The sequence below is a fragment of the Sphingomonas canaveralia genome, assembly GCF_047238125.1.
Taxonomy (GTDB): Bacteria; Pseudomonadota; Alphaproteobacteria; order Sphingomonadales; family Sphingomonadaceae; genus JBDFMH01.
Genome location: NZ_JBDFMH010000001.1, coordinates 2,196,799 through 2,643,445 on the forward strand (window position 1 = coordinate 2,196,799; position 446,647 = coordinate 2,643,445).

Here is a 446,647-nt window from a genome sequence, read left to right on the forward strand (position 1 = left end):
CGGCTGCCGCGCAACCCTAAGCCTGGCTGCACAGGCTGCGCGCGCTGGCATTGTGACCGCGACGATCACCGGCACGTTCGCGGGCCAGTCCGATGCCTCAATCCCGGCTGCCGCGATCGGTGCCGCGCATGCTGCGCCGACTCTCAACATGGGTGCCGGCGGCATCAACCCCGCCTTCCTCGTCAACCGCGCCGGGCTGCCGATCAGCAGCTTCACGATCGACGACAGCGGCGCGATCGAAAGCCCCGAGGATCCGAACACGCCTTATGGTTTCGGCAGTGGCGTGATCGGCCAGCGATCGCCGCAGCTGACGATGGATCCGCTGAAGACCACGATCGCCACGCGCGATGCGCTGGCGCAGCTGTCGGCCGGCTCGATCTTCCCGGCCGGCGTCCGGTTCGGGTCGGTGGTCGGCAACCGAATCGGGATCGTGCTGCCGCAGGCGACACCTGCGAGCCTGGAGGCTGGCACGCGCGGGGCGCTGCGTTCCGAAAACCAGACGCTGCGCGCGTTGAACCCCGGCCGCGACAGCTTGGGCCGCGACGGTGACTGGACGCTGTGCTTCTATTGAGGTGGCCATGATCCCGACCGATACGAAGACCCCGCACCGTTGGACGCCATCATGGCTGGCGGGTCGGCCGAATGCGCCGGTGTTCCTGTTCCGCGGCGCGTCCGTCGTTGAGCGCGAGACGCTCGAAGCCGAGCTCGATGCGATGGGGGCCGGCGTCGTCTATGACTTCCAACTGGCCAACGCGTTCAATGAGGGAGTGGCACAGCTGCTGGGCGATGATGCGGACGGTATCGCCCAGCTCAAGGACATCCGCGCGGCGGCGGACAGCGAGGGGCGCACGGCGCTGTCCGTGCCCGATCGCGCCACGCTCGATGGGGCCGAGGCCGTGCTGACTGAACATTGGCCGCCCTATGCGGCCCTTGTCCGGCGATCGTCGCGCCGTCACGCGCTGCAGCCGGTGCTGGCGTTTCAGCGCTGGTGCGTGGGCTGGGAGAATGTGCCGCACGCGTCCGGCGAAGGCGAAGCCGTCCATGCCCGCGGGTTCGATGGCCATGTCAGCGAGGCCGCGCTGAAGTCCATCGACCCGATGATGTTGCGCATCGCGGGCTCGGAGGCATGGCAGCTGCAGCAGGGCGCTGGTGCCCAGGCAAAAAACTCCGAGGCGGGCTCGAATGCCGACGGCGACCCGCCGATTTCCAGTTCGGCGAAGGATGGGGTGGCTGGCTGATCGGCGACGATCGCTGGGAAGAAAACCCGCTGACCGCCGTGCCGCGGTTCGTGCTGACCGTGGTGGACCTTTGGCTTTCCTGCCGGCGCTCGGCGCGAATGTTCGGCGGTGCGTCACTGCCCTGCGCGGGCGGTGTCGTCGATCAGCCAGCGGCTCTGATGGATGCGTTTGTTCTGCTGGATAGCTTCGTGGAGACGAAGGCATGATCTTCGCTAGTCGGGGATTACGCCATGCATCAAAAGGTCTGTCCACTGCGCCTCGTCTAAGACGCAGATACCATTCGCTTTGGCCTTTTTTATCTTGGCTGGGCTGACATTCTCGATGCCCACTACGAGATAGCGCGTGCGGCTCGTAATCTGCGCAGAAACGTAATAGCCTCCGAGTTTTGCCGTTTCCGTCATCTCAGATCGGCCGACCTGAAACTGGCCAGTGAAGCAGACCCCGGGGCCGTCTCCTTGGGGTGTGTCAGCAACGGGAGGCGGATCGGGGCGGCGACGGTAAGATTGCATGGGCAATCCGCGCCAGCGCTTGTCCCTTCGCCAGGTGCCTTTCCAGTGGTTCGGGACCGGTAGGCATCCGCCAAAAAGGTCACATGCCAAATCCGCATACTCGTTGTCGGACCGGTGGACCATCGCCCGCTCGCCCGACAGGACGGCGTCGATATGCGAGCAGAAATACTCGTCCGGGGGTAGGCAGTCGCATTCGATCAGCCGCCTGGACCACGTGATCTGTAGAAGATGCCAAAGCTCGTCATCGGATTTCGATCGAACTCTGACGATGAAAACCGCAGGGCACCGAGCGTCGCTAGTTTCCATAACCACCCCCGCGATTTGCCAGTGAGGCTATGTGGTCGCTGATCGAGAGTCGAGAGCGCCAAAAAGGATGACCCTGCCATGATCGATCTTGGCGTCGACCTGGAGCAGCTGCGGCGCGATCAGGATCGGGAAGCTCGCCGCATCCTCGGCGCGAGCGCGGGGGCCGTGCGGGACGCGACGAAGGCGCTGGAGCGGAAGCTCGAAGAGAAGACGCGCCAAGCCGTGCCCGGCAAGCTTTGGCGCGCCTGGGCTTCCAAGGCGTTTCCGCGACAGGGGATCGCCAAGGAGCCGGTCGGCAGCATCTTTGTGAAGGGCGGCGCGCGGTCGCAGGGCGCGATGGATTTCTTCACCCGCCCGGGTCGCATCAAGGGGCGGGCCGGCGGCGGCGTTGCAATCCCGACCGCAGCTGCAGGCCCGCGCGGCCGAGCGCGGCTGCTGACGCCGCGGGAGTGGGAAGCCCGCACCGGTGTGGAGCTACGGTTTGTTCCAGGCCGACGAGGCGGGAAAGCGCGCCTCGTGGCCGAAGGAACGACCAACGGACGGAGCGGCGTGTTCCGCCCGATCACGCGGGCGCGCACGCGGGCCGACGATCGGCGCGGGTTTCAGCGTGGCGTGCAGACGGTGACGATCTTCGTGATTATGCCGTTCGTCGATTTCGCGAATAAGTTCTCAATTGAGCCGATCGTGCGAGGAGCGCAGGCGGATATGGTTCGGGACTTCGAGCGGCGGGCGGCAACCGCGGGTCAAGGCTGACGAGTGGAGCGACGCATTATTCGTCGGTGCCCTATCGCGGCCACGGTGTAGGGTATCACGGCGAACCCTACCCCAATAGCTGCGAGAGCGCCTTGAGCCGGCGCGGCTTCCGAAAGAGCTAGGGCAGCGTAGATAAAAAATGCGCCAATGAGCGCGCCGAGAACGGCGACGCCTTCAATCAAGCTCTGAATGCCTTCGCGCATGCCACCCCCGATAGATGCAGCTCGCTAAACTGAACGAGGAGGCGTGCCTTGGCAACAATCGACATTGTGGCACGCCTCAAGCTTGCAGGGGAGCAGTTCTCGCGCGAGTTCCGGGACCGAATGGACCGCGTGGAGCGTGAGGCTCGATCCGCTGGCACTCGCGTCCGCAACGCGTTTGGCAGCGCCACCGCCAAAGGCGGAGCCGTGATCGCAGGTCTTGGGGCTCTCGGCCTCGGATCGGCAATTAAAGAGGGCCTTGATTACGCGTCCTCGCTCGGTGAGGTTTCGGCACAGCTGGGCGTCACCACGCGCGATCTTCAGATCTACCGCTATGCCGCGACGCAGACCGGCGTCGAGCAAGAAGCGATGGATAAAAGTCTGGCGAAGCTGACCCAGACACTTGGCAAGGCGGCGCTCGGCGTCAAGCAGCCCAGCGCGCTGTTCAAAGCTCTCGGTATCGACATCAAGGATGCCGCCGGAAACACCAAGACCGCTGGCGAGATTTTGCCTGAGATTGCCGAGGCGATCTCCAAGATCGCGGATCCAGCACGCAGGGCCGCGATCGAAGTGGGGCTGTTCGGTAAATCAGGGCAGACCTTGGCTCCGCTTTTGGAAGGGGGGCGCGCCGGTGTTCAGCAACTAGCTGATGCAGCAGAGCGTCTCGGCCTTGTGCTATCCGACGAGCAAATCGCGAAGGCAGACGAAACCGCTGACAAGCTGGCTGAACTTCAGACCGTCTTGAAAGCAAATATTGCGGCAACAGTCGCCGACAACACCGGCGCGATACTTGCGCTATCCAATGCGCTTGCCTCTGTGGTCGTGAACGCAGGGCGCGGAATCGAAGCGCTCACCAACTTCAAGAACATCCTAGCCTATAGAACTGGCGGAGCCGGTTCAGCACAGGCGGCCGTGTCGCTCACCCGGAGTCAGTCCGGCCGTAATTCGCTCTTGAACGAACTGGATGCTGCTCTCGCGCAAAATGTGGCTGATCGTTCGCGCAATCGCGGTGATCGCCAAAGCTATCTGGGCGGACTGATCCAGGTAACGAGTAAGGCTGATGAGGCTGCCAAGCGGAAGCTGGACGAGCAATTCCGCGATCTCAACCGTCGACGGAACGCCGTTCTGAAGATCGACGCCCGAGCTAAGGCGCAGACACCGACGCGCACCGCTCCAGCCACTGTGGTCGATCTCAGCGATCTCAAAGGCGGGGGCGGAAAAAGCAAGGGTGGCAGCGGTGGCCAGTCCGAAGCGGAGAAGCTGCGCAAAGAATATGAGCGCATCACCGAGCGTCTGACCGAACAGGTTCAGCAGGGTGAAGCTGCCGCCCGCGTCGACGAGATGCGCGCGCAGGGCTTGTCCTATCTCGCCGATCGCGAGGAGGCGATTGCGGGCATCCGGTCGCAATTCAACGATCTGGCCGGCAAGACTGCAGAGCAGGTCGCGCGCCAATATAATGTTACGGTCGAGCAGGCCGCGAAGGATCTGGAACTGCTCGGCATCCTGGAGCAGCAGGCTGCGGCGCGCGCCAGTGGCGAGCGCGCCTCCCGCGACGAGGCCGAGATCACCACTCGATTGAATGGCGAGTTCTATCGATCCATTGAGGATCGCCAAGCCGCAGAAGAGAAGCTGGATCAAATCAAGCGCGATGCTGCGGACGAGCGTGCCGCGCGTGAGCGCGAACAGATTGACGAGCTGGCCTACTTCTACCGTGACGCTTTCGACGGCGGCAGCGGCGGCATCTGGGACACATTCGAAGATCTCGGCAAGGATGCGATCGCCCGGATCGCGGCGCAATACACTGTCCTGCTGCTGGCCAAGCAGAAGGCCAGCTTCTCGGAAGTCGCGAAGTCGGCGCTTGCCAACAATCCGCTCGGCAACTTGATCGGGGCTATCGGTGGCGGCGCAAAGAAGGGTGCCAGCGCCGCGAACGCCGTCGGAACCGCCGCTAGTGCTGCTGGCGCTGCCGGGGCAGCCGGCGCGGCTGGAGCGGGGGCGGCCGGTGCTGCCGGTGCCGCTGGCGCGGCGGGAGCCGCTGGTGCCTTGGGTAGCGCCACTGCAGCGCTGTCAGCGGCGGCACCCTATCTGGCGATCGCCGCGATCGCGCTGCCGGTGATCGGCAAGCTGTTCGCCAGCACCAAGCGTGCCTCGGCGACGATCGGGTTCGGCGGCGATGGGCTGGGCGTGATCAGCACGGCCGGCAACAGCGCATCCTACAAGCAGCAGGTGTCGCAATCCGGCGGCGGCATCGTCGATTCGATCAATTCGATCGCCGAACGCCTGGGCGCGACGGTTTCCAGCACCGGCAAGGTTTCGATCGGTCTGCGCGACGGCAAGTATCGGGTCGATCCGACCGGCGGCGGCAACACGAAAACGAAGAAGGGCGCGATCGACTTCGGCAAGGATGAAGAGGCTGCGGTCCGCTTCGCGATCGCAGACCTGCTGAAGGATGGAGTGCTGGCCGGCATCTCGGATGCTTCGCAGAAGCTGCTGCGCTCCGGTGGCGAGCTGGAAAAGCAGATTGAGAAGGCTGGCCGGATCGAGAGCATCCCGAAGCTGCTGAAGGCGCAGCTGGATCCGCTGGGCGCGGCGATCGACGATCTGAATACCGACTTCGCGAAGACGGTCGCCGCGCTGAAAGAAGGCGGCGCCACTGCCACGCAGATGGCCGACGCGCAGAAGCTCTACAATCTGCAGCTGGAAAAGGTGAAATCCGAGACGCCCAAGGCCTCCGCCTCGCTCGCCGAGTTCCTGAAAGAGATCGGCTACGGATCGTCGTCGCCCTTCTCGCTGCGCGACCAGATCGCCACCAGCGAAGCGGCGTTGCGGCCCTATCTGGAGGCGATCGGCAGCGGGCGCGCGATAGACCAGGGCAAGTATCTGGCCGAGGCGCAGCGGTTCCTGGATTTGCAGCGGGAAGCCAACGGATCGACCGAAGCGTTCTTTGCCGCACAGAAGACCATCGCCGATGCCACCGCGCGAGCGATTTCCACGATCGACAATGCGGTGCCGATCGGCGGGGCAGTCGCTGACCCATTCATCGAAAAGACGGCGGCCAACACCCAGACTACGAACGAGATGCTGCAGGAAACGAACACGGCCCTGGCGCAGGTCAAGAACCTGTTGTCCCAGATTGCCGCAGGCGGTGGCGGGGATTTCAGCCGGTTCATCACGGCGCAGCGCGGACTTTAGACCATGCCAGCACAGACAGCCGATATCGGCCTCGCCATTCGCGAGGCCGCCGCAGAGCCATGGTCGAACGCCGCCGTGCTGGCGCGCTATCCGAACGCGCGTGACGGCGCCGCCGCGCCTGCGGAGGGTTTCTTCGACGCCACTTCCGACGCCGCCACCGCGGTCGCACAACGCGGCGTGCTGATCGGCACCGAACGGCGGCGGTTCAATGTGGCCGTGGCTGACCTGCTCTGGGTCGATCCTGCCACCGGGATTCCAACGGTGACACTGGTCGACGCGGAGAATGCGGTCAACGGCGCGCACCTGGTCACCCGCCTCGCGCTCAATCTGGAAACCGGCGTGACGGAACTGGACCTGTTCGGATGAGCAACGCGCTGATCGTCAAGCCGCTCGCCGGCATTGCCACGGCCTCGGCCACCTCGCTCGGCACCGCCGCCAATGTGCTGAACGACTATGCCGGCGTGATCTGGCGTTCGCCAACCGGAACCGACTTCCACCTGCGCATCGACTTCGGCGCCGACGTGGCGTTCGACACGGTGATGCTGTTCGGGCTGATCGGTCCGCCGACCGACGCCTTGCTCGACATCAAGATTGCGACTGCGGCGCAGGGCTTCTTCACCGGGGCATTCTACACCGCGCCGCAAATGTCGGTCTGGGCCGGCACCGTTCGACAGGCGAATGGCCTAGGCGTGACGCTGTGGCAGGCGCCAGCGGGCGCGCCGACCGTCGCACGCTATCTGCAGATCCGCGTGATCAACCTTGCCGGGTCCTATGTGCAGGTTGCGCGGGCGGTGGTCGGCAAGCGACTGGCGCTGGCACGCAATTATTCGGTCGGCGGCGCTTTCGGCGTGCGCGATCTCGGCACCACTGATTTCGGCGTCCTCGGCACGCTCCTGCGTCGCCGTGGCGCCAAGCTGCGGTCGATCGGCATCAATTTCGAGTATGTCTTTCGCGACGAAGCGGAAGCTCAGGTGCAGCCGCTGATCGAGTTGGCTGGCGCAAGCGAGCCGATCGCCCTGGTGACCGATCCCGATCCGCATGCCAATCGCGAGCGCCGGGCCTATTTCGGGCCGCTGGTGAGCGACCTCGGCACTGTGCAGCGCGTGCCTAATGGCTTTGGCTGGGCCGCATCGGTGGTCGACCTCTTCCCGGTGATGCCGGCATGACGATGGCGATCGCGATCCAGATCGACGGCTATGATCCGTCGGCCGGTGCGGCGGTTACGCTGCGGGCCTGTTCGGCCAATCACCCCGATGTCTGCCATATGGACGGGCAGACCTGGTGGCCGGTAATCGCGACCGCGCCGACGCTGGCCTATGATCTGTTCGACGGGGCCTTCACGGGCGGGATCGAGACTCCCGGCAGCAGCTTCACCATGGCGATCGAGCCTTGGACGAACTTCGGCCGCTATCAGCTGTCAGATGCCCGGGTGCGGCTGTGGACCGGCGAGATCGGTGCTGCCTGGGCCAGCTGGACGCTGCGGTTCGACGGACGCACGACCGGGCAACCGTCGATCAGCGGCGGCATTGCGACGCTGCCGATCGCCGTCGACGACCGCTGGCTCGATAAGCCGCTGCTGGCCACCTATGCCGGCACTGGCGGTGCCGAGGGCGTGGCCGGGCTGAAGGGCACGGCGAAGCCGCTCGCACTGGGCGCGCCGCGCTATGCACCAGGCACGCTGATCGACCCGACCAACAGCATCCTGCAGCTGTCAGCCTATGGCCTGATCGAGGATGTCGAGGTGGCGCTGGAGCGGCTGGTGCGGTTCGGGGCCTCGGCCGGCGACTATGCCAGCTATGCCGCGCTCGCCGCCGCCACGGTGCCGGCCGGCCGCTGGGCGACTGCCAAGGCTGTCGGCATGGTCCGCCACGGCGCCCCGCCGACCGGCAAGCTGAGCTACCTGATGCGCGGCGATCGCGCGGGCGCGGGTGGCTGGGTCAGGTTGCCCGGTGCGCTGATCCGGCGCGTGGCCGAGATCGCAGGCGAAGCGGGCCGGCTGGATCTGACTTCGCTGGCAGCGCTCGATGCCGCGCGGCCCTGGCCGCTGTCGATCTATCTGGACGCCCAGACCACGCCGCGCGAGCTGATCCAGCGGATCGCCGCCAGCGTCAACGCGGTCGCCGGCACCAGCTGGCTGGGCAAGCTGTTCGCGGTGCCGGTGGCGATCGGCACGCCCAGCGTGACGCTGCGCAGCGATGGCGCAGCGCTGCCGCCGGTTGGCGCGGTCGCGCAGGCCGAGGTGAGCCCGCCATGGTGGCGGCTGTCGCTACAGGCGGCGCGAACTTGGGCGGTGCACAGCCTGGACGAGATCGCGTTCAATGCGCAGCTGATCGACCTCGGCGCTTATTCGGCGGCCACGACCTACCGCGAAGGCAATATGGTCCAGCAGGCCGGCTCGAGCTGGGTCTATATCAACCCCACGCCATCGGCCGGCAACTCGCCGCCGACGCTGCCGACCGAGAGCAACGCCTACTGGAAGGTGATCGCGCGGGCCGGTTCGGACGGAAGCTCGTCCTATACGCCGCTGCTCAGCAACGAGACGCACGTCCTGCCGGCCGATGCCGACGGTGACGTGCTGAGCTATGACGGGGCCTATACCGACTTCATCGTGTTCGCGGGCGGCACCGATGTCACTGCCAGCTTCGCGCTGTCGGTGGTCAGCAATCCGCAAGGTCTGGCGGTCGGGATCGCTGGCAACACCGCGACGGTGACCGGTGGGCTCGATGCCGGCGAGCCGAACGCGACCGTGCTGCTTCGTATGACGGGGTCGGGCAGCTATGCCGGCGTCACGCTGGAGCGGCAATTTTCGCTGGTGAAGAGCCGGGCAGGCGCGGACGGGGAAAGCCCGCCGCTGATCAGGATCACCGCGACGCCGCAGATCGCGCGCTACAGCGGGGCCGGCGCGTTCGTGGCCGGGCAGAGCATCACCTTCAAGGCAGCAGCGACCAACGCTGTCGGCGTGCCGGTCTTCCGCCTGATCAACAGCGACGGCACCGAAGTCTATTCGAACACCGCGGCTGGCTATGCCGCCGACGTGCCGGCGCACTGGTCGTCGCCGAACCCTGAGACGCTGGTACTCAGCGCGACAGGCCTGCCGGTCACCGTCTCGACGCATGGCGGGCCGAACGGCCGCTTCACGATGCGCGCGACGATCGCCAGCGCGCCGGACATCTTCGACGAGGTGTCGGTCCAGAAGGTGCAGGACGGCGCGGCCGGCGCGAGCGCATTCACGCTGGTGGCAACGCCGGGGAACAACGTCACCCCAAACAGCGCGATCAAGGCCGATGAATCGACCTCGGGCGGGTGGTCACGGATCGCGACGACAGCCGAAGCCTTCACCGGGGGCGCGATTTGCTCGTTCATGACCAATGCCGCAACGATCGGCGAGATTGTGGTCGGGTTCGACGACGGCGATGGCGGCTCCTATTTCGACGTGCGCTATTCCTGGCTGTGCAACAATTTCGGCACGCCGAACTGCCATGTCTTCAGCGAAGGCGTTGTGATCGCCTCGATGCCGATGGCGGGGACCGATCGGCTGTCGATCGACTATGACGGCGCGGGCAAGGTCGTATGGCGGCAGAACGGTATCGCGCGCCATACTGCGACGGTCGCGCCGGATCAGATGCTGTTCCTGGCGGTGCATGCGGTGGCGGTCGGCAACGTCGCCAGCGGTATCACCTTCGCGGCGCGCGGCGCGAGCGGCGCGGATGGCCTGGACGGGAATGACGGCCTGCCCGGCGCGGACGGCACCTCGTCCTATGTCCATATTGCCTATGCCAACAGCGCGGATGGCAGCATCGATTTCACCACCGGCGCGCCCGGCTCGCGTTCGTACATCGGCACCGCGGTCGACACGAACCCGGCCGACCCGACCGCCTATGGGGCCTATACCTGGTCGAAATATCGCGGCGACGACGGCGCGCCGGGCACCGATGGCCTGCCGGGCGCGCCAGGTGCCGATGGCACGCCGCGCTATATCTGGATCGCCTATGCGAACAGCGCGGACGGGTCGGTCGACTTCACCACCGGCGCGCCTGGCGGCCGGACCTATATCGGCGTCGCGCCGAACAAGACCACGGCCACAGAGGGCACGACGCCGAGCGACTATGGCTGGTCGCTGATCAAGGGGGCGGATGGATCGCCCGGCGCACCAGGTTCGCCTGGTGCTCCTGGCGCGCCTGGCACCGATGGCCTGTCCGCACCGGGCCTCTCGGCGATCGTCGTGAACGCCTACAATGATGGGACCCTGAAACCCGGCGCGCTGGCGAACGCGACCGGCACGATGCGGGTGTATCTGGGCACGACCGAGGTGACCGGCAGCTGCAGCTTCAGCGTAGTCAACGTCAACGGCTGCACGGTTTCGATCGGCGGCGGCGGGACTTATAGCGTGACCGGCCTATCGGCGCTCGATGCGAAGGCGGTGCTGCGCGCGACCTATGGCGGCACCGTGATCGATCGCGAGCTGTCGGTCAGCAAGGCGATCCAGGGCAGCGGCGCCTATCAACAGACGCAGGCGCTGAGCGGCACAGTGACCTCGGCCAGCTATGGCGGCGCACTCACCGGCGGCATCACCGGCGCGCCAACGTCCGATCCGATGGGCGTGATCGTGACCGCCAGCGTCAATTATTCGATCGCCAGCGGATCGCAGGGGCTGACCGCCAAGATCCAGTATCGGATCAACGGCGGCACCTGGACCGATCTATCCGGTTCCGAAGCCAGCGGTATTCCTGCGCTGGTCGGCGAGCCGTCGTCGGTCAACCTGTCCGGATCGATCAGCGACACGACGCTCGCCAACAATGATCTGGTCGATGTCCGGGTGCTGGCGCGGAAGACCGGCGCGACCGGTGGCAACATCACAATCACCGCCGGCTCGATCATCTCCATCGCATGGCAGGCGGGCATATGAGCTGGCGCATCCTCTATGATCCAGCCACCGGTGCGGAACTGGAGCGGACCGAGACGCCCGTCGACCAGATCAACCTGGCAGGGCGTGCCGTGCGCGAGATCGGCAATGTCGCGGATTGGCATATGGTGAAGTGGGACGCTTCCGCCCGCCAGCTCGTGGATGATCTCAGCACGCTGGAGGGTGAGCTGCTCAATGCGATCGATGCCGCCGCCGCCATGTCCCGTCGACGGTGGCTGACGATGGTGCCTGGCCAGGCTGATGCCTATCGCGAGAAGATGATCGACGTTGCTAGCCTCAACGGGCTTGCTGGCACGACCGCGCTTATCCTGGCGGCGCTGGGGGCGATGACCGCGGCCCAACAGAAAGCGCGCTGGCCGTTCCTGTGGGCCGAGAAGGAGGCGCGGGGGCTGACGACGCTGGTGCAGGCGCGCGACGCGATCATGGCGGCGGCCGATGCAAGCCGCGTCGGTCGTGCAGAAATCGAGCGGGCGCGTCGCGCCGGCAAGATCGCAGTTCGCGCGGCGACGACCGCTGCGGGAAAGCAGGCCGCTGCGGCGGCGGTGACCTGGCCGAGCTGATCGGCCACAAACAGGAGACGACCATGCGTAAATTGATGACCGGCCTCGCCATCGCGGCGGGGTTGCTGGCGGCTGCATGCGGCGACGATGTCGACCGGGAGCCGATCGATGGCAACGCGATGGTGATCTGCGACGAGGATGGCACACCATGCCGCGGCGACGTGCCTGCGCCGGCTGAGGCGGGGCGCTAGGCGTGACCCCGTTCTGGCTCCTGAACGTGGCCGTGTGGTCAGCCGTGCTGATCTACATGGCGCCAGGCGCTTGGGCTGCGGCAGTTGGCAGCAAGACGCGTCGGGGAGACCCGATGCGCCTTGCCTGCCTCGCCACCGCGCTGGTGATGCTGGGCTTCGTGCTGCGCTGGCTACTGGCCCCCGACAGCGATCTGCTCTGGAAGGCGCTCTACATCCTGTGTGCGCTAGACGGGGTCTATATCCTGACGCTGGGCCGCGCCTATGGCCGAGGCCCTCGTGTCGGTTAGCGGGGCGGCGGTGCAGGCCGCGATCCCCGTTGCCACCGGCTTCACCTGGACGACCGCCGCGGTCGGCCTGCTGAACCTGCTGGTCGGCGGCGTGCTGGTCGCGATCATCCGCAGCCGGCCGGCGCTCAAGAAGATCGCCAACGAACGTGAAGCCAATCTGTTGAGTGAGCGTGCGGAAGAGATGCGTGAAATGCGAGAGCGGATGGCCAAGCTCGAAGCCCAGATGGCGGCCAAGGATGCGCAGCATGATGCCGAGCGCGCATCCGACAGGCATCGCATCAACAACCTCAGCCAGTGCCTCGACATGTTGCTGGGCCTGATCGAACAGGATCCGAAAAAGGCTGCCGCCGCCGCCGCGCGCGTGAAAGCGATGCGTGAGAAGCAGATGGAAGCTGAGGCATTGGAGAAGGCTGCCATCCATGCCGCCGCCATTGCCGCAACCGGAGTAGCGGCGGAATGACCGGACCCGGCTGGCCCACCGAGCGGGGCTGGTATGCGGTCGCGCTGTTCGTGCAGACCGGTGCGATCCTGGCGATGATCGCTGCCTTCCCCGAACTGCGGCAGGACGAGTTCTTCAAGTCGCTGGCGACCGCGATCGTCGTGACCGGGTGGATCGGCTTCGCAGTCGGCATGCGGGACAATGCGGCCGAGCGGCGGCAGACGGGCGAAGCGGTCGCTGCGGTGCATGAGATGGCGAAGAGCCTGCCGAATGCGCCGCAGCCGGATGTGACGCTGCAGCCGGGCGAGACGGCGCAGGCCGCCTCGCCACCGTCGACCGCTCAGGACAGCTGATTTTCCCGGCCAACTGCTGCTATGGTGCCGTCTCGTAGACGGCGCTCAATCGGGCCGGCTTCCCGCCAGCGCGCTGCTCATATTCGCGCGCCAACGCCTCATGCGCATTCCGGACTGCCGCGTCTGTCGCCAGGGCTGCGCGTTCGCGCTCCTGCGCCGCCCGCCGGCGGTAATAGGTCGAATCGTTGTCCATCGCTGAACCACACCTTTCTCCCCACGATTGGAAAAATAGCGCAGCTAGAGACGTGTGCAATTAATCGCGATCAAGCGCGTGATGAGCCGTTTCGGCTGCGGGATGACTTACTGAGGAACCGCCCCGCCGTCAGGGTTCCTGGGGAGGATAGTCGACGGGGCGGCCGACGCGTGTCGCCGCGTCTGCTTTGACACCTCAGGAAGTGCCGCTGCGCGCTGATCGTAGCGCGGTCGAAACGTCCAGAAAAGCGGAGAAAAATATGACGAAGGTTATCGAACCGGCGTGGCTGGCGTTCGCCCGCACGCTGGTCGGCACCCGAGAGATCCCGGGCCGCACGCATAACAACAGGCTGATCGACTTCCTGAACACGGCCGCCCGCTACAATGGCGTGCGCTGGGTCGATGACGAGATGGCCTGGTGCGGCGGCTGGGTCGCGGCGGTGCTGCTCGCTAGCGGCATCCAGCCGGTGAAGCTGGCAGCGCGCGCGAAGAGCTGGGCCGAGTTCGGCGTCCGGCTTCTGCCCGATCGGCTGGCACCCGGCGCGATCCTCGTGTTCGGCCGCGACGGTGGCGGGCATGTCGGGTTCTATCTCGGCGAGGATGCCACGCACTACCATGTGCTGGGCGGCAATCAGTCTGACATGGTCCGCATTTCTCGGATCGCAAAGAACCGGCTGATCGCCTCGCGCTGGCCGAAAGGTGTGCCGGTGCTGGGCGGCCCGGTGAAGATGAGCGCAAGCGGTGCGCCAGTGACGAGCAACGAGCGGTGATCGCCTCGCCCACCGCGCTGATCGGGGGCGGCCTGCTGGTGCTGGCGGCGCTCGGCGTTGCCTACTGGCAGGGGCGCGTCGATGGCGGGAACGCGGTCAGCGCCAAAGTCGTGAAGTCGCTCGAACGTGCCGAGAAAGCCCGCCAGCGCATCGCCACCGCGGTCGATGATGTCGCCAGCCGACATGCCGCCGCGGGCATCGCGCAGACCACCGAGACAAGGGAGATCTACCGTGAGACGATCCGGATCGTGGACCGCCCCGTGTATCGCAATCAGTGCGCCGATGCTGATGGCGTTCAGCTGCTCGACCGTGCCCGCGCCAACGCCAACCGTGGGCTTGCCGGCAGCGCTGATGGCGGAGCCGCCCTTGCTGCCGGCGATGCCGCGCAACGCTGACGGCACGCTATCCGGCGCGCAGTGCCTGGTCGGCGGGCTCGATCTCTATTCGACCGCCGGTTTGATCCGCCTGCAGCTTCTGGCACTGCAGGCGGCCGAGCGGGCGCGGCGCTGACCGGATTATTATCTCAGGCGGCGCGACAAGCTTGCCGCGGACTCGTCCAGTTGCGCGCGATTGTTGCCGTGCTCAGCAATCAGTTGTCGAGCCTGTTCGGCGCTGATTCCATGTTTCTGGGCGAAGTTGTTTACTTCGTAATCCTCGCTACCGGAAACGGTCGCGCGATCGCGGGCACCTACATTGCTCTTGTCATCGGACATGGCGTGTCTCCTGGTTGAGACCGCCAAAACGACTCACTGGTCAAATGGACTCATCGCCAAGCGCCGCGGTGTGCTCGTAGTGATCGCGTGCCGCGCGCATGATGTCGGCCGCCTCGCGCCACACCCGACGAAGCCGCTCGACCTCGTCGGGGTCCAAGCGCTCGCGCGCCTCCTTGCCGGCTTTCTCGATAGCATACAGCGCCAGCCCGAAATAACGGTTGATCATCTCTAGCGCCGCCAGCCGATCTGCGTCGCGCTCCGCGATCGGCTCGCTGTAATCGTCCTCCTCGATTTTAGCGGGGGCAGTCAAAAACACGATCCCACTGATTGGGTCACGTGTGGCCTCGTCTGCCTCAACGGCATCCTGGAAGGCCAGCAGGCTGGAGCCACGCCAGGGACCGAGCGGGCGGCCGAACGTTGTCGCGCGATAGCGGGTCATGCCGGAACAGGCAGTCGCTCAATCTTTTCGCGATAGGCCGCCCGCTTGTCGCGTTCCTTCTCCAGATCGTAGGCGTGCTGGTAAGCGATCAGCAGGTCGGCGACGGCATCGTTCATAAGCGCGCCCAGCTTGTAGGCCAGATCGCGCGATACGTCATACTTGCCGGTCAGCACGCCGTGGAAGCCAGCGCGATCGACGCCGATCCGGCGCGCGGTCTCGGCAACGCTCAAGCCAAACTCCGGCAGCAGCGTGTCACGAATGAACCCGCCCGGATGCTGGGTCAGGGGCGGCACGGCGTTGACGATCATGTCGGCCACCTTCTCGATCTTGTATTCTGCGGTGTCGCGCTTGGACATAGTTGTCACTCCTCTACCCTAGCAGGTGTAGGGCGGCGCTCAACAGATAGCAAGTGAAAAGTTGAGCATCGCTCTACAGAGCGGGGCGGGTTTCCCGCCCGCGCCCGGATCAGTGATAATCTTCGTAGTCCAGCAGGGCGGCGGTTTGCGCTTCAATGTCGACAATGAAGGTCAGGCGATAGTTGCGGGTGACGGTCAGGCTCCAAGTGCCCCGGCGATCCCCTGTCAGTTCGTGGGCTTTCCATGAGGGCACCGCGTTCAGTTCGGCGGGGTTCGTCATGACCCGGATCGCAATTAGCATCTGCTGGACCTTGCCGAATTGCAGGGCGTCGAAGCCCTTGACCGAGGTCAGCGTGTCGTCCTCGACCATCGCCTTAACCCGCTTGTCCCGAACCGAAATGATCTGCATGTCCGCCTCCGTCGCCGTTGAGTGATACTCTACAGCAAGCGCGGTCCTATGCAAGAGAAATGTTGAGCGTTGCTCTACATAATTGTCATCGTGTAGAGAGCCGGACGTAATTGCGGGCTAGACGATCCGATCGACAGACTAGGTCAACCTGCGTTTGAGGATGTCGCTTGTTCGAAAGTAAGGATTACGTCTTCGTTCACGAGAAAATGCGCGGCCCCGAACCGACCATTTGCGCTCGATATGGACCCGCGTGCTGAAAGATCCGAACCCTCGAAGCTCAACGCGCCCTGACGCGACCAGTTGTTCGATAATGGCTTCGAAAAATAGGTCGACAATGCGTCTCACGTCTTTCTTCGAGAGGCCTGGGTTCTCAAGCGCCAAGCGCGCCACGAGCTCAGAATGTGTCATTTGCCCCTCGGCTGGGTGAAGCGTGGACGGTCCCGCAATTTAAGCGCTCCTAACATCGCGACTTCCTGGAGTGAACCGGAGCGAATTTCCGAAGACACGTCCGCCGGCCACTGGAAGATATTCCAGTGAAGGCCGAGCGGGGGTGCCGGGCTGCAACCCGGCAACCAGCGGGGGGGATAATCCCGCTACTAGCGGCCGGCCAGCCGCATCGCCCCGCACCTGCGCAACAGGCGGGGCCTTCCTGAAGGCAAATCCCACATGGAGTCGAGTCTAGTTCCTGTCCGGCCCGTTCGGCCGGCAGCCGCCTACCTTGGCGGCAAGCGCGTCCTGTCCAGCCGCCTTGTCCGCATGATCGATGCGATCGACCACAAGACCTACGTCGAGCCGTTCGTCGGCATGGGCGGGGTGTTCCTGCGCCGCACGCGCCAGCCGTCGCTGGAGGTGATCAACGACCTGTCCCGCGACGTGGCCACGCTCTACCGCGTGCTGCAGCGCCACTATCAGGCGTTCTTTGACATGCTGAAGTGGCAGCTGGCGGGCCGCGCCGAGTTCGGCCGGCTGATGTCCACGAATCCCGAAACGCTGACCGACCTGGAGCGCGCGGCCCGGTTCCTCTATCTCCAGCGGCTGGCGTTCGGCGGCAAGGTCGAGGGCCGCACGTTCGGCATAAGCCGCGATCTGCCGGCGCGCTTCAACCCGGCGCGGATGGAGGAGACGCTTGCTGATCTGCACGATCGGCTGGCCGGCGTCGTGATCGAATGCCTGCCCTATGCCGAGGTGATCCGGCGCTATGATGGGCCAAACACCCTGTTCTATCTCGACCCGCCCTATTGGGGGAACGAGGCCGACTATGGGCCGGGCACCTTCGCGCGCGAGGACTTTGAGCGGCTGGCCGACCAGCTCGCGCAGATCCGCGGCCGGTTCATCCTGTCGATCAACGCGACCGATGGCGCGCGGGAGGTTTTCGGCCGCTTCGCGATCGAGGAGGTGGATTGCACCTACACGATCTCGCGCGGGAATGGGGCGAAGGTGCGGGAGCTAATCGTTAGCGGGGTTTACGATACAGGCAATTCGGGCTTTAACGACGCCCAGACGCTGCATCAGGGGGGCGGGGTTGGTCGATGACGACGACGATCGAACTCAGCATCGCCGGCCGGGGCGAGAATGATGCTCCGCGGTTGGACGATCTTATTGGGCAGCTCCAGGACTTTTTCAGCATGGTGAACGGGGTGGCCGCGTCCATTGCCGGCGACGACATTCAGCGTTTCGACTGGCAGGTCATCGGGTTAAGCAAAAATAGCCCAGCCCGCATAGTGGTCGAGGCAGTCCCAACACCGGGACACGCAGAAGGTCCAGAGCTTGCTGCTGCCGCGCGCAATGCCACGATGGTGGGCCTATATGAGTTAGCGGTGAGCTCTGACCGTCCTGTCTATTTCTCCGACAATGTGATCGAGGCCGCCGACCGATTTGCGCGGCGACTGTTTCGCGGTTTGGCCGAAACGAGGATTGAGGGTGGCAATCTCACGGCGCTGCGAATGGCGCCGACAGAAGCGTCTCGGGCGATTAATAACATTACGCTTATCACAGAGCGCGCCCCGGTCAGCACTTACCGCGAGCTTGGTAGCGTGGAGGGCTACATTCAGAACGTGGGCACCGATGGCTATGGGCGCCCCTATATCATCGTGAAGTCTCGCGTCAGCGGCGCTGATGCTCGCTGTTTTCTGTCCGGCGACGCATTGCGGCAGCTCGAAAGCACGCCCGTAGCAGAAGTGGTTTGGCGACAACGCCGGGTCACTGCACGGGGGCTGTTGCGATATCGTTCGCCCGGCAGATTGAGCAGCGCTGAAATAGACGAACTGGTTTTCGAAGACAGTCGGCAGCGCCTGCCGCAACTGAGGGATATTATTGATCTGAACTTCACCGGCGGTGCGAGCTCGTCCGAATACCTGGAGAGGGTTCGCAGTGGTGAAGCCTAAGCGCCTCGCATGGGACTCATGCGCTTGGATCGCGACCATCATTCAGGAAAAATCGCCGCTGGCTGACGGGGGCGTCGAAGATCGAGCAAAGCTTTGCAATCACGTAATTGAACTCGCGGCAGCCAAAAAGGTTGAGATCGCCACTTCCGGCTTATCTCTCACCGAAGTATGCCGCGGAGTAGCCAACGATGATCATGATGCGATGGTTGATTTCTTCCGGAACGAATACATCGTTGTGGTGCCCGTCGATCATTACGTCGGCACCATCGGAAGGAAGCTGATGCTATCCGGTTATGCAGGGCTCAAGCCCCCTGATGCTATTCATCTCGCGTCGGCTTTGGCTTGTTCGGCCACCGAATTTCACACCTTCGACGCCAAGCTATTGAAGCTCGACGGCAAGATCCCCCGGCTTGACACGGGCTATCTGCATATCTGCAAACCAACCTCTCCGCCGCCGACACTGTTCTAGCCCCGCAGCGCCCCCACTGCCGTCCGCGCCAGCTGCCGCATGATGTCCTGCCAATAGCCGGCCTGCTCCCACGGCCAGTCGTCCAGCGTGCCGTGCCGCCGACTTTCCCATAGCTCGATCGCGACATGCTCGATCAGCGCGTCGTGGTCGTTCGCGGTGCAGAGGCGGCAGCGGTGGCCGGCGGGTATGTCCCGCCCGGCTATCGGGAGGCCGGGCGGGACTGTAACGACCCGAGCGTCACGTGGGGTGAGCTCCCGTCCTTCATAGCTAATAGCCGTTAACGCTGAGTTACCGTCAGGCACGGGCGGCGTGGTATTCGTTGATTGGCGGCGCGCAGTCCGCGATCCAAGCCCGCTCGGCATCGTCCAGCATCTCGAACATGTCGGGCTCGGCACCCATCGACTGAAGCCGGGTGCGGACGGTCTCGGGGTCGGCATACCGCGGCAGTGCGCGATCGGCCTTCGCCGCCTTCGCCAGATCCGAATACCATGCCTTCGCGTCGGTCTGGTTTACCAGCCAAGTGCTGAAGGCCTCGCCTGCCGTCTCATATCGGGCATCCATGATCCTGATCCCTGCTTGCCGACTCACTTCGAATCCATATATCTGTTCCCGCTCTGTTCTACAATCGGAGCGGCCGGGATGAGCTTGAGCGGGTTCAACATCGGGGTGGTTGGCGGCAGCCATCGCAACGCAGACGGCGCGCATCGCCAAGCAGAGATCGCGCGGTGCGTGCCAGGTGAAGTCATCTTCCTGCGCCGGGAGCCCAGCAATCCTTTCGACCCGGCGGCCGTGGCCGTCTTCAGCTGCCGGAACGTGCAGGTCGGCTATATCTCGCGAGAGCGCTGCGGCTGGATCGGATCGAAGATCGATCGCGGCTACAAGGTGAAGGCTTGCGTCGAGCGGATCAATTTCCGGGATCTTCCCGGTGAACTGCTAAAGCTGGTGATCGTGGTGACGATGGATGGCGAGGAGCCGGTGGCTGGCAGGGGCGTCATCGCCGACCGTCTGCCTCGGCCGCGGCCGGCGCTTATAGTCAAGCATGCGCACCCGAAATCTGGGACCGCATTGGGACCGCAAATCGGGTGAGATTTGCGGTCTCAAGCTGGGTTTCGCGTCAGTTTGTCGCGGAATCTCGCTTGCGGACCGTGATCCAAGTGCAATCGCACTGCAGAGGTCAGGGGTTCGATTCCCCTCAGCTCCACCAGCCCCGCACCGTTTCCCGACCTTAGCAATCAGCCGATCGCGTTCCAGGCGAGTGCGATCTCGGCGATGATCGTGCGCGCCTGATCGGCCGGCTCCGGCGTACGCGTGCTGGCGGCGTCGTTCAGCAGCCGGCGGGTCTCGCGATAGACGCGCGACAGCGCCGCCGTCATATCCGGCGCGGCATTCGCATCGAGGCTGCTTTCGAGCGCGGAGATGATGTTCAGCGCACGCGGATGCGCGGCGGCGGCGTGGACGTTCCCGCCCTGGCGCAGCGTGGTGCGCACCAGCCCGATCGCGTTCAGCAGCTCTTCGTAGAGGATACCGATCAACCGATGCGGCGAGGCGGCCTCGATCCGGCTGGAGAGGTCGATCGTGCGATAGGCGGCGCCGGCGCCGGCCTGGGGGCGGACTGTGGTGTACATGATGCGCTACTCAGTTGCTCTTCGTCCACAGGGCGATCTGCTGTTCGAGATAGCTCTGGGTGGCCTTGATCGCGGTCATCCGCGATTCCATCGCGGTGAAATTCTTGGTCAGCAGCGCCTCATAGGCATCGCTGCGCAGTTCCAGATCGGCCTTGGCATCGGCGATCGACTTGGTTTCCTTGTCGAACGTGGCCTGGGCCGTGGTCAGCGCGCCGCTCCGCCCGCGCAAGCCGTCGCGGATCGACTGCAGCGCGCCGCCCAGGCCGAGATCGATGCTGATCGTGGCGCTGGTGATCGCGCCTTCCGGCCGCAGCACCAGCCCGGCCGCCGCAGATGAGGCATTCGCGCGCAGCAGTGCCCCGATCGGGGTGGCGGCGATGCCGTCGATCATGCCAGATGCCGGCGTCTCGCCGACCTTGGGGGTGACGTTGGTCACGGTGTAAGTGCCGGGCTTCGCCTTGCCATAGGCGGAATGGATCACGAGCAGCGGATTGTCGCTGCGCTGGGTGGGATTGAACAGAGCCTCTACCCCGTCCGGATCGGCTGCCAGCGCGGCCTGCAGCCGGTTGGTGTCGAGCCGCAGCGATCCGTCGCGATTGGTGGCGACGCCGATCTCGGCCAGCGTCTTCATGCCAGCCGCCCCTTCGACCAGCGCCATCGTCGGGATCTTGGAGAGCTGGCGCCGCATGTCGCGGATCGCGCTGTCGCCGCGCAGCGCGCCACCGCCGGTGCCGTCGCTGGCGCCGGACGCGGTCGCCTCGTCCAGGATGGTCTCGAGTTCGTTATAGGCCGCCACGAAATCGCCGAGCGCTTGCGTGATCGCCTCGGTCGGCCGCTGCGATCCCATCGTGACGACGGTGCCGGGGGCGGCCTTGGTCAGATCGATCTGCATACCGGGCACGAGATCGGCGATGCTGTTGGTGGCGCGCGCCACATCCACCCCGTCGAGCTTCAGCAGCGCATCCTGCGCAGGCAAGCGCTGGGTCATGCTGGCGGTGGTAAAGCGACCGAGCGCGTCGGGATCGCCTGCGGTAAGCTCGGCAGTGAAGGCCTGGGCGGCCCCGCTCCTGCCCTTCAGCACGAGCTGCGCACCGCCGACGCCGCTGACGACGCTGGCGGTGATGCCGGTGCCGGAACTGTTGATCGCCTGGGCCAGTCCGCTCAAGCTGTTATTGCTGCCGTCGATGACGACTTCGATCGCCGGGCCGCCGCCGACCGAGAAGGAAAGCGTGCCTTCACCCACCGGCGTGGCGGCGGTGGCGAGCGCAGTCGAGACCATCGATTGCGCTTGAGCGAGCTGAGTGACTTCGATCTCGGCGGAGAAATTCCCGAGCCGCGATCCCGGCAGTGCCTTGGCGCTCAGGATGCTGGAATTGGAAACGGTCGGCTGGCTGAACAGGCTGCCCCCCGCGATCAGCGAGGACAGCGCGGTGGCGAAACTGTCGATCGCGCCCGAGGCGGTGCCCAGCGCGGAAATCTTGGCGGCGTTGGTCTCGGTCCGCCGGGCGATCAGCGCATCCTTGCCCGCGCGCTGCGCCGCGGCCAGATCGCTGACCAGCTTGCCTGTATCGATGCCCGATCCGATGCCCAGGCTTGCCGCGATCGAGGTTACCATGTGCTGCCCTTCGCCATCCCTTCCGTTAACGGCGCAAAGGAGAAGGGTTTAAGGCCTTAGCGGGCGCCCTTCGGTATCGAAACGCGCATCGGGCGGCACTTCGACATCGGGCTGCACGGGATCGGCGTCGAGCGAGCGATCGAGGTTGAAGACGAACGCCAGCACGGTCGCGACCGCGAGGTACAGATCCTCGCGGATCAGCTGGCCGGTGCGGGCGGTGTAATAGAGCGCGCGGGTCAGTTCGGGATAGCGCAGGATCGGCACGGCATGCTCGTCGGCCAGCTCGCGGATCGCCTCGGCGGTGGCGTCCACGCCGCGCGCCACCACCGTCGGTGCGGCGTCGGTGTCGGGACGGTAGCGCAGCGCCACGGCGAAATGCTCGGGATTGACCAGCACCACGCTCGCCTCGGCGATCGCGGCACGGGCGGAGGCGCGCAGCACATCATGCTGGCGGCGGCGGATCTGCGCCTTCAGCTCGGGGTTGCCTTCGGTCTGCTTGTGTTCGTCGCGCACTTCCTGCTTGGTCATGCGCAGCCGCTGCATCCGCTGGACCAGCTGGGCGGGTACGTCGATCAGCGCGATGCCGGCCAGCCCCAGCGCCATGATCAGCACCGCAGCCAGGAAGATATCGCCGACCGCGCCGATCGCCGCGCCGATATCGCGCGAGCCGAGCGAGACCAGTTCATCCGCGCGGCTCATCAACAGCCACACGCCGATCGTGCCCAGCACCGCGACCTTGGCCATCGCCTTGACCAGTTCGACCAGCCCGGCCGCGCCAAAGATCCGCTTCATGCCGGACATCGGGTTGATCTTGCTGGCCTTGAACGCGAACGCTCCTGCCCGGAAGCCGAGCGAGCCGAGCAGCGCGGGCCCCGCGACGGCGGCGAAGATTGTCAGCGCGAACAGGGATGCCAGCGGCAGCGCGATCCCGGTGATCAAATCGCGCGCCACGGTGGCAGGATCGAACGTCTCGATCGCGCCGACATCGAAACTCAGCGCCTCGCGCATCATGTCGGCCAGCGCGCCGATCATCCAGGGGCCGGCCAGCGCGAACCAGGCCGCACCCGCGATGACGACCAGCGCAGTCGCCAGATCGCGGGATTGCAGGATATCGCCCTGTTTCGCGGCATCCTGCCGCTTCTTGGCGGTAGGATCCTCGGTCTTCTGGTCGTTGTCCGGCGTGTCGGCCACGGGCGCCTCCGCCGATCAGTTCAGCGCCAGGCCGCGCGCGAAGGCAAGCCCCGCCTGCAGGCTCTGCACGATGCCGTCCGCTAGAACCGGGGTCGCGATCGCCAGCAGCACGACGCCGGCCATCAGCGTGGCGGGCAGGCCGACCGCGAACAGATTCAGCGCCGGGGCGGACCGCGCCAGCATCGCCATCACCAGTTGCACCAGGATCAGCGCGAAGCCCACCGGCAGCGCGATCGCGAGCCCGGCGGCGAACAGCTGGCCGCCGAACAGCACCAGCCCCCAAATCGGCTGTGCGCCCAACATCTCACCGCCGGGCGGCAGCGCGCGATAGCTTTCGAAGATGATCGTGGCGAGCAGCAGGTGGCCGCCCATCGCCAGGAACAGGAAGGTGCCGAGCACGGTCAGCAACTGTCCGATCGCGCCGGAAGACTGATCGGTGGCAGGATCGATCATGCTGGCGAAGCCTAGCCCCATCGCGTTGGCGATCGTCTCGCCCGCCACCAGCGCGGCCGAGAATCCGATCTGCACCGCGAAGCCGATCGCGAGCCCGGCCAGCACCTCGCCCGCGACCAGCATCACGCCCGCGATGGTGGCGATGCCGCCCTCCGGCAGCGCGAACGGGGTCGCGGCCATCGCCGGGATGCCGATCGCCAGACTGATGATCAGCCGCACCTGCAGCGGCACCGCAGGCGCGCCGAAGATCGGGGCGGCCAGAAAGGCGGCGCCCGGTCGGATCATCGCGATCAGCCAGATCCACAGCTGCGCTTCGAGCCCGGCAAACCCGGCGGGCATTACCGCAGCTGGTCCGCGCGGCCGCGCATCAGCGCACAAGATCGGGGATGCGGGCGAACATCTCGCGCGTGAAATCGGCCAGCAGGATCAGGATCGACCCGCCGAAAATGGCGAGCGCGATACCGACGATGATCAGCTTCGGCACGAAGCTCAACGTCTGCTCGTTGATCGAGGTTGCGGCCTGGATCATGCCCAGCACCAGCCCCGCGACCAGCGCGGGCACCAGGATCGGCGTGGTGGCCAGCGCCAGGATCCACAGCGCCTGTTGCGCCACGCCGACGAAATAATCCTGGTCCATCGCTAACCGCCAGAGAAGGACGCGGCGAGGCTGCCCATCGTCAGCGCCCAGCCATCGACGAGCACGAACAGCAGCAGCTTGAACGGCATCGACACGATCGAGGGCGACAGCATCACCATGCCGAGCGCCATCAGCGTCGAGGCGACGACGAGATCGATGATCAGGAACGGCAGGAAGATCAGGAAACCGATCTGGAATGCGGTCTTCAGTTCGGAGGTCACGAACGCGGGCAGCAGGATCGAGAAGGGCACTTCGCGCTGGTTGCGGAAGCCGGGCACGTTGGCGAGATCGGCGAACAGCTTCAGGTCGGTCTGCCGGGTCTGGCGGATCATGAAGCCGTGCAGCACGTCGCCACCGCGCTGGATGGCATCCTCGATCCCGATCTGGCCGGCGCCATAGGGGGTGTATGCGGTGCGGTTGATTTCGTCGATCGCGGGCCGCATCACGAAGATCGACAGGAACAGCGCCAGCCCCACCAGTACCTGGTTGGGCGGCGTCTGCTGCAAGCCCAGCGCCTGGCGCAGGATCGACAGCACGATGATGATGCGGGTGAAGCTGGTCATCATCAGCACCAGCGACGGCAGTACCGTCAACAGGCTCATCAGGACCAGGATCTGCAGGCTCAGCGACAGCGGCCGGCCATCGCCGGACACGGTGTTGAGCGCCCGATCGATCGCGCCGGTCTGCGTGGCCTGCGCGAAGGCGGGGGTGGCGAGGAGGAAGACGACGAGGAGGAGGATCGGCAGCCCGACCCACTTCGTTATTCCCGCGCAGGCGGGAATCCACTTTGCGGCTTGGCGTGCGGTCATGGATCCGCCACTCACTCCGGCACCAAGAACAGCGGTGGATTCCCGCCCTCGCGGGAATGACGGGACCATGGGTAGCGCCACCCCCTCAGCCATTGAGGTCGAACTCGGCGACCGGTGCCTCGGTCTCGCTGATCAGCGTCACCTGCCCACGCGCGACCGCGACCAACAGATGCTTGCCGCCGAATTCGATCACCGCCAGCCGCCCGGTCGCACCCAGCGGCACGCCGTCCACGATCTTCACGGCGCGCGGGCCGCGCTTGACGACCATGCCCGGCTGCACCCGGCGCCACAGCCAGATCGAAGCGAAGGCGAGCCCCGCCACCAGCGGGACGAGGATCAGCAGCTTTAGGATATAGGCGGTCATCACCCGCGCCGCTCGATCCCGGCCAGCCGGGTATCGGGCGCGACGACATCGACGATGCGCACCCCGAACCGGCCGTTGACGGTCACCACCTCGCCGCGTGCGACCAGCGTGCCGTTGACGAGGATGTCGAGCAGCTCGTTCGCCTGGCGATCAAGCTCGACGACGCTGCCCTCGGCCAGGCCCAGCAGCTCCGACAGGCGCAGCGAGGTCGATCCGACCTCGACCGACAGCCGCAGCGGGATATCGGCAAGCAGGTGGAAGTTGCGGCCCGACAGGCTGGACGGCGGCGCGGCCGGCACCTCGTCTTCGAACTCGCTCACGCTCCCCCTCCGATCTTCTCGATAACCATGGCGGCGCGTCCCTCGCGCTCACCGATCGTGCCCTGTGCCAGCTTGCGCCCGGCCACCGCCAGCGGCACCAGCGGCGCCAGCGTGATCGGGATGATGTCACCCGGCTTCAGCGCCAGCAACTGCGATACCGACAGCTCGGGCCGCGCCAGCACGCTGCGCACCGGCATCCTGACTTCGGCCAGCGCATCGGCCAGCCGTTCGCGCCATTCGGTATCGGGCGGGCCGGCATCGTCCTGCACGCGCGCCGCCAACATGCTTTCCACCGGCCGCAGCGACGCCATCGGATAGACGATGCTGATCGTCGACGGCAGCGCCGCGCCGGGCGCGATCGCAAGCCGGTGGACGACTACCGTCTCCTCGGGCCGCACCAGCGAGGCATAGGCGGCGTTGGTCTCGCGCCCGGCCAGCTGCAACGTCAGCGGCATCACCTCGGCCCAGCCTTCCTGCAGCTTCTCGGCGATCTGGTCGGCCAGCCGCGTCGCCAGCCGCTCCTCCGTCGCGGTGAATTCGCCCCGGCTCGCCGCCGAACCGCGCCCGCCATAAAAGCTGTCCACCAGCCGCGACACGAACGCCGGGTCGATCACCACCATCAGGCTGCCCTTCAGGGGGCGCATCCGATAGAGATTGAGCGAGATGAACGCGGGCAGCGCCGATCGGAACGCCTCGAACCGCATCGTCGTCGGCGGCTCCGCAGTCACCTGCGCCTTGGCATGCGCCAGCGGTTCGATCAGCAGGCGCACCTGGCGCGCCAGCCTGTCACCCAGCCGCTCGAGCCCGCCCAGCCGCACACCCTGCCGGGCGGCGGTGTCGCCGAAGACGTGCGGGCGCACGTCGCCTTCAGGCGACGACTGGCTCACGCGCGCGGTCTTCAACGCATCACCCTCCACATCCGGCATGGTTAACGGGTTCATTGGACGATGAAGCTCGTGAAATAAACGTCGTCGATGCCGCCGAAGCCTTCTTTCTCGCGCAGAACCTCGTTCACGGCCTGGGTGAGGTGCTTCTGCAACGCCTTCTTGCCCTCTGGCGTGGTGATCGCGACCGGGTCCTCGTCGCCCAGCGTCATCAGGATCGCGGATCGCACCGGCATCTCGTGCTTCTTCAGATTGTCGATCACGCGACTGTCGTAAAAGGTCGAGACGCCGAGCGCCACCTGCACCAGCGCATCCGAATCACGCAGGTTCGCGGTGAAATTCTGCTCGATCGGGTAATAGGTCGCCTCATAGCGATCGCCGCCCGCCATGCCGGGCGTCGGCCGGCCATGCCCGGCTGCCGCCTCGTCACCGCCTTCGGCCGATTCGCCATGGCCGCCCTCGCCTTCGGCCGCCTTCTCCTCCTTGCCGTCCTTTTCGGCGGCGGTCGGATCCTCGGCGCCCTTGGGCACCAGCTGCGGCTTGTTCGGATCGACGGCGTGGCTGGGGCCGTCGCTGCCGCCGATCATGCCGCTGCCCGATGCCCACAGGCCGGCGCCGACACCGCCGCCCAACAGCACGACGGCGCCGATCACGGGGATCAACAGCTTCTTGAACTTGCCCGGCTTCTTCACCGGCTTGTCGGCATCGTCGCTCACGGTCGGGTTTCCTTATGCGAATCGGTCGCTGGGGGTGGCGGCCGTCGCGGGTCCGCCGGTTGGGGTGATCTCAGGCCTGAACTGGGTTGCCGGCGCGGCGCGCTGCCAGGCCGGTTGCTGGTGACGGCCGCCGTCATGCTGCTGGCCGAGATCGACATGCGTCTCGGCGATCCGCAGTCCTTGCGCGCGGGCTTCCTGCACCAGCCTGGGCTGGGCATCGGCCAGGATCTGGCGGCTTTCCTCACTGTCGCTGGTCAGCCGGATCGCGGTGCCACGATCGGACTGCTGCAGCTCGACCCCGATCGCGCCCAGCGTATCGGGCGTGACCGCGAACGACAGCTTCGCGCCGGGCGTGGCGGCGCGCACGATATCGCGGGCCAGCGCATCCAGCGACTGCGCGTCCTGCTCGGCCGAAAGCCGGTGCGCGAGCACCTGATCGGCGGTGTCGGGCAGTGCCACTGCGTCCACATCGGCCGGCCGATCTTGCTGGGCCGCCGTCGCCGCGGCGACGGTGACGAGCGTGGCGAACGCGGCACGCTCGCCGCTCGCTGGCAGCGACGGGAGGGTATCGGCGTCGGCTTCGGGACCGGCCCGGGCGGCGTCGTGATCGATCGCCGAGGGCTCGACTGCGCGACGCGCCGGCGCTTCGATCCGCGACGCCCGGGCGACCACGACAGGCGCGGCGGCCTGATCGACGACCGGCAGAAGCACGACGACGGGGATCGGGATCGCGGGGGTTGTGGACTGGGCTTCGGGCGCGGCGGTGGGGGCATCGTGCGCGTCCCTCGCCACTTCTGCGTCGAGCACCTCGTCGACGACCGGCGGCTGCGCCGCGCCTGACTCATCGAGCGGGCTCCCAAAAAATTCGGGGGAGACGGGCTTAGTGGTCCCGATCGCGGCGACAGGCTGCGACGGAACTTCCGCCGGTGCCTGATCGGCCGGTTCGGGGGGCAGGTTCGGATCGTCCGACAGCGGGGCCGTCGCGAAAGGCGCGGCAGCCGCAGGCGGCATCGTCACCGGTGCCACCGCTGGCTCAGCAGCTTCGAGCGGCACGGGTGCCGGAGCCAATCGAACGGGCGAAGCCCTCACCTGCACGGCCGGCACGGCAATCGTCTTCGGAGCGGCCGGGTCGGTCGCCGGGTTTTCGGCGGTCGCGACCGGCGGCACTGTCGGCTGTGGCAAACCGACCAGCGCGACCGGAACCTTGCGTGGGGTCGGCCCGGCGCGACCGGGTGCTGCTGCGGCAACGGCCGTCGTCTTCATGACCGCCTTCGCCGGGGGCTGCTCGTCGGACAAGATGGCCGGGAGACCGACCTCGGGTTCCGGCTCGAGGCTTGCCAGCAACGCCTTGGCCTGATCCGCAGGCGCGGCCACGGGCGGCGGCGGCGCGGCGTCCACCGTTCGCGGCGCGTCGACACGTGGCGTGGGGATCGCGATCATCATCGCGGCGAAATCGATCACTGGCGGCGGGCCGAAGCTCGTCGCCGCAAGTGGCGCGGCCGGCGCGACCGTTTGAAAGCTGGTCGGGATCATGCGTCGCGCTCCGTGTTCGGGGTACGCGGACGCGGCAGCGCGGCGCGCTTCGCTTCCGCCTTCGCCTCGGCGGCACGGACTGCGCGCGCACCCAGCCGCTCGGCGCTTTCCTGCCGGATGCGGGCCGCGATCCGCAGGGCCGCCTGCTGTTCGGCACTGGCGCGCGCCCCCACGATGCTGTCGGTCAATCCGTCGCGCACCTGCGCGAGCCGGCCGATCATCTCGGCCCCGCTCGACAGATGCTGGCCAGTGCCGTGGCCGACTGCAGGCGTCATCTGCGCGCTCAGCAGCGCCAGCCGCCGCTCGGTCGATTCCAGCTGCTCGACCCGCGCTTCGGCGCGCGCCGCCTCGGCGCTGGCCAGGATATGCTGGATACTGCGCACACGCGCGATCCGCTGGCGGCGGGCGACGAGGCCGGTCATGATCCGAACCTGCCGATCAGCGCCGCAGTCGCGGTATCGGCATCGACCTGTTCGGATGCCGGTTGGACGATGAAGTCCATGAGTTCGCCATGGCGCGCGATCGCGGCGTCGATGCTTGCATCGCTGCCTTCGCGATAGGCGCCCATCAGGATCAGGTCGCGATTTTCTTCATAGCCGGACCACAGCCGGCGGAAGCAGGCCGCGGCGCGGGCATGATCGGGGCCGACGATGTCGCTCATCACGCGGCTGAGCGAGCGGCCGACATCGATCGCGGGGAACACCGCCTTTTCCGCCATCGATCGGCTGAGCACGATATGCCCGTCCACAATCGCGCGCGCGGCATCCACGATCGGATCGTCGGTGTCGTCGCCATCGGCCAGTACGGTGTAGAGAGCGGTGATCGATCCGCCGGTGCGCGCATCGGCGCCGGCGCGTTCCACCAGCCGCGGGATCAGCCCCAGGGCGGACGGCGGATAGCCCTTGGTCGTCGGCGGCTCACCCAGCGCCAAGCCGATCTCGCGCTGCGCATGGGCGACACGGGTCAGGCTGTCGATCAGCAGCAGCACGCGCAGCCCCTGCTCGCGGAAATGTTCGGCGATCGCGGTCGCGCGCATCGCGGCACGCAGCCGCAACACCGGCGGATGATCGGCCGGCACCGCGACCACGACGCTCTTCCTGCGGACCGGTCCGGACAGCTTGGTAGCCAGAAAGTCGGCGACTTCGCGGCTGCGCTCCCCGATCAGGCCGACCACGATCACATCGGCATCGGCGCCGGCGATCATCTGGCCCATCAGCACCGATTTGCCGACGCCCGATCCCGCCACGATCGCGATCCGCTGGCCCACGCCCGCGGTGAGCAGCGCATTGACTGCGCGCACACCCATGTCGAACGGCTCGGTCACCCGCGCACGGTGCAGCGGGTTGCCGCGCACGCCCGCGATCGGCCATTTCTGGTGAGTGCCGATCGGCCCCATCCCATCGAGCGGTGCGCCCAGCGCATCGACCACGCGGCCGAGCAGCGCATCGCCCACATCGGCCCACCCGCCCGAGCGATCGGGCTCGACCCGCGCGCCGCGGCTGTGCGGCGCATCGCTGTCGAGCGCCATCAGCAGCGTGCGGTCGCCACGGAACCCCACCACCTCGGCACGCGCCGCATGGCCGTTGGCGTCGATCACGCGCACGCCCGCCCCTACCGGCAGGCTGAGCCCGGTCGCCTCCAGCATCAACCCATCATAGGCGATCAGCTTGCCGACGCGGCGCGGGGCCACATCGGCGATGTCGAGCGCGGCCAGCATGGCGCGCGCGTTGTCGGCCAGCGCAGTCGTCATCGCGGTGCCCCCAGCCGATCGAGCGCGGCACCCAGCTTTTCCAGCGCGACATCGGGGCCGGCCTCGATCCAGCCGTCATTGGTCTCCAGCAGCGCAGTGCCGGGCGCCAGCAGCGGATCGCCGACCAGTTCCACCGGTAGCCGGGCATCGGCCAGCCGCGCGACATCGTCGGGGTGCAGCCGCATCCGGCCGGGCACGCTGGCTTCGGCGATCAGGCCGGCCACCTGCTCGGCGCGGCGCAGCAGCATCGTCTCGTCGATCGCGACTTCGCCGATCGCCTGGCGCACCAGCCGGCTCACCGTTTCCGACAGCAGCAGCGCCAGATCGCGCGATGGTTCGGGCTTCAGCACGGTCAGCGATTCGGCCAGGATCGCGAGCGAAGCGCGCTCGGCTTCCAGTTCCACCTGCGCGGTGCGCAACCCCTCGTCGAAGCCAGCGGCGAACGCGGTCGCCTCGATCTCGGCGGGGTCGATCACCGTCGCCGGCGCGGCCGGCTCGGCCGGCTGCACCTCGGCCGGAAGCTGCAAGCGCGCGGACAGCGGCACGAAACCGGCCGCAGCATGCGCCGCCGCGTTCGGGAAAAGGGCCATCGGCTCGATCCGTCGCGGCTCAAACATAATCGTCGCCCTTGCCGCCCAGCATGATCGTGCCGGCTTCGGCCAGGCGGCGCGCGGTCGCCAGGATCTCGCGCTGGGCGTCCTGCACCTCGGCCAGGCGCATCGGCCCGCGATCGTTCATCTCGTCCTGGATCGAGGAAGCGGCACGGCTCGACATGCAGCCGAACATCCGGTTGCGCAGCCGTTCGTCGGCGCCCTTCAGCGCCACGATCAGCACTTCGTTGTCCACCGTGCGCAGCAACGCGCCCAGGCTCTTCTCGTCCAGCTCCATCAGATTGTCGAAGACGAACATCTCCTCCTCGACCGAGCGGGCGAGCGCCTTGTCCATCTTGCCCAGCGTGCGCAGGATGCGCTGGTCGGTGCCGGTACGCGTGTTGTTGATGATCTTCGCTGCCTCGGCCGCGCCGCCGCGACTGGAAACCGCGCCCGATGTCTTGCGCGCCACCTGGCGCAGCAGGATCCGCTCGAGATCCTCCAGCGCCTCGGCCGGAACCGGCCCGAGCGTCGCGATCCGGTAGACGATGTCACCCTGCAGATCCGGATCCAGCAGTTGCAGCACATCGGCCGCGATCGGCGGATCGAGATGCGCCAGCACAAGCGCCGCCACCTGCGCATGTTCATGCTCGATCAGCGCCGCGATCGCCTGCGGATCCATCCACTTGAGCGAGTCGAGCGTGGAAATACGGGTGGCCGGCGTAATCCGGGCGAGCACGCCTTCGGCACGCTCCGCACCCAGCGCGCGTTCCATGACGCCGCGGATTTGGGCATCGCCGTTGAAGCCGATCGTGGTGCGTTCGCGGGCGCGGGACAGGAACAGGTCCAGCACGCCGTTCACCTGGCGCTCGGACACGTCGGTGACGCCGAACATCGCGCCGCCCAGCTGCTGCACCTCGTCCGGATCGAGCCGCGACAGCACTTCGGCGGCCTCGGCTTCCTCGAGCAGCATCAGCAGGATCGCGGCCGCTTCGCCGCCCTGCGGCACGGGAGCGGTGGCGGTGGCGACGTCAGCCATTCTGGTCCTCACTGGTCTTCATGTCGGACCGGATCAGATCGCGCACGACGAGCGCGGCGCGGGCCGGGTCCTGGCGGACGAAATTGCGGATCAGCTGGGCACGCGCCTCATAGCTGTGTGCGCCCTCGATCATGTCGAGCGTCACCATCGGCGCGCCATCGTTGGAGATCGGGCTCGCGGCCACTGCGGCGGCCATCTCCTGCCCGATCTGCTGGCGCTGGGCAGTGGTGACGGCGGCCTTCTCGGCCTTGGCGGCCTTGGCCTTGCCCAGCAGCGGGCGCGCCACCCCGAACACGATCAGCGCGGCAACCAGCAGCGCGGACAGGTTGCGCGCCACCATGCCGACCCAGGAAGCCTCGTACCACGGAGTCTCCTCGACCATCTCGGTCGCGAAAGCGCGGGCGGAAACGGCGATCAGATCGCCACGCTGCTGATCGAAGCCGACCGCGCCCTTCACCAGTGCCTCCAGCGCGGCGATCTCGGCCTTGCCACGCGGCTTGCCGTCGGGGTTCTTCAGCGCGACGGCCACCGACAGCCGCCGCACGGTGCCGACCGGGTTGCGCGTGACGGAGACTTCGCGGCCAAGCTCGAACGTGCGGTTGAAGGTTTCGGAGGTGCGATCCGCCGGCACGGTGCCAGGCGTGGCCGTACCGGCCGTGCCGGCCGCAGCCGCGGTGGCGGGGGCCGCCCCCGGGGCGCCGGCCGGCGGCGTCGCCGGCGGTGCGGCGGGGTTGTTGGCGGTGACCGTGGAGGCGCCCGGCGCGCTGTTCGACAGATAGCCCGGAATGCCCATCGCGGCCTGGCCCGGCAATTCCTTCGCCCAGCCGCCCTGTTCGGCGCGGACGACCGCGGTATCCTTCGGGAAGCTCTCGCGCGTCGCCTGGGTCTCGGTGAAATCCAGATCGGCGTGCACTTCCGCGGTGAAGTTGCCCGCGCCGACCAGCGGGGTCAGCAGCTTGGTCACGGCTTCCTGGTAGCGCTGCTCGATCTGCTGCTGCAGCTCGACCTGGCGGCTGGCGGCCTGCGCCGCGGGATCGCCGCCGCCGGACGACAGCAACCGGCCAGATTGGTCGACGATCGAGACATTGTCGGCATTCATACCCGGCACCGATGCGGCGACGAGCTGCGCGATCGCGCGGGTCTGGGTTTCGGAAAGGGTGCGTCCGCCGCGCAGCTTCAGCATCACCGACGCCGCCGGTGCGGACCGATCGCGCAGGAACACGCTGGGCTGTTCCACCGCCAGATGCACGCGGGCGCTTTCAACCGAATCGATCGTCTCGATCGTGCGCGCCAGATCCATCTCGGATGCGCCGCGCAGCCGCTCGCCTTCCACCGCGCGGCTGGCGCCCATCGGCATCGAATCGAGCATGCTGGACGCGCTCGGCGCGCCCTTGGGCAGGCCGGCCTGCGCCAGCAGCATCCGCGCCTGATGGAAATCGTCTTCGCCAACCGAGAGCGCACCGGTGCCGCTGTCGATCTCGTAATCGATCCCTGCGCCCTTCAGCGTATCGACCATCGCGGCCTTGTCGCCATCGTCCAGGCCGGAGAACAGGTCGCGCTGCGGCGGGCTGGCGAGCGTCGCCCACGCCAGCGCGGCCGCCCCCAGCACACCCACCAGCATCGCGGCCGGCAGGCTCTTGGCGACGGCGGGCTGCGCCATCACGCCACGGGCGCGTTCCAGCAGCGATCCCATGCCGGGGCCGGCGGCAAGCCGCGGCCCGGTCGTGGCGAGGGCGGTTCCGCCCGGAGAGGCAATGATCTCGCTCATGTCAGACCGGCATGCTCATGATATCCTTGTAGGCGGCCAGCAGCTTGTTCCTGACCTGCAGCGTCGCCTGGAAGCCGACCGACGCCTGCTCGCGCGACAGCATCACCTGCGCGATGTCAGTGATCTCGCCGCGCTCGAACGCGACCGACTTGGCCGACGCATCGGCCTGCAGCGCGTTCACCTGATCGAGCGCGCCCTTCAGCGTGCTCGTGAAATCGGCCGGGCCCGCCTGCGGGCTGCCGGCGGGCGCGATGCCGGGGGCGGCGCCGGGGGTGCCGGCGGCCTTCTGCAGCGCTTCGTTCTTCTGCAGGATGGCACTGCGCATCGCCATCAGGCTGGATGTGTCGATCCGGGTCATCGCTCAGTCCCTCAGGCGGCTTCGCGCATGTCGGCGAGCCGATAGCGCAGCGTGCGTTCGCTGATGCCCAGCCGCTGGGCAGCGCGGATTCGGCTGCCGCCGGTGGCGACCAGCGCCTCGCGGATCGCCTGCGCCTGCAGCGCACGAGTCACTTCGGCCAGCCGCGCCGGGCCGGTGGCCAGCGTCGCCACCGGGGTCGCGATCTCGATCGTATCGGCCTGCAACTGCGGCTGGCGCACGGGCGCAATCGCAGGGCCGTCGATCGCCAGATCCCCGGCCTCGATGCGATCGCCTTCGCGCAGCAGCAGCGCGCGCTGAATGACATTCTCCAGCTCGCGGACATTGCCCGGCCAGTCGTGCGCCATCAGCTTGTCCAGCGCCGCGGCGGTCGGCCATGGCAGGGCCTGACCCGCCGGCAGGTGGCGCAGCAGCAGCGCGGCGGTGATCGCGCGCACGTCCTGGCGGCGCTCGCGCAGCGGCTTCAGCGTCAGCGGCATCACGTTGAGCCGCCAGTATAGATCGGCGCGGAAGCGCCCGGCGGCGACTTCGCCGGCAAGATCCTTGTTGGCCGCCGCGACGATGCGGATATCGACCGGTACCGCGCGGGTGGCGCCCACCGGCAGCACTTCGCGTTCCTGGATCGCGCGCAGCAGCTTGGCCTGCAGCGCGATCGGCAGTTCGGCGACTTCGTCCAGGAACAGCGTACCACCCTCGGCGGCGCGGAACAGCCCCTCGCCCGCCGCGCCGGCACCGGTGAAGCTGCCCTTCTGGTGGCCGAACAGCATCGCTTCCAGCATCGTTTCCGGCAGCGCCGCGCAGTTGACGGCCACGAACGGCTTGTCGGCGCGGGCGGACCCGGCGTGGAGGAAGCGCGCGAGTCCTTCCTTGCCAGTGCCAGTCTCGCCCAGGATCAACGCGGTCGCATCGGACGCAGCGATCCGCTCCGCCAGCCGCAGGAAGGTGGCGCTCTCGGGCTCGCCGCAGGCCGGGCGATGCCGAGGGCGAACGAGCTCGGCAGCCAGGGCATGCGCGAACGGCATGTCGGCGAAATCGTAGCGCAGCAGAGCTGGCCGGCCCGGGCGCCCGGCCGTCAGGCTGGCGGCACCGTCGGCGCGTTCGACCAGGATGTCGCCGTGCTGGGCGAGTCCGGCTTCGGCGATGTCGAGCAGACGGCGGCTGTCGCGGCCGGAAACTCCCGTCGGGTCGATCCGGCCGGCGGGCAGTCCGGCCCCGGCCAGCCAGGCGCACAGCGTGGGATGCGCGACGGCGGCAGCTTCGCTCAGGCCAACGAACATTCCCGAATTCCCCTGACTGATCTTCCGCGGGATACGCGCGCTTGCGCCCGTGTTCCGTTGAATCCGATTTACGGCTGAATTGGTTAACGGCCTGTAAAGCGAACCTGCCCGCCGGCCGGGGTCGACATTCCGGGCTTAAGCGCCGCGCCGACCGGTCGTTACCCGGTTCGTGGCTGCCGGCTCCTTCTCGCCGGGCCGGCCAGCAAACTGAGCGGGAAAGGAATTTTCGATGACCGTGATCAACTCCAATTCGTCGGCGCTGCGCGCCCAGAACGCTTCGCGCATGGCCGACATGGGCCTGGCAACCGCGATGGAGCGCCTGTCGACCGGCAAGCGCATCAATTCCGCGAAGGACGACGCCGCCGGCCTCGCCATCGCCTCGTCGATGACCTCGCAGATCCGCGGCATGAACCAGGGCATCCGCAACGCCAATGACGGCATCTCGATGGCGCAGACCGCCGAAGGCGCGCTGTCGGAAGTCAACAACATGTTCCAGCGCGTCCGCGAACTGTCGGTTCAGGCCGCCAGCGGCACCTATGGCACCGACGACATGGTCAACATCCAGGCCGAAATCACCGAGCTGACCAGCCAGGTGACCGACGTGCTGACCAACACCAAGTTCAACAACGTCGCGCTGTTCGATGCGTCGGCCGGCACCGCCGGTGTCGTCACCATCCAGGTCGGCGCTTCGATCGACGACACGGTCGATCTCGATCTGGGTGACGTGCTCGGCGATGCCGATATCACCGCCGCCATCGCCATCGACGTGACCACCGACTCGAGCAACGCCAACCTGACGCTGGTCGATGATGCGCTGAAGGCGCTGAACACGCAGCGCGCCAGCCTCGGTGCCGCGCAGAGCCGCCTGGAATCGGCCGTCAACGTGCAGACCTCGAACGCGACCAGCCTGAGCGATGCGCGCAGCCGCATCGAGGACACCGACTTCTCGGCCGAGACCACTGCGCTCGCCAAGTCGCAGATCCTGAGCCAGGCTTCGACCGCGATGCTGGCCCAGGCCAACCAGAGCCAGCAGGGCGTGCTGAGCCTGCTGCGCTAAGCGCCACTTCAGTAAGAGTAGCGTATTCGACAGCCCCCGGCGCGGCCTTCCGCGTCGGGGGTTTTCGCGTGCGCCGCGTGCGCGGCATCGTCCTAATCGGATCGGCTATGGTCCTGCCGCGCGGCCTGATCGACAAGGGCGGCTGAGGAGATCAGCCATGCTCGCACCCATCGACGCCGGCGGCAGCACTCGCGTCGGCTATGTTCCCCCCGCCCCGCCCGCCCCCGATCCCGCACGGATCGAGCGCGACTATCAGGTCGCCGACGACAGGGTGATCGAATGGAGCCCCAGCCTGTTCGGGCTGATCCCGCTCGGCGGGCTGGGCGGCAGCCGCACCATCACCGCGACCGAGGGCCGGTTGCTTGACAACCTCACCCGCGACCGCGGTTTCCTGGGCCTGAAGGAATTCAAGGACATTGCCGACCAGGCCTTTTCGGTATCGGAATCGCGCGTGCCGCCGCCCGGTGACATTCCCGCGCACGCGCAGCGCCAGATCGATGCGCTGCCGCCGGCCGAGCGCGATCTCGCCGCGCGCAGCTATGCCAAGAATGACGGCCACACCGATGCCTTCCGCCACGCATACTGGAACGCGCGTATGACTGCCGAGTTCGGACCGGAATGGACGGCGCAATTCGCGACCGCGCATGAAGGGCTGCCCGGCAACGGCGCGGTCAGGGAAGCGATGGACCTTTATAACAATGAAGTCGGCCGGCAGATCGCGATCGACAATCCCGATGCCTCGCCCGACGAGCTGGCCGATCTCGTGCAGCAGGCGCTGAACGACGGCCAGCTGGTGGTGGTGGCCCCCGGCGGCCATCTCGCGCCCAGCGATCAGGTGGCGCGCGGCGATCATGGCATGGCGGATCCCCGCCCGGCCGATGGGGTGATCGGCACGCCGAAGGGCGATGCCAGCGCCAACGGATCATGATGGCCGGCCGCGCGACTGCGATCCTCGCGGCGCTGCTGGTCGGCCTGGCGGCATGCGGAGGAACGGGAATGGCGTTCGACAAGGCGGCCTGGGCGGCCGAGCGCGGCAATTATGACGGTGAGAACCGGCGCGGCGCGATGGTCAGCGATCTCGACGAGGCCGGCATCGTGCCCGGCGCCAGCCGCGATCAGGTGCGCGCGCTGCTCGGCGATCCGGATTCGCACGGGCCGGAAGCTGATATCTGGTATCTCGGCCGCAGCGCCACCGGGCCGACGTTCGAGAACTACCGGGTCGATTATGACCCGGCCGGCCGCGTCAAGGCGGCTACGGTGCGGCGGGGCTGAACGCCCCGCTGCCTCGGCGCGACCGCACGCGCAACGTCACTGCGACACGATCGCCGACCACGATTCCAAGCGTTCGCCGCACATGATCCTTCAACGGCAATAGGTAGCCACCATCGCGCGGGAAAAGAGATGTGGCGAAGGACTGGCCACCCGCCTCTGCCTCGACCGGCACCGCCCCCCAGCCGTAGCTCGCCTCGCGGGCTGCATGGCGCACCTCGCCGACCAGGGCTTCGGGTATGGCGGCAAAGTGGAAGGGCGATGGCCCCCGCCATTCGATCACCACGGCATCGAAGCGGATCGCGTCGTCCAAGTCCGGGCCCGTCGGTTGAACCCGGCTGGGCCGGTCAGTCGCGATCCTTCAGCATCGCACGCAGCTTGTCGAGCGCGGACTTCTTGATCTGGCAGACGCGCGCATTGGTCACGCTCAGCACCTGCCCGATCTCCTCCAGGTTCAGCTCCTCGACGAAATAGAGCTGCAGCACCATCGCCTCGCGCTCGGGCAGCGTCGCGATCGCGGCCGCGAGATTGCCCTGCAGCGCATCGCGATCCAGCCGTTCTTCGGGCGCTTCGGCCACGTCGGCGAACCACATCGACTGGTCCGAATAGACTTCGTCGAGCGATTCCTGGCGGACCGCCTCCGTCTCGTCGATCATCTGGCGGAAGACGGCGGGCGCCAGCCCCATCTCGGCGGCCAGCTCGGCTTCGCTGGCGGGCCGGCCGAGCCGCGCCTCCAGCGCCTTGCGTGCCGCCTGAATGGTGCGGCGTCGCTCCATCGCGCCGCGCGCTATCGTCGCATGGCGGCGGAGATGATCGATCATGGCGCCGCGGATCCGCATCGTGGCATAGGTGGCAAAGGCGTGGCCGCGATCCTCGTAACTGGCCGCCGCCTGCACCAGGGCGACCATGCCGATCTGGATCAGGTCCTCGATCTCGATCGCGGACGAGACCCGGCCGTGGACATGCCAGGCGATCTTGCGGACCAGGCCCATATGCGCTTCCGCCAGACGCGCCTGTTCGGGCTTGCGGGTGGGGGTGCGGCCATAGGTGTCCGCGGAAACCTCGGTGAACATTGGCTGGGGTCCATCTGGCATCACTGATATTCCGGTTCGCGGGCCAGCGCGGGCGATGCGGCGCCGCCGACGACGGCGACCACCTCGACCGGCTTGCCGTCGGGGATCTCGAGGAAGGACATTACCGGCATCTCCGGCAGGTGCGGCTTCAGCAGACGGGCGAGCGCGCGGCGCGCCAGCGGCGAGGTCACCAGCGCGAAACGCCGCGCTTCGCCCATCAGCGGCTGGGCCGCGCCCGTCACGGCAGCCACGATGCGCTGCGCCAGCGCGGGCTCGAACGGGTGCTGGGCGCCCGGCCCGGTGCGGATCGCCTGCGCCAGCAGCCCTTCGAGCCCGGCGTCGAGCGTGATCACCGGCAGCGTCTCCTTCACCGGCACCAGGCCCTGCACGATGATCGCGCCGATCCGCTCGCGCACACCTTCAACCAGGCGGGCGGCATCCGGCTCCTCGCGGGCGGCATCGATGATCGCTTCCGCGATCCGGCGGAAATCCTTGAGCGACACGCGCTCTGCCAGCAGCGACCGGCACAGCGCGGCCAGCCCCGCCAGCGACAGCGGCTGCGGCACCAGGCCCGCGGCCAATTGCGGCGCGATGTCCTTGAGGGCGTCGAGCAGTTTCTGCGCTTCGTCGAGACCGAACAGGTCGTGCGCATTCTCGGTGATCAGATGGTTCAGGTGAGTGGCGACCACCGTCGCCGGATCCACCACGGTATAGCCCGCGATCACGGCTTCGGAGCGGCGATCGGCCGGAATCCACAGCGCGTCGAGCCCGAAGCTTGGATCCTTGGCGGGGCGGCCCTCGATCGGCATCAGGATTTCGCCGCTGTCCAGCGCCAGCAGATCTTCCGGCCATACCTCGTCCTCGCCGAGCACGACGCCACCGACCGCGATCCGGTACTGGTTCGGCGCCAGGGCAAGATTGTCGCGCACGCGCACCAGCGGCACCACGAAGCCGAGTTCGCGGCTCAGCTGACGGCGAATGCCGGTGATGCGCGCCATCAGCGGCGATCCCTTGCGCTCGTCGACCAGCCCAATCAGCGCATAGCCGAGCTCGAGGCTGATCGCGGCGCCGTCCGAAACCTCGTCCCAGCCGATCTGCGCGGGCGGCGCGGTCGCGGTCTCGATCACATCGGGCGTGTCGGCGACCACCTTGGCGGAAGCGCGCAGTCGCCAGGCGACATAGCCGGACAGCGCAGCGGCAGGCGCGATCACCAGGAAAGGCATGCCCGGCACCAGCGCCAGCACGCCCAGGATGCCGGCCACCGGCGTCCAGGCGCGCGACGAGGCGAACTGGCCGCTGATCTGGTGCGACAGGTCGAGCGGGGAGGAAACGCGGGTCACGATTGCTGCCGCCGCGATCGACAGCAGCAGCGCCGGCACCTGCGCCACCAGCGCATCGCCGATCGCCAGGATGATGTAGGTCTGCGCGGCCTCGCCGATCGACAGGTTGTGGCTAACCACGCCCAGCACCAGCCCGCCCAGGATGTTCACGATCAGGATCAGCACGCCGGCGACGGCATCACCCTTCACGAATTTCGACGCACCATCCATCGATCCGTAGAAATCGGCCTCGGTCGCCACCTCCTGCCGCCGGGCCTTCGCTTCGTCCGGGGTCAACAGGCCGGCATTCAGATCGGCGTCGATCGCCATCTGCTTGCCCGGCAGCGCATCCAGCGTGAACCGGGCCGACACTTCTGACACGCGGCCGGCACCCTTGGTGATCACGACCAGGTTGATGATCATCAGGATCGCGAACACGAACAGGCCGACCGCATAGTCGCCGCCGATCAGGAAATTGCCGAACGCCTCGATCACATGGCCGGCGGCATCGGGCCCTTCATGGCCATCGACCAGCACGACGCGCGTGGACGCGACATTGAGCGCCAGCCGCAGCAGCGTCGCGAACAACAGCACCGTGGGGAAGGCCGAGAAATCGAGCGGTTTGGCGGCGTTGAGTGCCACCATCAGCACCGCCAGGCTGATCATGATGTTGAAGATGAAGCCGACATCCAGCAGCGCGGACGGCACCGGGATCACCATCAGGCCGACCAGCGCGAGCGTCGCGACCGGCAGCACGGCGCCGCGCGCCGCATCCGCCCACATCGTCTTCTTCAAGGCTGTCGTCGCCACGCTGTACCGTCTCCGAACGAGGTTCGGCTCGATCACAGCAATTAGCGTGCCAAAAACGGGAGCGGATCAGCGTCCGCGATAACCCCGCGCGCCATAGGCGATCGCGGGCTGCAGCTGCGGCGCACCGCCGCGGGCGGCCAGCGCCTGATCCAGGCGGCGGCGGGCCTGGTGCGAAAGAAAGTTGATCCGCGCGGCAGCCGCCTCGGCCAGCGCCAGCGCGCGCTTCAGCGTATCGGCAAGTTCGGGGGTCTCGCGCCAGCCGCCGGCGGCGGCCACGATGCGCATGGTTTCGGCAAGGCGGTGGGAAGCGGCGTCGATCGCAGGGGCGGCATCGCCGTCCAGAGCGACGATCAACGCGGCCTCGTCTTCGATCAGGCGCTCTGCGAGCGCCCGGCTCATGCCTTGGGCCCGGGCGGCAGATCTGCGGCGATCATCGCCTTGGCGATCGCGCCGGGCTCGGCCTTGTAGCTGCCGTTGGCGATCGCATCCTTCAGCCCTTCGATCCGGGCATGATCCACGATCGGTCCCCATGCGGCGAGATCCGCCGCCGGGTTCGGCACCTTGCCGGCCGCCGCCGCCTGCGAAATGGCACCTGTGCGGCTGACCGGAGAGGTCCCGCGCACTGCCATCCGCGCGTCGATCGCGCTCGTTGCTACCGGTTTCAGACCATCAACCATGGCCAAGTCCCTCACGCTATCGGATGCCAACCCTTTGGCATGTCACACCCGATAACGGCAAAGCGCGCAATCAATTAAGCGCTGCGACGCGCACTTCGCCGGGGCCAACCACCTCGGCCAGGATGATCGGGGTTTTTCCGTCTGTTTTCACACGGATACGCTCTCCGGGGGCGCCATCGGCCTGGGCCGTGCCCTGGGTGCTGACCGAAAATCCGCGCGCGCGCGCCGTGATCTCGACCTGCTCGCCGCGCCGCACGACCGGCACCTGCCGGACGATTTCTGCCGGGGCGGCAACTTCCTGCCGGACCAGCGGCACGCGGATCCGCCAGCCGATCGCCGCGCACCGCACTGCCACTGCGCCCATTGCCGGCGGCTCGACGCTCAGCGGCTGCGGACAGGCGGCAAGTTTCAGCCGGCGGTCGATCGGTGCTGCCGGGCCGCCGGGTTCGCCGATGCCTGCGCCCAGCGCCGCCGTCACCTGCACCTCGATCGCATCGAGATCTTGGAACGGCGTGGCCGCGGCCGGAACGGCGGCAAGCAGCAGGGCGGGGGCCGAAAGGCGGATCATCACATGTCTCCGAATGACTGTCGCACCGCACACAGCAAGAAGCGGGCCATCCGCCTGCCGGTCAGCGGATCGTCATCAGGTCGATCGTCTGGGGATCGGTGCCGGGCGCCAGGATGATGCCGATCCGGTCTTCCGACAGGCCACCGCTGCGCAACGCGCGCGCGACGGCGCCGGTGCGGGCGGCGGCCAGTTCCCAGCCGTCCAGCCGCGCCGATCCGGGTGTCGTGCCCCGGCTGACGAGGCTGACCCGGCCCTTGCCCGCCCGCTTGCCGGCCGCTGCCAGCACCGCGCGCGCCTTGGGCCGCAGCACCGCCTCCCCCGGTTCGAACAGTTGCGCCGCCGCGAAACTTTGCGACGCGCCTTCGGCTTCCTCCCCGAACGAATCGCGCAGGCTTGCGCTGACCCGCGCGGGATCGGCGCCGGTGGCATAGAGCGTCACGAAGAAGCCGAGGAGGACGAGGCAGAGATCGGCGAAGCTTAGGATCCAGCGCGGCGTCGCGTGGCCGGTCATGGCACTGCCTTCAGCCGCTGGCCGCGGGTCTGGAAGGCCTGAAGCGGATCGAGTTCGGCATGGGCGAGCGTGGCGAGCCGGTCGATCGCGGCCTGCTGCCAGCCCAGCTCCAGCGTCGACAGCCGTTCCAGCCGCGCCGCGATCGGCCCGGCCAGCGCACCGCCCACGACCACGCCATAGAGCGTGGTCAGCATCGCCAGCGCCATCGCCGGGCCGATCGTGCCGGGATCCTCCATCGCCGCGAACATCTGGACGAGACCGGTGATCGTGCCGATCATTCCCATTGCGGGTGCCGTATCGGCGATCGTGCGCCAGAAGCCGATCGCGCCTTCGTGTCGGGCGCGGCGCGCGGCGATCTCGCCATCGCCCCACGCCACGAATTCGTCTGCAGTGCGCGCGTCCGAGAGGTGGACCGCAGCCTGCTTCAGGAAGCGGCCCGCCGTGTCGATCCGATCCGCGCAGGCGATCGTCTTGATGCCAGCCACCGCCTCGATCCGGCGCACCGCTGCAGCCGCGACGATTGCATCGAGATCGGGCTTGGCGGTCAGCATCGCCTTCAGCGCGACAAAGGCACGGCCGATATCGGCTGTCGTCGATCGGATCGCGGCGATTGCCAGGCTGCCGCCGCAGACGATCGCCAGCGCGAGCGGATCCAGGAAGCGCGCCACATCGGCGATATCGGTCATGCGCGTCCCCCAATTCCGGCCGGCAACGATCTGCCGGCCGCCCGGCAAGATCTTGCCGGCAAAAGCTCCCGGCCCCGGGTTTTCGCCGATCCGGGGCAATTTCCGTGAATTGGCACGGCGGTTGCATCGGTGTTCGGGAAGCGATGGGCAGGCCGACGACCGGTGTGCCGTCTGCCTGATGAAACGGCCGCGAGGCCGGGTGTTTAAGCGGGAGACGATCGATGGCGATCGGAGAACAGCTGTTCGGGGTACATGGCGCGGCGCTTGCGATCCGCAGCCAGCGGCTCGGCCTGCTCGCGTCCAACATCGCGAATGCGGCCACGCCGAACTACAAGGCGAAGGACCTCGATTTCACCAAGGCGCTGGATGCGGCCACGAAGGGACTGTCCACCGACAGCGCGGTCGAAGGCGCGACCGGATATCGCATCCCGAACGAGACGTCGCTCGACGGCAACACGGTCGAGCTTTCGACCGAACAGACCAAGTTCGCGGAGAATGCGGTGCAGTATCGCACCACCCTCTCCTTCCTCGAAGGCCGCATCGCCACGGTGATGCAGGCATTGCGCGGGGAGTAAGCGATCATGGCCGCTCCCATGTCCGCCTTCGATATCGCGGGTCGCGCAATGTCCGCCCAGCTGGTGCGGCTCAACACGACCGCGTCGAACCTGGCCAATGCCGGGTCGGTCGCGTCCAGCAAGGAAGGCGCGTTCCGCGCGCTGAAGCCGATCTTTTCGTCGGTCGCCGATGGCGCCGGCAACGCCACCGTCAAGGTCGATCAGGTCGTCGCGGCCCCGATCGAGCCGACCAAGCGCCACGATCCAAACCATCCGATGGCCGACAAGAATGGCGATGTCTGGCTGGCCGGGGTCGATAGCGCCGCCGAGATGATCGAGATGCTGGAGACCGCGCGCCAGTATCAGAACAACGTGCAGGTCATGCAGACCGCAAAGACGCTCACTCTGGATACGCTGAGGCTCGGCAAATGACGACCGTCTCCAATAGCAGCGATGCGCTGGCCCTGCCGGCGACTTCGGTCACGAAGAATGAAGGGCTGGATCAGGCCGCGTTCCTGAAGCTGATGACCACCCAGTTGAAGACTCAGGATCCGTTCGATCCGGTCGACAACACCCAGATGGTCGCGCAGATGGCGCAGTTCTCAAGCGTCGCTGGCATCGCCGAGATGAACGCGAGCCTGAAGGCGATCGCAGCCAGCGTCGCGGATTCGCGGGTCGGCGATGCCGCCAGCTGGATCGGCCGCGCCGCGCTGGTGCCTTCGGATATCACAATGGCGGATGCCGATGGCGGCTTCGCGGGCGAACTCACGCTGCCGGCCGCGGCCAGCGACGTGTCGCTCAGCCTGGTCGATGCCAATGGCGTCGTCGTCCACAGCGAAGCGCTCGGCGCGCAGCCCGCGGGCAGCCTGGCGTTCCGCTGGGACGGCAAGGCCGCCGACGGATCCCAGGTCGCCGGTCCGTTGCGCGTCGTCACTTCGGCCAAGGATGCCGCCGGCGCTGCGGTCACCCCCACCGTTGCCACCTGGGCGGCGGTCACCGGCGTCCAGTCCCCCGCCGGCGGTGCTTCCGCCCGGCTCGTCACCCCGATCGGCACGTTCGCGCCGGCCGATGCCCAGCGGCTCGGCTGACGCCACCCCTTTCCAGCAGGAGTAAGCTTCAATGTCCTTCTACACCTCGCTCTCCGGTCTCAAGGCCGCCCAGACCGACCTGTCGGTGACGTCGAACAACGTCGCCAACGTCGGCTCGATCGGCTTCAAGAAGAGCCGCGCCGAATTCGGCGACATCTTCTCGGCCGCGCCGCTCCAGTCGGGCAACATCGCCGGCCAGGGCACGCGCCTGAAGACGATCGCCCAGCAGTTCACCCAGGGCGGCTTCCAGACCTCGGACCGCACGCTCGACATGGCGCTCTCGGGCCAGGGCTTCTTCGTCACCAAGAGCGACGTCGACGGCGGTTCGATCTCCTTCTCGCGCAACGGCGCATTTGGACTCGACAAGCAGCGCTACGTGACTGACACGAGCGGCAATTATCTCCAGGTGCTGCCGGTCGATACCTCGGGCAACATCACGGCCATGGGGCTGACCGCCACCCGCAACCTACAGGTGCCGCAGACCTCTGGCGAGGCGCGCGCGACCGGGCGGATCGATCTGGCGGTCACGCTGCCGGCCGATGCCACGCTACCCCGCGCGAACCCGGTCTACGGCTCGACCAATCCCTACGAGTTCGATCGCTTCGATCCGAACAGCTATAATTATTCGACCGCGACCACAGTTTACGACACGACCGGCAAGTCGCTGCCCGCAACCATCTACTACACCCGCACAACGGCGCCGGATGCCACGTCCAGCAGCAGCAGCTGGGATGCCCGCATCTTCGTGGGCGGCACCCAGCTCGGCTCCGGCGCGGTGCCGCTGCAGTTCGACGCCGCCGGTAACCTGACCTCGCCCAGCAGCACCACCTTCGATCCAATCACCCCGGCGGGTGCCGCGGCACCGCTCGCGCTGACGGTCGATTTCGGCACGCAGACCAAGCAGCAGGCATCGCCGTTCACGCTGAAGGCCTTCACCCAGGACGGCTATGCCGCCGGCGAGCTCGACAATATCTCGGTCGGCACCGACGGTCTGGTCACCGCCACCTTCTCGAACGGCGATACTCAGGCGCTGGGCAAGCTGGCGATCGCCAACTTCGCCAATCCCAACGGGCTACGCCAGCTGGGCGACACGCGCTGGGGCATCACCGGGGATTCGGGCGAGGCCGTGATCGGCACGCCCGGCGAGAATGGTCTCGGCAACGTTCAGTCCGGCGCGCTCGAGCAGGCGAATGTCGATATCACCGAGGAACTGGTCGCGCTGATCCAGGCGCAGCGCAACTTCCAGGCCAATGCCAAGGCGATCGATACCGCCAACCAGATGACCCAGATCGCGGTCAACCTGCAGAACTGATGCAGGGCAAGGCGCGGAGATAATCCATGGATCGCTTCAGCTACAGCTCCTTGTCCGCGATGCGCGGCGCGATGGCGCGGCAGACCGCGACGGCGAACAACCTCGCCAACGCCAATACGCCGGGCTTCCGTGCCGACATGGCGGCGCAGCAGGCGCTGTGGCTGCGCGGTTCGGGGCTGAACGCCCGCGTCCAGGCATCCGAGGAAGTGAAATCGGCCGACATGGCCGGCGGCACCATCAACGCCACCGGCAAGCCACTGGACGTCGCGCTCGAACGCGATGCCCTGCTGACAGTACAGGCCGACGACGGCGAGGAAGCCTATACCCGCCGCGGCGATCTGGCGACGACCGACACCGGCCTGCTCGTCAATGGCGATGGCACGCCGGTGATCGGCGAGAACGGCCCGATCACGATCCCGCCGGCCGATCGCATCGACATCGCCAATGACGGCGCGATCCGCATCACCCCGCTGGGCGGCGATCCGGATGCCGAGCTTGTCCAGGTCGATCGGCTGAAACTCGTCTCGCCGGCCGGATCGAAGGTCGACAAGGGCCTCGACGGGCTGTTCCGCGTGAACGGCGGCGGCGCGCTGCCGGCCGACCCAGAAGCGCGGCTGCGCAGCGGCAGCCTGGAACAATCGAACGTGAATACGAGCCAGGCGCTGGTCGAGATGATCGAGGCGAGCCGGGCCTGGGAGACGCAGGTCAAGCTGCTCTCGCAGGCGCGCGAGATCGACGTTTCCGCCACCGAGCTGATGCGGCTCGACAACTGATCTCCACGGAGTAGCAGACCATGACCAGTGCAGCCCTCCACGTCGCCCGCACCGGGCTCGATGCGCAGTCCGCCCGGATGCGCGTGATCGCGAACAACCTCGCGAACGTGAACACCACCGGCTTCAAGCGCGACCGCGCCAATTTCGAGACGCTCGCCTATCAGGCGATGACCGCGCCGGGGGCCCCGTCCGCGGGCGAAAACCGCTATGCCACCGGCACCACGCTCGGCTCGGGCGTGCAGGTGGCGGGCACCGCGCGGATCGATACCCAGGGCACGCTGCAGACTACCGGCAACGCGCTCGACATGGCGATCGAGGGCGGCGGTTATTTCCAGGTGCAGACGCCCGACGGCAAGACCGCCTATACCCGCGCCGGCGATTTCAGCATGACTGCCGAAGGCAAGATCGTGACGACCGACGGCATGCCGCTGATCCCCGAGATCACCGTTCCAGAAGGCGCGCAGAAGATCACGATCGGCACCGACGGCACCGTCTCCGCCACGCTGCAAGGAGAGGCCGAACCGACCCAGCTCGGCAAGATCGAACTGGCCCGCTTCGTCAATCCGGCAGGGCTGGAGGCGCTGGGCAATAATCTGTTGGGCGAGACCGCCGCATCGGGAGCCCCCCAGGTCGGCGAGGCCGGCACCGAGGGCCGCGGCGCGCTGCGCCAGGGCAGCCTCGAAGGCTCCAACGTCAACATCGTGGAAGAACTGGTCGACATGATCGAGACCCAGCGCGCCTATGAAGTGAATTCCAAGATGATCTCGGCGACCGACGAGATGCTGCAATATGTCAACCAGCAGTTCTGATCCGATGCGCGTCCTGGCCCTTCTCGCTGCCGCCGCGCTGGTCGCGTCGCCCGTGCACGCCCTGCCCTTCCTCAAGAAGAAGGGTCCGTCCGAGTTCGCGCCCACGCTGGCGGAACCCACCCCGCCGCCGGTGCGCGCGAACGGTGCCATCTTCCAGGCCGCCAACGGCTATGCGCCGCTTACGTCCGGCGCGCGCGCCGCGATGGTCGGCGATATCCTCACGATCGCGCTGGTCGAACGCACGCTGGCGGTGAAATCCGCCACCCAGACATCGGGTCGTGAAGGCGAGATCGGGCTCAGCCCGCCCGTCACCGGCCCGCTCGGCTTCTTTTCGAGCAGCGACATTAATGCCGGCGGTAACTCGTCGTTTACCGGCAGGGGGCAAGCCACCCAGTCGAACACGCTGCAAGGCGAGATCACGGTGACGGTGGCGCAGGTCTATCCGAACGGGACGATGCTGGTGAAGGGCGAAAAGATGGTGCGGTTAAACCGTGGCGATGAACAGATCCGCTTCGCGGGGCTGGTGCGCGCGGTCGATATCGCGGCAGACAATCGCGTCGCCTCCACCCGCGTCGCCGATGCCCGCATCACCTATACCGGCACCGGTGAAGTCGCGCGCGCCAGCAAGCAGGGCTGGCTGCAGCGCTTCTTCAACGTCATCAGCCCGTTCTGAGGATCAGCCAATGTTCCGCTTCCTCACCGCCCTGCTCGCCATCGCGCTGCTGCCCACGCCGGCATCGGCCGAGCGCATCAAGGATCTCGGCACGTTCGAAGGCGTCCGCGCCAACCAGCTGACCGGCTACGGCATCGTGGTCGGCCTGGCCGGCACCGGTGACGACAGCCTGGAATATTCGACGCAAGGCATGAAGGGCGTCGCCGAACGTTTCGGCCTGTCGCTGCCGCCCGGCATCAATCCGGCGCTGAAGAACGCGGCGGCGGTGATGATCACCGCCGAATTGCCGGCGTTCGCCAAGCCCGGCCAGCGCCTGGATATCACTGTTTCCGCACTGGGCAAGGCCAAGTCGTTGCGCGGCGGCACGCTGTTGATGGCGCCGCTTAAGGGCGCCGACAACCAGATCTACGCGATGGCCCAAGGCTCGCTCGCCGTCGGCGGGCTGGGCGCGGATGGCGCCAGCGGCACCAAGGTGATCGTCAACGTGCCGTCCGCCGGGCGCATTCCCGGCGGGGCCACGGTCGAGCGCGCGGTCGATGCCGGCTTTGCCGACACCCCGTTCGTGACCTTCAACCTGCAGGAGGCCGATCTCACCACCGCGCAGCGCATCGCCGCCGCCATCCTGATGAACGCGCCCACTACCCGCGCGCGCGCCACCGATGCGGTCTCCGTCGTGATCGAGGCGCCGCCGGGCGCGGAATCGCGCGCGATGCTGATGAGCATGATCGAAAATCTTCCGGTCGATCCCGCTGCGGCATCCGCCAAGGTGATCGTCAACGCACGCACCGGCACGATCGTGATCAACGGCGCTGTCCGCATCAAGCCGGCCGCCGTCACCCATGGCAAGCTGACCGTGCAGGTCGATGAACAGCCGCAGGTCTCGCAGCCGCGCCCGTTCAGCCAGGGCCAGACCGCGGTGACCCCGCAGAGCAACATCACTGTCACCGAAACCCGCAACCCGATGTTCGAAGTCCAGGAGACTGCGAACCTGGCCGATATCGTCAAAGCAGTGAACGCGATCGGCGCGACGCCTGCCGATCTGGTCGCGATCCTGGAGGCCTTGAAGCAGGCGGGTGCCATGAAGGCGGAGTTGATCGTCCTGTGACCCAGCCAATCGTCGCCACGCCCGCCACCGGCACCGGCCTGACCGCCCAGCCGACGCGCGCCGATCTGAAGCAGGCCGCCCGCCAGTTCGAGGCGATCTTCCTGCGTCAGATGATCGGATCGATGCGCCAGGCGAACCTTGGCGATGATCTGTTCGGCAGCGATGCCGCCAACCAGTTTCGCGACATGCAGGACGCACGAATGGCGGACCAGATGGTGGAAAAGGGCGGCTTCGGCATCGCCCAGCTGCTTGAGCGCCAGTTCGGCGCGACGCTGCCGCCGGAGGCCGTGGCGCCCACGGCCAAGGCTGAAGGAGAAGCCCAGTGAGCGACCTGCTCGGCATCGGCGCATCGGGCGTCAGCACCTATCGCAGCGCGCTCGGCGTGATCGGCGAGAATGTCGTCAATGCCGACACCAAGGGCTATGTCCGCCGCGACATCGCAACCGCGCAGTCGACTGCCGCCACCTCCACCAACCCCTTCTACCGCAACGGCGTGGCTGCCGGCGGCGGGGTCCGCGCGACCGGGCTTGTGCGCGGCACCGATGCGTTTCGCGTCGCCGACAGCCGGCTGACCGCGGCCGATGCGGCGCGCGCCGAATTGCGGCTGCGCTGGCTGGAACAGGCCGAAGGCGCGCTGCCCGATGGCGACGACGGCATTGCCGCCAAACTGTCCGGGGTGTTCGCCGCCGGCAGCGCGCTGGCGACCGATCCGGGCGGCAACCTGCCGCGCGAACGCTTCCTCTCCTCGATCGACGATGCCGCCACCGCGATCCGCAGCGCCGCCGAGGGGCTTGGCCGGGTCAGCGACGGCATCGCTACCGAAGCCGGCGGTCTGGTCGATCAGGTCAATTCCGCGCTCGCCGGGCTCGACAAGATCAACAATGCGTTGCGCCGCGCAGCGCCGGGCTCGACCGCGCAGGCGCAGCTGATGGACGAGCGCGACCGCATGGTCGATGGCCTCGCCGAAGCGATCGGCATTACCACCAGCTTCGATGCCCGCGGCGCGGTCACCGTCGGCGTCGCCGGCAGCTCAACCCAGCTGCTCGGCCCAAACGGCCCGGCGCTGGTCGGCCTCGCAGTCGCGACCGATGGCCGGATCGCGCTGTCGGCTTCGCGCGCGGGCCAGGATGAAGTCGTCCAGCCGACCGGGGGCACGCTGGCCGGCCTGGTCGAAAGCGCATCCGCCGTCAGCGGGCGTCGCCGCCAGCTCGACAGCGCGGCCGAAGCCTTTGCCACCCAGCTCAACCAGTGGCAGGCCAACGGCACCACGCCCGCCGGCACTGCCGGCACCCCGCTGCTCTCGATCGCGGGCGGCGCGGCCTCGCTCACGCTCGCCACCATGGCGATCGGCGATGTCGCCGCCGCATCGGCCGATGCCGAGAACGGCAACGCACTGGCGCTGACCGATCTGCGCGGCAGCAACGGCGCCGAAGCCCGCGTCGCCAGCATCATTTCGGGCCATGCCCAGATGGTCGCCGCCACCCGCGCCGAAGCCAGCGCCGCCGGCGCGCGCCGCGATTCGTCCGCCGCCGCGCGCGACGAGATCTCCGGCGTCGACCTCGACCGCGAGGCGGCAGAGCTCATCCGTTTCCAGCAGGCCTATGACGGGTCGGCGCGCGTCATCCAGGTCGCGCGCGAGACGCTCCAGTCCATCCTGCAGCTGTTCTGAGGACAAGGCCGATGATCGGTTCCACCCACGCCCGCATGACCGCCGAGGTCAATCGCCAGTCCAAGCTGAGCGCAGAGATTTCGCGCGCGCAGGCGCAGGTTTCCAGCGGGCTCAGGATCGGGAAGCCGTCCGACGATCCCACCGGTTCGGCGCGCGTCTCGCAGATCCGCCGCGACCAGGCCGATCTCGCCCAATGGACCCGCAATCTCGAAGTCGGCGCGGGCGTCGCCGGCCGTGTCGATACCGTGCTGGAAGGCGTGTCGACCCAGGTTGATCGTGCGCGCGAGCTGATCATCCAGGGCCGCTCGGGCACCTATTCGGCTGCCGATCGCGCGATCATGGCGGCCGAGTTGCGCGGCATCGCCGAGGATATCGCTTCGCAGGCGCGCACCACCGATGCCAATGGCCGGCCGCTGTTCCCTGCCGACGAGCCGCTGAAGCTGCCGATCGGAAGCGGCCTCGCGCTGCCCGCCACCGTCTCCCGCGATGCCGCGTTCGGCGATCTCGAAGTGCAGATCGCCGCCGCTGCGGACGCGCTGGAGATCGAGGATGGCGTGACCCGTCAAGCTGCCACCGGCACCGCGCTCGATCGGTTGGCCCAAGCCGGCGACACGCTGACCGCGGTCCGTTCCGAACAGGGGCTGCGCGCCGCGCGATTCGATGCAGCGCTCGAACGCCACGCCGCCGCCACGATCGACGCCAAGGTGGAGCGCGGCGCGATCGAGGGCACCGACCTGGCCGAGACCGTCGCCTATATCCAGCAGACGCTGCTCACGCTGCAGGCCTCGCAGACCACCTTCGCCCGGATCTCCGCGCAGACGCTGTTCGATATCCTCGGCTGATCTTCTTCCGTCATCCTGGCCAACGCCGGGATCCAGAGCGGCAGGCGGCAGCGCTTGTGGCCCCGGATCCCGGCGTCCGCCGGGATGACGTGTTTTCGGGGATCCGCCTGCAGATCGGCCACGATTGCCGGTCCAAATTCGCCCGCGCGAACCGGTTGGTAAGCTTATCGCTCTATCCACCATATCCAGACGGCGATCGCGCACGCGCCCGTCGCCGACCTTCGTAAAGGTCACGGCGAATCGGCCGTTAATGATGTGGGGCGCCCCATCCGGGGCCAGTAGTGGAGCGTCGACAAAGCAATGTTCGCAGCAATCGGCCTCGTCGTCCTCCTCGCCATGGTCTTCGGCGGCTTCGTCATCACCGGGGGCGATCTCGGCCCCGTGCTGCATGCCGTGCCGCACGAGATGCTGATCATCGGCGGCGCCGCGCTCGGCGCCACGCTGGCCGGCAATTCGATGAAGGAGCTCAAGCAGCTCGGCGGCGGCGTCGCCAAGGTCTTCAAGGGCCCGCGCTACAACAAGAAGGATTATCTCGACGTCATCTTCCTCGTCAGCACGCTGATGAAGAAGCTGCGCTCGGAAGGCCCGGTCGCCCTGGAGCCGCATATCGAGGATCCGAAGGCGTCTGCGATCTTCGCCGAATATCCCAAGCTGCTCAAGGATCCGACGCTGATCCACCTGATCGCCGATACGTTGCGGCTGGTGGTCGTCTCGTCGGGCACGCTCGATCCGATGGCGGTCGAGGATGTCATGGACAACAGCCTGAAGACCCATCACCACGATGCCATCCGCCCGGCGGATATGCTGCAGAACATGGCCGATGCGCTGCCCGCGCTGGGCATCGTCGCGGCCGTGCTGGGCGTGGTCAAGACGATGGGCTCGATCGACAAGCCGCCGACCATCCTGGGCGGCATGATCGGCTCGGCGCTGGTCGGCACCTTCCTGGGCGTGCTGCTGGCCTACGGCATCGTCGGCCCGTTCGCCAACCGCGCCCGCCAGGTGATCGAAAGCGACGCCGCCATCTATCATGTCGTCAAGCAGATCATCGTCGCGTCGCTGCACGGCCACCCGCTGCCGCTGGTGATCGAAGCCGCGCGCTCGGGCATCAGCCACGGCTACCAGCCGGCCTTTGCCGACGTGTTCGACGGCATGCGCGGTCGCTGATCCGATGGCGACCGCTGCGGCCAAGGGGCGCGGGCGCAACGAGCCCGAAGTCCGCCCGATCATCATCAAGAAGATCATCGCCGAAGGGCATGGCGGCCACCATGGTGGCGCCTGGAAGGTGGCCTATGCCGATTTCGTGACGGCGATGATGGCGTTTTTCCTGCTGCTCTGGATCCTGGGCGCCACCACCGAAAAGCAGCGCAAGGGCATCGCCGATTATTTCACGCCAACCCTGGTCGAGATGCGTCAGAAATCGGCCGGCGCCAACGGCCCGTTCGGCGGCGATTCGATCACCGCGAAGGACAATTACCCGCATCGCAAGGGCGAGACCGGCACCAAATCGCTGACCATCCCGCGCGATGCCACCGGTGGTCCCAAGGAAGGTGCCGAAACGCGCCGCAACCGCGATCGCACCCGGTTCAAGGCCATGCGCAAGGCGATCGAGCAGAAGATCGCATCCGACAAGCGGCTGGAACGGCTGAAGAAATCGGTGCGCTTCCTGGAAACACGCGATGGCCTGCGGATCGATCTGGTCGAACAGGCCGATTTCTCGATGTTTGCGCTCGGCACCGATCGCATCCTGCCCGAGGCGCGCGATCTGCTGCGCACCGTCGCCATCGTGGTCCGTGAAGCCAGCAACGACGTGATCGTGACCGGTCATACCGATGCGCTGCCCTATGCCGCCGGCCGCACCGTGAACAACTGGACGCTGTCCAGCGCGCGGGCCGAGGCGACTCGCAAAGTGCTGGCCGATTCCGGCGTCGGCGGCCGCCGCTTCTCGCGGATCGAAGGCGTCGCCGACCGCGAACCCTATGTCCCCGCCGACCGCTACGACCCCCGCAATCGCCGCATGTCGATCACCCTCGCCTGGAGCAAGGCGATCGACCCGGCCGGCGATGCAGCCGAGGCGCAGGCAGCGCGCGATGAAGAGGGCCGGCCAGGGCGGAGCTGATCGGGAACCGCACCTGAACGCCCAAGATTCACGATGCGGGTGCCCCTTCATACCAGCCGCGGCTGCGCTTCACGATCGCGACCACGGACAGCATCACCGGTACTTCGACCAGCACCCCGACGACGGTGGCAAGCGCCGCGCCCGACTTGAGCCCGAAAAGCGAGATCGCCGCCGCGACAGCCAGTTCGAAGAAGTTCGAGGCCCCGATCAGCGCCGCCGGCGCCGCGACACACCAAGCCACGCCGAGCCGGCGCGACAGCCAGTAGGCAATGCCGGCGTTCAGATAGACCTGGATCAGGATCGGCACGGCGATCAGCGCGATCACCAAGGGTTGCGCCATGATCCGCTCGCCTTGAAAGCCGAACAGCAGAATCAGCGTTGCCAACAGCGCAACCAGCGACGCTGGCCCTAGTCTGGCGAGCAGGTGGTCGAGCGCGGGCTGTCCTCCTGATGCCAGCAGCGCCCGACGCAGCATTTGGGCAAGGATCACCGGCATCACGATGTAAAGCCCGACCGACAGCACAAGCGTTTCCCACGGCACTGTGACCGAAGCCACGCCCAGGAGGAGCGCCACCAGCGGCGCGAACAGGAACAGCATCAGCAGGTCGTTCAGCGCCACCTGGCTGAGGGTATAGGTCGGCTCGCCCCCGCACAGGTTCGACCAGACAAACACCATCGCCGTGCAGGGCGCTGCGGCAAGCAGGATCAGGCCGGCGATGTAGGATTGGATTTCGCCTGCCGGCAACAGGGGCGCGAACAGCCAGCCAAGAAAGATCGTCCCGAGCGCAGCCATCGAGAACGGCTTGACCGCCCAATTCACAAACAGCGTGACGCCCACCCCCTTCCAATGCTGACGAACCGAGCCGAGCGCGCCGAAATCGATCTTCAGCAGCATCGGCTCGATCATCAGCCAGATCAGCGCGGCGACCACGAGGTTGACGCGCGCCACCTCGGCCGAAGCGATCGCGGCAAACAGGCCGGGCATCGCCTGCCCCAGCGCGATGCCGGCCACGATGCACAACGCGACCCATATCGATAGATAGCGCTCGAAAATGCCCATCAGCGCACCCGCTGGCCGCCACTATCGATGACCTGCTCGCCATCTTCTTTGGCGAAGGCGCCGTGCTGCGGTGCGGGCAGAAGATCCAGCACCGCCTCCGAGGGCCGGCACAGCTTGACGCCCAGCTGGGTGACCACGAGCGGCCGGTTGATCAGCACCGGATACGCCATCATCGCATCGATCAGCGCATCGTCTGAGAGGGTCTCGTCACCGAGGCCAAGCTCCTCGAAGGGCGTGCCCTTTGCGCGCAGCAACGCGCGAGGGGCGATGCGCGCGCGATCGAGCAGCTGCACCAGCAGCGCCCGGGACGGCGGGGTCTTCAGATACTCTATGACGTGCGGCTCGATCCCGGCATTACGGATCATGGCGAGCGCGTTGCGCGACGTGCCGCACTCGGGATTATGATAGATGATGACGTCGGTGGCCATGCCGGCTCCGTTCAGCAGCAGGTGAGTTCGGCAAGAAGCGGCTCACACAGTTCGGCGCGACCATCGCAGCAGTCCCTGACGAGAAAGGTCATCAGCGCCACCAGCGACGCGACGTTCGCACGCTGGATCTGCTGTCGCCCGCGCTTCTCTGCGGTAACGAGACCGGCCTTTGCCATGACGGCCAGGTGCGTCGAAAATGTGCTCTGGCTGAGGCCGCTGGCGTCCACCAGAGTGCCGGTCGGCAGTCCTCCGGGCTCGTGGCGGATCAACAACCGGAAGGCGGCAAGCCGCGTTGGGTGCGCAAGCGCCGAAAGCGCGGAGATTGCCGATTCATTATCCACGCATCGGGTTTAGCCGATCGTTCCAGCTTAACAAGATACATCGGGATTACACGATGGGATTCGTATCATCGGATCGTTTGCCCACAAACCAGGCAGTCGCCACGATAGGCTCCTTATTGAATTGGGCGCGGCTGTTCTGCGCGAGTACTCAGCCCTGTCCTACAGCGTCCAGGCGGGTTAAAGAGAACCTAGTTCTTTCCCATATCCGGTGCACTACCGCTCCTGCGCTAGCAGGCGCGGTGGCACGGGGCGCCCTGTGCCGGCCGCAATCTCGGCGGCTCGCCTGCGCGATACCCTCGCACAATCGCTGCTTTCGCTGCTTTCGGGTGATTAGCCCAGCGAGCCCAGCACCATCATATAGGCCAGCCGCGCCTCGTTCGGCGATGGGCGCAGGATGTTCAGCTCGCGGCGGCGCGCATCGGCCTCGCGCATCAGCGCGAGCGGGGACTGGTCGCTGCCGTCGGTGAGCAACCCGGCGAGATCGACGTCGAGCTTGGGGGTCGCCTTGCCCGGCGGCTCGCGGGTCAGCGGTTCGCGGCCGTCCGCCATCAGCATGCCCGGCAGGTCGGTCCCGTCCGGTCGGGCCGGCACGATCGCGGGGGAGAAGGCTGGCGCCGCCTCGACCGGGCCGTCCACCTTCTTCGCCATCAGCCGATAGACCTGGCCGAGCGTCCGGGCGCTGCCATCGCGCGTATAGAAGATCGACCGGTTGGCCGCGGCCTCGCGCGGGAACAGCGCGGCGGCGCTGGCATCCGGGTTGGCATCGGCCGCCTTCAGGAAGCGCTTGGCGCCCGCCAGCCCCAGGAAGTGCGCGAAGTACAGGTCGCCCGAACTGGCGGTGCGGCCCAGCGCGGCGGACAGGCCATCGGCATTGTCGGAGGCGAATTCGCCCGCCATCAGCGATGCCGCATCGGCATCGGTGCGCAGCCCGAACACCGCCTGGCGCAGCGCGGGATCGCGCACCGTCCAGCGGCTGCCGCTGCGCTCGATCGCGTCGGATGCCCAGCCATAGCCATGCTTGGCGCCGTGCTGCTTCAACACGCCCAACCAGCTCTGGTCGATGAACTGGTACAGGCCGGAGGCGGACGAGGTCGTCGCCTTCGCGGTCGGGTTCAGGCCGCTCTCGCTTTTCGCCTGGCGCAGCAGATAGCCGAAATCAACGCCCGTCCGGCTGGCCGCGCGCGCGATCGAGCGGGTGACCGCTTCCTTGCGATCGGCGATGTTGACCGACTGGATCGACATTTCAGGTCCGGCACCTTCTGGTTCATCTTCCCCGATGCGCCGAATTGCTTAACAGCCGGTTAGCCACGATCGCATCGCCGCGGTTGACGCATCCGCAACCTTGGCCGAGTGAAACGGCCGCCATGACAGACAGCAGCCCCGCCCGCCCTCCCGTCCTCGTCACCGGTGGCGCCGGCTATATCGGCAGCCACGCCGTGCTGGCGCTGCTCGATGCCGGGTGGGACGTGACCGTGCTCGACAATCTGGTGACGGGTTTCCGCTGGGCGGTCGATCCGCGCGCCGCCTTCGTCGAGGGTGCGGTCGAGGATATCGATCGGGTGACCGCGCTGATCGCCGAACGCGGGATTGGCGCGATCATCCATTTCGCGGGATCGGTGGTGGTGCCCGAATCGGTCAGCGATCCGCTCAAATATTATCGCAACAACACTGCCGCCAGCCGCAGCCTGATCGAGGCGGCGGTGGCCGGCGGGGTCCGCCATTTCATCTTTTCGTCGACCGCGGCCACCTATGGCATCCCGGATGCGGTGCCGGTGGCGGAAGAGGCGCCGAAGCGGCCGATCAACCCCTATGGCATGTCGAAGCTGATGACCGAGACGATGCTGGCCGATGTCGCCGCCGCGCATCCGATCAACTATTGCGCACTGCGCTATTTCAACGTCGCCGGCGCCGATCCCCAGGGCCGTTCCGGCCAGTCGACCGCAGGCGCCACCCACCTGATCAAGATCGCAGCCGAGGCGGCGACGGGCAAACGCGGCCATGTCTCGGTGTTCGGCACCGATTATGCGACCGCGGACGGCACCGGCGTGCGCGACTATATCCATGTCAGCGACTTGGCCGATGCGCATGTCCACGCATTGGAAGCGCTGATCGCGTCGCCACGCGAAAGCCTGACGCTGAACTGCGGCTATGGCCGCGGCTATTCGGTGCTGGAAGTGCTCGACGCGGTCGATCGCGCCACCAACGCCATGATCGTGCGGCGGATGGAACCGCGCCGCGCCGGTGATCCGGATGCGCTGGTGGCGGATAATCGCGCGATCCTGGCGCGATTGCCCTGGCGCCCGCGCCATGCCGATCTCGATCGGATCGTGGCCGATGCGCTCGCCTGGGAACGCGCGCTCAGCGATCGGGCATAAGCGGCAGGCCCGCGGCGCGCTTCGCCTGGATCGCTGCGATCACAGGCCGCATCGCCTCCGCCCGCTTGCCCCAGCGCGGATGGGTGCCGTCGCTGATCGGAGTCCGCGTCCGCCGGCCGATCCGATCGGCGAAGCGAAGCGCGGCGTGCGGATCATAGCCTGCCCGCGCCATCAGCCATAGCGCGAGGGCATCCACCTCATATTCCGCCGCGCGCAGCTTCGCCCCATTGCCGCCGAGTCCGGCGAACAGCCCGCGCGAGACGCCCGCCGCATCCAGCCGCGCCCGATCGCGGGCGATGATGTGTGCCAGTTCGTGCGCGACCGCGAACGCGATCTCGTCATCGTCGGCCGCCAGATCGACCAACCCGGCATTCAGCGAGATCAGCGTGCCCCCCTTGGACGCACCGATCGATCGCGATGCGACGACCTGGATCCGTGCGGCGCAGCCGGCGTCGGCGATCAGCGTGAAGCGCAGCGGTTGACTGCCGCGCATAACGTCGAGCGCCACCGGCCCACGGGCGAGCGCCGCATCCAGTTGGGCCTGTGCAGCGGCTACGCCATCGAAACTGGGGTCCTTGCCATCGGGCACGCTGGCGGCCGGGATACCGCCGATCGCAGTAATGGCATCGTCCGCCCGCAAGCCCGCCCGTTCCGCTGGCCCGCCGGCCACCACCGCTGCGATCGACGGACCCGCGCCGAACCCGAACAATGCCCGCGCCTCGGGTCGGATCGCCGCGCCATATTGGCCGGCGGTATGCATTACGAGCCCTGGTTGCACGCCGCTGTCCCCGCACAGCGCCGCACCGGCGGTGAACAAGCGATAGCCGACGGTCGCGACCGTTCGATCCTGTGCCCGCAGCGACTCGAGCATGGCGCGTTCGTCTGCGTCAGCCTGCGCGGGGGACGCGGCTGCCAGCCATGCGACGGCAAGCAATCCTGTCCGCAAAACAACTTGCGCCCGCATCCGCCCGTCGCGATATGGGATGCGGCACCGCACCATAGGGTTGCGGTCTAGCGCGATCAGCGCTTTTGTCGAGTTGTCGGACGAGTAAGATGAGCCGAGGACCGGAGTCGAGCTTTGAATAGCGAAGCGAGTGCGCTCCGTGCCCATATGCTGGTCGACACCGAGGGCGCCCCACTTGGGCTGCCGCGGTCCAAGGAAAGCCTGCGTCTCCAGTTCTACATCGGACTGGCGCTATGCGATGCGTTGATGATCGCGCTCGGTACGCTGGCCGCCGATCTGATCCGGAACGGCGGCCCGCTGTTCGGGCCCACCGGGCTCAACGTGGTCGCGGTCCTGGTGCCGATTTACTTGGCCGCCGCCTTCAACAGTCGGGCCTATGCGATCGAAGTGCTGGTCGATCTCGCGGTCGGCATCAAGCGGGCGCTGCTGGCGTTCGCGGTGGCATGTGGCGCCATTCTGCTCGTCGCCTTCTACCTGAAGGCCTCTTCCGACTTTTCACGGATCATGTTCGGGATCGTGATGCTGCTGGGGGGCGGCCTGCTCGCCATGGGGCGGGCCGCGATGGGGAGGCTGGCACGCAAGCTGTTCGCGGGCTCCCCGCTCACCGAGGTCGTCATCACCGACGGCGTGCAATCGACCCGCGGTGGCGACTGGCTGATCGATGCGCGGGTGGCGGGGCTGCATCCGCGGCTTGATGACCCTTTGCTGCTCGATCGCCTGGGCAAGCTGCTGAAGAATGCGGACCGCGTGGTGGTGGCCTGTCCGCCCGAGCGTCGAGAGGCCTGGGCGGTGGCGCTCAAGGGCGCCGATGTCGATGGCGAAGTGCTGCTGCCCGAGCTCGATCATCTCGGCACGTTGGGCATGGGCGACTGGCACGGGCAGAAGACCATGATCGTCTCGGCAGGTCCGCTGACGATCGAGGAACGCGTCACCAAGCGTCTGCTCGATCTCGCGGTGGCCGGCACGCTGATGCTGGTGCTAGCACCGCTGATGCTGGCGGTGGCGATCGTGATCAAGATCGATAGCCGCGGCCCCGTGCTGTTCCGCCAGGCGCGGATCGGACGCGGCAACCGCCATTTCTCCATGCTGAAGTTTCGATCGATGCGGACCGAGGCGACCGACCAGAAGGGTGAGCGCTCGGCCGATCGCAACGATGATCGGGTCACGCGGATCGGCCGACTGATCCGCGCGACGAGCATCGATGAATTGCCCCAATTCCTGAACGTGCTGGTCGGCGACATGTCGATCGTGGGGCCCCGCCCGCATGCGATGGCATCGACAGCGGAAGACGCATTGTTCTGGGAAGTGGACCAGCGCTACTGGCACCGACACGCGATCAAGCCCGGCATGACCGGCCTCGCCCAGATCCGCGGGTTCCGCGGCGCCACGCTGCGGCGCGCCGATCTCGTCAACCGCCTGCAGGCCGATCTCGAATATCTTTCCGGCTGGACGATCTGGCGCGACGTGTCGATCATCCTCGCCACGTTCCGGGTGCTCATCCACAAGAATGCGTTTTGATCGACACACTTAGATTGCGGTTCGGCGACAGGGCGGCTAGCGACCGGGCATGGAGATGTTCCTGCTCCTTGCGGCCGTCGTCGCGCTACCGCTTGCCGCCTTCGTCGCATCGCGCATGATGCGCGCCCGCCATCGGCGCGCCGAGAAGCGCCGCCATCATCGCAACCGCTATCAGATCGGCATCCCGCGCGAGGACACGCCCCCGGAGTGACGCTCAGCGCCGAACGCGGCGTTGTTCGAGCAGCCAGCGATAGAGCGCGGGATCGTCGTAGGTCGGCGTCCAGCCGTCATGCCCGGTGGCGGGATAGATGGTCAGTCGCGGCTTGCCCCCGCAGGCGCGGATCGCCTCCACCATCGCAAAGCTTCCCACGGGCGGCACCACATCATCGGCGTCACCATGAAAGGCCCAGACCGGCAGGTCGCGCAACGCGCAGGCCTGCGCGGGATCGCCGCGACCGCTGACCGGCGCGATCGCCGCGAACAGGTCGGGGGCCGACGCCGCCCAACGCCAGGTGGCATGCCCCCCGCGGCTGAGCCCGGTCAGGTAGATGCGATCTGCATCGACTCGCCAGCGCCGGCGAACCGCGGCCAACAGCGCGTCGAGCTTCGCGACATCCCAGTCCGCATCGGCGGCCAGCAGCGGCGAGACGAGTAGAAACGGAAAGCCGGGATGGTCTGCCACGATCTTCGGCGGGCCATGGACGCGGACCTTGTCGATATCCTCGCCGCGCTCGCCCGATCCGTGCAGGAAGATGATCAGCGGCCAGCGTTGCGACCTGGCCGCAGCATAGCCGCGCGGCACGAACAGCTGGTAGCGATAGCCGCCCTTGCCCGCAGCGGGCTGCGGTGCCTGGCTGCCTTCGGGCGGCGGTGCTGCGCCCACCAGCAAGAGCGCCATCAGCAGGATCGACATCCGCTTCACTGCCGCAACACCTCCACGTGGATCGGCCGCCCCGTGGCCGGGATCGCCAGCCCCGCCACGCCAAAACGCGCCGCCTTGCCGTCGATCAAGGCTCGGCCCGGTGTCCCACCGAGCGGCCAGGGCAGCAGGAAGCCGCCGGGCGGCCGCGCAGTGCCGCCGATATCGACGATCAGCCGCCGGGCGTCTGCACGAATGGCCAGGTCCAGCTTGCCCTCCGCCGTCGCCAGGCCGGCGATGCCGGATCCCGCCCCGTCCAGATAATCGGGGGCCAGCCCGGCGGCCAGCACCAGCGCGCGATCATCGGGCCGTTCATAGGCGAACATGTCCAGCGCGGCGCGGATATAGTCGGACGAGATCCAGGCATGCGGCATATCACCGATGAAACGGATCTCGCGCGGATCGCGGCCGACCACTTCCGCCCAGCCGTTCCATGCACCAGGCCGGCGGTCGCCGAAAAAACCGTCCAGCAGCGGCTGAACGCGATCCCGCCATCCCAGCCGCACAAAGCTCGAGACATTCCTCAGTTCGTAGGGCGTATAATCCTTCCAGGCGGCGGTGCCCGCCCGCCGGGCCCGTTCCTTGGCCCAATAGAGCTCGAACGTATTCGCCAGCAGCGCAGGATCGAGCCGCGCCTGTTCGCCCGCAGGATCGAGCGCCATCGTCGTGGAGGTGGCGTCATGATCGCCGAGGCTGGTCGCGCCGGGGATATAATCGATCTTCCAATGCACCGCAGCAGCGGCGATCGCAGCGTGGATATCGCGCTGGAACGCATCGCGCTGTTCGGCATAGCGGTCGGCGCCCGCATCGCCCGTCTCCGCGGCCAGGAAGGCCATGTCCTTGTAACCGCGCAGCGCCCAGAAATCGTCCCACAGGCTGTATTGGGGCTTCGCCGAATAGCCTTCGTGGCTGATCGAGGGCGGCATCAGCCCGTAGAGCATCCGCCGGCCGGCCGCGAGATTGGCCGCGGTGCGCTCCGACTGGCGAAGTCCTTCCATATAGGCGTGCGCCGCGACCAGCTTCGGCCAGAACTCGGCGATCAGCGCCTTGTCACCTGTGTAGCGATAGATCTGGGTGACGAGGTAGATGAACTGCCCGTGGCTGTCATTCTCGGGCACCGGATCGGCCCCGCGCCGATCGACGCAGCACGGCACCTTGCCGTTGGCGAACAGATAGGGCGCGAACCAGCGCGCATAGGCGATCGCGTCTTCGGTCCGGCCGAGCCGCAGCAGGCCATCGGCGATCATCGCGCCGTCACGGATCCAGCTGCGATCATAGCTGCGCGTGCCGGGCTTCAGGATCGCGCCTTCGCGGCTCATCAAGATATGCGCCAGCGACGTCCGCACGGTATCGGCCAGGTGTTGGTGACGCGGCGGGACGCGGATCGTGACCGCATCGAGCTTCGCGCGCCACTCCGCTGCGACCGCCGCGTGCGCCGCCGCCACATCCGCCGACGGCGCCTCTGCCTGCGGCTGCCCCGCGAACGGCAGAATGACCGGCACCATGCGGCTCTCGCCGGCGGCCAGATCGAGATCATAGGCCATCACCGCCGAACCAAGCCCGGTCGGATCATCGATCGCGCGTGCCGTTGTCGGCCCGATCGCCGCGGCCAGCGCGCCACCTGCATCGAACCCGGCCAGCGCCAGCCCCGTTGGCCGATCGATTGGCACCAGCCGGCGCACCACGGCGGCATCGCCTGCGATCGCCGGCGGCGTGGTGACCGACAGGGCGCTGCCGTCCCAGCGCAGTGCGGAGATCGGGCTGACCCCGCCGCGCTGGCCCAGGAACTGGGCGGGGTGATTCACCTGGAGCGGACGGACGGCCAGCAAAAGCCGCAACCGGCGCGGCACAGCAGCGCGATTGGTGACGCGGTATCGCGCGATCATCCGGTTTCGTTCGGCGAAGAGGCTCGTGTCCAGCTGCCAGTCCGGCCCGTCCCAAACCACGTGCGGGATCGGCAGATAATCCTGCTCGAGCGATTGGCGCGGCCGGACATCCGCCCAGGATATGCGCCTGCCGTCGATCTCGATGAACGGCTCGATCGAATAGCCGCCCTTGCCCGTCTCGATCGCGCCATCCTCGCCGATCAGGCCGCTGTCGGGGCCACCATCGGGGCCGACCAGCGTCCAGTAGCTCTGCTCACCCGAAAAGCCGCGCGGCCAGGTACCGCGCGGCGCCTCCGCCGCGATCGATCGAACGAAGTCGTTCGGGGTCGCCGCCCATGCCAGCGGCTTGATCGCCACTTCGGCCAGCCGCGCCGGTTGATCGGGCATGATCCGCAGCCAGCGCGTCGCGGTTTCGGGCAAGGCGATCGGATCGCGGCCGCCATTGCCGTCGCTTACGGTCCGCAGCAGTCGCCAGGTCCGCCCGTCATCCGAAGCCTCGATACGATAGGCCGGTGCCGGCCTCGTCCAGTCGAGCACAAGTCCGCCGAATTCACGCACGCCTCCGAAGTCGATCGTGGCAGGCTGTCCGCCGTTGGCCGTCCAGAAAGTCTGCGGATCGCCATCGATGATCGCCGGTGCGCTGGCGCGCGGGGCCGGCAGCGCTGCGGCCGGCGGACGCGGGGTCAGGCGCAGCGAGTCGATTTCGACATGCCCCGACCCGCCATCGCGCCCGCGCACCACGACCAGCTCGATCGCGGCGGCACGCGTCAGCGGCGCATCGGCGACCGGGCCCCAGGCGAATGAAAGCTTGCGGCGCGGGATCCGCACCGTTTGCCATTCGGCGGTGGGGCGGACATTGGTCTGCGGATACCACCAGACGGTATCGCCGCTCGCATCGACCAGCTTGAATTGGAGATCGTTGACGCCACCCCGCCCGCGCATCCGGAAACTGATTTCGTAATCGGCCGGAAACGTGATCGGCAGCGAACGCCGCGCATAGGCATAGCCGGAGACCTGGCCGAAATCATAATCGAGCCGAAGCGCCCTGCCTTTGTCCCCCAGTGCCAGCCCGATCCGCGCTACGACCCCATCGGAGGCACGTGCCGACCACGGCGCAGCATTCTCGAACCCGTCGAGCAGGATGGGCGCGGGCGCGGCGGCGGCCAGCAGCCAGGCGGCCAGCAGGCTCATCCCAGCCAGCCGCCGGTGAAGCCAGCGCGCTGCAGGCCGCGGCGGATGATCGGCGATCGCCGCATCGTGCGCCACACCAAATCGTCGCGATGGTTTGCGATCATCGCCAGGATCGGGCCTTGATCGATGCCGATATGATCCTCCGCCACCCAACCGTGCCGACCATCGACGCGGCCGCGGTTCAACGGCACGTCGGCATAGGCGAAACTGGGGTTGAAGCTGTCGATGAAGCCGTAGCGGCCCCAGATCCGTGCGCCATGATCACGCTGCAGGGCGGCCGCGCAGGGGATCACGATCTCCGGGGCGAACGGCAATGAAGCGATCGCCGCGGTCGGCGCGATGGTGCCATCATCGAACCCGTCCGGAAAATCGATCTGGCCGCGTGCGGAATAGCCGCGATAGAAGCGGTCGACGCCGTTCAGCGGCAAGGTCGCGTCAGCCGGCCCGTCACACGCCGTCAGCCCCCAAACATCCTCCGAATAGCCCGACCAGCCGAGTGGATTGGCGATCGCATAGGCGCGCTGCGCATAAGTGGCGCGGCGGCTGTTCTCGAAATAGTCGAACCCCGCCTCGCGCATCGCGGTATCGCGGATGCCTCGGAAATCGATCCAGACATGGCTGTACTGGTGGCCGAAATGTGGTGCGAACGCCAGATGCCGGGTCGCGCCCTCGCCCCGCCATGAACTGGGATAGCTGCGGGTCCATCCTGCCCAGGCGGCGGGTTCCAGCGCATGGGTCGGACTGGCGAGCGCCAGCACGTACAGCAGCATGGCCTCGTTATAGCCATACCAATCCTTGGCGATGAACCCGATCTCGGGCAGCCAGCCCATCGATACCAGCGGCGGTCGGGTAACCGCCCAGCGCCAGTCGATCCTCGCGTAGAGCCGGTCGGCCAGATCGCGGATCTCGGCTTCGCCCGGATCTTCGGCGTCGAACCAGGCGGCCGCGAACAGCACGCCGCCCATCAGCAGCGTGGTATCGATCGTCGAAAGCTCGCAATCCCGAAACCGCGTTCCCGTATCCATCCCCAGGAAATGATAGAAGAAGCCCTTGTGGCCGATCGTGCCGGTCGGATCGGGGCCCTGCTTGCCTGCCCAGAAGAAGCGCAGCGTGGCCAGCGTGCGATCGCGTGCCGCCGCCCGCGTAATCCAGCCGCGCGTCACGCCGACCGGAAGCGCCGTCAGCGCGAAACCAACCGCGGCGATGCTGCAGAAGCTGGGCGAGGGCCAGCGATCCGGCGCCAGCCCCGTCCTGGGATCGGTGGTATCCCAGAAATAGCGGAAGGTTCGTTCCTCGATCGCATCGAACAGCGGCGGCAGCCGGGTAGAGCCGGCGGTGGCGAGCGGAGCGCGGGCACAGCCGGCGGCAAGCAGTCCGCCGGCGGCCGAGCCGGCGAGGAATTCGCGGCGCCTGATCATGAGTACGCATACCAATCAGAAAAAGACGGGACCGCCTGGGGGAGCGGTCCCGCAGAGGGGGGTCAGAAGCGGTATGATGCGCGGAACTGTACGCGGCGCGGCAGGGTCAGCAGGTCGCGCCCGATCCGTGCGGGCAGCAGCGGATCGGTGGCATTGGTGAAGTCGTCGAAACCGCTATAGTTCTTGTTGTTGAAGGCGTTGAACAGATCGACTGCCAGGCCGATCTTGTGCGTGTCGAACAACTCGATCTCCTTCTCCAGCGTGAAGTTGACCTCGCAATAGGCGAACAGGCCGATGCAGTTCTTCTCCGGATAGGCGGATCGGATCTCGCGCAGATTGACGCTGGACCCGGCCGTCTCGTCGTTCACGCGGAAGGCCTGGCCGCTGCCGAGCGTGCTGAGCGTGGAGAAGCGGAAGCCGAACGGCAGATCCACGATGCCCGACAGGACCAGGCGATGCCGTTCGTCGCCTGCCCGCGGCCGCCAGCCATAGGCATCGGGCGTGATCTTATCGAGGCTGAACAGATCGTTGCCGTTCTGCTCCCCCTTCGACAGCGTGTAGGCGATATTGACGCCCCAGCCCGACGCCTCGGTGTAGTTCTTGTCGAGCGTGAAGAAGAGCGCCTTGTAACGCGTCTTGAGCCCGTCGACGCCGATCAACACGTTGGCGAAGCCGTTGGCGCGCGGCACACTGGTGTCGCAACATTCGCCGGCCGCGTTGCGGGTGGCGAACAGATAGGTGTAGCCGTCGTTACCACGGATGTAGGTGCCGGTGACGGACGCCTGGAAAATGCCGATCTTCTGACGCACGCCAAGGCTGAACTGATCGGTCTTCGGCGGCTTGGCATCATTCTTCACCGCGAACAGCTCGGGCAGCCCGGTCTGCGCGGTCGCGCGCAGCTCGAGCAGGCCTTCGCGGGTCAGATAGCGATCATTCCAGACAACGGTCGGATTGCCGTCGCGCGGCTGACCATCGCGCGAGAAGTAGAAGGTGCCGGTGGCGTATTGCAGCCTGAACTGCTCATCGAGCGTGTTGTTGAAGACATTGCGGTCGTAATAGCGGCCATAACCGCCGAACAGCACCGTGCTCTCGTCACCGAAGAAATCGTATGAGAAGCCCAGGCGCGGCTGGAACGCCTTCTTGAACGGCGGCCGGTTGCTGCCGTCGGTGATATAGTCGGCAGGATCGAAATAATCGGTGCGCGGCAGGCCGAGCAGCGTGGTCACCGCCGCCGGCGGCGTCACATAATCATTGTTGAACAGGTTACTTTCGAAATCCCAGCGCAGGCCGAGGTTCAGCTCCAGCTTCTCGGTGATCTCCCAATCATCCTGGATATACATGCCGAGCTGGCTGTTGGACGCCTTGATCCGCGGATCGCCGATGCCCAGCCGCGCTTCGGCCGGGAAGCTGAAATCGAGATCATTGCCGGGATCGGCATCGTTGCGCGTATCGTTGCGGAATGTGTAGCGCGGCTGCACGAAGAAGCTCTTCGTGAAATCATAGTCCTGCACCGAATAGCGCAGGCCGGCCTTGACGACGTGGCGGCCCGCCGCCTCGATATCATCCAACGTCACGTCATTGCGCAGCACGATGCTCTGCTGGCTGATGCGCTGCGTCGAATCCTTGCCGCCGAAGGTAATCACCCCGGCATATTCGAAGGTCGGATCGTCCGGGTTCAGCGACGTGGGGTTGAATACATAATCGAGCAGGCTGGCCGAGAACTCGTTGGTCCAGCCATCCCCGCGATAGGTGTGCTTCAGCAGCCAGGTATCGACCGTGTTCTTCTTGTTCTCCGCCGCGGTCCGCGCGGTCTGGCCGCCGAAGCCCTAGATGTCGGTCTCGATCCGCTTGTTGTAGCTCAGATCGAAGGTCTGCGCGTCATCCGGCGTGAAGGTCAGCTTGCCGAAATACAGGTCGGCGCGGAACGGACTGACGAACGATCCCTCGAACTGGCCGAACGCGGCGATATTCTCCGGCGTGCGGTTGCCCAGCTCGACGTTGAACGCACGATCCTGGTCGTTGCCTTCATACGCGCCGAAGAAGAACAGCTTGTCCTTGATGATGGGCCCGCCCAGCGACACGCCATATTGCTTGCGTTCGAAAACGGGCTCGGGCCGGCCGGCGCGCTTGTCGAGGATGCTTTTGGCCGACAGGCTTCGGTCGGTATAGGCGCCGAACGCCTCGCCGTGGAATTCGTTGGTGCCCGATTTGGTGATCGCAGTCACGATCGCGGCCGAGGCTTGCTCATATTCGGCCTTGTAGTTCTGGGTCAGCACCCGGAACTCCTGCACGGCCAGCTGGCCGAACGGGTTGCCACGCGAATCCTGCTGGCCGGCGATACCGCCGTCGAGGACGTTGTTCTTCAGGCTGACGCCGTCGATGAACACATTCACCCCCGCCCGCGTCGACGCGCCGGACTGGATGCCCTTGTTCGTCTCGCTATCGATATACTGCACGCCCGGGGCGAGCGCGGCGAACGACAGGAAGTTGCGGTCGGTTTGCGGCAGCGAGCGGATCTGTTGCTGACTGATGTTGGTGGCCACTTCGGACGTGCGGCTTTCGACCAGAGTGCCTGCCGTCACCACGATCTCGTCGCCGTTGCTCTCGGTCGCGGGGCCAGGCGCAACGGTCTCGGCGGATGCGGCCGCCAACGTCAGGTTAAGCGTACCGACCCGCCCGACGGCGACCGTGGCGCGCGTCGCGACCGCTTCGCCCCCGGCGCTGGCCTCGAAACGATATTCGCCCGGAACCAGACCGCTGAAGCTGAAATTGCCCGCTGCATCGGCAGTCGTGGTCAGCCGGCGATTGGTGCCGGTGCTGGTCGCGGTCACGGTGGCGCCTGCCGCTGGCTGGCCCGCGGCTGTCGTCACGCGCCCGCGGACCGCCGATGTCGTGGTCTGGGCCGCGCTCGGCGCCACCGCCACGATGCCGCCCGCCAGCATCGTGGCACAGGCAAGCGCTGCGCGGATCGCTCCAATCTTGGTGTTGGTCATGCTTCTTCCCCTTTTGAAACGGATCCCGTGTCCCGGCGGCTGGTGGTGCCGCGGATGACGAGTTCGGGCGTGACGATCTCGACAGCGCCGCTTTCCGGTCGCGCGTCGATCGCGTCGGCCAATCGCGCCACCGCGCGCTCGCCAAGCGCAGCGACATCGATGCGCATCGTGGTCAGCGCCGGCGTCACGTAACGGGCGATCGGCACGTCATCGAAGCCGGCCACGGCGATCCGGTCCGGAACGTGGATGCCATGTTCCCGCAGCGCCATCAGGCAACCCAGTGCCATCATGTCATTGGCGGCGAAGATCGCATCGATCTCGTCCAGCCGCGGCAGCAGCGCGGCGACGGCATCGGCCCCCGCCTGATCGGTGAAGTCGCCCGCGATCATGAGCGGCGCGCGCGTGATGCCGGCTGCCTTCAAGGCGGCGTTGAACCCTTCGATCCGCTGTTCGGCGTCGGCATTGCCACGCGGCCCGGCCAGGTGCGCGATCCGCGTCCGGCCGATCGCCAGCAGATGGGCGACCATCGCTTCCGCGCCGGCGCGATTGTCGACACGGATCACGCCGCGTCCCTGGGTATCCCCTGCCGTATTGATCAGGATCGCCGGCAGCGCACCGCCGCCGCCGGCCAGGATTGCCGCGGTATCGAGGTGGGGAGCCATCACCACCAGCCCGTCGACCCGGCCGCGCATCGCGCGCAATGCTGCGATCGCCTGGTCGGGATCGGCATGCATGTTCGACAGCAACAGGTTGAAGCCAAGTCGGCTCGCCTGCCGATCCATGCCGCGCACCAGTTCGGAAAAGAATTCGCCGTGCAGATCAGGCAGCACCACGCCGATCGCATGCGCGCGCTTGATGCTGAGGCTGCGGGCGCCGGCATGGGGAACATAGCCCAGCGCATCGGCTGCGGCACGGACGCGATCCGCCGTGGCGGCGCGCACGTTGGCCATCCCGTTCAACGCGCGCGAGGCCGACGCCACCGACACGTCGGCCATACGGGCGACATCTCTGATCGTGGCGTGCGCCATGCCTGTCGTCACATCCTCCACCCGCCTGCACCTTGTCCCGATGCTGGGCGCTCGCGAAACGTCCGACTCGTCGGACAGCGTTGTCAGTTTTCTGATGTAACCGGTTCCATCGGCGGCTAACAAGATCGAAAGTGTGATTCGCCGGATCGGGCCGGCGACCGTCGCATTGTCGCAACAGTGCCGACCGGTGGTCGTACGCTGGGGAGGATGGGATGACCGATCGGGGATTGAGCCGGCGCAGCGCGCTGATCGCGGCGGCGGCCACCGTCGCCTGGGCCAGATCACCGCTGCATGCGCTGGTGCAAATCGGATCCACCGCGGCGACACCGCCCTTCATCGATGCCCTGATCCAGCGCATGACCGTCGAGGAAAAGGCAGGTCAGCTGACGCTGATGGCCGCAGCCTGGGCGGGATCGGCCGCGACCGCGCTGAACCCCCCGTCTGCCGGTGCGACGTTCGAACAACAGCTTGCCGAAACCCGGGCGGGGCGCCTGACCGGCGTGTTCAACGGGAACGGCGCGGAAATGGCGAAGCGGATGCAGACTGAAGCGGTCGATCGGTCGCGGCTCAAGATCCCGTTGATCTTCGCGGCCGATATCATCCACGGCCATCGCACCGTCTTCCCGATGCCGCTGGCCGAGGCGGCAAGCTTCGATCCGGGGCTGGCCGAACGCACCGCCCGCGCCGCCGCCACCGAGGCGGCCGCCGCCGGCATCGACTGGACCTTCGCACCGATGGTGGACATCGCGCGCGATCAGCGCTGGGGCCGTGGTGTCGAGGGTGCGGGGGAGGATGTGCTGATCGGCCGCCTGTTCGCTGCGGCGCGCGTCAAGGGCTTCCAGGGCCGGCGGCTGACCGACGACGATGCCGTGCTGGCCTGCGCCAAGCATTTCGCCGCCTATGGCGCGGCCGAGGGCGGGCTGGACTATAACACCGTCGACATTTCCGAGCGGACACTGCGCGAAGTCTATTTCCCGCCGTTCCAGGCCGCATTCGATGCCGGCGCGCTTTCCACCATGGCCGCCTTCAACGAGCTGTCCGGGATCCCCGCGACTGCCAATCCCTGGCTGATGACGCAGGTCCTGCATGACGAGTGGCGCTTCGGCGGTCTCGTGGTGTCCGACTATACCGGCGATGAGGAATTGATCGCCCACGGCTATGCCGCCGATGCCCGGGAAGCCACGAAGCTGGCCTTCATGGCCGGGGTCGACATGTCGATGCAGAGCGGCTTCTACATCCGCCACCTGCCCGATCTGGTCGCCAAGGGCGAGGTGCCGATGTCGCGGCTGGACGAGGCTGTGCGCCGTGTGCTCGCCGTCAAGGCGCGGCTTGGCCTGTTCGACGATCCGTTCCGCCGCATCTCTCCACCTCGCGAAAAGGCGCGCGTGCGCACCCGCGCCAATCTCGATCTGGCGCGCGACGCCGCCCGCCGCTCGATCGTGCTGCTTCGAAACGAAGGCGATCTGCTGCCGTTGTCGCGCAGCCGCCGCCGGATCGCGCTGATCGGTCCGTTCGGCGCCGGCCAGCATGATCTGATCGGCCCTTGGAATGTCTATGGCGACGACGTGCAGGCGATCGATCTGGCAACCGGCCTGCGCGAGGCGATGGCCGATCCGGCCCTGCTGAGCGTCACCGAAGGCAGCGGCATCGACGCACCACTGCCGGGCGGGGTCGAGGCCGCCGTCTCCGCCGCCAGCGCTGCCGACGTGGTGCTGCTGGCGATCGGCGAGAGCCAGAAAATGTCCGGCGAAGCCCAGTCGGTCACATCCTGCGTGATCCCGCCGGCGCAGCAGGCGCTGGCCGATGCGGTTGCCGCGACCGGGAAGCCGGTGGTGGTGCTGCTCAAGAACGGGCGCGGTCTGGCACTGGAAGGCGGCGTGCTGGCCGCACCGGCGATCCTCGTCACCTGGTTCCTCGGCAGCGAGGGCGGCCGGGCGATCGCCGATATCCTGTTCGGCACGCATGCCCCGGCCGGCCGGCTGCCGATCAGCTTCCCGATCGAGGGCGGGCAGCAGCCCTATCACTATGATCATAAGCCCACCGGCCGCCCCAATCCGCCGGGGGCTCTGCAGGATTACAAGGCGCGCTATCGAACCGCCCCCAATGCCGCGCGCTTCGCGTTCGGCCATGGACTGACCTATGGGCGGATCGACTATGCCGATCTGGATACTGCAGGCGGCAAGCTGACTTGGGCCGGCGATATCGCGATCAGCGCGCTCGTCACCAATCGCGGCCGGCGCACGGCAGACGAAGTGGTGCAGCTCTACATCCGCGACCGTGCTGCCAGCATCACGCGCCCGGTGCGGCAGTTGAAGGCGTTCAAGGTCGTGCGGCTGGCGCCGGGCGCCTCGCAACGCATCCGTTTCACGCTGAACCGCGGCGATCTCGGTTTCATCGGCGTGGACAACCGGCCCACGGTCGAGCCCGGGCGGTTCGATGTCTGGATCGCGCCGTCGGCGGCCGACGGGCTGCAGGGCGGGTTCGAGCTGCTTGCGGGCTAGCCGCGATCCACCTGCCGCTGGCCGAGCGCGACAGCGATCGACGAGGCGACCAGCGCGACCGGCGGCACGAGCAGCATGATCGCATCCATCCGCGCCAGTACCACAGGCGGCTGCGCGATATTGGCGACATAGCCGGCGGCATCATACAGCAGCCCGAATAGGGCCGCGCCGATGCCCAACGCCAGTTTCTGGACCAGCGCCGCCAGGCCCACTGCCGTCGCATCGCTGCGCACGCCGGTCGTACGCGCGGTGCGATCGATGGAGTCGGGCAGCAGCGTCCAGAAGCCGATGTTCAGTGCCACCAAGGCCGCCTGCGTGATCATGAGGATCGCCAGCCCGCCGGCACCCCCGTGGAGGCCGATCGCCCAGCTGCCCAGCATCGACGCGATGGCGATCGCCACGCCGAGATGCCATAGCCGATCCGCCCCCTGGCGACTTGCGATCGCCATCCACAGCGGCGCAGTCAGCGCGCCGGCAATGCCCATCGCGGCCAGGGCCGGTCCGGCCGCTTCCGCATCGCCCAGCCGATATTTGAAATGATAGAGGATCGACTTCGTGAACATCGCCGCCGCCAGCGTCATGCCGACCGTCGCGGCCAGCAACCAGGCATAGCTGCGCGATCTCATCAGTGTCGCCGCCGTTTCGCGCCAGTTGCGCGCCACCGTCGCCTCCGGCGGGATGGTTTCCCGGCAGCGCGCTGCGACCAGCAGCAGCAGTAGCGTCGCGACGACGGCGGACAGACCGGCCGGCACCATCCACCCCGCCGGTCCGCCACCGCCCAGCCCGACCAGCGGCTGCGTCGTGAGCGCGACCGCGACGGCGGCGAGCGTGCCGAACATCATCCGCAGGCCGCCGATCCGGGCACGATCGCCGCCGTCGCCGGTCACGCGAACCGTCATCGCCGCGTAGAGGATGTTGAGTGCGCCGTAGAGCGTGCGGAACAGCAGGTGCACTGCAAGCACGGCCGCCGCGCCGACTGTTCCGATCGGCGTGAACAGCAAAAATGCCGACACGCCGAGCGGGATCGCACCTGCGACTAGGAGCGGTGCAAAGCCGCGCCGCCCGATCCGGCTGTGATCGGCCGCCATGCCTATTCCGAAATCGACGATCCCGTCCCATACCGATCCGATCAGGAAGATCAGCCCCGCGCTTGCCGCCGGTAATCCCAGCGCATCAGTGTAGAAGAACAGGAGGTAGAGGCTGACTGCCTGCCAGTAGAGGTTGAAGGCGAAATCGCCGCTCGCAAACAGGATCGCGCCCCGCCAGCCGATCGACCCCGGCGGCCGACCCGCACTCATCGCCATCACGGTACCGCCTCAAACGCGAAAGGGGCGACATCCTTTCGGATGCCACCCCCTCGCATAGTCGGATCCGGATCGATCAGAAGGCCGCGTAAGCCTCGTTGCCGACGAACCCCATCTTCTCGACGTTCGCACGCTTGGTGACGGCGAGCACCTCATCCACCACCACATAGCGAGCGTTCGGATCGGGCTGCAGGTGCAGCTCGGGAATCGGGTTCATCGTCTGCGTCTGGTCCAGATACTGGCGCAGCACGACCAGGTTTACCGGCGCGCCGTTCCAGAACACCGTACCGGCCGGATCGATCGTGACCTTGTTCTTGACCGGATCGATCGGCGGCGGCGTCTGGTTGTTGGGATCGTCCACCGGCAGATCCAGCTTCACCGCATGGGTCTGGATCGGGATGGTGATGATGAACATGATCAGCAGCACCAGCATGACGTCGATCAGCGGCGTCGTGTTGATGTCCATCATCGGTTCGCCTTCAGCGGCGGCGGCTGCCATTGCCATGCTGGTTACTCCTTACAGACGCGCGTTGACGGTGCCGGCCGGCGGCTCCGAGATGAAGCCCACGCGGGCGAAGCCGGCGCGCTGCATCGTGAAGATCGCGCCACCGATGCAGCGATAGGGGGTATTCACGTCGCCGCGGATATGCGCCTCGGGCAGTTCGAGCCCGGCCGCGGTCGGTCCGCCCTGCTTGTCGATCTCGGCCTTCAGCTTGACGACCGCGCGATCGAGCAGTTCCTGCGCGCTGACCAGCGTCTGACCCCAATAGACTTCGCACTTGCCATCCGTCGCCTTGACCGAGAGCGAGACATTCTCGGGCTTGGTGGTGGTCGGCTCGAACACGATCTTGGGCAGATTGACGGGCACGGTCTGGATGACGACGGGCACCGTGATGAGGAAGATGATGAGGAGCACCAGCATGACGTCGACGAGCGGCGTCGTGTTGATGTCCGACATCGGGGCGTCGGATTCGGCGGGTCCCGCACTCATTGCCATGGATTGGCGTCCTATCCTTCAATCGTTCCGGCAGCCGCTGTTGCGGGCACCGATGTCGGGGGCCGCCGGGCGGATCGCGCCGCCCGGCTGCCGACCCGATCAGGCCTTGGTGGTCGTCACCGGCTTCGGCGCAGGCGCGGCGGTCGCGGCGCGCGCGGCAGCGATCTGCGGCTTCACCTGGCCACCCGACACCATGTAGCCGTGCAGGTCGGTCGAGAAGGCCGACAGCTGCTCGGCGACGACCTTGTTGCGGCGGATCAGCCAGTTGTAGCCGAGCACCGCGGGCACCGCCACGGCGAGACCCAGAGCGGTCATGATCAGCGCCTCACCGACCGGACCGGCGACCGCGTCGATCGACGCCTGGCCGGCCGCGCCGATCTTGATGAGCGCGCGATAGATGCCGATCACGGTGCCGAACAGGCCGACGAACGGCGCGGTCGAACCGACCGTCGCGAGCACGGCGAGACCGTTCGACAGCTTGGAGTTGATCGCGGCCTGCGAACGGCCGAGCGAGCCCAGCAGCCAGTCATGCGCCTCGATCGGATCGGTCAGGCGGGTATGTTCGTCCTGGGCGCGCAGGCCGTCGTCGACGAGCTGGCGGTAGGCCGAGTTCTTCTCGAGCTTGTTGGCGCCGTCACGCAGGCTGGGCGTTCCCCAGAAGCTGGTGCGCACGCGCTTGGCCTGGTTCAGGATCTTCTGCTGCTCGAACAGCTTGGTGAACATGATGTACCAGGACGCGGCCGACATGATCACGAGGATGATGAAGGTCGCCCAGGCGATCGTGCCGCCCTGCTCGAGCGCCGCCATCAGGCCATAGGGATTTTCGCCACCAGCGGGCGCTGCGGGGGTAGCCATAGTCTCGTCTTCCTCTTCAAGTCCGATGTGTCTTGTTGCGGCGGACCGGGCGATGCGGCGCCCGGCCTGCCAGATCGATCACCGATCCGGGATTTCCCACCGGACGCGCCGGCTGGAGCTCGAGCGGATGGGGTTACCATTCTCGTCCTTGGCCGGCGTGTAGCGGCCGCGGCGGATCAGCAGCCGGCAGGTCGCCTCGTCGAGCGCGGGATGACCGCTTGAAGACGTCACCCGGCAATTCTCGATACGGCCCGCTTCGTTGATGTCCCACGCGACGGCGACCGTGCCCGCTTCCTCGTTGCGGATCGAGCTCGGCGGATAGTCGTCAGACGTCACCCACTGCGCCGGGTTGCCCCGGGCACCGGCCGCCTGCGAGATGCGCGGCGGCGCGGGCGGCGGCGGCGGCGCCGGCGGCGCAGTCGGCGTGATCACGGGCGGGGGCGCCACGCGCACCGTCTGGATCGGCGGCGCCATCACGACCGGCGCCTGCACGATCGGCGGCGGTGCCACCATCGGCGGCGGCTCGACCGGCTGATCCGGCGGCGGCGGCGGCGGCAGCTCTTCCGGGGGTGGTGGTTCCTCGACCACGTCGAACGTCTTCAGATCGGCAGCGACCTTCTTGACGACGTTGAACGCGAGGCCGGTGATGAATGCATAGCCCAGCAGAGCGTGGAGGAGCGCCACAAGGGCGATCGCCACGATCTTGCGTGTGCTTATCGGGGCTTGATCAGCGTAGGCCATTAAACAGCGCCACTCCCTCCAATCCAATAACACGGAACGCGCGGCCGACTGGCGCAGGGCTGGTCGAAGCGTCCCGGGTCCGTCCGCGGGTGCACCCGCTGTATCGAACGTTCGAGTCTCTATCGCGACAGTTTCCCCGGCGCAAACGCTTTGTAAACGCCTTGAAACGGCCATTCCCCGCGTGGCACAGTCGATCGGCCGGCGCCGCCGGCACGCCTAATGAGGCTGACTCGCCATCTCGGCGACCGGAGAACCCATGCGATTCCACGGATTTCAGGCAGCGCTGCTTGTTTTTGCAGCCCCCGCCCCCACCGCCCTTCCGGCGCAGCCCGCCCCACTGCCGGGTGCCGCTGCCCCCTATCAAATCGGCTATGCCGATCTCGTCGACCTCGCGATTGCTGCGCCGATCGTCGCCGCCGGCGAGATTCGCGGCGCCGAGCGGCTGAAGGGCGAGGCGGTCGCGTCGCTACCGGCGGGTCAGGCGCGATTCTATGCCACCGCCGACATATTGACGTTGATCCGCGGCGCACAGGGCTTGCCTCCGCGAGTCAGCTTCCTGGTTGATCGGCCGCTCGATGCACGGGGGCGCGCCCCGAAACTGCGCAAGCAACGCGTGATCCTGCTGGCTCGCCCCGTCGCCGGTAGGCCCGCCGATATTCAGCTGGCCGGGCCGCGCGCCATGCTGGATTGGACGCCAGAGACCGAGCAGCGGCTGCGCGCCATCGTGACCGCGCTGGTTTCGGCAGATGCGCCGCCCGTCATCACCGGCGTTGGCGGCGCATTCCATGTGCGGGGGTCACTGCCGGGCGAAAGCGAAACGCAGATCTTCCTGACGACTGCCGATTCCCGCCCGGTCAGCCTGAGCATCCTGCGACGCCCTGGCGAGCAGCCGCGCTGGGCGGTAGCGCTTGCCGAGATGGTGGACGAAGCCGCCGGGCCACCGGCGCGCGACACGCTGCTCTGGTACCGGCTCGCCTGCGCGCTACCGGCCGAATTGCCAGCCACAAGTATCGCCGAGCTCGAACCCGCGGCGGCGGATGCGGCACGTGCGGATTACCGGGTCGTGATCGATGGGCTGGGACCATGCGGCCGCAGCAAATAAGCGTCGCTCAGAAACTGGAAAGCTCGACCCCGACGCCGGCGCAGTCCGGATAGATGTCGGGCTTGCGGGTGGAAACGCGCAGCCCCGTTACGCCGGCGCGCGCGGCGATCAGGTCATAGATCTCGCGCGCCAGTGTCTCCTGCAGATTGTAGCGCCGGCCCGCCGCCATGCGGCTGATCTCGGTACGCAGGAAGTCATAATTCCAGGCGGCGGCGGCGCTGTCCTCGCTGGCGAAGGCGGCAGCCGATACCCAGACATCGACCGACACCAGCAGCCGCTGTGGATTGCCGACCTCATGGTCGTGGAACCCGATATCCACCGGCAGGTCATAATCGGTCAGGAAGATACGGAAACTCTTCGGCGCAAGCGCCGCCGGCACCAGGCCGTCGATCTTGGGGGTGGTCATGGCGTGTCCAGAAATTGCACGTCGCGCGACAGGCCCAGGAAGCGCTTGCCGGCATCGAGGGTGATCGTCTGGCCGGTGATCGTCGGCGTGGCCAGCAGAAAATCGAGCGCGGCGACGATCTGATCGACTTCGACTCCGCGACCGAGCGCGTTGAGCGCGTGAACCTGCTCGAAATTATCGCGGCTCTGCGGCCCGGAGACCAGCGTGATTGCCGGCGCGATCCCGCAGACGCGGATCCCGTGGCCGGCCAGCGCCCGCGCCGCCAGTTCCGTCACCCCCGCCAGCCCCATCTTGGAAATGGTGTAGCTGAAGAAATCGGCATCGGGCTGGGCCAGCTTGGCATCCAGCAGGTTCACGACCAGTCCACCGGCTCCCGCAGGCACGACGCGGGCGAACGCCTGGATCAGTTGGGCCGGCGCGCGCAGGTTTACTGCGATATGCGCATTCCAGCCCGCGACATCGAAGTCGTCGAGCGAATCATGTTCGAAGCGCGACGCGTTGTTCACCAGCAGGCCGGGCGGCGGCAGATCGGCGGCGGCGGCCATGATGCGGCGCGCGGCGTCCGGCTCGGCCAGGTCGGCGCGCACCACGCGGGCATGCCCGATCTCGGCCGCCAGCGCATCCGCCGCTTCGGTCGATCGGTTGCAGTGGAGCAGCAGCGTCCAGCCGCGCGCAGCCAATGCGCGCGCGATCACGCATCCGATCCGCCGTGCGGCCCCGGTCACGATCGCGGTGCGGGGCGATCCGAATTCGGCATTCATGCCTGCCGGGCTAGCGCAGCGGACGATGGAATGAAATGCGCGCACCTGCCCAAATTTCGGGCAGATGACGGCGGCAAGGCGCGAATGTTGCGTTTGCAGCAACGATACCTGTCTTTTCCACAGGCTTCCCCCCAACGCTGGGGATAACTGCCGGCGCTTGGCGCGCTGCCCTGTGATCGCTACAGGCGCACCCCCGCCATGCCGGAGTGACCGATCATAGCTGTCCGCCTCGCCTCCCTTTCGGAAGCCGACCCCGATGCGATCGAAGCACTGCTCGATGCCGCGTTCGGCACCGATCGGCGATCGCGGACCGCCTACCGCCTGCGCGAGGGAGCACGGCCGATCGACGACCTGTCGCTGGCGGCGTTCGATGGCGCCGTGCTGGCCGGCGTTCTGCAGAGCTGGCCGATTGCACTCTTGGCCGGGCAGGATCGGCATCCGCTGGTGCTGGTCGGCCCGGTCGCGGTTGCGCCCGATCGGCAGCTTGGTGGTCTCGGCCGGCAGATGATGGCCGCGATGCTGGCGCGTGCCGATGCCGATCGAGTGCCGCTGATGCTGGTCGGTGACCCTGAATATTATGGCCAATTCTTCGGCTTCCGGGCGGCCGCCGCCACCGGCTGGCAGATGCCCGGCCCGGTCGAGCAGCGGCGCGTGCTCGCCCGCCTGCCCGAAGGCATGACACTGCCGGCCGACGGCTGCCTCGTGGCGCGCACCCCGGCCATTGCGGGGGCCGGGCACAGGCAATAGGGCTGCGCCATGCCGACGCGTGACCGCCCCGCCGACCTTGCCGGATTGAGCCTTGCCGAGATCGCGGCCCTGGCCGCCGCCGACAAGCTGCCGCCCGTTGACAAGTGGAACCCCGCGCACTGTGGCGACAGCGAGATGCGGATCGCGCGCGACGGCACCTGGTATCACCAGGGCAGCCCGATCGGCCGGCCGGCGATGGTCCAGCTCTTCTCCACCATCCTGCGGCGCGAGCCCGACGGCGGCTTCGTTCTGGTAACGCCCGTCGAGAAGCTCGACATCACGGTGGAGGATGCGCCGTTCGTGGCGGTCGAGGTGAAGAGCGAAGGCGAAGGCCGGGATCGGCGGCTGGCGTTCCGCCTCAACACCGGCGAGCTCGTCGTCGCCGGCCCCGAAAATCCACTGCGATTCGAGCCCCGCGACGATGGCCCCCATCCCTATCTCGCGGTGCGCGCCGGCCTCAATGCGCTGATCGTGCGCAGCGTCTATTACGAGCTTGTCGCGCTGGCGCTGGCCGATGGCAGCGAGCCGCCCGCTTTGTGGAGCGACGGCGCCCGCTTCGCGCTGGGCCCAGCATGACCTTGGCCGAACGACTGCGCGGAGAATTGCAGGCCGGTCTCGCTCGGGACGTTACGCTGCTGACCGGCGACGGCACCGCCGACGACAAGGCAGCGGCCGCGGTGCTTGTGGCCGTGACCGATCGCCCGCGGCCAGGCGTGCTGCTGACCGTCCGGACCGAGACGATGCGCGCGCATGCCGGGCAGGTGGCGTTCCCCGGTGGTCGGCTGGATCCTGGCGAGGACGCAGTCGCGGCCGCCCTGCGCGAGGCGGAGGAGGAGATCGGCCTGCCGCGCGACGTGCCGATCGTGGTCGGCACCGGCGACCCGTTCCACACCTTCACCGGGTTCAGCATCACGCCGGTGCTGGCGGTGGTGCCGCCCGATCTGCCGCTGTCACCCAACGCCGCCGAAGTCGCCGACTGGTTCGAGGCCCCGCTCGATCATGTACTGGACCGGCAACAGGCCGTGCGCCACGAGATCATCTATGAGGGACGTCCACGCCAATATTACGAAATCATGTGGGCCGGTTACCGCATCTGGGGTGTCACCGCGGCGCTGATCCTGAACCTGGCACAGCGGCTGGGGCGATGACGCGGTTGCCCGCAGCGGCTTGGCGCGACCGGGCCGGCCTGTCGACCCTGCTCGACGCTCTTGGCGCCGCGGCCGGCGCGACCCGGTTCGTGGGTGGCGCGGTCCGCGATACGCTGCTGGGGCTGCCCGTCAGCGATGTCGATCTTGCGACGCGGCTGCTGCCGGATGATGTGCTGCGGCGGGTGAAGGCGATCGGGGTCACCGCCGTGCCAACGGGCATTGCCCATGGCACGGTGACGGCAGTGCTGCCCGGCGGCGCAGTGGAAGTGACGACGCTGCGGCGCGATGTCGCGACAGACGGCCGCCACGCGACCGTCGCCTTCACCGATGATTGGCAAGCGGATGCCGCCCGCCGCGATTTCACGATCAACGCGCTGTCCGCCGATCCCGCAAGCGGCGCGGTCTTCGACTATTTCGGCGGGCTGGACGATCTGGCGGCGCGCACCGTGCGCTTCATCGGCGATCCGCGCGATCGCATCGCCGAGGATCATCTGCGGATCCTGCGCTTCTTCCGATTCCATGCCCGGTTCGGCCGCGGTGATCCGGAGCCGGCCGGGCTCGCGGCCTGCGCGGAGCGCGCGAATGACCTGATGGCGCTTTCGCGTGAACGAATCGCCGATGAACTGCTGAAGCTGCTGGCACTGCCCGATCCGACATCGACCGTGCGGCTGATGCATCACTATGGCCTGTTCGCACCGATCCTGCCCGAGATCGAACCGGCCGGGATCGATCGGCTGGGGCGGCTGATCGCTGCCGAGACGGCAGCCTGCGCCATCCCGGACCCGGTCCGTCGGCTGGCGGCCTTGCTCCCCGACGATCCCGACCGCGCCGAACGCACGGTCGCCCGGCTGAAACAGTCGCGCGTGCGCCAGCGCCGCGTGCGACAGGCGGCGACGCCGATCATGCCGGATGAGTCGATCGATGCGATCGCCTATGCGCGCGGTGCGGATGCCGCGATCGATCGGCTGCTGATCGAAGGACGTAGCGAACAGGCACAGGCGCTGGCCGGCTGGCAGCGCCCGCAGCTGCCGTTATCCGGCGGGGCGCTGATCGCTGCCGGCCTGGCGCCCGGGCCGATCGTCGCGGCGACGCTGCAGGCGATCGAGCGACGTTGGGTGGCGGAAGCCTTCCCGGATGGGGAACGGTTCGCCGCGATCGTCGCAGACGCGCTCGATCAGGCGCGCTCGGCCCAATAGGCGAAGGCGGCATCCGCATCGAGCGGCCGGGCATAATGATAACCCTGCCCCGCCGAACAGCCGAGCGCCGCCAGCGTCTGCGCCAGTTCGACCGTCTCGATACCCTCGGCCACGGTGCGCATGCCGAGCGCATGGGCCAAGCTGAGTACCGCGCGCACGATCGCCACCGAATCGCGATCGCCCAGCATCGGCGTCACGAAGCTGCGATCGATCTTCAGGATGTCGATCGGCAGCTTCTGCAGATAGGCCAGGCTCGAATAGCCGGTTCCGAAATCATCCATCGCGATGCTGGCGTCGAGCTGCTTGAGCGAATGAAGCACCGCGGTCGCACGCGCCGGATCGCGAATGATCGCGCTTTCGGTCACTTCCAGCGTCAACCGGCTGCCGGCGATGCCGTGCCGTTGCAGCGCGTTGCCGATCATCCGGCCGACATCGTCGCGGGCGAGTTGGATCGCGGAGATGTTGACACCGACTGCCGGCAGCAGCGTGCCGGCGCGCGCATCCCAATCGGCAAGTGTCGCCAGCGCCTTGTCGATCGCCCAGCGGCCGAGCGGCAGGATCAGCCCCGATTCTTCGGCGACCGGAATGAATTCAACGGGCGAGATCGCCCCGCGATGCGGATGGCGCCAGCGGGCCAATGCCTCGAAGCTCTGGATCGTGCCGGTCTCCAGATCGATCAGCGGCTGCCACGCCAGCGTCAGCTGGTCGTTTTCGATCGCCCGGCGCAGTTCGGTCTCGAGGCTGAACCGGCGGCGCGCGGCGCTCACTTCGCCCGGCTTGTATGTCTCGACCTCGCCCGAAAGCTTGGCGCGTTTCATCGCGACCTGCGCGTTGCGCACCATATCGTCGGGGACCGAGACGAGCGCGTTCATCGTCGCGATGCCGATCGAACAGTCGATCCGCACCTCATGTTCGGACAGCCGGAACGGCGCGCTCATCACGGTCTGCACGCGAGCGGCCGCTACCTGGGCGTCGCTGTCCTGGACGGTGCCGAGCAGGATCGCGAATTCGTCGCCACCAAGTCGCGCCAGCACGTCGTCGCCACGCAGCGCCCCCATCATGCGGCGCGCGACGGTGATGATCAGCTCGTCACCAACGATCCCGCCCATGCATTCGTTGACGCGGCGGAACCTGTTGAGATCGATCACCAACACCGCGAAGCTCGATCCGGCATCCATGCGCCGTTCGACCGCTTCGGCAAAGGCGGTGCGATTGGCCAGCCCGGTCAGGCTGTCGTGCATCGTCTCGGCACGCAGCGACCGCTGGCTTTCGATCTCGGCGGTGCGATCGACCAAGGACACCAGCCCGCGCGGCGCATCGTTCAGCCGCTCGATCCGGGCCATCCGCACGAAATAATGGCGCGCACCGATATGGTCGCCGTCGCGCCAGTCGAATTCATCGGTGCGGTCGCTGCTAGACAGGAAGCGGGTCAAGGGTCCGGCGAGGCCGGGTCGTTCGATCAAGCGATTCTGCGGATGATCGAGATCGGCGAACGAGGCGTTGTGGTCCGCGACTTCCAGCGCGCCATCGAAGGTGACCACCGCCGCCGCGATCGGCAGCGCATCGAGATAAGCCTGGCGGACTTCGGAGACGCGTTGCTCGACCGCCGGCTCTCGCACGGATGCGCCGCCCGCATCGAACGGTTCTGGCGACAGAATCTGTGAGCCCGCCTTCATCAAGGTCGGCTTAGGGCGACAGGGTTAAGACAGGGTTAGTCCTGTCGGGGATCCGCCATTTCGAACCGGTTGCTCCGCGGGAATCCGACCGGCGGCATCCGCCCCGCTGCACCCCGCGCCGCGCGCCATGCGGTCAGGTCCGCCTCGGTCCGCGTGCGGCCGCTGTCGCCGCCCATCGCCCAGCTGAGCCCATCGGCAAAGCGGAACGCGATCGCATCGCTCAGCCCGCCATCGCGATAGCGCTGCAGCTGCACCCCCGATCCGCGCGTCATTTCCGGCAGCTCGTCGAGCGGAAATACGACCAGTTTCCGATTGTCGCCGATCACGCCGACATAGTCCGATTCGGATGCGACTGGCGCGACCCGCTTCAGCCGCGCGCCGGGCCGCAGGTTCACGACTTGGCGGCCCTTGCGCGTCTCGGCAGTCACTTCCGCAGCGCGCGCGATGAAGCCGCGGCCATCGCTCGTCGCCAGCAGCAGCCGGCGATCGCCGGCCGCGAACAGCGCGATCGGGGCGGCATCGCCCTCGATATCGACCATCGATTTCACCGGCTCGCCGAACCCGCGGCCGCCCGGCAGCCGATCCGCGGCCAGCGTGTAGAAGCGCCCGCTATCCACCACCAGCAGCAGCTTGTCGGTCGTCTGCGCGTGAAACGCAAAGGCCGGGCCGTCGCCTTCCTTGAACTTCAGCGCATCCGCTTGGTCCAGCGCGACATGTCCTTTCATCGCCCGGATCCAGCCGCGATTGGACATGATGACGGTGATCGGCTCGCGCTCGATCATCGCTTCCAGCGGGATCTCGCGCGCCAGCGCAGCCTCGGCCACGGTCGTGCGGCGACGGCCGATCGCGGTCTCGGGCGCATAGCGTTCGCGCAGTTTGGCCAGATCGCGCTTCATTCGCGTGCGCTGACGAGCGGGACTGTCGATCAGCTCGGCCAGCCCCTTGCGTTCCTTGTCCAGCGCGTCGCGCTCACGGCGCAGTTCCATCTCCTCAAGCTTGCGCAGCGACCGCAGCCGCATGTTGAGGATTGCCTCCGCCTGCCGATCCGACAGCTGGAATTCGTCCATCAGCAGCGGCTTGGGCTCGTCATGCTCGCGGATGATCTGGATCACTCGATCCAGGTTCAAATAGGCGATGATATAGCCGTCGAGCAGTTCGATCCGGTCGTCGATCTTGGCCAGCCGGTGCCGCGATCGCCGCACGAGTACCTCGAACTGATGCTCCAGCCAGGCGGACAGCGCCTGCTTGAGCCCCATCACCCGGGGCGTACGCTCGGCATCAAGCACGTTCAGATTCAGCGGGATTTTCACTTCGAGATCGGTCAGCCGGAACAGGCTGTCACGCAGCATTGCCTGATCCACAGTGCGGCTGCGCGGTTCGATCACGATGCGGATCTCGGCATCCGATTCGTCGCGGACGTCGGCCAGGATCGGCAGCTTCTTCTCCGATACCAGCGCCGCGATCTGTTCGATCAGCTTGCCCTTGGGCACCTGGAACGGGATCTCGGTGACGACCAGCACCCAGCCGCCGCCCTTCTCGCGCTCCTCGCCGATGCGCGCACGCACGCGGAAACTGCCGCGGCCTGTGGCATAAGCCTCTTGGATCGCTGCCGGACTGTCCACGATCAGCCCGCCAGTCGGCAGATCGGGGCCCTGCACATGCTCCAGCAGCATCGCCGTATCGGCTTCCGGCCGGTCGATCAGCAGCGTTGCCGCATCGATCAGCTCGGCGGCATTGTGCGGCGGGATCGATGTCGCCATGCCGACCGCGATTCCGCTCGCACCGTTGGCCAGCAGGTTCGGGAACAGCCCGGGGAAAATCTCGGGCTCTTCCTCCTCGCCATTATAGGTCGGGCGGTAATCGACCGTGCCTTCGTCCAGCCCGGCCATCAGGTCGGCCGCGGTCGCCGTCAGCCGCGCTTCGGTGTAGCGATAGGCGGCGGCGTTATCGCCATCGATATTGCCAAAATTGCCCTGCCCATCGACCAGCGGGTAACGCAGCGAGAAATCCTGCGCGAGCCGGACCATCGCATCATAGACCGACTGGTCGCCATGCGGATGATATTTGCCGATCGTATCGCCAACGACGCGCGCGCATTTCTTGTAAGCCGCTGCCGGATCCAGCCGCAGCAGCCGCATCGCCCACAGCAGCCGCCGATGCACCGGCTTCAGCCCGTCGCGCACATCGGGCAGCGAACGCGCGGTGATCGTCGACAGCGCATAGACAAGATAGCGCTGCGACAGCGCATCGTCGAACGGCGCGTCGTTGATCGGCGGAGAGGCGGGTTCGGCAGCCATGGCCGGCGATTAGCCGAGCGCAGGGGAAAGGGGAACCGGGCTGGACGTCCCATCTTTTCTACCATAGCCATCGAGAAACGGACAAGGGACAAGCGATGCATCGGACAGTGGGTTTCGTGATCGCAAGCCTGTTGCTCAGTGGATGCAGTGCCGAGCATCAGTCGGAAGACGCCGTGCAGTCCGGGGGGCCGAATGTCGCCGTCACGGCGGCACCCGGCGTCGCCTTCAACTATGCCTATCGCTTCGCGATCGAGGCGCGCCGCATCGCCGCCATGCAGGAGATGCATGCCGCGGCCTGCGAAGCGCTTGGCATTCAGCGTTGCCGTATAACAGCGCTCCGTTTTTCGCAGCCCGATGATCATAACGTGTCTGGCGAACTCACGCTGGCACTGGCACCTTCGTTGGCGCGGCGCTTCGGTCGAAATGCTGTTGCTGTTGTCGAACGCGGTGGCGGCCGAATGGTCAGCACCGAAATCGGCGGCACCGATACCGCGCCCGAGACGCAGGCAGCCGAACGCACCGCGTCATCGGTGCGCGCCGAATTGGCCGCGGCTGAACGGCTGCTCGCGTCGAGCCGGGGCAGCGACTCCGAGCGCGGCGCGCGTGTCGCCCAGGTCGAACGATTGCGTGCCGATCTGCGTGAAATCAGCGCGGCCAACGGGACCAGGCAGGCATCGCTAGCTACGACGCCGGTGACGCTGACCTATTTCGCAGGCGACGCCACCGGCCTTGCGCAGATCAGCGATGCGTTGCGACGGGGTGGCAGTAACATCCTCACCGCAACCGCCCAGATCCTCTACATTCTGATCTCGCTCGGACCGTGGATTGTCGCGCTGATGGCACTTGCTTGGACTTGGCGGCGGATTCGCCGCCGCTTCTTTCCGGACACCGCCCTAGTCGACTGAAGCGTTTCCTTACTCCACAGCTAGAAAAACTAGGCTCGCTTTCTCAACCGATACGGTGGACAAACACCCCTACAAGGCTCGGGGGACAATCGATGACGCGCATCTCGAAGACATGGCTGCTGGCGGGTGCCGGGCTGGCCGGGCTGGCGGCTCCGCTGAACGCACAGACCGTGCCGGCCGAGGAAACTGCGGCTGCGGCAGACAGCGCCGCAACGACCGCGGCCGATGCGTTCACCCCCGGCGCCAGCGATATCGTCGTCACCGCGCGACGGCGGCAGGAGAATGTACAGGATGTACCGTTGGCGATCTCGGTCGTCAGCGGCCAGACGCTGGAAGCGCAGGGCACCTACAATATCAATCGCCTCACCCAGCTCCAGCCGACACTGCAATTCTATTCGACCAACCCACGCAACACCTTCATCAACATCCGTGGCATCGGCGCGCCGTTCGGCCTGACCAACGACGGGTTCGAGCAGGGCGTCGGCATCTATATCGATCAGGTCTATTACAACCGGATCGCATCGGCGACGCTCGATTTCGTCGATGTCGAACGGATCGAGGTGCTGCGCGGCCCGCAAGGCACGCTGTATGGCAAGAACACCACCGCCGGTGCAATCAACATCACCACCCGCGCACCAAGCTTCGATTTCGAGGGACGCGCGGAAGTCTCGCTCGGTAATTACGGCTTCAAGCAAGGCAAGGCATCGGTATCCGGCCCGCTGACCGACACGCTGGCCGCGCGCATCAGCGTGTCGAACACCGATCGGCGCGGGACGATCTACAATGTTGCCACCGATCAGCATGTCAATTCGCAGGATAATCTTGGTGTCCGCGGCACCCTGCTCTGGAAGCCTGCCGAAGGGCTGAACGTCACGCTTTCCGGCGACTATAATCTACAGAACCCGATCTGCTGCGTGCAGATCTATGCGCGGGTCGGAACCACGCAGCGGGCGCGCAACCGGCAATATGCCGCCCTGCTGTCACGCTTTCCCGATTTCGTGAGGCAGTATCCCAACAACGGCGTGCCGAGCACCGATCCGTTCGATCGGTTGACGAACCTGGATGCCGATATTGCCGCTCGCAACGAACATGGCGGCGCATCCGCGCGGATCGAATGGGATCTGGGGCCGGGCACGCTGACCTCGGTCAGCGCCTGGCGCTACTGGGATTGGGGCCCGAAGAACGATCGCGATTTCACGGGCTTGCCGATCTACACCAAGGTCAACAACCCGACGAAGCAGAAGCAGTACACCCAGGAATTCCGCTACAATTACGAAGGTGACGCGATCAATTTCGTGATCGGCGCATTCGCCTTCCACCAGAAGATCCGCACCAGCGGCATCCAGGAAACGGGCACCGCGGCCAGCGCCTGGCTGCTCAATCCCACCAGCGCCTTGTCCAACAATCCGGCGGTGCTGAACGGCGTCCTCGCGGAGAACGACATCCGGCTCGACAACACCAGCCTGGCCGCATTCGGGAAACTGAACTGGAAGGTCACGGATCGTCTCACGATCTCGCCCGGCATCCGGATCAATTACGACAAGAAGGACGGCTTCTACAACTCGGTCGTCACGGGGACGGCTTCCAACGGCACCCGCCAGATCGTCAGCAACGATCCCGCCAGCCCATCCTACAATGACCCTTGGACGGCCGCGCAGCGCGGCGTGCAGGCGTCGCAATTCTTCGAGGTGCCGTACAGCGACTGGAACCTGTCCTACGATCTCAATCTCGCCTACGAGATCACGCAGGATATCAACGCCTATGCGACCTATGCACGATCGTTCAAGACGGGCGGCGTCAACCTGAACGGCGTACCCAGCCAGGCGAACGGGCTACCCCAGCTCGACGTCGCGGTCATCAAGCCGGAGAAGGTCAATCATTTCGAAGTCGGTTTGAAGACACAGTTCTGGGATCGGCGCGCGACGCTGAACCTGGCCGGCTTCTGGACCGAGATCGACGATTTCCAGGCCAGCGTGATCAGCAACGTCAGCGGCAGCAACGTGCTGCGCGGCTATCTGGCCAATGCCGACAAGGTGCGCGTGCGCGGCATCGAAGCCGACTTCGCAATCCGGCCGAGCGAGCGGTTCAGTGGTTATCTGAGCGGCGCATACACCGATCATGAATTCAAGCGGTTCACCAACGCGCCGTGCCCTCCGGAACTGGCCGGCGGCGGCACCGGAACGCCACCGGGGCCGCCAGCCACCCCGGGCGCCAACAGCCCCGCCAACTGCGACATTTCCGGTCAGTGGCTGCCGGGCGTGTCGAAATGGGCATTCTCGTGGGGGACCGAATATAATTTGCCGGGCTCGCTGCTGGGTCGCGATGGGCAGGCCTATGTCGGTTACGACGCAAATTATCGCTCGAAATTCTCCTCGAACGCGTCGCGCTCGATCTACACCGATATCTCGGGCTACTCGGTTCACAATTTCCGCGTCGGGTTCCGGACGGACGACTTCGATATCTTCGGCTGGGTACGCAATGCGTTCAGGGAGGACTATTTCGAGTCGCTTGCAGTCACGCCGGGCAATACCGGCCTGATCAGCGCGCAGCTGCCGGATCCGCGGACCTGGGGCGGCACGATCAAGTTCAGCTTCTAGCGACTGCCATGCCGGTCGCGATCGGTTTGGGCCACGCCGAACCGATCGCGATCCGCCTCAGCCCGCAATCGAGAGATCGGCCGGCGGCACGCCATAATAGTTGGCGACACGATCGGCATAGGCCTGGTTGAACTCGGGCGCGTTGTTCGACCAACTCGGCCCGCCTTCCAGCAGGCGGCGGTCGATCGTCACGACATAATTGTCGTCGACGTGATTGTACGACAGCAGCTGGAACGGCAGCGGATAGAAGCTGCGGTTCATGCCGAGGAAGCCGCCGATACTGAGCACCGCATAGGTCGCCTGACCGGTCCGCTTGTTGATCATCAGCGTATGGATCGATCCCAGCGCATCGCCGTCGCGCGTCACCGTCTTGATCGCATCGACCTTGTTCGATGCCACCAGCAGCGAGGTGGGTTCGGTCACGGTGCTATCATGGTCGGACATGCAAAGTTCCTCGATCTTCATGGTCGCGGACTGAACCGCCCGCGACCGGCCGGGTTCCGTTACGCCATCGCATCCAGATCGGCGGCCAACTCGGCCGTCAGCCATTCGGCAAAGCGGCGGATCTTCGGCACCCGCCGGCGATGTTCGGCGCAGACCAGCCAATAGCCGAATCCGCGCGACGAAACCTGCGCGAATGGCCGCACTAGCCGCCCTTCCGCCAGGTCGTTCCGCCAGAACAGCGGCGTCAGCATTGCCACCCCCTGCCCGGCGATTGCGGCATGGCCTTCATTGGCCTGCGATTCGAGCCGCAAGCCGCGCCGGATCGCACCATCCGCCACGTCGACCCCAACCTCGCGCAGCCAGTGGGGCCACCAAGGGTCGTCGGGACCGATCAACGGCAGATGCAGCAGATCGGCAGGCGCCAGCGTGCCGCCCTGCCGCGCCAGGAAGGTCGGGCTGCACATCGGCGTGAAATCGGCGCGGAACAGCAGTTCGGCCGATACGCCCGGCCAGCCGCCGCGCCCGCTGCGGATGGCGACGTCGATCTCGTCGCGGGCGAAATCGACGAGCGCGTCGCTGGTCGCCAGTCGCACGGCCAGATCGGGATAGGCCATCTGGAAGCCGCCCAGCCGCCACGCCAGCCAGGTGTTGGCGAAGGTCTGCGACGTCGAGAGCGCGAGCGTGCCTTCGTCCTCGGCCCGCAGCCCCGCGAAAGCGGCATCGATCCCGTCGAAGGCGGCGGTCAGTTGGGTGGCGGCACGGCGCCCCGCCTCGGTCAGCACCACACGCCGCTGCTCGCGCCGAAACAGCGCCAGCCCGAGCCGGGATTCGAGCAGCTTGATCTGATAGCTGACCGCAGCCTGGGTCATCCCCAGCTCGTCCGCCGCCACCGTAAAATTCTGGTGGCGCGCAGCCGCTTCGAAGGCACGAACGGCAGCAAGAGGCGGCAGGCGTCGCATGACGCTTTCATAAGGCCCGCTTGTGATCTCGGTCCATCCTTTCGTTGGCGGCGAGATCGGATCGGGCGCATTTCGGGTGGGTCAGACTGGAAGGAGGCTCTCATGATCGATCATCAGGAAGTGCGCGCCTGGGCGGATCATCGTACCGAGACCGCGACGGCGCTGGTCATGCTTTTCACCGCCGGCTGGGCCGGGTTCGAACGGCTCGTCGCCCTGCAATATGCACGCCCGCGCATCCGCTCGGTTCCGCGCTGCCCCGGGCAGGGTTGACGGCGGGTCCGGCCGCCGCGGGTCTGATTGCCCTTGGTCGGCCACTCCTGTATAGCCACTCCTCGCACGCCCCGGCCCGCGACGCCCCTTTCAGGGAGCGTTCCGCCGGGGCGAGCCATTTTTCAGCCCTGCGAGGGAAAAGAACCGCCCATGTCCCGTCGCCGCCAGATCTACGAAGGCAAAGCCAAGATCCTGTACGAGGGCCCCGAGCCGGGCACGCTGATCCAGTATTTCAAGGACGACGCGACGGCGTTCAATGCCCAGAAAAAGGGCACGATCAGCGGCAAAGGCGTCCTGAACAACCGCATTTCCGAGCATGTCTTCACGCTGCTCGGCCATATCGGCGTGCCGACGCACTTCATCCGCCGCCTGAACATGCGCGAGCAACTGATCCGCCAGGTCGAGATCGTGCCGATCGAGGTCGTCGTGCGCAACGTCGCCGCGGGCAGCCTCACCAAGCGGCTGGGGATCGAGGAAGGCACCCAGCTGCCCCGCACGATCATCGAATATTATTACAAGGACGATGCGCTGGGCGATCCGATGGTGGCCGACGAGCATATCGCCTGCTTCGGCTGGGCCAGCCAGGAAGAAATGCACGACATCGCCGACATGGCGATCCGCGTGAATGACTTTCTTTGCGGGCTGTTCGCGGCGATCGGCATCCGCCTGGTCGACTTCAAGCTGGAATTCGGGCGGATCTGGGACAACGACTATAGCCGCATCATCCTGGCGGACGAGATCAGCCCCGACGGCTGTCGTCTGTGGGACATGGCGACCGGCGAGAAGCTGGATAAGGATCGTTTCCGCCAGGATCTCGGTGGCGAAGTCGAGGCCTATCAGGAGATCGCACGGCGGCTCGGGCTGCTTCCGGAAGGGGCTGACACCACCGTTCTCGACCTCGAGAAGCATCGCAAAAATCGCGGCAAATAGGGCGATCGGCCGCCTTTTTGTTGCGACGCACAAATTTTCTTGAAACCGTAACTTGCGCGGGCCATTGTAAGGCGATGCAAGCGAACCAGATCCTGCTCGAGGCAATCGCACTGCGGAAATGTGTCGCGGCGCGCTACAACCGGGGCACCGTGCGGCTGGCCCCGCATATCCTCTACACCCGGCATGATGAACTCTATGTCGATGCGGTCACAGTGGAACGCGACGGCAAGCCCCCGCGCGAGGTGAAGCTGGGCTCGTTCAAGCTGACCGGGCTGACCGAGCTTGAACTGGCCAACCAGCATTTCCAGCCAGCGCCGGTGTTCGATCCCAAGGCGGAGCGGTACGAAGGCTCCGCGCTGTTCGCGGTCGAGGCCTGACGCGCCTGCGCGCGGGCGTCTTGCCCTGCGCGCCTTGCTGGATCATAGCGACCGCGCAGTTCAGCCCGAGGATATCGGCTCCATGAAGACCCGCATCTTTGTCACGCTCAAGGGCGGTGTGCTCGACCCGCAGGGCAAGGCGATCCACCATGCGCTGGAAGGCCTCGGCTTCTCGGGCGTCAACGATGTCCGGCAGGGCAAGCTGATCGAGCTCGATCTGGCCGACAACGTCAGCGAGGCGGATATCGATGCGATGTGCCGCAAACTGCTCGCCAACACGGTGATCGAAAATTACCGGATCGAGCGGGCGGGCTGAGCATCATGAAGAGTGCGGTCATCGTCTTCCCGGGATCGAATTGCGACCGCGATCTCGCGGTGGCGCTGCGCGATACGACCGGGCAGGCGCCAGCGATGGTGTGGCACCGTGAAACCGAACTGCCCGATGGCATCGGCCTGATCGCGGTCCCCGGCGGCTTTTCCTACGGCGATTATCTGCGTTCCGGCGCGATGGCGGCGCGCTCGCCCGTGATGCGGGCGGTGGTCGCAGCTGCGGAGCGCGGGGTCGCAGTACTGGGGGTCTGCAACGGTTTCCAGATCCTGACCGAGGCTGGCCTGCTGCCGGGCGCGCTGATGCGCAACGCCGGGCTGGATTTCGTGTGCCGCGAAGTCTCGTTGACGGTGTCCAGCACGCATTCGCCATTCACCCGCGGCTATGCCGCTGGCGAGGCGATCCGTGTTCCGGTGGCGCATCATGACGGCAACTACACTGCAGATCCCGAGACGCTCGACCGGCTGGAGGGCGAGGGCCGGATCGCGTTCCGTTATGGGGAACCCGTCAACGGCAGTGCACGCGATATTGCCGGTATCCTGAACGATGCTGGCAACGTGCTCGGGCTGATGCCGCATCCGGAGCGGATGATCGAACGAGCGCACGGCAGAGACGATGGCCGCCGGCTCTTTTCAGGACTGGTCGAAGCGATCGCCTGATCGCGCTTGACGCGCGCGTTATTTCGCGCTCATTCTTGTGCATCGCAGCATGGCGGTCCGGGGGTGCCCCGAGGGATCGAGAGGTTGTCCTGAAGCTTAGCTCGGCCACAGGGGGTCGGGCGGCGCAACTGGGGACCGTGACGATGATCCTGACCATGATCGCGCTGATGATCGCGCCCGCCGAAGCCACCGAAAGCTATGCCGCCACCACGCCGTTGCCGACATCGGCCAGCACGCCGGCGCGCGCCGCCGCGCCGAACGAGAACGAGAATGGCGAGATCTGCCGCCGCCGGATGGTCGTGGGGACGGGTCTGATCGGCGGCCTCAAGCAGAAGAAAATCTGCAAGACTGCCGAGGAATGGGCCGAACTCGGCAAGCGCGGCCAATAGCCATCAAGCCGTTCCGCGCTGATCAGATCCGCGCGCGGAACGGCGTGAAATCGGTGTCGGCGTCGAAGATGTCGATGCCTTCACGCCGCTTCAGGAAGCCGACCACACCATAGGTGACGGGGGTGAGCAGCGCTTCCCACGTCACTTTCAGCGCCCATTGCGTGACCATCACCCGCAGCACCAGTTCGGGCGTCCAGCCGGCCGCGCCCCAGAAGGCGAGTGGGTAGAAGATCAGGCTGTCCACACCCTGGCCGACGATCGTGGATCCGATCGTGCGCGTCCACAGCATCCGCCCGCCGGTCCACAGCTTCATCCGGGCCAGCACATAGCTATTGGCGAATTCCCCCGCCCAAAACGCCAGGATCGATGCGAACACGATCCGCGGGACCTGCCCGAACACCTGTTCGTAGGCCGGCTGCCCGCCCCAGCCTTCCGCCGGCGGCAGCTTCACGACGACCCACGCCATGAACGCCATGAACAGCAGCGCGGTGGTTCCGGCCCAGATGCAGCGCCGCGCGCGCGCATAGCCATAGACTTCGGTCAGCACGTCGCCGATCACATAGCCGATCGGGAAGAACAGGATGCCCGCGCCGAATGGCCACGCCCCGATCAACGGCAGGTCCACCGTCGCCACCTTGCCGGCGCCCAGTACGTTCGACAGCAACAGGATGGTGACGAAGGCGGCCATCACGAAATCGAAATAGCGCAGCGGCGCGCTTCCCAGCGCGTCCGCAGCGATCCCGCGCGTGCCATCGTCCCCCGGCCCCATCACGTCATCCTATCGTGGTTCCGCCGCCACGCAATCCGCGCTAGGCAGTCCGCGGGCGCCCGTAGCTCAGCTGGATAGAGCACGAGACTTCTAATCTTGAGGCCGCAGGTTCGAACCCTGCCGGGCGCACCAATCAGATGAAGGGTGGCACCATGGTCGATCGACGGAGCGGGACGGCAAGGGCTGCGCGATGAGCCGGCTGGGCGGACATGCCGAACGCCACCTGATCGCGCGGATCGGCTGGTTGCGCGCCGCGGTGCTCGGCGCCGACGATGGCATCGTTTCGACCGCCAGCCTGATCATTGGCGTGGCCGCCGCGGCTGGCCGGCCCTCCGATAGTCTGATTGCGGGCAGCGCGGGGCTGGTGGCGGGCGCTATGTCGATGGCGGCAGGCGAATATGTCTCGGTCAGTTCGCAGGCCGACACCGAACGCGCCGACATCGCGCGCGAGCGACGCGAACTGGCGACGGATCCCGAAGGCGAGGTGCGCGAGCTCGCCGGCCTCTATGAAGCGCGCGGTGTCTCGCCCGATACCGCGGCGGCGGTTGCTCGTCAGCTGATGGCGACAGATGCGTTGGGCGCCCATGCACGCGACGAGCTCGGTATCGCTCCGCATGGCAGCGCCCGGCCGATCCAGGCGGCGCTCGCGTCCGCCGCCAGCTTCACTGTCGGCGCTGCGCTGCCGCTGGCCATCGTGGTCATCGCGCCGGGATCGGCGCTGATGCCGACGATCGCCATCGCCTCGCTGCTGCTGCTTGCGCTGCTCGGCGCGATCGGCGCCGGCGTTGGCGGCGCACCGATCGGCCGGGCAGCCGTTCGGGTCACGGTCTGGGGCACGATCGCGATGGTGGCGACCGCCCTGATCGGCCGGCTGGTCGGCGCGGTCGTCTGACTTTCAGTCCAGCCGTGCGACCAGCGCGCGCGCCTGCTTCAGATGCGGCGCATCGATCATGCGCCCGTCGAGCATCAGCGCACCTGCCCCGGGGCTGGCCGCGAAAGCGGCGATCACTGCGCGCGCCTGCGCGATCGCCGTTTCGCTCGGCGTGAAGGCGGCGTTGATCGGCGCGATCTGCGCGGGATGGATCGCCATCATGCCGGTGAAGCCGTCGCGCGCCGCCCGCGCCGCATAGGCCGCCAGGCCGTCCAGATCGCGGATCGCGGGAAAGACCGTCTCGATCGGCGGCACTCCGGCCGCGGCGGCGGCGAACAAGGTCAGCGATCGCGCCAGCTGGTAAGGCGCGGTCAGCATCCCATCGGCATCACGCGAGGAGACTGCGCCGATCGCCGCCGGCAGGTCCTCGGCCCCCCACGTCAGCCCGGTCAGGCGCGCACCCAAAGCCGGATAGTCGCCCAGCCTGAACATCGCCAGCGGCGTCTCGGTCGCGATCGGCAGGATCGGCAGGCCGGCCGCCCCGCCCTCCGCCAGCAGCGCGTCCAGCGCCGCGATCGACGGCGCGCCTTCGGCCTTGGGCAGCACGATCCCGTCCGGCCGGCCCGGCAGCACCGCGGCGAGATCCGGCTCCGCCAGCCCCCCATCGAGCGGGTTGATACGAACGAAGATCTCCACGCCGCGCCGATCACTGGCCAGGAACGCCGCCACCGCCTGCCGCGCCGCCGGCTTGGCCGCAGGCGCGACCGCATCCTCCAGGTCGAGGATCAGCGCGTCCGCGCCCAGCCCCAGCGCCTTCTCCATCCGCTCGGGCCGGTCACCCGGCACGAACAGCAGCGATCTCAGCCTCACGCCCCGGGACCCCGCCGCATTAGCGCACTGCGCAGGCAGCGGCAGACGAGTTCATCGCGCTGGTTGAACAGCTCGTGCGCGAAGGTGACGATGCCGGCATCGCTGCGCGACCCCGATGCGCGCACCGCGATCACCTCGGTCTCGGATCGCAGCGTATCGCCGATGAACACGGGCCGCGGCATCACGACCTTGTCGTAACCAAGATTGGCGATCAGCGTGCCCAGCGTCGTCTCCGCCACCGACAGCCCGACCATCAGCGCGAAGGTGAAAGTGCCATTGACGAGGATCCGTCCGAATTCGGTCGCGCCGGCATATTCGGCGTCGAGATGCAGCGGCTGCGGATTATGGGTGAGCGCGGAAATGAGCAGATTGTCGGTCTCGGTCACAGTCCGCCGGATGGGATGCACGATCCGATCGCCGACCGCCCATTGCTCGAAAGTCCGTCCCGTCACGCTGATCTCCCGGCTACGCGCGATCCGGCTACCCGATTCCGCCAGGCCGCGAAACCGCCCGGGGCGGGATCGGTACATGCGAGATAGGGAAAATGGTGCCATAAGAGGACCCAAAGAAGAAGTGCAAGTCTTTTAGAAAAAGCACCTTTCCTGTGGAGCCGACACAAAGGGCCCCCAAAAGGGCCCCCAGAGAAATTTGTGCCCCTGCCTTTTAAGGCTGTAACCGCCGCCGGTATGCCGCTGGCGACTGCTCCGGATACCGAATGCGGACTGGTCTATATCAAGCCAATCCGACGACCTCGTCAACGGCGATAGGGGGAATCTCAGCACACCCTGCGCGGCGGGGCCGCAGGCTAAAGCACTGAGCTGCTTGCCAAATACCTGTTAAACACCGCTTCACATTTAGTTAGACGGGGTTATACATAGCTAAGCTATTAATGTGCCGTCGTCTTTGCAACCTCGGACGAACAACAACCCATTTTCCTACATCCTGTTGCGCTGCTAGGACGCTACCGCCTTGCGATGCGCGACCACGCTCCAGCCGATTGTTGGAGCATGGAATGTCAATTGACCGAGCTGAGACTGCAGAACGTTGGGCCCTGCGGGTTGACGATGCCTGCCGGCTAACCGGATTGGGCCGGATGACGGTCTACGGACTTGTGAAGCCGGGCAGGCTCCGCAGCGTAAAGGTAGGCCGCGCCCGCCTGATCGATCGGGCGAGCTTGTGAATGCTGTTAGAGAGCTAACTGACGACAGCCCATGGGATCGTGAACCGCTAAACGGTGAAGTTTGCCCCATCGAAGTTGTCCGCTGCTGGGAGGTAGGCGGAGCGACCGCTTCCGGGCGCGCGTGAAGGTTGTAAGCGGCCGTTCGTTCAGCCGAAACCTAGCGGCAGCTATGCGCCCCCAATATCGACCATTGCTGATCCGTAATAGCGCTCCCGAAAGCGGTCATTTTTTGGTTCAGCTGGGTATTGCTCAAGGAGGCGTGATAAATGGATCAGGCGCTGTGCGGGTGCGGCCGCAGGTAACGCCACGCGATCCCGAAAATCACACTTGCTGCTTCTCGCGCCTCAATTACAACGCGTTGAAGGGGGCGTAATCAATGCCGGATCAGCTAGACAAACTCCGCTTCAGGCCCCGCGCGCGGATCATCAGGACCATCGGCGACCAGCTGATCAGCGGCCCCGAAGCCGCGGTCATTGAACTGGTCAAAAACGCTTACGATGCCGACGCATCTGAGGTTTCGATCCGATTCGTTCCACCACTCACAGCGCGGCGCGGGATGATCGTGGTTCAGGACGACGGACACGGCATGCGACTCGAAGACATCCAAGAAAAATGGATGGAGCCGGCCACGACTTCCAAACTGACCAGCCGTCGTTCGCCGGGCAAGGGCCGGCTAATGATGGGGTCAAAGGGGATCGGCCGCTTCGCTGCCGCCAAGCTCGGGGCGAGGATGGGGCTCTACTCGATCAGCGGTAAGAAAGGGGCGCGCAAAGAGGTTCTGATACCGGACCTCGACTGGTCTTTGTTCTCGGCTGACGCCTATCTCGACGCGATCGCCATCGACTATTCCGTTCGCGACACGACTTCAGGCACCGGCACGCTGATCGAAATTAGCGAACTCAACGAAGCTTGGTCCAGCGAAAAGCTTGCTCGTCTTCATCTCGAACTGCGCAGGCTCGTATCGCCGTTTAGTGCTGATGACAGCGCGGGCAATTTCAGCATTTTTCTAGACCTGTCGGCGATCACTCAAGCCAACAGTGGCTTTGACGGGGCCGCAGTCTTCTCGGCGACCGAAGCCGTCGTTCCGTTAAACTCGTCTGCCAAGCCGTGGCAGGTTTTGCCCGTCCCAATCCTGACGGCATCGGACTATCAGGTGCGGGGAAATTTTGACGACCAGGGTGAGTTTATCGGCACATTTGCAAATCGCCGGGCCGGCACCGCCGCCCAAGCGATAACGCTCAGGGTGCCGGCAAAGGAGGACGAAGAACCCTGCGGCGCTGTCGGCATCGAGCTTTTCATCTTCGATCGCGAAGCGGACGCTGTGCGCGCGAGCCTCAAGCAGGCGGGCCTCGGCGAACTCAACGCCGCAAAAGCGCGGGGAATTCTCGACAGCATAGCGGGAGTCGCAATCTTCCGGCAGGGCTTTCGCGTCCGCCCATACGGTGATCCTGAAAACGACTGGCTTACGCTCGATACCCGGCGCGTGCAGGATCCATCTCTGAGGATCGGTCACAATCAGATCGCCGGATACATCAGCGTTGCCTCCCCGGAAGACAGCGATCTGATCGAGCGGAGTAGCCGCGAAGGATTCGAACAGAACGCTGCATTCAAGCGATTGCGGCGTCTCGTCGTGACGCTGCTGGCCGAGGTCGTCGAGCCAAAGCGACAACTGTTCCGGGAAAACGCCGGCATCGCGAGGCGCCGTTCGACCTCATTCGAGGACGTTCGCAAGGTCGCAGAATTCAGCCAGATTCGCCGGCTGCTCAACAAGCTGGAGCCCGGCAAACGCGCGGAGGCGGAGCAGGTGATCTCCCGTCAGGAGGCGCAACTGACCGAGAGAATCGACGCACTCGAAGAGCGCCAGCGATTGCTCGAAGCGAAGTCGTCACTTGGTGCAATCGTGGGCGAGATTCTGCACGAGGGGGGACCTGCTGCGCGTTACGTCGCGGAGGCGTCCGGCCTGCTGCATAGCCAGTTCAAGCTCGTCTTAGCAAAGAACGGGCCGCGGTACGAAGAGGCGATTGCCAGCTACGAAAAACGTCTGCCGCTGATCGCCGAACGTGGCGAGCGTCTGTCGTCACTGTTCGTAAGCTTGCGCCCGCTTGCAGGCGGGAAGCGGGGAGACCCCGAGGAGTTCAATCCGGTCAACGTTATAAACAGTTCCAAGGCGCTCTTCGAAAGCCATCATGTCCCCGTCGATGTCGAGAACGCCGATCGCGTCAGCGCAGTCTTTGGATACCGCGACGATCTCGGTACCGCGCTGGTCAACCTCATCGGCAATGCGATCCACTGGCTCGAACAATCCCAGACACCTGATCCGAAGGTCACCGTTTCGCTGCATCGGCGGCAGGGTTCGGTATCGATCATGATCACGGATAACGGACCTGGTATTCCCGCCGAGTTCGCCGAAGCGATCTTTGACGTCGGATTCACGCTAAAGGATGCCGGAACCGGTCTCGGCCTCAACATCGCCCGCGAGACGCTCGCCCGGTCCGATGCATCGCTCTTCTATCATCTGGATTACCCGCACGGGGCTCGCTTCGAGATCCAATTTCCAGCCAAGGATACGTAATGGGGGAACGGCACATCCTGTTCGTCGAAGACGATCCGGGCATCATCGATCTCATGGAAATGGCGGTGGGTCGCTGGAACGCTGAGAAACCCGACCGAGAGTTTCGGCTAGAAATCTGCGAAACCGCGGACGACGCCCGCGGAAGGCTCGAGCGTGTCCGGTACGACTTCGCCCTCTTCGATCTGAGATTACCGGATAAAGCGAAGGGAAAATCGACCGAACCGAGAGGTAACGAGCTGGCGGTGACGGCCCTCGATACCTGCGGTATCCCGGTCGCGATCATGAGCGGCAATCCCAACGATCTGGATCAGCGCCTGCGCAAGTCGAAGATGGTGCAGGTTTTCAACAAGGGCGACAAGTCTGCCTATGACGACGCGGTTGGGTGGTTCAGCACATTCTGGGAGATGGCGGGTGTCGTTGCGGCGGCGCGCAAACGAATTCGGAAGGCATCTGCCGAGATATTCGCAGGCCGACTATGGCCGCACTGGAAAGACTTTGCCGGGCTCGATCTCGAGACTGGCGACGGACCGTCGCTAACGGATATCGTGACTAGGCAATACGCCGGCCACGTCGCCGAGATGCTGGGCAATGATGGTCCGGACGCGATTAAGTGGCATCCGTTCGAAACTTACGTAATGCCATCGCTCTGGGATCATCGCGCACATACCGGCGACATCTTCGAGTTCGACAACGATCTGTGGATCGTACTGACACCAGCGTGCGACATGGCCAATGGCAACGTCAGCCGCGTTCTGCTCGCACGCTGTCTTCGCGGTGAACAGGATTGGGAGGGTCAGATCGCCAAGCTTTCGGTGGACGCGACGGCGGAGAAGGCCGGTAAATACTTCCGCAAGCTGACGAATCAGCAGCAGCCGCCAGGCATTTCAAAGCACTTTCTTTCCCCGCTGCCCGGCACGAGCGAACCGCTGCTCGTCGACTTCGCAGACATCGACACCCGCCCCTTCATCGAGCTGGCGGCGTCGCTCGGCAACCGAAAGGCATCGCTCGCGGCGCCGTTCCTTCAGAATCTCACGCAACGGTTTGGCACCTACGCAAGCCGCGTCGGTCAGCCGGACATTGACGTGATGTTCTACAAGCCGAAGCCGAATGCGGGCTCTTAGCAGAACGGTAGCAAGCGGGCGTCGTTGGGCTTTGATGGATGGCCGAAATTGGACCGCGACACGCCTGGATCAGCTCACACGCATTAGAACAGAAATAGAACTTGCAGATGATCTGGCGCAGTGTAAGCTGGGATCAATCACGACGTCGTGTCAAAAATAGTCCCAGAGGTGACATGCTGCGAAACGAGTTTTCGACCCTGCGCACGCAGGCCGGATTGTCCGTCGAGGAACTGGCGCTGATGACGGGCTACAGCGCTCGACAGGTGTATCGTTGGGAATGCGGGGACGGCAAGCCGCGCATGGCTGCAATAAATCTCCTCCGCTCGATGGCAGCCGCGGCAACGACCCGAACGCCGGCTCGCGGCCACTTCACTTTCATCGATCTGTTCGCGGGAATTGGCGGTCTGAGGAAAGCTTTCGATGCGGTGGGCGGTCATTGCGTTTTCACATCGGAGTGGAACAAGTTTGCGCAGCAAACCTATGCGGCCAATTTCCGCGACAACCGCCCGGTCGAGGGCGACATCACCAAGATTAACACCGCAGACATTCCCGACCACGATGTGCTGGTGGCGGGCTTCCCTTGCCAGCCCTTTTCGATCGCGGGCGTTTCCAAGAAGAATTCACTCGGTCGTAATCACGGTTTCGCCTGCGAGGCGCAGGGTACGCTGTTCTTCGATGTCGCTCGCATTCTGAAGGACAAGCATCCGGCGGCTTTCATGCTTGAAAACGTCAAGAACCTGACCAGCCACGACAGGGGCCGCACCTTTCAGGTGATCCTAAAGACGCTGACCGAGGAACTGGGCTACCAAGTGTGGCATAAGGTGATCGACGCCGGGCACTTCCTGCCGCAGCATCGCGAGCGGATCGTTATCGTTGGATTCCGCGACGACGTGCCGTTCTCATGGAACGCGCTCCGGTTGCCGCCGAAGGGCCAAGTCCGCTTGGGCGAGATCCTCCACCCCGAAAACGGCTCGGAGGTCCCGGAAGCGCCTTACACGCTCGGCGACAAGGCGATCGTTAACGGCAAGTACACGCTCACCGACAAGCTTTGGCAGTATTTGCAGGACTATGCCGCCAAGCACAAAGCTGCCGGCAACGGCTTTGGGTTTGGACTCGTCACGGGCGACGACATCGCGCGGACGCTGTCGGCCAGATATTTCAAGGACGGTTCGGAAATCCTCGTCAACCGCGGCGCGCGAATGAACCCGCGCCGGTTGACGCCGCGGGAGTGCGCGCGGCTGATGGGCTATCCCGACGACTTCCGCATTCCGGTATCCGACACCCAAGCTTACAAGCAGTTCGGGAATTCGGTCGCGGTGCCGGTATTCGAGGCGGTCGCGAAGCTCATGGTGCCGCATTTGCCGACTGCGCTGACCGGAGAAGATCAGCGCGAAGCCGCCTGATTTGGCAGACGTTCACGACGCGGTCACGCGAAGCCGCAACATGGCGGCAATCCGTAGCGGCAACACGAAACCGGAAATGCAGGTCCGGCGTGCGATTCACGCGATGGGCCTGCGCTATCGTCTGCACGCTGCCGACCTGCCCGGCCGCCCCGATCTGGTGCTGCCGCGCTGGCGCGCAGTAATCTTTATTAACGGCTGCTTCTGGCACCGGCACGACTGCCATCTTTTCAAGTGGCCCGCGACCCGGCACGAGTTTTGGCAGGAGAAGATCGGGCGCAATGTCGCCAACGATGCGAAGGCCGTAGCGGCGTTAAGCTCTGCCGGCTGGCGCATCGCGACAGTCTGGGAGTGCGGCCTAAAGGGGCGAACGAAGCCGGATTTCTCCGAATCTATACAGCGGCTGGTCGCATGGATACGCTCCGACGAGCCGTCACTGACGATCCGCGGGAGCTGAGATTGATCGCATCGCTTGAACAGCTGCTCGATCTTATGCGTCATCACGGCGCGACCCGCATCTATGCGAAGCGTCTGGCGTCGAACGACAATTCCAAGCAGCAGGTCTATCTCGGCGGCGGCTTCGCCGCGCTGAATATTATCCCTCACGGTGAGATCATCATCGACACGAGCGAACGCGCCGGTTCCAAACAGGACCGGCCGAAGGCGTTCGTGAATCTCTACTGGATCGACGCGAGCGGCCGTTACCCGGCACCGGGCGCCAACCTCATCCTCTATCCTGACTATCCGGAGGTCCGGCTGTCCGGCTTCCTACGCGGTTGCCAGGCCGCGCCAAACGCGATCATGACGGTCCGACGAGAAGGGCGGGTGCTGGTGCTTGGCATGACGCCGGAGGGTGACGTTCTGGCGCACGCGCTGGCGGCTGACAGCCCGGTCGCGGCGGAGCTGCTCGCGCATCCGTGGAATACGGTCGGCGTGTTTCTCGAATTGCCGCTTAGCCTCACGCAGGACGATCCCAAAACCGTTCTGCTGCGCGAGCTGCGCCGCATCTGGCGGCTGCAATGGATCGCATCGCAAAAGCTGGCGGCGGACGGTACCAAGATGCCTTACACGGCGCGTAACGGCGGCGGCTACACGCTGGAGGCAGAGCTCGGGATCACGCCTAACGGGTACGCCGAGCCCGATTTTATGGGCTGGGAGGTCAAGCAATACGGCGTCAGAGATTTCATCCGGTTCCGGCCCAAATCACCGGTTACACTGATGACGCCCGAGCCGACCGGGGGCATCTATAAATCAGCGGGCGTGCTAGCGTTCATGAGGCGGTTTGGGTATCCCGACCAGAGCGGCACGCCGGACCGCTTCAACTTCGGTGGTCGGTACGATTGTCAGACCGGACAGCACCATCTGACCGGGTTGCGCATGAACCTCGCCGGCTACGATGTTACGACCAGCAAGATCACCGATATTGAAGGCGGCCTCGCGTTGCTGACAGCGGCAGACGAAGTGGCGGCGTCGTGGTCGTTCAAGGGATTAATGTCACATTGGAACCGCAAGCATGCCCAAGCCGCCTATGTGCCCTCACTGTTCCGCACCCCACCGCCCGAATACAGCTACGGTGCCCATGTGCTCCTGTGCGAAAAGACTGATTTCCTGCTGTTCCTGAAAGGATTCGCAGCAGGCCACGTCTACTATGACCCGGCCGTCAAAATCGAAGGTGCATCAACGCTCGCTCCGGCCATCAAGCGGCGAAGTCAGTTCCGCGTCGCGCATTCCGACCTGACATGGCTTTACGGACGGCATGAATGCGCGTCGCTCGACGTTTCATAGACTGATTTCGGAGCCCGGCATCTCTGCGCCTCAGGCTCGGGCATTCGTAGCATCATCGGATGACCGCTTTGGGGGCGCTAGTTAGCGATCCCGAGCGAGCGGGTATGGGTCAAAAGCGGACGTACAGGCTTACCTTAGGCAGCGTGTGTCATGCGGGAGCGCAGCATCGCCAGAAGCGCGTCCGTACCAGGTTCTGCACCATTGGCATGCTTCCGGCCGGCGCCGCGCACAAGCTCGGCTTGCCGATGGCCCGGAACCGCACCGTAGCTGGTGAAAGTCGTCAGCACATCGGCATGGCCCAGATTCTGCGAAATCGCCTTCAGCTCTTCGGCTGAAAGGTTCGCCGCCATGAAGTGACGAACCAGCATGTCGCGGAAGCTGTGCGGGTTGAAGTAGGGCAGACCCGCCAGCGCGAAGGCGCGGCGGAATGCCTCGCGCACCGGTTCGCTCGTGCTCCAGCCATGCGCGTGAAGGCCTGTGGGAGCGAAGCCCCCCGCCGGATCAAGCGCAATGGCGGTGGCCGGGAACAGCGCACCGCCTAGCCCGCGCGTCACATCGGCACTCAGCGCGGTGTGCCAGTCGGTGACGATGCCCAGCGCCCGCTCGCTCACCGGCATGAAGTAGGTGCGAAACGTCTTCGCGAACTTGGTCCGCACCGTTCGCGCGTCCTGATCTACATAGCCGCCCGCTAGGTCGACGTGAAACAGACAAAGCGACGTCAGGGCGGTGACCCGCGTCCCCGTCAGCATGGTGAAGGCGATCAGCGCCCGGTCGCGACGCTGCACGATCGTGTCGGCGGGCATGAGGGAAAGGACGTGCTCGACCTGTTCGAGCGTCGGCACCGCCTTATCTCGCCGGGCCCGCGCCACCGCCACGTCCTTGTCGCTCAGGTTGAAGTAGTCCGCATCGGCATAGGCGATGTGCGACTTGAAGCCGGGCAGGTGCGCCAGCCAGAAGAAGAAGGCGCGCAGGTCGCGGAGCGTGGACAACATGGTCGCCTTGCTCAGCCGCTCCCCCGTCCGCGCATTCACTGCCTCCGCCAACCGCCGCTTGAAGGCGACCGCCTGTTCGCGGTGGAAGCGCCGGAACTCCTTGCGACCGGTCGACTCCTCGAAGCGCGCGAGCGACTTTGCAACCGCGTCGATCGTCGCCTCGTCGCGGCCCCTCGCCTCCTTCAGATAGCGATAGTAATCGCGCTTCACCCGCTCATTTGCGGCGTTGTGCTACGTCATGTCATCGCCTGCCTTTCCAAGTCACAGTTCAGGGAGCGCGAGGGGCTGCTCTTTAGGCGTGGCAGTGCTTGCGCGATTTGGACGTCGCAGCCGGGCAGGATGGTCGTAAGCGAAGCCTTGGCGGCCCGGCGATGCATAACGGTTTCGCAGGTGGCGCAGATCGCACGGACGTTGCCGCCAGTGGCGTTGATAGGAATGTAATCGACCATGCCCAGAGCCGGCGGCCGGGGCACGCGGCATTTCAAGCAATAGAGCGTGCCCGGCGGACAAGGCGACTTCCGGCTGGCGCTACGTTCCGACAGAAACGCGCGGATGGCGACGCCGTGGAATAGGACCGGCCGGCGGCCATCGAGCGGTTTCAGCCCATCGCGCTGCCAATGACGCACCGTGTTCTTGTGCACGCCCAAACGCGCCGCCAGCTCTGCCACGTCATAGGTGCGGTTGAGCTTGACGGTGTTCGGGCCAGCCCGCCGCAGGGCCATGGCGACCACCCTAACCCTGCGAAGCGATCAGCCGGCGCACCGACTCCGCCTTCACCAGCCGCCGCCGACCCAGCTTGAACGCTTCCAACCGGCCATCGGCGATCATCGCGTAAACGGTTGTGCGACCAAGGCCCAACGCCCGGACCGTGTCACTAATCGAAATCGCCAACTGTTCCATATGGCTGCACTCCAGTCGCCGGCGGGTGCCAGCGAACACGGCGATGCACTTGCCGGGAGAGAGTTTGGATCACGGCCGGAAAGGAGCGAAAACGGGCGGGAACTACAGCTCCAGCTTGTTGGCAAGTCGGCGCGCTCTGGCGCGAACAGTGCTCGACGCGGCATCGTGCCCGTTTGCCGTGATCCATTCCGCCATCGCCCGTTCGACGTCCGCTTGTGTTTTGGGGTGCAAGGTGCCGTCGTAAAGCTGCGCTGCGATAGAGGCCCACATATCGTCCCAGAACTCAGCCGGCGGACGACCGCCGACCCGCCCTTTCGGCGAGGGACGCTGATTGTCCGGCGGCTCTGCTTCTGCTTCGAAATCGTAGCGCTCGACTTCCAAGCGCTGTTCGACCTCGTCCTTGATCTTTTGCAGCTCGCGTTGGCCTATATCGGAAGTCGCCGACGATGCGCCTTGCAGCCTAAGCCCGGAGGATGTCCGAACGACCTCCTTAAGCTCGTCCTCACAAGCGCGAAGCCAGCGCCGCATCCCGCTCGCCACTTCCTCAAAGGCCGCTGGCGTCCGCGACACCCCGGCCGCTTTAGAGATTAGCTCCGTAAGTAGCAGGTTGGTCGCACGCTGCATTTCGGCCACGGCGACCACAATCGTGCTTCCGGACGCTAAGCGCCCCGCTTTCGAATGACTGGCATAGACCCGTTGCAGCGCCAGCGCCAAAACCGACCGGCTACTAGTAGATGACAAAGCTATGATCCGGCCGATTTGCTCGCGCTGGCGCTCGTTCATCCGCCCATGTTCGCGGACGTACGATCGCCTGTCGAGCCTTATACCGTGACGGTGAACGGCAGAACGGTGGCTCCATCCCGTAGCGTGTCGAGCTTGTCGCTCCACCATTGCGCCATCCGGACACGCTCGTCCCAATGGGCTCCGCGATGGTAAGCCGCCCGTACCTGATCGCTATCCCGATGAGCCAGCGCCCGCTCGATTGCGTCAGGGTGCCATTTTCCCGACTCGTTCAAAAGCGTGCTCGCCATCGCGCGGAAGCCGTGGGCCGTCATTTCGTCGGCACCGAAGCCCATGCGACGGAGCGCGGCGGTTGCCGTGTTCTCCGACAATGGCCGATCGCGTTTGCCCATGGCCGGGAACACTAGCCGTCCGCCGCCGGTCAACCCGCGCAGCTCGCCAAGGATCGTGAGCGCCTGACGGGATAGCGGGACAACATGCTCGCGCCGCTTCTTCATCCGCGCCGCCGGTATGCGCCAGACGTTCGCCTCCAGATAGAACTCGCTCCACTCCGCTTGGCGAAGCTCGCCGGGCCGGACAAAGACGTGGGGAGAAAGCGCCAGCGCCAGCCGCGTGACCGGCTGGCCGGAGTAACCGTCAATGGCTCGCAGCAACTCGCCGATCCGCTTGGGATCGACAATCGCGGACAGGTTCTTTGGCTTGGGCGACGCAACCGCACCAAGCAACAGCCCGGCCGGATCGGCCTTGGCACGGGCGGTGGCGACGGCATAGCGGAACACGCGACTGGCGAACGCGCGGGTCCGGCGTGCTGTCTCCAGATTACCTTGCGCTTCCTGCTTCTTCAGGACGGCGAGCAGTTCGTGCGGCTCCACCTGATCGACCGGACGGTGGCCGATCGCCGATTGCAGCCACTCACGCGCCCAGTGAAGCTTCGCAATCGTTGTAGGCGCGCGCCCCTCGCGTTCAGTCTTGTTGACATACTCCAGAGCCACGGCCCCAAACGTCGTTCCCGCCGCCAGCTTGGCCGCAACCCGCTCTCGCCGCTTCGCTGCCGCCGGATCGTCGCCCGCGCCAGCCTTAGTGCGTGCCTCATCCCGCGCCTTACGGGCCGCTCCCAGCGTCACATCGGTATATTTGCCAAGCGCCAGCTTCCTCTCGACGCCATGCGCGCGGTACTTCAACCGCCAAAGCTTACCACCTGCCTTGGTGACCAACAGATAGAGCCCGCCGCCGTCCGCAAGCTTGTAGTCCCGCTCCTTCGGCTTTGCCGCCCGGATCGCCGTATCGGTAAGCGCCATGTCAGGCCCTCCAGAAAGGGCCCCCAAAAAGGCCCCCGTTTCGGCCCGGCTGTCGGCGAACGAAGGTGAACGCCAGCAACCATGCCACTGGCGAAAGTGTCAGAAAACCTAGGGTTTGTCGACCTGTGGCGGCCACCCGCGAACAGGTAAATGGTGCCCAGAAGAGGACTCGAACCTCCACGACCTTGCGATCGCCAGCACCTGAAGCTGGTGCGTCTACCAATTCCGCCATCTGGGCACGGGGTAGGCGGCGGCCTTTAGGGGTGGGGCGTTGGCCTTGTCAACCGCGTCCCGCATGGGGCATTGGCGCGCCGACACTCTTTTTTCGGGATGCTTTCCATGTCCAGCCTGGTCACCCTGTTCGGCGGCGGCGGCTTCCTCGGCCGCTATGTCGCACGCGAACTGCTGCAGGCCGGCGCGCGGGTGCGCATCGCCGAGCGTGATCCCAAGCGTGCCTGGTTCGTGCGCTCGCAAGGCGGGCTCGGCCAGACCCAGTTCGCCGCCGCCGACCTGACCCGGCCGGACAGCGTGCGCCGCGCGGTCCAGGGATCGGACGCGGTGATCAACCTGGTCGGAATCCTGAAGGGGAATTTCGACGCGATCCATGTACGCGGGGCGGAAGCGGTGGCGCAGGCCGCGGAAGAAGCCGGTGCAGGCGCGTTCGTGCAGGTATCGGCGATCGGGGCGGACCCGGCATCGCCTTCCGCCTATGGCCGCAGCAAGGGCGAGGGCGAGGCCGCGGTCCGCGCCGCCTTCCCCCGGGCCACGATCATCCGGCCGTCGATCATCTTCGGCGCTGAGGACCAGTTCGTGAACCGCTTCGCCCAGCTGATCGCGATGCTGCCGGTGGTGCCGGTGATCCGTGGCGCCACGCGCTTCCAGCCGGCCTGGGCGGGCGATGTGGCGCGCGCGATCGCAGCCGCCGCCCTCGATCCGCGCGCGCATGGCGGCCAGGTCTACGAGCTGGGCGGCCCGGAGACGATCAGCATGCTCGAGCTCAATCGCTGGATCGCGGAGGAGATCGGCCGTTCGCCCGCTATCGTCGAGGTGCCGGACGAGGCATCGCGGCTGATGGCGAAGGTAGGAGATTGGCTGCCGGGCGCGCCGATCACATCCGATCAATTGCGGATGCTGGCGCAGGACAATGTCGTCGCGCCGGCTGCGCAAGGCTTCGCGGCGTTCGGCATCGCGCCGAAGCCGATGGCCAGCATCATGCCGCGCATACTGGTCCAGTATCGCCGCCAGGGCCGCTTCGCCAAGCGCCAGTCGGCCTGACCGGATGGAATGGCTGACCGCGATCATCCTCGGCATCGTCGAGGGGATCACCGAGTTCCTGCCCGTCTCCTCGACCGGGCACCTGATCCTGGCGACGGAGCTGATGGGCTATGATGCCGCGCGCTGGGCGGTGTTCAACATCGCGATCCAGCCCGGTGCGATCCTGGCCATCGTCGTCCTGTACTGGCGCACCTTCGTGGCGGTCACGCGCGGGCTGCTGAAGTGGGAAGCGCAATCCGTGGCGTTTGTGCGCAACCTGTTGCTGGCCTTCTTTCCGGCCGTAGTGCTCGGGCTCGCGTTCGGCGACCAGATCGATGCGCTGCTGGAGAATGCGATCGTCGTCGCCTGGGCGCTGATCGTGGGCGGGATCGCGATCCTGATCGTCGAGCGGCTCGCCAAGACCGACAATGTGCTCGGCATCTCGGGGGTGTCGGTTCCTCAATCGATCAAGATCGGGCTCGTCCAGTGCATGGCGATGGTACCCGGCGTCAGCCGGTCCGGCGCGACGATCATGGGCGCGATGGCGCTCGGGATCGATCGCCGCACCGCGGCCGATTTCAGCTTCTTTCTCGCGCTGCCGACGCTGATGGGAGCCACCGTGCTTCAGCTTTACAAACATCGCGATGCCGTGACGGCCGGCGATATCCAGCTGATCGCGATCGGGTTCGTCGTGTCGTTTCTCGTCGCACTCGCGGTGGTGAAGGCGTTTCTTGCGGTGGTCACGCGTTATGGATTCGGGCCGTTCGCTTGGTACCGCATCATCGCTGGCAGTGCTGCGCTCGCATGGTTGACGTTAAGATAGTCTCATATCGGGCCTAATCGTTCGTGCACCCCCTTTGATTTTCTGGACTGCATGCTCAACAGTGATAATTAGGTCAGCTTTGCTCACCTACTGGGTTGATTTGACGTGACTCGGCGAAAAACATCTGCAACTGGCATGGCCAAGGAGGCACTCCATGGCTCAGAGCAAGATGCTGTCGTTCGTTCAGGTCGGCCAGCAATATCCTGACAAGCGATCGGCTGCCGAGCGTGCAGAAGATTTCCGGGAAATCGCTCGCAAATACGCTGAAGCCAAAGCCGAGGAGCAGGCATCGCGCTGTTCGCAGTGCGGCGTGCCCTATTGTTCGACTCACTGCCCGCTGCACAATCACATTCCGGACTGGCTGCGACTGACTGCCGAAGGACGGTTGCGCGAGGCTTATGAGCTCAGCAACGCGACCTCGACCATGCCCGAGATCTGCGGCCGCATCTGCCCGCAGGATCGGCTGTGCGAAGGCAATTGCGTCATCGAATTTTCTGGCCACGGCGCGGTCACGATCGGATCGATCGAGAAGTTCATCACCGATACTGCCTGGGCCGAAGGCTGGGTGGAGCCTGTCGCCTGCCTGCCTGATCGCGGCCAGTCGATCGGCGTGATCGGCGCGGGCCCCGCTGGCCTGACCACTGCCGAACTGATGCGCGCGCGCGGCTATGAAGTGCATGTCTATGATCGCCACGATCGGATGGGCGGGCTGCTGACCTACGGCATCCCCGGCTTCAAGCTGGAAAAGGATGTGGTGATGCGCCGCGTCCAGCGGCTGAAGGATGCCGGAATCCATTTCCACGAAGGATTCGAGGTCGGCCGCGATGCCACGATGGCGGAGCTGCGCGAACGCCACGATGCGCTGCTGGTGGCGACGGGCGTCTACAAGCCGCGCGCGATCAAGGCGCCGGGCGTTGGCGCGGCCGGCGTGGTGGAGGCGCTCGATTATCTCACCGCATCCAACCGCAACGGCTTCGGCGATCAGGTGCCCGCGTTCGACGATGGCAGCCTGAATGCCGCCGGCAAGCATGTGGTGGTGATCGGCGGCGGGGATACCGCGATGGATTGCGTGCGCACCGCGATCCGCCAGGGCGCCGAATTGGTGAAGTGCCTCTATCGCCGCGATCGCGCCAACATGCCCGGATCGCAACGCGAAGTTGCCAATGCGGAAGAGGAAGGCGTCGAGTTTGTCTGGCTGTCCGCGCCGGAGGGCTTCGATGCCGAGGATCGGGTGACGGGCGTGCGCGCCACCAAGATGCGGCTGGGCGCCGCCGATGCCAGCGGCCGTCGCGCGCCCGAGCCCGATCCCGGCAGCGCCTATCGGATGGATGCCGATCTGGTGATCAAGGCGCTGGGCTTCGATGCGGAGGATCTGCCCCGGCTGTTCGGCGCGCCTGAACTGTCGGTCACGCGCTGGGGCACGCTGCGCGTCGATCACAAAACGATGATGTCGAGCATGGACGGCGTGTTCGCCGCCGGCGATATCGTGCGCGGCGCATCGCTGGTCGTCTGGGCGATCCGCGACGGCCGCGACGTGGCGGACCGGATGCACGCCTGGCTGAAGGCGAAGGCCCCGGCGAAGGCACAGCGCGCGCTGGAGACGGCGTGATGCGGGGTGTTTTCGGTGGCGCGCTGCTGCTGTTCACATGTGCGGTGCCGTCGGAGGCGCAGCCTGCCCCATCCTCAGCCACGACGCCGGCTGCCGTCGATGGGGCAAGGATCGCTGCGGCCCGCCCGGTGGTCGACCGCATCTGGCCGCTCGGCACTTATCGCAAGATGATGGATGGCATGGCCGGCGGCGTGATGGATGCGATCCTGACGCAATCTTTCGGCATGAAGGCCAAGGATATTGCCGGCATGTCGGGCGATCCGAAGGCCGCCGCGGTAGCTGGCGACGAAACCGTCGGTGATCTGGCTGCCAAGGCCGATCCTGCGTTTCGCGAACGCATGAAGATCACGCTGGACGTGATGATGCGCGAGATGACGGGACTGATGACCGCGGTCGAGCCGCAGGTGCGTGATGCGCTTGCTCGCAGCTATGCGCGCCGCTTCACCGTCGATCAGCTGACCGATCTCGCGCGCTTTTTCGCTACGCCGACCGGGGCCGCCTATGCCGAGCAATCGATGCTGGTTTACGCGGATCCGGAAATGATCGGCGCGATGCAGAGCTTCACGCCCGAGCTGATGAAGGCCATGCCGGCGATCATGAAGAAGGTGGACGCCGCGACCGCACACCTGCCGCCGCCGCCCAAGCGCCCGCAGCCCTGATCCCTCACGCGATACGACTGGGAACGACGCCATGACCCATTTCCCTACTCCCGAGCATGAGCGCCTGGCCCGCGAGGGCATGTATCGGCCCGACTATGAGGGCGATGCCTGCGGGGTCGGCCTGGTGGCGGCCACTGATGGCCGGGCCTCGCGCCGGGTCGTCACTGCGGCGATCGATGCGCTGAAGGCGGTGTGGCATCGCGGCGCGGTCGACGCCGACGGCAAGACCGGCGATGGCGCGGGCATCCATGTCGATCTGCCGGCGCGTTTCTTCGACGATGCAATCGAGGCGGGCGGCCACAAGCCGCTGCCGAACCGGCTGGCGGTGGGCATGATCTTCCTGCCGCGCACCGATCTGTCCGCGCAGGAAACGTGCCGCACGATCGTCGAAAGCGAGATCATCGATTTCGGCTACACCATCTATGGCTGGCGCCAGGTGCCGGTCGATGTCGGCGTGATCGGCGAGAAGGCGCTACAGACCCGGCCCGAGATCGAGCAGATCATGATCGCCGGGCCATTGCCTGACGCCGAGGACGCCGCCGAATTCGAGAAGAAGCTGTATCTCGTCCGCCGCCGGATCGAGCGCAAGGTGATCGAGGCGCAGATCCAGGGCTTCTACATCTGCTCGCTCAGTTGCCGGTCGATCATCTACAAGGGCCTGTTCCTGGCCGAGGCGCTTTCGGTCTTCTATCCCGACCTGCGCGACGAGCGCTTCGTCAGCCGCGTCGCGATCTTTCACCAGCGTTATTCCACCAACACCTTCCCGCAATGGTGGCTGGCGCAGCCGTTCCGCACGCTGGCGCATAACGGCGAGATCAACACGATCCGCGGCAACAAGAACTGGATGAAGAGCCACGAGATCAAGATGGCTTCGCTCGCGTTCGGCGAGCATTCGGAGGAGATCAAGCCGCTGATTCCCGCCGGCGCGTCCGACACCGCCGCGCTGGACGCGGTGTTCGAGGCGATCTGCCGTTCCGGCCGCGATGCGCCGACCGCCAAGCTGATGCTGGTGCCCGAAGCCTGGCAGAACGACCCGTCCGTCTCGGACGAGGTGCGCGCGATGTATTCCTATTTCGGTTCGGTGATGGAGCCGTGGGACGGCCCCGCCGCGCTGGCGATGACCGATGGCCGCTGGGTGGTGGCCGGCGTCGATCGCAACGCGCTCCGCCCGCTTCGCACCACGCTGACCGCAGACAATCTGCTGATCGTGGGATCCGAGACCGGCATGGTCGTCGTCCCCGAATCGACGGTCGTCGCCAAGGGGCGGATGGGCCCGGGCCAGATGATCGCGATCGACCTGGAAGAAGGCCGGCTCTACGCCGATGCCGCGATCAAGGACCGGATCGCAGGCGAACATCCCTATGGCGAATGGATCAAGGATTTCCGTACCCTCGCGGATCTACCCGTCCCCGAAGCCGGGCACATCATGCGCTATGACCGAGCCGAACTCATCCGCCGCCAGGTCGCCGCCGGGCAGACGCTGGAGGATATGGAGCTGATCCTGAGCCCCCAGGTCGACGATGCAAAGGAAGCGATCGGATCGATGGGGGACGATACCCCGCTGGCCGTCATTTCGGACAAGCCACGTCTGATCAGCCAATTCTTCCGCCAGAATTTCAGCCAGGTCACCAACCCGCCGATCGATTCGCTGCGCGAGACGCGGGTGATGTCGCTGAAGACGCGGTTCGGCAATCTCGCCAACATTCTCGACACCGAGGGCGGCCAGTCGGGCGTGCTGGTGCTGGAATCGCCGGTGCTGTCGGCCTGCGAATGGGATGTTCTGAAGGCGCATTTCGCGGGTCATGCCGCCACCATCGATTGCAGCTTCGCGGCCGGCTCGGGGGCGGATGGCCTGCGTGCCGCGATCGCGCAGGTCCGCAAGGAAGCCGAACAGGCAGTGCGCGAAGGCAAGACCGAACTTTTCCTGACCGACGAGGCGATCTCCGCCACGCGCGTAGCGATCCCGATGGTGCTGGCGGCAGCCGCCGTCCACACCCATCTCGTGCGCCAGGGGCTACGGTCCTACGCGTCGATCAACGTGCGCGCGGCCGAATGCCTGGACACGCATTATTTCGCGGTGCTGATCGGCGTCGGCGCGACCACAGTGAACGCCTATCTGGCCGAAGCCGCGATCGCCGATCGTCATGCCCGCGGTCTGTTCGGCGATCTCGATCTCGCCGCCTGCCTGAAGCGTCACCGCAAGGCGATCGACGACGGGCTGTTGAAGATCATGTCGAAGATGGGGATCGCGGTGATCTCCAGCTATCGCGGCGGCTATAATTTCGAGGCGGTCGGCCTCAGCCGGGCGCTCGTCAACGATCTGTTCCCGGGCATGCCGGCCAAGATCTCGGGCGAGGGCTATGCCTCGCTCTACGTCAACGCCAGCGATCGCCACGATGCTGCGTTCGACGACGTCGTGAAGACGCTGCCGATCGGCGGCTTCTATCGCCAGCGAAACGGCGGCGAGGCGCATGCCTATTCGGCACAGCTGATGCACCTGTTGCAGACCGCCGTCGCCACCGACAGCTATTCGACCTATCTGCAATTCTCGCGCGGGGTGAAGGATCTGCCCCCCGTCTATCTGCGCGATCTGCTCGAATTCAACTGGGCGCGCGAGGCGATCCCGATTGATTCGGTCGAGGCGATCACCGAGATCCGCAAGCGCTTCGTGACGCCGGGCATGTCGCTCGGCGCACTTAGCCCCGAAGCGCACGAAACGCTGGCGATCGCGATGAACCGGATCGGCGCGAAGGCCGTGTCGGGTGAAGGTGGCGAGGACAAGTCGCGCTATCAGCCCTACGAGAATGGCGACAACGCCAATTCGGTGATCAAGCAGGTGGCATCGGGCCGGTTCGGCGTGACCGCCGAATATCTGGGGGCGGCCGAGGAGCTGGAGATCAAGGTCGCGCAGGGCGCCAAGCCCGGCGAGGGCGGCCAGCTGCCCGGCTTCAAGGTGACCGAGATGATCGCCCGGCTGCGCCATTCGACGCCCGGCGTGACGCTGATCAGCCCGCCGCCGCACCATGACATCTATTCGATCGAGGATCTGGCGCAGCTGATCTACGACCTGAAGCAGATCAACCCGCGCGCGCGGGTCTGCGTCAAGCTCGTCAGCTCGGCCGGCATCGGCACGGTCGCGGCCGGCGTCGCCAAGGCGCATGCGGACGTGATCCTGGTCGCCGGCCATGTCGGCGGCACCGGGGCCAGCCCGCAGACCAGCATCAAATATGCCGGTACGCCGTGGGAAATGGGCCTTTCCGAGACCAACCAGGTGCTAACGCTGAACGGCCTGCGGCACCGCGTGAAACTCCGCACCGATGGCGGTCTGAAGACCGGCCGGGATATCGTGATCGCCGCGATCCTGGGGGCGGAGGAATTCGGCATCGGCACGCTCAGCCTGGTGGCGATGGGCTGCATCATGGTGCGCCAGTGCCATTCGAACACCTGCCCGGTGGGCGTCTGCACGCAGGACGAGGCGCTGCGGAAGAAGTTCGTGGGCTCGCCCGAGAAGGTGATCAACCTGATGACCTTCATCGCCGAGGAGGTGCGCGAGATCCTCGCCAAGCTGGGCGTGCGCAGCCTGAACGAGATCATCGGCCGCACCGAGTTGCTCCGCCAGGTGAGCCGCGGGGCCGAGCATCTCGACGATCTCGACCTGAACCCGATCCTCGCCAAGGTCGATGCGCCGGACGACAAGCGTCGCTTCCGGATCGACGGTTTTCGCAACGAGGTGCCGGACAGCCTCGACGCGCAGATGATCGACGATGCGAAGGCCGTATTCGATCGCCGCGAGAAGATGCAGCTGACCTATACCGTGCGCAACACGCACCGCGCGGTCGGCACCCGGCTGTCGGCGGAAATCACGCGCCGCTTCGGCATGTCGGCACTGGCGGATGGGCATGTCACCGTGCGCCTGCGCGGATCGGCCGGCCAGTCGCTTGGCGCGTTCCTCTGCAAGGGCGTGAAACTCGAAGTGTTCGGCGATGCCAATGATTATGTCGGCAAGGGCCTGTCGGGCGGCGTCATTTCGGTGCGGCCGATGGTCTCTTCCCCGCTGGAGACGCGGCGCAACACTATCCTGGGCAATACCGTCCTCTATGGCGCGACATCCGGCAAGCTCTATGCCGCCGGCCAGGCGGGCGAGCGCTTCGCCGTCCGCAATTCGGGCGCGACCGTCGTAGTGGAAGGCTGCGGCGCGAACGGCTGCGAATATATGACCGGCGGCGTCGCGGTGATCCTGGGCGAAGTGGGCGAGAATTTCGGCGCGGGGATGACCGGCGGCATGGCCTTCATCCTCGACGAGCACGGCAACTTCGAGAAGCGCGCCAACCCGGAAAGCATCGTCTGGCACCGCATCAATTCGGCGCATTGGGAACGGCGCGCCAAATCGCTGATCGCCGAGCATGCGGTGGCCACCGACAGCAAGTGGAGCCATTCGATCCTGGATGATTGGGATCGCTGGCGCGGCCAGATCTGGCAGGTGGTGCCGAGGGAGATGCTGTCGCGGCTCGATCACCCGCTGAGCGACGCGCCGGAGGTTGTGGCGGCGGAGTGATCTCCGCCGCCCCTGCGCAGGCAGGGGCCCATGGCTATCGAACAGGCCACCTCGCAGTTGGACGTGGCAGACGATATTTCGGCCACTTTTGTGAGGCGATCCGGCAAATCGAACAGCCATGGGCCCTGCCTGCGCAGGGGCGACGGGTGGTCAGTTCTCCACCGGCTCCACGTCAACCTCGACCTTGATGTCCTGGCCGTCCTGGCCGAGGAAGATGCCGTCGATCGGCGCGACATCGGCATAGTCGCGGCCGACTGCGGTTACGATATGGTCGCTGCCCATCGCGCAGGCGTTGGTGGGATCGAAGCCGATCCAGCCGCGCTGCGGGCCGCACCACAGCAACACCCAGGCGTGGGTGGCATCCGCCCCCACCAGCCTTGGCTTGCCGGGCGGCGGGATGGTGCGCAGATAGCCCGAGACATAGGCCGCCGCGATCCCGGCCGCGCGCGCGCCTGCGATCATCACCTGCGCGAAATCCTGGCACACGCCATGGCGCTTCTCGAACGCCTCGGCTGGCGGCGTATCGAAGCGGGTGGCATTGCCGTCGTAGCGGAACTCCCGCCTGATCCGCACCGCCAGCGCCAGCCCGGCTTCCACCACGCCGCGATCCTGCGCCAGTTCCTGCGCGCACCACGCCGCGATCGCGGGGATGTGCGGAATGAGCGGCGATGGATAGAGATAATTGGCCGGTCCTTCGGGTGACAGGTCGGCGGACGCGCGCGCCAGCGCGGCGACTTCGGCAATCGTGGGATCGTCCGCCGCGGGTTCCGGCCGCACGCGATCGACGCGGAGCCGAGACCGGCTCTCCACAACCAGTTCGCGCGCCGGTTTCTGGATCACGATTCGCTCCTGGCGGCCCGGATAGCCGGCACCACGCGCCGCACTGCGGTTCGCGGCGGGGGTCACCTCGAGCGCGAACCGCTCGACCTGCTGCCCCGGCCAGTCGATCGGCTCCAGCCGCACGTTGCAGCGCGCGAAGCTGACCGGATGAGCATAGCGAAAGCGCGTGGTGTGGCGGATCTCGTAGATCATGCCAGCACCATGCCGCTGGCGCGCAGCGTCTCTCCGCTTTGCAGGAAGAAGCGCCGACCGATCGCCTCGCTCAGCCCCAGCAGGCGGTTCTCAATCGACAGCACAGCATCCGGGCCGAGCGATGGCGCCTCCGCCGTCATCAAAACCGCCGCCAACTCCTGCGCGCGCCGGTGCTGATCCTCGGCCATGCCGTCCTGGCGCAGCGATGGCAGCGCGGCCAGATGCAGCCCAATCCGTTCGATCTGATAGGCCAGGCTGCGCGGGTTTGACGGGTCGAGCGCGACCAGATCGCGCACCGGCACCAGCGCGATCCCCGCGACATAGCGCGCCCTGTAGCTGATCTGGCTATCCGCCAGATCGAGCAACGCCGTCAGATCGTCGGCCGAGGCATCGTCGCGCGCGAAATGCCGCATCAACCGGCACATCAACACTGCCCGCTCGATCCGCCGGCCGATATCGTGGAAACGCCAACCGGCGTTGCGCGCCATATTTTCCGAAGCGAGCCCTGCCAGCGCCGAGAAACGTTCCTGCAGGTCGGTCGCGCGGCCGAGGATGGTGGCCGGGTCGAGCCCCGCAAGCGGCGGCAGCGGCTGATCCAGCAGCCGCCAGACGTCGGCCGAAAGCCGCTCGCGGATGCCCTCGCCGATCGTCCGCACGCTGGTGAGCAGCGATCGCACGCTGGCGGCACCGGCGCCGTCATAGGCGGCGTGCGCCAGTTCGGGGACGTCGTGGATCGACCCGCCTTCCTCCTCATCGTCCTCATCGTCCAGCTTGGCTGCACCCGATGAGACCAGCAGCCCCGCCAGCCGATCGAGCGTGAGCGCGGACAGCGCGGCGCCACCATCGACGTCGATCGAACCGCCGAGCGCCGCGCGGATCAGCCGCAGCGTGCCTTCCCCGCGCTCCAGATAGCGGCCCAGCCAATAGAGATTGTCGGCGGCGCGGCTGGGCAACGTGCCGGGGTTGCGCCGGATCGCGACATGCGGCGACATCAGCGTGATCGCCTCCGACGGCTCGCCCCCGACGATGCAGACATCGGCGGAGAAGGCGCCGTCGCCCATCACCGCGGCGCGAACGTCGGCCGCATCGGACAGCCGTGCGAACCCGCCGGGCATCACCGTCCAATGGCCATTGGCGTCGCGCGCCGCGAATACGCGCAGCGAAAAGGGGCGCGGCACCAGCGTGCCATCGACCGCGGACGGCATGGTCGAGAGGCGAACGACTTCCTGGCCGACATAATCCTGCGGGCGGAGCGCCATCGCCTCTTTCAGCCGCGCGCGGCCGGCACCGGCGAGCCCCGCGCCCAGCACGGGCTCGATCCCGTCCAGCCCCGCCACCGCCGCGCCGAACGCAGGCCCGATCAGCAGCCGGTCCAGTTCCTGCTCAACATGGCCTCGCTCGCGTGGCTGGCCAGCCCACCAGGTCGCGATGTTGGGCAGCGACAGCGGTTCGCCCAGCAGCCGCCGGGCCAGCATCGGCAGGAAGGCCGAAAAGGCCGCGCTTTCGACGATGCCCACGCCCGGCGCGTTGGCGATCACCGCCACGCCATTGTCCATCGCATCCATCAGCCCGGGCACGCCGATCGCGGACCGGTTATCGAACGCCAGCGGATCCAGGAAGCGCGCATCCATCCGCCGCCACAGCGCGTCGATCCGCTTAAGCCCTTCGATCGTGCGGACGTAGAGTTGGCCGTCGCGCACCGCCAGATCGGCCCCTTCGACGAGCAGCAGGCCAAGATAGCGGGCAAGGTGGGCCTGTTCGGCATAGCTCTGATTGTAGCGGCCTGGGGTCAGCAGTCCGATTCGCGGATCGGATCGCCGGCACGACGCCGCCAGCCCTTCGCGGAATGCCTGGAAGAAGCCGGCCAGCCGCTGCACGTTGAGCCGGGTCTGCAGCGTGCCCATCACGCGGGTCGCTGCCAGCCGGTTTTCCAGCGCATAGCCGGCCCCGGTCGGGCTGCGGACATGATCCGCCAGCACCCGCCAGTCGCCATCCGGTCCGCGCGCGATATCGGCGGCGTAGATGTGCAGCCAGCGCCCGCCCGGCGGCGCAACCCCCACCATCCGCCGCCAGAAATGCGGGCTGCCTGTGACTAGCGATCCCGGGATCAGTCCGCGGGAAACCAGCGTCTGCGGCCCATACAAGTCGGCGACCAGCCGCTCCAGCAGCTCGGCCCGCTGGCAGATGCCCGCTTCGATCCCGGCCCATTCATCCTCGCCGATCAGCAGCGGAACGCCGGAGACCGGCCAGCGCCGCTCCTCGCTCTCGCCCGGCAACCGGAACGCCGTGCCGATCTCGCTGACCTGGCGACCGATCCGATCCTGCAGCCGGCCAAGATGGCCGTTGGTGATCTCGGCGATGCCGTCGAACAGGGTGCGCCACCAGCGCGCGCCGCGCCGCAGATCGCCTTGCAGCACATCGCCCGTGCCCGCGCGGGTGAGATAGCTGGCGAGCCAGCCCTCCCCCCAGCCGGGCATCCCGGGCAGCTGCGCCATCGGATCCATCAGGCTCGCCACTCGTCGCGATCGCGGCTCGCCCTCACGGTGCGGGTGTCCGCAGATCCAGCGTCAGCGGAAATTCGTTCACGCGCTCGGCGGGCGGCATCGCGATCGTGCCGGGGGTATGGCCCTGCGTCTGGAAGCGGGCCTTGCGCCGCGCTTCCGCCTCATAATCGTTGACCGGCACGCCATCATAGGCGCGCCCGCCGGGATGCGCGACATGATAGACGCCGCCGCCCAGCGATCGCCCGTTCCAGCGATCGAGCAGATCGATGGTCAGCGGGGCGTTGGCGGGCAGCCGCGGGTGCAGGCAGTTGGCCGGCGCCCATGCCTTGTAGCGTACCCCCGCCACCGCCTCACCCGGCACCCCGGTCGGCGTCATCGGGGCCGGGCGGCCGTTGACCGTCACCACATGGCGCTCGGGCACCAGCCCCTGTGCGCGCAGCTGCAGCCGCTCGGTCGAGCTGTCGACATAGCGCACTGTGCCCCCGATCGCCCCGGTTTCGCCCAGCACGTGCCACGGCTCCAGCGCATGGCTGACTTCGAGGCGGACGCCGCCCGCCACGATCTCGCCATGCACCGGGAAGCGGAACTGGCGCTGCGCCTCGAACCAGGCGGGATCGAAGTCATAACCGGCGGCACGCAGATCGCCCAGCACGTCCAGGAAATCCGCCCATACGAAGTGCGGCAGCAGGAACCGATCGTGCAGGCTGGTGCCCCAGCGCACCAGCCCGCCGGTCTGCGGGGTGCGCCAGAACCAGGCGGTCATCGCGCGTAGCAACAACTGCTGGGCCAAGCTCATGCGGGGCTCGGGCGGCATCTCGAACCCGCGAAACTCGACCAGGCCGAGCCGGCCGGTCGGCCCGTCGGGGGAGAACAGCTTGTCGATGCAGATCTCGGTGCGGTGAGTGTTGCCGGTCACATCCACCAGCAAGTTGCGGAACAGCCGATCGACCACCCACGGCGCAGGCGCTTCCCCTTCACCGGCCGCTCCGGAAAAGGGATGGGGCACCTGTGCCAGCGCGATCTCAAGCTCGTACAGCCCGTCGTGCCGCGCCTCGTCGATCCGCGGTGCCTGGCTGGTCGGGCCGATGAACAGGCCGGAGAACAGATAGCTCAGCGACGGATGGCGCTGCCAGTAGAGGATGAAGCTCTTCAGCAGATCGGGGCGGCGGATGAACGGCGAATCGGTCACCTGCCTGCCGCCCAGAACCAGGTGATTGCCGCCGCCAGTGCCGATCGCGCGGCCGTCGATCATGAATTTGTCCGCGGTCAGCCCACACTGGCGCGCTTCCTCGTACAGCGTCTCGGTGATCTCGCGGGTCTCAGCCCAGCTGCCCGCCGGCTGCACGTTGACCTCGATCACACCGGGATCGGGGGTCACCTTCAGCACGTTGATCCGCGGATCGGGAGGCGGCGGATAGCCTTCGATGCGCACCGGCAGGGCGAGCCGTACAGCGGTCTGCTCGATCGCCGCGATCAGCTCGAGATAATCCTCCAGCGTCTCGACTGGCGGCAGGAACACCGCGAAATGATCGCCGCGCGGCTCGGCGGTGATTGCGGTGCGCACCGCGCCTTCGATGATGTGCTGCTCGACCCGCGCCTGCGCGCCGGGGCCCGCGGCGGGCGCTACCTGTTCGACGCGCTGGGCGGGCTCGGCCGCCGCCGTTTCAGGCGCAGCCGTCTGCGGGCGCTGATCGAATGCGTCGGCCAGCGGCGCGCGCGGTTCGGTCGTGTCGCGGACGTGAATATAGGGATAATCGGCCGGCGGCACGAACGGCAGCGATCCCAGCGGCAGCCGATAGCCGAGCGCGCTGTCACCCGGCACCGCGAACAGCTTGCCGCGCCGCAGCCGCCAGCGCTCGGACTTCCACCCGCCCTGGTCGCGCGCCTGCCAGCGCTGGATCGGCAGCACATAACCGACCGGCCGGGAAAGGCCGCGCTCGAACGCGGTCACCATTCGCTGGCGCGCTTCGGGATCCTCGATCTTCGGGTCGGTCGGATCGACATTGGCGGGCAGCTGGGCTTCCTTAACCGCCCATTCCAGCCCGTCCTCATAAGCCGGCTGGACATAGTCCGCCCCCACCCCCAGCGTCTCAGCGACGCCGGTCATCAGCTCCTCGGCATCGGTGGGCGTCACCGGCGCGCCGTCCGAATGGCTGGCGGCGATCAGCGCATCGTCGCGCCAAATCGGCACGCCATCGGTGCGCCAATAGACCGAATAGCCCCAGCGCGGCAGGCTTTCGCCCGGATACCATTTGCCCTGGCCGTGATGGAGCAGCCCGCCGGGCGCGAAACGCTGGCGCAGGCGGCGGATCAGGCGATCGGCATAGCCCGCCTTGGTCGGGCCGACCGCATCGCCATTCCATTCGGGCGCCTCGGGATCATCGACCGCGACGAAGGTCGGCTCGCCGCCCGTCGTCAGCCGCACGTCCTGGCTCACCAGATCGCGGTCGACCTGCTCGCCCAGCGCATCGAGCGCGGCCCAGCGCTGATCGGTGAAGGGCGCGGTGATGCGCACCGCCTCCGCGATCCGCTGCACGCTCATCGCGAAGTCGAAATCGACATGCGCGGGCTCGAGCAGCGCGCCGGAGATCGGCGCGGCCGAGCGGTAATGCGGCGTCGCCGCTAGCGGGATATGGCCTTCACCGGCGAACAGGCCGGACGTCGCGTCGAGCCCGATCCAGCCCGCGCCCGGCACATAGAGTTCGGCCCAGGCGTGGAGATCGACGACGTCCTGCGCGACGCCTTTCGGCCCGTCGACCGCCACGACATCCGGCGTCAGCTGGATCGAATAGCCCGACACGAAGCGCGCCGCGAACCCCAGACGACGCGCGAGATTGACCAGCAGCCACGCCGAATCGCGGCACGATCCCATCGCCGCCGCCAGCGTCTCCTCGGGCGGCTGGGTGCCCGCCTCCATCCGGATCACATAATCGACCCGCGCATTCACTGCCCGGTTGAGCTCGACCAGCATGTCGATCGTGCGCATCCGCGTATTAGCATATTCCGCCGCGAACGCCTCGAACAGCGGGCCGCCCAACTCCACCGTGAAATAGGCGGCGAGATCGCTCGCCAGATCGGGGGCGTAGGTGAACGGAAACGTCTCGGCATAATCCTCGACGAAGAAGTCGAACGGATTGATCACCGTCAGATCGGCGATCAGGTCGACCTCGATCCGGAACTCGGTCGCACGCTCGGGAAAGTTGATTCGCGCCAGCCAATTGCCGTGCGGATCCTGCTGCCAGTTGATGAAATGCCCGGCAGGCGCGATCTTCAGCGAATAGTTGGGCACCGCCGTCCGGCTGTGTGGCGCCGGCCGCAGCCGGATGACCTGCGGGCCGAGGAAGACCGGCTTGTCATAACGATAAGCGGTGAGGTGATGAACGGCGGCCTGGATCATGCGATCACTGCACCACAGCCGCTTGTGCAGCGCAATAAGCGTGTCGGTTCATTCTTTCAGCCACGCGACGGCATAGAGCGCGACACCAAGAATGACCCAAGCCACGGCGATCGGCCGAATGCGCCGGTTATGAAGCCGCGCGGTGGGCGGATTGGCACGATTGACGGCGATGAGCGTCGGTACGAGAAACAGGGGCTCGGCCATGTTCAGCAATAATAAGGCCCGATGCCAATTGTCGGCATGGCCGCTCAAAATATTTGTGATCGATACGATGACGAAGCCGAAGACGCCGACCATCCCGATCCACCGCGCGATCGGGGGTGCCGCCTGGCGGTTGGCTTGATCGAACAGCGGCTTCACCCAGAAGACTGCGAAGATCGCGCGCCAGATTGGACGAATGGCGACTTGTCCCACTGTGCGGAACCGCCTCCAGCACCGCCATTGCCAGTAGAAGTGATAGACGCCGAATGTACTGATCGAGAGGATCAGGAACTTCGGTACCGGCACTGGATAGAAGCGCTCGTCGGTGAGTGCCCGGGCTTCCGATGCACGCGCGTGACGAACGCTGAGCCAGACCAGAAGGAAGAGGAATGCTGTGGCGACGAGCAGGCTCCCCCGCTCGGCATCTGCGTCCGTCACGCCACAAAGCCCCCCGACCTGCCCCGCACGGACCGTGGCCGATCGCGATCACGGGCGCAACGTCTGCTTCATTCCCGCCGCCCGATCGCCTATGGCGCGGCATGGCCGATGATCCGCATACCCTGTTCGACGCCTGGCTTGCCGAGGCAGAGGCGAGCGAACCGAACGATCCGAATGCGATGGCGCTGGCCACCGCCACTGCCGGCGCGGCTCCGTCGGTGCGGATGGTGCTGCTGAAGGGCCATGATGCCGGCCATCCCGGCGGTTTCATATTCTACACCAATCTCGAAGGGCGCAAGGCCGGCGAGATCGCCGCCAATCCGCAGGCGGCGTTGCTGTTCCACTGGAAATCGCTGCGCCGACAGGTGCGCATCGAAGGTGCGGTCGAACGCGTCGACGATGCCCGCGCCGATGCCTATTTCGCGACGCGCGGGCGCGATTCCCAGCTCGGCGCCTGGGCGTCGGATCAGTCCCGCCCGCTCGACGATCGCGCCACATTCGAGCATCGGTTCGAGGAAGCGCGCGCCCGCTTCGAAGGTGGGCCGGTACCGCGCCCGCCGCACTGGTCCGGGTTTCGCGTGGTGCCGGATCGCATCGAATTCTGGCTGGATCGCGCCCACCGGCTGCACGAACGCCGGCTGTTCGTCCGCACGCCCGACGGGTGGGACGAAGGCCTGCTCTACCCCTGAACTCCGGAGACTGCCGCCGTGCCCGATTATCGCCTGATCCAGGTCGATGCCTTTGCCGATCGCCCGTTCACCGGCAATCCCGCCGCGGTGATGCCGCTCGATGCGTGGCCGGAAGATGATCTGCTGCAAGCGATCGCCGCCGAGAATAATCTGGCGGAGACCGCTTTCACCGTGCCGGCATCGGGCGAGGAAGCGGACTATGAACTGCGCTGGTTCACCCCGCAGGTCGAAGTCGCGCTGTGCGGCCATGCCACGCTTGCATCGGGCCATGTGCTGCTGGGCGATGATCCGGCGCTTGCCACCATCCGCTTCGCCACCCGCAAGTCCGGCATCCTAACAGTGACGCGCGCGGGCGCCGGCTATCGGATGGTGCTGCCCGCCTGGCCGACCGAGCCGCGCGATTTGCCGCAGGTGACAGCCGCACTCGGCGGCAATCCGGTCGAGACGCGGTGGCGCGCGGGCGACTATTCGCTGGTCGTCTATGGCAGCGAGGCGGAGATCCGCGCGCTCGATCCCGATTTCCGAGCGCTGGGTGCATTGGGCGATACGCTGTTCATCGCCACCGCGCCCGGCGACGAGTGCGATGTGGTCAGCCGCGTGTTCGCGCCGGGCGCCGGCATCGACGAGGACCCCGTGACCGGTTCCGCCCACGCGATCCTGACTCCCTACTGGACCGAGCGGCTCGATCGCGCGACCTTCACCGCCTGGCAGGCGTCGCCACGCGGCGGCGGCATGACCTGTGCGCTGGAAGGCGAAACGACACTGATCGACGGTAACTGCGTGACGGTGATCGAAGGGGTGATGCGGCTATAGCCTCAGGCCGCCAAAGCGGCTTCCGCGGCGAAGGTCTCCGCGATCCAGCCGCCGCCCAGCACGCGATCCCCGGCGTAGAGCACCGCGGCCTGGCCGGGCGCCACGCCATATTCGGGTGCGTCGAAGCGCAGCAGCCCGCCATCGAACCGGGCCGGGGCGGGCTTTGCCATCGATCGCACCTTGGCGGTCAGCGGACCCTGATCGCCGCCGATCCAGTTGATGTCCTGCAGCCGGCATCCCGCCACCGCCAGCGCGCGCCGCGGGCCCACCACCACGCGCCGCGTCTCCGGCTCCAGCCGCACGACATAGAGCGGCTCGGCCGTGCCGCCGATCTGCAGGCCGCGGCGCTGGCCAACCGTGAAGTTGATCATCCCCTGGTGCCTGCCTAGCACCTGGCCCTCCGCATCGACGATCTCGCCGCCCTCGGCCGTCTCGGGCCGCAGCTTGCGGACGATTCGGGCATAATCGCCGTCAGGCACGAAACAGATATCCTGGCTGTCGGGCTTTGCTGCGATTCCCAGCCCATGTTCGGCGGCGATCTCGCGCACCCGCGCCTTTGGCAACCCGCCGAGCGGGAAGCGAAGATAGTCGAGCTGTGCGGCGGTCGTGGCGAACAGGAAATAGCTCTGGTCGCGCGCCGGATCGGCGGCGCGGTGCAACTCGGCACCGGCAACACCCGCCACGCGCCGCACATAATGACCGGTCGCCAGGCAATCGGCGCCCAGATCGCGCGCGATCCCGAACAGGTCGGTGAACTTCACGCCCTGATTGCAGCGCACGCACGGGATCGGGGTGCGGCCGGCGGCATATTCGTCGGCAAAATCGGCCATCACCGAATCGCGGAACCGGCTTGCATAATCGAACACATAATGGGCGATGCCGAGCCGATCGGCGACCGCGCGGGCATCGCGGATGTCCTGGCCCGCGCAGCAGCTGCCGGTGCGCCCGACCGCCGCGCCATGATCGTAGAGCTGCAGCGTCACGCCAATCACCTCGGCGCCGCTGGCGGCGGCGAGCGCGGCGACCACCGAGCTGTCGACCCCGCCCGACATGGCGACGACGATGCGGCTGGCCGCTGCCGGCCGGTCGAGCTGGAAATCCGCGTCCATGCCGCGCCAGATAGGCGATCGCGTGCGCGAACCCAAGCGCCGTGCCGATTTACGGGGCTTTCAGCCTTTGTCGTTAGGCAGGACGGCGATGGAGCACCGCCCCACCCTTTCCGCATTCGGCAGAACCACCGGGGCCGCGCTGGATTATCCGCAGCTGGTGGCAGGGCTGGCGATGCAGCAGGCCGGCACCGCCACGGCGATCACCGCCGCCTGGCTCGCCGCGAACCCGTCGGAAGCGCCGCTCGATCCCCTGGCGGCGCTCGCCCGGGTGGCGCGGGGGCGGCCGGGCTGGGCCGCCGCGGCGCAGGCGCTGGGATCCAGCTTCCACCCGCGGATCGCCACGGTGCTGCTGAGCCATGACCCGTAAACCTTGATGAAGCTGCCATTTACCCTGGCATTTCAGCCTTCCTTCAAGGCCGCCGGGATAGACAGATTGGATCGCGTTCGACGCGGTGAACCGCACCGCCAGTTGAGGTAGGAATGATCGAGAACCAGAAAATTCGCCCTGCCCAGGTCATCGGTCCGCTTGGTGAATCGCTGACCCTGGATTCGCTGCCGCCCCCGTCCACGACCCGCTGGGTGGTGCGGCGCAAGGCCGAGGTGGTGGCCGCGGTCAATGGTGGGCTGCTGTCGGTCGACGAAGTCTGCGACCGCTACAGCCTGAGCCTTGAGGAGTTCGCTTCCTGGCAGCGCGCGGTCGATCGGTCCGGCATGCCGGGCCTGCGCGTCACGCGTATTCAGCACTACAAGTCCCTGTACGAACGCCAGCAAAAATACTGATCCGCTTTCCCGCGGTGATCGGAGCCCCGTCTGCATGCAGCAGGCGGGGCTCCTTTCGTATCAGGAACAAGTTTCGCCCCCTGCGCGTATCAACATTCGGATCGTCGCCCGAACGGGCCGGGCCGACGCGACAACAGGAGGACTATCGTGATCAACCTGATCATCTGGCTGGTAATTGGTGGCATTCTCGGCTGGCTGGCCAGCATCGTGATGCGGACGGATGCGCAGCAGGGCATCTTCCTCAACATCATCGTCGGCATCGTCGGCGCGTTTCTCGCCGGCCTCGTCATCTCGGGCGGTTCGATCAACAATGCCGGCATCACGCCGACGTCGCTGATCGCTTCGTTCATCGGTGCGGTCGTGCTGCTCGCGATCGTCAACATGTTCCGTCGCGGTCGCGTGCGTTAATCGCGCCGTCCTGATTGGAAAACGGGCCGCCCCGGGCAACCGGGGCGGCCTTTTTCATGGGCTATTGCAGCTCGAAGCTCACATTGACTGACACCGTCAGCCGCTGTTCGCCCGGCTCGATCATCGTGTCGGCGGCTTTCGCCTCGCGCATCATCATCTGGGGCATCGGCCTGGGCGGCTCATATCCACCGGTCTCGCTGATCGCCAGGATCCGGCGCACGCTAAGCCCCGCCGCCTTCGCATAGAGATCGGCGCGTGCCCGCGCCTTGGCGATCGCGGCGGCGCGCGCCTCGTCGAGCGCGGCTTCCGGCTTGTCGAGCGACAGCATCGGGCCGTTGATCTGGTTCGCGCCGACCGCGACCAGCGCATCGAGAATGGCGCCCGCGCGGCGCACGTCGCGAAAGCGCACCGTCACCTGGTTCGAAGCCTGGTACCCGGTGATCACCGGCGGCAAATTCTCGCCATAGCGATATTGCGGATTGAGATTGATCGACGCGGTCTGAATGTCGCGATCGGCAACGCCCGCCTTCTTCAGCGCGGCGATCGTCGCGGCCATGCGCCCGGCATTGTCCGACATCGCCTGCCCCGCGGTCTGCGCCTGGGTGACGACTCCAGCCGAGATCGCCGCCACGTCCGGCACACGCGTCACCTCTCCCTCGGCGACGATGTCGAGCCTCGTGCCGGACAGGGTGGGCACCGGTGTCGGCGGCACCTGCGCGCTCGCGGCCGCGGGGATTGCCGCCAGCGCCAATGCGGCGACCGGATTCCAGCTTTTCATCGGTTCATCTCCATTCAAGCACGGTCGGGCGACGCTGCCCGCCAGTCGCCTTTGCCGATGAAGGGCTGCATCCGCGCTGAACGGCAGCCGTCAGCGCCCCCGATTCCGGATGATCACGCGGTAGAGCGCCAGAATGACGACCGCACCCAGCGTCGCCATGAACCACCCGGCCGGCTGTCCCGGACGATAGAAGCCGATCGCCTGCCCGATGAAGCCCGCGAGCAGCGCGCCGGCGATGCCCAGCAGGATGGTGATCAGGCAGCCGCCCGGGTCCTTGCCCGGCATGATGATCTTGCCCAGCACGCCTGCGACCAGACCGATCACGATCCAGCTGATGAAACCCCGTTCGTCCATGCCTTCGCCTCGCCTTGCCATGCGGTCCGCCCGCATGGGCCATCGTCGCAAGCCGCGCCCCGCTTCGCAAGGGGTGGCGAACCGCGCGATCATCCCCGCTTGAGCGCGGTGATTTATTCGGCTAACACAGTAGTGCGGGCCGGTGGGGCGTCCGTGATGCTGGAAGACGGATCGAGATGAATATGCTGGCTTCGCTGTCGAAGGATTCCGATTCGACGATCGAGATCGATGGCGATCGGGGCACCGCGCCGCGCCGCCGGCTATGGATCGGCGGTTTGCTGGTGACTGCGGTTCTACTCGGTGCGATCTGGTTCTTCTTCCTGCGCGGCGACGACAAGCCCGCCCCTGCACCGGCCAATCAGCCGCGCGTGACCTATATGGTGCCGGGGCGTGCGCCGGTGACGGCAACGATCAACGCCACCGGCACGCTGGCGGCGCGACGCGAGATGCCGGTCGGTGTCGCGGGCGAAGGCGGTATGGTCGCGGCCGTGCTCGTCGAACCCGGCGATTGGGTCGGTGCGGGCCAGGTGCTCGCCACGATCGAGCGCAGCGTGCAGGCCCAGCAGACCAACCAGATGGCTGCGCAGATCGGAGTCAGCGAAGCCGATGCCCGGATCGCGCAGGCCGATCTCGATCGCGCCAAGAAACTGGTCGCGCGCGGCTTCGTCAGCCAGGCCGATATCGATCGACGCACCGCAACCCGCGATGCCGCGCTGGCCAGGGTGAAGCTGTCGCGCGCGCAATTGGGCGAAATGAACGCGCGCATGGGCCGCCTCGCGATCCGCGCGCCCGCCGCCGGCCTTGTCCTCACCCGCGCCGTCGAGCCTGGTCAGATCGTCAGCGCGGGCGGGCAGCCGCTGTTCCGCATCGCCAAGGGCGGCGAGATGGAGATGATGGCGCAAGTGTCCGAAGGCGATCTCGCACGGCTCGGCGTCGGCCGCGTTGCGCAGGTCACACCGGTCGGCAGCGCGGCCTCGCTGCACGGCCAGATCTGGCAGCTCTCCCCGGTCATCAACCCCGAGACCCGACAGGGCTTCGCGCGGATCGCGCTGAATTACGACAAGGCGATCCGGCCCGGCGGCTTCGCATCCGCGCAGATCCGTTCCGGCACCGTGGACGCGCCGCTGCTGCCCGAATCCGCGGTGCAGAGCGATGCGAAAGGCAATTTCGTGTATATCGTCGGGGCGGACAAGAAGGTCGCGCGCCGCGACGTCACGGTTGGCGACGTGTCCGATCAGGGCATCACCATCCTGTCCGGGCTGACCGGGCAGGAACGGGTGGTCGTCTCGGCCGGCGCCTTCCTGAATCCGGGCGACACGGTGGTCCCCGTCCGCCAGGCCGCGCGCCGCTAGGATCCCAGCCCATGAACTTCCGCAACATCTCCGCCTGGTCGATCCGCAATCCGGTGCCGCCGATCGTGCTGTTCACGGCGCTGTTCCTGGCGGGAATCGTGTCGTTCATGCGCATGGACGTGCAGAACGACCCGGATATCGAGTTTCCGGGGGCGATCGTCATGATCAGCCAGCCCGGCGCCGCACCGACCGAGCTCGAGACCCAGGTCACCCAGCGGGTCGAGGCGGCGGTGCGCTCGCTGAGCGGGATCGACGAGATCAACTCGACCGTGTCGGAAGGCTCGTCCTCCACCTTCGTGCAGTTCGCGATCGGCACGCCGATCGACCGCGCGGTGAACGACGTGCGCGAGGCGGTGGCGCAGATCCGGGGCGAGCTGCCCGAGGGTATTCTCGAACCGCAGGTCACCCGCGTCGATGCCAGCGGCGGCGATCTCGCCTTCATCTCGGCCAGCGCGACCGACATGACGCTGGAACAGCTGAGCTGGTATGTCGACAACACCGTCGCCAAGACTCTCCTCGGCATTCCCGGCATGGCGACGCTGGAACGGCTGGGCGGCGTGACGCGCGAGATCAGCGTGATCCTTGATCCGGCGCGGATGCAGGCGCTGGGCATCACAGCCAGCCAGGTGAACGCGCAGCTGCGCCAGGTGAACATCAACGCCGCCGGCGGCCGCGCGGAAATCGCCGGATCCGAACAGGCGGTGCGCATCATCGGCAACGCCGCCGACGCCTATGGCCTGGGGCAGACCCAGATCGCGCTCGGCAACGGGCGCACCGCACGACTATCGGAATTCGCGACGGTGCGCGACGGCTTCGCCGAACAGCGCACGATGTCGAAGATGAACGGCCGCCAGGTGCTCAGCTTCTCGATCGTGCGCGCCAAAGGCTATTCGGATCTGACCGTCTATGACGAGGTCCAGAAGGCGCTGAAGGAACTCGAAACCAAGAACCCGAAGGTGAAGTTCACCGAGCTGTTCACCCAGGTCGATTATGCCCGCGAGCAATATCACACCGCGATCGATGCGATGTGGGAAGGCGCGGTGCTGGCGGTGCTGGTGGTGTTCCTGTTCCTGCGCGATTGGCGGGCGACCGCGATTTCCGCGCTGGCGATCCCGCTGTCGGCGATCCCCGCCTTCTGGGCGATGGACCTGATGGGCTTCACCCTCAATTCGCTCAGCCTGCTGGGCCTCAGCCTGGTGGCGGGCGTGCTGGTGGACGATGCGATCGTGGAAATCGAGAATATCGTGCGCCACATGCGGATGGGCAAATCCGCCTACCAGGCCTCGATCGACGCCGCCGACGAGATCGGGCTGGCGGTGCTGGCCACCACGATGGCGATCGTCGCGGTGTTCCTGCCGGTCGGCCTGATGCCGGGCATCTCGGGCCAGTTCTTCAAGAATTTCGGCCTGACGGTCGTTGCCGCGGTGCTGATGAGCCTGGCGGTCGCGCGGATGATCACGCCGATGATCGCGGCCTATTTCCTGAAATCGCACGGCACCGAAAGCCATGGCGAAGGCTGGCTGATGGACCGCTACATGACAGTGCTGCGCTGGTCACTCGACCGGACTTGGGCCAGCCGGATCCGCCGCCGGACGGATTGGAAGCGGTTCCTGGCACCGTTCGCCGATCATCGCGCCTGGGTAATGATGGTCGGCGTCGTCGCCTTCCTGCTCACCATCGTCAGCTTCACGTCGCTGCCACAAACCTTCCAGCCGTCGGTCAATACCGATTTCTCCGCCGTTCGCATCGAGATGGTGCCGGGATCGACGTTGAGGCAGACCGAGGCGGTGGCCGACCAGGTGGTCGCCATCCTGCAGAAGCAGCCCGAAGTGCAGCACGCGTTCGAACGGATCGGCGTGGGCAGCGGCACCATCTACATGCGGCTGAAAAAGGATCGCGAACGCACCAGCATCGAATTCGAACGCGCGCTGGCGCCGACGCTGAACACCGTGCCCGATGCACGCGTCTTCTTCCGCGCGCAGAATGGCGGCGGCGGCTTCTCCGGCCGCGACATCTCGCTGACGCTGGGTGGCGACGATCCCAAACTGCTCAACCAGGCGGCGATGGCGGTGGTCGACGAAATGGCCAAGATGCCCGAGGTGCGCGCGCCGCGTATCAACGGCGATCTGCAGCGGCCCGAGATCACGATCTCGCCGCGCTTCGATCTTGCCGCCGATCTCGGCGTCACCACAGCCGCGCTCAGCCAGACGATCCGGATCGCGACGCTGGGCGATATCGAGCAGAACAGCGCGAAATTCTCGCTGTCCGATCGCCAGATCCCGATCCGTGTCGCGCTGGACCAGGGGTCGCGGCAAAGCCTGGCGACGATCGAGAATCTGCCGGTGCCGACCGCGACCGGCGGATCGGTGCCGCTGAAGACCGTGGCCAAGATCAGCTTCGGCGCCGGGCCCACGCAGATCCAGCGATCCAACCAGATCCGCCGCGTCACGATCGGCGCGGATCTCGCGCCGGGTCAGGTGTCCGGCGCGGTAATGACCAAGATCAACGAACTGCCGGCGATGAAGAATCTGCCGCTGGGCGTGGCCAAGCTGAACCTGGGCGATTCCAAGTGGCAGCTGGAACTGCTGATAAACTTCGTGATCGCGGTCGTCTCGGGCGTGCTGATGGTGTTCGCGGTGCTCGTGCTGCTCTATCGCCGGCTGATGCCGCCGTTCGTGAACATGGGATCGCTGTTGCTGGCACCGCTGGGCGGGCTGCTGGCGCTGCACCTGACCGGCAATGTGATCTCGATGCCCGTCTACATCGGCATCCTGATGCTGCTCGGCATCGTCGCCAAGAACTCCATCCTGCTGATCGATTTCGCCCTGGAAGAGATCGACAAGGGGGTGGCGCGGTCGGTGGCGATCATCGATGCCGGTCACAAGCGCGCGCAGCCGATCGTGATGACGACGGTGGCGATGGTCGCGGGCATGATCCCGACCGCGCTGTCGCTGTCAGGTGACGGCGCATGGCGCGCGCCGATGGGTATCACCGTGATCGGTGGCCTGATCCTGTCGACGCTGCTGACGCTGCTGATCGTGCCTGCCGCCTTCAGCCTGGCGGTCGGCTTCGAACGCTGGATCGGACCGAAGCTGGCCCGCGGGCTCACCAACGGCGGCGAACGCGGCCATCCGGAACTGCAGCCTGCCGAATAGCCCGCTTGAACCAAGCGCTCGCCCGGTCATTCTATGATCATGGGCGGACGCATGGGGACGGACAGGCTGGCAAACGGGCAGAATGGCGCCGCGGCGATGCGCCGTGCGGCCACGGGCTTGCTCGTCCTGATGGCCGCGATCTACGGGGTCGCGCGCTATTTCGAAGGCGCGCACCCGGCGGTCGGCTTCGTCCGCGCCTTTGCCGAAGCCGGCATGGTCGGCGGCATGGCGGACTGGTTCGCAGTGACCGCGCTGTTCCGCCATCCGCTGGGCCTGCCGATTCCGCACACCGCGATCATTCCGCGCAACAAGGATCGGATCGGCGATACGCTGGCGGTATTCCTGCGTGACAATTTCCTGACCGCGTCCGTCGTCGCGCGGCGGATGCGGCGGATCGACGTGGCGGGCGCGCTCGGCCGCTTCCTGGCTGCCCCGCCGCGCACGGGGCGGATGCGCGAGGGCGCTTCGCGGCTGGCCGCCACGATCCTGGAGTCGCTTGACGATCAGCGGCTGGGCGGCATGGCCAAGGCGATGATCGCCAGCCGGCTGCGCGGGCTGGATCTCTCACCGATGCTCGGCCAGTCGCTCGATGCCGCGATCGCGCGGGATCGCCATTTGCCGATCATCGACGGGATCATCGGTTGGGCGGGCCGCACGCTGGCCGCCAACGAGGCGCTGATCCGCGCGATGGTCAATGACAAGGCGGGATCGATCCTGCGCTGGACCGGGCTGGACGAGAAGCTGGCCAACGCGATCCTGGATGGGTTGCACAAGCTGATCGCAGACATGGCCAGCGACCGCGCACACCCGCTACGCGCCAAGGCGGAGGAAGGGCTGGTGAACCTGGCCTGGGATCTGCAACGCGACCCCGCGATGCGCGCCCGGGTCGAAGGCTTCAAGGAGGAGATGATCGACAATCCCGCCGTCACCCGCTGGATCGACGGCATCTGGGAACAGGCTCGTGCGGCGTTGCTGCAGGCGGTGCGCGATCCGCAGGCGGCGCTGGCCGGGCGGCTGGGCGATGCGCTGCGCCAGTTCGGCGAGACGCTGCAGAATGATCCGAAACTGGCGCGATCGATCAACCAGTTCACCCGCCGTGCCACCGTCGGCGCGGTCGCACGCTATGGCGACGGTATCGTCAAGCTGGTGTCGGAGACGATCCGTGGCTGGGATGCGCGCACCATCACCGGCCGGTTGGAACAGGCGGTCGGCCGCGACCTGCAATATATCCGCATCAACGGCACACTGGTCGGCGGTCTGGTCGGCACGCTGATCCATTTGGTCGACACGATCGGCTGAAGCAGGCCGCGAACAAGATTGCCGACTGTGCCTAACGGCATAGCAAGTCCATGCCGAATCGAAATATTAGGCTCCGGCATGGAACGGACGATGTCCGACCGCACAGGATCAGGGGCCGATCATGAAGACGTTCATCGTTGCCGCCGCCGCCGGGTTCGCGCTGACCGCAGGCGTGGCCGCCGCCCAGCAGCCCAGCCGCTCGGCCGACCAGATCGTCTGCGAACTGACCGGCGACTGCGCGCCCCCGCCGGGAAGCCGCTCCGATCAGTTGAAGGTGCCCGCGGAGGCCGCGTTTAGCTTCGCCAAGTCTAGGACGGCACCCGCCGCGGCGCCGGCTCGCGCCCGCCCCGCCCAGACCGCCGCTGCACAGCGCGCACCGCGCCGCGTCGTCGCGCCGGCGTCGGGCGGGATCGACATGCGGATAACCTTCAATACCGGTTCCGCCAGCATGACGCCGCAGGGCCGCGTTGAAGCGCAGCAGTTCGCCCGCGCACTGGCGATGCCGCAGCTGGCCGGCCGCCGCTTCGTGGTGGAGGGGCATACCGATGCGGTCGGCAGCCGCGACTATAATCTCGACCTGTCGAAGCGCCGTGCCGAAGCGGTTGCAAGCTATCTCGCCTCGCTCGGCGTCGCGAGCGACCGTCTCGATGCCCGCGGCTACGGCTTCGACAAGCCGCTACCGGGCGCTGGCGGCTATGCCGCGGGCAACCGGCGGGTGCAGTTCGTTCCCGCCAGCTGATCGGTCAGCCGCCGGCGCGCTCGATATCCGCGCCGACTGCGGACAGTTTCTCTTCCAGCCGTTCATAGCCGCGATCGAGATGATAGACGCGGTGGACCTGCGTCTCGCCTTCCGCCGCCAGCCCTGCGATGATCAGGCTCATCGATGCGCGCAGGTCGGTGGCCATCACCTCGGCACCGGCCAGCCGGTCGACCCCGCGCACCACCGCAGATCGTCCGCGCACCTGGATGTCCGCCCCCATCCGCGCCAGTTCGGGCACATGCATGTAGCGGTTCTCGAAGATGGACTCGGTGAATACGCTCGCCCCGTCCGCTAGCGCCAGCATCGCCATGAACTGGGCCTGCATGTCGGTGGGGAAGGCAGGGAACGGCGCGGTCGACAGCGTCAGCGGCTTCAGCCGCCCATCGGCTGCGATCCGGATCCCGCTCGCGCCGGGCTCCACCGTCACGCCCGCATCGCGCAGCCCCTCCAGGATCGCTGCCATATCGTCGACGCGCGCGCCGGCCAGTTCGATATCGCCCCCGGTGATCGCCGCCGCGCAGGCATAGCTGCCCGCCTCGATCCGGTCCGGCATCACCTGATAGGTGGCGCCGTGCAGCCGCTCCCTGCCCTGGATCACCAGCCGCTCGGTGCCGATGCCCGCGATCTCCGCCCCCATCGCCACCAGGCAGCGCGCCAGATCGGTGATCTCGGGCTCGCGCGCGGCGTTGTCGATGATCGTCTCGCCGCGTGCCAGCACCGCGGCCATCAGCGCATTCTCGGTCGCGCCCACCGAAACCAGCGGGAACACGATCCGTCCGCCCTTCAGCCCGCCCTCGGGCGCGGTGGCCTTCACATAGCCGGCCGTGATCTCGATCTCGGCGCCCAGCGCCTCCAGCGCCTTCAGGTGCAGGTCGATCGGGCGGTTGCCGATCGCGCAGCCGCCGGGCAGCGATACCGTCGCCTCCCCGGCGCGCGCCAGCAGCGGCCCCAGCACCAGGATCGAGGCGCGCATCTTGCGCACGATATCGTAGGGGGCGACCGTCGATCCGATCTTCAGCGCCCGCATCGTCATCACGCGGCCGACTTCGCCGCGCGTGCCTTCCACCATCGTCGAGACGCCGAGCTCGTTCAGCAGGTGGCCGAAACTGTCGACATCGGCCAGCCGCGGCAGGTTGCGCAGCGTCAACGGCTCATCGGTCAGCAGCGCGCAGGGCAGCAGCGTGAGCGCGGCGTTCTTCGCGCCCGATATGGCGATGCGGCCCGATAGGCGCCGGCCGCCGCGGATGATGATCCTGTCCATGCCGGATCGTCTATCGCTTTCACCCGTGCGATCAACCCGGGCCGGCCCTGCGGCTTTCTGTCGGCACCTTGATCATTGTTAGCGCGCAGTGTCCCGCTTTGTTCTAACTGGCGATGGGGATTGGGAAAATCGCGACGGAAAATTGGTGACGGGAAGTTTTCTCGCCGAGCGGCTCAGCCACTATGTGGCTCTGACAGCCGCGGAAAATGCCGCGCTCGGCCGGCTGGAAGGGCAACCGCGTGCCTTGAAGCGGGGCACGATCCTGCAGCAGGAACATGACCGCGCGACCGATGCCTACATCGTCCGACAGGGCTGGCTGCACAGCTATGTGCTGCTGGACGACGGCAGCCGCCAGATCCTGCGCCTCCATCTGCCGGGCGAACTGGCCGGCGCATCGGGCGTTGCGTTCGTCAAGGCGACGGAATCGATCGCCGCGTTGACCGATGTCGTGATCTGCCCGTTCGACAAGGCGGCGCTGAGCCGCACGTTCGTCGATCATCCGCGGCTGGCGGCGCTGATCTATCTGATCTCCCAGGCCGAGCGTGTGGCGCTGACCGACCGTCTGGCCTCGCTCGGCCGTACATCGGCCAAGGCGCGCGTCGCAGCGCTGCTGCTCGACACGCTCGATCGGCTGCGCGCGATGAATCCAGATCTCGGGCCCACGATCGTCTTCCCGCTGACCCAGGAAGAAATCGGCGACGCCACCGGGCTGACCGCGGTCCATGTCAACCGGATGATGCGCGTGCTGGTCGAGGAGGGGCTGATCGCCCGGTCCGGCACCTCGCTCTGCCTGCTCGACGAACAGCGGCTCCGGCGCATCTCCAACCATGTCAACCGCCACGCGGATTTCGACACGAGCTGGCTGCCGCCGGCAAGCTAGCGCCTGGTAGCCGAGGCGCGCGAGTCCGGCGCCGATCCATCGGGCCGATCCGGCCATGTGCTCGCACAATGCCGCCGAGCGGTGGCGATCCCCGGACCATTGCCCGTGCCAGACCGCGCCCGGGCCGCTAGACAGGGCCATGCCCGATATGCCTAGCACTTCCGCCGCGTCCGTGCCGCTGCCCCGTCCACCCGGCCTGCTCTCCGCCGGCGCGAGCCTGCTGCTCGATTTCGACGGGACGCTTGTCGACCTGGCCGATCGGCCGGACGCAGTGGCCTTCGATCCTCCGCTGATTGCCCTGCTCGGCCGGCTGACGGGAACTTTCGGCGGCCGCATCGCCTTGGTCAGTGGACGGTCGGTCGCGCAGCTCGAACATTTCCTGGGCGGCGCGCTCGGCGGGATCGCGCTGGTCGGCAGCCACGGCGCTGAGATGCGCATCGGCGATCGCCACCTGTCGCCCGATCGGCCGGCCTCGCTGGCGCAGGCCGAACGCATCGTTCGCGCGCAGATCGGCGATCGGGCCGGCGTCGTGATCGAGGCGAAATCGCTGGGGATCGCGATCCATTACCGGATGGCACCGGCGTTAGAAGGGGAGGCCCGTGCGCTTGCAGAGCGGATCGCGACGGATACGGGGTTGGTCGTTCAGGATGGGAAGATGATGATCGAGCTTCATGCCGCCGGGCACGACAAGGGCGCGGGTATCGCCGGGTTGATGCGACAGCCGGGTTTCGCCGGTACGAAGCCGATTTTCCTGGGTGACGACCTGACCGATGAGGCGGGCTTTGCGGTCGTGGCGACACTCGGCGGCATGCCCGTCCTGGTCGGGCCGCCCCGCCCCACCGCAGCGCGCTACCGCCTTGCCGATGTCGCCGCCGTCCGCGCGTGGCTGGGATACGCAGCATGACTGCGACGCTCGAACTCTGGCCGATCGGCAATTGCCAGGTCTCGGCGCTGGTCGATCGCGCCGGCCGCTTCGTGTGGGGCTGCACGCCCCGGGTGGACGGGGATCCGGCCTTCTGCTCGCTCCTCGACGACAAGCCCCCTGCCGGCGAGACCGCTTATGGTTTCTGGGAGATCGATCTCGACGGCGCGGTCGAGACGACCCAATCCTATCTGCGCAACACACCGGTGCTGGTGACGCGGCATGTCGATGGCCAGGGCAATGCGATCGAGGTGATCGATTTCTGCCCGCGCTACAGGCATAATGGGCGGATCTACCGCCCGGTGGCGTTCGCGCGCATCGTGCGGCCCGTCGCCGGCAGCCCGCGGATTCGCATGCGGCTGCGCCCGGCGCGTGACTGGGGGGCAACCCGCGCGACCACCACGCGCGGTTCGAACCACATCCGTTATCTGGTCGCCGATCGCGTGCTGCGGCTTTCGACGACTGCCGCGATCGGCTGGATCGAGGATGAGCGGCTGTTCCGGGTCGAGCGCCCACTGCACTTCTTCCTCGGGCCCGATGAGAGCTTTGCGCAGGAGATCGGCCCGGCGCTCGATTCGATGCTGGATCACACCATCAACGAATGGCGGCTCTGGGTGCGCGGCCTGGCCACCCCCTATGAATGGCAGGAGGCCGTGATCCGCGCGGCGATCACGCTGAAGCTGTGTCAGCATGAGGAAACCGGCGCGATCGTCGCCGCGCTCACCACGTCGATCCCCGAACATGCCGATTCCGGCCGGAACTGGGACTATCGCTACTGCTGGATCCGCGACGCCTATTACACCGTGCAGGCGCTGAACCGGCTCGGCGCACTCGACGTACTGGAATCCTATCTCGAATATCTGCGCAACATCGTCGACAATGCCCGCGATGGTCATATCCAGCCGCTCTACGGCGTCGGCGGCGAAGCGACGCTGGTTGAACGCGAGGCCGAGGCGCTGTCCGGCTATCGCGGCATGGGCCCGGTCCGCGTTGGCAACCAGGCCTATGAACAGATCCAGCACGATGCCTATGGCCAGATCATCCTGTCGAACGCCCAGGCCTTTTTCGATCACCGACTGCTGCGGATCGGCGGCATCGAGGATTTCGTGGCGCTCGAACCTGTCGGCGAACGCGCCTGGCAGAGCTTCGACAAGCCGGATGCCGGGCTGTGGGAACTGCGCACCAAGAGCCATGTCCACACCTATTCCGCCGCTATGTGCTGGGCCGCGTGCGACCGGCTCGCCAACGCCGCGGAGGTGCTGGGCCTGCCCGAGAAGCATGGCTTCTGGCGCGACCGGGCCAACCGGATGCGCTCGCGGATCGAATCCGCTGCCTGGCGCCCCGACACCGAGCGGATCTCCGCCACCTTCGCCGGCGACGATCTCGACGCCAGCCTGCTACAGCTTCTCGACCTGCGTTTCCTCGCCCCGAGTGACCCGCGCTTCCTTGGTACGCTGGCGGCCGTAGAGGCCGGTTTGCGCCGCGGATCGCACATGCTGCGCTATGCGATCGAGGATGATTTCGGCCTGCCGCACACCGCGTTTAACGTCTGCACCTTCTGGCTGATCGAGGCGCTGCATTTCACCGGCCGCGATGCGGATGCCCGCCTGCTGTTCGAAGAAATGCTGTCGCGCTGCACGCCGGCCGGCCTGCTGTCGGAGGACATCGATCCGGTGACCGGTGAGCTTTGGGGCAATTATCCGCAGACCTATTCGCTAGTCGGCATGATCAACTGCGCGGTGCTGCTCAGCAAGCCATGGAGCGCGATCCGTTGAGCCGCCTCATCGTCATCTCAAACCGCGTCTCGGCGCCGACTGCCGACCAGCCCGGCGCGCAGGGCGGGCTCGCAGTGGCGCTCACCGCCGCACTGCGCGAGGCCGAAGGCATCTGGTTCGGCTGGTCGGGCGAGACCGGCGAGACCACAGAGGCCCGGTTCGAGACTTATGACGGCGTGACCTCCGCCACCATCGATCTGCCCGAACAGGACGTGGAGGAATATTATGACGGCTATGCCAACCGCACGCTCTGGCCCCTCTTCCATTACCGGCTGGGGCTGACCGAGTTCGAGCGCGACTTCCAGGGCGGGTATGAACGCGTCAACCGGCTGTTCGGCACGGTCATCGGCCCGCACATCCTGCCCGACGACCTGATCTGGGTGCATGACTATCACATGATCCCGCTCGGCTGGGTGCTGCGGCAGCAGGGGCTGACCAACCGGCTGGGCTTCTTCCTGCACATTCCCTGGCCGCCGACCCGGCTGCTGACCGCGCTGCCCGAACATCGCCGGTTGGTGGAGGCGCTGTTCGCCTATGACGTGGTCGGCTTCCAGACCCGCGAATGGCTTGAGACCTTCCACGATTATGTGGTCCGCGAGATGGGCGGCACGATCGGCGCCGACGACCAGGTGACCGTGGGCGGTCGCACGATCCGCGTCATCGCCTGCCCGATCGGGATCGACGCGCGCGAATTCATCGCCAGCGCGGGCAGCGCGCAGGCGCTGGATACGCATGCCCGCATGGTCGACAGCGCAATCGGCCGCAAGCTGATCGTAGGCGTCGACCGGCTCGATTACTCCAAAGGGCTCGAGGAGCGGTTCAACGGCTATCAGCGCTATCTCGAAACGCGGCCGGATGCGCACGCCAATGTCTTCATGCTGCAGATCGCGCCGCCCTCACGCGCGACCGTCCAGAGCTACCGCGATATCCGCGCCGCGCTGGATGCTCAGTCCGGCCGGATCAACGGTGCGTTCGCCGATATCGACTGGGTGCCGTTGCGCTATGTGAACCAGGGTTTCCCGCGCAACGTGCTGGCCGGCGTCTATCGCGCCGCGCGGATCGGCCTCGTCACGCCGCTGCGCGACGGGATGAACCTCGTCGCCAAGGAATATGTCGCGGCTCAGGATCCGGAGGATCCCGGCGTGCTGGTGCTGTCGCGCTTCGCCGGGGCCGCGGCGCAATTGGAAGATGCGCTACTCGTCAATCCCTACAGCCCCGACGACATCGCCGACGCGATCGATCGCGCATTGGCCATGCCGCGCGAGGAGCGAATCGCCCGCTGGACCAAGCTGTTCCGCAACATCTGCGACGAGGATGTGATCTGGTGGCGCAAGCGCTTCACCGATCGCCTCGCCGCCGACTGAGCCTGTGGATCAGACCGGCGGTGCGATCACCCCGTTGACAACGTGAATCACGCCGTTCGACTGTGCGACATCGCTCTGGATCACATAGCTGATATTGCCCTGGCCGCCGGTCAGCACGATGTTCGCGCCCTCGATCCGCGCGATGATCGGTGCGCCCTGCAGCGTGGGGAAGGATGCGCTGCCGCCGCCCGCGGCGATCGCCGCCTTGATCTGCTCCGCAGTCAACGCCTGCGGCAGGACGTGGAACTTGAGGAGCGTTTCGAGCTGGGGCTTGTTCTCAGGCTTCAGCAGCGTGTCAAGCGTACCCGGCTGGAGCCGTCCGAACGCCGCATTGTTGGGCGCGAATACCGTGAATGGGCCGGGCCCCGATAACGCATCCACTAGCCCGGCGGCCTTGATCGCCTGCACGAGCGTGGTGTGCTCGGCGGATTTCGATGCGTTTTCGATGATGGTGAGCGTGGGCAGCATCTGCGCTCCGCCCACGACTGGATAGGCTTCGGCCGGCGCGGTGGCGATGGGCGCAGGGCTACCGGCTGGCGCCGCGGATGCTGGTGCCGAAGCGCTCTGCATAGGTTCTGATGTCGCCGCACAACCGGCGATGGCGAGGCTCGTGCCGAGCAGCGCGGCAATGGCAGCTTTCGATTGTCTCATGCTTAATCCATTCATTGATCTTGCCGGATCATTGGCACGCCTGCGCACATCGGCGGCAACGTTATCGGCCGCGTGATCCATGGCTGTGGCGATTTGTCCAAAAGGACAGTCTGTAAAAGCATACGCATCGACCTGTGCGCAGTTCCCTCACGCCTCGAAAGATGCCCAACGGTCCATCATCATCTTGTCGTGATTTGCTACGCACACCGATGCGCTTGCCATCGACCTGACATTTGATGCGATCGATCCTGGTTCCGGCTCCGGCCGTCGCTGGCGTTTGGACGGATCACGCCCGGCTCGATTAGGAAGCCGCCCATCCTGCCCCATTCGAAGGACGAGACTGCTGGATCTGCTCGCGCTGCTCCCCGCCTGGCTGAGGCCCTGGCTCTCGGCACTCATCGCTATCCTGGCCGCGCTGCTGATCCATGCCGTAATCGCGGCGATCGCGCGCCGCGCGATGGATCGCGCCGGATCGTCGACCGGCCTGACGCTGGTCCGCGCGCTCGATCACCCGGCCCGTTGGCTGCTGGTGGCCCTCGCGCTGTCGGCGATCCAGCCCGCGCTCGCTCTCGATGCGGATGGCCGTCAGGTCTGGCGGCAGGTGTCGGGGCTGCTGATGCCCGCGCTGCTCGGCTGGCTGGCGATCGGCGGGCTCGGCGCGATCAACCAGATCGTCCAGGCCCGCGCCGACATCAGCGTGGCGGACAATCTGCGCGCGCGTCGACGCCGCACCCGCGCCAGCATCCTGCACCGGATCGCGCTGATCGCGGTCGGGCTGATCAGCTTCTGCCTGATGCTGATGAGCATCCCCAGCATCCGCAGCATCGGCGTCACGCTGATCGCATCGGCGGGGCTGGCGGCGCTGGCGGTCGGCGCCGCCGCGCAGCCCGCGCTCAAGAACCTGATCGCCGGGCTGCAGATGGCGTTTACCGAGCCGATCCGGCTGGACGACGTCGTGGTGATCGAGGGTGAATGGGGCCGGATCGAGGATATCCGCCTGACCTATGTCGTCGTCAAACTATGGGACGAGCGGCGATTGGTTGTTCCGGTGTCGCGGTTTCTAGACAGTAGTTTCCAGAATTGGACGCGCCAGACCAGTGAATTGATTGGAAGCGTGCATTGGCAACTGAACCCGAGCACAGATATTGGGCGCCTGCGTGAATGGCTTGGTGGCTATGTGAGGACCTGTGCGCTTTGGGATGGGCGCTTCTACAATCTGCAGGTGACGGACATGAAATCCAACCTGATCGAGGTGCGCGCCTTGGTGACGGCCAAGGACGCATCGGCTGCGTTTGATTTGCGCTGCGAGGTCCGCGAAGCCATGCTTGAATTCATCGCGCGCGATATGCCGCTGGCGCTGCCGCGCTCTCGTGCGGAAATCGAATTGGCGAGCAGCTGATAGGCCGATCACAGAAGTCTGTTGAACGGCGCTTAGGTTGCTGCGTTCAAGACCGGTGCAGCTGCCTGAAATCTCCCCCGACCCCTATATTCTGATCCTGACGGCAGCAGGGTTTCTCATTGCCCTCGTCGCCTGGCTCCCGCTGGCTTTGAAGCGACTGCCTCTGTCTCTGCCGATCGTCTGTATCGCGATCGGCGCGATCATCTTCTCGCTTCCGGCAGTCAGCCTCAGGCCGCTCCCTCTCGATTATCCTGAAATCACCGAGCGCTTCACCGAATTTGTCGTCATTATCGCGCTGATGGGGGCCGGGCTGAAGCTCGATCGCCCGTTCAGCTGGCAGCGATGGAATGTAACCTGGCGGCTGCTCGCGATCACGATGCCGCTTTGCATCATGGTGATAACGGGCATCGGAGGCTTGATGCTGGGCCTGCCTTGGGTGGCAGCTTTACTCCTTGCCGCGAGCCTCGCGCCGACCGATCCGGTGCTGGCGTCGGACGTACAGGTCGGCCCACCCAAATCCGGTGACGAAGACGAGGTGCGCTTCGGCCTGACATCCGAAGCCGGGCTGAACGATGGCCTCGCATTCCCGTTCGTTCACCTCGCCATTGCGATCGGGCTCGCGGCCACAACCGGCGAGCCATGGGCGAAGCAGTGGGTGCTTCACAATGTGATCTGGGAAATCGCGGTCGGCGTGATCGGAGGGTGGCTGATCGGGCGACTGTTCGGTTGGCTCACCTTTCACGTTCCTGCCGATACCAGGCTTTCGAAAACTGGAGATGGCCTGATCGCGATTTCAGCGACGTTCATTTCCTATGGCCTGACCGAAGTGATCCACGCTTATGGCTTCCTGAGCGTCTTCGTCACTGCACTCACACTGCGCCGGTCCCACCGGGATCACGAATTCAACCGGCAGATGCATGATCTGACCGAGCAGATCGAACGTTTGGCGATGATGGTCCTGCTACTGCTCTTTGGCGGTGCCATCGTCAGCGGCTTGCTGGGTTCGCTTGAGGCAATCGATGTCGTAGCGGCCGTGGTGATTTTGCTAGTCGTGCGGCCGCTCGGCGGGCTCGTCGCGCTGCTCGGCTTCAAGGCAAGCATTGCCGAGAAGTCGACGATCGCCTTTTTCGGAATACGCGGCGTCGGCTCGTTCTATTATCTGGCCTATGGGCTCAACCATTTGGATCTGGCAACCGGCGAACGATTGTGGGCAATCGTCGGCCTCGTTGCGCTTCTCTCGATCCTGCTGCACGGTCTGACGGTGACGCCGGTGATGAGGTTGCTCGACGAGGGGCAGGGACGCGACCCGGATATCTGACATATGTTGCGTCGTTTAGAGGCGTACCGCATGTCTCCCGATTTCACGGTGACAGGCTTTCGGGGGAGCACAATGTTCGATGGACGGTAGCCAGGTCGCAGTTGGTCGGGATCCTATCCGCGAGCGTTTGATCCGTCTCGCAGTCTATCGCTGGTGGCGCCGTCGCATCGTCGGGCGGATCGATCACGAGGCGGTCGTCGCGCGGATCGTTGAGGATAGCGGCTGGTCGCCGCGATACGCCTTCATGACCATGATGTCGGCCGGGATCGCCGTGTTGGGCCTGTTGCTGTCGTCCCCGGCAGTCGTCATCGGCGCGATGCTCATCTCACCGCTGATGAATCCGATCCTAGGCTTCGGCTTCAGCCTGGCCTTGTTCGACTTCGCCGAAATGCGCCGATCGGTTTTGGCGTTGGCCATCGGGGCCGTGGCAGCCATCATCTTCACGGCGCTCATCGTCAGCCTGTCGCCCTTGCAGGCGCCGACGGCAGAAATCGTCGCGCGGACACGCCCCAATCTGTTCGATCTCGGCGTGGCGCTGTTCGCAGCGCTCGCCGGCAGTTTCGCGATCATTCGCGGCCGGGGGGAGACGATCGTCGGCGTGGCGATCGCGACAGCCTTGATGCCGCCGCTCGCGGTCGTCGGCTATGGCATCGCGACGTGGAATTTGCCTGTGGCCGGCGGAGCCTTCGCCCTGTTTGCCACCAACTTCATCACCATCGCGCTCGCTGCCACGGCGATGGCGCGATACTATGGTTTCGGCCATCATCTCTCCAGCCGGCAGAGCTGGACGCAGACGATCGTGCTGATCCTGGTCTTCGCGCTGATGGCCGTGCCACTCGCCCTTTCGCTGAACCGCATCGCGCGCGAAGCGCTTACTGTGTCTCAGGTGCGCTCGCTTCTTACGGAGCGGTTCGGCGGGGATGCCCGTATCACGCAGCTTGAGGTCGAGTTTGATCGCGAGCCAAACGTCGTTCGCGCGGTGGTCATCACCCCGCGAGGGCAGATGCAGAAAACCGGCGATCTGCAAAGGTCTATAAGAACCGCGCTCGGCCGACCGGTTCGGATCGACATCGATCAGATCCTGCTCGATCCGGGTGCCGGTGCGTTGGACGCACAGCGCGAGGAATTGCGGCAGGCGTCAGATCAGACCAATGCCGAAGCACAGCGCATGACTGCGTTGGCGCGCATGGTCGCGTTGATCACGGGCGTCGCGGCCGACGATGTCACGATCGATCGCGATCACCGGCGGGCAACGGCAGCAGCAGTCGCGCTGCCGGGTGCCTCCCTGGCGAGTTATCGCGCCTTGGAAGCGCGAGCCGCCGCGGAAACGGACGGCTGGAGCATCGCGATCGTTCCCCCCGTCGGGCCGCTGCCCGAGATCGCGTTCGCGGATAACGTCGATACGCTCGATGCCTCCGCCCGGGCTGCGGTTCTGACATCCGCTTGGGCTGCGCGCCGTTGGAACGTGCCAGCCCTGACCGTACCCGGCTTGCCGGCAGGTGATCCACCGGCCCAGCCTAATCTGGCGCAACGACGGGCACGGGCGGTAGCGGCGTTACTCGCCACGCAAGGGGTCGCGGCCGAGGCGGCACCTGCGGCAGGCCAGACTTTCGCCTTGTCCATCGGCAATGCCAGATGATCGGAGGAGCAATTCGCCAAGCGGTCTTCTTCACCGGATCGGCCGCATGAAATCGAGGCTCATCCGCCTCTCGAACGAACTGCGCGAGAGCTACTGGTTCATCCCCACGCTCATGGCGATCGGTGCTCTGCTGCTGGCGCTAGGCATGGTCTGTATCGACAGCCATTCTGGTTCGACCTGGGTGGATAGCCTCCCATGGCTCTATGGGGCGCGGCCTGATGGCGCGCGCAGCCTGTTGTCGGCGATCGGCGGCTCGATGATCGGCGTTGCCGGCACGACCTTCTCCGTCATAATCGCGGCGGTTGTTGTTTACGCTTCTGGCCAATATGGCCCACGCCTACTCAGCAACTTCATGCCTACTGGCAAGACCATCGCCTCGCACCATTCCGTGAAAAAGAGCAGCGGTTGGCGCGATGTCGAGTCCGTACACCCCCTCTTCCCGCAAACGCTGATGGCGAAATCACCAACTCCGAACTGCAGCGCCACGGGCCGGATGCGAACGCCCTGCTGGCCAACTCCAAAGGCCACAAGTTGCACGTGGGTGGTGCAGAGAATCCCGGCTCCGCGTGGTATTATTCCGACTCTAAAAGCAGCGGCTGAGGAGATCCGTAGTCGTATAGCGTTTTGGAAGGTCGTAACAGTAGGCTAGCTGCATCGACCGCCGGCTACCTTGCCTACTAAGACCCAACCGCGGACGTTTCGCGCTCATAAGTGGGCGCCCCAAGACCTATTTACAGTTCCTGTGACTGCCCTTCAGTAGAGGCCGTAGCGAAGCACCAACAACCCGGACAAGGTCACCACCATGATTGCGACGAGTGGCAGACCGGTGCGGGTGTAATCCCGAAATCTGTAGTCTCCGGCTGACATGATGAGCATGTTGGTCTGATAGGCGACCGGGGTTGCATAGCAAAGATTGCAGCCGAACAAGACGGCGAGGACCAGCGGCTCGACCGGAATCGCCAATTGGTGCCCTAAGCTGAAAGCGATCGGCGTTCCGACCGCAGCCGCCGTCGTGTTCGACGCGAAGTTGGTAAGCACCGTGACGAACAGCATGACCGCCGCCAGCACGCCTGCCGGCGGCAGGAACTGCAGCCCGAGCGCGATCAGCTCGCTCAACCACGTCGCCGCCCCGCTTTCCAGTACGATGCGACCGATTGCGATGCTGGCGGCCACCAGCACGACGACCTTGGCCGACAGCGCCCGGCTGATACGGTCGAAGCGGACGCAGCCCGTCACCAGCATCGCGATCGCGCCGCCGAGAGCGGAAATGGCGATCGGCACGAGTCCGAAGCTGGCCGGGACCACGGCCGCCGCCATGATCGCGAGGGCGAGCGGCGCCTTCGACGTCCGGGGCAATTCCTTCGCCCCGTCGAGGACGAGCATGTTCTCGGCCAGCGCCATCCGCTCGATACCGGCGAGCGCACCGGCCACCAGCAGGATGTCGCCCTCGTCGAACGGGTTCTTGGTCGCGGCGTCTGCGACGGGTGGCGCGATCCACGGCCGCTCCGCGCGATGCACGCCAAGGATGGCGACATTGTACAATTCGGCGACATTCGCGGACGAGACGCCCCTGCCGACCAACGGGGAGTCCTTCGTCACCGCCAACTCGGCGACGATCAGGTCCTCGCCGGTCGTCGCATAACCGCTGGCCAGTCGCTCCATCAGCCAAGTGGGCGCGGCGGTGGCACCGAGGATGCGCATCGTCTCCTCCAGCGCCGCATGCGAAGCGCGGACCGGCAATCGGCCCGCGGAAATGTCGGCGAGGATTTCGACATCTGCGGGCAGCCTGGCGGCGACCTGATCCCACGGCAGATCATGCGCGACCGACGTCTCGCCCAGCCGCAGCAGCGCGATGAACCGCCGGGGCTCGTGACCCGCCGCGACCGAATTGTCCGGTAGCAGGCGCGGCATCACCAGCCAGATGAACGGCAGTGCCACGAGTGCCGCCAGCAGCACGATGGGCGTGAAGTGGAACACCGACATCGGCGGCAGGCCGAGATCGCCGGCGATCGACACGACCAAGAGGTTGGTTGAGGTGCCGATGGTTGTCGACATGCCGCCGATCAGCACCGCACTGTTCACCGGGATCAGCGTGCGAGACGCGGGCATCCCGCCATTTGCCGCGATCGCCGCCATCACCGGCAGCATCAGGACGAGAACCGGCGTGTCGTTGACCATCATGCTCATGCCGAACGCCAGCAGCAATGTGACGAGCAGGCCGACCTGCCGGTTGAAGCGCCAGACCCGCGTCAGCAATCGTGCCGCGGGTTCGAGCGCGCCGGTGGTCACCAGCCCGCGCCCCAGCACCATCAGCGCGCAGATCGTGATGAGCGCGTAGTGGCCGAACCCCTCGAACGCGAGTTTTAGTCCGTCGGTCGGCGATCGGCCGGGCAATGGAAACCAGTAGAGGCCAAGCGCGATCGCACTGATCGTCAACAGCGAGATGATTTCTACCCGCGCGCGGCCCGAGACGAAGCCGTAGAACATGGCCGCCGTCAGCAGCATCGCGCCGATTGCGTGGGCGGACGGCGTGGCAAGCAGGACGTTCAATTACTGGCCTTCGACGATGACCTGCCAGGCGGGTCATCGGTCTCGCTGGCGTGCTCGCGTTGATCGTCCGGCGGGAGAAACGTCTGCGAGAGCGCGTGGTAGAGCCGCTCCTTCGACACGGTCTGCGCGACCCCGTCCGCGATCAGCGCCGATGCAAGCAGCGGCATCATCAATCCCCGGCTCGCCGTCGTCTCGGAGATGATGATGACCGCGGTCAGCGGCGCGCGGACAACGCCGGTAAAATAGGCGACCATGCCCAGTAGTACGATCGCGCCGCCCGGATAGGTTGGGAACGCCCACCGCAGCATATCGCCGACCCCGGCACCCACTGAGAGCGATGGCGCGAAGATGCCGCCCGGCATTCCCGACACCGCAGTCGCCAGCGTCGTCGCCAGCTTCGCGATACCGAACCAGTGCGGTGTATCAGCACCAGTGATGATCGCCCGCGCCGCGCCATAGCCCGTTCCCCAGGTCAGGCCGCTGCCGACGCCGATGATCGCCACGATCAGACCGAGGGATCCGGCGAACAGCGCTGGCCTCGCGCGCAGCCGAGCAACGGGCGCCCAACTCGTCCTGCCGGTCGCCAGCACGGCACGCGAGAAGAACGCGCCCAAAAGCCCGCCCAAAACGCCCGCGACAGGGGCGGCCAGCATCGTCTCGCGAACCGACAGCGTCTGCCGCATGACACCGAAATAGACGTAGTCGCCCGACAGGCCCAGGCTGGTCATGCCGGCGATCAGCACCGCGGTCATGACCAGCAGCGTCATGCGCTGCTCATAGGCAGCGGCCAGCTCTTCGATGGCGAAGGCAACGCCGGCCAGCGGCGTGTTGAAGGCCCCTGCAATGCCTGCAGCGCCACCGGCGATGAACACCGATGCGCGCAACGGGATCGCCATCAGCCGATGGGCGTAGCCCATGATCGCGGCAGCGACCTGTACGGTTGGTCCCTCCCGGCCGGTCGATGCGCCGACGAGCAAAGTGCCGATCGTCAGGACGAGCTTGACGATGACCGTCCGCGCCGAGACGAGCGCGCCCATCGCGTGATTTGGATCGCGGGTCGCCGCCATGACCTGCGGGATCCCCGATCCCCGCGCGGCCGGGGCGACACGCGCGGTCAACCAGGCGATGGCGGCATACCCTAACGGCGTCACGATCAGGGGCGCCCACCACCACCGTGCGACCAGCGCGACGAACCGCTCGCCCGCCCAGTCGGCGAGGTGAGCGAAGCCGAGCGCGACCAGACCGATCGTAACCGCTCCGCCCAGGATCGCGACGCGCCTTCGCCACACCGGCGCGGTCGGGCCATGCTGACGCAGCAGGTCGCGCGCCTGTTCTGGCAATCGTGGCGTCATCATCCCTCCGCAGGTGCGCCGACCGCCGTGGCGACGAGGCACACGAGCCCGATCGCGACGAAGCCGATCCGCTGCGCCGCCGTGCCTTGGCCATCCTTGACCGACACGATCAGCGCCAACGCGCATTGCAACGCATAGAATAGCGCGAAGGCGCGCGACGACAGCGCCACCACCTCGAACGGGTCGGTCAGCCAGACAATGACGATAGCGAGCGCGCCTGCCAGCGCGAAGGCGAGCGGCACGCTGACCTTGTGCCGCGACACTTCGTTGACCAGCCCGCCGGATCCGATCGAGTCGGCGACGGCGGCGCTCAGCTGGCTTGATACCGCGCCGGCCAGCACGAAAATACCTAGCGCTGGTGCGATCAGTTCCATGATGTCGAGGATGCCAGCCACACCCTCGGTCGCGGCGGCGCGGCTGAGGAACGGGGTCAGCAGCGCGATGAAGGCGAGATAGATTGCAGACGAAATCCACTGCGCGTGGCGCATCGTGCGGACCCGCAATTCGGCGGGATAAGCGTGGCCGAGGTAGCGCGACGTCTCGAACCCCTGCACCGTGATGAGCAGGCCGAGCAGCATCGGCACGCTGGCGAACGACAGCTTGACGGGCGGCAGCGGGTCGCCCGCGTCGTTCATTGCCCAGGCGATGCCGAGCGCAGCGAGCAGCCCCGCGATGATCCCGATCTTGATCGAGACGGTGCCATGCGCCAGATGCTCGACCTTGCGCAGATTGCCGCCCAGCGCCAGCAGCGTCATCATCAGGATCAGGACGGTAACGATGATGTTGGCGGCTAGCGGCTGGGATGCGGGATCGATCGCGATCGGTTTCAGCGAGAACTCGGCGAGCAATTTGAGATAATAGGCGACCGACACCGCATAGGCGAGCGCCAGCACGCCCTGGGTGATCCGTGCCAGCCATGCGACCGGATCGTTGAACCGCGCCGCAGCCAGATGCGGCTCGACGTTGACGATGTTGAACCGGATTACCCAGCCGGCAGCATAGGCGATCGCCAGCAGCACGGCCATTGCACCGAGCGCCGCGCCGCCGAACTCGCGGGCCAGCAGCGGCCCGCAGATCAGGAATCCCGAGCCGATGATCGAGGCGAGCGGGGTCACCGTCGCGCGCCAACTGTCCGAACGCGCGAACCTGCCGAACGTCAGCGCCAGCCCGACAATGACGGCAACGACCAGCGCGATGGCGACGATCATGCGGTTCCTCCCAACCAGGCGTTGCCGTCGCGCAGACGACGCTTGTAATCCGGTTCAGCCAGCGCCCGGAGTAGGTCGTCGGCGCGCGCTAGCACGGCATCGCGGCAGGCGCCGTCGAGTGCGCCCTCGGCGAGCGCGCGGAAATCGCGGGTCTGTTGTACCAACGTGGCGATCCGCCCCTCATCATCGCAGCTAAGGGCTACGTCGCCCAGCGCGTTCACGAATCGCTTGCCGGCGATCATGTCTGCGCTGGCATATTGCGCCAGCGCGCCGAACGCGCGGTCGATGAAGCCGGAAAAGCTCATCGGGTGCGCGATGACCCGCAGTGCGCCGTCGCCGTCGGCGCGCAAGCGTGACGGCAGATCGCGCCGAGCGAGTTCTGCCATCGCGGCCCCCAGCCAGTCGAGGCAGCTGTTGGCGGTGAATGGGTCGTTGACGCCGGGCGACAGTGCGCGGGCCGCAATCTCGACCAGTTCGTCGATCAGGAAACGCAGGTCTTGCAACGCGGTGCGCCGTGACCCGACCGCGAACGCGCCCCGCAGGGCTGTAGCGGCATCCTCGTCGCAACGTTCGGCGGGCCATGCTTCCAGCAGCACGCTGCCCCTGTGGCAGAAATCGCCCGATTGATACTGGAGGCGGATGACGAGGTCGTGCTCGCGTGCGGTGTCCAGCAGGGTGCGTTCGTCGATCAGTTGGATGTAGCCGGTGTGCTTGGTACGGACGGGCGCGCGGCGTTCGCAATCCGCGCGGCTCGCGTCCTCGCGAAAGGCGGCGGGCACGCGCGGATCGTCAGATCTTTCCTCCAGCGGGACGCCCACGAAGACGGGGAAACGGCGGTCGATCTCCTCGATCAGCCGATCGCCGATCCGCTCGATCACATTGTTGATGTGGATCCGCATCGGCACGTGGTGAATGAAGAAGATCAGCACCGCGATCGAGCAGAGGACAAGGATCAGCGCCACGAGCAGCGCGAGCTGTGGCACGAATGCCGGCGTCCCGGCCCCGCTCTCGCCAGCCGAGCGGATCGTGCGCAGAACGATCAACGAGTAAACGAAGGTCGCGATGAACGTGCCTAGCGTCACCTGATTGCCGCGATCGGACATGAAGTTGCTCAGCAGCCGGGGGCCGTATTGCCCAGAGGCATAGACGACCGCCGCGATCGTGACAGAAAAGGTCGTGCCGGCGACGCCGATCATCGAGCCGCCGATCGCCGACAACAGGCTGCGCGCGCCGTCCGGCCGGGCCGCGTAAAGCCACGGCATTCCGTCCATCCAAGGCGAGCCGGCGTGGCTGTCCAAGTAGACCATCGCCAGCGCCAGCAGCAGCGCGGCCACAGCCATGATCGTCGGCACGAACCAGTAGCTTTCGCGCAGATCGTTGGAGAGGCGCAGCAGGCGAGCTTTCATGAGTCGGTCTCCGCCTTGGCCGTGTTCAGTCGTCCCAGCACCCGCTGATCGTGCCTGCCTGCACAATCACCGAGAACAGCACGACGACATAGGTCGCCGCCAGAATGACCGAACGCGCCGAACCGTGCGGCAGGCCCATTTGCCGCCGCGCGAGCACCCAGATCAGCGTCACCGGTGCGACCAAGTCGTAGCGCTGCGTTGGCCAGACACCAGAAGCGATCATCCGACCGCATACCACGCCTTCTTGGAAGCGGACGCTTGTTCATCTCGGCAGGTACGGATCAGTTGCAGATCGTGGGATGAACAGGATGGTCAGCTAGCTCCCAACGCAAACGACTCGATGCGGACTTCCGACAGCCCAAACCTCGCGGGAACCGGTCGTTTGCGCGTTGGTGTTGAAACCGGACGGTTGTGTCACTTATACAAGCTCCAAGACGGCGGTTCAGCGTCCCGAATTATGCCACTTCACCGGGATACGAAGGTAAGTGACACCGTTCGCTTCGGCCTCATTGAAATGGCCCGCGCGAATGTTGACCTGGATCGACGGCAGCAGGAGTTTGGGCACGGAAAGTCCGGCATCGCGCTGCTCGCGCATGGCGACGAACTCGTCCTCGCTTACGCCGTCGTGGACGTGGACGCTCGATCGTCGCTGCTCACCCACCGTCGTCTCCCAGCGATAATCGTCGCGACCTGGAGCCTTGTAGTCGTGGCATAGGAACAGCCGCGTCTCGTCGGGCAGAGCGAGTAGCCGGCGGATCGATCGATAGAGCGTACGCGCGTCTCCGCCTGGGAAGTCGGCACGGGCGGTGCCATAATCAGGCATGAATAGGGTATCGCCAACGAAGGCCGCATCGCCAATTAGATAAGCGACATCGGCCGGCGTGTGGCCGGGGACGTGCAGGACATCGACTTGCAGTCCGCCGATCGCGAAGCGGTCGCCATCGTAGAACAGCCGGTCGAAATCCGATCCGTCCGTCCGCAGGTCGTCCATCGCGAACACGGGGCGAAAGATTTTCTGAACGTCGCGAATATGCGCACCGATCCCGATACAAGCGCTGGTGTGCGCCTTGATAAAGGGTGCTGCCGACAGGTGATCGGCATGGGCATGCGTTTCCAGCACGATCGCGATCCGCCAGTTCTGCTCGCGGGCGAAGGCGATGATACGCTCGGCCGAGCGCGTATCGGCGACGCCGCTCGCCATGTCGAAGTCGAGCACCGGATCGATCACCGCCGCGGTCCGCGTCGTGGGATCGCCGACGAGGTAGCTGATCGTGTTCGTCGGTTCGTCGAAGAACGCCTCGATGAAGGGCTCAGTCATCATTTCCTCCGTTAGCACTTGCTAATATATTAGGCAATGCTATATAAGCAATATCTAATGGAGTAGCGATGATGCTTAAATCGCCGATGGACCTGCCGACATTCGAAGCGAAGGCCGGACAGGTGGCCGACACGCTGAAGGCGATTAGCAATGCGCGCCGGCTGATGCTGCTGTGCAAGCTGGTCGAGCATGGCGAGGTAACGGTCGGTGATCTGGCGCGCGATGTCGGCCTGTCGCAGTCGGCTTGCTCGCAGCACCTCGCGAAGATGCGCAACGAGGGCCTCGTCACCTACCGGCGAGAGAGCCAGACGCTCTGGTACGCCATTGCCGACCCGCGCGTCGAAACGCTGCTCGCCACCCTCTACCAGCTCTATTGCAAGGATTGATGCGATGACGCTTGCAACCCTTTCCCCCGCCGACACCCGAGCAGTGATTGATGCGGGAGCGCGGCTGATCGACATTCGCGGTGCCGACGAGCATGCGCGCGAGCGCATCCCTGGCGCGCTGAACGTGCCGCTCGACCGGATCGGCGACCTGCCGCGCGACGGCCGCCCGGTCGTCTTTCACTGCAAGTCGGGGATGCGCACTGCTGCCAATGCGGCTCCACTTGGCGCAGCAGCGGGCGGCGCCCCAGCCTACATCCTTGGGGGTGGTTTGGATGCGTGGCGAAAGGCCGGGCAACCCATCGTCGCCGATCGATCGCAGCCGCTTGAGATCATGCGGCAGGTCCAGATCGCCGCCGGCGTGCTGGTGCTGCTCGGCGTGCTGCTGGGCATGTTCGTCGCGCCTGTTTTCTTCGGCCTTTCCGCCTTCGTCGGCGCAGGGTTGATGTTCGCGGGGGTAACGGGGTGGTGCGGAATGGCCAACCTCCTGCGCGTCATGCCTTGGAACCGGCGCTCGGCGGCCTGAGGCGATCATGGACACCGCCGCCGTCGTTGCCGCACTTGCATCGGGCGGCGTGATCGGCCTGATCCTCGGCCTCGTCGGCGGGGGCGGGTCGATCCTCGCGGTGCCGCTTCTGATCTATGTCGTCGGGATCGGTTCGCCGCACGCCGCGATCGGGACGGCCGCTGTCGCCGTGACTGTTAACGGGCTCGCCAGTTTGATCGGCCATGCCCGCGCTGGCCGTGTGAAGTGGCGGTGCGCCGGCGTGTTTGCGGTTTCGGGCATGATAGGCGCGGCGCTGGGTGCCGAACTGGGCAAGGCGTTCGACGGCAAGCGGCTGCTGGTTCTATTCGGGTCGCTGATGATCGGAGTCGGGCTGTCAGCGCTGCGCAAACGCCGCACAGCCGAAGCGCCGGACGTGCGGCTGACCCGTGAAAGCGCCGCAACGCTGCTACCGCGCCTTGTTCCAATTGGGCTGGGTGTCGGGCTTGCTGCCGGCTTCTTCGGGATCGGGGGCGGGTTTCTGATCGTGCCTGGGCTCATCATCGCGACAGCGATGCCGCTGCCCTTGGCGATCGGCACGTCGCTGGTCGTCGTGAGCGCGCTCGGGTTGACCACCGCTTCCTCTTACGCCCTGTCAGGTATGGTCGATTGGGGCATTACCGCGCTGCTGGTCGCAGGTGGCGTCGCCGGAACGATCGGCGGCATGGCGCTAAGTAAGGTTCTTGGCACCCGCAAAGGACTGCTCGAACGGGGATTCGCCGCTGTCGTCATTGCGATCGGTACCTATGTCATCGCGCAGTCAGCTTAATTCACGTGCCTGCATAGCAAGGTAATGCCACACCAGCCTTTGATCAGAGGTATCGCAAGGGAACGGTTATGCCACCAGCGCGAAGCCACTCCCTGCTGCACCGACCCAATCCCAGACACTCAATGCGCTACGTCCGTACATCGGCTGCGAAGGTGCTGTCAGTCTAACGCGAACTTGTCTCCGTTGGAGACACGTCGCTCTTGAAGGTGGCAGCCTAGCTGGCAAGGCCTTGCCACTCCGCCAAGGCGGCGGAGCGTCGTTCCCGGTAGGCTTTGCGATCGATGAGATGGCGCTCGAGGTTGAAGTGATTGTGGACGTTGGCGTGGACCGAGGCGAACTTCTGCAAGCTCTTCATCTGGCAGAACCGCAGCATCGCCCGCTCCCTTCGTCGGAACGGAAGATGGCTGTTCTCGACCCGGCTGTTCGCCCAGCGACCAACCTCCTGACGATCGCGGCAGCCTAGCTCGTCCATCGCCGCCCCGTAGCTGCGCAAGCCGTCGGTGGTGATCGCTTTGGGTGAGCCGTGGCGCCTGAGTGCCTTCTTCATGAAGGATAGCGCCGCCGTCTTGTCGCGGCTCTTCGTCACGTAGCTCTCGAGCACTTCCCCTTCATGGTCGACGGCCCGCCACAGGTAGACCATCTCGCCGTTCAGCTTCACGTACATCTCGTCCAGGTGCCACCGCCAGTGTCGGAAGCCACGCATCCGGCTCACCCGCGCCCGGCGGATGTCACCGGCAAACAGCGGACCGAACCTGTTCCACCAGAGCCGCACCGTCTCGTGGCAGATGTCGATCCCGCGCTCGAACAGCCGGTCCTCGACGTTGCGCAGCGACAGCGGGAAGCGGACATACATCAGCACCACCAGGCGGATCACCTCGGGCGACGAGTTGAAGTAGCGGAACGGCGATGCGGGTTTGCAGGCGCAAGGCATGGTACTGCCCTTACCGCGCCGACACAGCAGGTGCATTTGGTTTGACTGAGCCGCTTGAGACCTTCCACGATTACGTGATCCGCGAAATGGGCGGGACGATCGGGACAGACGATCGGGTCACGGTCGGCGGCCGTACGATCCGCGCGATCGCCTGCCCGATCGGGATCGACGCGCGCGAATTCATCGCCAGCGCGGGCAGCGCGCAGGCGCTGGATACGCATGCCCGCATGGTCGACAGCGCAATCGGCCGCAAGCTGATTGCGGGCGTCGACCGGCTCGATTATTCCAAAGGGCTCGAGGAACGGTTCAACGGCTATCAGCGCTATCTCGAAACGCGGCCCGATGCGCATGCCAACGTCTTCATGCTGCAGATCGCGCCGCCGTCGCGCGCGACCGTCCAGAGCTACCGCGATATCCACGCCGCGCTGGATGCCCAGTCCGGCCGGATCAACGGTGCGTTCGCCGATATCGACTGGGTGCCGTTGCGCTATGTGAACCAGGGTTTCCCGCGCAACGTGCTGGCCGGCGTCTATCGCGCCGCGCGGATCGGCCTCGTCATGCCGCTGCGCGACGGCATGAACCTCGTCGCCAAGGAATATGTCGCCGCACAGGATCCGGAGGATCCCGGCGTGCTGGTGCTGTCGCGCTTCGCCGGGGCCGCAGCGCAATTGGAAGATGCGCTACTCGTCAATCCCTACAGCCCTGACGACATCGCTGACGCGATCGATCGCGCATTGGCCATGCCCCGCGAGGAGCGGATCGCCCGCTGGACCAAGCTGTTCCGCAACATCTGTGATGAAGATGTGATCTGGTGGCGCAAGCGCTTCACCGATCGCCTCGCCGCCGACTGAGCCTGTGGATCAGACCGGTGGTGCAATCATCAAGCTTTTGCCGTCATCGGCATCTTACAATACGTTCTTCAGTGCCTGATGGAGCCGTTCTCGCACATCCTCATAGCTTGGATCATCCACCATCTCCCTTAGCTGTTCCGTATCCTTGCGATCCGCAACGATCGTCAGCGTGTTCGCGAACACCCAGCGCGTCTCGGCATCATGCTCACGACGAAGTTCCGTCAGCAGCTTCGGGCCTGCCAAACCCTCGGCTTCGGCAACCGCTAGCGCCCGCCCGATGGCTTGGCGAAGGACCGGATGGGACGTGACCGGAAGGTGCTTCAGCAGGATCGGGATCGCTTCAGGGTAGCTATCGCTCGTGTTCACCATCTCGAAGACCGACGTCAGATGGCTCCCCACAGCAGCTAAGTCTCGCTCGAAGAGTTGCTCCTCCGGTGTCATCTCCGCCTGCAACGCATCCACGGATGCTTGATGTTTCTCCTGACGTTTACGGTCCCGCTCCACCCACTCGGGATCTCGCTGCAGCTCCTGCATCAAATCCCACGCTCCAACCTTGCGTCGCTTAATGGTCATTAGAAAGTTCCCGGTATAAATTTGGGCTTGATAATGCCCGAGCGGATGGCCGCTTCAAGTGGGCCGCTCAGGATCGTTTGACCGCTGGGATGAAGCGGCCCGCGCACGTATAGCTCGAACGTGAACTCCTTGTAGTTTGCGTAAGCGGCGTAGTCGCGGAGCTGACGAGTATAACCTTGATACGCGACATTTTTCGACTCGATCAGCCGCGCACCCTTAAGGTCGATTGCATCCCGGAAGCGTAACTGGTTGCTGCCGAGAATACGGATACCGACCTTCGGCCCGTTACCAGGAGGCCAAACAAAGCATCCTCGTAGCGGCGACTTGGCGCCCATCAGCCTTCGCAGGCGCCGTAGGCTGGTGTAGGCGCGGACTATGAATGCCGCTTTCCCAATCATCCCCATCCCCATCCCCGCACCGTCGCTGGCTGGCCTGCCGCATGGCTTTCTTGGCCGCGGGGGTGGGGTATCGACCGGCATCCATGCCGGACTGAACGTCGGCCTGGGATCGGACGACGACCGCGATGCGATCCGTGAGAATCGCCGGCGCGCGGTGGATGCGGTGCTGCCGGGGGCGGCGCTGGTGACGCTGCACCAAGTCCATTCGGCCGAGGCGGTCGCGGTAACCGCGCCGTTCGCAGACGACGCGCGCCCGCACGCCGATGCGCTCGTCACCGATCGGCCGGGGCTGCTGCTGGGCATCCTGACCGCGGATTGCGTGCCCGTGCTGCTGGCCGATCACGCGGCCGGCGTGGTGGGCGCCGCGCATGCCGGCTGGAAAGGCGCGATCGGCGGGGTGACCGATGCCACGCTGGCCGCGATGGAAAGGCTGGGCGCGTCGCGCGACGGCATCGTCGCTGCGATCGGCCCCTGCATCGCACGCGCCTCCTACGAAGTCGACGATGCGTTCCGTGCGCGGTTCGAGGCGGACGATCCCGCGAACGAGCGCTTCTTCGCCGAAGGGCGCGCCGGCCGCCACCAGTTCGATATCGAAGCCTATGTCACCGCCCGGCTGGCGGCGGCCGGCGTGCGGCGGATCGCGGCGCTGGGGTTGGACACCTATGCCGATCCGGCGCGCTTCTTCAGCTATCGTCGCGCGACCCATCGCGGCGAGTCCGGCTATGGCCGGCAGATCAGCCTGATCGGGCTGGCCTGAACCGGGGCGTCGCGGCTAAGGAAGTAACGAACGAAACCATCTCTCGAAGGAAGCCGCGATGGCGACGCCCCCCAAGGCCCCGCAGGAAACCGAAGCCGATCTGACCAGCGCCACCCCGCGCCGCCGCCCCAAGCCAGAGGTGATGGAGATCGGCGGCCGCAAGCTCAGCCCGTCCACGCTGATGATGGGCCATGGCTTCGATCCGGCGCTGTCCGAAGGGTCGCTGAAGCCGCCGATCTTTCTGACATCGACCTTCGTGTTCGAGAATGCGGCCGCGGGCAAGCGCCACTTCGAAGGCGTGACCGGCAAGCGCCCCGGTGGCGCGGAAGGGCTGGTCTATTCGCGCTTCAACGGGCCGAACCAGGAAATCCTGGAGGATCGGCTGGGCATCTGGGAGGATGCCGAGGATGCGCTGACTTTCTCGTCCGGCATGGCGGCGATCGCGACCGTGCTGCTGGCCAACGTCCGCCCCGGCGATACCATCGTCCATTCGGCGCCGCTCTATGCCGCAACCGAGACGCTGATCGGCAAGGTGCTGGGCCGGTTCGGCGTGCATTGGCTGGACTTCCCGGCCGGCGCCACGCGGGCGCAGATCGATGCGATCATGGCGCGCGCCAACGCCTCCGGCCGCGTGGCGATGATCTATCTGGAAAGCCCCGCCAACCCGACCAACGCGCTGGTCGACGTGCAGGCGGTGCGCGCCAGCCGCGACGCGATCTTCACCGGTGAAAAGCCGCCGATCGTGATCGACAACACCTTCCTCGGCCCGCTGTGGCAGCAACCGCTGAAGCATGGTGCCGATCTGGTGCTGTACAGCCTGACCAAATATGCCGGCGGCCATTCGGATCTGGTGGCGGGCGGCGCGGTCGGCTCGAAGGCGGTGCTCGATCCGATCCGCGCAATGCGCAACACGATCGGCACGATCACCGATCCCAACACCGCCTGGATGCTGCTGCGTTCGCTGGAAACGCTGGAGCTGCGGATGAGCCGCGCGGGCGAGAATGCGGAGAAGGTCTGCGCCTATCTGCGCGATCACCCCAAGGTGGAGACCGTCGGCTATCTCGGCTTCCTCGAAGAAGGATCGCGCCAGGCCGACATCTACCAGCGGCATTGCACCGGCGCGGGATCGACCTTCTCGCTCTATCTGAAGGGCGGCGAGCGCGAGAGCTTCGCCTTCCTCGATGCGCTGAAGATCGCCAAGCTCGCCGTCAGCCTGGGCGGCACCGAGACGCTGGCGAGCCATCCCGCGGGGATGACGCACCTGTCCGTGCCCGATCAGCGCAAGCTGGATCTGGGCATCACCGACAATCTGGTGCGCATCTCGATCGGGGTCGAGAATGCGGACGACCTGATCGCCGATTTCGAGCAGGCGCTGAAGCTGGTCTGATCCGCGCCGCCGTCAGCCGCCGCCTCCGGGCGGCGGCGACATCGATCCCGGCACGCCTGCAGGGCCGATGCCGCCGGGCGCCGGCACGCCCGGGGCGGAAAGCGGCGGCACGATCGCGCTCTGGCCGCTGCTGCGCGTACGATCCAGCTGATCGGCTGCCGTCTCGCGCGCCTGCCGCCGGGCCGCGCGCCGGGCTTCGCGCAGCTGCTCGCGAAACAGCTCGGTCTGCGGATCGAAAGTAGCAGCCGGCGCAGGCGGCGGCGGATCGACAATGCCGGTCGTCATCGTGTCACGCGCGCCGCCGGCGACGGGTGCCGATACCTGCGCGAACAACGCGGTCGGTGCCGCCGCCAGCAGCAGCGTGATGATCGGGCCGAAAGTACGCATGGGTCTGACTCCTGGCGTAAAAGCGTGCTCGCGCCGCGCCTTGCCTGTCAACCGCGGCCGCGGCTGCCCGTTCCCCAGTCCATCACCGGCCACCCCTTCGTGGCCGCCAGCGCTGCGAGCGCGGGCGACGGATGCACCGCATAGCCTTCGTCCGCCCACTCCAGCACCGGCGCGTCGGACACATGATCCGAATAGAAGCGGATATGCGCATCGGACCGCGCGATGCCCTGCGCTTCCAGCCAGGCCTGCACCATCCGCAGCTTCGCCGGGCCGTAGCAATTCTCGCCGTCGATCTTCGGGCGCAGCCGGCCATCGAGCCCGGCCAGCGATGCGGTGGCGATGACATCGTCGAACCCAGCCGCGCGGCCGATCGCCTCGGCATAAAGCCGGTAGGATGCGGTCGCCAGCACCATCCGGTAGCCGGCGGCGCGCTCGTCGGCGATCCGCGCCAGCGCACCGGGGCGGATGTTGGTCGCCAGTGTCGTGCGCGCGAAATCGGTGACGACGCCGGCCAGCTCGGCCGGATCGAGATGCCGGCCAAGCAGCAGCCGCTGGTTGATTTCCTTCAGCCGGCCGCGATCGATCGCCTTGGCGAGATAGGCCAGCCCCGGCCCCACCGATAGCGGCGCGAGCGCGAGTCGCCATGGCGCCAGAGCGCGCGCGGCATGCGCCAGGAAGCGGGCATAGGTCGGGTGGACGGTGATCGTCTTGTCCATGTCGTAGATGGCGATGCGCTGCATGGGGCCGGAATAGGGAACTGTTACGCCGCCGCAAGCGTCTCTCAAGCCGATGCTTGCCCGCGCGCCAATCCCGGTTCAGAAGAACGCGCGATGAGCGGGGCCGCGACAATCACCGAGGATGGCGATGTGCTCCGCTTGGGCGGCACGCTGACGCTTGCCCGGATGCGCGATCTGCCGGCCCGGTTGGAAGGGCTGAAGCCCGCCACGGTCGATCTGTCGGGGGTCGAGCGGATCGATACGGTCGGCGCATGGCTCGTCCACCGGCTGGTGCGCGACAGCGGCGCGGAAGTGACCGGCGCGGATCAGGATGCGACCCGCCTGCTGGCGCAGGTAGCCGAAGGGGATCGGCCCGCCAAGATCCGGCCAGATCGCACGCCCCCCTTCCTGCGCGTGCTGGGCCAGGTCGGCGGTGCGGTGGCGCAGGCGGGGCATACGCTGGTCGGGCTGCTGGGCTTCTTCGGCGCGGTGCTCGTCAGCGCCTGGGCGATCATCCGCCATCCCCGCCGCTTCCGTGGCAATGCGATCGCGCGCCAGTTCGAAGTGGTCGGCGTCGAGGCGCTGGGCATCGTCGGGCTCATGAGCTTCCTGATCGGCATCGTGATTGCGCAGCAGGGCGCGGTGCAGCTGCGCCAGTTCGGGGCGGAAGTGTTCGCGATCAACCTGATCGGGCGGATCACGCTGCGCGAACTGGGCGTGCTGATGACCGCGATCATGGTCGCCGGCCGCTCCGGATCCGCCTTCGCCGCGCAAATCGGATCGATGCGGCTGGCCGAGGAAGTGGATGCGATGCGCACGATCGGCGTCTCGCCGATGGAAGCGCTGGTGTTCCCGCGCGTGCTGGCCACCGTGGTGCTGATGCCGCTCCTGGGCTTCTACTCCTCGCTAGTGGCAATCGTAGGCGGCGGGCTGTTCTGCTGGATCTCGCTCGATATTCCGCCGATCACCTTCGTGCAGCGGATCAAGGAAGTGGTGCCGCTGACCGACCTGTGGGTGGGCCTGCTGAAGGCACCGGTGTTCGGCCTGATCATTGCGATGGCGGGCTGTTTTCAGGGCATGCAGGTGAAGGGCAATGCCGAGGAAGTGGGCCTGCGCACCACTGCCGCAGTGGTGCAGGCGATCTTCCTTGTGATCGTGCTCGATGCGGTGTTCGCGGTCTTCTATTCGGCGATCGGCTGGATATGAGCCAGACTTGCGACACCGATGGGACGGTGATCACCGTCCGCAACCTGACCAATCGGTTCGGTGATCAGATCGTGCACGAAGGCCTCGACCTCGAGGTGAAGCGCGGCGAGATTCTGGGCGTGGTCGGTGGTTCGGGCACCGGCAAATCGGTGCTGATGCGATCGATCATCGGGCTGCAGGAGCCGGCCGAAGGCGAGATCGAGGTGTTCGGCGAGCCGATGATCGGCCGCGAGGACACCGAGGCGCGCAATGTGCGCCGCCGCTGGGGCGTGCTGTTCCAGGCCGGTGCGCTGTTTTCCACGCTTACCGTCGCGGAAAATGTCCAGGTGCCGCTGCGCGAATATTATCGCCGGCTGGACGCCAAGCTGCTCGATGAGATCGCCAGCTACAAGATCGCGATGTCGGGCCTGCCGGTGGAGGCGGGGCCGAAATATCCGTCCGAACTGTCGGGCGGTATGCGCAAGCGCGCCGGTCTGGCCCGCGCGCTGGCGCTCGACCCCGAACTCCTGTTCCTCGACGAGCCGACCGCGGGCCTGGATCCGATCGGCGCGGCCGCGTTCGACGAGCTGATCGCCAGCCTGAAGGAAACGCTGGGGCTGACGGTGTTCCTGATCACGCATGATCTGGATACGCTGTACGCCATCTGCGATCGGGTGGCGGTGCTGGCCGATCGCAAGGTGATCGCGGTCGGAACGATCCCGGAACTGCTGGCGTTGGATCATCCGTGGATCCAGGAATATTTCAACGGGCCGCGCGGCCGGGTTGCGGCCGACGCCGCCGACCGGGCGGACCACGACAGGGATCAGACGGGCGCGGAAGCGGCGCACGGGCGAGTGGGGGCGTGACGCGCTGATGGAAAACCGGTCCAACCATATCCTGGTCGGCGGCGTCGTGCTGGCGCTGATCGTGATGACGCTCGGCTTCATCGTCTGGATCGCGGGCTTCTCCGGCACCGACGACCAGCGTTTCGACATCTTCTTCAAGACATCGGTCGATGGCTTGGCAAAGGGCTCCAGCGTCACCTTCTCGGGCGTGCCGGTCGGCAATATCGATTCGATCTCGCTGATGCCCGACCAGCCCGAATTCGTGCGCGTGCGCATCAACGTGAAGGATGGCGTGCCGATCCTGCAGGGTACCACGGCCACCATCGCCGGCGTCGGTTTCACCGGCGTCAGCCAGATCAACCTCGACGGCGCGATCAAGGGCGCACCGCCGATCGCTGAGAACGGGCCTTATGGCGTGCCCGTGATCCCGACCAAGCCCGGTGCGCTCGGCGAGTTGCTGAGCTCGGCCCCGAAGCTGCTCGAACAACTGCAGACGCTGACCGAACGGTTGGGCCTGCTGCTGGACGACCGCAATCAGAATTCGATCGCGAACATCCTGAGCAATCTCGACCGGCTGAGTGGCAGCCTGGCGGACGGTGCGCCGGACATGCGCGCAACGCTGGCCGAATCGCGCGTTGCGATCCGCCAGGCCGGGCTCGCCGCGCAGGAGATCGCGAAGCTCGCCGGCACGACCAACGGCGTGATGGCAAATGACGTGAAGCCGGCGATGGCGAACCTCAATCGCGCGGTCGCTTCCGCCCAGCGCAGTATGGAGACGCTCGATCAGACGCTGCAGGATGCGCGTCCGGGCGTGAAGAACTTCACCACCCAGACCCTGCCCGAGGCCAACCAGTTGGTGCGTGATCTGAGCGAGATGGCCGAAGCGCTGACCGGCGTCGCCAACCGCCTCGATCGCGGCGGCGCTGGCGCGGTGCTCGGCGGCAACAAGCTTCCCGACTATAATCCGAAATGAGAGCCATGACCCCGATCCGCGCGCTTCTGCTTGCCGCTCCGCTGTCGCTGGCGGCCTGCTCGTTCGGCCCCAAGGTGCCGCCGACGCTGATGGTAATGACCCCGGCCGCGATGCAACCGGTAGGCGCGGCACGCAGCGTGACCCAAGGCCAGGCGGTCGCGATCAGCTGGCCGACCACGCCGGCCGCCCTCGCCAGCCTGCGCGTGCCCGTGCAGCAGGGCCCAACCGCGATCGCCTATCTGAAGGATGCACAGTGGAGCGAGCCGCCCGCGCGGCTGTTCCGCAATCTGCTGGCCGAAACCGTCAGCGCGAAGACCGGGCGGGTGGTGCTCGATCAGCGCCAGCCGGTCGTTGCATCGGGCCAGCGCCTGACCGGCCGATTGCTGGCGTTCGGTGTCGACGAGCCGACGTCATCAGCCGTGGTGATCTACGATGCCGCACTGGTCCGCGACGGCACCGAAGGCGCGCAGCTCCGCCGCTTCGAAGCCCGCGTACCACTGACCACGATCGACGTCGCAACGGTCGCCCCCGCACTGAACCAGGCCGCAAACCAGGTGGCAGGTGAAGTAGCCGGCTGGATCGGCGGTTAAAGGCTTTCCGCGCTGCCGCCGGCGAAGAAGCTTGCTGGCGCTACCCCAGGCTCTTTGACACCTGTTCGAACACGTCCTTCGACAGGCCCGGGGTCGCTACGATCCGCTGCAGTTCGGCGCGCATCAGGTTCGCTCTCGCTTCGTCGAAGCGGCGCCAGCGGCCGAGCGGGGGGACCAGCTTGGCCGCGGTCTGCGGATTCAGCTTGTCCACCGCCAGCACCATATCCGCCAGGAAGCGATACCCGCGACCCGAGGCATCGTGGAAGGCGCGCTGGTTGACCGAGAAGGCGCCCACGACCGAACGCAGCCGGTTGGGATTGTTCAGCGTGAAATCTGGATGCTTCACCAGCATCTCGACCACGTCGATCGTGTCGCCACGGGTGGCGAGCGCCTGGGTGGTGAACCATTTGTCCAGCACCAGCGGGTTGTCCCGATAGCGATCGTAGAAGGCGGCGAGCGCGGTCTCGCGCTCGGCACTGGTGCCGTTGGCGAGCACGCCTAGCGCGCCCTGCCGATCGGTCATATTGTCCGCGTCGGTAAACTGGCGCAGCGCCAATGCGGGCACATCCTCCGCCCCGCTCGCCGCCAGATAGCCCAGCGCCACGGTGCGCAGCCGGCGCAGCCCCTTGGCCGGCGGCGTATATTCGTACCGGTTGGATTGCGCGCTGGCATAAGCGGCGCGCCATTGATCCTCGAGCTCGCCGCCCAGCCGGCGGCGCAGCGCCTCGCGCGCCTCGGCGATCGCATCTGGGTCGACCACCAGCATCTGATCGCCGATGAAGGCTTCGGACGGCAGCAGCACCGCTTCTCCGATAAAGGCGGGATCGAGCGCGGCATCGGCCAGCGTGTCGCGCACCGCATCGACGACGGCATCGCCGCCATCGTCCTGGCCGCTCGCCACCATCTGCACCAGCGTATCGACCATCAGCTGCTGCATCGCCTCGTAGCGCGCGAACGGATTGTCGTCGTGACGCGACAGGAACGCCAGGTCCGCCGCCGCCCGGTCGGCCTCGATCACCACCGGGGCGGAAAAATCGCGATTGATCGACAGGATCGGCCGCTCGCCAATTCCTTCGAACAGCACTTCGCCCTGCGCTTGTTCCAGCATCACCAGCTGTTCCGGCCCGAACGGCTGGCCACTGATCTCGCCGAACAGGGCGACCTTCAGCGGGATCGGCATCGGCTGCTTGGCGGGCTGGCCCGGCGTCGGCAGCGTGGCTTGCGACAGGCGCAGCCGCGCGCGGCCGGTGGGCGCGTCATGATCCAGTGTAGCGCGCACGCGCGGCGTGCCGGCCTGCGAATACCAGAGCCGGAACCGCGTCAGATCGGCACCGCTGCCATCTTCCATCGCGGCCACGAAATCCTCGCAGGTGGCGGCCTGCCCGTCATGCCGATCGAAATAGAGGTCGCAGCCGGCGCGGAAGCGTTCCTCGCCCAACATGCTGTGCAACATACGGATCACTTCGGCGCCCTTGTTGTAGACGGTCGCCGTGTAGAAGTTCGAGATCTCGATATAGCTTTCGGGGCGGATCGGGTGCGCCAGCGGGCCGGCATCCTCCGGGAACTGCGCAGCCCGCAGCGCGCGCACATCCTCGATCCGCTTGACTGCGGCGGAGCCCTGGTCGGCCGAGAATTGCTGATCGCGAAAGACGGTGAAGCCTTCCTTCAGCGACAGCTGGAACCAGTCCCGGCAGGTGACGCGGTTGCCCGACCAGTTGTGGAAATATTCATGCGCCACCACGCCTGCGATCGCATCATAATCGGCATCGGTCGCGGTATCGGGATCGGCCAGGATGTAGCGCGAGTTGAAGATATTGAGGCCCTTGTTCTCCATCGCGCCGAAATTGAAATCGGCCACGGCCACGATGTTGAACACCCCCAGATCATATTCGCGGCCATAGACGCGCTCGTCCCACGCCATCGACGTTTTCAGCGCCGACATCGCATGGTCGGTGCGCGGCAGATCGGCCTCCTTCACCCAGATGCCAAGCTCGATCTCGCGGCCCGAACGGGTGGTGAAGACGGCGCGGTTGACGGCAAGATCGCCCGCCACCAGCGCGAAGAGGTAGGTGGGCTTGGGGAAGGGATCATTCCATTCGGCGAAGTGCCGCCCATCCGCCAGATCGCCCGCGCCGACATGATCGCCATTGGCCAGCAGCACCGGGTAGCGCGCCTTGTCCGCCTCCATCCGGACATGGAAGCGCGACAGCACGTCGGGCCGATCCGGGAAGAAGGTGATGCGGCGGAAGCCTTCGGGCTCGCACTGCGTGCACAGCAGCCCGCCCGACGCATAGAGCCCCATCAACTGCGAATTGGCCTCCGGCACCAGCTCGACTTCGGTCTCGACGACATGCGCGTCGCCATCCAGCGCCAGCACCAGCTGCCCGGCCTCCACCGTCCAGTCCGCGGGCGCGCCGTCCACCGTCACGACAAGCGGGGTCAACCCGTCGCCATCCAGCCGCAGCGGCGCGCCCGCCTCGCCCAGTCGCCGCACCTCGAGCCGGGCGAACACGCGGGTGCGCGCCGGATCGAGATCGAACCGCAGCGAGACTTCGGGCACGAGCCAGTCCGGCGGGCGATAATCGCTGCGCTTGACGATGTGGGGCTGGGCGGGGGCAATCATGGCATCGGGCATGGCGCGCGGTTTACGCCTGCCGGCAGGGCGATGAAAGCGCCGAATCCGGCCTAGCCTGCCTCAATCGGCCGGTGCCAGGTCTCCGGCCAGCGTGGGCCACAGTTCCGATACGGTCGGGTGGATCGGCACTGCCCAGCGCAGCGTATCGACCGGCTGGTCGGCATTCATCAGATCCAGGATGCCGTGAATCGCCTCGTCGCCGCCGGTGCCCAACATCGCCGCGCCCAGGATGCGGCGGGTTTCGGCATCGGCGATCAGCGACATGAACCCGGCAGTCTCGCCCTTCTCTACCGCGCGGCCGACCCGCGTCATCGGGCGTTTCGCGATCAGCAGCGGGCGGCCGCTCGCGCGCGCCTGCGCCTCGGTCATCCCCACCCGGCCCAGCGGCGGATCGATATAGAGCGCGTAGCCGGTGATCCGATCGGACACCCGACGGCTGGCCCCGTCGAGCAGGTTCGCGGCCACGATCTCATGATCGTTCCAGGCGGTATGGGTGAAGGCACCCCGCCCGTTGCAATCGCCCAGCGCCCAGACGCCGGGGGCTGATGCGGCCAGCCCATCGTCCACCTTGATATAGCCACGCGCATCGGTTTCGATGCCGGCCGCCTCCAGCCCCAGATCATCGCTATTGGGCCGCCGCCCGGTCGCCAGCAGCACATGGCTGCCCACCACGCGCGGCGCGCCCTCGGCGCAATCGACGCCGACTGAAACGCCGGTCCCCTCGCGCGCCAGCTGGATGCAGGTGGCGCCGGTGCGCACCGCGATCCCCTCGCTTTCCAGGATCGCGCGGATCGCCTCGGACGTGTCGGCATCCTCGCGCCCGATCAGCCGCGGGCCCGCCTCCACGATCGTGACTTCGGATCCGAAGCGGCGGAACATCTGCGCGAATTCCAGCCCAATATAACTGCCGCCGACCACCACGAGGTGGGCGGGCGCCGCTTCCAGCGCGATCATGTCGGCGTTGGTGAGATAGGGCACGTCGCCGACACCGGGCAGATCGGGCACCGCGGGCCGCCCGCCGACGTTCAGGAAGATGCGTGGCGCCTCCAGCAGCATCTCGCCCACGCGGATCCGCCCCGGCCTCTCGAAGCGGGCATGGCCGCGGACCAGCGTCACGCCTTCCATGCCGTCGATCCAGCGCTCGTTGCCGTGTCGCGAATCGAGGATCACCGCGCGCGCCCGCGCCGCCACCACGCGCATGTCCACCGTCACCGGCCCGGTGTTCACGCCGTAATCCGCGCCGCGCCGGGCCAGATGCGCGGCATAGGCGCTGGCCACCATCGTCTTGGTGGGCTTGCAGCCGGTGTTGACGCAGGTGCCGCCGACCAGATGCCGCTCCACCAGCGCCACCGTCATCCCCGCCGCGGACAGCCGGGCCGCCAGTGCCGGGCCGGCCTGGCCCGCGCCGACGATGATCGCGTCGTGCGTGCTCACCGCAGCGACAGGATGATCAGCGCCGCGCCGCCGATCGCGACGGCGTCCTCGATTAGCGCGGCCGGCAGGTCGCGGCCCAGCGCCGCCGCCAGCCGCGCCCTCGCCGCCGCCCCGCCCAGCGTGCCGATCACCGCGCCGATCGCGCCTAAGGTCAGCCCGATCACCAGCGCCCCGCCGGCCGCGCCCAGCGCCGCGCCGGATAGCGCACCCAACAGGATCCGGCCGCCGAACTGCAGCGGCACCTTGCGGCTGGGCGTGGATGGCAGCTTGTCGGTCACCAGCTCGCCCAGCGCCAGCAGCACCAGGATGCCCGCCGCCCAGATCGATCCTAGGAAGGCGAGCGGCGTCGTGGCCAGCGCGACCAGCCCGGAATGCGCGCCGATCGAGACTGCCGCCGGAGCGGTCATCGTGCGCAGCCCAGCGATGATGCCGATCAGCAGCGCGAGGAGGAACAGCATCGGCAATCTCCCGGCCCGCGCGGTCGTTCGGGGCGCGGCACGATCATGCCACGCCCGCTGCCCGCGCAACACCCCGCTTGTCCCCCGCCCCCACCCCCGCTAGCCCGATGCGATGCGCGACTGGATCGGCGAGCGGATGAACTGGCTGCTGGGCGCGATCGGCCTGATCGCCTGGGTCGCCCTGCTGTGGGCCATGTTCGGGGACGTGCTTTAGGAGGTTGGGGACCGGGGCCTGCTCAATGCCCGCTACCACCCTCGGTCGGCGCAAAAGGAGGACATCGCAGCCTTTGTGGGATGTCCACTATCGCCCAGTGGCTGTCGTTGGACGGCGCGACCGCGAACCTTAAAAGCTGACATATGGCCGTTTTAAAGGCCCCTTGGACCGCCCCAATCTATACGGACGTTTGATGCTGCGATCTCACTAACCGCATCAGCATCAAGTAAAACACTGATGGTATGATAACTTCCGTGCCCCCACCATGTTTTCTCGACGATTATCTTCCGGCAAATAAAGGATGGCTGACCTCTCAGCTTGGAGCGGTCAGCAAATAAGAAACAGGAAAATCCATTATCCTTTAGGGATGATATTGCCGTTTCCACTGCTCCTCCGTCTGAGAGTCTCGCTTTCGCGATTTCTGCTTCTCGCTCTACTTGGCTATTCACGCTAACCTGCTGACACGAAGATATGCCTCCTAACGCGATCAGATACCCGAGGCCGGGAATACGTTGATTGCCCACCTGATGCCCTCTCGCGTTCACGCATCTCACTTACGTCGGCTTCTGTCTCCATGCATCCGAAAGCTGCCTGTCGCCTACCCACCAAAGTCGGACGTTCGCCCCAGGCCTAACCCCGCCCGAACGGCGCGTTCAGCTTGACGATCTGCCAGTTCAGCCACGCCGCGAAGCTGACCCATACCAGATAGGGCAGGATCAGCAGCGCCGCCGTCTGCGAGATCGGCCAGAGCCCGATCAGCAGCGCCACCAGCGATCCCCACAGGAAGATCACTTCCACCAGCGCCCAATCCGGCCGCTTCGCCTTGAAGAAGAGCGGGCTCCACAGCAGGTGGCAGAGCGCGTTGACCAGGAACAGGATCACGACGCGGTTGCGGTCCGCCGGGCCCGCCGCCGCCTGCCAGGCGATGCCCGCGCTGGCCGCCGCCATCCCCAGGATCAGCGTCCAGGCCGGGCCGAATAGCCAGTCCGGCGGGTTCAGCCGCGGCTTACGCAGCGCCTTGTACCAGGCGCCGACTTCGGTCAGCAGCCCGCCCGCCACGCCGAGCACGATCGCCGCGCCGCCGCTGACGAGGAAAGGGGTAAGCGCCATCGGCGAGTGTCCGTCTTGTGATACGTCACGTGCGTGATACACATTGGCGATGCGCCAGTCCTTCCCATTCTCGGCGATCGTCGGCCAGGAGGAGATGAAGCGCGCGCTGCTGATCGCCGCGGTCGATGCGCGGGTCGGCGGGGTGATGGTGTTCGGCGATCGCGGCACCGGCAAATCCACCGCCGCGCGCGCGCTGGCCGCGCTGCTGCCGCCGATCTCGGTCGCCCCCGGCTGCCGCTACGCTTGCGAACCCGGCACCGCCACCTGTCCGGAGCCGGAGCGCCATGCCCGCGGCAAGGCGATGCAGCCGGTGCCGTTCGTCGATCTGCCGCTGGGCGCGACCGAGGATCGGGTGACCGGCGCGCTCGATCTGGAACGCGCGCTTGGCCGCGGCGAAAAGGCGTTCGAGCCCGGCCTGCTGGCGCGCGCCAATCGCGGCTTCCTCTATATCGACGAGATCAACCTGCTCGAGGATCATATCGTCGATCTGCTGCTGGACGTGGCGGCATCGGGAGAGAATGTGGTCGAGCGCGAGGGGTTGAGCATCCGCCATGCCGCGCGCTTCGTGCTGGTGGGCAGCGGCAACCCCGAAGAAGGCGAGCTGCGGCCGCAGCTGCTCGATCGCTTCGGCCTGTCGGTCGAGGTCCGCACGCCCGCCGACATCGCGCAACGAATCGAGATATTGAAGCGGTGCGACGCGTATGAGCGCGATCCGGCAGCCTTCGTCGATCGCTTCGCGCGCGAGGAGAAGCGGACGGTGAAGCGCATCGCTGCGGCCCGCGCGGCGGTCGGCAGCATCGCGATGCCGGATGAAATGCTGGCGCTGGCGGCGCGGCTGTGCAGCGCGGTGGGGGCGGATGGGCTGCGCGGCGAACTCACGCTGATGCGCGCCTCGCGGGCGCTGGCCGCGCTGGATGGCGATGCCGTCGTCCAGGTCCAGCATGTCCGCCAGGTCGCGCCGCTGGCGCTGCGCCACCGGCTGCGGCGCAACCCGCTCGACGAGACCGGATCGACGGTGCGGATCGAACGCGCGCTGGGCGAGCTGGCGGCGGCATGACGGCGGCGGCCGGCGCAAGCGCTGCGCTGGCCGATGCGGTGCTGGCAGCCCGGCTCTGCGCGCTCGATTTCGGGTTGGGCGGGCTCACCCTGCGCGGCGACGGCACCGCGCGTGATCAGGTTCTGGCCGAACTCGATCGCGCGCTGCCTGCCGCGGCCCCGCGCCGCCGCCTGCCCGGCCATATCGATGCCGATCGGCTGGCCGGCGGCATCGATCTGGCCGCTGCACTCGCCGGCCAGGGCCTGCGCACCACCCCCGGCCTGCTGGCGGAAGCGGCGGGCGGGCTGATCGTCGCGCCGATGGCGGAGCGGTTGGATCCGGCCGTCGCCGCGCGCGTGGCGCATGCGATCGATGCCGGCGGGCCGGATCGCTTCCTGACCGCTTTGCTCGACGATGGCATCGGCGACGACGAACGCCCGCCGGCTGCACTGACCGAGCGGCTGGCCTTCCACATCGATCTCGCCAGCCCCGCGCCGCCCGGCGATGCGCCTGCCGCCACCCCGATCGGCGAGGATGCGGCGATCGCGGCGCTGGTCGAGATCGCCGATGCGCTGGGGGTGGCTGGTGCGCGCGCGCCGCTGCTGGCGTTGCGCGCAGCGCGGGCGGCGGCACGGCTGGTCGATCGGGCGGAGCTGACCGAGGCCGATCTGCGCCTGGCCGCGAGACTGGTGCTGGCCCCGCGCGCCACCCGGCTACCGCCCGCGGCAGAGGCCGAGACGGCGGAGCCACCGCCGCCATCTGGCGATCCCCGCGAGGCGGAAGGCGAAGGATCGGGCGATGCGCTGGCCGACACGGTGCTGGATGCGGCACGCGCGCTGCTGCCGCCCGATCTGCTGGCCGGTGCCGACGCGCCGCGCGCGGGGCGCGGGCCGGGCACGCGATCGCGCGGATCCGGCCAGCGCCGGCGATCCCCCACCCGTGGCCGCCCGGCCGGCACGCGCCCGGGCATGCCCGGCGGCGGCGCGCGGCTGAGCCTGATCGAAACGCTGCGCAGCGCCGCCCCGTGGCAGGCGCTGCGCCGGGCCGACGCCGCCGATCGCCGCGTGCGCATCCGCCGCGATGATCTGCGCATCCGCCGCTTCGTCGCGCGGGCCGAGCCAGTGACGATCTTCGCGGTCGATGCGTCGGGATCGGCGGCGCTGGCGCGGCTTGCGGAAGCCAAGGGCGCGGTGGAGCTGCTGCTGGCCGAGGCCTATGTCTCGCGCGCGCAGGTGGCGCTGGTGGCGTTTCGCGGGCAGGCGGCGGATCTCCTGCTGCCCCCCACGCGGTCGCTAGCCCGCGCCCGGCGCGCGCTGGCCGAGCTGCCGGGCGGCGGCGGCACCCCGCTGGCGGCGGGGCTGGATATGGCGCGCGGGCTGGCGCTGGCGGAACGCGCGCGCGGCCGCACGCCGTTCATCGTGCTGCTGACCGATGGCCGCGCCAATGTCGCACGCAGCGGCACCGGCGGCCGCCCGGAGGCGGAGGCCGAGGCCCTGGCCGCCGCTCAGGCGATCCGTGGCGACGGGCTGGACGGGCTGTTCATCGACACCGCCCCCCGTGCCCGCCCGGAAACGGCGGCGCTGGCTGTGGCGATGGGGTTCCGCCACCTGGCCATGCCCCATGCCGATGCGCAGCGTATGGCAGGCGCGGTGGGCGCAATGCGGCCGGCTCCGCGATGAGCTATCGCCCGCGCTGGGCGGTCGAAGGCCGCGACTGGCCGCTGCGCCCGCACAGCCGGTTCGTGACGGTCGGGCCGATGCGCTGGCATGTGCAGATGCTGGGCAGCGGCCCGCCGGCGCTGCTGCTGCACGGCACCGGCGCCGCCACCCACAGCTGGCGCGGGCTCGCGCCGTTGCTGGCCGAACGCTTCACTATGATCGCGCCCGATCTACCCGGCCATGGCTTCACCGAAGGCCGCCCGCCCGGTGGCCACGGCCTGCCCGCCACCGCCCGTGCCGTCAGTGCGCTGCTGGCGGAACTGGGCGTGGCCCCAACGCTGGCGATCGGCCATTCGGCGGGCTCGGCGATCGCGATCCGGATGGCGCTCGATGGCGGCATCGCACCCGATGCGCTGGTCGGCCTCTCGCCCGCGCTGGCGCCTTTCCCGGGCATCGCGCGAAAACTGTTTCCGGGGCTGGCGAAACTGTTGTTCGTCAATCCGCTGATGCCGTCGATCCTGTCGCGGATCGCAGGCGGGCCGGATGAGGTGCGTCGCTTCCTCCTGCGTGCCACCGCCTCGCCGATCGATCAGGAGGGGGTCGATTGCTATGCGGCGCTGTTCGCCACCCCGGCCCATTGCGCGGGCGCGCTGGCGATGATGGCGCATTGGGATCTCGAACCGCTCGAGCGCGATCTCGCCCGGCTTCGGCCTCAAGTGCTGCTGATCCACGGCGCGGCCGACCCCGCCATCCCGACGGCATCGGTGCGGTCCGCCGCCGCGCGAATGCCCGCCGCCACGCTGGACGTGCTGCCCGGCCTCGGCCATCTTGCGCATGAGGAGGGCCCCGATCTGATCGCCGACCGCATCCTCGCTTTCGCCGCGTGTGCCCGTTCCGCCCCGATTGTGGAGACCGTCGCATGAATCCCGCCCATTACGGCCTGGTCGAAATGGCCTTCACCGGCATCGTCATCCTGGGCCTTGCCGTCTGGCAGCTCGTTTCGGTCAACCGCGAGATCGCGCGCGACAAGGACAAGTCAGCCGATCGCCCGCGGCATCCGGTAGGGGAGCATCCCGTGGACGATCGGTGATCGGAAACGGTTCATCGCCAGGCTTTCATGCACCGCGCGCACGGTTTCCCCATCCAGCCGGGTCTCGATCGCCGAGCGCGAATAGAAGGGCGCATCTTCCCAGGTGCGGATCACGCGCGGGCGGAAGCCGGCATCGGCGCGGGTGGCGCGCGGCATCTGGAACAACGTGCGTGGCAGTCGCGCGGCAGGCGGCAGTTCCATGTCGCGCCAGCGCCCCTGGCGATCACAGCGCAGCGCCAGCGCGAACCGGTCGCCCGCGCGCCGCACGCCTTCGTACAGAACCACCACGTCGCGCGAGAGATGCGCGCGCGACCAGTTCCAGTCGATGAAGCCGTCCTCCAGCGGTTCCGCGCCAAAATTCGAATCGATATAGGCCGACCCCTGCCAGCGGAGCGCGGGCGACTGCATCTCCACCTCGATCCGCGCACGCGGCGCGATCGGGTGCCAGATGTGGCGCTCGGCTGGGTCGAGCGCGAACCGGGTGGCGCCCAGCGCCTCGGGCCAAACGCGCACCGTGCCGACCACCTTGCGCGGGATCGGCACGCCCACCTCGGCGATGTCGATGCGCAGGCAATCGCCCTCCCACGTCACCGCGCTCGGCCCCAGCACCAGCTGGTCGCGGCTGCGTGACACCTGCGATCGCGGCCGTTCGGTCATCGTCCAGCGTCCGCCGCCGCGTCCGTAGAGCGCCACGTTCAACGCGCAATGATCTTCCGGGTCGCGCCGCCCCGCCCGAGCATAATAGGGGGAAAAGACGCTGCCGACGAAGGCGATGATGGTCAGCCCGTTGCGGCCATCGTCGCTGAAGGCGTCGACATACCACCAGGCATAGCCGCCGGGCGGTACCGCGCCGTCGAAGCGAGGTCCCTCAGCAGGCGATCGACGGCAGTCCGCGCCGAAAGCGCCGCCATCGGCACGCCCGCGCCCGGATGGGTGCTCCCGCCCGCGCAGTAGAGCCCAGGGATCCGCGTCCGCGCGCCCGGCCGGAGGAAGGAGGCCGCCCACCCGTGCGAGGCCCGTCCATAAAGGGCTCCACCCGTCGACGGACACAGGCGCTCGAAATCGGTCGGGCTCAGCAGCCGCGTGGCGTCCGGCTCCAGCGCCAGCGAGAGCCCGGCGGACGAGAGGGTCGAGAGCATGTGCTGGCGGCATCGATCGGTCTCCGCTGGGGTGAAGCCGCCCGCATCGCCGGTGGGCGGGGCGTTGACGATGATCTGGAAGCGCTCGGGCCCGGACGGATCGGGCACCCCGTCCCCCCGGTCCTGCGCGCAGACATAAACACTGGGATGCTCCGCCAGCCGCCCGGCATGCAGCGCGGCGAACTCCGCCGGATAATCCGGCGAGAACATCACATTGTGGCGCACCAAGGGGAAGCCGCGCGTCTCGGCTCGCGCCAGCCACACCATCGCCGAAAGCGATCGGCGGCGCGGCGGCACCCGGCCTACCGCACGCGCGGCCTGCGCGCCGAAGCGGCCGTCTGCCAACGCTGCAGGATCGGCATTGCAGATCACCGCATCGGCCGCGATCCGCTCGCCCCCCGCCAGTTCCACGCCGCGTGCTCGCCCGCGCTCGACCAAGATGCGCGTGACCGGGGCGCGGTAGCGATAGCTGGCGCCGTTGGCCCGGCCGAGCGCTTCGAGCGCACCTGCCAGCGCATGCATCCCGCCATCGATCAGCCACACGCCCATCGCTTCGACATGCGCGATCAACATCAGCGTGGCGGGCGCCTTGAACGGAGAGGATCCGCAATAGGTGGCGTAGCGGCCGAACAGCTGGCGCAGCCGCGGGTCGCGGAAATGATCGCCGAGCGCCGCCCAGAGCGCGGTGTAGGGCCGGATCGCCAGCATGTCGGGAAAGCCGCGCAGCCCCATCCGCCAGGTCAGCCCGATCGGATTGGTGCGGCCGGCGCGCAGGAAGCTGCGGTCGAGCGTATTGTAGATCCGCGCCGCCTCCGCCCGGAAGCGGGCATAGCCGCGCGCCGCCTCGGCCCCCGCGAAGTCGCCGATCGCGGCTTCGCTGCGGGCGGGATCGGCGAACAGGTCCAGCCGGTCCGCCCCCCAGGCGTGGCGCGCCAGGATATCCGCCGGCCGCATCGTCAGCGCGGCCGACAGCGATCCGCCCGCTTCCTCGAAAATCTCCTCGAACAGGTCGCGCAGTGTGAACACGGTCGGCCCGGCATCGATTGCAGCACCACCCGCGTCCAGCGCGCGCAGCTTGCCGCCGGGGGTGGGGGCCGCTTCCAGCACGATCGCCTCGATCCCGCGCGCGGCCAGCAGCGCGGCGCTCACCAGCCCGCCGACGCCCGCCCCGATGATCGCGACCCTTCGCGTCTCCACCCGCGCTCTCCTCGATTGACCGGCTATAGCATCCGTCCAATAAGTTGGACACCTCAAAGCGTCGGAAGCGATCGAGAATATGCGAAGCCTGCGCGAACGCTGGATCGCCGTGCGCAACAGGCTGATCGCCGATCCGCGCTTCCAGCGGATCGCGGCGCGGCTGCCGGGCACGCGTACGATCGCCCGCGGCCATGCCGGGCGGCTGTTCGATCTCGTGGCAGGCTTCACCTATTCGCAGATCCTGCTCGCCTTCGTTCAGCTGGAACTGGCGGATTGGCTGGCAGGCGGACCTCAGCCGGCCGCCGCGCTGGCGAATCGCGCAAACCTCTCCCAAGATGCCGCCGATCGCCTGCTGCGCGCCGCCACCGCGCTTGGCCTGGCCGAACGGCTGGCGGACGGGCGCTATGCACTCGGCCTGGCCGGCGCCGCGCTGCGCGGCAATCCCGGCATCGCCGCGATGGTGGCGCACCACCCGATGCTCTACGCCGACCTGGCCGATCCCGTGGCGCTGCTGCGCAACGGCCGCGGCCAGGGAGAACTTGGCCGCTTCTGGAGCTATGCCGGGGCCGCGCCGGGCGGTGACGCCGCCGCCTATTCCGCGCTGATGACGGCATCGCAGGCGCTGGTCGGCAGCCATGTTGTTGAGGCCTATCGATTCGCGCGCCACCGACGGATGCTTGACATCGGCGGGGGCGAGGGCCGGTTCCTGGAAACGGTCGCTGCATCCGCCCCGCAGCTGGCACTCGGCCTGTTCGATCTACCACAGGTGGCAGCGCGGGCTGCGACCCGCCTGGGCGAGCGGATCAGCGTTCATCCCGGCGATTTCTCACAGGATCCGCTGCCGCCCGGCCATGATCTGATCACACTGATCCGCGTGCTGCACGATCATGACGACGCCGTCGCGCAGGCGCTGCTCGTCAAGATCCGCGCCGCGCTGTCGCCGGGCGGGCGGCTGCTGATCGCCGAGCCGATGGCCGAGACCCGCGGTGCCGAGGCCGCCGGCGACGGCTATTTCGGCCTGTACCTCTGGGCGATGGGCAGCGGCCGACCTCGTTCAGCAAACGAGCTTCGCGCGATGCTGGCGCAGGCAGGCTTCGCGACGGTTCGTGAAATTGACACGCCCATTCCACTTACCGTGCGCATCCTTGTCGCGACGGCCTGACGCCAAGTTGTAAAAGCAAATTGACACTCGTTGCAGTGCTGTTACCTTGACAATGCGATGACGGTGACCGGTATCGGCCGGCCCCGCACGCGGGAAGGGATGGCCATGGACGCACTTGCGGTCCTGCTGGAAGCGCCGGAAAGGCTGTCTCTCCGCCCGCTCGCCATGAACGCACCCGGCCCTGCCGACATTCTCGTCGATATCCGCTGGTCCGGTGTCTCCTCCGGCACCGAAAAACTGCTCTGGTCGGGCCGGATGCCGAACTTTCCGGGCATGGGTTATCCACTGGTGCCCGGCTACGAATTGGTCGGCCGCGTCATCGATGCCGGGGCGGATGCCCGCGCGCTGATCGGGCAATGGGTGTTCGTGCCGGGTGCGAACTGCTGGCGCGATGCGCGCGGCCTGTTCGGCGGCACGGCCGCACGGCTCGTCCTGCCCGCCGCCCGCGCGATCCCGATCGATGAAGCGCTCGGCGCCGATGCGGTGCTGATGGCGCTGGCCGCCACCGCACACCATGCCATCGCCGGCGGGGCCGCGCCCGAACTGATCGTCGGCCATGGTATCCTCGGCCGACTGCTCGCCCGGCTCGTCGTCGCGGCGGGCGCGCCTGCCCCCACCGTTTGGGAGTCCCGTGCCGAACGGCGGGCAGGCGCAACCGACTATGCGGTGATCGATCCTGCCGACGACGCGAGGGCCGACTATCGCACCGTCTGCGATGCCAGTGGCGATGGCGCGATCCTCGACAGGCTGATCCCCCACCTGGCCCGCGGCGGCGAAGTGGTGCTGGCCGGCTTCTACGACCGGCTGGGCTTCGCCTTCGCGCCCGCCTTCATGCGCGAGGCGCGGATCCGCATCGCCGCCGAATTCACGCCCGACGATCTGGCCGCCACCCGCGCGCTGATCGGTGCGGGGGCGCTCAGCCTGGCCGGCCTGATCAGCCACTGCCGCCCGGCGGCCGAGGCGGCAGACGCCTATCCGGCAGCCTTCGGCGATCCGGATTGCCTGAAGATGGTGCTCGACTGGGAGGGATGCGCATGACGTTCGACGAGACGCTGCGCGACGAAGCCGCCCACGAGCCCGATCCCGTGCCCACCGGGCCGGTGACGAAGGAAACGCAGATCATCGCGATCTACGGCAAGGGCGGCTCGGGCAAGTCGTTCGCGCTTTCCAACCTCAGCTACATGATGGCGCAGCAGGGCAAGCGCGTGCTGCTGATCGGCTGCGATCCTAAGTCCGACACCACCAGCCTGCTGTTCGGCGGCAAGAGCTGCCCGACCATCATCGAGACGTCTGCCCGGCTGAAGCTGGCCGGGGCGGAGGTGCGGATCGAGGATGTCTGCTTCCAGCGCGACGGCGTGTTCGCGATGGAACTGGGCGGGCCGGAAGTCGGCCGCGGCTGCGGCGGGCGCGGCATCATCCACGGCTTCGAACTGCTCGAGAAACTGGGCTTCCACGAATGGGGCTTCGATTATGTCCTGCTCGATTTCCTGGGCGATGTCGTCTGCGGCGGCTTCGGCCTGCCGATCGCGCGCGACATGTGCCAGAAGGTGATCGTCGTCGGATCGAACGATCTCCAGTCGCTCTACGTGGCGAACAACGTCTGCAAGGCGGTCGAATATTTCCGCAAGATGGGCGGCAATGTCGGCGTGGCCGGCATGATCGTGAACAAGGATGACGGCACCGGCGAAGCGCATGCCTTCGCGAAGGCGGTCGGCATCCCCACGCTGTGCGCGATCCCCGCCAACGAGGATATCCGCCGCAAATCCGCCAATTACCAGATCATCGGCACCCCCGGCGGCGAATGGGCATCCCTGTTCGAGGAACTGGCGATCAACGTGGCGGAAGCGCCCCCGGTGCGCCCGGTGCCGCTGGATCAGGATGGGCTGCTCGGTTTGTTCAGCCCCGAAGAGACGGGCGGCAACGTGACGCTGGTGCCCGCCACCCAGGCCGACATGCGCGGCGGGTCGTTCGCGCCGAAGCCATCGCTCGAAGTGATCTACGATGCGGCCTGAAGGGCCTCCCAATCCTCCCCGGCACGGGGAGGGGAACCGGCCGCAGGCCGGTGGAGGGGGCCTTCGCCGGATCGATACGCTCGATATCGGTCTGCCCGCACCTACCACCGCAGGCGCCTGTTCCTCCGCCGATACGCTGCGCGCGGCGGCGGTGCAGGCGGGCAAGGGCGACGTGCTGGCGCGCTATGCCACCGATTATCCGCAAGGTCCGCACGATCAGCCGCAATCGATGTGCCCGGCGTTCGGATCGCTGCGCGTCGGCCTGCGGATGCGCCGCACCGCCACCATCCTCTCGGGCTCGGCCTGCTGCGTCTACGGGCTCACCTTCACCTCGCATTTCTACGGCGCGCGCCGCTCGGTCGGCTATGTGCCGTTCAGTTCGGAGACCCTCGTCACCGGCAAGCTGTTCGAGGATATCCGCGATGCGGTCCACGAACTCGCCGATCCCGCGCTGCACGATGCCATCATCGTCACCAACCTTTGCGTGCCGACCGCGAGCGGCGTGCCGCTGCAACTGCTGCCCGACCAGATCGATGGCGTCCGCATCGTCGGCATCGACGTGCCCGGGTTCGGCATCCCGACCCATGCCGAGGCCAAGGATGTGCTGGCCGGCGCGATGCTCTCCTACGCGCGGCGCGAAGTGGCCCAGGGCCCCGTCGCCGCGCCCCGCGAACGATCGGACCGGCCGACCGTGACTCTCCTTGGTGAGATGTTCCCGGCTGACCCGGTGGGCATCGGGCTCATGCTCGAACCACTCGGCCTCGCGGCCGGCCCGGTCGTCCCCACGCGCGAATGGCGCGAGCTCTACCAGGCGCTCGATTGCGCCGCGGTGGCGGCGATCCACCCCTTCTACACCGCCAGCGTGCGCGAGTTCGAGGCGGCGGGCCGCACCGTGGTCGGCTCGGCCCCGGTCGGGGTCGACGGCACCGCCGCCTGGCTCGACGCGATCGGCGCCGCCTGCGGCATCGCTCAAGCTCGCGTAGACGGCGCCAAGAACCGTTTCCTGCCCGCGATCCGCGGCGCGCTGGCCGCCAGGCCGATTAGCGGGCGGATCACCGTCTCGGGCTATGAGGGGTCCGAACTGCTGGTCGCCCGCCTGCTGGTCGAAAGCGGGGCGGAGGTGCCCTATGTCGGCACCGCCTGCCCGCGCACCATCTGGTCCGATCCCGATCGCGACTGGCTTGAGGCACGCGGCACCCGCGTCCAATATCGCGCCAGCCTCGAACAGGATCTGGCGGCCGTCGCCGAATATCGCCCCGATCTGGCGATCGGCACCACGCCGGTGGTGCAGGCGGCCAAGCAGGCTGCGATCCCGGCGCTCTATTTCACCAACCTGATTTCGGCCCGCCCGCTGATGGGGCCCGCCGGCGCGGGCAGCCTCGCCACCGTCGTCAACGCCGCACTCGGCAATCAGGCGCGGTTCGACCGGATGAGCGCCTTCTTCGCAGGCGTCGGCGAAGGGCCGACCGCGGGCATCTGGCAGGATACGCCCGTCGACCGCCCCGATTTCAAGGCCAAGTTCGCCGCCCGCCGCATCGCCGCCGCCAAGGCGGAAGAAAGCGTCGGCACATGACGCTGATCATCGATCATGATCGCGCGGGCGGATACTGGGGCGCGGTCTATGCCTTCACCGCGATCAAGGGGCTGCAGGTCATCATCGATGGCCCGGTCGGCTGCGAGAATCTGCCCGTCACCTCGGTGCTGCACTATACCGATGGCCTGCCCCCGCACGAGTTGCCGATCGTCGTCACCGGCCTCGGCGAACAGGAACTGGGCCGCGACGGCACCGAAGGCGCGATGAAGCGCGCTTGGGCGACGCTCGATCCCGATCTGCCGTCGGTGGTCGTCACCGGATCGATCGCGGAGATGATCGGCGGCGGCGTGACGCCCGAGGGCACCAGCATCCAGCGCTTCCTGCCGCGCACGATCGACGAGGATCAGTGGCAGTCGGCCGATCGCGCACTGACATGGCTGTGGAGCCAGTTCGGCCCGAAGAAGGTGCCCGCGCCCCGCCGGCTGAAGGACGGCGATCGCCCGCGCGTCAACATCATCGGCCCGATGTACGGCACCTTCAACATGGCCAGCGATCTGGCGGAGATCCGCCGGCTGGTCGAAGGCATCGGCTGTGAGGTCGGCGTCACTTTCCCGCTCGGCTGCCATCTCGCCGAGATCCGCAAGCTGGCCGATGCCAGCGTCAACATCTGTCTGTATCGCGAATTCGGCCGCAACCTGTGCGAACAGCTGGAGCGGCCCTATCTGCAGGCTCCGATCGGGATCGAGCAGACGACGCGCTTCCTGCGTGCGCTGGGCGAACTGACCGGGCTCGATCCCGAACCGTTCATCGAACGCGAAAAGCACACCACGCTGAAGCCGCTGTGGGATCTGTGGCGCTCGGTGACGCAGGATTTCTTCGCCACCGCCAGCTTCGGCATCGTCGCCACCGAAACCTATGCGCGCGGCATCCGCGCCTTCCTGGCAGACGATCTCGGGCTGCCCTGCACTTTCGCGTTCAACCGCTCCGCCGGCATCAAGCCGGACAACCAGGCCGTGCGCGCCGCGATTCGAGAGACGCCGCCGCTGCTGCTGTTCGGCAGCTACAATGAACGGCTCTACATGGCGGAAGCCGGCGGGCGCGGCATCTACATCCCCGCCTCCTTCCCCGGCGCCGCGATCCGGCGGCACACCGGCACCCCCTTCATGGGCTATTCGGGCGCCAGCTATCTGGTGCAGGAAGTCGTGAACGCGCTGTTCGATGCGCTGTTCAACATCATCCCGCTGTCCACCCAGCTCGACGCCGTCGACGCCACACCCGCGCGCGGCACGGCGGAGCTTCGCTGGGAGCCCGCCGCCAAGGCGCAGCTCGACGCCATCGTCGAACGCGAGCCGGTGTTGGTGCGCATCTCGGCCGCCAAGCGCATTCGCGATGCCGCCGAGCGCGCGGCGCGCGGCGCGGGCGATAGCGTCGTCACCTCCGATCGGGTCGCGGCTGCCGCGACCCTGGCGCACGCGGCATGAGCGCGCGCGCACCCCCATCGTCCGCCGCGGGCGGACTGCCCCCATTTCCGCGACGACGATGGCGTCGCGGGGATGCCGTACGGGAGCGAAGGCCGCTCCTCCCTTTGCCGGGTATTATGGAGACGGAGACATGAACGAACCAAGAGACCGTGACGAGCGGTTCGGGCCAGGCACTTACCTGACGCCCGAGGAAGCCAGGGAATTCCACAAGATCTTCCTGACCAGCTTCATCATCTTCACGATCGTGGCGATCATCGCCCACGTGCTGGCGTGGAACTGGCGGCCCTGGCTGCCCGGCCCCGACGGCTATGCCATGCTTGATCATGGCGCCACCCTGGCACGCGCAAGCGTCGCCGCCCTGCTGGCCTGAGGAGCTTCGCCATGTGGAGAATCTGGCTGATCTTCGATCCGCGTCGCACGCTGATCGCGCTGTTCACCTTCCTGTTCGTGCTGGCGCTGCTGATCCATTTCATCCTGCTCAGCACCGATCGCTTCAACTGGCTGGAAGGCCCGCGCGAAGCCCCGGCATCCACCTCGGCGGCAACGCCGGCGGCGGCAACGCCCTGATCCTGTTTGCTTGATCCGGCGGGCGCGCCGCGATCCATCCGGATCGAAGCCGCCCGCCCCCTTTTTCAAAAGACGAGGAACCACCCGCATCGCGGGCGGCAAGAGGTGTGGCCATGGCCCTGCTGAGCTTCGAGCGCAAATACCGGGTTCGCGGAGGCACGCTGATCGGCGGCGATCTCTTCGATTTCTGGGTCGGCCCCTTCTATGTCGGCTTCTTCGGCGTCACCACCGCGCTATGTGCCGCGCTTGGCACCGCGCTCATCATCTATGCGGCCTCGCTGGGGCCGACCTGGAACATCTGGTTGATCTCGATCGCCCCGCCCGACCTGCGCTACGGCCTGGGCCTCGCCCCCTTGCGGGAAGGCGGCTTCTGGCAGGTCATCACGATCTGCGCGATCGGGGCGTTCTCGTCCTGGGCGCTGCGCGAGGTGGAGATCTGCCGCAAGCTTGGCATCGGCTATCATGTGCCGTTCGCCTTCTCGGTCGCGATCTTCGCCTATGTCTCGCTGGTGGTGATCCGCCCGATGATGCTGGGGGCGTGGGGCTTCGGCTTCCCCTACGGCATCTTCAGCCATCTCGATTGGGTGTCGAACACCGGCTACCAGTATCTCCATTTCCATTACAATCCGGCGCACATGATCGCGGTGTCGTTCTTCTTCACGACGACGCTCGCGCTGGCGCTGCACGGCGGGCTCGTGCTCTCGGCCGTCAACCCGCCGCGCGGCGGCGAGGTGAAGACGCCCGAATATGAGGACGCCTTCTTCCGCGATACGATCGGCTATTCGATCGGCACGCTGGGCATCCACCGGCTGGGCCTGTTCCTGGCGCTCAGCGCCGGCTTCTGGAGCGCAGTCTGCATCATCATCAGCGGCCCCTTCTGGTCGCGCGGCTGGCCCGAATGGTGGACCTGGTGGCTCAACCTGCCGATCTGGTCCTAAAGCGAGGGGTGATACGATGGCACGCTATCAGAACATCTTCACCCAGGTGCAGCTGCGCAGCGCACCCGAACTGGGGCCGCCGCTGCCGCCCGGCAGCCTGCCCCGCATCGGCCGCGGTAGCTACAACTACTGGGCCGGCAAGCTCGGCGCGGCACAGCTCGGGCCGATCTATCTCGGTCGGCTGGGCATCGCATCGCTGATCTGCGGCTTCCTGGCGTTCGAGATCATCGGGCTCAACATGTGGGCCTCGGTCGGCTGGGATCCGGTGCAGTTCGTGCGCCAGCTGCCCTGGCTCGCGCTTGAGACGCCGGGGCCGGAATGGGGCTTCACGCTGTTCGTGCCGCTGGCCGAAGGTGGCTGGTGGCAGATGGCGGGCTTCTTCATGACGGCATCGGTGCTGCTGTGGCTGGCGCGCACCTTCGCCCGCGCCCACGCGCTGGGCATGGGGATGCACATCCCCTGGGCGTTCGCCAGCGCGATCTGGCTGATGCTGGTGATCGGCTTCATCCGGCCACTGCTGATGGGCAGCTGGGCGGAAAGCGTGCCGTTCGGCCTTTTCCCCCACCTGGATTGGACCGCGGCCTTCTCGATCCGCTACGGCAATCTCTTCTACAACCCGTTCCACTGCCTCTCGATCGCGTTCCTGTACGGATCGACCCTGCTGTTCGCGATGCACGGCGCCACCATCCTGGCGGTCGGCCGCTACGGCGGCGAACGCGAGATCGAACAGATCACCGATCGCGGCACCGCATCGGAACGCGCGGCGCTGTTCTGGCGCTGGACGATGGGCTTCAACGCCACGATGGAATCGATCCATCGCTGGGCATGGTGGTTCGCGGTGCTGACCACGCTGACCGGGGGCATCGGCATCCTGCTGACGGGCACCGTGGTCGACAACTGGTATCTCTGGGCGGTCCAGCATCATTATGCGCCGGATTATCCCGCCAGCGGGGTCGTCGATCCCGCCACCATCACGGGAGGGGTCCGGTGAGCGCCATGATCGATGCCGCGCGGCTCGCGCTCGTCGCCGCCGCTGCCCTGCCGCTGGCCGCGTGCGAGCTCGGGCCCAAGGATTATCAGCAGACGGGCTATCGCGGCGCCGGCCTCCAGCAGATCGTCGACCGCAACCATGTCAGGAAGGCCGCGGCGATCCCCGCCAACGCCTATGAAACGCCGCCCGATACCGGCCCGCGCGCTTCCGAAGTCTATCAGAACGTGCAGGTGCTGGGCGGCGTCAGTGCCGAACAGTTCAACCATCTGATGGCGCAGATGAACGTCTGGGTCGCGCCGCCGGCCGAAGGCTGCAACTATTGCCACAACCCAGAGAACATGGCGTCGGACGAGAAATACACCAAGGTCGTCGCACGCCGCATGGTGCAGATGACGCGCACGTTGAACGGGCAATGGTCCAGCCATGTCCGCAACACCGGCGTCACCTGCTGGACATGCCACCGCGGCAATGCCGTGCCCGAATATAAGTGGGCCGAGGGCGATCTGCCGTCACGGTCGATCTGGCGCAACAAGCATGGCCAGAACAGCCCGGATGCCAATGTCGGCTATGCCTCGCTCCCCTATGATCCGTTCGATCATTATCTGCGCGGCCCGGCCGAGATCCGCGTCGCGGCCAGCAGCAGCTATCCCAAGCCTGATCACGTCGTGTCGATCAAGGATGCCGAAGGCTCCTATGGGCTGATGATGCATGTCTCGCAGTCGCTGGGCGTGAACTGCACCTATTGCCACAATTCGCAGTCGTTCCGCTCCTGGTCGCTCAGCCGGGCACAGCGCGGCACCGCCTATTACGGCATCCGCATGGTGCGCGACATCAACGCCCAGTACATCACGCCGCTGGCGCCGGTATTCCCCGCCAATCGCAAGGGCATCAACGGCGATCCCTACAAGGTGAACTGCATGACCTGCCACCAAGGGCTGTCGAAGCCGCTGGGCGGGGTCAGCATGCTGGCCGACAATCCCACGCTGCGCGCCGCCCGCCCGGTGATGGCGGCGACCCCGCCGGCGCCGGTCAGGGCCTTCCGCCAGCCGGCGGCGATCACCGACAACCAGTGATCCGAACCGCATCGCCGCGCACTCCCGCGGCGATGCGGTCGCCCGAATGACCGACCAGACCGAACCTGCGGCCGTCGATCCGCTCGGCCTCGTCGCGCGCAGCCATCCGCTGCGCGCTGCACTGGCCTACGAGATGCACCTGCGGCAGCTGCCGCCCGTCATGCTGCCCAGCCGGCTGCTGCAGGTAGTCACGCTGCTCGGCGAAGGCGCGCATGAAAGCCGTGCCCATGTCGCCGCGCTCCACGCCGGCCGCGGACTGTCGCTGCCGGACAGTTCCAAACATGCGATGCTTCCGATCGACGGGTTCGATCTGGTCTGGGAACGCCATACCGAATTTGCCAGCTACACGCTGCTCCTGCCCGGCCCGTTCGACGATCCGTTCGATCCGGCCGCCTTCGCCCCGGTCCACCCCCTGCTGGATGGCATCCCCGGCCAGATCATCCGTGCCACGCTGGTCGCGCTGCTGCCCCGCGGCATGCCCGCCGATCCCGATCTGATCGCGGCCAGCTTCAAGCCGCTCGGGCTGGTGTCGTGCGACGTTGCGGCCGGCAAGGCGCGGATCTGGTCCGATTTCCAGCTCAACGCCGATGGCCTCGGCCGGCTGCTGATCGCCGATCAGGGGCTCGAGGGCGACGAGCCCGGTCAGCTGGTGCAGCGCATCCAGGAACTAGGGAACTACCGCAACATGGCGTTGCTGGGCCTGCCGCTGGCGCAGACGCTGACGCCGGATGTCTCGCGGCTCGAACAGCGGCTGGCCGCGCTCACCCAGCAGGTTGCCGAACCCGCATCCGACGATGATTCGCTGCTCGACGAGCTGACCTTCCTGACCGCCGAACTCGCCCGCCTGCTGGCCAGCACGCGCTATCGCATGGCCGCGACCCGCGCCTATGCCCAGCTCAGCGCCGAACGGCTGGAGAGCCTGGCGATCGTGCCGCTGCCGGGCTGGCAGACCTTGGCCGATTTCACCGATCGGCGGCTGATGCCCGCGGTGCGCACCTGCGAAAGCTTTTCCCGCCGGCTGGAGGATCTGTCGCAGCGCGCGGCATGGACCAGCTCGCTGCTGCGCACCCGCATCGATACCGCGCTCGCCCGCCAGAATCGCGATCTGCTGGCGTCGGTCGATCGCCGCGCCGATCTCCAGCTGCGCCTGCAGCAGACGGTCGAGGGGCTGTCGGTGGTCGCGATCAGCTACTATCTCGTCGCGCTGCTCGGCTACATGCTCTACGCGGTGCCCGGCGTCTCCCACAAGCTGGCAGTCGCGATCGCCGTGCCGTTCGTGGTGATCGCGGTGGCGCTCATGCTGCGGCCACTCAAACGGCCCCGCAGCTGATCCGCCCGGATCACGCCAGGCCGAACCACCGGGTCCGCAGACACTCTATCCGATACCCTACCCGTCTGTGCCGAGCGCAGTCGAGAAACGCCGCGCACCGTCCGCGGCACGTCCCTCGACTTCGCTCGGGACGAACGGTTGGGGAATCAGGTCGCGACTCCCCGATCGCCAGCCGTCAGGCCGCCATCGCCCGCCGCGCCAGTTCGCACATTGACCAGATCTCGGACAGCGCCGCCACCAGCCGGTCGACATCGTCGCGCGAATGCACCGGCGATGGCGTCAGCCGCAGCCGTTCGGTCCCCACCGGCACGGTCGGATAGTTGATCGGCTGCACATAGATGCCGTGATTGTCCATCAGCCAGTCGCTGATCCGCTTGGCCTTGTGCGCATCGCCCACCATCACCGGGATGATGTGGCTGGGATTGTCCAGCGTCGGGATCCCGATCGCATCCAGCCGGCGGCGGACATAGGCCACGATCTCCTGGTGCGCGGTCCGCTCCGCGCTCGATTGCTTCAGGTGGCGCACGCTCGCCAGCGCGCCGGCGGCCAGCGCCGGCGGCAGCGCGGTGGTGAAGATGAAGCCCGATGCGAAGCTGCGGACATAGTCGCACAGCGCGCTCGATGCCGCGATATAACCGCCCATCACGCCATAGGCCTTGCCCAGCGTGCCTTCGATCACGTCGATCCGGTCCATCAGCCCTTCGCGTTCAGCCACGCCGCCGCCGCGCGGGCCATAGAGGCCGACCGCATGGACCTCGTCGATATAGCTCAGCGCGCCATGCGCCTCGCACACGTCCAGGATCTCGGCGATCGGCGCGATGTCGCCGTCCATCGAATAGACGCTCTCGAACGCGACCAGCTTCGGCCGGGCGGGGTCGATCGCGGCCAGCCGGCGATCGAGGTCCTCGGGCGAATTGTGGCGGAACACCTGCCGCTCGGCGCGGCTGTGGCGGATGCCCTCGATCATCGAGGCATGGTTGCCCGCATCGGACAGGATCACGCAGTTCGGCAGTCGCGCGCCGAGCGTGCCCAGCGCCGCCCAGTTGGAAACATAGCCCGATGTGAACAGCAGCGCGGCATCCTTGCCGTGCAGGTCCGCCAGCTCGCGTTCCAGCTCGACATGCGCGTGGGTGTTGCCAGAAATGTTGCGCGTGCCCCCGGCGCCCGCGCCGCACCGGTCGAGCATCTCGTGCATCGCGCCCACCACCTTGGGGTGCTGGCCCATGCCCAGATAGTCGTTCGAGCACCATACCGTCACCGGCGCGGTCTGCCCGTCGATGAAGCGCTGCGCGTGGGGGAAGGATCCGGCCCTGCGCTCGATCTCGGTGAAGGTCCGATAGCGGCCGTCGCCGTGCAGGATTTCCAGTTCGGACTGGAAAAAGGCCTCATAGTCCATCGTCTCTCCCCCTTCTTTTATTCTGATGCGATGCTGGACCGGGAAGCCCAGCGCCACAAGGCCCCGTCGCGAAACGGGATCATCATGAACAGATGTTCGATCGCGCCCAGCGCGGCGATCGCGAACAGCAGGCTGTTGGCCACGGCCCGCCCGCCTTCCGCCGCCAGCGCGGCCTGGCCGAACCAGATCGCTGCCGCCGCCGCCGCCGCCATCGACAGCGGGAACAGCGGGTTCATCCCCGCCTTGCGAAAATAGCTGCGCAGATAGGCAAGATGCTGCGGCATCAGCTCGTCGGCGAAATTTGGCACGCCCAGGAAGATGTTGAGCTTCGCGCTGATCCGCAGCGCGAACAGCAGCGCGAAGGCCAGCGCAGCGGTGGGGTTGGCATGGCCCCAGCTGATCGCCGCCAGCACGATCAGCGTGGCCGCCAGCGCCAGTTCGTGGTGGATCAGCGTGGCCGCCGCCAGCCGGAACCGATCCCAGCCGCGCGCATCGGGCGGGCAGGCCGCGCGCCGGGGGCCGGTCACGATTCCGGTCAGGAAGCTGATCTCGTGCCAGCCCCAGATTGCCAGCGCCGCGCCCAGCCCCAGATAGGCGGCAGCGGCGCCCTCCGCGCGCACGCTGAGCGCCACCGCCACGATCGCCGCGATCGCCACCAGCCCGGCGGCGCCCAGGCTGCGGCCGAAGGTGCTGGCCGGCCGGCTGTCCAGCCACACCACAAGCCCGGTGGTGCCGAACCACATCGCCACCACGAACAGGAGCGGCAGGCCATGTTCGGCCATCGTCACCGGCGCGTCACCATGCCGGCACCATCCGCACCTTGGCCGGCAGCGCATGTTCGTTGACGGGCAGGCAATAGAGCCGCGCGAACGCCACCCCCGTCGCCGCCATCAGCCCGACGCGCTTGGCGAGGCCGATCACCCCGCCCTGCGCCTTGGCTTCGGCGATGCGGACGGACAATGTGCGGATCCGCTCCAGCCCGGCGCGGAAGCGCGGGCTGTCCGTATCCAGCGTGATCGGGAACACCTGGCGCGTGATTTCGGACGTGATCGCGAACACGCGGTGATCATAATCAGTCGGATCGATGCCCAGCGCCTGGTGGAAGGCCGGCCGCGCATGATCGCGCACATACATGGTGGCATAGACGGCGAGCACGAAGAAGCGGATCCACAGCCGATTGTGCCCGCGCAGCAGCTTGGAATCGGCGTGCATCAACAGCGCGAACGCCTCGCCGTGGCGGAACTCGTCGTTGCACCACAGCTCGAACCACTGGAAGATCGGGTGGAAGCGCAGCTCCGGATGGCGCGCCAGATGCCGGTAGATCGTGATGTAGCGCGCATAGCCGATCTTCTCGCTCAGATAGGTAGCGTAGAAGATGAATTTCGGCCGGAAATGGGTGTAGGTCTTGGTCTTCGTCAGGAAGCCGAGATCGATGCCGATGCCGGCATCCTTCAGCGTATCGTTGATGAAGCCGGCATGGCGGCTCTCGTCGCGGCTCATCAGCCGGAACAGCTGCTTGGCGTCGGGATTCTGCACCCGCTTGGCGATTTCGGCATAGAGGATGCAGCCGGAAAATTCGGCGGTCAGCGACGATACTAGGAAATCGATGAATTCCCCGCGCAACGGTTCGGGCAGCGTCTCGATCACCCCGTCGAAGCGCGCGTCGCGCTTGAAGTGGCGCTTGTTCGGATCGGCCACCATCTCCGCGATCAGCGCATCCCATTCGGCGCGGACCGACGATACGTCGATCTTTTCCAGCTTCGCGAAATCGGTGGTGTAGAAGCGCGGCGACAGCATCGTGGTCTCGCGCGCCATCGCCTGGGTTTCGTCGGCGGTGATCGGGGTGATCGCGTTCATGGCTGGCTCCGCGGCGTGAAACTGACTTCGTAAAGCTCTGTCAGTGCAAAATGGCCGGCCAGCCGCGTCCAGACGCGGGCCAGCGGGCCGGCGCGCTCGATGGTCGCGGTGCGCTTCAGCGTTGCCTGCTCGCCGAACGCCACCCGGATCGGATCGCCATGCACGCGCACCCGATCCCCCGGGCGGATCGCGATATCGCCATCCAGCTCGACATGCGCGCCCAGGCATTCCCAATCCTGGCGCACCTCGATCCGGCACGGCGTCTCGATCCGGGTGCGCGCGAACAGGCCCATCACGCGGCTCCCTTTGGCAACAACGCCATGAAGGCGGCGCGGTTGGTGGCGCCGAACGCGCCCAGCTCGATCGTGCGGCCGGTCGCCAGATCGTGCAGCGAAAGCTCGCCATCGGCCCATAGCGTCAGCCGGAAGGCGGGCTGCGCATCGAAGCCGTGCATCCGCCGCTCGCGCGCGAGTCCGCGCATCACGCCGCGGATGAAGCCGCTCTCGCTGCCCGCGGCGACCCCGCCCACCGGCCGACCGTCGGCCACGTCCAGGATCCGCACCGATCCGTCTGCCTGATCCAGGAAGCGCAGATCGCGGCTGGCTACGGGCGCGACCCGGGTCTCGGCGCGCAGCGCGGTCGGCGATGCCGTCAGCGGCTGCCCCGTCAGCCGCGCGGCGGACACCGCCAGCAGCGAGATCACGACCAGCGCCCCCGCCAGCATCAGCGCCCCGCGCGGAGCCATATCGTCGTGCGAATGGCTCATGCCGCCACCTGGATCGGCCGATGCATGATCTTGGGCGCGGGCGCGGCGATCTCGGCGATCTCGGTCCCGCCCAGCGCGCGACAAGCCTCGGCGATCTGTCCGGCAACAGTGGCGGCATCGGGCAGCGCACGCAGCATCGGCTGCGGCACTGCGATCCGGCCCGGGCGCGCGTGCGGCCAGATCACCGCATAGCCGATCCGGTTCATGCCCGTCATCTTCAGCGCGACATCGCCACTGTCGCCGGCCCCGCCGCGCAGGTCGATCGCGGCCACCTTCGCCAGTGGCAGGTTGATGCATTTCGGGATCGCCACGCCGATCCGCAGCACCACGCGCCGATCGGTCAGCGTGTAGATCGTCGCCCGCGCGGTCACCCAGGCCAGCAGGTGCAGCAGCCCGATACCGGCCAGCCCGACGAGCGCTGTTGCGGCAGTGCCAAGCAGCGCGGCTGCCCCCTCGCCCAGCCGCGGCACCGCGGTGACAAAGGCGAACCCGGTCAGCACCGCGAAATAGAACGCCACCTTGCGGGTGTGGAACGCGGTCCTCGCCAGCAGCGCGCGATCGGGCGCGCCCTGCCACAGCATCCGCTCACCCGCGGGCAGCACGCCCGGCAGGCCGGGCACCGGTTCATGCTCATATTCGCTCACAGGAACGGCTCCTGCCGGGCGGGCGTGGCATAGAGATAGCCGCCACCGAAATAGCCCTGGATGCGATCCTCCTCATACAGCGTGATGACGCCGTCACCTGCCACGCTCGGTGCGCCGGCGAACTGGTGCGCGCACAGCGCATCGCACACCACCTGGCGGCGGCCGCGGTGCACCTTCGACATCGTCATCGGCGTCAGCACCGCGCGGCCGCCATCGAGCGACACATGAAGATAGCGCACCAGCCGATCCGCGCGGTCGATCCACAGGTCGCTGATCGTGCCCGCCACGATGCCGTCCGCGCCCAGCACCGGCCAGCCGATCAGATCCGAATCGCCCGCCGCCACGAAGAAATCGGTCGCCGTGCTCAGCGGCACGATCCGCGGATGGCCTTCCATGTCGAGATCGGGGCGGCGGGCGCGCTCCGCGAACGCGGCCGGGCCGATGCCATCGACCAACGGATCGCCGGTCGGCACCAGCGGCGCACCGGGGAAGCGTTCGAACTTGCGCGCCGCCAGGTCGAACCGGTCACGGCCGCCGGTCGGCGTTGTCACCGTGCCATGGCCGAACGGCAGCCGGAACGTCTTGGGGGTCGCGGTGGAAAGCGGCCCGCCTTCCGAAAAGACCCGCCCGGTCATGTCGTCTTCCAGCGGATAGCCTTCGCGGCGATCCTCGCGGCGCAGGTAGAAGACGAGCCCGACGAAAAAGAGCACGAAGGCGTAGAACACCAGCAACGCCACATCGAACTCGGTCGTGATCTGGGGATGCATGGCAGATCTCCTAGGTGGGAAAACCGCTGAGGCCGAACCGGGTCGGCGCGTCGCGGGGGCTGACGAGCGGCCCGAGCGCGACCAGCGTCCCGAGCAGCAAGAGGATTTCGAGGCCGTAGACCAGCGCATAGCCGGTGGCGGGCGCGGCCAGCGTCGGGCCGAACGCCTGGTTGATCGCGGAAGCCGACACCGCATCGCGCAGGATCGCGCCGATCGCGATCGCCAGGCCGGTGGCGGTGGCCTGCACCGCACCCCAGCCGCCCAGCGCGAGGCCCGCGCCGCCATCGGCCGCCGCCGCCATCGCCGCGGTCAGCGTGCCGACCGAGAACAGTCCCGCGCCGAAGCCGATACCCGCGGCGCCTGCCGAAAGCAGCGGCGCCTGGCCCAGCGGCCCTGCAAAGATCAGCATCATGAACGCCGCGATCCCGGCGACCGCGCCGAACCCGGCCAGCCGATGCGGCTCGCCGCCCTGGCCCAGCATCCGCGCGGCGATCGCGAAGCCCGCCAGCATGCCCGCCGCCCACAGCGCAGTCAGCAATGTCGTCTGGCCAACCGACAGGTGCAGCACCTGCCCGCCATAGGGTTCCAGCAGAACATCCTGCATCGCGAATGCCGCAGCACCCAGGCCCACCGCCACCATCAGACGCAGCATGCCCGGCCGCGCCACCAGCGCGCGCCACTGCGTGCCGAAATCGGGTGACGACGCGGCCGGCTGCGCCACCACGGCGCGCGGCGCGCGGGCCTCCTGCTTCCACAGCGCGATCAGGTTCAGCACCATCGTCAGCGCAGCCGCACCCTGGATCACCTGGATCAGCCGCATCGGAGAGAAATCGATCAGCAGCCGGCCGATCACCAGCGCGCTGACCAGCATGCCCGCCAGCAGCATCACATAAAGCAGCGCCACCACGCGGGGGCGCACATCCGCCGGGGCGAGGTCCGCCGCCAACGCCAGCCCGGCGGTCTGCGTCACATGCATGCCCGCGCCGACCAGCAGGAACGCCGCCGCCGCGCCGGCCTGCCCCACCCAGGCCGGCCCATTGCCGGTGCCGGACATCACCAGCAGCGCGAACGGCAGGATCGCCAGCCCCCCGAACTGCAGCAGCGTACCGAACCAGATATAGGGCACCCGCTTCCAGCCGAGCAGCGAGCGATGCGTATCGGACTTGTGGCCGATCAGCGCGCGCAGTGGCGCGAACAGCAGCGGCAGCGAGACCATCGCCGCCACGATCGAGGCCGACATGCCCAATTCCAGGATCATCACCCGGTTGAGCGTGCCCGTCAGCAGCACCGCCGCCATACCCACCGACACCTGAAACAGCGACAGCCGCAACAGCCGATCGAGCGGCAGCGCCGCGCTCGCCGCATCGGCGAACGGCAGGAAACGCGTTCCCACCCTCGCCCAGAAGGGGAGCGCGCCGGCCTTCATCCCCGCACCAGCTGGAACGCGTGGCTGGTGTAGAAGCCACCGGAAATGCAGGCGTCGCGCGCGATCGGATGGCTGGGCACTGCTTCGGCCAACCGCCGCCGCAGCGTGCGTTCGGCCACCGGCACGATCGCCGGCGCGCGGTCGCCGCGCGGGAACAGCCGGCCGGCGGCGTGCATCATGCTCAGCAGCGGGGTCTGCGGCGCGACCGTGAAGCAGACCGAGCCTTCGGTGCGCGCCGCGAGCACCGCCAGCGCCGCCACGATATCGGCCGCCGGGTAATGGATCAGCGAATCCATCGCCACGACATGATCGAATTGGCCGAGCGCGGGATCGAGCATGTCGCCCACCCGCCAGTCGATCGACAGGCCGGCCGGCGCGCGCACCCGCGCCACATCCACCAGCCCGCGCGCGACATCGATCGCCACCACCGATGCGCCGCGCCGCGCGGCTTCCACCGCCAGCGCGCCGGTGCCGCAGCCCGCATCCAGCAGCCGCATGCCGGTCATGTCCGCAGGCAGCCAGCCGAGCAGCGTCGCGCGCATCCGGTCCCGCCCCGCGCGCACAGTGGCGCGCACCCGGCTGACGGGCGCATCCGATGTCAGCCGCGCCCAGGTGTCACGCGCGGTGCGGTCGAAATAAGTCTCCAGCCGGCCGCGATAGAGCTGATAGGATGCGCTCTGCATCATTCGAACCCCAGGAATTCGAAGATGTCGCGGTCCTTCATCGGCTCCGCATCCAGCGCCTCGGTGCCCGCCCACAGCTGCGCGGCCAGCCTCTTATATTCGTTGCAGGCGGCATCGACCTCGGGGGTCGATTCCATTTCGAACAGGGTGCATTTTTTCAGCCGCGAACGGCGGATCGCATCCAGATCGGGGAAATGCGCCAGCCGCTTCAGCCCGGTTGCGGCGTTGAAGCGATCGATCTCGTCGGTGGCGGCGGATCGATTGGCGATCACGCCGGCCATCCGCACGTCATAGGTCTTGGACTTCGCCTTGATGGCGGAGACGATCCGGTTCATCGCGAAGATGCTGTCGAAATCGTTGGCGGCCACCACCACCGCGCGCTCGGCATGCTGCAGTGGTGCCGCGAAGCCGCCGCACACCACATCGCCCAGCACGTCGAAGAGCACGACGTCGGTCTCTTCCAGCAGATGATGCTGTTTCAGCAGCTTCACCGTCTGCCCCACGACATAGCCGCCGCAGCCGGTACCCGCCGGCGGTCCGCCAGCCTCCACGCACATCACGCCGTTATAGCCCTCGAACATATAGTCCTCGGGGCGCAGCTCCTCGGCGTGGAATTCGACCGTCTCGAGCACGTCGATCACGGTCGGCATCAGCTTCTTGGTCAGCGTGAAGGTGCTGTCGTGCTTGGGATCGCAGCCGATCTGCAGCACGCGCTTGCCCAGCAGCGAAAAGGCCGCCGACAGGTTGGAGGACGTGGTCGACTTGCCGATCCCGCCCTTGCCATAGACGGCGAACACCTTCGCATTGCCGATGCGGTCGGGCATGTGCATCTGCACCTGCACGCTGCCTTCGCCGTCGCCGCGGCCGGGGGGGTCGAGCAAGGCCATCGTCTCTCCTATTCCGCCGCCACGGCGACACCCTCGAGGCGATCCTCGAGTTCGTCGCTGGCGGCGTGCAGTGCGGCAAGCGTTGCCGCGTCGGGCGTCCAGTAGCTGCGGTCCGATGCCTCGATCAGCCGGTGCGCGACCCGGGCCGAGGCTCGCGGGTTCAGCGTGGCGATCCGGTCGCGCATCGCGGCATCGAGCACATAGGTCTCGCTGATCCGCTGATAGACCCAAGGCGCGACATCTTCCGTGGTGGCGGACCAGCCGAGCGTGGTCGTCACATGGCTTTCGATGTGGCGCACGCCTTCGTAGCCGTGGCTCAGCATCGCTTCGTACCAGACCGGGTTCAGCATCCGGGTGCGCGTTTCGAGCGACACCTGCTCGCCCAGCGTGCGCACTGCGGTCGGCCCCTGCGTCGCATCGACGATGTAGATCGGTGCCGCCCGCCCCGATGCGCGCTTCACCGATCGCGCGATCCCGCCCAGCGCATCGACATATTGGTCGATGTCGGTCACGCCCAGCTCGACCGAGTCGAGATTCTGGAAGGCGAATTCGACGCCCGCCAGCGCGCTTTCCAGCAGCTTGGCCTGCCGTGCGGGCGCGCCCGTGCGGCCATAGGCATAGCCCTTGTGGCGCTCGAACAGCGTCGCCAGCTCGTCGGGATCGGTCCAGGCACCGCTGTCGATCAGCTGGTTCACGTTGGCGCCGTAGGATCCTTCGGCGTTGGAAAAGACGCGCAGCGCCGCCGTCTCCAGATCGCAGCCATGCTGCGTCTGATGCGCCAGGCTGTGCTTGCGCACGAAGTTCATCTCGGCCGGCTCGTCCGCCTCGGTCGCCAGCCACGCCGCCTCGGCCAGCATCCGCGTCTGCAGCGGCAGCAGATCGCGGAAGATGCCCGATAGCGTGACGACCACGTCGATCCGCGGCCGGCCCAGTTCCTGAAGCGGCACGAGTTCCGCCCCCGCCAGCCGGCCATAGCCGTCGAACCGCGGGCGCGCGCCGATCAGCGCCATCGCCTGCGCCAGCTGGCTGCCCTCGCTCTTCAGATTGTCGGTGCCCCACAGCACCATCGCCAGCGATTCGGGGAAGCGCCCGCCATCGGCCAGGTGGCGCGCGATCAGCTCGCCCGCCTGCGCCGCGCCCTGCTGCATCGCGAACCGGCCGGGGATGCGGAAGGGATCGAAGCCATGCAGGTTGCGCCCGGTGGGCAGCACTTGCGGGTTACGGATCAGGTCCCCGCCCGGCGCCGGCGCGACATAGCCGCCGTCCAGCGCGTGGACGAGCGCGCCCAGCTCGTCGTTCACGGCCAGCAGCGCCGAATCGAGATCGGGATGCGCGGCGATCAGCGCGGCCTGCGCCTCGGCCGGCATCGCGCGGCCCAGTACGTGCAGCCCGTGCGGGATCAGCGCGCGTTCCAGCTCGTAGATGCGTTCCGCCAGCAGGTCGAACGGATCGGTCAGGTCGAACGCGGCCGCCGCCTCCGCGACCAGCGGCTCCAGCGCATCGCGGATCGCACCCGCGGGCTCGGCCCGCCAGCGCTCGACCAGCGCCTTCAGCTCGGCCAGCCGCTGCGTCAGCCCGGCATCGGCCAAGGGCGGGGTCAGATAGCTGATCAGCGTCGCGGCCGAGCGGCGCTTGGCCAGCAGTCCTTCGGACGGATTGTTCGCGGCGTAGAGATAATAGTTGGGCAGCGTGCCCAGCAGCCGTTCGGGCCAGCAGTCGCCCGACAGGCCCAATTGCTTGCCCGGCATCCATTCCAGTGCGCCATGCGTGCCGAAATGCAGCACCGCATCCGCCACGAACGTCTCGCGCAGCCAGCGGTAGAAGGCGGCAAAGGCATGGGTCGGCGCGAACCGGCCGTCGAACAGCAGCCGCATCGGATCGCCCTCGATCCCGAAGGCGGGCTGGATGCCGACGAAGATATTGCCGAACCGTTCGCCCAGCACATGAATTGACTGGCCATCGGCCTGCTTGCGGCCCGGCGCCGGGCCCCACTGCGCCTCGATCTCGGCCAGGTGCGGCTCGGCGCGGACATGATCGTCCGCCATCACGCGCGCATGCACGTTGGCATCCGCGCCATACCGCTGGGCATTGCCCTCCAGCACAGCGCGGCGCAGCGCATCCGCGTCCGCCGGCACGTCGACCGTATAGCCCTCGCCCGCCAGCCGCACGAGCGTGGCGTGCAGCGATTCCCACACCGCCAGATGAGCCGCGGTGCCGGTCGCGCCGCTGTTGGGCGGAAAGTTGAACAGCACGATCCCCAGCCGGCGCTCAGCGCGGGCACTCTGGCGCAGCGCGATCAGTGCGGCCACCTTGCCCGCCAGCGCCTCCGCCCGTTCCGGGCAGGACCGCATCTCGCGCACCAGCCCGCTCGACGGGAAGGTGCAGGCCCGGCCGCAACCGGTGCAGGGCGCGCCCGAGGCATCGGATCGTCCGCCGAACACGGTCGGCGCGATCGCCCCGTCCAGCTCGGGGATCGCGACCATCATCGTCGCTTCCAGCGGCAGCAGGCCCTGACGGCTGGCACCCCATTGCTGCAGCGTCTGGAATTCGATCGGGTGCGCCGCGATGTACGGCACGTCGAGCGCGGCCAGCGTGCCCGCCGCCGCCTCGGCATCGTTATAGGCCGGCCCGCCGACCAGCGAGAAACCGGTCAAGGACAGCACTGCATCCACTGCCACCTGCCCGTCGCGGTGAAAGAAGCGCTCGATCGCGGGCCGCGAATCCAGCCCGCTGGCAAAAGCCGGGATCACGCGCAGCCCGCGCTGTTCCAGCGCCGCAATCACCCCGTCATAATGGGCGCGGTCGTTGCCCAGCAGATAGGATCGCAGCATCAGCACGCCGACGGTGCCGCGCGTGCCGACCGTGGCGGGCAGCGCCTCCACGCTCTCGGCCATGATGCCGGGCATGCGCGGATGATAGACGCCGACATCGGGATAGTCGCGCGGCGGCGCCGCCGGGCTCGCCCCGCGCAAGGGCCGGCGGTCGCCATCGGCATAGCGATCGACCAGCGCGCGCACCATCGAGACAACATTGTCGTCGCTGCCCGCCAGCCAATATTGCAGGGTCAGGAAATAGGCTCGCACATCCTGCGCGGTGCCCGGGATGAAGCGCAGGATCTTCGGCAGCCGGCGCAGCATCCGCATCTGCTTCGCGCCCGACGAAGCCGATGCGCCGGCCTTGCCGCTCGATCCGCGCAGCCGCTTCAGCAGCGCCAGCGGCCCCGTCGCAGGCGCATCCATCCGGTATCCGCCCAGCCGCGTCAGCCGCGTCACTTCCGCGCCGGACATCAGCCCCAGCATCGCATCGCACTGCTCGCGCCGCGCGGTCAGCGCGGGCAGGATCGCGCGGATATGATCGTCCAGGAACAGCATCGTGGCGATGATGATGTCGGCACGCGCGATATCGGCGCGGGCGCGGTCGATCGCCTGCGGATCACGCTCCCAGTCGGCCGCCGCGTGGAACCCGATCGTGATGCCCGATCCGTCCGCCGCCAGCCGCGCGCCCGCCCGCTCGACCGCGCCGGCCAGATGATTGTCGAGCGTGACGATCACCACCCGCACGCCGATCGGCCCTGCGCCGCCGGTGGGGTCGGGGGCGGCCTCAACGCGCATGATGCGCCTTCGCATCGTACAGCGTGTCGATCCCGATCGGCGCGATCGACCGTTCGGCGGCGTAGCGCTCGGTATTGCGGCGCGCCTTGCCGCGCACGAAGAACGGGATCTTCAGCAGCTCGCGCTCGGCCTCCGGGGTCCAGCTTCCGGCCTCGGCGGTGATCGCCACTTCGGTCGCGGGCTCCGGTTGCAGAACCGCCGCCGCTGCCGGCGCATGGCCGAGATGGCTGGCGCCCGCGCCGTCGGAGAATTCGAAATCGTCGCGGAACATCGTCAGCAGATGTTCCTCCAGCCCCATCACCAGCGGGTGCACCCAGGTATCGAAAAGCACGTTCGCGCCTTCGAACCCCATCTGCGGGGAATAGCGCGCCGGGAAATCCTGGACGTGGACGGGGGCCGAGATCACCGCGCACGGAATGCGCAGCCGCTTGGCGATGTGGCGCTCCATCTGCGTGCCCAGCACCAGTTCGGGGCTGAGCGCGACGATCGCATCTTCCACCGCCAGATAATCGTCGGTGATCAGCGGCTCGACATTGTAGAGCTTGGCCGCCTCGCGCAGGTCGCGCGCGAATTCGCGGTTGTAGCAGCCGAGCCCGACGACCTCGAAACCCAGCTCGTCGCGCGCCACCCGTGCCGCAGCGATGGCATGTGTCGCATCGCCGAAGATGAAGACGCGCTTGGCGGTCAGATAGGTCGAATCGACCGACCGGCTCCACCACGGCAGATGCGACGTATCCAGCGCGGCCGCGGCATCCACCCCCGCCAGCGCCGCCATCTCGGCAATGAAATCGCGGGTCGCGCCATGGCCGATCGGCACGGTCCGCACTGTCTTCTGCCCGAACGTCCGCTCCAGCCAGCGGCAGGCGGTATCGGCGATCTCGGGATAGAGGCAGATGTTGAAATCGGCCTCGCCCAGCCGGCGCAGATCGTCCGGCCCGGCCCCCAGCGGCGCCGTCACGTTCACGTCGATCCCCAGCGTGGCCAGCAGCCGGCCGATCTCGATCACGTCGTCGCGGTGGCGGAAGCCGAGCGCGGTCGGACCGAGGATGTTGGCGAGCGGGCGGCGGCCTTCGCGGTCCGCCGGCGTCCGCGCGGGATCGGCCAGCGTGCGGACCAACTGGTAGAAGGTCTCGGCCGCGCCCCAATTCTCCTTGCGCTGGTAGCTCGGCAGTTCGAGCGCCACGACCGGCACCGGCAGCTTCAGCGCCGAGGTCAGCCCGTGCGGATCGTCCTGGATCAGCTCGGCCGTGCACGACGATCCGACCAGCATCGCCTGCGGCTGGAACCGGTCATAGGCATCGCGCGCCGCGGCCTGGAACAGTGCGGCGGTGTCCTTGCCCAGGTCGCGCGCCTGGAACGTGGTGTAGGTTACGGGCGGGCGCTTGCCGCGCCGCTCTATCATCGTGAACAGCAGGTCGGCATAGGTATCGCCCTGCGGCGCGTGCAGCACATAATGCACGCCGGTCATCGCGGTCGCGATCCGCATCGCCCCGACATGGGGCGGTCCTTCATAGGTCCAGACGGTCAGCTGCATCGCATCAGACCTTCAGCACGTCGCGCCGCCGCAGCGGTCGCGCGAACAGTTCGGCCAGGTCGCCCGCCTGGTCGAAGCCATGGATCGGCGAGAACACCAGCTCGATCGCCCATTTGGTCGTCAGCCCTTCCGACTCGAGCGGATTGGCGAGGCCGAGGCCGCACACCGTCAGGTCCGGCCGCGCGGCGCGCACCCGATCGAGCTGCTTGTCGACATCCTGGCCCTCGCTGATCAGCGTGCCTGCGGGCAGCAGCGCCAGTTCCTTCGCCAGGTGGCGGCGGTGCAGATAGGGGGTGCCCACCTCGACGGGTTCCATCCCCAGCTCGTTGGCCAGGAACCGCGCCAGCGGCACTTCCAGCTGCGAATCGGGCAGGAAGCTGATGCGCTTGCCGGCCAGCCGCTCGGCGCTGTGGGCGATCGCGCGCTTGGCGCGCTCGCGGCCCGGCGCCACCACCCGGCGGAACTGCATCTCGTCCACGCCGAACGCGCGCGCGGCGGCATGCAGCCAGTCGGTCGTGCCTTCCGCACCGAACGGGAACAGCGCATCCAGCCGCACCGCGCCGCGATCCTCCAGCGCACGCGCCGTCTCGCCCAGGAAAGGTTGCGCCAGCAGGAAGCGCGTGTTCCGGCCGACCGGCGGCAGCGCGTCCGCGCGGCGCGCGGGCAGGCAGCGGACGGGCCCGATGCCGAGCTCGGCAAACAGCCGCAGGAACTGATCCTCGACGATATCGGGCAGCGCGCCGACGATCATCAGTTCGGGCGTGTCACCGGTCGCGGCGGGCAGTTCCGGCACCAGCGCGGCCAGGCAGGCATCCTCGCCCTCGGTGAAGGTCGTCTCGATGCCGCTGCCCGAATAGCTCAGGATCCGCGTGCCGCCCGCCTGAGTCGCCGACAACCGCTGCGCGGCCCGCGCCAGATCCAGCTTGATCACTTCCGAAGGGCAGGATCCGACCAGGAACAGCAGGCGGATGTCCGGCCGCCGCGCCAGCAGCTGGCCCACCACCTTGTCCAGCTCCGCCCCGCAATCGGCCATGCCGGCCAGGTCGCGCTCCTCGATGATCGCGGTGGCGAAGCGCGGTTCGGCGAAGATCATCACCCCGGCGGCGGATTGCAGCAGATGCGCGCAGGTACGCGATCCCACCACCAGGAAGAAGGCATCCTGGATCTTGCGGTGCAGCCAGATGATTCCGGTCAGCCCGCAGAACACTTCGCGCTGCCCGCGCTCGCGCAGCACCGGCGCATCGCTGCACCCGGCCGATGCCACGGCGGGCAGCGCCGCGGTCATGCCGTCGCCGCCATCGGCACCGCGCCGTCCAGCCGCGCCATCCTGAGCTTCCAAAGGAACTGCCCGGCATTGATCAGGTAGGTGGCATAGGCCGCCAGCGCGAGCAGCATCCGCCCCCGCTCGCTGCCCAGCGCCAGCACCAGCGCCACCAGATAGGCGGTGTGCAGCGCCAGCACGACCATGCTGAACAGATCCTCCCACCAGAAGGCGGGCGCGAACAGCCAGCGGCCGAACACGTCCTTCTCCCAGATCGAACCGGTGATCATGATCAGGTAGAGCGCGATCGTCTTGGCCACGATCGATGCGGTCGCCAGCCCCGCGCCTTCGCCCGTCGCCAGATAGCGCAGCACCAGCGCGAGGCTGACGAGGAAGATCAGGAACTGCACAGGCGCTAGGACTCCCTGCACCAGCGTCCAGCGCGATCGATCGCGGCGGGCGCGCTCGGCAGGCGTGTAGAGCGGGGCGCGGACGCTGTGGTCGCCGGCCGGATGCTGCATCGTCACGCCTCCTCTCCTGATCAGGAGACTAGGCCCGCCCGCCGCAGTGTGTCAATCAAACTTGACGTAAGCTTTCGTTGAATAAAAACTTCGGTCGGCGATTGCGGACGATTCCGAATGGGCATATCGTCCGAGTCGCCTGGGGGGCAGCCAAATGGCGCAAGTCGTGGTGCAGGTATTCTCCGTTGCATCGCGGACCGGGCAGGAGAGCCGGGCATGGCAACGGTCATCGGAACTGCGTCCCCGCGCACCCGCCAGTCGGGTGCCGCGTTCCGATCGGGCCCCGCCCCCGGCCGATCCCGCCCACGCACGCTGCCGCTCGGCCAGCTCGCACCCTCGCCCGCAGCGCTTGCGACCTTGATCGAAGGGCAGATCATTCCGCGGCTGATGCTGGCCAACGGCGTCGCACCGCGTGCGCCTGCTCACGCGATCGCGGGCGCGGCCGAGGATATTGTGCCGCTCGCGCTCGGCATCGATGCCGATGCGCTGCTGGCCCGGGTTGAGACGATCCTGGCCGAAGGCGTCACCATCGAACGGCTGATGGTCGATCTGCTGGCCCCCGCCGCGCGCCGGCTGGGTGAATTGTGGCACGAGGACCGCTGCGATTTCGTCGAGGTCACGATGGGGCTGTGGCGGCTGCAGGAAGTGGTGCGCGAGGTGTCGGCCGCCACGCCGCCCGTGCCGGTAAGCGGGCAAGGCCGCAGCGCGCTGTTCGCGGCGCTGCCCGGCGATCAGCACGGCTTCGGGGCAGTACTGGTGGACGAGGCGTTCCGCCGGTCGGGCTGGGATTCGGATCTGGCGGTCGGGCTTACCATGCCCGAACTGCTGCGCCGGGTGGGCGCAAGCTCCTATGCCCTGCTTGGATTGACCGTGAGTTGCGACTGCCATATCGCGCGCCTGCCATCCATGATCACGGCACTGCGGAGCGTCTCGGCGAATCCCAGGGTCAGCATCATGGTCGGCGGCCGGGTTTTCGTCGATGATCCCGATCTAGCCGGTCGGGTCGGCGCGGATGGCACGGCGGCCGATGCCTTTGCGGCCGTCGCGATTGCCGAAGACCTCGTGATCGAACGGATGGGCGCGATGGCCTGTGGCTGAGACGTAGAGGGAGAGCCGCAGCGGCGGCGCGGTGATGAACGACCACGACGCATCCCTGCAAGGCATTCGACCATTGATCGCGCGGTTCGCCGCGGTGGCCGAAGCCGTCTCAAGCCCGCTCCCCGTCGATACGCTGGCCGGCATCCTGGCCGCATCGGGCGATATCGTGCTGGCCTTGTCGGGCGACGGTGTCGTCGCCAGCATGGCATTCGGCGATGTCGATCCCATCGACGATGTCGAGGAATGGACCGGCCACCCGTTCGAACATCTCGTCACCGTGGAATCCCGCGCCAAGGTGCGCGAGATGCTGGCCGATGCCGCGCGCGGCGCGCCGGGCCGCTGGCGCCAGGTCAATCATCCCACCTCTGCCGGCGTGGTGCCGATCCGCTATGTCTGCCTGGCCGCGGGCTCGGGATTCGTCGCGATCGGTCGTGATCTGCGCGCCCAGGCCGCCACCCAACAGCGGCTGCTGCAGACCCAACAATCGCTGGAACGCGATTATCTGCGCTTGCGCCAGGCCGAGTCGCGCTATCGGCTGCTGTTCGATCTCTCGCCCGATCCGGTGCTGGTGATCAATGCCAGCACGCGCCGTATCCTGGAGGCGAACCCCGCCGCGCATGCCGCGCTCGCGCTGGCGCCCGGCACGCTGGTCCGCCAGCCGGCCGGCGCGCTCGTCGCCGCCGATGCGCAGGACGCGCTCATCGCGGCGCTGGGCGCCGCCCACGCGACCGGCCGCGCAGTACCCGTCACGCTTACCATGGCCAACGGCGTGGAGATGCAGGTCACTGCCTCTGCCTTCCGCCAGAACGATGCCGCATTGCTGTTGGTCCAGCTCGCGCCGCAGGCGGAAGCCAACCGCGCCACCGCGATCGACGATCGCCTGCGCACCGTCGTCGATCGCATGCCCGATGCCTTCGTGCTCACCGATCGCCGGCTCGGCATCCTCATCGCCAACGCCGCGTTCGTCGAACTTACCCAATCGGTGTCCGCCGAACGTGTGGCCGGCCGCAGGCTTGGCGACTGGCTGGGTCGGCCTGGCATCGATATCGAGCTGATTGTCGGGCAGCTGCGCGAGCATGGCGCCGCCCGCAATGTCTCGACCATCCTGCGCGACGAGATGGGTGCGCAGGAAGAGGTCGAGGTTTCGGCGGTCTCGGTCCGCGACCAGACCGGCGACATCTATGGCTTCGCGATCCGCGGCGTCGGCCGCCGCCTGCGCGATCTGCCGCCCGCCGAACGCGATCTGCCACGTTCGGTCGAACAATTGACCGAACTCGTCGGCCGGATGTCGCTGAAGGAAATCGTGCGCGAGAGCACCGACCTGATCGAGCGGCTCTGCATCGAAGCGGCGCTCAGCTACACGTCCGACAACCGCGCCTCGGCGGCCGAGATCCTGGGCCTCAGCCGGCAGAGCCTCTATTCGAAGCTGCATCGCCACGGCCTCGCCGCGCGCGATGAGGACCGCGGCTGACTGTCCAAACGCGTTGACACTCTAGGACGTCAGGCATAGCCTGCTCGCATGAGCCGGCCCTCGCTCCTGTCGCTGCCCGCACCGCTTCCGGCGCCGCGTGACATACTCGAGCTGCTGAAGCCGATCACCTGGTTTCCCCCGATGTGGGCCTTCCTGTGCGGAGTCGTCTCCTCGGGCGTGCCGCTGGGCGCGCGCTGGCCCTTCCTGATCGCGGGCGTGGTGCTGGCCGGGCCGTTGGTCTGCGGCACCAGCCAGGCAGTGAACGACTGGTTCGATCGCCATGTCGATGCCATCAACGAACCGCAGCGCCCGATCCCCTCGGGCCGGATCGCAGGTGACTGGGGGTTGCGGATTGCGCTGGCGGGCACCTTGCTCTCGCTGCTGGTCGCCGGCGCGATCGGCCCCTGGGTGTTCGCCGCCGGCTGCGTCGGCATCGCCTGCGCCTGGGCCTATAGCGCGCCGCCGCTGCGCCTGAAGGCCAGCGGGGTCTGGGGCCCGGCCACGGTCGGCTTCACCTATGAAGGGCTCAGCTGGTTCACCGGCGCGAGCGTGATGGCCGGCGCGCTGCCGCCGCCGCCCGTGCTGGCGGTACTGTTGCTCTACAGCGCAGGTGCCTGGGGCATCATGACGCTGAACGACTTCAAGGCGGTCGAAGGCGATCGGCGCACTGGTGTGCGATCGCTGCCCGCCACGATCGGTATCGATCGCGCGGCACGGATCGCCTGCGTCGCGATGGCGCTGCCGCAGATGGCGGTGGTCGCACTGTTGCTGCGGCTCGATCATATCGCGGCCGCGCTGGTGGTGGCCGCGCTGCTCGTCACCCAGTTCGGGCTGATGATCCGCCTGCTGCGCGACCCTTGCGCCCATGCGCCCTGGTACAACGCCACCGGCACCACCGCCTATGTGCTCGGCATGCTGGCCGCAGCCCTCGGCCTGGGCGGGGTGATCGGCGGATGAGGCCGTCGCCCGTCACCATCGCGATCGTGCGGCTCGGGCTGGTCCAGTCCGCGATCGGGGCGCTGGTGATGGTGGCGACGTCGCTGCTCAACCGCATCATGGTCGTCGAATATGCGCTGCCCGCAGCGTTGCCGGCCGGGCTGGTCGCCTGGCACTATGCGGTGCAGCTCAGCCGGCCGCTCAGCGGGCACGGGTCGGATCGCGGACGCCGCCGCACCCCGTGGATCGTCGGCGGCATGGCGCTGCTCGCGCTCGGCACGCTGCTGGCGGTGGATGCCGTACTGGTCCTGGGTGCCGGATCGGCCGCGGGGCTGCTGGCCGCGATCCTGGCCTTCTCGATGATCGGTGCCGGCGTCGGCGCGGCCGGCACGTCGCTCTTGGCGCTGCTTGCCGCCACCGTGCCGCCGGAACGGCGCGCCGCGGCCGCCGCGACCACATGGATCATGATGGTCGCCGGCATCGCGATCTCGGCCGGGGTCGCCGGCAGCCTCATCGATCCGTTCACGCCCGCGCGGCTGGCCAGTGTCGCCGGCACGGTCGCGCTTGCCGCTTTCCTGCTCGCGCTGGCCGCGGTCCACGGCGTCGAGCGGGCGGCGCTGCCACCACCCCCTGCCGATGCGCCGGTCGCATTCCGCGCGGCGCTGGCCGCGGTCTGGCAGGATGCGCCCGCGCGCCGCTTCACGCTGTTCGTCTTCATGGCGATGCTGGCCTATGCGATGCAGGACTTGATCCTGGAACCGTTCGCCGGCCTGCGCTTCGGCTACACGCCCGGCGAATCGACGCGGCTCGCCGGCGTCCAGCACGGCGCGGTGATGCTGGGCATGATCGCGACCGGGCTCGCCGGCCGTCATGCCCGCGGCCCGCTGCTGATCGTGGCGGGCTGCATCGGATCGGCGCTGGCGCTGGCCGGCCTTGCCGCCGCCGCGCTGGCCGGCCCCGGCTGGCCGCTCGCTCCTACGATCGCGCTGCTGGGCTTTGCCAATGGCGTGTTCGCGGTGGCGGCGATCGGCGCGATGATGGCGCTGGCCTCGGCCGGCCAGGGCAGCGCGGGCATCCGCATGGGACTGTGGGGCGCCGCGCAGGCGATCGCCTTCGGCTGTGGCGGCCTGCTCGGCGCGATCGGCGTCGATGCGCTGCGCACGATCGTTGCCGTGCCCACCGCCTTCCTGCTGGTGTTCGCGGGGGAAGCGCTGTTGTTCCTGGCCGCTGCCTGGATCGCGACCCGTGTCGCGCCCGCGCCGCGCGTGATGCTGCGAAAGGCGATGGCATGAGCATCGACTGGGATGTGGTGGTGATCGGCGGCGGCCCGTGCGGGGCCACGGCGGCCACCGATCTCGCGCGCGCCGGGCGGCGGGTGCTCCTCCTCGATCGCGCCGGCCGCATCAAGCCGTGCGGCGGCGCGATTCCACCGCGGCTGATCCGCGATTTCGCGATTCCCGATCATTTGCTGGTCGGCCGCGCCACGAGCGCGCGGATGATCGCACCGTCCGATCGCACGGTCGACATGCCGGTCGAGGGCGGCTTCGTGGGCATGGTCGATCGCGAACATTATGACGAATGGCTCCGCGCCCGTGCCGCGCTGGCCGGGGCGGAGCGACGCACCGGCAGTTTCGAGCGGATCGACCGCGCGGCCGACGGCACCGCCATCGTCGTGTACCGGCAATCGCGCGACGGGCCGGAGCTGGAGCTGCGCACGCGCAGCGTGATCGGCGCGGATGGCGCGCGGTCCGCGGTCGCCCGGGCCGAGTTGAAGGGTGCGGATCGCGTGCCCTGCGTGTTCGCCTATCACGAGATCGTGAAGTCGCCACCCGCAGGCACCGGCTTCGATCCGGCGCGTTGCGACGTCGTCTATCAGGGCCGCTACTCGCAGGATTTCTACGCCTGGATCTTCCCGCACGGCGAAACTGCCAGCATCGGCGTCGGCAGCGCCCTGAAAGGGGCGAGCCTGCGCGCCGCCATCGCGGACCTGCGGGCGCAGACCGGCCTCGCCGCGTGCGAGACGATCCGGTGCGAAGGCGCGCCGATCCCGCTGAAGCCGCTCAAGCGGTGGGATAATGGCCGCGATCTGGTGGTCGCGGGGGATGCCGCGGGGGTGGTCGCGCCCGCATCCGGCGAAGGCATCTATTATGCGATGGCGGCGGGCCGCGAAGCCGCCACGGCGGTCCACGAATTTCTCGCGACCGGCCGGCCACGCGCACTGGCGCAGGCGCGCAAGCGCTTCATGCGTGCGCATGGCCGGGTATTCTGGATCCTCGGGATCATGCAATATTTCTGGTACAGCAGCGATCGCCGCCGCGAACGCTTCGTGGCCATGTGCGCCGATCCCGATGTCCAGCGGCTGACTTGGCAGGCCTATATGAACAAGGAACTGGTGCGCGCCCGCCCGGCCGCGCACGCCCGCATCTTCTTCAAGGATCTCGGCCATTTGTTGAGATCGGCGGGATGACCCGGCTTGGCACTGCCTGGCTGATGCCGATGCTGGTGGCGGCGGCGCTCGCCGCGATGGTCGCGGTGATGGGGGCCACCATCACCGATCTCGGCCCCTGGTATCGCTCGCTCGCACAACCCGCCTGGGCACCGCCCGATGCGGCTTACGGCATCGCCTGGACGCTGATCTATGCGTCGGTCACGGTCGCGGCGGTCAGCGCGTGGAGCGCCACCGATAGCGCGCACGAGGCGGATTGGCTGTTCGGCATGTTCGCGCTGAACGGTTTCCTGAACATCGTCTGGAGCCTGTTGTTCTTCCGCTTCCACCGGCCCGATTGGGCGCTGGTCGAAGGCGTCGCGCTCTGGCTGTCGGTGGCGGCGCTCGTCATCCTGTGCGGGCGCCGCTCGCGGCTCGCTTTGGCGTTGCTGCTGCCCTATCTCGCCTGGGTCGGCGTCGCGCTTGCGCTCAATCTCGCGGTCGTGCGCCTGAACGGGCCGTTCGGCTGAACGACGCGCTCGCCCGGCTGTTCGCCAGCGGCCATGCGGCCGATCTGATCCTGCTGGTGATGCTCGCCGAAGGCCTGTGGCTGATCGCGCGCGATCGCACACGCGCCGGCGATGTCGTCGCCATGCTGCTGCCCGGCGCGCTGATGATCATCGGGTTGCGCAGCGCGCTCACCGGCGCGCCCTGGCCGGCGATCGCACTGCCGCTCGCGCTGTCGCTGCCGGCGCATGTCATCGACCTGCGCCGGCGCCGTTCGATCAGCTCAGCGTCTTCAGATAGGCGATGACGTCGGCACGCTTCTGGTCGTCCTTGACACCTGCGAACGTCATCTTGGTGCCCGGCACCACGCGCTGCGGATTTTCGAGATACTGGAACAGCTTGGCCTCGCTCCAGGTGATCCCGCTATTCTTGTTGGCGGGCGAATAGGTGTAGTTCGCCACCGTTCCGGCGGCGCGGCCGACGATGGCGTGCAGCGACGGGCCGATCCGGTTCTGCCCGGCCTCCGGCGAATGGCAGGTCTTGCACTGCACGAACACCTTCTCGCCGCTGGCGGCATCGCCAGTGAACGACGCGAAGGTCGCGCCGCTCAGCGTGTCGGTGGAATCGGCGGCGGGGGCCGCGGTCGCGCCGGCCGCGGGCGTCGCGGCGGGGGCGGCTTCGCTGGTGTTGGCGGCTGCGGTCGTCGTAGTCGCGGCTGTCGTGTCGGCAGCTTCGCTTTCAGGCTGTTTCGGGCTCGAACAGGCCGACAAAAGGGCCAGGGTCACCATACCGGCGGTTGCGCCGATCGACTTCATTCCAGGCATAATCCCTCCAACGACAGCGGCTCTCCAACTTCGCCGGAAGACGCTGCCGTCACCCGGTCGCGGGCGAAGATGCCCCGTCTGCCGGACATTCGCCAGTGTCAAAATCGCGCAACCATCGCCGTTGTTCCGCGCCCGAAAAGCTTGATTGATTTTATCCTTCGGCCTTCAGTTTCGCGGCGACCAGCGGCGCCACGCGGGCCGTGATCCGGTCGATCCCAGCCGCGTTGGGATGCACGCGATCGGGCAGCATCAACGTCCGATCGCCGATCGCGCCGGCCAGGAAGAAGGGATCCAGCACCGCGTCGTATCGCTCGGCCAGATCGGCATAGATCGGGTTGAACGCGCTCGCATAATCGGGGCCCAGATTGGGGGCGGCCACCATCCCCGTCAGCAGGATCGGGATGCCACGCCGCTTCAGTTCCTCGCAGATCGCGGTCAGGTTCGCGCGCGCCTCGGCCGGGTCGATCCCACGCAGCATGTCGTTGCCGCCCAGGTTCACCAGCACCAGGTCCGGCTTGCGCTCCAGCCCGTCCAGCGTGAAGGCAAGCCTCCGCAGCCCGGCCGCGCTGGTGTCGCCAGAGACCCCGGCATTCACCACTCGCGCCGCGATCCCGCTGCCGGCCAGCGCCTTTTCCAGCTCGGCCGGAAAGCTCTCGCCCGCCGGCACGCCATAACCGGCATATAGGCTGTCGCCGAATGCCACCACCAGCTTGCCATCGGGGTTCGGCACCGCCGCGGTCACCGCCGGCTCCGTGCCTGCCCCCATGTTCGCCGGCGCAGCCGGATCGGCATTTTCGCCGGAACAGCCCGCCAGCGCTTGGAGCATCGCCGTTGTCGCCACATATGCAAGGTCTCTCAGTCGCAAGGATGAACCCCTTCCAGTGCCGATCGATGCCGATGCTATCGCAATCCATGTCCGCAATGTCACGCTGACGCTGGGCACCGACGCCGCCCCCACCGAGATATTGAAAGGCATCGATCTCGATATCGCGGCCGGCAGCAGCGTGGCGGTGCTGGGGCCGTCCGGCTCGGGCAAGTCGTCGCTGATGGCGATCCTGTCGGGGCTCGAACAGGCCAGTGGCGGCGATGTCCGCGTCGCCGGCATCGATTATCGCACGCTGGGGGAAGACGGGCTGGCACAGGCGCGTCGCGGCCGCATCGGCATCGTGCTACAGAGCTTCCACCTGCTGCCCACGATGACCGCGCTGGAAAATGTCGCCGTGCCGCTGGAACTGGCCGGCGCGCCCGACGCCTTCGCCCGCGCGGCGGACGAGCTGGCCGCCGTCGGCCTGGGCCACCGCATCCACCATTATCCCGCGCAGTTGTCGGGTGGCGAACAGCAGCGCGTGGCGATCGCGCGCGCGGTCGTCGCCCGCCCGGCGATCCTGTTCGCGGACGAGCCGACCGGCAATCTCGATGGCGCGACCAGCGGCGCGATCGTCGATCTGCTGTTCGATCGCCAGGCCGCCGCCGGCGCCACGCTGCTGATCATCACCCATGATCCCGCGCTCGCGCGGCGCTGCGATCGCGTGCTGGAAATGCGCGATGGCCGGATCGTCGCGGATCGCGCGGCGTGACCGGGCTCGGCTGGGCCGCCAGCTGGCGGATCGCACGACGCGATCTCCACGCCGGCTTTCGCGGATTGCGGCTGCTGTTCGTCTGCCTGCTGCTCGGCGTCACCACGCTCGCCGCGATCGGCAGCCTGACCTCCGCGATCACCGGCGAGCTTGCCGCGCGGGGCCGCACGCTGCTGGGCGGCGATATCGAGATCGCGATGACCCAGCGCCAGATCGCACCGGCCGAACGCGCCGCGCTCGCCCGGCTCGGCACGGTCAGCGATACGGTGCGCACCCGCGCGATGGCGCGCGTGCCCGGCCGGACCGCAGCGGTGCTGACCGAACTCAAGGGCGTCGATCCGCGCTACCCGCTCTATGGCGCGCTCACGCTGACCGAAGGCCGCTATCGCCCGCTGGCGGCCGATGCGGTGCTGATCGATCGCGCGCTGGCCGAACGGCTGCTGGTCAAGCCCGGCGATCTGCTGCGCTACGGCGTCGCCGATTACCGGATTGCGGGCATCATCGCGGCAGAGCCCGATCGCGTCGGCGAAGGGTTCACGCTCGGGCCGGTCGCGATCGTATCGCTGGATGGCCTTGCCCGCAGCGCATTGCTGCAGCCGGGCGCGCTGTTCGAAAGCAAGTATCGCGTGCGCATGCCGCCCGCGCGCGATCCCGAAGCCGCGATCGATGCGCTCAAGGCGCGGTTCCCGTCGGCGGGGTTCGAATATAAGGATCGCGGCCGCGCCGCGCCGGGCGCGGATCGCTTCTTCCAGCGGATGGGGCAGTTCCTGTCGCTGATCGGGCTGGCCGCACTCGTGATCGCCGGCATCGGCGTCGGCAACGGGGTCGCTTCCTATCTCGCGCTCAAGCGGAACGGCATCGCTACGCTCAAGATATTGGGCGCCACGTCCGCCGATATCGCGCGAATCTATCGGATGCAGATCGGTGCGGTCGCCGGGCTCGCGGTCGGCTGCGGGCTGCTGCTGGGGGCGCTCCTGCCCGCGGCGCTGGTGGCGCTCACCCATGATCTGCTGCCGGTGCAGCCGGGCTTCGCGCTGTTCCCGTTGCCGCTGGCGACGAGCGCCGCCTACGGACTGCTGATCGCCTTCGCATTCGCCGCCGCCCCGCTGGCGCGCGCGCGAATGATCCCCGCCGCCGCACAGTTCCGCGATCTGCTCGAAGCGCGTCGCTCGGTCGATCGGCGCACGCGCGGGCTGGTGGCAGCGATGGCGGCGGGGGTGGCCGCGCTCGCGCTTGTCACGGCGCGCGATCCGCTGTTCACCGCGATCGTGCTCGGCGCCGTCGCCGCGGTGCTGCTGCTGTTGCTGGCGATCGGTGCGGGCATCCGCCGGGTGGCGGCGCGGCTGCCGCGACCGTCGCGTCCGCTGTTGCGGCTGGCGCTCGCCAATCTTCACCGCCCCGGCGCGCAGACCGTGCCGCTGGTGATCGCGCTCGGCCTGGCGCTCACCCTGTTCGTCACGCTCGCCGCGATCCAGACCAGCCTGGCAGCGGAGATCGGCCGCACCGTGCCGGCGCGCGCGCCCAATCAGTTCGTGCTCGATATCCCGTCGGACAGCCGCGCCGCCTTCGTCCGCACCGTGCGGGCTGCCGCGCCCGAAGCGCAGCTGAACATCGTCCCCTCGATGCGCGGCACGATCACCGCCTATGGCCGCACCCGTGTCGCCGATCTGAAGACGCTGCCCGAAGGCGCCTGGTTCCTGCGCGGCGAACGCGGCGTCACCTACAGCGGTCGCCTGCCGCAGGGCAGCGATCTGGTGGAAGGGCGCTGGTGGCCAGCCGATTATGCCGGCCCGCCGCTGGTGTCGCTCGATCGCGAGGCCGCCAAGACGCTCGGCATTGGGGTCGGCGATACGCTCACCGTCAGCGTGCTCGGCCGCGAGATCACCGCGCGGATCGCATCGCTGCGCAAGGTCAACTGGGATACGCTCGGCTTCAATTATGTGCTGGTCTTCTCGCCCAGCGCATTGGCCGGCGCGCCGCACAGCCTGACCGCCACCATCGATATCGATCGCGCGCATGAAGGCGCGGTCTCGCGTGCAATGCTTGCCGCCTTCCCCTCGGCTTCGATCATCGCGGTCAGCGAAGTGATCGGTCAGGTCCGTACGATCCTCGATCAGATGGCCACAGCGATCCTGATCTCGGCTTCGGTCACCATTCTCGCCGGCATCGCGGTGCTGATCGGCGCGATCGCCGCCTCGCGCCAGGTCCGCAGCTACGACAGCGTGATCCTGCGCACGCTGGGCGCCACCCGCTGGCAGGTGCTGGCCGCGCAGGCGCTGGAATATGCGGTGCTGGCCGCGCTGCTCGCCGCGGTCGCGCTCGCGCTGGGGCTGGCCGCGGGCTGGTATGTTATCGTGCAGCTGTTCGATTTCGGCTGGGCGCCGGATTGGGTGGTGGTGCTCGCCACGCTTGGCGGCGGTGCACTGCTGACGCTTGGGATCGGCCTTGCCGGCTCGCTCCCGCTGCTGTCCGCGCGCCCGGCACAGGCGCTGCGGCGGCTCTAGAGCCGGACCTTACAACCCGTTCGTGTCGAGCGAAGTCGAGACGCGCTCCGCCGCCCGCAAAGTCCCTCGACATCGCTTGGGACAAACGGGGGGGGACGCGCCTCAGTCGCCGCTGCTCTGGCTCACGCCTTCTCCAGCGTGCATTGCAGCGGATGCTGGTTCTGCCGGGCGAAGTCGATCACCTGCGAAACCTTCGTCTCCGCCACTTCATAGCTGAATACGCCGCACACGCCGACGCCCTTCTGGTGGACGTGCAGCATAACCCGCGTCGCATCCTCCATGCTCATCCGGAAGAAGCGTTGCAGGCACAGCACCACGAATTCCATCGGGGTGTAGTCGTCGTTCAGCATCAGCACCTTGTAGGGGCTGGGTTTCTTGGTCCGCGTCCGGGTACGGGTGGCGACACCCAGGCCCGTGCCGGTGTCGTCATCGCCTTCCTTGCGCCCCGCCATCTGCATGGGCGCGGGGCACGCATCGCTGATCATCGGTGCAACCGCACGCATCTTCGCTCACGCCTCCTCGGAACAGGCAGAATATGGCAAGCCATGCCCGCAGGGCAAGGGTCGCCGGGTGCCGGACGCACGAAAACGGCCGCCCCGGTCAGGGGGCGGCCGTCCGAAAACCCGTTGCCGGGCGATCCGGATCAGATCGCGGCGTTGGTCTTGATCTTCTCGGCCGCAACCGCATAGCGGCTCGACAGCGGCTGGGCGATGTCGCCGGCCAGCTTCAGGAAGCTCTCCGAGAACTTCGACGCGTCCGAAACGGCGGTGTCGAAATAGCTCTTGGCGAACTCGCTCTGCAGCTGGAAAAGCTCGGTCGGCGACTTGACCGACGCGAAGCTCTTCATCGCGGCGGTCGAGGCCTCGAAATGCTTCTTCATCGTCTCGGCGACGTCCTGCGCCATCGTCTCGGCGCCCTTGGCGGCGACGCGGCCCGAAGCGACCAGCGCCTCGACATTGCCCTTGGTGAACTCGGTCATTTCCTCGGCCATCTTGGCCGACTTCTCCATCGCACCCTTGGCGCGGTCGTTGAAGTCGCCCATCACCTTGTCGGCATTGGCCTTGGTGCTCTCGAAAGTCGTTGCCATGGTCGTCAGTCCTTTCATCAGCGGCGCGGTGGCTGCCACCGGGCTCGGCTTGGTTTCTTCGGTCGTCGTCTTCGTCACGGGGCTGGCCGGTTCGACCGGCTTCGGCTTTGCCGCGGCCGGGACGACAGGCGCGGCGGGTTTGGCGGCCACGGGGGCCGCGGGCTTCGGTTTGGGGGCAGGCGCCGCCGCCACGGGGGCCGGGGCGGGCGCGGGCTTTGCCACCGGCGCTTCGGCCTTGATCGGGGCCGGCTTCACCGGCTCGATCTTGGCAGGATCGCTCTTGGCAGGCGCCGGCGCTTCGGCCTTGGCGGCAATCGCTTCCGGCTTCGTCGCGGTCGGCTTGGACGCCTCGGGCTTCACCGCATCGGCCTTGGCCACGATCGCTTCCGGCTTCACCACCGGCTTGTCGGCGGTGGGCGCGGGCTTGGCGATCGCCGGCTTTGGTGCCGCAGGCTTCGTAGTTGCGGTGTTGACCGCAGCGCCGCCAGGCAGGCCGGGTGCCAGCTTGCCGCCATTGGCCGCAGCCGCCTTCGCAGGCTTCTTGCCAGAACCATTAGCGGACATGCTCACACTCCCAACCATCGTTGTTGCAACGCACAATAATGGCTGAGCAAGCATATTGCAAGTGCTTTTGTGCACTGCAGCAAAATGGTCATGAACGATCAAATTCGGCCCAACGATATATGGGCTAACCTGCCGCCACGCCACGGATTCCGATGAAGGGATAACGCGCGGCGAACGAGATCCTCGCCGTTACCGCACCGCAAACGGATCGGCAAGTTTCAGACTGTTTCCGCCGTGCGTTCAGCGGCTGCGGACATAGCGGCCGGGCGCATCCTCGATCGCGGCCAGGCTGCCCTTCCCCGGCACACGCGCCTTCTTGGCGGGCACCTGCTTGCCCGATCGCGCGGCGATCCAGTCCAGCCAATCGGGCCACCAGCTGCCGCGTGTCTCGGTCGCGCCCGCGACGAATTCGTCCAGCGTCGCCACTTCGCGGTCATTGGTCCAATATTGATATTTGCCAGCGCTCGGTGGATTCACCACGCCCGCGATATGCCCCGATCCCGCCAGCACGAAGCGGATCGGTCCGCGGAAATGATGGGTCAGCTTCCACACGCTTTCGGCCGGCGCGATATGGTCCTCGCGGCCGGCCTGAATATAGCAGGGCGTCTTCACCCGCCCCAGGTCTATCGGCGTCCCCGCCACCACATATTCGCCGGCCTGCGCCAGCTTGTTGTCGCGGTACAGGTCTTCCAGATAGGCCTTGTGCCACTTGGCAGGCAGGTTGGTGGTGTCGCCGTTCCAGTGGAGCAGGTCGAACGGCGGGTAATCCTGCCCCATCATGTAGTTGTTGACGACGTAGGACCAGATCAGGTCACGCCCGCGCAGCAGGTTGAAGGTGGCCGCCATGTAGCGCCCGTCGAGAAAGCCATGCTCGGCCGATAGCGCCGTCAGCAGCGCCATCTGGTCCTCGCTCACGAACAGTTGCAGGTCGCCTGCCTGCTCGAAATCGACCTGCGCGGTGAAGAAGGTCGCGCTTGCCACCTTGTCGGCCTGCCCCCGCTCCGCCAGCAGCGCCAGCGTCGCAGCCAGCGTGGTGCCGGCCACGCAGTAACCGATCGTGTGGACGCCGCCCACGCCCAGCGCATCGCGCACCGTGTCGATCGCGTCGATCTGCCCGCGCTCGACATAATCGTCCATCGTCACGTCCGCCATCGACGCGTCGGCGGATTTCCAAGACACCACGAACACGGTGATGCCCTGCTCGACCGCCCAGCGGATGAAGCTCTTCTCCGGGTTCAGGTCCAGGATGTAATAGCGGTTGATCCAGGGCGGGAAGATCAGCAGCGGCGTTTCGAACACCGTCTTGGTGGTCGGGCTGTACTGGATCAGCTGGTAGAGATCGGTTTCCTTGATCACCTTGCCCGGCGTGGTCGCGATGTTGCGCCCTAGCTCGAATGCCTCGCCCGGCGTGTGGGTGAGCTGGCCCTTGGTCATGTCGGCCAGCATCCGCTCCAGCCCGGTCAGCAGGTTCTGGCCGTTGCTCTCGATCGTCTTCTCGATCACCTGCGGGTTGGTGACGGGGAAGTTGGATGGGCTGACCGCATCGATATAGGCGCGGGTGGCAAAGCGGATCTTTTCGCGCTGCTTCTCGTCAACACCCTCGATCGCGTCCACCCCGCGCAGCATGTGATCGGCCACCATCAGATAGCTCTGGCGGATCATGTCGAACAGCGGGTTGTCGCGCCACTGCGGCGCGGAAAAGCGCCGGTCCTTGTCGGCCGCCGCTGCCAGCGGCGATGGCACGGGCGGATCTTCCGGCGTCACGAAGCGCTGCCACATGATCATGCTGTCGGCCCAGAAATCGGCCTGCGCCTTGGCGATCCGCGCCGGATCGCCGGTGAAGCCCGGCAGCTTGCCGATCGCATCGGCCTTGCCCGCGCGGTTCATCTGCGCGGACACATATTCCATCATCATCTGCTGGGCGGAACCGATCACGCCGGTCCATTGCTGCATCTGTTCCAGGCTGGGGATGGCCGCCGCAGCCCCGGTTGCGGGCTTGCCCGTCTCGTCCGTCATCAGGCCTCCTCTCGCGACCGCCGATCGCGCCTGTCGCGCGGCGCGAATCCGGCCTATAGCCAAGCCCCTTGGTGTCATCATGGGCGATCCTGCCCGCGCCGCCAAGTCCGTAGCCCAAGAGGATAAGATGTCCGAGGAATTCTACCGCATCAAGCGCTTGCCGCCTTATGTCATCGCCGAAGTCAATGCGATGCGGGCACGGGCGCGGGCGGCGGGCGAGGACATCATCGATCTCGGCATGGGCAATCCCGATCTGCCGCCGCCGCCGCACGTGATCGACAAGCTGGTCGAAGTCGCGCGCAAGCCGGACGCCCACGGCTATTCGGCGTCCAAGGGCATTCCCGGCCTGCGCCGCGCCCAGGCCAACTATTATGGCCGCCGCTTCGGGGTCGATCTCGATCCGGAAACCGAAGTCGTCGTCACCATGGGGTCGAAGGAAGGCCTGTCCAGCCTCGCCACCGCGATCACCGCGCCCGGCGATGTCGTGCTGGCGCCCAATCCCAGCTACCCGATCCACACCTTCGGCTTCATCATCGCCGGCGCCACCATCCGCGCGGTGCCGACCACACCCGACGATCGCTACTGGGATGCGCTCGATCGCGCGATGAAGTTCACCGTGCCCAAGCCGTCGGTGCTGGTGGTCGGCTATCCGTCGAACCCCACTGCCGAAGTCGTCGATCTCGCCTTCTACGAACGGCTCGTCGCCTGGGCGAAGGAACATAAGGTCTGGGTGCTCAGCGACCTTGCCTATTCCGAGCTCTATTATGATGGCTGCCCCACGCCTTCGATCCTGCAGGTGCCCGGCGCGAAGGACGTCGCGGTCGAATTCACCTCGATGTCGAAAACCTATTCGATGGCCGGCTGGCGGATGGGCTTCGCGGTCGGCAACAAGACGCTGATCGCGGCGCTTACCCGCGTGAAGAGCTATCTGGATTATGGCGCCTTCACGCCGATCCAGGCGGCCGCCTGCGCCGCGCTCAACGGTCCGCAGGATATCGTCGAGAAGAACCGGCTCCTGTATCAGCGCCGGCGCGACGTGCTGGTCGAAAGCTTCGGCCGCGCCGGCTGGGATATCCCGTCCCCCCGCGCCTCGATGTTCGCCTGGGCGCCGATGCCGCCCGCGCTCACCCACCTCGGCAGCCTCGAATTCTCAAAGCAGCTGCTCACCCATGCCGGCGTCGCGGTGGCGGCGGGCGTGGGCTATGGTGAGGAAGGCGAAGGCTATGTCCGGATCGCGATGGTCGAAAACGAACAGCGCATCCGCCAGGCCGCCCGCAACGTGAAAAAATATCTCGCCAGCATGGGCGTCAACACCGGCGCGAAGACTGGGTGACTTCCCGGGAGTTGTGCGGCGGAACCGACTGAAATCCTCCCCCGGCGGGGGAGGGGGACCATTGCGAAGCAATGGTGGAGGGGTAGGCTGCCGCATGCTCCACGGCCCGAAACCAACCCAGCGCCGTGCCAGAACGCTTCGCAAGGCCATGAGCCTTCCCGAAATACTGCTCTGGCAGGCCCTGCGAACTCGACCGGCGGGTCTGCGGTTTCGCCGTCAGCATCCCGCCGGGCCATACGTGCTCGACTTCTTCTGCGCCACGCATCGGCTCGCGGTCGGGATCGACGGCGAGGCGCACGACTGCGGAACACGACCCGTTCGCGATGCGCGGCGCGACGTCTGGCTGGCAGGTCAGGGCGTCCGCGTCATCAGGATCGCGGCGCGCGCTGTGCTCGCTGATCTCGACGCGGTTGTGCGTCTGATCGCAAGCACCCCGCCTGGCGCGCGCTACCCCTCCACCAGCTTCGCTGGTCCCCCTCCCCCTCCGGGGGAGGAGTAACCTCGCCTACTTCGCCGCGGCCGGCGCCTTCACTACTTCCACCGGCAGGCCGACCTTCGCCAGCTGCGGTTGCACGGTGGCGGCGTCGCCGACCACCACCCAGGTCAGCTTCGACGGGTCGACGGTCTTGCGGATCATGCCGTCCAGCTCGGGCACCGTCATCGCGCGGTAGCGCGCGGCCAGCTGCTCGTAATGATCGTCCTTCCAGCCATAGAGATCGATCGACTGCAGGCCGCCCAGCACGTCGTCCGACGTCTCGAAATTGCCGGCCAGCGCGCGCGACCGGTTGTTGATGGTGCGCTCCAGCTCGGCCGCGGTGATGCCCTTCGGCCCCAGGAAATCGGTCATCTGCGCCTTCAGCGCCACGATCGCGTCGCCGGTGCGGTTGGCCTGCACGGGGGCCGCCACCAGATAGGGCACGCGCCCTTCCAGCCGGTTGATGCGGCCGTTCACGCCGTAGGACCAGCCCTTGGTCTCGCGCAGATCCATGTTCATGCGCGACAGGAAGGTGCCGCCCAGCACGTCGTTGGCAGTGCCCAGCGCCTCCAGCTCGTCCTTGCCGGTCACGCCCAGCACTTCGCCGCCCAGGATATAGCTCTGCGGTGATTGCGGGCGATCGATCAGCACGATCTTCGGGCTCGGCGCGGCCGGGGCCGCTTCCTCCGCCTTCACGCCCTTCGGCGTGGCCGGCGGCGCCCAGCTGCCGAACGCCTTGTCCAGCAACGGCTTCACCTCGGCCAGCGGCCGGTCGCTGACGATGAACAGCTTGGCATTGTCCGGGCGGATCCAGCTGGCATGGAAGCGGATCAGGTCGTCGCGGGTCAGCTTCGTCACCACCGCCGGGTCGCCGGTGCCGGTGAACGGGATGCCATAGGCGTGGTTCGCCCCATAGATCAGCGGCGGCAGTGCGCGATAGGCCAGGCCCTGCGGCTGCGTCATTTCCGATGCAATCGAGGCCAGCTGCTGGTTGCGCAGGCGATCGACCTCGGCCGGTGCGAACGCGGGGTTGCGCACGATGTCCTGCAGCAGGTCGAGCGACGGCACCAGGTTGGCGGTCAGCGCATACAGCGTCACGTTGGTGCGATCCATCGATGCGCCGGCGCTGATCGATGCGCCCAGCCGCTCCTGCTGCTCGGCGATCTGGATCGAATTGCGGGTCTTGGTGCCCTCGTCCAGCAGTGCCAGCGTCAGCGCCTGCGTGCCGAGCGCGGTCTTGGGATCGGCGGCGTTGCCCGCGTTGAAGCTGATCGTCAGCTTCGTCACCGGCACCGCGGTGCGGCGCGCGTAGATCACCGGCATGCCGTTGGCGAGCGTGGTGCGCTCGATATCGGGGAAATCGAGATTCTTGACCTCGCCCACTTCCGGCAGCTTCGACCGATCGACCCCGCCGCGCGCGGCAGCACCCGGCCCCGTCGCCTGCGCGTCCGCCGCGGCCAGCACGCGCGGGGCCGGCGCCAGCGGCTTCTCGCCCGGCTGCGGCGTGCGGAAATAGGAGGGGCGGATCGAGGCGGCCTTGCCCGCGTCCGACTCCTCATAGGCCTTGCGCTCGCCCGGAGCCACGGTCAGCGCATAGACCGGGCGCGACAGCCACTTGGCCGCTACCTCACGCGCCTTCGCCGGGGTCACCGCCGCCAGTTCTGCCAGCTGCTTGGCGTAGAAATCCGGATCCTTGGCATAGAGCGCGCCTTCCGCGATCGCGGTCGCCTTGCCGCCGAACCCGCCGACCGATTCCAGGCCGTTGATGCGGCCGGCCACCTCGCGCGTCTGCACGCGCTGCACTTCGTCGGCGGTCGGCCCGTTCTTCAGGAAATCGGCGATGATCGCGTCGAGCCGCTTCGCCACCACCGCGGCATCCACGCCGGGGCGCACGTCGGCGGTCACCTCGAACTGGCCGATCCGCTCGAAGCTCTGGTTGCTGGCGGAAACCGCGGTTGCCAGCTTCTCCTGGCGGACCAGGATATTATCCAGCCGCGAACTGGCAAGCCCGCCCAGCACGCCCGCCGCCACGTCCAGCGCCGCCGAATCCTTGTCGGTCAGCCCCGGCACCGCCCACACCCGGTAGATGCGGGTCTGCGCGACGCGGTCGTACATCGTCTCCACCTTGGGGGCGGCCAGCGTCGGCACCGGTGCCGCCGCCGGCGTCACTTCGGGCCCGCGCGGGATGTCGCCGAAATATTTGGTCACCAGCCGCTTGGCGGTCGCCACGTCGACATCGCCGGCCAGCACCAGCACCGCGTTGTTCGGGCCATATTTCTGGCGGAACCAGTCCTTCACCGTATCCAGGCTGGCCGCGCTCAGGTCCGCCATCGAACCGATCGTCGAATGATGATAGGGATGGCCCTCGGGGAACAGCGCTTCCAGCTGCGCATATTCGACCAGGCCATAGGGCTGGTTGTCGCCCTGGCGCTTCTCGTTCTGCACCACGTTGATCTGGTTGGTCAGATTCTCCTGGGTCACCGCGCCCAGCAGATGGCCCATCCGGTCGCTTTCCAGGAACAGCGCGCGCTCCAGCGCCGGGGTCGGCACCGTCTCGAAATAGTTGGTCCGGTCGAACCAGGTGGTGCCGTTATAGTCGGTCGCGCCCACCTGCTGCAGCGGCTCGAAGAAGTCGCCCGGCGAGTTCTCGGATCCGTTGAACATCAGATGCTCGAACAGATGCGCGAAGCCGGTCTTGCCCTTCGGCTCGTCCTTCGATCCGACATGGTACCAGACCGACACCGCCACCACCGGTGCCTTGCGATCCTCGTGCACATAGACACGCAGGCCGTTGGGCAGCGTGAACGACTGGTGCGCGATCTTCACCTGGCGGACGAGATCGGCAACGGGCGCGGGCTTCGCCTGCTGCGCAAGCGCGGGCGCGGAGACGGCGATGGTGGAAGCGAGCAGCAGCGGAAGGAAGCGGGTCATGAGGCATCCCGAACAGATGAAGGATTGCCGCCAGCATAGCGGCCCACCACGGGGCGGCAACCGAGCGCCGCCGCCGTCACTCCCCATTCGACTGACGACTCCGCGGCTTCGACCAGCGACATACCGGCAGGCACAGCACCCCGGCGCAGGTCGGGGTCCGGTCGGGTTGAGCACAAGGTAGCGCCGCGCTCTTCGTCCTGCCAATATGGACCGAGCATCCGCCCGGCCCTATCCGGCGGTCGGCTCAAGGCATTCGTATGACTTATCACGAACTCAAGAACCGTGATCTGACGAGGCTGGCATGGATTGCCACGGGCTTCGGGTTGACCCTGCTCCTCGCACTGATCTTTCGGGACACGGCTGAGACGGTTGCCAATCTGATTCCAACTCGATCCGGCCCACTGGGCTTTTTCCCTGCCGTCGCGATGCTCGCGATCATGTTCATAATCATCCTATTCATGATGGCCCGGATGCTGATGGGAACCCCGGCCTCGGATGCAGAATTTCTTGCCCGCAACACGGTCGGCTATCAGTCCAGAACGATCGAGGTGGAAATCGACTGCTCCGTCTTTGAAGCCGATGACCCCGACTTCCAGGTCACCACTTGGCAAGTCCTGAAGCGGCGCTTCGCTGCGCGGCAATGACCAGATTGATCGTTAGCCCGAAGGCCGTGCCCGGTTAGGGCGAACCCTTGGTCATCGCGACGTGCCGCCAGCCCCTTCCAAAGTAGGATTTGGCATGGCATCGTTGCGACGAAGGATGCTTCTCCGGTCGCCGCGCGCAGGTAAAAATTGCCGTCTCGAACGTCCTTTGAACACTGTGAACTTCGTCCCGGAATGACACAGCTCATGCCCTTGTGTTGCATGAAGGCAACACCATATCGCGACGATAGACACAGGGGACTGGCATGAACCTCGAAAAATTCACCGATCGCGCCAAGGGCTTCCTCCAGTCGGCGCAGACCGTCGCGATCCGCATGAACCATCAGCGGATCGGCGCCGAGCACATCCTGAAGGCGCTGCTGGAGGACGAGCAGGGCATGGCATCGGGCCTGATCCGCGCCGCCGGCGGCGATCCCGTCACGGCGCTGCGCGAAACCGATGCCGCGCTCGCCAAGGTCCCCGCCGTCACCGGCGGCGGCGCGCAGGCGACCCCGGGGCTGGACAATGATGCCGTCCGCGCGCTCGACCAGGCCGAACAGATCGCCGCCAAGGCGGGCGACAGCTATGTCACCGTCGAGCGGATGCTGCTCGGCCTCGCGCTGTCGTCCACCACCACCGCCGGGAAGGCGCTGGCCGCCGCCGGCGTGAAGCCCGATGCGCTCAACAAGGCGATCAACGATCTGCGCGGCGGCCGCACCGCCGATACCGCCGGCGCCGAGGATCGTTATGACGCGCTGAAGAAGTTCGCCCGCGATCTCACCCAGGCCGCGCGTGACGGCAAGCTCGATCCGGTCATCGGCCGTGACGAGGAGATCCGCCGCACCATCCAGATCCTCGCGCGCCGCACCAAGAACAATCCCGTGCTGATCGGCGAGCCCGGTACCGGCAAGACCGCGATCGCCGAAGGCCTGGCGCTACGCATCGCCAATGGCGACGTGCCCGACGGCCTGAAGGATCGGCGGCTGATGGCGCTCGACATGGGCAGCCTGATCGCGGGCGCGAAATATCGTGGCGAGTTCGAGGAGCGGCTGAAGGGCGTGCTCGACGAGGTCAAGGGTGCCGACGGCAACATCGTCCTGTTCATCGACGAGATGCACACGCTGGTTGGGGCGGGCAAGGGCGAGGGCGCGATGGACGCCTCCAACCTGCTGAAGCCCGCGCTGTCGCGCGGTGAGCTGCATTGCATCGGCGCCACGACGCTCGATGAATATCGCAAGCATGTCGAGAAGGATCCCGCGCTCCAGCGGCGCTTCCAGCCGGTGTTCGTGGGCGAGCCGACCGTGGAGGACACGATCTCGATCCTGCGCGGGCTGAAAGACAAATATGAACTCCACCACGGCGTGCGCATCACCGATGGCGCGCTGGTGTCGGCGGCGACCTTGTCGAACCGCTATATCACCGATCGCTTCCTGCCCGACAAGGCGATCGACCTGATGGACGAGGCCGCCTCGCGGCTGCGCATGGAAGTGGAGAGCAAGCCCGAGGAGATCGAGGCGCTCGATCGCCGCATCATCCGCATGAAGATCGAGCGCGAGGCGCTGAAGAAGGAGACCGACCAAGCGTCTAAGGATCGGCTGGGCGCGCTCGACTATGATCTGGCGCAACTCGAGCAGCAGTCGGCCGAGCTCACCGCGCGCTGGCAGAGCGAGAAGGACAAGATCAACGCCGAGGCGAAGCTGAAGGAACAGCTCGATGCCGCGCGCCTGCAGCTCGATCAGGCGCAGCGCCAGGGCGATCTCGGCAAGGCCGGCGAGCTCAGCTACGGCGTAATCCCGGGATTGGAGAAGCAGCTTGCCGAGGCGCAGGGCGCCGGTGTCGGCGCGATGCTGCGTGAGGAAGTGACTGCCGAGGATATCGCGTCCGTGGTCAGCCGCTGGACCGGCATTCCGGTCGACAAGATGCTGGAAGGCGAGCGCGACAAGCTGCTCGCGATGGAAGAGACGCTGGGCAAGCGCGTCATCGGCCAGGCCGATGCGGTGGCCGCGGTCGCGCGGGCGGTGCGCCGCAGCCGGGCCGGCCTGCAGGACCCCAACCGTCCGCTCGGCAGCTTCCTGTTCCTGGGGCCGACCGGCGTCGGCAAGACCGAGCTGACCAAGGCGCTCGCCGGTTTCCTGTTCGACGACGATGCCGCGATGGTGCGGATCGACATGAGCGAGTTCATGGAGAAGCATTCGGTCGCGCGGCTGATCGGTGCGCCCCCGGGCTATGTCGGCTACGAGGAAGGCGGCGTGCTGACCGAAGCCGTCCGCCGCCGCCCCTATCAGGTGATCCTGTTCGACGAAGTCGAGAAGGCGCATGGCGACGTGTTCAACATCCTGCTTCAGGTGCTGGACGATGGCCGGCTGACCGACGGCCAGGGCCGCACGGTCGATTTCTCGAACACGCTGATCATCCTGACCTCCAACCTGGGCTCGCAATATCTGTCGAACCTGCCCGAGGATCAGCCGGTCGAAAGCGTCGAGCCGCAGGTGATGGATGTCGTCCGCGCGCATTTCCGCCCGGAATTCCTGAACCGGCTGGACGAGATCATCCTGTTCCACCGGCTCGGCCAGGCCCATATGGGCCCGATCGTCGATATCCAGGTGGCTCGCGTCCAGAAGCTGCTGAAGGATCGCAAGATCGCGCTTTCGCTGACCGATGCGGCGCGCGCGTGGCTCGGGCGGGTCGGCTATGATCCGGTCTACGGCGCCCGGCCGCTGAAGCGCGCGGTGCAGAAATATCTGCAGGATCCGCTCGCCGACGCCATCCTGAGAGGCGAAGTCCGCGACGGCGCCCTCGTTACCGTAGACGAAGGCGACGGCGCGCTGGATCTGAAGGTCAGCTGACGGTCAGTCGTCCGATACCGCCGCCGCCAACCCGGGATTGTGCCCGCTGGCGTCGGCGGTGTCGAAATAGCCGATCAGCAGCTCGCGCTCTGCCTGCGTCAGATGCGGGTTCCAAACGTCGAAGATCAGCACCACCCGCGGCTGATCGGTCGGGTTGATCGCCTCATGCTCGATCGTGTCGTCGAATGCGAACGCCTCGCCGACCCGCCACGGCCGCGTCTCTCCGCCCACGCGGAAGGAGCACCCGTCGGGTACGATCAGCGGCAGGTGGATGATGGTCCGCGCGTTGCTCACGCCGGTATGCGGCGGGATCCGCGCGCCGGGCCGCAGGACGGACAGGAACACGGTCGGCGCGCGCCGCGGCATCTGCGCCAGGGGCAGCGCCTCGATCGCCGCGGTGATCGCAGGAAAGCGATCGCACAGCGCATGGTTGCGCTCACCATAGCGCCACAGGTGCAGCGCGCTCCAGTCCATCGAATGATCGAGTCCGGACCACAGATTTTCGGGCAGCCCGCGCTCCATCGCGATATAGGGCTCGAACCCCTTCAGCCCCCCGGTCAGCGCGTGCTCCGCCTCGGCGCGCAGCGCGGGTGTCTGCGCCTCCAGCCCCGCCATCCACGGGAAATGGCTGCGATCGAAGAATTCGTCCGCGGGCAGGAACGGATAATGCAGCCCGACGCATTGATTGGCGAAGATGCGCCGCCGCCCGAGCACCGCATCCATCGCGGCATTGAAGCGCCGCCGCACCAGCGGATCGGCATCGGCCACCGCCGGCCAGCGCCAGTCATCGATCACCGAGCCGAACGCCGCCATCCGATCGGCGACGAATGCGGAGGCATGGTCGAGCAGCTTCTGCAGATCCGCATTGCGCGGGCTGATCTGCTGGCCGACCGCGATCACGCCTGCCCAGCGCTGCGCCGCCAGCGCAGGCTCGCCCCGCCGTTCGTGCAATTCGGCCATCCGCACCAGTGCCATCAGGTCGCGCTGGTCGATCGCCAGCACCGCATCCAGCGCGCGCCGCTCGCCCGCGTCGTCGCCTTGCAGGCGGCAGGCCTTGGCCAGATTCATCCAGAGCGGCGGCGCCTGCGTGTCAATCGAAACCGCACGCTCGAACAGCGGCTGCGCGTCCCGGGCACGCCCTTCGGCCAGCCAGTGCACACCCAGCGAGTTCAGCACCACCGGTTCATCAGGACCCGCTTCAAGCGCACGCAGCAACAGGACCTCGGCCTGCGCCGCCCGCCCTTCACGCTGCGCCTGCATCGCTGTCTCCAGCAGGCGCACGACTCCCTGGTCTGTCATATTTCCCATCCCCCACAGATTGATGGCTAAACGAGAGCGGGAGCAGGTTCAATCGGGGGAACGGTTGCAAGCGATGCGGGGCGGGTTATGAGCCGATCGATGTCTCGCGATCCGCACCGCCAGGGCCAGTCCGGATGAGCGGGCGCGCTGCCATCGATGCCGTCGCGGCCGACGCGCGCTGGCTCGCCCACCGCTTCGATCCGGATGGTGATCGGTTCCATATGCTGCATGTCGAGCGCGAGCATCATCGCGCGGCGACCTTCATCACGGATGAATATCTGCCCGCAGGCCGCCCGCTCAGCGCGCTGCCGCGGGCCGCGCTGATCGACGCGGCACCGCAGCCGGCACCGTTGCACTTCATCTTCCATTCCGCCTTCTGCTGTTCGACGCTGCTGGCGCGCGCGGTCGATCTGCCGGGCGTGGCGATGGGCCTGAAGGAACCGGTCGTGCTGAACGACCTCATCGGATGGACGCGCCGCGGCGGTGATCGCCGGCTGATTGCGCAGGCACTGGATCACGCCCTCACGCTGCTCGCGCGCCCGTTCGAGCCAGGCGAGGCGATCGTCGTCAAGCCATCCAACATCGTCAACGCCTTTGCGTCCGTCATTCTCGCGATGCGGGCGGAAAGCCGCGCCCTGCTGCTGCATGCACCACTGCGCACCTATCTCGGATCGGTCGCGCGGAAGGGCATGTGGGGGCGGCTGTGGGTGCGGGAACTGTTCGTTGGTCAGGCGCAGGACGGGCTACTGATCTTCGATTTCGATCAGGAGCAATATCTGCGGCAGACCGACCTGCAGATCGCCGCGATCGGCTGGCTGGCCCAGCATGCGCTGTTCCAGCGCCTGACCGAACGGTTCGGGGATCGCGTGTGCACGCTCGACAGCGAGGTGCTGACCGCGCGACCGGGCGAGGCGATGGCCGCGCTTTCGCAGCTGTTCGGGCTGGGTTTGGACGATCCCGCGGTCGCGGCGATCGTGGCCGGCCCGGCCTTTACCCGCCATTCCAAATTCGGCCAGGATTTCGCCGCGACCGATCGCGCCGAAGTCGCGCTGCAGGGAGAGGCCCCACACACCGACGAGATCGAGAAAGTCGCGATTTGGGCGGAAGCGGTCGCCGCTTCCGCCCAAATCGCGATGGTGCCGCCGGCGCCGCTGATCCGCTGACGCCGGCGCCGCCGATCAGATGACCAGCGCGAAATCGCTGGCGATCAGCGGGGTCGCCCCGAGCACAACCACCCAGAAATCGGCAACCGCGTCGCCATCGATATCGCCCTGCACGATCTGGTTCAGGCCCGATCCGGTCGAGATCGCACGCAGCTCGCCCGCGATCCCAGAAAAAGCCCCGCTGCCGATGAAATCGAAGACCTGCGTGCCGTCCGTCGTGCTGTCGGCATCGAAGCCGGTGAAGTCGAGCAGGTCTCCCTCTGCACGGTTGAAATCCTGGACCGTATCGGTCGTCTGGAAGGTCACACCCAGGTCGGACGCCGCCAGGAAGACAAAATCGTCCGCGCCGGTGCCGCCTTGCAGGATATCGATCCCGGCCCCGCCGCTCAGGCTGTCATCGCCCGCTCCGGCGCGCAGGAAATCGTCGCCCAGGCCGCCGGTCAGGACGTCGTCGCCGCCTTCGCCGAACAGGACGTCATTGCCACCTGCCCCGTCGAGGCTGTTGGCCAGCGCGTTGCCGTTGATCAGGTTGGCCTGGTCGTTGCCGGTGCCGTTCAGCGCGCCGGCACCGAACAGCACGAGCTGCTCGATTTCACCCGACAGCGTGTAGCTGACCGAGGCGCGCACCGAATCGGTGCCGCCGCCGGTGCCCTCGATAATCGTGTCACCGGCGTCGTCCACGACGAAGAAGTCGTTGCCGGCGCCACCGATCATCGTGTCCGCCCCCGTGCCGCCATCCAGCGTATCGTTGCCGATGCCGCCGTCGAGCGTGTCGGTGCCGATGCCGCCCTGCAGATTGTCATTGCCGCCTTCACCGGTCAGCGTGTCGTCTCCGTCGAAGCCGCGCACGACATTGTCGACATCACTGCCGATGATGAAGTTCGCGAGGCCATTGCCGTCGGCCTGGAAGGCTGTGCCGGTCAGCTGGAGATCCTCGACATTGGCGCCCAGCGTGAAGCTGATCGACGACAGCACGTTGTCGCGGCCCTGTCCCACAGCCTCTACGACCACGTCTCCGGCCGCATCGACATAATAGAAGTCGTCGCCTTCGCCGCCGATCATGACGTCGGCACCGTCATTACCGTCCAGCGTGTCATTGCCGATACCGCCGCGCAGCAGGTCGCTGCCAAGTCCGCCCAGCAGCGTGTCCTCGCCGCCATTGCCGACCAGCACATCGTCGCCATCGAGGCCGCTCAGGATATTGGCTCCCTCGTTGCCGTTGATCTGGTTGGCCTGGGCACCGCCGGTGCCGTTGATCGCTGCGCTGCCCGTCAGCGTCAGCGCCTCGACGAAGGCCGACAGAGCAAAGCTGGCCGAGGCGAGCACGCGATCATTGGTGCCGCCGCCATCGGCCTCGACGATCGTGTCGCCGCTATCGTCGACAACATAAAGGTCGCTGTCGGCACCACCGGTCATCACGTCCGCCCCGGCGCCGCCATCGAGCGTATCGAGCCCGGCGCCGCCCAGCAGCACATCGGCGTCCGCGCCGCCCTGCAGATTATCGTCACCGGCAAGACCGCTCAGCGTGTCCGCGCCGTCATTGCCGCGCAGCGTATTCGCAAGTCCGTTGCCGGTCAGCACGTTCGCGGCAGCATTGCCGGTCGCGACCAGCGCAGCGCCGGCCAGCACGACATTTTCCAGTTCGGTGCCGAACAGCGAATAATCGATCGAAGCGATCACCGTATCGGTGCCACCACCGGCTGCCTCGGTGATGCTCTCGCCGGCCTGGTCGATCACATAGGTGTCGTTGCCCGCGCCACCGATATAGCTGTCCGCACCGGCGCCGCCGTCCAGCGTGTCGTTGCCTGCGCCGCCGACCAGGAAGTCCGCCGCGTTGCCGCCGGTGATGCTGTCGTCACCCATGCCGGCATTGAAATAATAGCGCAGCGTCGGCTGTTCGGCAGTGAACACGTCGTTGCCCGAGGTGCCGAGCGATACGACGGAGAACTGGTCACCACGCCCGACGCCAGACACGAGATCGCGAACGTCGAACGTCAGCCCCGGCGTGTTTGATACGAAGGTGATGCCCTCGTCGTCCGCGCGGCTGATCGGCCCCGTCAACACGCCGCCCGCGGTTTCCGCCTGGATACGTACCGCAAGCCCGCCATCCTGATTGGCCATCGAGTTGCTGTCGTTGACCAATCCGTTGCCCACCTGCGCAGACGTGAAGGTCAGCCGCACCTGGCCGGCATTGCCCGTCACCAGCACGGCATCGCTGCCCGTGCCCAAGTCGATCCGGTCGGCTCCATCGGTGCGCACATCCAGCGCGGCGACATCGATGCCGTCGAGCCCGAAGATCGTATCGTCACCGGCGCCGCCGACCAGCGTGTCGTTGCCGGCACCACCGGTGATGACATTGGCCAGCATATTGCCGATGCCGGTGAAGTTGCCCGTACCGATGAAGGTCAGGTTCTCGACATTGGCGGGCAGCGTGTAGCTGTTGAGCGTGGTGTTGACGCTGTCGGTGCCGTCGCCAGGATTTTCCGTGATGGTGTCGCCAGCATTGTTGACGAGATAGGTGTCGTTGCCCGCACCGCCGACGAAACTATCTGCCCCCGCAGTACCGACCAGAGTGTCGTCACCCGCCCCGCCGACCGTGGTCGAGGCGAAGGTGATCGCAGCGATCAGCGGATCATGGTCGGTGAACGGGGTCGCCTGCTCGACATTGATGTGCACCGCATCGAGCTGGATGCTGGAAAGCAGGTCGGACGACGCCAGAATATTATCCAATCCCTGCGAATTGCCCTCGAAGATCGCCGAATAGCGTTCCTCGGTCGGCAACAGAGCATAGAGGTTGGTCAGAACGCCGCCGGCTTCCAGCGCCTGGCTCGGCGCTTCGAAATAGAAGCTGTTGAGATCGCCGAGCACGAACACATTCAGTGCCGGATCGGTCGCCAGCTGATTGTCGATATAGGCCTTCAGCGTCTGTGCCTGGGCCAGCCGGGCGCCGTCGCCGGCATTGGCGGCCGGCTGGTTGTCGCCCTGCAGCGCTTCCGATCCGAGCCGCGAGGTGAAGTGGTTGTTGTAGAGGCTCAGCGTCTCGCCATTGAAGGTGAAATCGGCGCGCAGCGGGCTGCGCGTGCCGTTGTACACGGCGCCCGGAACGAGCTGCACCGAATCCGCGACCAGGCCAACCCGGTCGACATTGTAGAAATATCCGTTGCGAATGTTGCCGTTCGGCTCGCCCCCAGTGGAATTCGCGGTCGCCGGGGCGACTTCGACATAGGCATAGGTCGGGCCACCTGCGGCGATGATCGCATCGATCAGCGCCTGCGCGGTGATCTGGCCGGAAAGATTGCCGCCCGAACCGGCGCCATCGGCATCCTGGATCTCCTGCACGCCGATGATGTCGGGCGTCCGCAGGTTCACGATGATGTCCTGCGCGAACTGCTCAAACCGGTCGAAGCCGGGCGTGATCTCGTCACCGCCGAGATTTTCGACGTTCAAGGTCGCGATGGTGACGGTATCGGCATCGCCGACCAGATCAGTGACCTCGCGGTCGAGCGTGATATCGTTTGCCACGGTCACCGCCTGGGTGACGATCACCTCATAGGCGCTGAAGGCATAGTTGACGATGCCGGTAACGCTGGACAGCGTATCGCCCTGGCTGATCGTGGCCGGGTTATAGCCTGCGAAGATGCCCGAATCATCGTCGATCTGAATGCGCTCGGGATTATAGTCACCTGCGGAGATGGTGATGCCGCCGCGATCGTTGACGCCGCTGGCCTGCGCGCCGCCCGATGCCACGACATAGGCCTCACCGAAACTGTTGGGATTGGCGACAACCAAAGGCGCGTCGATTGTGACCAGCATGCCTTCGAGCGATTCGTAGAAGTCGGCTGCCTGCGTCGACGGATCATAGACATCCTCGTCGTCGCCGAAATTCGCGTCGGGGAGAACCCGGCCGCCGGTACCGATCAGCGTGCTAGCAACGGTTCCGGTGCCTTCGACCACGATCGCGGTCGGGCTGGTGATCTCGGTCAGCGACAACGCATTGGTCGCCGCGACGAATTCGGTGACGGTGCCGGTGACCTTGACGAGCTGGCCGACGGTGACGGTCGGCGCGGTCGAGGTGAACACGAACACCGCGTCCGACGTGTTGACGTTGCCGTCACCGACCGCGTCCTGGATGTAGAAGCCGTTGGTGTCGACCGCCGTCACCACGCCGCGGGTGTTGACGACGGTGCCGGCGAATGCCGAAGCATGGCCCTCGCCCTGGATCGTATAGATTGCGGTGATCGCATCGGGATCGAACACGGTGAAGTCGAGCGCGTCCTCGGCGATGCCTGCGAATGCGTTGCCCGACAGATCGGTGAAGGCCCCGGCCGTGACGATGACGTCATAGGTGGTGCCGACCTGGAGCGCGGCGCCCGGATCGATCGTCACGGTCGACCCGCTGATCGAAACTTGCGGGTCGGTCACGGCCAGCACGCGGATGTCACTGCCATTCGTGATGGTAATCGTGCCGTCGCCGGCAATCACCGTCTCGTTGAAGCGCAGCACGATATTGGCGTTCGCATCCACGCCGGGCTGGTTGTCGTCGGGATCGGTCGGGTTGAACGACACCAGCACCGGGGCATCAGTATCCGCGCCGGCCGCGACCGAGCTGACGACGATGTCGTCGATGCCGACCCATTCGTCATTGCCCGCCGCGTTGGTCGTTATGATCCGGAGTTCCAGCGTGGCGGCATTGTTCGCGCCGGCCGGCAGGATCACGTCGATGAACGTTTCCTGGGTGGCGCTGCCGCCGGTGGTGGCGTCGGCGATGTAGCCGCCGTCGACATTGGCCCAGGCGCCGCCCGGCGTGGTGCGATACTGGAGCGCCACCTGCTGGATGGCGTTGTCGGTCGATCCGTCGAGATCGCGTACCCGGTAGCGGACGTTGATCGATTCGCGGCCGGTGGCATCCATGTACAGGATGATGTGCGGCGCATCCGCGGTGCCCGATCCGTTCAGCGCGATCGTCGGATCGGCCAGTTCGAATTCGGCGACGCCGCCAGAATTTAGCGTGTTGGGCGCGGTCTGGTTCGCGATGAGGTTGACGACGACGGTGCCGTCCCCGGTCAGCGTGCGGGGATCGGTTCCGGTGGCGGTCGTGATGTCGTCGCCGCGATAGCCGGTGATGCTGGCGACGCCGCTCCAGTCGTTCGCGGTGGTGATCTGGCCGATATTGGACCAATCCTGCAGAAAATCACCGCCGGCGAGCGAGAAATAGGTCGTCGTCATTTCGTGGAACCCCTCAAGAGCGGATCGACGCCCGGACCATCGGACCCGGTCGCATACGCGGCCTGGCCAAGGGTTCAGCACGTCCGGATGCAACCGCGAGCTAGGCGCGTGCCTATCGGTCGACCATGACATTCAGGTTGCAGGTTGTTTAATCATTTGAACGCCGACGCAAGCGGATTTCGAAGGCGCCGGATATGCTTTGAAGGTGCAACCGAACGGCATCGCTGCGACGTAGCTGACGGCCGGAACAGGAGACATCGCATGCGTCCGATATTGCTCGCAACGCTGCTGGCTGCCGCAACCGCGCCGGCAGGCGCCGGGGCACCGATCAAGGTCGTCGAGCTCTATCAGAGCCAGGGCTGTTCCTCGTGCCCGCCCGCGATCACCAACGCCAATCGCGTCGCGAACCGGTCCGATCTGCTGGTCCTGGATTTCGCTGTCACTTATTGGGATCGGCTTGGCTGGAAGGATAGTTTCGCGCAGCCCGCTTTCACCGCGCGGCAATGGGCCTATGCGCGCGGCGGCGGCCGGCCGCGAGTCCATACGCCGCAGGTGATCGTCAACGGGCGCAGCGCCGGGGTCGGCGGATCGCCACAGTCGTTCGCCGCGCTGATCGCAGCCGAGCGACCGCTTGGCGGCCCTGCGCTGACCTTTGGGCCCGGTTCGCTGTCCGTGGCGGGCGGACGTGGCCGGGGCGATGTGTGGCTGGTGCGCTATGATCCGCGCGCGCTGCCGGTGGCGATCCGGGCGGGCGAGAATGGCGGTCGCACGATCGTCCACCGCAATATCGTGCGCCAGCTGGTGCGGCTGGGAGACTGGACCGGTGCGCCACGCCGCTTTCCGGTGCCCGCGGGTGAGCCAGGGCTGGCGACGGCGGTGCTGATCCAGGAAAAGGACGGCGGACCGATCCTGGCTGCGGCGCGCGGCGGCTGATCGGCCGTCAGTCTCCGGCTTCGGCGATCTGCGACAGATAATTGCCGTCGAGGATGCGAATCCGGCCCTGGCTGAGTTCGATGACGCCCGCTCCTGCCCAGACCGACAACTGGCGATTGATGTTCTCGCGGCTGATGCCCACGAAGTTGCCGAGCTCGGATTGGCTGAGATCGCCGGCCAGCTTGTGCCCGTTCGCCTTCTGCTCGGTCAGGCGCTTCAGGAAGCGGGCAAGCCTGGGGCCGGTGGCGAAGGCGCGATCGCTTTCGATCGTCGCATCGGTCTCCCGTAACCGCCGCGCCATGTCGCGCAGCAGTTCGAGTGCGACCTTGGGATGCCGCTCGATGAAGCCGGTGAACGCGGTGCGGCTCATCTTGAGCATCCGCCCCTTCCACAGCGCGGTCGCCGATGCGGTACGCGGTTCGCCGTCGAGTACCGCGATCTCGCCGAGTACGGCCCCGGGCTCTGCATAATCCAGGATGATTTCGCGGCCGTTGGACGTGACCATGCCCACGCGAACGACACCTTCCAGGATCAGCAGGATGGATTCACCATCTTCGCCCTGCCGCAACAGGGTTTCGCCCGCCTTCACCTGCAGGAAGTTGGAAATAGACAGTAAATCGGCGAGCTCGCTGGTGTCACAGCCCGCGAAGACGCTATGCTTCGGAAGCAGCTCGGCCAGTTGTTCCGGCGTGAGGGCCATCTTCATCATCCATGTCAGAGGCCCCCGCGCCACCGTTACGCGACAAGGCGACGCGGAGAATCACCCCCTATCAAGCTGCAGGGGGGCCGATGTGAGATGTGTCACACATCACTCGCGAAGCGAAGCCCTTCCGGCGGCTTAACGATCCCTCAAGCGATCGCGGCCTAAGAGTTTCGAGATATGCGGAATCTCACGGTCGCCCATGATTGAGACGCCGATCACCGGCCGAATGTCGGTTCGCCCAATCGCGGAGATCGGGCGGAGCCGCCATCCGTCGCGTCTGGCGCAGCCGGCGCTGACCACGCACGCGCGCCTGCGGACCGAAGCTCTCGCGAAGACCGCGCCCTGGCTGGCGGCGCTTGCCGCAGCCTGCGCGCTGGCCGTGCTCTATGCGGTCGCGCATCCCGACGATGCCGTCTGGCTGGGTAGCTGGGCGGCGCTGTTGATCCTGGTCAACTGGGTTACGGTGCGCGCCCGGCAACGCGCTGCCGATGCCGGATCGGATGATCCGCTGCGATCGGCATGGTGGTCGGTGGCGGAAGCGGGTGCGCAGGCGGCGATCTGGGCGGCGCTGCCCGTCGCCATGTTCCCGACGGCCGATCCGCATGCCCAGTCGATCCTTGCCGGAGCGATCTGCACGATGATGGCAGGCGCGGTCCTGCTCGCGGTCGTGCCGCTGGCAGCGACGATGTGGCTGGTGGTGCTGGCGACTGGCCTCGCCTGCGCGACCGGCGCGTCCGGCGAGCCGCTGACCGCGACCCCGCTGTTGCTGCTGCCCGCATTCGTGATGGCGCTGCTCGTCGGATGCCTGTCGATCGAGCGCCAGCTGAGCGCGCATATCGCGATCGCGGCTGGCGAACGGTCACGGCGCGAATCGGTCGACATGCTGCTGCGTGAATATGAGGAGCAAGGCGTCGGCTGGCTCTGGCAGGCCGATGCCGCCAACCTGCTGACCTATGCCTCGCCGCGGATCGGGGTGCTGGTGGGCCGGTCGAGCCGCGAGCTGATCGGCCAATCGCTGCCGATTATGTTCGGCTGCGACGCACAGCTCGGCGGCGCGATGGCGGCGAGAGAGCCGTTCCGCGGCATCGAGCTCGAGATCCAGGCGCCGAGCGGCCGCCGCCATGTCTCCGTTTCCGGCAGTCCGATCATCGGCCAAGACGGCACCTTCGTCGGCTTTCGCGGGGTCGGATCCGATATCACCGATGTCCGCCGCACGCAGGAGCGGTTGACCCAGCTGGCCGCAATGGATGTGCTGACCGGGTTGCCGAACCGCCAGCGCATGCGCGATCTGTTCGCCAACGCCATCGCCGCGGCGGCACAGGGCCATGCCTGCGCCATCCTGTTCCTGGATCTCGATGGCTTCAAGCCGGTCAACGACACGTTCGGCCACCCGGCCGGTGATGCCGTGCTGCGCGCGGTGAGCGATCGGCTGGCCGAGGAGGTGGCAGCGCTCGGCCAGGTCGGCCGGGTCGGTGGAGACGAGTTCGCGATCCTGCTCAACGACGGATCGAGCCGGCGCGGCGTGGAGGATTTCGCGCGCAAGCTGATCGCCCGGATCAGCGAACCCTATCCGGCCGCATCGAGCGAGATCCGCCTTGGCGTATCGATCGGCATCGCCTTCGCGCCGGTCGACGGGTCTTCGGTGGACGAGTTGCTGCTGAAGGCCGATCTGGCGCTGTACGACGCCAAGAGTGCCGGCCGCGGCACCGTACGCCTGTTCGACAGCCGCATGCAGCGTGACGCCGAGGACCGGTTGCGGCTGGAGCAGGATCTGCGCCAGGCACTGGCACGGCGCGAGTTCGAGCTATTCTATCAGCCGGTCGTGAATGCCGAGTCCCAAGCCATCCTGGGATTCGAAGCGCTGCTGCGCTGGCGCCACCCCGAACGCGGCATGGTGCCGCCCGCGCAGTTCATTCCGATCGCCGAGGAGACCGGACTGATCGCGGAAATCGGCGGCTGGGTGATCCAGACCGCCTGCCACGATGCGATGCAATGGCCCGACAGCCTGTTCGTGGCGGTCAATCTCTCGCCCCGCCAGCTTGTGGTGCCCGCACTTCCCAACACCGTATCCGAAGCTTTGCTGGCATCGCGGCTGCCCCCGAACCGGCTCGAGCTGGAAGTGACCGAAGGCGTGTTCCTGGCCGACGACGACGGCTCGCTGGATGTGCTGCGGCGCGTGCGGTCACTGGGCGTGGGCATCGCGCTCGACGATTTCGGGACCGGCTATTCCTCGCTCGGCTATCTCAACAAGACCATCTTCCACACGCTGAAGATCGACGGCAGCTTCGTGCGCGATGCCGGCAAGCGCAGCGAGACCGTGTCGATCATCCGCGCGATCGTGGCGCTGGCCAACAGCTTCCGGATGACGATCACTGCAGAAGGCGTCGAGACGGCTGAGGATTTCGAGCGGATGCGCGATTTCGGCTGCCACAAGCTGCAGGGCTATTTGTTCGGCCGGCCGATGCCGCATGCGGAGACGTTGAAGCTGGTCGGCACCCGCTGGGGCCAGGACGAGCTTCGCGGCTGACGATCCCGGTGGCGCAAGGCCGCACCGCGCGCCATAGCCGCGCGATGCCCGACCGCTACGCCATCGCCCTCGGCAGCAATCGGCGGACCCGCCACGGATCCCCGGCGGCCACGCTCGAGGCTGCTTTCGTAGCGCTGGCCGCCGCCGGTGCGGAGGTCGTCGATCGCTCGGCGGTGATCGCCACGCCCGCACTCGGTCCCGCAGGACGCGGGTTCGCCAACGCCGCGGCGATCATCCTGATCGACCGCCCGCCGCCGGCGCTGCTCGCGCTGCTCAAGCGAATAGAACGCGACTTCGGCCGCCGGCCCGGGCGGCGCTGGGGGGCGCGCAGCCTGGATCTGGATATTCTGCTCTGGAACGGCGGACACTGGCCGCCCCGCCCGCGCCGTGCCGCGCCAGGCGGACTGGCCGTTCCGCACACCGAGATCGCCCGGCGGCGCTTCGTGCTCGATCCGCTGCTGGCGATTGCGGCCGGCTGGCGCGATCCGCGATCGGGCCACACCATCCGCCAGCTACGCGCCCGGTTTCAGGCCGGGCAGTAGGCGCCGCTCTTCGCCCAGGCTTCGAACAGCGCGCCGAACTGCGCCTGCGTGCCCGGCGCGGGCTGGCGGCCGGCGCCCGGCTCCCAGCCCCAGCCGACCAGGCTGTCGGTCGCCATATGCTCGATCATCTGCGGCATCGTCTTACCGCCATTGCGACGCCGATCCTTCAGCTGGCGGCAGATATCGCCCAGCGACTTGCCCTGCCACGCCATCTCCGCCGGGGCGAGATGCCATTCGGGATGGCCGGGCACGCCTGCGCTGTCGACATTGGTCACCTGATGACAGGTCTGGCACTTCAGGCCGGGCGCGCCGTGGCCATCCTTGCCACGCACCACCCATGGCTGGTGCGGCGTCATCGCCATGCCTTGGGTGGGGCGATCGGTCGCCGGATGGCAGTTCAGGCAGCGCGGATGCTGGATCACCTTGCCCGCCTCAGCGAACAGCGCCAGCGATCGTTCGCGCTTGTTGCTGATCGCGGCGAACGCCTCTGGGGTCTGCAGGCCTACGGGCGCGGCGGGCTCGGATCGGCCGATCGCGGCCGCGCCGCCCAGCGCGATCATCGAAAGCGCCGCAAGGCCCGCAATGGCACGACGGCCGCTCATGCCGCGCGCACCATCGGCAGGCGACGCGGGCGCGTCTGGCCCAGCCGGGCAAGCGCATTGGCGATCGCAGGCGCGGTCGGCGGCACGCCCGGCTCCCCGATCCCGGTCGGGGGCTCGGTCGATGGCACGATCACCACTTCCACCTCCGGCATCTCGTGAATCCTCAGCGAACGATACTCATCGAAATTGCCGATCGGCACCGCACCGCCCTCCAGCGGCACCTCGGCATAGAGCGCATGGCCGACCGCGAAGCCGATTCCGCCCTCCACCTGCGCGCGGATCACATCGGGGTTCACCGCGACGCCCAGATCCACCGCGCACCAGACCTTGTGCACGCGCGGGCTGCCGTCGGCGTTCAATGACACCTCCGCGATCTGCGCCACGAAGCTGCTGAAGCTCTCGACCACGGCGACGCCGCGGGCGCGCTGTACGCCATCCAACTTGAACGGGCCTGGCCCCTTCCACTGAGCCAGCGCCGCCACCGCCCGCAGCACGCCGGCAGCGCGCGGCTCGGCCGCCATCAGTTCGAGCCGGCCGGCCACGGCATCCTTGCCGGCGCGTTGCAGCAGTTCATCGACGAAGCACTCGACCGCATAGCCGGTATGGGTATGCCCCACCGATCGCCACCACAGCGTCGGCACCTTCGTGTCGCCGATATGCACCGAGCATTCGAAGTCGGCCAGCGCATAAGGCGGCTTGCTGGCCCCTTCGAGCATCGTCTGGTCGATCCCGTTCTGGATCAGCATCGATTCGAACGGAGTGCCCCTTGCGAAGGACTGGCCAGCGACCGTGTTGGACCAGCCGCTGATCGCACCGTCCTTCACCGTGCCCTTCATCCGGTGGACGAAGATCGGGCGATAATAGCCGCCCTTGATGTCGTCCTCGCGCGTGCGGATCAGCTTGACCGGCACGTCCGGGCCGATCGCCTTGGCGGCTTCCGCCAGTTCCACGGCCAGTTCCATCGTCGGCGTCGCGCGGCGGCCGAAGCTGCCGCCTGCCAGCATCGTCTCCAGCTTCACCTTGTCCTGCGGCAGGCCCAGCACCTGCGCGATCGCGGCATGGTCCCCGGTCTGCATCTGGCTGCCGAACCGCGCCGTCGCGCCGCTGCGGTTCCAGCTGAGCCAGCCGTCGAGCGGCTCCATCGGCGCATGGGCGAGGAAGGGGAAGACGAACTCGGCCTCGATCGTCTCGCCGCCCGCGGCCAGCGCGCGCGCGACATCGCCGTTCTTGGCAGCGACGGTGCCGCGGTTGGACGCCAGCGCGCGATAGTCCGCGATGATCTCTTCCGAACCACGCGTTTCGGCAGCCGACGAATCCCAGTCGATCGCCAGTTTCGATCGGCCCTTCAGCGCCGGCCAGGTGCCATCGGCATAGACCGCGACGCCGTTGGACAGCCGCTTGACCGCCTTCACGCCGCGAACTTTCAGCGCCTCCGTGGCATCGAAGCTTTTCAACTTCGCGCCGAACCGGGGCGGCCGTGCCACCACGACCGTCATCGTACCGGGCGCCATGATGTCGATCGTGAACTGGGCGCTGCCATTGCTTTTGGCGGCGCTGTCCAGCTTGTGCAGCCCGTCGCGGCCGATCAGCGAGAAGCGCGAGGGATCCTTCAGCGTCGGGTTCGGTGGCACCGGTAACCGCGCGGCCGCGTCCGCGAACTGGCCGAAGCGGCCCTCGCGGCCCGAGGATGCGTGTCGGATCACGCCGCGCTCGACTGTGATCGTGGCAGGATCCACTTTCCAGGATTGCGCCGCCGCCAGCACCAGCATCGCCCGCGCCGAAGCGCCCGCCCGCCGCATCAGATCATAGCTGCTGGCGATCGCCGAGGAGCCGCCGGTCCCCTGGATGCCGCCCATCACCGGATTTCCGTAGAGCTTGGCATCCGCCGGCGCGCTTTCGGCGTGAATCTGGCTCCAGTCGGCATCCAGTTCCTCGGCGGCGATCGTCGCGAGGCCCGTATAGGGTCCCTGTCCGAATTCGATATGCTTCACGAGAACGGTGACCTTGTCGTCGCTTCCCACGCGCACATAGGCGTTGGGCTGGATCGGGCCCTTCGGCTTGGGCGCGCCTTGCGCGCGGGCCGCGCCGATCGGCAGTGCCAGCGTGATGACGAGCCCCGCGCCGCCGGCGATGGCGGTTCGGCGGGTGATGTTCAGCTCCGTCTTACCCATGTCAGGCCTCCAGCGTCTTGGCGGCATCGTGGATCGCGGCGCGGATGCGGACATAAGTGGCGCAGCGGCAGATATTGCCGTTCATCGCCAGATCGATGTCCGTGTCACTCGGCTTCTTGACCTGCCGCAGCAGTGCGACGGCGCTCATCACCTGGCCGGATTGGCAGTAACCGCATTGCGGCACGTCGCGCGCAACCCAGGCGGCCTTCACCGCCTGCGCTTCCGGACCGTCGATCGCCTCGATCGTCGTGATCTTGCGATCGCCGACCAGCGACACCGGCAGCGAGCAGGACCGCAGCGGCTCCCCATCGAGGTGGACGGTGCAGGCACCGCACTGGGCAATGCCACAACCGAACTTCGTGCCGGTCAGCCCCAGCGAATCGCGGATCACCCACAGCAATGGCGTGTCGTCGTCGACGTCGACCTCGCGCGCTTCGCCGTTCACGGTGATACTGTACGACATCGCAGCCTCCCGGGCCGAAGCCCCCGCCGGCCGATCCCCGGGCCGATGTTCTCAGCATAGCGCGCGCGAAACGATTGTCATCTGCAACCGTTTCTCAAAAGCGCCATCCGGTTGACCCGCCGGGCAGTGCGGCATAGGGCCGCCGCTGGTCGGGCTCGTAGCTCAGTCGGTAGAGCAACGGACTTTTAATCTGTAGGTCCCGGGTTCGAATCCCGGCGAGCCCACCATCACGGGACGCGCAGTTTGGACGACCCCATTCCCGCCGCCACGCTGGTGCTGGTCCGCGACGATCCGGCCGGCGGGGCGCCCCACCTGCTGATGATCGAGCGGGCGGCGACGATGGCGTTCGCGGCCGGCGCAATGGTGTTCCCCGGCGGGCGGATCGATCCCGGCGATCAGGCGCTCGTGCCTGCCGACCACGCCGATCCTGCCGATGCCGCCGCCCGGATCGCCGCCATTCGCGAGACGATCGAGGAAGTGGGAATCGCGATCGGGTTCGATGTCGAGCCCGCATTGTTGAAGCAACTGCGCACGGCGCTGCATGACGGCGCCTCGTTCGGCGGTCTGCTGGCCGCGCACGGGCTCACGCTCGATCTCGATGCGCTACTGCCGTTCGCGCGCTGGTGCCCCGCGTTTCCGGAAGCGCGCAACTTCGACACGCGCTTCTACTTGGCACGCGCGCCGGATCATGCCGCCGCGGAGGCGGACGGCGGCGAAAGCGTTCATGCGGTCTGGGCGACGGCACAGGCGATCTTGGACGATGCCGATGCGGGCCGCCGCCACATCATCTTTCCCACCCGGCGCAATCTGGAACGGCTCGCCGCTTACCCCGATTTCCGGTCGCTTGCCGAACACGCGCGTGCGATCCCGGTGACGCGGATCGTGCCCGCGATCGTCGAGGAGGCAGACGAACGCTGGCTGACGATTCCGGAAGGGCTGGGTTACCCGGTCACGCGGCAGCGGGCGGAGGATGCCCTGCGCCGTTAGGCCGCTACCGCCGCGCCGTCCCAGATCGCATCGATCACGCCCTGTCCGGGATAGGCGACCAGCAGGTCGGTCGTCTCGTCCAGCGCCAGCACGGCATCGCCTTCGACCAGCCAGACGCCGCCGGGGAGGAAAGGCTCGCCGTCAAGATGGCCCTCGCCCGCCAGCGGGACCAGCCAGATCGGGCGGCCGTCCGATCGCAGCTGCCCCTGCCCACTCCAGGACCAGCGCTCCAGCACCAGCTTCGGGCCATCCGCCAGCAGCATTCGCCCCGGCGCGATCTCGGTCGGAACATGCGGCGCGACATAAGGCACCGGATCGGACACCGCGATGCCGTCTTCGAGATGAAGCTCGCGCGGACGGCCATAATCATAGAGCCGATAGGTCAGGTCGACATTCTGCTGAACCTCGACCAGCGTGAGCCCCGCGCCGATCGCGTGGACCGTGCCGGCTGGCGAATAGAAGCTGTCGCCGGCATGTGCCGCGTGCCAGCGGACCCGTTCCTCGATCGATCCGTCCTGCGCGGCGTCGCGCAGCTCGTCCCGCGTCATCGGCTGCAACGTCCCGATCGCGATGGTCGCATGCGGATCGGCGGCCAGCACGACCCAGGCTTCGTCCTTCCCCCGCGGATAGCCGCGCGCCTGCGCCGCGGCATCGTCGGGATGCACCTGGATCGACAACTTCTCGGACGTGAACAGATATTTGACGAGCAGATCCGGCTCCGCCCCACCGCGCGGATCCTGAAACCAGATCTCGCCGACCGGATCGCCGCCCGCCGCGACATCGTCGAAACCCGGCCACAGATCGGTGCGCCCCCACGGCTTTTCGACGCGCTTCGTCTCGAGTCGGGTGGCAGCCATCTTCATCGTCTCCAGATCGTGGTGCAACGCACTATGCCCTCGAACGTAATGCCTGACGATGGCTTTGGTTCGTCTTGCCCGCTTCGCAATCATCCTGCTGTTGATCGCTGTCACGATCTACCTGGCATGGCTCTGGGCGCGCGATCATCCGCAGGATCTGCCGTGGACCGAACTCGACCTCTCGCAGCCGATCGGCGTCTTCACCGGCCGCAAGCTGACCGCGCTGACCGATGCGCCGGCCGAATGTAAGGCGCTGCTTGGCCGTGCCGGCGTCCGCTTCACGGCATTGCCGCCACTCAGTGCCCGCGGTGGGCAGTGCGGCTATGATGATGCCGTCCGCGTGCGCGGCGGCGGCCCGATCTCGATCGACTATGCGCCGCCGGCGGCGGCATCATGCAGCGTGGTCGCCGCGCTAAGCGTCTGGGAATGGGAAGTCGTCCAGCCGGCGGCGTTGCGGCTGCTGGGTCAGCCGGTGGTGCGGATCGACACGTTCGGCAGCTATAATTGCCGGCGGATCGGCGGTGGGCGCGAAGGTGGCTGGAGCGAGCATGCCACGGCCGATGCAATCGATATCGCCGGGTTCCGGCTGAAGGACGGGCGCCGGATCACGATCGCCGGCGATTGGGCGGGCGAGCCGGCCGACGCCGCATTCCTGCGCGCTTTGCGTGACGGCGCGTGCGATCTGTTCGCCACCGTCCTCAGCCCGGACTACAACGCCGCCCACCGTGATCACCTGCATCTCGACCAGGCCAATCGCGGGCGATCGGGCTGGCGCGGTTGCCGCTGACCCGTGCGGTCAGTTGGGCAGCTTGTGCTCGATCTTGTCGACCCATTGCGGGTAGAAGGCAGGCTCGCGGTTGGACCAGCCCGGTGCCGTCGCCGCCGCCTCGCTGATCGACTGCAGCAGCACGCGCCGCTTCTCGGGATGAAGATGCGGCAGCGCGGCTGCGGCACAGAAGGCACCCGGCAGCCACGGCCGCACATTGGCGCCGATCAGCCGCTCGTACAGGAAGCGATACGCGCCGAAAGACACCAGCCGATCCTGACCCAGGTCGAACGCGCTGACAGTGACCAGCGGCGCCATGAACGGCTCGATCGCATCGAGGCCGCTGTCGTCGGGCACGAGGCCACGGATATGGCCGAGCCGCGCGTAGATGCGGGATTGTGCCCGGATGCTGGCGGCCTCGCCGATATCGCGTGACCAGCGGGCCACGGCGTCCTCGCGTTCGAGCCCGATGTCGAGCGAGCGGCGGATATAGCGCTGGGTGGCGGCCGGGAAGCCTGCGAACTCTTTCATCTCGGCCAGGCTCATTGCCCCAATTGCCGGCTTCATCTGCCCCGCCATCGCTGCTTGCTCCTACCTGATCCCACCCGTCGAAGATGCGCCTTCATGGTTAGCGTCCGCTTAACGACGCAGATCGAAACCAGTGCGATGGAATCATGGATCGTGCTGCGTTGCAACATCCAAAACAATGGGCGCGCAACATGTTGCGCGCCCGCCACGTTTGCACTCTCTTGCCGTGCACTCTCAAAACTTGGCCGTGTCGACGACGGCGGCGTCAATCCTTCGTGGACTGCAGCGCCTTCTCGGCTTCCTCGTCATAGCCCGATGATGCCGGCGGCTCGCTGCTCTGGCCCGGGCGCGTGTTTGCGGGCGGATCGGAAGTCGGGAACGTCTCGTCGAGACCGATGTCGAGCTTCGCATCCTCGTGGGACGGGTCAGCCGCCAGCCGTTCGTCGTCGCTGGCATCGTGCGCAGGGCGCACTTTCGGGATCGGCGATCGGTTCGCTTCGTCATGATCCGAATCGCGCGGCTGATCGGTGGCAGTCATCGCTCTCTCCTGGAAACAATACGGCAATCAACGCCGGCCCGCGTCGCTCCGTTCCGCCCCCGTGACATCGATCGGTTCGCCGGCTTTCGATGAACGGCACCGCGTGATCGACCGGGGCATCGGCGCGGCTGGCACTCTGCCATGCGGCGGCTATGAATGACGGCATGACCATCGATCAGCCCGTCGCGCGCGGGCCCGGCATTTCGGAACGCGCGGCCATCCTGTCGATCATCGGCTTCTGGTCCTTCTACTTCGCCATCGTCACGCTGCGCTGGGCGGTGCTCGGCTACGAGAACCAGCTCGACATGTTGGGCCGGCGCGTCATCGTGTCGATCGCCAGCATGGCGATCACATGGCTGATCTATCGCGTGCTCCGGGCGATCTCGAACGCACCGCTGCGCACTGGCATCCTGGCGGCAGGGCTGCTCGCGATCCCCGCCGCGATCGCCTATTCCTCGATCAACCATTACGCCTTCCTGACGGTGGAGACCGATCTCGCAGCCTCCAAGGTCATCGTTTCCAACGATGGCGATGATCGCAACGTAACGGTGCAGGTCGGCGCGATGCCCGACGAGCATGAGAAGACGCCGCTGATGGCAATCGCCGATCAGGCGGCCAACGGCTTCTTCTTCTTCGTAGCCTGGGCCGCGCTCTATCTGGCGCTGTCCTATGCTGCGCAGGTCCGCTCGGCGGAACGCCAGGCCGCCGCCTACCGCGCGGCGGCACGCGATGCCGAGCTGCGCGCACTGCGCTATCAGGTCAATCCGCACTTCCTGTTCAACACGCTCAACTCGCTGTCAGGCCTGGTGATGACCGACCGGCCTGAGGCGGCCGAGCGCATGATCATGAATCTTTCGACATTCTTCCGCACCAGCCTGTCGGGCGATCCGACCGAGGATGTGACGCTGGAGCAGGAGATCCACCTGCAAAAGCTGTATCTCGAGATCGAAGCAGTGCGCTTTCCTGATCGGCTGAAGGTGGACATCGCGATCCCGCCCGAGCTGGAAAATGCCTGCGTGCCCGGGCTGATCCTGCAACCGCTTGTCGAGAATGCGATCAAATATGGTGTCGCCCGCGCGCGCCGGCCGGTCCGGGTGGCGATCCGTGCCCGTGCCGATGGCGATCGGCTGGTGCTGGCGGTCGAGGATGACGGCGAGGATGCGGAGACCGAAGGCGGTAGCGGGATCGGCCTGAAGAATGTCGCCGATCGCATCCAGGCCCGCTTTGGAAGCGACGGCAGCGCAATCTGGGGCCCGCGCCCCGGCGGGGGTTTCGTCGTGGTGCTGAAGATGCCACTCGTACGCAATGGCTGCTGACACGCCCCTGCGCACTCTGGTCGTGGACGACGAGCCGCTGGCGATCGAGCGGCTGCAAATCCTGTGTGCACGCGAACCGGGCGTGGATCTGGTCGGCACGGCTTCGGATGGCGAGGCGGCGCTTCGCCTGGTCGATGCGCTGCAACCCGAACTGCTGCTGCTCGACATCTCGATGCCGGGGCTGGACGGCATGGGCGTCGCCCGCGCCCTGCAGGGGCGATCGGTGCGGCCGGCAGTGATTTTCTGCACCGCGTTCGATCAATTTGCCGTGGCGGCATTCGATGTCGCTGCGGTCGACTATCTGCTGAAACCGGTCGCACCCGATCGGCTCGCGCGGGCCGTCGGTCGGGTTCGGGAAAAGCTCGCGACCGCTGCGCCGCTTTCGGTGCCCGCGACGGCCGAATCGCCCTGGACCGAGGAATTCTGGGTGCCGCACCGGTCCGAAGTGATCCGCATCGCGGCGCAGGATATCGACCGGATCGAGGCCGAGCGCGACTATATGCGGCTGCACGTCGGCCAGCGCAGCTTCCTGCTGCATTCCACGATCAGCGATCTCGAACGCAAGCTCGATCCCGATCGCTTCATCCGCCTTCACCGATCGACGATGGTGCGCCGTGATCGCATCGCAAAGCTGCGCCATGACGGGCTGGGCGTGTGGCATGCCGATCTGGCGGATGGCACAGAGGTCCGCATCGGCCGTACCTATCTGCCCGCCGCGCGCGCGCTGATGGGGCGGTGACCATGGCCTTGAACCGCAACCGTTTCATGCCGACATCTACCCGATGAGCGTCGCCTTCCGCCGTGAATCCGATGAGGAGCATCTCGAGCCCCGGCCCGATCTGCCGATCCCGCCCGGTCCCAATCTCGTCACGCCGCGCGGCCTGACGCTGATCGAGACGCGCGCGGCAGAGTTCGAGGCCGCGCTCGAAAAGGCGCTTGAGGAGAAGGCCGGGGACGACGCGGTCAAGGCGATCCGGCGCGACCTGCGCTATTGGCACGCGCGCCGCGCGACCGCGCAACTGGCGCCGGCGGCCGATGGTGAGGATGTGGCGTTCGGCACGCGCGTCACCTATCGACGCGGCAAAGCCGATCACAGCATCACGCTGGTGGGAGACGACGAGGCCGATCCCGCCGCCGGCCTGATCGCCTTCACTGCCCCGCTGGCGCGCGCTCTGATGGGCGCGGTCGAGGGCGACAAGGTCGCATTTGGCGCCGACACGTTGACGGTGCGGAAGATCGAACCGATCAAGCGCTGATCGCGCGCGCCCCGCTAGCCGCGATCAGATCAGGCTCACCCGCCCGCCAGCATGCCGTTCCAGCCGGCCGCCAAGTTCCAGCTCCAGCAGCACGGTCTGCACGATCGCCGACGGCAACTGCGATTGCCGGATAAGCTCGTCGATCGGCACTGCGCTCGGCCCAAGCAATTCGATGAGCGCGCGCCGTTCGGCCTCGCTCGCGTCCTCGGCGGGTAGCGCCTCGAAAGGCGCACGCGGGCTGCGCAGCGAAGCGCCGCCGATCCCGCCGATCAATTCGATCACGTCGTCGGCCGACTGGATCAGGGTCGCGCCATCGCGGATCAGCTGGTTGCAACCCTGCGCGCGGCCGTCGAGCGGCGAACCCGGCACCGCCATCACCTCGCGGCCCTGGGCGCCGGCCTGCCGGGCGGTGATCAGCGAGCCCGACTTCGGCGCTGCCTCGACGACCACGGTGCCAAGCGTGATGCCGGCGATGATCCGATTGCGGTACGGGAAATGCCGGGCACGCGGCTCGGTGCCGGGCGGCTGTTCGGCAAGCACCAGTCCCCGCTCCGCGATCGCACGCTGCAGCGCCTCGTTCTCCGGCGGGTAGAATATGTCAGCCCCGCCAGCCACCACCGCGATCGTGCCGCGATCCAATGCCCCCTGATGCGCGCCGGTGTCGATCCCCCGGGCAAGGCCCGAAACCACCACGAGCCCCGCTGCGGCCAGATCATACGCCAGCCCGCGCGCAAACCGGACTGCGCTGGCGGAAGCGTTACGCGCGCCGACGATCGCCACTGCCTGTGTATCCGGCAGGCGGGCATTGCCATGGGCGATCAGCACTGGGGGGGCGTCGTCGATCTCGGCCAGCAGCCGTGGATAGCCGGCCAGCCCCAGGAACAGATAGCGCGCACCCAGCGCCTCGACCGTTGCGACCTCGGCGCGCACGCTGGCTTCCGAGGCGATCGCCGGTGGCTTGCCGCCCCCCCGCCGCGCCAGATCGGGCACCGCTGCGAGCGCTGCCTGCGCATCGCCGAACCGCCGCACCAGCTGGCGATAGGTGACCGGTCCGATCGATGCGGTACGGATCAGCCGCAGCCGCGCGATCCGGTCCTGCTCGACCGCAGCGTCAGCCAAGTGGGTCCGCCGGCTTGCGCGATCCCACCTTTGGCTCGGTGCCGGCCTTCAGCCGCGCGATATTGTCGCGGTGCTTCCATAGCACCATCAGTGCCAGCGCGATCATCAGCGGCACCAGCGCGCCCCGGCCGAGCAGCGCGACCGAGACCGGCGTGGACAGCGCGGCCGCCATCCCGGCCACCGAAGAGATCCGCACCACTGCAAGGAGCCCGATCCACACCGCAGCGAAGATCAGCCCGCTCGGCCAGTGCAGCGCCAGCGTAACGCCCAGCAGCGTCGCCACCCCCTTGCCGCCGCGGAACCGGAGCCAGACGGGATAGAGATGGCCGAAGAAGGCGCCGGCCGCCGCCACCGGCATCCAGGCCGGTTCGAAGGCACCGGCGATCAGCACCGCCGCCGCGCCCTTCGCCCCGTCAAGCAGCAGGGTCGCAGCGGCCAGCCCCTTGCGGCCGGTGCGCAGCACGTTGGTGGCGCCGATATTGCCAGATCCGATCGCGCGCAGATCGCCCGCCCCCGCGATCCGGGTCAGGATCAGCCCGAACGGCACCGATCCGAGCAGATAGGAAAGCAGGAGGACGAGCGCCACGCCCATCCAGGGTTGTTCGAGCAAGCAGGCCCCCTTGGTTGGCCAACCATAGCCTGCCGTCCCGGGCGGACAAGCCCCGCGAATTGCCCTGGGCGATCCACCTTACTAGATCGTCGGTCATGACCGACGCCCGCCCGATCCTGTTCTTCGATTCAGGGGTCGGCGGGCTTTCCGTCCTCGCCCCCGCCCGCGCGCTGCTGCCGCAGGCGCCGGTCGTGTATGCCGCCGATAATGCCGGCTTCCCCTATGGCCGCAAGAGCGAGGCCGAGATCGCGGCGCGGGTGCCGGTGCTGCTGGGCCGCCTGGCGGAACGCTACCGGGCCCGGCTTGTCGTGATCGCCTGCAATACGGCTTCCACGATCGCGCTGGCGCCGGTGCGGGCGGCGCTCGATCTGCCCGTGGTCGGCACCGTACCTGCGATCAAGCCGGCCGCTTTGCTGTCGCAGACGCGCGCGATCGGCGTGCTCGGCACCGATGCTACCGTGCGCCAGCCCTATGTCGATCGGCTGTCGGCCGAATTCGCAGGCGATTGCCTGGTGCTGCGCCACGGATCGGCGCGCCTGGTGGAACTGGCCGAAGCGCGGCTGCGTGGCGAGCCCGATGACGTCGCCGCTTATCGGGATGTGCTGCAGGGCCTGCTCGGTCAGCCCGGCGGCGATCGCGTCGATACGGTAGTGCTGGCCTGTACCCATTTCCCGCTGGTCGCCGATGCGCTGGCGGCGGTGGCGCCCCGGCCGCTGCAATTCGTGGATGGCGGCGCCGGCATCGCGCGGCGCATCGAACATCTGATGCAGGGCCAGCGATGGCCGGACCGCCCGGCCCCCGGCACCGCCGTGTTCACTGCCCCGTTCGAGCTTGCCGAAGGGCTGCGCACCGGCCTCGCGGCGCACGGTCTTTCCCGCATCGAATGGCTGTGACGATCGAGCGGACCGATCACAGCGGACCAGCAATGTCCAGGGGCGATGCCCGCGGCAGGCTGGAAAAGCGCGCCTTCCGGCGCTATTGCAGCCGCATGATGGGCGGGAGTCACCCGGTTGGACTATAATCGCGTTTTCACTCAGGCGATCGATCGGCTGCACGCCGAAGGCCGCTACCGGGTGTTCATCGATATATTGCGCAACAAGGGCGCGTTTCCGAACGCGCGCTGCTTCGCCGGCCATAACGGCCCGAAGCCGATCACCGTCTGGTGTTCGAACGATTATCTCGCGATGGGCCAGCACCCCAAGGTGATCGCGGCGATGGAAGAGGCGCTGCATGACGTCGGCGCCGGATCGGGCGGCACCCGCAACATCGGCGGCAACACCCATTACCATATCCATCTCGAAAACGAGCTTGCTGACCTGCACGGCAAGGAAGGCGCGCTGCTGTTCACGTCGGGCTACGTCTCGAACGATGCGACGCTATCGACCATCACCAAGATCCTGCCGGGCTGCGTGATCTTCTCGGACGAACTCAACCATGCCTCGATGATCGCGGGCATCCGCAATTCGGGATGCGAGAAGCGCGTCTTCCGCCACAACGACCTTGCCCATCTCGAGGAACTGCTGGCGGCCGAGGATCCCGAGGCGCCCAAGCTGATCGCGTTCGAAAGCGTGTATTCGATGGATGGCGATGTCGCCCCGATCCACGCGATCTGCGACCTGGCCGATAAGTATAACGCGCTGACCTATTTGGACGAAGTCCATGCGGTCGGCATGTATGGCGCGCGCGGCGGCGGCATCTCCGATCGTGACGAAGCTGCCGGTCGGCTGACGATCATCGAAGGCACGCTCGGCAAGGCGTTCGGTGTGATGGGCGGCTATATCGCGGCTGACCGGATGATCATCGACGTGATCCGAAGCTATGCGCCGGGCTTCATCTTCACGACGTCGCTGTCGCCCGTGCTGGTGGCCGGCGCGCTGGCAAGCGTGCGCCACCTGAAGGCATCGAGCGAGGAGCGCGACGGCCAGCAGGCAGCCGCCGCCCGGCTGAAGGCGATGTTCGCCGCTGCCGGGCTGCCGGTGATGCCGTCGACCACGCATATCGTGCCGCTGATGGTCGGCGATCCGGTGAAGGCGAAGCGGATCAGCGATATTCTGCTGGCCGAATATGGCGTCTATGTGCAGCCGATCAATTATCCGACCGTGCCGCGCGGCACTGAACGGTTGCGCTTCACGCCCGGCCCTTCGCACGACGAGGCGATGATGCAGGAACTGACCAGCGCGCTGATCGAGATCTGGGACCGGATGGAACTGCGCCAGGCGGCCTGAGGATCGCGCTGCCAAGCGGCGGCGATCAATCCCGGCAGAAACCCTCGCCGGGGTTGATCACCACGCAATCCTGCTTGCCGGCCAGCCATTTCAGACCGGTTTCGTCTCCGCTGGCCTTGCGGATCCGTTCCTGCTTGCCGTTCCGGGTGAAGACGATCGTATCGCCGTCCGCGCGGCCCTCGAACGGATCGCCCTTACTGTCGAGATCGCCCTTCACGACCAGATCGTAGCTGCCCGGCTCGCCGCCGTCGGCGATCGTCAGGAACAGACCCTCCGGTCCGGTCCAGCGACCCTTAAGGCCCGCCGCCGCGTCCGCGCTCGCGGGGGCGGCCGGTGCCATCGTCTCGCTGTCGGGCACCACTTCCGTCGCGGCAGTGACGTTGTCGGGCAGGTCGCCCTTAGCCGTCTCGCCGGCGGGCTGCTTGCTGCAGGCGGCCAGGGCGAACAGCGCGCAGATCAGGATCGGACGGTTCATGATCGGTCTCCTTCTCCGGTCAACGCCTTGCGCGTCACGGTCGATCCAATCGGTGGTAGCGCGGCACGGCCGACCCCTCTAGATGAGCGGCAATCCGAGTCAGGAGCAAGTCCGTTCATGGCCCTGCGTATCGCCATCGCTTCCGATCATGCCGCGCTCGCGCTGAAGGCCGAGCTTGCGGATTGGGCACGCGACCAGGGTCACGCGGTCGATGATCTCGGTCCCCATGGTCCGGGATCGGTCGACTATCCGGATTATGGTGCCAAGCTGTCCGCCGCGATCGCGCAGGGGCAGGCCGATTTCGGCGTCGCGCTCTGCGGATCGGGAATCGGCATCGCGATTGCGGTGAACCGTGAGCCGGCGTGCCGCTGCGCGCTCGTGTCCGAAAACCTGTCCGCGCGGCTTGCCCGCACTCACAACGACGCCAATGTCATCGCGATGGGGGCCCGGCTGATCGGACCCGAAACCGCGCGCGATTGCCTGGCCGCCTTCCTCGCCACCCCGTTCGAAGGTGGTCGCCATCAGGCCCGGGTCGACAAGCTCGCCCGGCCGACCGCACCCAAGGAACCCGCATGAGCACCAGCCCCGCCACGCTTCACGACGTCCAGCCGGACGGCTTCTTCTCGACCGGGCTGGCCGAGGCCGATCCGGCCGTCTTCGCCGGACTGCAGCAAGAGATTGCGCGCGAGAAGAAGCAGATCGAGCTGATCGCATCCGAAAATATCGTCTCGAAGGCGGTACTGGAGGCGCAGGGCTCGGTCTTCACCAACAAATATGCCGAGGGCTATCCCGGCAAGCGCTATTACCAGGGCTGCGCGCCGTCCGACATCGTCGAGCAGTTGGCGATCGATCGCGCCAAGCAGCTGTTCGGCTGCGGCTTCGCAAACGTCCAGCCGCATTCGGGCGCGCAGGCCAACGGCGCGGTAATGCTCGCGCTGACGAAGCCCGGCGACACCATCATGGGCCTCAGCCTCGACGCAGGCGGCCACCTGACGCACGGCGCCAAGGCGGCGATGTCGGGCAAGTGGTACAACGCCGTGCAATATGGCGTGCGGCCCGATACCCATCTGATCGATTTCGATCAGGTCGAGGCCCTCGCACGCGAGCACAAGCCGAAGCTGATCATCACTGGCGGATCGGCCTATCCCCGCCAGATCGATTTCGCCCGCTTTCGCGCGATCGCGGACGAGGTGGGCGCGCTGTTCATGGTCGACATGGCGCATTTCGCCGGACTGGTGGCGGGCGGCGTGCACCCCACCCCGTTCGGCCACGCCCATGTCGTGACGACGACCACGCACAAGACGCTGCGCGGCCCGCGCGGCGGCATGGTGATGACCGATGACGAGGCGATCGCCAAGAAGATCAACTCGGCGGTGTTCCCCGGCCTGCAGGGCGGCCCGCTGATGCATGTCGTCGCCGCAAAGGCGGTCGCGTTCGGAGAGGCACTGCGGCCCGAGTTCAAGACCTATTCGGCCGCGGTGGTCGAGAATGCCAAGGTGCTGGCGGCCAAGCTGAAGGAACGTGGTGCCGATCTCGTCTCGGGCGGCACCGACACGCATCTGGCGCTGGTCGACCTTACCCCGCTCGGCGTGACGGGTCGCGATGCGGACGAGGCGCTGGAGCGCGCCGGCATCACCTGCAACAAGAACGGCATCCCCAACGATCCGCTGCCGCCGGTGAAGACCAGCGGCATCCGCGTTGGCACGCCGGCCGGCACCACGCGCGGGTTCGGCCCGGCGGAATTTCGCGAGATCGGCGACATGATCGCCGACGTGCTGGGCGGCCTGCGCGACAAGGGCGAACATGGCGATCCCGCGATCGAGGCGGCAGTGAAGGCCCGCGTCGAGGCGCTCTGCGATCGCTTCCCCATCTATCCGGGACTGTGACCCCCGCCTGCCCGTCATGCCGGACTTGACCCGGCATCCAGAGCCAGGGGCACCCGTGCAATGGCTATGGATACCGGCTTTCGCCGGGATGCCGATATCTGAAGGAACGAGATGCGCTGCCCCTTCTGTGCCCATGATGACAGCCAGGTGAAGGATAGCCGTCCGACCGAGGACGGCGCATCGATCCGTCGTCGGCGGCAGTGCGAGGGCTGTGGGGCACGTTTCACCACCTTCGAACGCGTCCAGTTGCGTGATCTGGTCGTCGTGAAGAAGGAAGGCGGGCGCGAACCGTTCGAACGCGGCAAGCTAGAGCGATCGATCGCGATCGCCTGCCGCAAGCGTCCGATCGCGCCCGAACGGATCGAGCGGCTCGTATCCGGCATCCAGCGCCAGCTGGAGACATCGGGCGAGAGCGAAGTGACCGCGACCCGCATGGGCGAGATGGTGATGGACGGACTGAAGGCGCTCGACTCGGTTGCCTACATTCGCTTCGCCAGCGTCTACAAGGATTTCACCGAGGCGCGTGATTTCGAGGACTTCGCCGGCACCATCGCCGAGGCGGCGCGCGACTGAAATCCTGCGATCCGATGTCCGGCGGCACGCCGCTTGGGCGCGTCTTAAAGTTTCGTTAACGTTTTGACGTCATCCTGCGGCAGAAAGTTGGAGGACCAAGCGATGCGCGGGATCGGATGGACCGCGGCGACGCTGATCGCCTGCGCGATGCTGGCGGGTTGCGCCAAGAAGGCTCCCCCGCCGGCACCCGTGTCGCTGGTCGAACCGCAGCCGGAGCCGACCATCCTCGACCGCTGGCAGGGCGTGGCGACCGAGGCCGATGCGGAACGGATCGCACGGATCGATACGGCCTGGGCAGACGGGCTCGCCGCCGCGCGTCGCGCCGGGGCGGGCGGGGTGATCGCGCAGGAAGGGGCGCTGCTCGATCCCGCCGCGCTGGCGCCGCGCGCGTTGCCGCCCCCCGGACGCTATAGTTGCCGCGTGATCAAGCTGGGCGGCCGCCGCGGGCTCGCATCCTTCCCGCCCTATTTCTGCTTCGTCGATCGTGACGGGCCGCTCACCATCCTCGTCAAGGAAACCGGGGCGGAGCGACCATCCGGCCGGCTGTGGCCCGACGGCGAGGACCGGATGATCTTTCTGGGCGGCATGGCGCTTGGGCCGGAACATACGGCCCCGGCCTACAACAGCGAATCCGATCGCGACGTGGCCGGCGTGCTCGAACGGGTCGGCGATTTCCGTTGGCGGCTCGCGATGCCCTACCAGTCACGGGCGGCGTCGTTGGATGTGATCGAGCTCGTGCCATTCATCCCCAACAAGACTGTCGAATGAACGCATTGTTGTTTTCGGTTCACGCAACAAACTGTCTCACCGAGCGATTGTTACGGCATCGTTTGGGAGACAAGAAATGTCGAAGTTCATCATCGGGTCGCTGATCGCCGCCGTCACGGTCAGCGCCGCCCCAGCCGTCGCGCAGAACCCGCGCCAGGCCGAGCGCGAATATCGTAAGGATGTGCGCGAGGCGAACCGCGACTATCGCCAAGACCTTCGCCAGGCGGATAGCCGCCGCGACGTCCGCGACGCGCGCCAGGACCGCCGCCGCGACATCCGCGATGCCCGGCAGGACCGCCGCCAGGCGTGGCAGGATTATCGCCGCTATGACTATAATCGCCCCGATCCGCGCTTCGGCAACCGCTATTATGCCGACCGTTACTATCGCGACGGCCGCTATTATCAGCCGCGTCGGCTGGCCTATAACGACCGCATCTATCGCGGCCAGAACGGGCAATATTATTGCCGCCGCAACGACGGCACGACCGGCCTGCTGATCGGCGCGCTCGGTGGCGGCGTGCTCGGCAACGTGATCGCGCCGGGCCGCTCGGATACGCTGGGCACGATCCTGGGCGCCGGTGCCGGTGCGCTGATCGGCCGTTCGATCGATCGTAACAACGTCCAGTGCCGCTGATCTGACGGCACCAGGATGAACCGACGGGCGGCCCCGAAAGGGGCCGCCCGTTTCGTTTGGCGTCGCGGCCCTCTCGCTGCTACGGGCGCGGGCATGACCCCGCTCGACAAGATCCGTAACTTTTCCATCATCGCCCATATCGACCATGGCAAGTCGACCCTCGCCGACCGGCTGATCCAGCGCACCGGCGGGCTGACCGCGCGCGAGATGTCCGCGCAGGTGCTCGACAACATGGATATCGAAAAGGAACGCGGCATCACCATCAAGGCGCAGACCGTGCGCCTGGATTGGAAGGGGCCGGACGGCGAGGATTATGTCCTGAACCTGATGGACACGCCGGGCCATGTCGACTTCGCCTATGAAGTGTCGCGCAGCCTGGCCGCCTGCGAAGGCGCGCTGCTCGTCGTCGATGCCGCGCAAGGCGTCGAAGCGCAGACCCTGGCCAACGTCTACCAGTCGATCGAGCATGATCATGAGATCATCTCGGTCATCAACAAGATCGATCTGCCCTCGGCCGAACCCGAGAAGGTGAAGACCGAGATCGAGGAGATCATCGGGCTCGACGCATCGAACGCGGTGCTGGCCAGCGCCAAAGCCGGCATCGGCATCGACGAGATACTGAACGCGATCGTCGAGCGGATTCCCGCGCCCAAGGGCGATCCGAACGCGCCGCTGAAGGCGATGCTGGTCGACAGCTGGTACGATGCCTATCTCGGCGTCGTGATCCTCGTCCGCGTGATCGACGGATCGATCCGCAAGGGTCAGCAGATCCGGTTCATGGCCGCGGGTACGACCCATCTGGTCGATCGGGTCGGCGCGTTCCGCCCGAAGATCGAGCAGCTGCCGGACCTTGGCCCCGGCGAGATCGGCTTCATCACCGCGCAGATCAAGGAAGTGGCGCAGGCCCGCGTCGGTGACACGCTCACCGACGCGAAGAAGCCGGCGGCAGAGGCGCTGCCCGGCTTCAAGGAACTGCAGCCGGTGGTGTTCTGCGGGCTCTTCCCGGTCGATGCGGCCGAGTTCGAGAAGCTGCGCGAGAGCATCTCCAAGCTCCGGCTGAACGACGCCTCGTTCAGTTTCGAGATGGAGACGTCGGCTGCGCTCGGCTTCGGCTTCCGCTGCGGCTTCCTGGGGCTGCTGCACCTGGAGATCATCCAGGAACGGCTGACCCGCGAATATGATCTCGACCTGATCACGACCGCGCCGTCGGTGGTTTACCGGATCGCGCTGAGCCATTCGAAGACCGAGGACGCCAAGACGATCGAGCTGCACAACCCGGCCGACATGCCCGATCCCAACCGGATCGACATGATCGAGGAACCGTGGATCGAAGCGACCATCTACGTGCCCGACGAATATCTCGGCGCGATCCTGAAGCTGTGCCAGGATCGGCGCGGCATCCAGAAGAACCTGACCTATGTCTCGGGCCGTGCGCAGATCACGTACGAGCTGCCACTGAACGAAGTGGTGTTCGATTTCTACGATCGGCTGAAGAGCATCAGCCGCGGCTATGCCAGCTTCGATTATCACCAGATCGGCTATCGCGAGGGCGATCTCGTCAAGATGTCGATCCTCGTCAACAACGAGCCGGTCGATGCGCTCAGCATGATCGTCCACCGCGGCACCGCCGAGACGCGCGGCCGCGGCATGTGCGAGCGGCTGAAGGACCTGATCCCGCGTCACCTGTTCAAGATCCCGATCCAGGCGGCGATCGGTGGCAAGGTGATCGCGCGCGAGACGATCGCGGCGTTGCGCAAGGACGTGACGGCCAAATGCTATGGCGGCGACGCGACCCGCAAAAAGAAGCTTCTGGAAAAGCAGAAGGAAGGCAAGAAGCGGATGCGCGAATATGGCTCTGTCAGCATCCCCCAGGAAGCCTTCATCGCCGCGCTGCGCATGGGCGACGACGGCTGACGCACCGGCCGAAAGCAGCGAAAGCAGCACTTGTACACCCCCGGACCAGCGTGCGCGACCCCATAGCGCGCGAACCGATCTGGTTATAGCAGATGAGCCTGCTGTAGGACAGGGCTACCGCGCGGCCAGCGCGCTCGCAATCAGCGCGCGGCTTTCCGCGAGCCCGTAAAGCGCGAAGAAGCTGCCCATGCGCGGGCCCTGCGCCGAGCCCAGCAGCGTCTCGTACAGCGCGCCGAACCAGTCGCGCAGCCTTTCCTTGCCGTAATGCGCCTTGCCGACCTCGTAGACTTCGTTCTGGATCGTCTCGGCATTTGCATCGCCGGGCAGCGCCGCCAGTCGCGCATCGAGATCGGTGAGCGCGGTTGCCTCCTCAGCCGTCGGCGGGCGGCGCTGCAGCGTCGGTGCGACCACATCACGGTGATAGGCCAGCGCATGGCCGACCAGCGGCGCCAGCGCAGGATGCGCCTCCGCAGTCAGCCCGGCGTCGTAGCGCGCGAGATAGGCCCAGACCGCCGCCTCGCCCGCATCCGCGCCCAGCACGCCGACCAGGTTCAGAAGCAGCTGGAAGCTGATCGGCAGCGGATCCGCCGGCACCTGCCCATCGTGAATGTGATGGACGGGGTTGCCGAGCTTCTGCGTCACCTCCTGCGTCGGATAGCTGGCGCGGAACTGCCAGTAATCGTCGATCGCGCGCGGGATCACGCCCATGTGCAGCGACTTTGCCTTCTTCGGCTCGCGATAGGCGTAGAAGGCCAGGCTCTCCTGCGGGCCATAGGTCAGCCACTGCTCCAGGCTCAGCCCGTTGCCCTTGGACTTCGAGATCTTCTCGCCCTTCTCGTCGAGGAACATCTCGTAGTTGAAGCCCTCGGGCGGGCGGCCGCCCAGCGCGCGTGCGATCTTGCCGGACTGGATGACCGAATTGATCAGGTCCTTGCCCGCCATTTCGTAATCCACGTCGAGCGCGACCCAGCGCATCGCCCAGTCGACCTTCCACTGCAGCTTCGCGCCACCGCCCAGGATCGACTGCTCGATCCGCTGGCCCGCATCGTCGAACGCCACGATGCCGGCTTCCGCATCGACCACTTCGACCGGCACCTGCAGCACGATGCCGCTGGTCGGGCTGATCGGCAGCACCGGCGAATAGGTTTCCCGGCGCTCGGCGCGCAGCGTGGGGAGCATGATGTCCATGATCGCCTGGTAGCGGCGCAGCACCTGGCGCAGCGTCTCGTCGAAGCGGCCGGCGCGATACTGCTCGGTGGACGACATGAATTCATAGTCGAAGCCGAACCGGTCGAGGAAATCGCGCAGCATCGCGTTGTTGTGCGCCGCGAAGCTGTCATGCGTGCCGAACGGATCGGGGATCGCAGTCAGCGGCTTGCCGATATGCTCCGCCAGCATCGCCTTGTTGGGCACATTGTCCGGCACCTTGCGCAACCCGTCCATATCGTCGCTGAACGCGATCAGCCGGGTCGGCACGTCGCTGAGCGCATGGAAGGCATTCCGCACCATCGTGGTGCGCAGCACTTCGTTGAACGTGCCGATATGCGGCAGGCCCGATGGTCCATAGCCGGTTTCGAACAGGATATGGCCCTTGGCCGGCGCGCCGTCCGGATAGCGCTTCAGCAGCTTGCGCGCCTCCTCATAGGGCCAGGCCTTGGCGGCGAGTGCGGCATCGCGCAGCGCGGTCTTGTCGATGGGTGCGGTCATGGTGGCGGGGGCGTAAGGCGGGGGCCGCCGGGTGGCAATGCCCGTTTGCGCTTTGTTCCCGACACCTCTAGTCTGCCGTGGGACTCAGTGTCCGGAGGACGGGATGGCGCTCGACGGCGAGATCATCGAAGGACCGCTGCCGCCGGCGCTGCGCAGCCAGCGGCTGCACGCGATCGCCGAGGAGATTCGCTATGTGGCGCGGCCGGGGCTTGGCGCGCTGCCCTCCGGCACGATGGCGGTGGCGGGGTTCATCGCGCTGCAGGCGTGGACGCTGACGATCCTGTTCTGGGCGATCTGGTGGCCGATCCCGCGCACATCGGGCCACTGGGCCTTCACACTGACGGCGACGGCGCTGGTGGTCGGCCTGCTCGTCACGGTCGGATGGCTGCTGCTGAAGCGCTTCCCGGGTTATGCCACCGCGCTCGCCCGTACCCCCTTCATCCGCGTGACGGTGACGGATCGGCGCGTGATCTGGACGGTGCCGTGGGATCGCAACCCGCTGATGGAGATTGACCGCCGCCGCGTCACGGGTGCGATCCTGGGCCATGTCGATCGGCGCGGGCGCGGCAATGCGGCGATGATGCTGGTGCCGGGCGATCCTGCCGCCGATGTCGACGGCAACATTCATTTCGATCGGCTGCCCCACGCCCACCGCTTCGTGGACGCGTTCGCGGGGTGAACTGCACGTATCGGGCGGGGGCCGGGCGATGATCCTTCCCCTCCCCGCCCTCCACGCCACCCATGGCGGCATCTGGATCGCCGAAGCGGGCGCGGCACCGCGCGCCGCCGGGCGCGGCGAGGCGATCGCGCGCGCGGCCGAGACGCCGGTGCTGCTGCTGAACGCGCCGCTGGTGGCCGCGCGGCTGGGGCTGGGCGAAGTCTCCGGTCTCGATCTGCTCGAATTGTACGCCTTCGTGCATCCGGCCCGGTTCGCGGTGCCGACTCCCGCCGGCATGGCGCGCGCGCTGGGCATCGATCCGCCCGCCGACGATACCGCTGCCGCCCCCTTCCTGCAGCGCGCCGCCGCCCGGCTGATCGAGACGCTGGCCGACCCCGCCTGGCCCGAGCGCGAAGGTGCGTGGACATCGCTGCAATCGCTGGGCCGGCTGCGCTGGCCTTGGGCGGGAGTGATCGGCACCGCGATCGCGCGGCCGGAGAAGGCTGAACGCTGGCTGTTCTCGCGCCTGCCCGAATGGGAGGAAGCGCCCGCCCGCCCCGCCCCGCGCCCGGTGGTCCTGACCGAGGCCGAGGCGACCGCGCGGCTGGCGATGCTGACCGGGCACGGCGCGGAACCGCGCGAGGGGCAGGTGGCCTATGCCGCGGCCGCCGCGCGCGCGTTCGATCCGCGCGCGGCAGCGGACCGGCCCAACATGGTACTGGCCGAAGCAGGCACCGGCATCGGCAAGACGCTGGGCTATCTGGCGCCGGCATCGCTGTGGGCGGAACGCGCCGGCGGCCCGGTCTGGATCTCCACCTATACCAAGGCGCTGCAACGCCAGCTCGACCGCGAGACCGGCCGGCTGTTCCCCGATCCTGCGGTGCGCGCCGGCAAAGTAGTGGTGCGCAAGGGGCGCGAAAATTATCTGTGCCTGCTGAACCTGGAGGATGCGCTGCAGGGCGGCTTCCAGAACCGGGCGGCGATCCTGGCGCAACTGGTGGCGCGCTGGGCGGCCTATACCCGCGATGGCGACATGGTGGGCGGCGATCTGCCCGGCTGGCTGCCGACCCTGTTCCGCCGCGCGGGATCGACCGCGCTGACCGATCGCCGCGGCGAATGCGTCTATGCCGGCTGCCCGCATTACCGGAAATGCTTTATCGAACGATCGGTGCGCGCGGCGGCCGGCGCGGATATCGTGATCGCGAACCACGCGCTGGTGATGCTGCTGGCCGCGCGCCGACGCGATGAGGGCGCGCCGCTGCAACGGCTGGTGTTCGACGAGGGGCATCATCTGTTCGATGCCGCCGATTCCACCTTCGCCGCCGCGCTGACCGGGCAGGAAGCGATCGAGCTGCGGCGCTGGATCATGGGCCCCGAAGGCAAATTGCGCGGGCGCCGGCGCGGGCTGGCGGCGCGGCTGTCCGACGTCGCTTCCTACGACGAGGCGGGCGGGCTCGCCATCGAGGCGGCGATCGAGGCGGTGCAGGCGCTGCCGGGCGACGGCTGGCTGCAGCGGTTGGGCGAGATGCTGCCGCTGGGCCCGATCGAACGGCTGCTGGGGCAGGTGCGCGCCACCGTCTATGCGCGCGCCAAGGCGGTCGATGCGGGCTATGGCCTGGAGACCGAGGCGGCCGAGCTCGACGGCGCGCTGATCGAGGCGACGGGCCCCGCAATCGAGGCGCTGGAAGCGCTGCACCGCCCGCTGATGCGGCTGGCGCAGCGGCTGGAAGCGGTGATGGAGGATGGCCCCGACTGGCTGGACGGCCCGGCCCGCGCGCGGGTGGAAGGCGCGATCGCGGGGCTCGGCTTTCGCACCCAGACGATCGCGGCCTGGGTGGCGCTGCTGTCGCGGCTGGGCGGGCCGGTCGATCCCGATTTCGTCGACTGGCTGGCGATCGACCGGGTCGAGGGCCGCGAATATGATATCGGTCTGCACCGCCACTGGCTGGATCCGACGCGCCCGCTGGCCAACGCGGTGTTGAAATCCGCGCACGGCGTGCTCGCGACATCGGCAACGCTGCGCGGCGGCGAGGATTGGGCCGCTGCCGAGGCGCGCACCGGTGCGCTGCACCTGGAAGGCGATGCGCGCCGGTTCGCCGCCGAAAGCCCGTTCGATTATGCGGCCGCCGCCGAAGTGCTGATCGTGACCGACATCAAGCGCGGGGACATCGCCCAGCTGGCAGGGGCCTATGCCCGGCTGATCGCGGCGGCGGACGGCGGCACGCTGGGCCTGTTCACCGCGATCCAGCGGCTGCGTGCGGTGCATGCGCGGATCGCGGATCGGCTCGCCCGCGACGGGCTGCCGCTCTACGCGCAGCATGTCGATCCGATCGACACCGGCACGCTGGTCGATATCTTTCGCGACGAGCATCGCGCCTCGCTGCTGGGTACCGATGCGCTGCGCGACGGGGTCGACGTGCCCGGCGAATCGTTGCGGCTGGTGGTGATGGAAGGCGTGCCCTGGCCGCGGCCGACCGTGCTGCATGGCGCCCGGCGCGCGGCCGGCGGCGGCACCGCGCATGACGATCGCGTGGTGCGCGCGCGGCTGGCGCAGGCGTTCGGCCGGCTGATCCGCCGCGTGGGTGATCGCGGCCAGTTCGTGCTGCTGTCGGCGGCGATGCCGTCACGGCTGCTCGATGCCTTCCCGCCCGGCGTGCCGGTGACGCGATTGACGCTGAATGACGCGGTGGCGCGCGTGCGGCGTCTTTCTTCCGCAACGGGTTTCGGGCATCAGGCGATCGAGGATGCGATCGCGGGGGCGGAATGAAGAGATTGATCCTGTTTCGCCATGCCAAATCGGGCTGGGACGATCCGGTGGCGCGCGATTTCGATCGGCCGCTGAACGCCAAGGGCAAACGCGCCGCGCGCACGATGGGCCAGCATCTGCGCAAGATCGACCTGCGGTTCGATCATCTGCTGGCATCGCCGGCGGTGCGCTGCGTGGAGACGCTGGAAAGCTTTGTCGAAGGGTATGGCGAAACGCCGCCGCCGGCGTGGGACAAGCGCATCTATCTCGCGTCGGGGGTCACGCTGCTGGATGTCGTGCAGGAAGCGCCCGACAGCGCCACCAGCCTGATGATGTGCGGCCATAATCCGGGGCTGGAGGATCTGGCGCTGATGCTGGTGCCGGATCGCAGCGACGATGCGGCACGCGACGAGCTGGAAGAGAAATTCCCGACCGCCAGCGTGGCCGAACTGATCTTCGAGGTCGACAGCTGGGCCGACGTGAAGGCCAATGGCGCGACCCTCGGCCGCTTCATCCGCCCGCGCGATCTCGATTCCACGCTGGGCCCCGACCAGCATTGATCCCCGGCCAGCCGATCCCGCCGCTCAGCCTGCGCCGCGCCGACGCGGACGATGCGGCGCGGCTGGCGCTGATCGGCGGGGCGACCTTCCTGGCGACCTTCGCGCATGATCATGGCGGCGACGATATCGTAGCGCATGCCACCGGCGCGCACGGTGCGGCCTATTATGCGAAGGCGCTCGCCGATCCCCGATGCGCGCTGTGGCTGGTGGAGACTCCGCTGAAGGCTCCGGTCGGCTATGCCATGCTGTGCCCCCCGGAGATGGATTTCCAGACAGGACCGGGCGATCTGGAGCTGAAGCGCATCTACATGCTGCCCGGCTATGCCGGCGGCGGCTGGGGCCGACGGCTCGTGGAGGCGGTCGTCAGCGAGGCGCGCTCGCGCGGGGCCGCCCGGCTGCTGCTGTCGGTCTACGAACACAACCTGCCCTCGCAGGCCTTCTACGAGCGCAACGGCTTCCGCTGGACCGGCGCGGCGCAGGACTTCATCACCGGCGGCACCGCATCCACCGACCTGATCTACGCACGCCCGCTTGAGCCTGCCGCGCCACTGGCCTAGACGCCGCCGCCGACCCATTCACCACGGAGTATCCCATGAGCGAAGGCAATGTCGCCGCCGATCAGTTGCGTCTGTTCATCGAACGCATCGAGCGGCTGGAGGAAGAGAAGAAGGGCATGGCCGACGATATCCGCGACGTCTACAACGAGGCCAAGAGCCAGGGCTATGACAGCAAGACGATGCGCGCCATCGTCCGCCTGCGGAAGATGGAGAAGCATGCCCGCGACGAGGCCGAGGCGCTGCTGGAAACATACAAGGCCGCGCTGGGCCTGAGCTGACGGACGGGCGGAGAGGCGGCGCGATGATTCTCTACGGCAGTCCCGTCTCGCCCTTCGTGCAGCGCGTGCTGATCGCGGCTGCGGTGAAGGGGCACCGCCTGCCGGTGGGTGCCCCGCCCGGCGGCACGATGCAGGCGCCCGAATTCCTGGCGATCGCGCCGCTCGGCCGCATTCCGGTGCTGGCGCTGGGCGATGGCCGCCACCTGAGCGAATCGGGCGCGATCGTCGACTATCTCGATGCCGCGCTGGAGGGGCCGGCGCTGATCCCCGCCGACCCGTGGGAGCGTGGCCGCGCGCGCGAAATCGAGGCGATCGCCGGGCTGGAAGTGGCGGCCGGCCTGCGCCCCGCGCTGTTCGGCCGCGGCTTCAAGATGCCGATCGACGCTGCGGTGTGCGAAGCTGGCCTCGCGCAATATGAGCGCGGCCTGGCCGCACTCGACCGGCTGATCGATCGCGACGGCCGCTATGCGATCGGCGATGTGCCCAGCGTGGCCGATCTGTTGCTGGGCCCGACGCTGGCGATGGCCGCCACGATCGATCCGTGGGCGCCCGCGCTGGCTGCGATCGCCGCGCATCCCGCGCTGGAAGCCTATCGCCGGCGGCTCGCCGAAGATCCGCTGTTCACCCCCGCCGCCGCCCAGATCGACGGGCTGGCCGCCTACATCGCCGCCAAGCATCAGGAGAAGCCGCAATGATCGTCACCACCACGCCCACCGTGCAGGGCCGCGTCATCGCCGAGTATCGCGGCATCGTGACCGGCGAGGTGATCGTCGGCGCGAACATCTTCCGCGATCTGTTCGCATCGATCACTGATATCGTGGGCGGGCGTTCGGGCGTCTATGAGAGCAAGCTGCGCGAGGCGCGCGAGCAGGCCTTCCGCGAGCTGGAGGCCGAGGCACGCGATCGCGGCGCCGATGCCGTCGTCGGCGTCGACATCGATTACGAGGTGCTCGGCAAGGATGGATCGATGCTGATGGTGTCCGCATCCGGCACGGCCGTGAAGCTCGGATGATCGTGGCCACTGCGGGCGAGGTCCGCGCGTCGCTGTGGCGCCACTTGCGCGCGCCGGTGATGAGCGCGGAGCTGTGGCTGGCGACCGCATTCGTGACGATCGGCACCAACCTGCTCGATTTCGCGACCGTGCCGGTGCCGGGCACCAAGCCCGGGGCAGCCTTCATCGTCGCGGCGATCGTGCGCGTGGGGCTGGTGTTCTGGATCGGCTATGTGCTGACGCGGCGGATGGCCCAGTTGCCGGATCCCTGGGCGATCCGGCCTTCGCTGGCGCGGTACTTCCTTTTCGGCCTCCTGATGGCGGCGGCGTTCGCCATCCTCGTGAAGCTGGCAGACCTGGCGCAGCCCGCCGAGCCATCGCTGGCGAGCGAATGGCTGGCCATGCTGGTGGCGGTGGCGATCTGGTCCGCGCTTACGATCAAGCTGATCGCATGGAACGCCGCGCTTTCGCTGGATGCGCCGTTCCGCGCGCTGCCGGGCATCTGGCGCGATCTGCGCGGGGCCGGGGTGGCGCTGGCGATGGTGTTCCTGCAGGTGATCCTGCCGTTCGCTGCGATCCATTACGCGCTGACGCTGGTCGGGCTGCGGCTGGCGCTGTCGGGCACCGCGCTGGCCGCGCTCGCGGTGGTCGACGGCGTTGTCTCGGCAATCCAGCTGGTGCTGTCGGCGGCGCTGTCAGTGGTCGCGTGGCGGATCGCGCGCGCCGCGCCGGGCTTGCAGGTCGGCCCCGCCCCCCGCTAGAGCCGCCTATCCGCATCAGCAGACGAGAGACGACGGCGCCATGGCCGGCCATTCCAAGTTCAAGAACATCATGCACCGCAAGGGTGCGCAGGATAAGAAGCGTTCGGCGCTGTTCTCCAAGCTCAGCCGCGAAGTCACGGTGGCAGCCAAGATGGGCCTGCCCGATCCGGCGATGAACGCGCGACTGCGCGCGGCGGTGCTGGCGGCGCGGGCGGGCGGGATGCCCAAGGACAATATCGAGCGCGCCATCAACAAGGCATCGGGCAGCGAGGGCGAGAATTACGAAGAGATCCGCTACGAAGGCTTCGGCCCGGGCGGCGTGGCGCTGATCATCGAGACGCTGACCGACAACCGCAACCGCACCGCGACCAACGTGCGCACCGCGGTTTCCAAGAATGGCGGCAATCTGGGCGCAGGCGGGTCCGTCAGCCACGGGTTCGACCGGATGGGGCTGATCAGCTATCCGGTGAAGGCCGGCGATCCCGATGCGGTGTTCGAGGCGGCGCTGGAAGCCGGTGCCGAGGATGTAAGCTCGAGCGAGGATGGCCACGAGATCTGGACTGCGTCGGAAACGCTGCACGAAGTCGCCAAGGCACTGGAAGCGGCCTTGGGCGAGCCCGAAGGTACCAAGCTCGCCTGGCGGCCGCAGACGATGGTGACGGTGGATGCCGCCGATGCCGAGAAGCTGCTGAAGCTGATCGACGCGCTCGACGATGACGATGATGTCCAGCAGGTCTGGGGCAATTACGACGTGCCCGAAGACGTGATGGAGAAGCTGGGAGGCTGACCGCGTTGATCCTGATCGGCTTCGATCCCGGGCTCGGCACCACCGGCTGGGGCGTGATCGCGGCCGAGGGCAACCGGCTTTCGCACATTGCCAACGGGCAGGTGCGGACCGACGCCGCCCAGCCGCTGGCGGCGCGGCTAGTGGTGCTGCACGATGCGCTAGCCGACTTGCTGGCGCGCTTTGCGCCGGGCGGCGCCGCGGTCGAGGAAGTGTTCGTCAACAGCAACCCGCAATCGACGCTGAGGCTCGGCCAGGCGCGCGGCGTGGTGCTGCTGGCGGCGGCCCGCACCGGGCTGACGGTGGGCGAATATGCGCCGCGGCTTATCAAGAAGGCGGTGGTCGGCACCGGCACCGCTGAGAAAGCGCAGGTCCACGCGATGATCGCGCGGCTGCTGCCCGGCGCCAAGATCGCCGGCGCGGATGCGGCCGATGCGCTGGCGGTGGCGATCACCCATGCGCATCACCTGGCCAGCGTCCGCAGCCTGGGCCGCGTGGCATGATCGCACGGCTGAGCGGCGTGCTGGCGGAGGCGGGCGCGGATCATCTGGTGATCGATGTCGGCGGGGTCGGCTATCTGGCGCAGGCATCTGCGCGCACGCTGGCAGCGGTCGGCCCGGTCGGCGGCCAGGTGATGCTCTATACCGAGATGCAGGTGCGCGAGGATGCGATCACGCTGTTCGGCTTCGGATCGGCGTCGGAGCGCGACTGGTTCCGGCTGCTGACCGGCGTGCAGGGCGTGGGCGGGCGCGTCGCGCTCGCGATCCTGTCGGTGCTGGAGCCGATCGAGCTGGTGCGCGCGGTGGCGGCCGGCGACAAGGCGATGGTGGCGCGCGCCAACGGCGTCGGCCCCAAGCTCGCCCAACGCATCGTGATGGAGCTGAGGGACAAGGCCGGCCCGGCGATCGGCCCGCTCCAAGCCGCCGGCGCCACCCCGGCGCCGAAAGGGGCGAGCGCCGATGCGCTGTCCGCGCTTGCCAATCTGGGGTTCCGCGCGGCCGATGCCGCCGCCGCCGTCAGCGCAGCCGAAGCGGAGCTTGGCGAGAGCGCGACGCTGGATGCGCTGGTCCGCCTCGCCCTGCGCAAGGCGGCGCGCTAGCGGGCGAGGATCGGGCCGGCGGGTGGGCCGGCCGATCCCCTCCCCGCCCGATCAGGCCTTCACTTCGCCATCGGGCATGTTCGGATCCAGTTCCGGCACTTCGACAATGCCGCGGCCGAGATGGCTGGAGCGGTAGCCATAGACGAAATAGATCAGCAGGCCGAATGCGCCCCAGATCGGCAGCACCAGCATCGCATCCAGCGGCAAGTTGAAGAACAGAAATACGCAGCCCGCGATCGTCGCCGGGCCGATCAGCCACAGCAGCGGCGTGCGAAACTTGCGCGGCCGGTTCGGCTCGGTCTTGCGCAGCATCATCACCGCGATCGCCACCATCATGAACGCATAGAGCGTGCCGGCATTGGCGATGTCGGCCAGCTTGCCGACCGGCAGGAAGGCCGCAGCGAAGGCCACCACCGCGCCGGTCAGCGCGGTCACGATGTAGGGCGTCTTCCACTTCGGATGGATGGTCGAGAGCTTCTCCGGCAGCAGGCCATCGCGCGACATCACGAAGAAGATGCGGGTCTGGCCGAACAGCAGGATCAGGATGACCGAAGGCAGCGCCAGGAAGGCGGCGATGCCAAGCATGTTGCCGACCGTGGAAAACCCGATCGCGCGCAGCACATGCGCCAGCGCCTCGTTCGAGCAGACCAGCGCGCCGGCATGTTCGGGCATCGCGCACTGACGGGCCAGTTCTTCCGACCCGGCGGGGAACGGCACGCCGCCCGGGCCCATGATCGGCTGGCCACCGATCGTACCGACCGCGCCGGCCGCAACGAGGATGTAGAACACGGTGCAGAACAGCAAGCTGGCGATCAGCCCGATCGGCACGTTGCGCTGTGGGTCTTTCGTCTCTTCAGCCGCGGTCGAGACGGCATCGAAGCCGACATAGGCGAAGAAGATCGTGGCTGCCGCGCCGACCGCGCCCACGCCAGTTCCGAACCCGCCGAACACGCCGGCGGGAAGAAATGGGTTGAAGTTGGCGGTGTTGAACTGATCGCTCGGCAGCGTCAGCACGATGAAGGCAGTCAGCGCGGTCACCTTGATCAGCACCAGCACCGCATTGACGCGCGCGGATTCTGTGGTGCCGATCATCAGCAGCCAGGTTACCGCCAGTGCGATCAGCACGGCCGGCAGGTTGATCAGCCCGCCCGGCGATCCGCCCAGCGCCAGCGGCGCGGACGCAAGCCAGGGTGGCAGCGATACCCCCAGGAATTCATTCAGGATAGTGCCGCTGAAGTAGCCCGACCAGCCGACCGAAACCGCGCTGGCGGCGACCGCATATTCCAGGATCAGCGCCCAGCCGACCGTCCATGCGAGCGCTTCGCCCATCACCGAATAGGTATAGGTGTAAGCCGATCCAGCGACCGGGATCATCGCCGCGATTTCGGCATAGCAGAGCGCCGCCACGATGCAGATCGCACCCGCGATCGCGAAGGCCAGCATCAGACCGGGGCCAGCCTTCTGTGCGCCAGCCGCAGTCAGCACGAAGATGCCCGTGCCGATCACGCAGCCGATGCCGAACAGCGTCAGCTGGAACCAGCCGAGCGAGCGATGCAGCGATTTCTTCTCGGCGGTACGCAGAATGGCGTCGAGCGGTTTGACGCGAAAATCCATTCAATATCCCCTTGAGTAGCGCTGCAGCCGGCGTTTCGCCCGCGCGCGCCCTGATCTATCGTTGGCGGCAAGCCTAACGGGTGCGGCCCGCCGCGCAACAAGATTGTCTTTCAGGATGAAAAGCCCGGCAGCATCGCGCCCATCTGCCGCCCGCCGAAGATATGGACGTGCAGGTGCGGCACTTCCTGGTGGCCATGGCCGCCGATATTGGCGAGCAGCCGGTATCCGGGAGTAGGCAGCCCGGCATCGCGCGCCACCTGGCCGACGGCGCGCACGAAGCCAGCGAGCTCCGCATCGGATGCGCGGGCGGAGAAATCGTCCCACGACACGTAAGGCCCCTTGGGGATCACCAGCAGGTGGACGGGCGCCTGCGGGTTGATGTCGTGGAAGGCGAGCGCATGATCGTCTTCATAGACCTTGCGGCACGGAATCTCGCCGCGCAGGATCTTGGCGAAGATGTTGCTGTCGTCATAGGGCTGGGTGGCATCGATCGGCATGGCTGCTCCCTTCGGATCGTGGATCAGAGCACGCGATAGGGCACGACATCGCGGATGTCGGGATCGACCGCGATCGGCCGATCCGCCGGCGGAAACGCGCGCTGGTCGCAATCCGGTCGCGGGCATTGCCGGCAGGATGTGCCGATCGGGGTGGCGGCACGGCTGCCCATGTCGAGCCCATCGGCATAGACGAAGTCGCGCGCGTGGACGTCCTCGCATCCCAGCGCCACCGCATAGCGGCGCGGCGGCCGATCATAGCTGGCACTGGGCTTCACCAGCCCCTTGGCCATCGAGACGTAGCGCACGCCATCGGGCGTCTCGGCCAGCTGCACGAGGATGCGGTCGGGAATGGCGACCGCCTCGTGCACGATCCAAAGCGGGCAGGCACCGCCGAAGCGGGCGAACTGCAGCCGCGTGGCCGAATGGCGTTTGGTGACGTTGCCCGCCATGTCGATCCGGCAGAAGAACAGCGGGATGCCGCGCGCGCCGGGCCGCTGCAATGTGGACAGGCGGTGGCAGGCCTGTTCGAAGCTGACGCCGAACCGCTGGCGCAGCCGATCGATATCGTGGCGCACGTCGCGGGCGGCTTCGCGGAAGCGGCCATAGGGCATCAGCAGCGCGCCCGCGGCATAGTTGGCCAAGCCCACCGACAGCAGCGTGCGCGCGATCTCACTGGGCAGGTCGGCGGCGGCCGTCACGGCCTCGATCGGCTCGGCCAGTTCCAGCGCGGCGATGCGATGCGCAATCAGGAAACGCCGGCTCTCGGGCGGCAGCGCGCGATCGATCGCCAGCGTGCCGCCGATGCGATCCAGTGCGGATAGCGGCCCGTCGCTGCCCGCCGCCGTCAGCCGGATGCCGTGCAGCGTCGCCAGCCGCTCGGCCATCACCGCTTCCTCGGGCTCGACCATCCGCGACAGAGTCTCCGCCGCGCGGTCGATCGGATCGACATAGTTGCCGGCGGCATGAAACCAGTCGCGCACTTCTTCCCAGGGCTGGCGCGACCCCTCGCCTGCGAGCAGCGCCTCGTCCGCGATCTGGCGCATCTCTTCGGACCGGCGCCAGGCGGCGTGCATCGCCAGGAAGCGATCGACCAGTTCGGGTTGATGTTCGACCGCGCGGGCCAGCCCCTCGAACGCAGGGGTGCGCGCGAACAGGGGATCGGACAGCGCTTCGCGGATCGCGGCCAGCCGGCGGGCATGGGCGTCGTCGTCGCCGCCGAACCAGTCGAGCGGAAAGGACAGCGCCAGCGCATCGGCGACCGAGGTGGTGATCGGCCGCTCGTCATTCTCCAGCTGCGAAAGATAGCTGACCGAGAGCCCCAGCCGATCCGCCATCGCAGCCTGCGCCAGGCCGGCGCGTGCGCGCAGCGCCCTCAGCTCGCGCCCGGCGAACAGCCGCGCCCTGGAATCGGCCATCGCTTCCGCCTCCGCGTTGCGAACCGCACGCTTTGCAACTTCGCAAATTCACAATTGCACTTTGCGGGCGCGGCTGGAAGGGAAAAGCCGACACGCGCTGCGAAAGGGCCTTCATGCTGGCGATATTGAAGACGCTCGAGGAAAAGCGTGCCGCCGCGCGGCTGGGGGGCGGCCAGGCACGGATCGACGCGCAGCATGCCAAGGGCCGACTGACCGCGCGCGAGCGGATCGACGTGCTGCTGGACGAAGGCTCGTTCGAGGAGCTGGACGCCTATGTCGAGCATAACTGCGCCGATTTCGGGATGGAGGCCACCAAGATCCCGGGCGATGGCGTCGTCACCGGATCGGGCACGATCAACGGCCGGCTGGTGTTCGTCTTCAGCCAGGATTTCACCGTGTTCGGTGGCGCGGTTTCCGAACGGCACGCAATGAAGATTTGCAAGATCATGGACATGGCGATGAAGGTCGGCGCGCCCGTGATCGGCATCAACGATTCGGGCGGCGCGCGCATCCAGGAAGGCGTCGCCAGCCTCGCCGGCTATGCGGAGATCTTCCAGCGCAACGTGCTGGCATCGGGCGTGGTGCCGCAGATCAGCCTGATCATGGGGCCGTGCGCGGGCGGCGCGGTCTATTCCCCCGCGATGACCGACTTCATCTTCATGGTGAAGGACAGCTCGTTCATGTTCGTGACCGGGCCGGACGTGGTGAAGACCGTGACCAACGAGGTGGTGACGCAGGAGGAACTGGGCGGTGCCGTGACGCACAGCACCAAATCCGGTGTGGCCGACCTGGCGTTCGAGAACGACATCGAAGCGCTGCTGGCGACGCGCGATTTCTTCGATTTCCTGCCGCTTTCCAACCGAACCGAGATACCCGAACGGCCGACCACCGACCCGTGGGACCGGATCGACCCGAGCCTGGATACGCTGATCCCCGACAGCGCTAATAAGCCGTACGACATGCGCGAACTGATCCGGAAGGTCGTCGACGAAGGCGATTTCTTCGAGGTGCAGCCGACCCATGCCGCGAACATCCTGACGGGCTTCGCCCGCATCGAGGGCCGCACGATCGGCATCGTCGCCAACCAGCCAATGGCGCTGGCCGGTGTGCTCGACATCAATTCATCGAAGAAGGCCGGCCGGTTCGTGCGCTTCTGCGATGCGTTCGACGTGCCGATCGTCACCTTCGTCGACGTGCCGGGCTTCCTGCCGGGGGTGGCGCAGGAGCATAACGGCATCATCAAGCATGGCGCCAAGCTGTTGTTCGCCTTCGCCGAGGCGACCGTGCCCAAGATCACCGTCATCACCCGCAAGGCCTATGGCGGCGCCTATGACGTGATGAGCAGCAAGCATCTGCGCGGCGACCTCAATTATGCCTGGCCCACCGCCGAGATCGCGGTGATGGGCGCCAAGGGCGCGGTCGAGATCATCTTCCGCAAGGATATCGGCGACAAGGACAAGATTGCCGAGCGCACCGCCGACTATGAGGCGCGCTTCGCCAACCCGTTCGTGGCGGCGTCGAAGGGCTTCATCGACGAGGTGATCATGCCGCATTCGACGCGGCGACGGATCGCGCTGGGCCTGCGCAAGCTGCGCGGCAAGGCGCTCGAAAATCCGTGGAAGAAGCACGACAATATCCCGCTGTGAGCCGCTGACGCGCGGCCCGGCCAATCAGGAGCGAACATGAACAAGGACGTTGTCATCCTCTCCGGCGTGCGCACCGCGGTCGGCGATTTCGGCGGCGCGCTGAAGGATTTCGCGCCGTCCAAGCTGGGCGAGATCGTGATCCGCGAGGCGATCACCCGCGCCAGGCTCGAGCCGGCGGACATCCAGCATGTCGTGCTGGGCCAGGTGATCCCGACCGTGCCGCAGGACGCCTATCTGGCGCGCGTGGCTGCGCTGAACGCGGGCGTGCCGGTCGAGGCACCGGCGCTGACGCTGAACCGGCTGTGCGGATCGTCCGTCCAGGCGATCGTCTCCGCCGCGCAGATGATCACGCTGGGAGAGTGCGACATCGCGGTCGCCGGCGGCGCCGAGAGCATGAGCCGCAGCCCGCATTATGTGACGGCGGCGCGGTTCGGCCAGAAGATGGGCCCGGTGGCGATGCTCGACGCGCTGACCGCGACGCTGAGCGATCCGATCGACGATTATCACATGGGCATCACCGCCGAGAATGTGGCCGAGCGCTACCAGATCAGCCGCGAGGCGCAGGATGCCGCCGCTGCCGAAAGCCACGCCCGCGCCACCCGCGCGCAGGCCGAAGGCCGGTTCAAAGACCAGATCATTCCCGTTGAGGTGAAGACCCGCAAGGGCATGGTGGCGTTCGACACTGACGAGCATGTCCGCGCCGATGCCGATCTGGCGGCGATGGCCAAGCTGAAGCCCGCCTTCAAGAAGGACGGCACGGTGACGCCCGGCAACGCATCGGGCATCAACGACGGCGCGGCCGCGGTGGTGCTGGCTTCTGCCGATGCGGCGGCGGCCAAGGGGCTGAAGCCGATGGCGAAGATCCTCGGCTGGGCGCATGCCGGCGTCTCGCCCGATGTGATGGGCCTGGGGCCGATTCACGCCGTGCCGACCGCGTTGAAGCGTGCCGGGCTGTCGCTGGACCAAATCGACGTGATCGAATCGAACGAGGCGTTCGCGGCGCAGGCCTGCGCGGTGGCGCAGGAACTGGGCTTCGATCCCGAGAAGGTCAACATCAACGGATCGGGCATCTCGATCGGCCATCCGGTGGGGGCCACCGGCGCGATGCTGACGGTGAAGGCGCTCTACGAACTGGAGCGCTCGGGCGGCACCTATGGCCTGGTCACGATGTGCATCGGCGGCGGCCAGGGCATCGCGCTGGTGATCGAGCGGATGGCGGCATGAAGCTCGGCCGGCTGAACCATGTCGGCGTGGCGACGCCATCGATCGAAAAGAGCATCGTACTCTATCGCGAAACGCTGGGCGCCGAGGTGATCCGCGAGCCGTTCGACCTGCCCGCACAGGGCGTGAAGGTGTGCTTCGTCGATACGCCGAACAGCCAGATCGAACTGATCGAGCCGCTGGGCGAGGCATCCCCGATCCACGGCTTCCTGGCGAAGAACCCGGCGGGCGGTCAGCATCATCTGTGCTACGAAGTGCCCGACATTTACGAGGCGAAGGCCTGGTTCGAGGGCAAGGGCGCGAAGGTGCTGGGCGAACCGCGGATCGGCGCGCACGGCACGCCGATCTTCTTCGTCCACCCCAAGGATATGGGCGGCGTACTGACCGAGATCATGGAAACCCCGAAGGCGGGAGCCGGACATTGAGCTACATCACGATCCGCTATGCGCTGGCCGACGGCGTGGCCACGATCACGCTCGACCGGCAGGACCGGATGAACGCGATCTCCCCCACCCTGCTGTCCGAATTGCGCAGCGCGCTGGACCAGGCGGTGGCGGACGGCGCGCGCGCGCTGATCCTGACGGGTGAGGGCCGCGCCTTCTGCTCGGGCGCGGATCTGGTCGGCGACGACGGGCAGATCGGCCTGCCCGACGATCTCGGACTATTGCTCGACAGCCATTATCACCCGGTGGTCGAGGCGCTGGCCGCGCTGCCGATCCCGATCGTAACCGCGATCAACGGCCCCGCGGTCGGCGCCGGCCTGTCGCTGGCCTTGGCGGGCGACATCATCCTGGCGGCGCGATCCAGCTATCTGCTGCTGGCGTTCGTCAATATCGGTCTGGTGCCGGATGCCGGCGCGACCTGGCTCGTGGCCAAGGGCGCGGGCCGCGCCAAGGCGCTGGAAATGGCGCTGCTGGGCGATCGCATGTCGGCCGACGACGCCGTGGCGGCCGGGCTGGTCAACCGTGTTGTCGATGATGCCGCGATCCAGGACGAGGCGCGCGCGGTGGCTGCGAAGCTTGCGAAGATGCCGACCAAGGCGATCGGCATGATCCGCCGCCAGGTGGCCAGCGCGCTCAACCAGCCGCTGTCCGAGGTGCTGGAAATCGAGCGCGCGAACCAGCGCGAGGCCGGCCGCACCCGCGATTTCCGCGAAGGCGTCCAGGCCTTCATCGAAAAGCGCAAGCCCGTGTTCGAGGGACATTGAGAATGACCGATACCATCCCCCCCGCCATGCCCGGCGAGGACCCCGGCGCCGCCCCGCAGCCACGCGATCTGCCCGAGCCATCGGCCGCGCCGACGCTGGACAAGTGGGCCTCCGCTGCCGCCAAGGAAGTGAAGGGGCAGGATCTGACCTGGGCCACGCCCGAGGGGATTGCGGTCAAGCCGCTCTATACGGCCGAGGATGTCGATGGCTGGGAGCCCGGCCTGCCCGGTTTCGCGCCGTTCACGCGCGGCGTGCGCGCATCGATGTATGCGGGCCGGCCCTGGACGATCCGGCAATATGCCGGCTTCTCGACCGCCGAGGAATCCAACGCCTTCTACCACCGCAACCTGAAGGCGGGGCAGAAGGGGCTGTCGGTGGCGTTCGATCTGGCCACCCACCGCGGCTATGACAGCGATCATCCGCGCGTGACGGGCGATGTCGGCAAGGCGGGCGTGGCGATCGACACGATCGACGACATGAAGATCCTGTTCGACGGCATCCCGCTCGACAAGATGTCGGTATCGATGACGATGAACGGCGCGGTGATTCCGATCCTGGCCTTCTTCATCGTGGCGGGCGAGGAACAGGGCGTCGACCGCAAGCTGCTCGACGGGACCATCCAGAACGACATCCTGAAGGAGTTCATGGTCCGCAACACCTATATCTACCCGCCTGAGCCGAGCATGCGGATCATCTCGGACATCTTCGGCTATACCAGCCGCGAGATGCCCAAGTTCAACAGCATCTCGATTTCCGGCTATCATATGCAGGAAGCCGGCGCGACGCAGGTTCAGGAACTGGCCTTCACCATCGCCGACGGCATGGAATATGTGAAATATGGCGTGGCATCGGGGCTGGACATCGACAAGTTCGCCGGCCGACTGAGCTTCTTCTTCGCGATCGGCATGAACTTCTTCATGGAGATCGCCAAGCTGCGCGCCGCGCGCGTGCTGTGGCACCGCGTGATGACGCAGCTGGGCGCGAAGGACGAGCGCTCCAAGATGCTGCGCACCCACTGCCAGACCAGCGGCGTCTCGCTGACCGAGCAGGATCCGTACAACAATGTGATGCGCACCACGATCGAGGCGATGGCCGCGATGCTGGGCGGCACCCAGTCCCTCCACACCAATGCGCTCGATGAAGCGATCGCGCTGCCAACCGATTTCTCCGCCCGGATCGCGCGCAACACGCAGATCGTGATCCAGGAAGAGACGGGGATGACCAAGGTCGTCGATCCCCTCGGCGGCTCCTATTATGTCGAGGCGCTGACCAAGGAGCTGGTCGACCGCGCCTGGGAGATCATCGAACGCGTCGAGGCGGAGGGCGGCATGGCCAAGGCGGTCGCCGCCGGCTGGCCGAAGGCAATGATCGAGGAGGCCTCCGCCGCCCGCGCCGCGCGTGTGGACCGCGGCGAGGATGTGATCGTCGGCGTCAACAAGTATCGCAAGGACAATGAGGATCCGATCGAGATCCTCGACGTCGACAACCACGCCGTGCGTGAGGCGCAGGTGGCGCGGATCGCCAGGGTGAAGGCCGGCCGCGACGAGGCTGCGACCCAAGCCACGCTGGATGCGCTGCGCGAAGGCGCGCGTGGCACCGGCAACCTGCTCGAGCTGGCGGTCGAGGCAGCCCGCAAGCGCGCGACGCTCGGCGAGATCAGCCTGGCGATGGAGGATGTGTTCGGCCGCTACGGCACCAATCCGACGCCGGTGAAGGGCATCTACGGTGGCGCCTATGGCAATGACGCGCGCTGGGCCGGGCTGGTCGACGGCGTCGGCGCGATCGGCAAGCGGCTGGGGCGCAAGCCGAAGCTGTTCGTGGCCAAGATGGGGCAGGACGGGCATGATCGCGGCGCGAACCTCGTCTCGTCCGCGTTCGGCGACCTTGGTTTCGAGGTGCTGGCCGGCCCGCTGTTCCAGACCCCGAAGGAAGCCGCCGAGATGGCGATCGCAGCCGACGTGGATGTGGTCGGCGCATCGAGCCTGGCCGCCGGCCACAAGACTCTGATCCCAGAGCTGATCGGCCATCTGCGCGATGCCGGCCGCAGCGATATCAAGGTGATTGCCGGCGGCGTGATCCCCGCGCAGGATTATCAGATCCTTCGCGATGCCGGCGTGCAGGGCATTTTCGGCCCGGGCACGAACCTCGTCGATGCGGCGGGGCAGGTGCTGCAACTGCTTGGCCACAACCAGCCGCCGGAAGCGGAGGCGGCCGAGTGACGACGGCGTCGTCCGAGGACCGGATCGCGGAAGCCGCCGCCGGCAGTGCCGAGCTGCTGCTCTATGATTATTTCAAGCATCTGACGACGCTCTCGCTGGTGGCGCTCGGCGGCGCACTTGGCATCGCGCCCGAGAAGGTGGGGCGCAACGAACTCGGCTTGGTGGTGATCACGATTGGGTTGGCCGGCGGCATCGCGCTGATGGGTCTACTGGCGATCACCCGCGCGCGTTCGGATGGATTGGCGATGCCCCGCCAGGTCCGACTCTATCGATCGCTTTCGGGCGGTTTCTTCAGCTTCGGGATCGGCATGTTTCTCGTTCTTTCGGTGTCGTCGCTGTGAGCTATCCCGATACCGCGCCCACCCGCGAGCAGATCGCGGCGCTGTTCGACCTGCCGTTTGCGGACCTGCTGTTCCGCGCAGCATCGTTGCACCGCGCACATCACGATTCCAACGCCGTCCAGCTCTCGACTCTGCTGTCGATCAAGACCGGCGGCTGCGCCGAGAATTGCGGCTATTGCTCGCAGTCGGCCAGCTTCGACACGGGGCTCAAGGCAAGCAAGCTGATGGATCATGACGCGGTCGTCGCCGCCGCGCGCGAGGCCAAGGCCGCGGGATCGCAGCGCTTCTGCATGGGCGCCGCCTGGCGATCGCCCAAGGAACGCGACATGCCGGCGCTCACGGCGATGGTGGCCGACGTGAAGGCGCTGGGACTCGAGACCTGCATGACGCTGGGCATGCTGACCCGCGACCAGGCCGATCGGCTGTCCGACGCTGGCCTCGATTACTACAACCACAACCTCGACAGTTCGCCCGACTATTACGCGCAAGTCGTGACGACGCGCAGCTATAGCGACCGGCTGGAGACGCTGGCCCATGTTCGCGCATCGGGCATGAAGACCTGCTGCGGCGGCATCCTCGGCATGGGCGAGAGCCGCGCCGACCGGATCGGCTTCCTCCATGCGCTGGCGACGCTGCCCGAGCCGCCCGAAAGCGTGCCGCTGAACGCGCTGGTGCCGATCGCCGGCACGCCGCTGGGCGATCGCGTGCTGGCGGACGAGACGGCGCGGATCGACGATATCGAATTCGTGCGCACGGTGGCGGTGGCCCGCATCCTGATGCCGCGGTCGGTGGTGCGGCTGTCCGCCGGGCGCGAAACGATGTCGGCCGCCACGCAGGCGCTGTGCTTCCTGGCGGGCGCGAACTCCATCTTCACCGGAGACAGACTGCTGACCACGGGCAATGCCGGCGAAGATGCCGATGCCGCGTTGTTCGCCAGCCTCGGCTTACACGCCGCCGCCGACGAACCGGCACGCGTGGCCGCATGAGCCTGCTACTGGCCCTGCTGATCCAGGCGGCGGCCGCGCCTTCGCCTGTGAAGCCGGTGCCGGCCAAGGCGCCGCCCGCTGCGGCGAAGCCGGCCGCTGCCCCCGCCGCGCCGCGTGCGCCGGCGCTGCGTCCGATCGACAGCGCCACCGCGCTCGATGCGTTCACCGGCGGCTGCTGGACCTATCTCGACGATCCCGACGGGCTGCGGGCGGCGCTGGCGGGCGGCACGCTGCCGCTGGTGCAGCAGCCCCGGCCTGAAGGCAATCCCAGCGAACTGTGGCGATCGAACCAGGCGATCCTGACCTACACCGCATCCGATTCGCTGCCGGCCGGCGTACCGACCCGGCAGTGTGTGCTGACCGTGCGGCTGTCCGGCGCGGTCGATCAGTTGGCGCTGGCCGCGCGCATTGCCGGCGCGCTGCAGCTCGCCGGCGGCCGTACCCGCACCTCCGGCGGGCTGTCGCAGACGGTGTGGGACGCGCCGCGTGGCCCGCGCATCCAGCGCCTGATCGCCGCCACCCGCGCCGCCCCCGGCGGCCAATCCGATCTGCGCCTGACCGCGCTTCTTCTCGCGCCAAAATAGCGGAGCCACGATGTTCAAGAAGATCCTGATCGCCAACCGCGGCGAGATCGCCTGCCGCGTGATCCGCACCGCCAAGAAGATGGGCATCAAGACGGTCGCGGTCTATTCGGACGCCGATGCGCGCAGCCCGCATGTCGAGATGGCGGACGAGGCGATCCGGCTTGGGCCGCCGCCGGCATCCGAAAGCTATCTGATCGCCGATGCGATCATCGCTGCGTGCAAGTCCACGGGCGCCGAAGCGGTGCATCCGGGCTATGGATTTCTCTCCGAGCGGACGAGCTTCGCCGAGGCGCTGGCGGATGCGGACATCGCCTTCATCGGCCCGCCGCCGGGGGCGATCGCGGCGATGGGCGACAAGATCGAATCCAAGAAGCTGGCCAAGCAAGCCGGCGTCAACGTCGTCCCCGGCTATCTGGGCGAGATCGCCGATACCGACGAGGCGGTGCGGATCGCCGGCGAGATCGGCTATCCGGTGATGATGAAGGCCTCCGCCGGTGGTGGCGGCAAGGGTATGCGGCTGGCCTATGGCGAGCGCGACGTGCGCGAGGGCTTCGAGGCGACCAAGCGCGAGGGGTTGGCCAGCTTCGGCGACGATCGCGTGTTCATCGAGAAGTTCATCGAAAGCCCGCGCCATATCGAGATCCAGCTGCTGGGCGACCAGCACGGCAACATCGTCTATCTGAACGAGCGCGAATGCTCGATCCAGCGCCGCCACCAGAAGGTGGTGGAGGAGGCGCCCTCCCCCTTCGTCACCCCCGCGATGCGCAAGGCGATGGGCGAGCAGGCGGTCGCGCTGGCGCGGGCGGTGGGCTATTACAGCGCCGGCACGGTCGAGCTGATCGTCTCGGGTGCGGACACTACTGGCGAGAGCTTCTACTTCCTCGAGATGAACACCCGCCTGCAGGTGGAGCATCCCGTGACCGAGTGCATCACCGGGCTGGACCTGGTCGAGCAGATGATCCGTGTCGCCTATGGCGAAAAGCTCGGCTTCACGCAGGAAGACGTGCGGATCGACGGCTGGGCGATCGAGAATCGCGTCTATGCCGAGGATCCCTATCGCGGCTTCCTGCCGTCGACCGGCCGGCTCGTCCGCTATCGCCCGCCTGCCGCCGATGGCGTGACCCGGGTCGACGACGGCGTGGTCGAGGGATCGGAGATCTCGATGTTCTACGATCCGATGATCGCCAAGCTGATCACCCACGGCCCAACCCGCGAGGCCGCGATCGATGCGCAGATCGCTGCGCTCGACCGGTTCGAAATCGACGGCATCGGCCACAATATCGATTTCCTGTCGGCGATCATGCAGCATCCCCGCTTTCGCGATGGCGCGCTGACGACGGGCTTCATTGCCGAGGAATATCCCGAAGGCTTCGCCGGGGCCGCTATGCCGGAGGGGCTGACCGTCAAGTTGTCCGCGATCGCGGGGCTGATCGCCAGCGCCGATGCCGCGCGGGCCGGGCTTATCGACGGGCAGCTGAACGGCGGCCCCGAGACGCCGGGCGAATGGGTGGTGACGCTGGACGGTGCCGAGCATCATGTCTCGATCGCGGGTGAGGCGGTGACGGTGGACGGCACCGCGGTGGTGGTCGACGCGCCCTACCAGCCCGGCCAGCGGCTGATCGAGGCGACGATCGACGGCGAGCCGCTGTCGGTGCGGGTCGAGAAGCAGCGCACCGGCTGGCGGATCACGACGCGGGGGGCCAGCCACCGGCTGCGGGTGCTGAGTCCGCGGGTGGCGGCGCTGGCGCATCACATGATCGAAAAGGTGCCGCCCGATCTGTCGCGCTTCCTGCTGTGCCCGATGCCGGGCCTAGTCACGGCGATCAACGTGGCGGCGGGCGACAAGGTAGAGGCGGGCCAGCCGCTGGCCACGGTCGAAGCGATGAAGATGGAGAATATCCTGCGCGCCGAAAAGGCGGGCACGGTGAAGGACGTCCAGGCCAAGCCGGGCGAAAGCCTGGCGGTGGACGCGGTGATCCTGGAATTCGAGACGGCGTAAGCGCCACGCCATCCCGGCGTTTGCCGGGATGGCGAACTATCTCAGGCCGGCTTCGTCTCTCCGCCGAGCAGCTTGATGATGCCCGAGAAATCGAGCCCGCCATGGCCGTTGTTGACGAACGCCTGGTAGAGCGCGCCCGCAGTCGATCCCATCGGCACGCTGGCATCCACATCCTGCGCCGCGGCGATCGCCAGCTTAAGGTCCTTCAGCTGCAGCGCCGCCGCGAACCCGCCCTGATAATCATTGTCCGCAGGCGTGGTCGGTCCGACACCGGGCACCGGGCAATAGCTGGTCATCGACCAGCTCTGGCCGCTGGCCTTGGACGAGATATCGAAGAAGGTCTGCGGATCGAGGCCGAGCTTCTGCGCGAGCAGGAACGCCTCGCAGGTGGCGACCATGGTTGCGCCGAGCAGCATGTTGTTGGCGATCTTGGCGGCTTGGCCGGAGCCCTGTGCGCCAGCATGGATCACCGCCTTGCCCATCTTGTCCAGGATCAGCTTGGCCGCGTCGAAATCGGCAGCCTCACCGCCGACCATGAAGGTCAGCGTGCCGCCGTTGGCCGCCGCGATCCCGCCCGAAACCGGCGCATCGACCATGCGATAGCCCTTGGCGGCGGCATCCGCGCCGACCGCCTTGGCGCTGGCGACGTCGATCGTCGAGCAATCGATCAGCAGCGCGCCGGCGGGTGCGGTGCCGAACACCTGATCGGCATAGACCGCGCGGACATGCTTGCCGGCCGGCAGCATGGTGACGACCGCTTCGGCATCGGCCACCGCTTCGGCCGCGGTGCCGGCGCGCGCGCAGCCCGCCTCGACCGCGCGGACAAGGGCGGCTTCGGACAGGTCGAACGCGCGGACCTGGTGCCCCGCCTTGGCGAGGTTCGCGGCCATGCCGCCGCCCATGTTGCCGAGCCCGATGAACGCGATCCTGGTCATGTCCTACCCTCCGTCGCTCCTGCGAAGGCAGGAGGCCATGTCTTTTAAGTCGAAGTGTCGGCGCTCGTCATGAGAGCCATGGGCCCCTGCCTCCGCAGGGGCGACGGGTTATTTCCCCGTCCAGTTGCCCGGGCGCTTCTCGACGAAGGCGGTCATGCCTTCGGCCTTGTCGTCGGTCGCGCACAGGCCGTTGAACAGGCGGCGTTCGAACAGGATGCCGGTGGCGAGCCCGGTCTCGAACGCGGCGTTCACCATCTCCTTGTTGGCGATCGCGGCCAGCGGCGGCATGCCGGCGATCACCGCCGCCATCTTCAGCGCCTCCGCTTCCAGGTCGGCCAGCGGCACGACCTTGCTGCACAGATTGGCCTTTTCCGCCTCGACAGCATCCATCATCCGCCCGGTCAGGCACATGTCCATCGCCTTGGACTTGCCGACCGCGCGCGTCAGCCGCTGCGATCCGCCCATGCCGGGGGCCACGCCCAGCTTGATCTCGGGCTGGCCGAACTTGGCGTTGTCGGCCGCGATCATGATGTCCGCCATCATCGCCAGCTCGCATCCGCCGCCGAGCGCGAAGCCGGAGACGGCCGCGATCCAGGGCTTGCGGGTCGCGGTCACCCGCTCGAACCCGGCGAAGAAGTTCACGCCATAGGCCTTGGCGAAGCCCATCGCCTGCATTTCCTTGATGTCCGCGCCGGCCGCGAACGCCTTGTCCATGCCGATCAGCACCAGGCAGCGCTGGCTTTCATCGGCATCATAGGCACCGAATGCGGCGATCAGATCGGCCAGTACCTGGCTGTTGAGCGCGTTCAGCGCCTGCGGGCGGTTGAGCCGCACCAGCGTCACCGCATCGCGGGTCTCGATCAGGAGGGTTTCGTAATCGGCCATCTCTCAGCGCTCCACGACGTCAAGTTCCAGGGGTTCCCAGCGCTGCCGGGCAGGCAGCGGCTGGAAGAAGGCATCGACCATCTCGTCGGTCACCGCTTCCGCGGTCGGCGGCTGCCATTGCGGGTTGCCGGTCTTCTCGATCAGCAGTGCGGTCACGCCCGCCAGGAAATCCTGGTGGCGGAACATGCGCATCATGATCCCGAATTCGAGCCGCATCTCCTCCTCGAAGTTCGCGCATTGCGGGCTTTCCACCAGCAGCCGCAACGAAACCTTGCAGGCGGTGGGCGAGCGGCCGACGATCGTGGCGTGCTGCTTTTTTGCCCAGTCGGACCCGTCCGCGGCCAGCGCGGCAAGGATCCCCTCCAGCCGGTCCGATGCGAACAGCCGGTCGATATCGTCGACGATGTCGAGGATCGGCGCGGCCGGCGGCTCGACCGATGCCTCGGCCAGGATCGCCTCGATCCGGTCGGGCGCGTCCGCCAGCTGCTGCTTCACATCCTCGAGCCGGTCGGACGGGATGTAGTGCGTCGCCAGCCGCAACGCGAGGCAGTCCGCCCCCGTCAGCCGCGCGCTGGTGAGCGCCAGATATTGCGCGACCCGGCCGCGCAGGCGCGAAAGATAACGCCCGCCGCCGACATCGGGAAAGAGCCCGATCGTGGTTTCGGGCATCGAGAAGACGGTCCGCTCGGTCGCGACCCGGTACCGGCACGGGCACGAGATGCCGACGCCGCCGCCCATCGTAATCCCGTCCATGAACACGACGCCCGGCTTCGGATAGGAATACATCAGATGGTTCATCCGATATTCCTGGAAGAAGAAGGCCTGCGCCGCCGCACCATGGCCGGCCGAGCTCTTGGCGATCGTCACCACATCGCCGCCTGCGCAGAAACCGCGGCCCTCGGCATGATCGATCATCACCAGCTCGATCGCGGGATCGGTGCGCCATTCGACAAGCGCGTCGGTCATCGCGCGCACCATTTCCAGCGTCAGCGCATTGATCGCGGCGGGGCGATCCAGCCGCAGCCGGCCGAGCTTGCCATCGACCAGTGTGCGGACATGGGTCTGGGTCATGCAGTTCATCTCGTTCCTTCGATCGGTCAGCTGAGCGCGTAGGATCCGGGCGCGGGTTCGATCGCCGCCAGCTCGCCGGTGGTGCCGGGCGCACGCGCGGGCACACGCTCGCCGCTGCCCTGTTCGTCCAGCCAGCCATCCCAGACCGGCCACCAGGATCCGGGGTGCTTCTCCGCCCCCTCCAGCCACGCCTGAGCGGTTTCGGGGAGCGCCGAATTGCGCCAATAGCCGTGCTTGTTGGCGGCCGGCGGATTGATCACGCCGGCATTGTGGCCCGATCCGCCCAGGATATATTCAACCGGCCCGCCGAACAGCCGTGCCCCGGCATAGACGGCTTCCCAAGCGGAGACATGATCCTCCTTCAGCGCGATCACCAGCATCGGCACGGTGATCTGCCCGAGATCGATCGGCGTGCCATCGACCGCGAAGCCGCCCGGATCGCGCAGCCGGTTTTCTTTCAGCAGCCCGCGATTGTACGACGCCAGGAAGGCGTGCGGGATACGCGCGCCATCCTCGAACCAGTAGAGCAGGTCCGACGGCGGCGCCTCGCGATCGAGCAGATAATGGTTCACCACCGACGACCAAATCAGGTCGTTGGCGCGCACCGCGGAGAATAGCTGCTGCAGCTCGTCGCTCTCGATGAAGCCGCGCTTGGCGAGATGATTCTCGAGCGCGCCGAGATGGCCCTCGTGCACGAACGCCGACCAGTCGCGCATGTCGGCGAAATCGACCATGCTGCCGATCAGCGTGGCGCTGGCGACCTTATCGCTACCGCCCCGCGCCGCCAGCAGGCCGAGCGCGAGCGCGATCAGCGTCCCGCCCAGGCAGAAGCCGAACAGATTGACCTTCTGCTCGGTCGCCCCGTGCACCGCGTCGAGCGCGGCAAGGATGCCGTCGCGCACATAATCGTCGACCCCGCAGGCGGCGTGGCGCTCATCCGGGTTGACCCACGAGACCACGAACACCGTCCGCCCCTGCTCGACCAGCCACCGCACCAGGCTGGATTTCGGCTGCAGGTCAATCATGTAATAACGGTTCACCAGCGGCGGCACGTATAGCAGCGGCTCGGCCGCCACCTCCGGCGTCAGCGGATCATATTGGATCAGCTGGAACAGATGGTTCTGGAACACGACCTTGCCGGGCGTGGCGGCGATGTTCTCGCCCTTGCGGAAGGTATCGGCCGTGCGCCGGCGCACGATGCCGCGCCCGCTGGACAGATCTTCCAGCATGTTGGCGAAGCCCGCGGCCAGATTGGCGCCGCCGGTCTCGATCGTGCGGCGCACCGCTTCGGGATTGGTGACCGCGAAGTTGGAAGGGGCGACCGCGTTCAGATACTGGTCAAGCAGGAAATTGACCATCGCCCGCTCCGACCCTGCGATCTCGGGCGTCGCCTCGACCATCGTGCGCAGCTGGTTCGATGCCAGCAGATAGGCATCGCGCACGGTGCGAAAGGCGGGATCCTCGCTCCATTGCTTGTCCATGAAGCGGCGGTCGCTGCGCGGGATCTGCGGATCGGGCAGTTCGCCGCGCCAGGCGTTGGTCCAGAAATCGGCCCACTGGCCGATCGCCTGCGCCTGCATCTCGAACAGTTGCTGCGGCTCGCGCGCCCAGCCCGCCATCAGCGCGGACATGCTGCTGAACAAAGCCGACGGATCGAACGGGCGGGTGGCGGCGGCGCTGGGCGCCTTGCCGGCCATCGCCGTCATCGCCGCCGCCAGCCGCTGCGATGCGCCCGACCAGAGTTCGACGATATTGGCGGCGGGCGCTGCTTCGCTGCTCATTGCTTCAGCATCTCGCGAGCCGTGATCATGCGCATCACCTCGTTGGTGCCTTCCAGGATGCGGTGGACGCGCAGATCGCGCCAGAAACGTTCGATCGGATAATCCTGCAGATAGCCGTAGCCGCCATGCAGCTGCAGCGCGCGATCGACCACCGATGATCCGGTGTCGGTCGAAAGCCGCTTCGCCATCGCGGCGAACTTCGTCTTGTCCGGGCTGCCCGCGGTCACCTTGGCGGCGGCCATGTAGAGCAGCGCGCGCGCCGCCTGAAGCTCGGTCTCCATGTCCGCCAGCGTGAACTGGGTCGCCTGAAAATCAACGATCCGGCTGCCGAACTGCTTGCGCTCGCGCGTGTAGCCGATCGCTTCGTCCAGGCAGCGCTGCGCGCCGCCCAGCGAGCAGGCGCCAATGTTCAGCCGCCCGCCATCCAGCCCCGACATCGCGATCTTGAAGCCATCGCCTTCCTGGCCGAGCCGGTTGGCGACGGGCACGCGCACGCCATCGAAATTCACCTGCGCGGTCGGCTGGGAACGCCAGCCGAGCTTCTTCTCGTTCGCGCCGAAGCTGACGCCGGGCATGTCCTTTTCGATCACCAGGCAGGAGATGCCCTTCGGCCCCTCCGCCCCGGTGCGGACCATGGTGACATAGACCTCATTCTCGCCGCCGCCCGAGATGAACGCCTTCGATCCGGTGACCACATAATGGTCGCCGTCGAGCACCGCCTTGGTCTTCAGCGCGGCCGCATCCGATCCGGACGAAGGCTCGGTCAGGCAATAGCTGGCGATCCGGTCGCAGGTCAGCAGATCGGGCAGGAAGCGGCCCTTGATATCCGCGTCGCCGAAGCGGTCGATCATCCACGCAGCCATGTTGTGGATCGAGATGAAAGCGGAGGTGGAAGGGCAGCCATAGGCCATCGCTTCCATGATCAGCGCCGATTCGAGCCGACCAAGACCGATGCCGCCGCTTTCCTCGGACACATAGATGCCCGCAAAGCCGAGCTCGGCCGCGGCCTTCACCGTATCGCGCGGAAAGATATGCTCCTCATCCCAATGCGCGGCATGCGGCGTGATCGCGTCCGCGGTGAAACGCTGCGCCATCTCCTGGATCGCGCGCTGGTCCTCGGTGAGGTCGAACTGGTCTGTCATGCAGCTTGCGCCATCCTCCGTGATTCCGTCATGCTGACGGAAGTCAGCATCCAGAGACGCTGCTTCCGATGATCGATCGCCAGCCCTGCGTCTATATCCTTGCGAGCGCCAGGCACGGAACGCTCTATATCGGGGTGACGTCCAACCTCCATCAGCGACTGCACCAGCATCGCACCGGAGCGACGAGCAGCTTCACCGGCAAATATCGGATCAACCGCCTCGTGTACTATGAGATGTTCGAGGACATGCCCAATGCGATCGCGCGCGAAAAGCAGCTCAAGGCGTGGCGCCGTGACTGGAAAGCCGTCCTGATCGAGCGCGACAATCCCGAATGGGCGGACCTTGCCTCTCTGCTTGGATTCGATCCGATGGCGTAGCGCGTCTGGATCCTGACTTTCGTCAGGATGACGCGTACGCCACCGCATCGAGGTTTCAATCACGCCAGCTTCTGGATCACGTCGCCGAACAGCGCTTCGTCGGAAGGCAGTTCCTTGGTCTTTGTGAGCGGCTTCGAAACCCAGGTCTCGTTGATCAGGTCGCGCCAGGTGATGTTGTTGTTGGTGCCGTTGCCGCCCCACGAGCCGCAGCCCAGCGAGAAGGTCTGGCGCATGCCGTTCCACAGATTGCCGCTGTTCGAAGCGGCCTGCGGCTGGTTCACCATCACGCGGCTGGTGCGCGTGGCGGCGGCCAGCTTCAGGATATTCTCGTCGCTCTGCGAATAGATGCCGCAGCTGTGGCCCTGCCCCTGGTAGGACTGGATGGCGTTGGTCAGCCGGATCGCATCGTCGAGATCCTTGGCGCGGTAGAGCGCCATCGTGACGGTCATCTTCTCGCCCGAGAAGGGATGATCGGCGCCGTAGCCGGTTTCGGGCACGATGAAGAACTGCGTACCCTCCGGAATCTCGAAGCCGGCATAGTCCGCGATGAATTTCGGCGTCTGCGCGACGACCTTGGCGTTGATCGCGCCATCCACCCAGATCGCGGCCTGCAGCTTGGCCTTCTGCTCGTCGTCGAGGACATACCCGCCCTTCGCCTTCAGCTTGGCGAGCATCTCGTCATAGATGGCGTCGACCAGGATGACGGCATTGTCGGACGAGCAGGACGCGGCCAGATCGAGCGTCTTGGAAATGCGGATCTTCTCGGCCGCATCGTCCAGGTCCGCCGTCTCGTCGACGGTGATCACCGCGTTGCCGACACCCACGCCCAGCGCCGGCGTGCCGCTGGAATAGGCGGCCTCGACCATCGCCGAGCCGCCCGTGGCCAGCACGCGATCGCACTGCTTCATCAGTTCGTTGGTCTTTGCGACCGAAGGCGTCTCGATCGCGATCACCAGATCGGCCGGCGCACCCATCTTCTCGATCGCGGCGCGCATCAGATCGACGATCTTCTTGTTCGTCAGCTTGGCGCGCGGGTGCGGCGCCACGATGATCGAGTTGCGGCCCTTTACCGCCGAAATCGCCTTGATCACCGGCGTCGCTTCCGGATTAGTGGAAGGCGACAGCGCGCCGATCACGCCGACCGGCTTGGCCAGCTTGATCAGGTTGCGCTCCTTGTCCTCTTCCAGCACGCCGACCGACTTGTCGTCGATGATGTCCATCAGCGTGGCGCGGGTCTTGCGGAAGATCTTGAGGAACTTGCCGTCATAATTGCCGAGCTGCGTCTCATCGACGGTGAACTGGGCGATCTCCTTGGCGACGTCCTCGCGCGCGACCGACCAGACCATCGCGCGGATCAGCGCATCGACCTGTTCCTGCGTGTAATTCTCGATCTGCTCCTGCGCCTTGCGCGAGCGTTCGACGAGAGCCGCGATCTCGTCATGGACCGCCTTTTCCTCGTCGCTGGCGAACGTGCGGGTTGCCTTGGCCATGATCCACTCCTGTACCGGTTCCAGATGGCGCGCGCGCATGACGGATCGTCCGCGCGGACCTTGCGGATAGGGTGCCGCCTGTCGGCCTTTGTGGAATTGCCCGCAAGGGGGTATCACTGCCACCGGCGGCGGCGATTTTGCAGCAAGGAGGTGCCATGTTCGACTGGGATGACCTGCGCATCTTCCTGGCGGTGGCGCGCGCACGGCGGATTGCGCCGGCAGCCCGCGCGCTCCAGCTCGATCCCACCACGCTCGGCCGGCGGCTGCAGCGGCTGTCGACAGGGCTGGGCGCGGAGCTGTTCGAGACTGTGGGGGGCGAGCGCCGGCTGACCGAACGCGGCACCGCGCTAATGGCGCATGCCGAAGCCGTGGAAAGCGCCGCCTTTGCCGCGATCGGCGATGTCGGCGGCGAGATGCAGAGCCTGTCGGGCCATGTGCGGCTGTCGGTGGCGGAGGGGTTCGCCAGCTTCATCCTGGCGCCCGCGCTGGCCGAATTCCATGCCGCGCACCGCGACATAAGGCTCGATCTCGTCACCGCATCAGGCTTCCTGAATCCATCGAAGCGCGAGGCCGACATGGCGGTGATGTTGGCGCGGCCGCGCACCGGCCGGCTGGTGGCCGCCAAGCTCGCCGATTACCGGCTGCGGCTCTATGCCGCGCGCAGCTATGGCGCGCCGCTGCCGGAAAGCTCGGCCGCGCTCGCCGATCATCCGCTGACCGGCTATGTTCCCGAATTCCTCTATTCGCCCGAGCTCGACTATCTGAGCGAGATCGCGCCGGGGCTGGAACCCGCGCTGCGCTCTACCAGCATCAACGTGCAGCACCGGATGATCGCGGGCGGGGCGGGCATCGGGGTGCTGCCGCGCTTCATCGGCGATGCCGACGATCGACTGGTGCCAGTAATGGCCGACAGCATCGAGATCCGCCGCAGCTTCTGGCTGGTCACCCATGCCGATGTCCGCCGGCTGGCGCGGATCGAAGCAGTCGGGCGTTGGTTGCGATCGGTGGTGGCCCGGCTCTGATCCGGGCGGGACGGGAGCATGTGCGCGATGATCAGTCTCTATACCTGGACGACGCCCAACGGCCGCAAGGCTTCGATCATGCTGGAGGAATGCGGCCTCGACTATGAGGTCCACCCGGTCGACATCGGCAAGGACGCGCAGTTCGCGCCGGAATTCTTGGCGATCTCGCCCAATAACAAGATCCCGGCGATCGTCGATCATGAGGCGCTGAACGAATATGGCACCGGCCCGATGACGGTGTTCGAATCGGGCGCGATCTTGCTCTATCTCGCGGAGAAGACCGGCCGCTTCCTCGCCCCGTCCGGCGCGGCACGGACGCGGGCGCTGGAATGGCTGTTCTGGCAGGTCGGCGGGCTCGGGCCGATGCTGGGGCAGCTCGGCTTCTTCGCGGTCCGGTCAGATGAAAAGGCACCGCTTGCGATCCGCCGCTTCACCGAAGAGGCGGATCGGCTGCTGGGCGTGATGGACCGCCGCCTCGGCGAGGCGCGCTATCTGGCGGGCGATGACTATTCGATCGCGGACATCGCCTGTTATGGCTGGACGGTGGCGGCGACGACCTTTCTGAAGGATGCTCTGGCTGACAGCCTGCCGAGCAAGGCCAATGTCACGCGCTGGCTAAATGAACTGGGTGCGCGTCCGGCGGTACAGAAGGGAATGCAGGTGCCCGAGGTCTGAGGGCAGCCCTCCCCCGCGGCAGGAGGGGAGCCTCTAGAAGAAGAACTTCTTGATCCCGTCGAGCACGAACTGGGCGGCCAGCGCGGCCAGGATCACGCCCAGGATGCGCGTGATCATCGCTTCGACCTTGTGGCCGAGCGCGCGCATCATCGGGCCGGCGGCCAACAGCGCCGCCAACGTCAGCAGCAGCGTCAGCCCCATCGCGCCCAGCACGACGCCACCTTCGATCCAGCCGTCCGCCCGGCTGGTGAGTAGCATCGCAGTCGCGATCGAGCCCGGCCCCGCGATCATCGGAATCGCCATCGGGAACACCGAGATGTCCTCAGTCTCGACCGGGCGATGCTCCTCGGCGGCACGGCGGCTGATCTCGTCGGCGCGTTCCTCGCGGCGCTGGGTACGCTTCTCGAACACCATGTCGATCGCGATCAGGAACAGCATGATGCCGCCCGCGATGCGAAACGCATCCAGGCTGATGCCGAGCGTGCGCAGCAACGCCTCGCCGAACAGCGCGAACACCAGCAGGATGCCCGCCGCCACCGCGACCGATCGGAACGCCATCGACCGGCGATGCGCCGGCGGCGCACCGCGCGTGAGGCTGGCGAAAATCGGCGCGCAACCGGGCGGATCGATGATGACGAGGAACGTCACCAGCGCCGACAGAAACTGCGCGACGAGCGCGTCGCTCATGCCGCGGCGGCCTCGTCGAACGGCAGGCCGGCGGCGCGGTGCGCGGCCACCAGCGTGTTGCGCAGCAGCAGCGCGATCGTCATCGGACCGACGCCGCCCGGCACCGGCGTGATCGCGCCTGCCACTGCCGATGCGCCAGCGAAATCGACATCGCCGACCAGCCGGCTGCCGCCTTGGCCGTCGTCGATCCGGTTGATGCCGACATCGATCACAGTCGCGCCAGGCTTCAGCCAACCGCCCTTCACCATTTCCGCGCGACCGACTGCGGCGACAACGATATCGGCGCGCGCTACCACCGCCGGCAGATCGCGCGTGCGGCTGTGCGCGATCGTCACGGTGCAGCTTTCGGCCAGCAGCAGCTGCGCCATCGGCTTGCCGACGATGTTGGACCGGCCAATCACCACCGCGTCCAGCCCCGACAGATCACCCAGCCGATCCTTCAGCAGCATCAGGCAGCCGAGCGGCGTGCAAGGTACGAAGCCCAGCTGGCCGACCGCGAGCCGGCCGGCGTTAACGACGTGGAAGCCATCGACATCCTTGTCCGGATCGATCGCCGCGATCACGCGATCGGCATCGATCTGGGGCGGCAGTGGCAATTGCACCAGGATGCCATCGACCAGCGGATCGGCGTTCAGCGTGGCGACCAGCGCCAGCAGATCGGCTTCCACGGTATCGGCGGGCAGGCGATGCTCGAATCCGGCCATGCCCGCCTCGCGCACGGCGCGGCCCTTGGACCGCACATAGACCGCGCTCGCCGGATCCTCGCCGACCAGCACCACCGCCAGCCCGGCGGGCCGACCCGCGGCCTCGGCGAAGGCAGCCGCCTGCTCACCGATCCGCGCGCGCAAGCCGACGGCGAACGCCTTGCCGTCGATGATCGCGGCGGCGGTCATCAATATCCGGCGACGGCCGGCAACATATATACCTGGATCACGCGCTGCAGCGCGAAGATCAGCAGCAGCACGACCAGCGGCGAGAAATCGAGCCCGCCGAAATCGGGCATTATCCGGCGGATCGGGCGATAGAGCGGCTGTGTCATCCGATCGAGCAGTTCGACCACCTGGCGCACCACCGGGCTCGACATGTTGATCACGTTGAACACGATCAGCCACGACAGGATCGCCTGGATCACGATGATCCACCACGCCACGTTAAGCAGGACGAGCAGCACTTCGAGCAGGACTTGCATCTGAACCTCTGATCAGCGGAGCATGGTCATCTAGGGCGTTCGTGCCGCCGCCACAACGGCGGCCGGTTCAGCCCATCCGCACCAGCGTGCCTGCGCCCTTCTTCGTGAAGATTTCGATCAGCATCGCGTGCGGCACTCGCCCGTCGAGGATGACCGCGGCATCAACGCCGCCCTGCACCGCATGCACGCAGGTCTCCAGCTTGGGGATCATCCCGCCGGTGATGGTGCCGTCGGCGCGCAGCCCTTCGATGTCGGTCGGGGTCAGGTCGGTCAGCAGCCGCTTTCCCTTGTCGAGCACACCGGCGACATCGGTCAGCAGGAACAGCCGTTCCGCACCGAGCGCGATCGCCAGCGCGCCAGCCATCGTATCGGCGTTGACGTTGTAGGTGTGGCCGTCCGGGCCGACCCCGATCGGCGCCACCACCGGCACCATGCCGCTCTTGCTGAGCGTATCGAACAGCCGGCGATCGATATCGACCGGCTCGCCCACGAAGCCGAGATCCACCGCCTGCTCGATCAGGCTGTCCGGATCCTTGCGCGTGCGGCGGACCTTTTCGACCACCACCGAATTGCCGTCCTTGCCCGATATGCCGACCGCGCGGCCGCCGGCGCGCGCGATCCAGCCGACAATTTCCTTGTTGATCGAGCCCGACAGCACCATTTCCGCAATCCGCGCCGTTTCCGCGTCGGTCACGCGCAAGCCGTCGACGAAGGTCGATTCCACGCCCAGCGTCTTCAGCATCGCGCCGATCTGCGGGCCGCCGCCGTGCACGACCACCGGGTTGATCCCGACCGCCTTGAGCAGCGCGACATCCTCCGCGAAATCCTCGGCCGCATCGGCGCTGCCCATCGCATGGCCGCCATATTTCACGACGAAGGTGCTGCCGGCATAACGCTGCAGATAAGGCAGCGCCTCGGTCAGCGTTTCGGCCTTCGCCAGCAATGCGGGATCGAGATCGTGAGTCATGGCGCGCGCCTTAGCGGGGACGCAATGCTTCTTGCACCCTTTTCGTCATCGCGGACTTGATCCGGGTTTCAGATTCGCCAGCGAAACGCCTGCGGCCCTGGGTTCCGGCTTTCCCTGGATTGACGACGTGGCGCCTATCGATCCAGCCGCCGCCCCAGCGCCACGAACGCGTAGATCAGCGGCGGCACCAGCACCAGCGACAGCACCACCTTGGCGATCATCTGCCCGACCAGCAACTCGGCGATCGGGAACACGCCCCAGAAGGCGATCGTCACGAACAGCAAGGTATCGACGATCTGGCTGAGCACGCTGGCGACGCCCGCACGCAGCCACAGCAGCCGGCCGCCCTCGCGCCCCTTCAGCCAGGAGAACAGCGTCACGTTCAGCGTTTGCGACGTGCCATAGGCGATGAGCCCACCGAGCCAGATCCGCGGGGTGCCCTTCATCATCAGCTCGAACGCGGATAGCCGCTCGGGCTGCATCTCGGACGCCGCCGGCGCTGCCAGCACCACCAGCGTCAGCAGGAGGGAAACGATCAGCGGCACGAAACCGATCTGCACCAGCCGGTTGGCGACATGGCGGCCATGCAGTTCGGCTACCGCGCTCGACACCACCACCAGCAGCAGGAAGGCGAAGATCCCCGCTTCCACCGCCAGCGGCCCCAGCGCCACCTGCTTATTGCCGAGCACGCCCGCGATGCAGACCATGCCGCCATAGAAGATGGCGAAGGCGAAGAGCGAGCGGGAGAGGGCGGGGGCGGGCGGCGCGGCGTGATCAGGATGCATCGCCGGACTGCTATCGTCTATCGGCGCGACAAGGAAGCCGGCTATGGGCTGTTCCTGTGGCGCGCCGCGTGTATCGTCGCGCGATCGCGGCGGGGGGCCGGCGCGCTCCATGCCATCCAACTGCCGGGACTGCCGACCGAATGACACGCTTCCTGATCGGCATCGCCGGTATCCTGCTGATCCTGGCGATCGCGATCGCGCTGTCATCCGACCGGCGTGCGATCCGGCTGCGCGTGGTGGGCGCGGCATTTGCACTGCAGGTCGGCATCGCGGTGCTGGTGCTGTATGTACCCGCGGGCAAGCGCGTGCTTGGCTTCATGTCGGCCGGGGTCGCCAATCTGCTCGGCTATGCCAAGGCCGGCGTCGATTTCCTGTTCGGTCCGCTCGCCACGCCCGAAATCGGGGGCAACAGCTTCGCGATCGCGGCGCTGCCGGTGATCATCTTCTTCGCCAGCCTCGTCTCTATCCTTTATTATCTGGGGATCATGCAGCTGATCGTGCGCTGGGTGGGCGGCGCGATCGAGAAGGTGACTGGCGTCTCCAAGGTCGAATCGCTGTGCGCGGCGGCCAACATCTTCGTCGGCCAGTCCGAATCGCCGCTGGTGATCCGCCCCTATCTGGCCGGGCTCACGCCATCGCAGCTCTTCACGGTGATGTCGTCGGGCATGGCGGGCGTCGCCGGCACGATCCTGGCGGCCTACGCCTCGATGGGGATCAGCATCGATCTGCTGCTGGCGGCCAGCTTCATGGCGGCGCCCGGCGGCATCCTGATGGCGAAGATCATGATGCCCGATCGCGCGGTACCGCCCGAAGGCGAGCTGCCGCTGGGCGACGTGCCCGATCCCGATGCGCAGATCCGCCTGGCCGAGGCACGGATCAGCGGCCAGGGCCCGGCCGCGCTGCTGCCGGAAGGCACACCCGGCGAGCCGATGCCCGATGCCACGCATGACGAGGAGAAGCCCGCCAACATCATCATGGCGGCCGCGCAGGGCGCGCAAACCGGCGTGAAGCTGGCGGTGGCGGTCGGCGCGATGGTGCTGGCGTTCGTCGCGCTGGTGGCGCTCGCCAATGGCATATTGGGCGGGATCGGCGCGTGGTTCGGCTATCCGCAGCTGAGCTTCCAGATGCTGCTGGGCCAGGTGTTCGCGCCGCTGATGTTCCTGCTCAACATCCCATGGAGCGAGGCGCAGATCGCCGGCGGCCTGTTCGGCGAGAAGGTCGTGCTCAACGAATTCGTAGCCTACATCCATCTGGGTGAGGTCAAGGCGCAGCTATCCGAGCGCTCGGTCGCGATCGTCACCTTCGCGCTGTGCGGTTTCGCCAATTTCAGCTCGATCGCCATCCAGATGGCCGTCACCGGCAGCCTGGCGCCGAACCAGCGCCCGATGATCGCGAAGCTCGGCATCAAGGCACTGGTGGCGGGCAGCCTGGCAAACCTGATGTCGGCGGCGCTGGCGGGGCTGCTGATCGGGGGTTGAAGCTGACCCTGCGTCAAGCGCTACTTGCCGATTCGCATGACGGACATACTCGACATCGCCGACGTGGTGCGCCGCACCGGAGTCACCGCCCGCGCGCTTCGTTTCTACGAAGCGCGCGGGCTGATCCGGCCGCTGCGGACCGGATCGGGCCGCCGGCTCTACGGGCCGGGGGAGCTTGCGCGGCTGCACGAGATCCTCGCACTCAAGCGTGCGGGCCTCAAGCTGGCCGATATCGGCCCCTTGCTCGCGCGCCAGACGATCGATCTGGCGCGGCTGGTGGAGGCGGAGATGGCAGCGCTCGACGAGCGGGCCGCCGAGATCGACCAGGCCCGCGCGTTGCTGGCCGCGATCAAGACGCGGCTCGACCGCGGCGAGGCGATCGACAGCATGACGTTCTGCGACCTCATCAGCCAGGGAGACAGGCTCGTGGACCAGGACAAATGGCAGGCGGTAACCGCCAAATATTTCGATGCGGAGGCGCAGGCCGCCTGGGCAGCGACGATGCCCGACGGATTCGACCAGCAGGCCTATGCCGAGAAATGGAAGACGCTGTCCGCCCGGATCGCGGCGGCGCTGCCGCTCGATCCGACCGCCAGCGAGGCGCAGGCTTTCGTCGACGAATGGTTCGCGCTGCTCAAGCCATTCAGCCAGGTGGCGACGCCGGCGATGTGGAACGGCACCGTCAGGATGTACGACGACATGGCCAACTGGCCGGCGCAGCCCGAGATGGGGTTTGGGCCGGAGGTCTGGGGCTTCATTCGCGAAGCCACCCAGGCGCGGATCGCGGCCGGCGGCACGATCGACGGCCCGGCCTGGATGACGGGCGGGACGCGTTGAGCGCCGCCGTTCCGCGCCCGCCGGTGGCGATCATGCTCGCCGGGCTGGTGCTGGCGCTCGGCATCACGCAGCTCGGCCTGCCGGGCCTGATCGCACCGGGAGAAGGGATCGGCGCTCGGGTTGCGCGCGAGGCGATCTGGTTCGCGATCGGCGGTGCTGTGCTCCTCTGGGTCGTGCAGGTCGAACGTCTGCCGCTGGCATCGATCGGCTTGCGCCGCCCGACGGCTGGCACCTTCGGCTGGGCGGCGCTGGCGACGATCGCGCTGATCGCCAGCGTGATGCTCAGCTATGCGCTGATCCTGCCCGCGCTCGGGCTCGAGATGAACATGGGCATGACAAAGCGTATCGTCGACGTGCCCGTCTGGCTGATGATGCTGACCGCGCTGCGCGCCGGTATCGTCGAGGAAATCCTGTTCCGCGGCTATCCGATCGAGCGGATCGAGGCGTTGACCGGCAATCGCTGGCTGGCAGCGATCGTGCCGGGTGGGATCTTCATCCTCGCCCATCTCGGCAGCTGGGGGCCGGGGCAGCTGATCGTCGTGGCCTTTGGCGCGGTCATCCTGACCGCGCTCTATCTATGGCGCCGCGATCTGCCGTGCGTGATGATCGCGCATGCCGCTGCGGACCTGATCGGTTTCACCCTGGCGCGGCTGCAGAGCTGATCGATCAGGGCGCGGTGCCCGGCGGCTGCGCTTCGGCCAGGATCAGCGCGAACTTACCGTCCGGATCGGTCCATTCGCGGATCGGCGACCAGGCCCCGGCGCGCAGCAGCAGTCGGGCGGCATGCGGGCTATACTTGTGGCTGTTTTCGGTATGGATGGTTTCGTCGGCCGCCATCCCGAACCGCTGACCAGCTACCGTGAAGGAGACATCGCGAGTCGCTTCGAGGTGCATCTCGATCCGCGCATGGTCCTCGTTCCAGATCGCGCGGTGGCGGAACGCCTCGACCGGGATATCCCCGTCCAGCTCGCGGTTGATGCGGTGGAGCAGGTTGAGGTTGAAGGCGGCCGTCACGCCGGCGCTATCGTCATAGGCGCGCTCGAGCGTGGCGACATCCTTTACCCGATCCATCCCGATCAGCAGCATCGCGCCGATTCCCAGCGTCTCCACCATTGCCCGCAGCAGGTTGACCGCGGTGCGCGGCACCATGTTGCCGATTGTCGATCCGGGGAAGAAGCCCAGCTTCGGCAGATGGGCGACCGACGGGAACAGCGCCAGCGGCTCGGTGAAGTCCGCTTCCAGCGGCTCGATCCGAAGGCGGGGGAAGGCATCGGCCAGCGCCGCTGCGGATTCGCGGAGGAAATCGCCAGAAATGTCGATCGGCACATAGGCCGCGGGCTCGACCGCGGACAGGATATGCGGCGTCTTGGTCGACGAGCCCGATCCGAACTCGATAACCGCGCGGCCGGGGCCGACCGCCTTCGCGATCTCACCGGCATGCGCGGCCAGCAATGCGGTTTCGGTGCGGGTGGGATAATATTCGGGCAGCTCTGTGATCGCTTCGAACAGCTGCGATCCGGCATGATCGTAGAACCAGCGCGCCGGGATCGCGCGCGGCCGGGCGGCCAGGCCCGCCAGCACATCGGCCCGGAAGGCGGGATCGACCAGATCCGCCGGAGCCGCGACGTCGTTCAGCAACATGGATCAGACATCCCTTGCCAGGCGCACGCCGGTGAACTGCCAGCGCTGGTGCGGATAGAAGAAATTGCGATAGCTGGCGCGCGAATGGCCGCGTGGCGTGGCGCAGCTTGCACCTTTCAGCACCGCCTGCCCGCTCATGAACTTGCCATTATATTCGCCGACCGCGCCGGCGGCGGGGCGGAACCCCGGATAGGGGAGATAGGCTGATCCGGTCCATTCCCAAACATCACCGAACATCTGGCGCAGGCCATCGCCGGCGGGGGCGGCGCGCGGCCGCACCGGGCCGGCCTGATCGAGCTGGTTGCCCGATGCGCAATCGATGCCAGCGGCGGCGGCCTCCCATTCGACTTCGGTCGGCAGGCGTGCGCCGGCCCAGCGCGCGAACGCATCCGCCTCGTACAGGCTGACATGCGAGACCGGGGCCGCCGGGTGCAGCGGATGAAGGCCGTCGAGCGCGAAGCACAGCCAGCCGCCTTCGCCATCGCGCCGCCAGTGCAGGGGCGCCTCGATCGCCTCGCGCTTCACCCAAGCCCAGCCATCGGACAGCCAATGTTCGGCCGCGCGATAGCCGCCGTCATCGATGAAGGATTGCCATTCGGCATTGGTGATCGGCCGATCGGCGATCTGATGCGGCGCAAGCAACGCCTGATGGCGCGGCCCTTCGCAATCGAACGCGAAGCCATCGCCGCCATGGCCGATCCCAACGATGCCCTGCTGCCCGGTGATCCACCGGATCGGCGCGGCCATCGGCGCAGGCACGTTGCGCGGCAGATCCCAGATCGCAGGCGCGATCGGGTTCTGCGCGAACAGGTGCAGGATATCGGTCAACAGCAGTTCCTGATGCTGCTGTTCGTGATGGCAGCCAAGCGCCACCAGCGCAGCCGCGGCAGGTGAAAGCGCCGGCAGGGCATCCAGGATCGCAGCATCGACATGCGCCCGCCAAGCAATGATCTCGTCAAGCGCGGGGCGCGTGATCATGCCGCGGCGATCGCGGGCATGGCGCGCGCCTTCGGCTTCGTAATAGCTGTTGAACAGATAGGCGAAACGGTCGTCATAGGTACGATAGCCGGCCACATGATCGCGCAGCACGAACGTCTCGAAGAACCAGGTGACGTGCGCCAGGTGCCATTTGGCGGGGGAAGCGTCGGGCATCGACTGCACCGTCGCATCGGCGTCGCCCAGCGGCCCTGCAAGCGCGACCGTCAGATCGCGAACCGATCGAAAGCGATCGGCGAGACCGGCTTCGGGCATCGGATCCGCGCGATCCGGCTTCTGCTTGATCATCCCCACCCCCGCTGAACCCGGAACACGCCCATAAGTTGCGCCGTCAGCTGCCGCGTGTCGCCCCCGGAACCCAAAGAACGTCGCCTGATTGATCAAGATTAGCCAAACGACACAACACGAACAGATGATCTGACAGGCGGTTGAGATATTCGAGGGCGACGGGATTGAGCGGTGTCGCCGCGTGCGCCGCGACTGCCGCGCGCTCTGCCCGGCGCGTGATCGCCCGGGCCAGATGCAACGCCGCCGCAGCAGGATCGCCGCCCGGCAAGATGAACGAGCGCAACGGCTCCAACCGCTCGTTCATGGCATCGATCTCGCGTTCAAGCCGGGCGACCTGTTCGGGCAGCACCCGCAACGTCATCTCGGAAGGCGCGAAATCCTCGCCGGGCGTCGCGACATCGGCACCAAGATCGAATAGCTCGTTCTGGATTCGGCCGAGCATTGCGCGGACCGGTTCCGCCATCGGATGGGTCAGCGCCACGCCGATCGCGGAATTCGCTTCGTCGATGTCGCCAATCGCTTCCATCCGCGGATGAGCCTTCGACAGGCGCGATCCATCGACGAGGCCGGTCTCACCGGCATCGCCGGTGCGCGTGTAGATCTTCGTGAGCTTGACCACGGGCGCGGCCGCGCGACCGTCAGCCGGCGCGTGTCAGCAGCAGGAAGAACACGACCAGCACCACCGCCAGCGCCTGGAACTGGATGCGGCGCCACATCATCTTGTTCTGCTGCAGGCCGGACGTGCTGGGCCCGATGCCTTTCAGGTCCGCCTCGGTGGTTTTGAGGAAGATCACGATCCCGCGGATCAGCGAAACCAGCGCCGCGATCGCAGCGAGGACGATCAGGATCATGAGGAATGTGGACATGGGGCCGATATAGGCGCGCCGGGCGCCGTTGCAAAGCATCGCCGCTGACGAAGTTCGCCGCGCAGTGTGATCGGATCAATGCCCGTTGCGCGCAGCTCGGCCAGCGAGCGGGCCCTGTCCCGCTTGGCGAGCCGGCGGCCATCCGGACCGACCAGCAACGGATGATGATGATAAAGCGGCGTCGGCAGGCCGAGCATCGCCTGCAGCAGGCGGTGGACGTGTGTCGCCTCGAACAGATCGACCCCGCGCACCACGTTTGTCACGCCCTGCGCGGCATCGTCGATCACCACGGCCAGATGATAGGAGACGGGCGCATCCTTGCGCGCCAGCACGACATCACCCTGTGGCGCGGGATCGGCGGCTACCGGGCCCGCACTTGCATCGTGCCAGCGGAGCGGGCCGGCCGCCGTGATCGCCGCCGCCATGTCCAGCCGCCAGCAATGCGGCCTGGTGGGCGGCGGGTCGCGTGGCAGCGCGCGGCAGGTGCCGGGATAGACCGCGCCGGCAGGCCCGTGCGGCGCGGTGGCGCTGGCCGCGATCTCGGCCCGGGAGCAGACGCAGGGATAGACCAGCCCCGCCGCTTTCAGCCGATCGAGCGCGGCCTGGTAAAGGGGCAGGCGGTGCGACTGGCGTACCACCGGCCCATCCCAATCGATCCCCAGCCAGGCCAGATCGGCGAGAATGGCATTGACATGGTCTTCGCGGCATCGGCCGGGGTCGATATCCTCGATCCGCAGGTGGAACCGCCCGCCGGCGTCTCGCGCAAGATCATGCGCGCAAAGCGCCGAGAAGGCGTGTCCCAGATGCAGCGCACCGGTCGGACTGGGCGCGAACCGCGACACGATCATGGGGATAACCCGGCAAGCGGCGCTTGACCGCGAGTCGTGGCTCGTGCTGTCATGGTCGCGTCACGCTCCTCGGGCAGGAGCGCGAACTGTGGACGCGGCCGGGATGGCGACCGCGCCCCGCGTGCGACGGGACGGGCCGCCGGCTTTCCGAGACGTGTTCTCGAGGCGGGAGGCATTGGTCGTTCATGTATCACCCCGATATCCTTAGACACCCGGATAGTTGCCCCGCGCTGGTGCTCAACGCGGATTACACGCCGCTCAGCTATTATCCGCTCAGCCTGTGGCCCTGGCAGACCGCAGTGAAGGCGGTGTTCCTCGAACGGGTCGACATCGTCGACGAATATCAGCGCGAGGTGCACAGCCCCACTTTCCGGATGAAGCTGCCATCGGTGATCGCGCTCAGGCAATATGTGAAGCCGTCCGAACATCCGGCATTCACGCGGTTCAACCTGTTCCTGCGCGATCGTTTCGCCTGCCAATATTGCGGCGTCCAGCGCGAACTGACCTTCGATCATGTGATCCCGCGCGCGCAGGGCGGGCGTACCACATGGGAGAATGTCGCCACTGCCTGCGCGCCGTGCAACCTGAAGAAGGGCGGGCGCACGCCGAAGCAGGCTGGGATGGCGCTGCACCTGACGCCGATCCGTCCAACCAGCTGGCAGCTGCAGGAACATGGCCGCAGCTTCCCGCCGCACTATCTCCACCAGAGCTGGCGCGACTGGCTTTACTGGGACATCGAGCTGGAGGCGTGATCGTTCGAGGGTGCGAAGGCGATGCAGCGCGCGCCCCTCCTCCAACCCCGTTCGTGCTGAGCCTGTCGAAACACCGTCCTTCTTCGACCCGCAAGGACATCGTTAAGAACGGCCTCGCGACAGGCTCAGGGCAAACGGGTTTGGCGCAATGGCCTCAGGCGGAAGCGCCGCCCCACAGCAGCGCGTTCGGCCGGCGCAGCATGAAGCCGACCAGGCCGAAGCCGCCGATCATCAGCAGCCACGCGGCCGGTTCCGGCACCGCAGCCGCACCGGGCGACAGCTGGAAATCGCCGACGCCCGCGATCGTGGCGGTGTTGGCCGAGATCGATCCGGCCACCACGCCATCGCCGATCCGGCCGCCGTTCAGCGCGACCCGCGCGTTCGGCGCCAGCAGCGTGCCGGGCAGCTGCACGCCGTTCAGATCGAGCGACGTCGCCTCGTAGAAGTTCACCAGCACGCGATTGGCATCGACCAGGCCGTTCAGGTCCAGCACGAAGCTGCTGGTGATGCTCGTGCCGCCGATGTTGATGATCACCTGGCTCGTCGCGTCGCTGGTGCCGAGCAGGCGCAGCGTCTGGATCGAATAGAGATCGTCGCGGGTGAGCGTGAAGATCGAGGTTGCTCCCGCGGTCACGCCTTCGAGCCGGCCAATGCTGTTGTTCTGGAATTCGCTGAACGTGCCGGTGGGCGTGAGGCCCGCCAGCGTGGACGCGGTCGAGATCACGCCGGTGCTGCGCTGGACGAAGTTGATCGGATTGCCCTGGCTGGTGGTGCCGTTCGGGGTCTGCACCCGGTTGGGCAGGTAGCTCTCGCTGAGATTCTGGCCGCCATAGACCACGCTGCCATGCTGGATGGTGGCATAGTTGTAGGTCAGGTCGCCGCCGACGATCACGGTCGGCAGGTTGTTGTCGGCTGAGGTAAGCGCCGTGCCGATATTGTCCGACTGGTTGACCATGTTGCCGCCGACCGCGACGCGGCCGGCGATGTTGGCGCCGCCGAACGCGGTGTAGTTGCCCACGGTATAGACCGACATGTCGGTCAGCACCGCAGCCGAGGCGGGCGCGGCAGCGATCGCCGCTGCGGCGGCAAGAAGCATGGCAAGACTACGCATTGAGAACCCCCGTTAGGTCCGCAAGCCTTTACGCGAGCGTCATCGCCCTGTCAGCGATTGATCAGTCCCGTCCTGTCCCGCGATGGAACTCGGCGGACATATTCGGAAGCGACTTGGCCAAGACTAGCTCTTCAGCCGCCAGCCCGTCTTGAACACCCACGTCATCGCCGCCGCGCACAGCAGCAGGAAGCCGCCAGTGGCCGCGAGGCTGGTCGCCACCGGCACGTCGGCAACGTCATAGAAGCTCCAGCGGAAGGCGCTGACGAGATAGACGATCGGGTTGAACAGCGCGATCGTGGCCCAGGGCTGAGGCAGCATCGAGATGGCGTAGAAGGTGCCGCCCAGGAAGCCGAGCGGGTTCAGCACCAGCAGCGGCACCACCTGCAGCTGCTCGAAACTGTTGGCGATCAGCCCGAGGATGAAGCCGAACAGGCAGAAACTGACCGCGATCAGCAGCAGGAAGGCGATCATCCAGCCGGGATGCGCGATCGTGTAGGGCACGAACAGTCGCGCCACCGCCAGCGTGACCGCGCCCACCATCAGCGATTTGGTGGCGGCCGCGCCGATATAGCCAATCACCATTTCGAATGGAGACAGCGGGGCGGACAGCACCTCGCCGATCGTGCCGGCGAATTTGGGCAGGTAGATCGCGAAGGAGGCGTTCGACACGCTTTCCATCAGGATCGCCAGCAGCACCAGCCCCGGCACGATGAACGCGCCATAGGGAATGCCGTCGATCGGCTGCATCCGCGATCCGATCGCCGCACCGAACACGATGAAATAGAGCGAGGTCGAGATCACCGGCGTCGCCAGGCTCTGCGCCAGCGTGCGGAAGGTGCGCGCCATCTCGAACCGGTAGATCGCCTTCACGCCGTGCCAGTTCATGGCCGCTTCCCCACCAGATCGACGAAGATGTCCTCGAGGCTCGACCGCCGCGTTTCGATCGATTTCAGCTCGATGCCGGCGCGGTCGAGCGCGCGGATCACCTGTGCCGCGCTCGCCCCGCCATCGCCCTCGCCGCTGACATAGCTGATGCGGCTGCCGTCATCGGACAGTTCGAGCCCGGCCACGCCCAGATCGTCCGGCAATGCGGCCCGCGGCTCGGCCAGTTCCAGCCGCAGCGTCGTCTTGCCCAGGCTCGACATCAGCTTGACCTTGTCTTCCACCAGCACGATCCGGCCGCGATCGATCACCCCCACCCTGTCGGCCATTTCCTCGGCCTCCTCGATATAATGGGTGGTCAGGATGATGGTGGTGCCCTGTTCGCGCAGGCGGCGGACCAGCCCCCACATGTCGCGCCGCAGCTCGACATCGACGCCCGCAGTCGGCTCGTCGAGGAACAGGATCGACGGCTCGTGGCTCAGCGCCTTGGCGATCAGCACGCGCCGCTTCATGCCGCCGGACAGCGCCTTGATCTGCGTGTCGCGCTTGTCCCACAGCGACAGGTCACGCAGCACCTGTTCGATATGGCTGTCGTTCCGCGGCCGGCCGAACAAACCGCGGCTGAAGCTGACCGTGTTCCATACCGTTTCGAACAGGTCGGTCGCCAGTTCCTGCGGCACCAGCCCGATCACCGAACGCGCCTTGCGATAATCGCGCACGATATCGTGCCCGTCGGCGATGACCGTGCCTTCGCTCGGCGTGACGATGCCGCAGACGATCGAGATCAGCGTCGTCTTACCGGCACCGTTGGGCCCGAGCAGCGCGAAGATCTCGCCCCGGGCGATGTCCAGATCGACGCCGCGCAGCGCTTCGAACCCACCCTTGTACCGTTTGGCGAGCCCCCTGATCGACAATATCGCGTCCAAACCCCGGCCCCCTCGCTTGGCGTGGCCCCGCAGATAGGGTGCGGGAGGCCGCGGTGCCAGATGGGCGGTTGATCTCTCGGGCGCTGCGGCGCAGCATGACGTCATGAGCAAACCGCCCTCGATCGCGCAGAACCCCGATATCCGCTTTCTGGGCAAGCTGCTCGGCGATGTCATCCGCGCGCATGGTGGCGATGCGCTGTTCCGCCGGATCGAATATATCCGCTCCACCTCGGTCGATCGGCATCGCGGCATCGTGCAGGCCGATGCGATCGATCCCGGGCTGGATGCGCTGACGCTGGACGACACGCTGGCGTTCGTGCGCGGCTTCATGCTGTTCTCGATGCTCGCCAACCTGGCCGAAGACCGGCAGGGCATCGCCGCCGAGCCGGGCGCCGATCTTGCTTCCGCGCTGGCCACGCTGAAGGAGGAAGGCGTCGACCGCCAACGCGTGCTCGATCTGCTCGACCATGCGCTGATCGTGCCGGTGCTGACCGCGCACCCGACCGAAGTGCGTCGCAAGTCGATGATCGACCATCGCAATCGCATCGCCGAGCTGATGCTGCTGCGCGATGCTGGCGCGGCGGAGACACCGCAAGGCGATCTCGTCGAGCAGGCGATCCTGCGCCAGATTTCCCTCTTGTGGCAGACGCGGCCGCTGCGCCGCGAACGACTCTACGTGGCGGACGAGGCGGATACCGCGCTCGCCTATCTGCGCGACATCTTCCTGCCGGTACTGCCTGCGCTTTACGCGCGCTGGGAACGCGCGCTGGGCCACCGCCCGAAAAGCTTCCTGAAGGCGGGCAGCTGGATCGGCGGCGATCGCGACGGCAATCCCAACGTCAATGCCGACTCGCTGCGGCTGGCGCTGGCGCGGTCCTCGGCCGCGGTGATCGAGCATTATCTCGACAAGCTGCATCTGCTGGGGGCGGAACTGTCGATCTCGACCGAGCTGGCGGAAACCTCCGCCGCGGTCGAGACGCTGGCCGAGCACAGCCATGACGATTCGACCGCGCGTCGCGACGAGCCCTATCGCCGCGCGGTGACGGGCATCTATGCGCGGCTGGCGGCAAGCTATGCCCGCATCGTCGGGCGCGCGCCGCCGCGGCCCGCGCGGATCGAGGCGGAGCCCTATGCCGATCCCGCCGCCTTCCGCCACGATCTGGTCGAACTCGCGCATGCGCTGGCGGCAGGAGCCGGCGGGCTGGTGGCGTCGGGCGGGGCGCTGGGCCGGCTGATCCGGTCGGTCGAGACGTTCGGCTTCCATCTCGCCACGCTTGACCTGCGCCAGAATGCCGACGTGCACGAGCGCGTGGCGGCGGAACTGCTGAACGTGGCTGGCGTCGAGCCCGATTATCTCGCGCTGGACGAATCCGCCCGCGTCGCGCTGCTGCGGCGCGAACTGGCGAGCGGCCGGATGCTAGCGATCCCCTATGCCGATTATTCGGACGAGACCGCATCCGAACTGGCGATCGTCCGCGCGGCGGCGGACGCGCACAACCTCTACGGCCCACAGTGCATCACCACCTATCTGATCTCGAAGGCCGAAAGCGTGTCCGACATGCTGGAGGTGAACCTGCTGCTGAAGGAAGCCGGGCTCTACCGGCCGGGCGATCCGCCGCTGGCGGCGGTGATGGTGGCGCCCTTGTTCGAGACGATCGGCGACCTCGAAAATGCGCCGAAGGTGATGACCGACTGGTTCGCGCTGCCCGAGATCGCCGCGATCACCGCCGCGCGCGGCCATCAGGAAGTGATGGTCGGCTATTCGGACAGCAACAAGGATGGCGGCTATCTGACATCGGTGTGGAGCCTGCACCAGGCCGCGTTGGCGCTGGCGCCGGTGTTCGCCGATGCCGGTGCGGCGATGCAGCTGTTTCACGGCCGCGGCGGCGCGGTCGGGCGCGGCGGCGGATCCAGCTTCGCCGCGATCCGCGCGCAACCGCCGGGCACAGTGCAGGGCCGCATCCGGATCACCGAACAGGGCGAGGTGATTGCCGCCAAATTCGGCACGCGTGACAGTGCGATCGCCAATCTGGAAGCCACGGTTTCAGCCACCCTGCTCGCCAGCATCGAGGAAGGCGGCGTCGCCCGAGCCGACCTGGCCCGCTTCGGCGGCGCGATGGATCGGATCTCGGCCAGCGCCTTCGCAGCCTATCGCGATCTGGTCTACGGCACCGAAGGCTTCCGCACCTTCTTCCGCCAGATGACGCCGATCGCCGAGATCGCCGACCTCAAGATCGGATCGCGACCCGCCAGCCGCACAAAAAGCGACCGGATCGAGGATTTGCGCGCGATCCCCTGGGTGTTCAGCTGGGCGCAGGCGCGGGTCATGCTGCCCGGCTGGTACGGCGTGGGCCAGGCACTGGCCGGGTTCGACGATCCGGCGCTGCTGCGCGAGATGGTCGATGCCTGGCCGTTCCTGCGCGCGACGCTGGCCAACCTCGAAATGGTGCTCGCCAAATCCGACATGGGGATCGCCGCGCGCTATGCCACGCTGGTCGAGGACAAGGCGCTGGCCGATGCGATCTTCCCGCGTATCCGCGACGGCTGGGCGCAGACGCATGATTGCTTGCTGTCGATCACCCGCCAGACCCGCCTGCTGGAAAAGAGCCCCGCGCTGGAAGCCTCGATCCGGTTGCGGCTGCCCTATATCGAGCCGCTGAACCTGCTGCAGATCGAACTGCTGAAGCGCCACCGCGCCGGCGAGGACGATCCGCGCGTGCGCGAGGGCATCCAGCTGTCGATCAACGCAGTGGCGACGGCGCTCAGGAACAGCGGGTGAGGCCTCCCTTGCAAGGCGGGGAGCAGGTCGCGCTATAAGCCTGCGGTGCGCTACCTGCTCCATCATCTGATCGACGAGACCGCCGCTCGCACCCCGGACGCGACCGCGCTCGTCCACCGGGGCGTTGCCACCGCTTACGCGACGCTCGCCGCGCAGGTCGATGGGTTCGCGGGCGGGCTGATTGACATCACCGCGCGCGGCGACCGGATCGCAATCTGGGCGCCCAAATCGGTCGCGCATGTCGCCGCCGCCTTCGGTACGGCCAAGGCGGGGCGCGCGTTCGTGCCGATCAATCCGGTGCTGAAGCCCAATCAGGTGCGCCACATTCTCGACGATTGCGGCGTGGCGCTGCTGCTGACGACGCCCGAGCGGCTGGCACAGCTCGATCTGCCCGCCGGGCTGCGCACGCTGACGACCGATCCCGCCGCATGGGATCCGTTCCTCGTGCCCGGCCGCGCCATGCCCGAACAGACCGCCGAGGACATGGCGGCGATCTTCTACACATCAGGCAGCACCGGCCTGCCCAAGGGCGTGGTGCTGCCGCATCGATCGCTGGTGACCGGGGCGGCGGCGGTGGCGGACTATCAGCGGTTGACCGCGGACGACCGCATCCTGGCCGCGATGCCGCTCGCCTTCGATGCTGGCTTCTCGCAGCTGACGACGGCCTTTCACGCCGGCGCCTGCGCGGTGCTGCTCGACTATCTCACGCCGGCTGAGGCGGTGCGGATGCTGGCGAAGGAGAGGGTCACCGCGCTGACCGGGGTGCCGCCCTTCTTCGCGCAGATCGCCGCGGTCGACTGGCCGGCGGGCGCGGCGGATACGCTGCGCTTCTGGGCGACGACGGGGGGGCGGATGCCGGCTGCGCTGATCGATCGGTTGCGTGCGAAGATGCCGAACGCCGATCCGATCCTGATGTACGGCCTCACCGAAGCGTTCCGATCGACCTGGCTGCCGCCGGCCGAACTGGCCGCGAAGCCCGGCTCGGTCGGTCGCGCGATCCCGGGGCAAGAGATCATCATAATGCGCCCCGACGGCAGCCGCTGCGAACCGGGTGAGCCGGGCGAGCTCGTCCACCGCGGATCGACGGTCGCGCTCGGCTACTGGAACCGGCCGGGAGAGACGGCGGCGCGCTTCCGCGCGCTGCGGCATCCCGCGGGCGGGGTCACGCTGCCCGAGACAGTGGTGTTCTCGGGCGATCGCGCGCGGATGGATGCGGACGGCTATGTCTGGTTCGAGGGGCGCGCCGACGAGATGATCAAATCCTCCGGCTACCGGATCAGCCCGGTCGAGATCGAGGAGGCCGCATATGCGACCGGGCTCGCCACCGAAGCGGCCGCCTGGGGCGTGGCGGACGAGGCGCTTGGCCAGCGGGTGATGCTGGCGGTGCGGTCGGATCGGGATGCCGATGCCATCCTCGCCGCGCTGAAGCCGCTGCTGCCCGGCTTCATGATGCCGGCGGCGGTGCGGGTGAGCGCCGATCCGCTGGCGCGCAACCCCAACGGCAAGATCGATCGCCGCGCGGTGGCGGAAGCAGCGGAGCCGGCATGAGCATCGCGGACCGCTGGCCGCGCGATGCCGCCGGCAACCTGCTGGTAGGCGGCCTGCCGCTGGAAGATGCGGTCGCCCTCGCCGGCGGCACGCCCTGCTACCTCTATGATCGCGCCCGGCTGCAGGTGCGTGCTGAGGGGCTGCGGGCGCTGCTGCCGGACGGCGTGCAGCTGCATTATGCGATCAAGGCGAACCCCTATCCCCCGCTCGTCACCGCGATGGCGGGCTGGGTCGACGGGTTCGATGTCGCATCGGGCGGCGAGCTCGAGATTGCGCTGGCGGCAGGGATGGCCCCGGATCGGATTAGCTTCGCTGGGCCCGGCAAGTCGGCGGAGGAACTGGCGCGCGCCGCCGCCGCCGGCATCGTGATCAACCTGGAATCGCTACGCGAGGCGCGGCTGCTGGCCGGCACCGGTGCGGCAGTCGCGATCCGCGTGAACCCCGATTTCGAGTTGAAGGCATCGGGCATGCGGATGGCAGGCGGCGCCAAGCCGTTCGGCATCGACGAAGCGCTGCTGCCCGAGATGTACTCCGCGATCTCGGATGCCGGACTTAGGTTCGAGGGCTTCCATATCTACGCCGGATCGCAGTCGCTGAGGGCCGACGCGATCATCGAAGCGCAGACCGCGACCTACGAGGCGGCGCTGCGCTGGGCGAACGCGGCGGGGGTGCGGCCGCGACACATCAATATCGGCGGCGGCTTCGGCATCCCCTATGCCCCGCACGAAGCGCCGCTCGATCTGGAGCCGGTGCTGGCCAACCTCGAGGCGCTCGCCATCCGCGCCGCGCGGGATCTGCCCGGCACGGCGCTGGTGATCGAGCTTGGCCGCTGGCTTGTGGGCGAGGCGGGGCTGTATGTCGCCCGCGTGCGTGATCGCAAGGTCAGCCATGGCCAGACCTTTCTCGTCGTCGATGGCGGCATGCACCAGCATCTCGCCGCATCGGGCAATTTTGGGCAGAAGATCCGGCGAAACTATCCGGTCGCGGTGAACGGTGCGGAAGCGCGGCGCGAGATCGCCAGCATCGTCGGGCCGCTGTGCACGCCGCTGGATCTGCTGGCCGACCGTGCCGAACTGGCGATGGCGCAGGAAGGCGATCTGATCGCGATCTTCCAATCCGGCGCCTATGGCTACACCGCCTCCCCGCGCGCCTTCCTCGGCCATCCCGATCCCGGACAGGCGCTGGTCTAGCGATCCTCCCAATCGATATCGACCGCGACGCCAGCGCCGCCGCGCGGCGCATCGCAAGCGATCCGCACCGCATCGGCGCGCGCGCGATCGAGGATGGCGGCGGGCACGTCGGCGCGGTGATAGACGATATCGCAACCCGCCAGCAGCCGCGCCTGACGCAGCGTCAGATCGTCGGGATCGCCGGATCGCAGCAGGATGGTGGCGAGCCCTCCGCGCGACGACGCCGCGTCGCCTCGCAGCCAGCGATCGATCGCGCCGGCATCGGTCTCGCGCAGCGGATCGAGCGTGCCGCCGGGATCGAGCGCGGCATCGATCGCGCGGCGACGATCGGCGGCATCCGGCCAGCGCGCGCGGATCGCGGCGCGGGCAGCGTGGAGCCCGTCTGCCAGCCCGCCGAGCGTCGCCGGCAACAAGCTCTCGAGCCGTTGGCGCAGCGCCTTGGCCAGCCCGGCCGATGCGCCGCCGGTGCCGATCGCGATCAGCACGGGCGCGCGATCGACGATCGCCGGCAGCGTGAAATCGCACCAGGCGGGACGATCGACCGCGTTGATCAGGATGCCGCGCGCCTTCAGCCGGGCGACCGCGGCGGCAGCCTCGCCCTCATCCTCGATCGCGACGATGGCGAGCGCGGCGTCGGCATCCTCCCCCACGATGATGCCGCCTGCCCGCTCGATCAGCCGGCGCTTGGCGGCCGCGCTGTCGCCGTCCCCCAGTAGGATCACGGGCCGGCCGGACAGCCGCAGGAAGATGGGCAGGCTTTGCACGGTCAGCGCATCGCCTGCCGGGTCATGTCAGCGCCCGGCCACGAAATCGCGCAGCGCCGGGCCGATGTCGGGCCGCGCCAGCGCGACGGCCATGTTGGCCTTCACGAACCCCAGCTTGTCGCCGCAATCATGCCGCTCACCACCGAAGGTGACCGCGTGGAACGGCTGGCCGCCGATCATGTGCGCCATCGCGTCGGTCAGCTGGATCTCGCCGCCGGCGCCCTTCTCGTGCAGTTCCAGCTGGCGCATCACTTCGGGCTGCAGGATGTAGCGGCCGACGATCGCCAGCGTCGACGGCGCGACATCGGGCTTGGGCTTTTCGACCATGCCTTTGACCTCGGTCAGCGTGCCATCGGCCGCACCAGGCGTGACGATGCCATATTTGTCGGTCTGGTCGGGTGCCACCTGCTGCGCGCAGACGATGTTGCCGCCGACCCGCTGATAGGCGTCGATCATCTGGCGCAGGCAGCCTGGCCCGCCGGCTTGCGCCAGCATCAGATCATCGGGCAGCAGCACCGCGAACGGCTCGTCCCCCACGATGTGGCGCGCGCACCAGACGGCATGGCCCAGGCCCATCGGTTCCTGCTGGCGCACATAGGCGATGGTGCCCGGCGCATGGCGGGTGCCGTGTAGCGAATCGGTCGATTTGCCGCGCGAATTCATCGTCGATTCCAGCTCGAACGCGAAATCGAAATGATCCTCCAGCGCATGCTTGCCGCGGCCGGTGACGAAGATCAGCTGTTCGATGCCGGCGTCCAGCGCCTCTTCCACCGCATATTGGATCAGCGGGCGATCGACGATCGTCAGCATCTCCTTGGGCATCGCCTTGGTGGCGGGCAGGAAACGCGTGCCGAGCCCCGCGACGGGGAACACGGCCTTGCGAACGGGCTTCATCACTCACGCTCCTCGAACCAATCGGGAATTGCATCGGCGGCGATCAGCGCCGCGATCGGCTGCCTCTGGCGAACCACCGCCCATCTGTTAGCAGAGACAAGCACTTCCGGCGTCAACGGACGGCTATTGTAAGTGCTTGCCATAGTCGCGGCATAGGCGCCCGCCGTCATGAAGGCGACGAGATCGCCCGCGGCCACGTCGTCCATCTCGCGGTCGCTGGCGAAGGTATCGCCGCTTTCGCAGACCGGGCCGACGACATGCGCGGTGGTGCGCGCGCCGCTCGGCGTCACCCCGCGGATATCGTGCCAGGCATCGTAGAGGCTCGGGCGCAGCAGATCGTTCATCGCGGCATCCACGATCACGAACGGGCTGCCCGCCCCCGGCTTCACGCGCACCACTTCGGCCAGCAGGATGCCGGCATTGCCCACGATCACTCGGCCGGGCTCGAACATCAGCCGCACATCCCAGCCGGCGGTGGCCTGCGCCACCATCGCGCCATAATCGGCCGGCGTTGGCGGCGCGGGCAGCGCGGGATCGTAAGGCACGCCCAGCCCACCGCCGAGATCGGCGCGGCTGATGACATGGCCGGCAGCGCGCAGCTCCGCGATCAGCGCACCGATCCGCGCGAAGGCGGATGCCAGCGGCGCCAGATCGGTCAGCTGGCTGCCGATATGGACGGCCACACCAACCGGATCGAGGCCCGGCAGATCGCGCAGCCGCGCATAGGCATCGACCGCCGAGCTATAGGGGATGCCGAACTTGTTGTCGGCCTTGCCGGTCGAGATCTTGGCATGGGTGCCGGCATCGACATCGGGATTGATGCGATAGGCGACACTGGCAGTCACGCCGCGCGCGGCCGCGACGGCGGACAGCATCTCCGCTTCGGGCTCTGATTCCAGATTGAACTGGTATATGCCCTCATCCAGGGCGAGCGCCATTTCATCGGCGGTCTTGCCGACCCCCGAGAACACGATCTTGTCGGCCGGCACGCCCGCCGTGCGCGCGCGCATCAGCTCACCGCCGGAAACCACGTCGGCCCCCAGCCCCGCCCGCGCCAGCGTCGCCAGCACCGCGCGATTGGGATTGGCCTTAACCGCGAAAGCGATCAGCGGCGCCTTGCCATCCTGCTCCAGCCCGGCCAGCGCATCGCGGAACACGCGCACATGCCGCTCGATCGTGGCAGTCGAATAGACATAGACCGGCGTGCCGACGGCTTCGGCGATCAGCGGCAGGGCCACGTCCTCCGCATGCATCACGCCATCACGAAATTGGAAATGATCCATTCCGTGGGCTCAACGGCCGGGGGGCGGCAGGTCGAACCGGTCGTCCTCGCGCTGTTCGGATCGGCGCAACAGTTCCTCTGATCGCTCGGGCCGGGCCAATGGCTCGGGGGTGAGCAGCTGGTCGACGGTCGGCTGGGTGGCTGCCAGCGCCGGCTTGCGCGGCAGCGTCTCGCCCGCGGCGGGGCGCAGCGCATCGCGCCGGCCGCAGCCGGCCGCGCCGACCGCCAGGATGATCAGGAAGAGGCTGCGCTTCATCGATTGGTCTCCAAGGCCGTCCGCGCCTCCGCGATCCGTTGGCGCACCTGATCGGGCGCGGTGCCGCCGTGGCTGGCCCGGCTGGCGACCGATGCATCGACCGATAGCGCCGCATAGACGCGGTCGTCGATCCGCGCGTCGATCGCCTGCAGCGCATCCAGCGGCAGCTGATCCAGCGCGATCCCGCGCTGCTCGGCCGCGCGCACCGCGGCGCCGGTGGCGTGATGCGCCTCGCGGAACGGGATGCCCGCCTCGCGCACCAGCCAGTCGGCCAGGTCGGTCGCGGTCGAGAAGCCGGCCTCGGCCGCGGCGCGCAACCGATCGGTGCGGAAGGCCAGCGTCTCGACCATGCCCGTCATCGCCGCGATCGACAGCGCCAGCAGGTCGTGCGCCTCGAACAGCGGCGGCTTGTCGTCCTGCATGTCCTTCGAATAGGCCAGCGGCAGGCCCTTCATCGTCATCACGAGCGCGGTCATGCAACCCGCGATCCGGCCGGAATGGCCGCGCACAAGTTCCGCCGCATCGGGGTTGCGCTTCTGCGGCATGATCGAGCTTCCGGTCGACCAGGCATCGGACAGGCTGACGAAGCCAAAGGGCTGGCTGGCCCACAGGATCACCTCTTCTGCCAGCCGCGACATGTGCAGCGCGCACTGGGTGGCCGCCATCAGATAATCGAGCGCGAAGTCGCGATCGCTGACCGAATCGAGCGAGTTGGCAGTCGGCCGATCGAAACCGAGCGCGGCGGCAGTCGCCTCGCGATCGATCGGGAAGCCGGTACCGGCCAGCGCGGCCGATCCGAGCGGGCATTCGTTGAGCCGCGCGCGCGCATCGGCGAAGCGCGATCGATCGCGGCGGATCATCTCGTAATAGGCCATCAGATGGTGGCCGAGCGTGACCGGCTGCGCGACCTGGAGATGGGTGAAGCCCGGCATCACGCTGGCGGCATGTTCCTCCGCCCGCGTGACCAGCGCGCGCTGGAAGGCGGCGAGCCCGGCGTCGACCGCATCGATCGCATCGCGCACCCACAACCGGAAATCGGTCGCCACCTGATCGTTGCGCGAGCGCGCGGTATGGAGCCGCCCGGCAACCGGGCCGATGAGCTCGGCCAGCCGCGCCTCGGTCGCCATGTGGATGTCTTCGAGCGCGAGATCGGACGGCACGTCGCCGGCGGCATAGCCCTCTGCCACGCGGTCCAGCCCGTCCGCGATCGCCTGCGCGTCTCTGGCGGAAACGATGCCCTGCGCACCCAGCATCGCCACATGCGCCTTCGATCCGGCGATATCCTGTCGCCACATCCGCTTGTCGAACGGGATGGATGCGTTAATCTCGCGCATCACCGCGGCGGGCCCTTCGGCGAAACGGCCGCCCCACATCATATTGGAGCCGTCCTTGCGCGCCGTCACCCTGCTTGCCCTCATGCTCTCACTCGGCGCGTGCGATAGGCAAAAGCCCGAACAGCCGCAAGCCGAGCCGGCCACCGCCACGCCCGGCCCGCCGCAGGAAATGGGCCGTGTCGACATCACGAAGCGCGGCACGCCGATCCCGGCGATGCCGTTTCTGGGGCCGGACGACGGGCCCGCCACGCTGGCGGCGTTCCGCGGCAAGCCGGTGCTGGTCAACCTGTGGGCCACCTGGTGCGCGCCCTGTATCGCCGAGATGCCGACGCTCGACCGGCTGGCCACGCGCGAGAAGGACCGGATGGCGGTGATCGTCGTCAGCCAGGATCTGGCGGGGCGGCGCGCGGTGACCCCGTTCTTCCAGAAAGCGAACTTCGCGAGCCTGCAGCCCTATCTCGACAAGCAGAATCTGCTGATGGAAGCGCTCGGCACCGAGACGCTGCCGACCACCGTCTATTATGACGCATCCGGCAAGGAACAGTGGCGCGTGCTGGGGTCGATGGACTGGGAAGGCGCGCGCGCAAAGACGCTGTTCGAAGGCGGCTGAACGGTTTCGGACGCCCCGTCATCCTGACGGTCAGCATCTAGGGCCGCATATGCTGCCTTCACCGCCCTGGATCCTGACGTTCGTCAGGATGACGGCATCGCGATATTATGGTGCGGGCGCCGCCTTCATTGCGGCCACCAGCTGATCGACGCTCGCCGGCCGCGACGGCAGCTCGAACCGCGCGGCGGGCAGATCGACCGTCTCGATCGATTGCAGGACCAAGCCCTTGCCCGCCACCAGCGGCGTGCCGAACGCGAACAGCGCGCGAGTCTGGTCGATCGTCTCGGCCGCGGCCTTGCCGATCACCGGCGCGGCGGGCAGCATCGCGGCATTCATGAAGCCTTCCAGCGCGCGACCCAGCGGCTTGAGTGCGGGATCGTCGCTGAACACGAATTCGGTCTCCACCCCAGGCAGGTCGCTGTTGAGGCCATAGACCGCGATCACCTGCCCGGTGCGGCCACCGACCGTACGCGTGCCGCGGCGCTGCGATCGCAGCGTGACCGTGGCCGGCCTGCCGTCGCGCGCATTGTCGAGCAGGGTGCCGAAGATCGGCGCCATCACCCTGTCGATCGCCGCGGCGACATCCTCGATCCGTGCCACCGTCACGCCATCCCCGGCGCGGCCAACGATGTGGAAATGACCGTCGCGCAGGATGCCGTAATCGGGCGCCCCCGCCTCACCGATCCGCGCCTCGCCATTGTCGGCGACTTCGACGACCAGCGTCCGGCCCGGCTCCGTGCTGCCATAGGTGGCGCGGATCGCGGCCGGGGCGACGGCGGGCAGGGCGAGGGCGATCGCGGCGAGCAAAGCAGTGAGGATGCGCATCGCGCCAGCCTATCCGAGCCGCCGCGTCGCCGCTAGGAGCTTGGCATGGCCATCGCCCGCCTCGCGCTCACCGATTTCCGGTCCTACCGCCAGGCGTTGATCGAGCCGGGGCCGGGACTGGTGGTGCTGACCGGCGAGAATGGCGCAGGCAAGACCAATATCCTGGAAGCCGTCTCGCTGCTCGCCCCCGGCCGTGGGCTGCGCCAGGCCGCGCTGTCGGAAATCGCGCGTGACGATGGCCCCGGCGGGTTCGCGGTGGCGGCACGGCTGGCCGACGGCGCGGAGATCGGCACCGGCACGCTGCCCACCGCGCCCGAGCGGCGGCAGGTGCGCATCAACGGCGCGGGCGCCACCGCCGCGGCCCTCGGTGAACGGATCGCGATGCTGTGGCTTACGCCGGCGATGGACCGGCTGTTCGTGGAAGGCGCGGGCGGCAGGCGGCGCTTCCTGGATAGGCTGACGCTGGCCTGGGCCCCCGATCATGCCCGCCATGCCGCGCGCTACGAAGCGGCGATGCGCGCGCGCAATCGGTTGCTGGCGGAACCGGACGGGGCCGATGCGGGCTGGCTGGCGGCGCTGGAAGCCGGCATGGCCGAACATGGCGCGGCGCTGGCGGCGGCGCGCGCGCAGACGTTGGCGGAACTCGACCGGCGGCTGGCGGATCAGCCCGCCGGCCCCTTCGCGCGCGCCGGCCTTGCCATTGCCGACGACGGCCTGCGTGACGAGGGCGCGCTCCGGGCGGCATTCCGTGCCGGGCGCGGGCGCGATGCGGCGGCGGGGCGCACGCTGGCCGGCCCGCACCGCGCCGATCTGGCCGTCATCCACCGCGCCAAGGGCCAGCCCGCCGCCCGCTGCTCGACCGGCGAGCAGAAGGCGCTACTGCTGGCGATCATCCTTGCACAGGCCGATCTGGTGGCAGAGCGCCGCGGTGACCGGCCCGTGCTGCTGCTGGACGAGGTTGCCGCGCATCTCGATCCCGGGCGGCGCGCGGCGCTGTTCGCGCGGCTGGAAGCGGCCGGCGGACAAGCCTGGCTGACCGGCACCGAACCCGCGCTGTTCGCCGGGGTCGGCGGCGCGGCGACGCGCTACGGCGTGGCGGACGGGCGGATCCTGCTTGAACCACCGCCACCCGGCCTCTAGGCGACGCCGAAATCAGGGAGGACAGCGATGGACCGGATGATCGACAGGGCGGGGCTTGCCGTGGCGGAGCCGCTGGCCCGCTTCATCGAGGATCGGGCGCTGCCCGGCACCGGCATCGATCCTGCCGCCTTCTGGGCCGGCGCGGCCGACATCTTCACCCGATTCGCACCCGAGAATGGCGATCTGCTGGCGAAGCGCGACGCACTGCAGGCGCGGATCGATGCCTGGCATGTCGAGCGCGCCGGCCAGCCAATCGATTCCACCGCCTACCAGGCGTTCCTGCGCGAGATCGGCTATCTGGTCGACGAGCCCGCGCCGTTCGCGGTGAACCCGCGCAACGTCGATCCCGAAATCGCGACGACCGCCGGGCCGCAGCTGGTGGTGCCGATCCTCAACGCGCGCTTCCTTCTCAACGCCGCCAACGCGCGCTGGGGCAGCCTGTATGATGCGCTGTACGGTACAGATGCCATCCCCGGCGCGCCCGCGAGCAAGGGCTATGATCCCGCCCGTGGCGCGCAGGTGATCGCGTGGGCCAAGGCGTTTCTTGATGATGCGGTGCCGCTGGCAGCAGGCCGCTGGGCCGATCTCGGCGATCCGGGCGAGACGATCGCCCTGGCCGATCCCGCGCAATATCTCGGCCGCAGCGCCAAGGGCCGGCTGTTCCGCCACAACGGGCTGCATATCGAAGTGGTGTTCGATCGCGATCACCCGATCGGGCGCGACGACCCTTCGGGCATTGCCGACGTGATCCTCGAATCGGCGCTGACCACGATCTGCGACCTCGAGGATTCGGTGGCCGCGGTCGATGCCGAGGACAAGGTCGCCGCCTACACCAACTGGCTGGGCCTGATGCGCGGCGATCTGGAAGCCAGCTTCGACAAGGGCGGCAGGACGCTGACCCGCGCGCTGGAAGAAGACCGCCGCTACACCGCGCCCGACGGCACGGAGTTCACCCTGCCCGGCCGCAGCGTGCTGCTGATCCGCAACGTCGGCCACCTGATGACCACGCCCGCGGTGCGCCTGCCCGACGGCAACGAGGCGCCCGAAGGCATTCTCGATGCGATCGTGACCGGGCTGATCGCGCTGCATGACATCAACGACCTGGGCCGGTTCCGCAACAGCCGCGCCGGATCGATGTATATCGTGAAGCCCAAGATGCACGGGCCCGAGGAAGCGGGCTTCACCAACCGCCTGTTCGATGCGGTGGAAGATCTGCTGGGCATGGATCGCCACACCATCAAGGTGGGCGTGATGGACGAGGAGCGGCGCACATCGGCCAATCTGGCCGCCTGCATCCATGCGGTGCGCGATCGCATCATGTTCATCAACACCGGCTTCCTGGATCGCACCGGTGACGAGATGCACACCTCGATGCGGGCCGGCGCGATGGTCCGCAAGGCGGCGATGAAGGCCAGCGACTGGATCGCCGCCTATGAGGACCGCAACGTGCAGATCGGGCTGGCCTGCGGGCTTTCCGGAAGGGCGCAGATCGGCAAGGGCATGTGGGCCGCACCGGACCGGATGGCCGACATGCTGGACCAGAAGATCGGCCACCCGAAGACGGGCGCCAACACCGCCTGGGTGCCCAGCCCGACCGCTGCCACGCTGCACGCCACCCATTATCACCGCGTCGACGTGTTCGCGCGGCAGGCGGAGCGCGCGGCCGAGCCGGTGGCCTCGCTCGATCGGCTGCTGACGATCCCGCTGGCCGAGGGCCATAACTGGAGCACGGACGAGATCGCGGAGGAGCTGGACAACAACGCGCAGGGTATCCTGGGCTATGTCGTGCGCTGGATCGATCAGGGCGTCGGCTGTTCCAAGGTGCCCGACATTCATGATATCGGCCTGATGGAGGATCGCGCGACGCTGCGCATCTCGTCGCAGCACATGGCCAATTGGCTGCTGCACGGCGTGTGCACCGCCGACGAGGCCGAGGCCGCTCTCCGGCGAATGGCGGCGAAGGTCGATGCGCAGAATGCGGGCGATTCGCTTTATCGCCCGATGGCCGGCAACGAGGACAGGAGCCTCGCCTTCCAGGCCGCCCGTGCGCTGGTGTTCGACGGCGTCAAGCAGCCGAACGGCTATACCGAGCCGCTGCTCCACGCCTATCGGCTGAAGCTGAAGGCGGCCGGCTGATGCCTCGCTACGAGATCGACGGCGCCCGGCCGATCGTTGCCGACAGCGCCTGGATCGCGCCCTCTGCCGACCTGATCGGCGATGCGCGGCTGGATGCGGACGCCAGCGTCTGGTTCGGCGCGGTGATCCGCGCGGATAATACGCCCATCGTCGTGGGTGCGCGCACGAACATCCAGGAAGGCGCGATGCTGCACAGCGATCCCGGCAGCCCGCTGACGATCGGCACGGACTGCACGATCGGCCACCACGCGATCCTGCATGGCTGCACGGTCGGCAATGGCGTGCTGATCGGCATGGGGGCGACGATCCTGAACAACGCGGTGATCGGCGACGGCTGCCTGGTCGGCGCGGGCGCACTTGTGACCGAAGGCAAGGTCTTCGAGCCCGGCAGCCTGATCGTCGGCGCCCCCGCGCGCGCGATCAAGACGCTGTCGGACGACCAGCGCGCGGGCCTCGGCCAGTCGGCGGCGGGCTATGTGGCGCGGGCGGCGCGGTTCGCGACGGGGCTAAAGCGGGTCGATTGAGCTTCTGGCCAGCGCGTTGCGAGGACTGCAGTAAGGTCGCGACCAAGGACACAAGTCGAAATGCTGAAGCGCCGACCGTTCTTGCTGTTCCTCGCGAGTGCTACGGCCTGCTCAACGTCGCCATCTCAGCCTCCGCTAAATTTGCACGTGGGCGTCACCGGCGAGGGGGGATGCACGCTCAGCGCGGAGGGCAAGGCGTTATCGGATGATGAGCTTGCCGCAATGTTGAAGGCGAGTGGCTCGCGAGCGGTTCACCTCACCGGAATGAATGTCTCCATACCGTATCGTTGTATCGGTGGAGTAATTTTTGCCCTGCAGCGAGCGCGCGTTCCATTCAGGATTGGCTTCATCTCTGAGCCGCCCGCAACAAGTGCCACTGGCCGGGACACAGACTAATGCGGCCTAACCTTAAACTTCGGATATCTCGAAGCTCCAGCTCCTTGCCCCCCGCCGCCCTTGCCGCCACATGGGGCGCATGACCCAGACGGCCCCGCTCAAGGCAATGATCATTCCGGTCACGCCGCTCCAGCAGAACTGCACGCTGTTCTGGTGCACGAAGACGATGCGTGGCACCTTTGTCGATGCCGGCGGCGATCTCGGCAAGCTGAAGGCGGCGGCGGCGCAGCAGGGGGTGACGATCGAGAAGCTGCTCGTCACCCACGGCCATATCGATCATTGCGGATCGGCCGGCGTGCTGGCGAAGGAACTGGGCGTGCCGATCGAGGGGCCGCACGAGGCGGACCGCTTCTGGATCGACCGGCTGGCCGAGGATGGCGCCAAATATGGCATCCGCGGCGAAGTGTTCGAACCCGATCGCTGGCTGGTCGATGGCGACACGGTCACCGTCGGCGATCTCACGCTCGACGTCTATCACTGCCCCGGCCACACGCCCGGCCATGTGATCTTCCACCATGCGCCGTCGGGCGTGGCGATGGTCGGCGACGTGCTGTTCCAGGGATCGATCGGCCGAACCGATTTTCCACGCGGCAACCATGCCGATCTGATCGCGGCGATCACCACCAAGCTGTGGCCGCTGGGCGGGCAGACCGCGTTCGTACCCGGCCATGGCCCGATGTCCACCTTCGCGCACGAACGGCAGACCAACCCGTTCGTGGCCGATCGCGTGCTGGCCGGCGGCTGATCGGAACGGCGGTGCGCGGGGCTCGTTCACCCCGCGCAATGATCCGCTGCGCACCCTTGCTGTTGTTGTTGATCGTCGTCGGTTGCGATCTGCCGCGCGATCCGGATGGCACGCTGGATCGAATTGAAGCGGACCGAAGTTTTCGTGTCGGGCTGATCGCGAATGGCGGCGACGCGCGGGGTGCAGCCGAGCAGGCCGCGCTGATCGATCGCATCGCCCGCCGCACCGCCGCCCGCCCCGTGATCCGCCACGGATCGGCCGAACCGCTGCTCGCCGAGCTCGAAGCGGGCGGACTGGACGTCGTGATCGGCCATTTCGATGGCGCCAGTCCCTGGTCCCGCCTGGTCACGCTGACCGATCCGATCCGCGATTATGGCGGGCATGGGCTGGTCGCCGCGCTGCCCAATGGTGAGAATCGCTGGATCATGCTGGTCGAGCGCGAAACGCGGGCCCTGTCGCGGTGAGCGCGGTCCCGCCCGAGATTGCTCGGCTCCACGCCCGCGCGGTGCGGCTGGAATGGTGGACGGTCGTCTGGATCGCCTCGATCGTCGTGGTGATGGGGCTCGTCGCCGGCGGCAGCCAGGCGATGCGCACCGCCTGGATCGAGGATATTCTGAGCCTGGTGCCGGCGATCGTGTTCCTGATCGCCGCCCGGTTCGAGCGCCGCGAGCCGAATGCACGCTTCCCGTTCGGTTTCGCTCGCGCGCACAGCCTGGCGTTCCTGATCTCGGCAGTCGCGCTGGCGGCGACGGGATCGATCCTGCTCGTCGAATCGGCGCTTACCCTGATCCATGCCGATCATGCCACCGTGGCCGGCATCACGCTGTTCGGGCAGCAGATCTGGCAGGGCTGGCTGATGATCGCGGCGCTGATCTATTCCTCCATTCCGCCGCTGATCCTGGGCCGGATGAAGCTGCCGCTGGCGCGCGCCATGTCGGACAAGGTGCTCCACACCGATGCGATGATGCAGAAAGCGGACTGGATGACCGGGCTGGCCGGCGTCGGCGGCATCATCGGCCTGGGCCTCGGCTGGTGGTGGGCCGACGCTGCCGCAGCAGCAGTCATTTCCGCCAGCATCCTGCACGACGGTATCCGCGCGCTCGGCATCGCGGCTGCCGAACTGATCGACGGCGCGCCCCGCGCCCTCGACAGCGACGATGTGGCCGAGGACGCCCGCGCGCTGCACGCCGCGCTCGACGCGCGCTATCCCGGAACGGAGGTGCGGATGCGCGAGACCGGCCGGATGATCCACGCGGTCGTCGTCGGCGCAAGGCCCGAAGCCACGATCGACGGGGATGCGATCTGGCCCGGCCCGCCGGATCGCCGTTGGCGGCTGGAGCAGATCGGCTTCGTACCGCCCGGTGGCGATCAGCCCGAGACGGATGACGCGGCCGGAGCGGGCGCGGGCATCCGATAGGGAATGGTCAGCGCATAGCCGGCCAGCCCGATCAGCACGGCCCAGGTGACGAGGATGCCGCCCGCGCGCAGCGGGCCCGGCCCATCACGATCCATCCCGAACGCGTGCACGATCCGCGCGATCACGAACGCGATCCCGACATACCAGAGCCACGGCGCGCTTTGGTGAGCAGCCTCGATAAGGCCCATCAGGATCAGCACGATCGGCGCATATTCGGTGAAGTTGGCGTGGGCGCGCATCCGCCGCAGCAGCAGGGGATTGCCGCCATCGCCATGCAGCACCTTGCCTTTCAACCGCATCGGCACGATCCGCGATGCCAGCCAGACGTTCAGGATGGCGGCCGCGCCGGCGATGGTAAGCGTGATGGGCAGGATCATCGGGGGAAGCCTTGCAAGGTTCGGATGCCGCCCCGCATAGCGCCGCCGCGGCCGGCTGCGAAGGGCGCGGCTATCAGCCTTGCAACCGCGCGCGGAATCGGTATAGGTCCGCCGCTCGCGACGAGCCCGGCCGCCAGGGTCCGCGGCCATCTTTGGCCGTCGGCATCCATAGCGGCGAGGCTCGTCGCGCATTTTTTTGAACGACACGGAACAGGTGCCGACATGGCCGTCCCCAAGAGAAAAACTTCGCCTTCGCGGCGCAACATGCGTCGCAGCCATCATGCGCTGACGGTCGAGGCATTCCAGGAATGCCCGAATTGCGGCGAGCTGAAGCGGCCGCACAATCTCTGCACCGCTTGCGGCCATTATAACGGGCGCGAGATCATCTCGACCGAAGCCTAACCCGGCGATTCGACGCATGGGCCAGCAGACCGAGCCGCCGCGGATCGCGATCGACGCGATGGGCGGCGACGGCGGCCCTGCGACGATGATCGCGGGTGCGGCACTGGCACGCGCGGCAAACCGGAGCCTGCGGTTCCGGCTGCACGGCGATCGTGATCAGCTCGCAGCCGAAGTCGCGCGTCATCCCGCACTGGCGGACGGTGCCGAGATCGCGCACGCGCCCGAGGCGATTTCCGGCGAGGAGAAGCCCAGCCAGGCGATCCGCCGCGCGCGTACGACTTCGATGGGCCTCGCGATCGCGGACGTGAAATCCGGCCTGGCCGATGCCGCGGTATCCGCCGGAAACACCGGCGCGCTGATGGCGATGTCCAAGCTGGCGCTGCGCACCATGCCGGGAATCGATCGGCCCGCGCTCTCCGCGCTGCTGCCGACGCTCGGCGACAATGACGTCGTGATGCTGGATCTGGGCGCCAATACCGAGTGCGACGCCCGCAATCTCGTCCAGTTCGCGGTGATGGGTGCCGCCTATTCGCGCGCGGCGCTCGGCATCGAACGGCCGCGCGTGCGCCTGCTGAACATCGGTACCGAAGAACTGAAGGGCACCGACGAGCTGCGTGACGCCGCCCAGCAACTGCGCGCCGCGACCCATCTCCATCTCCAGTTCGATGGCTTCATCGAAGGCGATCGCCTGGGCCGGGGCGAGGCGGACGTGATCGTTTCCGACGGCTTCGCGGGCAACATCGCGCTCAAGACGATCGAGGGCACGGCCCGCTTTGTCACCGATCTGCTCAGGCGTGCCTTCACCAGTTCGGTCCGCTCGAAGATCGGCTTCCTGATCTCGCGCCCGGCGACTGAGCTGCTGCGCCACCATCTCGATCCGAACAACCATAACGGCGCAGTCTTCCTGGGCCTGAACGGCGTGGTCGTGAAAAGCCATGGCGGTGCGACGCCGCAGGGGATCGCCAACGCGATCGGCGTAGCCAGCAAGCTGGTGACCAACGATATCGGCCGCCGCATTGCGGAGGATCTGGCCAAGATGCGCAGCCCCAGCGAGGCGGTGGCGTGACGGGCGAAAGACTGATGCGCAGGGCTGTGATCGCGGGTTCGGGTTCGGCACTGCCCGAACGGCGCGTTTCCAACGCCGAGCTGGCCGAGACGGTGGACACGTCCGACGAGTGGATCGTCGAGCGGACCGGCATCCGTTTCCGCCACATCGCGGGCCCGCACGAGACGACCGCGACGCTGGCGACCGACGCCGCGCGTCGCGCGCTGGAGGCGGCAGGCATCGCGCCGTCCCAGGTCGGCCTGATCGTGCTGGCGACTGCGACGCCGGACCAGACCTTCCCGGCATCCGCCACCAAGGTTCAGGCCGCGCTCGGCATCGATGACTGCGTCGCGTTCGATGTCGCGGCCGTCTGCTCCGGCTTCCTTTATGCTATGTCGGTCGCCGAAAGCATGATCCGCGGCGGTAGCGCCGATGTCGCGCTGGTGATCGGATCGGAAACGTTCAGCCGCATCCTCGACTGGCAGGATCGCGGCACCTGCGTGCTGTTCGGCGACGGCGCCGGCGCTGTGGTGCTGAAAGCGGAGGAAACCGCGGAACAGGGGCCCGATGCGCGCGGCGTGCTGGCGGTCAGCCTGCATGCCGATGGCCGCCATAACCAACTGCTCTACGTCGATGGCGGCCCTTCGACGACGGGCACTGTCGGCAAGCTGCGCATGTCGGGGCGCGAGGTGTTCCGCCACGCGGTTACCAACCTGGCCGCGGTGCTGAGCGAAACCATGGCGAAGGCCGGTCTGTCGGCCGACGCGATCGATTGGGTGGTGCCTCACCAGGCCAATCGCCGGATCCTGGATGCGACCGCGAAGAAGCTTTCGCTCGATCCAGCGCGCGTGGTCGTGACCGTCGATCAGCATGCCAACACCTCTGCCGCATCGGTGCCGCTGGCGTTCGACCAGGCGGTGCGCGACGGCCGCATCAAGCCGGGCCAGTTGGTTGTGTTCGAGGCGATGGGTGGCGGCTTCACCTGGGGAGCAGCGGTCGTTCGGCTGTGAACGGGGGCTTTTCGCCGCGCTCCCATCGGATTACTGTTGTGTGACTGGGCACTTGAGGCAAGGGGGCGATCATGGGTGCAGGCACGTTGACCAGGGCGGATCTCGCCGAGACAATCCACCGTAATGTCGGCCTCTCCCGCGCTGATTCGGCCGGCATGGTGGAGCAGATCCTGCGCTATATGTGCGAATCGCTCTCCAATGGCGAGAATGTGAAGATCTCCGGATTCGGCAGCTTCGTGCTGCGCGACAAGGGCGAGCGCGTCGGGCGCAATCCCAAGACGGGGATCGAGGTGCCGATCGCACCGCGCCGGGTGCTCACCTTCCGCGCCAGCCAGACGATGCGCGATCGGATCGTCGAAGCGGGATGACCGGGTGAGCGGATCGCGGGCAAAAGCGGACGGCGCATTCCTGACGATCGGCGAGGTCGCGAATGAACTGGGCCTGCCGCAGCATATCCTGCGTTACTGGGAGACCCGGTTCCCTCAGCTGAAGCCGCTGCAGCGTGCCGGCAATCGCCGCTATTATCGGCCGGGCGACGTCGCGCTGGTGCGTCGGATCGATCGCCTGCTGAATGCCGAGGGCTATACGATCCGCGGTGTGCAGCAACTGCTGGCCCGCAGGGAGATCCTATCCGGCCCGCCTGCCCCGGTGGAGGACGCGCCACCGCCCCCCGCCGACACGAACGGTGAACTGCGCGCGATCCGCAGCATGCTGACCGCGGCGCTGGCGCGCGGCTGACCGGTCAGAGGTCGGGCAGACCGGCCAGCAGCTTGTCCAGCGTGATCGGGAAATCGCGCACGCGTACGCCGGTGGCATTGAACACCGCATTGGCCACGGCAGCGCCGGATCCGCAGATGCCAAGCTCACCGATGCCCTTCGCGCCGAGCGGGTTCGCCAGCGGGTCGCGCTCGTCGATGAAATGCGCCTCGATCGCGGGGATATCGGCATGAACGGGGACATGATATTCGCCGAGATCGCCGTTGGTGATATGGCCGTGGCGGGTATCGATGACCGCATCTTCGTGCAGCGCGCCGCCGATCCCCCATACCATGCCGCCGATGCACTGCGACCCGGCGGTCTTGGGGTTGAGGATCCGGCCCGCCGCAAAGCTGCCAATCATCCGCCGCACCCGCACCTCGCCGGTCGCGACATGCACGCCGACTTCACAGAACACCGCACCGAACGCAGCCTGGCTGTGGCTTTTGGAAGTCTTGCCGGGTTTGATGACGCCATCGGCTTCCAGCGCCTCGCCCTGCAGGAGATCGACGAACGGCCGCGCGCTGTTGCCGACGATCAGCGCGCCATCGCGCGCAACGGGAGCATCCGCATCGGCGCCGGCACGCTCGGCCAGCGTCTTCAGCAGCTGTTCGCATGCCAAGTAGACCGATGACCCCGCACTGGCGGCGCCCCACGACCCGCCCGAGCCAGCCGAGACGGGCAGCGCGGTATCGCCGAGTACAACCTTGATCGATGCAACCGGCAGCGAGAGTGTTTCGGCGGCGATCTGCGCCAGGATCGTATAGCTGCCGGTGCCGATGTCGGTCATGTCGGTCTCGATCGTGACCGTGCCGTCCCGCTCGATCCGCACCTTTGCCTGCGATTGCTGGAGATAATTTGTACGCGCCAGGCAAGCCATGCCCATACCCACCAGCCAGTCGCCGTCCCGCACCTGCGCCGGTACCGGATTGCGTGTCTGCCACCCGAACCGCCGGGCTCCATCGTCCAGGCAAGCCAGCAGCCCGCGCGACGAGAACGGCTTCTCGGTCTGCGGATCGCCATCGGGTTCATTGATCCGTCGCAGGTCGACCGGATCGACGCCGATCTCATGCGCCAGTTCATCCATCGCGGATTCCAGCGCGAGCTGGCCGATCGCCTCGCCCGGCGCCCGCATCGATACCGCGACCATCAGGTCGGTCGCGGCAATGCGGTGGCTGATCCGCCGGTTCTCAGCCGCATAGAGGTTGACGGTGGAAATGCAGACGGGTTCGTAGAATGGCTCGGCCGAACGGTTCGACACCAGCGCATCGTGGCCAATCGCGACGAGCCGGCCATCCGCTTCCGCGCCCAGCCGTACGCGCTGGATGCTGTCGGTCCGCCGGCCGGCCATCGTGAACAGCTGCTGCCGGGTCAGTGCAACCTTCACCGGGCGCTTCAGCTCACGTGCGGCCCAAGCTGCGAACATCGTCTCCGGATTCAGCCCCAGCTTCGATCCGAAGCCGCCACCGACATAGGGCGAATGCAGCCGGACCTTGTCGGCCGAGATGCTGAGCTGCTTGGCAAGCTGCTTCCGCACCGAATCCATCATCTGGTATGATGCGTGCACGACGATCTCGTCGTCGCGCCACTCGGCCAGGGCGGCGTGCGGCTCCATGGCGCAATGGATCTGGGTGGGGGTCGTATAGTCCGAATCGATCCTGACCGGCGCCTTCTCGAACGCGTCGTCGAAGTCGCCCTTGCGGTGATCGGGCAGGCCCATCATCGGGTTCGGGATCACCGCCTTGTCGCGCACAGCGGCCAGATCGAACCGGCCATCAGCATCGGGCTTGTAATGCACGCGCACCAGCGCTGCGCCGGCCCGGGCCTGCTCGAACGTATCCGCCACCACCAGCAGCAGCGGCTGGCCGAAATGGCTGATCTCGCGATTGCCGGTGCCGGCCGCCGCCTCGCCGAAATTCGATCCGTCGTGCGGCGTGGCCTTGCCGGCATCGATCACCGCGATCACGCCGGGCGCGGCCTCGGCATCGACCGTGTCGAAGCGATCGACCTTGCCCTTGCCGATCGTGGCGGTGACGATGAAGCCATAGGCCATCCGATCGGCGCGATATTCATGGGCGTAGGTGGCGGATCCGGAAACCTTCAGCGGCCCTTCGATCCGATCGACCGCAGTGCCCAGCGGACCGTCGCCACGCTCAAGCGCGGCGGGGGCGACGGCATCATCCATCTTCAGCGTGTTGGTGTCGCTCATGTCCGGTCCCCGGTCAGCCGGGCCAGCGTCGCGATCAGCGTGCGCCGCACCAGCGGGATCTTGAAATCATTGTCGCCCGAGCCGCGCGCATCCGCGACTAGCGCATCGGCGGCAGCCGCGAAGGTCTCGCGGGTTGGCGGACGATGCAACAGCGCCCGTTCCACTGCCGGATCGCGCCAGGGGCGATGAGCGAGCCCGCCGAACGCCAGTCGCGCCGAGACAATCTCGCCATTCTCGACCGCGATCGCCGCCGCGACCGATACGAGCGCGAACGCGTAGGAGGCGCGGTCGCGCACTTTCACATAGGCCATTCTGCCGGGGGGCGGCGCTGGCAGCTTCACGGCCGTGATCAGTTCTCCCGGCTCCAGCACCGTTTCGATCTGCGGGGTATCGCCCGGCAGCAGATGGAAATCGCCGATCGGGATCGCGCGGTCATGGCCACCCGGCGTCTGGGTCAGCACGGTCGCATCGAGCATCCGCAACGCCACCGCCATGTCCGACGGGTGGGTGGCGATGCAGTGCGGGCTCGTGCCGAGGATTGCGTGATTGCGGTTCGCGCCGCCGATCGCCGCGCAACCCGATCCGGGGTCCCGCTTGTTGCACGGCATCGCGCGCTCGTAGAAATAGGTGCAGCGCGTGCGTTGCAGCAAGTTGCCGCCGGTCGATGCCTTGTTGCGCAGCTGCCCGCTTGCGCCTGCCAGCAGCGCCTCCGCCAGCACCGGCCAGCGCGATCGCACGCGGCGGTCCGCCGCCAGTGCGGCATTGCCGACCTGTGCGCCGATCTTCAAGCCATCGCCGTCGTCTTCGATCGCGCTGTGCGGCAGGCGGCTGATGTCGATCAGATGCGCCGGCGTCTCGATCTGCAGCTTCATCAGGTCGAGCAGATTGGTGCCGCCCGCGATGAAGCGCGCGCCGGCCTGGGCGCGCGCCGCGCGGATCGCCGTGTCGGCATCGCCGGCACGCTCATAGGTGAAGGGCTTCACGAGCGTCCCTCCGCTTCGCGGATCGCCTTGGCGATATTGGGATAAGCGGCGCAACGGCAGATATTGCCGCTCATCCGCTCGCGCAGTTCCTCGTCGTCGAGCGGGATCGCATCGGCTGCCACGTCGGGGGTGACATGGCTCGCCATGCCTGCGCGATGCTCCTTCAGCATGCCCAAAGCGGACATGATCTGGCCTGGCGTGCAGTAACCGCACTGAAAACCGTCATGATGCACGAACGCGGCCTGCATCGGGTGCAGCGAGACGGCCGATCCGATCCCTTCGATCGTCGTGATCTCGTCGCCTTCGTGCATCACCGCCAGCGACAGGCAGCTGTTGATCCGGGTGCCGTTGACCAGCACGGTGCAGGCACCGCACTGGCCATGATCGCAGCCCTTCTTCGTGCCGGTCAGCGCCAGATGATCCCGCAGGGCATCAAGCAGCGTGGTGCGGGTATCGATTTCCAGCGCATGCCGTTCGCCGTTGATGTCGAGCATGACCTGCATTGCCGGATCCTGCCGCACGGATGGGCGGGGCGGCGCTTCGCCTGCGATGGTTGCCATGGGATGGGCCTGCCTTTCGAATGTTGCTCGATGAACCGACAAGGCGGACGAACGATCCGTCGTGGAACCGGCGACCCGCCGCACGCGTCTGCCACCCTGGCCAACTTTTGAGCAATCATGATGACGACAGCGGAACTGCATCGCCGGCTCTGGTTCGCAGGCGGCGCCAGCGCGATGGCGATCGGTACGGTGGGCATCTTCCTGCCGCTGCTGCCGACGGTGCCGTTCTACATCCTGGCGGCATTCTGCTTCGGCAAGAGCAACCCCGAATTCGAACGCCGGCTGCTCGCCCACCCGACCTTCGGCCCGCACATTCACGCCTGGCGTGAAAATGGCGCAATCAGCCGGCGCGGGAAGGCGGCGGCGGCGATCGGCCTTTCGGGTAGCGCGGCCGGCGGTCTCTATTTCCTGCCCGAACCGTGGCGCTGGGTGCCGCTGGGCATCGCGATCGTCTGTAGCCTCTGGATCCTGTCGCGCCCGCATCGCTGAGCTTTCGCCGCACCGGCCGCTCGCCTAGACGGCGGCCATCATGAAACAGCACGAAGCCATCACCACGCCGGCAGGCGGCTGGCGCGCGGAGATCGCGGCCACGCTGACGCTGGCCTATCCGCTGGTGCTGACCAACATCGCATCCGCGCTGATCCACGCCACCGATGTCGTGCTGCTCGGCCGGCTCGGCGCGCGCAGCCTCGCGGCGGCGACGCTGGGCGTGAACCTGATCAACGCCTGCGTCTTCTTCGGCACGGGCGTCGTCACCGCCGCCGCGCCGATGATCGCCCGCGAGCTCGGCGCGCGGGCGCATAGCGTGCGCGAGGTGCGGCGCACCGTGCGCCAGGCGATGTGGGCGGCAGTCGCGCTCTGCCTGCCGCTCTGGGCGTTGCTGTGGCAGGCAGAGGCGCTGCTGCTGGCGATGGGGCAGGATCCGGCGCTGTCGGCGGATGCGGCATCGATGGTGCGCCCGATGATGTTCGGGCTGTTGCCGCTGTTCCTGTTCCTGGTTCTGCGATCGTTCGTGTCCGCGTTGGAACGGCCGATCTGGGCGCTGGTGATCGGCGCGGGCGCGGTGATCTTCAACGCGGCCGTGAACTACATGCTGATCTTTAGCTTCGGCCTCGGCCTGTTCGGGGCCGGGGTGGGCAGCGCGCTTGCCAATCTGGCGATGTTCTGCGGGCTGGCGCTGGTGGTGGTGCGCCACCGCCGTTTCCGCCGCTATCATCTGTTCGGCCATGTCTGGCGGGCGGATTGGCCGCGCTTCCGGGCAATCTGGCGGCTGGGGCTGCCGATCGCGCTGACGCTGCTGTTCGAAGTCACCATCTTCAACGCCGCCGCCTTCTTGATGGGGCTGATCGGCACCGAGGAACTGGCCGCGCATGCGGTGGCGATCCAGATCTCGGCGCTGTCGTTCATGGTGCCGCTGGGACTGTCGCAGGCGGTGACGGTCCGGGTGGGCCTGGCGCTCGGCCGCGGCGATCCGCGTGCGGTGGCGCGGGCAGGCTGGACAAGCTGGTGGCTGGGGGTGGGGTTCATGGCGACGACGGCGCTGGCGCTGGTCCTGGTGCCGCGCCCGCTGGTCGGCCTGTTCCTCGATCTCGGCGATCCGGCCAATGCGCGCACGGTCGCGCTGGCGGTCTCGTTCCTTGGCATCGCCGCGCTGTTCCAACTGGTCGACGGCGCACAGGCAGTGGGGGCCGGCATGCTGCGCGGCCTGCACGATGCCACCATCCCGATGATCATCGCGCTGTTCGGCTATTGGATCGTGGGGTTCGGTGTTGGCGTGCCGCTCGCCTTCCGGTTCGGATGGGGCGGGCTCGGTATCTGGATCGGCCTCGCCGCGGGATTGGCGATCGTCGCCGTGCTGCTGACCACGCGCTGGACGATGCGCGATCGGTTGGGGCTGGTGGCGGGGCCGCGCTGATCCGCGGCCCCGCGCGACAGGTCAGATCCGGCCGCGCCGGCGATCATAGGCCTTCTTGGCAACATAGGCGCCGCCCAGCACCAGGCCGAGCGGCCCAAGCCGGCGCAGGCCGCCCGCCGCCGCCATGCCCAGGATCGCGCCCTTCGTGCCGCCGGTGCCGTCGCGCCGATCGATTTCGCGCCCGACGAGCGCACCGACAATCTTGCCAATCATGCCTTGTTTCCCTTCTTCTCACTCAACGCCAGGTCCTTGAGTTCGCCGATCCCCTTCAGGACCAGCCAGCCGGTGGCGTAGGTCAGCGCGACCGGCACCGCGATACGCAGCGCCCCGCCGACAAGCGCGCCCTTCAGCGCGCCATCCCAGCTGGCGTCGTCGCCGTCCGATGCGTCGATGGCGCCGCCGATCAGCGCGCCGAGTGCCGTGGTCCAGGACATCATCATGCTCCCATGTTCGCCGCCACAGCGCGCGGCGCGGTCGCATGTTCCACGAACGCGATCTCGAATCAGCCGACCATGTCGCCGGGGCGCACGAGCCGATCGAAAGTGCCGGCATCCACCAGCCCCAGTTGGAGCCCCGCCTCGCGCAGCGTCAGCCCCTGCTGATGCGCATGCTTGGCGATCTTCGCGGCATTGTCATACCCGATCTCGGGTGCGAGCGCGGTGACCAGCATCAGCGAGCGTTCGACCAGTTCGGCGATCCGACCCTCGTCCGCCACGATGCCTTCGACGCAGCGTTCGGCGAAGCTTTCCATCCCCACGCTCAGCAGCGCGATCGATCGTAGCACCGCCGCCCCGATCATCGGCTTGAACACATTGAGCTCTAGATGGCCCTGCATTCCGCCCGCGGTGACAGCCATGTGATTGCCGATCACCTGTGCGGCCACCATCGTCAGCATCTCGCACTGGGTGGGGTTCACCTTGCCGGGCATGATCGAGCTGCCGGGCTCGTTCTCGGGCAAGCGCAGTTCGCCCAGACCGGACCGCGGGCCGGATCCGAGCAGGCGGATGTCGTTGGCGATCTTGGTGAGCGCGGTCGCCAGCCCGGCGAGCGTGGCCGACAGATGGACCAGCGGATCGTTGGAGGCCAGCGCCTCGAACTTGTTCTCCGCCGGGCGGAACGGCAGCCCGGTGATCTGCGCGATTTCCAGTGCGACATCGCGATCGAATTTCGCAGGCGCGTTCAGCCCCGTGCCGACCGCGGTGCCACCCTGCGCCAGCGCGACCAGATCATGCATCACCGCCGGCTCGATCCGCGCGCGGCAGCGCTGCAACTGGTGCGCATAGCCCGAGAATTCCTGGCCCAGCGTCAGTGGCGTCGCATCCTGCAGATGGGTGCGACCGATCTTCACAAGCCCCGCCCAGCCCCGCGCTTTCGCATCCAGCGCATCGTGCAGCCGCGCCAGCGCGGGCAATAGCCGGTCGACGACGCCGCGCGCCGCTGCAACATGGAGCGCGGTCGGGAAGCTGTCGTTGGACGACTGGCTCATATTGACGTCGTCGTTGGGGTGGACTGGCACCTTGCCACCGCGCGTGCCGGTCAGCTGCTCGTTGGCGCGGCCTGCAATCACCTCATTGACGTTCATGTTGGTCTGGGTGCCGCTGCCTGTCTGCCAGATGACCAGCGGGAATTGATCATCGAGCGCGCCTGACGCGACCTCGGCCGCCGCCGCCTCGATCGCATCGGCCTTGTCCGCCGCCAGCCCATGGCGCCGGTTCACCCGCGCCGCCGCCTGCTTCACGATCGCCAGCGCGTGCACGATGCCGATCGGCATCCGCTCTTCCGGGCCGAACGGGAAATTCCCGATCGATCGCTGGGTCTGCGCGCCCCAATAGGCGCCGGCGGGAACCTCGATGGGGCCGAAGCTGTCGGTTTCGGTGCGGGTGTCGCTCATCCCACCGGAACGCGGCTGCGCAGGACTTGGTTCAGCTTACACCGTCACCCCTGCGAAGGCAGGGGCCCATGGCTGATCGATATGCCACACGGGTCAGGCTGGCGGCACGCCACGGGTTTGCGATCTGCAAAACGGCGCGGCCAGAAAAAGAGCCATGGCCCCCTGCCTGCGCAGGGGCGACGGTCATGGCTTGCTCCGCTACTTCTTCCGCGTGAAATCCACCGAGACCACGTTCGATCCGTCTTCGACCGGCACCGCCACCGGCGCATCGTTGCCGGCCCCGGCATGTTCGGGGGCGTCCTCGTCGTCCGCCTGCGCCTGGAACTGGAGCGCGAAATTCACTGCCGGATCGACGAACCCGGTCACCGCCGCGAACGGGATCGAAAGCTTCGCCGGCACCTGGTTGAACGACAGGCCGACCTCGAACCCGTCCGGCTTCACCTTCAGGTCCCAGTAGCGATTCTGGATGACGATGGTCATCTCGTCGGGGAACCGCTCGGTCAGGTGCTGGGGAATATCCACCCCCGGCGCGCCGGTCTTGAAGGTGATGTAGAAATGATGGTCGCCGGGCAGCCCGCCGCCGCGTTCGACCTCGCCCAGCACGCGGCCGACGACGGCGCGCAGGGCTTCCTGCACGATCTCGTCATACGGAATCAGGCTGTCTGCAGTGCCATCGGTCATCGCGCCTTGGTGGACGCCGGGGCGGCGAGGGTCAAGGCGTTGCGTGGGGCGGGCCAGCCGCTATAGGCACGCGGTCATGCGCAGCGCCACCATCCACCGCAAGACCGGCGAGACCGATGTCCGCGTCACGATCGATCTGGATGGTGAAGGCCGCTATGCGGTGCGCACCGGCATCGGCTTTCTCGATCACATGATCGAGCAGCTGTCGCGCCACTCGCTGATCGACGTCGATCTCGACGTGACCGGCGATCTGCATATCGACCAGCATCACACCACAGAGGACAGCGGCATCGCGATCGGCGAGGCGATCGCCAAGGCGTTGGGAGAACGGCGTGGCATCACCCGCTATGGTCACGCCTATGCGCCGATGGACGAGACGCTGAGCCGGGTCGCGATCGACATTTCGGGAAGGCCCTTCCTGGTCTGGCGCAGCACCTTCACGCAGGCGAAGCTCGGCGAGCTCGATACCGAGCTGATCGAGCATTTCTTCCACGCGCTGGCGACGGCGGCAGGCATCACGCTGCATGTCGAGACGCTGTACGGCCGCAACAACCACCATATCAGCGAGAGCATCTTCAAGGCGTTCGCGCGCGCGCTGCGCACCGCGGTGACGATCGATCCGCGCAAGGCGGATGCGGTGCCATCCACCAAGGGCACGCTCGGCGGTGCCTGATCCCGCGCCGCTGTGCGTGGTGCTGATCACCTATGTCGCGCCGCTGGAGGCGGTTGACGCGCAGATGAAGGCGCACGTCGGCTGGCTGAAGCAAGCGCTGGCGGCGGACCTGCTGATTCTGGCCGGCCGCCGGCATCCGCGCACCGGCGGCGTGCTGATCGTCCGTGGCGATGCCGGACGCGTGAAGGCGCTGGCTGAGACCGATCCCTTCGTCACCTCGGGTGTCGCCGAGATCGAGGTGATCCCGTTCGGCGCCAGCTTCGCCCATCCCGCGCTCACCGATCTGATCGGATGACGATCGCGCTGATCGATTATGGCGCGGGCAATCTGCGCTCAGTGGAAAATGCGCTGCGTGCAGCCGGTGCGACCGGGCTTTCGGTGACGGCCACACCGGAGGCTGTGCGCACCGCAGACCGGATCGTGCTGCCCGGCGTCGGCGCGTTTGGCGCGTGCATGGCCGGCCTTGCCGCGATCCCCGGCATGGCCGAGGCACTGAACGAGGCCGCGATCGGCCGCGCGCGTCCGTTTCTGGGCATCTGCGTCGGCATGCAGCTGATGGCGGATCGCGGCGAGGAACACGGCCTGCACGCCGGGCTTGGCTGGATCGGGGGCACGGTGCGGCCGATCTTGCCGTCCGCCGATGCCAAGGTGCCGCACATGGGCTGGAACGATGTCACGCCTGCGGGCGATCATCCGCTGATCGTGCCCGGTGAAGCCTATTTCCTGCACGGTTATGCGTTCGACGTAGCCGATCCGGCCGACCGGCTAGCCGGCACCGATCATGGCGGCCCGATCACGGCCGCGGTCGGCCGCGACACGCTGATCGGCGTGCAGTTCCATCCCGAAAAGAGCCAGGCCTACGGCCTCGCCTTCCTCGCCCGCTTTCTCGATTGGATGCCATGAGCCTCATCGTCTTTCCCGCGATCGATCTGAAGGCCGGCCAGGTCGTGCGCCTGGCTGAAGGCGACATGGATCGCGCCACCATCTATGGCGACGATCCCGCCGCGCAGGCACGCGCTTTCGCCGATCAGGGCGCGGATCATCTCCACGTCGTCGATCTCGACGGGGCCTTTGCCGGGCACGGCGTCAACGCGGCGGCGGTCGAGGCGATCGTGCGCGCCTTTCCCGGCAAGGTGCAGGTCGGCGGCGGCATCCGCACCCGCGACAGCATCGATCGCTGGCTGGCGCTGGGGGTCGATCGCGTCGTGATCGGCACCGCCGCGCTGAAGGATCCCGATCTGGTAAAGGCGGCCGCGCGCGACCTGCCCGGCCGGATCGTCGTCGGCGTGGACGCGCGTGATGGCATGGTGGCCACCGAGGGCTGGGCCGACGTCTCCGACGTTTCCGTCGCCGATCTGGCCGCGCGCTTCTCCGATGCCGGGGTTGCCGCGCTGCTGTTCACCGATGTCGGCCGCGATGGGCTCCTGAAAGGCTGCAACATCGATGCGACGCTGGCGCTGGCGCGGCGCACCAGTATCCCGGTGATCGCCAGCGGCGGGGTGAAGGATCTGGGCGACATTCTCGCGCTCGCCCGCCGCGCATCGGACGGCATCGAAGGCGTCATCACCGGCCGCGCGCTCTATGACGGCACGCTCGATCTGGCCGAGGCGCTGGCCGTGGCGCGCGGTTGAAGGCGGCCCTGCGATGACGGTCCGCACTCGCGTGATCCCCTGCCTCGATGTCGCGGGCGGGCGGGTGGTGAAGGGCGTGAACTTCGTCGATCTGGCCGATGCCGGCGATCCGGTCGAACAGGCGCGGCTCTACGATGCCGCCGGCGCGGACGAGCTGTGCTTCCTCGACATCACTGCCAGCCATGAAGGCCGCGGCACCATTCTTGACGTCGTCGCACGCACGGCGGCGGTCTGCTTCATGCCGCTCACCGTAGGCGGCGGCGTGCGCACGCCAGACGACGCCCGGGCGCTGCTGTTGGCGGGGGCCGACAAGGTGGCGGTCAATTCCGCCGCGGTCGCGCGGCCTGAGCTGGTGGCGGACATGGCGGACCGGTTCGGCAGCCAGTGCGTGGTCGCCGCGGTCGACGCCCGGCAGGTGGGCGAGGGCAAGTGGGAGATCTTCACCCATGGCGGCCGCCGCCCGACCGGGATCGACGCGGTCGCGCATGCGGTGCGGCTGGCATCGCTGGGGGCGGGCGAGCTGCTGGTGACGTCGATGGACCGGGACGGCACACGTGACGGCTATGATCTCGCGCTGTGCCGCACGATCGCCGATGCGGTCGACGTGCCGCTGATCGCCAGCGGCGGGGTCGGCACGCTCGATCATCTGGTCGCGGGCGTGATCGATGGCCATGCCAGCGCGGTACTGGCCGCATCGATCTTCCATTTCGGGCAGCATAGCATTGCCGACGCGCATGCCGCACTGGCTGCGGCCGGGCTGCCCGTGCGCTGCCCGCAGCGTCGGTTTTCTTGACATTAACCACGTTTGGGAATCGCGCATTAACCAGCCAAGCTGCGAGACTCGCACCGCTTGATCGGAGCTGGCCGGACTCTTGCGACGCTGCGTGAGGCGGGGTGCGTTCTGCCTTGCGACGTGGGGAGTGACGAATGGCCATCCTTTTGCGGGGCACGCTGCTGGCGATGGCGGCGATGGCCGCGCCGGCATTCGCCCAGGCGGCGGTGCCGGTGCCCGAGCCGACCGATTTCGCGCTTTTCGCAAGCGGGGTCGCGGGCCTTCTGATCGGCCGCCACGTCAGCCGCAAGCGCGGCCCGCGCGACGAAGGCTGACTTGACCGGGCAGGGGCGCTCGTCCAACCGCCGCTGCCATGTCCGATACGCTCGCCCGCCTGGAAGCCGTGATCGCCGCCCGCCGCGCCGCCGGTGATGCGGACACGAGTTACGTCGCCCGGCTGTCCGCACGCGGCACTCCCAAGATCGCGCAGAAGCTGGGCGAGGAGGCGGTCGAAACGGTGATCGCCGCGCTGGCCGAGGACCGCGCCGCGCTGACCGGCGAGGCGGCCGACCTGCTGTTTCACCTGTTGCTGCTGCTGGCCGATCGCGGCGTACCGCTAGCTGAGGTACTGGCCGAATTGGATCGGCGCGACGGGCTTTCCGGGATCGCGGAAAAGGCGGCGCGCGGCTGATCTGAAGCTGGTTTGAGCCAGCACCGCGGTCCGTTCGTCCCGAGCGAAGTCGAGGGACGTCTCACAGGCGCTGCGCAGCGTGGCTCGACTGCGCTCGACACGAACGGGGGTGGATGGGTCGGTACCGTCCGACGCTACCCGCCGATTGCCTTTTGCCGGCGGCGCTGCACCGACGATCCGAACCCAAGCGCCTCGCGATATTTGGCGACCGTGCGGCGAGCGATGTCGAAGCCGCGTTCCTTTAACAGATCGACCAGCTTGTCGTCCGACAGGATCGTCGCGCCCTCGCCCGCGATCAGCCGGCTGATATGGCTCTTCACAGCCTCCGCCGAGGCCGCATCGCCGCCATCGGCGGACTGGATCGCCGAGGTGAAGAAATATTTGAGCTCGAACAGGCCGCGCTCGCACATCAGATATTTGTTCGACGTCACCCGGCTGACGGTCGATTCGTGCATGCCGATCGCATCCGCAACGGTCTTCAGCGTCAGCGGACGCAGATGCTCGACACCCTTCAGGAAGAACGCCTCCTGCTGCTTCACCAGCTCGGTCGAAACCTTGATGATCGTGCGCGCGCGCTGGTCCAGCGCCTTCACCAGCCAGTTGGCGGATTGCAGGCAATCGCCCAGCCACGCCTTCGATGCCTTGTCCTGCGGGCCGCGCGACAGTTCCGCATAATAGCCGCGATTGACGAGCAGCCGCGGCAGCGTGGCGTTGTTCAGCTCGATCGCCCAGCCCGTGCGGGTGCGCGCGATGAAGATGTCGGGCGAGACCGCTTCGATCCGCGCGCCGCCGAAGCGTAGCCCAGGCTTCGGATCATAGCCGCGCAGCTCGCGCAGCATGTCCGCCAGATCTTCGTCGTCTACCTGACACAGCCGGCGCAGCTGCGGCAGCGCGCCGCGTGCGACCAGATCGAGATTGTCGATCAGCCGGGCCATGCAGGGATCGTAGCGATCGGCCTCGCGCGCCTGCAGCGCCAGGCACTCGGCCAGCCCGCGCGCGCCGACGCCGGTCGGCTCGAACCCCTGGATCGCCGCCAGCACCGCCTCGACCCGCACCAGCGCGACGCCGAGGCGTTGCGAGACGTCGAGCAGCCCGGCGGTCAGGTAACCGGCCTCGTCGATCAGATCGATCAGGTGCCGCGCGATCGCCAGATCGCTGCCGGACAGCACCATGCCAGCCTGGGCGAGCAGATGATCCTGCAGCGACAGCGTTTCGCCCGACAGGCTGTCGAGATCGAAGCCTTCGTCTCCGCCACTGCCGCCGATGCCGCCGTCGAGCCCAAGCCCACCATCCAGCCCGCGCGCCGAATCGGCAGCGCTGTCGTGATGGAAGGTCTCGGCATCATAATCGACATCGAGCGGGGCGTCGGCCGCGGCATCGCCCGCCTCGATCAGCCGATCGGCGGTGGCGGGTTCGTCCGGCATATCGCTCTCGGGCGCCTCGCCGGTGCCGGGCTCGCTGACCGGGCCGTCCTCGCGGCCCGCCTCCAGCAGCGGGTTCTTCTCGATCTCTTCAGCGATGAAGGTCTCGACCTCGAGGTTGCTGAGCGCCAGCAGCTTGATCGCCTGCTGCAGCTGCGGCGTCATCACCAGCGATTGCGACTGGCGCAGATCGAGGCGCGGGGCGAGGCTCATGAACGGATCGCGCGACCAGCCATCCGGCTAGAGCGAGAAGCCCTCGCCGAGATACAGGCGGCGGACATCCTCGTTGGCCACCAGCGCTTCGGGGCTGCCCTGGAACAGCACCTTGCCATCATAGATGATGCAGGCGCGATCGACGATGTCGAGCGTCTCGCGGACATTATGGTCGGTGATCAGCACGCCGATGTCGCGCCGCTTCAGATCCTTTACCAGATCGCGGATGTCGGCGATCGAGATCGGATCGATGCCGGCAAACGGCTCGTCGAGCAGCATGATCGAGGGATCGGCGGCCAGCGCGCGCGCGATCTCGCACCGCCGCCGCTCGCCACCGGACAGCGCCATCGCGTTCGAATCGCGCAGATGGGTCAGGTGGAATTCGCCGAGCAGTTCCTCTGCCCGGCGATTACGCGCCTTGGCGTCCGGCTCGGCCAGTTCCAGCACCGCCATGATGTTCTGGAATACCGTCAGCCCGCGGAAGATCGAGGTTTCCTGCGGCAGATAGCCGAGCCCCAGGATCGCGCGGCGATACATCGGCAGCCCGGTGATGTCCTCGCCATCCAGCAGGATCCGCCCGGCATCCGGCCGCACCAGGCCCATCACCGAATAGAAGCAGGTGGTCTTGCCCGCGCCGTTCGGGCCGAGCAGCCCGACGACTTCGCCCTGCGCGACATCGAGGCTGACATCGGACAGCACCTGCCGCCGATCATAGGCTTTCGCGATCGAGACGATCGACAGCCCGCGCGCAACGGCCTGGCCGTCGGCGCTGGGAGCGGAAAGATCGAGGATCGCAGGGTCGTTCATGCCGGTTCCGTTCGGTTTCTACCGCAAATGGTTACCGGACGGTTTAGGCAGCGGCAACTGGCAGGTTTGTTGCATGCGCCCGGAATGTCCGATCCAGGATCGGGTCCCACTCGCATGCGTCCGCGCCAATGGCCAGCCCGCTGATCAGGCCGGCCCGGCGGGCGGGTACCGCCGGTTCATCTCGTCCCATGCGTCCGTCGCGATCTGCTCCAACACGGCCGGATCGATATCGGCGAGGCGGTTGATGTAGAGACACGACTTGCCGATCCGGTGCTTGCCGAGGCGCGCGAGCCGATCCTCCTCGCCAGCCGCGCCGGTCAGCACGTAGAGGACCTGATTGGCCTTCCGCGGCGAGAATCCGAGCCGGCACATGGTGCCCGAATGGCCGCTGTCGTAGCGATAGTCATAGCTGCCGAAGCCGATGATCGACGGCCCCCACATCGCCGGTGGATGACCGGTGACGCGTTCGAGCATCGCCACGATCGCCTCCGCATCGGCACGTCGCTTCGGATCGTCTACGGCAGCGATGAAGTCATGGGGATCGGTAGGCGTAGGCTGCGTCTTGATCTTCGCCATGACTGCCCGCTCCCCCTCGTCAGTTCCCGGTGCGTTGCGGGACGGTGAAGCGCCCCGTGACACGGCCGCCGCGCCCGGTCGACGTGGTGCCGGCCGCCCCGCCGACCGCGCTGCCGTCCACCGTCGCGCGGCCGGTGGTCAGATCGATCAGCAGCCGGCCGCCGCGCACTTCGTTGGCTCCGCGGATCAGCGTGACGCCACCCAGCATCGTGATCAGCCGGCGATTGAGATCATAGATCGCGAAATTGCCGCGCGCGGTCTCGCTGGGGCTCTGCACCACCACACCGCCCGACGCATCGAGCCGCTGGATCTGCACGCCCGATCCTGCGCCATTGGCGTAAGAGACGTTCAGCCGCGACGCACTCATGTTCAGGGTGCCCTGCTTGACGCGGACATTGCCCGAGAACACCGCCTTGTCGGCACGGTCCTGCACCTCGATCCGATCCGCCTCGACATCGACGGGCGCGTTGCTGTCATGTCCCTTCAGCGCCGATGTCTGTGCGGCGAGCGGCGTGGCGCAGGCGAGCAGCAGAACGGGCAGCAAGGCGGGCGCGGAGCGGGTCATTCCGCTCATCTGGCGACCCCTTGAACGATACGCAAGCGGGCACGGCCATCCAAGCGCACGGTGCGCGCGGCCAGATCCGCCGACAGCCGGTTCGCGCTGAACGTGCCGAGCGGCATGCGCCCGTCGACCGCGCCGCCCGACACCGCCCGCCGGGTCTTCAGATCGACCGTCACGTCGCGCGTCTCGAGCCGGTAGCCGTCGGCCGCTGTCATCACCACCTGGCCATCGACCGCCACCTGTTCCCGTGACATGTCGTATCGGCCGGATCTGGCCCGAACCGTGGCGGGGCCGTCGCGCTGGACGATTTCGGCAGCGAGATCGTTGAGCCGGACGACCGGATCGCGCGAGCTTACCTGCACGGCCGATCCGGCCTTCAACGCGAAGGGCTGACCGCGCGAATCGGTGCCCCGATACAGCGCATCGGCGACGCGCATCCGTTCCTTGGCGACCTGCACGCGATCCTTGGCCAGCACGAACGAAATATCGCGGCCGCCCAGCAGCGGCGCGGTCAGCAGGAACAGGAACAGCAGCACCACCGCCACCGGCAGCACGATGCGCAGGATACCGATCAGCCGATCATGGCTGCTGCCCGCCATCGCCCAGCGCTGGCGCTGCGACCGCGCAAGCTGGGCCGCTTCAGACATGGGGGGCAGCCGCCGGGCGATCAGGCATGGGCGAAGATATCGATCTCCGGCCAGCCGGCCAGATCGAGCTCGGCGCGGGCAGGCAGGAAATCGAAGCAGGACTGCGCCAGCGCCGCGCGCCCCTCACGCTCAAGTCGCTCGTCGAACCGCAGCTTCAGCTGGTGCAGGAACCGCACGTCCGACGCCGCGTAATCCTTTTGCGCGTCGCTCAGTTCGGGCGCGCCCCAATCGGAAGACTGCTGCTGCTTGGAAATGTCCTGGCCCAGCATCTCGCGCACGAGTTCCTTCAGCCCGTGGCGATCGGTGTAGGTCCGCACCAGCCGCGAGGCGATCTTGGTGCAATAGACCGGCGCTGCCATCACCCCCAGATAATGGCGGATCGCGGCCAGATCGAACCGCGCGAAATGATAGAGCTTCAGCCGTGCCGGATCGGCCAGCACCTGGCGCAGGTTGGGTGCCGAATAATCGCTGGCCGGGCCGAAGCGAACCAGATGCTCGTCACCCTGCCCATCAGAAATCTGGAGCAGGCACAGTCGATCGCGCGCGGACACGAGGCCCATCGTCTCGGTGTCGATGGCTACGGGGCCGGGCGCCAGCACGTCGGCCGGCAGGTCTTCTTCGTGAAAATGAACTGTCATACCCCCGCATAGGCGTGGGCGGCCCGCGGCTCAATGCCCGGCGGACCCGGATCCGCCCGCTGCGGCACGGCGCACCTGCGCCCGCCGCGACCAGATGTTGAGGGCTTCCACCCCGGCCGAAAAGGCCATCGCTGCATAGATATAGCCCTTGGGCACATGCGCGCCGAAGCCTTCCGCGATCAGCACCATGCCGATCATCAACAGGAAGCCGAGCGCCAGCATCACCACGGTGGGGTTGCGGTGAATGAAGCTGGCCAGCGGATCCGCCGCCAGCAGCATCGTGCCGACGGCGACCAGCACCGCGATCACCATCACCGGCAGATGTTCGGTCATGCCGACCGCAGTCAGGATCGAATCGATCGAGAAAACCAGATCGAGCAGGATGATCTGGACGATCGCAGCCCCGAACCCGAGCGCCGCCACCGTCTTCTTCTCGAACAGGTCGTCGGTCGGCGCGGTATCGACGGCATGATGGATTTCCTTGGTCGCCTTCCAGACGAGGAACAGGCCGCCCGCGATCAGGATCAGATCGCGCCACGAGAAGACCGTCTCGAAACTGGGCTGACCGGTCGCGGTCGGGGGGCCGCTGATCCCCAGGTCGAACACGGGCGTGGTCAGCCCCACGATCCAGGCGATCATCGAGAGCAGGATCAGCCGCATGCCGAGAGCCAGCAGGATGCCCAGCCGGCGCGCTCTCGCCCGCTGGTCTTCCGGCAACTTGTTCGAGATGATCGAGATGAAGATCAGATTGTCGATCCCGAGCACGACTTCCATCACGACGAGTGCGATGAGCGCGGCCCAGACCGTCGGATCGGAGAACAGCGCAAGAAATTCGGCCATGGATCGTCCCTGATTGCGTACGTCGCCTAAAAGCGTCAGTCTGGCAGTCGTTCCGCAGGCGTCACCGCTTGCATGGGAAGGGGGCTGACCATGAACAATCCCTACAAGCCGGCTGCAACAGGCACCGGCAGCTTCGACCTCAACCGCCCGTCGATCATCTCGCTGCTCAACCTCGGCGGTTTCCTGACCGGGGGGCTGACTTCGCTGGTGGCGGTGGTGCTGGCCTATGTCTGGCGGCAGGAATCGCCCCAGCCGTGGGAGGCATCGCACTATACTTACCTGTTGCGCACCTTCTGGATCGTGATCGCGGCGAGCGTCGTCGGCGTGATATTGTCGGTCATCACTTTCGGTCTTGCCATCTTCCTGGTGGCGCCGGCGGGGCTGCTGGTGGCGATCTGGGCGGCGGTCCGCAGCGTGATGTCGCTGATTCGCGCGCAGCGCCGCGAACCGATGCCGGACCCGCGGACGCTGCTGGCCTGAGCCGACGGCAAGGCGGGTTGCGGCGAAAACGCTCGCCGAACAGCGGTTTTTACTTTAAGGCGAATCGCCGGCGCGGTTAATTGCGCGCTGAAGGACGTGCGCGCATCGCCCGGCGTGCGGGTTTTTCATGACAGGGGCGGGTTCGGAAAGATTTTTCAGGCATGGGTTTTGATCGTGGACGGCGCGGGCAGCGCGGCGGCAAGGACAAGCGCGACGGCTTCGGTGACGACAGCTTCTACGGCGGCGGCGGTGGTGGTGGCGATCGCTTCGGTGGCGGTGGCGGCTATGGCGGCGGCGGTGATCGCTTCGGCGGCGGGGGCGGCGGTTATGGCGGCGGCGGTGATCGTTTCGGCGGTGGCGGCGGTGGCGGTGGCTTCCGCGGCGGCGGCGGTGGTGGCTTCGGCGGTGGTGGCGGCGGCGGCAGCCGGATGCCCGCGCAGGTCATCGGCGAGGGCAAGGGCATCGTCAAGTTCTTCAACGGCCAGAAGGGCTTCGGCTTCATCGTGCGCGATGACGGCGGTGAAGACGTGTTCGTCCATATCTCTGCTGTCGAGCAGGCCGGCCTGACCGGGCTGGCCGAGGGTCAGCCGCTTGAATTCACTCTGGTCGATCGTGGCGGCCGCATCTCCGCGACCGACCTGAAGATCGATGGCGAGCCGATGCCGGTTACCGATCGTGGTCCGCCGCGCGATGCCAGCGGTCCGGGCGCCCCGCGTGGCCCGGCCGGCGCCGGTGGCCCGCAGCGCCAGCTGACTGGTGAGAAGGCTTCGGGCACCGTCAAGTTCTTCAATGCGATGAAGGGCTTCGGCTTCATTCAGCGCGACGATGGCCAGCCGGACGCGTTCGTCCACATCTCCGCTGTCGAGCGTGCGGGCATGACGAACCTGAACGAGGGCGATCGCCTGAACTTCGAACTGGAAGTCGATCGTCGCGGCAAGTACGCGGCGGTGAACCTCAGCCCGCTCCAGTAAGGATCGGTCGAGACATGGCGGCCCGGCCCGCGATCGCGCGGTCCGGGCCGTTTTGCGTTTAGGCGCCATCGTGACCGATTTCTCGCTCGACCCGCCCGATCCGATACCAGCCGCCGCCACCCGCCCGGCGCGCGACCCGGCCGAGCGCGCCGCGATCGAGGACAAGGCGGCCCGCTTCGTCCGGCGCCTGCTGGCGAGCCCGATCGACGATCCGGAATTCATCCGTCGCTCTGACGGCATCGCCGGGTTCGGCCAGCCGGAAATGGAAGCCGCGTCCGCCCTGTCGGCAAGGCTGGTCGATCGCCCCGCGCAAGCGATCCAGGCCGAAACCGCGCTGGGCGCCGATCTGGATCGGTTGGGCGTGCTGGTCGCCGCGCTCGATCCGGCTGCGAACGCCGATCTCCTGGCCCCGCGTCGCCTGTTCGGCCTGGCTTCCGCCCCCCCGCGCTTGCCAGACTATTTCAGGCGTTTCGAAGCGGCCGAGCCGGAGATCGCCGGGCTGTTGCGCGGCCTGATCACCGCGCGCGATTCGCTGCTCCGCGACAATGCCGCGATCGACGGCGATCGCGAGCGGCTGAAGGCAGCAATGGCGGCGCTGGACCTGGCGACCGATCAGGCCCGCGCGCTGGATGCCAAGCTGGATGCCGCCGCACGCGAACTGGCGCAGGCAGATCCGCAGCGCGCCGCGTCGATCCGCGATGGTGCGCTGCTGCACGCGCGCGGGCGCACCGCCGATCTGCTGACGATGGCGGCGGTGGCCGGCCAGGGCTGGCTGGCACTCGACCTGATCCGGCGCAACAATCTCGAACTGATCAAGGCGATCGACCGGATCCGCACCGTGACACTGGCGGCGTTGTCGACCGCGGTCGCCGTGGCACGGGCGCTGGGCCAGCAACGGCTGGCGCTGGATCGCATCGCCGAGCTGGACCGCGGCATCGCCCAGGCGGCCGAACGCACCGCTGCGCGGCTGACTGACGATGCGTCCCAGGCCGATGCCGAGCTGGCGCGGCTCACCGCCTCGCTCGGCGAGGCGCGGGCGGCACTGGCGATCGTGGGGGATTTCCGGGTGCGCTCGCTGGCAAGCCTGGGATCGGCGGCCGATGCGCTGGCATCGGGCCCGCAGCGGATCTGATTGCTCACCCCGTTCGGTGAAAGGCTTGGCGGGCGGGGGGCGATCGGGATAAGCCGCGGCTGGAGCCGCAGATGACCGACAAGAGCCTGTTCGATCGCGTACGCGCCTGGCTGGGCGATACCGGCCCCGCGCCTGCCGCACCCGCGGCAGCGCCGCCCGCGGCCGAGCGCGCACCTGCGACGCCGCCTGCGCCCGCGCCGTCATCGGCACCAGACCCCGATGATCCGCGCATCCCGGATGCCTCGCGCGCGAAGGTGCGCGCAGTGCTGGAACTGATCGCCGATCTCGAATCGCGGATCAGCGACGACAGCCTGGCAGCCGGCACGCGTGTCGATCTCGATCAGATGCGCAGCGTGCACATGCCGCGCCTGATCCAGAGCTATGTCGACATCCCAGCCGCGCACCGGTCCGAAATCTTCCGCCGCACCGGCCGGTCGGCCAGCTATGTGCTGAACGACGGGCTCGATGTGATGGCGGAACGGCTGCGGGCGATGTCGAAATCGCTCGCGCAGGGCAATATCGATGCCTTTACGGACAATATGCGCTTCATCGACAGCCGTTACGGATCGCGATCGCCGCTTGATTGAGCGCCCGCGGCGCAGGCTATGGGCGCACCTTCGCCATGAAAGCCGACCCGGCCCTTGCGCAAGGTGGACCTGACCGGCACGCCCAATATGTTGGCACGGCTGCGGCACGCTTCCTGGGTGCGCCCGATCGCGCGGGCGACATCGCCCAGCAATTCCCCGGCCTGCAGCCGGCGGGTGAGTTCTGCATCGGCCTCCGCCGTCCAGGCTGCACGGTGCGCAGTACGGGTCTGTCCGATCATCTCAACCACTCCCAACAACTTCAGTGTTGCACGGGAAATAGCTGCGATCAGTTTAATCGACGCGGAATGGGATTGTCAGCGAAGCGAAAGGTTTGGCGCCTGGATTACGCGATCATCCGGCGCAGTGTCTCGATCATGTCGGCCTCTGCAGCCGGCTTGTCGCGCCGGATACGGGCGATGCGCGGGAAACGCATCGCCAGGCCCGATTTGTGGCGCTTGGATTCATGGATAGAATCAAACGCAACTTCCAAGACCAGCGTCTTTTCCACTTCGCGGACGGGGCCGAAGCGTTGCACCGTCTTCGTCCGCACGAAGCGATCCAGCCACGCCAGTTCCTCGTCGGTAAAGCCGGAATAGGCCTTGCCCACCGGCAGCAGTTCGCCACCCTCGGCCGGGTCTGCAGTCCAGCAGCCGAACGTGTAGTCCGAATAGAAGCTCGATCGTTTGCCATGCCCGCGCTGGGCATACATCATCACGCAATCGGCGGTCAGCGGATCGCGTTTCCACTTATACCATAGCCCGACCCGCCGGCCCGAGGCATAGGGGCTGTCGCGGCGCTTGAGCATCACGCCTTCGATCGCCGCATCGCGCGCGCCGCCGCGGATACCGGCCAGTGCTTCGAAATCGTCGGCCGCGATCAGCGCGGAAAGATCGAACCGCTCGGGATCGAGTGCCGGTACCAGCGCCTCGAGCCGAGCCCGCCGTTCGGACCATGGCAGCGCGCGGACATCGGCGCCCTGATCGAACAGGATGTCGTAAAGCCGCACGAACGCCGGATAGTCCGCCTGCATCTTGGCCGTCACGGCCTTGCGGCCAAGCCGCTGCTGCAGCGCGTTGAAGCTGGCCGCGCCATCCGCGCCGCCCTGCCCTTCGCCCTTCACCAGCAATTCGCCGTCCAGCACGGCATCGGCAGTGAAGGCCGCCGCCACATCGGGGAAACTGCCGGTGATATCGTCGCCCGCACGGCTGTAGAGCCGGGTTTCGCCGCCGGCCCGCACGATCTGTACGCGAATGCCATCCCATTTCCATTCGGCGGCATATTCGGCGAGATCGACCACCGTCTCCTCGAGCGGATGGGCGAGCATGAACGGCCGGAATACCGGCGCATCGCGCGGTACCGGGCGATCACCCCTCCCTTCCGCCCAGGCGAACAGTTCGAGATAAGGCGGGCGGACGCCGTGCCAAAGCTCCTCCACTTCGTCCACGTCCACCCCGAACGCATCGGCAAGCGCGGTCTTCGCCAGCCGCGCCGACACGCCGACACGCAGCCCGCCCGTGGCCAGCTTCAGCAGCGCGAACCGCCCGGACGCATCGAGATGGTCGAGCATCGTTGCCAATGCCCGCGGTGCCTGCGCTCGGCCGAGCGTCGCCAGCTTCTCGACGACTGCAGACAGCCGCAGTGCGCCATCGTCGATCTCGGCGGGTTCACCCGGCGGCTTCGGCCACAGCAGCGACACCGTCTCCGCCATGTCGCCGACATAGTCGCGGCTCATCGCGAACAATATCGGATCGACGCGCTCCTCCACGATCGCGCGGATCGCGGCCGGCTTGACTGCCGGCAGATCGAGCGTGCCGGTGAGCGCCGCCATCGCCAACCCGCGATCGGGATCGGGCACGCGGCGCAGATAATCGCCGATTAGCCGCAGCTTGGCATTGCGCGACCTTGTGTAGACAAGCGCATCGAGGAGCTGGGAGAAGTCGCGCATCGCCAAGCGCAACGATCGCCCGCAGCTTCGGTGCCGGCAAAGGAGTTATGATGATCCAGCGAGCGATCGCGATACTGCTGCTGATTGGCGTGGCGTTGCTGGGCTATGGCTATGCGGAGGCGGTGCGCACGCCCGTCGTCCGCACGCTGGCGGTGCGCTGGCCCGGCTGGACCGGGCCGCCGATCACGCTGTTGCTGATGGCGGATATCCATGTGGCGGAGCCGGACATGCCGCCGGCCCGCCTGGCCCGGATCGTGGCACAGGCCAACGCGCTGGCGCCCGACTGTGTGTTGATCGCGGGCGACATGGTGAGCGACAAGATGGTCGCGACGCGCCACGTGCCGACAGCCGAAGCGGTGGCGCCGCTGGCCGGCCTGCGACCGCGCCTAACCACGATCGCGGTGCCCGGCAATCATGATCACTGGCGCGGCGGGGCCGACATGGCGACGGCCCTGCGCGGGGTCGGCGTGACCGTGCTGGCGAATGCGGCCGCACGCTGCGGCCCGATCGCGGTCGCCGGCGTCGACGATGATTTCACGGGCCGGGCCGACGTGCCAAAGACGATCGCGGCGGCCCGCGCGCTGGGCGGGCCGCGCCTGATGCTCAGCCACAGCCCCGATGTCTTCCCGGCGGCGCGGGGCGTGCCGCTGGTGCTGGCCGGCCACACCCATTGCGGACAGATCGCGCCGCCGCTGATCGGTCCGCTCTCCACCATGTCGCGCTATGGCAGGCGCTATGCGTGCGGCGTCGTTTCGGAATCGGGCCGCCAGCTAGTCGTCACCAGCGGCATCGGCACGTCGCTGCTACCGCTCAGGATCGGCGCGCCACCCGAAATGTGGCTGATCCGGATCGGCGCGCCTGCGCCCTGATTGGGGCAGCGGCGCGCCAGCCGTGGATCAGGCCGCCAGCGCGGCCTTCAGGTCATCGACCAGGTCGGTGCGCTCCCACGGGAAATAGTCGCCGTCGGCCTTGCGCCCGAAATGGCCATAGGCCGCGGTCCTGGCGTAGATCGGCTTGTTCAGGCCGAGATGGGTGCGGATGCCGCGCGGGGTGAGCCCGCCCAGCTTCTCGATCCGGCCGATCGCAGCCTCGAGCTGGTCGTCGCCGACCGTACCGGTGCCGTGCGTGTCGACATAGAGCGACAGCGGCTTCGACACGCCGATCGCATAGGCCAGCTGGATCGTGCAACGCTGGGCGAAGCCGGCCGCGACGATGTTCTTGGCCAGATAGCGCGTGATGTAGGCCGCCGAGCGATCGACCTTCGTCGGATCCTTGCCGCTGAACGCACCGCCGCCATGCGGGGCCGCGCCGCCATAGGTGTCGACGATGATCTTGCGCCCGGTGAGCCCCGCGTCGCCATCCGGCCCGCCGATCTCGAAGCTGCCGGTCGGGTTGATGTGATAGGCGGTCTCGTCGCTCAGCAGTTCGGCCGGGATCACCTTGGCGATCACGCCCTTCACATAGGCGTGAAGCTCGGCTTCCTTCTCGCCTTCGTCATAGCCCTTGCCATGCTGGGTCGACACGACGACCGCAGTGCAGGCGACTGCCTTGCTGCCATTGTAGCGCAGCGTGACCTGGCTCTTGGTGTCGGGTTCCAGGAAGGGCGCGACGCCGGCATGCCGGTCGGCTGCCATCTGCTCCAGGATCTTGTGGCTATAGTCCAGCGTCGCGGGCATCAGATCGGGCGTATCGTTGGCGGCATAGCCGAACATGATGCCCTGATCGCCAGCGCCTTCGTCCTTGTTGCCGCTCGCATCCACGCCCTGCGCGATGTGCGCGGACTGCGGGTGGAGGTTGTTCTCGAAGCGTAGCGTCTGCCAGTGGAAACCGTCCTGCTCATAGCCGATCCGCTTCACGGTATCGCGCACCGCCTGTTCGACTTCCTCGGGCACGCCGGGCGCCCAGTTGCCGTTCTCGTCCATGATGCCCTTGCCGCGGATCTCTCCGGCCAGCACCACCAGCTGGGTCGTGGTCAGCGTCTCGCAGGCGATCCGCGCCTCGGGATCCTTCGACAGGAACAGATCGACGATCGCATCGGAAATCTGGTCGGCGACCTTGTCGGGATGGCCTTCGGAGACGCTTTCGGACGTGAAGAGATAGGTGCTGCGCATGTTAGCCTTTCCGGTGGGCGCGGGTGCGAGCCGCATATAAAGGATTCGTTATATGCGGCCCTTTAGCGGGCGGCGCGGTGGCTGGCAATCGCGAGCACGGCGAGCATCGCGGCGACAAGAAATGCTATGGCGTTGCCGCCGCGCGCGAATGGCGTGGGCTGCAATGCGGCCGGCAGCCGCGCATCAATGACTGCCGCTACCCGCCATGGCAGATGTGCAGTGACATGGCCGGCACCATCGATGACCGCCGAGATGCCGGTCGGCGTCGATCGCAGCACCGGCATGCCTTCCTCCGCCGCGCGCAGCCGTGCCTGCGCCAGATGCTGGGGCGGCCCCCAGGCGCCGAACCAGGCGTCGTTCGACGGGTTGAACAGGAAATCCGGCCGATCCCCGCGATCGACGACATGGCCGGAGAAGATGATCTCGTAGCAGATCTGGCTGCCGGCGCGTCCGAAACCGGGCAACGCCAGCGTGCGCGGCCCCGGGCCGGGCAGGAAATCGAGATCGCCGGGCGCCAGCCGCGACAGGCCGAGCGCCGACAGGATCGGGCGTGCCGGCAGATATTCGCCATAGGGCACGAGATGCGCCTTGTCGTACCGGCCGCGCAGCCGCCCTGCCGGATCGAGCGCGAACAGGCTGTTGCGCGCGGCCACCACCTTGCCCCCGTCGAACACCAGCGCCACGCCCCCGGTCAGCAGCAGGTCGCGTGGGCCGAGCAGGCTGGCGATCTTGCGGCGCGCGCGCGGCTCTTCTTCCAGATAGTCGGTTACGGCGGCCTCGGGCCACAGCAGCAGCCGCGGTTCGTCCGATGTACGGCGCGACAGGTTGACGAGCAGTTGCGTGTTGCGCGCCTCGAAGCCCGGCTTCCACTTGTCCTGCTGGCCGATATTGGGCTGCACGATGCGAATGCGCGGCCCCGTGGCAGCCGGCACGGTCCAGCTCGTCGTGGCCAGCGCCACCAGCACCAGTGCGGCCAGCGCCAGGGCCGGCCACCGCCGCCGCGGCTCCGCGGCCGCAATCGTGAGCCCGACCGCGAACAGCAGCAGCCCCGATATCGCATAGCTGCCGACGATGGCGAACAGCCCGCCGGCGATCACCGGCGCGCCGATCCAGGCTGCGAGCATCGCCGACAGCGGATTCCAGGCAAAGCCGGTGAACATCGTCGCGCGCAGCCATTCGGTTGCGATCCAGCCCGCCCCTGCGACCGCCGCGAAGGCGATCGGGCGGTCGCGCCCCAGGCGCCACGCCAGCCCGGCCGCCAATGCGGGATAGACCGCCAGATACAGCGACAGCAGCAGCACCGAGAGCCAGCCCAGCCAGGCCGGCATCGCCGCCTGATAGGTGAAGGCGGTGGCGATCCAGTTCAGCCCGATCGTGAAATGGCCGAGGCCGAACCACCAGCCGATCGCCAGCGCATGGCGCAGCGTGGGCGCGGCCCGCACCAGCAGCAGCCAGCCCGCCAGCGCGGCCAGCGCGACCGGCAGCAATCCCCAGGGTGCGAAGCCGGTGGCAGCCAGCGCGCCCGCGATCAGCGCGAGCATCCAGCGGAGATGGAGCGAGGCAGGCATCGGCGTCGCGCTAGGGCCGGGGCGCGCTTGGTGCAAGCGAACGGGCTGCGCTATCAGACGGCATGACTGCGCTGCGCCCGTTCCACATCGCCTTTCCCGTCCATGATCTGGCCGCCGCACGCGCCTTCTACGCGGGCGTGCTCGGCTGTCCGGAAGGCAGGTCGTCGGAAAGCTGGATCGATTTCGATCTCTATGGCCACCAGATCGTGGCGCACCGGGTGGCGCACAGCGGCGATGCCGGGTCGAACCCGGTCGACGGCCATGACGTGCCGGTGCCGCATTTCGGCGTGGTGCTGGCAATGGACGAGTGGCAGGCGCTGGCCGACCGGGTGGCCACCGCCGGCATCCCGTTCGGCGTGGCCCCGCATATTCGCTTTCAGGGCCAGCCGGGCGAACAAGCGACGATGTTCTTCCGGGATCCCAGCGGCAATGCGCTGGAATTCAAAGCGTTCGCCGATCCGGGCCAGCTGTTCGCGCGCTGACAGGCTACTGCAACGTCGCGCTGTCCTCGCCATCGTCGTTGCGCCGCGCGAAGAACTGCATGAACTGCACCAGCAGTTCGGCCCTCGCACGGATGTCGGGCAATTCGAGCAGCGCCTGCTTGGCCGCGACATCGAACGGCGCGATCTGGGCGATGCCGTTGACCAACGCCTCGTCATCGAGCCGGGCGACGGCATCCCAATCCACCATATAGCCGCGCGCTTCGGCGAAACGGCGTGATTCACGCTCCAGATCGGCGCGCACGATCGCGGCCAACGCCAGCGGCTCCGCGCTGTCGTCGAACTCGTCGCAGCTCGCCTCGACCTGGCGGAAACTGGTGCCAGCATCCAACTCGCGCAGCAGCCGGAAGCGCGACACGCCTTCCAGCACCAGATTATAGCGTCCGTCGTCCAGCGCTTCGACATCGGCGATTCGGCCGATGCAGCCGATATCGAACAAGGCCGGCGGTTCGCCGCGATCGCGCGGCTGGATCATCGCGATCCGCCGGTCGCGTGCCAGGGCATCGGCCACCATCGCCCGATAGCGCGGCTCGAAGATGTGCAGCGGCAGCTGGCTGCGCGGGAACAGCAGCGCCCCCGCCAGCGGAAAGATCGACAGGCGCTGGCGCGATCCGGCCATCAGGTGAACAGGATCGCGGACAGGCGGCGGCGCTGGCCGCCGACCCACGGATCCTCCAGCCCGACCGCCTCGAACAGCTTGAGCAGCCGGGCGCGCGCCGCGCCCTCGTTCCAGGTCCGGTCGCGCGCGATGCTGTCCAGCAGCAGATCGGCCGCACCGTCGCGATCGCCCGATGCCATCAGCGCGCCCGCCAGCTCATAGGCGGCATCCTGATCGTCCGGATTGGCGGCCAGCCGCGCGCGCAGCGGTTCGAGATCGTCCACCGGCACTGCTTCGCGGGCCAGCGTCACCGCTGCGCGAGCGCGCTGGACGGCGGCATCCCGGGCGGCATCGGCGGGCAGGGCGTCCAGCGCCGCTTCCGCCGCATCCGCCTGCCCGGCCGCCAGCAGCGCGCGTGCCTGACCCGCGACCGCGCCCGGATGCTCTGGTGCCATCTCCACGATCTGCCCGAAGATCGAAAGCGCGCGCTCGATATCGCCCGATTCGAGGATCTCGTCGCCCATCGCAACCAGCGGCTCGATCTCGGCGGCCTGCGCCTGCGCCTCGCCCTGGATCGGCAGCTGGCGCAGCAGCTGATCGAGCATCTGGCCCAGCTGGCTCTCGCTGCGCGCCTGCGTCAGATCGGCCACCAGCTGGCCCTGGAAAACGGCATAGACGGTGGGGATGGATTGGATGCGGAATTGCGCGGCGACGACCTTGTTCTCGTCGACGTTGATCTTGACCAGCTTCACGCCCTTGTCGGCATAGGCAGCAGCGACCTTTTCCAGCACCGGTGTCAGCGCCTTGCAGGGGCCGCACCATTCCGCCCAGAAATCCAAGATGACGAGCGCGTTCATCGACGGATCGACGACATCGCGCTTGAAGCCGTCGATCGCCTCGCGTTCGGCCGCGGTCATCCCCAGTGTCGCCACGCTGCATCATCCCTTGCGATTGCTGTCCCCCTTATGTGGGCGCGCGGGCGCTTTCGCCAAGCCCCGCATTCGGGCTTGCCGAGCGCGATACGTCACGCTAATAGCCGCGCCTCGCCGCCGGGCTCCCGGTTTGGCGGACCACGCCAGAGCGGGCGTAGCTCAGGGGTAGAGCACAACCTTGCCAAGGTTGGGGTCGAGGGTTCGAATCCCTTCGCCCGCTCCAGCATGTATCGGCGGCAGGCCCGCCCGGGCCCACCGCCTTCCACCAGATCAGCCGCGATCCCTGCCGTGCGACAGCGCGAAGGCGAACACGTCCGCCCACTGCTCGTCGCTCTGCTGGCGGGTCGATCCCACGCCGTGGCCGGCATCGAACGTCACGCGCAGCAGCACCGGCCCGCCGGTCGATGCCTTCTGCATCCGGGCCGCGAATTTCGCCGGATGCCAGGGCGCCACGCGCGGATCGGTCATTCCGGTCATCGCCAGGATGGCGGGGTAGCGGGTGCCGTCCTTGATCTTCAGATAGGCATCCATCGCCACCAGCCCGCGATATTCGGCATCGTTGGAAGGATCGCCGAATTCGGGGAAGTTGGGGGCACTGTTCTGCTCGATCCCGGCGCGCGCGGTGTTGGTCCAGCCGACATTGTCGACTGCGCCGGCGAACAGGTCCGGCCGTTCCACCACCGCATTGCCGACCGCGATGCCGCCGGCCGACGTGCCCATCACCGTCAGCCGCTCGGGCTTCGTCCAGCCGGCACGGATCACCGCTTCGCATCCGTCGATGAAATCGCGCCAGGTGTTGGGCTTGTTGGCCTTTTGCCCAGCCCGCCACCAGGGCGCACCATATTCGCCACCGCCGCGGGCATGCACCTCGAACAGCACGCCGCCCTGTTCCAGGAAAGCGATGTAGCGGGGCGAGAAGACGGGCGAGGCCGAGATCCCGTAGCTCGAATAGCATTGGCCGAGCGCGGGGGCGGATCCATCGCGCTTCAGGCCCCGCTTGGCGACGATCGAGACCGGCACCTTGGTGCCGTCGCGCGCGGTGGCGATCAACCGCACTGATTCGTAGGCCGCGGTCGAGAAGGCGGGCTTGGGGCTCAGCCCGGTGTCGGTGATGCGGCCGCCCGGTTCGTAGCGATAGATCGCCATCGGCTGCACCCAGCCCGCCATCCGGATGTCGATGCCGTCGCGGTCGGTCGATCCGTACAGGCCATAGATGCCGGCATCGAACGGCAGCGCGATATCGGCGACCCCTTTGCCTGGCGCATAGCAGTGCAGCGTCATCGGTCCACCATTCTGCCGTGCGAAATAGATGCCGTCCTTGGTTGCGATCAGCCCGGTGTCCGCGGTTTCCAAGGGGGCCTTGCCTTCCGGCACCACCACTTCGGCACGGGCCATGTCCGGGGCGGCCGCATCCAGCCGCAGGATCCGGCCGAGCGGCGCATCGCGTTCCGAAACAACGAATACATCCCGGCCGCGCAGTGCAAAACTCGTGGCCTGATCCTCCATCCGCGCCGCCGTGCGCCAGCGCGGCTTGCCTGCCGCGGCGTCCGCCAGCGATGCCGTCAGGATCGGATTCTCGCGCCGCACGCCGCCATAGGGCAGCAACGCGACCACATCCGATTCGGGCGTCGTGATGACGAACGGAAAGTCGATCGGCAGTAGCTTGTACCCGTCGACCGTATCGCCGCCGCCCACGATCCGCAGATCCTGCTTCGGATCGGTGCCCACCTTGTGCAGCCAGCAGACGGTGTTCGCGAAATAGTCCGCCGCGCCGCGCACCGCGCCTTCACGACCGCGGACATAGAAGAAGCCCGACCCGTCGGGCAGCCATTGCGGATTGGCGAAGCGCGCGCGATCGATCGCTTCGGGAAAGTGCGATCCATCCGCCACGCGCAGGATGCGTGCGACCGACTCTTCCGATCCCGCCGATGACAGGCCGTACGCCACCAACGCGCCATCATTGGAGGCATGCCACCAATCCAGGCTGACATGCGCGCCGCTGCCGTCCTTGGCGGCTTCGGGATCGATCAGCAGCCGGCGCTCGCCGCCGGGCCGGTCGATCACATAAAGCTTGGGCACGCTGGCCCCGCCCGGCCGATATTCGACGAACACGCGCTCGCCCACCCGCTCGATCCGCAGCGCCACCGGCAGGTCGCCGGTCAGCTCGCCGATCCGCCGCGCCAGCGCCGTGCGTCCCGGCAGCGCGTCCAGCGCGGATCGCGCATAGGCGGCCTGCCCGCGCATCCATGGTTCCCAGTCGGGATCCTTGGGATCCTCCATCCAGCGATAGGGATCGGGGAGCGTGAGCCCCAGCCGCCGATCGACCGCATCGACCGTCTTGGCGACAGGCGGGCCTGCGGTCTGCGCAAAGGCGAGCTTGGGCACGGTCAGCAGCGTGATGGACGCGGCCGAGCACAGGAAATCACGACGATCCATATGTCCCCCCAGACAGATCGGCGATGCGCCGATCCCGGGGAAGCTGGCATGATAGCAAGCGTCTGTCGACAGGGCAGATCCGGCACCGGCGGCGGCACTGCGCCGCCGCGATCAGACCCTCAGCGAACCATAGAGGTAGGCCGCGCCGATCAGCAGAGGCAGCGTCATCGACACCGCGACCAGCATCCAGCCGATCATCTCGATCACGGGCGCGGTCTGCCGGTTGGCGCGGCGATTGCGGGTGATGCTGTTCATCACGAACGTGGCCAGCATCGAATAGGTGAACACGACGGCTTCGATCATCGGACAGGCATCCCCCCGGACACATCTGGCAGCTGATATCGGGGCAAATGGTTAACGACTCTGCTCGTGCGGGGCAAGGTTCAGAAGGTGGAGAGGAAGCCGGCCACGTTCGCGCCCAGCGCATCCACCGCATAGCCGCCTTCCATCACCACCACCGTCGGCAGGCCCAGAGCCGCGATCGGCGCGGCCATCGCGGCATAGTCCGCGGTGCGGATCGCGAAGTGGCACAGCGGGTCGTCGACGAACGTATCCGCCCCGAACGACACCAGCAGCAGATCGGGCGCGAAGTCGCGGATCGCGGCCAGCGCGCGATCGAGTGCGGCCAGATAGGCGCCGATCGCGGTACCGTGCGGCAGCACGATGTTCAGCGTCGCGCCCGCGCCCGCCCCGCCGCCGGTCTCATCCTCGCGCCCCCAGTAGAAGGGATAGTCGGTCGCGGGATCGGCGTGGAGCGAGGCGAAGAAAACTTCCCCGCGATCCCAGAAGATATCCTGCGTGCCGTTGCCGTGATGATAGTCGACATCCAGGATCGCCACCCGTCGACCCGCGCGCACCGCCGCCTCGGCCGCGATCGCGACATTGTTGAGATAGGAATAGCCGCCCAGATAATCGGCCCCGGCATGGTGGCCGGGCGGGCGGCAGAGCGCAAAGGCGGCGCGGTCCTCGCCGTCCAGCACCGCCTGCAGCGCCTCCAGCGCAGTCTGCGCGCCGGCATGCGCCGCATCCCACGTGCCCGGCCCGATCGGCGTCACGGCATCGAAGCTGTACCGGCCGAGCAGCGCGTCGATCCGATCGGGCGCGATCCGGCGCCTGGCCACGACCGGCCAGGCATAGCCGATCGCCTCGCCCGGCCGCCCCGCCGCCTGCCAGCGTTCGAACGCCGTCTGCAGGAAATCGACATAGCCGGCATCATGCACTGCCAGCAGCGGCGCCAGCCCGAAATCGCGCGGGGGCCGCGTCGGCCCGACCGCCGCAAGGATCATCTCCGCGCGCGCGGCCACGTCGGCATGGGGAGACCAGCTGCCATTGTGCAGTTCCTGCGCGGGCGCATGCGCCTGCTGGCGCGGATCGAAGACGGTCAGCATGGAAATCTCCGCGGCGCGATCCGCAGCAGCGCATAGCCCGCCAGCGCGGACAGCAGCGATCCGCCCAGCACGCCGATCTTCACCGCATCGCCCAGGGCCGGATCGGCAAAGGCCAGCCCGCCGATGAACAGGCTCATCGTGAAGCCGATCCCGCACAGCAGCGCCACGCCATAGACCTGCAGCCAGCTCGCCCCTGACGGTCGGTCGCCCAGCCCCAGCGCCACCGCGCCGCGCACGCTCAGGAAGATACCGATCTGCTTGCCCAGGAACAGGCCCAGCGCGATTCCCAGCGGCAGCGGCGCGATCGCCTGCGCGACGCCGACCCCGGCCAGCGACACGCCCGCATTGGCGAACCCGAACAGCGGCACGATGCCGAACGCCACCCACGGATGCAGCCCATGTTCCAGCCGGTGCAGCGGCGAGGTGGCATCATCCGGCGCGGCCGGGCTCGGGCGGATCGGGATGGTGGCGGCCAGCAGCACGCCGGCGATGGTGGCATGGATGCCCGACAGCAGCACCGCCCCCCACAGCCCCGCCCCAAGCAACAGATAGGGCCACAGCAGCATCACCCGCGCACGGCTCAGCGCCAGCAGCCCGCCCATCAGCGCACCCGCGGCCGCCAGCGCCACCAGGTTCAGCTTGGCGGTGTAGAAGATCGCGATGATCGCGACCGCGCCCATATCGTCGACGATCGCCACCGTCGTCAGGAACAGCTTCAGCGAGGCCGGTGCCCGCCGGCCGAGCAGCGCCAGCACCCCGATCGCAAAGGCGATGTCGGTCGCGGCCGGGATCGCCCAGCCGCGCACCAGCGCCGGATCGCCGCCCGCCACCAGCAGATAGACCGCCGCCGGCAGCGCCATGCCCGCCGCCGCCGCGATCATCGGCAGCCTCCGGTCCGCCCAGCTCGACAGATGCCCGTCGACGAACTCGCGCTTGATCTCCAGCCCTACCACCAGGAAGAACAGCGCCATCAGCCCGTCGTTGATCCAGTGATGCAGGCTGAGCGGGCCGAGAGTGGCGTGCAGCGCGCCGAAATAATCCTCCGCCAGCGGAGAATTGGCGACCCCCATCGCCACCGCCGCCGCCGCCATCAGCAACAGCCCCCCCGCCGCCTCCTTCCGCAGAAAGGCGCGCATCACGGACAGGGGGCGCAGGCGGGGGGCGGGGCGGGACATGGGGAACCCATAGGCAGGCGCGGCGGAGAGGTGAACCGGAAACGGTTCGAGCTTCGCGAGTCGGCGGGCAGCGACAAAAAGCGCGAACGGGATTAGCCTGGCACCATGACCGGCCGATCCTCCCGCACGCGCCTGCGTGCCTTTCAGCGCATCCATCACGGTGTGCCCGATGCGGGCTTCATCGCCGATCTCGAATATCTGCAGAACCGCGACCTCGACCTGTCGGTGCGGCTCGGCGCGCTGCTGGCGTTCGATGCGCTGATGATCACGATCGGCACACATCCGGTGTCGGCATCGCCCGGCGCGCCGCTCAGCCTGGATGCCGCGAGCCAGCCGGCCGCGACGATCGCCAGCCTGGCCGGCCTGCTGCCGTTCCTTCTTGCAGCCGGGCTCGCGCTGCGTGCGGTGCTGCTGGGCGAGGAATTCGATGTCGACGGCCGCGAACCGGACGACGTGCTGCGTCAGCGCCTGCTCGCCGCCTTCCTGCACTCGATCGAAACCCAGTCGCGCCTGCTCCGCCGCGCCGTCCAGGCGACGTTGGCCGGCGGCGTGGCGACTGGGGTGGTCTGGGCGTGGATTCTGGCGGCGAAGATCGGCGCCTGATCCGCGCGCCTCGCTGGGACCGGGTTTACCGATCGCTCATCCTCTTCCGGCTACAGCGACGCTGACCCCAGCGAAGGGCGCGACTGCCATGCTCTATCCGCACGAGATCCAGGCCTGCCTGCTGTTCGACCGGCGCGTCGATACGCTGGACGCCATCATGCGCGCTTTCACCGCGACCGAGGGGCAGCGCAGCGGCGCACGCTTCAACCAGGTTGAATGCAAGCCGGGCGTCTTTCATCGCCTTTACGGCGGCGACAATCTGATGGTCACGCTGGAATATTGCGACAATCCGGCCAACCCCGCTGTGTTCGGCCAGGTGCTCGGCTCGACCGTGACCGGCATCGTCTGCCCCGATATACGGGATCGCATCGCGCGCAGCCGATCGCATATCCTGATCAACGTCTCGCACGGCGCGCTGGGCAATTCGCCGGAATTGGCGCGGCTGATGGCGCAGATCGGCCGCGAGCCGGAAGGCCATTCGCTGGCGCATTTCCGCCGCCGGCTCGCCGTGTGCGCGATGATCAGTCGAATCGCATTCGATCATGCCAGGCCCTCCGCGGTCCACTGGACGCAGAGCAACCAGCTGATCCCGGGGGAGCATTTCGAGGACTATGCCCGCGGCGACGCGCCCGGCCTGCTCCACATCCATCCCTGGCTGTTCGGGGATCGCAACGGGCCGGGTGGAAAGGCCGCGGTCGGCATCCGCACCTTCGGCGCGCGCCACTTCATCGGCCGCGAGCTGCTGATCGAGCCCAGCATCCTGCCGTGGAGCGCCAATTACGAGACGCTGCTGGCCTTTCTGCGGATCGCCACCACGGAAAACGGCTATATCATCCCCGATGGCGACACGTTCGGCCCCGAGGATCGCAGCCTGTCCTATCGCGTGCTGCACCGGCCGGCCGCGGCGGACGACGTGCCCCTCTATGAGCTGCAGCCGCTGATGTTCCGCGAGCATGGCTTCGTGTCGCCTGACTATGTCTCGCCTGAGCGCGCCTTCGACGATCGCGTGCCGCCGGCCGATCTGATGCCGGTCGATGATTGGGAAAAGATGGGCTTCGTCAACGAATGGCGCGAGAAGCGGAAGCTGGCGGAACGCATCGGCGGCCGCTTCGAAGTGCGCGCGAAAGGCACCGGCCCGATGCCCACCCCGCCGCCGCCGCAGCGCCCGGGCGTGGCGCGGCTGTTCGGGCGGAAGGGGCTTTAAGGGCTTTGTGATCGCGTTCCGGGATACGAAAAAGCGCGCGCTTGGTTGAGAGTTTCTGTGGCAACGAGCTCAAGCCAAGGATGTAAAGTCCGCAGCTGGTAGACCGCCGCGCCTTTCACGCTAGGGTCTCACTATTCAGTCATGCTCCCGCCCGCCGGCGCCGATGTAAAGCTCCCGCCCGGTCTCGTTGTAGAGCTCGCTCATCTCGCGCATCCCCGCCTCGGCTTCGTCCGTGGCTACGAACGTCTCCACCGGCGCGTTCTGCTTCGCCGCGAAATCCCTGACCTCCTGCGTGATCTTCATCGAGCAGAATTTGGGGCCGCACATCGAGCAGAAGTGCGCCGTCTTCGCGCCTTCCGCCGGCAGCGTCTGGTCGTGATATTTCTCGGCGGTGTCGGGGTCGAGCGACAGGTTGAACTGATCGCGCCAGCGGAATTCGAAACGGGCGCGGCTCAGTGCATCGTCGCGCAGCTTGGCGGCGGGGTGGCCCTTGGCGAGGTCCGCGGCATGCGCGGCCAGCTTGTAGGTAACGACGCCCACCTTCACGTCGTCGCGATCGGGCAGGCCCAGATGCTCCTTCGGCGTCACGTAACAGAGCATCGCCGTGCCGTACCAGCCGATCATCGCCGCGCCGATTCCGCTGGTGATATGATCATAGCCGGGCGCGATATCGGTCGTCAGCGGCCCGAGCGTGTAGAAGGGGGCCTCGCCGCAGGCTTCCAGCTGCTTGTCCATATTCTGCTTGATCTTGTGCATCGGCACATGGCCGGGGCCCTCGATCATCACCTGCACGTCCTGCGCCCAGGCGCGCTTGGTCAGCTCGCCCAGCGTGTAGAGCTCGGCGAACTGGGCTTCGTCGTTGGCGTCGGCGATCGATCCGGGGCGCAGGCCATCACCCAGCGAATACGCCACGTCATAGGCCTTCATGATCTCGGTGATCTCGTCGAACCGCTCGTAGAGGAAGCTCTCCTTGTGGTGCGCCAGGCACCATTTCGCCATGATCGATCCGCCGCGGCTGACGATGCCGGTCACGCGCTTCGCCGTCATCGGGATGTAGGGCAGCCGCACGCCGGCATGGATCGTGAAATAATCGACGCCCTGCTCGGCCTGCTCGATCAGCGTGTCGCGGAAGATCTCCCAGGTCAGGTCCTCGGCGATGCCGCCCACCTTTTCCAGCGCCTGGTAGATCGGCACAGTGCCGATCGGCACGGGAGAGTTGCGCAGGATCCATTCGCGCGTGTCGTGGATGTTGCGGCCGGTGGAAAGGTCCATCACCGTGTCCGCGCCCCAGCGGATCGACCAGACCAGCTTGTCGACCTCGCTCGCCACGTCGGAGGCGACCGCCGAATTGCCGATATTGGCGTTGATCTTCACCAGGAAGTTGCGCCCGATCGCCATCGGCTCGGATTCCGGGTGGTTGATGTTGGACGGGATGATCGCGCGGCCGCGGGCCACTTCGTCGCGCACGAATTCGGGCGTGACATAGTCGGGGATCGACGCGCCGAAATCCTCCCCGTCGCGGACCAGCTTCTCCTTCAGCGCCTCGCGCCCCAGATTCTCGCGGATCGCGACATATTCCATCTCGGGCGTGATGATGCCGCGGCGGGCATAGTGCATCTGGCTGACGTTCATCCCCGGTTTGGCGCGCAGCACGCGGCCGCGCACCTGCGGGAAGGCGGGCACCCCGCCCGAACGATCGGGGCCCAGCTGGCCATTATCCTCGGGCCGCACCTCGCGCTGGGTGACCTCCTCGACATCGCCGCGCCCGCGGATCCAGTCACGCCGGATCTCGGGGAGCCCCGCCATGATGTCGATGCGGGCGTTCGGATCGGTATAGGGGCCGGAGCAGTCATACACCCGCAGCGGCGGCTCCCCGCTGGAAGGCTCGAGATCGATCTCGCGCATCGCCACCTTCAGCGGGCCGACATGCACCTTGCGGCTGCCGCGGATCGGCCCGGTGGTGACCTTTAGTTCGGTGCGCGCAGGAATATCGGCCATGATGATGCTCTCCAAAGCGGGAGGGGGAGAGCGTCGCCGCCATCCCTCCCTACGCCGGTGCAAACCGGATCAGGTTCGGCGGGTCTCGGCCTGCTGGCCTCATCTCAGCCGCGCATCAGCGGCCCCCCGGGGAATGGATGCGGAGTCTAGGGGCCACGCCGGGCCTGTCAATCGCGACGCTTGCAGGCGCGCGCGGCGCGGCGCAGGATCGGGCATGGCCCACTGGCTGCTGCTCTACGATACCGCGCCCGACTATCTCGCCCGCCGCGGTGAATATCGCGATGCGCACCTGGCGCTGGCCTGGGCGGCGGCCGATCGCGGCGAACTGATCCTGGCCGGTGCGCTGGCCGATCCGGTCGATAGCGCGGTGCTGCTGTTCCAGGCCGACGACGCTTCGGTGGCCGAACGCTTCGCGCGCGCCGATCCCTATGTGCGCGAGGGGCTGGTCACCAAATGGCGCGTGCGCCGCTGGACGACGGTGGTCGGCACCGCGGCCGAGACCCCGGTCCGGCCCGTCAGCGCGACATAGGGCGGGGGAGAACGACATGGGCGTGCAGGGCATCGGCGGCATCTTCTTCCGGGCGCGCGATCCCCATGCGCTGTCCGCCTGGTATCGCGACCATCTGGGCATCGGCGCGGGCTGCAACGCCGATGGGGCAGGCGATCCGGACGACTGGTTCTGGCAGGCGGGCGGCGGGCCCACCGTGTTCGCGCCGTTCAAGGCCGAGACCGATTACTTCCCGGCGGACCGGCAATGGATGCTGAACCTGCGCGTCAGCGGGCTGGATGATCTGCTGGTTTCGCTGCGCGCGGCCGGCATAGAGATCGAGACGCGCGCCGAATGGGATTCGCCCGAAACCGGCCGCTTCGCCCGGATCCACGATCCCGAAGGCAACCCGATCGAGCTGTGGGAGCCGCCAGCCGGCTGAAGCTCAGGCGGATGCAGGCCGGTCTGCGGCTGGTTCGCGCACACCGGCGCGACCGCGGCGGGCAAGCTCCGCCTTCAGCGCTTCCGGCTTCGGCGCGATCAGGAAGCCGAAGCTGACCGTGCCGGCCTTGGTTTCGACCACATGGTGCAGCCGGTGCGCCTGCATGATCCGCTTCATGTAATCCGATCGCGGCACATAGCGGTGGCCGATCCGGCGATGCACGATCACGTCGTGGAAGCCGAAATAGATCGCGCCATAACCGGCGATGCCCGCGCCGATCCACGTGGCCCAGGCGCCCCAGCCCAGCTGGACCCCGCCCAGAATCAGGATGATCGAGGGGACGGCGAAGATCACTGCGTAGAGATCGTTCAATTCCCAGTTGCCGGTGCGCGGACGGTGGTGGCTCTTGTGCAGGAACCAGCCCGGGCCATGCATGATCCAGCGATGCGCGGCATAGGCCACGCCTTCCATCACAGCGATGGTGGCAAGGAAGAGCGCGAGGCCGATCAGCAGATCCATGCGCGCGATATAGAGGGCCCGGGCCGGTTACTCCACCCGCCGCCACAGCCGATACGGCGAATTGCGCGGCAGCGGCACCGGCTGCAGCCACCCGGGCCCCTGCCCCTTCATCAGCCGCGCATAGAAGCCCTGGCGGGCCTGCGCGACATAGACGGTCGATTCGGCGATGCCCGGGCACACCAGCAGCAGCGTGGCGCCGTGGCGCCGCATCACCGCGCGGGCCAGCTCGTCACTGCCGCGAAACGCGCGGTGGATGTCCAGGATCGCCTGCTGGTTGCGATGATAGGGCCCGGCGATGGCGCGGTGATGCGTGACCGCGATCAGCCGTGGCCCGAGATCGACATGGGTGAGGATGGTGGCCGCGGGCAGCCGCGCGATCGGGCGCAGCGCGGGGAGCGTGGGGCAGCGCCGGGCGGCGGTGCCGGCGGCGCTGCGGCTTTTCTTGGGTGGCGGCTCCGGGATCGCCCATAGCGTCGCCCGCGCGCCGAGGCCCGTCGCCAGCAACAGTACAAGCAGTGTCAGCAGCGCGGCGGGGATGCGCGGCAGCCGAGTGAACAGCCAGCCGCCCAGCAGCCAGCCGAACGCGGCGGCACCGGGCACCGCCAGCAGGTTGGCCGCGGGCGAGGCGCGGGTCTGCCAGAACAACAGCCCGATCGCCGCGATCGCCAGCAGCAGCGTCGCCGCCCAGCCGCGGGCGGCATCGGTGCCGCGCGTGCGCCATAGCATCGCCAAGCCGCCGATCAGCCCCGCCGCCGGCAGCGCCAGCGTGCCCGCCGCCATCCGCCAGCCGTGCGAGAAGAGCGGCTTGGCCTCGCGGATATTGTCGAACCACATCCGCCGCAGCTCGGGCGTCAGCCGTTCGGGCGTGCCCAGGCACTGCGGCCAGGCCAGCGCGAAACCGATCGCGATCAGCGCCGCCGCTGTGCCCGCCAGCGCCAGCCTTACGCCCCGGCGCGGTATCGCCATCGCCGCCAGCCCCACGAACACGCCGCCGCCCGCCAGCGCGACCGAGAGCCAGACCGGCGACAGCGCATCGCAGACCGGCTGGCGGTTGGCGTAGGATGCGAACAGCAGGAAGCCGGCGGTGGCGCCAAGCCCCAGGGCCAAGCCGAAGCCGCGCAGCCGATCACGCTGGCGCTCGTCCCAGACCCATGCCAGCGCGACGGCCCCCGCCGCCAGCGCGACGTAGGGCAGCATTTCCAGCCCGATCGACAGCGACAGTGCGGCCGCGATCCCGGCGGTCAGCCCGCCGCGCCGTCGATCCGGATCGGCACCGCCCGCCACCATCGTTGCCAGCATCGCCAGCTGCCAGCCATGATGATCGATCCGGAGCGGCGCGAACATGTTCATCACTGCCTGCGCCGAGACCAGCGCGACCAGCGCCAGCACGAACGCGCCGGGCGCGACCAGCCGGCGGGCGGTGATCGCCAGCGCCAGCATCGCGATGATCAGCGGCAGCATCGGCGCGATCGCCACCGCCGCCTTTTCCGCCGTCGCGCCGGAGACGAACAGCCGGCCCAACAGCATGATGCCCGCGATCGGCAGATCCGGGATGCGCGACCAGTGGATATCGGCGCCCAACGGCGGATCCAGCCGATACTGGCGCAGATCGTACCAGCCCTGCCCTGCCAGCCAGGCGCGCACCTGCGCGATCCGCAGATTATCGTCGGTATCGCCCAGCGCGAACCACTGGATGCCGCCCCAGCGCCAATGCAGCAGCACGATCGCGGTGCCCAGCCAGAACAGCAGCACCGCCGCCACCCAGCGCCGATCGCGGATTTCGCGCCACAGTGCGCGGATGTGATCGAGGACGCTTCCCATGACGGCTGCAGCGGCCTAGTCGCTCCCGCGCAAAGCACAAGGGTATCGATTTGCGTCTCGCCATCGAACGTCATCGCGTGCTGCTGGGGCAGCTTGTGCGCTATGCGCTGACCGGCGGCCTCGCCAGCGTCGTCAACATCGCGATCTACTGGATCGGGCGCGACCGGCTGGGCTGGAACGCCAACCTGGCCTGGGCGGCGGGATTCGCGGCGGCGGTGATCGTGGGCTATGTGGTGCACAGCCGGTGGAGTTTTCGCGGGCACGGCCGGCGCGACAATCTCGCCCGCACAGGGGGGCGGTTCGTCGCGGTGGCCTTGATCAGCTTCGGCCTGAACAGCCTGTGGGTGTGGCTGCTGGTGCAGGCGCTGGGCCTGCCCACCTGGACGCCGATCCCGCTGGTCCTGGGGGTGACGCCGTTCCTGGTGTTCTGGCTGAACCGGGTCTGGGTTTTCGAATGAACATGAGCGATCAGATGGACATGCTGCCGGCGACGACCACCGCTTCGACCGCCACCCGGCCGCGCGCGGCGCGGACCCGCAGGGTCGCAGCGCCGCGCCCGCTGGTCACGCTGATCGTGCCGGTGAAGGACGAGGAGGAGGCGATTGGCCCGTTCGTGGCGCGGGCACGGCTGGTGCTGGATGCACTGAACGAGCCGAAGGGCTGGGAGATCCTGTTCGTGGACGACGGATCCACCGATGCCACGCTGCCCGCGATCATGGCCGCCAACCGTGCCGAACCCCGCGTGCGGGCGATCTCGCTCTCCCGCAATTTCGGCAAGGAAGCCGCGCTTTCGGCCGGGTTGGACCATGCCCGCGGCGAAGTGGTGATCCCGATCGATGTCGACCTGCAGGACCCGCCTGAAGTGATCGGCGCGATGATCGCCAAGTGGCGCGACGGATATGACGTCGTCTACGGCGTGCGATCGGATCGGCGGACGGATAGCCTGCCCAAGCGGATCACGGCCGAGTTCTATTACCGCGCCCACAATTACCTGTCGTCGGACAAGATTCCCGAACATGCCGGCGATTTCCGCCTGCTCGACCGCAAGGTGGTCGACGTGATCCGCGCGATGCCCGAGCGCAACCGCTTCATGAAGGGGCTGTTCGCCTGGGGCGGCTTCCGCCAGGCATCGGTCGAATATGAGCGGGCCGAGCGGCAGGTCGGCACCACCAAGTTCAACTATTGGAAGCTGTGGACGCTGGCGATCGACGGCATCACCTCCGCCTCCACGGTGCCGCTGCGCGTCTGGAGCTATCTGGGCGGCGTGGTGGCGCTGATCTCGTTGCTCTACGCGTCCTTCCTGGTGATCCGCACGATGCTCTACGGCACCGATGTCGCAGGCTATGCATCGATGATGGTGGCCACCCTGTTCCTGGGCGGGCTGCAGCTGCTGTCGCTGGGCATCCTCGGCGAATATGTCGGCCGCATCCTGGTCGAGACGAAGCGCCGGCCAATCTATGTCGTGCGCCAGCGGATCGGGATCGAGGAGGACGGCGCCGATGGATAGGGCGGTCTATGAACGGATGGCCGAGATCGACGGCGCACACTGGTGGTTCGTGGCGCGTCGCCGGATCGTGACCGCGCTGATCCGCGCACAGGGGCCGGCCCGGCCTGCGCTGAAGATATTGGAAGTGGGCTGCGGCACCGGATCGAACATCGCGATGCTGCAGAAGTTCGGCACGGTCGACGCGGTCGAGCCGGACGATCTGGCGCGCAAGATCGCCAGCGAACGATCGGGCCTTTCGATCAAGGGCGGCTATCTGCCCGATGGCGTGGCGCTGGAAGACGGCCATTACGACCTGATCGTGCTGCTGGACGTGCTCGAGCATATTCCCGGCGATCTGGAGGCGCTGACCGCGTTGCGCGCCAAGCTGGCGCCGGGCGGTCGGCTGATGGTGACGGTGCCGGCATCGCCCTGGCTGTGGAGCAAGCATGACGTGGCCCACCACCACCAGCGCCGCTATACCGAGCAGAGCTTGCGCGCGGTGTTCGAGAAGGCGGGCTTCCGGGTGCGACATCGCAGCCATTTCAACACCTTGCTGTTCCCGCTGATCGTGGCGGCGCGAGGGATCGGCAAGCTGCTGAAGCGCGAGGGCGGCGACGATGCGATGCCGTCGCCGGTGGTCAACAAGCTGCTGGCCGTCACCTTCGGCGCAGAACGTCACTGGGTGGCGCGGCGATCGCTACCGTTCGGGGTATCGCTGGCGCTGGTCGCGGAGCCGGCCGCAACACGATAGAGGATGCCGCGCTGGCGGCCGTGCCACACGGGCACGAGTTCCGGATAGCCCTGGATCGCACCCGCCAGCGGGCGATCGACCATCCACAGGAAATCGAAGGCGGCCCGCGGGAAATTGGTCAGCGTATCGTCCAGCCGGGGCTCGCCATGGCGATGGCAGCGCGGCGGGCGCAGCAGCTGGGTGGGGTCGCCCACGAAGCGGCCGCCGGCGGGGTAATCCACGGTCAGCAGCTGCGCGCCCGGCATATCCCACTGCCCGTTCACGAACGCCTGCCGCCGCGCGATCGCGATCGCGGCGAGATGATCCATGCGCGAATAGCCCCACGCCCCCGAGCAGGGCAGATCGATCAGCGCCAGGATGCGCGATCCGGTGGGGACATGATCGAGCGCGGCCAGCTGCTCGCGATAGCCGCGATCGAGCTGGACGTAATTATAGGTGGTCCCCGCCAAGCGCATCGCGACGAAACCGAGCGCCAGCGCCGCCAGCGCGCTTTGGGTACGCGCGGACAGCCCATCGACCCGGATCGCCAGCAGCGCGATCGCCAGTGCGAACGGTGCCAGCCGCATATCGGCATAGGCCGATCCCAGCAGGATGCGCGGTAGCAGCAGATAGCAAAGCGCCAGCAGCAGCGCCGCCAGCCCCAGCCGATGTTCGAAGCCGATCGTGCGCGGCCTGCCGCTACGGCTGCTCACCCAACCCACGAACGCAGCCAATACCAGCCCTGCCAGCAGCCACACGCAAAGCTTGTCGTACAGCGTCCAGCGATCGCGCAGGATGCTGGTGAACCAGATGAACTTGGCATCCCAGTTGAACCAGTCGACCGTGCGGCCCTTCACGTCGCCCGATCGCCACAGCAGCATCATCAGGATCGGCGGCACCAGCGGCAGCGAAGAGAGCGCGCCGCGCACGAACGATGCCACGCGGTTATGGCCCGCCTCGCGCCACCGCTCGACCTCGGCCGCGCCGGCGATCACTGCCAGCACCGCCCAGCCGAAGATATGCGCCACCCAGGCGATCATCCCCAGCGGCACGAACAGCGCCGCGCGCAGCCGCAGCCGGCCCTGCCGCCCCAGCCGCAACCACAATGCCGCGCTGTTCAGCGCCAGCGCCATCGCCATCGCGAAGTTCACGAAACCGAACTGGAACGGATAGCCATAGGCCAGCGCCAGCGCGAACCAGGCGGTGGCCGGCACGCGGCCATGTGCCTCGCGCGCCAGCCACAGCATGCCGGTGGCGGTCAGCACGGGGATCGCGATCGCGATCCCCTTCACGGTCGGCTCCAGCCCGAACAGCGGGGCCAGCGCTTCCACCAGCAGATCGACGCCCAGATTGCCGATAACCGCCCAGCGGAAGCGGTACCACAAATGGTAATAGGGTGAGGTATCGATGCCGAGCTGGATGGCGTAGCGGCCGATATGCCCGTTCAGATCGGTCAGCGGCGGCAATGCGGGCCACAGCAGCGGGATGGCCATCGCCAGCGCGCCGATCAATGCGACCTCGCGTCGCTGCCACCATTGGCCCCTCGCCTGCATCTGCGGCGCTTACGTCGGCAGCAGATCGGTTGGAAGCATTTTGCGCCGGCGACCGGGGCGCGAAACGCCGCCCGCTAGCGCAGGACCCGCCAGACCTTGATGCGCGCACCCGGCAATGCGACCGGCTGCAGCCAATCGATCGCCTCGCCGCGCGACAGTCTCGCCGCCAAGCCCTGCGGCGCCTGCTTCCGATAGGCGTGGGTTTCCGCAAGGTCGGTGCACAGGACGACGTAATCGACATGTCGGCGGGCGATCACGGTGCGGGCCGTGGCGATCGGGGCCATCATCGTCACGAGCGTATCGCGTATTCCCTGCAGGTTGCGGTGATGGCCGCTGGCGATCATTCGATGGTGCGTCGCGATCAGGATACCGGGCGAGATATCGAGATCGGCCAGCAGGATCGCCGGCGGCAGCGCGCGCAGCCGCCGGTAATTGGCATCGGTGCCGCACAGTGTCTGCTTTCGTTCCCGCACCGACGGGGCAATGAAGCGGCTGGCCAGCACCGTGACCAGGGGCGGCGTGATCGGCAGGATCGCGATCATGGCCAGGGTGATGGCCGGCACGCGCAGGATCGGTGAACGAAAGCGGGATGCCAGCCGCGCAAGCGCGAGCGCAGCCGCCACGGCGCCGGGCAGGGCCAGCATCGTCGCGGTGCCACCGGTACGCGCCACCTGCGTCGCGAGCAGCGTCGCCACCGCAAGCAGGATGAGGTAGCTGATCCAATCGAGCCGCTGATCGGCCGGGGCCAGACGCAACGCGTTGATCGCGCCGGCCAGCGCAATGGCGGGAAATGCGACCATGCCCACCAGCACGACGGGATTGGACCAGCTGAGCGGCAATCCCTCTTCGATGCGGAGATACCAGAAGGTCCGCACGATCGGATCGAGTGCGCTGAATGCACCGGTTACGCATTGCGGCGCGATCAGCGGGTAGAGCGCCGCTGCAACAAGGCCCGTGGCTGCGAGCGCCGCCGCGCGCCAGATCATCGATCTCGCGGTCGTGAACTCGGTCGCGATCAGCACGCCGACCGCGCCTGCCGCGAGCATCGCGAGATGGACCGGCGTGATCACGTCGCAAAGGATGGTGGCCCACGCCGATGCCGGACGAAGCAGGACGAAGCCGAGCAGGCTGGCGCCCGCGAGCACCGATGCGAACCAGCGGAACCGTTGCACCTCCGTCGCCGGGCGGACGAGCCAGCGCAGCCCGAGCACCGCGCCGATCGCCGCGGTCATCGGCAGTCCTTCGAGCGAGATGTGCAGCAGCAGCGCACAGGCGATCCCGGTGGCCGCACCGGACCGCCGTGGGCGGGGATCGAGCATCATGGCCGCTGCCAGCAGGGTCAGCACGATCTGCCAGCCGTGGTGATCGATCCGCATGACCTGCATCTGGGCGAGCGCGCCATTGGTCAGTGGCGCCAGCGCCAGCGTCGCGAAGATGGCGATCGGCCGGCGATCGAGACGGCTTGTCAGCAAAGCCGCCGCCGCCATGGCGGCGGCCAGCGTGAGCAGCGGCACGATGACGAGCGCCGCCGTCTCCGCAGCGGCAGCGCCGACCACCGGCCGCGCGAGCAGCATGACCGCCGCGATCGGCACATCGACGATCCGCGACCAGTGCATCGCCACGCCATCGGGCGAATTGATGCGGTATTGCGTGAGATCGAACCAGGATTGGCCGGCAATCAGATCGCGGACCTGCTGCAGCCGCAGCTGATCATCAGGATCGGGAAGTTCGAAAGCGGAAAGTTCGCCGCGCGCCACCCACCAGTAACAGAACGCCGCCGCCGCCCACAGCAGCGCCAGCAGCAGCCAGAAACGACGGTCGAGCCGGATCATCGCGCGAAGACGATGTGCCGCCTGAGCAACCAGACCGACTGGAAGGCGACGATCACCGCGACCGCCTTGGCGACCCGCGGATCGAAGCCGAGCGCCGTCGCCACGCCGACGATCGCCATCGTGATGCCGAGGCCCACGATTGCGGACGTGAGGAACAGCGCCTGCTGCGCGATCCGGCCTTCGCCGCGCGCCACATCATCCGTGAAGACGGCGCGGCTGGACAGCAACCAGTGCGCGACGATGCCGAAGGAATAGCCGAGCCCCGACGCCACGACCGCCGGCAGGCCAGCGCCATGCAGCGCCAGAAAGCAGCCGACATCGACGCCGAGCGCAGCCACGCTGGCACCGATGTAGCGCACATAGGTGTGGGCCAGCATCTGTCCGATTCGCATCGCCAGGCCCGCCGCGTCGGTCACGCGGCGTCCTTCAGCCGCGCCGGCACCGCGCGCTCGGACGCGAGCGCAGCCTGCTGTCCTTCGTCGCCGGCTTCATGATATTCGGCATCCTCGTTGACCGACCAGATATCGTGGCGGCGGAAGCCGGCCTCGATGTTGCGGACGGTCAGCATCGCCGTCATCATCGCATGATCCTGGTTGTTGTAACGATGCATGCCGTTCCGGCCGACCATGTGCAGCGTCGGATAGCGCGCTTCCAGCTCCACCCGCATCGCATCGACATTGTCGCGATAGCTGTCGTCATAGACCGGGTAGGCCTTTTCCTGGCGCACCACTGCGCCACCGACCACCGTCTTTGGATCGCACAGGCCGAGGATCGCGACTTCCTTCGTCGCCAGCGCGACGAGATCGTCGTCCGACATCGACCACAGGCCATCGCCTTCGAAGCAGAAATATTCGAGGCCGACGCAGGCGAGCGATTCATCGGGTACCATCTCGGGAGACCAGCTGCGGAAATTCTGGATGCGGCCGACCTTCACCTTCGAATCATGGATGTAGATCCAGTTGTCGGGGAACAGGTCTTCCGACTTGATCATCAGCGCGACCGTCAGGAAATCGCGATAGTTCAGGTCGGTCGCCTGTGGCAGCGTTGCCGGCAGCGGATGGATGCGGGCGGCCAGCTCGCGCATCGGCGCCGACGAGATGACATGGCCGGCGTTGATTACTGCGGTGCCACCGTCATGGCTGGCCGTCACCCGCCAGCGGCCGGTCGCCTGGTCGACGCTCAGCTGCTGCAGCGCATGGCCCATCAGCACATGGTTGCCGCCCTTCACCACGAAATCGCGCGCGGCATCCCACATCATGCCCGGGCCCTTGCGCGGATAGCGGAAGGTTTCGAGCAGCGTCTTGGTCGCCATGCCGTCATTGGGCTTCTTGTTCAGGCCGAGCGAGCGCTTGAGCCCGTCCAGGACCGCAGCCCCCAGGCTCAGCCCCTTGATGCGCTGCGCCGCCCAGTCCGCCGACATCTCGTCGCACGGCATGCCCCACACCTTTTCGGTGTAGGTCTTGAAGAAGATCGAGAACAGCTTGTGGCCGAACTGGTTGACCGTCCAATCCTGGAAGGAGCGGACATCCTTGTTAGGCATCAGCTTGGCCTTGGCATAGCTCGCCATGCAGAGCGTCGAGCGCCAGATGCCCAGGTTCCAAAGCGCCTCGAACGCGCGCAGCGGATAGCTGTAGAACTTGCCCTCATAATAGATGCGGCTCATCCGCGGGCGCTGAATGAAGTCGTCGGGCAGGATCTCGTTCCAGAGATCGACGACCTCCTTCGACTTCGAGAAAAAGCGGTGCCCGCCGATATCGAAGCGGAACCCCTGATGCTCGACAGTGCGGCTGATGCCGCCGACATAGACCGGGTCCTTCTCGATCACGGTCACGCTGTAGCCTGCCTTGGTCAGCAGATAGGCTGCGGTGAGACCCGCCGGCCCCGCACCCACGATTGCGACGTCCACATTGGCTGCAGTCCGCGTCATGCCCGGTCACCTTCGAAAAATGGTGAACAAGGCCTTGCCGCCGAAGCCGCTAAGACTTGGTTAACGGCGCCGGGCAGGGGGCGTCGCGAGGTGCTTTCGCGATGCCCGCGGGTCGATTAAGCGGCGTGCGATCATGTCGCGCCCCTTCCATCGCCGCATCCGTTCGCGTCGCTTCGCGCTGCCGGCGGCGCTTGCGATCCTGGCGGTCGCGGCCTGGTTCCGGATCGCGGGCACGCTGGCCGAGCCGCTCTGGCTGGACGAGGCCTACAGCGCCTATGCCGCCGGCAAGGGCTTCGCCTTCCTGTGGCAGGTCGTGCCGTCCTACGAGACGCATCCACCCTTCTATTATTCGCTGCTGCGGATCTGGACGATGGCGTTCGGCGATTCGCTGGGCGGCCACCGCGCGCTGGGGATCATCGCCGGGCTGGCTGCGCTTCCAATGACCTATCTCGCCGCGCGCGAGGCGGCGCTGCTGCTCGGACGAAAGGGTCGGCTGGCGGGGATCGTCGCGGCCGCGCTCGTGGCGATCGCACCCATGGCTGTCGAGATGAGCCGCGAAGTGCGGCCCTATCCGCTGATGATCCTGGCCTATGCTGCGGCGCTGACCGCGATGTTCCGGATCGGTCGCGCCGTGAAGGATGGCCGCGGGCTGCCGCGGCATGGGTTCCCGCTCTGGCTGCTGTGCCTGGCGCTGATGCTGTGGCTGCACAATCTGGGGCCGCTGTTCGCCGGCGCGCTGGGCATCGGCCTGCTTGCGATGGTCGCCGCACGCGGGCTGCCGCTGGCCGATTGGCGGCGGCTGCTGATCGGCCATGCGCTGGTGATGGCGATCTGGCTGCCGGCGCTGATGATCCTGGCCGATCAGGCGCCGACCTGGATGAAATCGACCTGGCTGCGCTTCGAATGGACCGGGCTCAGCCGCAAGCTGTACTTCCTTTACGGCGTGCCGGGAGAGGCGATGCTGGCCGCGGCGGCGCTCGCGGTGCTCGGGCTCTGGACGCTCCTGCGATCGGGCGACGGGCGGCGGGTCGCGATCGCGCTGCTGGCCGCCGCGATCGTGCCGGTGGCGGCGTCGATCCTGGTCTCGGTATTGGTGGCGCCCGTCTTCATCGTGCGGATCATGACGCCGGTGGTGGTGCCGACCGCGATCCTGTTCGCGCTCGGCATCGCCGGCCAGCGCGGGTGGCTGCGCGTCGCCGGCTTCGCGGCCTTGCTGTGGCTGAGCGGGCAGATGATCCGCAACGATCTCGCCGCGCGAGAAAGGGGGTCGCTGCAGGATTGGTACCGCGCGGTCGCGTGGCTCGGCCCGCGGCTGGGGCCGGGCGATCGGGTGCTGGCCTATCCCAATGAAGGCGCGCTGCCACTGGATTATGCGCTGCGTGACCGCAGGATCGCGCTGCCGGTCGATCCGGTGCCGGTGGCCGTGCCAGCGATCGGGGTGGGCGGCTGGTATCCTACCGGCAGCCGCGGCGTCGTCTCGCTCCCACGCGATCGGCTGCGCGCGATCGCGCGGTCGGATCGGGTGCGCGCCGTGCCGACGGTGTGGCTGCTGCGGCTTGGCCCCTGGGCCTATGACAAGGGCGATGTGTTCATGGAGGAGCTGTCGGCGGATCGCGTTCCGGTCGCGCGCTATCGCGACGGGCCGATCGATATCGTGGGATTGCGGGCGACGCTCAGCTCACGAACGGGGCTGCCACTTCCTTCGGCACCCTGAGCGGCCGGCCGCTGGCCTTGTCGAGAATCGCCCAGGTGGTCTTCGCGCGGACATGGGTCTTGCCGTCCGGCCCGATGAATTCGACCATCCGGTCGAACCGCGCGCCTTTCGGTGCGTCCGCCACCCAGGTGCGCGCGGTCACGCTCTCGCCCGCCTTCAGGAAGCGCAGATAATCGATCTCGTGGCGCACCACGACCCAGATATAGGCGTCGACATGCGCCGGATCCGCCACCGCGTGCCAGTGCAGCCCGGCCATGTCCTGAATCCAGCGCACCCAGACGCCGTTGTTGACATGGCCGAGCTCGTCGATGTCGGCATCGGCGGCGGTGATCATAGTCTCGAACGGCGGCGTCATCTCAGTCCGCGTCGCCCAGCTGCCAGAGGATGAAGGCATAGGCCTCGGCATCCTCGCGCAGATTGTCGAACCGGCCGGATTTGCCGCCATGGCCCGCGCCCATGTTGGTCTTGAGCAGCAGGATATTGTCGTCGGTCTTGGTGGCACGCAGCTTGGCGGCCCACTTCGCCGGTTCCCAATAGGTCACGCGCGGATCGTTCAGCCCGCCGGTGATCAGCATCGGCGGATAGGCCTGGCGGGTCACATTGTCGTAGGGCGAATAGGATCGCAGCAGCTCGAACGCGGCCTTGTCCTTGATCGGGTTGCCCCATTCGGGCCATTCACCCGGCGTCAGCGGCAGGCTGTCGTCCAGCATCGTGTTCAGCACGTCGACGAACGGCACGTCCGCCACCACTGCGCCCCAGAGCTTCGGATCGGTGTTGGCGACCACGCCCATCAGCTCGCCGCCGGCCGATCCGCCGTTGATCGCGATGTTGCCGGCCTTGGTGAACTTCGCCGCGATCAGCCCCTTCGCCGCATCGCCGAAATCGTGGAACGTGTTCCAACGCTCCTTGGCCTTGCCGCCGAGATACCAGTTGCGGCCAAGATCGTCGCCGCCGCGGATATGGGCGATCGCATAGGCATAGCCGCGGTCGAGCAGGCTCAGCCGGATCGTCGAGAAGCTGGGCGGGATCGCATAGCCATAGGCGCCATAGGCATAGAGCAAGAGCTTGCCCTGGCCGTCCTTCCTGAAGCCCTTCTTGTAGACGACCGAGACGGGCACCTTCTTGCCGTCGCGCGCCGTCACCATCAGCCGCTCCGTTTCGTACAGCGACGGATCATAGCCCGAGGGGATCTCCTGCACCTTCAGCGTCGTCAGCTGGTCGGTCGCGGGGTCGTAATCATAGACGGTGCCGGGCGTGACCATCGACGAATAGCCGATCCGGTACCGATCGGGATCATATTCGGGATTGCTGCCCATGCTGGCCGAATAGCTGGCCTCCTTGAAGGGCACCCGCTCTTCCTTGCCGTCGTAGCTGCGCAGCCGGATCTGATCGAGCCCGTCGACCCGCTCGCTGATCACCAGATGCCTGGCGAAGCTGGAAACACCACGCAGATAGACGCTGTCCGATCCGGGGATCAGCGTCTTCCAGTCACCCGGCGTGGCGGGGTCGGCCTCGGCCAGCCGGAAGTTCACATGATCGTCGTTGGTGAGGATCCAGAGCTTCCCGTGCGCCGCATCGACCGCATATTCGCGGCCCGTCTTGCGCGGAGAGACCAGGATCGATGCCGCGGTCGGGTTAGCGCTGGGCACCAACCGCACTTCCGATGTCTGGTTGTCGCCGGTCGCGACCAGGATCCACTGCCGGTCCTGCGTCTGGCCCACGCCGACGTTGAAGCCCAGCTCCTCCTTCTCCTCATAGAGCGTGCGGTCGCTCTTGGGATCGGTGCCCAGCACGTGCAGCTGCGCGCGATAGGTGCGCCAATTGTCGTTCACTTCGGTGAACACCACCGACTTCGAATCGCTGCTCCAGACGACGCCGCCATTGGTGACGGTGCTGACCGTCTCGATGTCCTTGCCCGTCGCCAGGTCGCGGATGCGCAGCGTGAAGCGTTCCGATCCATTGGCATCGGATGCCCACGCGGCGAGCTTCCCGTCGGGCGAGACTTCCAGCACCTGCAGCCGGAAATATTCCTTGCCCTGCGCTTCCGCCGGCTCATCCAGGATCACCTCCTCGGCCCCGCCCGAAACCGGCTTGCGATACCAGATCCGATATTGGCCGCCGGGCTTGAACGCCCACCAGTACAGCCAGTCGCCATCCTTCTGCGGCACGCTGGCATCGTCCTGCTTCACGCGCCCCTTCATCTCCTCGAACAGCGTGTCGACGAGCTTTTCGCGCGGCTTCATCGCAGCTTCGAAATAGCCGTTCTCGGCCTTGAGGTAATCGAGCACCGCGGCGTCATCGACCTTCGGATAGCCCTGGTCCTTCAACCAGAAATAGGGATCCTCGATGGTGACGCCGTGGCGTTCGTAGCTGTGCGGCTGGCGGGCGGCGACGGGGGGCGGCGGAAGCGTCTGGGACAAGGCGGCCTCGGTTGCGAAGAGGATGGGGAGCAGCAGGAAAGGCAATCGAAGAAACGGCATGCGGGTCCCCCTTGCGGCGGTCCTAGCCGACTGCGCCGCGCCTTGTCGAAGCCTTTGCCTCTCCGTGCCGACGAAGCTGGCGCCGACCATCGCGGGCGCTTATCTTGGGCGGCAGATCGATAGAAGGACCCTATCAATGTCCACCCATGCTGCGCGTCTCGCCGCGCTGCGCGAGGAACTCGCGCGCCGCCGCCTCGATGGCTTCGTCGTGCCGCTGACCGACGAGCATATGAGCGAATATGTCGGCGCCTATGCCCAGCGCTTGGCCTGGCTCACCGGGTTCGAGGGATCGGCCGGATCTGCGGTCGTGCTGCCCGCCGATGCCGCGATCTTCACCGATGGCCGCTACACGCTGCAGGTGCGCGAACAGGTCGACGGCAGCCACTGGAGCTACCAGTCGGTGCCGCAGACCAGCATCGCCGCCTATCTGAAGGACAACGCGCCCGATGGCGCGCGGATCGGCTATGATCCGTGGCTGCACACCAAGGATTGGGTGAAGACCGCGCGCGCCGCGCTGGCGGAAAAGGGCGCGGAGCTGGTCGCGGTCGACACTAACCCGATCGATGCGATCTGGCCGGATCGGCCCGCACCATCGGATGCGCGGCTCGTTGTCCAGCCCAACGACGTCGCCGGCAAGTCGTCTGCCCAGAAGCGGCAGGAGATGGCGGACTGGCTGGCAGGAAAAAAGGCCGACGCTGCGATTCTGTCCGCGCTCGATTCGATCGCATGGACCTTCAACATTCGCGGCCAGGACGTCGATCGCACGCCGGTCGCGCTGGCCTATGCCGTGGTCAATGCCGACGGAACCGCCGATTTCTTCGCCGCGCCGGGCAAGGTGGGTGACGACGTGATCGCGCATCTCGGCAATGCGGTACGCGTGCATCCCCGCGATGCGTTCCCGGCGCATCTCGCCTCGCTGAAGGGCAAGCGCGTGGTCGCCGATCCGGAGCGGGCGGTGGCGGCGATCTTCGAGGCGCTCGAACAGGGCGGCGCGAAGGTGGTCGAACTGCGCGATCCCGCGGTGCTGCCCAAGGCGATCAAGAATGATGCCGAGATAGCAGGCCACAAGGCCGCCCAGGCCCGCGACGGCGCCGCGCTCAGCCGTTTCCTGCACTGGCTGTCGATCGAGGCGCCGAAGAGCGGGCTGACGGAGCTTTCGGCAGCCGCCCGGCTACGCGCCTTCCGCGAGGAGACCGGCGTGCTGCGCGACCTGTCGTTCGACACCATTTCCGGCGCGGGTCCGAACGGCGCGATCTGCCACTATCGGGTGGACGAGGCGAGCAACCGGCCGATCGAGATCGACTCGCTCTATCTGGTCGATTCGGGGGGCCAGTATCAGGACGGCACCACCGATGTGACGCGCACCGTGGCCATCGGCACGCCGACCGCGGAGATGAAGGATCGCTTCACCCGCGTGCTGAAGGGCCATATCGCGCTCGCCACCGCCCGCTTCCCAGAAGGCGTGCGCGGCACCCAGCTCGACGGGTTCGCCCGCCAGTATCTGTGGCAGGTCGGCCTGGATTACGCGCATGGCACCGGCCACGGCGTCGGATCCTATCTGTCGGTGCATGAAGGGCCGCAGCGCATTTCGCCGGCGGGATCCAGCCAGTCCGGCGGGGACGAGCCGCTGAAGGCGGGCATGATCCTGTCGAACGAGCCCGGCTACTACAAGGCGCACGAATATGGCATCCGCATCGAAAATTTGGTGCTGGTGGTGCCGATCGACGTGCCGGGTGCCGAAAAGCCGGTGCTCGGTTTCGAGACATTGACGTTCGCGCCGATCGACCGCACGCTCGTCGACCTCGCTCTGCTGACCGCGGACGAGCGCGCCTGGCTGGATGACTACCACGCTCAGGTCGCGCGCCTGATCGGTCCGCAGCTCGATGGGGATGCGCGCGCATGGCTCGAAGCGGCCACCGCGCCGATGGGGGACGCATGATGAACAACAAGATCGCGATCGGGTTGGCCGGCGGCTGCGCGCTGCTGGCGGCAGTGGGTTATGCACAGATGCCGGCGGTGCCGCCGACGCCGCCAATGCCCGCCGCCGAAGCCGCCCGGCGCACCGCGTTCGACTTCAACCTGGTCGCGATCGATGGCGCGCCGATGCCGATGAAGGCGTATCGCGGGCAGGTGGTGATGCTGGTCAACACCGCCAGCTTCTGCGGCTTCACACCCCAATATGCGGGTCTGCAGGCGGTGCACGATGCCTACAAGGCGAAAGGCTTCACCGTCGTCGGCGTGCCATCCGGCGACTTCAAGGGCCAGGAATATGGCTCGAACAAGGAGATAGCCGGGTTCTGCTCGTCCAAGGGCGTGAAGTTCCCGCTGGCCGAAAAGTCCGATGTCGTCGGCGCCAAGGCACTGCCGATCTATCGCTGGGCGGCCGCCAAGCTGGGGCCGGACAAGACGCCCAAATGGAACTTCCACAAATATCTGATCGGTCGCGACGGCCGGCTGATCACGGCGTTCGGCACCCGTACCGAGCCGACCGATCCCGCTGTCAGGGCTGCGATCGAGGCGGCGCTGAAGGCGAAGCCGGCGCGGGGCTGACGGGTTCGTCCGCCGGATCGGCGGCGCGGGCCTGCGCCTTGCGCCGCCGCAGATTGGCGCGCAGCGCCTCTGCCAGCCGTTGCTGGCGCTGGTCGTCCGATCCGGCCATGCCCCCGTCTAGCGCTGCCGCCGCGATGCGCCAACGCCTTGACGGGGGGGCCAAGCTTCTCCATAGGCGCGGCCTTCGCAGGCCCCCGGGCCTCGAGACATGCTGCCGTAGCTCAGTGGTAGAGCGCATCCTTGGTAAGGCTGAGGTCGTGAGTTCAATCCTCACCGGCAGCACCATCTCCCCGATCCCCACCCTTGCCGGTGCGCGTTGATCGCGAATCGCTCCGATTGATCCGCGCTAAGTCGTTGCCGAAACGATCCTTATCGCGCCTCAAATTGTGCAGTTCCCTAAATGTTCGCTATAATGACCTTCCGGCGTATTGCGCCCGGCAAGCGGATAGAGAGGTCATCATGCTCAACGAATTCGACATGGCGTATTTCGCCGAGCGTGAGCTGGCCGCTCGGGCGCTGGCCGATCGGGCCGTCGACCCGGCTGCGCGCCGGGCGCATCTCGAGATGGCGGCCGCCTATCGCCGTCGGCAGGGCGCGAACGACGAGGCCGCCGCTGAACGGGTGCTGGTCGAACGGGCGCCGCGCACCGCGGCCTGACGCACACTGGAAGATGATGGCGGGATGGCCGCGGCCGCGTTAGGGCGCGGCGATGCGCTTCTTTTCAGACAATGCCGCTTCCGCCTGCCCGGCCGTGCTCGATGCGATCGTGCGCGCCAATCCGGTCGATACCGCCTATGATGGCGATGCGCTGAGCGCGCGGCTGGATGCCGCGTTCGGCGCATTGTTCGAGACGCAGGTCACCGCTTACTGGATCGCGACGGGCACCGCCGCCAACGCGCTGGCGCTCGCCGCGCTCTGCCCCCCGCACGGCGGCGTGCTGTGCCACCGCGATGCGCATATCCAGAATGACGAATGCGGCGCCCCGGAATTCTACACCCATGGTGCCAAGCTGATGCTGGTCGAAGGACCGGGCGCGAAGCTCACCCCCGATGCAGTCGCTGCCGCCGCCGATGCGATCGCGAACGACGTCCACCGCGTGCAGCCGCATGCGCTGTCGATCACCAACGCCACCGAATATGGCTGCGTCTATCGGCCCGCGGACGTCGCCGCACTCGCCACGCTTGCCCGCGCGCGGGGCTGGGGGCTGCACATGGATGGCGCGCGCTTCGCCAACGCAGTCGCCACCCTCGGTTGCTCGCCCGCCGATCTCACCTGGCGTGCCGGGGTCGACGTGCTCAGCTTCGGCTTCGTCAAGAATGGCGGGCTTTCGGCGGAGGCGCTGATCTTTTTCAACCGCGATCTGGCGCGTGACACGCCGCGCCGGCGCAAGCGGGCCGGCCACCTTCTGTCCAAGGGCCGGTTTGCCGCGGCGCAGCTGCTGGCGATGATCGACGGTGATGTCTGGTTGGACAATGCCCGCGCCGCGAATGCCGGCGCGCAGCGCCTGGCCACCGCCGCCGGCGCGCGACTGATCCATCCGGTCGAGGCGAACGAGCTGTTCCTGCGGATGACACCGGCCGAGGCGGCGACGCTGCGTGCGCAGGGCTTCGATTTCTATGATTGGGCAGCGGGCGAGATTCGCCTCGTCGTGTCCTGGGATCAGCCGGAAGCGGAAATCGCAGGGCTGGCCGCGGCGCTGGCCCGGCTGTGAGCGAACCGCCGGTCGCGCCCGCACAGGCGGCGCGGGTGGCGCTGCCGTTCGTGATCGTCACTTTGGTCTGGGGATCGACCTGGCTGGTGATCCGCGATCAGCTCGGCCTGGTCCCGGTCAGCTGGTCGGTCGCCTATCGGTTCGTGGTGGCCAGCGCCGCGATGTTCGCGGTCTCCGCCATCACGCGCCAGCCGCTCGCCTTCAATCGCCGCGATTGGCCGCTGCTGGCGTTGATTGGGCTCGCCCAGTTCGTGCTGAACTTCAACTTCGTCTACCGGGCGGAAGCGCACATCACATCGGGCCTGGTGGCCGTGGTGTTCGCCCTGCTGATCGTGCCGAACGCGGTGCTCGGCCGAATCTTCCTCGGCCAGTCGCTGTCGCGGCCGTTCATGGCCGGATCGGCGGTGGCGCTCGTCGGGGTGGCGCTGCTGTTCGAACAGGAGCTGGCCCGCGACGGCGCCGGCGTCGACGAAACGCTTTACGGCATCGCCATCACGCTGGCCGGCGTGCTGTCGGCGTCGGTCGCCAACGTGCTGCAGGGGACCGATCGCGTGAAACGGCTGCCGATGGCACCGATGCTGGCCTGGTCGATGCTGGTTGGCGCCATCGCGAATGCCGGTTGGGCCTTGGCCAGCGCGGGGCCGCCGGTGATCGATCCCCGCCCCGGCTACATCGCAGGCGTGCTCTATCTCGGCCTGGCCGCCTCGGCGCTGGCCTTCACCCTCTATTTCGGTGTGGTCCGCGCGATCGGGCCGGCGCGCGCAGCCTATTCGGGGGTGCTGGTGCCGATCCTGGCGATGGCGCTGTCCACGCTGTTCGAAGGCTATCGCTGGTCGGCTCAGGCTGGCGTGGCGGCGGTGCTGACGATGGCGGGGCTGGTCATCGCGCTGAGAGCCCGCAGGCCGGCGCGGTAATCCGGATAGGCCGGTTTCCAGCCGAGCAGCCGTTTCGCCTTGCCGTTCGCCACGCGCCGGTTCTCGGCATAGAAGGAGCGTGCCTGGGGGGAGAGCCCGGCCGCCTCGATCGACAGGATCGGCGGCGGTGCGACACCCAGCAGCGCGCAGGCCGCCTCGACCACGTCGTTCTGCGATGCGGGCAGGTCGTCCGCCAGATTATAGGCACCAGCCGGTCCAGCCAGCGCCGCAATAACGCCGGATACGATGTCGTCGACATGGATGCGGCTGAAGATCTGGTCGGGCAGGTCGATCCGGTGGGCCTGGCCCGCAGCCACCCGATCGAGCGCGGATCGGCCCGGCCCATAGATGCCGGGCAGGCGGAACACATGCGCACCCAGCGCCAGCCAATCGGCATCGGCGGCATTGCGCGCGCTGCGGCGGCCGCGATCGGTGGGCGCGCTTTCATCGACCCAGGCCCCGCCGGCATCGCCATATACTCCAGTCGACGACAGATAGCCGACCCATCGTCCCGCCAGCCGATCGCGATAGCGGGCCAGCACCGGATCGACCTCACCGACCGGCGGGACGGTCGAGACGACATGGCTCGCATGGGCCAGCGCCTCGGCCAAAGCATCGCGGTCGTCGATGCCGAGCGACTGGCCGTCTGCGCGGCTTCGTACGGTGACAACCCGGCCGCCCTGCTCGGCCACTGCCGCAGCAATCCGCGACCCCGCATAGCCAGGCCCGAACAAGAGAAGAGACGTCATGGTCATGCGGCGAACCGATAGACTGCCGCGACGAATATGGAAAGTGTGATCACGTATATTCCGGTCATCGTCCTTTTACCGCATTTCATCGCGCTGAAGAACCCAAGATCAGAGATCGTTGTTATTACTGCATGATGCATGAATTTAGCTCGATCCGTCCCGGATATGCTGCGATTGCAGCCGTTCTGGCTTTGTCATCGACGCCACTGCTCGCGCAGTCGGCTGAACCGGTGACGATCACTCCGCCTGCGCCGGTGACAGCGGCTGCCGAGCCTGCGACTACTGTCGCGCCGGCTGCCGCATCGGTCGCCTCCACTACAACCCCGCGCACCACTGCGACGGGCGGCGGCCTCGACGGGCTCAACGTCCCGGCTGTCACGGTCGATCTCGGCACGGCCGACGCGACACCGGTAGAAGAAGTCGCTCCGGTTGCCGCCGCACCCGTAGCAGCGCGTCCCGCCGCTCGCTCGGCGACTGTTGCTGCGAGCACTGCGCCGGCTGCCGCACCTTCCATGCCGGCGCCGACACCCATCGCTGACGCGGCCCCGACCGCTGCCGTCGATGCGCCGCCAGTTGCCCAGGCTAATGCGGAGCCAGCCGTCGTGCCGGCCGCTGCCGCCGCACCGGTCGCCGACGCAGGCAATGATCTGGCTCCGCTCGCCGGTGCTGCAGGGCTCGGTGCACTGCTGATCGCTGGCGGTGCAGTCGCCTATGGCCGCCGTCGCCGCTCCAGCGAACAGTTCGTCGAAAGCGATCGCTTCGAGGACAGCGCCACGATTCAGGTGGTCGACAAGCCGGCCGCGCCCGTCGCCGCCGCGCCAGCCTATGTTGCCCCGCGTGCGCCGGTGGCTGCATCGGCTGCGCCGGCAGGGTTTGATACCGCGCGCTTCAGCCCGCGGGTACAGGCAGCTTATGCCGGCCCGACCGCGGACAATCCGTCGCAGTCGTTGAAGGCGCGTCTCAAGCGTGCGCGTTTCTTCGATCAGCGCGAACGGATCGGCGCGCCGGTGGCGACCGACGCTGCCCGCACCGCGTCGCCGGAGGCGAAATCGCGCTACGGTGAGTTCGCAATGGGCCGCGGGGCCGGACCGAAGCCGGGCTTCCGCCCCGCCTATCAGAACTGATCGACCAGCCATGATCGATGGGCCCGTCGGAGCAATCCGGCGGGCCCTTTCTTATGCAGTATCCGTCAGCCGGCCGCCGGTTGCGAGGCTCCGGCGACGGGATCGACCGCCGTTGGTGCGGGCGTCAGCGGCGCCAGGTCGTCGGCACCATCGATATCCCACCGATCCATGTTGATTGCCGCGCAGGCATAGGTCGCACGGTCGCGCAGCAGGGCGGGCTCCAGCCGTTTGGCCAGATCGGGCTGGCGATCCGCCAGCACCTGGCGCACATCGTCGATATGACGGGTGTGGATCAGGTCGGTCGCCCGCGCCCCGGTCGACATCTTGACGTTCAGAAACGGGATGAAGTCACCAAGATAGACGATTTGGCCCGGCGCCACGGAGAAGGTCGGCGCGCCGAAACAATAGCTGGTGGCGACGGGGATCGGTCCCGCCGATCGCCCGGTCAGCACATAATCGCCTGCCGTCACTCGCCGGACATGCACCTCGTACGCCGCATTCCGATCCCTGCTCATCGCGCTTTCGAGATAGGTCGCGGTGTCGCCGCGCTTCTTCCAGTCCCTCGGTCGATAGAAGAGGTCGCGCTGCGTCATGTCGTAGCGCGCGAAATCGATCTGGCCGGATCGCCCGGCGCTTGCCGCATCGGGCCTTCGGAAGGCCAGCACGACCGCGCCCTCGCCCGGCGCCAGCACCAGCGGGGCAGCCGGGTCCACCTTCTTGCCCATGAACAATGTGCCCGGCCCCGTCATCGGCGCATCCAGCCTCAGCGCGCTGTCCGTCACTTGCGTGAAGCTCGTTCGTTCGGTGATCTCGCCTTTCACCTCGGCTGCGCCCACGATACCGTCGAAATAGGCGCTGCGCGCGTCGTCGGTCATGGCGGCGATACCGGCCGCCTGATCGGACGGCACCTCCACCAGCCGCCAGCCGCGGATCAGCAGGCAGGCGCGACGGTTGGCGCGGCGCTGCTCGCCTTCTGCGATCGCGGCACCGATCAGCCCGCCCAGGCCGCCACCGATTGCGGCCGCCATCGGCGACACCACGGCCGGGTTGTAATACATCGGCACCGTGCCGGTCGGCGTCCGCGATCCACGCGCGATCAGCCGGCACTGCTGCCAGTCGGTGTCATATTGCGCGCGGGTGGCGCCCGGCTTGTTGTAGAAACGGCTGCCCTTCAGATCGCGCGCCGCATCCTTGGCGATCTCCTCCGGCGTATCGGCGGGCGGCATGGCCGCGTCCTGCGCCTGTACGGACACGCTTCCCATGATCGCCAGCCACGCCGCGATCCCGAATTTCCAACGCATGCAGCCCCCAGTCATCGTCCCCTGGGCGTGGGCTAGCCTGCTGTATTCGCTGCGGCAAGATGCGCGGCCAGCCGCATCCAGTCCGCCTGCTTCAACCCGGCCGGGCGGGCGCAGGCCGGGCTGCTGGAAAGCAGGGTCAGCGTGTGCCACCGGCTCTGCGGGCCCAGCTGGCGCAGGCCGGCGCGCGCGGCGGTGCCGCCGTTGAAGGCGATCGCGCGCAGCGCCGGCAGCCGCGCCGCCATCGCGGGCAGGTCCCGGATCACGGGATCGCGGATCGCCGCATCGAGGCTGCCGTGCCGACTGGCGGTGGCAATCATGTCCCACAGCCCGATGCCGTGCGCCCGCAGCGCCGCCAGTCGCGCCGGATAGTCGCGGGCGGCCAGGTCGACCCCGATCACCCCGCCGACCAGCCGCCAGAAGCCATTCTGTGGATGGGCGTAATAACGGCCCGCCGCCAGCGATGCCGCCCCGGGCAGCGATCCCAGGATCAGCAGCCGGGTGCCGGCATCGACGACCGGGTCGAATGCCTGTGGCCGCCCATCCGGATCAGCCGCCTGCATCGCCAACCTGGGTCAGGCTGAGCCCGTTGCCGTCCGGATCGGCGAAGAAGGCGACCTTCGCCGATCCGTCGGGCGCGGTCCAGATGCCGGCATCGTCCTGGCCCATCCCGGGGTAGATCGTCATCCGCACCCCCTTCTCGGCCAGCGCCGCGACGGTCGCGGCGATGTCGACCACCTGCCAGCCCAACACCGGATGGGGCGATGCCCGGTGATCGGGCGCTTCGGTGATCCGCAGCGTGACGCCGGCCAGATCGAACAGCGCCGCGAACGGATCGCCGGGCAGGCGGCGCAGGCCGAGCGTATCGCCGTAGAAGCGTTCCGCGACCGCGCGGTCGCGCGTCATCAGCAATGCGATCGGCGGGCTATCGGCAAGCAGCATCACGCTCTCTCCTTCATGCAGCGGATCGATTTTGCGCCCGATGGATGCGCACGTCCATCGCTTGCCAAGCATCATGCCATTTCGGATGTATGTCATTCCGAATCGGAAGGGAAACCGGTGCTGGAAGGGGGCTTGGCGATCGCCGTTCTGGCGGCCGCCGCGCATGAACTGACCTTGTTCGCAAGCGTCGGCCTGCTGATCGGCGGGCTCGACGATCTTCTCGTCGACCTGATCTGGCTGGGCCGCGGGCTTTGGCGCCGGCTGACCGTGTATCGCCGCCATGCCCGCGTGACGGTCGAGACGCTGGCGCAGCCGGCGTGCCCGGGGCGGATCGCGGTGCTGATCGGCGCATGGGACGAATCGGCGGTGATCGGGCGGATGCTCGCCAGCGCCAGCCAGGCCTGGGCCGGGCATGATCTGCTGATCTATGTGGCGACCTATCCCAACGATCACGACACGATCGCCGCGGTCGATGCCGCGCACGCCCGCGATCCGCGCATCCGCCCGGTTCCCGGCCTGCTGCCCGGTCCGACCACCAAGGCCGAAGCGCTCAACCGCGCGTTCATGGCGCTCGCCGCGGACGAAGCGGCCACGGCAGTGCCGGTCCGCGCGATCGTGCTGCACGACGCGGAAGATATCGTCCATTCGGCCGAACCGGCGATCTTCACCGCACTGATCGACCGGTTCGAGATGATCCAGCTGCCGGTGCTGCCGCTGCCCGATCGCGGCACTCCCGGGGTGGCCATGCACTATGCCGACGAATTTGCCGAGGCGCACGGCAAGCAGCTGGTGGTGCGCGAGGCGATCGGCGCGGGATTGCCGTCAGCCGGGGTCGGCTGCGCGATCGCGCGCGATGCCCTGCAGCGGATCGCCGATGCCAATGGCGGCCTGCCGTTCGATGCCGACAGCCTGACCGAGGATTATGAGCTGGGCCTGCGCCTGCGCGCCGCTGGCGGGCGCGGCGCGTTCGTCGCCATGCGCACCCGGCCGGGTGGCCCGCTGGTGGCGGTCCGCGCGCATTTTCCGGCGACGCTGGAAGCCGCGATCGCCCAGAAATCGCGCTGGATCGCCGGCATCGCGCTGTCCGGCTGGGATCGGCTGGGCTGGGCGGGGGGGCTGGCCGAACGCTGGATGCGCGCGCGCGATCGCCGCGCACCGCTGGCCGCGATCATCCTGGGTGCGGCTTGGGCCGCCTTCGCCGCGACCGCGCTGGCGGCGGTGATCGGCCCGCTGCCGCCGGTCGATCCGGTTCTGCAGATGCTGCTGTCGGCCAATGCGCTACTGCTGCTGTGGCGGCTGGCATTGCGCGCGGCGCTGGTGGCGCGGCTGTACGGGTTGCGCCAGGGGTTGTTCTCGGTCCCGCGGATGGTGGTCGCCAATGCGATCCTGATCGCGGCTGCGTGGCGCGCGGTGGGCCGCTATCGTCGCCAGCGCCGCGATGGCCGGCTGGATTGGGGCAAGACCGCGCATCGCTTCCCAGATGTCGTGCCGGCCGAATGAGGCCGCCCGCACCGTTGCTGTTCGTGATCGCGACGCTCGCACTATGGACCGGCGGGCGCGGCGCCTGGCTGGCGATGGGGCTGCCCGATCCGGCCGGTATCGCCGGCCCGCCGGCTATCGCAGAGGCTGTCGCGCTGCCGCAGCGGATCCTGGCGGATCTCGTATCACCGGTGATCGGCGAGCGGGCGGATGCCGCGCTGCCGGCAATTCGCAGCGTCGTCGCGGCACGCGCGACGCCTGCGGCCCTGATCGATCCACCATCCATGCCCCCACCGCCGCCGCCACCCGATGTGGCGCGATCGGATGATCTGCTGCTGCTGGCCAGCTGGCGCGGCGCGGTGGCATCCGACACCGCGCCGACCGATCGCCTGGCCGCGCGTGACGGCTGGATCGGCCCTGCGCCGGCCGCCGGACCGGGCCGTTTCGCCGCATCGGCCTGGATCTTCGAACGATCGGGCGCGGCCCGGCGCGCGATCGCCCCGGGTGGCCAGCTAGGGGGATCGCAGTTCGGCGTGCGGGCCACGATGCGGCTCGACCGTCGGGGCCGGCTGGCGCTGGCGGCCCGGCTCAGCGGCCCGCGCCGCGACCTGGGTGCAGCCGAAGCCGCACTCGGTCTGGATTGGAACCTCGTGCCCGAAGCGCGGCTTTCGGTGGAACGACGGATCGCGCTGGGCCCGCGCGGGCGCGATGCCTGGTCGGCCTATGCCGCGGGCGGCTTCTACCTGGAACCCAGCCGCGGCAGCGTGGTCGATGGCTATGCGCAGGCCGGCGTCGTCGGGTTGAAGTCGCTCGATCTGTTCGCCGATGGTGCGGTGCGCGGCGGCGGCAAGGTGGCGGTCGGGCCCGATCGCACGCTTATCCTGGGCGGCGGCGCCTGGGGTGCCGCCCAACCCGATGCCAATCGCCTCGATATCGGCCCCCGCGCCGCGCTGGCGCTGCCGATCGGCCCTGCACAGGCCTCGCTCGCGCTGGAAGGCCGCTTCCGCGTCGCGGGCGATGCCCGCCCCGGATCGGGCCTGGCGCTGACGCTGGCGAGCGACTTCTGATCGGTCTGCATCGCACGCTTCAGGATGGGGGGTGAACAGCGCGCGTCGATCGCGCTACAAGGCGCGCGATGCTGGCCGCCATCCTCCTCTCCGCGCTCGCGATGACCGTGATCGTTGGGGTGCGTTACCTGATCGTCTCGGGCGCGTTCGCCTTCGCCACCACGCGCGTGCGCCCCGGCCTCTATGCCGGGCAGCGGGCGCAGATCGTGTGCGAGATCGGATGGAGCCTGGCCTCGGCCGCGATCTACGGCATCCCCGCCGGCGTGGTGGCCTGGGGCTGGCAGGCGCATGGCTGGACCCGGATCTACAGCGATGCGGCCGCGCTACCGCTCTGGTGGCTGCCGGTGTCTGTGCTGCTCTATCTGCTGGCGCACGATGCCTGGTTCTACTGGACGCATCGCTGGATGCATGCGCCCGCCCTGTTCCGCCGCGTCCATGCCATCCACCATGCCAGCCGCCCGCCGACTGCCTGGGCGGCGATGAGCTTCCACCCCTGGGAAGCGCTGAGCGGGGCTGTGGTCATTCCGACACTCGTCTTCCTGATTCCGATTCACGTCGCGGCGCTGGGCATTGTGCTGGCGATAATGACCGTTATGGGGGTCACCAACCACATGGGCTGGGAGCTGTTTCCCCGGGCCCTGGTGGATGGCCCGGGCGGGCGTTGGCTGATCACGGCCAGCCATCACCAGCGCCACCATCGCGATTACAGGTGCAACTATGGCCTCTATTTCCGCCACTGGGACCTGCTCTGCGGCACCGATCGCGGGCTCGCGCCGTTCGATGCGCCAGCTGCTCAACCGGCTCGGCGCGTCGCTGATCGTGGTGGGGCTGTTGCCGGGCATGAGCCCCGCGGCTGATCTTGCGGTCCAGGTCCAGGGGCTGCGCTCGCTGAAGGGCGAGGTGCAGGTGTGCCTGACGACCCGGCCGGATCATTTCCCCGATTGCCAGGGCGATCCCGCCGCCCATCGGTTGACGGTCGCCGCCCGCGATGCCGCGACGCTGCATTTCGATGGGCTCGCATCCGGCAATTACGCGATCGCGCTGATCCATGACGAGAATGGCAACGCCCGGCTCGACACCAGGCTCGGCATCCCGCGCGAAGGCGTCGGCTTTTCGCGCAACCCCACCTTGATGTTCGGCCCGCCACGCTTTGCCGCCGCGCGCTTCCCGGTCACGAACCAGCCGGTTGGTGAGACCGTCCGGATGAAATATTTCTTCTGACGCCCGGTGAACGGCCAGCGCGCCTGCGTTGCGGATAGTGCGCCGCAGCGTTCGCAACTTCACAGTTGCCGTAGCGTCAGCCAGCCTTAAACGCTGCGATCGCGAAACGACAGCTGTGGCGGAAAGGCCGCAAAGCCGCGGATTTCCGGCCTTTCCGGACGCTTGCCACTGGCATCGCTGGCGTGAACGGTTTACGTGAACGGCAACTAAAACTCGAAGACGTGAAAATAGGGGAGATGGGGATGTCCAAGACGTTCTGGCTGCTGTCGTCCGGGCTCGTTGCGCTGGCTGCGCCGGCCTTTGCCCAGGAAGCTGCCGATCCGTCCACGGTCTCGGGGGCAGCCGGCACGACGACCGCCGCAGCGCCCAGCGCCACTGAAGCTGCGGCCGCAGCCGATGTCGATCCCGGTGAAATCCTCGTCACCGCCACCCGCCGCGCCAGCCCGCTCAGCGACGTGCCGATCGCGGTCTCCGCGATCACGGCCGAATCACTGCAGAATACCGGCGCAACCGACATTCGCCAGCTGAACCAGGTTTCTCCGTCGCTGCTGGTTTCGTCGACGTCGTCCGAAGCGGGCGCCGGCGGCGCGCGCATCCGCGGCATCGGCACGGTCGGCGACAATGCCGGCCTCGAATCGTCGGTCGCGACCTTCATCGATGGCGTCTACCGCAACCGTTCCGGCGTCGGCCTCACCGAACTCGGCCCGGTCGAGCGGATCGAAGTGCTGCGCGGACCGCAGGGCACGCTGTTCGGCCGCAATGCCTCCGCCGGCCTGATCAACGTCGTCACCGCTCGCCCGAAGTTCCAGGACGAGGGCTATGCCGAGGCCAGCTACGGCAATTATGACTATTACCGCCTCGGCGCCGGCGTCACTGGCCCGATCGGCGAGTCGGTCGCCTATCGGATCGACGGCGTCTACGCCAAGCGCGACGGCTTCCTGCGCGATGTGATCTCGGGCCGCTCGGTCAATGATCGCGATCGCTGGCTTGTGCGCGGCAAGTTGCTGTTCGAGCCGTCGGAAGACCTGTCGGTGCTGCTGACCGGCGATTATGCCAAGCGCGAGGAGGAATGCTGCGCGGCCAGCTACCTGCCGGGGCAGGACGTAACCCGCAACGCCGATGGTTCGCTGCGCTTCTCGCCCTCGTCGATCGCCGCGCTGCAGCGCGGGCTCACCTCGGCGGTCCCGGGATCCGGCCGCGGCGTCATAAACGACGATACCTTCGCGCGCCGCGTTTCGATCACCCCGGGCCGCGACTATCGGTCGGATGTGAAGGACTGGGGCGCGTCTGCCGACGTGACCTGGAACCTGGGCGCCGCCTCGCTGACTTCGATCACGGCCTATCGCGACTATAAATATGTCCGCGGCCAGGATGCCGATTTCAACAATCTCGACATTCTCGCCCGCGCCGGCGACGGATCGGGCTTCACCCAGTTCAAGACCTTCACTCAGGAACTGCGCCTGCAGGGCTCGGCGTTCGACGACAAGCTCGACTGGCTGGTCGGCGGCTATTACGCCAATGAAAAGCTGACGCTGGTCGACAACATCCACTACGGCGCTGATTACGAGCAGTTCGCGGCCGGCCGCGTTGCCGCTGCAAATCCGGCGCTGGCCGCCTTCCCGCTGTTCGGCTTCCGCAACCTGAACGGCTTCACGCGCGCGCTGGTCGCCTCGCAGCTATCCTCCAACCCGCTGTTCCTGGGTGCCGTGCCCGCCGCCGCCCGCCCGGGCGCGATCGCCGCGATCCAGAATGCGGTCGCGGGGCCGGCAGGCACCGGCAACATCACGCTGAACGGCACTGGCGCCGATGATACGTTCCGCCAGAAGAGCCGCAACTTCGCGGCCTTCACGCACAATATCATCAAGTTCACCGACAGCCTCTCGCTGACACTCGGCGCGCGTTACACGAGCGAGCGCAAGACGCTGAATGCGGATCTGATCTCCGACAGCCCGTGCGGCGCCTATGTCGCCAACATCCAGCGGCTGCGCGCACTGGCGGCGGCGACCGGCGCCAACCCGGCCGGCAATGGCGGGCTCAACCCGTTCATCGCAGCGCTGGCCAACGGCCTCGGCGGTGCGAACGCCGCCGCGCCGCTGACCGCGTTCGTGGGCCTGCCGTGCGTGATCAACTCGGCCAACGGCAATTTCTCCAGCCGCAAGAAGGAAAGCGAATGGAGCGGCACCGCGGTGCTCAGCTTCAAGCCGACCGACGATCTGCTGACCTATGCCAGCTACTCGCGCGGCTACAAGGCGGGCGGGTTCAACCTGGATCGCGCGCCGCTGTTCAACCCGGCCACGCTGCAGTCGACCACCGATCTCGACGTGCTCAAGTTCGAGCCGGAAAAGGTCGATGCCTATGAAATCGGCGCGAAATATGATGGCCGTGGCTTCGATCTGAACGTCGCCGCCTTCTATCAGATGTTCAAGAGCTTCCAGCTCAACACCTTCAACGGCACCAACTTCTTCGTGACCGATATCCGCGGCTGCAAGGATGATCTGGGCACCACCGACGAGGATCTGATCGTCGGCAATTCCAACTGCGCCAACACCCGCTCGGGCGTCACCTCGAAGGGCGTCGAGGTCGAGGCGTTCATGTATCCGGCGCGTAATGTCACGTTCGCGGCCGGCTTCACCTATGCCGATACCACCTATCGCAAGGATCTGTCGGGCACGCCCGATTTCTACCAGCCGGCCAACGGCAATTCGCTGCAGCCGGCGCTGTTTCTGCTGCCCGGCGGCCGCCTGTCCAACTCGTCGCTCTACACGGTCACCGGTTCGGGCAGCTGGACTCCGCCGATCACCGATCAGCTCAAGGGTCTGCTCTACGCCGATTTCCGCTACACCAGCGAGATCAACACCGGCTCCGACCTGTTCACCGAAAAGGAACAGCGCGGCGTGATGGTGGTCAACGCCCGCGTCGGCCTCGGCCAGGCGGAAGGTCGCTGGAGCGTCGAGTTCTGGGGCCAGAACATCTTCAACGTCGATTACAAGCAGGTCGTGTTCAACGCGCCGATCCAGGGATCGAACACCTCGCTGGCGCAGACCCAGCAGTTCGGCACCCCCGGCACCCAGCTGTTCGGCGCCTTCCTGGCCGAACCGCGCACCTACGGCATCACCGTTCGAACGAAGTTCTGAAGGCGGCCACGTCGCCCCTGCGCAGGCAGGGGCCCACGGCTCTCGAACGGGCCGAAACCTTCCGGTCGGGGCCGACGCGTGGTCGGCCCCGCCCACTTTGCTTGAGGTGAGGGACGGCCCCCGCGCTCCAGCCTGCGCAAGCGCGGCGATCAGGCGATCAGGCTGCCTTCTTCACCGGCGCGCCGCCGCCGGCGGCTTCCAGCAGCAGCCGCTCCAGCGTCTTGATCCGCGCGGGGCTCGCCAGCTTGTCGCCCACCAGATCGGTCAGGTAGAATACGTCCACCGCACGCTCGCCATAAGTGGCGATGTGCGCCGAATGGATCGTCAGCTTCGCCTGGAACAGCGCGTGCGCCAGCGCATTCAGCAGCGCCGGCCGATCACGCGCGTTCACTTCCACCACCGTGTAGCGATTCGATGCCTTGTTATCGACGAACACCGCCGGCGCGATGTCGAACGCCTCCGCCCGCGTCCGCGCGACCGGTTTGGCGGCCAGCCGGTCGGCCAGCCGGTGGCGGTTCGCCAGTGCATCCTCGATCGCGCGCACCAGCCGCTGCAACTGCCCGGCATCGTCGAACGGGCGGCCGAACGGATCCTGCACCAGCAGATTGTCGAGCGCCATGCCGTCGCGCGTGGTGTGGATGCGCGCATCGATGATGCTGCCGCCGGCCAGGTGGATCGCGCCTGCAATCCGGTAGAACAGGCCGGGATGGTCGGCGGCATAGACCGTCACCAGCGTCGCCCCACGGTCGGCATCGGCGGTCGCGCCGATCGATAGCGGCAGCCCCTGGGCATCGGCCTCCGCCACCAGCCTGGCATTGGCGATCAGCATCTCCACCGGCTCTGCCACCCAATAGCTTTCGGGGAAGCGGCGGACGAGGCTTGCGAAGCGGTCGATCTCCCAGCCCAGCGCCGTATCCAGCGCGGCCTGCTTGGCTTGGACCCGCTCGCGCCGGCCCTTCTGCTTGTGGCCCAGCCGCAGCACTTCCTCGGCCGCCTCGAACAGATCGGCCAGCAGCTGCCGCTTCCAGCCGTTCCACACCCCGGGGCCAACCGCGCGGATATCGACGATCGTCAGCACCAGCAGCAGCCGCAGCCGCTCCATGCTCTGCACCTTCTCGGCGAAATCGAGGATCGTCTTGAAGTCGGACAGGTCGCGCTTGAAGGCGGTGGCGGACATCAGCAGGTGCCAGCGCACCAACCAGGCTACGGTTTCGGTCTCGGCCGCAGTCAGGCCGAAGCGCGGACACAGCGTCTCGGCCACTTCCGCGCCCAGCACGCTATGGTCGCCGCCGCGGCCCTTGGCGATGTCGTGCAACAGCACCGCGCAATAGAGCACCCGGCGCGAGGTGATCCGCTGCAGGATGCCGCTCGCCAGCGGATGATCCTCCTCCAGCGTGCCGCGCTCGATCCGCGAGAGCAGGCCGATCGCGCGGATCGAATGCTCGTCGACCGTGTAGTGATGATACATGTCGAACTGCATCTGCGCGACGACACGGCCGAAATCGGGCACGAACCGGCCGAACACGCCCGCCTCGTTCATCCACCGCAGCACCGTCTCGGGATCGCGCTTGCTGGTCAGCACATCCAGGAACCAGGCATTGGCGCGCGGATCGTTGCGTACCGCGGCGGTGATCAGCTTGGCGTCGCGCCCCGCGGCGCGCATCGCCTGCGGATGGATCTCGACTGCGTGGCGATCGGCCAGCGCGAAGATTTCCAGCAGCCGGGCCGGATCCTGCTGGAAATAATCGTCGCTCGGCAGCGCGATCCGCCCGCGATCCAGCGTATAGCCGCCCAGCGATCGTCGCAGTCGCACCGAAGGCAGCCCGAACCGCCGCCCCTTGCGCGCGAACGTCTCGTCCAGATGCGCCAGAAACAGTCCGGTCACGTCGCCAACCTGTTTCACGGTCAGGAAATAATGCTGCATGAACCGCTCGACCGCGGATCGGCCGGGGCGATCGGCGTAGCGCATCCGCGTCGCCACCTCGCGCTGCACGTCGAACGTCAGCCGCTCCTCGGCACGCCCGGCCACCAGATGCAGGTGGCAGCGCACCGCCCACAGGAAATTCTCCGCCTTCTGGAAGCGGCGCAATTCCTCGCGCGTCAGCAGCCCGGCATCGACCAGATCGGCGACGGCGGGCACCCGGTAGGCATATTTTCCGATCCAGAACAGCGCGTGCAGATCGCGCAGCCCGCCCTTGCCTTCCTTCAGATTGGGCTCGACCACATAGCGGCTGTCCCCCATCCGCTGGTGGCGCGCGTTGCGCTCCTCCAGCTTCTCGGCCACGAACGCGCGCGCCGTGCCCGCCACCACCTCGCGATCGAACCGGGCGGACGCTTCGGCATAGAGCGGCTGGTCGCCCCACACATAGCGGCCTTCCAGCAGCGCCGTGCGGATCGTCAGGTCCGCCTTCGCCATCCGCACCATATCGTCCAGCGAACGGCTGCTGTGGCCGATCTTCAGGCCCAGATCCCACAGCGTGTAGAGCATCGATTCGATCACCTGCTCCACCCAGCCGGTTTGTTTCCAGGGGGTGAGGAAAGTGATGTCGATGTCCGAAAAGGGCGCCATCTCGCCACGCCCGTAACCGCCCACCGCGACCAGCGTGATCCGCTCGGATGCGGTGGGATTGGACAGCGGATAGATGCGCTGTGTGGTGAAATCGAAGATCAGCCGCAGGATCTGATCGGTCAGATAGGCATAGGCCGCCGCCGTCTCGATGCCGCGCGAGGGGTGCGCCGCCAGCCGGCCCGCAATCTCGGTCCGCCCGGCATCCAGCGCGGCCTTGAGCAGCGGTGTCGCCGATTGCCGCATCGCCGCCGAGTCCGCATCGGGCAGCGCGGCAAGTGCATCGCCCACGGTGCGGCGATCGATGATCGCGCGCCGCTGCGGCAGGGTTTCGTAGCGGATCGGCATGTCTGCCACATAAGCGTGCCGCGCCGACCCGGCCAGCGGAAGATCCTCCCCGGCACGGGGAGGGTCAAGCGTCGGTAAGCAGCGCCTTCAGCCGATAGAGCGCCTCCAGCGCCTCGCGCGGGGACAGCGCATCGGCGTCGATCGCGGCCAGCGCATCGCGCAGCGGATCGCTTTTCGCTTCCGCCTCGCGCGCCGCCGCGGCGAACAGCGGCAGATCGTCCAGCCCGGCCGCCAGCCCGCCGGTCTTCGCGCGCCCCGCTTCCAGCCGCGCCAGCACCGCCTTCGCCCGCGCCACCACCGGCGGCGGCAGCCCGGCGAGCTTCGCCACCGCCAGCCCGTAGCTGCGATCCGCCGGCCCGCGCGCCAGTTCGTGCAGCAGCACCAGATCGCCCTTCCATTCGCGCGCGCGAACATGGTGGAGCGACAGGCCGTCCAGTCGTTCGGCCAGCCGGGTCAGCTCGTGATAATGGGTGGCGAACAGGCAGCGGCAGCGGTTGATGTCGTGCACCGCCTCCACCACCGCCCACGCGATCGCCAGCCCGTCATAGGTGGACGTGCCGCGCCCCACTTCGTCCAGGATCACCAGCGATCGCTCGGTCGCCTGCGCCAGGATCGCAGCAGTCTCCACCATCTCGACCATGAAGGTCGATCGGCCGCGCGCCAGATTGTCCGATGCGCCTACCCGGCTGAACAGCCGGTCGAGCAGCCCCATTGTCGCGCGCGCGGCCGGCACCGGGCTGCCCGCCTGCGCCAGTACGGCGATCAGCGCATTCTGGCGCAGGAAGGTGGATTTGCCGCCCATGTTGGGGCCCGTCACCAGCCACAGCCGCGATTCGGGCGAAAGCGCGCAGTCGTTCGCCACGAACCGCCCGCCCGATGCCGCGACAGCGGCTTCCACCACCGGATGGCGCCCGCCCTCAATCTCGAAACAGGCCCGATCCACCAGCTGCGGCCGCGCCCAGCCGCCTTCGGCCGCGCGTTCGGCCAGGCCTGCGGCCACATCGATCCTCGCCAGCGCATCCGCGGTCGCGGCGATCGCATGGGCCTGCGCCAGCGCCAGCGCGGTCAGCTCCTCCAGATGCGCTGCTTCCGCCGCCAGCGCGTGCGCGCCGGCCTGGCCAACGCGCACTGCCTGATCGTGCAGTTCGGGCGCGTTGAAGCGCACCACCCCGGCCAGCGTCTGGCGGTGGGTGAAGCCCGAATCGGCGCGCATCAGCGCATCCGCCTTCGCTGCCGGCACCTCGACATGATAGCCCAGCACGCCATTGTGCCGGATCTTCAGCGCGGCGATCCCGGTCGCCTGCCGGTAGCGCGCCTCCAGCCCCGCGATCGCACGCCGCCCCTCGCCGCCCTGGCCGCGCAGATCGTCGAGCGCGGCGTCATAGCCTTCCGCGATATAGCCGCCCTGGCCGGCATCGATCGGCGGCGTCGGCACCAGTGCGCGGCGATACTGGTCCACCAGCGCGCCATGCCCGCCCAGCCGGGGCAGCAGCTCACCCAGCAGCGCCGGCCGCGGTTCCGCCAGCGCCAGCTGCTCCTGCAGGCCGCGCGCCTGGTCCAGCCCGTCGCGCAGCGCACCCAGATCGCGGGGGGATCCGCGCCCCGCGACGATCCGGCCGAGCGCGCGGCCGATATCGGGCTGCGCCTTCAGCGCGGTCCGCACGCGATCGCGCAGCAGCCCGTCGCCGAACAGCGCCACCAGGTCGAGCCGCGCCTCGATCGCCGCCAGGTCGGTCAGCGGCGCGCCCAGGTCGGTCGCCAGCAGCCGCGCGCCTGCCCCCGTCACGGTGCGATCGACTGAATCGAGCAGGCTGCCCTTGCGCCCGCCGCCCGCCGCCTGCGTCAGCTCCAGGCTTTCGCGCGTCGCTGCGTCGATCAGCATGTGATCCGCCACCGCGCGCCGCGCCGGCGGTTGAAGGAACGGCAGCGCGCCTTGTCCGGCCCGCTCCAGATAGGCCAGCAGCCCCGCCGCCGCCGCAAGCTCCGCGCGGCCAAACCCGCCATAGCCGTCCAGCGTGGCCACGCCGAACAGCGCCTTCAGCCGCCGCTCGCCGCCCGTGCTGTCGAACTCCGCCTTCGGGCAGCGCTGCGCCGCCACCGGCAGGTCCAGCCCCTCGGGCGCGATCGTCTCGGCCGCCGCCAGCCGGGCCAGCTCGGCATCCAGCCCGCGCGCATCGGCCGCGCCGATCTCGAACCGGCCGGTCGAGATGTCGGCCGCGGCCACGCCCAGCGCGCCGCCCGCTTCCGCCACCGCCACCAGCCAGTTGGCGGTCCGCGCATCCAGCAGCGTGTCCTCGGTCAGCGTGCCGGCGGTCACGATCCGCACGATCGCGCGGTTGACCAGCGCCTTGCCGCCGCGCGCCTTGGCCGCCGCCGGGCTCTCGGTCTGCTCGGCGATGGCGACGCGGTGGCCCGCCCGGATCAGCCGCGCCAGATAGGCCTCGGCGGCATGCACCGGCACGCCGCACATCGGCACCGGCTGGCCCAGATGCTCGCCGCGATGCGTCAGCGCGATGTCCAGCGTCGCCGCCGCCGCCCTGGCATCGTCGAAAAACAACTCGAAGAAATCGCCCATCCGGTAGAACAGCAGGCAATCGTCAGCGCTCGCCTTCAGCGACAGATACTGCGCCATCATCGGGGTGGGGGCGGGGGCGGGAGCGGCCATCGCCGCATGCTTTAGCGGATCAGTCGGGTTCGGAAAGCTGCGCCGCGTGCCGGATGCCCAGGATCAGCACCCGATCGCACTCGACCTTGTAGCGGATGACATAGGGCTGCACGGCGCCCGAAGATGCCGGGCTCGGATTTCATGTCCGCAGATGTAAGCCAATCCGCCGCCATCGCCAAGCGCACCGGCGTCGCCGCGCTCCGCAAAAGCCTTCACCTCGCCCGCACAACCGCTAAGAGGGACTGAGCGGCGGGGAGATGATCATGAGCGAAGGCAGCAACGTCCAGTTCTCGGAGCGCGAGGCGCTGCTGTTCCATTCGCACGGACGGCCGGGCAAGATCGAGATCGTCGCCTCCAAGCCGATGGCCACGCAGCGCGACCTCAGCCTCGCTTATTCCCCGGGCGTAGCCGTGCCGGTGCGCGCGATCGCCGCCGATCCGGCCTGCGCCTATGATTATACCGCCAAGGGCAATCTGGTGGCGGTCATCTCCAACGGCACCGCGATCCTCGGTCTCGGCAATCTCGGCGCGCTCGCGTCCAAGCCGGTGATGGAAGGCAAGGCGGTGCTGTTCAAGCGCTTCGCCGACGTCGATTCGATCGATCTCGAACTCGCTACCGAGGATGTCGATGCCTTCATCAACGCCGTCGCGATCATGGAGCCCAGCTTCGGCGGCATCAACCTTGAGGACATCAAGGCCCCCGAATGCTTCATCATCGAGCAGGCGCTGCGCGAGCGGATGAACATCCCGGTGATGCATGACGATCAGCACGGCACCGCCATCATCACCGCCGCCGGCCTGATCAACGCCTGCCACCTCACCGGGCGCGACATTCGCGATATCGATGTGGTGGTGAATGGCGCGGGCGCCGCCGCCATCGCTTGCACCGCGCTGATCAAGTCGATGGGCGTGCCTGCCGATCGCGTGATCATGTGCGATCGATCGGGTGTGATCTACCAGGGCCGCGAAGGCGGGATGGATCAGTGGAAGTCGGCCCACGCCGCCAAGACGGATCGCCGCACGCTGGAAGAGGCGCTGGTCGGTGCGGACGTGTTCCTCGGCCTTTCCGCTGCGGGCGCGCTGAAGGCGGATATGGTGCTGAAGATGGCGGATCAGCCGATCATCTTCGCGATGGCCAATCCCGATCCGGAGATTACCCCGCCCGAGGCAAAGACCGCCCGGCCCGATGCGATCGTCGCCACCGGCCGCTCGGATTATCCGAATCAGGTCAACAATGTCCTCGGCTTCCCATTCATCTTCCGCGGCGCGCTCGACGTGCGGGCGACCGCGATCAACGAGGAGATGAAGATCGCCGCCGCGCGCGCGCTGGCCGATCTCGCCCGCCAGCAGGTGCCCGAGGAAGTGGCGATGGCCTATGGCGGCGCCGCCCCCCATTTCGGGCGCGACTACATCATCCCCGCGCCGTTCGATCCGCGGCTGATGGAAGTGGTGCCCGCCGCGGTCGCGCAGGCGGCGATGGATACCGGCGTCGCCCGCCGCCCGATCCTCGATATGGACGATTACCGCGCCCAGTTGCGCGGCCGCCTCAACAAGACGACCTCGGTGCTGACGCTGGCCTATGAAGGCGCCAAGGCGCACCCCAAGCGCGTCGTCTTCGCCGAGGCGGAGGAAGAGACGGTGCTGCGCGCCGCGATCATGTTCCGCGAGGGCGGCTATGGCACGCCGGTGCTGGTCGGGCGCGACGAGGTGCCCGCCAAGCTGAAGGCGCTCGGCATCGACGATCCGTCCACCTTCGAACTGCACAACAGCCGCAATTCGCCGCTGGTGCCCAAGATGGTCGATCTGCTCTACGCGCGGCTGCAGCGCCGCGGCTATCTGCGCCGCGAGGTGGAAGCGCTGGTCAACCAGGATCGCCACATCTTCGGCGCGCTGTTGCTGGAACTGGGCGAGGCGGATGCGATGGTGACGGGCGTTACCCGCACCTATGCGCAGACGCTGCGCCAGGTGCTGCGCGTGATCGATCCGGTCGAAGGCCAGCGCCCGTTCGGCGTGCATGTCCTGGTCGGCCAGAACCACACCGTGTTCATGGCCGACACCACGGTGAACGAGCGCCCCTCCGCCAGCGAGCTCGCCGACATCGCGGAGCGCACCGCAGAGGTCGCCCGCCGCATGGGCCAGGAGCCGCGTGTCGCGTTCCTCTCCTATTCCACCTTCGGCAACCCCACCGGCCAGTGGCTGGAGAACATGCGCGAGGCGGTCGCCCTGCTCGACGAGCGCGGCGCCAGCTTCGAATATGAAGGCGAGATGGCACCGGATGTCGCGCTGAACCCGAAGGTGATGAAGCAATATCCGTTCAGCCGCCTGTCCGGCCCGGCCAATGTGCTGATCATGCCCGGCCTGCAATCGGCCAACCTGTCGGCCAAGCTGTTGCGCGAACTGGGTGGCGATTCGGTGATCGGGCCGATGCTGGTGGGGCTCAAGCACCCCGTCCAGATCGCGACCATGTCGGCCACCGCCTCCGAACTGGTCACTCTGGCCGTTCTCGCCGCCGGCGGCATCGCGCGGTAAATTACCCCCTGAGAATGGCGTAACCGCCGTCTGCTGAACGTTCGTCATCCCGGGCTTGACCCCGGACGCCACTGCCCTGGGCGGGCCGCGAAAGAAGAAGCGGGATCCGGATCAAGTCCGGGATGACGTGGCGGCTCGACGCGACTATCTTGCCCCCATGGCCAGCATCCCCCCTACCGAGATGACGCTCCCCGAGCTGCGCGCCGCGCTGGCGCCGCTGCTGCCGTTCCACGCCGCGTTCGACGGCTGGGGCGAGGCGGCGCTCGAACAGGCGGGGCAGGAACTGGGTGTGCCTGCCGATCGCGCGCGGCTGGCGTTCGATGGCGGCGCGGTCGCGATGATCGATGCCTGGTTCGCCGATGTCGATGCGCGCATGCTCGAAGCGCTGCCGGCCGAGACGCTGGCCGGGATGAAGATCCGCGATCGCATCACTGCGCTCGTCACCGCCCGGCTGCAGGCGGTGGCCGATCATCGCGAGGCGCTGCGCCGCGCGATCGCAGTGCTGGCGCTGCCGCAGAATGTCGCCGCCGGCACCCGGCTCGGCTGGCGCGCGGCGGATGCGATGTGGCGCGCCGCCGGCGATACCGCCACCGATTTCGCGCATTACACCAAGCGGCTCACGCTGGCCGGGGTCTATGGGTCGACGCTGCTCGTCTTCCTCGATGACGAGGAGGAGGATTGGCCCGCCACCCGCGCCTTCCTGGATCGCCGAATTGCTGGCGTGATGCGGTTCGAGAAGTTCAAGGCGCGGATCAAGCCCGATCCCGATCGGCATTTCAGCCCGCTGCGTTTCCTGGGCCGGCTGCGCTATCCCGCCACCTGAAGGGCTGGATTCGGCCAGCATATATTGATAATCGTTCGCAGCACGCCACTGGGAACGACCTTTGCAGCTCGATCAGCTTCCGCTTCGCACGCCTGCCGCCATCGCCGAGATCGATTGGCGCCTGCTCGATCAGGCCGCCGCGCGCCGGCTGCGCGAACTCGGCTTCGATGATGGCGTCGAGGTCGAACTGCTGCATCGTGCCGCCTTCGGTGGCGATCCGCTGGCGATCCGCATCGGCCGGATGACGCTGGCGATCCGCCGCGCGCAGGCGCGCGCCATCCGTGTCGCGATCGAACCGCCGGCCGCGATCGCCGCCGAATGAACCCGGTCCCGCTTGTCGCGCTGGTCGGCAATCCCAATGCCGGCAAGAGCGCGCTGTTCAACGCACTGACCGGCGCGCGCCAGAAAGTCGGCAATTATCCCGGCGTCACGGTGGAGCGGAAATCGGGCCGGCTCGCGCTGGCCGATGGCCGCCCGGTCGAGCTGATCGATCTGCCCGGCACCTACAGCCTCGATCCCGTCAGCCCTGACGAAGCGGTGACGCGCGATGTCGTGCTGGGCCGGCAGGATGGCGAGCGGCGGCCGAGCGCGCTGCTGATCGTGGTCGATTCGACCAACCTCGACAATCATCTCCGCTTCGCGATGCAGCTGATCGCGCTCGGCCTGCCCACGTTGGTCGCGCTCAACATGATCGACATGGCGACGCGGGACGGGCTGACGATCGATGCCGATCGGCTGTCGGCCGCGCTCGGCGTGCCGGTCATCCCCACGGTCGCGGTCCGCCGCGGCGGCACCGATGCGCTGCGCGCCGAACTCGATCGCCTGGTGACCGAGGCGCGCCCGCGCCCCGCGCCCGCCGCGCCGCCGGCTGAGGCGGATCTCGTCGCGCTGCAGCGCCGCGCCCGCGCGATTGCGCGCGATGCGATCACCGCGGAGGCGCCGACCCGCGCGTGGACGCGCGCGATCGACCGCGTCGCGCTCCACCCCGTCGCCGGCCCGATCCTGCTGTTCATGCTGATGTTCGTGATGTTCCAGGCGGTGTTCGCCTGGTCGGAAACGCCGACCGGATGGATCGAGGGTGGCATCGCCGTACTGCAGGGGCTGGTCACCGATGCGCTGCCGTCGGGCGTGCTGCGTTCGGCGATCGTCGATGGCGTGATCGCGGGGGTCGGCGCGGTGGTCGTGTTCCTGCCGCCGATCCTGATCCTGTTCGTGTTCATCCTGCTGCTCGAGGCGTCGGGCTATATGGTCCGCGCCGCCTTCCTGATGGATCGACTGATGGTGGGGGTCGGCCTGTCGGGCCGCGCCTTCATCCCGTTGCTGTCGTCCTTCGCCTGCGCGATTCCCGGCATCATGGCGACCCGGTCGATCGACGATCCGCGCGATCGGCTGACGACGATCCTGATCGCCCCGCTGATGACCTGTTCGGCGCGGCTGCCGGTCTACGCCGTGATCATCGCCGCGTTCATCCCGCCGCGCGATGTCGGCCCCGGCATCGGCCTGCAGGGGCTGGTGCTGTTCTGCCTCTACATCACCGGCATCGCCGGCGCGATGATCGCCGCGCTGGTGCTGCGCCGCACCGTCGCGCGCGGCGCCGGCGGCGGCTTCATGATGGAACTGCCCAAATATCAGCTGCCGGTGCTGCGCGACGTGCTGATCGGCCTGGCGCAGCGCGCCTGGGTGTTCCTGCGCCGCGCGGGCACGATCATCATGGGCGTCACCATCGTGCTGTGGGCGCTGCTCAGCTTCCCGCAGGCGCCGCCGGGGCAGAGCCAGAGCGAATATTCGGTCGCCGGCCGCATCGCGGACGGGCTGGAGGTGATCGTCCGCCCGATCGGCTTCAACCATGAAATGGCGCTGGCGATCATCCCGGCGATGGCCGCGCGCGAGGTCGCCGTCTCCGCGCTCGCCACCGTCTACGCGATCGACGCGACCGACGAGGCGCAGGCAGAACAGTCGCTGGTCGAACGGCTGCAGGGCCGCTGGTCGCTGCCGACCGCGCTGGCCTTCCTGATGTGGTTCGTGTTCGCGCCGCAATGCCTGTCGACGATCGCGGTCATCCGCCGCGAGACCAACGGATGGAAATGGCCGCTGTTCGCGCTCGGCTATCTGTTCGCGCTCGCCTATCTGGCGGCCGGCATAACCTTCTGGACGGCAACCGCGCTCGGGCTTTAGAGCAGCCTCACCCCTTTCGGAGAGTGACGGCGATGGCAGGCAGCGTGAACAAGGTGATTCTGGTCGGCAATCTGGGCCGCGATCCCGAATCGCGCAGCTTCCAGAATGGCGGCAAGGTCGTGAACCTGCGCATCGCCACCAGCGAGACCTGGAAGGATCGCAATTCGGGCGAGCGCAAGGAAAAGACCGAATGGCATTCGGTCGCGATCTTCAACGAAGGGCTGGCCAATGTGGCCGAGCGCTATCTGCGCAAGGGCAGCAAGGTCTATCTCGAAGGCCAGCTGCAGACCCGTAAGTGGCAGGATCAATCCGGCGCGGACAAGTACAGCACCGAAATCGTGCTGCAGGGCTTCAACAGCGTGCTGGTGATGCTCGACGGCCGTGAAGGCGGCGGCGGTAGCGGCGGCGGATCGCGCGGTGGCGACGATTTCGGCGGCGGCGATGATTTCGGCGGCGGCTATGGCGGCGGCAAGTCGGGCGGCGGTTATGGCGGCGGTTCGTCCGGCGGCAGCAAGCCCGCCAGCCGCCCCTCGAGCGCGTTCGACAGCGACCTCGACGACGACGTGCCGTTCTGAGGTGACGGGCTCCTGCGCAGGCAGGAGCGCCGCCCAGCCTATTTGAGCTTGTCCTTCAGCGCCTGCGCAAGCGCGGAGACGGGCCTGACCTCCGCCTCGCTGATCACGCCCGCTTCGCGCAGCGCGGCATCGGCGCCGGCAGAGCGTGGGAACGGATCCAGCGCCAGCGACAATTCCTCGGCCACGGCCTCGCCCAGATCGATCGCGCCACCGGCATAGGGGATTGTGTCGAGATCGGCTTCGCTCAGCTCGATCTCGTCGCCCTCGATCCCCGTATCGGGCACGAAGCGCAGCGCGAAATCGGTCTCCACCTTGGCCGGCAGCGGATCGCCGGTCGCGATGCAGCTCTGCACCACCGCCGCCTCCAGCCGCCCGTCGGCGAACACGGCATCGCCCTCGCGTCGCACCGCGGCCTGCGCGTCCAGCCGATCGATCGCGACCAGCCCGAACCGCGCCGCCAGGCGCTCGCGCTGCGCCGCATCGGCTGAAAGCGCGATGTCGCGCGGGCGATCGCCCAGCGTGTCGATCCGCACCGGCACCGAGAATTCGGGCGCGATCATGCCGGCAGCTGCCCGGCGGCGATGGCGTCCGCGGGCGTCATCGTCAGCTTGCCGGCAAAGCCGCGCAGGCGGTCCGCCACCAGCGCGGGCGCGCCCGCCGGTGCCTCGCCGCGCCACAGGTTGCGCGTCAGCGCGCCTTCCAGATCGCCGCCCGCCAGCCCGTCGCGATAGGCGCTCAGCCGGCCGCCCAGCGCCCCCATCATCCGCCCGACATGCTTGCCCACCACGACGTCGCCCACGCCCGCTTCGCGCAGCTGGCCGTCCATGTCGTCCACGAACAGCTCGGTCAGCCACGCCGCATCCTGCGCGGTCGCCTCGCCCTCGCTTTCCAGCCGCAGCAGCACCATCACCAGGATCGCGGCGACCATGTCGAACCGGCCGTCCAGCGTATCGGGCACCTGGCCCTGCCGATACCACCAGGGATCGCGCGCGCGCTTCACGATCGCCTGATAGGCAGGCAGCAGCGCCTCGCGGTCGAGCGGGCGGCCGAACAGGCGGCGGAGAAACGACAAGCAGGCATCCTTTGCGGCAACGGGCGGCCGGGCTTGTCGCCCGCGCCGGCTCCGCATATTGAGGCTGCGGGCCGCGCTTGCAACATCGTCGGGCAGACGGCGCGCCCGTGTCCGCTTGATACTGTCCGTTCGGGAGACTGTTGATGATCGCATCTCGCCACCGCAGCACCGCCGCGGCGCTGGCCGGGATCGCGCTGGCCGCCGCACTTGGCGGCTGCGCGTCGATCAAGGATCACAAGGGCTATGTGGTCGATACGACGCTGATCGATTCGGTCCAGCCCGGGCTCGACAATCGCGATTCGGTGGTCAAGACGCTCGGCCGCCCCAGCTTCGTCGCCCAGTTCGACGAGAACACCTGGTATTATATCTCCCGCAACACCAAGCAGCTGGCCTTCCAGAAGCCGAAGCCGACCGATCAGACGCTGCTCGCGGTCAAGTTCGACGGCGCGGGCAATGTCGCCTCGGTCAGCAAGGGCGGGCTCGAAAAGGCGGTCAAGATCGATCCGATCAGCGACAAGACGCCGACGCTGGGCCGCGATCGCGGCTTCTTCAGCGAATTGTTCGGCAATATCGGCCGCGTCGGCGCGGTCGGCCAGGGCGCGACGACTGCCGACAACCCGAACTGATCCGGGACATCCTCCCCCGGGAGGGGGAGGGACGGAAACCTATTCCGCCACCCGTGCCAGCGCCGCGCGATATTCGCGGCCGAGCCGCGCGACCAGCTCCGCCGCCGGCACCACCGCATCGACCGCGCCGATGCCCTGGCCGCAGCCCCAGATGTCGCGCCACGCCTTGGCATCCGCCGCCGCCGCGCCGAAATCCATCTTCGACGGATCCGATTCCGGCAGATTGTCGGGGTCGAGCCCCGCGCGCACCACGCTCGGCCGCAGATAATTGCCGTGCACCCCGGTGAAGAGGTTCGAATAGAGGATGTCGGCGCCCGAACTGTCGACGATCATCTGCTTGTAGGCATCGTCGGCGCGGGCCTCGTCGGTGGCGATGAACGCCGAGCCGACATAGCCCAGGTCCGCGCCCATCGCGCGCGCCGCCAGCACCGCATCACCGGTCGCGATCGCGCCCGACAGCGCCAGCGGGCCATCGAACCAGCGCCGGATCTCCTGCACCAGCGCGAACGGGGAGAGCGTTCCGGCATGGCCGCCCGCGCCCGCCGCCACCGCCACCAGCCCATCCGCGCCCTTCTCGATCGCCTTGCGTGCGAAGCGGTCGTCGATCACGTCGTGGAACACGATGCCGCCATAGCTGTGCACCGCTTCGTTGATCTCGGATTTCGCGCCGAGCGAGGTGATCACCACCGGCGCGCGATATTTCACGCACAGCTCGAGATCCTCCTGCAGCCGGGCATTGGTGCGGTGGACGATCAGGTTCACCGCATAGGGCGCGTCTTGATCGGTCAGTTCGTCGCTCAGCCGCTGCAGCCACTGTTCGAGCACGCCGGAAGGCCGCGCGTTCAGCGAGGGGAAGGCGCCCACCACCCCGGCGCGGCACTGGGCGATCACCAGATCGGGGTTTGAGATGATGAACAGCGGCGATCCCATCACGGGCACGCTCAGGCGCCCCTCGAACAGCGCAGGCATCGTCATGGCGCGGCGTCTCCCCCTTTGATTGTCGCGGTCGTCTCTACGGTCAGATCAGCTCGACCGCCACTGCCGTCGCCTCGCCGCCGCCGATGCAGAGCGCCGCGACGCCCTTGCGCAGCCCGCGCGCCTTCAGCGCCGCGATCAGGGTCGCCATGATCCGCGCGCCCGATGCGCCGATCGGATGGCCAAGCGCAGTGGCGCCGCCGTTCACGTTGATCTTCTCGCGCGGGATGCCCAGGTCGTGCATCGCGATCATGCTGACCGCGGCGAACGCCTCGTTCACCTCGAACAGGTCGACCTCATCGACGCTCCACCCCGCCTTTTCGAGCACCTTGCGGATTGCAGGCACCGGGGCGGTGGTGAACAGCGCCGGCTCGTGCGCATGCCCGGCGGTCGCCACCAGCCGGGCTTCCTGTGCCAGCCCCAGCCGATCGGCCACGCTGGCGCGCGTCATCACCAGCGCCGCCGCCCCGTCGGAGATCGAGGATGCATTGGCCGCAGTGATCGTGCCGTCTTTGGCAAAAGCCGGCTTCAGCGACGGGATCTTGTCGGGCCGGGCGTTGCCGGGCTGCTCGTCGGTCGTCACCTGCGTCTCGCCCGCGCGGCTCCTCACAGTCACCGGCACCACCTCGGCATCGAACCCGCCGCCATCGATCGCAGCCTTGGCCCGGCTCAGGCTTTCCAGCGCATAGTCGTCCTGCGCCTGGCGGGTGAACTGATAGTCGCGCGCCGAATCCTCGGCGAAGGCACCCATCAGCTTGCCGGGGGTGTAGGCATCCTCCAGCCCGTCGAGATACATCGAATCCTTGATCTCGCCATGGCCGATGCGCGCGCCGGCGCGGTGCTTCTGCAGCAGATAGGGCGCGTTCGACATGCTCTCCATGCCCCCGGCCACGATCACGTCGGCCGTGCCCGCCGCCAGCGCCTCGGCTGCCATGATCGCGGCCTGCATGCCCGATCCGCACATCTTGTTGACGGTCGTCGCCTCGATGCTGCGCGGCAGCCCCGCCTTCAGCGCGGCCTGGCGCGCGGGCGCCTGGCCCAGCCCGGCGGGCAGCACGCAACCCATGTAGATCCGGTCGATCGCGTCCGGGTTCACGCCGGCGCGCTCGACGGCGGCCTTCACGGCCGTGGCGCCGAGCTCGGTCGCATCGACCGAGGCCAGCGCACCCTGGAAGCCGCCCATCGGCGTACGGGCGAAAGAGGAAATGATGATCGGATCGGCGGCAGACATGCGACACTCCTGATTGGTGCCGCTCATATCGGATGCCCGCAGCCGCCGATCAATCCGTCGATCAATCCAGCGTGAAGCCGATCTTCAGCGTCACCTGATAATGGCCGATCCGCCCGTCCTCGACATGGCCGCGTGTCTCTTTCACCTCGAACCAGCCGATGTTGCGCACCGTCTCCGATGCCTTGGCGATCGCGCCCTTGATCGCATCCTCGACCGATGTCGGCGAGCTGCCGACGACTTCGATCACCTTGTAGACATGGTCGGACATGAGCCTTCTCCCTTCGGCTGACAGTCATACAACCGCGGGCGTGGCCTTGCGATCCGGCCGCCGCACCAGCACCAGCGCGGCCGCGATCAGCATCGCGCCGGTCACGTCCACCAGCCCCATCGCCTCGCCATAGACGAGCCAGCCGATCCCTGCCGCCATCACCGGCTGGGTCAGCAAGCCCAGCCCCACCACCAGCGCGGGCAGCCGTCCGATCGCATAGATCAGGCAGCCCTGGCCGATCACCTGGCTGCCCACCGCCAGCAGGATCAGCGGAGTCCAGTCGGTCGGCAGCACCGGATCGCCCACCGCCAGCGCCGCCACCAGCAGCGGCGGCGCGCCGATCGCAGTCGACAGCAGCAGGGCGGGCAGCGGGGCGATCCGGTCGCGCACCCCGTCCATCGCCACCAGATAGAATGTGTAGAGCAGCCCCGCGCCGATGCAGAGCAGATCACCCAGCAGGTAGCGCGGCGACAGTTCATAGGATCGACCGACCAGCAGCATCACCCCCGCCGCTGCCAGCGCCAGCGCGATCGCATGGCCCCGCCCAGGCCAGGTGCGCGCGATCAGATAGCCGACGAAGGGAAAGGCGAAGCTCGCGAAATTGCCGAGCAGGGTCGCGTTCACCAGCCGGGTATGGTGGATGCCGACATGCCACAGCGCGAGATCGCCCGCGAAGAACAGCCCCGCCAGCGCCACCGCGATCCAGCCCCGCGTGCCCAGCACCGGAATCCGCTGCCGCCCGGCCAGCGCCAGCAGCGCCAGAAGCGGGATCGCCAGCGCCAGCCGCCAAAAACCGGCCGCCACCGGGCCGACATCCGCCAGCCGAACCAGCCACGGTCCGAACGTCAGTGCGATATTGCCCGCGATCAGCGCCAGGAAGGCGGGCCTTGTCGCGCGGACAGATTTTGTTGCGGATGCGTCATCGTGCATCGCTAGGGGGTAGCACCTATTTCATCGCGATCACGTTGCAAATGGAGACTGATTGATGCCGAGCCTGCTCGATCCCGTTCAACTCGGTGCCATCGCCGCGCCGAATTGCATCCTGATGGCCCCGCTCACCCGTGGCCGCAGCACCCGGGGCCATGTGCCGATGCCGATCATGGCCGAATATTATGCACAGCGTGCCACCGCCGGGCTGATCATCAGCGAGGCAACCGGCATCAGTCAGCAGGGCCTGGGCTGGCCGTTCGCACCGGGGCTGTGGTCGGCCGAGCAGACCGAGGCGTGGAAGCCCGTCACCGCCGCCGTTCACGCCGCGGGCGGCCGTATCGTCGCGCAGCTCTGGCACATGGGCCGCACCGTCCATGCCAGCTTCCTGGGTGGCGAAGCGCCGGTCGCCGCCTCTGTCGGCACCGCACCGGACGAAGCCCATACCTATGACGGCAAGCAGCCCTATACCGAGGCGCGCGCGCTGCGGGCGGACGAGATCCCCGCGCTGCTCGACGATTATGCGAAAGCGGCATCCAATGCGCTGGCCGCCGGGTTCGATGGTGTCCAGATCCATGCCGCCAACGGCTACCTGATCGACGAATTCCTGCGCGACAACTCAAACTTCCGCGACGATGCCTATGGCGGCTCGATCGAGAACCGCACCCGCCTGCTGGGAGAAGTCACCGCGCGCGTGATCGAGATTGCCGGTGCCGATCGCACTTCGGTACGGTTGTCGCCGAACGGCGAGGTGCAGGGCGTCAACGACAGCAATCCCCACGCGCTGTTCCCGGCCGCCGCAAAATTGCTGTCCGATCTGGGCATCGGCTTTCTGGAGCTCCGCGAACCCACCCGCTCCGGTACGTTCGGCAAGGCCGATCATGATCCGGTCCACCCCGCGATCCGCAAGCAGTTCGGCGGGCCACTGGTGCTGAATGCCGATTACACGCCGGAATCCGCACAGGCCGCGCTGGATGCGGGCGAGGCGGATGCGATCAGCTTCGGCCGCCCGTTCATCGCCAACCCCGATCTGCCGCACCGCATCGCCGCGGGCATCCCGCTCGCGCCCGATCGGATGGAGAATTGGCACCTCGGCGGCCCGGTCGGCTATATCGACTATCCCGCCGCCGCCTGAGCTTTTGCCCGTCACCCCGGCGAACACCGGGGTGACGGCAGCAGGCTCAACCGAACCGCTGTTTCAGGTCGAACATCGCGATCGCCGCCTTGGCCGCTTCGCCGCCCTTGTCCTTGGCATGACGATCGGCGCGGACCAGCGCCTGCGCCTCATCCTCCACGGTCAGGATGCCGTTGCCGATCGGGATGCCGTCCAGGCTCAGCGCCATCAGCCCCCGCGCGCTTTCGTTCGAAACCACCTCGAAATGATAGGTTTCGCCGCGGATGATCACACCGATGCCCACGAAACCGTCATAACGCCCGCTCTCCGCCGCCATCGCGACCGCGCCGGGAATCTCCAGCGCGCCCGGCACGGTGATCGTCTCGTGGGTATGGCCGGCCGCCTCGATCGCGGTACGCGCGCCATCGATCAGCATGTCGTTCAGATGCTCGTAGAAGCGCGCCTCGACGATCAGGAAGCTGGCCATCACTTGTCCTTTGTCAGCGGGATCGGGCGTTCGCCCACGATCGACAGGCCGTAGCCGTCGAGCGCGACCATGATGTGGTGGCTGTTGGTCAGCAGGATCATGTCCGCCACGCCGAGCTCGGCCAGGATCTGCGCGCCGATGCCGTAATCGCGCAGCTCTTCCATGTCGGTATCGCCGCGCTGCTGGCGCACCGCCAGCGACCAGGGCCCCGGGCCGGGGTTGGTCAGGATCACCACGATCCCGGCGCCTTCCTCGGCGATGATCTCCATCGATCGCGCCAGCATCCCCGATCGCTCGGTCTCGGCGCCGAAGATGTCGGGAAAGGCGGACAGCGCGTGCATCCGCACCAGTGTCGGCCGCTCGGGATCGATCCGCCCCTTCACCAGTGCGATCTGCTCGCTGTGAGTGGCCTTGTTGAAGAAGGTCACGGCCTGCCACTCACCGCCCCAGCGGCTGGTGAAGCGCGTCTCGCCGGTGCGTTCCACCAGATGATCGTGCTGGCGGCGATAGGCGATCAGGTCGCGGATCGTGCCGATCTTCAGCCGATGTTCCTGCGCGAAGGCGATCAAGTCGTCCATCCGCGCCATCTCGCCATCGTCCTTCATGATCTCGCAGATCACGCCGGCCGGGTTCAGCCCCGCGAGCCGCGCGACATCAACTGCGGCCTCGGTATGGCCGGCGCGCACCAGTACACCGCCCTCGCGCGCCACCAGCGGAAACACATGGCCGGGCGACACGATGTGCTCGCGCCCCTTGCTATGGTCGATCGCCACGGCGATCGTGCGCGCGCGGTCCGCGGCCGAAATGCCCGTCGTCACCCCCTCGCGCGCCTCGATCGATACGGTGAAGGCGGTTTCGTGGCGGGTGCCGTTGTTGCGCGCCATCGGCTCCAGCCCCAGCTGCTCCACCCGCTCGGGCGACAGCGACAGGCAGATCAGCCCGCGTCCGTGGCGCGCCATGAAATTGATCGCATCGGGCGTCGCCATCTGCGCGGGGATCACCAGATCGCCCTCATTCTCCCGATCCTCGTCGTCGACCAGGATGAACATCCGGCCGTTCCGCGCCTCGTCGATGATCTCCTCGATCGGCACCAGCGCCGGCGCCGCCTCGCGCCGCCGTAGGAACTGCTCCAGCTTGCGCAGTGTATCGGCGGTGGGGTTCCACTGCGGGTCATCCAGCGTGCGCAGTGAGTTGGCGTGAAGGCCGGCAGCACGCGCCAGCCCGGATCGCGACATGCCGTGGGTGGAGACGAGATCGCGGATGCGCTCGATCAGATCGGTGCTCATGTCGTCGCGCTATCACATCGCAATGTGATCGTCACGCATGATCGATCACATCAGCCGCGAACCGCCAGCGCCTCCTTCATCCGGCCGAGATAACGCGCCAGCACGTCGATCTCGAGATTGACGGTCGCCCCCGTCGCCAGCCCGTCGAGCGTCGTCATCGCCGCGGTATGCGGAATGATGTTGAGCGCGAACCGTGCCGCCCCGCCGTCCAGATCCTCGACCGCGTTGACCGTCAGCGATACCCCGTCGACCGTGATCGATCCCTTGGCGGCGATGAACGGGGCCAGCGCCGCGGGGGCGTCGATCCGCACGATTCGCGAATCACCCGCCGGCTCGATCTCCGCAACCGTGCCGACGCCATCGACATGGCCGGTCACGATATGCCCGCCGAGCTCGTCGCCCAGCTTGAGCGCGCGCTCCAGGTTCATCCGCGCGCCTTCGCGCCACCGTTCGCCTGCGGTGCGCGCCACCGTCTCGCCCGATACGTCGACCGCGAACCATCCCGGCCCCTTGTCGACCACCGTCAGGCACACGCCGGAACAGGCGATCGACGCGCCCAGATCGACGCTGTCCATCTCGTAGCGAGTCCCGATCACCAGCCGCAGGTCGCCCCGCTGTTCCACGCGCTCGATCGTGCCGATGTCGGTGATGATGCCCGTGAACATGGCCTAGCTCCGGTTGCGCGAATAGATGTCGAGCCGGTCCTCGCCCAGCCGCCGGCTGTCAAGCGCGCGCCAGCGGCCATGGGCTTCGGCGAGGTCGCCCAGCCCGATGGCGCCCAGCCCGCGCCCGCCGCCGACCAGGATCGGCGCGCGGTAGATCAGCAGCCGATCGACCAGATCCGCCGCCAGGAAGGCCGCCGCGACACTGGCCCCGCCTTCGACGAGCAGCGTATCGCCGGGCAGGTCCGCGATCGCCGCAGGATCCGTGATCGCGATCCACCCGTCGGGCGCGGCCATGGTCCGCGAGAGCAGCACCCGCCGTGGCGCCCGCGCTTCCAGCCCCGGCAAGCGCACGTCCAGCCGCGGCGCATCGGCTGCAAAGGTGCCGCGCCCAACCAGGATCAGGTCCGCCTTGGCGCGTTCGACATGGGCGTGCGCGCGTGCCGCTTCACCTGTGATCCACTGGCTCGATCCGTCCGCCAGCGCGATCGCCCCGTCCAAGGACAGCGCCAGCTTCAGCGTGACATGAGGCCGCCCCAGTCGCTGGCGGGTCAGGAACCCGGCGAGCCCCGCGTCGGCCGCATCCGCCGCCACCTCCGTCTCGACCGCGATGCCGGCGGCGCGCAGCCGCGCGATCCCCCGGCCATCGGTGCGCGGATCGGGATCGCCGATCGCGATCGCCACCCGCGCCACCCCCGCTGCGATCAGCAGATCGGCACAGGCCGGGCCGCGCGCGCTGTCGTGCGCGCAGGGTTCAAGCGTCACATAGACGGTCGCGCCCCGTGCCGCCGCGCCGGCTTCGGCCAGCGCCATCGCCTCGGCATGGGGACGTCCGCCAGATTGCGTCCAGCCGCGACCGATCACGCGACCATCCTTCTCGATCACGCAGCCGACGGCGGGGTTGGGCCAGGTCCGGCCGCGGCCACGCTCCGCCAGCGCGATCGCTGCCGCCATCCAGCGCGGGTCGCTCAGATCCCCAGCCTCTTTTCGAGCTGCTGGAACTGGCGGCGCTTCTCGGCCTGCGCCGCCTCGCGCTTCTTCTGGTCGATCTTCTGCTGGGCGATGATCTCGGCATCGCTGCGCGTGGCCGGCCAACTCGGCAGGAACATCATCTCGGGCTTCGGCGGCTCGACATGCGAATCGACGTAGAAGCCGGCGATCAGCAGACCCGGAATCATCACCGAAAGCGCGCCGAACAGCAGCTGGTGCCGCTGCCTGCCCGCCAGAAATGATTTCAAGTCGCGCCAGACGACTGCGGGGCGGGACGGGCGGGGAATGGCCATCGGCACAAGATAGTGTCGACGGCCCGATCCTGCCAACCCCGCCCGCGGCCGATGCTCAGCCGGCGCGCAGCTCGAACCGCACCGTCATCGTCCGCCAGCTTTCGACCGGCACGCCGTCGCGCGTCGCAGGCTTGAACTTCCAGGCGCGCAACGCCTGGCGTGCGGTGGCCTCGTGGAACAGCGGGTCGTCGGCGCTGACCGGCAGCACCTGTTTCACGCGGCCATCGGTGCCGATCAGCACCTTCACCGTCACCCGCCCCTCGATTTCCTGCCGCGCCAGCAGCGGGGGGTAATCGGGCTGCAGCACGCTGCGCCGACCGTCGAGCACCGCATCGACCAGCTTCGGCTCGGCGACAGGGACCGCGATCTCGGCCGGCTGCGTGATGGGGCCGAGCGGGATAGGTTCGATCGTGGGCGGCGTATCGATCCGCACGACAGGCTCGGCCAGGGTCGGCACCAGCGGCTGCGGCGTATCGATTCGCGGCGCGGGCGCGGTTCGCGGTTCGGCCTTGGGGGGCGGCGCCGTTTCGGGCGGCGGATCCTTGATGTCGGGAATGCTGCTCACGGTGAAGATCGGCGGCGGGGCCAGCACCTGCGGCCCCTTCGCCAGGATCAGCGCGGTCAGCGCCGCGGCATGCAGCAGCACCACCATCGCCAGCCCGCTCGGGCTGGATCGACGCGTGTCGAGAAAACCTCCTTGGGTCATCGGCATCCTCCTGCGGCCGCCGCCCTGATGCGATGTGCCGCCAAAGGATGATACAACGTCTCGTCCTGATATTCTATCTCATTGTCGCTGATGCTGCTCTCGAGCAGGTCGCATGCGAGGGCCATGGCCCATGGCTCTCGCTTCCACCACCGCCGCCCCATGGATGTAGACATAAATCCCTGCCTTCGCAGGGATGACCGCGGGCAACGCCTCAGCCCGCGGCGCTCGCCAGTCGCTCAATCGTCCGCGCGCGCCCGATCAGCGGCAGCATCGCCGCCATGTCCGGCCCGTGCGCGCGAGCCGTCAGCGCCAGCCGCAGCGGCAGGAACAGCGCCTTGCCCGTCCGCCCGGTCCGCGCCTTCAGCGCGCCCGTCAGCGCCGCCCATGCGCCGCCGTCCCAGGTGATCTCCGCCGCCGCCGCCGCCGCCTCGGCCAGATAGGGGCGATCCGCCTCGTCCGGCGCGGGCGCGTCGATCGGCCCTTCCACCACCGCCCACCAGTCCGCTGCCTCCGCCACGGTGGAAAGATTGGGCCGGATCGCCTCCCATCCCGCCGCGTCCATCCCCGCAGGCAACCGCTCCGCCACTGCCGCCAGCGGCAACTGGTGCACGATCCGCGCGTTCAGCTGCGCCAGTTCTTCCATATCGAACCGCGCCGGCGCGCGCCCGAACGTCGCCAGGTCGAACCCCGCCACCAGCGGCGTCAGCTCCGTCACAGGCTCTACCGGTTGCGAGGTGCCGATTCGGGCCAGCAGCGCCGCGATCGCGATCGGCTCGATCCCGGCCGCGCGCAGTTCGTCGCAGCCGAGCGCGCCGAGCCGCTTGGAAAGTTTGCCGTCGCTCCCCGTCAGCAGCGCCTCGTGAGCGAAGGCGGGCGGGGTCGCGCCCAGCGCAGCGAACATCTGCAGCTGCAGCGCGGTGTTGCTGACATGATCCTCGCCGCGGATCACATGGCTCACCCTCATCTCGATATCGTCGATCGCAGATGGCAGCATGTACAGCCAGCTCCCGTCCGCACGCCGCACCACCGGATCGCTCATCAGTGCCGGATCGAAGTGCTGCTCGCCGCGGATGCCGTCGTGCCAGACGACTTCTGCGTCATGATCCAGCCTGAACCGCCAGTGCGGCCGCACGCCGTCCGCCTCCAGCGCAGCCCGCGCCGCGTCGCTCAAGCCCAGCGCCGCGCGATCATAGACCGGGGGCAGCCCGCGCCCGGCCGCGATCTTGCGCTTCAGCTCCAGTTCCTGCGCCGTCTCATAGGCCGGATAGACGCGTCCGTCCGCCAGCAGCCGATCGAACGCCGCCTGGTAGATCGCATCCCGGTCCGATTGGCGCACCACGGCGTCCGGCGACAGCCCCAGCCAGTCGAGATCGGCGCGGATCGCATCGGCATATGCGGCGGTCGATCGCGCCGCATCGGTATCGTCCAGCCGCAGCAGGAACCGCCCGCCCCCTTTCCGCGCCAGCAGCCAGTTGTGCAGCGCCGCCCGGATATTGCCGACATGCAGCCGCCCGGTGGGGGAGGGGGCGAAACGGGTGGTTATTGCCATGGCGCCCGATAGGCGGCGGCGGCATTGGCGGCAACCGCCCCTTCCCCCGCCGCGCGTCGCTGACTAAGGGGTGGCCCCGAATAAGGGAGCGCGCGCACATGAAACTTCTGTCCGGCAATGCCAACCTGCCGCTCGCGCGCGCGATCGCGGATTATCTCGAAGTGCCGCTGACCGACGCCTCTGTGCGCCGCTTCGCCGACGAGGAGATCTTCGTCGAGATCCATGAGAATGTCCGCGGTGAGGACGTGTTCGTGATCCAGTCGACCGGCTATCCGGCCAACGACAATCTGATGGAGCTGCTGATCTGCATCGATGCGCTGAAGCGCGCATCGGCCAAGCGGATCACGGCGGTCGTTCCCTATTTCGGCTATGCCCGCCAGGATCGGAAGCCCGGCCCGCGCACCCCGATCTCGGCCAAGCTGGTGGCGAACCTGATCACCGTGGCCGGCGCCGATCGCGTCCTGTCAGTCGATCTCCATGCCGGCCAGATCCAGGGCTTCTTCGACATCCCGACCGACAATCTCTATGCCGCGCCGGTGATGTCGGCCGATATCCAGGCGCGCTTCTCGGGCCGCAACCTCATGGTGGTCTCGCCCGATGTCGGCGGCGTGGTCCGCGCCCGCGCGCTCGCCAAGCGGCTCGACAACGCCCCGCTCGCCATCGTCGACAAGCGCCGCGAGCGGCCCGGCGAATCCGAAGTGATGAACATCATCGGCGATGTCGCCGGCCGCTTCTGCATCCTGGTCGACGACATCGTCGATTCGGCGGGCACACTGTGCAACGCGGCCGCGGCGCTCCGTGCGGCCGGCGCGGAAGATGTCGTCGCCTATGTCAGCCACGGCGTGCTGTCGGGCGGGGCGGTGGCGCGGGTCGAAGGCTCCTCGCTGACCGAACTCGTGATCACCGACTCGATCGGCGCCGAAGCCACCGTCGCCGATGCGAAGAAGGTGCGCCTGCTGACGATCGCGCCGCTGCTGGCCGAAGCCATCCGCCGCATCGCCGACGAAAGCTCGGTGTCTTCGCTGTTCGACTGATCCAGGCCAGCCCCAGAGTTTCCGTTCGTCCCGAGCGAAGTCGAGGGACGTGCGGCCGGCGATGCGCAGCGCGTCTCCACTGCGCTCGACACGAACGGGGTCGGGCGGGCCAGGGCCGAACCCTCAGCCTTCGGGCACGACCTCCGTCACCCCCGGTGTCACGATCACGCCCTGAGGCTCGGCCGCGACCGGATCGATCGCCGGCAGCCGCGGGCTCAGCAGCGCTGCAGTCTCGATCCGGTCCAGCGCCGCGCGCGCGGCGGCATAGCGGCGGGCCTGGCCGATCCAGGCTTCCGCTCCGTCGCGTCCCGGCAGCCGCGCCACTTCGGCCAGCGCCACGCCCACCCGGCCGGAATCGACCGCGGCTGTGGCCCGCGCAAAGCGCTCGTCGGGCCGGGTCGACAGCGCCGATGCGCGCCTGACCACGATCAGCCCGCCCAGCTCCTCGCGGAACCCGTCCCACCAGCTGCGCGTCGCCGGCCTGCCGACCAGCACCGCCTCGTCCGCGACCAGCCCGCTTTTCAGCGTCTCCAGCAGCACCGGCTGGCGCGCGGCGGCGATGATCGTCGCCACCGCCTGCGGCTCGGTCCCGCCGAAACGCTCGCGCAGCATCCCCTCGACATAGCCGAGCGGCAGTCCTTCATCGACTGCCCGACGCGCGGCGATCGCGATCAGCATCGCTTCCGCGCGCTCGGCATTGGCGGCGGTCAGCCGCGCGCGTGCATCGATATCGGCCAGCCGCCCCTCGACCTGCGCGATCCGGCGATCGGTGGCGGCGGCATCGGCAAGCGGGAAGCCAGCGGGCGCGGTCGCCGGGGCGGCGCGCGACGAGGGTTGGATCTGCGCCGCCGGCAGTGCGGCCGGCGCGGCGGCCGCGGTTGGCAGGCCCAGCCACGCTTGCGCCGCCGGCCATTGCCGCACCGCATAGACCATCAGCGCGATCCCACCCAAGAACGCGACCAGCGCCAGCAGCAGCGGGCCCACCAGCGATCGGCGCCGGGCGGGCTGCTCCTTCAGATACTCGTCCATGCCGGCGTCTCCATGCCCTGAACTAGGGTCCAAGCTCGCTCAGGCGCTCGCCACGACCTGTTTGAACACTGGCCCTAGTCGCACAGTCGCGCGGCCAGCGCCAAGAGCCGTTCGTCGTCGGGCGCGTCGGCCGCCTCGGCAAGCGCCCAGCCGGGGCCGGCCGCAGCCAGCGCCGCGGGGCTGATCGCCGCGATCGCCAGTGCCGATCGCTCTGCCCCGATCAGATCGGCGAACCGCGCCGCCGCGCGTGGCGAATGCAGCAGCGCGACCGCCCCCGTCGCCGCCGCGCGCACCATATCCGCCGATACCGGTGCCTCGACCGCATCATAAACGGTCCGCCGCTCGATCGACACGCCGGCATGCCCGGCGGCCCGCACCGCCGCCCCGGCGGGGTGGAACAGCCGCCTGTGCCCGGCCGCCGCCGCCTGCGCCAGCAGCGCCGCCGCATCGCGATCCCCGCCCCGCACGTCGACGAACCCAGCCGCCCGCGCCGCCGCCGCGGTCGTGGCGCCTACCGCATGGGCCGGCAGGTGGTGATAGTGCGCCAGCCCGGAGCCGCCATGCCGCACCGCGTTTGCGCTGGTCAGCAGCACCGCGTTATAGCCGGCCGGATCGGGCGGATCCCAGGCAACCGCCGCCACCGCGAACAGCGGCAGCACCCGCACCTCCAGCCCCATCGCCGCCGCCCGCGCCGCGGTGGCGCTCGCGCCCGGCTCGGGCCGCAGCACCAGCAGCGCGCGGCTCACTTGCGGAACAGCGCCGCCAGCTCGGGTTCGGCCCCATCCAGCAGCACATCGGCCAGCCCGGCGGCATCTTCCGGTGCGTTCAGCACCGCGATCCCGCGCCGGTGCAGCCGGCCGTCCTCGCTCAATATCTCCGCGCTCAGTCGGATCGCGCCGCCTTCCAGCACCGCATTCGCCGCCACTGGCGATCGGCAATCGGCCGAAAGCCCGGCCAGCAGCGCGCGTTCCGCCATCACGCAGGCAGTGGTCTTGGCATCGTCGATCGCCCCGATCAGCGCCAGCAGATCGTCGCGCGCGGCCAGCGTCTCGATCCCGACCGCCCCTTGCGAGGGCGCCGGCAGCATCTCCTCGATATCGATCGCCGTGCCCACCATCGACAGGCCCAGCCGGTCGAGCCCGGCCGCCGCCAGCAGCGTCGCATCCGCCTCGCCGGCGGAAAGCTTCTGCAGCCGCGTCGCCACATTGCCGCGAAACAGGATGATCTGCAGGTCCGGCCGCGCGCGCAGCAGCTGCGCCGCCCGCCTTGGGCTGGATGTCCCGACCACCGCGCCCTCGCGCAGGGCAGAAATGCTGTCCGCCCCGATCAGCCGGTCGCGCACGTCGGCGCGCGGCAGCATCGCGGCGATCGCGATCTCGGCCGGGCGCAGCGTCTCGACATCCTTCATCGAATGCACCGCACAGTCGATCTCGCCGGCGATCAGCGCGCGGTCCAGCTCCTTGGTCCACAGCGCCTTGCCGCCCAGATCGGCCAGTGGACGGTCCTGCACCCGGTCGCCCGTGGTCTTGATCGGTACGATTGCCACCTGGTCCTCGGCCCAGCCATGCGCCTGGCGCAGCGCTTCGGCGGTCATCGCCGCCTGGGTCAGCGCGAGCGGCGATCCGCGGGTGCCGATCCGGAAGGGAAAATGCATGGGCAGGCTTTCTCGAACGGCGCGGATCGGCCGGCGCGAACGAAGCCAAGGAAAGCTTGACTAGTCAACGCCCGTCGCCAAATCCGTGAAGGTGCCCCTGATCCTCGGTCTTGAATCCTCGTGCGACGAAACCGCCGCCGCGCTGGTCGATGGCGATCGGGTGGTGCGCGCGCACGCGCTGGCGGGGCAGGAAGCCGATCATCGGCCGTTCGGCGGGGTCGTGCCCGAAATCGCGGCCCGCGCCCATGTCGAGATGCTGGTGCCGCTGGTCGAACGGGCGCTGGCCGATGCCGGCGCTACGCTTGCCGATGTCGATGCCGTCGCCGCCACCGCCGGGCCGGGGCTGATCGGCGGCGTCATGGTCGGGCTCGTCACCGGCAAGGCGCTCGCGCATGCCGCGGGCAGGCCGCTGATCGCGGTCAACCATCTGGAGGGGCACGCGCTCAGCCCGCGGCTCGCCGATCCCACGCTCGCCTTTCCCTATCTGCTGCTGCTGGCCTCGGGCGGGCATTGCCAGCTGCTGCTGGTGCGCGGCGTGAACGATTATGCCCGGCTCGCCACCACGATCGACGATGCCGCCGGCGAGGCGTTCGACAAGACCGCGAAGCTGCTCGGCCTGGGCTTTCCCGGCGGCCCCGCGGTCGAGGCCTGCGCGCGGGATGGCGATCCGCGCGCGGTGCCGCTGCCGCGCCCGCTGGCGGGCTCGCCCGAACCGCATTTCTCTTTCGCCGGCCTCAAGAGCGCGGTGCTGCGCGCGCGCGATGCCGGTGTGCACAGCGCGCCCGATATCGCCGCATCCTTCCAGCAGGCGGTGATCGATTGCCTCATCGATCGCACCCGTCGCCAGTTCGCGGCCCACCCCGAAGCCACTGCCTTCGTCGTCGCGGGCGGGGTGGCCGCCAACGGGCCGATCCGCGCCGCGCTCGCTGATCTGGCCGCCGCCCACGGCCTGCGCTTCGTCGCGCCGCCGGCATGGCTTTGCACCGATAATGCCGCCATGATCGCCTGGGCCGGGGTCGAACGCTTCGCAGCGGGGCTGTTCGATCCGCTCGACGTGCCGGCGCGCGCGCGCTGGCCGCTCGATCCCACGGCGGAAAAGGCGCGCGGGGCAGGGGTGAAGGCATGAGGATCGGGGTGATCGGCGCGGGCGCCTGGGGCACCGCGCTGGCGCAGGTGGCGGCGGCCGGCGGCGATCCCGTCACGCTCTGGGCGCTCGAGGCCGATGTCGCCACCGCGATCAACGACACCCATCAAAACCCGCTCTACCTGCCCGGCCGCACGCTCGCTCCGCAGATCCGCGCCACCACCGATCTCGCCGATCTCGCCGGTTGCGGCGCATTGCTCGTCGTCACCCCCGCCCAGCATCTGCGCGCCACGCTCGGCCGGCTGCCGGCGGGCGATGCGCCGCTGATCCTGTGTGCCAAGGGGATCGAGGCCGACACTGGCCTGCTGATGTCCGAAGCCGCGGCCCAGGCCGCCCCCGGCCGCGCGATCGCCGTTCTCTCGGGCCCCACTTTCGCGCACGAGGTCGCCGCCGGGCAGCCGACCGCGATCACGCTGGCGTGCGAGGATCGCGCAGGGGGTGAGGCACTGGCCGCGCGCATCGCCCGCCCCGGCTTCCGCCCCTATCTCTCGGCCGACGTGATCGGCGCGGAAATCGGCGGCGCGGTCAAGAACGTCCTCGCGATCGCATGCGGCGTGGTCGAAGGCGCGGGCCTCGGGCAAAATGCGCGCGCCGCGCTGATCAGCCGGGGCTTTGCGGAAATGACACGCTTCGGTCTCGCCCGCGGCGCGCAGGCCGAAACGCTGGCCGGCCTTTCGGGGCTGGGCGATCTGGTGCTCACCTGCTCCTCGGTCGCCTCGCGCAACTTCTCGCTGGGCAAGGGGCTGGGGGAAGGGCGATCCGCGGCCGATCTGCTGGCCGATCGCCGCACCGTGGCCGAAGGCGCGCACACCGCTCCGGTGCTGGCGCGCGAAGCGGCGAAGGCGGGCATCGACATGCCGATCGTCGATGCGGTCTGCGATCTGCTCGCCGCCCGCGCCGATGTCCACGCGGTCGTCGGCCGCCTGCTCGCCCGCCCGCTCAAGGCGGAATAGCCTTCAGAAATCCCAGCAGATGCCCTTCTTTTCCCAGTCGCCATAGCGGACGGGATCGAGCTCGAACTGGCCGTCGCCTTCGGGCGGCATCGTCACTTCCTCGGGCTCGGGCACCGGCGGGCTGGGGGAAAGGTTCGCCGGGGGCTTCAGATGGGCTGGCCGCTGCATGGATTCGCCTTCGGATTGAATCGCCTGGGGGTGGCCCCCACATCGTGTGCCGAGGAAAGTCGCGCAAGATGAAGCCTGTCCGCACCACCGCCCTGTTGGCGATCCTGGCCGCGCTGTTCGCAGGCGCCGGCTTTCTGCTGGCCGGTCCGCGCGGTGCGATCCTGGCGCTGATCGTCGCCGCCGCGATCAATTTCGCCACCTTCTGGGCCGCGGATCGCGCGGTGCTGCGGCTCCACAAGGCGCGTGCGGTCGGCCCGCGCCAATGTCCCGAGCTGCACGGCCTGGTCGCCGCCCTCGCCCGTCGCGCCCGGCTGCCGATGCCGCGCCTCTACATCATCGATAGCCCGCACCCCAACGCCTTCGCCACCGGCCGCGATCCGCATCATGCCGCAATCGCGCTGACGACCGGGCTGCTCGGCCTGCTGACGCGTGACGAGATCGAAGGCGTGGTCGCGCACGAGCTCGGCCATATCCGCGCGCACGATACCCGGCTGATGACTGCGGTGGCCACGCTCGCAGGGGCCATCTCGATGCTGGCCAGCTTCGGTTCGGTCGGGCGGCGCAGCCATCCGTTGGCGCTGCTGCTGTCGGTGATCGTGGCCCCGCTTGCCGCCATGCTGATCCAGCTCGCGATCAGCCGCAGCCGCGAATATCAGGCCGATGCCGCCGGCGCGCTGATCTCGGGCAAGCCCCACGCGCTGGCCTCGGCGCTCGCCAAGCTGGCCGCGGGCGCACAGGCGACGCCCGATCCCGTCACCCGGCGCGTGCCCGCGATGGCGCAGCTCTACATCGCCTCCCCGCTGAAGGGCACCGCCAGCCTGTTCGCCACGCACCCCGACCCCGCCGATCGCATCGCCGCGCTGCACACGATCGCGGTTCCCGCGAAGCGGCCCAGCGCGCTCGATCCGTTCGCCTGATCCTCCCCGGGCCGGGGAGGAAATTCTGGCGTCCCGCCCTTAGCCCCGCCATAGCCCGCCGATGACTGACGATCCCCCCGGCACGCCCGCCCGCCGCGCCGCCATGCGCGTGCTCGATCAGGTGGTGCGCAAGGGCCTGCCGCTGGAAACCGCGCTCGGCCGCGCCACCCAGGCGCTCGATCGGGCGGACGATCGCGCCTTCGCCCATGCCATCGCGGCCGAAGCGCTGCGCCGGCTGCCCGATCTCGATGCGCTGATCGATTCGGCCACGCAGAAGCCGATCCCCGCCGATGCCAAGCCGCGCTTCGCGCTGCGCATCGCGCTCGTCCAGGCGCTCGCGCTGGAAACGCCGCCGCATGCCGCGATTGCGACCGTGCTGCCGCTGGTCGACGGCGGCCCGCGCCGGCTGGTCCATGGCGTGTTCGGCGCGCTGATGCGGCGCGGCGCCACCTTGCCCAGCCCGCCCGCGCTGCCCGATCCGGTCGGCTTACGCTGGCAGGCCGCCTGGGGGAACGATATGATCGCCGCCGCGGCCCGCGCGATCGCCTCGCCGCCGCCGATCGATCTTACGCTGCGCGATCCGGCCGAAACCGCCATCTGGGCAGAACGGCTGGGCGGCGCCAGCCTCGCCCCCGGCCATGTCCGCCTGTCCGGCCATCCCCGCATCGCCGAGCTGGACGGCTATGCCGAAGGCGCCTGGTGGGTGCAGGATATCTCGGCCTCGCTGCCCGCCCGCCTCGCAGGGGCGGGGGCTGGCCGCGCGATCGATCTGTGCGCTGCGCCCGGCGGCAAGACGTTGCAGCTCGCCGCCGCCGGCTGGGATGTCACCGCGCTCGATCTGTCGGCCCCCCGGCTCGATCGGCTGCGCGAGAATCTCGATCGCACCCGCCTGTCGGCCACCATCGTCACCGCCAACGCCGCCGCCTGGGAACCGCCCGCCCTGGCCGAACTGGTGCTGCTCGATGCGCCCTGCTCCGCCACCGGCATCTTCCGCCGCCATCCGGATGTGCTCCACCGCGTCCGCCCACGCGCGATCGCCGAGCTCGCGCAACAGCAGGCGCAACTGCTGGCCCGCGCCGCGCGCATGGTGGCCTCCGGCGGCCGGCTCATCTACGCGGTCTGCTCGCTCGAACCCGCGGAAGGCGAGGGCGTCGCCGATGCCTTCGCCGAACCCGGCTTCGCGCCCGATCCGATCGCCGCGCACGAATTGCCAGCCGGCTTCGCCCCCGATTCCGAAGGTCGGCTGCGCGTATTGCCCGGCACGCTGGCCGATGCCGGCGGGGCGGATGGCTTCTTCGTCGCACGCTTTAGGCGGACCGGCTGAACGTAGCTTCGTCTCGCCTTGCCGCGCTTGGGCGCTGTGGTTAAGCGCAGGGGATATGGCCAATCCCGTCCGCATCGCGCCGTCCATCCTGTCCGCCGATTTCGCGCGCCTGGGCGAAGAGGTCCGCGCGATCGATGCCGCCGGGGCGGACTGGATCCATGTCGATGTAATGGATGGGCATTTCGTGCCCAATCTCACCATCGGCCCGGCAGTGGTGAAGGCGCTGCGCCCGCACACGCCCAAGCCGTTCGACGTCCATCTGATGGTCTCTCCGGTCGATAGCTGGCTCGATGCCTTTGCCGAGGCGGGGGCGGATACGATCACCGTCCATCCCGAAGCCGGCCCGCATCTTCACCGCACGCTCCAGCGCATCAAGGCGCTCGGCAAGCGCGCCGGCGTCTCGCTCAATCCGGCCACGCCCGCCAAGATGCTCGATTATGTGCTCGAGGAAATCGACCTCGTCCTGGTGATGAGCGTCAATCCCGGCTTCGGCGGGCAGAGCTTCATCGAAAGCCAGCTCCGCAAGATCGAGGCGATCCGCAAGTCGATCGACAAGCTCGGCACGCCGATCGATCTCGAGGTCGATGGCGGGGTCGATCAGTCCAACTGCGCGCGCGTGATCGCGGCGGGCGCCGATGCACTGGTCGCCGGCACCGCCAGCTTCAAGGGCGGGCCCGCCGCCTATGCCGCCAACATCGCGGCCTTGAGGGGGCAGTGACGGCGCACGACAATCGCGGGCTCACCCCGCCCGAACAGGACGGGATCGAGCCGGGCCGCCGGCTGATCCGCGTCGAATCCGAAGGCCTGTCGCTGGCCGAGCGGCTGTCGGCCACCATGCACCGGCTGGCCTGGCGCACCCCGTTCCACAAGCTCAGCCTGCGCGGCCGCCATCCGCTCCAGCTGCTGGGCGTGCCGGCCGATCCGCTGCCCGGCGATGTCCGCGCCGGCCGCGCGATCCTCGAAGGCGCGATCGTGCTGGGCGGGGAGGAAGTCGCTCTGGAGACGATCGATTTCGCGCGGCTGCCCGGCTCGCGCGGCTTCGTCGATCATGTCCAGAGCTTCGCCTGGCTGCGCGATCTGGCCGCCGCCGCCCCGCGCGAACAGGCCGCCCCGATCGCCGAACTGGTCGTGCGCAAATGGCTCGCCGCGCACGCCAACAGCATCAGCGATGCCGCCTGGCGGCCCGATATCTGGGGCCGGCGGATCCTGTTCTGGGCGGCTCACGCGCCCTACATCCTGTCGGCGCAGGATCCGGTCTATCGCTCGGCGGTGCTGAACGCGCTCGCCCGCGGCGCCCGCCATCTCGATCGCGGGGCGGACAAGGCACCGCCCGGCCTTGCGCGGATCACTGGCTGGGCGGGGGTGGTCGCGGCCGGGCTGCTGATCCCGGGCGGCGATCTGCGGCTGGCGCATGGCGAGGCGGGGCTGGCGCGCGCGCTGGCGCAGGCGCTGCACGGCGATGGTGGCCTCTCCAGCCGCTCGCCCGTGTCCCAGCTCGCGCTGGTCGAGCTGCTGGCGATGCTGGCCCGCGTCTATGATCTGCGCCGCAAGGATCCGCCCGAACCGATCGCCACGGCGCTGCAGCGCGCGGTGCCCGCCTTGCTTGGCGTCACGCTCGGCGATGGCGGCCTGTCCAGCTGGCAGGGCGGCGCGCCGATCGCGGCGGCGCGCGTCGCCGCCGCGGTCGATGCCTCACGCGTCCGCACCCGGCCGCTGCGCCAGGCGCGCGACTGGGGCTATCAGCGGCTGGCCTGCGGGCAGACCGTCCTGGTGCTCGATGCGGCGCCGCCGCCGGTCGCGCGGCTGGCTGCCGGCGGTTGCGCCTCCACCCTGGCATTCGAGATGTCCGATGGCCCGCACCGGCTGATCGTCAATTGCGGCGGCGGGGGCGGCCTGCCGCTGCCGCCCGAACTGGCGCGCGCACTGCGCTCGACCGCCGCCCATTCCACGCTCACCCTGGCAGACAGCAATTCGACCGCCATCCATCCCGATGGCTCGCTCGGCCGCGGCGTCGCCGAAGTCGAGCTGGAACGGCAGGAAGTCGAAAGCGGCAGCCGGCTCGATGTCAGCCATGATGGCTATGTCCGCCGCCACGGTCTACTTCACCGCCGGCAGCTCCATCTGGCGGGCGACGGGCGCGAGCTGCGTGGAGAGGATGTGCTGCTGCCCGAAGGCCGCCGGCGCAGCGGCGATCCGCGCCACTTCGCGATCCGCTTCCACCTGCCGCCCACCGTCGAAGCCTCGCTGACCGCCGATGCGCAGGGCGCGCTGCTCAGGATCGCGGATGGTGCGCTGTGGCAGTTCCGCTGCCGCGGCGGCGGCCTCGCGATCGAGGACAGTCTCTGGATCGATCCCGCCGGCCGCCCGCGCGGCACCACCCAGCTGGTCGTCTCGGGCGAGGCCCCGGCCGGCGGCGCCAGCATCGGCTGGCTCCTCAAGCGCGCCGGCTGACCCCCCTGGTCATCCCGGCGAAAGCCGGGATCCAGAGCCTCGAGCGCCACGGCCTGCTACCCTGGATCCCGGCTTCCGCCGGGATGACGGCAAGCCAAGTCAAATCCCACTGGCCCTCGCGGCGAAGCGGTGACACAGGGCGCGCATCCGTTCCAATCCGAAGGCCGCCATGACCGACGTTCGCATCCGCCGCGCGCTGCTGTCCGTATCCGACAAGACTGGTCTCGCCGATCTCGGCCGCGCGCTCGCGTCCCACGGTGTCGAGCTCGTCTCCACCGGCGGCACTGCCACCGCGCTGCGCGAGGCGGGGCTCGATGTGCGTGACGTCTCCGATCTCACCGGCTTTCCCGAAATGATGGATGGCCGCGTGAAGACGCTGCATCCCGTCGTCCATGGCGGCCTGCTGGCCGTGCGCGACAACCCGGAGCACCAGGCCGCGGCGCAGGCGCACGGCATCGGCGCGATCGATCTGGTCGTGGTCAATCTCTATCCGTTCGCCGCCACCGTCGCCCGCGGCGCCTCGCGGGACGAGATCATCGAGAATATCGATATCGGCGGCCCGTCGATGGTGCGCTCCGCCGCCAAGAACCATGCCCATGTCGCGATCGTCACCGATCCGGCCGATTATGCGCTGGTCGCCGCAGGCTCCACCACGCTCGACGATCGCCGCCGGCTCGCCGCCAGGGCCTATGCCGCCACCGCCGAATATGATGCGATGATCGCCAGCTGGTTCGCCTTCGCCGATCAGGGGGCGATGTTTCCCGAACGGCTCAGCCTGCCGTTCAAGCTCGGCCAGCCGCTGCGCTATGGCGAGAATCCACACCAGCAGGCTGCGCTCTATCTGCCCGCTTTCGCACCCGGCGGCTTGCTCGCCGATCACCGCCAGGTCCAGGGCAAGGAACTCAGTTACAACAATCTGGCCGATGCCGATGCCGCGCTCGAACTCGTCTCAGAATTCCGCGATGGCCCGCCCACGGTCGTGATCGTCAAGCATGCCAACCCCTGCGGTGTCGCCAGCGGGGATACGTTGGCAGAGGCCTATGCGGCGGCGCTGGCATGCGACAGCGTCTCCGCGTTCGGCGGCATCATCGCGGTCAACCGCCCGCTCGACGGGCCGACCGCGGAAGCGATCTCGGGCATCTTCACCGAAGTCGTCGCCGCGCCGGATGCGGACGAAGCGGCACTCGCGGTATTCGCGAAGAAGAAGAATCTGCGCCTGATCCTCACCGGCCCGCTGCCCGATCCGAAGCGCGGCGGCCTGATGCTGAAGACGATCGCGGGCGGCGCGCTGCTGCAATCGCGCGACAACGGCGCGCTCGGCGATCTCAAGGTGGTGACGCAGCGCCAGCCGACCGAGCAGGAACTGACCGATTGCCGCTTCGCCTGGACCGTCGCCAAGCATGTGAAGTCGAACGCGATCGTCTATGCGAAAGCCGGCAGCACCGCCGGCATCGGCGCCGGCCAGATGAACCGCCTCGAATCCGCGCGCATCGCCGCCTGGAAGGCAAAGGACGCGGCCGAAAAGGCGGGCTGGGCCGAACCGCGCACGATCGGCTCCGCGGTCGCGTCGGATGCCTTCTTCCCGTTCGCCGATGGCCTGATGGCCGCGGTCGAGGCCGGCGCCACCGCGGTGATCCAGCCCGGCGGCTCGATCCGCGACGAAGACGTGATCGCCGCCGCCGACGCCGCCGGCCTGGCGATGGTCTTCACCGGCATGAGGCATTTCAGGCACTGATCGCCCGTCGCCCCCTGCGAAGGCAGGGATTACGCGATGTCAGCGCGTGGTCTCTTCGCCGCCCTTCATCTTGAACAGCACCCGGTCTTCATGGGTGAAGCCCTTGAACCAGATCACCAGGCCATAGCTGCCCAGGATCAGCGGCACGCCCACCGCCAGCTCCACCCATTCATAGCGATCGGGCAGCGAGACGAACGCATAGCCGATCAGCGTCGCCGCCGCCGCCGCCCACACCAGCGCCCAGCGCCAGCCCGAAACCGGCGCACCCAGTAGCTGCGACAGCAGACGCGCCTTCATGATCGAGGCGAACGCCAATGCGATCGGCAGCGCCACCGCCGGCCCCGCCGCCTGCACCCGCACCGGCCAGCCGAGCGCGCGCGCACCGAGGATGAAGGCGAAGCTCAGCACCACCTGCAGCGTGATCGTGGCGACAGAGATCATCAGGTTGCGGTGGCGCGCGACATAGACCAGCGCCGCTTCGGATACGACCGCCATCGCCGCCACCACCTCGGCTGCCAGCAGGAACGCCAGCACGCCGGTGCCGCCCACGAACGCCGGGCCCGCCAACCCCATCACCGCCTCGCCCGGAATCGCCAGGCTGAGCGCGATGCCCGCCTGCGCGGCGATGATCCAGAAGCCCACCTGGCGCACCTGCCTGGCCACCGCAGCCTTGTTGCCCGCTTCCAGATTCTGCGTGATCACCGGGCCCAGGATCGGATCGAAACTGGTCTTCAGCTTCTGCGGCAGCGTCACGATCTGCTGCGCCACCCAGTAGACGCCCACGATCGCGGGCGCGAAGAACAGGCCCAGGATGAAGCGATCGATGTTGCGCGTGCCCCATTCGATCGCATCCGCCGCCGCCAGCGGCACGTTGCGGCGCGCCACGATGCTCAGCGCGCGCGGCTGCGGCCGCCAGCCATGCGGCATCCCGTAAGCGCGGATGAACGGGATCAGCGATGCGATCAGCGCCGCCACCAGCGAGATCGCATAGGCCAGGATCAGCCCGTCGCGCGGGGTGACGAAATAGAGCGCGCCCGCCGCGATCGAGATCGTCCACGGCTCCACCACCGCGCGCGCCCGCACCGTGGCGGCCACATCGTGGCGATAGGCCAGCGCCGCCAGCGAGATATCGGACCAGGCGATCGCGAACACGATCAGCGGGATCAGCCGCTCCAGACCGTAGATGCGGCTGTTGGGAAACATCGCCTGCGGGAAGATGAACAGCAGCAGCGTCGCCAGCAGCGATGCGATCCCGGCCAGCAGCAGCGCATCCCAGACGATGTGATTGTCCGCGCGCCCGCCTTTCGACAGCATCTGCGCCAGGCCGCGCTTCATCCCCAGCGTCGCCAGCTGCGCCGCGAATTCGATCACCAGGATCGCGAACGCGAACCGGCCCAGCGCATCCGCGCCATAGAGCCGCCCGGCGATGAACAGGAACGGCACCCGCGCCGCCAGCCGCAGCAGGAAGCCGAAGAAATTGGTGCGCCCGCCCTTGGCCAGATCCGCGATGTCGCCATCCGCCGCGGCGGGCGCCGCCGCGCCGGTCAATGCGCGGCGCCCCAGCTCTTGCCGGTGCCCACTTCTACGCCCAGCGGCACCGTCAGCATCACCGCCGGCTCGGCCGCGCCCGCCATCACGCTGCGTATCACCTCTGTCGCCGCCTCGGCCTGTTCGGGGGCGACTTCGAACACCAGTTCGTCATGCACCTGCAGCAGCATGCGTACGTCGGGCAGCCCCGCCTCGGCCAGCGCGGGCCGCATCCGCGCCATCGCGCGCTTGATGATGTCGGCGCAGGTGCCCTGGATCGGCGCGTTGATCGCCTGCCGCTCGGCCGACTGGCGCTCGCTCTGGATCTTGCTGCGGATCCCCGGCAGGTGAAGCTTGCGGCCGAACAGCGTCGTCACATGGCCCTGTTCGCGCACCTGGGTCAGCGTCTCGGCGATGTAGCGGTTGATGCCTGGGAACCGCTCGAAATAGCGGTCGATCATCGCCTGCGCCTCGGCCCGCTCCACCGACAGCCGCCCCGCCAGCCCCCAGGCCGAAATGCCGTAGAGGATCGCGAAGTTGATCGTCTTGGCGCGGCCGCGCGTATCGCGGTTCACCTCGCCGAACAGCTCCATCGCGGTCAGGCTGTGGATGTCGTCGCCATTGGCGAACGCCTCCTTCAGCTGCGGCACGTCGGCCATGTGCGCGGCCAGCCGCAGCTCGATCTGCGAATAGTCGGCGGAGAGCAGCAGCTTGCCGGGCTCGGCCACGAACGCATCGCGGATTCGCCGGCCGATCTCGGTGCGGATCGGAATATTCTGCAGGTTCGGGTCGGTCGAGGACAGCCGCCCGGTCTGCGCCACCGCCAGGCTGAAGCTGGTATGCACGCGGCCCGTGGCGGGGTTGATCTGCTGCTGCAACGCATCGGTATAGGTGTTCTTCAGCTTGGTCAGCTGCCGCCAGTCCAGCACTTTGGTGGCGATCTCCGCCCCGTCCGCGGCCAGCCGCTCCAGCTCGGTCACGTCGGTGGACCAGGCGCCCGACTTGCCCTTCTTGCCGCCGGCGTGGCCCAGCGTCTCGAACAGCACCTTGCCCAGCTGCTGCGGGCTGCCGATCGTGAACGGGTGGCCGGCCAGTGCGTGGATCTCGCCTTCCAGGCTCGCGATCTGGCCCGCAAACTCGCTCGACAGCCGCGACAATTCCTCGCGGTCGACGCGGATCCCGTCCCACTCCATCGCTGCCACCACCGGCACCAGCGGCCGATCGACCAGTTCGTACACGCGGGTCGCCCGCTCCGGGCTCAGCCGCGGCTTCAGCCGCCGCCACAGCCGCAGCGTCACGTCCGCATCCTCGGCGGCATATTCGGTGGCCCGCTCCAGCGGCACCTTGTCGAAGCTGATCTGGCTCTTGCCGGTGCCGCACACCGTCTTGAATTCGATGCAGGCATGATCGAGGTGGCGCTTGGCCAGCTCGTCCATGCCGTGCCCGCCCAGCCCCGCATCCAGATCGTAGCTCAGCAGCATCGTATCGTCGTAACCCTCGATCTCGATGCCGTTCTTGCGCATCATGATCAGGTCGTACTTCAGGTTCTGGCCGATCTTCAGGATCGAAGGATCCTCCAGCAGCGGCTTCAGCTTCCCCAGCACCAAGTCGCGCGGCAGCTGCGCCGGCGCTTCGGAAAGCAGCCCGTCGCCACCATGGCCGATCGGCACGTAGCAGGCCTTGCCCACCGCATGCGCCAGGCTCACGCCCACCAGCGTCGCGCGCACGCAATCCTTGTTGTCGGTCTCGGTATCGAACGCCACTAACCCGGCGGCAAACGCATCCGCGATCCAGCGGTCGAGCGCGTCCTCGCTCACCACCGTCTCATAATCCTTGTGCACGATCGGCGGCTCGTCGATCGGCACCGGCGTGGCATCCGGCAGCGCGCGCGACGCGGCCGAGGCATGGCCCCCCGTCACCTTAGCCAGCAGCGACTTGAAGCCCTGCTCTTCCAGGAAGGCGCGCAGCGGCTCGGGCGGCAGCCCCTTCAGCGCCAGATCCTCCAGCGGTTCGGGCAGCGCGACATCGCACACCAGCTCCACCAGCCGGCGCGACAGCCTGGCATTGTCCGCGTGGTCGATCAGCGACTGGCGCAGCTTGGGCTTCTTGATGCTGTCGGCCGCGGCCAGCACGCTTTCCAGATCGCCATATTCCTGGATCAGCGCGCTCGCGGTCTTCGGGCCGATCCCCGGCACGCCCGGCACATTGTCCACCGCATCGCCCATCAGCGCCAGTACGTCGCCCAGCCGCTCCGGCCCCACGCCGAACTTCTCGATCACATACTCCGCACCCAGCCGGCGGTTGTTCATCGTGTCCAGCATGTCGAGCCCGGGCTCGATCAGCTGCATCAGATCCTTGTCGGAACTGACGATCGTCACCTTCCAGCCTTCGCGCAGCGCGGCTTTGGCATAGCAGGCGATGATGTCGTCCGCCTCCAGCCCCTCGGTCTCGATGCAGGGCACCGAAAAGGCGCGCGTGGCATCGCGGATCAGCGGGAATTGCGGCACCAGCTCGGGCGGCGGCGGCGGCCGGTGCGCCTTGTACTGATCGTACATCTCGTTGCGGAACGTCTTCGACGATGCATCGAAGATCACCGCCAGATGGGTCGGCCCGTCGCTCTTGTGCAGATCGTCGACCAGCTTCCACAACATGGTGGTGAAGCCATAGACCGCGCCGGCGTTGATCCCGTGCCGGTTGGTCAGCGGCGGCAGCCGGTGGAAGGCGCGGAAGATATAGCCCGAACCGTCGACGAGATAGAGATGATTGTCGGCCATGAGGGGCATGGCTCTAGCAAGCGGGCGATTGCTTGGCGAGGCATGTCGGCCCCGGCGCATCGCTGCCGAAACCGCTGTCCTACAGGGTGGCCGATCGGGTAAAGTCGGCGGCATGACGATCCTTCCCGCATCCGCCCCCGTCGCCGCCCGCTCCGCCATCGCACGCCGCATTCTCGCGCGCGTGCAACGGTGTGAACTTCGTCTCATTTCGGGACTTTGCCTGCTGATCATGGCGCTACTGGCCGCGTTCGCCCCGGCCGCTGCCGCCCCGTTCGAATCGGATCGCATCGCGGTCACGGTCGAGGGCAAGGGGCCGGACGTGATCCTGATCCCCGGGCTCACCTCCTCGCCGCTGGCGTGGAGCATGACCACGCCGAAGCTGCCCGGCTATCGCTATCATCTGGTGCAGGTGAAAGGGTTTGCCGGCACGCCCGTCGCCGGCAATGCCGCCGGCCCGCTGCTCGCGCCGCTGGCGGACGAGATTGCGCGCTACGTTTCCGCGGAGAAGCTGAAGGCGCCCGCCGTCGTCGGCCATTCGATGGGCGGATCGGTCGGCCTGATCCTGGCCGCGCGCCACCCGCAGGCCGTGTCGAAGCTGATGGTCGTCGATATGCTGCCGTTCATGGGCGCGATCTACGGCCCGCCCGGCACCACGGCCGAAAGCGTCGTTCCGATCGCCGATGCCATCACCCAGCGGATGGAAGCCGCCACCCCGGCCGAACGCGAACAGGCGATGACGGCGATGACGGGCAGCATGGTCGCCAACGAAGCGATGCGGCCGAAAGTCGTCGCGCAGGCACTCGCCTCGGACCGGGCGCTCACCACCCGCACCTTCCGCGAATTGATCGTCACCGATCTGCGCCCCGAGCTTGCGAAGATCGCGGCGCCCACCACGGTGCTCTATGTGACGCCGAAGGGCGCCCCCGTCAGCGATGCGCAGATGGACGGCTATTACGCGGCATCCTTCGCCACTCTGAAAGGCGCAAAGCTCGTCCGCGTGCCCGCCAGCGCCCACTTCATCATGTTCGACAATCCGGACTTCTTCCGCGAACGGCTCAAGGCGTTCCTGAAGTAGCTTCGCTCACCCGTCATCCCGGACTTGATCCGGGATCCACCTTCTTCCTCTCCGAACCGAACGCAAATGGCTGCCGGGTCGCGGGAAAGCACCGCTCTTTCTCATCGCGAACGATGACCCTCGCTCACGGCGCCAGCACCGTATCCTGCGCCTTGGCCAGCGTCTTAGGATAGTCCGCCGTGTAATGCAGCCCGCGGCTTTCCTTGCGGTGCAGCGCGCAACGCACGATCAGGTCCGCCACCTCGATCAGGTTGCGCAGCTCGATCAGGTCGGCGGTCACGCGGAAATTGCCGTAATAGTCGGCCACCTCCTGCCGCAGCAGCGCGATCCGGTGGGCGGCGCGCTCCAGCCGCTTGGTGGTGCGCACGATGCCGACATAATCCCACATGAACCGGCGGATCTCGCGCCAGTTGTGCTGCACGATCACTTCCTCGTCCGAATCGGTCACGCGGCTGGCGTCCCACTCGCGGATCGGCTGCGGTTCCGGCAGCGCATCCCGGTTCGCCAGGATGTGCGCCGCCGCCGCCTCGCCGAACACGAAGCATTCGAGCAGCGAGTTCGACGCCAGCCGGTTCGCCCCGTGCAGCCCGCTTTCGGTGCATTCTCCCGCGGCATACAGGCCGGGCAGGTCGGTGCGCCCGTCCAGATCGATCACGATGCCGCCGCAGGTATAATGCTGCGCCGGCACCACCGGGATCGGGCCGGTGGTCATGTCGATCCCCAGCCCGATCAGCTTCTCGTATATGTTGGGGAAATGGCCGCGCACGAAGTCCGCCGGCATATGGCTGATGTCGAGATGCACATAATCGAGGCCGTAGCGCTTGATCTCGGAATCGATCGCCCGGGCCACCACGTCGCGCGGCGCCAGCTCCAGCCGCTCGTCGTAGAACTGCATGAAGCGCGTGCCCGTGGCGGGGTTGATCAGGTGCCCGCCCTCACCGCGCACCGCCTCGGTGATCAGGAAGTTCTTGACCTCCAGATTGTAAAGGCAGGTCGGGTGGAACTGCATGAATTCCATGTTCGAAACACGGCAGCCCGCGCGCCACGCCATCGCGATCCCGTCCCCGGTCGCGCCGCGCGGCGCAGTCGAATAGAGATAGGTACGGCCGGCCCCGCCCGTTGCCAGGACAGTGGCGCGCGCTGTGAACAGCTCCACCTTCCCCGTCGCGCGGTCCAGCGCATAGGCGCCCCAGACATGGCCCTCGCCCGAATAGCGCTTGCCGTGCCGTCCGGTGACGAGATCGACTGCGGCGTGATCGGGGATCAGCGTGATGTTGGGGTTGGCCGCCGCCGCCCGCTCCAGCGCCTGCTGCACCGCCCAGCCGGTGGCATCGTCGACATGCACGATCCGGCGGTGGCTGTGCCCGCCCTCGCGTGTCAGATGGAGAACGCCTTCGTCGGTGTTGAACGGCACCCCCAGCTCGCCAAGCCGCGCGATCGCATCGGGCGCGCGACCGACCACGAACTCGACCGTCTCGCGGTCGTTCAGCCCCGCGCCGGCCACCATAGTATCCTCGACATGGCTGGCGAATGTGTCGCCCGGCTCCAGCACTGCGGCGATGCCGCCCTGCGCCCACGCCGTCGATCCGTCGGACAAGGCCCCCTTGGCGATCACGCCCACCTTCAGGTGCGGCGCGAGATTGATCGCCGCGGTCAGCCCGGCCGCGCCGGATCCGATGATCAGCACATCGAACGAATTGCGATCGGTCACCGCTGTCTCTCCGGATCGCGATCAGGCAGCGGCGCGGGTGAGGCTGAGGAACACGTCTTCCAGGTCGGCCTCACGTGTCGAAACGTCGACGATCCCCAGCCCGTCGGCCTGTACCGCGGCCAGCACCTCACCCGCGTTCACCTTGTCCTTGGAATAGGTGATCACGATCGTGCGCGGCCCGGTCAGCTCGATCTTCTCGAAGCAGGGCGCGATCGGCGCGGCCGTCAGGTCGCGATCGACGGTCACTTCCACCGCCTTCTCCTGCGCCTTGGCAATCAGGCTGCGGGTCGGCTCGTTGGTCACCAGCCGGCCGTGGTTGATGATCGCGATGCGATCGCAAAGCTCCTCGGCCTCCTCCAGATAATGAGTGGTGAGGACGACGGTCACGCCATGCGCGTTCAATTCGCGGACATAGGCCCACAGCTGCTGGCGCAGCTCGATGTCCACGCCCGCGGTCGGCTCGTCGAGCACCAGTACCGGCGGCGCGTGCACCAGCGCCTTGGCAACCAGCAGCCGGCGCTTCATGCCGCCCGAAAGCGTGCGCGCATAGGCATCGGCCTTGTCGGACAGGTGGACCGCGGCCAGCAGTTCGGCGGTGCGGCGCTTGGCCTTGGGCACGCCCCACAGGCCGGCCTGGTTGTCCAAGGTCTCGGCCGGCGTGAAGAAAGGATCGAACAATATCTCCTGTGGTACGATCCCGATCGATGCCTTGGCGTTGCGCGGGTCGCGATCGATGTCGAATCCCCAGATCTCGGCGGTTCCGCTGGTCTTCTTCACCATCCCTGCAAGGATATTGATCAGCGTCGACTTGCCGGCGCCGTTCGGCCCCAGCAGCCCGAAGATCTGCCCGCGCGGCACGTCGATCGAAACGCCGTCCAGCGCGCGCTTGCCGGTCGCATAGGTCTTGCACAGATCGGTGATGCGGATCGCGACATCGGCGGGGGTGCTGGTCATCCGCCCGCTGTAGCGAGCCGCCGGGGCGCACGCAAAGGCGAGTCGTCAACCATGTCCGGCAAGGATCGCTTCACGCTTCTGCGCGATGCTTTCCGCCATGACCCGCCTGTCCGCCTCCCCCCGTTCGCGCCGCGCGCTCTGCGCCTCGGCCGCGCTCGCCTTCCTGCTCGCCGGCGTGATGCAGGGCGGTCAGGTCCATGCCACTCCGGTGGTGACCGCCGCCGATTGATCGCGGGCGGCCCGCTTGCTAGGGCGGACGGCATGATCGCACCGCCCGAAACCACCCGCGTCACCACCGCGCGCATCGCCTGCGACGGCGCCAGCGACATTCCCGGCGGTGCCGCGCTCGGCCATCCGCGCGTCTGGCTGCAGATCGACGAGACCGGCTATGTCGACTGCGGCTATTGCGATCGCCGCTTCATCCTGAAAGGCGGCCCCGCGGACGGCGCCCCCCAGGCCGATCTGCCAGCTCACGGGGATGGCGCGGGCCGCTGATCCCCCTATATTCGGGACATGACCGATCAGCCAGACCCCCGCAGCTTCCTCTATCGCGATGCCCTTGATCCCGATGCCGCGCTGCGCCTGACCGCAGATGCGCTGAAGGGCTGCGACGATGGCGAGCTGTTCCTGCAATATACGCGATCGGAAAGCTTCGGGTTCGACGATGGCCGGCTGAAGACCGCGGATTACAATACCCAGGCCGGTTTCGGCCTGCGCGGGCTTTCGGGCGAGACGACCGCCTTCGCTCACGCCAACGAGCTTTCGGAGGCCGCGATCCGCCGCGCGGCGGAAACGATGACGCTGCTCGATCCCGCCAAGGGCACGCGCGCTTCGCCGCCCCGCCGCACCAACAGCCGGCTCTATACGGCGGACGATCCGCTTGGCCCGATCCCGTTCGCGGCCAAGGTGGCGTTGTGCCAGCAGATCGACGCGGCCGCCCGCGCGCGTGATCCGCGGGTGGCGCAGGTCACGGTCGGCCTGTCCGGATCGTGGAGCGTGGTCGAGGTCGTCCGCCCCGATGGCTTCGTCGCCACCGACGTGCGCCCGCTCGTGCGGCTGAACGTGTCGATCGTGGTCGAGCAAAATGGCCGCCGCGAGAGCGGCTTCTTCGGCCTGGGCGGTCGTTACCTCTATGATACGCTGGTCCAGCCCGAAACCTGGAACCGCGCGATCGATGGGGCGCTGGCGCAGGCGCTGGTCAATCTCGATGCGGTCGCGGCGCCGGCGGGCGAGATGACGGTGGTCTGCGGCCCCGGCTGGCCGGGCGTACTGCTGCACGAAGCCGTCGGCCATGGGCTGGAAGGCGATTTCAACCGCAAGGGATCGTCGGCTTTCTCGGGCCGGATCGGCGAGCGGGTGGCGGCCCCCGGCGTCACCGTGGTCGACGACGGCACGATTCACGATCGCCGCGGCTCGCTGACGATCGACGACGAGGGCACGCCGACCAGCAGCACCACGTTGATCGAGGACGGCATCCTGAAGGGCTATATGCAGGATCGGCTCAACGCCCGGCTGATGGGTGTCGAGCCCACCGGCAATGGCCGGCGCGAAAGCTACGCCCATGCGCCGATGCCGCGAATGACCAACACCTTCATGCGCGGTGGCAACGATGATCCAGCCGAAATCCTCAGCCGGGTGAAGCGCGGCATCTTCGCAAAGTCGTTCGGCGGCGGCCAGGTGGATATCACCAGCGGCAAGTTCGTGTTCAGCTGCACCGAGGCCTATCTGATCGAGAACGGCAAGCTGGGCGCCCCGATCAAGGGCGCGACTCTGATCGGCGATGGCCCCACCGTGCTGACCCGCGTCACCGCGATCGGCAATGATTTCGCGCTGGACGAAGGGGTCGGCATCTGCGGCAAGGGCGGCCAGTCCGTCCCCGCCGGCGTCGGCCAGCCAACGCTGATGATCGAGGGGCTCACGGTCGGCGGGACGGCGGCTTGACGATCCCACGGACGGCGGTCGAACCTTGAACCTGGTCGAGATCGCCCGATTTCCCGATCGCATCCTGGGCGAACTGGCACGGGGGCGGCTGGCTGCCGACGGCATCGAGGCGGAGCTGTTCGATGAAGGCTTCGCGGCGCTAGGGCTGGGCGTGCTGGGATCGGTGCGGCTGATGGTGGGCGAGAATGACGCCGCAGCCGCCCGCCACGCGTTGGGCGCCGAATGATCACGGTAGCGACCTACAACATGCGCAAGGGTATCGGCACCGATCGGCGGCGCGATCCGGCCCGTGTGCTCGATGTATTGCGCGAGATCGACGCCGATATCGTCACGCTGCAGGAAGCCGACCGTCGCTTCGGCGCGCGCCTTTCCGCGCTGCCGCTCGACATGATCGAGCAGCTGACCAGCTATCGTCCGGTGGCGTTCGACATCCGCCCGGGCGGGATCGGCTGGCACGGAAATGCCATTCTCGTCCGCCGCACCGCCGAGGTGATCGAGCGCCGCCCGCTCGACCTGCCGGTGCTGGAGCCGCGTGGCGCGGTGATGGCGGATCTGCGCATCCATGGCCGCGAGCTGCGCGTGATCGGCATGCATCTCGACCTGTCCGGGATCTTCCGGCGGCGTCAGCTGCGCGCAGTGATCGGCCATGTCGAAGCGTGCGCACGGCCGATGCCGACCGTGATGATGGGCGATCTCAACGAATGGTCGCCGCACGGCGGATGCCTACGCGAGCTTGGCGGCTGGCGGATCGCCCACACCGGCAAAAGCTATCATAGCCGCCATCCGGTCGCCGCGCTCGATCGGATCGTTACCAGCAACGACGTCCATGTCGTTGCCAGCGGAGTCCATCGCACCGCGAAATCGGTACGGGCATCGGACCATCTGCCCGTTTGGGCGCGGATCGAACTGCCTAAAAACTAGGCATCCGTTCGCAGCTGCACAATCACTAGGCGAAACGACCCCTCGATTTCAGGCATTTCGCGAGCTTCTTGTGCAGTGCATCATCTGGCACGCCCCTTGCGACCCCATTCTCGGGCAGAAGCAGGGAGGCGGAATGAAACTCGTCATCGCCATCATCAAGCCGTTCAAACTGGACGAGGTGCGTGAAGCGCTCTCCGGGCTGGGCGTGCAGGGCATGACCGTCACCGAGGTCAAAGGCTTCGGACGGCAGAAGGGTCAGACCGAGATTTATCGGGGGGCCGAGTACAGCACGAACATGGTGCCGAAGATCAAGATCGAGGTCGTCGCCTCGAACGATCTCGCCGGCCGGGTCGTCGAAGCGATCCAGCAATCGGCCAATACCGGCGCGATTGGCGACGGGAAGATCTTCGTACTCGACGTCGGTCAGGCCGTGCGGATCCGCACCGGCGAAACCGACGACACGGCGCTCTGAGCGGAAAGGGGGAACCATGAAGCTTGCACACAAGATCGCGGGCGCGGGCGGGGCGATCGGCCTTGGCCTGTTCGCCGCGCTGCCCGCATGGGCACAGGAAGCTGCCGCACCGGCCGCCGCCGCGCCCGCGGCCCCGTTCACGCCGACCGCGGAGATGGTCAACAAGGGCGATGTCGCCTGGATGATCGTCGCCACCGCATTCGTGCTGATGATGTCCGTGCCCGCGCTCGCGCTGTTCTACGGCGGCCTGGTGCGCACCAAGAACATGCTGTCGGTGCTGATGCAGGTGCTGACCATCGTCTGCGTGGCATCGCTGGTCTGGTTCGGCTGGGGCTATTCGATGGCCTTCACCTCGACAGGCAGCCCATTCCCGTCCTTGTTCGGCGGCTTCGACAAGGCGTTCCTGAAGGGCGTCGACGTCACCACGCTCGCGGCGACCTTCTCCAACGGCGTCTATCTGCCCGAATATGTCTTCGTTATGTTCCAGATGACCTTCGCCTGCATCACGCCGGCGCTGATCGTCGGCGCATTCGCGGAACGGGTGAAATTCACGCCGCTGATCATCTTCACCGTGCTGTGGATGACGCTGGCCTATTTCCCGATCGCGCACATGGTCTGGTACTGGCCGGGCCCGGACTTCCTGAATGCCGCGCCGACCGACACCGGCCTGTTGTGGGGCTGGGGCGCGCTGGACTTCGCCGGCGGCACCGTGGTGCACATCAATGCGGGCGTCGCCGGCCTGATCGGCTGCATCATCATCGGCCCGCG

At 67.5% G+C, this 446,647-nt stretch carries 446 protein-coding genes, 5 tRNA genes, 2 pseudogenes and 1 riboswitch (2 of these 454 running past the window's edge); of the genes and pseudogenes, 240 read left to right on the plus strand and 213 right to left on the minus strand.

Translation table 11 applies throughout. The annotated features are described in order from the left end of the window. From ABC347_RS10950 to ABC347_RS10960, 3 genes are all read left to right on the plus strand, one after another. Positions 1–571: the final stretch of a hypothetical protein gene (locus ABC347_RS10950; protein WP_413245763.1), read on the plus strand. It extends 662 nt beyond the left edge of the window; 571 of the gene's 1,233 nt are visible here — the last part of the coding sequence; its start codon lies off the left edge, out of view; it ends in the stop codon at positions 569–571. A 79-nt stretch (positions 572–650) separates the two neighbouring features. Next, positions 651–1,238 carry a hypothetical protein gene (locus tag ABC347_RS10955; protein ID WP_413245764.1) on the plus strand — a complete coding sequence of 196 codons (588 nt, stop codon included), beginning with the start codon at positions 651–653 and terminating at the stop codon, positions 1,236–1,238. 893 nt (positions 1,239–2,131) lie between these two features. Next, positions 2,132–2,806 carry a DUF6441 family protein gene (locus ABC347_RS10960; protein WP_413245765.1) on the plus strand — a complete coding sequence of 225 codons (675 nt, stop codon included), beginning with the start codon at positions 2,132–2,134 and terminating at the stop codon, positions 2,804–2,806. Here ABC347_RS10960 and ABC347_RS10965 read toward each other — a convergent pair. Further along, positions 2,797–3,009, minus strand: coding sequence for a hypothetical protein (locus tag ABC347_RS10965; RefSeq protein WP_413245766.1), 213 nt, complete (start codon positions 3,007–3,009; stop codon positions 2,797–2,799). The genes ABC347_RS10960 and ABC347_RS10965 overlap by 10 nt on opposite strands. A gap of 48 nt (positions 3,010–3,057) precedes the next feature. Between ABC347_RS10965 and ABC347_RS10970 the strand changes: the two genes are divergently transcribed. The 9 genes from ABC347_RS10970 to ABC347_RS11010 all read left to right on the plus strand — a co-directional run bounded on the left by ABC347_RS10970 (position 3,058) and on the right by ABC347_RS11010 (position 12,952). Then, the gene (locus ABC347_RS10970) at positions 3,058–6,198 is read left to right on the plus strand and encodes a phage tail tape measure protein (RefSeq protein WP_413245767.1); all 3,141 of its coding nucleotides are present in this window, start codon (positions 3,058–3,060) and stop codon (positions 6,196–6,198) included. A 3-nt stretch (positions 6,199–6,201) separates the two neighbouring features. After that, positions 6,202–6,564, plus strand: coding sequence for a hypothetical protein (locus tag ABC347_RS10975; RefSeq protein WP_413245768.1), 363 nt, complete (start codon positions 6,202–6,204; stop codon positions 6,562–6,564). Further along, a complete protein-coding gene (locus ABC347_RS10980) occupies positions 6,561–7,364 on the plus strand; it encodes a hypothetical protein (RefSeq protein ID WP_413245769.1) in 804 nt (267 codons plus the stop codon). Before ABC347_RS10975 ends, ABC347_RS10980 begins: the two co-directional genes overlap by 4 nt. Next, positions 7,361–11,104 (plus strand): hypothetical protein, encoded by a 3,744-nt coding sequence (locus ABC347_RS10985; protein ID WP_413245770.1) that lies wholly within the window; start codon positions 7,361–7,363, stop codon positions 11,102–11,104. Before ABC347_RS10980 ends, ABC347_RS10985 begins: the two co-directional genes overlap by 4 nt. Continuing rightward, positions 11,101–11,682 carry a hypothetical protein gene (locus ABC347_RS10990; protein WP_413245771.1) on the plus strand — a complete coding sequence of 194 codons (582 nt, stop codon included), beginning with the start codon at positions 11,101–11,103 and terminating at the stop codon, positions 11,680–11,682. The genes ABC347_RS10985 and ABC347_RS10990 overlap by 4 nt, the downstream gene beginning before the upstream one ends. 23 nt (positions 11,683–11,705) lie before the next feature. Then, positions 11,706–11,873, plus strand: a complete 168-nt coding sequence (locus ABC347_RS10995; RefSeq protein ID WP_413245772.1) for a hypothetical protein — start codon at positions 11,706–11,708, stop codon at positions 11,871–11,873. 113 nt (positions 11,874–11,986) lie between these two features. After that, the gene (locus tag ABC347_RS11000) at positions 11,987–12,160 is read left to right on the plus strand and encodes a hypothetical protein (RefSeq protein ID WP_413245773.1); all 174 of its coding nucleotides are present in this window, start codon (positions 11,987–11,989) and stop codon (positions 12,158–12,160) included. Next, positions 12,135–12,620 carry a hypothetical protein gene (locus tag ABC347_RS11005; RefSeq protein WP_413245774.1) on the plus strand — a complete coding sequence of 162 codons (486 nt, stop codon included), beginning with the start codon at positions 12,135–12,137 and terminating at the stop codon, positions 12,618–12,620. Before ABC347_RS11000 ends, ABC347_RS11005 begins: the two co-directional genes overlap by 26 nt. After that, positions 12,617–12,952: a hypothetical protein gene (locus ABC347_RS11010; protein ID WP_413245775.1), complete on the plus strand. Its 336-nt coding sequence runs from the start codon at positions 12,617–12,619 to the stop codon at positions 12,950–12,952. The genes ABC347_RS11005 and ABC347_RS11010 overlap by 4 nt, the downstream gene beginning before the upstream one ends. Before the next feature lie 19 nt (positions 12,953–12,971). On the opposite strand, the gene ABC347_RS11015 is transcribed toward ABC347_RS11010, so the two are convergent. Beyond that, complete coding sequence (locus tag ABC347_RS11015) at positions 12,972–13,145, minus strand: hypothetical protein (RefSeq protein WP_413245776.1); 174 nt, start codon at positions 13,143–13,145, stop codon at positions 12,972–12,974. Between the two features lie 259 nt (positions 13,146–13,404). Between ABC347_RS11015 and ABC347_RS11020 the strand changes: the two genes are divergently transcribed. Genes ABC347_RS11020 through ABC347_RS11030 form a run of 3 tightly spaced genes read left to right on the plus strand, consistent with a single transcriptional unit; the run spans position 13,405 to position 14,424 of the window. Then, positions 13,405–13,914 carry a TIGR02594 family protein gene (locus tag ABC347_RS11020; protein ID WP_413245777.1) on the plus strand — a complete coding sequence of 170 codons (510 nt, stop codon included), beginning with the start codon at positions 13,405–13,407 and terminating at the stop codon, positions 13,912–13,914. Next, positions 13,911–14,309 (plus strand): hypothetical protein, encoded by a 399-nt coding sequence (locus ABC347_RS11025; RefSeq protein WP_413245778.1) that lies wholly within the window; start codon positions 13,911–13,913, stop codon positions 14,307–14,309. Before ABC347_RS11020 ends, ABC347_RS11025 begins: the two co-directional genes overlap by 4 nt. After that, positions 14,293–14,424: a hypothetical protein gene (locus ABC347_RS11030; RefSeq protein WP_413245779.1), complete on the plus strand. Its 132-nt coding sequence runs from the start codon at positions 14,293–14,295 to the stop codon at positions 14,422–14,424. Before ABC347_RS11025 ends, ABC347_RS11030 begins: the two co-directional genes overlap by 17 nt. A gap of 8 nt (positions 14,425–14,432) precedes the next feature. Here ABC347_RS11030 and ABC347_RS11035 read toward each other — a convergent pair whose 3' ends face one another. The 5 genes from ABC347_RS11035 to ABC347_RS11055 form a co-directional block, all read right to left on the minus strand. Then, a complete protein-coding gene (locus ABC347_RS11035; RefSeq protein WP_413245780.1) occupies positions 14,433–14,627 on the minus strand; it encodes a DUF3606 domain-containing protein in 195 nt (64 codons plus the stop codon). A 40-nt stretch (positions 14,628–14,667) separates the two neighbouring features. After that, positions 14,668–15,066 carry a hypothetical protein gene (locus ABC347_RS11040; RefSeq protein WP_413245781.1) on the minus strand — a complete coding sequence of 133 codons (399 nt, stop codon included), beginning with the start codon at positions 15,064–15,066 and terminating at the stop codon, positions 14,668–14,670. After that, the gene (locus tag ABC347_RS11045; protein ID WP_413245782.1) at positions 15,063–15,383 is read right to left on the minus strand and encodes a helix-turn-helix transcriptional regulator; all 321 of its coding nucleotides are present in this window, start codon (positions 15,381–15,383) and stop codon (positions 15,063–15,065) included. The genes ABC347_RS11040 and ABC347_RS11045 overlap by 4 nt, the downstream gene beginning before the upstream one ends. A 148-nt stretch (positions 15,384–15,531) precedes the next feature. Then, positions 15,532–15,831, minus strand: a complete 300-nt coding sequence (locus tag ABC347_RS11050; protein ID WP_413245783.1) for a type II toxin-antitoxin system RelE/ParE family toxin — start codon at positions 15,829–15,831, stop codon at positions 15,532–15,534. Between the two features lie 138 nt (positions 15,832–15,969). After that, positions 15,970–16,239 (minus strand): HU family DNA-binding protein, encoded by a 270-nt coding sequence (locus ABC347_RS11055; RefSeq protein ID WP_413245784.1) that lies wholly within the window; start codon positions 16,237–16,239, stop codon positions 15,970–15,972. Positions 16,240–16,497: 258 nt separating this feature from the next. Here ABC347_RS11055 and ABC347_RS11060 point away from each other — a divergent pair, with 258 nt between their 5' ends. Genes ABC347_RS11060 through ABC347_RS11070 form a run of 3 tightly spaced genes read left to right on the plus strand, consistent with a single transcriptional unit; the run spans position 16,498 to position 18,684 of the window. Continuing rightward, positions 16,498–17,364: a DNA adenine methylase gene (locus ABC347_RS11060; RefSeq protein WP_413245785.1), complete on the plus strand. Its 867-nt coding sequence runs from the start codon at positions 16,498–16,500 to the stop codon at positions 17,362–17,364. Next, positions 17,361–18,215, plus strand: a complete 855-nt coding sequence (locus ABC347_RS11065) for a hypothetical protein (protein WP_413245786.1) — start codon at positions 17,361–17,363, stop codon at positions 18,213–18,215. Before ABC347_RS11060 ends, ABC347_RS11065 begins: the two co-directional genes overlap by 4 nt. Then, the gene (locus ABC347_RS11070) at positions 18,205–18,684 is read left to right on the plus strand and encodes a type II toxin-antitoxin system VapC family toxin (protein ID WP_413245787.1); all 480 of its coding nucleotides are present in this window, start codon (positions 18,205–18,207) and stop codon (positions 18,682–18,684) included. The genes ABC347_RS11065 and ABC347_RS11070 overlap by 11 nt, the downstream gene beginning before the upstream one ends. 294 nt (positions 18,685–18,978) lie before the next feature. Here ABC347_RS11070 and ABC347_RS11075 read toward each other — a convergent pair whose 3' ends face one another. Then, positions 18,979–19,245 (minus strand): hypothetical protein, encoded by a 267-nt coding sequence (locus ABC347_RS11075; RefSeq protein WP_413245788.1) that lies wholly within the window; start codon positions 19,243–19,245, stop codon positions 18,979–18,981. Positions 19,246–19,329: 84 nt separating this feature from the next. Between ABC347_RS11075 and ABC347_RS11080 the strand changes: the two genes are divergently transcribed. Further along, entirely contained in the window at positions 19,330–19,770 is a 441-nt protein-coding gene (locus tag ABC347_RS11080) for an HIRAN domain-containing protein (protein ID WP_413245789.1), read from the plus strand. A gap of 146 nt (positions 19,771–19,916) precedes the next feature. Here the strand turns inward: ABC347_RS11080 and ABC347_RS11085 are convergent, their stop codons facing one another. From ABC347_RS11085 to ABC347_RS11170, 18 genes are all read right to left on the minus strand, one after another. Next, the gene (locus ABC347_RS11085; RefSeq protein WP_413245790.1) at positions 19,917–20,309 is read right to left on the minus strand and encodes a flagellar export chaperone FliS; all 393 of its coding nucleotides are present in this window, start codon (positions 20,307–20,309) and stop codon (positions 19,917–19,919) included. A gap of 10 nt (positions 20,310–20,319) precedes the next feature. After that, positions 20,320–21,924, minus strand: coding sequence for a flagellar filament capping protein FliD (gene fliD, locus ABC347_RS11090; RefSeq protein WP_413245791.1), 1,605 nt, complete (start codon positions 21,922–21,924; stop codon positions 20,320–20,322). 48 nt (positions 21,925–21,972) lie between these two features. Then, on the minus strand, positions 21,973–23,115 hold the full coding sequence (gene flhB / locus ABC347_RS11095; protein ID WP_413245792.1) for a flagellar type III secretion system protein FlhB: 1,143 nt from the start codon (positions 23,113–23,115) through the stop codon (positions 21,973–21,975). 15 nt (positions 23,116–23,130) lie between these two features. Next, positions 23,131–23,907, minus strand: coding sequence for a flagellar biosynthetic protein FliR (gene fliR, locus ABC347_RS11100; protein ID WP_413245793.1), 777 nt, complete (start codon positions 23,905–23,907; stop codon positions 23,131–23,133). A gap of 28 nt (positions 23,908–23,935) precedes the next feature. Beyond that, positions 23,936–24,205, minus strand: a complete 270-nt coding sequence (gene fliQ / locus ABC347_RS11105; RefSeq protein ID WP_413245794.1) for a flagellar biosynthesis protein FliQ — start codon at positions 24,203–24,205, stop codon at positions 23,936–23,938. Between the two features lie 2 nt (positions 24,206–24,207). After that, the gene (gene fliP / locus ABC347_RS11110) at positions 24,208–25,014 is read right to left on the minus strand and encodes a flagellar type III secretion system pore protein FliP (RefSeq protein WP_413245795.1); all 807 of its coding nucleotides are present in this window, start codon (positions 25,012–25,014) and stop codon (positions 24,208–24,210) included. Between the two features lie 85 nt (positions 25,015–25,099). Then, positions 25,100–25,378 carry a FliO/MopB family protein gene (locus ABC347_RS11115; RefSeq protein WP_413245796.1) on the minus strand — a complete coding sequence of 93 codons (279 nt, stop codon included), beginning with the start codon at positions 25,376–25,378 and terminating at the stop codon, positions 25,100–25,102. Then, the gene (fliN, locus tag ABC347_RS11120; protein ID WP_413245797.1) at positions 25,378–25,698 is read right to left on the minus strand and encodes a flagellar motor switch protein FliN; all 321 of its coding nucleotides are present in this window, start codon (positions 25,696–25,698) and stop codon (positions 25,378–25,380) included. The genes ABC347_RS11115 and fliN overlap by 1 nt, the downstream gene beginning before the upstream one ends. Beyond that, positions 25,695–26,624: a flagellar motor switch protein FliM gene (locus tag ABC347_RS11125; protein ID WP_413245798.1), complete on the minus strand. Its 930-nt coding sequence runs from the start codon at positions 26,622–26,624 to the stop codon at positions 25,695–25,697. Before ABC347_RS11125 ends, fliN begins: the two co-directional genes overlap by 4 nt. An 11-nt stretch (positions 26,625–26,635) precedes the next feature. Then, complete coding sequence (locus tag ABC347_RS11130) at positions 26,636–27,298, minus strand: flagellar basal body-associated FliL family protein (protein WP_413245799.1); 663 nt, start codon at positions 27,296–27,298, stop codon at positions 26,636–26,638. Between the two features lie 12 nt (positions 27,299–27,310). Continuing rightward, entirely contained in the window at positions 27,311–28,831 is a 1,521-nt protein-coding gene (gene fliK / locus ABC347_RS11135; protein ID WP_413245800.1) for a flagellar hook-length control protein FliK, read from the minus strand. Continuing rightward, the gene (locus ABC347_RS11140; protein WP_413245801.1) at positions 28,828–29,253 is read right to left on the minus strand and encodes a hypothetical protein; all 426 of its coding nucleotides are present in this window, start codon (positions 29,251–29,253) and stop codon (positions 28,828–28,830) included. Before ABC347_RS11140 ends, fliK begins: the two co-directional genes overlap by 4 nt. Further along, the gene (locus ABC347_RS11145) at positions 29,250–30,581 is read right to left on the minus strand and encodes a FliI/YscN family ATPase (RefSeq protein WP_413245802.1); all 1,332 of its coding nucleotides are present in this window, start codon (positions 30,579–30,581) and stop codon (positions 29,250–29,252) included. Before ABC347_RS11145 ends, ABC347_RS11140 begins: the two co-directional genes overlap by 4 nt. Beyond that, positions 30,578–31,171 carry a FliH/SctL family protein gene (locus ABC347_RS11150; protein ID WP_413245803.1) on the minus strand — a complete coding sequence of 198 codons (594 nt, stop codon included), beginning with the start codon at positions 31,169–31,171 and terminating at the stop codon, positions 30,578–30,580. The genes ABC347_RS11145 and ABC347_RS11150 overlap by 4 nt, the downstream gene beginning before the upstream one ends. A gap of 19 nt (positions 31,172–31,190) precedes the next feature. Next, on the minus strand, positions 31,191–32,210 hold the full coding sequence (gene fliG / locus ABC347_RS11155) for a flagellar motor switch protein FliG (protein WP_413245804.1): 1,020 nt from the start codon (positions 32,208–32,210) through the stop codon (positions 31,191–31,193). After that, complete coding sequence (gene fliF / locus ABC347_RS11160) at positions 32,203–33,978, minus strand: flagellar basal-body MS-ring/collar protein FliF (protein ID WP_413245805.1); 1,776 nt, start codon at positions 33,976–33,978, stop codon at positions 32,203–32,205. The genes fliG and fliF overlap by 8 nt, the downstream gene beginning before the upstream one ends. A gap of 1 nt (position 33,979) precedes the next feature. Then, entirely contained in the window at positions 33,980–34,336 is a 357-nt protein-coding gene (fliE, locus tag ABC347_RS11165) for a flagellar hook-basal body complex protein FliE (RefSeq protein WP_413245806.1), read from the minus strand. An 11-nt stretch (positions 34,337–34,347) separates the two neighbouring features. Continuing rightward, complete coding sequence (locus ABC347_RS11170) at positions 34,348–35,631, minus strand: sigma-54 interaction domain-containing protein (protein WP_413245807.1); 1,284 nt, start codon at positions 35,629–35,631, stop codon at positions 34,348–34,350. Positions 35,632–35,860: 229 nt separating this feature from the next. Here ABC347_RS11170 and ABC347_RS11175 point away from each other — a divergent pair, with 229 nt between their 5' ends. From ABC347_RS11175 to ABC347_RS11185, 3 genes are all read left to right on the plus strand, one after another. After that, positions 35,861–36,688 carry a flagellin N-terminal helical domain-containing protein gene (locus ABC347_RS11175; protein ID WP_413245808.1) on the plus strand — a complete coding sequence of 276 codons (828 nt, stop codon included), beginning with the start codon at positions 35,861–35,863 and terminating at the stop codon, positions 36,686–36,688. Between the two features lie 157 nt (positions 36,689–36,845). Continuing rightward, positions 36,846–37,616: a DUF6973 domain-containing protein gene (locus ABC347_RS11180; protein ID WP_413245809.1), complete on the plus strand. Its 771-nt coding sequence runs from the start codon at positions 36,846–36,848 to the stop codon at positions 37,614–37,616. Further along, entirely contained in the window at positions 37,616–37,960 is a 345-nt protein-coding gene (locus ABC347_RS11185; protein WP_413245810.1) for a hypothetical protein, read from the plus strand. The genes ABC347_RS11180 and ABC347_RS11185 overlap by 1 nt, the downstream gene beginning before the upstream one ends. Here the strand turns inward: ABC347_RS11185 and ABC347_RS11190 are convergent. From ABC347_RS11190 to ABC347_RS11225, 8 genes are all read right to left on the minus strand, one after another. Then, positions 37,941–38,270: a DUF1905 domain-containing protein gene (locus ABC347_RS11190; protein WP_413245811.1), complete on the minus strand. Its 330-nt coding sequence runs from the start codon at positions 38,268–38,270 to the stop codon at positions 37,941–37,943. The two genes, ABC347_RS11185 and ABC347_RS11190, sit on opposite strands and share 20 nt — an antisense overlap. 34 nt (positions 38,271–38,304) lie before the next feature. After that, positions 38,305–39,051: a sigma-70 family RNA polymerase sigma factor gene (locus tag ABC347_RS11195; protein ID WP_413245812.1), complete on the minus strand. Its 747-nt coding sequence runs from the start codon at positions 39,049–39,051 to the stop codon at positions 38,305–38,307. Next, positions 39,051–41,132 carry a flagellar biosynthesis protein FlhA gene (flhA, locus tag ABC347_RS11200; protein WP_413247039.1) on the minus strand — a complete coding sequence of 694 codons (2,082 nt, stop codon included), beginning with the start codon at positions 41,130–41,132 and terminating at the stop codon, positions 39,051–39,053. The genes ABC347_RS11195 and flhA overlap by 1 nt, the downstream gene beginning before the upstream one ends. A gap of 93 nt (positions 41,133–41,225) precedes the next feature. Beyond that, positions 41,226–41,558 (minus strand): hypothetical protein, encoded by a 333-nt coding sequence (locus ABC347_RS11205; protein WP_413245813.1) that lies wholly within the window; start codon positions 41,556–41,558, stop codon positions 41,226–41,228. Next, positions 41,555–41,836 (minus strand): flagellar biosynthesis anti-sigma factor FlgM, encoded by a 282-nt coding sequence (locus tag ABC347_RS11210; RefSeq protein WP_413247040.1) that lies wholly within the window; start codon positions 41,834–41,836, stop codon positions 41,555–41,557. The genes ABC347_RS11205 and ABC347_RS11210 overlap by 4 nt, the downstream gene beginning before the upstream one ends. A 70-nt stretch (positions 41,837–41,906) precedes the next feature. Further along, a complete protein-coding gene (gene flgA, locus ABC347_RS11215) occupies positions 41,907–42,404 on the minus strand; it encodes a flagellar basal body P-ring formation chaperone FlgA (RefSeq protein WP_413245814.1) in 498 nt (165 codons plus the stop codon). Positions 42,405–42,465: 61 nt separating this feature from the next. After that, on the minus strand, positions 42,466–42,915 hold the full coding sequence (locus ABC347_RS11220; protein WP_413245815.1) for an OmpA/MotB family protein: 450 nt from the start codon (positions 42,913–42,915) through the stop codon (positions 42,466–42,468). Further along, positions 42,912–43,601 carry a motility protein A gene (locus ABC347_RS11225; protein WP_413245816.1) on the minus strand — a complete coding sequence of 230 codons (690 nt, stop codon included), beginning with the start codon at positions 43,599–43,601 and terminating at the stop codon, positions 42,912–42,914. The genes ABC347_RS11220 and ABC347_RS11225 overlap by 4 nt, the downstream gene beginning before the upstream one ends. A 221-nt stretch (positions 43,602–43,822) precedes the next feature. Here ABC347_RS11225 and flgB point away from each other — a divergent pair, with 221 nt between their 5' ends. The 13 genes from flgB (at position 43,823) to ABC347_RS11290 (ending at position 54,542) form a co-directional block, all read left to right on the plus strand. Continuing rightward, the gene (flgB, locus tag ABC347_RS11230; RefSeq protein WP_413245817.1) at positions 43,823–44,176 is read left to right on the plus strand and encodes a flagellar basal body rod protein FlgB; all 354 of its coding nucleotides are present in this window, start codon (positions 43,823–43,825) and stop codon (positions 44,174–44,176) included. Positions 44,177–44,182: 6 nt separating this feature from the next. Further along, the gene (flgC, locus tag ABC347_RS11235; protein WP_413245818.1) at positions 44,183–44,587 is read left to right on the plus strand and encodes a flagellar basal body rod protein FlgC; all 405 of its coding nucleotides are present in this window, start codon (positions 44,183–44,185) and stop codon (positions 44,585–44,587) included. After that, the gene (locus ABC347_RS11240) at positions 44,584–45,243 is read left to right on the plus strand and encodes a flagellar hook assembly protein FlgD (RefSeq protein ID WP_413245819.1); all 660 of its coding nucleotides are present in this window, start codon (positions 44,584–44,586) and stop codon (positions 45,241–45,243) included. Before flgC ends, ABC347_RS11240 begins: the two co-directional genes overlap by 4 nt. 31 nt (positions 45,244–45,274) lie before the next feature. Then, entirely contained in the window at positions 45,275–46,555 is a 1,281-nt protein-coding gene (locus tag ABC347_RS11245) for a flagellar hook protein FlgE (RefSeq protein WP_413245820.1), read from the plus strand. Positions 46,556–46,581: 26 nt separating this feature from the next. Next, the gene (locus ABC347_RS11250; protein ID WP_413245821.1) at positions 46,582–47,328 is read left to right on the plus strand and encodes a flagellar basal body rod protein FlgF; all 747 of its coding nucleotides are present in this window, start codon (positions 46,582–46,584) and stop codon (positions 47,326–47,328) included. Between the two features lie 20 nt (positions 47,329–47,348). Further along, positions 47,349–48,137, plus strand: coding sequence for a flagellar basal-body rod protein FlgG (gene flgG, locus ABC347_RS11255; protein ID WP_413245822.1), 789 nt, complete (start codon positions 47,349–47,351; stop codon positions 48,135–48,137). A gap of 4 nt (positions 48,138–48,141) precedes the next feature. After that, positions 48,142–48,810 (plus strand): flagellar basal body L-ring protein FlgH, encoded by a 669-nt coding sequence (locus tag ABC347_RS11260; protein WP_413245823.1) that lies wholly within the window; start codon positions 48,142–48,144, stop codon positions 48,808–48,810. A 10-nt stretch (positions 48,811–48,820) separates the two neighbouring features. After that, on the plus strand, positions 48,821–49,915 hold the full coding sequence (locus ABC347_RS11265; RefSeq protein ID WP_413245824.1) for a flagellar basal body P-ring protein FlgI: 1,095 nt from the start codon (positions 48,821–48,823) through the stop codon (positions 49,913–49,915). Next, positions 49,912–50,241 carry a rod-binding protein gene (locus tag ABC347_RS11270; protein WP_413245825.1) on the plus strand — a complete coding sequence of 110 codons (330 nt, stop codon included), beginning with the start codon at positions 49,912–49,914 and terminating at the stop codon, positions 50,239–50,241. Before ABC347_RS11265 ends, ABC347_RS11270 begins: the two co-directional genes overlap by 4 nt. After that, entirely contained in the window at positions 50,238–51,584 is a 1,347-nt protein-coding gene (gene flgK / locus ABC347_RS11275; RefSeq protein WP_413245826.1) for a flagellar hook-associated protein FlgK, read from the plus strand. The genes ABC347_RS11270 and flgK overlap by 4 nt, the downstream gene beginning before the upstream one ends. Before the next feature lie 11 nt (positions 51,585–51,595). Further along, positions 51,596–52,426: a flagellin gene (locus ABC347_RS11280; RefSeq protein ID WP_413245827.1), complete on the plus strand. Its 831-nt coding sequence runs from the start codon at positions 51,596–51,598 to the stop codon at positions 52,424–52,426. 300 nt (positions 52,427–52,726) lie between these two features. Beyond that, entirely contained in the window at positions 52,727–53,590 is an 864-nt protein-coding gene (motA, locus tag ABC347_RS11285) for a flagellar motor stator protein MotA (protein WP_413245828.1), read from the plus strand. A gap of 4 nt (positions 53,591–53,594) precedes the next feature. Further along, entirely contained in the window at positions 53,595–54,542 is a 948-nt protein-coding gene (locus tag ABC347_RS11290) for a flagellar motor protein MotB (RefSeq protein WP_413245829.1), read from the plus strand. Between the two features lie 28 nt (positions 54,543–54,570). On the opposite strand, the gene arsB is transcribed toward ABC347_RS11290, so the two are convergent. From arsB to ABC347_RS11310, 4 genes are all read right to left on the minus strand, one after another. After that, positions 54,571–55,602: an ACR3 family arsenite efflux transporter gene (gene arsB / locus ABC347_RS11295; RefSeq protein ID WP_413245830.1), complete on the minus strand. Its 1,032-nt coding sequence runs from the start codon at positions 55,600–55,602 to the stop codon at positions 54,571–54,573. Continuing rightward, a complete protein-coding gene (arsC, locus tag ABC347_RS11300) occupies positions 55,602–56,030 on the minus strand; it encodes an arsenate reductase (glutaredoxin) (RefSeq protein ID WP_413245831.1) in 429 nt (142 codons plus the stop codon). The genes arsB and arsC overlap by 1 nt, the downstream gene beginning before the upstream one ends. Positions 56,031–56,041: 11 nt before the next feature. Further along, the gene (locus tag ABC347_RS11305; RefSeq protein ID WP_413245832.1) at positions 56,042–56,371 is read right to left on the minus strand and encodes an ArsR/SmtB family transcription factor; all 330 of its coding nucleotides are present in this window, start codon (positions 56,369–56,371) and stop codon (positions 56,042–56,044) included. Between the two features lie 330 nt (positions 56,372–56,701). Beyond that, complete coding sequence (locus tag ABC347_RS11310) at positions 56,702–57,613, minus strand: hypothetical protein (protein WP_413245833.1); 912 nt, start codon at positions 57,611–57,613, stop codon at positions 56,702–56,704. A gap of 122 nt (positions 57,614–57,735) precedes the next feature. Between ABC347_RS11310 and galE the strand changes: the two genes are divergently transcribed. Then, positions 57,736–58,746 (plus strand): UDP-glucose 4-epimerase GalE, encoded by a 1,011-nt coding sequence (gene galE, locus ABC347_RS11315; protein WP_413245834.1) that lies wholly within the window; start codon positions 57,736–57,738, stop codon positions 58,744–58,746. Here galE and ABC347_RS11320 read toward each other — a convergent pair. Beyond that, positions 58,730–59,617, minus strand: a complete 888-nt coding sequence (locus ABC347_RS11320; protein WP_413245835.1) for a M48 family metalloprotease — start codon at positions 59,615–59,617, stop codon at positions 58,730–58,732. The two genes, galE and ABC347_RS11320, sit on opposite strands and share 17 nt — an antisense overlap. 207 nt (positions 59,618–59,824) lie before the next feature. Here ABC347_RS11320 and ABC347_RS11325 point away from each other — a divergent pair, with 207 nt between their 5' ends. Both ABC347_RS11325 and ABC347_RS11330 read left to right on the plus strand, forming a co-directional pair. Continuing rightward, the gene (locus ABC347_RS11325) at positions 59,825–61,228 is read left to right on the plus strand and encodes an exopolysaccharide biosynthesis polyprenyl glycosylphosphotransferase (protein WP_413245836.1); all 1,404 of its coding nucleotides are present in this window, start codon (positions 59,825–59,827) and stop codon (positions 61,226–61,228) included. A 49-nt stretch (positions 61,229–61,277) separates the two neighbouring features. Beyond that, positions 61,278–61,439: a hypothetical protein gene (locus ABC347_RS11330; RefSeq protein ID WP_413245837.1), complete on the plus strand. Its 162-nt coding sequence runs from the start codon at positions 61,278–61,280 to the stop codon at positions 61,437–61,439. Between the two features lie 3 nt (positions 61,440–61,442). On the opposite strand, the gene ABC347_RS11335 is transcribed toward ABC347_RS11330, so the two are convergent. From ABC347_RS11335 to ABC347_RS11360, 6 genes and pseudogenes are all read right to left on the minus strand, one after another. Next, positions 61,443–62,141, minus strand: coding sequence for a carboxylesterase family protein (locus ABC347_RS11335; RefSeq protein ID WP_413247041.1), 699 nt, complete (start codon positions 62,139–62,141; stop codon positions 61,443–61,445). A gap of 5 nt (positions 62,142–62,146) precedes the next feature. Beyond that, positions 62,147–65,299 carry a discoidin domain-containing protein gene (locus ABC347_RS11340; RefSeq protein ID WP_413245838.1) on the minus strand — a complete coding sequence of 1,051 codons (3,153 nt, stop codon included), beginning with the start codon at positions 65,297–65,299 and terminating at the stop codon, positions 62,147–62,149. Continuing rightward, entirely contained in the window at positions 65,221–66,642 is a 1,422-nt protein-coding gene (locus ABC347_RS11345; RefSeq protein WP_413245839.1) for a glucoamylase family protein, read from the minus strand. The genes ABC347_RS11340 and ABC347_RS11345 overlap by 79 nt, the downstream gene beginning before the upstream one ends. 62 nt (positions 66,643–66,704) lie before the next feature. Further along, positions 66,705–68,414, minus strand: a pseudogene (locus ABC347_RS11350) (TonB-dependent receptor domain-containing protein); the annotation flags it as partial. A 54-nt stretch (positions 68,415–68,468) separates the two neighbouring features. Beyond that, entirely contained in the window at positions 68,469–69,635 is a 1,167-nt protein-coding gene (locus ABC347_RS11355) for a TonB-dependent receptor (RefSeq protein ID WP_413245840.1), read from the minus strand. Further along, entirely contained in the window at positions 69,632–70,663 is a 1,032-nt protein-coding gene (locus tag ABC347_RS11360; RefSeq protein ID WP_413245841.1) for a LacI family DNA-binding transcriptional regulator, read from the minus strand. The genes ABC347_RS11355 and ABC347_RS11360 overlap by 4 nt, the downstream gene beginning before the upstream one ends. Before the next feature lie 212 nt (positions 70,664–70,875). On the opposite strand from ABC347_RS11360, the gene ABC347_RS11365 reads away from it, so the two are divergent. Beyond that, complete coding sequence (locus tag ABC347_RS11365; RefSeq protein ID WP_413245842.1) at positions 70,876–73,164, plus strand: glycoside hydrolase family 3 N-terminal domain-containing protein; 2,289 nt, start codon at positions 70,876–70,878, stop codon at positions 73,162–73,164. Here the strand turns inward: ABC347_RS11365 and ABC347_RS11370 are convergent. The 5 genes from ABC347_RS11370 to ABC347_RS11390 form a co-directional block, all read right to left on the minus strand. After that, on the minus strand, positions 73,161–74,468 hold the full coding sequence (locus ABC347_RS11370) for an MFS transporter (protein WP_413245843.1): 1,308 nt from the start codon (positions 74,466–74,468) through the stop codon (positions 73,161–73,163). The genes ABC347_RS11365 and ABC347_RS11370 overlap by 4 nt on opposite strands. Before the next feature lie 76 nt (positions 74,469–74,544). Further along, entirely contained in the window at positions 74,545–74,973 is a 429-nt protein-coding gene (locus tag ABC347_RS11375; protein ID WP_413245844.1) for an ExbD/TolR family protein, read from the minus strand. Between the two features lie 12 nt (positions 74,974–74,985). Further along, positions 74,986–75,465 carry an ExbD/TolR family protein gene (locus ABC347_RS11380; protein ID WP_413245845.1) on the minus strand — a complete coding sequence of 160 codons (480 nt, stop codon included), beginning with the start codon at positions 75,463–75,465 and terminating at the stop codon, positions 74,986–74,988. Between the two features lie 99 nt (positions 75,466–75,564). Further along, positions 75,565–76,320: a MotA/TolQ/ExbB proton channel family protein gene (locus tag ABC347_RS11385; protein ID WP_413245846.1), complete on the minus strand. Its 756-nt coding sequence runs from the start codon at positions 76,318–76,320 to the stop codon at positions 75,565–75,567. A 78-nt stretch (positions 76,321–76,398) separates the two neighbouring features. Beyond that, the gene (locus tag ABC347_RS11390; RefSeq protein ID WP_413245847.1) at positions 76,399–77,061 is read right to left on the minus strand and encodes an energy transducer TonB; all 663 of its coding nucleotides are present in this window, start codon (positions 77,059–77,061) and stop codon (positions 76,399–76,401) included. Between the two features lie 256 nt (positions 77,062–77,317). On the opposite strand from ABC347_RS11390, the gene ABC347_RS11395 reads away from it, so the two are divergent. Beyond that, the gene (locus tag ABC347_RS11395) at positions 77,318–78,163 is read left to right on the plus strand and encodes a hypothetical protein (protein WP_413245848.1); all 846 of its coding nucleotides are present in this window, start codon (positions 77,318–77,320) and stop codon (positions 78,161–78,163) included. A 7-nt stretch (positions 78,164–78,170) separates the two neighbouring features. Here ABC347_RS11395 and ABC347_RS11400 read toward each other — a convergent pair whose 3' ends face one another. Together ABC347_RS11400 and ABC347_RS11405 are read right to left on the minus strand one after the other, a co-directional pair. Then, on the minus strand, positions 78,171–78,569 hold the full coding sequence (locus ABC347_RS11400; protein ID WP_413245849.1) for a dihydroneopterin aldolase: 399 nt from the start codon (positions 78,567–78,569) through the stop codon (positions 78,171–78,173). Next, positions 78,566–79,330 (minus strand): SDR family NAD(P)-dependent oxidoreductase, encoded by a 765-nt coding sequence (locus ABC347_RS11405; RefSeq protein ID WP_413245850.1) that lies wholly within the window; start codon positions 79,328–79,330, stop codon positions 78,566–78,568. The genes ABC347_RS11400 and ABC347_RS11405 overlap by 4 nt, the downstream gene beginning before the upstream one ends. A 216-nt stretch (positions 79,331–79,546) precedes the next feature. On the opposite strand from ABC347_RS11405, the gene ABC347_RS11410 reads away from it, so the two are divergent. From ABC347_RS11410 to ABC347_RS11425, 4 genes are read left to right on the plus strand one after another with little or no spacing between them, the layout of a single operon-like run. After that, complete coding sequence (locus tag ABC347_RS11410; protein ID WP_413247042.1) at positions 79,547–80,077, plus strand: GNAT family N-acetyltransferase; 531 nt, start codon at positions 79,547–79,549, stop codon at positions 80,075–80,077. Positions 80,078–80,086: 9 nt separating this feature from the next. Further along, complete coding sequence (locus tag ABC347_RS11415) at positions 80,087–80,653, plus strand: DUF1285 domain-containing protein (RefSeq protein ID WP_413245851.1); 567 nt, start codon at positions 80,087–80,089, stop codon at positions 80,651–80,653. Beyond that, entirely contained in the window at positions 80,650–81,225 is a 576-nt protein-coding gene (locus tag ABC347_RS11420; RefSeq protein ID WP_413245852.1) for a CoA pyrophosphatase, read from the plus strand. Before ABC347_RS11415 ends, ABC347_RS11420 begins: the two co-directional genes overlap by 4 nt. Beyond that, complete coding sequence (locus tag ABC347_RS11425) at positions 81,222–82,421, plus strand: CCA tRNA nucleotidyltransferase (RefSeq protein WP_413245853.1); 1,200 nt, start codon at positions 81,222–81,224, stop codon at positions 82,419–82,421. Before ABC347_RS11420 ends, ABC347_RS11425 begins: the two co-directional genes overlap by 4 nt. On the opposite strand, the gene ABC347_RS11430 is transcribed toward ABC347_RS11425, so the two are convergent. Together ABC347_RS11430 and parC are read right to left on the minus strand one after the other, a co-directional pair. Next, positions 82,400–84,097 carry a putative bifunctional diguanylate cyclase/phosphodiesterase gene (locus tag ABC347_RS11430; protein ID WP_413245854.1) on the minus strand — a complete coding sequence of 566 codons (1,698 nt, stop codon included), beginning with the start codon at positions 84,095–84,097 and terminating at the stop codon, positions 82,400–82,402. The genes ABC347_RS11425 and ABC347_RS11430 overlap by 22 nt on opposite strands. A gap of 35 nt (positions 84,098–84,132) precedes the next feature. Further along, the gene (gene parC / locus ABC347_RS11435) at positions 84,133–86,394 is read right to left on the minus strand and encodes a DNA topoisomerase IV subunit A (protein ID WP_413245855.1); all 2,262 of its coding nucleotides are present in this window, start codon (positions 86,392–86,394) and stop codon (positions 84,133–84,135) included. 107 nt (positions 86,395–86,501) lie between these two features. Between parC and ABC347_RS11440 the strand changes: the two genes are divergently transcribed. Continuing rightward, on the plus strand, positions 86,502–87,299 hold the full coding sequence (locus ABC347_RS11440; protein WP_413245856.1) for a hypothetical protein: 798 nt from the start codon (positions 86,502–86,504) through the stop codon (positions 87,297–87,299). Between the two features lie 92 nt (positions 87,300–87,391). Continuing rightward, complete coding sequence (locus tag ABC347_RS11445) at positions 87,392–89,896, plus strand: TonB-dependent receptor (RefSeq protein ID WP_413245857.1); 2,505 nt, start codon at positions 87,392–87,394, stop codon at positions 89,894–89,896. A gap of 57 nt (positions 89,897–89,953) precedes the next feature. Here the strand turns inward: ABC347_RS11445 and ABC347_RS11450 are convergent, their stop codons facing one another. Together ABC347_RS11450 and gcvA are read right to left on the minus strand one after the other, a co-directional pair. After that, complete coding sequence (locus ABC347_RS11450) at positions 89,954–90,340, minus strand: PRC-barrel domain-containing protein (protein WP_413245858.1); 387 nt, start codon at positions 90,338–90,340, stop codon at positions 89,954–89,956. A gap of 59 nt (positions 90,341–90,399) precedes the next feature. Beyond that, on the minus strand, positions 90,400–91,299 hold the full coding sequence (gene gcvA, locus ABC347_RS11455) for a transcriptional regulator GcvA (protein WP_413245859.1): 900 nt from the start codon (positions 91,297–91,299) through the stop codon (positions 90,400–90,402). 102 nt (positions 91,300–91,401) lie between these two features. On the opposite strand from gcvA, the gene ABC347_RS11460 reads away from it, so the two are divergent. From ABC347_RS11460 to ABC347_RS11485, 6 genes are all read left to right on the plus strand, one after another. After that, a complete protein-coding gene (locus ABC347_RS11460) occupies positions 91,402–91,569 on the plus strand; it encodes a hypothetical protein (protein ID WP_413245860.1) in 168 nt (55 codons plus the stop codon). A 150-nt stretch (positions 91,570–91,719) separates the two neighbouring features. Next, the gene (purC, locus tag ABC347_RS11465) at positions 91,720–92,499 is read left to right on the plus strand and encodes a phosphoribosylaminoimidazolesuccinocarboxamide synthase (protein ID WP_413245861.1); all 780 of its coding nucleotides are present in this window, start codon (positions 91,720–91,722) and stop codon (positions 92,497–92,499) included. Positions 92,500–92,573: 74 nt separating this feature from the next. Continuing rightward, positions 92,574–92,876 (plus strand): hypothetical protein, encoded by a 303-nt coding sequence (locus ABC347_RS11470; RefSeq protein ID WP_413245862.1) that lies wholly within the window; start codon positions 92,574–92,576, stop codon positions 92,874–92,876. Positions 92,877–92,958: 82 nt separating this feature from the next. After that, on the plus strand, positions 92,959–93,192 hold the full coding sequence (gene purS, locus ABC347_RS11475; protein ID WP_413245863.1) for a phosphoribosylformylglycinamidine synthase subunit PurS: 234 nt from the start codon (positions 92,959–92,961) through the stop codon (positions 93,190–93,192). A gap of 5 nt (positions 93,193–93,197) precedes the next feature. After that, a complete protein-coding gene (gene purQ, locus ABC347_RS11480; protein WP_413245864.1) occupies positions 93,198–93,863 on the plus strand; it encodes a phosphoribosylformylglycinamidine synthase subunit PurQ in 666 nt (221 codons plus the stop codon). A 143-nt stretch (positions 93,864–94,006) separates the two neighbouring features. Beyond that, positions 94,007–94,252 carry a hypothetical protein gene (locus ABC347_RS11485; RefSeq protein ID WP_413245865.1) on the plus strand — a complete coding sequence of 82 codons (246 nt, stop codon included), beginning with the start codon at positions 94,007–94,009 and terminating at the stop codon, positions 94,250–94,252. A 22-nt stretch (positions 94,253–94,274) separates the two neighbouring features. Here the strand turns inward: ABC347_RS11485 and ABC347_RS11490 are convergent, their stop codons facing one another. Continuing rightward, positions 94,275–95,021, minus strand: coding sequence for a queuosine precursor transporter (locus ABC347_RS11490; RefSeq protein ID WP_413245866.1), 747 nt, complete (start codon positions 95,019–95,021; stop codon positions 94,275–94,277). Between the two features lie 55 nt (positions 95,022–95,076). Between ABC347_RS11490 and ABC347_RS11495 the strand changes: the two genes are divergently transcribed. Both ABC347_RS11495 and ABC347_RS11500 read left to right on the plus strand, forming a co-directional pair. Beyond that, a tRNA-Arg gene (locus tag ABC347_RS11495) sits at positions 95,077–95,153 on the plus strand. A gap of 58 nt (positions 95,154–95,211) precedes the next feature. Next, complete coding sequence (locus tag ABC347_RS11500) at positions 95,212–95,913, plus strand: VIT1/CCC1 transporter family protein (RefSeq protein ID WP_413245867.1); 702 nt, start codon at positions 95,212–95,214, stop codon at positions 95,911–95,913. Between the two features lie 3 nt (positions 95,914–95,916). Here the strand turns inward: ABC347_RS11500 and ABC347_RS11505 are convergent, their stop codons facing one another. Both ABC347_RS11505 and ABC347_RS11510 read right to left on the minus strand, forming a co-directional pair. Beyond that, the gene (locus ABC347_RS11505; protein WP_413245868.1) at positions 95,917–96,762 is read right to left on the minus strand and encodes an HpcH/HpaI aldolase/citrate lyase family protein; all 846 of its coding nucleotides are present in this window, start codon (positions 96,760–96,762) and stop codon (positions 95,917–95,919) included. Beyond that, a complete protein-coding gene (locus ABC347_RS11510) occupies positions 96,759–97,214 on the minus strand; it encodes a MaoC family dehydratase (protein WP_413245869.1) in 456 nt (151 codons plus the stop codon). The genes ABC347_RS11505 and ABC347_RS11510 overlap by 4 nt, the downstream gene beginning before the upstream one ends. Positions 97,215–97,774: 560 nt before the next feature. On the opposite strand from ABC347_RS11510, the gene ABC347_RS11515 reads away from it, so the two are divergent. The 6 genes from ABC347_RS11515 (at position 97,775) to ABC347_RS11540 (ending at position 104,820) form a co-directional block, all read left to right on the plus strand. Beyond that, positions 97,775–97,942, plus strand: coding sequence for an excisionase family DNA-binding protein (locus tag ABC347_RS11515; protein WP_413245870.1), 168 nt, complete (start codon positions 97,775–97,777; stop codon positions 97,940–97,942). Positions 97,943–98,318: 376 nt separating this feature from the next. Then, positions 98,319–100,514, plus strand: a complete 2,196-nt coding sequence (locus tag ABC347_RS11520) for a sensor histidine kinase (RefSeq protein WP_413245871.1) — start codon at positions 98,319–98,321, stop codon at positions 100,512–100,514. Continuing rightward, the gene (locus ABC347_RS11525) at positions 100,514–101,635 is read left to right on the plus strand and encodes a hypothetical protein (protein ID WP_413245872.1); all 1,122 of its coding nucleotides are present in this window, start codon (positions 100,514–100,516) and stop codon (positions 101,633–101,635) included. Before ABC347_RS11520 ends, ABC347_RS11525 begins: the two co-directional genes overlap by 1 nt. A gap of 173 nt (positions 101,636–101,808) precedes the next feature. Continuing rightward, positions 101,809–103,038: a DNA (cytosine-5-)-methyltransferase gene (dcm, locus tag ABC347_RS11530; protein WP_413245873.1), complete on the plus strand. Its 1,230-nt coding sequence runs from the start codon at positions 101,809–101,811 to the stop codon at positions 103,036–103,038. 1 nt (position 103,039) lies between these two features. Next, the gene (locus tag ABC347_RS11535) at positions 103,040–103,492 is read left to right on the plus strand and encodes a very short patch repair endonuclease (RefSeq protein ID WP_413245874.1); all 453 of its coding nucleotides are present in this window, start codon (positions 103,040–103,042) and stop codon (positions 103,490–103,492) included. A gap of 2 nt (positions 103,493–103,494) precedes the next feature. After that, positions 103,495–104,820: an MvaI/BcnI family restriction endonuclease gene (locus tag ABC347_RS11540; protein WP_413245875.1), complete on the plus strand. Its 1,326-nt coding sequence runs from the start codon at positions 103,495–103,497 to the stop codon at positions 104,818–104,820. 134 nt (positions 104,821–104,954) lie between these two features. On the opposite strand, the gene ABC347_RS11545 is transcribed toward ABC347_RS11540, so the two are convergent. The 6 genes from ABC347_RS11545 to ABC347_RS11570 form a co-directional block, all read right to left on the minus strand. Beyond that, positions 104,955–106,022: a tyrosine-type recombinase/integrase gene (locus ABC347_RS11545; protein ID WP_413245876.1), complete on the minus strand. Its 1,068-nt coding sequence runs from the start codon at positions 106,020–106,022 to the stop codon at positions 104,955–104,957. 26 nt (positions 106,023–106,048) lie between these two features. After that, positions 106,049–106,534: a helix-turn-helix domain-containing protein gene (locus tag ABC347_RS11550; RefSeq protein ID WP_413245877.1), complete on the minus strand. Its 486-nt coding sequence runs from the start codon at positions 106,532–106,534 to the stop codon at positions 106,049–106,051. A 10-nt stretch (positions 106,535–106,544) separates the two neighbouring features. Continuing rightward, complete coding sequence (locus ABC347_RS11555) at positions 106,545–106,712, minus strand: helix-turn-helix domain-containing protein (protein WP_413245878.1); 168 nt, start codon at positions 106,710–106,712, stop codon at positions 106,545–106,547. A gap of 102 nt (positions 106,713–106,814) precedes the next feature. Next, entirely contained in the window at positions 106,815–107,495 is a 681-nt protein-coding gene (locus ABC347_RS11560) for a hypothetical protein (RefSeq protein ID WP_413245879.1), read from the minus strand. 38 nt (positions 107,496–107,533) lie between these two features. Beyond that, positions 107,534–108,751, minus strand: coding sequence for a tyrosine-type recombinase/integrase (locus tag ABC347_RS11565; RefSeq protein ID WP_413245880.1), 1,218 nt, complete (start codon positions 108,749–108,751; stop codon positions 107,534–107,536). A 151-nt stretch (positions 108,752–108,902) separates the two neighbouring features. Beyond that, positions 108,903–108,989, minus strand: a tRNA-Leu gene (locus ABC347_RS11570). 101 nt (positions 108,990–109,090) lie between these two features. Between ABC347_RS11570 and ABC347_RS11575 the strand changes: the two genes are divergently transcribed. The 5 genes from ABC347_RS11575 (at position 109,091) to gltB (ending at position 117,651) form a co-directional block, all read left to right on the plus strand. After that, entirely contained in the window at positions 109,091–110,026 is a 936-nt protein-coding gene (locus ABC347_RS11575) for a complex I NDUFA9 subunit family protein (RefSeq protein WP_413245881.1), read from the plus strand. A 4-nt stretch (positions 110,027–110,030) separates the two neighbouring features. After that, positions 110,031–110,828, plus strand: a complete 798-nt coding sequence (locus tag ABC347_RS11580) for an undecaprenyl-diphosphate phosphatase (RefSeq protein ID WP_413245882.1) — start codon at positions 110,031–110,033, stop codon at positions 110,826–110,828. A 154-nt stretch (positions 110,829–110,982) separates the two neighbouring features. After that, the gene (locus ABC347_RS11585) at positions 110,983–112,437 is read left to right on the plus strand and encodes an NAD(P)-dependent oxidoreductase (protein ID WP_413245883.1); all 1,455 of its coding nucleotides are present in this window, start codon (positions 110,983–110,985) and stop codon (positions 112,435–112,437) included. Beyond that, positions 112,437–113,096, plus strand: a complete 660-nt coding sequence (locus tag ABC347_RS11590; RefSeq protein WP_413245884.1) for a DUF2059 domain-containing protein — start codon at positions 112,437–112,439, stop codon at positions 113,094–113,096. The genes ABC347_RS11585 and ABC347_RS11590 overlap by 1 nt, the downstream gene beginning before the upstream one ends. A 31-nt stretch (positions 113,097–113,127) precedes the next feature. Beyond that, positions 113,128–117,651, plus strand: a complete 4,524-nt coding sequence (gene gltB / locus ABC347_RS11595) for a glutamate synthase large subunit (RefSeq protein ID WP_413245885.1) — start codon at positions 113,128–113,130, stop codon at positions 117,649–117,651. A gap of 150 nt (positions 117,652–117,801) precedes the next feature. Here the strand turns inward: gltB and ABC347_RS11600 are convergent, their stop codons facing one another. The 4 genes from ABC347_RS11600 to ABC347_RS11615 are packed head-to-tail and all read right to left on the minus strand — an operon-like array spanning position 117,802 to position 125,223. Continuing rightward, positions 117,802–118,683 carry a transglutaminase family protein gene (locus ABC347_RS11600; protein WP_413245886.1) on the minus strand — a complete coding sequence of 294 codons (882 nt, stop codon included), beginning with the start codon at positions 118,681–118,683 and terminating at the stop codon, positions 117,802–117,804. Then, positions 118,680–121,178 (minus strand): circularly permuted type 2 ATP-grasp protein, encoded by a 2,499-nt coding sequence (locus ABC347_RS11605; protein ID WP_413247043.1) that lies wholly within the window; start codon positions 121,176–121,178, stop codon positions 118,680–118,682. Before ABC347_RS11605 ends, ABC347_RS11600 begins: the two co-directional genes overlap by 4 nt. 43 nt (positions 121,179–121,221) lie before the next feature. Next, the gene (locus ABC347_RS11610; protein WP_413245887.1) at positions 121,222–124,584 is read right to left on the minus strand and encodes a transglutaminase family protein; all 3,363 of its coding nucleotides are present in this window, start codon (positions 124,582–124,584) and stop codon (positions 121,222–121,224) included. A gap of 48 nt (positions 124,585–124,632) precedes the next feature. Continuing rightward, positions 124,633–125,223 carry a hypothetical protein gene (locus ABC347_RS11615; protein WP_413245888.1) on the minus strand — a complete coding sequence of 197 codons (591 nt, stop codon included), beginning with the start codon at positions 125,221–125,223 and terminating at the stop codon, positions 124,633–124,635. 101 nt (positions 125,224–125,324) lie between these two features. Between ABC347_RS11615 and pdxH the strand changes: the two genes are divergently transcribed. Both pdxH and ABC347_RS11625 read left to right on the plus strand, forming a co-directional pair. Continuing rightward, on the plus strand, positions 125,325–125,912 hold the full coding sequence (gene pdxH / locus ABC347_RS11620; RefSeq protein WP_413245889.1) for a pyridoxamine 5'-phosphate oxidase: 588 nt from the start codon (positions 125,325–125,327) through the stop codon (positions 125,910–125,912). Between the two features lie 18 nt (positions 125,913–125,930). Next, a complete protein-coding gene (locus ABC347_RS11625) occupies positions 125,931–126,725 on the plus strand; it encodes a PhzF family phenazine biosynthesis protein (RefSeq protein ID WP_413245890.1) in 795 nt (264 codons plus the stop codon). Positions 126,726–126,727: 2 nt separating this feature from the next. Here the strand turns inward: ABC347_RS11625 and mnmA are convergent, their stop codons facing one another. Beyond that, the gene (gene mnmA / locus ABC347_RS11630; protein WP_413245891.1) at positions 126,728–127,834 is read right to left on the minus strand and encodes a tRNA 2-thiouridine(34) synthase MnmA; all 1,107 of its coding nucleotides are present in this window, start codon (positions 127,832–127,834) and stop codon (positions 126,728–126,730) included. An 88-nt stretch (positions 127,835–127,922) separates the two neighbouring features. Between mnmA and ABC347_RS11635 the strand changes: the two genes are divergently transcribed. From ABC347_RS11635 to ABC347_RS11645, 3 genes are all read left to right on the plus strand, one after another. Continuing rightward, the gene (locus ABC347_RS11635; protein ID WP_413245892.1) at positions 127,923–128,201 is read left to right on the plus strand and encodes a hypothetical protein; all 279 of its coding nucleotides are present in this window, start codon (positions 127,923–127,925) and stop codon (positions 128,199–128,201) included. Positions 128,202–128,314: 113 nt separating this feature from the next. Beyond that, positions 128,315–128,614 (plus strand): CtrA inhibitor SciP, encoded by a 300-nt coding sequence (sciP, locus tag ABC347_RS11640; protein ID WP_413245893.1) that lies wholly within the window; start codon positions 128,315–128,317, stop codon positions 128,612–128,614. 150 nt (positions 128,615–128,764) lie between these two features. After that, positions 128,765–129,022: a GlsB/YeaQ/YmgE family stress response membrane protein gene (locus tag ABC347_RS11645; RefSeq protein ID WP_413247044.1), complete on the plus strand. Its 258-nt coding sequence runs from the start codon at positions 128,765–128,767 to the stop codon at positions 129,020–129,022. A 61-nt stretch (positions 129,023–129,083) separates the two neighbouring features. Here ABC347_RS11645 and ABC347_RS11650 read toward each other — a convergent pair whose 3' ends face one another. Further along, positions 129,084–129,800 (minus strand): SIMPL domain-containing protein, encoded by a 717-nt coding sequence (locus tag ABC347_RS11650; protein ID WP_413245894.1) that lies wholly within the window; start codon positions 129,798–129,800, stop codon positions 129,084–129,086. A 90-nt stretch (positions 129,801–129,890) separates the two neighbouring features. Continuing rightward, positions 129,891–130,154 (minus strand): GlsB/YeaQ/YmgE family stress response membrane protein, encoded by a 264-nt coding sequence (locus ABC347_RS11655; protein WP_413245895.1) that lies wholly within the window; start codon positions 130,152–130,154, stop codon positions 129,891–129,893. Between the two features lie 176 nt (positions 130,155–130,330). On the opposite strand from ABC347_RS11655, the gene ABC347_RS11660 reads away from it, so the two are divergent. The 4 genes from ABC347_RS11660 to ABC347_RS11675 all read left to right on the plus strand — a co-directional run bounded on the left by ABC347_RS11660 (position 130,331) and on the right by ABC347_RS11675 (position 136,699). Next, positions 130,331–131,506 carry an efflux RND transporter periplasmic adaptor subunit gene (locus ABC347_RS11660; protein WP_413245896.1) on the plus strand — a complete coding sequence of 392 codons (1,176 nt, stop codon included), beginning with the start codon at positions 130,331–130,333 and terminating at the stop codon, positions 131,504–131,506. 11 nt (positions 131,507–131,517) lie between these two features. After that, positions 131,518–134,661, plus strand: a complete 3,144-nt coding sequence (locus ABC347_RS11665; RefSeq protein ID WP_413245897.1) for an efflux RND transporter permease subunit — start codon at positions 131,518–131,520, stop codon at positions 134,659–134,661. Between the two features lie 51 nt (positions 134,662–134,712). Beyond that, a complete protein-coding gene (locus ABC347_RS11670; RefSeq protein WP_413245898.1) occupies positions 134,713–135,960 on the plus strand; it encodes a DUF445 domain-containing protein in 1,248 nt (415 codons plus the stop codon). 121 nt (positions 135,961–136,081) lie between these two features. Further along, the gene (locus ABC347_RS11675; RefSeq protein ID WP_413245899.1) at positions 136,082–136,699 is read left to right on the plus strand and encodes an OmpA family protein; all 618 of its coding nucleotides are present in this window, start codon (positions 136,082–136,084) and stop codon (positions 136,697–136,699) included. Positions 136,700–136,703: 4 nt separating this feature from the next. Here the strand turns inward: ABC347_RS11675 and murA are convergent, their stop codons facing one another. Further along, a complete protein-coding gene (gene murA, locus ABC347_RS11680) occupies positions 136,704–137,981 on the minus strand; it encodes a UDP-N-acetylglucosamine 1-carboxyvinyltransferase (protein ID WP_413245900.1) in 1,278 nt (425 codons plus the stop codon). 145 nt (positions 137,982–138,126) lie between these two features. Between murA and ABC347_RS11685 the strand changes: the two genes are divergently transcribed. The 4 genes from ABC347_RS11685 (at position 138,127) to ABC347_RS11700 (ending at position 142,922) form a co-directional block, all read left to right on the plus strand. Beyond that, positions 138,127–138,861: a Crp/Fnr family transcriptional regulator gene (locus ABC347_RS11685; RefSeq protein ID WP_413245901.1), complete on the plus strand. Its 735-nt coding sequence runs from the start codon at positions 138,127–138,129 to the stop codon at positions 138,859–138,861. A gap of 148 nt (positions 138,862–139,009) precedes the next feature. Continuing rightward, positions 139,010–139,765 carry a trehalose-phosphatase gene (otsB, locus tag ABC347_RS11690; RefSeq protein ID WP_413245902.1) on the plus strand — a complete coding sequence of 252 codons (756 nt, stop codon included), beginning with the start codon at positions 139,010–139,012 and terminating at the stop codon, positions 139,763–139,765. Continuing rightward, positions 139,762–141,558 carry a glycoside hydrolase family 15 protein gene (locus ABC347_RS11695; protein ID WP_413245903.1) on the plus strand — a complete coding sequence of 599 codons (1,797 nt, stop codon included), beginning with the start codon at positions 139,762–139,764 and terminating at the stop codon, positions 141,556–141,558. Before otsB ends, ABC347_RS11695 begins: the two co-directional genes overlap by 4 nt. After that, a complete protein-coding gene (locus tag ABC347_RS11700) occupies positions 141,555–142,922 on the plus strand; it encodes an alpha,alpha-trehalose-phosphate synthase (UDP-forming) (RefSeq protein ID WP_413245904.1) in 1,368 nt (455 codons plus the stop codon). Before ABC347_RS11695 ends, ABC347_RS11700 begins: the two co-directional genes overlap by 4 nt. A 9-nt stretch (positions 142,923–142,931) precedes the next feature. Here the strand turns inward: ABC347_RS11700 and ABC347_RS11705 are convergent, their stop codons facing one another. Beyond that, positions 142,932–143,390, minus strand: a complete 459-nt coding sequence (locus ABC347_RS11705) for a fasciclin domain-containing protein (RefSeq protein ID WP_413245905.1) — start codon at positions 143,388–143,390, stop codon at positions 142,932–142,934. Positions 143,391–144,030: 640 nt separating this feature from the next. Between ABC347_RS11705 and ABC347_RS11710 the strand changes: the two genes are divergently transcribed. The 4 genes from ABC347_RS11710 to ABC347_RS11725 all read left to right on the plus strand — a co-directional run bounded on the left by ABC347_RS11710 (position 144,031) and on the right by ABC347_RS11725 (position 148,578). Continuing rightward, complete coding sequence (locus tag ABC347_RS11710) at positions 144,031–144,972, plus strand: mechanosensitive ion channel family protein (protein ID WP_413245906.1); 942 nt, start codon at positions 144,031–144,033, stop codon at positions 144,970–144,972. Positions 144,973–145,033: 61 nt separating this feature from the next. Beyond that, positions 145,034–146,290 (plus strand): cation:proton antiporter, encoded by a 1,257-nt coding sequence (locus tag ABC347_RS11715; RefSeq protein WP_413247045.1) that lies wholly within the window; start codon positions 145,034–145,036, stop codon positions 146,288–146,290. A 79-nt stretch (positions 146,291–146,369) separates the two neighbouring features. Next, positions 146,370–147,929: a DUF389 domain-containing protein gene (locus tag ABC347_RS11720; protein WP_413245907.1), complete on the plus strand. Its 1,560-nt coding sequence runs from the start codon at positions 146,370–146,372 to the stop codon at positions 147,927–147,929. Between the two features lie 46 nt (positions 147,930–147,975). Then, the gene (locus tag ABC347_RS11725) at positions 147,976–148,578 is read left to right on the plus strand and encodes a DUF2254 family protein (protein ID WP_413245908.1); all 603 of its coding nucleotides are present in this window, start codon (positions 147,976–147,978) and stop codon (positions 148,576–148,578) included. A 104-nt stretch (positions 148,579–148,682) separates the two neighbouring features. On the opposite strand, the gene ABC347_RS11730 is transcribed toward ABC347_RS11725, so the two are convergent. From ABC347_RS11730 to ABC347_RS11755, 6 genes are all read right to left on the minus strand, one after another. Continuing rightward, a complete protein-coding gene (locus tag ABC347_RS11730; RefSeq protein ID WP_413245909.1) occupies positions 148,683–150,479 on the minus strand; it encodes an SLC13 family permease in 1,797 nt (598 codons plus the stop codon). Further along, the gene (locus ABC347_RS11735) at positions 150,476–151,831 is read right to left on the minus strand and encodes a chloride channel protein (RefSeq protein WP_413245910.1); all 1,356 of its coding nucleotides are present in this window, start codon (positions 151,829–151,831) and stop codon (positions 150,476–150,478) included. Before ABC347_RS11735 ends, ABC347_RS11730 begins: the two co-directional genes overlap by 4 nt. Further along, entirely contained in the window at positions 151,831–153,039 is a 1,209-nt protein-coding gene (locus ABC347_RS11740) for a hypothetical protein (RefSeq protein WP_413245911.1), read from the minus strand. The genes ABC347_RS11735 and ABC347_RS11740 overlap by 1 nt, the downstream gene beginning before the upstream one ends. After that, positions 153,036–154,445 (minus strand): DUF2254 domain-containing protein, encoded by a 1,410-nt coding sequence (locus ABC347_RS11745; RefSeq protein ID WP_413245912.1) that lies wholly within the window; start codon positions 154,443–154,445, stop codon positions 153,036–153,038. Before ABC347_RS11745 ends, ABC347_RS11740 begins: the two co-directional genes overlap by 4 nt. Before the next feature lie 25 nt (positions 154,446–154,470). Continuing rightward, a complete protein-coding gene (locus tag ABC347_RS11750) occupies positions 154,471–154,668 on the minus strand; it encodes a hypothetical protein (RefSeq protein ID WP_413245913.1) in 198 nt (65 codons plus the stop codon). Positions 154,669–154,887: 219 nt separating this feature from the next. After that, positions 154,888–155,763: an MBL fold metallo-hydrolase gene (locus ABC347_RS11755; protein WP_413245914.1), complete on the minus strand. Its 876-nt coding sequence runs from the start codon at positions 155,761–155,763 to the stop codon at positions 154,888–154,890. Between the two features lie 68 nt (positions 155,764–155,831). Here ABC347_RS11755 and ABC347_RS11760 point away from each other — a divergent pair, with 68 nt between their 5' ends. Genes ABC347_RS11760 through ABC347_RS11770 form a run of 3 tightly spaced genes read left to right on the plus strand, consistent with a single transcriptional unit; the run spans position 155,832 to position 157,459 of the window. After that, entirely contained in the window at positions 155,832–156,149 is a 318-nt protein-coding gene (locus ABC347_RS11760; protein WP_413243748.1) for an ArsR/SmtB family transcription factor, read from the plus strand. Between the two features lie 4 nt (positions 156,150–156,153). Further along, on the plus strand, positions 156,154–156,672 hold the full coding sequence (locus ABC347_RS11765; protein WP_413245915.1) for a rhodanese-like domain-containing protein: 519 nt from the start codon (positions 156,154–156,156) through the stop codon (positions 156,670–156,672). A gap of 7 nt (positions 156,673–156,679) precedes the next feature. After that, positions 156,680–157,459, plus strand: coding sequence for a sulfite exporter TauE/SafE family protein (locus ABC347_RS11770; protein ID WP_413245916.1), 780 nt, complete (start codon positions 156,680–156,682; stop codon positions 157,457–157,459). A 214-nt stretch (positions 157,460–157,673) separates the two neighbouring features. On the opposite strand, the gene ABC347_RS11775 is transcribed toward ABC347_RS11770, so the two are convergent. Then, positions 157,674–158,390 carry an IS6 family transposase gene (locus ABC347_RS11775; RefSeq protein WP_413245917.1) on the minus strand — a complete coding sequence of 239 codons (717 nt, stop codon included), beginning with the start codon at positions 158,388–158,390 and terminating at the stop codon, positions 157,674–157,676. 35 nt (positions 158,391–158,425) lie between these two features. Here ABC347_RS11775 and ABC347_RS11780 point away from each other — a divergent pair. After that, a pseudogene (locus tag ABC347_RS11780) lies at positions 158,426–159,241 on the plus strand (alpha,alpha-trehalose-phosphate synthase (UDP-forming)); the annotation flags it as partial. A 54-nt stretch (positions 159,242–159,295) separates the two neighbouring features. Here ABC347_RS11780 and ABC347_RS11785 read toward each other — a convergent pair. Next, on the minus strand, positions 159,296–159,814 hold the full coding sequence (locus ABC347_RS11785) for a HEAT repeat domain-containing protein (protein WP_413245918.1): 519 nt from the start codon (positions 159,812–159,814) through the stop codon (positions 159,296–159,298). Beyond that, positions 159,814–160,149: a putative toxin gene (locus ABC347_RS11790; protein WP_413245919.1), complete on the minus strand. Its 336-nt coding sequence runs from the start codon at positions 160,147–160,149 to the stop codon at positions 159,814–159,816. Before ABC347_RS11790 ends, ABC347_RS11785 begins: the two co-directional genes overlap by 1 nt. Positions 160,150–160,189: 40 nt before the next feature. Between ABC347_RS11790 and pgeF the strand changes: the two genes are divergently transcribed. Both pgeF and ABC347_RS11800 read left to right on the plus strand, forming a co-directional pair. Beyond that, positions 160,190–160,969, plus strand: coding sequence for a peptidoglycan editing factor PgeF (pgeF, locus tag ABC347_RS11795; RefSeq protein ID WP_413245920.1), 780 nt, complete (start codon positions 160,190–160,192; stop codon positions 160,967–160,969). Positions 160,970–161,027: 58 nt separating this feature from the next. Beyond that, on the plus strand, positions 161,028–162,356 hold the full coding sequence (locus ABC347_RS11800) for a cystathionine gamma-synthase family protein (protein ID WP_413245921.1): 1,329 nt from the start codon (positions 161,028–161,030) through the stop codon (positions 162,354–162,356). 12 nt (positions 162,357–162,368) lie between these two features. On the opposite strand, the gene ABC347_RS11805 is transcribed toward ABC347_RS11800, so the two are convergent. Both ABC347_RS11805 and ABC347_RS11810 read right to left on the minus strand, forming a co-directional pair. Next, the gene (locus tag ABC347_RS11805; protein ID WP_413245922.1) at positions 162,369–162,743 is read right to left on the minus strand and encodes a hypothetical protein; all 375 of its coding nucleotides are present in this window, start codon (positions 162,741–162,743) and stop codon (positions 162,369–162,371) included. A 47-nt stretch (positions 162,744–162,790) separates the two neighbouring features. Further along, positions 162,791–163,483 carry an HAD family hydrolase gene (locus tag ABC347_RS11810; protein WP_413245923.1) on the minus strand — a complete coding sequence of 231 codons (693 nt, stop codon included), beginning with the start codon at positions 163,481–163,483 and terminating at the stop codon, positions 162,791–162,793. A 90-nt stretch (positions 163,484–163,573) separates the two neighbouring features. Here ABC347_RS11810 and ABC347_RS11815 point away from each other — a divergent pair, with 90 nt between their 5' ends. The 4 genes from ABC347_RS11815 to ABC347_RS11830 are packed head-to-tail and all read left to right on the plus strand — an operon-like array spanning position 163,574 to position 167,052. Then, complete coding sequence (locus ABC347_RS11815) at positions 163,574–164,665, plus strand: ABC transporter permease (protein ID WP_413245924.1); 1,092 nt, start codon at positions 163,574–163,576, stop codon at positions 164,663–164,665. Beyond that, positions 164,662–165,510, plus strand: a complete 849-nt coding sequence (locus ABC347_RS11820; RefSeq protein WP_413245925.1) for an ABC transporter ATP-binding protein — start codon at positions 164,662–164,664, stop codon at positions 165,508–165,510. Before ABC347_RS11815 ends, ABC347_RS11820 begins: the two co-directional genes overlap by 4 nt. Positions 165,511–165,517: 7 nt before the next feature. Beyond that, a complete protein-coding gene (locus ABC347_RS11825; protein WP_413245926.1) occupies positions 165,518–166,462 on the plus strand; it encodes an MlaD family protein in 945 nt (314 codons plus the stop codon). 5 nt (positions 166,463–166,467) lie between these two features. Further along, positions 166,468–167,052 carry an ABC-type transport auxiliary lipoprotein family protein gene (locus tag ABC347_RS11830; RefSeq protein WP_413245927.1) on the plus strand — a complete coding sequence of 195 codons (585 nt, stop codon included), beginning with the start codon at positions 166,468–166,470 and terminating at the stop codon, positions 167,050–167,052. A gap of 40 nt (positions 167,053–167,092) precedes the next feature. On the opposite strand, the gene pepN is transcribed toward ABC347_RS11830, so the two are convergent. The 4 genes from pepN to ABC347_RS11850 all read right to left on the minus strand — a co-directional run bounded on the left by pepN (position 167,093) and on the right by ABC347_RS11850 (position 172,903). Continuing rightward, positions 167,093–169,687 carry an aminopeptidase N gene (gene pepN, locus ABC347_RS11835; RefSeq protein WP_413245928.1) on the minus strand — a complete coding sequence of 865 codons (2,595 nt, stop codon included), beginning with the start codon at positions 169,685–169,687 and terminating at the stop codon, positions 167,093–167,095. A gap of 60 nt (positions 169,688–169,747) precedes the next feature. Next, positions 169,748–171,121, minus strand: coding sequence for an FAD-containing oxidoreductase (locus tag ABC347_RS11840; RefSeq protein WP_413245929.1), 1,374 nt, complete (start codon positions 171,119–171,121; stop codon positions 169,748–169,750). After that, the gene (locus ABC347_RS11845) at positions 171,118–171,579 is read right to left on the minus strand and encodes a DUF4126 domain-containing protein (RefSeq protein WP_413245930.1); all 462 of its coding nucleotides are present in this window, start codon (positions 171,577–171,579) and stop codon (positions 171,118–171,120) included. The genes ABC347_RS11840 and ABC347_RS11845 overlap by 4 nt, the downstream gene beginning before the upstream one ends. A gap of 844 nt (positions 171,580–172,423) precedes the next feature. Beyond that, entirely contained in the window at positions 172,424–172,903 is a 480-nt protein-coding gene (locus ABC347_RS11850) for a TspO/MBR family protein (RefSeq protein ID WP_413245931.1), read from the minus strand. Positions 172,904–172,952: 49 nt separating this feature from the next. On the opposite strand from ABC347_RS11850, the gene bchI reads away from it, so the two are divergent. From bchI to ABC347_RS11870, 4 genes are read left to right on the plus strand one after another with little or no spacing between them, the layout of a single operon-like run. Beyond that, positions 172,953–173,960 (plus strand): magnesium chelatase ATPase subunit I, encoded by a 1,008-nt coding sequence (gene bchI, locus ABC347_RS11855; RefSeq protein WP_413245932.1) that lies wholly within the window; start codon positions 172,953–172,955, stop codon positions 173,958–173,960. Next, positions 173,957–175,618 (plus strand): magnesium chelatase subunit D, encoded by a 1,662-nt coding sequence (locus tag ABC347_RS11860; protein ID WP_413245933.1) that lies wholly within the window; start codon positions 173,957–173,959, stop codon positions 175,616–175,618. The genes bchI and ABC347_RS11860 overlap by 4 nt, the downstream gene beginning before the upstream one ends. Further along, positions 175,615–176,520 carry an alpha/beta fold hydrolase BchO gene (gene bchO / locus ABC347_RS11865; protein ID WP_413245934.1) on the plus strand — a complete coding sequence of 302 codons (906 nt, stop codon included), beginning with the start codon at positions 175,615–175,617 and terminating at the stop codon, positions 176,518–176,520. The genes ABC347_RS11860 and bchO overlap by 4 nt, the downstream gene beginning before the upstream one ends. Continuing rightward, positions 176,517–176,687: a hypothetical protein gene (locus ABC347_RS11870; protein ID WP_413245935.1), complete on the plus strand. Its 171-nt coding sequence runs from the start codon at positions 176,517–176,519 to the stop codon at positions 176,685–176,687. Before bchO ends, ABC347_RS11870 begins: the two co-directional genes overlap by 4 nt. Here the strand turns inward: ABC347_RS11870 and ABC347_RS11875 are convergent. Further along, positions 176,634–177,470, minus strand: coding sequence for a hydratase (locus ABC347_RS11875; RefSeq protein WP_488199651.1), 837 nt, complete (start codon positions 177,468–177,470; stop codon positions 176,634–176,636). The two genes, ABC347_RS11870 and ABC347_RS11875, sit on opposite strands and share 54 nt — an antisense overlap. After that, entirely contained in the window at positions 177,467–179,023 is a 1,557-nt protein-coding gene (crtD, locus tag ABC347_RS11880; RefSeq protein WP_413245936.1) for a 1-hydroxycarotenoid 3,4-desaturase CrtD, read from the minus strand. The genes ABC347_RS11875 and crtD overlap by 4 nt, the downstream gene beginning before the upstream one ends. A 79-nt stretch (positions 179,024–179,102) precedes the next feature. Here crtD and ABC347_RS11885 point away from each other — a divergent pair, with 79 nt between their 5' ends. The 11 genes from ABC347_RS11885 (at position 179,103) to ABC347_RS11935 (ending at position 190,111) form a co-directional block, all read left to right on the plus strand. After that, positions 179,103–180,185 carry a methyltransferase gene (locus ABC347_RS11885; RefSeq protein ID WP_413245937.1) on the plus strand — a complete coding sequence of 361 codons (1,083 nt, stop codon included), beginning with the start codon at positions 179,103–179,105 and terminating at the stop codon, positions 180,183–180,185. A gap of 105 nt (positions 180,186–180,290) precedes the next feature. Further along, positions 180,291–181,223, plus strand: coding sequence for a chlorophyll synthesis pathway protein BchC (gene bchC, locus ABC347_RS11890; RefSeq protein WP_413245938.1), 933 nt, complete (start codon positions 180,291–180,293; stop codon positions 181,221–181,223). Next, the gene (locus tag ABC347_RS11895; RefSeq protein WP_413245939.1) at positions 181,220–182,197 is read left to right on the plus strand and encodes a chlorophyllide a reductase iron protein subunit X; all 978 of its coding nucleotides are present in this window, start codon (positions 181,220–181,222) and stop codon (positions 182,195–182,197) included. The genes bchC and ABC347_RS11895 overlap by 4 nt, the downstream gene beginning before the upstream one ends. Continuing rightward, positions 182,187–183,770 carry a chlorophyllide a reductase subunit Y gene (gene bchY / locus ABC347_RS11900; protein ID WP_413245940.1) on the plus strand — a complete coding sequence of 528 codons (1,584 nt, stop codon included), beginning with the start codon at positions 182,187–182,189 and terminating at the stop codon, positions 183,768–183,770. The genes ABC347_RS11895 and bchY overlap by 11 nt, the downstream gene beginning before the upstream one ends. Then, positions 183,767–185,212 (plus strand): chlorophyllide a reductase subunit Z, encoded by a 1,446-nt coding sequence (gene bchZ, locus ABC347_RS11905; protein WP_413245941.1) that lies wholly within the window; start codon positions 183,767–183,769, stop codon positions 185,210–185,212. The genes bchY and bchZ overlap by 4 nt, the downstream gene beginning before the upstream one ends. A 130-nt stretch (positions 185,213–185,342) precedes the next feature. Beyond that, positions 185,343–185,582, plus strand: coding sequence for a light-harvesting antenna LH1, beta subunit (pufB, locus tag ABC347_RS11910; protein ID WP_413245942.1), 240 nt, complete (start codon positions 185,343–185,345; stop codon positions 185,580–185,582). 11 nt (positions 185,583–185,593) lie between these two features. Then, positions 185,594–185,779 carry a light-harvesting antenna LH1, alpha subunit gene (pufA, locus tag ABC347_RS11915; RefSeq protein ID WP_413245943.1) on the plus strand — a complete coding sequence of 62 codons (186 nt, stop codon included), beginning with the start codon at positions 185,594–185,596 and terminating at the stop codon, positions 185,777–185,779. 113 nt (positions 185,780–185,892) lie between these two features. After that, the gene (gene pufL / locus ABC347_RS11920; protein WP_413245944.1) at positions 185,893–186,717 is read left to right on the plus strand and encodes a photosynthetic reaction center subunit L; all 825 of its coding nucleotides are present in this window, start codon (positions 185,893–185,895) and stop codon (positions 186,715–186,717) included. Between the two features lie 16 nt (positions 186,718–186,733). Further along, positions 186,734–187,708 (plus strand): photosynthetic reaction center subunit M, encoded by a 975-nt coding sequence (gene pufM / locus ABC347_RS11925; RefSeq protein WP_413245945.1) that lies wholly within the window; start codon positions 186,734–186,736, stop codon positions 187,706–187,708. Between the two features lie 5 nt (positions 187,709–187,713). Next, positions 187,714–188,781: a photosynthetic reaction center cytochrome PufC gene (pufC, locus tag ABC347_RS11930; RefSeq protein ID WP_413247047.1), complete on the plus strand. Its 1,068-nt coding sequence runs from the start codon at positions 187,714–187,716 to the stop codon at positions 188,779–188,781. Positions 188,782–188,827: 46 nt separating this feature from the next. Beyond that, complete coding sequence (locus tag ABC347_RS11935) at positions 188,828–190,111, plus strand: DUF3422 family protein (RefSeq protein WP_413245946.1); 1,284 nt, start codon at positions 188,828–188,830, stop codon at positions 190,109–190,111. Positions 190,112–190,286: 175 nt separating this feature from the next. Here the strand turns inward: ABC347_RS11935 and hemA (ABC347_RS11940) are convergent, their stop codons facing one another. Genes hemA (ABC347_RS11940) through bchF form a run of 14 tightly spaced genes read right to left on the minus strand, consistent with a single transcriptional unit; the run spans position 190,287 to position 205,464 of the window. Then, positions 190,287–191,507: a 5-aminolevulinate synthase gene (gene hemA, locus ABC347_RS11940; protein ID WP_413245947.1), complete on the minus strand. Its 1,221-nt coding sequence runs from the start codon at positions 191,505–191,507 to the stop codon at positions 190,287–190,289. Positions 191,508–191,524: 17 nt separating this feature from the next. Continuing rightward, positions 191,525–192,289, minus strand: coding sequence for a putative photosynthetic complex assembly protein PuhE (gene puhE / locus ABC347_RS11945; RefSeq protein WP_413247048.1), 765 nt, complete (start codon positions 192,287–192,289; stop codon positions 191,525–191,527). Positions 192,290–192,302: 13 nt separating this feature from the next. Continuing rightward, the gene (gene acsF / locus ABC347_RS11950) at positions 192,303–193,364 is read right to left on the minus strand and encodes a magnesium-protoporphyrin IX monomethyl ester (oxidative) cyclase (RefSeq protein WP_413245948.1); all 1,062 of its coding nucleotides are present in this window, start codon (positions 193,362–193,364) and stop codon (positions 192,303–192,305) included. After that, positions 193,361–193,657 (minus strand): hypothetical protein, encoded by a 297-nt coding sequence (locus tag ABC347_RS11955; RefSeq protein ID WP_413245949.1) that lies wholly within the window; start codon positions 193,655–193,657, stop codon positions 193,361–193,363. Before ABC347_RS11955 ends, acsF begins: the two co-directional genes overlap by 4 nt. Next, positions 193,657–194,130, minus strand: coding sequence for a photosynthetic complex assembly protein PuhC (puhC, locus tag ABC347_RS11960; RefSeq protein WP_413245950.1), 474 nt, complete (start codon positions 194,128–194,130; stop codon positions 193,657–193,659). Before puhC ends, ABC347_RS11955 begins: the two co-directional genes overlap by 1 nt. Next, a complete protein-coding gene (puhB, locus tag ABC347_RS11965) occupies positions 194,127–194,774 on the minus strand; it encodes a photosynthetic complex putative assembly protein PuhB (protein ID WP_413245951.1) in 648 nt (215 codons plus the stop codon). The genes puhC and puhB overlap by 4 nt, the downstream gene beginning before the upstream one ends. Next, positions 194,771–195,541, minus strand: coding sequence for a photosynthetic reaction center subunit H (gene puhA / locus ABC347_RS11970; RefSeq protein WP_413245952.1), 771 nt, complete (start codon positions 195,539–195,541; stop codon positions 194,771–194,773). Before puhA ends, puhB begins: the two co-directional genes overlap by 4 nt. Positions 195,542–195,551: 10 nt before the next feature. After that, complete coding sequence (locus tag ABC347_RS11975; RefSeq protein WP_413245953.1) at positions 195,552–196,967, minus strand: BCD family MFS transporter; 1,416 nt, start codon at positions 196,965–196,967, stop codon at positions 195,552–195,554. Further along, the gene (gene bchM, locus ABC347_RS11980) at positions 196,964–197,650 is read right to left on the minus strand and encodes a magnesium protoporphyrin IX methyltransferase (RefSeq protein ID WP_413245954.1); all 687 of its coding nucleotides are present in this window, start codon (positions 197,648–197,650) and stop codon (positions 196,964–196,966) included. The genes ABC347_RS11975 and bchM overlap by 4 nt, the downstream gene beginning before the upstream one ends. Next, positions 197,650–198,537, minus strand: coding sequence for a ferredoxin:protochlorophyllide reductase (ATP-dependent) iron-sulfur ATP-binding protein (gene bchL, locus ABC347_RS11985; RefSeq protein WP_413245955.1), 888 nt, complete (start codon positions 198,535–198,537; stop codon positions 197,650–197,652). Before bchL ends, bchM begins: the two co-directional genes overlap by 1 nt. A gap of 8 nt (positions 198,538–198,545) precedes the next feature. Next, the gene (locus ABC347_RS11990; RefSeq protein ID WP_413245956.1) at positions 198,546–202,148 is read right to left on the minus strand and encodes a magnesium chelatase subunit H; all 3,603 of its coding nucleotides are present in this window, start codon (positions 202,146–202,148) and stop codon (positions 198,546–198,548) included. Further along, complete coding sequence (gene bchB, locus ABC347_RS11995) at positions 202,138–203,682, minus strand: ferredoxin:protochlorophyllide reductase (ATP-dependent) subunit B (protein WP_413245957.1); 1,545 nt, start codon at positions 203,680–203,682, stop codon at positions 202,138–202,140. The genes ABC347_RS11990 and bchB overlap by 11 nt, the downstream gene beginning before the upstream one ends. A 4-nt stretch (positions 203,683–203,686) precedes the next feature. Further along, positions 203,687–204,967: a ferredoxin:protochlorophyllide reductase (ATP-dependent) subunit N gene (locus tag ABC347_RS12000; protein ID WP_413245958.1), complete on the minus strand. Its 1,281-nt coding sequence runs from the start codon at positions 204,965–204,967 to the stop codon at positions 203,687–203,689. Continuing rightward, complete coding sequence (gene bchF / locus ABC347_RS12005; RefSeq protein ID WP_413247049.1) at positions 204,964–205,464, minus strand: 2-vinyl bacteriochlorophyllide hydratase; 501 nt, start codon at positions 205,462–205,464, stop codon at positions 204,964–204,966. The genes ABC347_RS12000 and bchF overlap by 4 nt, the downstream gene beginning before the upstream one ends. Positions 205,465–205,680: 216 nt before the next feature. Here bchF and ABC347_RS12010 point away from each other — a divergent pair, with 216 nt between their 5' ends. Genes ABC347_RS12010 through ABC347_RS12040 form a run of 7 tightly spaced genes read left to right on the plus strand, consistent with a single transcriptional unit; the run spans position 205,681 to position 212,208 of the window. Continuing rightward, on the plus strand, positions 205,681–206,562 hold the full coding sequence (locus ABC347_RS12010) for a cobalamin B12-binding domain-containing protein (protein WP_413245959.1): 882 nt from the start codon (positions 205,681–205,683) through the stop codon (positions 206,560–206,562). 34 nt (positions 206,563–206,596) lie between these two features. Then, positions 206,597–208,033, plus strand: a complete 1,437-nt coding sequence (gene ppsR, locus ABC347_RS12015; protein ID WP_413245960.1) for a transcriptional regulator PpsR — start codon at positions 206,597–206,599, stop codon at positions 208,031–208,033. 48 nt (positions 208,034–208,081) lie between these two features. Next, positions 208,082–208,990 (plus strand): chlorophyll synthase ChlG, encoded by a 909-nt coding sequence (gene chlG / locus ABC347_RS12020; protein ID WP_413245961.1) that lies wholly within the window; start codon positions 208,082–208,084, stop codon positions 208,988–208,990. Further along, the gene (locus ABC347_RS12025) at positions 208,987–210,261 is read left to right on the plus strand and encodes a BCD family MFS transporter (RefSeq protein ID WP_413245962.1); all 1,275 of its coding nucleotides are present in this window, start codon (positions 208,987–208,989) and stop codon (positions 210,259–210,261) included. Before chlG ends, ABC347_RS12025 begins: the two co-directional genes overlap by 4 nt. Then, on the plus strand, positions 210,258–211,436 hold the full coding sequence (locus tag ABC347_RS12030; protein WP_413245963.1) for a geranylgeranyl diphosphate reductase: 1,179 nt from the start codon (positions 210,258–210,260) through the stop codon (positions 211,434–211,436). The genes ABC347_RS12025 and ABC347_RS12030 overlap by 4 nt, the downstream gene beginning before the upstream one ends. Further along, the gene (locus ABC347_RS12035; protein WP_413245964.1) at positions 211,433–211,924 is read left to right on the plus strand and encodes a TspO/MBR family protein; all 492 of its coding nucleotides are present in this window, start codon (positions 211,433–211,435) and stop codon (positions 211,922–211,924) included. The genes ABC347_RS12030 and ABC347_RS12035 overlap by 4 nt, the downstream gene beginning before the upstream one ends. A gap of 59 nt (positions 211,925–211,983) precedes the next feature. Next, positions 211,984–212,208 (plus strand): hypothetical protein, encoded by a 225-nt coding sequence (locus tag ABC347_RS12040; RefSeq protein WP_413247050.1) that lies wholly within the window; start codon positions 211,984–211,986, stop codon positions 212,206–212,208. Here the strand turns inward: ABC347_RS12040 and ABC347_RS12045 are convergent. Next, complete coding sequence (locus ABC347_RS12045) at positions 212,180–212,725, minus strand: c-type cytochrome (protein WP_413245965.1); 546 nt, start codon at positions 212,723–212,725, stop codon at positions 212,180–212,182. The two genes, ABC347_RS12040 and ABC347_RS12045, sit on opposite strands and share 29 nt — an antisense overlap. A 151-nt stretch (positions 212,726–212,876) precedes the next feature. Further along, the gene (locus tag ABC347_RS12050; protein WP_413245966.1) at positions 212,877–213,551 is read right to left on the minus strand and encodes an arylesterase; all 675 of its coding nucleotides are present in this window, start codon (positions 213,549–213,551) and stop codon (positions 212,877–212,879) included. Positions 213,552–213,606: 55 nt separating this feature from the next. Between ABC347_RS12050 and ABC347_RS12055 the strand changes: the two genes are divergently transcribed. Together ABC347_RS12055 and ABC347_RS12060 are read left to right on the plus strand one after the other, a co-directional pair. After that, complete coding sequence (locus tag ABC347_RS12055) at positions 213,607–214,302, plus strand: ABC transporter ATP-binding protein (protein WP_413245967.1); 696 nt, start codon at positions 213,607–213,609, stop codon at positions 214,300–214,302. After that, positions 214,299–216,806: an ABC transporter permease gene (locus ABC347_RS12060; protein ID WP_413245968.1), complete on the plus strand. Its 2,508-nt coding sequence runs from the start codon at positions 214,299–214,301 to the stop codon at positions 216,804–216,806. Before ABC347_RS12055 ends, ABC347_RS12060 begins: the two co-directional genes overlap by 4 nt. 122 nt (positions 216,807–216,928) lie before the next feature. Here the strand turns inward: ABC347_RS12060 and clpS are convergent, their stop codons facing one another. From clpS to ABC347_RS12075, 3 genes are all read right to left on the minus strand, one after another. After that, on the minus strand, positions 216,929–217,258 hold the full coding sequence (gene clpS, locus ABC347_RS12065) for an ATP-dependent Clp protease adapter ClpS (protein ID WP_413247051.1): 330 nt from the start codon (positions 217,256–217,258) through the stop codon (positions 216,929–216,931). A gap of 191 nt (positions 217,259–217,449) precedes the next feature. Next, positions 217,450–218,457: a phasin family protein gene (locus ABC347_RS12070; protein WP_413245969.1), complete on the minus strand. Its 1,008-nt coding sequence runs from the start codon at positions 218,455–218,457 to the stop codon at positions 217,450–217,452. Positions 218,458–218,697: 240 nt separating this feature from the next. Then, entirely contained in the window at positions 218,698–220,473 is a 1,776-nt protein-coding gene (locus ABC347_RS12075) for a PHA/PHB synthase family protein (RefSeq protein WP_413245970.1), read from the minus strand. A 127-nt stretch (positions 220,474–220,600) separates the two neighbouring features. Between ABC347_RS12075 and ABC347_RS12080 the strand changes: the two genes are divergently transcribed. Continuing rightward, complete coding sequence (locus tag ABC347_RS12080) at positions 220,601–221,806, plus strand: LL-diaminopimelate aminotransferase (RefSeq protein WP_413245971.1); 1,206 nt, start codon at positions 220,601–220,603, stop codon at positions 221,804–221,806. A 94-nt stretch (positions 221,807–221,900) separates the two neighbouring features. Further along, positions 221,901–222,305, plus strand: a complete 405-nt coding sequence (locus ABC347_RS12085) for an endonuclease domain-containing protein (protein ID WP_413245972.1) — start codon at positions 221,901–221,903, stop codon at positions 222,303–222,305. 6 nt (positions 222,306–222,311) lie between these two features. Here ABC347_RS12085 and ABC347_RS12090 read toward each other — a convergent pair whose 3' ends face one another. Then, complete coding sequence (locus tag ABC347_RS12090) at positions 222,312–225,212, minus strand: M16 family metallopeptidase (protein WP_413245973.1); 2,901 nt, start codon at positions 225,210–225,212, stop codon at positions 222,312–222,314. Between the two features lie 257 nt (positions 225,213–225,469). On the opposite strand from ABC347_RS12090, the gene ABC347_RS12095 reads away from it, so the two are divergent. Both ABC347_RS12095 and clpB read left to right on the plus strand, forming a co-directional pair. Continuing rightward, positions 225,470–225,856 (plus strand): hypothetical protein, encoded by a 387-nt coding sequence (locus ABC347_RS12095; protein WP_413245974.1) that lies wholly within the window; start codon positions 225,470–225,472, stop codon positions 225,854–225,856. Positions 225,857–226,119: 263 nt separating this feature from the next. Continuing rightward, positions 226,120–228,699 carry an ATP-dependent chaperone ClpB gene (gene clpB, locus ABC347_RS12100; protein ID WP_413245975.1) on the plus strand — a complete coding sequence of 860 codons (2,580 nt, stop codon included), beginning with the start codon at positions 226,120–226,122 and terminating at the stop codon, positions 228,697–228,699. Between the two features lie 3 nt (positions 228,700–228,702). Here the strand turns inward: clpB and ABC347_RS12105 are convergent, their stop codons facing one another. Beyond that, a complete protein-coding gene (locus ABC347_RS12105) occupies positions 228,703–229,998 on the minus strand; it encodes an aspartyl/asparaginyl beta-hydroxylase domain-containing protein (protein WP_413245976.1) in 1,296 nt (431 codons plus the stop codon). Positions 229,999–230,132: 134 nt separating this feature from the next. Between ABC347_RS12105 and ABC347_RS12110 the strand changes: the two genes are divergently transcribed. Beyond that, entirely contained in the window at positions 230,133–231,161 is a 1,029-nt protein-coding gene (locus tag ABC347_RS12110) for a hypothetical protein (protein WP_413245977.1), read from the plus strand. A 15-nt stretch (positions 231,162–231,176) separates the two neighbouring features. On the opposite strand, the gene ABC347_RS12115 is transcribed toward ABC347_RS12110, so the two are convergent. Continuing rightward, positions 231,177–236,387 carry an Ig-like domain-containing protein gene (locus ABC347_RS12115; protein WP_413245978.1) on the minus strand — a complete coding sequence of 1,737 codons (5,211 nt, stop codon included), beginning with the start codon at positions 236,385–236,387 and terminating at the stop codon, positions 231,177–231,179. Positions 236,388–236,648: 261 nt separating this feature from the next. On the opposite strand from ABC347_RS12115, the gene ABC347_RS12120 reads away from it, so the two are divergent. Continuing rightward, positions 236,649–237,320 (plus strand): DUF1223 domain-containing protein, encoded by a 672-nt coding sequence (locus ABC347_RS12120; protein ID WP_413245979.1) that lies wholly within the window; start codon positions 236,649–236,651, stop codon positions 237,318–237,320. A 7-nt stretch (positions 237,321–237,327) separates the two neighbouring features. Here the strand turns inward: ABC347_RS12120 and ABC347_RS12125 are convergent, their stop codons facing one another. After that, positions 237,328–238,020 (minus strand): Crp/Fnr family transcriptional regulator, encoded by a 693-nt coding sequence (locus ABC347_RS12125; RefSeq protein ID WP_413245980.1) that lies wholly within the window; start codon positions 238,018–238,020, stop codon positions 237,328–237,330. 229 nt (positions 238,021–238,249) lie between these two features. Between ABC347_RS12125 and ABC347_RS12130 the strand changes: the two genes are divergently transcribed. Together ABC347_RS12130 and folK are read left to right on the plus strand one after the other, a co-directional pair. Further along, positions 238,250–240,550, plus strand: coding sequence for a putative bifunctional diguanylate cyclase/phosphodiesterase (locus ABC347_RS12130; protein WP_413245981.1), 2,301 nt, complete (start codon positions 238,250–238,252; stop codon positions 240,548–240,550). Between the two features lie 44 nt (positions 240,551–240,594). Further along, on the plus strand, positions 240,595–241,092 hold the full coding sequence (folK, locus tag ABC347_RS12135; protein WP_413245982.1) for a 2-amino-4-hydroxy-6-hydroxymethyldihydropteridine diphosphokinase: 498 nt from the start codon (positions 240,595–240,597) through the stop codon (positions 241,090–241,092). Here the strand turns inward: folK and ABC347_RS12140 are convergent. From ABC347_RS12140 to ABC347_RS12150, 3 genes are read right to left on the minus strand one after another with little or no spacing between them, the layout of a single operon-like run. Next, a complete protein-coding gene (locus ABC347_RS12140) occupies positions 241,077–241,694 on the minus strand; it encodes an Isoquinoline 1-oxidoreductase subunit (protein WP_413245983.1) in 618 nt (205 codons plus the stop codon). The two genes, folK and ABC347_RS12140, sit on opposite strands and share 16 nt — an antisense overlap. Further along, positions 241,691–243,865: a xanthine dehydrogenase family protein molybdopterin-binding subunit gene (locus ABC347_RS12145; RefSeq protein ID WP_413245984.1), complete on the minus strand. Its 2,175-nt coding sequence runs from the start codon at positions 243,863–243,865 to the stop codon at positions 241,691–241,693. Before ABC347_RS12145 ends, ABC347_RS12140 begins: the two co-directional genes overlap by 4 nt. Position 243,866: 1 nt before the next feature. Continuing rightward, positions 243,867–244,328 carry a (2Fe-2S)-binding protein gene (locus tag ABC347_RS12150; protein WP_413245985.1) on the minus strand — a complete coding sequence of 154 codons (462 nt, stop codon included), beginning with the start codon at positions 244,326–244,328 and terminating at the stop codon, positions 243,867–243,869. 151 nt (positions 244,329–244,479) lie between these two features. On the opposite strand from ABC347_RS12150, the gene ABC347_RS12155 reads away from it, so the two are divergent. Both ABC347_RS12155 and ABC347_RS12160 read left to right on the plus strand, forming a co-directional pair. Beyond that, a tRNA-Lys gene (locus ABC347_RS12155) sits at positions 244,480–244,555 on the plus strand. Between the two features lie 16 nt (positions 244,556–244,571). Continuing rightward, the gene (locus tag ABC347_RS12160) at positions 244,572–245,315 is read left to right on the plus strand and encodes an NUDIX hydrolase (protein WP_413245986.1); all 744 of its coding nucleotides are present in this window, start codon (positions 244,572–244,574) and stop codon (positions 245,313–245,315) included. On the opposite strand, the gene ABC347_RS12165 is transcribed toward ABC347_RS12160, so the two are convergent. Continuing rightward, positions 245,312–246,172, minus strand: coding sequence for a class I mannose-6-phosphate isomerase (locus ABC347_RS12165; RefSeq protein WP_413247052.1), 861 nt, complete (start codon positions 246,170–246,172; stop codon positions 245,312–245,314). The genes ABC347_RS12160 and ABC347_RS12165 overlap by 4 nt on opposite strands. A gap of 58 nt (positions 246,173–246,230) precedes the next feature. Here ABC347_RS12165 and ABC347_RS12170 point away from each other — a divergent pair, with 58 nt between their 5' ends. Next, on the plus strand, positions 246,231–246,959 hold the full coding sequence (locus ABC347_RS12170; protein ID WP_413245987.1) for an extensin-like domain-containing protein: 729 nt from the start codon (positions 246,231–246,233) through the stop codon (positions 246,957–246,959). A 9-nt stretch (positions 246,960–246,968) separates the two neighbouring features. Here ABC347_RS12170 and ABC347_RS12175 read toward each other — a convergent pair whose 3' ends face one another. Both ABC347_RS12175 and ABC347_RS12180 read right to left on the minus strand, forming a co-directional pair. After that, positions 246,969–247,517, minus strand: a complete 549-nt coding sequence (locus tag ABC347_RS12175; protein WP_413245988.1) for a hypothetical protein — start codon at positions 247,515–247,517, stop codon at positions 246,969–246,971. 214 nt (positions 247,518–247,731) lie between these two features. Next, positions 247,732–248,004 (minus strand): hypothetical protein, encoded by a 273-nt coding sequence (locus tag ABC347_RS12180; protein WP_413245989.1) that lies wholly within the window; start codon positions 248,002–248,004, stop codon positions 247,732–247,734. Positions 248,005–248,168: 164 nt separating this feature from the next. Here ABC347_RS12180 and ABC347_RS12185 point away from each other — a divergent pair, with 164 nt between their 5' ends. Genes ABC347_RS12185 through ABC347_RS12195 form a run of 3 tightly spaced genes read left to right on the plus strand, consistent with a single transcriptional unit; the run spans position 248,169 to position 250,576 of the window. Continuing rightward, the gene (locus tag ABC347_RS12185; RefSeq protein WP_413245990.1) at positions 248,169–249,320 is read left to right on the plus strand and encodes a sensor histidine kinase; all 1,152 of its coding nucleotides are present in this window, start codon (positions 248,169–248,171) and stop codon (positions 249,318–249,320) included. Continuing rightward, positions 249,310–250,059 (plus strand): LytR/AlgR family response regulator transcription factor, encoded by a 750-nt coding sequence (locus ABC347_RS12190; RefSeq protein ID WP_413245991.1) that lies wholly within the window; start codon positions 249,310–249,312, stop codon positions 250,057–250,059. Before ABC347_RS12185 ends, ABC347_RS12190 begins: the two co-directional genes overlap by 11 nt. A 43-nt stretch (positions 250,060–250,102) precedes the next feature. Then, positions 250,103–250,576, plus strand: a complete 474-nt coding sequence (locus tag ABC347_RS12195; protein WP_413245992.1) for a GreA/GreB family elongation factor — start codon at positions 250,103–250,105, stop codon at positions 250,574–250,576. A gap of 24 nt (positions 250,577–250,600) precedes the next feature. Here ABC347_RS12195 and dprA read toward each other — a convergent pair whose 3' ends face one another. After that, entirely contained in the window at positions 250,601–251,695 is a 1,095-nt protein-coding gene (gene dprA, locus ABC347_RS12200; protein WP_413245993.1) for a DNA-processing protein DprA, read from the minus strand. After that, entirely contained in the window at positions 251,688–252,287 is a 600-nt protein-coding gene (plsY, locus tag ABC347_RS12205; protein WP_413247053.1) for a glycerol-3-phosphate 1-O-acyltransferase PlsY, read from the minus strand. Before plsY ends, dprA begins: the two co-directional genes overlap by 8 nt. Before the next feature lie 113 nt (positions 252,288–252,400). Here plsY and murI point away from each other — a divergent pair, with 113 nt between their 5' ends. Both murI and hemA (ABC347_RS12215) read left to right on the plus strand, forming a co-directional pair. Beyond that, entirely contained in the window at positions 252,401–253,198 is a 798-nt protein-coding gene (gene murI, locus ABC347_RS12210; RefSeq protein WP_413245994.1) for a glutamate racemase, read from the plus strand. Between the two features lie 117 nt (positions 253,199–253,315). Next, on the plus strand, positions 253,316–254,530 hold the full coding sequence (gene hemA, locus ABC347_RS12215) for a 5-aminolevulinate synthase (RefSeq protein WP_413245995.1): 1,215 nt from the start codon (positions 253,316–253,318) through the stop codon (positions 254,528–254,530). A gap of 25 nt (positions 254,531–254,555) precedes the next feature. On the opposite strand, the gene ABC347_RS12220 is transcribed toward hemA (ABC347_RS12215), so the two are convergent. Further along, positions 254,556–255,005 carry a hypothetical protein gene (locus ABC347_RS12220; RefSeq protein ID WP_413245996.1) on the minus strand — a complete coding sequence of 150 codons (450 nt, stop codon included), beginning with the start codon at positions 255,003–255,005 and terminating at the stop codon, positions 254,556–254,558. 123 nt (positions 255,006–255,128) lie between these two features. On the opposite strand from ABC347_RS12220, the gene rpiB reads away from it, so the two are divergent. The 6 genes from rpiB (at position 255,129) to lepA (ending at position 260,780) form a co-directional block, all read left to right on the plus strand. Then, a complete protein-coding gene (rpiB, locus tag ABC347_RS12225) occupies positions 255,129–255,581 on the plus strand; it encodes a ribose 5-phosphate isomerase B (protein ID WP_413247054.1) in 453 nt (150 codons plus the stop codon). Further along, entirely contained in the window at positions 255,578–256,891 is a 1,314-nt protein-coding gene (glyA, locus tag ABC347_RS12230; RefSeq protein ID WP_413245997.1) for a serine hydroxymethyltransferase, read from the plus strand. The genes rpiB and glyA overlap by 4 nt, the downstream gene beginning before the upstream one ends. Before the next feature lie 111 nt (positions 256,892–257,002). After that, positions 257,003–257,464, plus strand: coding sequence for a transcriptional regulator NrdR (gene nrdR, locus ABC347_RS12235; RefSeq protein WP_413245998.1), 462 nt, complete (start codon positions 257,003–257,005; stop codon positions 257,462–257,464). Between the two features lie 102 nt (positions 257,465–257,566). After that, on the plus strand, positions 257,567–258,232 hold the full coding sequence (locus ABC347_RS12240) for a DUF4893 domain-containing protein (RefSeq protein ID WP_413245999.1): 666 nt from the start codon (positions 257,567–257,569) through the stop codon (positions 258,230–258,232). 76 nt (positions 258,233–258,308) lie between these two features. Next, complete coding sequence (locus ABC347_RS12245) at positions 258,309–258,866, plus strand: glycine zipper 2TM domain-containing protein (RefSeq protein ID WP_413246000.1); 558 nt, start codon at positions 258,309–258,311, stop codon at positions 258,864–258,866. 93 nt (positions 258,867–258,959) lie between these two features. Continuing rightward, the gene (lepA, locus tag ABC347_RS12250) at positions 258,960–260,780 is read left to right on the plus strand and encodes a translation elongation factor 4 (RefSeq protein WP_413246001.1); all 1,821 of its coding nucleotides are present in this window, start codon (positions 258,960–258,962) and stop codon (positions 260,778–260,780) included. A 114-nt stretch (positions 260,781–260,894) separates the two neighbouring features. Here the strand turns inward: lepA and ABC347_RS12255 are convergent, their stop codons facing one another. After that, positions 260,895–262,487: a lysine--tRNA ligase gene (locus tag ABC347_RS12255; protein ID WP_413246002.1), complete on the minus strand. Its 1,593-nt coding sequence runs from the start codon at positions 262,485–262,487 to the stop codon at positions 260,895–260,897. A 103-nt stretch (positions 262,488–262,590) separates the two neighbouring features. On the opposite strand from ABC347_RS12255, the gene ABC347_RS12260 reads away from it, so the two are divergent. The 11 genes from ABC347_RS12260 to ruvA are packed head-to-tail and all read left to right on the plus strand — an operon-like array spanning position 262,591 to position 270,921. Next, the gene (locus ABC347_RS12260; RefSeq protein WP_413246003.1) at positions 262,591–263,166 is read left to right on the plus strand and encodes a hypothetical protein; all 576 of its coding nucleotides are present in this window, start codon (positions 262,591–262,593) and stop codon (positions 263,164–263,166) included. A 28-nt stretch (positions 263,167–263,194) separates the two neighbouring features. Beyond that, positions 263,195–265,912, plus strand: coding sequence for an ATP-dependent DNA helicase (locus ABC347_RS12265; RefSeq protein ID WP_413246004.1), 2,718 nt, complete (start codon positions 263,195–263,197; stop codon positions 265,910–265,912). After that, the gene (locus ABC347_RS12270; protein ID WP_413246005.1) at positions 265,909–266,451 is read left to right on the plus strand and encodes a SixA phosphatase family protein; all 543 of its coding nucleotides are present in this window, start codon (positions 265,909–265,911) and stop codon (positions 266,449–266,451) included. The genes ABC347_RS12265 and ABC347_RS12270 overlap by 4 nt, the downstream gene beginning before the upstream one ends. Continuing rightward, positions 266,448–267,008 (plus strand): GNAT family N-acetyltransferase, encoded by a 561-nt coding sequence (locus tag ABC347_RS12275; RefSeq protein ID WP_413246006.1) that lies wholly within the window; start codon positions 266,448–266,450, stop codon positions 267,006–267,008. The genes ABC347_RS12270 and ABC347_RS12275 overlap by 4 nt, the downstream gene beginning before the upstream one ends. A gap of 35 nt (positions 267,009–267,043) precedes the next feature. Then, entirely contained in the window at positions 267,044–267,286 is a 243-nt protein-coding gene (locus tag ABC347_RS12280; protein ID WP_413246007.1) for a DUF2312 domain-containing protein, read from the plus strand. Between the two features lie 23 nt (positions 267,287–267,309). Next, positions 267,310–267,981 carry a glutathione S-transferase family protein gene (locus ABC347_RS12285; protein ID WP_413246008.1) on the plus strand — a complete coding sequence of 224 codons (672 nt, stop codon included), beginning with the start codon at positions 267,310–267,312 and terminating at the stop codon, positions 267,979–267,981. Then, positions 267,978–268,298 (plus strand): heavy metal-binding domain-containing protein, encoded by a 321-nt coding sequence (locus ABC347_RS12290; protein WP_413246009.1) that lies wholly within the window; start codon positions 267,978–267,980, stop codon positions 268,296–268,298. The genes ABC347_RS12285 and ABC347_RS12290 overlap by 4 nt, the downstream gene beginning before the upstream one ends. Then, a complete protein-coding gene (locus ABC347_RS12295) occupies positions 268,295–269,038 on the plus strand; it encodes a hypothetical protein (protein ID WP_413246010.1) in 744 nt (247 codons plus the stop codon). Before ABC347_RS12290 ends, ABC347_RS12295 begins: the two co-directional genes overlap by 4 nt. Before the next feature lie 40 nt (positions 269,039–269,078). Beyond that, positions 269,079–269,825 carry a YebC/PmpR family DNA-binding transcriptional regulator gene (locus ABC347_RS12300; protein WP_413246011.1) on the plus strand — a complete coding sequence of 249 codons (747 nt, stop codon included), beginning with the start codon at positions 269,079–269,081 and terminating at the stop codon, positions 269,823–269,825. 5 nt (positions 269,826–269,830) lie between these two features. Continuing rightward, positions 269,831–270,325 (plus strand): crossover junction endodeoxyribonuclease RuvC, encoded by a 495-nt coding sequence (gene ruvC / locus ABC347_RS12305; protein ID WP_413246012.1) that lies wholly within the window; start codon positions 269,831–269,833, stop codon positions 270,323–270,325. Continuing rightward, positions 270,322–270,921, plus strand: coding sequence for a Holliday junction branch migration protein RuvA (ruvA, locus tag ABC347_RS12310; protein ID WP_413246013.1), 600 nt, complete (start codon positions 270,322–270,324; stop codon positions 270,919–270,921). Before ruvC ends, ruvA begins: the two co-directional genes overlap by 4 nt. A gap of 51 nt (positions 270,922–270,972) precedes the next feature. On the opposite strand, the gene ABC347_RS12315 is transcribed toward ruvA, so the two are convergent. The 3 genes from ABC347_RS12315 to ABC347_RS12325 all read right to left on the minus strand — a co-directional run bounded on the left by ABC347_RS12315 (position 270,973) and on the right by ABC347_RS12325 (position 274,447). Further along, complete coding sequence (locus tag ABC347_RS12315) at positions 270,973–272,535, minus strand: amino acid permease (protein WP_413246014.1); 1,563 nt, start codon at positions 272,533–272,535, stop codon at positions 270,973–270,975. Positions 272,536–272,645: 110 nt separating this feature from the next. Continuing rightward, complete coding sequence (locus tag ABC347_RS12320; RefSeq protein ID WP_413246015.1) at positions 272,646–273,032, minus strand: histidine triad nucleotide-binding protein; 387 nt, start codon at positions 273,030–273,032, stop codon at positions 272,646–272,648. 23 nt (positions 273,033–273,055) lie between these two features. Continuing rightward, positions 273,056–274,447, minus strand: coding sequence for a helix-turn-helix domain-containing protein (locus tag ABC347_RS12325; protein ID WP_413246016.1), 1,392 nt, complete (start codon positions 274,445–274,447; stop codon positions 273,056–273,058). Positions 274,448–274,560: 113 nt separating this feature from the next. On the opposite strand from ABC347_RS12325, the gene ABC347_RS12330 reads away from it, so the two are divergent. Genes ABC347_RS12330 through ABC347_RS12370 form a run of 9 tightly spaced genes read left to right on the plus strand, consistent with a single transcriptional unit; the run spans position 274,561 to position 284,650 of the window. Further along, positions 274,561–276,093, plus strand: coding sequence for an acyl-CoA carboxylase subunit beta (locus ABC347_RS12330; RefSeq protein WP_413246017.1), 1,533 nt, complete (start codon positions 274,561–274,563; stop codon positions 276,091–276,093). 36 nt (positions 276,094–276,129) lie between these two features. Beyond that, complete coding sequence (gene bktB, locus ABC347_RS12335) at positions 276,130–277,317, plus strand: beta-ketothiolase BktB (protein ID WP_413246018.1); 1,188 nt, start codon at positions 276,130–276,132, stop codon at positions 277,315–277,317. After that, entirely contained in the window at positions 277,314–277,739 is a 426-nt protein-coding gene (gene mce, locus ABC347_RS12340) for a methylmalonyl-CoA epimerase (protein WP_413246019.1), read from the plus strand. Before bktB ends, mce begins: the two co-directional genes overlap by 4 nt. Then, a complete protein-coding gene (locus ABC347_RS12345) occupies positions 277,736–278,521 on the plus strand; it encodes an enoyl-CoA hydratase-related protein (RefSeq protein ID WP_413246020.1) in 786 nt (261 codons plus the stop codon). Before mce ends, ABC347_RS12345 begins: the two co-directional genes overlap by 4 nt. A 26-nt stretch (positions 278,522–278,547) precedes the next feature. Beyond that, positions 278,548–280,740, plus strand: a complete 2,193-nt coding sequence (scpA, locus tag ABC347_RS12350) for a methylmalonyl-CoA mutase (protein ID WP_413247055.1) — start codon at positions 278,548–278,550, stop codon at positions 280,738–280,740. Next, a complete protein-coding gene (locus ABC347_RS12355; RefSeq protein WP_413246021.1) occupies positions 280,737–281,081 on the plus strand; it encodes a hypothetical protein in 345 nt (114 codons plus the stop codon). The genes scpA and ABC347_RS12355 overlap by 4 nt, the downstream gene beginning before the upstream one ends. Next, positions 281,078–282,067: a biotin synthase BioB gene (gene bioB, locus ABC347_RS12360; protein ID WP_413246022.1), complete on the plus strand. Its 990-nt coding sequence runs from the start codon at positions 281,078–281,080 to the stop codon at positions 282,065–282,067. The genes ABC347_RS12355 and bioB overlap by 4 nt, the downstream gene beginning before the upstream one ends. Continuing rightward, a complete protein-coding gene (locus ABC347_RS12365; protein WP_413246023.1) occupies positions 282,064–282,651 on the plus strand; it encodes a hypothetical protein in 588 nt (195 codons plus the stop codon). Before bioB ends, ABC347_RS12365 begins: the two co-directional genes overlap by 4 nt. A gap of 10 nt (positions 282,652–282,661) precedes the next feature. Beyond that, positions 282,662–284,650 (plus strand): acetyl-CoA carboxylase biotin carboxylase subunit, encoded by a 1,989-nt coding sequence (locus ABC347_RS12370; RefSeq protein ID WP_413246024.1) that lies wholly within the window; start codon positions 282,662–282,664, stop codon positions 284,648–284,650. 41 nt (positions 284,651–284,691) lie between these two features. Here ABC347_RS12370 and mmsB read toward each other — a convergent pair whose 3' ends face one another. The 5 genes from mmsB to ABC347_RS12395 form a co-directional block, all read right to left on the minus strand. Further along, the gene (gene mmsB, locus ABC347_RS12375) at positions 284,692–285,585 is read right to left on the minus strand and encodes a 3-hydroxyisobutyrate dehydrogenase (RefSeq protein WP_413246025.1); all 894 of its coding nucleotides are present in this window, start codon (positions 285,583–285,585) and stop codon (positions 284,692–284,694) included. A 108-nt stretch (positions 285,586–285,693) separates the two neighbouring features. After that, a complete protein-coding gene (locus tag ABC347_RS12380) occupies positions 285,694–286,470 on the minus strand; it encodes an enoyl-CoA hydratase-related protein (RefSeq protein ID WP_413246026.1) in 777 nt (258 codons plus the stop codon). A 3-nt stretch (positions 286,471–286,473) separates the two neighbouring features. Continuing rightward, a complete protein-coding gene (locus ABC347_RS12385; RefSeq protein ID WP_413246027.1) occupies positions 286,474–287,541 on the minus strand; it encodes an enoyl-CoA hydratase/isomerase family protein in 1,068 nt (355 codons plus the stop codon). A gap of 26 nt (positions 287,542–287,567) precedes the next feature. Further along, entirely contained in the window at positions 287,568–289,322 is a 1,755-nt protein-coding gene (locus ABC347_RS12390; protein ID WP_413246028.1) for a PHA/PHB synthase family protein, read from the minus strand. Further along, complete coding sequence (locus tag ABC347_RS12395) at positions 289,319–290,464, minus strand: acyl-CoA dehydrogenase family protein (RefSeq protein ID WP_413246029.1); 1,146 nt, start codon at positions 290,462–290,464, stop codon at positions 289,319–289,321. Before ABC347_RS12395 ends, ABC347_RS12390 begins: the two co-directional genes overlap by 4 nt. Positions 290,465–290,535: 71 nt before the next feature. Between ABC347_RS12395 and ABC347_RS12400 the strand changes: the two genes are divergently transcribed. Further along, positions 290,536–290,841: a GIY-YIG nuclease family protein gene (locus ABC347_RS12400; protein WP_413247056.1), complete on the plus strand. Its 306-nt coding sequence runs from the start codon at positions 290,536–290,538 to the stop codon at positions 290,839–290,841. Positions 290,842–290,900: 59 nt separating this feature from the next. Here ABC347_RS12400 and ABC347_RS12405 read toward each other — a convergent pair whose 3' ends face one another. Beyond that, positions 290,901–292,331, minus strand: a complete 1,431-nt coding sequence (locus tag ABC347_RS12405) for an aldehyde dehydrogenase family protein (RefSeq protein WP_413246030.1) — start codon at positions 292,329–292,331, stop codon at positions 290,901–290,903. Between the two features lie 155 nt (positions 292,332–292,486). Between ABC347_RS12405 and ABC347_RS12410 the strand changes: the two genes are divergently transcribed. Together ABC347_RS12410 and ABC347_RS12415 are read left to right on the plus strand one after the other, a co-directional pair. Next, on the plus strand, positions 292,487–293,353 hold the full coding sequence (locus ABC347_RS12410) for a LysR family transcriptional regulator (RefSeq protein WP_413246031.1): 867 nt from the start codon (positions 292,487–292,489) through the stop codon (positions 293,351–293,353). Between the two features lie 27 nt (positions 293,354–293,380). Further along, positions 293,381–294,028, plus strand: a complete 648-nt coding sequence (locus ABC347_RS12415; RefSeq protein ID WP_413246032.1) for a glutathione S-transferase N-terminal domain-containing protein — start codon at positions 293,381–293,383, stop codon at positions 294,026–294,028. Positions 294,029–294,061: 33 nt separating this feature from the next. Here the strand turns inward: ABC347_RS12415 and ABC347_RS12420 are convergent, their stop codons facing one another. The 5 genes from ABC347_RS12420 to ABC347_RS12440 form a co-directional block, all read right to left on the minus strand. Continuing rightward, positions 294,062–294,715 carry a MarC family protein gene (locus ABC347_RS12420; RefSeq protein ID WP_413246033.1) on the minus strand — a complete coding sequence of 218 codons (654 nt, stop codon included), beginning with the start codon at positions 294,713–294,715 and terminating at the stop codon, positions 294,062–294,064. After that, positions 294,712–295,608, minus strand: a complete 897-nt coding sequence (folD, locus tag ABC347_RS12425) for a bifunctional methylenetetrahydrofolate dehydrogenase/methenyltetrahydrofolate cyclohydrolase FolD (protein WP_413246034.1) — start codon at positions 295,606–295,608, stop codon at positions 294,712–294,714. Before folD ends, ABC347_RS12420 begins: the two co-directional genes overlap by 4 nt. Beyond that, entirely contained in the window at positions 295,608–295,904 is a 297-nt protein-coding gene (locus ABC347_RS12430; protein ID WP_413246035.1) for a YggT family protein, read from the minus strand. The genes folD and ABC347_RS12430 overlap by 1 nt, the downstream gene beginning before the upstream one ends. A 67-nt stretch (positions 295,905–295,971) precedes the next feature. Continuing rightward, the gene (argB, locus tag ABC347_RS12435; RefSeq protein ID WP_413246036.1) at positions 295,972–296,871 is read right to left on the minus strand and encodes an acetylglutamate kinase; all 900 of its coding nucleotides are present in this window, start codon (positions 296,869–296,871) and stop codon (positions 295,972–295,974) included. A gap of 134 nt (positions 296,872–297,005) precedes the next feature. Further along, positions 297,006–297,656 carry a queuosine precursor transporter gene (locus ABC347_RS12440; protein ID WP_413246037.1) on the minus strand — a complete coding sequence of 217 codons (651 nt, stop codon included), beginning with the start codon at positions 297,654–297,656 and terminating at the stop codon, positions 297,006–297,008. Here ABC347_RS12440 and ABC347_RS12445 point away from each other — a divergent pair. From ABC347_RS12445 to ABC347_RS12460, 4 genes are read left to right on the plus strand one after another with little or no spacing between them, the layout of a single operon-like run. Next, positions 297,651–297,800 carry a hypothetical protein gene (locus ABC347_RS12445; RefSeq protein ID WP_413246038.1) on the plus strand — a complete coding sequence of 50 codons (150 nt, stop codon included), beginning with the start codon at positions 297,651–297,653 and terminating at the stop codon, positions 297,798–297,800. The genes ABC347_RS12440 and ABC347_RS12445 overlap by 6 nt on opposite strands. Then, positions 297,797–299,134 (plus strand): NupC/NupG family nucleoside CNT transporter, encoded by a 1,338-nt coding sequence (locus ABC347_RS12450; RefSeq protein ID WP_413246039.1) that lies wholly within the window; start codon positions 297,797–297,799, stop codon positions 299,132–299,134. Before ABC347_RS12445 ends, ABC347_RS12450 begins: the two co-directional genes overlap by 4 nt. Positions 299,135–299,170: 36 nt before the next feature. Beyond that, positions 299,171–299,971 (plus strand): MerR family transcriptional regulator, encoded by an 801-nt coding sequence (locus ABC347_RS12455; protein ID WP_413246040.1) that lies wholly within the window; start codon positions 299,171–299,173, stop codon positions 299,969–299,971. Continuing rightward, on the plus strand, positions 299,968–300,633 hold the full coding sequence (locus ABC347_RS12460) for a CPBP family intramembrane glutamic endopeptidase (RefSeq protein ID WP_413246041.1): 666 nt from the start codon (positions 299,968–299,970) through the stop codon (positions 300,631–300,633). Before ABC347_RS12455 ends, ABC347_RS12460 begins: the two co-directional genes overlap by 4 nt. A 4-nt stretch (positions 300,634–300,637) precedes the next feature. On the opposite strand, the gene egtD is transcribed toward ABC347_RS12460, so the two are convergent. Genes egtD through gluQRS form a run of 5 tightly spaced genes read right to left on the minus strand, consistent with a single transcriptional unit; the run spans position 300,638 to position 304,610 of the window. Beyond that, positions 300,638–301,612 (minus strand): L-histidine N(alpha)-methyltransferase, encoded by a 975-nt coding sequence (egtD, locus tag ABC347_RS12465; RefSeq protein WP_413246042.1) that lies wholly within the window; start codon positions 301,610–301,612, stop codon positions 300,638–300,640. Positions 301,613–301,615: 3 nt separating this feature from the next. After that, the gene (gene egtB, locus ABC347_RS12470) at positions 301,616–302,896 is read right to left on the minus strand and encodes an ergothioneine biosynthesis protein EgtB (RefSeq protein WP_413246043.1); all 1,281 of its coding nucleotides are present in this window, start codon (positions 302,894–302,896) and stop codon (positions 301,616–301,618) included. A gap of 43 nt (positions 302,897–302,939) precedes the next feature. Continuing rightward, positions 302,940–303,515, minus strand: coding sequence for a cob(I)yrinic acid a,c-diamide adenosyltransferase (locus ABC347_RS12475; RefSeq protein WP_413246044.1), 576 nt, complete (start codon positions 303,513–303,515; stop codon positions 302,940–302,942). 19 nt (positions 303,516–303,534) lie between these two features. After that, positions 303,535–303,762, minus strand: coding sequence for a twin transmembrane helix small protein (locus ABC347_RS12480; RefSeq protein WP_413246045.1), 228 nt, complete (start codon positions 303,760–303,762; stop codon positions 303,535–303,537). Beyond that, on the minus strand, positions 303,744–304,610 hold the full coding sequence (gene gluQRS, locus ABC347_RS12485; RefSeq protein WP_413246046.1) for a tRNA glutamyl-Q(34) synthetase GluQRS: 867 nt from the start codon (positions 304,608–304,610) through the stop codon (positions 303,744–303,746). The genes ABC347_RS12480 and gluQRS overlap by 19 nt, the downstream gene beginning before the upstream one ends. 185 nt (positions 304,611–304,795) lie before the next feature. Between gluQRS and ABC347_RS12490 the strand changes: the two genes are divergently transcribed. Continuing rightward, a complete protein-coding gene (locus ABC347_RS12490; RefSeq protein ID WP_413246047.1) occupies positions 304,796–305,362 on the plus strand; it encodes an HNH endonuclease in 567 nt (188 codons plus the stop codon). Positions 305,363–305,516: 154 nt separating this feature from the next. Here the strand turns inward: ABC347_RS12490 and ABC347_RS12495 are convergent, their stop codons facing one another. From ABC347_RS12495 to ABC347_RS12505, 3 genes are all read right to left on the minus strand, one after another. Further along, positions 305,517–306,473 carry a collagen-binding domain-containing protein gene (locus tag ABC347_RS12495; RefSeq protein WP_413246048.1) on the minus strand — a complete coding sequence of 319 codons (957 nt, stop codon included), beginning with the start codon at positions 306,471–306,473 and terminating at the stop codon, positions 305,517–305,519. A 123-nt stretch (positions 306,474–306,596) separates the two neighbouring features. Continuing rightward, on the minus strand, positions 306,597–307,358 hold the full coding sequence (locus tag ABC347_RS12500) for an ABC transporter permease (RefSeq protein ID WP_413246049.1): 762 nt from the start codon (positions 307,356–307,358) through the stop codon (positions 306,597–306,599). Continuing rightward, positions 307,355–308,281: an ABC transporter ATP-binding protein gene (locus ABC347_RS12505; protein ID WP_413246050.1), complete on the minus strand. Its 927-nt coding sequence runs from the start codon at positions 308,279–308,281 to the stop codon at positions 307,355–307,357. Before ABC347_RS12505 ends, ABC347_RS12500 begins: the two co-directional genes overlap by 4 nt. Before the next feature lie 103 nt (positions 308,282–308,384). Here ABC347_RS12505 and ppc point away from each other — a divergent pair, with 103 nt between their 5' ends. The 3 genes from ppc to ABC347_RS12520 are packed head-to-tail and all read left to right on the plus strand — an operon-like array spanning position 308,385 to position 313,798. Then, complete coding sequence (ppc, locus tag ABC347_RS12510) at positions 308,385–311,060, plus strand: phosphoenolpyruvate carboxylase (protein WP_413246051.1); 2,676 nt, start codon at positions 308,385–308,387, stop codon at positions 311,058–311,060. A gap of 45 nt (positions 311,061–311,105) precedes the next feature. Continuing rightward, complete coding sequence (locus tag ABC347_RS12515; protein WP_413246052.1) at positions 311,106–312,608, plus strand: acyl-CoA ligase (AMP-forming), exosortase A system-associated; 1,503 nt, start codon at positions 311,106–311,108, stop codon at positions 312,606–312,608. After that, entirely contained in the window at positions 312,605–313,798 is a 1,194-nt protein-coding gene (locus ABC347_RS12520) for a pyridoxal-dependent decarboxylase, exosortase A system-associated (RefSeq protein ID WP_413246053.1), read from the plus strand. Before ABC347_RS12515 ends, ABC347_RS12520 begins: the two co-directional genes overlap by 4 nt. Here the strand turns inward: ABC347_RS12520 and ABC347_RS12525 are convergent. From ABC347_RS12525 to argH, 5 genes are read right to left on the minus strand one after another with little or no spacing between them, the layout of a single operon-like run. Next, entirely contained in the window at positions 313,795–314,562 is a 768-nt protein-coding gene (locus ABC347_RS12525) for a precorrin-2 dehydrogenase/sirohydrochlorin ferrochelatase family protein (protein WP_413246054.1), read from the minus strand. The two genes, ABC347_RS12520 and ABC347_RS12525, sit on opposite strands and share 4 nt — an antisense overlap. Positions 314,563–314,589: 27 nt before the next feature. Continuing rightward, on the minus strand, positions 314,590–315,456 hold the full coding sequence (galU, locus tag ABC347_RS12530) for a UTP--glucose-1-phosphate uridylyltransferase GalU (RefSeq protein WP_413246055.1): 867 nt from the start codon (positions 315,454–315,456) through the stop codon (positions 314,590–314,592). Then, complete coding sequence (gene lysA / locus ABC347_RS12535; RefSeq protein ID WP_413246056.1) at positions 315,456–316,739, minus strand: diaminopimelate decarboxylase; 1,284 nt, start codon at positions 316,737–316,739, stop codon at positions 315,456–315,458. The genes galU and lysA overlap by 1 nt, the downstream gene beginning before the upstream one ends. Positions 316,740–316,748: 9 nt before the next feature. Further along, positions 316,749–316,994 (minus strand): hypothetical protein, encoded by a 246-nt coding sequence (locus ABC347_RS12540; protein WP_413246057.1) that lies wholly within the window; start codon positions 316,992–316,994, stop codon positions 316,749–316,751. Next, the gene (gene argH / locus ABC347_RS12545; RefSeq protein ID WP_413247057.1) at positions 316,991–318,367 is read right to left on the minus strand and encodes an argininosuccinate lyase; all 1,377 of its coding nucleotides are present in this window, start codon (positions 318,365–318,367) and stop codon (positions 316,991–316,993) included. Before argH ends, ABC347_RS12540 begins: the two co-directional genes overlap by 4 nt. A 16-nt stretch (positions 318,368–318,383) precedes the next feature. On the opposite strand from argH, the gene ABC347_RS12550 reads away from it, so the two are divergent. Beyond that, positions 318,384–318,938 carry a TlpA family protein disulfide reductase gene (locus ABC347_RS12550; protein WP_413246058.1) on the plus strand — a complete coding sequence of 185 codons (555 nt, stop codon included), beginning with the start codon at positions 318,384–318,386 and terminating at the stop codon, positions 318,936–318,938. A gap of 105 nt (positions 318,939–319,043) precedes the next feature. On the opposite strand, the gene ABC347_RS12555 is transcribed toward ABC347_RS12550, so the two are convergent. Continuing rightward, positions 319,044–319,763: a hypothetical protein gene (locus tag ABC347_RS12555; protein WP_413246059.1), complete on the minus strand. Its 720-nt coding sequence runs from the start codon at positions 319,761–319,763 to the stop codon at positions 319,044–319,046. 45 nt (positions 319,764–319,808) lie between these two features. Here ABC347_RS12555 and recF point away from each other — a divergent pair, with 45 nt between their 5' ends. From recF to ABC347_RS12585, 6 genes are all read left to right on the plus strand, one after another. Then, positions 319,809–320,903: a DNA replication/repair protein RecF gene (recF, locus tag ABC347_RS12560; RefSeq protein ID WP_413246060.1), complete on the plus strand. Its 1,095-nt coding sequence runs from the start codon at positions 319,809–319,811 to the stop codon at positions 320,901–320,903. Between the two features lie 36 nt (positions 320,904–320,939). Further along, positions 320,940–323,039: a malate synthase G gene (locus ABC347_RS12565; protein ID WP_413247058.1), complete on the plus strand. Its 2,100-nt coding sequence runs from the start codon at positions 320,940–320,942 to the stop codon at positions 323,037–323,039. Beyond that, entirely contained in the window at positions 323,039–323,563 is a 525-nt protein-coding gene (locus ABC347_RS12570; protein WP_413246061.1) for a gamma carbonic anhydrase family protein, read from the plus strand. Before ABC347_RS12565 ends, ABC347_RS12570 begins: the two co-directional genes overlap by 1 nt. Positions 323,564–324,038: 475 nt before the next feature. Then, a complete protein-coding gene (locus ABC347_RS12575; RefSeq protein WP_413246062.1) occupies positions 324,039–324,704 on the plus strand; it encodes an MBL fold metallo-hydrolase in 666 nt (221 codons plus the stop codon). A 56-nt stretch (positions 324,705–324,760) separates the two neighbouring features. Next, a complete protein-coding gene (locus ABC347_RS12580) occupies positions 324,761–325,168 on the plus strand; it encodes a hypothetical protein (RefSeq protein ID WP_413246063.1) in 408 nt (135 codons plus the stop codon). Beyond that, complete coding sequence (locus ABC347_RS12585) at positions 325,165–326,121, plus strand: cation diffusion facilitator family transporter (RefSeq protein WP_413246064.1); 957 nt, start codon at positions 325,165–325,167, stop codon at positions 326,119–326,121. Before ABC347_RS12580 ends, ABC347_RS12585 begins: the two co-directional genes overlap by 4 nt. Here ABC347_RS12585 and ABC347_RS12590 read toward each other — a convergent pair. Next, the gene (locus ABC347_RS12590; protein WP_413246065.1) at positions 326,073–326,498 is read right to left on the minus strand and encodes an MAPEG family protein; all 426 of its coding nucleotides are present in this window, start codon (positions 326,496–326,498) and stop codon (positions 326,073–326,075) included. The two genes, ABC347_RS12585 and ABC347_RS12590, sit on opposite strands and share 49 nt — an antisense overlap. Before the next feature lie 222 nt (positions 326,499–326,720). Between ABC347_RS12590 and rpmF the strand changes: the two genes are divergently transcribed. From rpmF to ABC347_RS12615, 5 genes are all read left to right on the plus strand, one after another. After that, the gene (gene rpmF / locus ABC347_RS12595; protein WP_413246066.1) at positions 326,721–326,900 is read left to right on the plus strand and encodes a 50S ribosomal protein L32; all 180 of its coding nucleotides are present in this window, start codon (positions 326,721–326,723) and stop codon (positions 326,898–326,900) included. A gap of 16 nt (positions 326,901–326,916) precedes the next feature. Then, positions 326,917–327,966 carry a phosphate acyltransferase PlsX gene (plsX, locus tag ABC347_RS12600; RefSeq protein ID WP_413246067.1) on the plus strand — a complete coding sequence of 350 codons (1,050 nt, stop codon included), beginning with the start codon at positions 326,917–326,919 and terminating at the stop codon, positions 327,964–327,966. Positions 327,967–327,980: 14 nt separating this feature from the next. Beyond that, the gene (locus ABC347_RS12605; RefSeq protein ID WP_413246068.1) at positions 327,981–328,955 is read left to right on the plus strand and encodes a beta-ketoacyl-ACP synthase III; all 975 of its coding nucleotides are present in this window, start codon (positions 327,981–327,983) and stop codon (positions 328,953–328,955) included. Positions 328,956–329,026: 71 nt separating this feature from the next. Further along, the gene (locus ABC347_RS12610; RefSeq protein ID WP_413246069.1) at positions 329,027–329,323 is read left to right on the plus strand and encodes an integration host factor subunit alpha; all 297 of its coding nucleotides are present in this window, start codon (positions 329,027–329,029) and stop codon (positions 329,321–329,323) included. Positions 329,324–329,327: 4 nt separating this feature from the next. Beyond that, positions 329,328–329,693 (plus strand): MerR family transcriptional regulator, encoded by a 366-nt coding sequence (locus ABC347_RS12615; protein ID WP_413246070.1) that lies wholly within the window; start codon positions 329,328–329,330, stop codon positions 329,691–329,693. Between the two features lie 4 nt (positions 329,694–329,697). On the opposite strand, the gene ABC347_RS12620 is transcribed toward ABC347_RS12615, so the two are convergent. The 3 genes from ABC347_RS12620 to ABC347_RS12630 are packed head-to-tail and all read right to left on the minus strand — an operon-like array spanning position 329,698 to position 333,463. Next, positions 329,698–331,920: a xanthine dehydrogenase family protein molybdopterin-binding subunit gene (locus ABC347_RS12620; RefSeq protein WP_413246071.1), complete on the minus strand. Its 2,223-nt coding sequence runs from the start codon at positions 331,918–331,920 to the stop codon at positions 329,698–329,700. After that, positions 331,917–332,903, minus strand: coding sequence for an FAD binding domain-containing protein (locus ABC347_RS12625; RefSeq protein WP_413246072.1), 987 nt, complete (start codon positions 332,901–332,903; stop codon positions 331,917–331,919). The genes ABC347_RS12620 and ABC347_RS12625 overlap by 4 nt, the downstream gene beginning before the upstream one ends. After that, positions 332,900–333,463 (minus strand): 2Fe-2S iron-sulfur cluster-binding protein, encoded by a 564-nt coding sequence (locus ABC347_RS12630; protein ID WP_413246073.1) that lies wholly within the window; start codon positions 333,461–333,463, stop codon positions 332,900–332,902. Before ABC347_RS12630 ends, ABC347_RS12625 begins: the two co-directional genes overlap by 4 nt. A gap of 135 nt (positions 333,464–333,598) precedes the next feature. Here ABC347_RS12630 and ABC347_RS12635 point away from each other — a divergent pair, with 135 nt between their 5' ends. Both ABC347_RS12635 and ABC347_RS12640 read left to right on the plus strand, forming a co-directional pair. Next, on the plus strand, positions 333,599–333,952 hold the full coding sequence (locus ABC347_RS12635) for a YbaN family protein (RefSeq protein ID WP_413247059.1): 354 nt from the start codon (positions 333,599–333,601) through the stop codon (positions 333,950–333,952). 40 nt (positions 333,953–333,992) lie between these two features. Then, the gene (locus tag ABC347_RS12640) at positions 333,993–335,378 is read left to right on the plus strand and encodes an MATE family efflux transporter (protein WP_413246074.1); all 1,386 of its coding nucleotides are present in this window, start codon (positions 333,993–333,995) and stop codon (positions 335,376–335,378) included. A gap of 21 nt (positions 335,379–335,399) precedes the next feature. Here the strand turns inward: ABC347_RS12640 and ABC347_RS12645 are convergent, their stop codons facing one another. The 4 genes from ABC347_RS12645 to ABC347_RS12660 form a co-directional block, all read right to left on the minus strand. Continuing rightward, the gene (locus ABC347_RS12645; protein WP_413246075.1) at positions 335,400–335,591 is read right to left on the minus strand and encodes a hypothetical protein; all 192 of its coding nucleotides are present in this window, start codon (positions 335,589–335,591) and stop codon (positions 335,400–335,402) included. Beyond that, positions 335,588–335,818, minus strand: a complete 231-nt coding sequence (locus ABC347_RS12650; protein ID WP_413246076.1) for a hypothetical protein — start codon at positions 335,816–335,818, stop codon at positions 335,588–335,590. Before ABC347_RS12650 ends, ABC347_RS12645 begins: the two co-directional genes overlap by 4 nt. A gap of 62 nt (positions 335,819–335,880) precedes the next feature. Then, on the minus strand, positions 335,881–337,269 hold the full coding sequence (fumC, locus tag ABC347_RS12655; protein WP_413246077.1) for a class II fumarate hydratase: 1,389 nt from the start codon (positions 337,267–337,269) through the stop codon (positions 335,881–335,883). Between the two features lie 198 nt (positions 337,270–337,467). After that, entirely contained in the window at positions 337,468–337,950 is a 483-nt protein-coding gene (locus ABC347_RS12660) for an SspB family protein (protein WP_413246078.1), read from the minus strand. Positions 337,951–338,026: 76 nt separating this feature from the next. Between ABC347_RS12660 and hisB the strand changes: the two genes are divergently transcribed. The 7 genes from hisB (at position 338,027) to ABC347_RS12695 (ending at position 341,717) form a co-directional block, all read left to right on the plus strand. Beyond that, on the plus strand, positions 338,027–338,623 hold the full coding sequence (gene hisB, locus ABC347_RS12665; RefSeq protein WP_413246079.1) for an imidazoleglycerol-phosphate dehydratase HisB: 597 nt from the start codon (positions 338,027–338,029) through the stop codon (positions 338,621–338,623). Further along, complete coding sequence (locus ABC347_RS12670) at positions 338,616–338,918, plus strand: YciI family protein (protein ID WP_413246080.1); 303 nt, start codon at positions 338,616–338,618, stop codon at positions 338,916–338,918. Before hisB ends, ABC347_RS12670 begins: the two co-directional genes overlap by 8 nt. Then, positions 338,915–339,526 carry an imidazole glycerol phosphate synthase subunit HisH gene (hisH, locus tag ABC347_RS12675; protein WP_413246081.1) on the plus strand — a complete coding sequence of 204 codons (612 nt, stop codon included), beginning with the start codon at positions 338,915–338,917 and terminating at the stop codon, positions 339,524–339,526. Before ABC347_RS12670 ends, hisH begins: the two co-directional genes overlap by 4 nt. Further along, complete coding sequence (gene hisA, locus ABC347_RS12680; protein ID WP_413246082.1) at positions 339,523–340,254, plus strand: 1-(5-phosphoribosyl)-5-[(5-phosphoribosylamino)methylideneamino]imidazole-4-carboxamide isomerase; 732 nt, start codon at positions 339,523–339,525, stop codon at positions 340,252–340,254. Before hisH ends, hisA begins: the two co-directional genes overlap by 4 nt. Positions 340,255–340,267: 13 nt before the next feature. Further along, positions 340,268–341,047: an imidazole glycerol phosphate synthase subunit HisF gene (hisF, locus tag ABC347_RS12685; RefSeq protein WP_413246083.1), complete on the plus strand. Its 780-nt coding sequence runs from the start codon at positions 340,268–340,270 to the stop codon at positions 341,045–341,047. Between the two features lie 134 nt (positions 341,048–341,181). Continuing rightward, the gene (locus ABC347_RS12690) at positions 341,182–341,361 is read left to right on the plus strand and encodes a PEP-CTERM sorting domain-containing protein (protein WP_413246084.1); all 180 of its coding nucleotides are present in this window, start codon (positions 341,182–341,184) and stop codon (positions 341,359–341,361) included. Positions 341,362–341,399: 38 nt separating this feature from the next. Next, complete coding sequence (locus ABC347_RS12695) at positions 341,400–341,717, plus strand: phosphoribosyl-ATP diphosphatase (RefSeq protein ID WP_413246085.1); 318 nt, start codon at positions 341,400–341,402, stop codon at positions 341,715–341,717. A gap of 134 nt (positions 341,718–341,851) precedes the next feature. Here the strand turns inward: ABC347_RS12695 and rpoN are convergent, their stop codons facing one another. From rpoN to ABC347_RS12730, 7 genes are all read right to left on the minus strand, one after another. Continuing rightward, on the minus strand, positions 341,852–343,351 hold the full coding sequence (gene rpoN / locus ABC347_RS12700; protein ID WP_413246086.1) for an RNA polymerase factor sigma-54: 1,500 nt from the start codon (positions 343,349–343,351) through the stop codon (positions 341,852–341,854). Positions 343,352–343,378: 27 nt separating this feature from the next. Then, complete coding sequence (gene lptB / locus ABC347_RS12705; protein ID WP_413246087.1) at positions 343,379–344,158, minus strand: LPS export ABC transporter ATP-binding protein; 780 nt, start codon at positions 344,156–344,158, stop codon at positions 343,379–343,381. Positions 344,159–344,302: 144 nt separating this feature from the next. Further along, on the minus strand, positions 344,303–344,734 hold the full coding sequence (locus ABC347_RS12710; RefSeq protein ID WP_413246088.1) for a DUF1801 domain-containing protein: 432 nt from the start codon (positions 344,732–344,734) through the stop codon (positions 344,303–344,305). 19 nt (positions 344,735–344,753) lie between these two features. Then, complete coding sequence (locus ABC347_RS12715) at positions 344,754–345,299, minus strand: LptA/OstA family protein (protein WP_413247060.1); 546 nt, start codon at positions 345,297–345,299, stop codon at positions 344,754–344,756. A gap of 5 nt (positions 345,300–345,304) precedes the next feature. Then, positions 345,305–345,943 (minus strand): LPS export ABC transporter periplasmic protein LptC, encoded by a 639-nt coding sequence (gene lptC / locus ABC347_RS12720; RefSeq protein WP_413246089.1) that lies wholly within the window; start codon positions 345,941–345,943, stop codon positions 345,305–345,307. Between the two features lie 20 nt (positions 345,944–345,963). After that, positions 345,964–346,581, minus strand: coding sequence for a ribonuclease D (locus tag ABC347_RS12725; RefSeq protein WP_413246090.1), 618 nt, complete (start codon positions 346,579–346,581; stop codon positions 345,964–345,966). 30 nt (positions 346,582–346,611) lie between these two features. After that, positions 346,612–347,421 (minus strand): TerC family protein, encoded by an 810-nt coding sequence (locus ABC347_RS12730; RefSeq protein WP_413246091.1) that lies wholly within the window; start codon positions 347,419–347,421, stop codon positions 346,612–346,614. 90 nt (positions 347,422–347,511) lie between these two features. On the opposite strand from ABC347_RS12730, the gene ABC347_RS12735 reads away from it, so the two are divergent. The 4 genes from ABC347_RS12735 to ABC347_RS12750 all read left to right on the plus strand — a co-directional run bounded on the left by ABC347_RS12735 (position 347,512) and on the right by ABC347_RS12750 (position 350,591). Beyond that, complete coding sequence (locus ABC347_RS12735) at positions 347,512–347,901, plus strand: DUF4870 family protein (RefSeq protein ID WP_413246092.1); 390 nt, start codon at positions 347,512–347,514, stop codon at positions 347,899–347,901. A 161-nt stretch (positions 347,902–348,062) separates the two neighbouring features. Beyond that, entirely contained in the window at positions 348,063–348,872 is an 810-nt protein-coding gene (locus tag ABC347_RS12740) for a cold-shock protein (protein WP_413246093.1), read from the plus strand. A gap of 70 nt (positions 348,873–348,942) precedes the next feature. Then, positions 348,943–350,004, plus strand: coding sequence for a toxic anion resistance protein (locus ABC347_RS12745; protein ID WP_413246094.1), 1,062 nt, complete (start codon positions 348,943–348,945; stop codon positions 350,002–350,004). 71 nt (positions 350,005–350,075) lie between these two features. Then, positions 350,076–350,591: a hypothetical protein gene (locus tag ABC347_RS12750; protein ID WP_413246095.1), complete on the plus strand. Its 516-nt coding sequence runs from the start codon at positions 350,076–350,078 to the stop codon at positions 350,589–350,591. Here the strand turns inward: ABC347_RS12750 and ABC347_RS12755 are convergent. Together ABC347_RS12755 and ABC347_RS12760 are read right to left on the minus strand one after the other, a co-directional pair. Next, on the minus strand, positions 350,564–350,830 hold the full coding sequence (locus tag ABC347_RS12755; RefSeq protein WP_413246096.1) for a hypothetical protein: 267 nt from the start codon (positions 350,828–350,830) through the stop codon (positions 350,564–350,566). The genes ABC347_RS12750 and ABC347_RS12755 overlap by 28 nt on opposite strands. Positions 350,831–350,934: 104 nt before the next feature. Next, positions 350,935–352,536 carry a cisplatin damage response ATP-dependent DNA ligase gene (locus tag ABC347_RS12760; protein ID WP_413246097.1) on the minus strand — a complete coding sequence of 534 codons (1,602 nt, stop codon included), beginning with the start codon at positions 352,534–352,536 and terminating at the stop codon, positions 350,935–350,937. 50 nt (positions 352,537–352,586) lie between these two features. On the opposite strand from ABC347_RS12760, the gene ABC347_RS12765 reads away from it, so the two are divergent. After that, positions 352,587–353,405 (plus strand): metallophosphoesterase, encoded by an 819-nt coding sequence (locus ABC347_RS12765; protein ID WP_413246098.1) that lies wholly within the window; start codon positions 352,587–352,589, stop codon positions 353,403–353,405. 27 nt (positions 353,406–353,432) lie between these two features. On the opposite strand, the gene metK is transcribed toward ABC347_RS12765, so the two are convergent. After that, positions 353,433–354,647 carry a methionine adenosyltransferase gene (gene metK / locus ABC347_RS12770; RefSeq protein ID WP_413246099.1) on the minus strand — a complete coding sequence of 405 codons (1,215 nt, stop codon included), beginning with the start codon at positions 354,645–354,647 and terminating at the stop codon, positions 353,433–353,435. A gap of 62 nt (positions 354,648–354,709) precedes the next feature. Beyond that, positions 354,710–356,215, minus strand: coding sequence for an apolipoprotein N-acyltransferase (gene lnt / locus ABC347_RS12775; RefSeq protein WP_413246100.1), 1,506 nt, complete (start codon positions 356,213–356,215; stop codon positions 354,710–354,712). Between the two features lie 62 nt (positions 356,216–356,277). Here lnt and ABC347_RS12780 point away from each other — a divergent pair, with 62 nt between their 5' ends. Then, positions 356,278–356,697, plus strand: coding sequence for a VOC family protein (locus ABC347_RS12780; RefSeq protein ID WP_413246101.1), 420 nt, complete (start codon positions 356,278–356,280; stop codon positions 356,695–356,697). A 4-nt stretch (positions 356,698–356,701) separates the two neighbouring features. Here the strand turns inward: ABC347_RS12780 and ABC347_RS12785 are convergent, their stop codons facing one another. Beyond that, entirely contained in the window at positions 356,702–357,334 is a 633-nt protein-coding gene (locus ABC347_RS12785) for an LON peptidase substrate-binding domain-containing protein (protein ID WP_413246102.1), read from the minus strand. Next, on the minus strand, positions 357,334–358,230 hold the full coding sequence (locus ABC347_RS12790) for a tetratricopeptide repeat protein (RefSeq protein WP_413247061.1): 897 nt from the start codon (positions 358,228–358,230) through the stop codon (positions 357,334–357,336). The genes ABC347_RS12785 and ABC347_RS12790 overlap by 1 nt, the downstream gene beginning before the upstream one ends. A gap of 163 nt (positions 358,231–358,393) precedes the next feature. Here ABC347_RS12790 and ABC347_RS12795 point away from each other — a divergent pair. Continuing rightward, positions 358,394–358,468: transfer RNA gene (locus ABC347_RS12795), tRNA-Gly, on the plus strand. Between the two features lie 47 nt (positions 358,469–358,515). On the opposite strand, the gene ABC347_RS12800 is transcribed toward ABC347_RS12795, so the two are convergent. The 4 genes from ABC347_RS12800 to nhaA all read right to left on the minus strand — a co-directional run bounded on the left by ABC347_RS12800 (position 358,516) and on the right by nhaA (position 363,244). Then, positions 358,516–360,681, minus strand: coding sequence for a prolyl oligopeptidase family serine peptidase (locus ABC347_RS12800; protein ID WP_413246103.1), 2,166 nt, complete (start codon positions 360,679–360,681; stop codon positions 358,516–358,518). 111 nt (positions 360,682–360,792) lie between these two features. Continuing rightward, on the minus strand, positions 360,793–360,984 hold the full coding sequence (locus ABC347_RS12805) for a hypothetical protein (RefSeq protein ID WP_413246104.1): 192 nt from the start codon (positions 360,982–360,984) through the stop codon (positions 360,793–360,795). A gap of 80 nt (positions 360,985–361,064) precedes the next feature. After that, positions 361,065–362,069 (minus strand): histone deacetylase family protein, encoded by a 1,005-nt coding sequence (locus ABC347_RS12810; protein WP_413246105.1) that lies wholly within the window; start codon positions 362,067–362,069, stop codon positions 361,065–361,067. Next, complete coding sequence (gene nhaA, locus ABC347_RS12815) at positions 362,063–363,244, minus strand: Na+/H+ antiporter NhaA (protein WP_413246106.1); 1,182 nt, start codon at positions 363,242–363,244, stop codon at positions 362,063–362,065. Before nhaA ends, ABC347_RS12810 begins: the two co-directional genes overlap by 7 nt. 105 nt (positions 363,245–363,349) lie before the next feature. On the opposite strand from nhaA, the gene ABC347_RS12820 reads away from it, so the two are divergent. Next, entirely contained in the window at positions 363,350–363,847 is a 498-nt protein-coding gene (locus ABC347_RS12820) for a hypothetical protein (RefSeq protein ID WP_413246107.1), read from the plus strand. 88 nt (positions 363,848–363,935) lie between these two features. Then, positions 363,936–365,051 carry a hypothetical protein gene (locus ABC347_RS12825; RefSeq protein ID WP_413246108.1) on the plus strand — a complete coding sequence of 372 codons (1,116 nt, stop codon included), beginning with the start codon at positions 363,936–363,938 and terminating at the stop codon, positions 365,049–365,051. A 135-nt stretch (positions 365,052–365,186) separates the two neighbouring features. On the opposite strand, the gene thiC is transcribed toward ABC347_RS12825, so the two are convergent. After that, positions 365,187–367,049, minus strand: coding sequence for a phosphomethylpyrimidine synthase ThiC (gene thiC, locus ABC347_RS12830; RefSeq protein ID WP_413246109.1), 1,863 nt, complete (start codon positions 367,047–367,049; stop codon positions 365,187–365,189). 29 nt (positions 367,050–367,078) lie between these two features. Then, a riboswitch (TPP riboswitch) is annotated at positions 367,079–367,188 on the minus strand. A gap of 75 nt (positions 367,189–367,263) precedes the next feature. Between thiC and ABC347_RS12835 the strand changes: the two genes are divergently transcribed. Continuing rightward, a complete protein-coding gene (locus ABC347_RS12835) occupies positions 367,264–367,578 on the plus strand; it encodes a YciI-like protein (protein ID WP_413246110.1) in 315 nt (104 codons plus the stop codon). Between the two features lie 16 nt (positions 367,579–367,594). Then, positions 367,595–367,978, plus strand: a complete 384-nt coding sequence (locus ABC347_RS12840) for a VOC family protein (RefSeq protein WP_413246111.1) — start codon at positions 367,595–367,597, stop codon at positions 367,976–367,978. A 3-nt stretch (positions 367,979–367,981) separates the two neighbouring features. Here ABC347_RS12840 and ABC347_RS12845 read toward each other — a convergent pair whose 3' ends face one another. Further along, the gene (locus ABC347_RS12845) at positions 367,982–368,497 is read right to left on the minus strand and encodes a sterol desaturase family protein (RefSeq protein ID WP_413246112.1); all 516 of its coding nucleotides are present in this window, start codon (positions 368,495–368,497) and stop codon (positions 367,982–367,984) included. 27 nt (positions 368,498–368,524) lie between these two features. Continuing rightward, positions 368,525–370,318, minus strand: a complete 1,794-nt coding sequence (locus tag ABC347_RS12850) for an AcrB/AcrD/AcrF family protein (protein ID WP_413246113.1) — start codon at positions 370,316–370,318, stop codon at positions 368,525–368,527. 50 nt (positions 370,319–370,368) lie between these two features. Here ABC347_RS12850 and ABC347_RS12855 point away from each other — a divergent pair, with 50 nt between their 5' ends. From ABC347_RS12855 to ABC347_RS12865, 3 genes are read left to right on the plus strand one after another with little or no spacing between them, the layout of a single operon-like run. Next, on the plus strand, positions 370,369–370,776 hold the full coding sequence (locus ABC347_RS12855) for a GtrA family protein (protein ID WP_413246114.1): 408 nt from the start codon (positions 370,369–370,371) through the stop codon (positions 370,774–370,776). A gap of 2 nt (positions 370,777–370,778) precedes the next feature. Then, on the plus strand, positions 370,779–371,825 hold the full coding sequence (locus tag ABC347_RS12860; RefSeq protein ID WP_413246115.1) for a glycosyltransferase family 2 protein: 1,047 nt from the start codon (positions 370,779–370,781) through the stop codon (positions 371,823–371,825). Next, a complete protein-coding gene (locus ABC347_RS12865) occupies positions 371,818–372,555 on the plus strand; it encodes a class I SAM-dependent methyltransferase (protein WP_413246116.1) in 738 nt (245 codons plus the stop codon). Before ABC347_RS12860 ends, ABC347_RS12865 begins: the two co-directional genes overlap by 8 nt. Here ABC347_RS12865 and ABC347_RS12870 read toward each other — a convergent pair. From ABC347_RS12870 to ABC347_RS12885, 4 genes are all read right to left on the minus strand, one after another. Beyond that, on the minus strand, positions 372,480–374,087 hold the full coding sequence (locus ABC347_RS12870) for a hypothetical protein (protein WP_413246117.1): 1,608 nt from the start codon (positions 374,085–374,087) through the stop codon (positions 372,480–372,482). The two genes, ABC347_RS12865 and ABC347_RS12870, sit on opposite strands and share 76 nt — an antisense overlap. 74 nt (positions 374,088–374,161) lie before the next feature. Then, complete coding sequence (locus ABC347_RS12875) at positions 374,162–375,919, minus strand: hypothetical protein (protein ID WP_413246118.1); 1,758 nt, start codon at positions 375,917–375,919, stop codon at positions 374,162–374,164. Further along, positions 375,916–376,335 carry a GtrA family protein gene (locus ABC347_RS12880; RefSeq protein ID WP_413246119.1) on the minus strand — a complete coding sequence of 140 codons (420 nt, stop codon included), beginning with the start codon at positions 376,333–376,335 and terminating at the stop codon, positions 375,916–375,918. Before ABC347_RS12880 ends, ABC347_RS12875 begins: the two co-directional genes overlap by 4 nt. Further along, positions 376,332–377,846 (minus strand): NAD(P)/FAD-dependent oxidoreductase, encoded by a 1,515-nt coding sequence (locus ABC347_RS12885; RefSeq protein ID WP_413246120.1) that lies wholly within the window; start codon positions 377,844–377,846, stop codon positions 376,332–376,334. Before ABC347_RS12885 ends, ABC347_RS12880 begins: the two co-directional genes overlap by 4 nt. A 133-nt stretch (positions 377,847–377,979) precedes the next feature. On the opposite strand from ABC347_RS12885, the gene ABC347_RS12890 reads away from it, so the two are divergent. Beyond that, positions 377,980–379,560, plus strand: coding sequence for a hypothetical protein (locus tag ABC347_RS12890; RefSeq protein ID WP_413246121.1), 1,581 nt, complete (start codon positions 377,980–377,982; stop codon positions 379,558–379,560). On the opposite strand, the gene ABC347_RS12895 is transcribed toward ABC347_RS12890, so the two are convergent. Together ABC347_RS12895 and ABC347_RS12900 are read right to left on the minus strand one after the other, a co-directional pair. Beyond that, positions 379,520–379,915, minus strand: a complete 396-nt coding sequence (locus tag ABC347_RS12895) for an acyl-CoA thioesterase (protein WP_413246122.1) — start codon at positions 379,913–379,915, stop codon at positions 379,520–379,522. The two genes, ABC347_RS12890 and ABC347_RS12895, sit on opposite strands and share 41 nt — an antisense overlap. A 1-nt stretch (position 379,916) precedes the next feature. Continuing rightward, on the minus strand, positions 379,917–382,040 hold the full coding sequence (locus ABC347_RS12900) for a S9 family peptidase (protein WP_413246123.1): 2,124 nt from the start codon (positions 382,038–382,040) through the stop codon (positions 379,917–379,919). Between the two features lie 136 nt (positions 382,041–382,176). Here ABC347_RS12900 and ABC347_RS12905 point away from each other — a divergent pair, with 136 nt between their 5' ends. The 6 genes from ABC347_RS12905 to ABC347_RS12930 all read left to right on the plus strand — a co-directional run bounded on the left by ABC347_RS12905 (position 382,177) and on the right by ABC347_RS12930 (position 387,215). Beyond that, a complete protein-coding gene (locus ABC347_RS12905; protein WP_413246124.1) occupies positions 382,177–383,979 on the plus strand; it encodes an aminopeptidase P family protein in 1,803 nt (600 codons plus the stop codon). After that, the gene (locus ABC347_RS12910; protein WP_413246125.1) at positions 383,979–384,590 is read left to right on the plus strand and encodes a glutathione peroxidase; all 612 of its coding nucleotides are present in this window, start codon (positions 383,979–383,981) and stop codon (positions 384,588–384,590) included. Before ABC347_RS12905 ends, ABC347_RS12910 begins: the two co-directional genes overlap by 1 nt. A 210-nt stretch (positions 384,591–384,800) precedes the next feature. Then, positions 384,801–384,875: transfer RNA gene (locus ABC347_RS12915), tRNA-Thr, on the plus strand. Between the two features lie 174 nt (positions 384,876–385,049). Further along, positions 385,050–385,247 (plus strand): hypothetical protein, encoded by a 198-nt coding sequence (locus tag ABC347_RS12920; protein WP_413246126.1) that lies wholly within the window; start codon positions 385,050–385,052, stop codon positions 385,245–385,247. A 52-nt stretch (positions 385,248–385,299) separates the two neighbouring features. Further along, on the plus strand, positions 385,300–386,301 hold the full coding sequence (locus ABC347_RS12925) for a threonine aldolase family protein (protein ID WP_413246127.1): 1,002 nt from the start codon (positions 385,300–385,302) through the stop codon (positions 386,299–386,301). Continuing rightward, positions 386,298–387,215, plus strand: a complete 918-nt coding sequence (locus tag ABC347_RS12930; protein ID WP_413246128.1) for a DMT family transporter — start codon at positions 386,298–386,300, stop codon at positions 387,213–387,215. The genes ABC347_RS12925 and ABC347_RS12930 overlap by 4 nt, the downstream gene beginning before the upstream one ends. Here the strand turns inward: ABC347_RS12930 and ABC347_RS12935 are convergent. Beyond that, positions 387,140–387,964 (minus strand): Rossmann-fold NAD(P)-binding domain-containing protein, encoded by an 825-nt coding sequence (locus tag ABC347_RS12935; protein ID WP_413247062.1) that lies wholly within the window; start codon positions 387,962–387,964, stop codon positions 387,140–387,142. The two genes, ABC347_RS12930 and ABC347_RS12935, sit on opposite strands and share 76 nt — an antisense overlap. 230 nt (positions 387,965–388,194) lie before the next feature. Between ABC347_RS12935 and ABC347_RS12940 the strand changes: the two genes are divergently transcribed. Continuing rightward, positions 388,195–389,088, plus strand: a complete 894-nt coding sequence (locus ABC347_RS12940) for a hypothetical protein (RefSeq protein WP_413246129.1) — start codon at positions 388,195–388,197, stop codon at positions 389,086–389,088. Between the two features lie 65 nt (positions 389,089–389,153). Here the strand turns inward: ABC347_RS12940 and ABC347_RS12945 are convergent, their stop codons facing one another. From ABC347_RS12945 to ABC347_RS12955, 3 genes are read right to left on the minus strand one after another with little or no spacing between them, the layout of a single operon-like run. Beyond that, a complete protein-coding gene (locus ABC347_RS12945) occupies positions 389,154–390,389 on the minus strand; it encodes a hypothetical protein (RefSeq protein ID WP_413246130.1) in 1,236 nt (411 codons plus the stop codon). 32 nt (positions 390,390–390,421) lie between these two features. After that, positions 390,422–390,949 (minus strand): DNA-deoxyinosine glycosylase, encoded by a 528-nt coding sequence (locus ABC347_RS12950; RefSeq protein WP_413246131.1) that lies wholly within the window; start codon positions 390,947–390,949, stop codon positions 390,422–390,424. Continuing rightward, entirely contained in the window at positions 390,936–391,328 is a 393-nt protein-coding gene (locus ABC347_RS12955) for a VOC family protein (RefSeq protein ID WP_413246132.1), read from the minus strand. Before ABC347_RS12955 ends, ABC347_RS12950 begins: the two co-directional genes overlap by 14 nt. A 132-nt stretch (positions 391,329–391,460) precedes the next feature. Between ABC347_RS12955 and ABC347_RS12960 the strand changes: the two genes are divergently transcribed. From ABC347_RS12960 to ABC347_RS12980, 5 genes are all read left to right on the plus strand, one after another. Next, the gene (locus ABC347_RS12960) at positions 391,461–392,828 is read left to right on the plus strand and encodes a glycosyl transferase family protein (protein ID WP_413246133.1); all 1,368 of its coding nucleotides are present in this window, start codon (positions 391,461–391,463) and stop codon (positions 392,826–392,828) included. After that, positions 392,825–393,874, plus strand: a complete 1,050-nt coding sequence (locus ABC347_RS12965; RefSeq protein ID WP_413246134.1) for a hypothetical protein — start codon at positions 392,825–392,827, stop codon at positions 393,872–393,874. The genes ABC347_RS12960 and ABC347_RS12965 overlap by 4 nt, the downstream gene beginning before the upstream one ends. A 68-nt stretch (positions 393,875–393,942) precedes the next feature. Then, positions 393,943–394,731 carry a sterol desaturase family protein gene (locus ABC347_RS12970; RefSeq protein WP_413246135.1) on the plus strand — a complete coding sequence of 263 codons (789 nt, stop codon included), beginning with the start codon at positions 393,943–393,945 and terminating at the stop codon, positions 394,729–394,731. Continuing rightward, the gene (locus ABC347_RS12975) at positions 394,715–395,095 is read left to right on the plus strand and encodes a DUF2141 domain-containing protein (protein WP_413246136.1); all 381 of its coding nucleotides are present in this window, start codon (positions 394,715–394,717) and stop codon (positions 395,093–395,095) included. The genes ABC347_RS12970 and ABC347_RS12975 overlap by 17 nt, the downstream gene beginning before the upstream one ends. Before the next feature lie 242 nt (positions 395,096–395,337). Further along, a complete protein-coding gene (locus tag ABC347_RS12980; protein WP_413246137.1) occupies positions 395,338–398,229 on the plus strand; it encodes a TonB-dependent receptor in 2,892 nt (963 codons plus the stop codon). Positions 398,230–398,386: 157 nt separating this feature from the next. Here ABC347_RS12980 and ABC347_RS12985 read toward each other — a convergent pair whose 3' ends face one another. Both ABC347_RS12985 and mutS read right to left on the minus strand, forming a co-directional pair. Then, positions 398,387–401,143, minus strand: a complete 2,757-nt coding sequence (locus tag ABC347_RS12985) for a [protein-PII] uridylyltransferase (RefSeq protein ID WP_413246138.1) — start codon at positions 401,141–401,143, stop codon at positions 398,387–398,389. Positions 401,144–401,207: 64 nt separating this feature from the next. After that, positions 401,208–403,778, minus strand: coding sequence for a DNA mismatch repair protein MutS (gene mutS / locus ABC347_RS12990; RefSeq protein ID WP_413247063.1), 2,571 nt, complete (start codon positions 403,776–403,778; stop codon positions 401,208–401,210). A 293-nt stretch (positions 403,779–404,071) separates the two neighbouring features. Here mutS and ABC347_RS12995 point away from each other — a divergent pair, with 293 nt between their 5' ends. The 5 genes from ABC347_RS12995 (at position 404,072) to ssb (ending at position 409,909) form a co-directional block, all read left to right on the plus strand. Further along, a complete protein-coding gene (locus ABC347_RS12995; protein WP_413246139.1) occupies positions 404,072–406,336 on the plus strand; it encodes an NADP-dependent malic enzyme in 2,265 nt (754 codons plus the stop codon). Positions 406,337–406,493: 157 nt separating this feature from the next. After that, complete coding sequence (locus ABC347_RS13000) at positions 406,494–407,159, plus strand: COQ9 family protein (protein WP_413246140.1); 666 nt, start codon at positions 406,494–406,496, stop codon at positions 407,157–407,159. A 61-nt stretch (positions 407,160–407,220) separates the two neighbouring features. Further along, complete coding sequence (locus ABC347_RS13005; protein ID WP_413246141.1) at positions 407,221–407,481, plus strand: FeoA family protein; 261 nt, start codon at positions 407,221–407,223, stop codon at positions 407,479–407,481. Beyond that, positions 407,478–409,334, plus strand: a complete 1,857-nt coding sequence (feoB, locus tag ABC347_RS13010; protein ID WP_413246142.1) for a ferrous iron transporter B — start codon at positions 407,478–407,480, stop codon at positions 409,332–409,334. The genes ABC347_RS13005 and feoB overlap by 4 nt, the downstream gene beginning before the upstream one ends. Before the next feature lie 32 nt (positions 409,335–409,366). Next, positions 409,367–409,909 carry a single-stranded DNA-binding protein gene (gene ssb / locus ABC347_RS13015; protein ID WP_413246143.1) on the plus strand — a complete coding sequence of 181 codons (543 nt, stop codon included), beginning with the start codon at positions 409,367–409,369 and terminating at the stop codon, positions 409,907–409,909. A 38-nt stretch (positions 409,910–409,947) separates the two neighbouring features. On the opposite strand, the gene ABC347_RS13020 is transcribed toward ssb, so the two are convergent. Next, entirely contained in the window at positions 409,948–410,469 is a 522-nt protein-coding gene (locus tag ABC347_RS13020) for a YceD family protein (RefSeq protein ID WP_413246144.1), read from the minus strand. Next, entirely contained in the window at positions 410,466–410,981 is a 516-nt protein-coding gene (locus ABC347_RS13025) for a ubiquinol-cytochrome C chaperone family protein (RefSeq protein WP_413246145.1), read from the minus strand. Before ABC347_RS13025 ends, ABC347_RS13020 begins: the two co-directional genes overlap by 4 nt. Before the next feature lie 143 nt (positions 410,982–411,124). On the opposite strand from ABC347_RS13025, the gene ABC347_RS13030 reads away from it, so the two are divergent. After that, positions 411,125–411,607 carry an outer membrane protein assembly factor BamE gene (locus ABC347_RS13030; RefSeq protein WP_413246146.1) on the plus strand — a complete coding sequence of 161 codons (483 nt, stop codon included), beginning with the start codon at positions 411,125–411,127 and terminating at the stop codon, positions 411,605–411,607. A 39-nt stretch (positions 411,608–411,646) separates the two neighbouring features. On the opposite strand, the gene ABC347_RS13035 is transcribed toward ABC347_RS13030, so the two are convergent. The 4 genes from ABC347_RS13035 to ABC347_RS13050 form a co-directional block, all read right to left on the minus strand. Beyond that, complete coding sequence (locus tag ABC347_RS13035; RefSeq protein WP_413246147.1) at positions 411,647–412,582, minus strand: NAD(P)H-dependent flavin oxidoreductase; 936 nt, start codon at positions 412,580–412,582, stop codon at positions 411,647–411,649. Positions 412,583–412,625: 43 nt separating this feature from the next. Next, positions 412,626–413,813, minus strand: a complete 1,188-nt coding sequence (locus ABC347_RS13040) for an acetyl-CoA C-acyltransferase (RefSeq protein ID WP_413246148.1) — start codon at positions 413,811–413,813, stop codon at positions 412,626–412,628. 61 nt (positions 413,814–413,874) lie between these two features. Further along, a complete protein-coding gene (locus tag ABC347_RS13045; protein ID WP_413246149.1) occupies positions 413,875–414,081 on the minus strand; it encodes a dodecin in 207 nt (68 codons plus the stop codon). A gap of 24 nt (positions 414,082–414,105) precedes the next feature. Beyond that, positions 414,106–415,011 (minus strand): DMT family transporter, encoded by a 906-nt coding sequence (locus ABC347_RS13050; protein WP_413246150.1) that lies wholly within the window; start codon positions 415,009–415,011, stop codon positions 414,106–414,108. Between the two features lie 55 nt (positions 415,012–415,066). Here ABC347_RS13050 and ABC347_RS13055 point away from each other — a divergent pair, with 55 nt between their 5' ends. Next, positions 415,067–416,143, plus strand: coding sequence for an alkene reductase (locus ABC347_RS13055; RefSeq protein WP_413246151.1), 1,077 nt, complete (start codon positions 415,067–415,069; stop codon positions 416,141–416,143). Between the two features lie 46 nt (positions 416,144–416,189). Here ABC347_RS13055 and ribH read toward each other — a convergent pair whose 3' ends face one another. The 7 genes from ribH to gltX form a co-directional block, all read right to left on the minus strand. After that, positions 416,190–416,609: a 6,7-dimethyl-8-ribityllumazine synthase gene (gene ribH / locus ABC347_RS13060; protein WP_413246152.1), complete on the minus strand. Its 420-nt coding sequence runs from the start codon at positions 416,607–416,609 to the stop codon at positions 416,190–416,192. Then, positions 416,609–417,895, minus strand: a complete 1,287-nt coding sequence (gene ribB / locus ABC347_RS13065) for a 3,4-dihydroxy-2-butanone-4-phosphate synthase (protein WP_413246153.1) — start codon at positions 417,893–417,895, stop codon at positions 416,609–416,611. The genes ribH and ribB overlap by 1 nt, the downstream gene beginning before the upstream one ends. Before the next feature lie 50 nt (positions 417,896–417,945). Continuing rightward, entirely contained in the window at positions 417,946–418,560 is a 615-nt protein-coding gene (locus ABC347_RS13070; protein WP_413246154.1) for a riboflavin synthase, read from the minus strand. A 3-nt stretch (positions 418,561–418,563) separates the two neighbouring features. Next, positions 418,564–419,511: a bifunctional diaminohydroxyphosphoribosylaminopyrimidine deaminase/5-amino-6-(5-phosphoribosylamino)uracil reductase RibD gene (ribD, locus tag ABC347_RS13075; protein ID WP_413246155.1), complete on the minus strand. Its 948-nt coding sequence runs from the start codon at positions 419,509–419,511 to the stop codon at positions 418,564–418,566. 14 nt (positions 419,512–419,525) lie between these two features. After that, positions 419,526–419,840 carry a hypothetical protein gene (locus tag ABC347_RS13080; RefSeq protein WP_413246156.1) on the minus strand — a complete coding sequence of 105 codons (315 nt, stop codon included), beginning with the start codon at positions 419,838–419,840 and terminating at the stop codon, positions 419,526–419,528. 55 nt (positions 419,841–419,895) lie between these two features. Beyond that, positions 419,896–420,546, minus strand: a complete 651-nt coding sequence (locus tag ABC347_RS13085) for an energy transducer TonB (protein WP_413246157.1) — start codon at positions 420,544–420,546, stop codon at positions 419,896–419,898. A 211-nt stretch (positions 420,547–420,757) separates the two neighbouring features. Then, positions 420,758–422,095 carry a glutamate--tRNA ligase gene (gltX, locus tag ABC347_RS13090; RefSeq protein WP_413246158.1) on the minus strand — a complete coding sequence of 446 codons (1,338 nt, stop codon included), beginning with the start codon at positions 422,093–422,095 and terminating at the stop codon, positions 420,758–420,760. 98 nt (positions 422,096–422,193) lie between these two features. On the opposite strand from gltX, the gene ABC347_RS13095 reads away from it, so the two are divergent. Continuing rightward, positions 422,194–423,129: a ribose-phosphate pyrophosphokinase gene (locus tag ABC347_RS13095; protein ID WP_413246159.1), complete on the plus strand. Its 936-nt coding sequence runs from the start codon at positions 422,194–422,196 to the stop codon at positions 423,127–423,129. 123 nt (positions 423,130–423,252) lie between these two features. Here the strand turns inward: ABC347_RS13095 and ABC347_RS13100 are convergent, their stop codons facing one another. From ABC347_RS13100 to hemC, 3 genes are all read right to left on the minus strand, one after another. Continuing rightward, the gene (locus tag ABC347_RS13100; protein WP_413246160.1) at positions 423,253–424,158 is read right to left on the minus strand and encodes a hypothetical protein; all 906 of its coding nucleotides are present in this window, start codon (positions 424,156–424,158) and stop codon (positions 423,253–423,255) included. A 74-nt stretch (positions 424,159–424,232) separates the two neighbouring features. Further along, positions 424,233–424,904, minus strand: a complete 672-nt coding sequence (locus ABC347_RS13105; RefSeq protein ID WP_413246161.1) for a uroporphyrinogen-III synthase — start codon at positions 424,902–424,904, stop codon at positions 424,233–424,235. Continuing rightward, the gene (gene hemC / locus ABC347_RS13110) at positions 424,901–425,812 is read right to left on the minus strand and encodes a hydroxymethylbilane synthase (RefSeq protein ID WP_413246162.1); all 912 of its coding nucleotides are present in this window, start codon (positions 425,810–425,812) and stop codon (positions 424,901–424,903) included. The genes ABC347_RS13105 and hemC overlap by 4 nt, the downstream gene beginning before the upstream one ends. Before the next feature lie 91 nt (positions 425,813–425,903). Here hemC and tsaD point away from each other — a divergent pair, with 91 nt between their 5' ends. Together tsaD and ABC347_RS13120 are read left to right on the plus strand one after the other, a co-directional pair. After that, entirely contained in the window at positions 425,904–426,938 is a 1,035-nt protein-coding gene (gene tsaD, locus ABC347_RS13115) for a tRNA (adenosine(37)-N6)-threonylcarbamoyltransferase complex transferase subunit TsaD (RefSeq protein ID WP_413246163.1), read from the plus strand. After that, a complete protein-coding gene (locus tag ABC347_RS13120) occupies positions 426,935–427,909 on the plus strand; it encodes an NAD(P)H-dependent glycerol-3-phosphate dehydrogenase (RefSeq protein ID WP_413246164.1) in 975 nt (324 codons plus the stop codon). The genes tsaD and ABC347_RS13120 overlap by 4 nt, the downstream gene beginning before the upstream one ends. 3 nt (positions 427,910–427,912) lie before the next feature. On the opposite strand, the gene ABC347_RS13125 is transcribed toward ABC347_RS13120, so the two are convergent. Next, positions 427,913–428,077, minus strand: a complete 165-nt coding sequence (locus ABC347_RS13125) for a DUF1674 domain-containing protein (RefSeq protein ID WP_413246165.1) — start codon at positions 428,075–428,077, stop codon at positions 427,913–427,915. A 68-nt stretch (positions 428,078–428,145) separates the two neighbouring features. Between ABC347_RS13125 and ABC347_RS13130 the strand changes: the two genes are divergently transcribed. The 5 genes from ABC347_RS13130 to purH all read left to right on the plus strand — a co-directional run bounded on the left by ABC347_RS13130 (position 428,146) and on the right by purH (position 434,504). Then, positions 428,146–428,994 (plus strand): M48 family metalloprotease, encoded by an 849-nt coding sequence (locus ABC347_RS13130; protein WP_413246166.1) that lies wholly within the window; start codon positions 428,146–428,148, stop codon positions 428,992–428,994. Between the two features lie 61 nt (positions 428,995–429,055). Then, positions 429,056–430,318 carry an RsmB/NOP family class I SAM-dependent RNA methyltransferase gene (locus ABC347_RS13135; RefSeq protein ID WP_413246167.1) on the plus strand — a complete coding sequence of 421 codons (1,263 nt, stop codon included), beginning with the start codon at positions 429,056–429,058 and terminating at the stop codon, positions 430,316–430,318. A gap of 55 nt (positions 430,319–430,373) precedes the next feature. Further along, a complete protein-coding gene (rpe, locus tag ABC347_RS13140) occupies positions 430,374–431,036 on the plus strand; it encodes a ribulose-phosphate 3-epimerase (protein ID WP_413246168.1) in 663 nt (220 codons plus the stop codon). Beyond that, positions 431,033–432,769 carry a heparinase II/III family protein gene (locus ABC347_RS13145; protein WP_413246169.1) on the plus strand — a complete coding sequence of 579 codons (1,737 nt, stop codon included), beginning with the start codon at positions 431,033–431,035 and terminating at the stop codon, positions 432,767–432,769. The genes rpe and ABC347_RS13145 overlap by 4 nt, the downstream gene beginning before the upstream one ends. Before the next feature lie 169 nt (positions 432,770–432,938). After that, positions 432,939–434,504 (plus strand): bifunctional phosphoribosylaminoimidazolecarboxamide formyltransferase/IMP cyclohydrolase, encoded by a 1,566-nt coding sequence (gene purH, locus ABC347_RS13150; protein WP_413246170.1) that lies wholly within the window; start codon positions 432,939–432,941, stop codon positions 434,502–434,504. Between the two features lie 39 nt (positions 434,505–434,543). On the opposite strand, the gene ABC347_RS13155 is transcribed toward purH, so the two are convergent. Further along, on the minus strand, positions 434,544–436,052 hold the full coding sequence (locus tag ABC347_RS13155) for a lipopolysaccharide biosynthesis protein (RefSeq protein WP_413246171.1): 1,509 nt from the start codon (positions 436,050–436,052) through the stop codon (positions 434,544–434,546). Continuing rightward, positions 436,049–438,805 (minus strand): DNA polymerase I, encoded by a 2,757-nt coding sequence (gene polA, locus ABC347_RS13160; RefSeq protein ID WP_413246172.1) that lies wholly within the window; start codon positions 438,803–438,805, stop codon positions 436,049–436,051. Before polA ends, ABC347_RS13155 begins: the two co-directional genes overlap by 4 nt. A gap of 112 nt (positions 438,806–438,917) precedes the next feature. Here polA and ABC347_RS13165 point away from each other — a divergent pair, with 112 nt between their 5' ends. After that, a complete protein-coding gene (locus ABC347_RS13165; RefSeq protein WP_413246173.1) occupies positions 438,918–439,880 on the plus strand; it encodes an alpha/beta fold hydrolase in 963 nt (320 codons plus the stop codon). 124 nt (positions 439,881–440,004) lie between these two features. Here the strand turns inward: ABC347_RS13165 and nadB are convergent, their stop codons facing one another. Both nadB and ABC347_RS13175 read right to left on the minus strand, forming a co-directional pair. Beyond that, entirely contained in the window at positions 440,005–441,591 is a 1,587-nt protein-coding gene (nadB, locus tag ABC347_RS13170) for an L-aspartate oxidase (RefSeq protein ID WP_413246174.1), read from the minus strand. Between the two features lie 21 nt (positions 441,592–441,612). Then, positions 441,613–442,545 carry an ABC transporter ATP-binding protein gene (locus ABC347_RS13175; protein ID WP_413246175.1) on the minus strand — a complete coding sequence of 311 codons (933 nt, stop codon included), beginning with the start codon at positions 442,543–442,545 and terminating at the stop codon, positions 441,613–441,615. A 97-nt stretch (positions 442,546–442,642) separates the two neighbouring features. Between ABC347_RS13175 and ABC347_RS13180 the strand changes: the two genes are divergently transcribed. The 7 genes from ABC347_RS13180 to ABC347_RS13210 form a co-directional block, all read left to right on the plus strand. Further along, on the plus strand, positions 442,643–442,774 hold the full coding sequence (locus ABC347_RS13180; RefSeq protein WP_413246176.1) for a hypothetical protein: 132 nt from the start codon (positions 442,643–442,645) through the stop codon (positions 442,772–442,774). Positions 442,775–442,806: 32 nt separating this feature from the next. Continuing rightward, a complete protein-coding gene (locus ABC347_RS13185) occupies positions 442,807–443,040 on the plus strand; it encodes a zinc-finger domain-containing protein (protein ID WP_413246177.1) in 234 nt (77 codons plus the stop codon). 18 nt (positions 443,041–443,058) lie between these two features. Next, entirely contained in the window at positions 443,059–444,486 is a 1,428-nt protein-coding gene (tldD, locus tag ABC347_RS13190) for a metalloprotease TldD (protein ID WP_413246178.1), read from the plus strand. Positions 444,487–444,511: 25 nt separating this feature from the next. Beyond that, entirely contained in the window at positions 444,512–444,712 is a 201-nt protein-coding gene (locus ABC347_RS13195) for a putative signal transducing protein (RefSeq protein WP_413246179.1), read from the plus strand. After that, positions 444,709–445,407 carry an endonuclease/exonuclease/phosphatase family protein gene (locus tag ABC347_RS13200; RefSeq protein ID WP_413246180.1) on the plus strand — a complete coding sequence of 233 codons (699 nt, stop codon included), beginning with the start codon at positions 444,709–444,711 and terminating at the stop codon, positions 445,405–445,407. Before ABC347_RS13195 ends, ABC347_RS13200 begins: the two co-directional genes overlap by 4 nt. 133 nt (positions 445,408–445,540) lie before the next feature. After that, on the plus strand, positions 445,541–445,879 hold the full coding sequence (locus ABC347_RS13205) for a P-II family nitrogen regulator (protein WP_413246181.1): 339 nt from the start codon (positions 445,541–445,543) through the stop codon (positions 445,877–445,879). A gap of 16 nt (positions 445,880–445,895) precedes the next feature. Continuing rightward, positions 445,896–446,647, plus strand: the 5' portion of a protein-coding gene (locus tag ABC347_RS13210; protein WP_413246182.1) for an ammonium transporter. 694 nt of this gene lie beyond the right edge of the window; the window shows 752 of its 1,446 coding nt (coding positions 1–752); it begins with the start codon at positions 445,896–445,898; the stop codon falls past the right edge of the window.

What these genes read in the sequence shown, in the direction of transcription:
- ABC347_RS10960 (WP_413245765.1), top strand. Translation starts at nt 2,132, where the DNA reads ATGATCGATCTTGGCGTCGACCTGGAGCAGCTGCGGCGCGATCAGGAT.
- ABC347_RS10965 (WP_413245766.1), bottom strand. Translation starts at nt 3,009, where the DNA reads ATGCGCGAAGGCATTCAGAGCTTGATTGAAGGCGTCGCCGTTCTCGGC.
- ABC347_RS10975 (WP_413245768.1), top strand. Translation starts at nt 6,202, where the DNA reads ATGCCAGCACAGACAGCCGATATCGGCCTCGCCATTCGCGAGGCCGCC.
- ABC347_RS10980 (WP_413245769.1), top strand. Translation starts at nt 6,561, where the DNA reads ATGAGCAACGCGCTGATCGTCAAGCCGCTCGCCGGCATTGCCACGGCC.
- ABC347_RS10985 (WP_413245770.1), top strand. Translation starts at nt 7,361, where the DNA reads ATGACGATGGCGATCGCGATCCAGATCGACGGCTATGATCCGTCGGCC.
- ABC347_RS10990 (WP_413245771.1), top strand. Translation starts at nt 11,101, where the DNA reads ATGAGCTGGCGCATCCTCTATGATCCAGCCACCGGTGCGGAACTGGAG.
- ABC347_RS10995 (WP_413245772.1), top strand. Translation starts at nt 11,706, where the DNA reads ATGCGTAAATTGATGACCGGCCTCGCCATCGCGGCGGGGTTGCTGGCG.
- ABC347_RS11000 (WP_413245773.1), top strand. Translation starts at nt 11,987, where the DNA reads ATGCGCCTTGCCTGCCTCGCCACCGCGCTGGTGATGCTGGGCTTCGTG.
- ABC347_RS11005 (WP_413245774.1), top strand. Translation starts at nt 12,135, where the DNA reads ATGGCCGAGGCCCTCGTGTCGGTTAGCGGGGCGGCGGTGCAGGCCGCG.
- ABC347_RS11010 (WP_413245775.1), top strand. Translation starts at nt 12,617, where the DNA reads ATGACCGGACCCGGCTGGCCCACCGAGCGGGGCTGGTATGCGGTCGCG.
- ABC347_RS11015 (WP_413245776.1), bottom strand. Translation starts at nt 13,145, where the DNA reads ATGGACAACGATTCGACCTATTACCGCCGGCGGGCGGCGCAGGAGCGC.
- ABC347_RS11020 (WP_413245777.1), top strand. Translation starts at nt 13,405, where the DNA reads ATGACGAAGGTTATCGAACCGGCGTGGCTGGCGTTCGCCCGCACGCTG.
- ABC347_RS11030 (WP_413245779.1), top strand. Translation starts at nt 14,293, where the DNA reads ATGCCGCGCAACGCTGACGGCACGCTATCCGGCGCGCAGTGCCTGGTC.
- ABC347_RS11035 (WP_413245780.1), bottom strand. Translation starts at nt 14,627, where the DNA reads ATGTCCGATGACAAGAGCAATGTAGGTGCCCGCGATCGCGCGACCGTT.
- ABC347_RS11040 (WP_413245781.1), bottom strand. Translation starts at nt 15,066, where the DNA reads ATGACCCGCTATCGCGCGACAACGTTCGGCCGCCCGCTCGGTCCCTGG.
- ABC347_RS11050 (WP_413245783.1), bottom strand. Translation starts at nt 15,831, where the DNA reads ATGCAGATCATTTCGGTTCGGGACAAGCGGGTTAAGGCGATGGTCGAG.
- ABC347_RS11055 (WP_413245784.1), bottom strand. Translation starts at nt 16,239, where the DNA reads ATGACACATTCTGAGCTCGTGGCGCGCTTGGCGCTTGAGAACCCAGGC.
- ABC347_RS11060 (WP_413245785.1), top strand. Translation starts at nt 16,498, where the DNA reads ATGGAGTCGAGTCTAGTTCCTGTCCGGCCCGTTCGGCCGGCAGCCGCC.
- ABC347_RS11065 (WP_413245786.1), top strand. Translation starts at nt 17,361, where the DNA reads ATGACGACGACGATCGAACTCAGCATCGCCGGCCGGGGCGAGAATGAT.
- ABC347_RS11075 (WP_413245788.1), bottom strand. Translation starts at nt 19,245, where the DNA reads ATGGATGCCCGATATGAGACGGCAGGCGAGGCCTTCAGCACTTGGCTG.
- ABC347_RS11085 (WP_413245790.1), bottom strand. Translation starts at nt 20,309, where the DNA reads ATGTACACCACAGTCCGCCCCCAGGCCGGCGCCGGCGCCGCCTATCGC.
- fliD (WP_413245791.1), bottom strand. Translation starts at nt 21,924, where the DNA reads ATGGTAACCTCGATCGCGGCAAGCCTGGGCATCGGATCGGGCATCGAT.
- fliR (WP_413245793.1), bottom strand. Translation starts at nt 23,907, where the DNA reads ATGCCCGCCGGGTTTGCCGGGCTCGAAGCGCAGCTGTGGATCTGGCTG.
- fliQ (WP_413245794.1), bottom strand. Translation starts at nt 24,205, where the DNA reads ATGGACCAGGATTATTTCGTCGGCGTGGCGCAACAGGCGCTGTGGATC.
- fliP (WP_413245795.1), bottom strand. Translation starts at nt 25,014, where the DNA reads ATGACCGCACGCCAAGCCGCAAAGTGGATTCCCGCCTGCGCGGGAATA.
- ABC347_RS11115 (WP_413245796.1), bottom strand. Translation starts at nt 25,378, where the DNA reads ATGACCGCCTATATCCTAAAGCTGCTGATCCTCGTCCCGCTGGTGGCG.
- ABC347_RS11125 (WP_413245798.1), bottom strand. Translation starts at nt 26,624, where the DNA reads ATGCCGGATGTGGAGGGTGATGCGTTGAAGACCGCGCGCGTGAGCCAG.
- fliK (WP_413245800.1), bottom strand. Translation starts at nt 28,831, where the DNA reads ATGATCCCGACCAGCTTTCAAACGGTCGCGCCGGCCGCGCCACTTGCG.
- ABC347_RS11140 (WP_413245801.1), bottom strand. Translation starts at nt 29,253, where the DNA reads ATGACCGGCCTCGTCGCCCGCCGCCAGCGGATCGCGCGTGTGCGCAGT.
- ABC347_RS11145 (WP_413245802.1), bottom strand. Translation starts at nt 30,581, where the DNA reads ATGACGACTGCGCTGGCCGACAACGCGCGCGCCATGCTGGCCGCGCTC.
- ABC347_RS11150 (WP_413245803.1), bottom strand. Translation starts at nt 31,171, where the DNA reads ATGGCCCTTTTCCCGAACGCGGCGGCGCATGCTGCGGCCGGTTTCGTG.
- fliG (WP_413245804.1), bottom strand. Translation starts at nt 32,210, where the DNA reads ATGGCTGACGTCGCCACCGCCACCGCTCCCGTGCCGCAGGGCGGCGAA.
- fliF (WP_413245805.1), bottom strand. Translation starts at nt 33,978, where the DNA reads ATGAGCGAGATCATTGCCTCTCCGGGCGGAACCGCCCTCGCCACGACC.
- fliE (WP_413245806.1), bottom strand. Translation starts at nt 34,336, where the DNA reads ATGACCCGGATCGACACATCCAGCCTGATGGCGATGCGCAGTGCCATC.
- ABC347_RS11170 (WP_413245807.1), bottom strand. Translation starts at nt 35,631, where the DNA reads ATGTTCGTTGGCCTGAGCGAAGCTGCCGCCGTCGCGCATCCCACGCTG.
- ABC347_RS11175 (WP_413245808.1), top strand. Translation starts at nt 35,861, where the DNA reads ATGACCGTGATCAACTCCAATTCGTCGGCGCTGCGCGCCCAGAACGCT.
- ABC347_RS11180 (WP_413245809.1), top strand. Translation starts at nt 36,846, where the DNA reads ATGCTCGCACCCATCGACGCCGGCGGCAGCACTCGCGTCGGCTATGTT.
- ABC347_RS11185 (WP_413245810.1), top strand. Translation starts at nt 37,616, where the DNA reads ATGGCCGGCCGCGCGACTGCGATCCTCGCGGCGCTGCTGGTCGGCCTG.
- ABC347_RS11195 (WP_413245812.1), bottom strand. Translation starts at nt 39,051, where the DNA reads ATGCCAGATGGACCCCAGCCAATGTTCACCGAGGTTTCCGCGGACACC.
- flhA (WP_413247039.1), bottom strand. Translation starts at nt 41,132, where the DNA reads ATGTGGGCGGATGCGGCGCGCGGCGCCGTGCTGCCGGTCGCGACGCTC.
- ABC347_RS11205 (WP_413245813.1), bottom strand. Translation starts at nt 41,558, where the DNA reads ATGAGCCGGGCGCTCGCAGAGCGCCTGATCGAAGACGAGGCCGCGTTG.
- ABC347_RS11210 (WP_413247040.1), bottom strand. Translation starts at nt 41,836, where the DNA reads ATGGTTGATGGTCTGAAACCGGTAGCAACGAGCGCGATCGACGCGCGG.
- flgA (WP_413245814.1), bottom strand. Translation starts at nt 42,404, where the DNA reads ATGATCCGCCTTTCGGCCCCCGCCCTGCTGCTTGCCGCCGTTCCGGCC.
- ABC347_RS11220 (WP_413245815.1), bottom strand. Translation starts at nt 42,915, where the DNA reads ATGACCGGCCACGCGACGCCGCGCTGGATCCTAAGCTTCGCCGATCTC.
- ABC347_RS11225 (WP_413245816.1), bottom strand. Translation starts at nt 43,601, where the DNA reads ATGACCGATATCGCCGATGTGGCGCGCTTCCTGGATCCGCTCGCGCTG.
- flgB (WP_413245817.1), top strand. Translation starts at nt 43,823, where the DNA reads ATGGCGATCGGAGAACAGCTGTTCGGGGTACATGGCGCGGCGCTTGCG.
- flgC (WP_413245818.1), top strand. Translation starts at nt 44,183, where the DNA reads ATGGCCGCTCCCATGTCCGCCTTCGATATCGCGGGTCGCGCAATGTCC.
- ABC347_RS11240 (WP_413245819.1), top strand. Translation starts at nt 44,584, where the DNA reads ATGACGACCGTCTCCAATAGCAGCGATGCGCTGGCCCTGCCGGCGACT.
- ABC347_RS11245 (WP_413245820.1), top strand. Translation starts at nt 45,275, where the DNA reads ATGTCCTTCTACACCTCGCTCTCCGGTCTCAAGGCCGCCCAGACCGAC.
- ABC347_RS11250 (WP_413245821.1), top strand. Translation starts at nt 46,582, where the DNA reads ATGGATCGCTTCAGCTACAGCTCCTTGTCCGCGATGCGCGGCGCGATG.
- flgG (WP_413245822.1), top strand. Translation starts at nt 47,349, where the DNA reads ATGACCAGTGCAGCCCTCCACGTCGCCCGCACCGGGCTCGATGCGCAG.
- ABC347_RS11260 (WP_413245823.1), top strand. Translation starts at nt 48,142, where the DNA reads ATGCGCGTCCTGGCCCTTCTCGCTGCCGCCGCGCTGGTCGCGTCGCCC.
- ABC347_RS11265 (WP_413245824.1), top strand. Translation starts at nt 48,821, where the DNA reads ATGTTCCGCTTCCTCACCGCCCTGCTCGCCATCGCGCTGCTGCCCACG.
- ABC347_RS11280 (WP_413245827.1), top strand. Translation starts at nt 51,596, where the DNA reads ATGATCGGTTCCACCCACGCCCGCATGACCGCCGAGGTCAATCGCCAG.
- motA (WP_413245828.1), top strand. Translation starts at nt 52,727, where the DNA reads ATGTTCGCAGCAATCGGCCTCGTCGTCCTCCTCGCCATGGTCTTCGGC.
- ABC347_RS11290 (WP_413245829.1), top strand. Translation starts at nt 53,595, where the DNA reads ATGGCGACCGCTGCGGCCAAGGGGCGCGGGCGCAACGAGCCCGAAGTC.
- arsB (WP_413245830.1), bottom strand. Translation starts at nt 55,602, where the DNA reads ATGGGCATTTTCGAGCGCTATCTATCGATATGGGTCGCGTTGTGCATC.
- arsC (WP_413245831.1), bottom strand. Translation starts at nt 56,030, where the DNA reads ATGGCCACCGACGTCATCATCTATCATAATCCCGAGTGCGGCACGTCG.
- ABC347_RS11310 (WP_413245833.1), bottom strand. Translation starts at nt 57,613, where the DNA reads ATGTCGATCCAGTCGGTCAACATCGCCGATCGCAAGGAAGCGGTCACC.
- galE (WP_413245834.1), top strand. Translation starts at nt 57,736, where the DNA reads ATGACAGACAGCAGCCCCGCCCGCCCTCCCGTCCTCGTCACCGGTGGC.
- ABC347_RS11320 (WP_413245835.1), bottom strand. Translation starts at nt 59,617, where the DNA reads ATGCTCGAGTCGCTGCGGGCACAGGATCGAACGGTCGCGACCGTCGGC.
- ABC347_RS11330 (WP_413245837.1), top strand. Translation starts at nt 61,278, where the DNA reads ATGGAGATGTTCCTGCTCCTTGCGGCCGTCGTCGCGCTACCGCTTGCC.
- ABC347_RS11335 (WP_413247041.1), bottom strand. Translation starts at nt 62,141, where the DNA reads ATGTCGATCCTGCTGATGGCGCTCTTGCTGGTGGGCGCAGCACCGCCG.
- ABC347_RS11345 (WP_413245839.1), bottom strand. Translation starts at nt 66,642, where the DNA reads ATGATCAGGCGCCGCGAATTCCTCGCCGGCTCGGCCGCCGGCGGACTG.
- ABC347_RS11355 (WP_413245840.1), bottom strand. Translation starts at nt 69,635, where the DNA reads ATGACCAACACCAAGATTGGAGCGATCCGCGCAGCGCTTGCCTGTGCC.
- ABC347_RS11360 (WP_413245841.1), bottom strand. Translation starts at nt 70,663, where the DNA reads ATGGCGCACGCCACGATCAGAGATGTCGCCCGTATGGCCGACGTGTCG.
- ABC347_RS11365 (WP_413245842.1), top strand. Translation starts at nt 70,876, where the DNA reads ATGACCGATCGGGGATTGAGCCGGCGCAGCGCGCTGATCGCGGCGGCG.
- ABC347_RS11370 (WP_413245843.1), bottom strand. Translation starts at nt 74,468, where the DNA reads ATGGCGATGAGTGCGGGTCGGCCGCCGGGGTCGATCGGCTGGCGGGGC.
- ABC347_RS11375 (WP_413245844.1), bottom strand. Translation starts at nt 74,973, where the DNA reads ATGGCAATGGCAGCCGCCGCCGCTGAAGGCGAACCGATGATGGACATC.
- ABC347_RS11380 (WP_413245845.1), bottom strand. Translation starts at nt 75,465, where the DNA reads ATGGCAATGAGTGCGGGACCCGCCGAATCCGACGCCCCGATGTCGGAC.
- ABC347_RS11385 (WP_413245846.1), bottom strand. Translation starts at nt 76,320, where the DNA reads ATGGCTACCCCCGCAGCGCCCGCTGGTGGCGAAAATCCCTATGGCCTG.
- ABC347_RS11390 (WP_413245847.1), bottom strand. Translation starts at nt 77,061, where the DNA reads ATGGCCTACGCTGATCAAGCCCCGATAAGCACACGCAAGATCGTGGCG.
- ABC347_RS11395 (WP_413245848.1), top strand. Translation starts at nt 77,318, where the DNA reads ATGCGATTCCACGGATTTCAGGCAGCGCTGCTTGTTTTTGCAGCCCCC.
- ABC347_RS11400 (WP_413245849.1), bottom strand. Translation starts at nt 78,569, where the DNA reads ATGACCACCCCCAAGATCGACGGCCTGGTGCCGGCGGCGCTTGCGCCG.
- ABC347_RS11405 (WP_413245850.1), bottom strand. Translation starts at nt 79,330, where the DNA reads ATGAATGCCGAATTCGGATCGCCCCGCACCGCGATCGTGACCGGGGCC.
- ABC347_RS11415 (WP_413245851.1), top strand. Translation starts at nt 80,087, where the DNA reads ATGCCGACGCGTGACCGCCCCGCCGACCTTGCCGGATTGAGCCTTGCC.
- ABC347_RS11420 (WP_413245852.1), top strand. Translation starts at nt 80,650, where the DNA reads ATGACCTTGGCCGAACGACTGCGCGGAGAATTGCAGGCCGGTCTCGCT.
- ABC347_RS11425 (WP_413245853.1), top strand. Translation starts at nt 81,222, where the DNA reads ATGACGCGGTTGCCCGCAGCGGCTTGGCGCGACCGGGCCGGCCTGTCG.
- ABC347_RS11430 (WP_413245854.1), bottom strand. Translation starts at nt 84,097, where the DNA reads ATGAAGGCGGGCTCACAGATTCTGTCGCCAGAACCGTTCGATGCGGGC.
- parC (WP_413245855.1), bottom strand. Translation starts at nt 86,394, where the DNA reads ATGGCTGCCGAACCCGCCTCTCCGCCGATCAACGACGCGCCGTTCGAC.
- ABC347_RS11445 (WP_413245857.1), top strand. Translation starts at nt 87,392, where the DNA reads ATGACGCGCATCTCGAAGACATGGCTGCTGGCGGGTGCCGGGCTGGCC.
- ABC347_RS11450 (WP_413245858.1), bottom strand. Translation starts at nt 90,340, where the DNA reads ATGTCCGACCATGATAGCACCGTGACCGAACCCACCTCGCTGCTGGTG.
- gcvA (WP_413245859.1), bottom strand. Translation starts at nt 91,299, where the DNA reads ATGCGACGCCTGCCGCCTCTTGCTGCCGTTCGTGCCTTCGAAGCGGCT.
- ABC347_RS11460 (WP_413245860.1), top strand. Translation starts at nt 91,402, where the DNA reads ATGATCGATCATCAGGAAGTGCGCGCCTGGGCGGATCATCGTACCGAG.
- purC (WP_413245861.1), top strand. Translation starts at nt 91,720, where the DNA reads ATGTCCCGTCGCCGCCAGATCTACGAAGGCAAAGCCAAGATCCTGTAC.
- ABC347_RS11470 (WP_413245862.1), top strand. Translation starts at nt 92,574, where the DNA reads ATGCAAGCGAACCAGATCCTGCTCGAGGCAATCGCACTGCGGAAATGT.
- purS (WP_413245863.1), top strand. Translation starts at nt 92,959, where the DNA reads ATGAAGACCCGCATCTTTGTCACGCTCAAGGGCGGTGTGCTCGACCCG.
- purQ (WP_413245864.1), top strand. Translation starts at nt 93,198, where the DNA reads ATGAAGAGTGCGGTCATCGTCTTCCCGGGATCGAATTGCGACCGCGAT.
- ABC347_RS11485 (WP_413245865.1), top strand. Translation starts at nt 94,007, where the DNA reads ATGATCCTGACCATGATCGCGCTGATGATCGCGCCCGCCGAAGCCACC.
- ABC347_RS11490 (WP_413245866.1), bottom strand. Translation starts at nt 95,021, where the DNA reads ATGGGGCCGGGGGACGATGGCACGCGCGGGATCGCTGCGGACGCGCTG.
- ABC347_RS11500 (WP_413245867.1), top strand. Translation starts at nt 95,212, where the DNA reads ATGAGCCGGCTGGGCGGACATGCCGAACGCCACCTGATCGCGCGGATC.
- ABC347_RS11515 (WP_413245870.1), top strand. Translation starts at nt 97,775, where the DNA reads ATGTCAATTGACCGAGCTGAGACTGCAGAACGTTGGGCCCTGCGGGTT.
- ABC347_RS11520 (WP_413245871.1), top strand. Translation starts at nt 98,319, where the DNA reads ATGCCGGATCAGCTAGACAAACTCCGCTTCAGGCCCCGCGCGCGGATC.
- ABC347_RS11525 (WP_413245872.1), top strand. Translation starts at nt 100,514, where the DNA reads ATGGGGGAACGGCACATCCTGTTCGTCGAAGACGATCCGGGCATCATC.
- dcm (WP_413245873.1), top strand. Translation starts at nt 101,809, where the DNA reads ATGCTGCGAAACGAGTTTTCGACCCTGCGCACGCAGGCCGGATTGTCC.
- ABC347_RS11550 (WP_413245877.1), bottom strand. Translation starts at nt 106,534, where the DNA reads ATGGCCCTGCGGCGGGCTGGCCCGAACACCGTCAAGCTCAACCGCACC.
- ABC347_RS11555 (WP_413245878.1), bottom strand. Translation starts at nt 106,712, where the DNA reads ATGGAACAGTTGGCGATTTCGATTAGTGACACGGTCCGGGCGTTGGGC.
- ABC347_RS11560 (WP_413245879.1), bottom strand. Translation starts at nt 107,495, where the DNA reads ATGAACGAGCGCCAGCGCGAGCAAATCGGCCGGATCATAGCTTTGTCA.
- ABC347_RS11565 (WP_413245880.1), bottom strand. Translation starts at nt 108,751, where the DNA reads ATGGCGCTTACCGATACGGCGATCCGGGCGGCAAAGCCGAAGGAGCGG.
- ABC347_RS11575 (WP_413245881.1), top strand. Translation starts at nt 109,091, where the DNA reads ATGTCCAGCCTGGTCACCCTGTTCGGCGGCGGCGGCTTCCTCGGCCGC.
- ABC347_RS11580 (WP_413245882.1), top strand. Translation starts at nt 110,031, where the DNA reads ATGGAATGGCTGACCGCGATCATCCTCGGCATCGTCGAGGGGATCACC.
- ABC347_RS11585 (WP_413245883.1), top strand. Translation starts at nt 110,983, where the DNA reads ATGGCTCAGAGCAAGATGCTGTCGTTCGTTCAGGTCGGCCAGCAATAT.
- ABC347_RS11590 (WP_413245884.1), top strand. Translation starts at nt 112,437, where the DNA reads ATGCGGGGTGTTTTCGGTGGCGCGCTGCTGCTGTTCACATGTGCGGTG.
- gltB (WP_413245885.1), top strand. Translation starts at nt 113,128, where the DNA reads ATGACCCATTTCCCTACTCCCGAGCATGAGCGCCTGGCCCGCGAGGGC.
- ABC347_RS11600 (WP_413245886.1), bottom strand. Translation starts at nt 118,683, where the DNA reads ATGATCTACGAGATCCGCCACACCACGCGCTTTCGCTATGCTCATCCG.
- ABC347_RS11605 (WP_413247043.1), bottom strand. Translation starts at nt 121,178, where the DNA reads ATGGCGCAGCTGCCCGGGATGCCCGGCTGGGGGGAGGGCTGGCTCGCC.
- ABC347_RS11610 (WP_413245887.1), bottom strand. Translation starts at nt 124,584, where the DNA reads ATGATCCAGGCCGCCGTTCATCACCTCACCGCTTATCGTTATGACAAG.
- pdxH (WP_413245889.1), top strand. Translation starts at nt 125,325, where the DNA reads ATGGCCGATGATCCGCATACCCTGTTCGACGCCTGGCTTGCCGAGGCA.
- mnmA (WP_413245891.1), bottom strand. Translation starts at nt 127,834, where the DNA reads ATGGACGCGGATTTCCAGCTCGACCGGCCGGCAGCGGCCAGCCGCATC.
- ABC347_RS11635 (WP_413245892.1), top strand. Translation starts at nt 127,923, where the DNA reads ATGGAGCACCGCCCCACCCTTTCCGCATTCGGCAGAACCACCGGGGCC.
- sciP (WP_413245893.1), top strand. Translation starts at nt 128,315, where the DNA reads ATGATCGAGAACCAGAAAATTCGCCCTGCCCAGGTCATCGGTCCGCTT.
- ABC347_RS11650 (WP_413245894.1), bottom strand. Translation starts at nt 129,800, where the DNA reads ATGAAAAGCTGGAATCCGGTCGCCGCATTGGCGCTGGCGGCAATCCCC.
- ABC347_RS11655 (WP_413245895.1), bottom strand. Translation starts at nt 130,154, where the DNA reads ATGGACGAACGGGGTTTCATCAGCTGGATCGTGATCGGTCTGGTCGCA.
- ABC347_RS11660 (WP_413245896.1), top strand. Translation starts at nt 130,331, where the DNA reads ATGAATATGCTGGCTTCGCTGTCGAAGGATTCCGATTCGACGATCGAG.
- ABC347_RS11665 (WP_413245897.1), top strand. Translation starts at nt 131,518, where the DNA reads ATGAACTTCCGCAACATCTCCGCCTGGTCGATCCGCAATCCGGTGCCG.
- ABC347_RS11670 (WP_413245898.1), top strand. Translation starts at nt 134,713, where the DNA reads ATGGGGACGGACAGGCTGGCAAACGGGCAGAATGGCGCCGCGGCGATG.
- ABC347_RS11675 (WP_413245899.1), top strand. Translation starts at nt 136,082, where the DNA reads ATGAAGACGTTCATCGTTGCCGCCGCCGCCGGGTTCGCGCTGACCGCA.
- murA (WP_413245900.1), bottom strand. Translation starts at nt 137,981, where the DNA reads ATGGACAGGATCATCATCCGCGGCGGCCGGCGCCTATCGGGCCGCATC.
- otsB (WP_413245902.1), top strand. Translation starts at nt 139,010, where the DNA reads ATGCCTAGCACTTCCGCCGCGTCCGTGCCGCTGCCCCGTCCACCCGGC.
- ABC347_RS11695 (WP_413245903.1), top strand. Translation starts at nt 139,762, where the DNA reads ATGACTGCGACGCTCGAACTCTGGCCGATCGGCAATTGCCAGGTCTCG.
- ABC347_RS11705 (WP_413245905.1), bottom strand. Translation starts at nt 143,390, where the DNA reads ATGCTGCCCACGCTCACCATCATCGAAAACGCATCGAAATCCGCCGAG.
- ABC347_RS11710 (WP_413245906.1), top strand. Translation starts at nt 144,031, where the DNA reads ATGGATCGCGCCGGATCGTCGACCGGCCTGACGCTGGTCCGCGCGCTC.
- ABC347_RS11720 (WP_413245907.1), top strand. Translation starts at nt 146,370, where the DNA reads ATGGACGGTAGCCAGGTCGCAGTTGGTCGGGATCCTATCCGCGAGCGT.
- ABC347_RS11725 (WP_413245908.1), top strand. Translation starts at nt 147,976, where the DNA reads ATGAAATCGAGGCTCATCCGCCTCTCGAACGAACTGCGCGAGAGCTAC.
- ABC347_RS11735 (WP_413245910.1), bottom strand. Translation starts at nt 151,831, where the DNA reads ATGACGCCACGATTGCCAGAACAGGCGCGCGACCTGCTGCGTCAGCAT.
- ABC347_RS11740 (WP_413245911.1), bottom strand. Translation starts at nt 153,039, where the DNA reads ATGATCGTCGCCATCGCGCTGGTCGTTGCCGTCATTGTCGGGCTGGCG.
- ABC347_RS11745 (WP_413245912.1), bottom strand. Translation starts at nt 154,445, where the DNA reads ATGAAAGCTCGCCTGCTGCGCCTCTCCAACGATCTGCGCGAAAGCTAC.
- ABC347_RS11750 (WP_413245913.1), bottom strand. Translation starts at nt 154,668, where the DNA reads ATGATCGCTTCTGGTGTCTGGCCAACGCAGCGCTACGACTTGGTCGCA.
- ABC347_RS11755 (WP_413245914.1), bottom strand. Translation starts at nt 155,763, where the DNA reads ATGACTGAGCCCTTCATCGAGGCGTTCTTCGACGAACCGACGAACACG.
- ABC347_RS11760 (WP_413243748.1), top strand. Translation starts at nt 155,832, where the DNA reads ATGATGCTTAAATCGCCGATGGACCTGCCGACATTCGAAGCGAAGGCC.
- ABC347_RS11765 (WP_413245915.1), top strand. Translation starts at nt 156,154, where the DNA reads ATGACGCTTGCAACCCTTTCCCCCGCCGACACCCGAGCAGTGATTGAT.
- ABC347_RS11770 (WP_413245916.1), top strand. Translation starts at nt 156,680, where the DNA reads ATGGACACCGCCGCCGTCGTTGCCGCACTTGCATCGGGCGGCGTGATC.
- ABC347_RS11775 (WP_413245917.1), bottom strand. Translation starts at nt 158,390, where the DNA reads ATGCCTTGCGCCTGCAAACCCGCATCGCCGTTCCGCTACTTCAACTCG.
- ABC347_RS11785 (WP_413245918.1), bottom strand. Translation starts at nt 159,814, where the DNA reads ATGACCATTAAGCGACGCAAGGTTGGAGCGTGGGATTTGATGCAGGAG.
- ABC347_RS11790 (WP_413245919.1), bottom strand. Translation starts at nt 160,149, where the DNA reads ATGGGCGCCAAGTCGCCGCTACGAGGATGCTTTGTTTGGCCTCCTGGT.
- pgeF (WP_413245920.1), top strand. Translation starts at nt 160,190, where the DNA reads ATGAATGCCGCTTTCCCAATCATCCCCATCCCCATCCCCGCACCGTCG.
- ABC347_RS11800 (WP_413245921.1), top strand. Translation starts at nt 161,028, where the DNA reads ATGGCGACGCCCCCCAAGGCCCCGCAGGAAACCGAAGCCGATCTGACC.
- ABC347_RS11805 (WP_413245922.1), bottom strand. Translation starts at nt 162,743, where the DNA reads ATGCGTACTTTCGGCCCGATCATCACGCTGCTGCTGGCGGCGGCACCG.
- ABC347_RS11810 (WP_413245923.1), bottom strand. Translation starts at nt 163,483, where the DNA reads ATGCAGCGCATCGCCATCTACGACATGGACAAGACGATCACCGTCCAC.
- ABC347_RS11815 (WP_413245924.1), top strand. Translation starts at nt 163,574, where the DNA reads ATGAGCGGGGCCGCGACAATCACCGAGGATGGCGATGTGCTCCGCTTG.
- ABC347_RS11820 (WP_413245925.1), top strand. Translation starts at nt 164,662, where the DNA reads ATGAGCCAGACTTGCGACACCGATGGGACGGTGATCACCGTCCGCAAC.
- ABC347_RS11825 (WP_413245926.1), top strand. Translation starts at nt 165,518, where the DNA reads ATGGAAAACCGGTCCAACCATATCCTGGTCGGCGGCGTCGTGCTGGCG.
- ABC347_RS11830 (WP_413245927.1), top strand. Translation starts at nt 166,468, where the DNA reads ATGACCCCGATCCGCGCGCTTCTGCTTGCCGCTCCGCTGTCGCTGGCG.
- pepN (WP_413245928.1), bottom strand. Translation starts at nt 169,687, where the DNA reads ATGCCCGATGCCATGATTGCCCCCGCCCAGCCCCACATCGTCAAGCGC.
- ABC347_RS11845 (WP_413245930.1), bottom strand. Translation starts at nt 171,579, where the DNA reads ATGCTGTTCCTCCTCGCGCTGCTGATCGGCATCATCGCTGGGCTGCGC.
- ABC347_RS11850 (WP_413245931.1), bottom strand. Translation starts at nt 172,903, where the DNA reads ATGGCGCTTACCCCTTTCCTCGTCAGCGGCGGCGCGGCGATCGTGCTC.
- bchI (WP_413245932.1), top strand. Translation starts at nt 172,953, where the DNA reads ATGCGCCAGTCCTTCCCATTCTCGGCGATCGTCGGCCAGGAGGAGATG.
- ABC347_RS11860 (WP_413245933.1), top strand. Translation starts at nt 173,957, where the DNA reads ATGACGGCGGCGGCCGGCGCAAGCGCTGCGCTGGCCGATGCGGTGCTG.
- bchO (WP_413245934.1), top strand. Translation starts at nt 175,615, where the DNA reads ATGAGCTATCGCCCGCGCTGGGCGGTCGAAGGCCGCGACTGGCCGCTG.
- ABC347_RS11870 (WP_413245935.1), top strand. Translation starts at nt 176,517, where the DNA reads ATGAATCCCGCCCATTACGGCCTGGTCGAAATGGCCTTCACCGGCATC.
- ABC347_RS11885 (WP_413245937.1), top strand. Translation starts at nt 179,103, where the DNA reads ATGCGAAGCCTGCGCGAACGCTGGATCGCCGTGCGCAACAGGCTGATC.
- bchC (WP_413245938.1), top strand. Translation starts at nt 180,291, where the DNA reads ATGGACGCACTTGCGGTCCTGCTGGAAGCGCCGGAAAGGCTGTCTCTC.
- ABC347_RS11895 (WP_413245939.1), top strand. Translation starts at nt 181,220, where the DNA reads ATGACGTTCGACGAGACGCTGCGCGACGAAGCCGCCCACGAGCCCGAT.
- bchY (WP_413245940.1), top strand. Translation starts at nt 182,187, where the DNA reads ATGCGGCCTGAAGGGCCTCCCAATCCTCCCCGGCACGGGGAGGGGAAC.
- bchZ (WP_413245941.1), top strand. Translation starts at nt 183,767, where the DNA reads ATGACGCTGATCATCGATCATGATCGCGCGGGCGGATACTGGGGCGCG.
- pufB (WP_413245942.1), top strand. Translation starts at nt 185,343, where the DNA reads ATGAACGAACCAAGAGACCGTGACGAGCGGTTCGGGCCAGGCACTTAC.
- pufA (WP_413245943.1), top strand. Translation starts at nt 185,594, where the DNA reads ATGTGGAGAATCTGGCTGATCTTCGATCCGCGTCGCACGCTGATCGCG.
- pufL (WP_413245944.1), top strand. Translation starts at nt 185,893, where the DNA reads ATGGCCCTGCTGAGCTTCGAGCGCAAATACCGGGTTCGCGGAGGCACG.
- pufM (WP_413245945.1), top strand. Translation starts at nt 186,734, where the DNA reads ATGGCACGCTATCAGAACATCTTCACCCAGGTGCAGCTGCGCAGCGCA.
- pufC (WP_413247047.1), top strand. Translation starts at nt 187,714, where the DNA reads ATGATCGATGCCGCGCGGCTCGCGCTCGTCGCCGCCGCTGCCCTGCCG.
- ABC347_RS11935 (WP_413245946.1), top strand. Translation starts at nt 188,828, where the DNA reads ATGACCGACCAGACCGAACCTGCGGCCGTCGATCCGCTCGGCCTCGTC.
- hemA (WP_413245947.1), bottom strand. Translation starts at nt 191,507, where the DNA reads ATGGACTATGAGGCCTTTTTCCAGTCCGAACTGGAAATCCTGCACGGC.
- puhE (WP_413247048.1), bottom strand. Translation starts at nt 192,289, where the DNA reads ATGGCCGAACATGGCCTGCCGCTCCTGTTCGTGGTGGCGATGTGGTTC.
- acsF (WP_413245948.1), bottom strand. Translation starts at nt 193,364, where the DNA reads ATGAACGCGATCACCCCGATCACCGCCGACGAAACCCAGGCGATGGCG.
- ABC347_RS11955 (WP_413245949.1), bottom strand. Translation starts at nt 193,657, where the DNA reads ATGGGCCTGTTCGCGCGCACCCGGATCGAGACGCCGTGCCGGATCGAG.
- puhC (WP_413245950.1), bottom strand. Translation starts at nt 194,130, where the DNA reads ATGAGCCATTCGCACGACGATATGGCTCCGCGCGGGGCGCTGATGCTG.
- puhA (WP_413245952.1), bottom strand. Translation starts at nt 195,541, where the DNA reads ATGCATCCCCAGATCACGACCGAGTTCGATGTGGCGTTGCTGGTGTTC.
- ABC347_RS11975 (WP_413245953.1), bottom strand. Translation starts at nt 196,967, where the DNA reads ATGAAGGCCGGCGCGCTCCCCTTCTGGGCGAGGGTGGGAACGCGTTTC.
- bchM (WP_413245954.1), bottom strand. Translation starts at nt 197,650, where the DNA reads ATGCAGAGCGCATCCTATCAGCTCTATCGCGGCCGGCTGGAGACTTAT.
- bchL (WP_413245955.1), bottom strand. Translation starts at nt 198,537, where the DNA reads ATGGCCTTGCTCGACCCCCCCGGCCGCGGCGACGGCGAAGGCAGCGTG.
- ABC347_RS11990 (WP_413245956.1), bottom strand. Translation starts at nt 202,148, where the DNA reads ATGCGCGTTGAGGCCGCCCCCGACCCCACCGGCGGCGCAGGGCCGATC.
- bchB (WP_413245957.1), bottom strand. Translation starts at nt 203,682, where the DNA reads ATGCAGCTGACCGTCTGGACCTATGAAGGACCGCCCCATGTCGGGGCG.
- ABC347_RS12000 (WP_413245958.1), bottom strand. Translation starts at nt 204,967, where the DNA reads ATGACCGCGGCGCTGCCCGCCGTGGCATCGGCCGGGTGCAGCGATGCG.
- bchF (WP_413247049.1), bottom strand. Translation starts at nt 205,464, where the DNA reads ATGCAGCATCCGGCCGGCGACCACAGCGTCCGCGCCCCGCTCTACACG.
- ABC347_RS12010 (WP_413245959.1), top strand. Translation starts at nt 205,681, where the DNA reads ATGGCAACGGTCATCGGAACTGCGTCCCCGCGCACCCGCCAGTCGGGT.
- ppsR (WP_413245960.1), top strand. Translation starts at nt 206,597, where the DNA reads ATGAACGACCACGACGCATCCCTGCAAGGCATTCGACCATTGATCGCG.
- chlG (WP_413245961.1), top strand. Translation starts at nt 208,082, where the DNA reads ATGAGCCGGCCCTCGCTCCTGTCGCTGCCCGCACCGCTTCCGGCGCCG.
- ABC347_RS12025 (WP_413245962.1), top strand. Translation starts at nt 208,987, where the DNA reads ATGAGGCCGTCGCCCGTCACCATCGCGATCGTGCGGCTCGGGCTGGTC.
- ABC347_RS12030 (WP_413245963.1), top strand. Translation starts at nt 210,258, where the DNA reads ATGAGCATCGACTGGGATGTGGTGGTGATCGGCGGCGGCCCGTGCGGG.
- ABC347_RS12035 (WP_413245964.1), top strand. Translation starts at nt 211,433, where the DNA reads ATGACCCGGCTTGGCACTGCCTGGCTGATGCCGATGCTGGTGGCGGCG.
- ABC347_RS12040 (WP_413247050.1), top strand. Translation starts at nt 211,984, where the DNA reads ATGCTCGCCGAAGGCCTGTGGCTGATCGCGCGCGATCGCACACGCGCC.
- ABC347_RS12045 (WP_413245965.1), bottom strand. Translation starts at nt 212,725, where the DNA reads ATGCCTGGAATGAAGTCGATCGGCGCAACCGCCGGTATGGTGACCCTG.
- ABC347_RS12050 (WP_413245966.1), bottom strand. Translation starts at nt 213,551, where the DNA reads ATGCTCCAAGCGCTGGCGGGCTGTTCCGGCGAAAATGCCGATCCGGCT.
- clpS (WP_413247051.1), bottom strand. Translation starts at nt 217,258, where the DNA reads ATGGCGGGGCGCAAGGAAGGCGATGACGACACCGGCACGGGCCTGGGT.
- ABC347_RS12070 (WP_413245969.1), bottom strand. Translation starts at nt 218,457, where the DNA reads ATGTCCGCTAATGGTTCTGGCAAGAAGCCTGCGAAGGCGGCTGCGGCC.
- ABC347_RS12075 (WP_413245970.1), bottom strand. Translation starts at nt 220,473, where the DNA reads ATGACGGACGAGACGGGCAAGCCCGCAACCGGGGCTGCGGCGGCCATC.
- ABC347_RS12080 (WP_413245971.1), top strand. Translation starts at nt 220,601, where the DNA reads ATGTCCGAGGAATTCTACCGCATCAAGCGCTTGCCGCCTTATGTCATC.
- ABC347_RS12085 (WP_413245972.1), top strand. Translation starts at nt 221,901, where the DNA reads ATGCTCCACGGCCCGAAACCAACCCAGCGCCGTGCCAGAACGCTTCGC.
- ABC347_RS12090 (WP_413245973.1), bottom strand. Translation starts at nt 225,212, where the DNA reads ATGACCCGCTTCCTTCCGCTGCTGCTCGCTTCCACCATCGCCGTCTCC.
- ABC347_RS12095 (WP_413245974.1), top strand. Translation starts at nt 225,470, where the DNA reads ATGACTTATCACGAACTCAAGAACCGTGATCTGACGAGGCTGGCATGG.
- clpB (WP_413245975.1), top strand. Translation starts at nt 226,120, where the DNA reads ATGAACCTCGAAAAATTCACCGATCGCGCCAAGGGCTTCCTCCAGTCG.
- ABC347_RS12105 (WP_413245976.1), bottom strand. Translation starts at nt 229,998, where the DNA reads ATGACAGACCAGGGAGTCGTGCGCCTGCTGGAGACAGCGATGCAGGCG.
- ABC347_RS12110 (WP_413245977.1), top strand. Translation starts at nt 230,133, where the DNA reads ATGAGCGGGCGCGCTGCCATCGATGCCGTCGCGGCCGACGCGCGCTGG.
- ABC347_RS12115 (WP_413245978.1), bottom strand. Translation starts at nt 236,387, where the DNA reads ATGACGACGACCTATTTCTCGCTCGCCGGCGGTGATTTTCTGCAGGAT.
- ABC347_RS12120 (WP_413245979.1), top strand. Translation starts at nt 236,649, where the DNA reads ATGCGTCCGATATTGCTCGCAACGCTGCTGGCTGCCGCAACCGCGCCG.
- ABC347_RS12125 (WP_413245980.1), bottom strand. Translation starts at nt 238,020, where the DNA reads ATGGCCCTCACGCCGGAACAACTGGCCGAGCTGCTTCCGAAGCATAGC.
- ABC347_RS12130 (WP_413245981.1), top strand. Translation starts at nt 238,250, where the DNA reads ATGTCGGTTCGCCCAATCGCGGAGATCGGGCGGAGCCGCCATCCGTCG.
- folK (WP_413245982.1), top strand. Translation starts at nt 240,595, where the DNA reads ATGCCCGACCGCTACGCCATCGCCCTCGGCAGCAATCGGCGGACCCGC.
- ABC347_RS12140 (WP_413245983.1), bottom strand. Translation starts at nt 241,694, where the DNA reads ATGAGCGGCCGTCGTGCCATTGCGGGCCTTGCGGCGCTTTCGATGATC.
- ABC347_RS12145 (WP_413245984.1), bottom strand. Translation starts at nt 243,865, where the DNA reads ATGGGTAAGACGGAGCTGAACATCACCCGCCGAACCGCCATCGCCGGC.
- ABC347_RS12150 (WP_413245985.1), bottom strand. Translation starts at nt 244,328, where the DNA reads ATGTCGTACAGTATCACCGTGAACGGCGAAGCGCGCGAGGTCGACGTC.
- ABC347_RS12165 (WP_413247052.1), bottom strand. Translation starts at nt 246,172, where the DNA reads ATGGCTGCCACCCGACTCGAGACGAAGCGCGTCGAAAAGCCGTGGGGG.
- ABC347_RS12170 (WP_413245987.1), top strand. Translation starts at nt 246,231, where the DNA reads ATGGCTTTGGTTCGTCTTGCCCGCTTCGCAATCATCCTGCTGTTGATC.
- ABC347_RS12175 (WP_413245988.1), bottom strand. Translation starts at nt 247,517, where the DNA reads ATGGCGGGGCAGATGAAGCCGGCAATTGGGGCAATGAGCCTGGCCGAG.
- ABC347_RS12180 (WP_413245989.1), bottom strand. Translation starts at nt 248,004, where the DNA reads ATGACTGCCACCGATCAGCCGCGCGATTCGGATCATGACGAAGCGAAC.
- ABC347_RS12185 (WP_413245990.1), top strand. Translation starts at nt 248,169, where the DNA reads ATGACCATCGATCAGCCCGTCGCGCGCGGGCCCGGCATTTCGGAACGC.
- ABC347_RS12190 (WP_413245991.1), top strand. Translation starts at nt 249,310, where the DNA reads ATGGCTGCTGACACGCCCCTGCGCACTCTGGTCGTGGACGACGAGCCG.
- ABC347_RS12195 (WP_413245992.1), top strand. Translation starts at nt 250,103, where the DNA reads ATGAGCGTCGCCTTCCGCCGTGAATCCGATGAGGAGCATCTCGAGCCC.
- plsY (WP_413247053.1), bottom strand. Translation starts at nt 252,287, where the DNA reads ATGGGCGTGGCGCTCGTCCTCCTGCTTTCCTATCTGCTCGGATCGGTG.
- murI (WP_413245994.1), top strand. Translation starts at nt 252,401, where the DNA reads ATGACCGACGCCCGCCCGATCCTGTTCTTCGATTCAGGGGTCGGCGGG.
- ABC347_RS12220 (WP_413245996.1), bottom strand. Translation starts at nt 255,005, where the DNA reads ATGAACCGTCCGATCCTGATCTGCGCGCTGTTCGCCCTGGCCGCCTGC.
- glyA (WP_413245997.1), top strand. Translation starts at nt 255,578, where the DNA reads ATGAGCACCAGCCCCGCCACGCTTCACGACGTCCAGCCGGACGGCTTC.
- nrdR (WP_413245998.1), top strand. Translation starts at nt 257,003, where the DNA reads ATGCGCTGCCCCTTCTGTGCCCATGATGACAGCCAGGTGAAGGATAGC.
- ABC347_RS12240 (WP_413245999.1), top strand. Translation starts at nt 257,567, where the DNA reads ATGCGCGGGATCGGATGGACCGCGGCGACGCTGATCGCCTGCGCGATG.
- ABC347_RS12245 (WP_413246000.1), top strand. Translation starts at nt 258,309, where the DNA reads ATGTCGAAGTTCATCATCGGGTCGCTGATCGCCGCCGTCACGGTCAGC.
- lepA (WP_413246001.1), top strand. Translation starts at nt 258,960, where the DNA reads ATGACCCCGCTCGACAAGATCCGTAACTTTTCCATCATCGCCCATATC.
- ABC347_RS12255 (WP_413246002.1), bottom strand. Translation starts at nt 262,487, where the DNA reads ATGACCGCACCCATCGACAAGACCGCGCTGCGCGATGCCGCACTCGCC.
- ABC347_RS12260 (WP_413246003.1), top strand. Translation starts at nt 262,591, where the DNA reads ATGGCGCTCGACGGCGAGATCATCGAAGGACCGCTGCCGCCGGCGCTG.
- ABC347_RS12265 (WP_413246004.1), top strand. Translation starts at nt 263,195, where the DNA reads ATGATCCTTCCCCTCCCCGCCCTCCACGCCACCCATGGCGGCATCTGG.
- ABC347_RS12270 (WP_413246005.1), top strand. Translation starts at nt 265,909, where the DNA reads ATGAAGAGATTGATCCTGTTTCGCCATGCCAAATCGGGCTGGGACGAT.
- ABC347_RS12280 (WP_413246007.1), top strand. Translation starts at nt 267,044, where the DNA reads ATGAGCGAAGGCAATGTCGCCGCCGATCAGTTGCGTCTGTTCATCGAA.
- ABC347_RS12285 (WP_413246008.1), top strand. Translation starts at nt 267,310, where the DNA reads ATGATTCTCTACGGCAGTCCCGTCTCGCCCTTCGTGCAGCGCGTGCTG.
- ABC347_RS12290 (WP_413246009.1), top strand. Translation starts at nt 267,978, where the DNA reads ATGATCGTCACCACCACGCCCACCGTGCAGGGCCGCGTCATCGCCGAG.
- ABC347_RS12295 (WP_413246010.1), top strand. Translation starts at nt 268,295, where the DNA reads ATGATCGTGGCCACTGCGGGCGAGGTCCGCGCGTCGCTGTGGCGCCAC.
- ABC347_RS12300 (WP_413246011.1), top strand. Translation starts at nt 269,079, where the DNA reads ATGGCCGGCCATTCCAAGTTCAAGAACATCATGCACCGCAAGGGTGCG.
- ruvA (WP_413246013.1), top strand. Translation starts at nt 270,322, where the DNA reads ATGATCGCACGGCTGAGCGGCGTGCTGGCGGAGGCGGGCGCGGATCAT.
- ABC347_RS12315 (WP_413246014.1), bottom strand. Translation starts at nt 272,535, where the DNA reads ATGGATTTTCGCGTCAAACCGCTCGACGCCATTCTGCGTACCGCCGAG.
- ABC347_RS12320 (WP_413246015.1), bottom strand. Translation starts at nt 273,032, where the DNA reads ATGCCGATCGATGCCACCCAGCCCTATGACGACAGCAACATCTTCGCC.
- ABC347_RS12325 (WP_413246016.1), bottom strand. Translation starts at nt 274,447, where the DNA reads ATGGCCGATTCCAGGGCGCGGCTGTTCGCCGGGCGCGAGCTGAGGGCG.
- ABC347_RS12330 (WP_413246017.1), top strand. Translation starts at nt 274,561, where the DNA reads ATGCTGGCGATATTGAAGACGCTCGAGGAAAAGCGTGCCGCCGCGCGG.
- bktB (WP_413246018.1), top strand. Translation starts at nt 276,130, where the DNA reads ATGAACAAGGACGTTGTCATCCTCTCCGGCGTGCGCACCGCGGTCGGC.
- mce (WP_413246019.1), top strand. Translation starts at nt 277,314, where the DNA reads ATGAAGCTCGGCCGGCTGAACCATGTCGGCGTGGCGACGCCATCGATC.
- scpA (WP_413247055.1), top strand. Translation starts at nt 278,548, where the DNA reads ATGCCCGGCGAGGACCCCGGCGCCGCCCCGCAGCCACGCGATCTGCCC.
- ABC347_RS12365 (WP_413246023.1), top strand. Translation starts at nt 282,064, where the DNA reads ATGAGCCTGCTACTGGCCCTGCTGATCCAGGCGGCGGCCGCGCCTTCG.
- ABC347_RS12370 (WP_413246024.1), top strand. Translation starts at nt 282,662, where the DNA reads ATGTTCAAGAAGATCCTGATCGCCAACCGCGGCGAGATCGCCTGCCGC.
- mmsB (WP_413246025.1), bottom strand. Translation starts at nt 285,585, where the DNA reads ATGACCAGGATCGCGTTCATCGGGCTCGGCAACATGGGCGGCGGCATG.
- ABC347_RS12380 (WP_413246026.1), bottom strand. Translation starts at nt 286,470, where the DNA reads ATGGCCGATTACGAAACCCTCCTGATCGAGACCCGCGATGCGGTGACG.
- ABC347_RS12385 (WP_413246027.1), bottom strand. Translation starts at nt 287,541, where the DNA reads ATGACCCAGACCCATGTCCGCACACTGGTCGATGGCAAGCTCGGCCGG.
- ABC347_RS12390 (WP_413246028.1), bottom strand. Translation starts at nt 289,322, where the DNA reads ATGAGCAGCGAAGCAGCGCCCGCCGCCAATATCGTCGAACTCTGGTCG.
- ABC347_RS12395 (WP_413246029.1), bottom strand. Translation starts at nt 290,464, where the DNA reads ATGACAGACCAGTTCGACCTCACCGAGGACCAGCGCGCGATCCAGGAG.
- ABC347_RS12405 (WP_413246030.1), bottom strand. Translation starts at nt 292,331, where the DNA reads ATGGCCAAGGCAACCCGCACGTTCGCCAGCGACGAGGAAAAGGCGGTC.
- ABC347_RS12410 (WP_413246031.1), top strand. Translation starts at nt 292,487, where the DNA reads ATGTTCGACTGGGATGACCTGCGCATCTTCCTGGCGGTGGCGCGCGCA.
- ABC347_RS12415 (WP_413246032.1), top strand. Translation starts at nt 293,381, where the DNA reads ATGATCAGTCTCTATACCTGGACGACGCCCAACGGCCGCAAGGCTTCG.
- ABC347_RS12420 (WP_413246033.1), bottom strand. Translation starts at nt 294,715, where the DNA reads ATGAGCGACGCGCTCGTCGCGCAGTTTCTGTCGGCGCTGGTGACGTTC.
- folD (WP_413246034.1), bottom strand. Translation starts at nt 295,608, where the DNA reads ATGACCGCCGCCGCGATCATCGACGGCAAGGCGTTCGCCGTCGGCTTG.
- ABC347_RS12430 (WP_413246035.1), bottom strand. Translation starts at nt 295,904, where the DNA reads ATGCAAGTCCTGCTCGAAGTGCTGCTCGTCCTGCTTAACGTGGCGTGG.
- argB (WP_413246036.1), bottom strand. Translation starts at nt 296,871, where the DNA reads ATGACTCACGATCTCGATCCCGCATTGCTGGCGAAGGCCGAAACGCTG.
- ABC347_RS12445 (WP_413246038.1), top strand. Translation starts at nt 297,651, where the DNA reads ATGCATCGCCGGACTGCTATCGTCTATCGGCGCGACAAGGAAGCCGGC.
- ABC347_RS12440 (WP_413246037.1), bottom strand. Translation starts at nt 297,656, where the DNA reads ATGCATCCTGATCACGCCGCGCCGCCCGCCCCCGCCCTCTCCCGCTCG.
- ABC347_RS12450 (WP_413246039.1), top strand. Translation starts at nt 297,797, where the DNA reads ATGACACGCTTCCTGATCGGCATCGCCGGTATCCTGCTGATCCTGGCG.
- ABC347_RS12455 (WP_413246040.1), top strand. Translation starts at nt 299,171, where the DNA reads ATGACGGACATACTCGACATCGCCGACGTGGTGCGCCGCACCGGAGTC.
- egtD (WP_413246042.1), bottom strand. Translation starts at nt 301,612, where the DNA reads ATGTTGCTGAACGACGTCGCGGCTCCGGCGGATCTGGTCGATCCCGCC.
- egtB (WP_413246043.1), bottom strand. Translation starts at nt 302,896, where the DNA reads ATGATCAAGCAGAAGCCGGATCGCGCGGATCCGATGCCCGAAGCCGGT.
- ABC347_RS12480 (WP_413246045.1), bottom strand. Translation starts at nt 303,762, where the DNA reads ATGTCCACATTCCTCATGATCCTGATCGTCCTCGCTGCGATCGCGGCG.
- gluQRS (WP_413246046.1), bottom strand. Translation starts at nt 304,610, where the DNA reads ATGATCGTGTCGCGGTTCGCGCCCAGTCCGACCGGTGCGCTGCATCTG.
- ABC347_RS12490 (WP_413246047.1), top strand. Translation starts at nt 304,796, where the DNA reads ATGTATCACCCCGATATCCTTAGACACCCGGATAGTTGCCCCGCGCTG.
- ABC347_RS12495 (WP_413246048.1), bottom strand. Translation starts at nt 306,473, where the DNA reads ATGCGTAGTCTTGCCATGCTTCTTGCCGCCGCAGCGGCGATCGCTGCC.
- ABC347_RS12500 (WP_413246049.1), bottom strand. Translation starts at nt 307,358, where the DNA reads ATGAACTGGCACGGCGTGAAGGCGATCTACCGGTTCGAGATGGCGCGC.
- ppc (WP_413246051.1), top strand. Translation starts at nt 308,385, where the DNA reads ATGAGCAAACCGCCCTCGATCGCGCAGAACCCCGATATCCGCTTTCTG.
- ABC347_RS12520 (WP_413246053.1), top strand. Translation starts at nt 312,605, where the DNA reads ATGAGCATCGCGGACCGCTGGCCGCGCGATGCCGCCGGCAACCTGCTG.
- galU (WP_413246055.1), bottom strand. Translation starts at nt 315,456, where the DNA reads ATGAAGCCCGTTCGCAAGGCCGTGTTCCCCGTCGCGGGGCTCGGCACG.
- lysA (WP_413246056.1), bottom strand. Translation starts at nt 316,739, where the DNA reads ATGGATCATTTCCAATTTCGTGATGGCGTGATGCATGCGGAGGACGTG.
- ABC347_RS12540 (WP_413246057.1), bottom strand. Translation starts at nt 316,994, where the DNA reads ATGAAGCGCAGCCTCTTCCTGATCATCCTGGCGGTCGGCGCGGCCGGC.
- argH (WP_413247057.1), bottom strand. Translation starts at nt 318,367, where the DNA reads ATGTGGGGCGGCCGTTTCGCCGAAGGGCCCGCCGCGGTGATGCGCGAG.
- ABC347_RS12555 (WP_413246059.1), bottom strand. Translation starts at nt 319,763, where the DNA reads ATGCGCATCCTCACTGCTTTGCTCGCCGCGATCGCCCTCGCCCTGCCC.
- recF (WP_413246060.1), top strand. Translation starts at nt 319,809, where the DNA reads ATGGCCATCGCCCGCCTCGCGCTCACCGATTTCCGGTCCTACCGCCAG.
- ABC347_RS12565 (WP_413247058.1), top strand. Translation starts at nt 320,940, where the DNA reads ATGATCGACAGGGCGGGGCTTGCCGTGGCGGAGCCGCTGGCCCGCTTC.
- ABC347_RS12570 (WP_413246061.1), top strand. Translation starts at nt 323,039, where the DNA reads ATGCCTCGCTACGAGATCGACGGCGCCCGGCCGATCGTTGCCGACAGC.
- ABC347_RS12575 (WP_413246062.1), top strand. Translation starts at nt 324,039, where the DNA reads ATGACCCAGACGGCCCCGCTCAAGGCAATGATCATTCCGGTCACGCCG.
- ABC347_RS12590 (WP_413246065.1), bottom strand. Translation starts at nt 326,498, where the DNA reads ATGATCCTGCCCATCACGCTTACCATCGCCGGCGCGGCCGCCATCCTG.
- rpmF (WP_413246066.1), top strand. Translation starts at nt 326,721, where the DNA reads ATGGCCGTCCCCAAGAGAAAAACTTCGCCTTCGCGGCGCAACATGCGT.
- plsX (WP_413246067.1), top strand. Translation starts at nt 326,917, where the DNA reads ATGGGCCAGCAGACCGAGCCGCCGCGGATCGCGATCGACGCGATGGGC.
- ABC347_RS12605 (WP_413246068.1), top strand. Translation starts at nt 327,981, where the DNA reads ATGCGCAGGGCTGTGATCGCGGGTTCGGGTTCGGCACTGCCCGAACGG.
- ABC347_RS12610 (WP_413246069.1), top strand. Translation starts at nt 329,027, where the DNA reads ATGGGTGCAGGCACGTTGACCAGGGCGGATCTCGCCGAGACAATCCAC.
- ABC347_RS12620 (WP_413246071.1), bottom strand. Translation starts at nt 331,920, where the DNA reads ATGAGCGACACCAACACGCTGAAGATGGATGATGCCGTCGCCCCCGCC.
- ABC347_RS12630 (WP_413246073.1), bottom strand. Translation starts at nt 333,463, where the DNA reads ATGGCAACCATCGCAGGCGAAGCGCCGCCCCGCCCATCCGTGCGGCAG.
- ABC347_RS12640 (WP_413246074.1), top strand. Translation starts at nt 333,993, where the DNA reads ATGAAACAGCACGAAGCCATCACCACGCCGGCAGGCGGCTGGCGCGCG.
- ABC347_RS12645 (WP_413246075.1), bottom strand. Translation starts at nt 335,591, where the DNA reads ATGATTGGCAAGATTGTCGGTGCGCTCGTCGGGCGCGAAATCGATCGG.
- ABC347_RS12650 (WP_413246076.1), bottom strand. Translation starts at nt 335,818, where the DNA reads ATGATGATGTCCTGGACCACGGCACTCGGCGCGCTGATCGGCGGCGCC.
- fumC (WP_413246077.1), bottom strand. Translation starts at nt 337,269, where the DNA reads ATGAGCGACACCCGCACCGAAACCGACAGCTTCGGCCCCATCGAGGTT.
- ABC347_RS12660 (WP_413246078.1), bottom strand. Translation starts at nt 337,950, where the DNA reads ATGACCGATGGCACTGCAGACAGCCTGATTCCGTATGACGAGATCGTG.
- hisB (WP_413246079.1), top strand. Translation starts at nt 338,027, where the DNA reads ATGCGCAGCGCCACCATCCACCGCAAGACCGGCGAGACCGATGTCCGC.
- hisH (WP_413246081.1), top strand. Translation starts at nt 338,915, where the DNA reads ATGACGATCGCGCTGATCGATTATGGCGCGGGCAATCTGCGCTCAGTG.
- hisA (WP_413246082.1), top strand. Translation starts at nt 339,523, where the DNA reads ATGAGCCTCATCGTCTTTCCCGCGATCGATCTGAAGGCCGGCCAGGTC.
- hisF (WP_413246083.1), top strand. Translation starts at nt 340,268, where the DNA reads ATGACGGTCCGCACTCGCGTGATCCCCTGCCTCGATGTCGCGGGCGGG.
- ABC347_RS12690 (WP_413246084.1), top strand. Translation starts at nt 341,182, where the DNA reads ATGGCCATCCTTTTGCGGGGCACGCTGCTGGCGATGGCGGCGATGGCC.
- ABC347_RS12695 (WP_413246085.1), top strand. Translation starts at nt 341,400, where the DNA reads ATGTCCGATACGCTCGCCCGCCTGGAAGCCGTGATCGCCGCCCGCCGC.
- rpoN (WP_413246086.1), bottom strand. Translation starts at nt 343,351, where the DNA reads ATGAGCCTCGCCCCGCGCCTCGATCTGCGCCAGTCGCAATCGCTGGTG.
- lptB (WP_413246087.1), bottom strand. Translation starts at nt 344,158, where the DNA reads ATGAACGACCCTGCGATCCTCGATCTTTCCGCTCCCAGCGCCGACGGC.
- ABC347_RS12710 (WP_413246088.1), bottom strand. Translation starts at nt 344,734, where the DNA reads ATGGCGAAGATCAAGACGCAGCCTACGCCTACCGATCCCCATGACTTC.
- ABC347_RS12715 (WP_413247060.1), bottom strand. Translation starts at nt 345,299, where the DNA reads ATGACCCGCTCCGCGCCCGCCTTGCTGCCCGTTCTGCTGCTCGCCTGC.
- lptC (WP_413246089.1), bottom strand. Translation starts at nt 345,943, where the DNA reads ATGTCTGAAGCGGCCCAGCTTGCGCGGTCGCAGCGCCAGCGCTGGGCG.
- ABC347_RS12725 (WP_413246090.1), bottom strand. Translation starts at nt 346,581, where the DNA reads ATGACAGTTCATTTTCACGAAGAAGACCTGCCGGCCGACGTGCTGGCG.
- ABC347_RS12730 (WP_413246091.1), bottom strand. Translation starts at nt 347,421, where the DNA reads ATGGCCGAATTTCTTGCGCTGTTCTCCGATCCGACGGTCTGGGCCGCG.
- ABC347_RS12735 (WP_413246092.1), top strand. Translation starts at nt 347,512, where the DNA reads ATGAACAATCCCTACAAGCCGGCTGCAACAGGCACCGGCAGCTTCGAC.
- ABC347_RS12740 (WP_413246093.1), top strand. Translation starts at nt 348,063, where the DNA reads ATGGGTTTTGATCGTGGACGGCGCGGGCAGCGCGGCGGCAAGGACAAG.
- ABC347_RS12750 (WP_413246095.1), top strand. Translation starts at nt 350,076, where the DNA reads ATGACCGACAAGAGCCTGTTCGATCGCGTACGCGCCTGGCTGGGCGAT.
- ABC347_RS12755 (WP_413246096.1), bottom strand. Translation starts at nt 350,830, where the DNA reads ATGATCGGACAGACCCGTACTGCGCACCGTGCAGCCTGGACGGCGGAG.
- ABC347_RS12760 (WP_413246097.1), bottom strand. Translation starts at nt 352,536, where the DNA reads ATGCGCGACTTCTCCCAGCTCCTCGATGCGCTTGTCTACACAAGGTCG.
- ABC347_RS12765 (WP_413246098.1), top strand. Translation starts at nt 352,587, where the DNA reads ATGATCCAGCGAGCGATCGCGATACTGCTGCTGATTGGCGTGGCGTTG.
- metK (WP_413246099.1), bottom strand. Translation starts at nt 354,647, where the DNA reads ATGCGCAGCACCTATCTCTTCACGTCCGAAAGCGTCTCCGAAGGCCAT.
- lnt (WP_413246100.1), bottom strand. Translation starts at nt 356,215, where the DNA reads ATGCCTGCCTCGCTCCATCTCCGCTGGATGCTCGCGCTGATCGCGGGC.
- ABC347_RS12780 (WP_413246101.1), top strand. Translation starts at nt 356,278, where the DNA reads ATGACTGCGCTGCGCCCGTTCCACATCGCCTTTCCCGTCCATGATCTG.
- ABC347_RS12785 (WP_413246102.1), bottom strand. Translation starts at nt 357,334, where the DNA reads ATGGCCGGATCGCGCCAGCGCCTGTCGATCTTTCCGCTGGCGGGGGCG.
- ABC347_RS12790 (WP_413247061.1), bottom strand. Translation starts at nt 358,230, where the DNA reads ATGACCGCGGCCGAACGCGAGGCGATCGACGGCTTCAAGCGCGATGTC.
- ABC347_RS12800 (WP_413246103.1), bottom strand. Translation starts at nt 360,681, where the DNA reads ATGGATCGTCGTGATTTCCTGTGCTCGGCCGCGTCCATCACGCTGCTG.
- ABC347_RS12805 (WP_413246104.1), bottom strand. Translation starts at nt 360,984, where the DNA reads ATGATCGAAGCCGTCGTGTTCACCTATTCGATGCTGGCCACGTTCGTG.
- ABC347_RS12810 (WP_413246105.1), bottom strand. Translation starts at nt 362,069, where the DNA reads ATGCTGACCGTCTTCGATCCGCGCCAGCAGGCGCATGCGCCCGCGCAG.
- nhaA (WP_413246106.1), bottom strand. Translation starts at nt 363,244, where the DNA reads ATGTCCCGCCCCGCCCCCCGCCTGCGCCCCCTGTCCGTGATGCGCGCC.
- ABC347_RS12820 (WP_413246107.1), top strand. Translation starts at nt 363,350, where the DNA reads ATGACCGGCCGATCCTCCCGCACGCGCCTGCGTGCCTTTCAGCGCATC.
- ABC347_RS12825 (WP_413246108.1), top strand. Translation starts at nt 363,936, where the DNA reads ATGCTCTATCCGCACGAGATCCAGGCCTGCCTGCTGTTCGACCGGCGC.
- thiC (WP_413246109.1), bottom strand. Translation starts at nt 367,049, where the DNA reads ATGGCCGATATTCCTGCGCGCACCGAACTAAAGGTCACCACCGGGCCG.
- ABC347_RS12835 (WP_413246110.1), top strand. Translation starts at nt 367,264, where the DNA reads ATGGCCCACTGGCTGCTGCTCTACGATACCGCGCCCGACTATCTCGCC.
- ABC347_RS12840 (WP_413246111.1), top strand. Translation starts at nt 367,595, where the DNA reads ATGGGCGTGCAGGGCATCGGCGGCATCTTCTTCCGGGCGCGCGATCCC.
- ABC347_RS12845 (WP_413246112.1), bottom strand. Translation starts at nt 368,497, where the DNA reads ATGGATCTGCTGATCGGCCTCGCGCTCTTCCTTGCCACCATCGCTGTG.
- ABC347_RS12850 (WP_413246113.1), bottom strand. Translation starts at nt 370,318, where the DNA reads ATGGGAAGCGTCCTCGATCACATCCGCGCACTGTGGCGCGAAATCCGC.
- ABC347_RS12860 (WP_413246115.1), top strand. Translation starts at nt 370,779, where the DNA reads ATGAGCGATCAGATGGACATGCTGCCGGCGACGACCACCGCTTCGACC.
- ABC347_RS12865 (WP_413246116.1), top strand. Translation starts at nt 371,818, where the DNA reads ATGGATAGGGCGGTCTATGAACGGATGGCCGAGATCGACGGCGCACAC.
- ABC347_RS12870 (WP_413246117.1), bottom strand. Translation starts at nt 374,087, where the DNA reads ATGCAGGCGAGGGGCCAATGGTGGCAGCGACGCGAGGTCGCATTGATC.
- ABC347_RS12875 (WP_413246118.1), bottom strand. Translation starts at nt 375,919, where the DNA reads ATGATCCGGCTCGACCGTCGTTTCTGGCTGCTGCTGGCGCTGCTGTGG.
- ABC347_RS12885 (WP_413246120.1), bottom strand. Translation starts at nt 377,846, where the DNA reads ATGACGCGGACTGCAGCCAATGTGGACGTCGCAATCGTGGGTGCGGGG.
- ABC347_RS12890 (WP_413246121.1), top strand. Translation starts at nt 377,980, where the DNA reads ATGTCGCGCCCCTTCCATCGCCGCATCCGTTCGCGTCGCTTCGCGCTG.
- ABC347_RS12895 (WP_413246122.1), bottom strand. Translation starts at nt 379,915, where the DNA reads ATGACGCCGCCGTTCGAGACTATGATCACCGCCGCCGATGCCGACATC.
- ABC347_RS12900 (WP_413246123.1), bottom strand. Translation starts at nt 382,040, where the DNA reads ATGCCGTTTCTTCGATTGCCTTTCCTGCTGCTCCCCATCCTCTTCGCA.
- ABC347_RS12905 (WP_413246124.1), top strand. Translation starts at nt 382,177, where the DNA reads ATGTCCACCCATGCTGCGCGTCTCGCCGCGCTGCGCGAGGAACTCGCG.
- ABC347_RS12910 (WP_413246125.1), top strand. Translation starts at nt 383,979, where the DNA reads ATGAACAACAAGATCGCGATCGGGTTGGCCGGCGGCTGCGCGCTGCTG.
- ABC347_RS12920 (WP_413246126.1), top strand. Translation starts at nt 385,050, where the DNA reads ATGCTCAACGAATTCGACATGGCGTATTTCGCCGAGCGTGAGCTGGCC.
- ABC347_RS12925 (WP_413246127.1), top strand. Translation starts at nt 385,300, where the DNA reads ATGCGCTTCTTTTCAGACAATGCCGCTTCCGCCTGCCCGGCCGTGCTC.
- ABC347_RS12935 (WP_413247062.1), bottom strand. Translation starts at nt 387,964, where the DNA reads ATGACGTCTCTTCTCTTGTTCGGGCCTGGCTATGCGGGGTCGCGGATT.
- ABC347_RS12945 (WP_413246130.1), bottom strand. Translation starts at nt 390,389, where the DNA reads ATGCGTTGGAAATTCGGGATCGCGGCGTGGCTGGCGATCATGGGAAGC.
- ABC347_RS12950 (WP_413246131.1), bottom strand. Translation starts at nt 390,949, where the DNA reads ATGCAGGCGGCTGATCCGGATGGGCGGCCACAGGCATTCGACCCGGTC.
- ABC347_RS12955 (WP_413246132.1), bottom strand. Translation starts at nt 391,328, where the DNA reads ATGCTGCTTGCCGATAGCCCGCCGATCGCATTGCTGATGACGCGCGAC.
- ABC347_RS12965 (WP_413246134.1), top strand. Translation starts at nt 392,825, where the DNA reads ATGAGGCCGCCCGCACCGTTGCTGTTCGTGATCGCGACGCTCGCACTA.
- ABC347_RS12970 (WP_413246135.1), top strand. Translation starts at nt 393,943, where the DNA reads ATGCTGGCCGCCATCCTCCTCTCCGCGCTCGCGATGACCGTGATCGTT.
- ABC347_RS12975 (WP_413246136.1), top strand. Translation starts at nt 394,715, where the DNA reads ATGAGCCCCGCGGCTGATCTTGCGGTCCAGGTCCAGGGGCTGCGCTCG.
- ABC347_RS12980 (WP_413246137.1), top strand. Translation starts at nt 395,338, where the DNA reads ATGTCCAAGACGTTCTGGCTGCTGTCGTCCGGGCTCGTTGCGCTGGCT.
- ABC347_RS12985 (WP_413246138.1), bottom strand. Translation starts at nt 401,143, where the DNA reads ATGCCGATCCGCTACGAAACCCTGCCGCAGCGGCGCGCGATCATCGAT.
- mutS (WP_413247063.1), bottom strand. Translation starts at nt 403,778, where the DNA reads ATGATGGCGCAGTATCTGTCGCTGAAGGCGAGCGCTGACGATTGCCTG.
- ABC347_RS12995 (WP_413246139.1), top strand. Translation starts at nt 404,072, where the DNA reads ATGAGCGAAGGCAGCAACGTCCAGTTCTCGGAGCGCGAGGCGCTGCTG.
- ABC347_RS13000 (WP_413246140.1), top strand. Translation starts at nt 406,494, where the DNA reads ATGGCCAGCATCCCCCCTACCGAGATGACGCTCCCCGAGCTGCGCGCC.
- feoB (WP_413246142.1), top strand. Translation starts at nt 407,478, where the DNA reads ATGAACCCGGTCCCGCTTGTCGCGCTGGTCGGCAATCCCAATGCCGGC.
- ssb (WP_413246143.1), top strand. Translation starts at nt 409,367, where the DNA reads ATGGCAGGCAGCGTGAACAAGGTGATTCTGGTCGGCAATCTGGGCCGC.
- ABC347_RS13020 (WP_413246144.1), bottom strand. Translation starts at nt 410,469, where the DNA reads ATGATCGCGCCCGAATTCTCGGTGCCGGTGCGGATCGACACGCTGGGC.
- ABC347_RS13030 (WP_413246146.1), top strand. Translation starts at nt 411,125, where the DNA reads ATGATCGCATCTCGCCACCGCAGCACCGCCGCGGCGCTGGCCGGGATC.
- ABC347_RS13035 (WP_413246147.1), bottom strand. Translation starts at nt 412,582, where the DNA reads ATGACGATGCCTGCGCTGTTCGAGGGGCGCCTGAGCGTGCCCGTGATG.
- ABC347_RS13040 (WP_413246148.1), bottom strand. Translation starts at nt 413,813, where the DNA reads ATGTCTGCCGCCGATCCGATCATCATTTCCTCTTTCGCCCGTACGCCG.
- ABC347_RS13045 (WP_413246149.1), bottom strand. Translation starts at nt 414,081, where the DNA reads ATGTCCGACCATGTCTACAAGGTGATCGAAGTCGTCGGCAGCTCGCCG.
- ABC347_RS13050 (WP_413246150.1), bottom strand. Translation starts at nt 415,011, where the DNA reads ATGCACGATGACGCATCCGCAACAAAATCTGTCCGCGCGACAAGGCCC.
- ABC347_RS13055 (WP_413246151.1), top strand. Translation starts at nt 415,067, where the DNA reads ATGCCGAGCCTGCTCGATCCCGTTCAACTCGGTGCCATCGCCGCGCCG.
- ribH (WP_413246152.1), bottom strand. Translation starts at nt 416,609, where the DNA reads ATGGCCAGCTTCCTGATCGTCGAGGCGCGCTTCTACGAGCATCTGAAC.
- ribB (WP_413246153.1), bottom strand. Translation starts at nt 417,895, where the DNA reads ATGAGCACCGATCTGATCGAGCGCATCCGCGATCTCGTCTCCACCCAC.
- ABC347_RS13070 (WP_413246154.1), bottom strand. Translation starts at nt 418,560, where the DNA reads ATGTTCACGGGCATCATCACCGACATCGGCACGATCGAGCGCGTGGAA.
- ribD (WP_413246155.1), bottom strand. Translation starts at nt 419,511, where the DNA reads ATGGCGGCAGCGATCGCGCTGGCGGAGCGTGGCCGCGGCCGGACCTGG.
- ABC347_RS13080 (WP_413246156.1), bottom strand. Translation starts at nt 419,840, where the DNA reads ATGGCCATTCCCCGCCCGTCCCGCCCCGCAGTCGTCTGGCGCGACTTG.
- ABC347_RS13085 (WP_413246157.1), bottom strand. Translation starts at nt 420,546, where the DNA reads ATGACCCAAGGAGGTTTTCTCGACACGCGTCGATCCAGCCCGAGCGGG.
- gltX (WP_413246158.1), bottom strand. Translation starts at nt 422,095, where the DNA reads ATGGCAATAACCACCCGTTTCGCCCCCTCCCCCACCGGGCGGCTGCAT.
- ABC347_RS13095 (WP_413246159.1), top strand. Translation starts at nt 422,194, where the DNA reads ATGAAACTTCTGTCCGGCAATGCCAACCTGCCGCTCGCGCGCGCGATC.
- ABC347_RS13100 (WP_413246160.1), bottom strand. Translation starts at nt 424,158, where the DNA reads ATGGACGAGTATCTGAAGGAGCAGCCCGCCCGGCGCCGATCGCTGGTG.
- hemC (WP_413246162.1), bottom strand. Translation starts at nt 425,812, where the DNA reads ATGCATTTTCCCTTCCGGATCGGCACCCGCGGATCGCCGCTCGCGCTG.
- ABC347_RS13120 (WP_413246164.1), top strand. Translation starts at nt 426,935, where the DNA reads ATGAGGATCGGGGTGATCGGCGCGGGCGCCTGGGGCACCGCGCTGGCG.
- ABC347_RS13125 (WP_413246165.1), bottom strand. Translation starts at nt 428,077, where the DNA reads ATGCAGCGGCCAGCCCATCTGAAGCCCCCGGCGAACCTTTCCCCCAGC.
- ABC347_RS13130 (WP_413246166.1), top strand. Translation starts at nt 428,146, where the DNA reads ATGAAGCCTGTCCGCACCACCGCCCTGTTGGCGATCCTGGCCGCGCTG.
- ABC347_RS13135 (WP_413246167.1), top strand. Translation starts at nt 429,056, where the DNA reads ATGACTGACGATCCCCCCGGCACGCCCGCCCGCCGCGCCGCCATGCGC.
- rpe (WP_413246168.1), top strand. Translation starts at nt 430,374, where the DNA reads ATGGCCAATCCCGTCCGCATCGCGCCGTCCATCCTGTCCGCCGATTTC.
- purH (WP_413246170.1), top strand. Translation starts at nt 432,939, where the DNA reads ATGACCGACGTTCGCATCCGCCGCGCGCTGCTGTCCGTATCCGACAAG.
- polA (WP_413246172.1), bottom strand. Translation starts at nt 438,805, where the DNA reads ATGGCCGACAATCATCTCTATCTCGTCGACGGTTCGGGCTATATCTTC.
- ABC347_RS13165 (WP_413246173.1), top strand. Translation starts at nt 438,918, where the DNA reads ATGACGATCCTTCCCGCATCCGCCCCCGTCGCCGCCCGCTCCGCCATC.
- ABC347_RS13175 (WP_413246175.1), bottom strand. Translation starts at nt 442,545, where the DNA reads ATGACCAGCACCCCCGCCGATGTCGCGATCCGCATCACCGATCTGTGC.
- ABC347_RS13180 (WP_413246176.1), top strand. Translation starts at nt 442,643, where the DNA reads ATGACCCGCCTGTCCGCCTCCCCCCGTTCGCGCCGCGCGCTCTGCGCC.
- ABC347_RS13185 (WP_413246177.1), top strand. Translation starts at nt 442,807, where the DNA reads ATGATCGCACCGCCCGAAACCACCCGCGTCACCACCGCGCGCATCGCC.
- tldD (WP_413246178.1), top strand. Translation starts at nt 443,059, where the DNA reads ATGACCGATCAGCCAGACCCCCGCAGCTTCCTCTATCGCGATGCCCTT.
- ABC347_RS13200 (WP_413246180.1), top strand. Translation starts at nt 444,709, where the DNA reads ATGATCACGGTAGCGACCTACAACATGCGCAAGGGTATCGGCACCGAT.
- ABC347_RS13205 (WP_413246181.1), top strand. Translation starts at nt 445,541, where the DNA reads ATGAAACTCGTCATCGCCATCATCAAGCCGTTCAAACTGGACGAGGTG.